Genomic DNA, 451,933 nt, shown 5'->3' with positions numbered 1-451,933 from the left:
TGAATCTGTAATGGTTTTGCTCGCGCGCTCAAGCTAGTCACTCATGGCAACAGGCAAATGAGGGGCAGCAAAATGAGCGGCATGAGCGATGTGCGGTTGGCATTACACGGTCAGGAGTTGGAAGCGGGGCAGGAGCGGGCGATGTCGACGCCCACCTGCGGCCGCTGGAGTCTTTTCTGGCACCGTCGCCACACGCGCAAGGCCCTGCTGAGCCTGACTCACGAGCAACTGCTCGACATAGGGCTCAGCGCCGAGCAGGCGCGCCATGAAGGTTTGAAACCGTTCTGGCGTGACTGATTACACCCATTCTTTGAATCGGTGCCAAAGCATCCCCAGTGCCAGCAGCGGCGAGCGCAGATGCTTGCCGCCGGGGAAGGTGATGTGCGGCACTTGGGCGAACAAATCGAAACGTCCCTGCTGCTGGCCACTGATGGCTTCGGCCAGCAGCTTGCCGGCCAGGTGCGTGGCGTTGAGGCCGTGCCCCGCGTAGGCCTGGGCGTAATACACGTTGGGTTGATCGGCCAATCGGCCGATCTGCGGCAGACGGTTGGCGCCGATGCCGATCATGCCGCCCCACTGGTAGTCGATCTTTACGTCAGCCAGTTGTGGGAACACCTTGAGCATCTTTGGGCGCATATAGGCGCCGATATCCTGAGGATCGCGTCCGGAGTAGTGGCAGGCACCGCCGAACAACAGGCGGTTGTCGGCACTGAGCCGGAAGTAATCCACCGTCACCCGTTGATCACAGACGGCCATGTTCTGCGGCAGCAGGCTGGCGGCCTGGGCCGCACTCAACGGTTCGGTGGCAATGATGTAGCTGCCGGCGGGCAGCACTTTGCCGCTTAACTGTGGATTCAAGCCATTGAGGTAGGCATTGCAGGCCAGCACCAGGGTCTTGGCGCGGACGTTGCCAAGGGCTGTGTGCACGTTGACCTGGGGGCCGTAGTCGATGCGTGTCACTTCGGACTGCTCAAACAGCTTCACGCCCAGTTGCTGCGCGGCGGCAGCTTCGCCGAGTGCCAGGTTCAGCGGGTGCAAATGGCCGGAGCCCATGTCGATCATCCCGCCGACATAACGATCGGAACCGATCACGCTGCTCATTTCGTTGGCTTGCAGCAGGCGCACCTCATGGCGATAGCCCAGGCTGCGCAGTTCTTCAGCGTCTTCGGCGAAGCCTTGAAGATGGTCAGGTTGGTTGGCCAGGTCGCAGTAACCCCAGGTCAGGTCGCAGGGGATTTGATAGCGCTCGACGCGCTCGCGCACGATCTCCACGGCTTCCAGGCCCATCAGCTTCATCTGGCGCACGCCGTCGGTGCCAATCACGTTGGCGAACTGCTCCAGGCCATGGCCGACGCCGCGAATCAACTGGCCGCCATTGCGGCCGCTGGCGCCCCAGCCGATCTTGCGCGCCTCCAGCAACACCACGCTATAACCGCGCTCGGCCAGCTCCAGCGCCGTGTTAAGCCCTGAATAGCCACCGCCGATCACGCAGACATCGGCGCACACTTCGCCCGCCAGCGCCGGGTAATCGGGTTGCGGCACGCTGCTGGCTGCGTAGTAGGAAGTGGTGTGCCGGGCGCTGGCAGTCATGGGGAGCATCCCTGTTTGGAAAATTTGACGCAGGATACAGCGGTCGGACGAAGCTGTCTCATCAGGGCTTTTTGCGGCAGAATCCACGCCTATTCGCCGTTCGGTACGTGTTTCGATGAGTTGCAACAGTCAGAAAATCAGCGCGCTGCGCCGACAGATTCCTTCGTTCGAGTGTGTCCCCGGTTGCCACGACTGCTGTGGGCCGGTGACGACCTCGCCCGAGGAAATGTCGCGCCTGCCACGTAAGACTGCTGCCGAGCAGGACGCGGCCATGGACGAGCTGAACTGTGTGCACCTTGGGCCGAATGGCTGCACGGTGTATGACGAGCGTCCGCTGATCTGCCGCCTGTTCGGTACCACAAAGACCTTGCCGTGCCCCAACGGGCGCGGGCCGGTGGAACTGATTCATCCACGGGTCGAAAAGCAGATCCACGACTACATGGCCAGCACCCGGCAAGTGCTGGTCTAGCGGATGTACTCGGTCAAAAATGACTGAGTCGGGTCAGTTAATCCGGGATCGGCAAGTTAAGGCTCTCTTTCACTTCTTCCATCACGATATAGCTCTTGGATTCGCGCACGTGGGGCAGTTTGAGCAGGATATCGCCAAGCAGTTTGCGGTACGACGCCATCTCGGAAATCCGTGCCTTCACCAGGTAGTCAAAGTCGCCTGAGACCAGGTGGCACTCCAGCACATGGGGCAGTTTGAGTACGGCGCGGCGGAACTCTTCAAAGGTGTCGCCGGACTTGTAATCGAGGCTGATCTCGACAAATACCAGCAAACTTCCCTTCAAATGCTGCGGGTTCAGCCGCGCGTTGTACCCCATGATGATTCCTTCACGCTCCAGGCGGCGAACCCGCTCAGTGCACGGCGTGGTCGACAGCCCGACCTTTTCCCCCAACTCGGTGAACGAAATGCGCCCGTCGGTTTGCAGGATGCGCAGGATATTGCGGTCGATCTTGTCCAGCTCCCGTTTGGTCTGGGTGTTGGTACGCATAGGGGATACGCCTCTGTGAAAAGGGTTTTTGCCGAGAATTGTCGCCAAATATAGGCATTTATATAGTGAAATGCACTGGTGATTGCTTTTTATACTGCGCCCATCATTGCTCGAATAACACACGTCAGCGGCTAAGCCCGTGATGAGGATATAAAAATGCGCGTTCTGGTCTTGGGTAGCGGCGTCATTGGTGTGACCAGTGCGTACTATTTGGCGCGGGCCGGCTTCGAAGTCGTTGTGGTCGACCGTCAGCCCGCCGCTGCCATGGAAACCAGTTTCGCCAACGCCGGCCAGGTATCCCCGGGTTATGCCTCGCCATGGGCCGCCCCGGGCGTGCCGCTCAAGGCGATCAAATGGCTGCTGCAACGCCACGCACCGTTGGCGATCAAAGCCACTGCCGATATCGATCAATACCTGTGGATGGCGCAGATGCTGCGCAACTGCACCACCAGCCGCTATGCCGTGAACAAGGAGCGCATGGTTCGCCTGTCCGAGTACAGCCGCGACTGCCTCGACGAGCTGCGCGCCGAGACCGGCATCGCCTATGAAGGCCGCAGCCTCGGTACGACCCAGCTGTTCCGCACCCAGGCCCAACTCGATGGTGCGGCCAAGGACATCGCCGTATTGAAAGAGTCCGGTGTGCCGTTCGAACTGCTTGACCGCGCCGGTATCGCCCGCGTTGAGCCGGCCCTGGCCAGCGTCACCGACATCCTCGCCGGTGCCCTGCGCCTGCCGAACGACCAGACTGGCGACTGCCAGATGTTCACCACGCGCCTGGTGGACATGTGCAAGCAGTTGGGCGTGGAGTTTCGCTTTGAACAGGACATCCAGCGCCTCGACTATGCGGGTGACCGCGTCAACGGCGTGTGGATCGACGGCAAGCTTGAAACCGCCGACCGCTACGTACTGGCCCTCGGCAGTTATTCGCCGAAGTTACTCAAGCCGCTGGGGATCAAGGCACCGGTGTACCCGCTCAAGGGTTACTCGCTGACCGTGCCGATCACCAACCCGGCGATGGCGCCGACGTCGACCATTCTCGACGAGACCTACAAGGTCGCGATCACCCGTTTCGACAACCGCATCCGCGTCGGCGGCATGGCTGAGATAGCCGGTTTTGACCTGTCGCTGAACCCACGTCGACGCGAAACCCTGGAGATGATCGTCAACGACCTTTATCCTCAGGGCGGTGATTTGACCGAAGCCACTTTCTGGACCGGCCTGCGCCCGACCACACCCGATGGCACGCCGATTGTCGGTGCAACCCCGTTCAAGAACCTGTTCCTGAATACCGGCCACGGCACCCTCGGCTGGACCATGGCCTGTGGCTCTGGTCGTTTGCTGGCCGATCTGATGGCAAAGAAAACGCCGCAGATCAGCGCCGAAGGCCTCGATATTTCCCGTTACGGCAACCATCAGGAGTCCGCAAAACATGTCCATCCAGCGCCAGCTCACCAATGAGCGCATGAGCCACATCGTTGTTCACAGCGGTACCGTGTATCTGGCAGGGCAAGTCGGCGACGACATGAGTGCCGGGATTGAACAGCAGACCCGTGAAACCCTGGCCAATATCGAGCGGTTGCTGGACTTGGCCGGCACCGACAAAACCAAGCTGCTGTCGGTGACGATTTACCTGAAAGACATCGACGCCGACTTCGCCGGCATGAACGCGGTGTGGGACAAATGGCTGCCCAAAGGCGTCGCCCCAGCCCGTGCCACGGTTGAAGCCAAGCTGTGTGAACCGGAAATTTTGGTAGAGCTGTCTGTCGTCGCTGCGCTGCCTTAAACCAACATCCCTCTCCCGGCACCGACGCTGTTGGTCGGTGCCGGTTTTTTCTTCACTCTGCCGCCTAGAAGCCTGCCGCCATGCGTCCTGCCCGTGCCCTGATTGACCTCCAAGCCCTGCGCCATAACTATCAACTGGCCCGTGAAGTCACGGGGGCCAAAGCCCTCGCCGTGGTCAAGGCCGATGCCTATGGCCATGGTGCCGTGCGCGTGGCCCAGGCGCTGGAGGCCGAGGCCGACGGTTTCGCTGTGGCGTGTATCGAGGAAGGGCTGGAGCTGCGTGCCGCTGGCATTCGTGCGCCGGTATTGCTGCTGGAAGGTTTTTTCGAGGCTGACGAGCTGCCGTTGATCATCGAGCACGATTTTTGGTGCGTGGTGCATTCGCTGTGGCAGTTGGAAGCGATCGAGCAAGCCCGGTTGAGCAAGCCGCTGACCATCTGGCTCAAGCTGGATTCGGGCATGCACCGTGTTGGCCTGCATCCCAAGGATTATCACGAGGCCTACCAACGCCTGCTGGCCAGCGGCAAAGTGGCGAAAATCGTACTGATGAGCCATTTCGCCCGTGCCGATGAACTCGATTGTGTACGCAGCGATGAACAGGTGGAGGTGTTTGAAGCGGCACGCCAAGGCCTGTCGGCCGAAGTCAGCCTGCGCAATTCGCCGTCGGTGATGGGGTGGGCGAACGTGGCCAGCGACTGGGTACGCCCAGGCATCATGCTCTACGGCGCCACGCCGTTTGGTGAAGAGCAGGCCATCGCCGCGCGCTTGCAGCCGGTAATGACCCTGGAATCGAAAGTCATCTGCGTGCGCGAACTGCCGGCTGGCGAACCGGTGGGCTACGGCGCCAAGTTCATCACGTCGAAGCCGATGCGCATTGCCGTGGTTGCCATGGGTTATGCCGACGGCTACCCGCGTCACGCGCCGACCGGCACGCCGGTGCTGGTGGCGGGGCAACGCAGCCAATTGCTGGGCCGCGTGTCCATGGACATGCTGTGTGTCGACCTTACCGACGTGCCTCAGGCCGGCCTCGGCTCCACCGTAGAGCTGTGGGGTAAGAATATCCTCGCCAGCGACGTTGCGGGCGCCGCCGAGACCATCCCCTACCAGATCTTCTGCAACCTGCGCCGCGTGCCAAGGCTCTATTCCGGGGCTTGAACGCCGCCTACGAGTAGAGCTGGCCGGGATTTAGGCCCAAGTGTTGTAAATACTGAACGCTGTCGCCATGATAACGCTCAATTACAACAAAGCCTGAATCCTAGGAGGCTCCTGCATTGGACGTCGGCGAACGACTGCAATCCATCCGTAAACTGAAGGGTCTTTCCCAGCGCGAGCTCGCCAAGCGCGCGGGTGTCACCAACAGCACCATTTCGATGATCGAAAAAAACAGTGTCAGCCCTTCGATCAGCTCCTTGCGCAAGGTGCTGGGCGGCATCCCCATGTCCATGGTCGAGTTCTTTTCCGAGGAGATCCTCCAGGAAATACCGACCCAGATCGTCTATAAAGCCAATGAGCTGATCGACATCTCTGACGGCGCCGTCACCATGAAACTCGTCGGCCGTGCGCACCCGAGCCGAGCGATTGCGTTTCTCAACGAAATCTACCCCCCGGGTGCCGATACAGGCGAAGAAATGCTCACCCACGAAGGTGAGGAAACCGGGATTCTGGTGGAAGGCCGCCTGGAATTGGTGGTCGGTCTTGAAACTTTTGTGCTCGAAGCTGGCGATAGCTACTACTTTGAAAGCACCAAGCCTCATCGTTTTCGCAACCCGTTCGATGTGCCGGCGCGACTAATCAGCGCAGCCACACCCGCGAACTTCTGACAGAAGAGGCGTCCTGCCAGCGTTGCAGAGACACCCGTAGCTGTATCCGCGAAGCTGAATATCCCTTTATTTAATAGGGTTGTTTCAGCCAGGCGGGCTAACCGTTATACTTTCGCCGCCTGCGAAACCGTGGCCGCAGGCGTGAATAGCCACCATTGAGGGTGAACGCGTGAACCTAATTATGAAAATGCTGGCTGCACCAGCAACCGTACTGGCCCTATGGGCTGTCAGCGCTCAAGCTGCGACCAATGATGAAATTGCCAAGCGCCTGGAGCCTGTCGGCCAAGTCTGTGTTCAGGGCCAGGAATGCAAAGGGATGGAAGTGGCGGTGGCAGTGGGCGGCGGTGGCGGTGCGAAAACGCCGGACGACGTGATCGCCAAGCATTGCAATGCGTGCCATGGCACCGGGTTGCTGGGCGCGCCGAAAATCGGTGACACCGCAGCCTGGAAAGACCGCGCCGACCACCAGGGCGGCCTCGACGGCCTGCTGGCCAAGGCGATCACCGGTTTGAACGCCATGCCGCCAAAAGGCACATGCGCCGATTGCTCGGATGACGAGCTTAAAGGTGCAATCGAGAAGATGTCTGGATTGAAGTAAAAAGTTAAGCATTTACAAAAGGTTAGCCCGCAAAGTGGGCTAACCTTTGGATAACAAGAGCGCTGTCGCATATTTTAAAGTACCAGGGTCGCCAGTAGCCCTACGGCTCCAAGAATGAATCCGATGAGTGCCCCGCGCCCCGGTAGTTCCTTTAGCATCGCATAAATGACGATGGGTTCTAATATAAGCAGCAGTGTGAGTGACGCCACTGTCACGATCCATATATTCCCTGTGCCTTGGTAACCTAACCAATAAGCGAATATCAGGCTTATGCCGGCAATGCATATGAGTAAAATAGGTTTTATAAAAAGTTCAGGGTTTTCTATAACTCGTCCAGAAAGTTTTGAGGCATACACTTCACTATAGATAGTTAGGATTTCGCCAAACACCATGAGCACCATGGAGGCTATTAAATAGTGACTGTTTTTCATTTTTTATCTCTAGTTAGGATGTCTAGTATTTCACTCGCGGCAGCGTCCGCATAATCACTATTGCCTAGAAGAAAGTGTGGCCCGTCATGATCGAGCAAGAAGGTATTTCTGTAAGGGGTACTTTCAAGTTGAATAATACGGTTTAAGGTTTTTTCAATCAGCTCTAGACAAGATGAGTGGTTGTTTCTTAATAATTTTATAGCGTTTGCGAAATGGGTTGCTTCGTCGGCGATTAAGTTACCAATCCATGTGTCGAAGCCCGAGTGCCCAAACTGATTATAGAACGTATCTTTCTTGTATGTTTTAACTGAAATGTATTCATCGTACGCAAACACAGTAAGTAAGCTTAATTCGTTTGATAAAATTTCTTCAAAGGGTTTAAAGTCGCTGTTTCTTGATTTTAAATTGTCCAAGAGAGTTTCTTCGTCTGTATTAAATATCAAACGATTCAGTTCTATAAAGCCGTCGGCATGATTTTTTTCATCTAAAAACCATAAGTCTAAATATTGCACGAAGTAGGGGGAAAACTCAGAGCGTCTCGGATAAAGGTAGTGGTACAGGTTTATCGCGTCGTACTCAGAGACTAAGTCGGCCAAAAAGAAATCCTCGTATTTTGGGTCAATACCGGGATTGACCCAATCGCTATTGGCGATTTCTTTGAATAGCGCTCTAGAGCTCCAATGACGCTTATTGAGGAAGGGAGGTTTCATTTTTTTGCTCCGTTTGATGTGTGAGTGTCATGGCTCAATTTTTTGATGATGGTTGGGATTATTGATTCTTGTATTTCTTTTTTAGTGATTGGATAATCAAGCGTGTTGTGGTCTAACACGAAGGTTCCTGTATATTCTGTTTTTTCAAAATCTAATGTGAAAAGCTCTTTAAGTATGGACGGGGCTTCTTGAAGCCTATTCGGGAATAGCTGTTTAGCTTGTTCTATGAAAAAGAAAAAATGCTTAGCTTCATCTCTTTTGATTTTTCTGATCCAGACTGACAATTGCGAGGAACTAAAGGTGTCGTAATTTTTTATGCTGCGCTGATAGACGTGTGTCGTGATTATCTCGTCATACGCAAGCAAGATGAGAAGTTTAAGTGGGTCCTGCATAAAGGGGGTTAGGCTGTTGAAGTCGGATTGTCTTGTTTCAACTTCCATTGCTACAACGTCAAGCGGAATTCCTGTATAGGCTGAATAAATCAGAGAGAAGCCATACGCGTGATCGATTTCATCTCTAAGCCAAGGCTTTAAGATATTTGCCGATTCAGAGATGCAAGCTGGATTCTGATCAGCGATATGCCAATAAAGCCTCCTTGCATCGTATTCGGTAATTATTGAGTCGAAGAAAATTTCTTTCCAGGTAGCCTTCTCTGCCTTGCTAAGCGTTACCGGAGGAAAGCAAAAATCCTTGAGAATTGAAGACGCATTGCTTGATTTTTTCGGCGTATTAGAGGTGCTCTGCATGTTATTCATGATAGCGGCCTTTTGGTAAAGTTATTTTTCAGGTAGACGGCTTCATACTAAAAAGTTACTGAAAGACAGCGTGTGGTCGACATCCGATGGTTTCCAGTCTGTCTGTTGACTGACGATGGGTTCCCAATAGTTAACAGTGATATCGTATACGTAACGCCAATCCAAGTTTTCGGATTCTATGACGCCAGCGTTTGGAAAGTATTCTGCCCATTTCATGCCGCCAATTATGCTGGAGGCAACTTGTAAGCTTGTCGCACTGTTGTAGTTGGCCATTTTCCTGGCTTTACCAATTGATAGATTTGACCCTAACCAGAAGGCGCGGAACTTTTTGCTGATTAGGAAAACGCCAAGCTCATCTATTCCCGAAATAATTTCGTCTTTCAAAATCGTTTTTTTGATTTTTTCTGATTGCTCACTCTGACCCAAAAGTTGCATTGAATCGAGTGTCTGATCACAAGGTTCATACGCATAGTAAACAGTTGGGCGGTAGGTAGGATTCTCGGGGTCGCCTAAAGTCAAATATTCAGCAATTGACAGTGCTTCGTTGTGGGTTAGTAAATAGGCAGAAAATTCCAAATAGTTAGGTGACCAGCTTTTAACTCTAACGTTACACCCTTGCTCTAGCATTTCTAGTGCATATCCATTTTTTCTTGCGCCGTAAGGAATTTCTGTTTCGTGTGTGCCCCAGCCCAATTCTGCTGCTTGCAGGCATTCGGTAATAAGACCGTCCACAGACCATGTGGAGACGAAGTTTAGGGGGGCGCGGGCTGATGCACTGACTTGCGAGTCATGCTCGGAGATTTGTATAACTTGTATTTCAAGGATGTTGGCAAGCGCTGCCCATTCAATCTGGTTTTTCGGTTCTGCTACTATGTTGTTTGCTGCGGCCATTTCTACTAAAGCTTTCTTTAATAAAATTGAGATGAAGCCAGGATTTGCGCCATGGGCGACAACAGCGGTTGGGCCAGTCGTTTTCTGTTGATACGTTTTCATTACCTCGCGAAGCTGATAGTTTGTGGTTAGCGTCTGGTATTTTTCGTCTTTGTAGGCCCACGGCTCTATACAGGTGTCTAGATAAAGTGAGTCATACTTTTGAGCCAGCTCTAAAAGCTCCAGGCTTGAGACAGATACTGCGAGGTTCACTAAAAAAGTATTTCCGTTTAAGTACGGTGAGAGTATAGGTTTGAAGTTTTCAGCGGTTATGACTTTTTCTTCCAGGGTGGCTGAAAATTCGGTGGTAATTTCGATAAGGCTCTCGTTTAGGTGTTTCTCAAAAATTGTCACGTTCACTCCATTGTAATGCCTTGATAATAGTGGGAGCAGGCCTTGTGCGACGCTTCCGAAACCGATAATTATTATATGGTTATGTTTTTCATTGCGCTTCCTTGGGTATTTGTATTCGTTAGGTGTATAGCCTTTTGAAGATGGTTTCATACTGAAATCGATATTAGTGCGTGGATATAATTTGTGTTTTGATCTTGTCCTAAATGAACGTAGGGCTTTTATTCAATGAGTCGTAAGGCTTTTCTTTGGTCGTGATCTCGGGTTAAACCTTTATGATATGTTTCTGTTTTAATTAGGCTTTTATTTGGCAGTTTCTTCATGCGCACAGGGATGGGCTTATCAAATTGATTGCTGTTCATTGCAGCAAAGACCCGGCAAGCTCGGTCCAACCCCTAATCATGGAATGTCAGGAGGGTCGGATGGTGCAGTTGTGTTCAATCGAGCAAGCAGTTGACGACGTACTGGCGCGTTTGCCGGCGCATATCCACATGGGCATGCCCTTGGGCCTGGGCAAGCCGAATCTGTTCGTCAATGCGCTGTACCGGCGCGTCGCCAAGTTGCCGGAGCGGGCGCTGACCATCTACACCGCGCTGGCCCTGGGTCGACCAACGATGGGCGATGGCTTGCAAAAACGCTTTCTCGAGCCTTTTATCGAGCGGGTGTTCGGCGATTACCCCGAGCTGGATTTCCTCGCCGACCTGCACAAGGACAGCTTGCCGGCCAATATCCGCGTGCAGCAGTTCTTCATGCAGCCCGGCAGCCTGCTCCACAGTGCATCGGCGCAGCAGGATTATGTCAGCAGCAATTACAGCCACGCGGCACGAGATATCAACGCTGCCGGCCTGAATCTGGTGGCGCAGCTGGTGGCCAGCAGCACCGAGCATCCGGATCGCCTGAGTTTGAGCTGCAACCCCGATATCACGCTCGACCTGTTGCCCATGATCGAGAAGCGCCGCGAGGCAGGGGAAACCATTCTGATCGTTGGCCAAGTGCACAGCGACTTACCCTACATGCCCGGCGACGCCGAGTGGGGCATGGGCGAATTCGACTACCTGATCGACGAAAAGGACAGCACTACGCTGTTCTCCACTCCGAATATGCCTGTGGGCTTCCAGGACCATTTTATCGGCCTGCACGCCAGCACTCTGGTGCGCGATGGCGGCACCTTGCAGATCGGTATCGGCTCCATGGGTGATGCGCTGACCGCCGCCTTGCTGGCGCGCCAGGCCGATAACGAAGCCTATCGGCTGCTGCTGACCGACCTCGATGTGTACCAGTGGGCGCCCTTGATCAGCCACGAAGGCGGCGTCGCACCCTTTGCCCGTGGCCTTTATGGCTGCAGCGAAATGTTCGTCAACGGCCTGCTGGTACTGGCCGATGCCGGCATTATCCGGCGCAAGGTCTACCCGGATGTGGCGACGCAGCAGCAAGCCAACGCCGGCACCCTGGATGACGCAGCCCAACCTGACGGCATTTCGATCCATGGCGGCTTCTTCCTCGGGCCGCGCAGTTTTTACCAGCGCTTGCAGGAAATGACTCACGCCAAGCGCCTCGAATTCAACATGACCCGTATCAGTTACATCAACGAGCTCTACGGCCAGGAAGAACTCAAGCGCCTGCAGCGCCTGGATGCGCGGTTTATCAACAGCGCAATCATGGTGACGTTGCTTGGGGCAGGTGTAGCGGACCAGTTGGAGGACGGCCGTGTACTCAGCGGCGTCGGCGGGCAGTACAACTTTGTTGCCCAGGGCCATGCGTTGGAAGGTGCACGTTCGATATTGATCCTGCGCAGCTGGCGCGAGTCGGCGGGGGAGGTCAGTTCCAACATTGTTTGGGAGTACGGCCACTGCACGATTCCTCGACACCTGCGCGATATCGTCATCACTGAGTACGGGATTGCCGATTTGCGTGGGCAGACGGATGCCAAAGTGATCGAGGCGCTGCTGAATATTACCGACTCGCGCTTTCAGGATGACTTGATCGAACAGGCGCAGAAGGCCGGCAAGTTACCCAAGGACTTCCAGCTGGCCCCGCGCTTTGCCGACAATACACCGGAGCGCCTCAAGGGCATTCAGGCACGGCATCGCCGGTTGTTTCCGGAGTACCCGCTGGGCACTGACTTCACGGATGAGGAAAAGGATCTGTTGCGGGCGTTGAACTGGCTCAAGAGCAAATTCAAGCTGACGGAGATTCTGGAGTTGGGCAAAGCGGCGCTGGATGCACCGGAGCCGGAGGCGTTTCCCAAGCATCTGGAGCGGATGCAGTTGGATAAGCCGGTAGGGCTGAAAGAGGACCTCTATCAGCGTTTATTGCTCGCCGGCCTACAGGCCACCGCGCACTGACAGCCCAACGCAAAACCCAATGTGGGAGCGGGCTTGCTCGCGAAAGCGGTGTATCAGTCGACTTATACATTGACTGTCACACCGCATTCGCGAGCAAGCCCGCTCCCACATGTTTAACCGCGTTCAGGCAGCGATTATTCGATAAAGGTCACAACGCCACCCGCCAGCGACTTCACACGCGCCAGCGACTCAACTCGATAACCCTGCGCATCCAGCTCCGCACGGCCACCCTGGAACGACTTCTCGATCACAATCCCCAAGCCCGCAACGGTTGCGCCCGCTTGCTTGATGATCGAAATCAGCGCCTGGGATGCCTTGCCATTGGCCAGGAAATCATCGATGACCAGCACGCGGTCGCTGCTGGTCAAGTGGCGCGGGGAGATCGCGACAGTGCTTTCCACCTTCTTGGTGAAGGAGTACACGGTCGCCGACAGCAGGTTTTCCGTCAGGGTCAGGGATTGCTGCTTGCGGGCGAAAATCACCGGCACACCGAGGTTCAGGCCAGTCATGATTGCCGGTGCGATGCCCGAGGCTTCGATGGTAACGATCTTGGTGATGCCCGAATCCTTGAACCGCGCGGCGAATTCGTCGCCGATGAGCTTCATCAGCGCCGGGTCGATCTGGTGGTTCAGAAAGGCGTCGACCTTGAGTACCTGATCGGAAAGCACGATGCCTTCTTCGCGAATTTTCTTGTGCAGTGCTTCCACGGAAAGCTTCCTCTAATGGCGCGGTGTGCGCCGAAAGTAGATTAAAAAGTAGTCGATTTTAGCGCTTTAACATCGCGCGTATATCCGCCAAGGCGGTGTTGCCGCGAACGGCCTTCACTTCGGTTGGGGTGTCGTCATTGCCTTCCCAGGCCAGGTCATCCGGCGGTAGCTCGTCGAGGAACCGGCTGGGGGCACAATCGATGATTTCGCCGTACTGCTTGCGCTTGGCGGCAAACGTGAAGGCCAGGGTCTGACGCGCGCGGGTAATGCCCACGTAGGCCAGGCGCCGTTCTTCTTCGATAGTGTCGGCTTCGATACTGGAGCGGTGCGGGAGGATTTCCTCTTCCATGCCCATGATGAACACGTAGGGGAATTCCAGGCCCTTGGACGCATGCAAGGTCATCATCTGCACGCCTTCGGCACCGTCTTCCTCTTCTTGCTGGCGTTCGAGCATGTCGCGCAACACCAGTTTGCCGATGGCGTCTTCGACGGTCATCTCGCCGTCTTCGTCTTTTTCCAGGGTGTTCTTCAGCGCTTCGATCAGGAACCAGACGTTGCCCATGCGGTAATCCGCAGCCTTGTCGCTGGAACTGTTGGTGCGCAGCCAATTTTCATAGTCGATGTCCATGACCATGCTGCGCAAGGCACTGATCGGGTCTTCGCCGGCGCACTGTTCGCGCACCTTGTCCATGAAGCGCTTGAAGCGTGAAAGGCGATCGGTGAAGCGCGTATCCAGGTGCTCGCCCAGGCCGATTTCGTCGGTGGCGGCGTACATCGAGATCTTGCGTTCGGTGGCGTAGTTGCCGAGCTTTTCCAGGGTGGTGGAGCCGATTTCACGGCGCGGCACGTTGATCACCCGCAGGAAGGCGTTGTCGTCATCCGGGTTCACGATCAAGCGGAAGTAGGCCATCAGGTCTTTTACTTCCTGGCGTCCGAAAAAGCTGTTGCCACCAGAAAGCCGATAGGGAATCTGGTGGTGCTGCAGCTTCAACTCGATCAGCTTGGCCTGGTAGTTGCCGCGATACAGGATCGCAAAGTCGCTGTAGGGCCGATCGGTACGCAGGTGCAGTGTCAGCAATTCGACCGCTACGCGCTCGGCTTCGGCGTCTTCGTTGCGGCAACGGATTACGCGAATCTCGTCGCCATGGCCCATCTCGCTCCACAGCTGCTTTTCAAACTCGTGGGGGTTGTTGGAGATGAGTACGTTGGCGCAACGCAGGATGCGGCTGGTGGAGCGATAGTTCTGCTCCAGCATCACCACTTTCAGGGACGGGTAGTCGTCCTTGAGCAACATCAGGTTTTCCGGCCGCGCGCCGCGCCAGGCGTAGATCGACTGGTCATCGTCGCCTACCACGGTGAATTGGTTGCGCTTGCCGATCAGCATTTTCACCAGCAGGTACTGGCTGGCGTTGGTGTCCTGGTATTCGTCCACCAGCAGGTAGCGGACTTTGTTCTGCCATTTTTCGAGGATGTCGGCGTGTTCCTCGAACAGCTTTACCGGCAGCAGGATCAGGTCGTCAAAGTCCACCGCGTTGAACGCCTTGAGCGTGCGCTGGTAGTGGGTGTAGACGATGGCGGCGGTCTGTTCCTTGGGGTTGCGCGCGTTTTCCAGGGCCTGGGGCGGCAGGATCAGGTCGTTTTTCCAGGCGCCGATCATGTTCTTGATCTCATCCACGCCGTCGTCGCCTGCATATTCCTTTTGCATGATGTCGGTCATCAGCGACTTCACATCGGTTTCGTCGAAGATCGAGAAACCTGGCTTGTAGCCCAGCCGCGCATGCTCCTTGCGGATGATGTTCAGCCCCAGGTTGTGGAAGGTACACACCGTGAGGCCGCGGCCTTCGCCGCCCTTGAGCAGCGTGCCGACACGCTCCTTCATTTCGCGCGCCGCCTTGTTGGTAAAGGTCATGGCGACGATGTACTGGGCACGGATGCCGCAGTTCTGGATCAGGTGCGCGATCTTGCGGGTGATCACGCTGGTCTTGCCGGAACCGGCACCGGCGAGCACCAATAGAGGGCCGCCGACGTAGTTCACGGCTTCTTGCTGCCGGGGATTGAGTCGGGACATACAGAATTCAGGGAGTCGTTGTTCAAAAGGGCGGGCATTTTAACAGGCTCGCAGGATTCTGCTCTGACAGAACGACAGTGTGACGTACCACTCGATCTAAATTTGCCGGTTTTGATACTTTGCCGCAGGATGTGGAGGCTTTTACGGCTAAGGTTGCGGCTAAACCTTACAGCCGGCGCATTTGATAACCCCTATCATTGGTGATTATCAGGCAGCGCGTCATAATGCCCGCCGCCACCACACTTTTGCAGAGTCTAGGGAGCTAGCTTGTCTACGCCTGTCGAACCCTTGCGTTTGCTGCTACTGGCCGATGAGCCAGCGTGGGCAGCGTTGTTGCGCGAGTGCCTGGCGCCGATGGGCGAAGGGGCTGTGCTGATCAGTGCGCCCAACTGGGACTCGGTGAGTCGTCTATTCGATGACGACCACACCGCCGTGCTGTTGACCACGCCCCACTTGCAACCCGGTGCCGGGCGCTGCAACTTGCCGTGCGTGTTGTTGCTGGAGCAGGAGCCGCTGGTTGCGCCGCTGGGTGTCAGCGATTGGCTGATCCGGAGTGTCCTGGATTCCGATACATTGCGCCGGTGCTTGCGCCACGTGCGTGAGCGGGGCGTGCTGGAAAACACCTTGCAGCGCCTGGCCGAGCAGGACCCGCTGACCGGCATCGCCAATCGACAGGGTTTCCAGACCTTGCTGGCGGCGCGATTGGTTGAGAACGAAGGCCGCGGTTTGGCCCTTGGCCACCTCGACCTCGACAACTTCCGTCACGCCAACGACGCCTTGGGCCATCAGGCGGGCGATCGGTTGATCCTGCAGGTGGTCTCGCGGCTCAAGAGCCAACTCGAAGCCGGTGACCAACTGGCGCGGCTGGGCAGCGACGAATTTGCCCTGCTGATTGATACTCGCCGCGCGCCTCAGCGCGCCGAATGGATGGCCGAACGCATTACCGAAGCCATGGCCGAGCCCTACTGGGTAGACGGCGAAAGCCTGTTGATCGGTTGCAGCCTGGGTGTGGCACATGCCCGCGCCCGCGCCGGTGCCGACCCGTTGATGTGGCACGCGCACATCGCCATGCAGCAAGCCAAAAGCACTCAAGGCTGCACCTTTCATATCTTCAACGAACGCATCAACCGCAATGCACGCAGCCTGGCTGACCTGGAAAGTGAACTGCGCCGCGCGCTGCGCCGTGACGAACTGGAACTGCACTACCAGCCGCGCCTGGACCTGGACGACGGGCACATCGTCGGCCTTGAAGCGCTGGTGCGCTGGCGCCACGGCGAACGAGGCCTGTTGCCGCCCAGCGAATTTGTCCCCTTGGCTGAACAGAGCGGTCTGATCGTACCGCTGGGTTACTGGGTCATCTCCCGAGCCCTGCGCGACATGCAAGACCTGCGCGAGCGCGGCCTGCCGCCGCTGCACATGGCGGTCAACCTTTCGTTTCGTCAATTCCAGGACAGCCAATTGCTCTCGACCCTCAGCCGGCTCATTGCCGAGCGTGGTGTGGAAGCGCAGTGGCTGGAGTTTGAGCTCACCGAAACCGCCGTGATGCGCCGCAGTGATCTGGTCAAGCAGACCATGGATGCCCTCGGCCGCCTAGGCGTGAGGTTTTCCCTGGATGACTTCGGCACCGGTTTTTCGTCGTTCGTGCACCTCAACAGCCTGCCGATTGCCTTGTTGAAGATCGACAAAAGCTTTGTCGGCGGTATGGAAGAGCGTGAAGAAAACCGCAAGCTGGTGCACGCCATGATCAACCTGGCCCACAACCTCAACCTGGAAGTGGTGGCCGAAGGCGTGGAAACGCCCGAGCAGCTTGCGCTGTTGAGGTTGTTCGGCTGCGACCAGGCCCAGGGTTACTTGATCAGCAAGCCTTTACCGTTGCCGGAGTTGGTGGAATACCTGACGTTCGGCAAGGGTGAGCAGGCGCTTTTGGGCTGAGTATTCGAGTGTTGTAAACCCAATCAAATCTGGGGGCTGGCTTGCCTGCGGTGGCATCACTTGGTTATGCCTGACACACCGAGGTGCCTGTATCGCAGGCAAGCCTGCTCCCACATTGACCGAGCACATCCTCTAGTCGGGTTGCATAGCCTGGAATTGCGTATCTATTTGCGGCTCCCGACGAATCATCCTCTCCATCTTCGCCTCAAACGCCCAAGTCAGGCTGATGGCCGCGCAGGCAAGGCCCAGTGCCAGGCCCCACCACACGCCAGTCGGCCCCCAGCCCAGGGTGAACGCCATCAGCCATGCCGATGGAGCGCCGATCAGCCAATAGCAGCCCAAGCCCACCAGGAAGGTGGTCTTGGCGTCTTTCAGCCCACGGATGCAGCCCATGGCGATGGTCTGCACGCCGTCGAACAATTCGAACCAGGCCGCTACGGCCAGCAGGCTGACAGCGAGGATGATCACGTCGTGGAAGGCCGGGTCGTTATGGTCGAGGAATAGCCCGATAAGCGGATCGGAAAACAGCCACAGCACTGCCGCAAATCCCAACATCACCGCCGCGCCAAATCCGATGCCGACCCTCCCGGCCATGCGCGCATTCAGCAACTGCCCGGCGCCGTAATGCTGGCCGATACGCATGGTGATCGCGTACGACATGCCCGCCGGCACCATGAACGCTACCGAGACAATTTGCAGGGCAATCTGATGCGCCGCCAATTGCGTACTGCCCATGGTGCCCATGCACAACGCCGCGAAAGCAAACAGCCCGACTTCCACCGCATAGGTGCCGCCAATCGGCAATCCCAGGCGCCACAGCTCGCGCAAATACTGGGTGTTGAGGCGCAGCAGGCCGGTGCCGAGCGGGTAGGCCGCGTACGTCCGATTGCTGCGGATGTACCACATCAGCGCCAGGGCCATGCTGTTGGCAACGATGGCCGTGACCAAACCGATGCCCATCAAGCCCAATTTGGGCAGGCCGAACATGCCTTCTATCAGCGCGTGGTTGAGGAAGTAGTTAAGCACCGTGCCGCACAGGCTGATCACCATCACCGGGGTGGCCTTGCCGATGGCGCTGGTGAAACCACGCAAGGCCATGAAGCTCAGATAGCCGGGCAGGGCGAACGGCAGGATGGTCAGGAATTGCCCCGCCGCGTGCACGTTGGTTTCGGTCTGGCCAAACATCAACAATACGGGCTTGAGGTTCCACAGGAGTAAGCCAGCTACCAAGGCCATCAGCCAGGCCAGCCATAGCCCGGCCTGGGTCAGGCGAGTAGCGCCTTCGATGTCGCCCGCACCATGACGAATAGCGACAAGGGTGCCCACGGCGGCGATAACGCCGATGCAAAAAATCGCCACGAACGAATAGCTCGCGGCGCCGAGGCCACCACCGGCCAAGGCTTCGGGGCTAAGGCGGGCCATCATCAGGGTGTCGGTCAGCACCATCAGCATGTGTGCCAACTGTGAGGCAATCAACGGCCCCGACAGCCGCAGAATGGCCCAGAGTTCGGTACGTACCGGATGCTGCATGATCATCACGCTCAAAAAGTCGGAGGGTTGAGGAAGGGTTGATTCTCGGCGCTTTGAGCGCATTGCACAAAACGATAAATGCGATCGTTTGCATGATTAAAACTCATGCTTGAGTGATTCTGGTAGGGTTTCGATATTGCGCTGTCGGAGCTTTCCCAATGTCTCGTCGCCTTCCTCCGCTTTATGCCCTGCGGGCCTTTGAAGCCGCGTCCCGGCATAACTCGTTCACCCGTGCGGCGCAGGAGCTGTCGATCACGCAAAGTGCCGTCAGCCGACATATCCGCACGCTCGAAGAGCATTTCGCCTGCCGCCTGTTCCAGCGCAGCGGCCGAAACCTGCAACTCACCGAAGCGGCGCGCCTGCTGCTGCCCGGAGTACGTGAGGGCTTCGCTGCGCTGGAGCGGGCCTGCCATACCCTGAATGCCGAAGACGACATCCTGCGCATGAAAGCGCCGTCCACCTTGACCATGCGCTGGCTGCTGGCGCGGCTCAGCCGCTTTCGTGCGTTGCAGCCCGGCAACGAAGTGCAACTCACGAGTGCGTGGATGAGCGTGGATGAAGTGGACTTCAACCAGGAGCCTTTCGATTGCGCGGTCCTGTTGAGCTACGGGCATTTCCCGGCAGACTGGGAGGCCTGTTACCTGTTCCCTGAACTGCTGATCCCGGTGGGCGCCCCCAACCTGCTGGCCGATGGGCCTTGGGATGTTAATCGCTTGGCGTCCGCTGAGCTGCTGCACCCTACGCCCGACCGCCGCGACTGGCGCAACTGGCTGGAGCGCATGGGGCTGTCGTCGCAGGTGTCGCTCAAGGGTGGGCAAGTGTTCGACACCCTCGAACTGGGCATGATTGCAGCGGCGCGAGGGTACGGGGTGTCGATGGGCGATCTGCTGATGGTGGCTGAAGACGTCGCCCAAGGGCGATTGAGCCTGCCGTGGCCGACCGCCGTTGCCAGTGGGGAAAATTACTACCTGGTGTGGCCGAAAACCCGTCCCGGTGGTGAGCGCTTGCGCCGTTTGGCGGAGTTTCTGCAAGGTGAAGTGAACGCCATGGAGTTGCCCCGGGTTGAACGTCTGGATTGACGCGCTATCGAGCGTCCGTGCAATCGTTTGCGCGTTACCCCGGTGAATCGCTCAAGTATTACCCGCGCCCGCCGAAGTAGGGGTGTTGGAACCTTCGTGCACCAACGTTTCCCACCAGATAATTTGCCGAGCAGCGCTATGAGATCAGGATGATCCTGGCCTCGGCCAGGAGCTGTCATGTCTCAACCTCGCGCTCGGATCGCCTCTCAGTTAGGCCTCGCCTTGGCCGTAATTTTGGCTGTCGTTATTAGCGGCAGTACTGTTTTCGCCTTGCGTTCCCTCGACTCCGCCAACCTTGACACGCGCGAGGAACACCTGGCCAGCGAGGCGCGCCTGCTCGCTGACCAACTCAACACCTTCCACAGCACCTTGCGCGAGAGTACCCAGCGTTTGAGCGGGCTGTTTGAAAAGCGCTTTGGCGCGGGGTTGAGTGTGCGTGGCGAACAGCCGGTAGCAGTGGCCGGTGTGCAGACCCCGAGCCTGTTCCTGGGCAGCGACCTGTTGAACAACGATTTCGATGAGGTCGATGAGTTCAAGGACACTTCCGGCGGCGTGGCCACGGTGTTTGTGCGCAGCGGCGAAGACTTTATCCGCGTCAGCACCTCCCTGACCAAACAGGATGGCAGCCGCGCCATCGGTACGGCCCTTGACCACCAGCATCCGGCCTATCAACGCCTGCTGGCCGGGCAGAGTTATGTCGGCCGGGCTGTGTTGTTCGACCGCTCCTACATGACCCAGTACACGCCGGTGCGGGATGCGGCTGGCAAGGTGATCGCCGTGCTGTTTGTCGGCTTCGACTACACCGACGCCCAGAACGCCCAGTTCGACAACCTCAAGCGCTTCCGTATCGGCCAGACGGGTTCCCTGGCCTTATTGGACGAACAGAAACACTGGCTGGTGCCGCCGGCAGGTGTGCAGGCGCTGGACCAGGCGATCCCGGTGATGCTCGACCTGGCCAAAAAGCCAGGCAAAGGCCTCTTCTGGAGTGACAAAAACGAAGACTTCTACAGCGTCTCGGTGCCGTTTGAAGGCGGCCCGTGGGCGGTGGTGGCGAGCATGCCGAAGTCCGAAATCCGCGCGGTGACCTGGGCGGTGGGCATTCGGCTGGTGATTGGCAGTGTGCTGGCAATGTTGTTCGCTGTGGGCGCTGCGGTCTGGCTGTTGCGCAGTAAATTGCAGCCCCTGAGCGACCTGGTGCGCCAAGCCGAAGCCCTCGGTGCGGGTGATTTGAGTGCGCGCCTCAATGTGTCCAGCCATGACGAAATCGGCCAACTGGCCCGCAGCTTCAACCAGATGGGCGAAGCGCTGTCGACCATGGTTTCGCATATTCGCAAGGCGGCCGAGGAGGTCAACAGCCGAGCCCAGGCGTTGTCTGGCCTGTCTGGCGGTGCCTATGAAGGCATGGAGCAGCAGTCTGGCGAGATCACCAGTATGGCCGGCGCAGTGGAGGAGTTCAGCGCGACCTCGCTGAACATCGCCGACAACATGGGCAATACCGAGCGACTGGCCCAGGAAAACGCCCAACAGACGCGTATCGGCCGCACCTCGATGCAGGAGGCGTCGTCGTCTTTGGAGCATATCGCTGCGGCGCTGAACAGCACGGCCACCGTAATCAATACCCTCGGCCAGCGTTCCCAGGAAATCGGCGGGATCGTCGGCGTCATCACCTCGATCGCCGAGCAAACCAACCTGCTGGCGCTCAACGCCGCCATCGAAGCCGCGCGTGCCGGTGAGCAAGGCCGAGGTTTTGCCGTGGTTGCCGACGAAGTGCGCAACCTGGCTTCGCGCACCCGTCAGGCCACCGACGAAATTTCCGGCATGATCCAAAGCATCCAGCAGGAAACCGGTAACGCCATCAGTACCATGGAGCACGGCAACGTGTTGATGCAGGAAGGCCTGTCGCGCAATGCTGACGTGGCGTCGGCCCTGGCGCGGATCGACGAGCAAAGCCGCTCGGCGGGCCAGCAGTTTGCCGCGATCACCACCGCGACCCAGGAGCAGAGCAGCACGGCAAACGTGCTCAGCAGCAACCTGCAAAGCATTGCGCTGGCCAACAGCGAGCAGCGTGAAGTGGTGTCGAACCTGGCCATTACCGCCAGGGAACTGGAAACCCTGGCGGCTGGCTTGCGGCATGAGGTGGATCGGTTTCGTTGAGGCCTAGCGGTCGCCGAGGCCCGGGTCCACACGCTTGCCGATATCCTTGAGGCGCGCGAGCTGATCGACCATCCCTGGCGCCTCGTCCAGGCTGCTGACGAAGGTCCACAGGTAAGTCATGACCGCGTACACGTGACCGGCCTTGACCGCAGGCGACAGGGCCAGCTGGCTGATCGCGACGACAAATAGCAGGGCGGCCAGCGTACCGATAAACAGGAACGCGGCCGCCTCGCGGTCTGACAGCCAGATCCGCAGGCGCGACAGCACGTGATAGTGGCGCTGCAAGGTCTGCGCACCGACCTTTTCCACCAGACCGATTTCCTTCTCCAGGCGGTCATTCAAGCGCTCATGCAGCTGCTGATTGCGCCGGGCGAAGCGTGGCAGCAAGGTGGTGCACAACAGCAGTGCGCCCAGACACGCCAGGCCGATCCACGGTTCGATCACCAGCAACATCACTGCCGCACCGACGATGGACACCAGCGCCGTCGCGATGATCGGCACGTGTTTTTCGAAGAAGTCGACAAAGTCCCGTGCCAACACCACCCGCGCCGCTGCCCTTGAAGTGCTGTGGTTTTGCAGGCGCTGGTTGAGAATGACCGGCACCGCGAGGTCAGCGTAGATCCGCGTGAAGGTGCGGGTGTCCAACGCGCGCCGCGCCGCCCCGACCACCCAAAACGCCAGGACCACGGCGGCGTAAAACAATGCACTGCCGGCATCGCCGCGGATGATCGAGTCCACTGCAAACCCGGCAAACAGCGGGTAGGCCAGCAGTAGCGCGTTCTCAAGTGCAACCAGCGATAGCGTGCAAAACAACTTGCCAGGGTAGGCCCGGGCAATTGCTTTGAGGGTCTGGCTGGCGGACTGTTGGCCAATTTTCTTGCTTTCTTCGATCAGAATTTGCGGAGTGACGGATGACATAGGTGCACCAATGGGGTGATAGACGCTATTATTGAGCGACTGCTCAAGTATCCTTGAGCGATCGCTCAAAAAGCAAGCGCCACTCATCTACCGGCGCCCGAAGGAATTACCCATGTCGCGTATCGACCGTAAAGACCAGATCATCGCCGCCGCCCTGGAGCTGTTTCGCAGCAAGGGGTTTGCCGATGTGTCCACCCGCGACCTGGCCGAGCATGCCGGCCTGTCCCGCAGCCACGTCTACCACTACTTCAGCGACTGGAATGAGCTGCGCCGCGAAGCCTTTGTGCGTTTTGCCAATGAACAATTGGATGAGGTCCGCGGCCCGCTGGCGGGCGTGCCGCCGCTTGAGGCGCTGGTCGGGTTCTTGCGCGATTGCCTGCCGTGCACCGCCGACGCTGGCTGGGCGCTGTGGCTGGATGCGTGGGACGAGGCGATGCATGACCCGCAGATGGCTCAGGCGTATCTGGTGATCAATGCTCAATGGCAAGGCATGCTTGCCGAGGTGATCGAGCAAGGTGTCGCTGAAGGCGTTTTTCGCTGTGATTCGCCCCAACGCGCTGCCCGGCAGATCTTTGCCTTGGCGATGGGCTATGCCGATGACCTGATGCTTAAGCCATCCACCGAATCCGCCGAAGCGGTGCTGGATGAGGTGATGGAAGTGGCGAGGCTGCTATTGGATTTCCCCAAGGCGCATTAACCAACTGCCGCAGGGCGGTACTGCAGCGCCTCCGCCAAATGATGGCGGGCGATGTGCTCTACCTGTTCAAGGTCGGCCAGGGTCCGCGCCACCTTAAGCAACCGATGAGCTGCGCGCAGGGACAATGTCAGCCGTTCGCAGGCGCTTTCCAGCCAGCTCTCATCGGCTTTCGCCAGTCGACAGTGCTTGCGTAACCCTGGCAGGTCCAGAAAAGCATTGGCGCAGCCTTGACGTCGTTGCTGGCGCTCGCGGGCCTCGGCAACCTCTGCTGACGCCTTCGCCGTGTTATCGCCGTCCTGTTGGGTGGGGTTCAGCGCGGTCGTTTCCCGGGCGACGGTTACGTGCAAGTCGATGCGGTCCAGCAATGGCCCGGAGAGTTTGTTGCGATAGCGCTGGATCTGCTCCGGCGTACAGCGGCAACGCCCGCTGGGGTCGCCCAGATAGCCGCAAGGGCAGGGGTTCATGGCGGCCACCAATTGAAACCGCGCGGGGAAACTCACCCGGTCACGGGCGCGGGAAATCACAATATGCCCCGACTCCAGTGGCTCGCGCAGCACCTCCAGCACTTTGCGATCAAACTCCGGCAACTCATCCAGAAACAGCACACGATGGTGGGCGAGGGTGATTTCCCCGGGTTGTGGTTTTGAACCCCCGCCGACCAGTGCCGGCCCGGAAGCGGAGTGGTGCGGCTGGCGAAACGGGCGGTGCGGCCAATGGCTCAGCGGCGCCGGGCTGACCACTGACTGAATTGCTGCGACTTCCAGGGCTTCCTGTTCACTCAGTGGCGGCAGCAGCCCAGGCAGCCGACTGGCGAGCAACGTCTTGCCGGTGCCGGGTGGCCCGCTGAACAGCAGGTTATGCGCGCCCGCCGCCGCGATCAGCAAAGCGCGCTTGGCTGCCAGTTGCCCCTGCACTTCGCTCAGGTCCGGATAGGGTTTGTTCAGGTACAGCAGCCCGTCGGACTTATAGGGCTCAATCGGCACATGCCCGTTCAGGTGCGCCACCACCTGCAGCAGGTGGTCTACCGCAATCACCTTCAACCCCGACGCCAGGCACGCTTCCTCGGCATTGGCCCGAGGCACTATCACGGTGCGCCCGGCCTTGCGCGCCGCCAGCGCGGCGGGCAGCACGCCTTTGACCGCGCGCACCTCACCGGACAGCGCCAACTCACCCAGGCACTCCACGTCGTCCAGCATCAACGCCGGCACTTGCATGCTGGCCGCCAGAATCCCCAGGGCAATCGCCAAATCAAAACGCCCGCCGTCCTTGGGCAGGTCGGCAGGCGCGAGGTTGAGGGTGATGCGGCGGGCCGGGTATTGCAGCGCTGAGTTAAGGATGGCGCTGCGCACGCGGTCCTTGCTTTCCCTGACAGCAGTTTCCGGCAGGCCTACCAGCGTCAGGGAGGGCAGGCCGTTGGCCATATGCACTTCAACGCTGACGGCAGGGGCTTCGACGCCAATCTGGGCGCGGCTGTGGACGATGGCGAGGGACATGCTCGTTCCTTGAAGAGAGGGCCGCTTCCTGCGGTTTTTCAAGGGTAGACGAGGGGGTGGAGAGCGAGGCGGGAGAGGTTTTACAGAACGTATCCAGCGTCGGTCGCAGCGCTTTATGTGGGAGCTGGCTTGCCTGCGATAGCATCACCTCAGTGCAACTGATACACCGAGGCGCCTGCATCGCAGGCAAGCCAGCTCCCACACTGACCGCGTTTACTCAGTGGGCGGCGTTAACCTGGCTTCCAACTCCGCCACCTTCGCCTCCAGGCTCTCCAGCCGCGCACGGGTGCGGGCCAGTACGACCATCTGGCTGTCAAACTCTTCCCGGCTCACCAGGTCGAGCTTGCTGAAGCCGCTTTGCAGCAACGCTTTGAACTGGCTTTCGATTTCGTTGCGGGGCAGCGGGGTGTCGCCGCTGAAAAGGCGAGAGGCGTGGCCGCTCAGGGCGTCGAGAAGGTCTTTGGGCGCGAGCATGGGAAATATTCCGGAAAACTGTTGGCGGGCAGTGTATCACGCAGCGTCTATAGTCCTTTCACGGCCACAGACGCACGCTTTTCGCGCAGGGGGTCGGGCGGCTACGCACTGTTTTTGTGCGCATTGGCGTCGCCATACAGCCCCGCAGGTGGGCATAAGTGGGCAACGGACTGATTTCAGTGGTTTTTACGGAGCTGGCAAGCTTTCTGCTTAGACGATCATGACCCATGCACTGATGCAGTCGCTGTGACGAATGCAGTGCGCCGACGGATCAGGGGTACAGGTTTCGTCACCAGTGGTTCGCTGGCGTCGCAACGGCAAATGCCGAGGCGACGACGCGTTACAAAGCCAGGCACTGCGCTTAGACTTGAGACGGGTTTGTTTTCCTGGGGCAAGTCCACCAATTCGGGAGAGAGTTTTCATGAAGCTAGTCACTGCCATCATCAAGCCGTTCAAGTTGGACGATGTACGCGAGTCGTTGTCCGAGATCGGCGTGCAGGGCATTACCGTTACTGAGGTCAAGGGCTTCGGTCGGCAGAAGGGTCATACCGAGCTGTATCGTGGCGCGGAATACGTGGTCGATTTTCTGCCGAAGGTGAAGATTGATGTCGCCATTGACGACAAGGATCTTGACCGTGTTATCGAGGCGATAACCAAGGCGGCCAACACCGGCAAGATCGGTGACGGCAAGATCTTCGTGGTCAATCTGGAACAGGCTATTCGCATCCGTACCGGCGAAACCGATACCGACGCAATCTAAGCCGCCAAACCCCCAACGCCCCAGGAGAAAACAATATGACTCTGCGTAAATTCGCAGGGCTAGGAGCCCTGTTGTCCCTCGTAATGCCGGCCTTGGCATTGGCGGCGGACCCAGTCCCTGCTCCAGTCCTCAATTCCGGCGACACGGCGTGGATGCTTACGTCCACCGCGCTGGTGCTGTTCATGACCATTCCAGGCCTGGCGCTGTTCTACGGCGGTATGGTTCGCTCCAAAAACATTCTTTCCGTGATGATGCAGTGCTTCGCCATCACCGGTTTGATCACTATCTTGTGGTTCGTTTACGGCTACAGCATGGCGTTCGACACCACCGGTATGGAAGCAGGCGTCGTCAACCTCAACTCGTTCGTGGGCGGCCTGTCCAAACTGTTCCTGTCGGGTGTGACTCCGGCGAGCATTACCGGCCCTGCGGCGCTGTTCCCTGAGGCGGTGTTCGTCACCTTCCAGATGACGTTCGCCATCATTACGCCTGCGCTGATCGTCGGTGCTTTCGCTGAGCGTATGAAGTTCTCCGCGATGCTGATTTTCATGGGTGTCTGGTTCACCCTGGTCTACGCACCGATTGCCCACATGGTGTGGGGCGGTCCGGGTTCGTTGCTGGGCGACTGGGGCGTGCTGGACTTCGCGGGCGGCACCGTGGTGCACATCAACGCCGGTGTGGCTGGCTTGGTGGCGTGCCTGGTACTCGGCAAGCGTAAAGGCTTCCCGACCACGCCAATGGCACCTCACAACCTCGGTTATACCCTGGTGGGTGCAGCCATGTTGTGGGTTGGCTGGTTCGGCTTCAACGCAGGTTCCGCCGCTGCGGCCAACGGCACTGCCGGTATGGCGATGCTGGTCACCCAGATTGCTACCGCGGCTGCGGCGCTGGGCTGGATGTTCGCCGAGTGGGTCACCCACGGTAAGCCAAGTGCACTGGGCATCGCCTCGGGTGTAGTGGCCGGCCTGGTTGCAATCACCCCGGCTGCCGGCACCGTGGGCCCGATGGGCGCCCTGGTCATCGGCCTGGCGGCAGGCGTGGTGTGCTTCTTCTGCGCCACTACCCTGAAACGCAAACTGGGCTACGACGACTCCCTGGACGCCTTCGGCGTGCACGGTATCGGCGGTATCCTCGGCGCGATCCTGACCGGCGTATTCGCTGCCCCTTCGCTGGGCGGCTTCAACGCGGCGACCACTGACATCGCGGCGCAAGTCTGGATCCAGTGCAAAGGCGTCGGCTTCACCGTGATCTACACGGCCATCGTGACCTTCATTATCCTCAAGGTACTGGATGCGGTCATGGGCCTGCGGGTCACCGACGAAGAAGAGGCTGTCGGCCTCGATCTGGCGCAACACAACGAACGCGGTTACAACTTGTAAGTACGCGAAAAAAAGATGCCCGGCTTGCCGGGCATTTTTTTGCCTGGGGTTTGTCAGTGATAGGAAGCTGTACCGGTTTTTGCGCAGAGTTTGTGATGGGGCGCACACGGTACTTTTCACCGTGCAAAAGTCTTACATGCATGTAGGCGTATTCGGCACTTTGTTTTTTCCCTGAGCGCGCTAGAATGCGCGCCGATGGGCGGAGAACTGTATGTGGCAACAGACCCTGATTACCCTCCGGGCCAAGCCCAGGGGCTTTCACCTGGTAACGGATGAGTTGCTTGCCGGCTTGCCTGAATTGAAGGCTTGTCGCGTAGGCCTGTTGCATCTGTGGCTGCAGCACACCTCGGCCTCGTTGACCATCAACGAGAATGCCGACCCGGCGGTTCGCCGTGACTTCGAACGTTTTTTCAACTCGCTGGTGCCGCAAGGGCGTGCAGGGTTCGAACACAACGACGAAGGTCCGGATGATCTGCCGGCGCACTTCAAGGCCAGTCTCCTGGGCTGCCAGCTGAGTTTGCCGGTCAAGGCCGGCCGCTTGGCAATGGGGACCTGGCAAGGTGTTTATCTGGGCGAGCACCGTGATCATGGCGGTGCTCGTAAAGTCCTCGCCACGTTGCACGGTGATGGGGCATAAGCCACTGGTGATCCGGTGGATGTTGATTTTTTCCGGCGAACTCGACAGCGAGTGAGGCTGGGCTATAACTAATCTGCTTTTCGCAAGTCATGAGGTAGAACATGAGCGACGATGATCTGGAAAACGACGACCTTGAAGTAGGTGACGACGACGAGACCGAAGAAGGTCTTGAAGCGGCAGCTGAAGACGTTGCTGACGACGACGGTGGCGATGATGCACCTGCCCCGGCGGCCAAGGGCAAAGCCAAGGCAGCTGTTTCGGTAGACGAACTGCCGAGCGTTGAAGCCAAGAACAAAGAGCGCGATGCGCTGGCCCGTGCGATGGAAGAATTCCTCGCTAAAGGCGGCAAAGTGCAGGAAGTCGAGGCCAACGTGGTGGCAGATCCACCGAAAAAGCCGGATAACAAGTACGGCAGTCGACCTATCTGAGGTCACTCACCTGCTTATAAGAAAAAGCCCGCCGTCGCTGCGGGCTTTTTCATGCCTGTAATAAATCCTGCAGGTCACCACAAGACAAACGTGGGAGCGGGCTTGCTCGCGAAAGCGGCCTGTCAGTTGCTGATGGGCTGACTGATACACCGCATTCGCGAGCAGGCCCGCTCCCACATTTTGATTCTCAGTGTTGCCGCTATAGCGTTACTGCCAACTGCGAAGCAACGGCGGCAACTCGTTTAAGCTACGAATTTCCGCATCCGGGCGCTTATCCGCTTCCCACGCCTTGCCCGTCGGGTTGAACCACACGGCACGAAGCCCCGCCTGCTGCGCCCCGGCGATGTCATCGCCAGGATGATCGCCAATATGTACTGCTTGATGGGCGTCCACGCCGCCGCGTTGCAGCGCCTCTTGAAACAGGCGCGCATCAGGCTTTGCGATACCGATATCTTCGGCGCGCAGGGCAAAGTGAAAGTAATCCGCCAGGCCTACACGCTGCACGTCGGCATTGCCGTTGGTGATAACCCCCAGCAGGAAGTGCTGGCGCAGGGCTTGCAACATGGGTTCGGCTTCGGGAAACACCGTGAGTTGGTGGCGTGCGTGAATGAATGCTTCAAAGCACACGTCGGCCATCTGCGTGGCTTCAGGTTGTGGATAACCGGCTTCTTCAAAGGCGTGCATCAGCACCCGATGGCGCAGCACGCTGATCCGATTTTTGAGTTCAGGATGGCGCTCCAGTACCTGCTGGCGAAGGCTCGCGAAGTGCTCGAGTGGCAAATCGCCGACCTTGGAAGCATGGGTCGCCAACCATTCACGCATCGACGCTTCGGCGCTGATGATGACGGGTACGTTGTCCCAGAGCGTGTCGTCCAGGTCGAAGGTGATCAGCTTGATACTCATGAGTCGCCGCCCTTGATGCGTTTGGCCCGTGGATGGGCACTGTCGTACACCGTAGCCAGGTGCTGGAAGTCGAGGTGGGTGTAGATCTGCGTGGTCTTGATGTCGGAGTGGCCCAGCAGTTCCTGCACAGCGCGCAAGTCCTGGGACGACTCCAGCATATGGCTGGCAAAGGAATGCCGCAGCATGTGTGGGTGCAGGTTTTGCCCCAGCTCACGCTCGCCGGCTGCCTTGACCCGCAATTGAATTGCCCGTGGCCCCAGGCGGCGGCCTTGTTGGCTGACAAACACGGCATCGTCCGCCGGGTGGGTCAGAAGGCGCAGCGGTAGCCACAGCTGCAAGGCTTCGCGGGCCTTCCTGCCCACCGGCAGTACACGGGTTTTGCTGCCTTTGCCGAGCACCTGCACCAGGCCGTCCGCCAAGTCCAACTGATCGAGGTTCAGGCCGGTCAGCTCCGACAGGCGCAAGCCTGAGGAATAGAACAGCTCAAGGATCGCCTGATCGCGGTGGGCGAGGAAGTCATCTTCCACCGCCCCATCGAGCAATTGCAGCGCGCGGTCGGTGTCCAGGGTCTTGGGCAGGCGCCGCTCACCCTTGGGCGGGGCCAGGCCATTGGCCGGGTCGTGGTCGCACAGGCCTTCGCGGTTGAGGTAATGATAGAGGCCGCGCACCGCCGACAGCAGGCGGGACAGGCTGCGCGAGGATTGGCCTTGCTGGTGCAGGCGCGCGATCAGGCTGCGCAGGCTCTGGATATCCAGGGCCTTCCAGCTGGCGATCTGTTGCTTTTCGCAGTACGCCAGGACCTTGTTCAAGTCCCGTCGGTAGGCTTCCAGGGTATGGGGCGACACCTGGCGCTCGTTGCGCAGGTGAGCGCAGTAAGCGTCCAGTTGCCTGTCCATGGCTAGCGCACCGCGCGCAAGGCAGTGGTAAAGCGCGGCAGGACCCGGCCCAGCACTTCAGCGATGTAGGTCAGAAACAGCGTGCCCACCGAGCTTTTGTAGTGCTGAGGATCACGACTGGCGATGGCCAATACACCGTGCAGGCCTTGATGGCTGAGAGCAACCACGGCAGTGGAGCCGATCTGCTTGCGCTGTTCAGCGCCAAACAGGAAATCCAGTTCGTGCTCGCGCAGGGTGCCGCTGATGGTCTTGCCTTCGGAGAGCAGGCCGCCGATAGCCGTCTGTGCTTCGCCGCCGCTGACCCAGCGACCCACCGGCATCGGGTTGTCGCTGAACAGAATCAGGCTGACAAACGGCACCTGGAAGTCCTGGCGCAGGCTGTCTTCCACGGCAATGACCGTTTCTTCGAGGCTGGTGGCATCCATCAGGGTAAGAATCAGGCGACGGGTCTTGTCGAAAAGACGGTCGTTGTCGCGGGCCACGTCCATCAGGTGCGAGAGCTTGTGGCGCATTTCGATATTGCGCTCGCGCAGGATCTTCATCTGCCGCTCCACCAGCGACACGGTATCGCCGCGCTGGTGGGGAATGCGCAGGGCGGGCAGCAGTTCTTCATGTTCGACGAAGAAGTCCGGATTAGCCTCAAGGTACGCCGCGACAGCAGCGGCCTCCAGACTTTCGCTCGGGGACGTTTCGGCGGGTACTTGAGGCTTATCGGTCATTAGCTTGGCTCACTCATAGACGGACCTGTCCTTCGTATACGCGCGAGGCCGGCCCGGTCATCATCACCGGGTGGCCAGGGCCTGCCCATTCGATGGACAAGCGTCCGCCGGGCAGGTCGATCAGCAGTGGCGAATCCATCCACCCCTGGCTGATCGCGGCGACGGCGGCGGCGCAAGCACCGGTGCCGCACGCCTGGGTTTCGCCGGCACCGCGTTCCCATACACGCAGTTGCGCGCGGGAACGGTCGATCACCTGCAGAAAGCCCACATTGACCCGTGCCGGAAAGCGCGGGTGATGCTCGATCTTCGGCCCCAGTTCATGCACGGGGGCGTTATTGATGTCGTTGACCCGCAGTACCGCGTGGGGGTTGCCCATCGACACGGCAGCGATATCCACCGTCTTGCCATCAACGTCCAGCGCGTAACGCGTGGCCTGCTCGGTGGCCTGAAACGGTATATCCGCCGGCACCAGGCGTGGTTCACCCATGTTGACGCTGATCTGGCCGTCGCTGCGAATATCCAGCTCGATCACACCGCTCTTGGTCTCGACGCGAATCTGCCGCTTGGCGGTCAGGCGTTTGTCCAGCACAAAGCGGGCGAAGCAGCGCGCGCCGTTGCCGCACTGTTCCACTTCGGAACCGTCGGAGTTGAAGATCCGGTAACGGAAATCCACCTCCGGGTTGCTTGGCGCCTCAACGATCAGCAATTGGTCGAAGCCGATACCGGTGTGACGGTCGCCCCATTGTTTAGCGTGCTTGGGCAGGATATGCGCGTGCTGGCTGACCAGGTCGAGAACCATGAAATCATTGCCCAGCCCGTGCATCTTGGTAAAACGCAGCAGCATGGCTTACTCCGGCAGCAGGCTTTCGCCAGCATACAACTCGGCTACCGTCTCGCGGCGACGCACTTCAAACGCTTGATCACCGTCCACCAGCACCTCGGCGGCACGGCCGCGAGTGTTGTAGTTGGAGCTCATGACAAACCCGTAGGCACCGGCCGAATGCACAGCCAGCAGGTCGCCTTCTTCCAGGGCCAGTTGACGATCCTTGGCCAGGAAGTCGCCGGTCTCGCAGATCGGGCCGACGATGTCGTAGTTGCGACCTTCGCCAGTACGTGGCTTGACCGCAGTCACATCCATCCAGGCCTGATAGAGCGCCGGGCGAATAAGGTCGTTCATCGCCGCGTCGACGATGGCGAAATCCTTGTACTCGGTGTGCTTGAGGTATTCGACCTGGGTCAGCAGTACGCTGGCATTGGCGACGATATAACGGCCCGGCTCGAACATCAGGGTCAGGCCGCGGCCTTCGGTGCGCTCGCGCACGGCCTGGATGTAGTCGGCGATCTGTGGTGGCTCTTCATCGCGATAACGCACGCCTACACCACCACCGAGGTCGATGTGTTGCAGGTAGATGCCGCACTCGCCAAGGCGCTCGGTCAGCGCCAGCAGGCGGTCGAGGGCGTCCAGGAACGGTGGCAGGGTGGTCAGTTGCGAGCCGATATGGCAGTCGACGCCCAGCACTTCCAGGTTCGGCAATTGCGCGGCACGGATGTACACGTCCTCGGCGTCGGCAATGGCGATGCCGAACTTGTTCTCTTTGAGACCGGTGGAAATGTACGGGTGAGTGCCGGCATCGACGTCCGGGTTGACGCGCAGGGAGATCGGCGCGCGAACGCCCATCTCGGCAGCGACGACCTGCAGGCGCTCCAGCTCGTCGGTGGACTCGACGTTGAAGCAATGCACGCCGACTTCGAGGGCGCGGCGCATGTCTTCGCGGCTTTTGCCGACGCCGGAAAACACGATCTTGTCCGGCGTGCCACCGGCAGCCAGTACCCGTTCCAGCTCACCACGGGAGACGATGTCGAAACCAGCGCCCAAGCGCGCCAGGACATTCAGTACGCCCAGGTTGGAGTTGGCCTTGACGGCGTAGCACACCAGGCTCGGCGTGCCTTCCAGAGCGTCGGTAAAGCTACGGTATTGGGCTTCGATGTGCGCACGGGAGTACACATAGGTCGGGGTGCCAAAGCGCTCGGCAATCGCGGACAGCGCCACGCCTTCCGCGAACAGCTCGCCGTCCCGGTAGTTAAAAGCGTCCATGAGTTTCCCTTAATAGGTGTCGTGCTTGTGCGCTTTGGACTGCGACGTTTGCGCCTGGTCATTTGGGTCTTTGCTGTCATCGGGCAGGTACAGCGGACCTTTTTGACCACAGGCACTAACGAGGCAAGCGACCGCGACGAGCGCAGCAAGGGAAGAGATCAGGCGCTTCATGGCGAAATCCTTGAATATGCATTAATTGCGCCCGAGTATACCGACCACCCGCCAGCTTGCCTATGCGCCGGAATACCCGTCCGGCGGGGGTTTGCCGAGATAGTTGGGAAGCAGGCTACGATGGTCGCGGATATTTCATACTGTCATCGGTAATGAACTCGGTATCCTTTGCAATCAGCGGGGCTCGCCCGTATCGTGCGGCGCTTGAGCAAAACCAGACACTTTTGAGGTTGCCACAATGAGTTTGACCGAAGCCCGTTTTCACGACCTGGTGGATTCGACCCAGCAGGCGCTGGAAGATATTTTCGACGACAGCGGCCTGGACGTGGACCTGGAAAACTCGGCCGGCGTGCTGACGGTCAAGTTTGAAAACGGCACCCAACTGATCTTCAGTCGCCAGGAACCGCTGCGCCAGTTGTGGCTGGCAGCCCGCTCGGGTGGTTTTCACTTCGACTACGATGAAGAGGAAAATCGCTGGGCGCACGACACCACTGACGAGCTGCTGAGCGAAATGCTTGCTCGCCTCACGAAAGAACAGTCCGGCGCCGACTTGGACTTCGACGAGATTTGATCGTGACCCAGCCTGCACCTGTACGCCCGCCCAAGCCGCTGTTCAGCAATGTCAGCCCGGCGGTGCCGTCACCTTGTATCAGTTTGTGTCGCCTGGACGAGCAAAAAGTCTGCCTCGGCTGCTTCCGCCATGTGGAAGACATCCGTGAATGGCGCTCTGCCGACGACGCACGGCGCCGCGTGATCTGTGCCGAGGCCGAGCAGCGCCGGGAGCGCGCTTGAGGCCGTCTTGTTTATTTGTGACGCTGTGGTAGTGTCCGGCTACACCTCAAATCATCGAGGTCCGTGAGAACCCCGCCTTTTCCTGGCGGGGTTTTGCTTTTTTGTGCAGAAAAAAGGAGTCTGCCTGAATCATGACCACCGCACCTTCCATCATCCTCACCCGTCTTGACGTGCAGCGTCTGGAGCAACTGATCGACCGCTTGGGCGATGAGTTTCCCGGCGTCGAAGCGTTGCAAGCCGAACTCGACCGCGCAGAAACAGTCGGCCACGATGAAGTGTCGGGAGACGTCGTGACTATGAACTCCCGTGTCCATTGCCGTGAAGAAAGCAGTGGCAAGGAGCGTCACCTGACCTTGGTTTATCCCAAGGATGCGAATGCCGACGAAGGCAAGATTTCGATTCTGGCTCCGGTCGGCAGCGCCTTGCTGGGCCTGCAGGTCGGTCAGCACATCGACTGGCCAGCACCCGGTGGCAAGACCCTCAAGCTTGAATTGCTCAGCGTTGAAGGCCAGCCCAAAGATGGCGGCGCCTTCCCTCTCTAAACCTGGTTCAACGCCTTGTTGAGCGACAGCTCCAGCTCGGCCTTGTAGCGCAGATACAAGTTGCTCGGGCTTTGCACATCACCGAGCAGGCCCGACAGGTCCAGGTCGGTGATGTAGCAGCGGTAGCGCTCGGTCTCCCGACGCTGCCCGACGATTTGCTGGGCGACCACCGCAAACAACTGGTCGCCAAACTCCAGTTCGCAAAACTCCCGCTGATTGCAGTACAGGGTGATACCCACCTGGCCGTGCGCCGCTTTGCCGATAATCGCCTGCACGTCATAAAACGGCTTATTGGCCGGGTTTTGAGGGGCTGGCCGCGGCTCGATGCTGCGGGCGCGATTGCTGCCGGACGGCAACAGTTGGTAATACAGAGTTTGCACTTCACCCAGCGTCTGTTGCGTATCCAGCGGCGATAGCGCTTCACGGCGGTAGATGATCGATTGCAGAAAGCGCTGCAACGGCGCCAGCAGGCTTTGTTCGTCATGAAATGGCAGGCGCTGCTGCCACAGCGCGTTGAACTCATCCAGCACATACAACTCGGCGAAGCCTTCATTGACGCGGTAGAACACCTGTACACAATTGGCCTGGCCCATGGGCAACAGCAGCGCCAGATCGTGGTCTTCCAGGGCCATGGCGTCCAGGTGCAGCGGGCTGTAGCTGGCCAGTTCTTCGCTGAGGTACGCGATCAGCGCGTCCTGGGTCGGCAGCGACACATGAGTGGCCTGGCCCGGGGTCAGTTCCATCACGTGATAGTGCTGCTGCACTTGCAGGAGGTAGCGGTGATTGGACTGACCCAGCAGGAGGCTCTGCGCCGTATCGAAGATTTCTTCCACGCGCTGGGCAATGAACTGCGCACGGTTGTGACAGAAGCAGCGCACCCGCAGCCGTGGCAAATGGTCCGGCGGCAGTTGGTTGAGGTAGTCACGCAAGCAGTCGAGCAACGCGTGGGGGCCGTCATAGCGGCTGACCATCACCTCGTTCCAACTGTTGAGCGTCACCTGATCCAGGGTCAGTACCAGGTTGTCGCGCACGCCGGCATAGCTCAAGGAGTCGGTACGCTCGGTGGTCATCAGGATATTCAGGTCGCGATGATGCTTGAGCGGGTCAACGCCGACGTTGATCAGCAACAACACGTCTTCCGGCATGGCCGAGCGCAGCAGGCGATCTTCATCGACGCTGGTCAACGGTAGGGCGATGGTCTGTTGCAGGCTGCCCAACAGGTTGAACAGCTCGAATTCGGTCATGTCACTGACGCCCGGGTGCAGCGCCAGGCGCGTGCTGCTGTCGATCACGCCGTTGCGGTGGCACCAGGTGAGCATTTCCAGCAGGTCGCGGCTGCGCTTGATCGGCGCGAAGTGCTCCCATTCCAGTGCCGTAAGGTTGCCGTTGTACAGGCCCCAGTGATGCTGGCCGGGCTCCTTGCGGTTGGGCGATTGCACCAGGGTCAGGGTGTCTTCGGCCAGGTCCGGCGCGATGCCGGGGTTGATGAATTCGACTTTGCCGGCCTTGCGCTCAAACGCCGCATACAAGCGCCGGCCCAGCACGTTGAGGTCGCGCTTGTTAATCAGGCTGACGGTCTGCTCGGTGCGAGCGAACTGGGTGAGAAAGCGGTAGCTGTAATTCAGCTCATTGACCAGCGCACGGCGTTCGGAGGCGACCTGGCGCACTTTCCACTGGCTGCGACTGTCCAGCAGAGCCAGTTGGCGCTGGTCCCAACCCCATTCATGGGCCAGGCGTTCCATTAATAGGCGCTGCCAACTGGTGCTGCGTTGGCCGGCGCTGAGCTTGCGGTTGACCTTCAGGTACAGCGCGCGTCTTACCAACTCCAGGCGTTCGGGCTCGTTACGCACCTTGAGGTGTTCCTCGATGCGGCGGTAGACCACGATATACGGGTCCAACTCATCCAGATCCATCTGATTGGCGAATACCGAGCGTTTGAAGCGCAGGCTCAGGCAATGCACGTTCGGGTGTTCGTTGGCGTAAACCTCGGTCAGCAGTAACTTGAGCACCGATTTGTAGGGCGACTCGATGCCTTTGAACAGTTGCCACAGCCCGGCGCCAATGAATTCGCCGGGGGGGATTTGGGCCAGGTGACCGAGGTCGAGGGTTTCATCGGCGCGGATAAAGCGCTTGGAAATCAGTGCGTGAGTGAACTCGGCGTAGCGACGTTCTTCGTAGACCGGCACCAGCCACCAGATGGGTGTGCGCCCGGCGAGCCAGATTGCGGTGCGGTAGAACTCATCCAGCAGCAAGTAATGCTGAGTGGTGCCGCAGTCATCGGAGCTCAGTTGTGTGTCGCGTTCACCCAGCACAAAGCGCGTCGGCTCGATCAGGAAAAAATGCGCCTCGGCCCCCATGGTCAAGGCCCAGGCTTCCAGCAACTGGCACTTTTTGCGCAGCTCAGCCAGCTCGTTTTCGCCCAGGTCGGGCGCGTGGCATACCCACACGTCCATATCGCTTTGGTCTGCCTGAGCCAGGGTGCCGAGGCTGCCCATCAGAAACAGGCCGTGGATCGGCCGCGGCGGGTTGCCGTGGCGTGCCTTGTAAGAGAACGAGCGGGTCAGGCGCTGGGCTTCGGCGAGCGCTTGGGCGTCAGGTTCGAAGTTCGACAGCCCGGCCGGCGTGCTGCCCGAGACATAACCGGGCAGCAGCGGATGATTGACGTGAAAAAACAGCGGCAGCAGGGTCAGCACGCTTTGTTGGCGTGGCGTCAGCCCCTCGACGGCCCGGGCCATGCGGCCTTCATTGAGGGCCATGAAGCGCGCGCGCAGTTGAGCCAGCACCTTGCGGTCGATGCCTTCGTCCAGGTCGGGGCGGATCTCATGGGTGCGGGTCATGTAGAACTCGGTGGCTCGCAGGGCCCGACATGGGCGGCCGTGTAGGAGTTTACAGCCAGTAGCGTAGGAGTTTTAGAGGGAAATTGTTTTTGACGTCAGAATTTTGAGCGCTGGACAGCAGCGCCCTCGGAATCCGCAAAGGGCGGACTCCATGGGCGGTAACAGGTGTCAGGCGGCTTCTTTGGTCGAGGCAGTGGTCAGAATGGTCAACAGGGTTTGGGCCTGCTCGGCAGCGTCCCGGCCAAGGCTGGTCAGGTAGCCCCCGTCCGGCTGGTCGATCAGTTTTTTCTCGAACAGGCGTTTGGCGGCGGCGATGGCGGAGGGTGCGGCGGTCTGGTGGACTTTTAGACCTTCCTGGGAGCTGCCCAGGTTGAAGAGTGCAAGGATTTCCAGTTCGGCAACCAACTCAGGGGTATACGACATAAGGACTCCAGACTTTCTAAGAATTTATTAGAGGCTAGCAGGGCATAAGGTGAACGCACTTTGCCGGGCTGTCCAGTGAGAAAGTCGTGGGTCTTGATATGGCGCACCTTTGTGGTGAGCAAGCCTGCTGCTTCGCCACCAAGGTGCTCGATTCAGTCGTTTTCCGGTGGCAATTCCGGCAGCGCCCGCAGCGCTGTTTCGTACCATTCGGTATTGAATGCGCGGTCTTCGTCCAACATCTTGTCGATTTCCACGGCCAATACGTGAGCCATGAGGTTCAGAATCTCTTCGCGTTCGTAACCCACCAGCGTGAGCTTATTCAAAGTGGCTTTGGCGGCAGGCGGATTGTCGCTTTCGATCTGGTTTTCGATGGCTTGGACCAGTGTGCTCTCGGTGAACTCTTCTTCGTCGCTGTCGATATCGGTCGGCTCGCTCATGGCAGGCTCCTCAAGGAAAGGGCGCCAGTCTACCTCCATTCAAGCAGGTGATGCTGCTGGTCAGGTCGGGCGCGACGTTCTATAACTTCTGCAGCCAACCCCACACCCGGCCTGGAGGCATTCGCAATGCTCAAGCTTTACGGATTTTCGGTCAGTAACTACTACAACATGGTCAAGCTGGCGCTGATGGAGAAGGGTCTGCCGTTTGAAGAAGTACCGTTTTACCCGAGCCAGACGCCCGAGGCGCTTGCCGTCAGCCCCCGTGGCAAAGTGCCGATTCTTGGCGTGAAACAGGGGTTTATCAACGAAACCAGCGTGATCCTCGAATACATCGAGCAGACCCAGGAGGGCCGTTCGTTGCTGCCGGCCGACCCGTTTCAACGTGCCCAAGTGCTGGCGTTCTGCAGGGAAATCGAGCTGTATATCGAGCTGCCCGCGCGCGCGTGTTTCGCCGAGGCGTTCTTCGGTATGCCGGTGCCGGATGCGATCAAGGAAAAATCCAAGGCCGAGTTGCTGTTGGGGATCGCTTCTTTAGGTCGACACGGTAAGTTCGCGCCATACGTGGCGGGGGAGAGCTTTACGATTGCCGATCTGTATTTCATGTACAGCGTGAACCTCGCCTGTGGCGTGGGCGAGAAGCTGTTTGGCCTGGATTTGCTGGCTGAGCTGCCGGCGGCCAAAGCGCTGCTGGAGCGATTGCATGCCATGCCCAACGCGCAGAAGGTGGCGGCGGACAGAGAAGCGGCGATGCCGGCGTTTATGGCGATGATTGCGGCGAAGAAATAGCGAGTTGGCGCCTGCGGTGACGCCTTCGCGAGCAAGCCCGCTCCCACATTCGACTGCATCCCAGAGGTGGAACTCGGTCAATAGTGGAAGCGGGCTTGCTCGTGAAGCTTTTAGCGGCTGGCCAGCAGTTCCTGGCCGCGCGCTACGGCTGCCTTGACCTGCGCCGGTGCAGTGCCGCCTACGTGGTTACGGGCATTCACCGAGCCTTCCAGGGTCAGCACCGCAAATACGTCCTGCTCGATCTGGTCGCTGAAACGACGCAGCTCTTCCAGGCTCATTTCCGCCAGGTCCTTGCCGGTGTCCACGCCGTATTTGACGGCATGGCCGACGATTTCGTGGCAGTCACGGAACGGCAGGCCGCGGCGCACCAGGTAATCCGCCAGGTCGGTCGCAGTAGAGAAACCGCGCAAGGCCGCCTCACGCATGATCGCGTGCTTGGGCTTGATTGCGGGGATCATGTCGGCAAACGCACGCAGCGAGTCGCGCAAGGTGTCGGCAGCGTCGAACAGCGGCTCTTTGTCTTCCTGATTGTCCTTGTTGTAGGCCAGCGGCTGGCCCTTCATCAGGGTCAGCAAGCCCATCAGTGCGCCGAATACACGGCCGCTCTTGCCACGCACCAACTCCGGCACGTCGGGGTTTTTCTTTTGCGGCATGATCGAGCTGCCCGTGCAGAAGCGATCCGGCAGGTCGATGAATTGGAATTGCGCGCTGGTCCACAGCACCAGCTCTTCGGAGAAACGCGACAGGTGCATCATCGCGATGCTGGCGGCAGCGCAGAATTCGATGGCGAAGTCGCGGTCCGATACGCCATCCAGGGAGTTGCCGCCCACGGCGTCAAAACCCAGCAGTTGAGCGGTGTACTCGCGGTCGATCGGGTAAGTGGTGCCCGCCAGCGCGGCGCTGCCCAATGGCATGCGGTTGGCGCGTTTACGGCAATCCACCAGGCGCTCGTAGTCGCGGCTGAGCATTTCGAACCAGGCCAGCAGGTGGTGGCCGAAGGTCACTGGCTGTGCGGTTTGCAGGTGGGTGAAGCCGGGCATGATGGTGTCCGACTCACGCTCGGCCTGCTCCAGCAAACCTTTTTGCAGGCGCGTGATTTCGGCCAGGATCAGGTCGATTTCGTCGCGCAGCCACAGGCGAATATCGGTCGCCACCTGGTCGTTACGGCTGCGACCGGTGTGCAGTTTTTTGCCGGTCACACCGATACGATCGGTGAGGCGGGCCTCGATGTTCATGTGCACGTCTTCCAGGTCGATGCGCCAGTCGAACGTGCCGGCCTCGATCTCACCGCGAATGGTAGTCAGGCCGTCGATGATGCTGTCGCGCTCGGCGTCGGTCAGCACGCCGACCTTGGCCAGCATCGTGGCGTGGGCGATCGAGCCCATGATGTCGTGGCGGTACAGGCGCTGGTCGAAGGTGACGGAGGCGGTGAAGCGGGCGACGAAGGCGTCGACGGGTTCACTGAAGCGGCCGCCCCAGGACTGGTTGGTCTTGTCGGTGCTCATGGATTCGCTCGTGATCTGCTTAAAAGAGGCGTGGAGGTGTGCCGCCGATAATAACAGGGTTGCCCGTGGAGGCGGTGCTGCGGGTGGTCGGCATTTTTATTTGTACGAAGGATGGCTAAGTGCCTTGCCGCCGAACGCATCCGGGACGAGACTGGAGGTAGGCGTTAATTGAAACGATATTTGACGATCGAGCAATATCGTCTCAGCAAGCGTCTACAGTTGCACTGATAGAGCATGAATGCACCAAAGTCGGGTGATGTGGTCATAGCCCAGACTATCCATTAAAAAAGGGGGGTATTCGGATTGTGTATCAGCAAACCCTACGGCGATGCCCAGAGGCAGCAGGTTTTGGGCGCAACTGAACAGGTCCGGGTAAATTTGGGTGCCGCTCTCGGGGCACTTTTTGCCGCTCGCGCTAGTCTTAGCGTGGATCGCTGTGACGCAAGTCACCGCACCTGTCTACGCTATCCTTGTGCGAGACTCACGCAGGAATCCAGCGCAATATGAATGTCCTGATCGTTGATGACGAACCCCAAGCCCGCGAGCGACTGAGCCGTTTGGTCAATGAGCTCGAGGGTTATAAAGTCCTTGAACCGAGCGCCACCAGTGGCGAGGAGGCGTTGACGCTGATCGACAGCCTCAAGCCTGACGTGGTGCTGCTCGATATCCGCTTGCCGGGCCTCGATGGCCTGCAAGTCGCCGCCCGCCTGAGTGAGCGAGAATCGCCGCCGGCCGTGGTGTTATGTGCAGCCCAGGAAGAGTTTTCTACGGAAACGCTGGAAGCCAGCGGTGTCAGTTTTCTCGCAAAGCCGGTAACCGGCGAAGCGTTGCTCAAGGCCCTGAAAAAGGCCGAGCGCCCAAACCGCCTTCAACTGGCTGCGCTGACCCAGCCGGCTGCCCAGAGTGGCAATGGGCCTCGCAGCCATATCAGCGCGCGAACCCGCAAAGGCATCGAGCTGATTCCTCTGGGCCAGGTGGTCTACTTTATCGCTGATCACAAGTACGTGACCCTGCGCCACGAGACGGGCGAAGTATTGCTCGATGAGCCGCTCAAGGCGTTGGAGGATGAGTTTGGCGACCGCTTCGTGCGCATTCACCGCAACGCGCTGGTGGCCCGCGAGCGAATAGAACGTTTGCAACGCACGCCACTGGGGCATTTTCAGCTGTTCCTGAAAGGGCTCAATGGCGATGCCTTGATCGTCAGCCGACGTCATGTCGCCGGTGTGCGCAAGATGATGCAGCAGCTTTAGCCCAAGGGCTTTGGCGAGGTCTGCCTTCCTTATCCCGGTGCGATGCGGCCAGGGAGGCCCCGCACTTGCTGATTCAAATCAAAGCGTGTTTGCCTGAGCTGTTATTATCTGCCGTATCTATTCAGTACGGATTGATCCATGTCCTCTCGCGAAATCCGCATCGCCACCCGTAAAAGCGCCTTGGCCTTGTGGCAGGCCGAATACGTCAAAGCACGCCTTGAACAGGCCCACCCGGGCCTCAAAGTGTCCCTGGTGCCCATGGTCAGTCGCGGCGACAAGCTGCTCGACTCGCCACTGTCGAAGATCGGCGGCAAGGGCTTGTTCGTCAAAGAGCTGGAAACCGCACTGCTGGAAAACGAAGCCGACATCGCCGTGCATTCGATGAAAGACGTGCCGATGGACTTCCCTGAAGGCCTCGGCCTGTATTGCATCTGCGAACGTGAAGACCCGCGCGATGCCTTCGTTTCCAACACCTACGCGTCGTTGGATGATTTGCCACTGGGCAGCGTCGTCGGCACCTCCAGCCTGCGTCGTCAGGCGCAGTTGCTGACTCGTCGCCCGGATCTGCAGATCCGTTTCCTGCGCGGCAACGTCAACACGCGCCTGGCCAAGCTGGATGCCGGTGATTATGACGCGATCATCCTCGCGGCGGCTGGATTGATCCGCCTCGGTTTCGAAGACCGTATCACCTCGGCCATCAGCGTCGAAGACAGCTTGCCTGCAGGCGGGCAGGGTGCTGTGGGCATCGAATGTCGCACCGCCGACACTGGAATTCACGCCTTGCTCAAACCCCTGGACCACCCTGACACCGAAGTGCGTGTCACCGCCGAGCGCGCGCTGAACAAGCACCTCAACGGTGGCTGCCAGGTGCCGATTGCCTGCTACGCCGTGCTTGAGGGTGAAAACCTTTGGCTGCGTGGCCTGGTAGGGGATCCTGAAGGCGGCAACCTGCTCACCGCCGAGGTGCGTGGGCCACAGCGTGACGCGACCGCCTTGGGTATCCAGGTCGCTGAAGAGCTGCTGGGCAAGGGCGCCGGCGCCATTCTGCAAAAAGTCTACGGCGAGGCCGGCCCGCAGTGACTGGCTGGCGTGTGCTGCTGACGCGGCCTGCCGAAGAGTCGGCTGCCCTGGCGGCATCGCTGTCCGAAGCCGGTATTTTCAGCAGCAGCCTGCCTTTGCTGGACATCGAAGCCTTGCCCGTGACGCCTGAACAACAGTCTGTGTTGCGTGACCTGGGCCGTTATTGCGCGGTGATTGTGGTCAGCAAGCCGGCCGCACGCCTTGCTGTACAGCAGTTGAATCAGCCTTGGCCGCAGTTGCCGTGGTTCAGCGTCGGGGCTGCCACCGCGCAGGTACTGGCCGATCACGGACTCAGCGTTCACTATCCGCCTAGCGGGGATGACAGCGAGGCCTTGCTTGAATTGCCCGCCTTGCGCGAGGCTATCGCACAGCCCGGTGCCCGGGTGCTGATCCTGCGTGGCGAGGGTGGGCGAGAGCTGCTGGCTGAGCGTTTGCGTGAGCAAGGTGCTAGTGTCGATTATCTGGAGTTGTATCGCCGCTTCCTTCCGGCCTACGAGGCCGGGGTGTTGACGCAGCGCATCCAGTTGGAACGCTTGAACGGCCTGGTGGTCAGCAGTGGGCAGGGTTTTTTGCACCTGCAAGCCCTGGCCGGCCTCGATTGGCCGAAGGTGGCGCAGCTGCCGTTGTTCGTGCCCAGCCCGCGCGTTTATGAAATGGCGCGGGCCGCCGGCGCAGAAAAAGTTGTGGATTGTCGCGGCGCGAGTGCCGCGGCTTTGTTAGTGGCGTTGCGCAGCGCTGCCTCGTGAGGCATGCGGCGCCCACTCTCTGATACGCAAAGGACGGATACGTGAGCGAAACAGCCTTGCCTAAAGATGAAGCCCAGCCAGCACTTGATGCGCAGGTTAAACCGGCCACCGCGCCACGCCGTGGCAATGGCCTGGCTATTGTGGCCCTGTTGCTCGGTGCCGCAGGTGTTGCCGCCGGCGGTTGGGGGATTTGGCAGGTCCGTGCCCTGCAAGCCAGCAGCCAGCAACAGCTGGGCCAGGTGCAGACCCTCGATGACCAATCCCAATCACTCAAGCAGAGTCAGCAGCAACTGGCTGCACGCCTGGCACAATTGCCAGCAGCCGATGAGCTGGAGGAGCGCCGCCGCCTCGTCGCCCAGTTGCAGGGTGATCAGCAGCGCTTGAGCCAGCGTTTGGAAACCGTGCTGGGTGCCAGCCGCCAGGACTGGCGCCTGGCCGAAGCCGAGCACTTGATCCGTCTGGCCAGCTTGCGCCTGTCTGCCCTGCAGGACATCAACAGTGCTCAATCGCTGGTCCAGGGCGCTGACGAAATTCTCCGCGAGCAGAGCGATCCAGGCGCCTACGCCGCCCGTGAGCAATTGGCCAAAAGCCTTACCGCCTTGCGCAGCACTGAACAACCTGACCGCACCGGGCTTTACCTGCAACTGGCAGCCTTGCGTGACCAGGTCGTGCAACTGGCGGCTATCGCCCCTGAATATCAACTCACCGAGCCCTCTTCCGAGGGGCGCCCGACGACCGACACGGAAAGCCGCCTGCACCAGTGGTGGGAGCAGATATCTCGCTACTTCCGCATCGACTTCAACCCGGATGACAACATTCGTCCGTTGCTGGCCGGTCAAGGTTTGAACCAGGTACGCCTGGCACTGAGCCTCGCCCTGGAGCAAGCACAATGGGCAGCGCTCAACGGCGAAACGGCGGTGTACAGCCGCTCCTTGGGTGAAGCCCGCAGCGTGCTGCAGGACAACTTCAACCAGGACAACCCGCAGAGCAAAGCGATGCTGGCACGTATTGGCGAGCTCGAGCCCAAGGCTGTTTCCGTGGCGACCCCTGACCTGGCCGCCAGCCTGGCGGCTGTGCAGGCTTATCTTGAGCGCCGCCATCTGTCTGCCGGTGAAGCCAAGGCGGCGGCGGGCACGCCGGCCACCCAGGAGTAGAGCCGATGAAGCGTTTCTATGTGATCCTGGTACTGGCGATTGCGATTGCCTTGGCACTGGGCGTGGGTATTTCGAAACACACCGGCTACGTGCTGATTACCTATCCTCATCTGCTGCATTACGAGTCGAGCCTGTGGGCCACGCTGGTGGCAGTGTTTGCCGTCGGCCTGGCGATCTACCTGGTTCGTGTGCTGCTGAGCCTGCTCACCACCTCCGGTGGCGTAGTCAACCCGTGGTCGCGACGTAACCGCAGCCGCCGCATACAGATTGCGATTGAGCAAGGTCAGTTGGACCTCGCCGAGGGCCGCTGGGCCAGCGCCGAGCGCCACCTGCACCGTGCCGCCGAAGCCGAGCGCCAGCCCTTGCTGTATTACCTTGGGGCTGCACGTGCCGCCAATGAGCAGGGCCGTTATGAAGAGTCCGACGGTTTGCTGGAGCGCGCCATGGAGCGCCAGCCACAGGCGGAACTTGCTGTCGCCTTGAGCCACGCGCAGTTGCAGATGGATCGCGGCGATACGGAAGGGGCTTTGGTTACCTTGCAGGCGATGTACGAGCGTCATCCCCATAACGCACAGGTCTTGCGCCAGTTGCAGCGCTTGCATCAGCAGCGAGGCGATTGGCCATCGGTGATTCGCTTGTTGCCGGAACTGCGCAAGGACAAAGTGCTTCCCGCCACAGAACTGGCGGAGCTTGAGCGCCGCGCATGGGGCGAGAACCTTGGCCTTGCCGTGCAGCGTGAAGAGCAAGGTGAAGCGGGCTTGCAATCTTTGGAGCGCGCCTGGGAGCAACTGACTTCAGCCCAGCGCCAGGAGCCACAACTGGTCTTGGCCTACGCTGAGCAACTGCGTCGGCTGGGCGCTGATGCCAAGGCTGAGGAAGTGCTGCGCGGAGCCATCAAGCGCGGCTATGACAGCCATCTGATCCGGCTTTATGGGTTGCTGCGCGGCAGCGACCCAGGCCGACAGTTGAAGTTTGCTGAAGGTTGGCTCAAGGACCATCCGGGTGACGCCAGCCTGCTGCTGACCCTGGGCCGCCTTTGTCTGCAAAACAGCTTGTGGGGCAAGGCGCGGGACTATTTGGAAAGCAGTCTGCAGGTACAGCGAAATCCCGAAGCCTGCGCTGAGCTGGCACGTTTACTGGCCCAGTTGGGTGACACCGAGCGCAGTAACCAATTGTTCCAGGAAGGCCTGGGTCTGTTGGACAGCCGGTTGCTGGCATCACCGCTGCCTGTGCCCGCGCGGGTTTGAAGTAGGAAAGAGTGCGAGGGTTGGCTCGGAAGCTTCTTAGGGCCAACCCTTCTTTATCGTGTAAAGGCTGGGTCTAAAGCGCGATGTAGCAAATTCCTACCGCTAACAGCTTGAAGTCATCCAGCTTCTGACGGGATATCCCCAGGCTCTCGCGGAATTGTCTGCTCTATCGCGTATTGAAAGGGATCAGGCCTTTACTCTACCGTAACGACCTGTCTCTTGCGGTACGGATAACAATGTCTTTGGCCCCTTCACGCTCCTTCTTTCTCCTGGCGTTCATGGCGGGTGCGCTGACGTTGGGTGCGTCTTTTTATCTCGAGTTCGGCGCGCTCTTGCGCCCTTGCTTCCTTTGCCAGGTGCAACGCATCTTTCTGGCCGCCTTTACCCTGATCAATCTGGTTGCCGTGATTCACGGCCCAAGACGCTCTGCGGCTTACCTTTACGGGTTGGCCAGCATGGGTTGTGCGTTGCTTGGCGCTATTACTGCTGTGCGCCAGGTACTGCTACAAAATGCCGCACTGGAGCAGGCCAGCGATTGCTGGCCCAGTCTGCAATACATGATTGAGAACCTGTCGCTTTGGCAAGCACTGCAATTGACGGTCAGAGGCACCGTCGATTGTGTGGAGCTCAACTGGACGCTGTTCGACCTGAGCCTGCCGGAGTGGAGCTTGTTGTTCTTCGTGGCGATGCTGGCCATGGGCATCATGCAGTTTTCACGGCTGCTACTGGGCAGTCGTTTGGACCTTGCGAGGTATTGAAGGCCAATGGCAGTTTGTAGGATGGGATTAAACACTTGTATGAACTTTCTCTCCTGCGTACCTTGAAGCCATAGTCATGCGGGCATAATCTGGCCCGCACGCATTACTGAAACCGTTTGTCAGATGCGGCCTTGTCCGGCTGCCGCTTTTATCCTTGAAGTGTTGCGCGGGCACAGAGCGGCAGCGCCCCCTATAGGGAAGAGAGATCACCATGCTGGAAAGTTGTCAGAATGCTCAGGAACGCTGGGGTGGGGTGCACAAGCTGATCGACAGCTGGTTGAAGGCACGTCACGAACTGGTTCGGGCCTTTGATGCTCTTGGCGCCAAGCCCGAAGCATTGGCTGAGAATCGCGAGTCGCTGCAAGATTTCTGCGGTGTATTGGTGGACTATGTGTCTACCGGCCATTTCGAGATTTACGAGCAACTGACCGGCGAGGCGAAAGCGTTTAACGATGAGCGTGGCCTGGAACTGGCCGAGACTATTTACCCGCGCATCGATGTCATCACCGAAAAGCTGCTGGCCTTTAACGACCTGTGTGATGCCGGTGAGTGTGTTGCTGAAAAATTTAAAGAGTTGGGTGGACTGCTCCACGAGCGTTTCGAGCTGGAAGACTGCTTGATCGAAGTGTTGCACAACGCCCATAAGGAAGAGTCTGTCGCGCAGGTTTGATCCTGGGTGATACATAAAAAACGGTGCGCATGGCGCACCGTTTTTTATTGGGTCAGTGGCGAGTACCGAGCAACTCGATCTCAAATACCAGCGGCGTATACGGCGGTATCAACTCGCCGGCACCGTCGGCGCCATAGGCCTGGGCCGATGGAATCACCAGGCGCCATTTTGCGCCTGTCGGCATCTGTTGGAGTGCTTTGCTCCAGCCGCTGATCACGCTGTCCAGACGAAACCATTGGGGCTGTGTGCTCTGATCGAAGACCGTCCCGTCGGGCAACTTTCCGGTGTATTTCACCTGCACCTCATCACTGGCCAACGGCTTGCTGCCAGTGCCCGGCTTCAACTCGGTGAGCAGGATGCCATCCGACAATTCACGCACGCCGCTTGCCGTTTTTTCCTGGGTTAAAAATTGCTGTTCGGCAGCGAGCGCTTTTTCGCTCTTTGGAACCTCGGCGTCGGCCGCACTCTGTGCTTCGTGTTGGGCGAGGATCTGTTCGATACGTGCATCGTCCAGCGCCAGTGGTTTGCCTTGGTAGGCTTGCTTGAGGCCGTCAACCAGTGCTTGGATCTGCAGGTCGGGGACTTCCTGGCGCAAGCGCTCGCCGAGGCTTGCGCCCAAGCTGTACGCGAGATCGTGCGGGTCTTGGGCAGTGCTGCCTGACGGCGATTGCTCACCCGCATTGGCCGCGCCAATCGCCAAGCCAAGCACTAAAAAAAGGTAACGCGACATGGGGAGTCTCCCGCCGAAAGTGCGACGGATTATGCCAGCCTGAGTGCGTAAAAAGTGCCGTGGTTTTTTGTTATATCGATAAGAATTTTCTCACCGTGCAACGCAAGGCAAACGATACTGTCAACATGCCCTAGCGGCGGTAAGAGCAGAGGGCTAGTATGAGCCGCACCCACGTCAGCCAGGAGGTAAACCATGTCGGCCAAACAGAAGCCTGTAAATACCCCGTTGCACTTACTCCAACAACTTTCGGGCAGCCTGCTCGAACATCTGGAAAGCGCGTGTTCCCAAGCCTTGGCTGATGCAGAAAAACTGCTCGCCAAACTGGAAAAACAACGCGGTAAAGCGCAAGAGAAGCTGCACAAGTCCCGCACCAAACTGCAAGACGCCGCTACTGCCGGCAAGGCCAAGGCACAAGCCAAAGCCAAAGACGCTGTTAAAGAACTTGAGGACTTGCTGGACGCCCTCAAGGATCGCCAAGCTGAAACCCGCACCTACATTTCTCAACTCAAACGCGATGCTCAGGAAAGCCTGAAACTGGCCCAGGGCGTTGGTCGTGTGAAAGAAGCTGTGGCTAAAGTGCTGGGCGCTCGTACACCCGCAAAAGCTGTTGCGTCGAAGGCTTCGGCTAAGACAGCGGCCAAGCCAGCGGCCAAGCCAGCGGCTAAAACCGCTGCTGCGAAACCAGCCGCCAAGCCAGCGGCTAAAACCGCTGCTGCGAAACCAGCCGCCAAGCCAGCGGCTAAAACCGCTGCTGCAAAACCAGCCGCCAAGCCAGCGGCTAAAACCGCCGCTGCGAAACCGGCCGCCAAGCCAGCGGCTAAAACCGCTGCTGCAAAACCGGCCGCCAAGCCAGCGGCTAAAACCGCTGCTGCAAAACCAGCCGCCAAGCCAGCGGCTAAAACCGCTGCTGCGAAACCAGCCGCCAAGCCAGCTGCTAAAACCGCTGCTGCAAAACCAGCCGCCAAGCCAACTGCTAAAACTGCTGCTGCGAAACCAGCCGCCAAACCAGCTGCTAAAACCGCTGCTGCGAAACCAGCTGCCAAGCCAGTAGCTAAAACCACTGCTGCGAAACCAGCCGCCAAGCCAGCTGCTAAACCCGCTGCTGCAAAACCAGCCGCCAAGCCTGCTGCCAAACCGGCTGCTGCGAAACCAGCTGCCAAGCCAGTAGCTAAAACCACGGCTGCAAAACCAGCCGCCAAGCCAGCCGCCAAACCTGCTGCTGCGAAACCAGCACTGGCCAAGCCTGCTACCCCGGCAGCTTCGTCTGCTACGCCGGCAGCGTCCGCCGCTCCAACGGCATCGGCCAGCAGCACTTCTGCACCGGTAGCGCCAAGCACCACCCCAACCAGCGCTTCCTAAGTGCCGGTGGCCGCGACGCGCAGTTGCTGCAGCGCGTCGCGGTCAAGGTTGGCGGTTCCGGCCGCCAGACCTTCAAGCCACCCCAGTTGATCCCCTTCTTCAGTCGGCCATGCCTGCGTCAACACTTCCAGGCGTGCCAACAACTCCCGTTCGGCTTCCAGCTCCAGGGCTTTGACCCGCTCGCGTAACGCCGCCAAAGGTAAATCCTGTTGCGCCATGGCTCGCCATTGCGCGCGCATCTGTCGCAACGGTTCGACCACATTTTTCTGCCACGGCAGGGCAACCTGCTGCAGCGCCTGAATACGCTCGGGCTCAAGCGCCACGCCGCGCCGCTCCAGCCAGGCGGCGCAGAGCAACAGGCACACATCCGCGCCTTGATCCTGCAAGCGCAGGCAAGCGGCTTCAACGCCCGGCCGGGCGTAAGTCGAGAGGGCAAAGCTCCACAGGTCAGCGCACATATTCACACCCAAGCCAGCGAGCAACGAAGCTGGTAGACTCCGCCGCCATTATGATCCGACTTCAAAGCCTAACATTACAGCGTGGCCCGCAACGTCTTCTCGAAGACGCCGAGCTGACCCTGCACGCCGGTCACAAAGCCGGCCTGATCGGTGCCAACGGTGCCGGCAAATCCACGTTGTTCGCCCTGTTGCTGGGTGAGCTGACCCCGGATTCCGGGGACTGCTTGCTGCCGGCCGACTGGCGCATCGCCCATATGCGCCAGGAGATCGACACCCTGGACCGCATTGCGATCGACTACGTGCTCGATGGCGACCTGCGCCTGCGCCAGGTGCAACACGACCTGGCCGAGGCCGAGAAAACCCAGGACGGCGCGGCTCAGGCCCGCCTGCACTCGGAACTCGACAGTGCCGATGGCTATACCGCCGACGCCCGCGCCCGCAAGATGCTTGCCGGTCTTGGCTTTACCAATGAGCAGATGGACCGCCCGGTCGCCGACTTCTCCGGTGGTTGGCGCATGCGCCTGAACCTGGCTCAGGCGCTGATGTGCCCGTCGGACTTGTTACTGCTCGACGAACCGACCAACCACTTGGACCTCGATGCGATCCTGTGGCTGGAAGATTTCCTCAAGAGCTACCCAGGTACTTTGCTGCTGATTTCCCACGACCGGGATTTCCTCGATGCCGTGGTCGACAACATCGCCCACGTCGAACAGAAGAAAATCACCCTCTACCGTGGCGGCTACACCGCGTTCGAACGCGCGCGTGCCGAGCGTCTGGCCCAGCAGCAGCAGGCTTTCGAGAAGCAGCAGGCGCAACGCGCGCACATGGAAAGCTACATCGCCCGGTTCAAGGCCCAGGCCACCAAGGCCCGTCAGGCCCAGAGCCGGATCAAGGCCCTGGAGCGAATGGAGGAACTGTCGGCGGCCCACGTCGATTCGCCGTTCGACTTCGTATTTCGTGAGTCGGTGAAGATCTCCAGCCCGTTGCTGGACCTTTCGGATGCGCGCCTGGGTTATGGCGACAAAACCATTCTGGAGAAGGTCAAGCTGCAGCTCACGCCGGGCGCACGTATCGGTTTGCTCGGCCCTAATGGCGCCGGCAAGTCGACACTGATCAAGAACCTGTCGGGTGAACTGCAACCGCTGGCCGGCCGCCTGACCCGTGGCGAGAACCTGGTGGTGGGCTATTTTGCTCAGCATCAACTGGACTCCCTTGATTCCAAGGCCAGCCCGTTGCTGCACCTGCAGCGTCTGGCGCCGACCGAGCGTGAGCAAACCCTGCGCGACTTCCTCGGTGGCTTCGACTTCCGTGGCGCGCGCATCGATGAGCCGGTATTGAATTTCTCCGGTGGCGAAAAGGCGCGTCTGGCCCTGGCATTGATCGCCTGGGACCGACCGAACCTGCTGTTGCTCGACGAACCCACCAACCACCTGGACCTGGAAATGCGCCTGGCGTTGACCATGGCCCTGCAGGAGTTCAGTGGCGCGGTACTGGTGGTGTCTCACGATCGCCACTTGCTCAAGAGCACCACCGACAACTTCCTGCTGGTGGCTGACGGCAAAGTCGAAGAGTTCGACGGTGACCTGGATGATTACGCACGCTGGCTGACGGATTACCGTCTGCGCAACTCGCCGGTCAGCAACACGCCGGTCAACCCGGACAAAACCGACAAAAAAGCCCAGCGCCAGGCCGCCGCCGCACTGCGTCAGCAGTTGGCGCCGCACAAGCGTGAAGCCGACAAGCTGGAAGCCGAGCTGGGCAAGGTGCATGAGCGCCTGGCCAAGATCGAAACCAGCCTGGGCGACAGCGCCGTCTACGAGGCGGCGCGCAAGGACGAGCTGCGCGACCTGCTGGCCGAACAGGCCAAGCTCAAGGTGCGTGAAGGGCAGTTGGAGGAAACCTGGATGGAAGCCCTCGAGCTGCTGGAAAGCTTGCAAGCGGAGCTGGAGGCGCTGTCCTGATGGAGGCGCTGCAACTGCCGTTACCGACGCAATGGGTGGAGCCGGCCTGGATCGGCGTGCAAATCCTGCTGATTCTGCTGGCTGGTTATCTCACCCAGCGTTTTGTTGCCAAAGGTCTCACCCGTCTGGGTGAGCGCTACCCGTTCCCACCGCAACTGCTGATGCCTCTGCGCGGCGGCCTGCGCTGGCTGATCATGGGCAGTGCGTTGATTTTCGTGCTGGGCCGCCTGGGCGTGTCCGCCACGGTGTTGTGGACGGCACTGTCAGGGTTTGTCGCGGTTGCCGCTGTGGCGTTCTTCGCCATGTGGTCGGTACTGTCCAACCTGCTGTGCGCTATCTTGATTTTCACCGTCGGGCCGTTCCGCCTCGGTGATATCGTCGAGTTGGTGGACACCGTCGATAAGCCGGGCGTGAAGGGTCGGGTAGTGGCGATCAACCTGCTCTACACCACGTTGATCGAAGTGGAAGATGCCGGTACCGACAGCGCGATGGTACAAGTGCCTAACAGTTTGTTCTTCCAGCGCTCCGTGCGGCGTTGGCCGGGTACTCACGTGTTCCCGGGCGACCGCTAGCGCTCAGATCTTTTAAAAATCTATAGCCAGCCTTCGGTCGGCGGAGTTAGCTTAAGGCCTGACGGCAAACTCCCTTCTGAGGTGTGTAATGGCACTCGACACATGGCTGGCCTTTTTCCTGGCCAGTTGGATCATCTCCCTTTCCCCCGGTGCCGGCGCAATCGCGTCGATGTCCAGCGGCTTGCAATACGGTTTCCTGCGCGGTTACTGGAATGCCATTGGCCTGCAACTGGGCCTGGCGATGCAGATTGCCGTGGTGGCGGGCGGGCTGGGTGCCATTCTTGCGGCGTCTTCCACTGCGTTCTATGCGATCAAATGGTTTGGTGTGGCGTACCTGGTGTACCTGGCCATCAAGCAATGGCGTGCCCTGCCCATGGACATGAGCGAGGACGCGGCGATACGCCCGATCGGTAAGCCGATGGCGATGATGTTCCGTGGGTTCCTGGTCAACGCCAGCAATCCCAAGGCTCTGGTGTTCATGCTGGCGGTGCTGCCGCAGTTCGTGAACCCGCAGGCGCCTTTGCTGATCCAGTACCTGATCCTGGGCGCGACCATGATCGGCGTCGATATGATTGTGATGGCGGGTTATACGGGGTTGGCGTCGAAAGTCTTGCGCGTGTTGCGCACGCCCAAGCAGCAAAAGCGCATGAACCGCACGTTTGCCGGGTTATTCGTGGGGGCTGCGGGGTTCTTGGCCAGCTTGCATCGCGCAACGGCGTAACTGAACAAACGAGATTAAAACTGTGGGAGCGGGCTTGCTCGCGAATGCGCTATGTCAGTCAACAGAAAGAGTGGCTGATTCACTGTATTCGCGAGCAAGCCCGCTCCCACATTGGTTATGTGCTGGCTTTGAAGTGGGGGCTCAGCGCAGAATCTTTGGCGCTTCATCCCTTGGCAGGTTATTGCGCAACGCAGGCTTGCCCGGGTCTTGATACCCGCCGCCCAACTGTTCCGCCAACTGCCTGGCTACATCCTCACCCAAGGCTTTCGAGACTTCCTTCACGACACGTGGCCGGTTCAGGCTGACGCGCACATCGCGGCTGTTCACCAGCTTGGTGTCCTGGCCTTCACCCATGGCGGTAAATGCCGAGGTGATCTCGAAGGTGCGGGTGTTGATCAGGCTGAAGTCGGCCACCAACGTCAGGCCCAGTACCGCCGAATAGCTGTTGGTGTGGTCCAGGGCATTGATGTCCTGGGTGAAGTCGATGTCCGACAGTGTGCCGAACAGCACGTAGTCAGCACCCTTGAAGTTACCGGCCTTGATGCGCTTGATCACGTCATAGACGTCGCCCTTGGCGTCGGCGGTGTAGGGCGTTCCCTGCACCAGTTGGAACTGGTGCGACTTGAGGATTTCGCCCTTGATGTCACCGCTGAATTTACGCAGCTCGGTCTGTTCGATGTAGCTGGTACGGCTCTCGTACTCACTGTAGTTCGACGCACCGCTGGCCTGATACGCGCTGGCCTGGAAGTTATTGCTGGCCGACACCGCGTGGATGTACTCCTCGACCCGCGCCTCGTAGGCCAGGTCGGTTACCGCGATCTTAGGGGCGGCCGAGGCGCCAAAGGCGCACAGCAGGCCGATCATGCCGATCCATGCACGCATTGCTTAGCGCTCCGTGGTTTTGCGGATTTCTTTCTCGTCCATCCATTCGGCCAGGCCGCTCTCGACGTCGATCAGCTGCAGGCTGAATTTGTAGAACACGTCCTTGTAGTCCGAGCTGCGCTTGACGATGGAGCTGATGGAGCCTTCCAGGCGGTACTTGGCGGCAACCATGTTGCCGGTCTTGCTCACCGTGGATTTTTTGTACAGGCCGCTCTGGTTCTGCAGCTTGAGCTGGTCGACCTGGCTTTGCATTTCAGTGTTGTCGCTGGCGAAGCGCGCGGTGCCGGTTTTCATCAACTGGGTCTTGATCGACGTGGTGATCTCGCGGGTATCGATGTACTCGCTGGTCTTGTTCTTCACGTCATACACCTGCACCACCGGACGGCCTTGCAGAATGCCGGACTGCGCCAGAGAGCGGGTCATGCTTTCAGCGATCATCTGCAGGTCGGTGGAACCGAACTCGTTGGTCACCAACTCCACGGCCTTGGTGTCGCCGTAGCTGATGTTCTTGCCGCCGAGTACCGGCGAGGTGTTGGAGCAACCGCTGGCCAGCAGGGCGACCACGGCGAGGAACGAGAAGCGTACGAACATGGGGAAATCTCTCTGAAACAGGCTTTTTAGTTGAAGAGCAGGGGCGCGACTCAAGGCGTCTTCACTTCAAGACGGAAGTCCGCGGCCTGGGGCAAATTGGCAATGGCGGGCAGGAAGGTCGCCTGGTTGGCGTACAGGTTCAGCACTTTCCAGGTTTCTTCATCGCCCACAGGGAAACCGTCGGCGCCCAGCCAGGCGAAGCGGTAATACATCATCTGGTTGCTGCTGGTGATATTGCTCAGCTGCACTTTGGCCGTGAGGAAGCCGTTTTCGCGGGCAACGCGAATGGCACCGACGGCGATGCCTTTGAATTTACCCATCACCACGATTTTGCTGGCGGCGCTGCCGGGTTCCGGTGGCGGTGGGGTGGCGCAGCCGGCGAGCAGGATCAGCGCGAGGGCGCCGAGGATGAAATGACGCATAACGTGCTCCTTAAGGTTGTTTGAGGGCGATGGCCTGAGCGGAAGTGCCTGGCACCACATGCGCGGCAAGGCCACCGGCGAAAACCTGGTTGCCGACCACACGCAGAGTGATCACTTGATAGCGCTGGTCGGCCTTGACCGTCACCAGCGTCCCGCCCAAGGCGTTGGGCAGGCTGACTTGGTGTTCGCCATGCTTGAGGCGCAGGCGCGTCACTTGGGTCATGTCCGGCAGGGTGCGCCAGGTGCGGGTGTCAGCACCTTCGGTCACCGCCGAGGCGATGCCCAGCACCAGGCCTGCCATGGGGTTGGTCTTGTTCAGGTTGTTTTGCGTCACGCCACGGCTGACTGCACGCACGGTGGTGCGCAGGATGATCCCAGGCATGTCGTCACGCAGGGCGCGGCGGGACATGGCGGTGGTGCTATTGAGTGCGGTGAGGTTCTGCTGCTTGCCGTCGACGCCGATCTGGCCGAAGGTCGCGGTCGAGGTGTCTGCCTTGATCACCGGGAATGACAGTGGGGTGATGACCAGGTGGCCGTCGATCGGGATCGGCAGCGGTAGGCGGATCGAATCCCGCGCCGGTGCCAGGCCACTCTGCACCACGATCAGCACGTCGGTCTCGTCGGCGCCGACCCTGGATTTGTCCAGGTCCATCAGCGCTTGCTCCAGCAGCGGCGTGTTGGGGCGCAACTCGGCTGCCTTGCGATAACCCGGTGCGGCCAGGTCTTTCTCTCCCAGGGCTTCGTAGACAAAGCCTGCCAGGTAATGGCTGAACGCACTCTGGTAGCTGTTCTTCAGGCCGACCACATCCGGCGCATCCAGTGCTTCAACCGGGTAGCCACGCAGGTCTTTGATCTGGGTGGTTACGCCCTGGCGCTCGGCCTCGTTTTCGCGCTTGAGGTATTCCTTGTCGCGCAGGTCGGCGATAACGGCTTCGCGCTCGTGGGTCTTCTTGATTTCGGTGCGGGCGCCGTCGAAGTCATTCACGGCCAGCAGGTTCAGGGCCATTTGGGTGGTCAGCATGACCTTTTCGTAGTCGTAGCCTTCGTAGCGGCGCACCTTGTCGTTGACCAGGAAACTGCCGAACTGGGCGAGGTACTTTTCGCTGTCGAACTTGACCGACTCTTCCCACTTGTAGACCTGCAGGTCGGCACTGCGCCAGGCGGTCTGGCTGCCGGTGAGGTCACCTTTGGCGCGCAACAGCTCACCCTTTTCGAAGAAGTAGAGCAGGTCCTTGTCTTCGCCGGTGTTGTTCTTTTCCAGCAGGGTCAGGGCGCCATCGACGTTACCGGTGGCCAACTGCTGGTTAGTGGCTTGCAGCTCAGTGTCGTAGCTGCGAAACATCGAACAACCGGAAAGCAAGGTAACCGCCGCAAGCGTGAGCGGGGTCAAGGCGCGAAATGCCATGCAAACTTCTTCCTTGAAAGTGATAAGCAGATGTGCAAATTCCTCATAAAAACGAGGAAATAAATACCCTTTAGAAATAACAGGGCGCGGCATTATAGGCGCCATTACTGGCAAAACAATGGCTTTTTGTTACGCCTTAATGCGGTGAGTGCCATCAATCCGTTAGTGATATTCCAAGCGCCAGATCACGAACGCCTTGAGTCAGAGCCTTTAAAGTTAAACAATGTGTTACTTCGTATTTACCTTTGAGATTCATTCATGATTGCCCCCTTCCGTTTTCTCGCCTGGCTGGTGCTGCCGGCCCTGATGTCGTGCAGCTTCAATCTGCTGGCCGCGACTGCCGAGGGCGCCCCACAAGCCCTGCATTTGCTGGATTACATTGGCGCTGACTACCCACCGACGGTGGAGGCGGGCAAGGTTATCGATGAATCCGAATATCGCGAACAACTGGAGTTTCTCGGCGTGTTGCAGGGCCTGGTGACTGAGCTGCCGGAAAGGCCGGAGCGCGCGGAGTTGGTCAAGGGCGTCGACGAATTGTTAGCGGCTGTGACCGCCCACCAGGATGGCGCAGCTGTCGCTCGCCTGGCCCGGCAGTTGGGCGCCAAGTTGGCGGTGGCCTATGAAGTCAGCCAGGCGCCGGTCATCACGCCCGACCCCGCACGTGGCGCACCGCTCTACGCCCAGCATTGCTCGGTTTGCCACGGCACTGCCGGCGCGGGTGATGGTCCGGCCAGTACGGGGATGACGCCGCCACCTGCCAACCTGCGAGATGCCGTGCGTCTGGACCGCCTGAGCCTCTATGCGATCTACAACACCCTCGGCCTGGGCGTTGAAGGCACTGACATGCCGTCCTTCGCCGATCAACTGGATGACCGTCAGCGCTGGGACCTGGCCACTTACATCGCCGGCTTCACAGCGGGCCCGGCTGCGGCAAAAAGTGAACAGCCCTTCAACCTCGCCGACCTGGCACGCCAGACGCCTAATGAAGTGCTGGCCGCAAACGGTCCAGGCGCCGCCGCGACCTTCCGTGCCCAGCGCGCACAACCGCCACAGGTCAAGCGTGGCCCGGCGCAGTTGCTCGACTACACCGCCGCCACCCTGGACAAGAGTCTCGCCGCATTCCGTAGCGGTGAGCACGAGCAGGCTTATGACCTGTCGGTAGCCGCTTACCTTGAGGGCTTCGAGCTGGTGGAAAGCTCTCTGGATAACGTTGACGCCAACGTGCGCAAGGACACCGAGAAAGCCCTGATGGCCTACCGGCAGTCATTGCAGGACGGCCTGCCGATCGAGCAAGTGCAGCAGCGTCTGGACGTTGCTAAAGGCAAGCTCGCCGAGTCCGCCGGCTTGTTGGGCAGCGATGGCTTGAGCTGGTCGTTGAGCTATATCTCCGGGCTGTTGATTCTGTTGCGTGAAGGCCTGGAAGCCATCCTGGTGCTGGCGGCGATCCTGGCGTTCCTGCGTAACACCGGCCAGCAATCGGCGGTGCGCAGTGTGAACGTCGGCTGGGGCCTGGCGCTACTGGCCGGTCTGGCGACGTGGGCGTTGGCGGCGTATGTGATTGACGTCAGCGGTGCCCAGCGCGAATTGCTGGAAGGTTGCACGGCGCTGTTCGCCAGTGTGATGGTGCTGTGGCTTGGCGTGTGGATGCATGATCGGCGTCATGCAGCAGCCTGGCAGGATTACATCAAGAGCAGCCTGGTCGGCGGCGGAGGGCGCTTTGGTTTTGCGCTGCTGGCGTTTTTCTCGGTGTACCGTGAGCTGTTCGAAGTGATCCTGTTCTACGAAACCCTGTGGCTGCAAGCCGGCCCGGCCGGGCACAACGCAGTGCTGGCGGGTGGTGCTACGGCGCTGGTGCTGTTGGTGGGTTTGGCGTGGGTGATCCTGCGGGGTTCGGCGAAGCTGCCGTTGGCGCTGTTCTTCGGCATCAACGCGGCGTTGCTGTGTGCGCTGTCGGTGGTGTTCGCCGGGCATGGCGTGAAGGCGTTGCAGGAAGCGGGCATCTTCGGTACGCGGCCGGTGGCGTTTTTTGACTTCGACTGGTTGGGCATCCATGCCGATGCGTACTCGTTGAGTGCGCAGGCTTTGGCGATCCTGGCGATTGTGGTGCTTTACGGCCGCAGCCGTCTGGCCGAAAAACAGCGTGTGGTGGCCTGATCGTGCGCGTCTGGATTGATGCGGACGCCTGTCCGCGCGCGGCCAAGGACCAAGTGGTGAAGTTCGCCCTCAAGCGCCAATTCGACGTGGTGCTGGTCGCGGGGCAGAGCCAGATCAAGCCGAGCTTTGCCTGTGTGAAGCTGATCGTAGTACCCAGCGGCCCGGATGCGGCGGATGACTACCTAGTGGAGCACGCGGTGCCCGGCGAGCTGGTGATCTGCAGCGATGTGCCCTTGGCCGACCGTTTGGTGAAGAAGGGCGTCACCGCCCTCGACCCACGGGGCAAGGAATTCAGCCCGGCGAACATGAGTGAACGGCTGGCGGTGCGCAACCTGTTCACTGATCTGCGCGAACAAGGCCAAATGGGCGGCGGCCCACCGCCCCATGGGGAAAAGGACAAGCAGGCGTTCGCCAACGCGCTGGACAGGATACTGACCAAGTTGATGCGCCCGGCCTGACCTTGTTGTAAGCAAGGCTTTTTGTGGCGAGCGGGGCAAGACCGCTCGCCACCGTTAAGTGTTCGACTGTCTGTTCAATCGTTCTCGTGGGTCAATTCCAGCACGCGATCCACGAGTTTGTTGATGCCCGACGCCACCTCACTGATGCTTTTGCCGAGCATGTAGGCAGGGGTGCTCACCAGCTTGCGCGCCTTGTCCTCGACAATATCCTCCACCGCGCACTCGCGGTGGGTGGCGCCCATTTTATCGAGGGCGGCGGCGGTGGCGGCATCGTTGCCGATGGTGCAGGTGACGCCGGGGCCATAGATCTTCGCGGCCAGGGCCGGCGAGATGCAGATCAGCCCGACCGGTTTGCCCGCTTCGGCAAAGGCTTCGGCCAGCGCCAGAACCTGCGGGTTGATGCTGCAACCGGCGCCTTCCACGGCAAAGGTCGAGAGGTTCTTCGCCGCGCCAAAACCGCCGGGCACGATCAGTGCGTCGAAGTCTTCGGCGTTGGCCTCACGGATGTCCTTCACCTCACCCCGGGCGATACGCGCCGACTCCACCAGCACATTGCGCGATTCGGGCATCTCTTCGCCGGTGAGGTGGTTGATCACGTGATGTTGCGCGATATCGGGTGCAAAACATTGGACCTGAGCACCACGCTGGTCCAGGCGCAGCAAAGTGATGACGCTTTCGTGGATCTCTGCGCCGTCGTACACGCCACAGCCGGAAAGGATCACTGCAATCTTTTTGCTCATGAGTATTTCTCCCTATTTCGTGGCGTTAAATGTCTACTAATTTGTCACCTGTTGCCAATGGGATCTGGCGTTGCTACACCTAATCTTGATGTAACAAAAATAGACCGGACTAGCCCATGGACTTCGTGCCTTACGCGGTACCGTTTTTCATTGCCTTGATCGTGGTTGAGCTGCTGGCCGACCATTGGCGCGGCGAGCGCAACTATCGGGTGGCGGATGCCATCAACAGCCTCAGCACCGGTGTGCTGTCCACGACCACGGGGCTGTTGACCAAAGGCGTGGGGTTGTTGACCTACGCGTTCGCGCTCAAGCATTTGGCACTGATCGAACTGTCGGCCCAGAGTGTCTGGACCTGGGTGTTCGCCTTTGTGTTTTATGACTTCTGCTACTACTGGCTGCATCGCTGCGGGCATGAGCGCAACATCCTGTGGGCCGCGCACTCGGTGCATCACCAGAGCGAGGACTACAACCTCACCACCGCCCTGCGCCAGACCAGTACCGGCTTTCTGCTGAGCTGGATCTTCTACCTGCCCCTGGCCGTGCTGGGCGTGCCGCTGGTGGTGTTTATCAGCGTAGCCTCGCTCAATCTTCTGTATCAATTCTGGGTGCACACCCGGCATGTGCCCAAGCTCGGCTGGTTCGAGTGGTTCTTTGTGACACCGTCCAATCATCGGGCCCACCATGCACAGAATGCTCTCTACATGGATCGCAACTACGGCGGGGTGTTCATTATTTGGGATCGGCTGTTCGGCAGCTTCCAGGAAGAAGACGACAACGAACCGGTGATTTTTGGCGTGACCACGCCCTTGGCCAGCTGGAACCCGCTATGGGCCAACCTGCAGTTTTATGCGCAGCTGTGGAGTGATGCACGACGTACCGAAAAATGGTGGGACAAGCTGCGCATCTGGTTCATGCGCACTGGCTGGCGCCCGGCGGACGTGAAGGCCAAATACCCGATGGCCAAACCCGATTTGAGCCAGTTCCGCAAATTTGAAGTGCCGTTGGATGCGCGCCAGCAGGTCTATATCGCGCTGCAATTTGCCGCGTATGTGGGCTTTGGCAGCTATTTGATGAACTTCGGCGAAGGGCTGCCCACGGCGGCGCTGATCCTGGGCTGGAGTGCGGTGGCGGTGGGGTTATTTACGTTGGGCGTAGCCCTGGAGAATCGCCCGTGGGCGCTGAAAGCCGAGCTGGTACGCCTGGGGCTGAATGTGCCACTGGTGTGGCTGGCGCCGCTGGTCGGGTTATGGCCGGCCAGCAGTTTGGGCTGGCTGGGTTTGGTGAGTTACAGCTTGCTCAGCGTGATCGGCCTCTACTGTTGCAGAAGCCGGCTTACTCGGTGGGTGTCTTAGGCGTTTCGACGGGGGCCGGCTCGGCGGCGAGCCGGGCCTTTGCATCCTCGCAGGCCTGGCGGGCAATGCGGGCGTTCTTGAAGCGGCGGCGCAACCACAGGCCAAAGCCCAACAGCACCAAGGCGCCCAGCACCCACAGCTCGTATTTCTTGACGCTGCCGAGCATGCCTTCCAGCACCGCACCGAAGTGGTAAGCCGCAGCGCCCAAGGCTGCCGCCCAGACTGCAGCGCCAATCCCGTTAAGAATCAGGTAGCGAACCGGCGGGTAGCCTGACAAACCAATCGCCACGGGCATCACGGTGCGCAAGCCGTAGACAAACCGGAAGCTCAGCACCCAGATGTCCGGATGCTTACGGATATGTTCCAGGGCCTTGTCGCCCATCAATTGCCAGCGCGGCTTGCGCGCCAACAGTTTGCGGCCGTGCTTGCGCCCCAGGAAGTACCACAGCTGGTCGCCGGCGTAGCTGCCAAAGAAGGCAACGACCACCACCAGGTTGATATCCATGTATCCACGGAACGCCAGGAAGCCTGCGAGAACCAAAATGGTCTCGCCTTCGAAGAACGTGCCCAGGAAGAGAGCAAAGTAGCCGAAGTCATGCAGAAATTGTTGAAGCATGGTCTGGGGTGCTGGCGAAATGAACGCGCAGCCTACGCCTTCGTGAACATTCATGAAAGTATCGAGATGTGTCACGAAGTGAACAATTCCTACATAAACGACGAATGCGACTGCAGGTCGCATCGATAAGCACAACTGTCATTCCTTCGTCATAATGGCCGCTTATAACTGCAACGCTCGCCCGTAAACGCGGGCTCAGGAGTCTGTCGTGAGCTTTACCCCTGCCAATCGCCTGTTCCCCGCCACCCGCCTGCGTCGCAATCGCCGTGATGATTTTTCTCGCCGTCTGGTGCGTGAAAACGTGCTGACGACGAACGATCTGATTTTGCCGGTGTTTGTGCTTGACGGTGAAAATCGCCGGGAAGCGGTGGCGTCGATGCCGGGTGTGGAGCGCTTGACCATTGATCTGCTGCTTGAAGAAGCGGCGAATTGGGTTGAACTGGGGATTCCGGCGCTGGCGCTGTTTCCCGTGACACCCTCCGAACTCAAGTCGCTCGACGCTGCCGAAGCCTGGAACCCGCAAGGGATCGCCCAGCGCGCCACCCGCGCCTTGCGCGAGCGTTTCCCGCAGCTGGGTGTGATCACCGACGTGGCGCTGGACCCGTTCACCACCCACGGCCAGGATGGCATTCTTGACGAAGACGGCTATGTTCAGAACGACATTACCGTCGATGCACTGGTCAAGCAGGCGTTGTCCCACGCGGCAGCGGGTGCCCAGGTCGTGGCGCCGTCGGACATGATGGACGGCCGCATCCAGGCGATTCGCGAAGCCCTGGAACTGGCTGGCCACGTCAATGTGCGGATCATGGCCTATTCGGCCAAGTACGCCAGCGCCTATTACGGCCCGTTCCGCGATGCGGTGGGTTCGGCGCTGAACCTGGGCAAGGCCAACAAGGCCTCCTATCAGATGGACCCGGCCAACAGCCATGAAGCCCTGCACGAAGTGGCGGCCGACCTGGCCGAAGGTGCCGATATGGTGATGGTCAAACCCGGGATGCCGTACCTGGACATCCTTTACCGGGTCAAAGAGGAATTCAAGGTGCCGACCTTTGTCTATCAGGTCAGCGGTGAATACGCCATGCACATGGCCGCGATCCAGAATGGTTGGTTGAGTGAAGGGGTGATCCTTGAATCCCTGACAGCCTTTAAACGTGCCGGCGCTGATGGCATTCTGACCTACTTCGCCGCCCGCGCTGCCCAATTGCTTAGAGAGCAACAATAGCCCTCACAGGAACACTCGATGAATACCGAAGGACTCTCAGAAGTTGCCGTAAAAGACGCTCACCCGGTGGTGGAACAAGTCACCGAGACCCCGCCCGAGCTGGAGCCCGCTCCGCCTGCCGTGGTGCCCGAAGCCCCAGCGCCGGCCCCGGTGGCGGCGGTGACCAACCTGGATGACAGCAGCCTGTACATCCACCGCGAGCTGTCACAACTGCAATTCAACATCCGCGTGCTGGAACAGGCGCTGGACGAGTCCTATCCACTGCTGGAGCGGCTCAAGTTCCTGCTGATTTTTTCCAGCAACCTGGACGAGTTCTTTGAGATTCGCGTCGCGGGCCTCAAGAAGCAAATTACCTTCGCCCGCGAACAAGCCGGTGCCGACGGCCTGCAGCCGCATCAGGCCCTGGCGCGTATCAGTGAGCTGGTGCATGGCCACGTGGACCGCCAATACGCGATCCTCAACGACATTCTGTTGCCCGAGCTGGAAAAACATCAGGTCCGCTTCATCCGTCGCCGTCACTGGACCGCCAAGATCAAGACATGGGTGCGTCGCTACTTCCGTGACGAGATTTCACCGATCATCACCCCGATCGGCCTCGACCCTACTCACCCGTTCCCGCTGCTGGTGAACAAAAGCCTGAACTTCATCGTTGAACTGGAAGGTATCGACGCCTTTGGTCGCGATTCTGGCCTGGCGATCATCCCGGCACCGCGTCTGTTGCCACGGATCATCAAGGTACCGGAAGAGGTGGGGGGCGCTGGCGACAATTATGTATTCCTCTCGTCAATGATCCACGCGCATGCCGATGACCTGTTCCAGGGCATGAAGGTAAAAGGTTGCTACCAGTTCCGCCTGACCCGTAACGCCGACCTGGCGCTGGATTCCGAAGACGTCGAAGACTTGGCCCGTGCCCTGCGCGGCGAGCTGTTCTCGCGTCGCTACGGTGACGCGGTGCGACTGGAAGTGGCTGATACTTGCCCGAAACACCTGTCGGACTACCTGCTCAAGCAGTTCAACCTGGCCGAGTCCGAGTTGTACCAGGTCAATGGCCCGGTGAACCTGACGCGCCTGTTCAGCATCACCGGCCTGGACAGCCATCCGGAGTTGCAATACACGCCGTTCACGCCGCAGATCCCGAAACTGCTGCAAAACAGCGAGAACATCTTCAGTGTGGTGAGCAAGCAGGACATTCTGCTGCTGCACCCGTTCGAGTCCTTTACTCCAGTGGTCGACCTGCTGCGCCAGGCCGCCAAGGACCCGCATGTATTGGCCGTGCGCCAGACGTTGTACCGCTCCGGCGCAAACTCGGAAATCGTCGATGCGCTGGTAGACGCTGCGCGTAACGGTAAGGAAGTCACCGCGGTGATCGAGCTGCGTGCGCGGTTCGATGAAGAGTCCAACCTGCAACTGGCCAGCCGCCTGCAAGCGGCCGGTGCGGTGGTGATCTACGGCGTGGTGGGCTTCAAAACCCACGCCAAGATGATGCTGATCCTGCGCCGCGAAGCCGGCGAGATTGTGCGCTACGCCCACTTGGGCACCGGCAACTACCACGCCGGCAACGCCAAGCTCTACACCGACTACAGCCTGCTGACTTCCGACGACGCCTTGTGTGAAGACGTCGGCAAGTTGTTCAGCCAGTTGATCGGCATGGGCAAGACCTTGCGCATGAAGAAGCTGCTGCACGCGCCGTTCACCCTGAAGAAGGGCATGCTCGACATGATTGCCCGGGAGACCCAGTTCGCCCTCGACGGCAAACCGGCGCACATCATTGCCAAGTTCAACTCGCTGACTGATCCAAAAATCATCCGCGCGCTGTACAAGGCCAGCCAGTCCGGTGTGCGCATCGACCTGGTGGTGCGTGGCATGTGCTGCCTGCGCCCGGGCATTGTCGGGGTCTCGCATAACATCCATGTGCGCTCGATCATCGGCCGCTTCCTGGAGCACACGCGGGTGTTCTACTTCCTCAACGGTGGCGAGGAGCAGATGTTCCTTTCCAGCGCGGACTGGATGGAACGCAACCTCGACAAGCGTGTGGAGACCTGCTTCCCGGTGGAAGGCAAGAAGTTGATCATGCGGGTCAAGAAGGAGCTGGAAAGCTACCTCACCGACAACACACACAGCTGGAGCCTGCAGTCGGACGGCCGTTACGTGCGCAACACGCCGACCGGCAATCAGAACCCGCGCAGCGCGCAGGCGACGTTGCTGGAGAAGCTGGGCAGCCCGATTCTGGCGGTGAATTAATAGCCAATACGGACTAACAATGTGGGAGGAGGCTTGCTCCCGATTGCAGTGGGTCAGTTGATGAACAGGTCAACTGACACTCCGCTATCGGGAGCAAGCCCCCTCCCACATTTGTTTTGCAGGGTGCTTTAGTGCAGGTTCAGGCTGAATCCCACCCGTGTCAGCCACTCCGCTTCCTGGGCAAAGTCCGCCTGGGTCAGCTGGTTTTCATCCAGCCAGCCTTTCGGGAACACCACGTCGAGGCTGTCGCCCCGGGCGCGCAGGGTGACCTGAGGCATTTCCTGAGTGCCACGGATGTGGTGGAACAGGATCGCAAAGCGCAGCAGCACGCACAGGCGAATCAGCTTGATGCCTTCATCGCCGAATTCGGCAAACTTGTCCTTTGGAATGTTGCGGCGATGGCCGCGCACCAGCAGCGCGAGCATCTGTTGGTCTTCGCGGGAGAAACCGGCGAGGTCCGAGTGCTCGATCAGGTAGGCGCCATGTTTGTGGTAATGGTAGTGGGCGATGTCCAGGCCCACTTCATGCACTTTGGCTGCCCAGCCGAGCAGTTCGCGCCAGACGCCGTCTTCCAGGTCCCAGTCCTCGGCCACCTGGTCGAAGGCGTGCAGGGCTTTGCGCTCCACCCGGGCCGCCTGTTCCAGATCGACGTGATAACGCTCCATCAATGAGGTAAGGGTGCGCTCACGCACGTCTTCGTGATGATGGCGGCCCAACAGGTCGTAGAGCACGCCTTCGCGCAGGGCGCCATCGCAGTGGTCCATGCGTTGCAGTTCGAGCGCGTCGAAGATCGCTTCGAGAATCGCCAGGCCTGCGGGGAAGATGGTGCGGCGATCGGGCTTGATGCCATCGAAGTCGATTTTCTCGGCATCGCCCAGTTTGAAGAGCTTGCGCTTGAGCCACGCCAGGCCTTCGGCGTTGACCTCACCGGTGCCATGGCCGCCGGCTTTCAGGGCCAGGCCGATGGCGCGGATGGTACCGGACGAACCGATGGCCTCATCCCAGGTCAGGCGGTGCAGGGCGTGCTCAATGCTCATGATCTCCAGTCGCGCGGCCGTGTAGGCCTGGGCATAGCGTGCCGGGGTGATCTTGCCGTCCTTGAAATAGCGCTGGGTAAAGCTGACGCAGCCCATTTGCAGGCTCTCGCGCAGCAACGGCTCGAAACGCTGGCCGATAATGAACTCGGTACTGCCGCCGCCGATGTCCGCCACCAGGCGCTTGCCGGGAGTGTCAGCCAGGGTATGGGAGACGCCGAGGTAGATCAGGCGCGCTTCTTCACGGCCGGAGATGACTTCTACCGGGTGGCCGAGGATTTCCTCGGCGCGGCGGATAAATTCACCGCGGTTGCGCGCTTCACGCAGGGCGTTGGTACCGACGATTCGCACGGCGCCCAAAGGCATGCCATTGATCAGCTGGGCAAAGCGCTTGAGGCAGTCGAGCCCGCGTTGCATGGATTCTTCATTGAGCTGGCGCTCGTCGTCGATCCCGGCAGCCAGTTGTACTTTTTCGCCGAGCCGTTCGAGGATGCGGATTTCGCCGTTCTGGGCCTTGGCCACGACCATGTGAAAGCTGTTGGAGCCCAGGTCGATGGCGGCGATCAGGGACAGATTCTTGGCTTGGGATTGCGGCATGGTTTGGGGGTCTCGGTCGATAACCTCACCATCGTGCCACGATCGACCGCTGGCGCCAACGCGTTGTGCTTCAGTAATTTTCCTGAGGCTGTCTGTGGGGAATTCCTTTAGGAAATGTAGGGCGGTTTTATAAGTGTGCGCTGAATAAGACCCTTGATGTTGTAGCGTGTTTTAATCAGGTGCTGCGCACGTGCCATTTATGACTTTCCCTACAGTCAGTGATTTGATGTCGCCTTCATTCTTTTGTTCAGGACTACATTGTCGGTGGCTTAAAGTGATGCTTTATTTTTATCATTCCCACAATTATTGATGTGTTGTCTGATTCTTTAACGAAGTGTCAAAGCGACACACTGTTATCCGGCAATTCTGCCTGGGTGGCATTTATTTATCGTTGTACATGTCCCGGAAGATAAGTCGTTGGGCGATGGAGTCGCCAAGACACAAATAAAGAACACCTGATAACTTCTTTTAGTGACAGGATGAACATGAAAAAAATTGTTGGATTGACTCTTGGTATTGCGTGCCTGGCTGCGGCCTTAACTGTACAGGCGACTACCAATACCAGTGCCCAACTGGTCGTCAGGGGTACGATTACACCGGCAGCCTGCAACCTCAGCCTGGCCGGCAGCGGTATCATCGACTATGGCACGATTCGTTCGGGCGAATTGTCCCAGACGGCGTTCAATCCGCGCGAAGAGAAGACCACTTCCCTGATCGTCAATTGTGGCGCGACCCCTGCCCGGTTCGGCATCACCTTTACCGATCTGCAAGCGGGCAACAAAGTGACGGGTATCCTGGGTGCAGGCTTTACTGAAGCGCAGAACTTTGGTTTGGGGGCTGTAGGAACCCGTCGCACCGGTGGCTATTCGGTCACCCTCAGGGACCTGCGTTCGTCCGGCGTGGTGCTGCATCCGATCATGCGTATCGGTGCTGGCGCCTGGAATAACAGCGATGGCAAAGTTGCTCAATCGCCCACCCAATACTCGTGGCGCAATGGCGCAGCCTTTACACCCGCCGCGGTTAACCAATTGACGGGCACGCTTGCAGTGAAGGCTGTCATCAACCGAGCTCGGGACCTGGACCTGAGTCGAGATGTCTCTATTGATGGGCGCGCCACGCTTGTATTGAGTTACATCTAAGTAACGGAAAACAGCCAGCCAAGAAACTCATTATTTCTGGTTGGCTGTTTTTCTGTGGGCGCTTGACGGTCAATGGTCAACTTTATTAGTGGCGGGGAATATAGAGTGCGTGGTTTTTTAATAATAAGCAGTGCGTTATTGCGGGGTGCAAGCATTTGCCTTTTGTTTGCCACTGTTGCTGTGGCGGACGGTATGTATCCGGAAACAACGGTGGTGGTGCTTTATGAGGAAGACGGCGAAGCCACAATAAATATCAAGAATACCGATGCCGGGCCAGCGCTGCTTCATTCAGTCGTGGAAAACGTGCCGGAGGACCTGGAGCCGCTATTGATTGTCACGCCGCCCATCGCTCGTGTGGAGGCGGGCGAAACGCAACTGGTGCGGTTCATCGCCACCTTGAAGGAGCCGCTTAAGACCCAACGACTCAAGCGAGTGTCCTTCGAAGGTATTCCCCAGGCGCGCGCGGTGGATGGTGCGACCATCGGTATCACCCTTCGACAGAATTTGCCGCTGATCCTGCACCCACAAGGCTTGCCTCGGCACCATACGCCTTGGGAGTTGCTGAAGTGGAAGCGGGCGGGCGAGCGCCTCACTGTCCATAACGACAGTGCCTATGTCGTGCGCCTGGCGCCGGATGTGAAAGTGTTTCCAAAAGGCTTTCTGGCTACATTGCCACGCACCTACCTACTGCCGGGTGAAGTGCTGACGGCAGAGCTCGACAGCCCCTTGGGCAATGCGGCTGAGGTCGAGATACAGCCGGCTACGGTTTATGGGTTTACGGTAGACAACTACCGGGCTCCGATCGTAACCGATGGGGCTTGACTGACTCATGTCGAACCCTTCGAGTAATAGCATCGCGGCGTCTTTTTGGCCCTGCAGACCTACGCTTATCATGGGGTTTGCGACCCTGTGGAGTCTGCCCGGCCTGGTGTCGGCGATGGAGCTCGGGGAGGGTTTCGACCTCGCGTCACTGACAGCCCACGGCATCGATCCGAAGGTCTCCGACTACTTTCGCAACGCGGCGCGCTTTCGCGAAGGCGTCCAGGTGGTGGGGTTGCGGGTCAATGGGAACCCGCTTGGGCTGGTGGATGCACGGTTCGATCACGAGGGCCGCTTATGCTTCACCCGCGGGTTGCTGGAGAAAGCAGGATTAGTGACGCCCGGCGCGATCATTGAGGAAGGTGCTACGCCCGACCAGTCTTGCCATGACTTCTTCGGGGCATTCCCCACGACCATGGTCAAGTTGCGTCCCGGCACGGACGAGGTGACGCTGGTGGTGCCCACCCAATCGTTGCGTGATCCACAGTGGGACGCCGGGCATTTTTCCAAAGGCGGGACCGCGGCGTTGTTCAACTATGACGTGCTGGGTTTCGACAGCCGTTCGCGCAGCGGGCCCAGCCGGTTCGTTTCGGCCTATACCGAGGCAGGCTTTAACCTTGAGGATTGGATTGTTCGCAGCCGTCAATTCTATGTGTCCGATAATGGCAAGGCCCGTACCGAGCATCTATATGCCTACGCACAGCGGGACATTGCCGAGTTGCAATCGACTTTCCAGATGGGGCAGATTTCCAGTAATAACCCGCTGTTTGGTGGCGTCCAGTTATCTGGCCTGCAGTTTTTCCCCGATGGTCAATCACGTGTCGCTGCGGGCAGTAACAATGCCGTGGTCGAAGGGCTTGCCCAGAGCCCGTCACGCATAGAAGTTCGCCAGTCCGGCGTGTTGATTCACAGCACGCTGGTGCCTGAAGGTCCCTTCCGGCTGACGGGGTTGCCCTTGCTCAATGGCACCAGTGACCTGGAGGTCAGCGTGATCGACGTACGGGGCGCCAGGCGTAGCTTTGTGGTGCCCGCGGCCTCGTTTGCGGGGACTGTCCCGGCGGCGCCCGGTTACTATTTTTCTGTTGGCAAGCTGCGCAAGAATGCGGATGAAGAGGGGCCGTCACCGGTGGTCGCCATGGGGAGCGGCACTTGGGGTTTGGGGAGCAACTCGTCTGCGGGCTTTGGCTTATTGAGTACGGATGAGTACTGGTCGGCAGGTGGCACCCTGAGCAGTGTGTTTTTCCAGCGAGTTTCTGTGGCGGCGCGTCAAAACCTTTCTCGAGACGGCAAACGTGCAGTATCCGGGTCGCGCAGCAGCGTGTCGGTCACCAGCCCGGTATACGCCACTATCGACGTCAACCTCAGCGCAACCACCCAAACCCAGGGGTATCGTGAGGTACTTGAAGCCGGCCGGTCGTACGGGGTCGATGAATTGGGTTCGCGCTTCAAAAACCAATACACAGCAAGCGTGAGCTGGGCCGAACCCACGCTGGGCGTATTTTCTGCGGGCTATACCCGCAGTTCTCAATTTGACGGGCGAACGACCGAGCATGTGTCGGCCTCCTGGAACAAGTCATTCAGCCACGCCGATGTAACACTGATTGCGGATTCGCAGGTGGGCGGTACTCGAATGGGCCGTGACGCCACGCTTGCCGGCAGGCGACATGAGAGCGCTCTGGAGAATGACCTGTCCTTGCGTCTGCAGGTCAGCGTGCCGCTGGGACGGGATCGCCGGGTAAACAGCTATGCCAGCCGTCGCGGGGGCCGGTTCACCGCTGGCACATCGCTTAGCGAGCGGGTCAACGAGTCAGTGAATTACGAAGTGGGGGTCGAGCGCGACCTCAATGCTCGAGAACAATCGGTTCGCGGCAATGTGGACCTGTTGCCACGTTATACCCGCGTTGGCCTGGGTGTCAGCCATGATCCCCAGGGCACCAGCTATACGGGGCAGTTGCAGGGCGGCGTGGTGGCTCACGAGGGTGGGCTGACGTTTTCACCGTATACCGTGCAGGACACGTTCGGCATCGTCTCGGTAGGGGGTATCGGCGCTGCAAAAGTCCAGACGCCCCAAGGCCCTGTCTGGACTGACTACCGCGGGCAAGCGGTGATCGCAGGCTTGCCGGCCTACACCAACAGCCGAGTCGAGGTGCAAACCCAGTCCTTGCCCAAGCGCGTCGACCTGAAAAACGGCACCCAGATGCTCACAGCAGGCCGTGGGTCCTTCAATGCCGTGAATTTCGATGTGGTGAAAGTGCGCCGCGTGTTGCTTACCGCGAATGACCAGCACGGCCGGCCATTACCTCAAGGCGCCTCGGTATTCGGCAAGGGTGATCGCTTCCTGACCAACGTGGTGGGTGAGGGCATGATTTTTCTCAACGACGTCGAGGAGGCGCAAAGCCTGCGGGTTTCATTGCCGGACTCTTCCACCTGCCTGTTGCGGATTGATCTTGAGACCCAGCCAGACAATGACAAATTTTATGAAACCACTTCGGCGGTGTGCCATGGCCGTTAAGTTTGAAACATGGCCGTTGGTGTTGCTCTGCACGGTATTGGCGGCGCCTGAGGTCCTGGCCGAAAACTGTCGGCTCTCGGTGAGCCAGCCGCGCATTGACTATGGCGCCATCCGCAGGGAGGCGCTCGTTGCAAAAACCTCCATGGTGCTGGGTACGCGCTCATTGCGCGTGAACGTCATTTGCACTGAGCCTGCGGCCATGGCGTTGCGTTTTATCGGTGTTGCAGCAGACCGGCAGGGGTTTGTGTTTGGTCGGCAGGGGCGTTTTCGCTTGAGCCTCAAACACGCCCAGGTGGATGGACGTGCTGTCGAATGGTGGGCGGCTACGCACTTGCCCGGCGAGCCTGCCAGCGGGCAGTTGCTGCCCGGCCAGACCTTGGTGGCGCGGGCGGCAGGCGTGCCGGTAGCAGGCCGCCGACTGACAGCCCAGGTTGATATCGACACCGAACTGCCCGCTGGGGCCATGGAGGTACGCGACGAAACGCACCTTGAGGGGCAAGGCAGTTTCGAATTGATCAGCCCGGCTGTTCCACCGAGCCGATGAAATTGGCGAGCTCGGGTGTCTTGGGGTTGGCGAACAACGTTTTGGGGTCGCCTACTTCATGCACCTTGCCTTGGTGCATAAACACCAGTTTGTCCCCGACTTCCCGGGCAAAACGCATTTCGTGGGTCACCATGATCAAGGTCATGCCGTCCTTGGCCAGTTGGCGCACGACGCTGAGCACTTCATTGACCAGTTCCGGGTCCAGGGCGGAGGTGATTTCGTCGCACAGCAGCACTTTGGGCGACATGGCCAATGCGCGCGCAATGGCGACCCGTTGCTGCTGACCACCGGACAGGCGATCAGGGAAGGCGTCGAACTTCTCCCCCAGCCCGACCCGCTCCAGCATCTGCCTGGCAAGCTGTGCGGCTTTGGCCTTGGGCACTTTCTGCACCACTTGCGGTGCGAGCATGACGTTTTCGCCCACGGTCAGGTGCGGGAACAGGTTGAACTGCTGGAACACCATGCCGACTTTCTGCCGCAGGCTGCGCAGGTCGGCCCGGGCGGCGTCGAGGTATTCGCCATCGACTTCGATCACGCCGTCGTTGATGGATTCCAGGCCATTGAGGGTACGCAGCAAGGTGGATTTACCCGAGCCGCTGCGGCCGATGATCGCCACCACCTGGCCTTCTTCAACCGTCAGGTCGATGCCCTTGAGTACATGGTGATCGCCGTAATACTTATGCAGGGCGGAAATTCTAAGCAGAGGCATGCAGTCTCCTTTCCAGGTAGCGCGCACTGAGGGACAAGGGGTAGCAGAGCAGGAAGTAACCGAGGGCCACCAAGCCATAGACCATAAAGGGCTCGAAGGTGGCATTGGCGAGCATGCCGCCGGTTTTGGTCAGTTCGGTAAAACCGATGATCGAGGTCACGGCGGTGCCTTTGACCACTTGCACCGAGAAGCCAACCGTCGGCGCTACGGCAATCCGCAGCGCTTGGGGCAGGATTACGTAACGCAGTTGTTCAAGCGGGTTAAGGGCCAGGCTGGCCGACGCTTCCCACTGCCCGTGGGCGATGGACTCGACGCAGCCGCGCCAGATCTCGGCCAGGTAGGCACTGGTAAACAAGGTCAGGGCAATTGCCGCTGCCAGCCAGGGCGAGATATCCACCCCCAGCAGGGCAATGCCGAAAAACACCAGGAATAACTGCATCAGCAGCGGCGTACCCTGAAACAGTTCTATGTAGGTGCGTGCGACATTGCGCGGGAAGGCTTTGCGGCTGATGCGCATCGTCATTACTAACAAGCCGATCAGGCCGCCGCCGACAAACGCCACCAGCGACAGCAACAGGGTCCATTGCAGGCCAACAGCCAGGTTGCGCACGATGTCCCAGAACGAAAAATCACTCATCGGCTGTTCCTCATTACAAACCGTCGGCCAATCCAGTTGAGCAACTGGCGAATCATCAGCGCCATACACAGGTACACCAGGGTGGTCAGTGCGTAGGTTTCAAAGGCGCGGAAGTTGCGTGACTGAATGAAGTTGGCGGCAAAGCTCAGTTCCTCGGTGGCGATTTGCGAACACACCGCCGAACCCAGCATCACGATGATGATCTGGCTGCTCAGGGCCGGCCACACCTTGCCCAGAGCGGGCAGCAGCACCACATGACGGAACGCTTCAAAACGCGTCATCGCTAATGCTGCTGCCGCTTCCAGCTGGCCACGAGGGATGGCCTGGATGCCGGCGCGGATGATCTCGGTGGAGTAAGCCCCCAGGTTGATTACCATCGCCAGCACGGCGGCTTGCCACTCGGTGATTTTCAGCCCCAGTGACGGCAAACCGAAGAAGATGAAAAACAACTGCACCAGAAACGGCGTGTTGCGGATCAACTCGACATACACGCCGAAGAACCAGGCAAACGGCTGGATCTTCCACGCCCGGACCACGGCACCGACGGTGCCCAGGGCAACCCCCAGAATCGCGCCGATGGCCGTCAGTTCAAGCGTGAACAAGGCGCCGCGCAACAGCAGGTCGGTATTGGCCAGTACGGGCATAAAGTCGAATTGATAGGCCATGAATCAGCTCCGTCGCGTCAAAGATCGGCGGGCAGCGGCTCTTTGAGCCACTGCATCGCGTTCTTTTCCAGGCTGCCGTCGGCCTTGGCCGCCACCAGGATCTGGTTAACCTTCTCCAGCAGTGCCGGCTCGTTCTTGTTCACGCCCACGTACACCGGCGAGTCCTTGAGTTTCACTTTCAGTGCCGGTACGCGTTTGGGGTTGCGCTCGCTGATCGCCACCATCACCACGTTGCCGCTGGCAATCAGGTCGACCTGGCCGGCCAGGTAGGCGGCGATGGTCGAATTGTTGTCTTCGAAACGCTTGATGGTCGCTTCCTTGGGCGCAACGGCGGTCAGCTCGATGTCTTCGATGGCGCCGCGCGTCACGCTGATGGTTTTGCCCTTGAGGTCGTCGGTGGTGCTGATGGCCGCGTCAGGCGGACCGAACACAGCCAGGTAGAACGGCGCGTACGCCTTGGAGAAATCGATGACCTTTTCCCGCTCGGGGTTCTTGCCCAGGCTGGAAATCACCAGGTCGACCTTGCCGGTGGTGAGGAACGGGATGCGGTTGGTGCTGTTGACCGGGGTCAACTCCAGCTTGACCTTGAGCTGGTCGGCCAGCAGCTTGGCGGTGTCGATGTCCAGGCCGCGGGGTTTCATGTCAGGGCCGACCGAACCGAACGGCGGGAAGTCTTGAGGGACGGCGACCTTCAGGGTGCCACGGGCGACGATATCGTCCAGACCATTGGCCTGGGCGGGTGCCTGGCTCAGCATCAGGCTGGCAAACAGGGCAGTGAGCAGGGCGCTGTAGCGCTTGGTCATGGCAACTCTCCGAAAAGGGCGAAGGGATTTTCTGAATTTGCTCAGTGCACAGCCCATGCCATCACCCCTCGGATCGTCTGCAACGCCGGAATTTGTTGAGGTTCGGTGGTCTTACTGGTCTGAACAGTGATGACGCTTTTCGCACCTTTTTCGAGCGTCGACAAAACCCCGCGAGCCCCTTTGGGGCGTGGCTTGCCGACGGCCGCGAATAGCTTTACAACTAGCCGCTCAGTTGTCTGGAACCTTGAGTTTTTTATGAATTCCATTGCCCAAGCCGTACCGGAAGCGGCCCTGCAGGCCATCCGCAAACTGATCAAGGAACAGGGCTTCGCAGCGGGCGATGCATTGCCGTCCCAGCGCGACCTGGCGGTGCAATTGGGCGTAAGTCGGGCGTCGTTGCGCGAGGCGTTGTCGTCTTTGAGTGCCTTGGGTGTGGTGAGTGTGCAGCCGGGAAAAGGCGTCTTTGTGCAGGCGGCGGAAGACCCTCCGGGGTTTGCCTGGCCTTTTGCGGCCCAGGCCTCGCCGCTGGATATCTTCCAGTTGCGCTATGCCCTGGAGGGATTTGCAGCGGGGTTGGCGGCGGTGACGCTGACCCTCGATGAGTTGGACGGCCTGCAGGACAATGTCGAGGCAATGCGCAAGGTACTCAAGGCCGGCGACTTTGAAACCGCGGCCCGACTGGACTTCGAATTTCATCAGCGGATCCTGTTGGCCAGCGGTAATCAGGCGATGGTGAGCATTCTGAGTGCCAGCGCGGAGGTGTTCCTGGAGAGTCAGAAACTACCGTTCATCCGACCGGAGCGGGCCATGGAGACCTGGCAGGAACACCGCAAGATCCTGCGTGCACTGGCCCGGCGCTCCAGTGCGGTGGCGCAGAAAACCATGCAGGAGCACGTACGCAATGCGGCGTTGCGCACGGGCATAGCGTTCGTGACTCCCGTGACGCCGTGAGTTGGGCTATACCCAAACTCATGCATCACCATAGCAAGAGTCAATCAGAGGCGGCTTCCTGAACGAGGGAAGGGCGGCTATGATGGGCAACGTTTTTTTTGCTTACAATCCGGAGACATCCATGAGCAACGATCTTATCAAGCACGTCACCGACGCGACCTTTGAGGCCGAAGTACTCAAGGCTGCTGGCCCGGTGCTGGTTGACTACTGGGCTGAATGGTGCGGCCCTTGCAAAATGATCGCTCCTGTCCTGGACGACATTGCAACGACCTACGAAGGCAAACTGACCATTGCCAAGCTGAACATCGATGACAACCAGGAAACCCCGGCCAAGCACGGCGTGCGCGGTATTCCAACGCTGATGCTGTTCAAGAACGGCAACGTCGAGGCCACTAAAGTGGGCGCGCTGTCGAAGTCGCAACTGCAAGCTTTCCTCGACGCGAACATCTAAGCGTCGTCAAAAAAGCCCCGCAAATCGCGGGGCTTTTTCGTGAAACAGGGCTAGACGCTCCGAAATTCAGGTGGTACATTCGGCCCCGCACTGGTTTCTCCACTGCCCCCTGCAAGCCGTCGCCGACGCATTCCTTTTCGATTAGTACGCGATCCTGTCGCCTTCTCTGCGGCGCGGCCTCATTAAGCCAAAAGCTTAATTTCCCCCCTCCATAAATGATTACGTCATTCCTATATGAATCTGACTGAACTCAAGCAAAAGCCGATTACCGACCTGCTCCAATTGGCCGAAGAAATGGGCATAGAAAATATGGCCCGTTCGCGCAAGCAGGACGTGATTTTCTCCCTGCTCAAAAAGCACGCGAAAAGCGGCGAGGAAATCTCCGGTGATGGCGTGCTGGAGATTCTCCAGGACGGCTTCGGCTTCCTCCGCTCTGCAGACGCTTCCTATCTCGCCGGCCCAGACGACATCTATGTCTCGCCGAGCCAGATCCGTCGCTTCAACTTGCGCACCGGTGACACCATCGTTGGCAAGATCCGCCCTCCAAAGGAAGGCGAGCGTTATTTCGCCCTGCTCAAGGTCGACACGATCAACTTCGATCGTCCCGAGAACGCGAAAAACAAGATTCTCTTCGAGAACCTGACCCCGCTGTTCCCGACCGTGCGCATGAAGATGGAAGCCGGTAACGGTTCCACCGAAGACTTGACCGGTCGTGTTATCGACCTGTGCGCCCCGATCGGTAAAGGCCAGCGCGGCCTGATCGTCGCCCCGCCGAAAGCCGGTAAGACCATCATGCTGCAGAACATTGCAGCGAACATCGCACGTAACAACCCGGAAGTTCACCTGATCGTGCTGCTGATCGATGAGCGTCCGGAAGAAGTAACCGAAATGCAGCGCACCGTGCGCGGCGAAGTGGTTGCCTCGACGTTCGATGAGCCGCCAACCCGCCACGTGCAGGTTGCCGAAATGGTGATCGAGAAGGCCAAGCGCCTGGTCGAACACAAGAAAGACGTGGTGATCCTGCTCGACTCCATCACCCGTCTGGCCCGTGCCTACAACACCGTGATCCCGAGCTCCGGCAAGGTACTCACCGGTGGTGTCGATGCCCACGCCCTGGAGAAACCGAAGCGTTTCTTCGGCGCCGCGCGGAACATCGAAGAAGGCGGCTCGCTGACCATTATCGCCACCGCGCTGGTTGAAACCGGCTCGAAGATGGACGAAGTGATCTACGAAGAGTTCAAGGGTACCGGCAACATGGAACTGCCTCTGGACCGCCGTATCGCGGAAAAGCGTGTGTTCCCTGCGATCAACATCAACCGTTCCGGCACCCGCCGCGAAGAGTTGCTGACCGCCGACGACGAACTGCAGCGCATGTGGATCTTGCGCAAGCTGCTGCACCCGATGGACGAAGTAGCCGCCATCGAGTTCCTGATCGACAAGCTGAAAACCACCAAGACCAACGACGAGTTCTTCCTGTCGATGAAGCGTAAGTAATACGACGTTTCAGGTCTAAAAAATGGCGCCCTTTGTGGCGCCATTTTTTTGCATCGAAAAAGAGAGATTTGTGCGCTAATAGTGTCAGTTAAGAAACAAAAAGGTGGGTGCGGCTACGCTCACCTCCATCCGAATCAGGCTGATCGACGATTTATGACCGCTCTTGCTTACCGAAGGGACATTGATGGCTTGCGCGCCATCGCTGTCCTGGCTGTTGTGCTGTTCCATTTTGGAGTACCTGGCGTTACTGGCGGTTTTGTCGGCGTTGACGTGTTCTTCGTGATTTCAGGGTTCCTGATCACCTCGATCATCTGGCGCGAGCGTCAGGCCGGGCATTTCAGTTTTGTGGATTTTTGGGCCAGGCGGGCCAGGCGTATCCTGCCGGCGTTGATTGTGATGATGTCCGCATCATTGGCCGTCGGCTGGTTTTTGATGGCGCCCAAAGACTATTCAGAGCTGGGGCGGTCGATACACAACCAGGTGATATTCATCTCCAATCTGTTCTTCATGCGTCAGGACGGTTACTTCGACACGGCCTCCGACATGAAGCCCATGTTGCACACCTGGTCGCTATCGGTTGAAGAGCAGTTCTACATCGCCTTTCCACTCTTGCTGGCGTTGCTGTCGAGCCGGCTGAAGCAATGGCGCGGCGCCTTGTTTGTGTTGCTGCTGGTGTCATTTGCAGCGAGCGTATGGGCCGTGTCTCGGGAACCGGACAAGGCTTTCTTCCTGCTACCGATGCGAGCCTGGGAATTGTTGGCGGGTTCGATGCTGGCCGTCATGCCGGTGCGGGCTCGGCGGGCAAGCCCGATGCTGGCGCAAGCCGTCAGCGTGCTCAGCCTCGGCCTGATTATGGCAGCGGTATTTGGTTACGACGACAGCACCGCCTTCCCAGGGGCTGCCGCTTTGTTGCCGGTATTGGGTGTGGTGGGGCTGATTTGGGCCAACGGCCAGCAACCGACGTGGGTAGGGCGGCTGCTGGGCAGTCGTGTGTTGGTGGGCATTGGGCTGATTTCCTATTCCTGGTACCTGTGGCACTGGCCGGTGCTGGTGTTTGGCAAGTACGCCAGTATCTTTGGCCTGTCGCCGTGGGAGCTTGTGGCTCTGTTCGTCGTGAGCCTGGTGCTGGGTTATGCATCCTGGCGGTTTGTCGAAGGGCCGTTCCGTGAGCGGCGCTTGCTGGCAGGTCGCAGGTCGATTCTGGTAGCGGGTTTCCTTGGGCTTGCCAGCCTGGGCCTGGTCGGCAAAAGCCTGGTCTGGTCGGATGGTTTTGCATCGCGGCTGCCGCCCCAGGCGTTGCAATTTGCCAAGGCGCATACCTGGAGCCCCACACTCATGAGTTGCCTGTCGGACGATAAGAAAGACCCGCACCGTGAGCTGTGCCATTTTGGTCCACAGGCGAGCTCGGCTCGGGCAATGGTCTGGGGCGACAGCCATGCCTCGGCCCTGATTCCGGCATTGAATGACGGGGCGAGCAAGTACGACTTCAGCATCACCCAGGCCGGTTATGCCGGCTGCCTGCCTTTTTACAGGAAGGAAAACACGCCAGGTTGCAGTGCGTTCAACGAACGCGTGACCCAGTTGTTGAGCCAGGAACACTTCAGCGATGTGGTGTTGGTCGCCCGCTGGAGCCTCTACGTTTATGGCCAGCACTCCGGCGATACGGGCGCTTCGATTCATGATCCTGAGACGGGCAAGTATGACCGTGCTACCGCTGAGCACTTGTTCTCCGAGGGTTTGAGGGCGTTGGTGCAGCAACTCCGTGCCGGCGGCCATCGGGTCTGGTTGGTCAAGGAGGTGCCGCTGCAGGATTTCAATGTGCCTTATCGACTCAGCCGCTTGGCGATGTTAGGTCGCCCGACCGATCGAGAAGGCTTGCCACTGGCCGAGCACGTCCAGCGACAGGCCTATATCAGCAGCGTTTTTGAGCAAATCGCCGCGGCTGACCCGGGAGTCCAGCTCCTGGACCCTGCGCCAACGCTGTGTGCTGCAAACGGTTGGTGTCGGGTCGAACTGGGTGGCCAGTCGCTGTATACCGATGACAACCACCTTTCAAGCGTGGGCACGCGGTATGTAGAAGGGTTCCTTGAGCCCTTCTTCCGCAGCTTGCGCAATGCATCCGTTGAGTCGGATGTGAGTCGCAATGACGTGCAATAAGCTGCCAGCGCTCGTAAGAGCAGGTAGGATGTACGCCTATTTTACGGGTGGCATGGTTAATGAAATTCAAGGATCTTCGGGATTTCGTGCAGCAACTTGAGCAGCGCGGAGAGTTGAAACGTATCCAGGTGCCGATTTCCCCGGTGCTGGAAATGACTGAGATTTGCGACCGTACCTTGCGTAACAAGGGCCCGGCGCTGCTTTTCGAAAACCCGACCGGCTTTGATATCCCGGTGCTCGGCAACCTGTTCGGCACCCCCGACCGCGTGGCCTTTGGCATGGGGGCCGAGTCTGTCAGCGAACTGCGCGAGATCGGTAAGCTGCTGGCCTTCCTCAAGGAACCCGAGCCACCCAAGGGCTTGAAGGATGCCTGGTCGAAGCTGCCGATCTTCCGCAAGATCATTGCCATGGCACCCAAAGTCGTCAAGGACGCGGTGTGCCAGGAAGTGGTCATCGAGGGGGATGATGTCGACCTCGCCATGCTGCCGGTGCAGACCTGTTGGCCCGGCGATGTCGGCCCGCTGATTACCTGGGGCCTGACTGTCACCAAAGGCCCGAATAAAGATCGTCAGAACCTGGGCATCTACCGTCAGCAAGTGATCGGCCGCAACAAAGTGATCATGCGTTGGCTAAGCCACCGTGGCGGCGCCCTGGACTTCCGTGAGTGGTGCGAAAAACATCCCGGCAAGCCGTTCCCGGTCTCCGTGGCCCTGGGCGCCGACCCGGCGACCATCCTCGGCGCAGTGACCCCGGTGCCCGATAGCCTGTCCGAATACGCCTTTGCCGGCCTGCTGCGTGGCAATCGCACTGAGCTGGTGAAGTGCCGTGGGAATGATCTGCAAGTGCCGGCCACCGCTGAAATCATCCTGGAAGGGGTGATTCATCCGGGCGAAATGGCCGATGAAGGCCCTTATGGCGACCACACCGGCTATTACAACGAAGTCGACAGCTTCCCGGTGTTCACCGTCGAGCGCATCACCCACCGGATCAAGCCGATCTACCACAGCACCTACACCGGCCGGCCGCCGGATGAGCCGGCTATTCTCGGTGTGGCGCTGAACGAAGTGTTCGTACCGATCCTGCAAAAGCAGTTTCCTGAGATCACCGACTTCTACCTGCCGCCCGAAGGCTGCTCGTACCGCATGGCCATCGTCACCATGAAGAAGTCGTACCCAGGCCATGCCAAGCGGGTAATGCTCGGTGTGTGGTCGTTTTTACGACAGTTCATGTACACCAAGTTCGTTATTGTCACCGACGACGACATCAATGCCCGGGACTGGAACGACGTGATCTGGGCCATTACCACGCGCATGGACCCCAAGCGCGACACGGTAATGATCGATAACACGCCGATCGACTACCTGGACTTTGCTTCGCCGGTATCGGGCCTGGGCTCGAAGATGGGCCTGGATGCCACGCACAAATGGCCGGGTGAAACCACCCGCGAGTGGGGCCGGGTGATCGTCAAGGATGAAGCCGTGACCGCGCGCGTCGATGCGATCTGGAAAGAATTGGGAATAGATTGATGCGTGTAACCCTGCAACCTTCCGGCGCGGTACTGGACCTGGTCCCTGGCGAACGAATCCTCGAAGGCGCACGCCGCCTGGGCTACGAGTGCCCGCAGGCCTGCCGCAACGGCGTGTGCCATGTGTGTGCCGCGCTGCTGGTGGAAGGGCGGGTGCAGCAAGCCGGTGAAGTGCGCGATCACGGTGAGTTCTACACCTGCATCGCCGAACCGCTGGAAGATTGCGTTGTGCTGTGGGATGGCGTGTTGGCGCCGGGAGAGTTGCCGTTGCGCAAGTTGTCGTGCCAATTGAGTGAGTGTGTGGAAGTCGGTGGCGATGTGTGGCGCGTGCGCCTGCGCGCGCCGGCCGGTAAGGCGGTGCGTTACCACGCCGGGCAATACCTGATGATCGAACGGGACAACGGCGAGAAGTCGGCGTTTTCGCTGGCCTCGGCGCCCCACGCCGGGCGCGAGTTGGAGTTGCATGTGCTGGCCCGCGAGGACAGCGCTCGCAACCTGCTCGAGCAGTTGCAACGCGACCGGATGGCGCGCATTGAACTGCCGTTTGGCGATACCCATCTGGCCGAATTGCCGGACGGTCCGCTGGTGCTGATCGCTGCGGGTACGGGCATGGCGCAGATGCACAGCCTGATCGAGCATTGCCGCGCCTCGGGCTTCAAGCACCCGGTGCACCTGTATTGGGGCGTGCGACGTCCGGAAGACTTCTACGAGATCGAACACTGGGCGCAATGGCAGCAACTGCCGAACCTGTTCCTGCACAAAGTGGTCAGCGACCTGTGCGGTTGGGAAGGGCGCTGCGGGCTGCTGCATGAAGCCGTCTGTGAAGACATCAGCGACCTCAAGTCTGTGCATGTCTACGCCAGTGGTTCGCCGGCGATGATCTACGGCACCCTGGATGCATTGGTCGAGGCCGGCATGGATGCGCACCAGATGCGTGCCGATGTGTTTGCCTACGCGCCACGCCCTTGAAGCCTTGAGCTGAACTATTGTGGGAGCTGGCAAGCCAGCTCCCACATAGGTATGCAGCGTTCTTAGAAACGAACGCCTGCCGTCAGCATCGCGGCATTGAAGCCCAGTAACACCAGTTCGCTGGTCACCGGGCCGAAGTGAACCCCCACAGACGGAATGATCGCCGGTGCCACGCCGTAACGGTTGAGCGGGATTTTGTCCCGATACTTGCCGCTGTAGCCCTGAAGCGCGCCTGCGGTCACCTTCACGTAAAACGGCGAATCGACAATATCGTAGCGCTTGCCTGCGTACACGTAGTACGAACGCTGGCTGAACGAGTTGCGAAACGTCGCCCCGCCATACACCAACCCCGACGCCTCGTTGCGCTCCAGGTTGATCAAATCCTGATGGTTATTGTGCTGTGGGTCCGGTGAAAAGTGCCGGGTGTAGACGCTTGTCTGGGCGTACCAGAAGCCTTTGTCGTTTTCGGTGACAGCCTCAGAGGCCAGGGCGCTGGCGGCTTGTGCCAACAGCAGCAGGCCGCAATAAAAGTATTTCATGGTTCGACCTCGATAGTCGTTCGGATGGGCGGCTAATGTGGGGTCGCTAAACGTTGGCAGTTTGGCGGTTAACGTCCTGCATGGCCTGAACCTGCGCTGAAAGCTTGGTCGCCTATGCTTATTCATTTACGGTATTACTGATGTAGGAAAAATCTCATTAAGATATAAGGAACGGACTACCGACTATCTGCCAATAACCACTAACGGACCGCCACCGCCCACCAGCCGGATCGATCGTACGAACCAGAGCATTGAAGTTCTGATTGTTGATTCTTAGGGGAACGGTATGGGGAGCTATAAGAAACACACGCTGTACACAGCGATTTTGTCGGCAAATTTGCTGACCGCTGTGGGATTCAATCCAGTCCTTGCGAGCGAAACAGCTACCGCCGACGCACCAAAACTCGACACCGTGATCGTCACCGGCACTCGCGCCCAAGAGCGCACCGCCAGTGCTTCGTTGTCGCCCATCGACGTGATCTCCGGCGATACCCTGCGCAGCACCGGCTCCGATGAGCTGGGTGCGGTGTTGGCGCGCCTGATTCCGTCGATCAACTTCCCGCGCCCCAGCCTGGTGGATGGCGCCGAACTGGTGCGCCCTGCGCAGTTGCGCGGTTTGTCGCCGGACCAAGTGTTAGTGCTGGTCAACGGCAAACGCCGTCACACCAGTGCATTCGTCAACCTCGGCGGGGCCGTGGGTCGTGGCTCGGCCCCGGCGGACTTGAATGCCATCCCGCTGTCGGCCGTCGACCATATCGAAGTGCTGCGCGACGGCGCGTCGGCGCGCTATGGCTCTGACGCCATTGCCGGGGTGATCAACGTGATCCTCAAGCATGACGACCATGGCGGCTCGATTTCGACCAAGTTCGGCGAGTACAAAAAGGGTGACGGTATCCAGCGCAATGTCAGCGGCAACACCGGCCTGGCCTTGGGCGACAACGGCTTTATCAACCTTTCGGCCGAAGGCGCCGACAACGATTACACCAACCGCGCCGGGGATGATTTGCGCCCCGGCAGCATCGGCTCCACCACTTACGGGCAGCGTGTGTTCCGTCAGGGTGAGCCGGCCACCGATGAAGGCAAATTGCAGTTCAACTCCGAGTATTCCTTCAGCGAAGGGCTCGAGTTCTACACCTTTGGCGGTTACAGCAAACGCCGCGGTGAAACGGCAGCGTTCTACCGGGCAAGCAATGCGTCCAATAACATTGTGGCGCTCAACCCCAATGGCTACCTGCCGTTGATCAAGGGCAACCTGGAAGACAGCTCATTGGTCGTCGGTTTGCGTGGCTTGCTGGCTTACGACTGGCACTACGACCTGTCGGCCAACTACGGCAAAAATCAGTATGAGCTGAGTACCGACACCATCAACACCTCACTGGGCCTGGCCACGCCGCGAAAGTTCGACAATGGCACCCTGAGCAACGAGCAGAAACAAGTCAGCCTGGACCTGTCCCGTGAGTTCGGCGTGGGATTCCTGCCTTACCCGGTGTCGGTGGCCTTTGGCGGCGAATACCTGCACCAGGGTTATGAAATCGAAGCGGGCGACCCGGCGTCCTACTACCAGACCGGCAGCTCGGGCCTGGGTGGCTTCCGTGATGCCGATGCCGGCAGCAGTTCACGGCATAACTGGGCCCAGTACCTGGATCTGGAAACCAACTTCACCGAAAAACTCAGTGCTTCGGCCGCCGTGCGCCATGAGGACTACAGCGACTTCGGCTCCAATGTCAGCGGCTCGTTGTCGGCCCGCTATGACTTCACCCCGCAAGTGGCCCTGCGTGGCAGCATCTCCAACGGCTTTCGAGCGCCGTCTCTGGCCCAGCAGAACTTTGCCTACACCTCGTCACAGTTGATCGGCAGCACCATTCAGGAGGCCGGCACCTTCCCGGCCAACAGCAAGGTGGCCCGCTTGCTGGGCGCCGAAGACCTGAAAGCCGAGAAGTCGCGTAACTACAGCCTTGGCCTGGTGCTTGAACCTGCCGATGACCTGACCGTGACACTCGACGTGTACCGCATCGACATCCGCGACCGCATCAGCCTGTCGTCCAACCTCAATCTCAACCCGGCCACCATTGCCTACCTGCAAGCCAACGGTGTCGGCAACATCAACTACACCAGTGCCCGCTATTTCACCAACGCCACCGACACCAGTACCGACGGCGTCGATCTGGTGGCCAACTATCGTTACCAGTTCGATAATGGCATCCGCTGGAACAGCACGGTTGGCTACAACTACAACCACACCAAGGTCACGGACGTGAAGGCCAACCCGGCCATTCTGGACAGTCTGGGCGCCAATCTGGTGCGGGTGGACCGCCGCGAGCGTATCGGTTTACTCGGCGACACCACACCTCAGCACAAATTGAGCCTGGGTAACGATTTCACCTACGGCCGCTGGGCACTGCACAGCAATCTGGTGCGCTACGGCGAATTCACCAGTTACCAGGCGGACAACATCAACGACCAGACCTTCAAGGCTGCCTGGGTACTGGACCTGTCGGCGGACTACAAGCTGAAGAACTGGACCTTCACCCTGGGCGGCGACAACGTCACCGATAAATACCCGGAGAAGGTCAATGCCTACGCCAGCAGCGGCGGCAACCTCGCCTATAGCACTTTTTCGCCATACGGTTACAGCGGCGCGTTCTATTACGGTAAAGTTGCTTACAATTGGTAATAGCTTCTCGTAGCAACATTCTGTAGTGGCAAAGGAGACCTAAGCGATCCGCCATGACCGTTATTGAAACCGATCTTTTGCAATTGGCTTACCCTCCGCGGCTCGATCTGGGGCCGCAACTTACTCACGAGCAATTGATGAGCTCAATGCAGGCCACGATGGCCAAGCATAAGGGTGGGCCGGTCTGGCTATTCGCTTATGGTTCGCTGATCTGGCGTCCCGAATGCTCGTCGACCCAGCGCATGCGCGCGCGGGTTCACGGTTATCACCGTGGCCTGTACCTGTGGTCACACGAGCATCGGGGGACGCCGGAGTTGCCGGGGTTGGTGTTTGGCCTGGATCGTGGGGGTTCTTGCAGCGGGTTTGCCTACCGCTTGCCGGAAGACCAGCTTGAGGCTTCTCTTTATGCCTTGTGGCAGCGCGAGATGCCTTACCCCTCGTATCGGCCGCACTGGCTCAGCTGCCGTCTGGAAGATGGCAGTCAGGTACAGGCGTTGGGATTCGTGTTGGAGCGGCACTTGCCCAGCTATGCTGGCAACCTGCCCGATATCGTGCTCAACCACGTGTTGGAAAGTGCTTGCGGGCGTTACGGCACGACGCGCGATTACGTCGAGCAGACCGTTAACGCCCTGCGTAGCCACGCCATGCCAGATAAGAATCTGGAGGCGCGGCTCAAGCGTTGTGCTAAGGATTGTTCCGGCGATTAACGCGCCGTGCTGACGCTATTGGTGTGCCACAGCGTTGGGATCAGGAACGCGATCGCCAACAGGCAGGCGCCCACCAGCAACACAAAGCCACCGTCCCAGCCGAAATGGTCCACGGTGTAGCCCATGGCCGCACTCGCGGCCACCGAACCACCCAGGTAACCGAACAAGCCCGTGAAGCCTGCAGCGGTGCCCGCGGCTTTTTTCGGTGCCAGCTCCAGCGCCTGCAGACCGATCAGCATCACCGGGCCGTAGATCAGGAAGCCGATAGAGAACAGCGCAATCATGTCGACCATTGGGTTGCCTGGCGGGTTGAGCCAGTAAACCAGGGTCGCCACGGTGACCAAGGCCATGAACACGATGCCGGTCAGGCCTCGGTTGCCACGGAAGATCTTGTCCGACATCCAGCCGCACAGCAGCGTGCCCGGAATGCCCGCCCACTCGTAGAAGAAATACGCCCACGAGGTTTTATCCACGTCGAAGTGCTTGGCTTCCTTAAGGTAAGTCGGCGCCCAGTCCAATACGCCGTAGCGCAGCAGGTAGACGAAGACGTTGGCGAAGGCGATGTACCACAGCATTTTGTTGCGCAGCACGTACTTGACGAAGATTTCCTTGGCGCTGAATTCGTCTTCGTGGCTGGCGTCGTAGCCTTCCGGGTAATCGTTCTTGTATTGCTCGATAGGCGGCAGGCCGACCGATTGCGGGGTGTCGCGCATGGTGATGAAGGCAAACGCCGCCACCGCCAATGCCACGGTCGCCGGCACATAGAACGCGGCATGCCAGTCGTTGAACCAAGCCATGCCCAGCAGGAACAGCGGGCCGATCAGGCCTCCGCCGACGTTATGCGCCACGTTCCACACAGACACCACGCCACCGCGTTCTTTCTGCGACCACCAGTGCACCATGGTCCGTCCACTTGGCGGCCAGCCCATGCCCTGGGCCCAGCCGTTGATGAACAGCAAAATGAACATCATGGTCACGCTGGACGTTGCCCAAGGTGCGAAACCGAAAATGAACATCACGCCCGCCGATATCAGCAGGCCGAAGGGCAGGAAATAGCGCGGGTTAGAGCGGTCGGACACCAGGCCCATGAGGAATTTGGACAGTCCGTAGGCAATCGCAATCGCCGACATCGCCAGGCCCAGCTCACCACGGGTGTAACCCTCGTCGATCAAGTACGGCATGGCCAGCGAGAAGTTTTTGCGCAGCAGGTAGTACCCGGCGTAACCGAAGAAAATACCCGCGAAGATCTGCCAGCGCAGTCGTCGGTAGGTACTGTCTATTTTTTCTTCAGGCAGGGGCGCCTGGTGTGCGGCAGGACGGAAGAAAGCAAACATTCAAGAGCTCCAAATTTCTTGTTTTGACTGCGGATGCGAATGTTACAGTTTCGTTACCGAAAATAGCATCGCCTCTTATCTGCAAACACAGGAAATCCGAGCGATTGCATGTTCTCTTACGAACATGTCGCTAATGGATAAGTATGGGCCGTAATCAGCCTCTTCGAAGCACTGGAGATCAAAATGTGGGAGCTGGCTTGCCTGCGTTGCGGTCTGTCAGCTGCATTTGTTGGAGCTGACCCACCGCAATCGCAGGCAAGCCAGCGCCCACATTGACCGCGTTTCAAATCATTACCGGATCTGAACGACGACCTTGCCCACCGCCTTGCGCTGCCCCAGGTCGTTGATCGCGTGGGCAGCCTGTTCCAGCGGATACACCTGCGACACCAACGGCTTCAACTTGCCCTCGGCGTACCAGGTGAACAACTGCTGGAAGTTCGCCGCATTGTCCTGCGGCTGGCGCTGGGCGAACGAGCCCCAGAACACCCCCACCACGGACGCACCCTTGAGCAGCGCCAGGTTCACCGGCAGCTCGGGAATGCGCCCGCTGGCAAAGCCCACCACCAACAAACGGCCGTTCCAGGCGATACCACGAACAGCTTGGTCAAACAGATCGCCGCCTACCGGGTCGTAGATCACATCGACACCGTTGCCGTCGGTCAGGCGCTTGATTTCGTCCTTAAGGTTGGCTTCGCTGTAGTTGATCAACTCGTCCGCGCCGGCGGCCTTGGCTACGGCCAGTTTGTCTGCACTGCTGGCGGCGGCGATTACCCGGGCGCCCATGGCTTTACCGATTTCCACGGCAGCCAGGCCCACGCCACCCGAGGCACCGAGTACCAACAGGGTTTCGCCGGGTTGCAGGTTGGCCCTTTGTTTCAAGGCGTGCATCGAAGTGCCGTAGGTCATGCTGAAGGCCGCGGCGGTGTTGAAATCCATGCTCGGCGGGATCGGCAGCACGTTGTAGCCCGGCACGGCGACCTGCTCGGCAAAGCTGCCCCAGCCGGTCAGGGCCATGACCCGGTCGCCGACTTTCAAGTGGCTGAGTTTTTCACCGACTTCACTGACCACGCCGGCCGCTTCGCCACCCGGCGAGAATGGGAAAGGCGGCTTGAACTGGTATTTGCCCTCGATGATCAGGGTGTCCGGGAAATTGACCCCGGCCGCGTGCACGTCCAACAGGATTTCGTTCTTCTTGATCGCCGGGCTGGCGATCTCTTCCAGCACCAGGGTTTCGGCGGGGCCGAAGGCTTTGCACAGCACAGCTTTCATCGGACTATTCCTTTTGGCGTCGTGGCCGATAAGTGTAGGAGGGTACGCCCGTGGGTCAACGAGCATGCCCGGGCCTGATAAGTCGCCATAAGCTTGTGCTCAGCCTTGCTAGCGTTATGCTACCGGGCAATCGAATTTGAGGAATGAACTGTGAAAGCGTGGATCCTGTTGATGCTCGCCCTGACCTTGCCGATGGCAGCCCAGGCCGAAGAAGCGAAAGAAGGCGAGGCGCCCAAGGTCAGCTATTACAGTCTGAACCCGCCCTTCGTGGGCAATTACGGCCTGGATGGCACAACGAAACTCAAGGTGTTCAAGGCCGACATCGCCTTGCGAGTGACTGGCCCCGAAGCCCTTGCCGCGGTCAAGGCCAACGAGCCATTGATTCGTAACCAGATGGTTGCGCTGTTCACCCAGCAGACCAACGAAGCCATGAGTACGGTCGAAGGCAAAGAAAAACTGCGCCAGGAAGCCTTGAAGCAAACCCAGCAAGTCATGAACGACGAAACCGGCAAGCCGGTGGTGGAAGACCTGTTGTTCAACAACTTGATCATCCAGTAACGGTTCCTTGTGGCGAGCGGGCTTGCCCCGCGTTGGGTGGCGAAGCCGCCCCAAAACCATACGCCTCGGTACACCTGAAACAATGTGGTGAATCTGGATGGGGCTGCTGCGCAGCCCAACGTGGGGCAAGCCCGCTCGCCACAGTTAAGAAGCCAGGCTTTTGCGAAACCTGGCCAACGCCACCGCAAAAAACACCAGGCCAATCGCCGCCAGCGCCAGCAAGTCCGGCCACACCACACTCACGCCCGCATCCCGGAACAGAATCGCTGCGCTCAGGCTCACAAAGTGCGTCGACGGCGAGCCCTGCATCACCCACTGTAGCCACTCGGGCATGCTGTCCAGCGGCGTGCTGCCACCGGACAGCAACAGCATTGGGATGATCACCGGAATTGCCAGCAAACCGAATTGCGGCGTCGAGCGAGCGAGGGTGGCGAGGAAGATCCCCAGTGCGGTACTCGCAAACAGATACAGCGCCGTCACAAACAGGAACAGGCTCATGGACCCGGCCAGCGGCACGCCGAGCAAGCCTTTGACCACCAGCTCCAGGGACAGCCAGGTGCACAGCACCACCACCAGCATGTTGCTCCAGATTTTCGCCAGCATGATTTCCAGTGCGGTCAGCGGCAGTACCAATAAATGATCAAGCGTGCCGTGCTCGCGCTCGCGCAGCAGCGCGGTGCCGGTCAGCACGATGGCCAGGATGGTGATGTTGTTGACGATCTGGATCACCGCCAGGAACCAGCCGCCTTCCAGGTTGGTGTTGAACAGCGCCCGGGTGGTCAGCAGCGCGGGTAACGTCTGACTGGCATTGGCCTGGCCGCTGTAGCTCAGCAGCTCACGTTGGAAAATCCTGCCGATGTAGCCTGCGCCCATGAACGCCTGGCTCATCGCCGTGGCATCGACGTTCACCTGCACGCCCGGTTGCCGCCCGGCCAACACGTCGGCCTGGAAATTTGCCGGCACGTTGATCACGAAGGTGTACTCGCCGCTGTCCATGACCTTATCCAGTTGGTCATAGGCCAGCGGCACCGGTGGTTGAAACTCCGGCGGTTGCAATGCTTCGGCCATCTGCCGCGACAGCGCGCTGTGGTCTTCATCGACAAAGGCCACGCTGGCGTTGTGCACGCCAATTACCGAGCCGGCGGCGGGCATGTAGATCGCAACAGTAAAGGCGTAGGCCAGAAACAGCAGCAACACGCTGTCGTGGCGCAGGCTGGTGAGTTCCTTGATACCCAGGCGCAGGATGTGAGCGAGCTTGTGCATCAGGCCTCCTGCTTCTTGAGCATGATCAAACTCAGCCCGGTGAACCCGACAAAAAACCCGAACAGCGCCAGGCACTGCGGCCACAACTGGCGCAGGTCGAGGGCCTTGGTAAAGGTGCCCACCGCGATATCCAGAAAGTGCCCGGCGGGAAACAACGTGCCCATCAGTGCGGCCGCGCCTTCCAGGGACGAGCGCGGCACGATCAGCCCGGAGAACTGGATGGTCGGCAGGCTGGTGATGATCATGGTGCCGAGGATCGCCGCAATTTGAGTGCGGGTGAACGCTGAGATCAGCAGGCCCATGCTCGTTGTGGCCAGCACATACAGCAAGCCGCCAAATGCCAGGGTCAACCCGCTGCCTTTAAACGGTACACCGAACAGCCAGCGGTTCATCGCCACCAGCAGCGCCAGGTTGACCAGGCTCACGGCCAGATAGGGGGCCTGTTTGCCCAGCAGGAATTCCAGGCGGGTCAGGGGCGTGGCATAGAAGTTGGTGATCGAGCCCAGCTCTTTCTCGCGCACGATGCCCAGCGCGGTGAGCATCGCAGGGATAAACGCCAGGATCAGCGCCATCACGCCCGGGCCGATGGCATTCACGCTGACCACGTCCTGGTTATAGCGAAAGCGCGTTTCGAGCTTGGCGGTGGCTGGGGCGTTCAAGGGCAGGCTGCTCAGCGCGGCCAGTTGCTGGAGGTTGCCCAGGTGCACGGCTTCCACATAGTTGCGGCTGGTCTCCGCGCGAAACGGCATGCCGCCGTCGAGCCACGCGGCTACCGTGGGTTGGCGACCGGCGTAGAGGTCGCGGCCAAAGCCGGGCGGGATTTCCAGCGCCAGTTTGATTTCAGAGCGCTGCAGGCGACGGTGCAATTCATTGGCGTCGCTGATGGGCGCTTGTTCGGCGAAGTAGCGCGAACTGCGAAAGGCTTCCAGGTAGGCACGGCTCTGCGGGGTCTGGTCCTGGTCGTAGACGGCGAAGGCGAGGTTTTCCACGTCCAGGGAAATCCCGTAGCCGAAGATCACCATCATGAACATCGCCCCCAGCAGGGCGAAGGCCATGCGCACTTTATCGCGCAGCAGCTCCTTGCCTTCGCGGCCCGCCACGGCCAATAGCCGAGCCAGGCTGAAACCGTGTTTGCTGACGGGCGCTGCGCCGGTATCGCTGACGGTTGCGCTCGGCGCGGCAGGTTCCGGTTCGCCTTGTGCCTGCTCCAGGCAGGTGACGAACGCAGCTTCGAGGGTGTCGCCATGGAATTGCTTTTGCAGTGCGTCGGGCGTGTCGCAGGCGAGCACCTTGCCCGCGTGCATCAGGGAGATGCGGTCGCAGCGTTGGGCCTCGTTCATAAAGTGGGTGGACAGGAAGATCGTCACGCCTTGTTCGCGGGACAGCTCGATCAGCAATCGCCAGAAATCATCCCGCGCCGCCGGGTCGACGCCCGAGGTGGGCTCATCGAGGATCAGCACTTCCGGGCGATGCAGCACCGCCACGGCCAATGACAGGCGCTGGCGCAGGCCCAGCGGCAACTCGCCGGACGGCTGCTCGGCTACATCACTGAGGTCGACGCGCTTGATCAGCTCGTCGATCCGCGGGCCGGCATCAGCCTTGGGCAAGTCGAACAGTTGCGCGTGCAGCACCAGGTTCTGGCGCACGCTGAGTTCGCCGTACAACGAAAAACTTTGCGACATGAAACCCACGCGCTTGCGGGTCGCCAGGTCCTTGGCATTCACCGGGTTGCCGAGCAGCGTGGCGCTGCCTTCGGTGGCCGGCATCAGCCCGGTGAGGACTTTCATGGTGGTGGTCTTGCCGCAACCGTTAGAGCCCAGGAAGCCGAAAATCTCACCTCGGCCGATGGCGAAGCTGACTTTATCCACCGCGGTGAAATCACCAAAACGCAGCGTCAGGTCGTGGGCTTCGATGGCGATATCGGTGTTATCGCTGTTACGCGGCGGAATCACCAGCGGCTGATTGTTGTGGGCACTGTCGCCCTGGAAGTGGGTAAAGGCCTCATCCAGCTTGCCGCTGGGTGTCGCGGCCGCCAATTCGCTGCTGAGGCCGTCGGCGATCAGTTTGCCGCGATCCAGCATCAGGCAGTGTTCGAACTGCTCGGCTTCTTCCATGTAGGCCGTGGCCACCAGCAGCGTCAGCTGCGGGCGTTCGTGGCGTACGGTTTCGACCAACTCCCAAAAGCGTCGGCGCGACAGTGGGTCGACGCCGGTGGTGGGCTCGTCGAGGATCAGCAGGTCCGGGTCGTGGATCAGCGCGCAGCACAGGCCGAGTTTCTGCTTCATGCCACCGGACAGCTTGCCGGCCGGGCGCTCGGCGAAGCGCGCGAGGTCGGTGGCCAGCAGCAGGTTGTGCATGCGCTGCTCGCAATCGGCTTTTGACAAACCGAACAGTGTGGCGAAGAAACGGATGTTCTCGCTGATGGACAGTTCGGGGTACAGGTTGCCGCCCAGGCCTTGGGGCATGAAGGCGATGCGTGGGTACAGGCTGTTGCGGTGGTGGCGGTCTTCGATAGAGCCACCGAGTACTTCCAGTTGCCCCGCCTGAAGCTTTTTAACTCCGGCGATCAGCCCCAGCAGGCTCGACTTGCCCGCGCCATCCGGGCCGATCAAGCCGCAGCGTGTGCCGGCGGGCAGGCTGAAGGCGATATCGACGAGTGCCTGTTGCTTGCCGTAGCGGTGGTTGATCCCCGTGGCGTGCAGCGCCAGGTCGGTCATTGCAGGTTGGCCGGCCAGTCGATATCAGCCGTGCGCACGTAGCCGGCGCCGGGCATGCCCGGCTTGGCTTGCGGTACGGCGCTGGGTTGAGTCAGCCGCAGCTTGACGCGGAACACCAGCTTCTGACGCTCGTCGCGGGTCTCGACCTCCTTGGGCGTGAACTGCGATTTGTCGGCGACAAAGCTGATTTTCGCCGGCAGCGGTTGCTGGGGCAGGGCGTCGAGCAGGATGCGTGCGTCACTGCCGACGGTCAGGCGACCGGTGATGGACGCGGGCAGGTACAGGTTCATGTACTGATCATTGGGATCAATCAGCAACAAAACTCGGCCACCCGCGCCAAGCACTTCGCCAGGCTCGGCCAGGCGTAACTGGATGATGCCGTCGATGGGCGCACGCAGGCTGCTGTCGTCGATTTCGCTGGTGAGCTGGGCCACCTGAGCCTGGGCCGCGCCAATGGCGGCTTTCACCGCATTGACCTGAGCTTGCGCGGCAATCACGGCGGCGTTGCCGGTGTTCTGACGCGCTTGCTGCTGGTCGATCAACTGGCTGCTGGCGAAGCCGCGCTTATACAGTTCCTGGGTGCGCCTGAGTTCCTGGCTGGCCAGCAGTTGTTCACTCTGGCGCAGCTGCACGTTGGCTTCGGCGGCGGCGAAGTTTTCCTTGGCGCGCAGCACTTCGGCTTCGGCCTGGGCGCGCTGGGCTTCGAGGGTGCGGGTGTCCATGCGCGCCAGCAATTGGCCTTTGAGCACCTTGTCGCCTTCGTCCACGCGCACTTCGGCCAGGCGCCCGGGGATCTTGGCGGCGATCTGCACTTCGGTGGATTCCAGGCGACCATTGCCCATGCTCAAGCCTTCTGGCAGGCGGTCTTGGGTGGATCGCCAGTAACCGAAGCCGCCGGCACCCAGCAACAGGGCGATCAGGGCAATAGCGAAAAGGCGCGACATATGGCGGTTCGTAGACATGGCTGCATCCTGCGGCATTAGCGTCCCAGTGTGACCGGTTTACCCCGGGAGGGTGTTGATATCGGTCAGTTAAAGCAAATTGAGGATCGTGGCCCACTGCTCAGGCGTGACCGCCATGACCGAAAGCCGGCTGCCCTTTTGCACCAGCGGCAGTTCGGCGAGGGCGGTTTGCTGTTTCAGGTAACCCAGGCCCAGCACCTTGGGGAAGGTTTTAACGTGTGCCACGTTGATCGCGCTCCACGGGTTTTTCTCCGGGCTGGCCTTTGCATCGAAATAGTGGCTGTCCGGTTCCAGCGCAGTGGGGTCGGGGTAGGCCGCTTCGATGATTTTGCCGATGCCGGCAATGCCGGGCTCGGGGCAGCTGGAGTGGTAGAAGAAAAACTCATCACCGACCGCCATGGCTCGCAGGAAGTTGCGCGCCTGGTAGTTGCGAACCCCGTCCCAGCGGGCTTCGCCGAGCTTTTCCAGGCCGTTGATGGAAAGTTCGTCGGGCTCGGATTTCATCAGCCAGTAGGCCATTTTTGGGCTCCTGAAAAAGGCATTGGATAAGTTGTCAGGCAATTCCATGACAAACCGACAGTCGGTTGGCGTCAAGGTTTGCGTGTTGGTTCGCGTTACCGCAGAATGCCCGCTTTTAAGCTTGACGCAGCTGCAACGGACTACTTTGGAACGTTGTTGTCATCGTGTACGAGGTGCCTGAAGGGGGGCAATCGATGCAACGTAAACCGGATTTACTATGGATTTTGGTTATTTTGTTTGGTCTGGGCGTCGTGACCACCGGGTATGCCCAGAGCTTGTGGTCGAACAAGACCGATGCACCCATTGAACTGGCTCAGCAGCAGCCGCAACCGTTCAAGCGTTAACACTTTTTCAAGGCGTCGCTGACTCCAGCGACGTTTCTGCGACATACCACTGCTTATCGGTGACGGTGCCCGCCAGTGGCACGTCCCAGCTTGCCTGCGCCAGGCGCTCGACTTTCTGACATTCGTGGGCCAGCCCCAGCAGCGTCGGCTTGCGCCAGCTTTGGCGCCTGGCGAGGTAGGCCAGGCTGCGGTCATAAAACCCGCCGCCCATGCCCAGGCGCCCACCCACATCATCGAACCCCACCAGCGGCAGCAGCACGAGATCGAGTGCCCATACCGGGCGCTGGCGATTGGCATTCACGCGCGGCTCAAGAATGCGAAAGCGATTGGGCAACAACTTCTCCCCAGGCCGCACACGCTGGAACACCATCTTGGTTCGCGGCCAGGCACTGAGCACCGGCAGGTAAGTGGCCTTGCCCCGGCGCTGAGCGGCGCGCAGCAGCAAGCGCGGATCGATTTCGCCGTCCGTCGGTAGATACAAAGAGATATGTCTGGCCCGGCGAAACAGCGGTTGCTGTGCCAGTTGCCGATACAGGCCTTGGGCTGCCTTACGCTGTTCGCTCGGCGTCAGCTCGCGGCGGGCCTTGCGCAACATGCGTCGAAGTTGCGGGCGGGAAAGCGGCGCAGGTTCGGTCATGGTTTTTCGGCTCATAAAACAATGCCAGTCCTGGGACTGGCATTGAGTTTGGGAATTCAGGCTCCCCGACAGAGCCGCTGTCGACTTAGCCCTTGAACCCGAAAGTTCAAGGTGGAAGATGCAGTAGGCTTTAAGGCTTTCCGTCTAGCGGACATGCACACCAGCCCAACGTGCAACTTCCAGGGTAGTGCGAATCGGCTCAGGGACATCGCCGACTGGCAAACACGCCAGGGAGTCGGGCGAGTATACCTTAAACAGACTTGGCAATCAGCCCTTGGGTGCGTCTGAATCGGTGGAAAGCACCAGATCCACGCGTTCCAGCAGGTCACGCACTTGCTCGCGCGTTGAGCCGTTGGCCTGAACGTCAGGCCGTTCCTGCTTATGCAGCAGATCGTGGGTAATGTTCAGCGCAGCCATCACGGCGATGCGGTCGGCACCGATGACTTTGCCGCTGCTGCGGATTTCACGCATTTTGCCGTCCAGGTAGCGGGCAGCACTTACCAGGTTGCTGCGTTCTTCCTGGGGGCAGATGATCGAATATTCTTTGTCGAGGATCTGCACGGTAACGCTATTGCTTGAACTCATGAGTCTTGCTCCAGGGCCTTCAGGCGCGAAATCATCGATTCGACCTTACGCCGGGCGATTTCGTTTTTTTCAATGAGGTGAGCGCGTTCCTCGCGCCAGGTCTTTTCCTGAGCTAATAGGAGTCCGTTTTGACTCTTAAGTTGCTCGACCCGATCAATTAGCAACTCGAGTCTGGCCATCAGCGCTTGCAGTTCGGTGTCTTCCATTGGGTTCCACTGGATTTGTCTGATGAATGGCAACTGCAGGATAAACGATCTGACGCCCTCGATAGTCTTGGTACGTCTGCCGGTGCTAGGATACAGCGCTTCATTCTAGACATTGCGCCGTCTGGCGCCTAGCTCACCATGCCTATTCAGAACTCCCCGTACGACGCTTTTTCCAAACTGCTGAGCTCCAGCGGTCATCCTTGCTCGCCTGCCGAACTGCACGGCGTGTTGTTGGGCCGCAGCTGCACGGGTGTTGGCTTCGATGCCGACAACTGGCTGGCTGATGTGGCCGAGCTGCTGGAAACCGAACCGACCGAGAACGTGCGTAACGCGCTGATCGGCCTGCAAGAGATGGTCAAGGGCGAGCTGACCGGTGATGACGTCACCGTAGTCCTGCTGTTGCCGACCGACGACGCGCCACTCACCGAACGCGCTGCGGCGCTGGGCCAATGGTGCCAGGGTTTCCTCCACGGCTTCGGCGTGAACGCCGGCGGCCTGGAACTGAGCACCGATGCCAAGGAAGTGTTGCAAGACTTGGCGGCCATCTCCCAGGTGCAAGATGCCCTGGAAGAGTCCGAAGACGGCGAAGGCGACTACATGGAAGTGATGGAATACCTGCGCGTCGCGCCGCTGCTGCTGTTCACCGAGACCAAAAAATCCGCTGAGCCCGCTGCACCCAAGCCTTCGCTGCATTAAGAAAGGAAGCCCATCTGCCCATGATCCATATCCCGAAAGCGGAATACACCCGTCGCCGCAAGGCGCTCATGGCGCAGATGGAACCCAACAGCATCGCGATTCTGCCGGCCGCTGCCGTGGCCATTCGCAATCGTGATGTCGAGCACGTCTACCGCCAGGACAGCGACTTCCAGTACCTGAGCGGTTTTCCCGAACCCGAAGCGGTGATCGTGCTGATGCCCGGTCGCCAGCATGGTGAGTACGTGCTGTTCTGCCGCGAACGCAACGCCGAACGCGAATTGTGGGACGGCCTGCGCGCCGGCACCGAAGGCGCGATCCGTGACTTTGGCGCCGACGATGCATTCCCCATCACCGACATCGACGACATCCTGCCCGGCCTGATTGAAGGCCGTGACCGGGTGTACTCGGCGATGGGCAGCAACGCCGAGTTCGACCGGCATGTGATGGAGTGGATCAACGTGATCCGCTCTAAAGCGCACCTGGGCGCCCAGCCGCCGAACGAATTTGTTGCCCTGGATCATCTGCTCCACGACATGCGCCTGTATAAATCGGCGGCAGAAGTGAAAGTGATGCGCGAGGCCGCGCGAATTTCCTGTGCGGCCCACGTGAAGGCCATGCAGGCCAGCCGCGCGGGGTTGTATGAATTCAGCCTGGAAGCCGAGCTGGATTACGAATTTCGCAAGGGCGGCGCGAAAATGCCGGCCTATGGCTCCATCGTCGCCGCCGGGCGCAACAGCTGCATCCTGCATTATCAGCAGAATGACGCGGTGCTAAAGGACGGCGACCTGGTGCTGATCGATGCCGGTTGCGAGATTGACTGCTACGCCAGCGACATCACCCGTACCTGGCCGGTCAACGGCAGGTTTTCGCCCGAGCAAAAAGCGATTTACGAGATTGTGCTGGCGTCCCAGGAAGCTGCCTTTGCCGAAATTGCGCCGAACAAACACTGGAACCAGGCCCATGAAGCGACGGTAAAAGTCATTACTGCCGGGCTGGTGAAGCTGGGGCTGTTGCAGGGCGATGTCGACGAGTTGATCGCCAGCGAAGCCTACCGTGCGTTTTATATGCACCGCGCCGGCCACTGGCTGGGCATGGATGTCCACGATGTGGGCGAGTACAAGGTCGGCGGCGAATGGCGCGTGCTGGAAGTCGGCATGGCGTTGACCGTGGAACCCGGCATTTATATTTCGCCGGACAACCAGAACGTAGCAAAGAAATGGCGTGGCATTGGCGTGCGCATCGAGGACGACGTGGTGGTGACCAAACAAGGCTGTGAAATTCTGACCGGCGGCGTGCCCAAGACGGTTGTCGAGATCGAAGCGCTGATGGCGGCTGCCCGATGAGCCGGGTCAACCTGGCGATAATCGGCGGTGGCCTGGTGGGTGCGAGCCTGGCGCTGGCGTTGCAGGCGGGCGCCAAGGCGCGTGGTTGGAACATCGTGCTGATCGAACCCTTTGCGCCGGGTGACAATTACCAGCCGAGTTACGATGCGCGTTCTTCGGCGTTGTCTTACGGCGCTCGTCAGATTTATCAGCGGTTGGGCCTGTGGCAAGCCATCTCCCGCCGCGCCGAGCCGATCAAGCAGATTCATGTGTCGGACCGTGGGCGCTTCTCCACTGCGCGGTTATCCGCGATGGAGGAAGGCGTGCCTGCCCTCGGTTACGTGGTGGAAAACGCCTGGCTCGGCCAATGCCTGTGGCAAGGTTTGGACAAAGAAGTGGTGAGCTGGCGTTGCCCGGCGGAAGTCACGCGCATGGAGCCGCTGCCTGACGGCTATCGCCTGACCCTCAATGATGAAACCGTGTTGGAGTGCGACCTTGCGGTGCTGGCCGATGGTGGCCGCTCCGGTTTGCGCGAGCAATTAGGCATCGGTGTAAAAACACGCCCGTACAACCAGAGTGCGCTGATCGCCAACATCACCCCAAGCGAGGCACACAACGGCGAAGCCTTCGAGCGCTTCACCGATGAAGGCCCGATGGCCTTGCTGCCGCTGCCGGACAATCGTTGCGCGCTGGTCTGGACGCGCATCGGCATGGACGCCCAGCGCCTGGCCAACCTTGATGAGCGCAGTTTCTTGAGCGAACTGCAGGGCGTGTTCGGCTACCGCCTGGGTACCCTGAAGCAAGTGGGCGCTCGTCATTTGTATCCGCTGAGCCTGGTGGAAGCGGAAGAACAAGTACGCTCCCACCTGGCAGTCCTCGGCAATGCGGCCCACAGCCTGCACCCGATTGCCGGGCAGGGATTCAACCTGTCCCTGCGCGATGCGACTGCCTTGGCCGAAGCCTTGCTGGCCGGGCCGGCGGTGCCGGGGGACCTGGCGACGTTGCAAGGTTATCGCGAGCGCCAGCGCCTGGATCAGAAACTCACGGTGGGTTTCTCCGATCAAGTCACGCGCCTGTTTGGCAGCGCTCAACCCTTGGTAGCCATGGGCCGCAATATGGGCCTGCTGGGCCTGGACCTGCTGCCGCCGGCCAAACGCTGGTTCGCCCGCCAGGCCATGGGCTTGGGTACGCGCCCCGATGCGTAAGTGGTTGATCGAACGCTTGGGTAAAGCGCGGCTATTGCGTTGGGTCATGACCCTTTATCCGCCCTATCTGGGGGCGGGGATAAGCGTGCAGCACATGAGCGCCGACTTTCGTCACGTCAAAGTGCGCATGGGCCTGGGCTGGTACAACCGTAATTACGTCGGCACGCAATTTGGCGGCAGCCTGTATTCCATGGTCGACCCGTTCTACATGTTGCTGTTGATGGAGAACCTGGGTCGCGACTACATCGTCTGGGACAAGGCCGCGAGTATCGATTTCATCTCGCCGGGCAAAGGCCCGGTGTATGCCGAGTTTTCCATCGACGAGGCCTTGCTGGACGAGATTCGCGGACAGACCGAAGGGGGTGAGAAGTACTTGCCCCAGCTTCAGGTGCAGATTCATGACGGCTCCGGCACCTTGGTGGCGCGGGTCGACAAAACCCTTTACGTGCGGCGCAAGCCGCCAGCGAGACAGGCTTAAAGCATGGACATGCGCGCAGATGTGCTGATTGTCGGGGCCGGAATGGTCGGGAGCGCCTTGGCGCTGGCGTTGCAGGGCAGTGGCCTGCAAGTGCTGCTGCTCGATGGCAGCCCGCTGAGCGTCAAGCCGTTCGACCGTGACGCGACCTTCGAGCCCCGCGTGAGCGCCTTGTCGGGCGCCAGCCAGCGCATCCTCGAGCGCTTGGGCGTGTGGGACGGCATCGTGTCGCGGCGCGCCAGCCCTTACGGTGAGATGCAGGTGTGGGACGGCAGCGGCACTGGGCACATCCACTTTTCGGCGGCCAGCGTGCATGCCGAAGTGCTGGGGCATATCGTCGAGAACCGTGTGGTTCAGGACGCGTTGCTTGATCGCCTGCACGATTGCGACCTGGGCTTGCTGGCCAATGCGCGCCTGGAGCAGATGCGTCGCTCCGGTGATGACTGGCTGCTGACGTTGGCCGATGGCCGCAAATTGCGTGCACCGCTGGTGGTTGCCGCCGACGGTGCCCACTCCGCCGTGCGCCGCCTGACCGGCACCGCGACGCGTGAATGGGATTACCTGCACAACGCCATCGTCACCAGCGTGCGCAGCAGCCAGACTCACCAGCGCACGGCGTGGCAACGCTTTACCGATACCGGCCCGCTGGCATTTTTGCCGCTGGTGCGCGACGGGCAAGAAGATTGGTGCTCAATCGTCTGGTCGACCACACCTGCTGAATCCGAACGCCTGATGGCGCTGGATGACGACAGCTTCTGCCGTGAACTGGAGCGCGCCTTTGAAGGGCGGCTCGGTACGGTGATCAGCGCCGACCCGCGTGTGTGCGTGCCGTTGCGCCAACGTCACGCCAAACGTTATGTGTCTGAAGGCCTGGCGCTGATCGGCGATGCGGCGCACGTGATCCACCCGTTGGCGGGGCAGGGCGTGAACCTGGGTTTTCTCGATGCAGCAGTGCTGGCCGAAGTGTTGTTGGCCGCTACCGAGCGCGGCGAGCGCCTGGCCGATGTGAAGGTGCTGAGCCGCTACGAGCGTCGACGCATGCCGCATAACCTGGCGTTGATGGCGGCGATGGAAGGCTTTGAGCGCTTGTTCCAGGCCGATCAACTGCCTTTACGCTGGCTGCGCAACGCCGGGTTGAAAATGGTCGACCAGATGCCCGAAGCCAAAGCGGTTTTTGTACGTCAGGCCCTGGGGTTGACGGGAGATCTGCCGGAGCTGGCCAAGCCCTGACTTGAAATGCAGTCCCTGTGGGAGCCGGGCTTGCCCGCGATGAGGCCATCAGCGCTCGCGCAAATCCGGCTGTGCAACATCTGGTAACTCCTCCGTCGAGCGCTACCAATGTGAGTCCTTATCATTTGCCCTCTTTTTGCAAATGAGAGACCGCACCCATGTTGGCACCCAAGCGCCTCCTGACTGCCCTGGCACTCACCCTTATCGGCAGCACCACCGTGCAGGCAGCCGACGAAGTCGTGGTCTACTCCTCGCGCATCGACGAACTGATCAAGCCGGTGTTCGACGCCTACACCCAGAAAACCGGGGTGCAGGTGAAGTTCATCACCGACAAGGAAGCCCCGCTGATGCAGCGGATCAAGGCCGAAGGCGAAAACGCTACGGCTGACCTGCTGCTGACCGTCGACGCCGGCAACCTCTGGCAGGCCGAGCAGATGGGCATCCTGCAGCCGTTCACCTCTGAAGTGATCAATAAGAACATTCCCCTGCAATACCGCGCTTCCAGCCACGCGTGGACGGGTCTTAGCCTGCGCGCGCGGACCATCGCCTATTCCACTGACCGGGTAAAACCGGGCGACTTGACCACTTACGAAGCCCTGGCCGACAAGCAGTGGGAAGGTCGACTGTGCCTGCGCACCGCAAAAAAGGTCTACAACCAGTCGCTGACTGCCACCCTGATCGAAACCCATGGCGCGGCCAGGACCGAAGAAATCGTCAAGGGCTGGGTCAGCAACCTGTCCACCGACGTGTTCTCCGATGACATCGCAGTGCTTGAAGCCATCAACGCCGGGCAGTGCGACGTGGGTATCGTCAACACCTACTACTATGGCCGCCTGCACAAGCAGAAGCCGGACCTGGCGGTGAAGCTGTTCTGGCCGAACCAGGGCGACCGTGGCGTGCACGTGAACCTGTCAGGCATTGGCCTGACCAAGCATGCGCCGCACCCGGAGGCTGCCAAGGCCTTGGTGGAGTGGATGACCACGGCTGAGGCGCAGAAGATTTTTGCCGATGTGAACCAGGAGTTCCCGGCTAACCCTGCCGTGCCGCCGTCAGCGGAAGTGGCGACCTGGGGCAAGTTCATCGCCGATACCTTGCCGGTGGAAGTGGCGGGCAAGCGCCAGGCTGAGGCCATTCGCTTGATGGACCGCGCTGGCTGGAACTAAATTTTTAGAACGCCGCTGATCAAAATGTGGGAGCTGGCTTGCCTGCGATAGCCTCACCGAGGAGTGACTGACACACCCAGGTGCCTGCATCGCAGGCAAGCCAGCTCCCACATTGGTTAGCGACGACTTCAAAACCTTCATTTTCCCGAGAGTTTTTCCTTGGCCCACCCCGCCCAACGCCGCTGGTACCTGCCGGTCTTCACCGTCGCCGCTCTGGTACTGCTGCCGCTGAGCGTGCTGTTGCTGTCCTGGCAAAGCATCGACACGCAGATCTGGTCGCACTTGTGGGAAACCCAGATGCCACGTCTGCTGGGCAACACGCTGACCCTGGTGCTGGGCGTCGGCGTTGGTGTGACGCTGCTCGGCGTGAGCCTGGCCTGGCTGACCAGCCTCTGCGAATTTCCCGGGCGGCGCTGGCTCGACTGGGCCCTGATGCTGCCTTTCGCTATTCCTGCCTACGTGCTGGCCTTCGTGTTTGTCGGCCTGCTCGATTTCGCAGGGCCGGTCCAAACCCTGCTGCGTGAATGGTTGGGCAGCGGTCTACGCCTGCCGCGCGTGCGTTCCACTGGCGGTGTGATCATCGTGTTGGTGCTGGTGTTCTACCCCTACGTCTATCTTCTGGCGCGCACCGCGTTTTTGGCTCAGGGCAAAGGCTTGATGGAGGCGGCGCGAGTGCTCGGCCAATCGCCCTGGCAAGCGTTCTGGCGCGTGGCGCTGCCCATGGCACGTCCGGCGATTGGCGCTGGCGTAGCGTTGGCGTTGATGGAGACCCTGGCAGATTTCGGCGCAGTCTCGGTATTCAACTTCGACACCTTTACCACCGCCATCTACAAGACGTGGTACGGCTTTTTCAGCCTTTCCAGCGCCGCCCAACTCGCCAGCCTGTTGCTGCTGGTGGTAATGCTGGTGCTCTATGGCGAACGACGTGCCCGAGGTGCCAGCCGCGCGGGCAATGAGCGGCCACGCGGCAAGGCGCTGTATCACCTGCGCGGGTTCAAGGCCGCAGCTGCCAGTGCTTGGTGTGGTTTGGTGTTTGCCTGTGCCTTTGTTATCCCGATGCTGCAACTGGTTGCCTGGTTCTGGCAGCGGGGTCGGTTCGATCTGGATGAGCGTTATACCGGCTTGATCGTTCACACCCTCTACCTGGGCGGCATCGCGGCCCTGATCACGGTCAGCGTTGCGTTGATATTGGCCTTTGCCAACCGTCTGGCGCCGACGCGCGCGATTCGCTCCGGAATCAGCCTGGCCAATGTCGGCTATGCCTTGCCGGGCTCTGTGCTGGCGGTGTCGATCATGCTGGCGTTCAGCTACCTGGACCGTGAGCTGGTAGTGCCGTTGTCAGGTTGGCTCGGCGGTGCTGGCAAGCCTTTGTTGCTCGGTAGCCTGTCCGCGCTGGTCCTGGCGTATCTGGTGCGTTTTCTGGCGGTGGCCTACGGGCCGCTGGAAAACAGCCTGGCGCGAATCCGGCCGTCTTTACCGGAAGCGGCGCGCAGCCTCGGCGTAAGTGGGCCACGACTGTTTTGCAAAGTGTATCTGCCGCTATTGCTGCCGGGGACATTGAGCGCGGCGCTGCTGGTGTTCGTCGATGTGCTCAAGGAAATGCCTGCGACCCTGCTGATGCGCCCGTTTGGCTGGGACACCCTGGCGGTACGGATCTTTGAAATGACCAGTGAAGGGGAATGGGCGCGGGCGTCGTTGCCGGCACTGACACTGGTGTTGGTGGGCCTGTTGCCGGTGATCGGCCTGATCCGACGCTCTGCACGACAAATCGGTTAGGTGCCAGTCCTACGGCTTGCGGCTACAATGCGCGGCATTCGGTGCGCTCCGTCTTTCGGGGCGAGTCGCTAAATGTCGCTGCAGGCCTGGTAATACAAGGTGTTCAGCGCACATGGCAACTCTGCGCATCTTCGCCAAGCCCGGAAGGAGAAACCCATGGGACAGCGTACGCCTCTGTATGACCTGCATCTCGCCCTCGGCGCGAAAATGGTCGATTTTGGCGGTTGGGATATGCCTCTGCATTACGGCTCGCAAGTTGAAGAGCACCATCAGGTGCGACGCGACTGCGGGGTGTTCGATGTATCTCATATGACCGTGATTGATGTCACAGGCCTTCAGGCCAAGGAATGGCTCCAGCACCTGCTGGCCAATGATGTCGATCGTTTGCATGGCTGCGGCCGTGCGCTTTACAGCGCCATGCTCAATGAGCAGGGCGGCGTGGTGGACGACATGATCGTCTACCGCACCGAGACGGGCTACCGGCTGGTGGTCAACGCCGCCACCCGTGACCAGGATATGGCCTGGATGCAGGCACAGTTGGGCAACTACTCGGTGCAACTGCATGAGCGGTCCGAGTTGGCGATGCTTGCCATTCAAGGGCCGCATGCCCGGCAGAAAATCGCCGAGTTGGTCACCCAGTCTCGCGGCACGCTGATCCATCAGCTCAAGCCGTTTGAAGGCCAGGTCGACGGCGATTGGTTTATCGCCCGCACGGGTTACACCGGTGAGGATGGCCTGGAAATTGTCCTGCCTGCCGCCCAGGCACCGGGATTTTTCAACGATCTGGTCGGTGCCGGTATTTCACCCATTGGCCTTGGCGCCCGCGATACCCTGCGCCTGGAAGCCGGCATGAATCTGTATGGCCAGGATATTCACCAGGATGTTTCGCCCCTGGCGGCCAATATGGCCTGGAGTATTGCCTGGGAGCCTGCCGATCGCCAATTCATCGGCCGTGCCGCCCTCGAGGCGGAAAAGGCAGGCGGAGTGCGATTCAAATTGGTCGGGCTGGTGCTGGAGGAGCGTGGGGTTTTACGTGCTCACCAAGTGGTTCGTATCGCCAATGTTGGCGAAGGAGAGATCACCAGTGGTAGTTTCTCTCCTACGCTGAGCAAATCCATTGCGCTGGCGCGTGTGCCGACGGCCACTGCCGATCGGGCCGAAGTGGAAATCCGCGGTAAGTGGTACCCGGTTCGAGTGGTCAAACCGACCTTCGTGCGCCATGGCAAAACCTTGATCTAACTATTTCCGGCAGGCCAAAGGCCGCTGACATTTAATCTTGAGGACACAGACTATGAGCGATATCCCTGCCGACCTGCGTTTTGCCGAAAGTCACGAATGGGCCCGTCTGGAAGCTGACGGCACTGTGACCGTCGGGATCTCCGATCATGCCCAGGAAGCGTTGGGTGATGTGGTGTTCGTTGAGCTGACCGAAGTCGGCAGCGTGTTTGAGGCGACTCAGCAGGCGGGTGTGGTTGAATCGGTGAAAGCCGCTTCGGATATCTACTCGCCGATTGCTGGCGAAGTGATCGCGGTGAACGATGCCTTGAGCGGCGAGCCTGAGCTGTTGAACTCCGACCCGTACGGCGCCTGGATCTTCAAACTCAAGCCAAGCAACCCGGCTGATCTGGAAAAACTGCTGGATGCCGCCGGCTACAAAGCCGCCATCGGCGAGTAAACGCGAGCAGTTGGAACAGCACAAATCAATGTGGGAGCTGGCTTGCCTGCGATGCAGACGCCTCGGTGTAGCGGTTACACCGTGGTGATGCCATCGCAGGCAAGCCAGCTCCCACAGTTGATTGCGGATAGCTGGCAGTTTGTTTTCAGCTCGCTTTCAGTACCGCTTTAACCGCAGCGACCGACCGCTCCACGTCCGCTTCTGTCATCGCCGTGAACATCGGCAACGACACGATCAAACGCCCAACACGCTCCGACACCGGGAACATGCCTTCCTTGAACCCCTGCGCCCGATAAAGGCTCAGCAGGTGGATCGGCGGGTAGTGATAGCCAATGCCGACGCCGTGGGCCTGCATTTGCTCCATGAAGGTCGCGCGCGCGGGCAGGCCATCCTGACGCTCCGGCAGTACCAGCTGGAACAGGTGCCAGTTGCTGTTTTCGAAATCCGCCGGCGGAAGTTGCGCGCCGTACGTCTCTTCAAAGTCACTGCCGAAGCACTTGAAGTAGTGCCGTGCCAGGTTCTGGCGATGGGCAGTGATCTTCTCGATATGGGCAAACTGCCCCAGGCCGATGGCTGCGGCAATGTCGGTCATGTTGAACTTGCCGCCCAACACATCTACGTCCAGGCCGTCGAAGCCGGTACGGGTAACGCCCTGCAGGCGATATTTTTCTGCCAGGCGCGCTTCCTCGGCGTTGTTCAACACCAGGCAACCCCCTTCGGAAGACGTGATGTTCTTGTTCGCCTGGAAGCTGAACGACACGAAGTCGCCCGTAGCGCCGATACGCTTGCCATTCCAGCTGGAACCCAACGCCTGGGCGGCGTCTTCGACGATACGCAGGTTGTACTTGTTGGCCAGTGCATACAGCATCGGCATATCCAGGGGCAGGCCCGCCAGGTACACCGGGATGATCGCCTTGGTACGTGGGGTGATCGCTGCTTCCACCTGGGCCAGGTCGATATTGCGGGTGACCGGGTCGATATCGGCAAATACCGGCGTGGCGCCCACTTCCAGAATGACGTTGGCGGTGGCGACCCAGGAAATGGGAGTGGTGATGACTTCATCACCAGGGCCGATCCCGGCGATGCGCAGGGCAATCTCCATGGTGCAGGTGCCGGAGTTGAAGGTGCGTACCGGACGGCCGCCAAAGTATTCCGACAGTTGTGCTTCGAACGCCTGCACTTTTGGCCCGCTGGTGATCCAGCCTGAGCGCAGTACGTCGCCGACCGCCGAGATGGTGGCTTCATCAATGGTAGGTTTGGAAAACGGCAGAAAGGGCTGTTGGCTCATAACGACGAAGGCATCCGTTTCAGATAGGCGATAAGTAATAGACGTATCAGTACCGCATAGTTGCACGGTTCGACTGAATATAGCCTGTCATGCGTGAATGAATCGTCATGTTACGGACAAAAAAATGCCGCTTGGGAAAGCGGCATTCTTTATAGGGCGCTGTTACTCGGTCACAGCGTTTTTCGCGAGGATAGCGTTGGCCAAATCCATATCGGTGGCCTTGAGGCCAGGGTTGTCAGCGCGCACTTTTTGCATGGCGGCTTCCAGGTACGGGCCGCGGATGCCGCCGTCGCTGGCAACAAAGCTGCCTGCGTCGTCTTGGGCGGCGACCACCAGCTTGTGGTCCTTGAAGGTCAGGTACGTCGAGCCGGTAGTGGCGCCCGATGAGATGACGTTGCGCCAGAAACTGTCGGCCATGGCTGAACCGACAGGAAGGGAAAGCACAGCGAGGGTTGCGACAGCATATTTGAGACGCATGATGGGTGACTCCGACTGGGTTATCTGAACAGTTTGATTGTAGTTAGCCCAACCGAGTTCCATCACTGACTAAACAGTTTCGACCTGTAAAACCACGCCTTCCTGACCAATGACACGTACTTGAGCGCCTACGGGGCTGTCCGGGCCAGTCACTATCCACACGCCATCGCCGACTTTTATCTTGCCCCGGCCATCGACGATCGCCTGATGCACCAAAAATGTGCGACCGATCAACTCCGAGCCGCGCATGTTCAGCCCCGGCTGGTCGCTGACTTTGGCGCTGCTGCGCTGGCGTTTCCACCAATACACGGCTGTCAGGATCGACAAAACAGCGAATAGCAGCAGCTGCCACTCCAGCCCAAGCGGTGGGACCAGAAACTTGATCACGCCTACGGCAGCGGCGGCAATCCCCATCCACAGCAGGTAGCCACCGGCGCCGAATACTTCAAGAATCAACAGCACCGTACCCAGTGCCAACCAGTCCCAGAACGACAGATGCTGCAGGAAATCCCACATGGCGACTGCCTCAGCCTTTCTTGTTGTCGAAGGTTGCCTTGACGATTTCGCCGATGCCACCGACTGCGCCAATCACCTGGCTGGCTTCCAACGGCATCAGGATGACTTTGCTGTTGTTGGCCGAAGCCAGCTTGCCCAAGGCATCGATGTATTTTTGCGCAACGAAGTAGTTAACCGCCTGCACGTTCCCCGAAGCGATTGCCTCGGAAACTACTTGTGTGGCGCGGGCTTCGGCTTCGGCCTGACGCTCGCGGGCTTCGGACTCCAGGAAAGCCGCCTGACGGCTACCCTCGGCCTCAAGGATCTGCGCCTGCTTCTTGCCTTCGGCAGTCAGGATCGCCGATGCGCGCAGGCCTTCGGCCTCCAGAATCTGCGCACGCTTGATCCGCTCGGCTTTCATCTGGCCGGACATGGCGGCCATCAGGTCGGCAGGCGGGCTGATGTCCTTGATCTCGATCCGGGTGATCTTGATGCCCCACGGTGCCGTGGCTTCATCCACGGTACGCAGCAGTTTCTCGTTGATGCCGTCACGCTGGCTCAACATCGCATCCAGTTCCATGGAGCCGAGCACGGTGCGGATATTGGTTTGCAGCAAGTTACGGATAGCATGCTCGAGGTTGTTGACCTCGTAGGCGGCCTGGGCCGTGTTGACCACCTGGAAGAAGCACACGGCGTCGATCTGCACGGTGGCGTTATCGGCGGTGATGACTTCCTGAGGCGGGATATCCAGCACGCTTTCCATCACGTTCATCTTGCGACCAATACGGTCCATGATCGGAATGATGATGTTGAGGCCGGGTTTGAGGGTGTTGGTGTAGCGACCGAAGCGCTCGACGGTCCATTGGTAGCCCTGGGGCACCACTTTAAAACCCATGAACAGGATGGCTACGGCCAAACCCACGAATAGAAGCAGTACGGTTCCGATCTGCATAGCGATTCCCTATCTGATGGTGTCAGTGAAACGATGTGCGACCGAGTGTAACGGTCTGGTCACGGATAAGGACGGTTTCACGGCGCAACAGCCCATTCATTTGTATCTGAATCCCCAGGCGTTACCCGCAATACTTCTGCCAGGGTTGTCAGCCCTGCGTTCACTTTATCGATACCGGCCATTCGCAGGCTGCGCATGCCTTGCCCGAGTGATGCACGGCGTAGAGCCTGCACATCGGCGCCGGGGGTGATCAGCGCCTTGAGCGTCTCGTCCATCACCATGATTTCGTAGAGCCCGGCTCGGCCTCGATAACCGCTGTCACGACACTCCCCGCAGCCGGTAGCTTCGTGGACAGGTTCCTGCGTATTCACCGCGCGTTTACAGTGAGGGCACAAAAGCCTTACCAAACGCTGTGCCATCACCCCTATCAGCGTAGCTTTGATCAAATAATGAGCAATACCCAGTTCCTGCAAACGACTGACGGCGCTGGGAGCATCGTTGGTGTGGAGGGTCGATAGCACCAGATGCCCGGTCAGTGCGGCCTGGATCGCCATCTCTGCCGTTTCCTGGTCGCGAATCTCACCGATCATGATGATGTCCGGGTCTTGGCGCAGCAGCGCGCGGATACCGCTGGCGAAGGTCAGGTCGATGTTGTGTTGCACTTGCATCTGGTTGAAGGCGGGCTCAATCATTTCGATCGGATCTTCCACCGTGCACAGGTTGACCTCGCGGGTCGCCAGTTGCTTGAGCGTGGTGTAGAGGGTACTGGTCTTGCCAGAGCCGGTAGGCCCGGTAACTAGGATGATGCCGTTGGCCTGACGGGTCATGGCGTGCCAACGTTGTTGGTCTTCGACGGATAAACCCAACTGGTCAAAAGCCTTGATCAGCACCTGTGGGTCGAAAATACGCATCACCAGTTTTTCGCCAAACGCGGTCGGCAGGGTTGAAAGGCGCAGTTCCACCTCGATGCCCTCCGGGCTTTTGGTCTTGACCCGGCCGTCCTGGGGTTTGCGCTTCTGCGCGACATTCATCCGGCCCAGGCTTTTCAGGCGGCTGACCACCGCCATCGTGACCTGAGGCGGAAATTGATACACGTCGTGCAACAGCCCGTCGATGCGAAAGCGCACCCGGCCCTGGTCGCGACAAGGTTCGATATGGATATCGCTGGCCCGTTGGCCGAAGGCGTACTGCAACAGCCAGTCGACGATATTGACGATATGCGCGTCATTGGCATCTGGCTCCTGCTCGCTGGCGCCGAGGTTGAGCAGTTCGAAATTGCCGGCCACCGCCACCTTTTGATCAGCGCCGCTGACGGACTGGGCCAGCCGGTAGAACTCGCCAATGCAGCGTTGAATGTCCTTGGGGTTGGCGACCACGCGCTTGATCGAGCGTTTCAGCACCTGCGCCAGCCCAGCTTCCCATCCGCTGACATGGGGCTGGGCGCTGGCGACGGTGACGGTTTGCGCATCCACGGCCACCGCAAGGATCGCGTGGCGCTGCGCGAAGGCGTGGGACATCAAGGGCACTACCGTCGCCACGTCGATCTTGAGCGGGTCTATGCGCAAATAAGGCTGCCCGACATGCCGGGCCAGCCATTGGGTCAGTGTTTCCAGGCAAAGCCCTTCAGCTGCGATGCATTCAAGAGGGTGCAGTGAGGAAGGCGTCGTCGATAACCTGTGCGCCACATCCGCTGTAATCAGCTGTTGCTCGACCAACGCGGGCAGCAATTGATGCAGTTCCAATCGGTGATCGTGCAAGGCAGCGGGCATGGACATTTCCTGGGCAGTGTCGGGCGTAATTCCAGGCTAGCCAGTCTCTGAACATCCACCTCCCAGTGTGTATTGCAGGCTTTTACAGACTGGCTGCCGTCACCGCCTGAGGCCGCAGGGAGTCGGCCCGCCACACTTCCAGCGAACACACGCTGATCAGGTTTCTAATCTTTTCACCGATCACCTGGGCGCGATGCCAGCTCAAACCGTCCATCACGATGTCAATGCTCAGCAGGTCGTCTTCCCGGTTCACATTGACCTGGTGCGGCGTCAGGAACTGCAATGCGAAGTAGTTGAGCACTCGGCACAGCACATCCGGTTCGGCCTCGGCGACGATCTGATAATGCGCCTGGCAATGGGCGCAGTTGACGGCCCACGCATCGACGCGGGCAGAGGGCGGTGTGGTTTCGACGACGTGCATGCTGACTCTCCAGATTCGACTGGAGAAATTTTTACATTCGCTACGGGAGATTTCTTATCTAAGATGGAGCTGATTTGCGATTTATTGAATAAATCAATTCGAGATAAGCGTCATAACAGGTATTTCTATGCACAGTGAGTTGGACGCCTACGACCGCCGTATCCTGGCCCTGTTGCAAGAGGACGCTTCACTGTCCAGCGCGCAGATCGCCGAGCAGGTGGGCCTGTCGCAGTCGCCGTGCTGGCGGCGTATTCAACGGCTCAAGGAAGAAGGCGTGATTCGCGGGCAGGTGACGCTGCTCGACCGCAAGAAGATCGGCCTCAACACGCAGATTTTTGCCGAGGTAAAACTCAACGCCCACGGCCGATCCAACTTCACAGAGTTCACCGAAGCGATTCGTGGGTTTCCGGAAGTGTTGGAGTGTTACGTGCTGATGGGGGCGGTGGATTTTCTGCTGCGCATCGTCACCTCTGACATCGAGGCGTACGAGCGGTTTTTCTTCGAGAAGCTGTCGATGGTGCCGGGGATTCAGGAGGTCAACTCGATCGTGGCTTTATCCGAGATCAAGTCCACTACCAGCCTGCCCGTATTGCGCTGACAGGGCCTGCCTCATCGCGGGCAAGCCCGCTCCCACAGGGAATTATGTACACAGTCCAATGTGGGAGCGGGCTTGCCCGCGATTGCGGTATTACAGGCGCAGCAACGTTTTCCAGGCACGGTTCTGATACACCGCAATTGCCTGATGCATGCGCGCATCCAGCGATTCGTCGGTGATCAACTGGTTAGCCAGTTGCGCCAGCTTGTTCAGCTCGCCGTACAAACGGTCCAGTTCCGGGATGTCTACCACCTGGCGCGCGTGGTGCAGCCAGGCCTGGATGCGCTCGATGCGCGGCAGTTGCTCGGCCAGGTCTTCCGGTTGTTGCTGGTAGCGCGGCAGTTGCAGGGCGACGGCATCGTCAGCCAGCAGGCGCGGTAGCCAGTTGGTGATTTGCGCGGCGCCCTGACGGTTGCCACGCACGTTGCGGTCGGTGGTCCAGGTGCGGGCCAGCAGCCAGCGCGAGGTGTTCAGCGAGAACAAGCCCCAGCGCACGTCTTCCAGCTCTTCAGCGAATTGTTCCGGCGCGGCTTTGCGAATGTCTTCGTCGTCATCACCGGCCTGGACCAGTGGGCGCCAGTCTTCCAGCAACGCATCCAGCGAGCTGCGCAGCTCACTGGTGGATTGACGCGGAGCGGCCTGGCCGAGGCTGCCGATCAGGGCGCGCAGTTCGCCGAGGTTGTCGACCCAGTCCTGCAGCAGGCGCCAGTGGCCATTGAAACGGTATTGTTCGGCCAGGCGCTGGCTGCTGCCCAGCAGGTGCCACATGATGGCGGCGAAGGCGTCGTCCAACGGCATTTCGGCGTGGATCTGCGGCGCTGGCAGGCTCAGCGAGTAGCTGTTGGCGTCGTACAAGCGGTAGCCACGCTCGGCTTTGCTGATATCGCAGGGCATCAGCGCCAGGGTGGCGGCCAGCTCGGCGGCGAGTTCCAGCAGGGCAGCCGGTTCACCTTCGCGCAGTTCCAGTTCCAGCTCGCAGATTTCTTCTTTCTGCTTGCCCACGACCACGTGGCCCAGGTCCAGGGCGGCTTCGATGACCACCTTGGCCTTGCCACGGCCCCAGGCGATTTCAGCGCGCTCACGCACGAAATCGGTGGTGAAGATCGGCTTGAGGGTCTTTTTGTCCAGCTCGGCCAGTTGCTCGGGCCAGCACTCGCCGTCGAGTTTCTTCACGTCGAGCTTGGCCTTGGGCAGGTCCCAGTTGAACTCGTTGCGTTCCGACAAGCCAGCGACGCTCTGGCCACGGGTCTTGAGGGTCTGGATGATTTCGTCACCGTCCTTGCGCAGGCGCAGGGCGACTTTGGCCTGGGCCAGGTCGCGCTCGGGGGTGTCGAAATACTGGTTCATCAACTCACGGCGTTCCCAGCCACTTTTGTTGCGTTTTTTCAGTAGCGGGTGCTCACGCAGCGCGGCGAGTGTTTCGCGGCTGACGCGGAGCTTGATTTCGGTTTCTTTCTGCATGGCCGGAAAATCCAGGATCGGGAGCGCAGCCGGGGAAAAGTGTGGCTGCCAAGGTCGTGCAGTGTACAGGACTGAGCCCGGCAACGCGCCGCAACGGTTTATTGTGTCGTGCAGATGGTTCTATAGTGGGGCTCATCCGGGAAGTTGAGAGGCCGCGCATGCCGTTACCGTCCATGAAAGAGCAATTCGCCGCGTTGATTGCCGCGCCGTCTGTCAGTTGCACCCAAGCGTCTCTCGACCAGACCAACCGCCCGGTGATCGACCTGCTCGCCAGTTGGCTCGGCGACCTGGGTTTCGCCATCGATATCCAGCAAGTCAGCCCCGGCAAGTTCAACCTGCTGGCCAGTTTCGGCAGCGGTCCTGGCGGCCTGGTGCTGGCAGGTCATAGTGATACCGTTCCCTACGACGCTGCGCTGTGGAAAACCGACCCGCTCAAACTGACGGAAGTTGATGGCCGCTGGGTAGGATTGGGCAGCTGCGACATGAAGGGCTTTTTCGCACTGGCCATTGAAGCGGTGTTGCCATTGCTGGATCAGCCGTTCAAGCAACCGTTGTTGATCCTCGCTACCTGCGACGAAGAAAGCTCCATGTCCGGCGCCCGTGCGCTCGCCGAGGCCGGGCGCCCGTTGGGACGCGCGGCGGTGATCGGTGAGCCGACGGGCCTCAAGCCCATCCGCCTGCATAAAGGCGTGATGATGGAGCGCATCGACATCCTCGGCCGTAGCGGCCATTCGTCGGACCCAAGTCTGGGCCACAGCGCCCTCGAGGCCATGCACGACGCCATTGGCGAACTGCGTGGCCTGCGCCTGGCCTGGCAGCGTGAGTACCGCAACCCGCAATTCAGCGTACCGCAACCGACCATGAACTTCGGTTGCATCCACGGTGGCGACAATCCCAACCGCATTTGCGGTCAATGTTCCCTCGAGTTCGACCTGCGGCCCTTGCCGGGCATGGACCCGCAAGTGCTGCGCGATGCCATCCGGCAGAAGCTCGAACCCTTGGCCGAGCGCCACAAAGTCAAGATCGACTACGCGCCGCTCTTCCCCGAAGTGCCGCCGTTCGAGCAGGCCGAAGACGCCGAGCTGGTGCGGGTTGCGGAACGATTGACCGGTCATCGTGCCGAAGCAGTAGCGTTCGGCACCGAAGCGCCTTATCTTCAGCGCCTTGGTTGTGAAACCCTGGTGCTTGGCCCTGGTGATATTGCGTGTGCCCACCAGCCGGGCGAGTACCTCGAAATGTCACGCTTGACGCCTACAGTGCGTCTATTGCGGGAACTGATCGAACATTACTGCCTTAAACCTGCATAAATTAACCCCTGCCCATTCGTACATAAGGAGAGCGAGCGTGTCGCCAAGCCTGTTCCGACGATAACCATCAGCCCGCTGTGCGCTTTCACGATTCATCCTTTTTTGGCTGCTTTTTATTACAGGCCCAGGTGTTATGCCCGAATACGTCAATTGGCTTCGTCACGCTTCGCCTTACATCAACGCCCACCGCGACTGCACCTTTGTGGTCATGCTGCCCGGCGATGGTGTGGAACATCCGAACTTCGGCAATATCGTCCACGACCTGGTGCTGCTTCACAGCCTCGGCGTGCGGCTGGTGCTGGTCCACGGTTCGCGCCCACAAATCGAAACGCGCCTTGAGGCGCGTGGCCTGACGCCGGCTTACCACGAAGGCTTGCGCATCACCGATGCCGCGACGCTGGAGTGTGTGATCGACGCGGTCGGCCACCTGCGTATTGCTATCGAGGCGCGCCTGTCCATGGACATGGCCTCGTCGCCGATGCAAGGCTCGCGCCTGCGGGTGGCCAGCGGCAACCTGGTTACCGCGCGGCCGATCGGTGTGCTGGAAGGCGTGGATTACCACCACACTGGCGAAGTGCGCCGGGTCGACCGCAAGGGCATCAACCGTCTGTTGGACGAGCGCTCCATCGTGCTGCTGTCGCCGTTGGGTTACTCGCCCACCGGGGAAATCTTCAACCTGGCCTGCGAAGACGTCGCCACCCGCGCCGCCATCGACCTGGGCGCCGACAAGCTGCTGCTGTTTGGCGCCGACCTGGGCCTGATCGACGAACAGGGTCGCCTGGTCCGTGAGTTGCGCCCGCAGCAAGTACCGGCGCACCTGCAACGCCTGGGCAACAACTATCAGGCTGAACTGCTGGACGCCGCCGCCGAAGCCTGCCGTGGCGGGGTAGGGCGCAGCCATATCGTGAGCTACGCCGAAGACGGCGCGCTGCTCACCGAGCTGTTTACCCGGGACGGCGGCGGTACGCTGGTGGCCCAGGAGCAATTTGAACTGGTACGCGAAGCGGCGATTGAAGATGTCGGTGGTTTGCTCGACCTGATCAGCCCGCTGGAAGAGCAGGGCATCCTGGTACGGCGTTCGCGCGAAGTGCTGGAGCGTGAGATCGAGCAGTTCAGTGTGGTCGAGCGCGAAGGCATGATCATCGCCTGTGCGGCGCTGTATCAAATCGCAGACTCGGATGCCGGTGAGTTGGCATGCCTGGCGGTGAACCCGGAATACCGCCACGGCGCGCGCGGTGATGTGTTGCTGGAGCGAATCGAGACCCGAGCCCGAGCGCAGGGTTTGAAGACGCTGTTTGTCCTCACCACGCGTACCGCCCACTGGTTCCGTGAGCGTGGGTTTGTACCGAGCAGTGTGGATCGCCTGCCTTCGGCGCGGGCCTCGCTCTACAACTATCAGCGTAATTCGAAGATTTTCGAGAAGGCCCTCTAAACCCGATCTTCCTGCCTGATAAAGAGCTGGCTCATGGGGGAGCTGGCTTGCCTGCGATAGCATCACCTCGGTTTATCTGAACTACCGAGTCGCCAGCATCGCCGGCAAGCCAGCTCCCACATTTGATCGCCTTACGGGTTGACGAATTTGTCGGTCACGAATGCCGAATAGTCCGGCAACACCGCTTCAACCTTCCCCTGTTCCTTCAAAAACTTCGCCGTCTCTCCAATCGCCTTCGCCGTGCCCCCTTTAAGCAGGGCATCGGTTTGCTGCACCTGCGCATCCGGGAAAGTGGTGCCGGCCAACAGCTCAGGAATATCGGTGGCATTCGAACCTGTCAATTTGGCGATTTTCTGCACCGGTTCAGAGTCCACCGTCCAGCCGTCTTTATGGGCGGCATAGTCAGCGAAAGAGTCCAGCGTGACCTTGGCAAACTTGGCCACTACGTCAGGATGTTTTTCCGCGAAATCCTTGCGTGCCACCCACACTTCGAACGTCGGCGCTCCCCACTGGCCCACTTGGGCCGCATCTGTCAGGGTTTTTCCGGTCTTGCGGATCTCGCCCAGGGCCGGTGACCACACGAAGGCGCCGTCGATATCACCACGTTTCCACGCGGCGGCAATTTCCGCGGGCTGCAGGTTCACCACTTTGACTTTCCGGGTGTCCAGGCCCCAGTGCTTCAGCGCGCCGAGCAGGCTGTAATGAGAGGTTGAGACGAAGGGGGTGGCGATGGTTTTGCCGACCAGATCCTCTGGTTTGTCGATGCCGCTGCCATTACGCACCACCAACGCTTCAGAAGCATTGATCTGCGCCGATACCATAAAGGCTACGATCGGTAGATTGCGTGAAGCCGCCGCTGCTAGAGGGCTGGAACCCAGGTTACCGATTTGTACATCGCCGGATGCGATAGCCGTGACGACTTCCGGCCCACTGCTGAATCGGCGCCAGGCAATCTTCTCGCCAATGGCCTTTTCATAGAGGCCATCGGCCTGTGGGACTTTGCTGGGGTCGATGCCGGTTTGATAGCCGATGGTTAAATCGGCCGCTTGGACACCAAAAGAAATTATTAGTGACACAAAAACTGTAACAAATTGACGGGAGGATGTGCCTTTGGCCATGATGGCGTCGCCTTTTTGATCGTGGGTGACGTATGCAACAGTACGGCAACACTAATCGATCTAAAAAAAGGCTAGTAAATACCATTTAGGAATTAGCTTATGGAGCAGGTGGTCTATGCTGACCGGCTTGCTGCATGGAAAGCCTTATTCCTGAATCGTATGAAAAAGAATGAAACAATTCTTTTTGGGTGTATGAAAAACTCATTACCCTGCAGGGACCAAATCAACTGCGGTTAGACGAAGGTAGTAGACATACAAAGTTACGATTGACTTGGTAGTCACTATCTGGCGCTAATCGCGCATCTGTGGATCTAGGGCGTCAGACCCGAGACCTAAGAAATACAAAAATTAGAAATGAGAGGAGCGGTACATGAAGAAGTCAACATTGGCGTTGGCCGTGGCTGTCGCTGCGATTGCCCAACAGGCAAACTCCGCCGGTTTCATCGAAGACAGCAAGGCCACTCTGGGTCTGCGTAACTTTTACATCAACACTGACAACCGCGATGGCGCTCCTACTGCGAGCAGCCGTAGCAAGAACGCTGAATGGGGCCAAGGCTTCGACCTGCGTTTCATATCGGGTTTTACCCAAGGTACCGTTCAGTTTGGTGTTGACGCTATCGGCCTGTACGGCATGCGCCTGGACTCCAGCCGCGATAACCACGGCAACTACAGCGGCACCGCTTCGGGCGGCACTGTGTTCCCAAGCGACGGCAACAAAGCCGTCAGCGATTTCGCCAGCCTGGGCGTGACCGGTAAGGTCAAGATCTCCCAGACCGTAGCGAAAATTGGCACCCTGCAGCCAAACAACCCGGTGATCAAGACCAACGATGGTCGCCTGTTGCCTCAGACCTTCCAGGGCGGCGAGATCGTTTCTAACGAAATCAAAGACTTGACCCTGACTGCTGGTCAGATCGAGTCGGCCAAGGGCCGTAACTCGAGCAACAACGAAAATCTGTCGATTGCTGGCGCTAACAAAAGCTCCAACTACGACACCGGCAAATTCAGCAACAAGTTCTACTACGCTGGTGCTGACTACAAAATCACCAAGGATCTGACCGCTTCGTACTACTTCGGCGAGCTGAAAGATTTTTACTCCCAGAACTTCCTGGGCTTGGTACACAACTGGGCAATCGGCCCAGGCGTGCTGAAAAGTGACCTGCGTTACTACCGCAGCCGCGACAACGGCGCAAATGGCAACACTGCCGGCTACTACACCTCGGGTTACTACACCGACGGTGCCAAGCCTGTTACCGCTGGCAAGGTTGACAACGACCTCTACAGCTACCTGGGTCTGTACTCGATTAATGGCCACACCTTTGGTGGCGGTTATCAGTACACCAATGGCGACAGTGACTTCCCTTGGCTGAACCAAGGCGACGGTTCGTCGAACAGCACCACGACCGACATGCAAATCCAGAAGTTCGCCCGTGCCGGCGAGCGCACCTGGCAAGCTCGTTACGCGTATGACTTCGCCAAAATCGGCGTGCCTGGCCTGACCGCTGGTATTGTTTACCTCAAAGGTACCAATATCCAGACCACCGCTGGCGACAAGTCTGAGTGGGAACGCGATATCACCCTGGCCTACGTTGTTCCACAAGGCCCGCTGAAAAACCTTGGCGTGGCTTGGAAGAACGCAATGTGGCGTACCGACGTTGCTACCCGCGATCAAGACGAAAACCGTCTGATCGTCAGCTACTCGATCCCGCTGTTGTAAGCGTGTAAAACCTTGCCCGGCGCAATGCCGGGCAGGGTACTTTTACTGTTCAAGTCGGGCTCAACCCCCGCAAGCCCTTCCTGAATCCCCTCTCTTTACAGCGTCTCAAGGCCTTCTCGAACCTTGAAACGGATGTTGATCCTTGCCCGTTGCCAAGTCCAATGAACAGATTTTTAATATTCTTTTATCGTCTAGATAAAGCGATATTTATTCTTTTTAAATAATCTCTAACCCATGCACAGTAGGCTCCATAAGCACTCACCAGGAGCTACACCATGAGCCTAAGATTGGGCGACATCGCCCCCGACTTCGAACAGGATTCCAGCGCCGGCAAGATTCGTTTCCATGAGTGGCTGGGCGATAGCTGGGGCGTGCTGTTTTCCCATCCGGCGGACTTCACTCCGGTGTGCACCACCGAGTTGGGCTTTACCGCCAAGCTCAAGGACGAATTCGCCAAGCGCGGCGTCAAGGCTATCGCGCTGTCGGTAGACCCGGTGGACTCGCACCACAAGTGGATTGAAGACATCAACGAAACCCAGAACACGGTCGTTAACTTCCCGATCCTGGCGGATGCCGATCGCAAGGTGTCGGACCTGTACGACCTGATCCACCCGAACGCCAGTGACACCCTCACCGTGCGCTCCTTGTTCGTGATCGACCCGAACAAGAAGGTTCGCCTGACGATTACCTACCCGGCCAGCACTGGCCGCAACTTCCACGAAATCCTGCGGGTTATCGACTCGCTGCAGCTGACCGACAGCCACAAGGTCGCCACGCCCGCCAACTGGCAGGACGGCGATGAAGTGGTGATCGTGCCGTCGCTCAAGGACGAGGAAGAGATCAAGCAACGCTTTCCGAAAGGTTATCGCGCGGTGAAGCCGTATCTGCGGCTTACCCCACAGCCGAATCGCTGAGGCTGAAACCGCTATCGCGGGCAAGCCCGCTCCCACAGGGGAATGCGGTCAACTGTGGGAGCCGGGCTTGCCCGCGATAGCAGACTTCAAATGGACACAGGTTTCAAGTTGTAGACCGTCTCACACAGCAGGGGTTTTCAGGCCGTTTCGACGGCCTTTTTTTTCGTCTGAAGATTCATAAATCTCATATATTTTTAGGGAATAAACAAATGAAAAAATAAGATTTATAGATATATAAATCAGCTGATATGGTCTGTCCCATCTTGGCGCCACCGCACACAGCGAACCGCCGACACTTGCTCAAGGAATACCTGCATGTTGGTCGTAACACTTGGAGGCAGTCCCAGCCAGCGTTCCCGCTCCGGGGTCTTGCTGGAAAAAACCCGTCAGTGGCTGCAAGACAAAGGCGTGGAAGTCGTGAGTTATCAGATACGGGACTTCCCGGCCGAAGACTTGCTGCACGCCCGCTTCGACAGCCCCAAAGTTATCGATCTGTTGCAGCAAGTCGCCAACGCCGACGGCCTGGTCATCGCCACGCCGGTGTACAAGGCCTCGTTCTCGGGCGCGCTGAAAACCGTGCTCGATCTGCTGCCTGAGCGCGCCCTGGCTCACAAGATCGTCTTACCGATGGCCACCGGCGGCAGCATCGCCCACATGCTGGCGGTGGACTACGCCTTGAAGCCGGTGTTGTCGGCCCTCAAAGCCCAAGAGTTGCTCCACGGCATCTTTGCCGAAGACAGCCAGATCGCTTACGGCGAAGGCAGTGCCCAGGCGCAACTGGTGCCGGTGCTTGAACAGCGTTTGCACGAGGCCCTGGAGACGCTCTATAGCGCCATGGCCCGTCGCCCAAAACCCCTTGATCCCAATGTGTTGAATGACCGTTTATTGAGTGCTCGCTGGAGCATTTAAGTCTTACCGGATTGTGTAGTACTCACCTTACTCAGCCGCCAACGGCCAAGCAGGTGCAGCCAACCCCCTAATCGCATTTTTTGGAGAGAGCGCCATGCGCACTGTCATCTTGCGTCGTGGTCTGGTCGCACTGTTTGCTGCGGCTGTGTCCTTCGGCGCCATGGTTCAAGCCCACGCCGCCGAAACCCTGCGGATCGGTTATCAGAAGTACGGCACCCTCGTGTTGCTCAAGGCCAAGGGCACCCTGGAAAAACGCCTGGCCGCCCAGGGCGTGCAGGTGCAGTGGACGGAATTCCCCGGTGGCCCGCAACTGCTCGAAGGCCTGAACGTCGGTTCCATCGACTTCGGCGTCACCGGCGAAACCCCGCCGGTATTCGCCCAGGCCGCCGGCGCCGATCTGCTTTATGTCGCCTACGAACCGCCAGCACCGACCAGTGAAGCGATCCTGGTGCCCAAAGACTCGACGATCAAGTCCGTGGCCGAGCTCAAGGGCAAGAAAATCGTGCTCAACAAAGGCTCCAACGTGCACTACCTGCTGGTACGCGCCCTGGAGGATGCCGGCCTGAAATACACCGACGTGCACACCGTGTTCCTGCCGCCCGCCGATGCCCGCGCCGCGTTCGAGCGAGGCAGCGTAGACGCCTGGGTGATCTGGGACCCGTACCAGGCCGCCGCCGAGAAACAACTGCAAGCGCGCACCCTGCGTGACGGCACCGGCATCGCCGACAACCACCAGTTCTACCTGGCCACCAAACCTTACGCCACACAGCACCCGGATGTGATCAAGGCGCTGGTGGAAGAAGTGCGTGCGGTAGGCGAGTGGTCCAAAGCCAACCCGCAGGAAGTCACGGAACAAGTCGCACCGCTGCTCGGCCTGCCCGCTGACATCACCCTGACCTCGGTGAAACGCCAAGGCTACGGCGCATTGTTCCTGACCCCGGAAGTGGTCGCCGCCCAGCAGAAAATCGCCGACAGCTTCTACCAGCTCAAATTGATCCCCAAACCCTTGAGCATCAAGGACGTGATCTGGACGCCACCCGCCGCCGTTGCCAAAGCGCCGTAATTCGACTTCTTCAGGAGACAACTCCATGAGCCTCAATATTTTCTGGTTCCTGCCTACCCACGGCGACGGCCATTACCTGGGTACCGCCGAAGGCGCTCGCGCCGTCGACCATGGTTACCTGCAACAAGTGGCACAGGCGGCCGACCGCCTGGGTTTCGGCGGGGTGTTGATCCCGACCGGCCGCTCCTGCGAAGACTCGTGGCTGGTGGCCGCCTCGCTGATCCCGGTGACCCAGCGTCTGAAATTCCTTGTCGCCCTGCGCCCCGGGATCATTTCCCCGACGGTGGCTGCGCGTCAGGCGGCGACCCTGGACCGCCTGTCCGGTGGCCGTGCGCTGTTTAACCTGGTGACCGGTGGTGATCCGGAAGAGCTGGCCGGCGACGGTTTGTTCCTCAGCCACGAAGAGCGCTATCAGGCCTCCGTGGAATTCACCCGCATCTGGCGTCGCGTGCTGGAAGGTGAAACCGTGGATTACGACGGTGAACACATCAGCGTCAAAGGCGCCAAATTGCTCTACCCGCCGATCCAGCAGCCGCGTCCGCCGCTGTACTTCGGCGGCTCCTCCGAAGCCGCCCAGGACCTGGCCGCTGAACAAGTGGAAATGGTGCTGACCTGGGGCGAGCCTCCGGCCGCTGTCGCTGAAAAAATCGAACAGGTGCGGGCCAAGGCCGCGAAACTTGGGCGCACGGTGCGCTTCGGTATTCGCCTGCATGTGATCGTGCGTGAAACCAACGATGAGGCGTGGAAAGCTGCGGACAAACTGATCTCCCACTTGGACGACGAGACCATCGCCCGTGCCCAGGCCTCCCTCGCGCGCTTCGATTCCGTCGGCCAGCAACGCATGGCGGCCTTACACGGCGGTAACCGTGACAACCTCGAAGTCAGCCCCAACCTGTGGGCCGGTGTCGGCCTGGTACGCGGTGGTGCGGGTACTGCGCTGGTGGGTGATGGCCCAACCGTTGCGGCACGTGTCAATGAATACGCTGCGCTGGGCATCGATACCTTCATCTTCTCCGGTTATCCACACCTGGAAGAGTCGTACCGCGTGGCTGAGCTGTTGTTCCCGCACCTGGACATCGAACGTCCCGAGTTGCCGAAAAGCGCCGGTTACGTCAGCCCGTTCGGCGAGATGGTCGCCAACGACATCCTTCCCAAAGCTGCGTCGCAGAGCTGAGGCGCCGTCATGAACGTTGAAAAACTAAGCCATCGCGTCGCGCCCTGGGTGCTGCCGATCTTGTTGCTGGCGGTGTGGCAGTTGTCGGTGTCGGCGGGTTGGTTGTCGACACGCATTCTGCCGGCGCCGAGTGCGGTGATCGAAGCCGGGGTTAACCTGGTGCGCAGCGGCGAAATCTGGACGCACCTGGCCATCAGCGGCTGGCGTGCCGGCCTGGGCTTTGTGATCGGTGGCAGCATCGGCCTGGCCCTGGGCTTTATCACCGGCCTGTCGAAATGGGGCGAACGCCTGTTGGACAGCTCGGTGCAGATGATCCGCAACGTGCCACACCTGGCGCTGATTCCGCTGGTGATCCTGTGGTTCGGCATTGACGAGACCGCGAAGATTTTCCTGGTCGCCCTCGGCACGCTGTTCCCGATCTACCTGAACACGTATCACGGCATTCGCAACGTCGACCCGGCGCTGGTGGAAATGGCGCGCAGCTACGGCTTGTCCGGCTTCAGCTTGTTCCGTCAGGTGATCCTGCCGGGCGCATTGCCTTCGATTCTGGTGGGCGTGCGTTTTGCGCTGGGCTTTATGTGGTTGACGCTGATCGTGGCGGAAACCATCTCGGCCAGCTCCGGCATTGGTTACCTGGCGATGAACGCCCGTGAATTCCTGCAAACCGACGTGGTGGTATTGGCCATCGTCATGTACGCCATCCTCGGCAAGCTCGCCGACCTGGCTGCTCGCGGCCTGGAACGTGTGTGGCTGCGCTGGCATCCGGCTTACCAAGTGAATAAAGGAGGTGCGGCATGACCGCTCAACAACCTCCACGCCTGCTCAAGGGTATCCCGCTGGCGGTGCGCAAATTGCGCAAGGCCTTTGGTGCGCGGGAAGTGCTCAAGGACATCGACCTGCACATCCCCGCTGGGCAGTTTGTGGCCGTGGTCGGTCGCAGTGGGTGTGGCAAAAGTACCTTGCTGCGCCTGCTGGCCGGGCTGGACAAAGCCAGCGGCGGCGAACTGTTGGCCGGCTCCGCACCGCTGAGCGAAGCGATTGAGGACACGCGGTTGATGTTCCAGGAAGCCCGCCTGCTGCCGTGGAAAAAGATCATCGACAACGTGGGCCTGGGCCTCAAAGGTAACTGGCGCCCCAAAGCGCTGGATGCGCTGGAGGCGGTCGGCCTGGCCGAGCGTGCGAATGAGTGGCCGGCGGCGTTGTCCGGTGGCCAGAAGCAGCGGGTGGCCTTGGCGCGTGCGCTGATTCACCAACCGCGCCTGCTGCTGCTGGATGAGCCTTTGGGAGCGTTGGACGCCCTGACGCGCATCGAGATGCAGCAACTGATCGAAAACCTGTGGCAGAAGCACGGCTTCACCGTGTTGCTGGTGACCCACGATGTCAGCGAGGCCGTGGCGATTGCCGACCGGGTAATCCTGATCGAAGACGGTGAAGTCGGCCTCGACCTGATTGTCGATCTGCCGCGACCCCGCGCCCGTGGGTCGCATCGCCTGGCAGCGCTGGAGGCCGAAGTGCTTAACCGTGTGCTGTCGCTGCCCGGCACGCCGCCGGAACCCGAACCTGTTTCACCGCTGCCGACGCAATTGCGTTGGGCGCAATAACTCACTTGTCCCTCGAAGGAAGAACACCATGACTATTAAAGCCATCAACGTGCGTAACCAGTTCAAAGGCACTATCAAGGAAATCGTAGAAGGTGACGTGCTGTCGGAAATCGACGTGCAGACGGCGTCCGGTATCGTGACGTCTGTCATCACCACCCGCTCGGTCAAAGAGCTGGAGTTGGTGATTGGCAGCGAAGTGATTGCCTTCGTTAAGTCCACCGAGGTGTCGATCGCCAAGTTGTGATCGGGATTTGCGGTGCTTTTAAGGCCGCTTTCGCGAGCAAGCCCGCGATGGCGCCTGCCCAGGCAATGCATCAATCAGCCAGTCACCGCCCGCTTTGGCAAGTACGCCGGCAAATAAAGCCCCACATACGCATCAAACACCCGCATCCCTTCTTCCGCCATGCGCGGCGTAATCTGCCCATGCTGATGCACCGAGCGCGCATAGACGCGGTCGCTCAGTTCCAGCGCCAAGGCGAACACATCCACATCCTCAGGCAGCGTCGGCACTTCGAAGTGGCGGTTGAACACGGCCAGCATCAAATCCCCCAACTCCAGATCATGCTGGCGGTCGGCCTGGGTCACTTCGGTGAGCCCATGCTGAGCCAGGATCAACTGGCGGGCGGCGGCGTCGTGCTCGTAGACCGTGAGCATGCGCTGTTCGACGATGCAGGACAGATCGCGCCAGTGCTTGAGTGCAGCATGCTCGATAGGCGTCTGGATGGCTGCGCGGAATGCCGCATGCACATCGGCGGTCAACGCTTCCAGTAGCGCCGGCACGCTGGCGAAAAAGTGATACACCGACGACGGTGGAATCTGTGCCCGTTCCGCCACGCTGTAGATCGACAAACTGGCCACGCCTTCGGTCGCCAGCAACGTGCGGGCGGCATCAAGGATCGCATCGATCCTGGCCTGGCTGCGGGCGCGGGGTTTGCGAGGGGCGGCAGGGCGGGTGGTCATGGAAGTCTCCTACAAGGCAGCGGGCATTGTATGAGCAGGAACCGGTGTTGTCTGCCAAGGCGCCATCGGGAGCAAGCCCCTCCCACAGTTGACTGAGTTCCAACCTTGAAAAGCAGTCAAGTGTGGGAGGGGGCTTGCTCCCGATGAGGCCGACTCGGTCAACCGGAAGAAACCCATAAAAAAACGCCACAGACCAAAGGCCGGAGGCGTTTTTCAGTACAACCACTGCTTACACGGTATGCAGGTACCAGTTGTACTCAAGGTCGGAGATGGAGTGTTCGAACTCTTCCAGCTCACTTTCCTTACAGGCGACGAAGATATCGATGTATTTAGGATCGATGTACTTGGCCATCACCTCGCTGTCGTCCAACTCGCGCAGGGCATCGCGCAGGTTGTTCGGCAGGCTCTGTTCGTTCTGCTCGTAGCTGTTGCCTTCCACTGGAGCGCCAGGCTCGATCTTGTTGGTCAGACCGTGGTGCACGCCTGCCAGGACCGAAGCCATCAGCAGGTAAGGGTTGGCGTCGGCGCCGGCCACACGGTGTTCGATACGTACGGCATCCGAGGAGCCCGTGGGTACGCGAATCGCCACAGTGCGGTTGTCCAGGCCCCAGCACGGCGAGTTCGGCACGTAGAACTGTGCGCCGAAACGACGGTAGGAGTTGACGTTGGGGCACAGGAACGCCATTTGGGCGGGTAGGGTCTCGAGCACACCGCCGATCGCGTGACGCAATGCGGCGTTCTGCTCGGGATCCTCGCTGGCAAAGATGTTCTTGCCGTCCTTGTCCAGGATCGAAATGTGTACGTGCAAACCATTGCCTGCCTGGCCTGGGTAAGGCTTGGCCATGAAGGTGGTGTCCATCTCATGGTCGTAGGCGATGTTCTTGATCAGGCGCTTGAGCAGTACGGCGTAATCGCAAGCCTTGATCGGGTCGGCCACGTGGTGCAGGTTCACTTCGAACTGCGCCGGGGCACTTTCCTTGACGATGGCGTCAGCCGGGATGCCTTGCTCTTTGGCACCTTCCAGGATGTCCTGGAGGCAGTCGACGTATTCGTCGAGGTCGTCGATCAGGTAGACCTGTGTCGAGTGCGGGCGTTTGCCGGAGATCGGCGAGCGGGGCGGTTGTGGGCGGCCGTTCACGTTCTCCTGGTCGATCAGGTAGAACTCAAGCTCGAAGGCAGCACAGATGGTCAGACCGAGGTCGTCAAACTTGCTGACAACTTGGCGGAGCACTTCGCGAGGATCGGCGAAGAAAGGTTCACCTTCAAGTTCGTGCATGGTCATCAGCAGTTGCGCGGTTGGGCGCTTTTGCCACGGCTCATTGCACAGGGTGTCAGGGATCGGATAACAGATTCGGTCAGCATCACCGATGTCCAGACCCAGGCCAGTGCTTTCCACTGTCGAGCCATTGATATCCAGGGCAAATAAAGAGGCAGGCAGGTTAATGCCCTTCTCGTAAACCTTGTGGAGGCTGGTGCGTTCGATGCGCTTGCCGCGCACCACACCATTCATATCCGCAATTAGAAGGTCTACGTACAGAACCTCAGGATGATCCTTAAGGAACGCGTTCGCTTCGTTAAGCTGAACGGCACGCGGGGGTACCGACATGATGCAACACCTTTGTTGTTAAAAATATCAATCATTGATCTTTTCTGGTTTCAGTCAACCCGAACGGCTTGCCGAAGTCAAGCGAGGCCTTTTTTGCCCTAAAAAAGCGCCTTGAGGCCTTTTTTGGGGCTTTTTGGGGCGTTTTTTTGGGTTTGAAGGCCTTGGGACTAGCAGGCTTGAGCGGGCCGTGTTGTATTTTTTACGGGGGTGTTGTGTAAAAAAATGAACAAGGCTAAGCTCGATTCAAACCCATAACAGCAATAATACCGGGGTGCTTCATGTCTCGCCTGCCGTTAATCGGCGTCACCGCCTGCTCCAAACAGGTCGGTCTGCATGCTTATCACATCAGTGGCGACAAATACGTCCGTGCAGTGGCCATCGCTGCCAAGGGCTTGCCATTGATCATTCCATCCTTGGGCGATTTGCTCGACCCGGCCAATATTCTTGACGGTCTGGATGGCATTCTATTTACCGGCTCCCCCTCCAATATCGAACCCTTTCTCTACGACGGTCCGGCCAGCGCGCCCGGGACTGCTCATGATTCTGCACGGGACCAGACCACGCTGCCGTTGCTGCGTGCCGCGATTGCGGCAGGCGTGCCGGTGCTGGGCATCTGCCGTGGGTTCCAGGAAATGAACGTGGCGTTGGGTGGCAGCCTGCACCAGAAGGTTCATGAAGTGCCGGGCATGATGGATCACCGCGAAGACGACACCCAGCCGCTGGAGATTCAGTACGGCCCGGCGCACGCCGTGGCGATCGCCCCGCATGGCGTCCTGGCAAGCCTGGGGTTGCCGCAGACCATTCAGGTCAACTCGATTCACGGCCAGGGCGTTGATCGCCTGGCGCCGGGGCTGCAGGTCGAAGCCACTGCGCCGGATGGGTTGATCGAAGCTTTTTCTTACACTGCGGGCAAGGCTTTTGCTTTAGGAGTGCAATGGCACCCCGAATGGCAGGTAAGCTCTAACCCGCACTATCTCGCGATCTTCCAGGCCTTTGGCTCGGCCTGTCGAACGCGGGCGATGCAACGCGACGCGGATGCTGCGTCAAACAACGCCTGACCTTTAATGGATGTCAGGAAACACAGCCCAGAGGCATTTATGAGTAACAACCTCGACCAGCTCACCGATTGGTTGAAAGACCACAAGATCACAGAAGTCGAATGCATGATTGGCGACCTCACCGGCATCACCCGGGGCAAGATCTCGCCGACCAACAAGTTCATCGCCGAAAAAGGCATGCGCCTGCCCGAGAGCGTTCTGTTGCAGACCGTGACCGGCGACTATGTCGAAGACGACATCTATTACGAATTGCTCGACCCGGCCGACATCGACATGATCTGCCGTCCCGACCAGAACGCCGTATTCCTGGTGCCCTGGGCCATCGAGCCTACCGCCCAGGTGATTCACGACACCTACGACAAGCAAGGCAACCCGATCGAGCTGTCGCCGCGCAATGTGCTCAAGAAAGTCCTCCAGCTCTACGCCAACCGAGGCTGGCAGCCGATCGTGGCGCCGGAAATGGAGTTCTACCTGACCAAACGCTGCGAAGACCCGGACTTCCCGCTGCAACCGCCGATCGGCCGTTCCGGGCGCCCGGAGACCGGTCGCCAGTCCTTCTCTATAGAAGCGGCCAACGAGTTCGACCCGTTGTTCGAAGACGTCTACGACTGGTGTGAACTCCAGGAGCTTGACCTCGACACCCTGATCCACGAGGACGGCACCGCGCAGATGGAAATCAACTTCCGTCATGGCGATGCGCTGTCCCTGGCCGACCAGATCCTGGTGTTCAAGCGCACCATGCGTGAGGCCGCGCTCAAGCACAACGTAGCCGCCACCTTCATGGCCAAGCCCATGACCGGCGAGCCCGGCAGCGCGATGCACTTGCACCAGAGCATCATCGACATCGCCACCGGCAAGAACGTCTTCTCTAATGAAGACGGGACCATGAGCCAGCTGTTCCTCAATCACATTGGCGGCCTGCAGAAATTCATCCCTGAATTGCTGCCGCTGTTTGCGCCGAACGTGAACTCGTTCCGCCGCTTCCTGCCCGACACCTCGGCGCCGGTGAACGTGGAGTGGGGCGAAGAAAACCGCACCGTCGGCCTGCGCGTACCGGATGCCGGCCCGCAGAACCGTCGCGTGGAAAACCGCCTGCCGGGCGCCGACGCCAATCCGTACCTGGCGATTGCCGCCAGCTTGCTGTGCGGCTACATCGGTATGGTCGAAGGCCATAACCCGAGCGCGCCGGTGGTGGGCCGAGGTTACGAGCGCCGCAACCTGCGCCTGCCGTTGACCATCGAAGACGCCCTGGAGCGTATGGAAAACAGCAAGACCATCGAAAAATATTTGGGTCAAAAATTCATCACAGGCTACGTCGCGGTCAAGCGGGCCGAGCATGAAAACTTCAAGCGCGTGATCAGTTCGTGGGAGCGGGAATTCCTGCTCTTCGCCGTCTGATGCGTCGGGCGCGCCTTGGGATTGGCGCGCCCACACCTGAAAAGTCTAGGAGATTGGTATGTCCAGCAACAACCCGCAAACCCGTGAATGGCAAGCCTTGAGCAATGATCACCACCTGGCGCCGTTCAGCGACTTCAAGCAATTGAAAGTGAAAGGCCCACGGATTATCACCAAAGCCCACGGCGTTTACCTGTGGGACAGCGAAGGCAACAAGATCCTCGACGGCATGGCCGGCCTGTGGTGCGTGGCGATCGGTTACGGTCGCGACGAACTGGCTGACGCCGCCGCCAAGCAGATGAAAGAGCTGCCGTACTACAACCTGTTCTTCCAGACCGCTCACCCACCGGTGCTGGAACTGGCCAAGGTGATTTCCGAGATCGCACCGGCCGGCATGAACCACGTGTTCTTCACCGGCTCAGGCTCGGAAGGCAACGACACCATGTTGCGCATGGTCCGCCACTACTGGGCGATCAAGGGCCAGCCGAACAAGAAGATCATCATCAGCCGCAAGAATGGCTATCACGGCTCCACCGTGGCCGGCGCCAGCCTGGGCGGCATGACGTACATGCATGAACAGGGCGACTTGCCGATCCCGGGCATCACCCATATCGCCCAGCCGTACTGGTATGGCGAAGGCGGCGACATGAGCCCGGAAGAGTTCGGGGTATGGGCCGCCAACCAGCTTGAAGAGAAGATCCTGGAACTGGGCGTGGACAATGTCGGTGCCTTTATTGCCGAGCCGATCCAGGGTGCCGGTGGCGTGATCGTGCCGCCAGAGACCTACTGGCCGCGCATCAAGGAAATCCTCGCCAAGTACGACATCCTATTCGTCGCCGATGAAGTGATCTGCGGTTTCGGCCGTACCGGTGAATGGTTCGGCAGCGACTTCTACGGCCTCAAGCCACACATGATGACCATCGCCAAGGGCCTGACCTCGGGTTACATCCCTATGGGTGGCCTGATCGTGCACGACGACGTGGTTGCCGTGCTCAATGAAGGCGGTGATTTCAACCACGGCTTCACCTATTCCGGTCACCCGGTGGCGGCAGCGGTAGCCCTGGAAAACATCCGGATTCTGCGCGATGAAAAAATCGTTAACCGTGTGCACGAAGAAACGGCACCGTATTTGCAGAAACGTCTGAGGGAACTGGCTGATCACCCGTTGGTGGGTGAAGTTCGCGGTGTCGGCATGCTCGGGGCGATTGAGCTGGTGCAGGACAAGGCCACGCGCAAACGTTACGAAGGCCGTGGTGTGGGCATGATCTGCCGCACGTTCTGCTTCGAGAATGGCCTGATCATGCGCGCCGTGGGCGACACCATGATCATTTCGCCTCCGCTGGTGATCAGCAAGGCGGAAATCGACGAGCTGGTGACCAAGGCTCGCCAGTGCCTGGACCTGACTTTGGCGGCATTGCAAGGCTAAGTGCTAGGCTCAGTGCGCTGCGGCTTCGGGCGCTGCGTCCGGGCAGTTACAAAAACGCAGTAATAAAGGGGGCTTTGGTTGAAAGCCGGCCCCTGAACTTGCCAGACTGTCGCCGTGTTTTGTTGCCCTTTGGAAGGGTCGTGAGACGACTAAAGAACGTGGCCCAAAAAAGAAAAAATTGGAGCATCACCAAATGAAGGCATTAGGTTTGAAGAACGCTGGCAAGACCCTCCTTGCGTTGTCCCTGATGGGCGCAATGGCGGGCGCGGCCCAGGCAGACGATAAAGTGCTGCACGTCTACAACTGGTCCGACTACATTGCACCGGACACCATCGCCAACTTTGAAAAAGAGTCGGGCATTAAAGTGGTGTACGACGTTTTTGACAGCAACGAGACCCTGGAAGCCAAGTTGCTGGCAGGCAAGTCCGGTTACGACATCGTCGTTCCGTCGAACAACTTCCTCGCCAAGCAGATCAAGGCCGGTGTCTATCAGGAGCTGGACAAGTCCAAGCTGTCCAACTACGCCAACCTGAACAAATCCCTGCTTAAAGCCGTGTCGGTCAGCGACCCGGACAACAAGCACGCTTTCCCGTACATGTGGGGCTCGATCGGCATCGGTTACAACCCGGAGAAGGTCAAGGCTGCGCTGGGCGTGGACAAGATCGACTCGTGGGACGTGCTGATGAAGCCGGAAAACATCGCCAAGCTGAAAAGCTGCGGCGTGAGCTTCCTCGACTCGCCAACCGAAATGCTGCCGGTGGCGCTGCATTACCTGGGCCTGCCGACCGACACCCAGAAAAAAGCTGACCTCAAGCAAGCCGAGGACCTGTTCCTCAAGCTGCGCCCATCGATCGGCTATTTCCACTCGTCCAAGTACATCTCGGACCTGGCCAACGGCAACATCTGCGTGGCCGTGGGCTACTCCGGGGACATCCAGCAAGCCAAGTCCCGCGCGGCTGAAGCCGGTGGCAAGGTCAAGGTTGCCTACGACATTCCGAAAGAAGGCGCCGGTAGCTTCTATGACATGGTCGCCATCCCTAAAGATGCCGAAAACGTCGATGCTGCCTACAAGTTCATGAACTACCTGCTCAAGCCGGAAGTCATGGCCGCTATCACCAACAGCGTCCGCTTCCCGAACGGTAACGAGAAAGCCACCGCACTGGTCGACAAAGACATCACCAGCGACCCGGGCATTTACCCGCCAGCGGATGTGCAGGCCAAGCTCTACGCCATTGCTGACTTGCCGGCTGCGACTCAGCGTGAAATGACGCGCAGCTGGACCAAAATCAAATCGGGCAAATAAGCCTTTGAACCGTGGGGGCGGCGAACCGCCGCTCCCACAAATTAAATGACAGAAAGCTTTGCCGGATCGGTTTATCGAGGGTAAGTTGCGCGCCGGTTTTGTTGCCGGGCAACAACTTCGGGCCCAACTATTTAAGAGGACCTCCACTTGCCAATTTCTTTATTTCGCAAAGCCTTGCTGGTGGGTGCAGGTATCACGCTGGCTGTCAGCGTGCAGGCCGCGCCGACGGTGCATATTTATAACTGGTCGGACTACATCGGCGCCGACACCCTGGCCAACTTTGAAAAGGCCAGCGGCATCAAGCCGGTGTATGACGTGTTTGATTCCAACGAAACCCTGGAAGGCAAGTTGCTCGCCGGGCGTACCGGTTATGACGTGGTCGTGCCGTCCAACCACTTCCTCGGCAAGCAAATCAAAGCCGGGGCGTTTCAGAAGCTCGACAAGTCGTTGCTGACTAACTATTCCAATCTGGACCCGGCGCTGCTCAAGCGTCTGGAAAAGAACGACCCGGGTAACCAATACGCCGTGCCGTATCTGTGGGGCACCAACGGCATTGGTTACAACGTCGAAAAAGTCAAAGAAGTGCTGGGCGTCGACCATATCGATTCCTGGGCCGTGCTGTTCGAGCCGGAAAACATGAAGAAGCTGGCCACTTGCGGGGTCTCGTTCATGGACTCGGCGGATGAAATGCTGCCGGCGGTGCTCAACTACATGGGCCTGAACCCTAACAGTACCAACCCTGAAGACTACAAGAAGGCCGAAGAGAAGCTGCTCAAAGTGCGGCCCTACGTGACCTATTTCCATTCTTCCAAATACATCTCTGACCTGGCCAACGGCAACATCTGCGTGGCGGCAGGTTTCTCCGGTGATGTGTTCCAGGCCAAGGCTCGCGCAAGCGAGGCAGGCAAAGGCGTGAACATCGCCTACGCGATTCCGAAAGAAGGCGGCAACCTCTGGTTTGACGTGCTGGCGATCCCCAAGGATGCGACCAACGTCAAAGAGGCTCACGCCTTCATCAACTATTTACTGCAACCTGAGGTGATCGCTCAGGTCAGTGATTACGTCGGTTACGCCAACCCTAACCCCGGGGCGGACAAACTGATGAAGCAATCGATACGCACTGACGCAGCGGTTTACCCACCGCAGGCGGTTCTCGACCGGACGTTCGTCAACTTCGAGCTACCCCCGAAAGTGCAGCGTTTAATGACCCGTAGCTGGACCAAGGTCAAAACGGGCAAGTAAGGCTTAAAGCTCAAACTATCCAAGGTTTCGCCCGTATTGGGCGAACCTCAAATTTTGTTGGGAGTTTCGTAAATGGCAGTTGCCTCCGGCGCCTATAAGAAAGCCCTCGAGGGCGACCAGACACCGAAAAAGGTGCTGGTCAAAATCGACCGGGTCACGAAGAAGTTCGACGAGACGATCGCCGTGGACGATGTGTCCCTGGAAATCAAGAAAGGCGAGATCTTCGCCTTGCTCGGCGGATCAGGTTCGGGCAAATCCACCTTGCTGCGCATGCTCGCAGGCTTCGAGCGCCCAACGGAAGGTCGCATTTACCTCGATGGTGTGGACATTACCGATATGCCGCCCTACGAGCGGCCGATCAACATGATGTTCCAGTCCTACGCCTTGTTCCCGCACATGACCGTGGCGCAGAACATTGCGTTCGGCCTGCAACAGGACAAGATCCCCAAGGCTGAAGTCGACGCCCGCGTGGCCGAGATGCTCAAGCTGGTGCAGATGAGCCAGTACGCCAAGCGCAAGCCGCACCAGTTGTCCGGTGGTCAGCGTCAGCGTGTGGCCTTGGCGCGTTCCCTGGCCAAGCGCCCGAAACTGCTGCTGCTCGACGAGCCGATGGGCGCACTCGACAAGAAGCTGCGTTCGCAGATGCAACTGGAACTGGTAGAGATCATCGAGCGCGTGGGCGTGACCTGCGTGATGGTGACCCACGACCAGGAAGAAGCCATGACCATGGCCGAGCGTATCGCGATCATGCACCTGGGCTGGATCGCCCAGATCGGCAGCCCGATCGACATCTACGAAACGCCTACCAGCCGTCTGGTGTGCGAGTTCATCGGCAACGTGAACATTTTCGACACCCAGGTGGTGGACGACGCCGAAGGCCACGCGGTGCTCAAGTGCCCGGACCTGGACCGTGACATCTACGTGGGCTATGGCATCGCCACCTCGGTGGAAGACAAGTCGGTGACCTACGCCATCCGCCCGGAAAAGCTGTTGGTTACCACCGAAATGCCGACCTGCGAGCACAACTGGTCCAGCGGCAAGGTGCATGACATCGCCTACCTGGGCGGCCACTCGGTGTTCTATGTGGAACTGCCGAGCGGCAAGCTGGTGCAGTCCTTCGTCGCCAACGCCGAACGCCGTGGCCAGCGCCCAACCTGGGGTGACCAGGTGTACGTGTGGTGGGAAGACGACAGCGGCGTGGTACTTCGCTCATGAACATGAAGAAGTTCAAACGCCAGCTGCAACGAATAACACCCGGTGGCCGGCATGTGGTCATCGGGATCCCTTTCCTCTGGCTGTTCCTGTTTTTCGCACTGCCGTTCTTCATCGTCTTGAAGATCAGCTTTGCCGAAGCCGACGTGGCGATCCCGCCTTACACCGAGATCTACACCTTCGTTGAGCAAAAGCTGCAATTGGTGCTCAACCTGGGCAACTACGCGATGCTCGGCGACGACGAGTTGTACATCGCCGCGTACCTGGGCTCGCTGAAGATGGCGTTTTTCAGCACGATTCTGTGCCTGTTGATCGGCTACCCGATGGCCTATGCCATTGCCAGCGCGCGCAAAGAAATGCAGACCGTGCTGGTGCTGCTGATCATGATGCCGACCTGGACCGCGATCCTGATCCGCGTGTATGCGTGGATGGGCATCCTCAGCAACAACGGGTTGCTCAATAGCTTCCTGATGTCCATCGGCTTGATCAACGAGCCGCTGCAGATCCTCAACACCAATATCGCGGTGTACATCGGCGTGGTCTATTCGTACCTGCCGTTCATGATCCTGCCGCTGTACGCCAACCTGGTCAAACACGACCAGAGCCTGCTGGAAGCCGCGTCCGACCTGGGCTCGAGCACCTTCAACAGCTTCTGGAAAATCACTGTGCCGCTGTCCAAGAACGGCATCATCGCCGGCTGCATGCTGGTGTTCATTCCGGTAGTGGGCGAGTTCGTGATCCCGGAACTGCTCGGCGGTCCGGAAACCCTGATGATCGGTAAAGTGTTGTGGCAAGAATTCTTCAACAACCGTGACTGGCCTGTGGCCTCTGCCCTGGCGGTGGTGATGCTGGCGATCCTGATCGTGCCGATCATCCTGTTCAACCGCAGCCAAGCCAAAGAGATGGAGGGCAAGATATGAAGCGCGTCAGTTTCTCAAGCTTCATGCTGGTGGCGGGGTTGTTGTTCATCTACCTGCCGATGCTGATCCTGGTGATCTACTCGTTCAACGAATCCAAACTGGTGACGGTGTGGGGCGGTTGGTCGATCAAGTGGTACGTGGGCCTGCTGGACAACACCCAGTTGATGGGCTCGGTGGCGCGCTCCCTGGAAATCGCCTGCTACACGGCGGTGGCTGCGGTGGCGCTGGGTACACTGGCAGCTTTCGTGCTGACGCGCATCAGCCAGTTCAAGGGCCGCACGCTGTTCGGCGGCCTGGTGACGGCGCCGTTGGTGATGCCCGAAGTGATCACCGGTCTGTCGCTGTTGCTGCTGTTCGTGGCCATGGCGCAGATGATCGGCTGGCCCCAGGAACGTGGCATCGTCACCATCTGGATCGCCCACACCACGTTCTGTGCCGCGTATGTGGCAGTGGTGGTGTCGGCGCGCTTGCGTGAGCTGGACCTGTCGATTGAAGAAGCGGCCATGGACCTGGGCGCGCGGCCGTGGAAGGTGTTCTTCCTGATCACTATCCCGATGATCGCGCCGTCGTTGGCGGCGGGCGGCATGATGTCGTTCGCGCTGTCCCTGGATGACCTGGTACTTGCCAGCTTCGTGTCGGGCCCGGGTTCAACCACCTTGCCGATGGAAGTGTTCTCGGCGGTACGTCTTGGGGTTAAACCCGAGATCAACGCCGTGGCCAGCCTGATTCTGCTGGCGGTGTCGCTGGTGACCTTCCTGGTGTGGTTCTTCAGCCGCCGTGCTGAAGAGCATCGCAAGAAAGCTATCCAGCAAGCGATTGAAGAAGCCGCGGCGGATGGCTGGCAGCAGCCGGACAAGCGCCGGGCGCCTGCACCGGTCTAACTGCCGGAGTGGGTTAAAAATGTGGGAGCTGGCTTGCCTGCGATGGCGGTGTGTCAGTCGACAGATAAGTCGATTGACATGGCCTCATCGCAGGCAAGCCAGCTCCCACAGTCGTTTTGCAGTGTTTGTAAAATTGGGTTTCAGGCAGCCCACGGCGACTTGCGAATCACCTCCACAAAATTCATCGGCTTGAACCCCGGCTCCTGATCCACCAGCACGTCGGTCTTCACGTTGCCAAACGTGGTCTGCGGGCGATGGCGCAAGCCGTCGGCAAACGCGCAGATGATGCACTCCTTGAATCCTTCACCGCGTGGGTGTGCATGCACCACGGCTTCGCGCTGCTCGTGGGTAAACGCGGCGTAGTCCATGCCCAGCACGTCCATCTCGACACCAGCAGTTACCAGCGCCACGGTCGGGCGCAGATGCTGCGGCACGCCCGGCGTGGTGTGCAGGGCGATGGACAGCCACACTTGCTCGATGTCGTCATCGCTCAGGCCGTAAGGCTTGAGGAAGTCGGCGGCGGCGTTGGCGCCGTCCACTTCGAAACGCTCGTTGTCGCTGCGGTGGCCTTGCACCAGGCCCAGATCATGGAACATTGCGCCGACGTAAAGCAGCTCCGGGTTGTAGGCCAGTTGCTTGCGATCACCGCTCAAGGCACCGAACAGGAACACCCGGCGGGAGTGGTGGTAGAGCAGGTCGGACTCGACGTCGCGGATGTATTCGGTGGTGGCCTTGGCCAGGGCGCTGTCCGGGATCTGGATGCCGGCGATGGGGGTACTCATGGTCGTTCTCCTCAACAAAGCGCCGGGGGTGGCGCCGATGAGTCCAGTCTGGTCGCGCGCCCGCGACGGGGCCATCGCAGCGAGGGTGCGATCCCGGCCAATGTGCCGCCACATCGTGCCATGGGTGTACTCGGGCAAATGTGGGAGCTGGCTTGCCTGCGATAGCATCACCTCGGTATACCTGATACACCGCAGTGTCTGCATCGCAGGCAAGCCAGCTCCCACAGGGTTTCGTGTTCGCCAGATATAAGGTTTCGCCATGCATAGAACCATCGCCATCCTGATCTTCCCCGGTGTCCAGTCACTGGACGTGACCGGCCCCATGGATGTGTTCTGCGAGGCCAACCGTTTTCTACCGACCGAAGACCACTACCAGCTTGAAGTGATCGGCCTGGGCCACGGCACGATGGCCGCTTCCAACGGTTTGTCGTTGCAGGCCCACCGGCATTACAGCGAAGCCTTGAGCGCCTACGATCTGTTGCTGGTCGCCGGAGGCCCGCAATTGCCCTTCGAAGATTTCGGTGCCCCGTTTGATGATTGGCTGCGCGGTGCAGCCGAAAGAGCCCAACGCTTCGGTTCGATCTGCAACGGCGCTTTCATGCTGGCGCGCGCCGGCTTACTCGATGGAAAAACCGTCACCACTCATTGGAACGATGCCGCTGATCTGGCGCGTCTGTGCCCCTCGGCCCAGGTAGATGCTGACCGCCTCTACGTGCAGGACGGCAACCTCTACACCTCGGCCGGGGTGACGGCAGGTATCGATTTGTCGCTGTACCTCCTGGCCCAGGACCATGGCCCGGAAGTAGCGTTGAGCGTGGCCAAGCGCCTGGTGGTATTCACCCAGCGTTCGGGCGGGCAGTCACAGTTCAGCCCGTTCCTCACACCTCATGCAGAGTCCACCTCGGCGGTGGCGTTGGTGCAGTTGTATGTGCTGGCGAATCTGACCGGGGATTTGACCATTGCCGACCTGGCCAAGGCGGCCAATATGAGCGCGCGCAATTTCTCCCGGGTGTTTGCCCGTGAAGCACGCATAACCCCGGCGGAGTTTGTCGAGCGGGCGCGGGTGGATGCGGCGCGGGTGATGCTCGAAAGCAGCCCTGCGCCGCTCAAGACCGTGGCCTATCAATGCGGGTTTCGCGATGCCCAGCACATGCGCAGTGTCTTCAACCGCCGGCTGGGCGTAACGCCGCAACAATTCAGGCTCAACTTTGCGGCACCGGTTTGAGTGTGTCGTAGGCTTCCAGGGCGCGCAGTGAGTAGATATATGCCGCGCCCGCGTTCAGGGAAATTGCGGTGGCCAGGGTCGCGGCCACTTCTTCGCGGGTCGCGCCGGCTTTGATCGCCGCATCCGCATGCACGCCGATGCAGCCGTCACAGCGCGTGGTGATGGCCACGGCGATGGAAATCAGCTCACGGGTCTTGGCGTCGAGCACGTTGTTTTCCTCGGCAGCCTCGCCCAACGCCATGTACGCTTTGACCATCTTCGGGTTGCTCTTGCCCAGCGCGCCAAAGGCTTTCTTTACGGTAGGCAGCAAGTCGGACCAGTTATTGAACATTGCGGTAACTCCTGAACAGGTTGGGTGTGAAGCTAGTCTGTGCTGTTCGGGGTTGGGGGCATTGTTCAATCCGCTCATCTTTTTGACCGATGTTCGCAAATGAATTCGATCGACACCCTTATCACGCTGGCCAACCTGCGCGGCAGCCTGGATTTGCGTTGCCAGTTCCAGGGCGACTGGGCGCTGGATCACGCGCCGGAGAATTTGGGCGTGGCGCCGTATCACATTGTGCTCAGCGGCACCTGCCGCGCCGAGTTGACGGGCGGGCAGCACGTAACGCTGGGGGAGGGCGATATCCTGCTGATGCCCGGTGGCGCCACCCATTTGTTGCGCAGTCCAGGTTCACGCATTCAGCCGATGCCTCCGAGGGTGATTGAGGGCGGTTTACTTCCGGTCCATCGCCTGGGTGGCGAACGGGTGGACTTGGACATGCTCTGCGGCAGCTTTCACTACAACCGGCAGTCGTTGTTGTTTGCCGCGTTGCCGGAGTATCTGGTGGTGTCCAGTCGGCAGTGGCAGGGCGATGGGCAATTGGCTGCGTTGATTGCTTTGTTGCGCAGCGAAGCGGATGGGCAGCAACTGGGCGCCCGCTCGTTTATCGATGCACTGTCGTCGGCCTTGTTCACCCTGATCCTGCGCACCTGGCTGACCCTTCAGGCGCCGGTGGCCGGCACCTTCGCCTTGCTCGCCGACAAACGCCTGAGCAAGGCCTGGCAGGCGATGCTGGCCGAGCCCGGCCATGAGTGGACCATCGACAGCCTGGCCTTGGTTGCGACGATGTCGCGAGCGACCTTCATGCGTGCCTTTGTGAAGGTGGCGGGTGTATCCCCGTGGGTGCTGCTGACCCAGTTGCGTATGGAGTTGGCGTTCAATCTGCTGCGCCAGTCACGCCTGAGCCTGATGGATATCGCCGCCCAGGTGGGTTACCAGTCGCAGGCTGCGTTCAGCAAGAAGTTCAAGGAAACCTACGGCGAGGCGCCGGGGCGGATGCGGGCTCGTTAGTCGCTACAACACAAAGCAAATGTGGGAGCGGGCTTGCTCGCGAATGCGGTGTGCCAGTCGATACATCTGGTGACTGATACTCCGCATTCGCGAGCAAGCCCGCTCCCACATTGACCGCATTCTTCCAGCACTATTTTCTCGCAGGCAACAGCTTCAGCGTGCCCCGCGTATTCGCCGTCACTTCCTCATCACTGAAATGCGCCTGTTCGTACCCGCCTTCAATGTAGGTTTCGGCCTGGTCGCCATAGTGCCGGTCAAACGGCACACCGCTTTGCCCTACCGGGTTGATGGTCAGGGCGTGGGCCGGGTCGGCGAAGTCGATCAATCGACGGGTCGATGGGCCATAAGTGACCGGCCAGGGCGCGGGGCCGATCATCGCCGACTGGTTGTTTGGCACTTCGTGGGTGCCGGGCGCCGGGAACGGGCCCACATTGAAGACCTTGTCCAGTGGCTTCTGCATGCCTAACGGGTGGCCGTGGGTCAGGGTGTGGGCCTTGCCCCACTGCCATTGCGTCGGGTCATCGCCGAAGGTGGCTTTGAGGTGAGCCAGGCTGTTGTCCCAGGCGAGCTTGACGGTGTCGGCGCGCTTGCCGTTCCACCAGGGCGAGTCCGGCGAGGCGGCCAGGCGTGGCAGCGCGGCGTCGATCACCCGAGTACCGAGCAGGGTTTTAAACAGGGCGTCGCCCAGTTTTGGGTGGAAGGCCGCGTCGGTGAGGTTAAACAGGAACTGATTGAAGAGTGTGGCGCTGGTGGAGTCCAGCGGATAGTCGCCTTTCCAGGCGGCCAATTGTTCTACCAGTTTCAACTGCGCCGGGTCCTTGACCACGTCACGCAGCACCGGCAACAGCGGTGCCAGCAAGCGTGGGCCGTAGGCGGTGGTCGTGCCCAGTTGCAAGGCTTGGCTGTTGTTCACGTCCCACTTCACGCTTTTGTCGCTCAACTGCGTGTTCAATTGCTGGCCACGGTCGGCCAGGTTGTAGTAACCGGGGATTTCCATGCCGGTGGGTGAGGCCGGCTGGGCATTGGCCGACACCACGTAACCCCGCGCCGGGTTTTCTTCCTGGGGGTTGGCGCTGAAAGGGTAGAAACCCAGCTTGTCGGCCTGGGCGGTGCTGCCGTCGAGAATGAACGCCGGGTTGACCCCGGCCGGGCGGATCGGCAATTGCGCCGCCGCCCACCAGCCGATATCACCCTTGGCATTTGCCCATACGATATTCAGGCCCGGTGCAGAAACCTTGGCCGCCGCGGCGCGCACCTTGGCCAGGGTATCGGCGCGGTTGAGCTGGTAGAAACCTTCGAGGATCGGATTCTCGGTATCGAGGAATGCCCACCACATGGCAATCGGCGTGTTGCCGGCATTCTCGCCGAGTACATCATTGATGATCGGGCCGTGGGGCGACTGGCGCAGAGTGAGGGTCACCGGTGCCTGGCCCTTCACCGCGATCTGTTGCTCGCTGCTGGTCATGTTGACCCATTGGCCGTGGTACCAGACCTGGTTGGGGTTGTCGGGGTTGACCTTTTCGGCGATCAGGTCGAGGTCATCGTTCTGGAACATGGTCAGGCTCCAGCCGAAATCCAGGTTGTGCCCCAGGAACGCCACCGGCACCAGCGCGTTGTGATAGCCGTAGAGCTCAAAGCCGGGTGCGGAGAGCTGCGCTTCGTACCACACCGACGGTACCGAGAAACGGATATGCGGGTCGCCCGCCAGCAAGGGCTTGCCGCTCTTGGTGCGGCTGCCGCTGATGGCCCAGGCGTTGCTGCCTTCGAACTGCGGCAAGCCATTCTCGGCCAAGGCCCTGTCGCTCAAGGAGGCAAGCGCGCCGAGCGTCTGCCAATCACGGGCGGCCAGGTTAAGCGCGCCTTTGGGCTGCCAGTCGAGGTCGAAGACTTTCAGGTAGTCGCCGCCCAATTGGTCGCGTACGTAAGTCAGCAGCGGCTCGGTACGAAACGCGGCGGCAAAGCTGTAGGCCATGTACCCGGCGACGCTGATGGTGTCCTCAGCGGTAAACCGCCGCTTGGGGATGCCCAGTACGTCAAACTCCATTGGGCTGGCGTGGCTGTCCTGAAATTGGTTGATCCCGTCCAGGTAGGCTTGCAAGGCCTTCCAGGCCGGCGAATCGTGGTCCATGTGTTCCACGTAACTCAAGGCGCGTTCGCGAATGCGCAGGCTGCGGAACAGCTTGTCGGTCTCGAGCATCTTCGGGCCCAGTATCTCGGCCAGTTCGCCACGGGCCAGGCGCCGCATGATCTCCATCTGGAACAGCCGGTCCTGTGCATGCACATAGCCGAGGGCGCGGTACAGGTCGGTCTCGTTCTCGGCCCGCAGGTGCGGCACGCCCCGGTCGTCATAGCGCACGGTGACCGCGCCTTGCAGGTTGGCGAGTGTTTCGGTGCCCTGGCGGGTGGGTTGCTTGCTGTAGACATACCAGCCGGCGCCGGCCATGAGGGCGGCAATCAGGATAGCGAGCACGGTCAGGCTGCGTTTCATGGACGGTCCTTGAGTCATTCACCTTGAAGGTCAACGGAGTCTAATAGGTTTGGCGAGGGCTGAGGGAAATGCTGATATCGCGCACGATGCGCCGCTGTGACAGCCGAGGTTCAAGTGTTGAGCACCCTGAATACGCTACTATTGCGCCCGTCATCTTTGAGCTTTTTTCCATGACTTGCGCCCCGCAACCCATTCCAGACTCCAGCCGCTCCGAGGTTGCCTATGCGTGCTGCCTGGAAGCGCAGTCGCTGATCAGCCGCTTTTTGCAGCACCCGCCAGTGGGCTTCGATGCTCGTCTGTCCGACCAGGGCCTGCCGTATTTCTTTACGCCCTTCGACCTGTTGACCACCGCCGACGATGCGTTCGAAAAGCGTGTTCGCAGCTGGCCCGGGTATCGTTTCTGGAATGCCTGGCTGCGTGTCGACAGTTGTTTTGTGGGGACCACGGTCAGTGAATATTCACCACTGCCCCAAGACGTGTCGCCTCAGGACCTCGCGCAGTGGTTGCAAGAGGCGTGCGCGCCGCAGCGCAAGCTCACCATCGTCAAAGACGTGCCGTGCGACTCTCCGCTGCTCAGCGAGGCGGATAACCGCTACGCGCAAGCCTTGATCGATGAGTGCACCCGGCGCGGTTTCATCAGCCTCGAGGGGCAGGCGCTGGCCTACGTGCCGATCAACTTTGCCACGGTTGATGAGTACCTGGCGCGCTTGTCCCACAGCCGTCGCCGCAATATCCGACGCAAACTGCGCAGCCGTGAGGCGTTGCGGGTGGAAGTCCTGGACACCGGTGATGCGCGCTTCAACGATGACGCCTGGCTCACGCAGTTGTACGGGTTGTACAAGGCGGTGTACGACCAGAGCGAGATCCATTTTGACCTGCTCACCCCTGAATTTTTCAGCAGCCTTCTGCGGGACGCCTGCAGTAACGGGCGCGTGTTCTGCTATTGGCACTGCGACGAGCTGATCGGCTACAACCTGTGCTACGTGGAGGGCGACAAGCTGCTCGACAAGTACATCGGCCTTAGCTACCCGCTGGCGCTGGAGTTCAACCTGTATGTCGTCAGTTGGTTTGTGAACCTTGAATATGCGCTGGCCAATGGGCTGAAATTTTATGTGGCGGGTTGGACCGACCCGCAGGTCAAGGCCAGCCTGGGCGCCGACTTTACCTTTACCCGCCATCTGGTCTGGGTGCGTAACCCGCTGTTGCGCAAGCTGGGCAACCGGTTCCGTCATCACTTTGAAAGTGATACCCAGTGGCATCAGGAGCACACCTCATGAGCCAGGCCCGACCGCCGCTGATTCTCGATTTCGACAGTGCCGTCAGTGACATTCCCGGCGCGATTACGTTGCCGTTGCAGGCCTGGCAGGAAAAAATCCGTTTCGGCTGCCGCTGGGCACAATTCAAAGAGCTGGAAACCGCCCTGCACGCACAAATGCCCAGCGATTACGGCTGTGTATTTACCGGCAGCGGTGATTATCACCACCTCAGCCAGCTGTTGTTGAATCGCCTGCCGACGCAGCAGAAGTTCCAGCTGATCATCTGCGACAACCATCCCGATAACATGCGCTACCCGTTCGGCATCCACTGCGGCTCCTGGGTCTACTGGGCCAGCCGCTTGCCGCAGGTCGAGCATGTGCATGTGTTGGGCATCGGTTCGCAGGATATTGGCCTGGGCCACGCGTGGGAGAATCACTGGTCGCCGCTGCTCAAGCGCAAGTTGACCTACTGGAACGTCAACGTCGACACGCGCTGGATGAACTGGATCGGCGCCGGGCGCAGTAATCGTGCCTTCAGCAATGCAGATGCGCTGATGCGCGCGTTCCTGGCACAGTTTGACCGTTCACTGCCGGTGTACCTGTCCATCGATAAAGATGTGCTGAGCCCGGAAGTGGTGAACACCAACTGGGATCAGGGCGAATTCCTGGAGCAGCATCTGAACGACCTGATCAGTGCCTGCCAGGGCCAGATCATTGGCGCGGACATCACTGGCGATGTGTCGGCCTACCACTATGAAAGCAAGTTCAAACGTTGGTTGAGTGCCTCCGATGGCCAGGAAGAACTGCCTGAGGCCCAGGTGCAGATCTGGCAACAGCAGCAGAACGAGCTGAACAGCCGCCTGGTGGCGCGTATCAACGAAGGCTGGCGACGATAGCCTTGAGTTGCTTGAGTATCTGTTCGAAGTGTTCGTCCGTCAGCCAATGGCTGTTACTGATCGACAGTGTGCGGGTCGCGAACGCCTGGGCTTGGCTGATATCGCCGCCAGGCTGCAGCAGCGGGGCCACGTCGGGGTAGTCCGGCAATGTGTGGATAAACAGGCGGGTCACGCCCAGCCCCGAGGTCCACAACTGCGCCATCGCCGCATCCCGGGCCTGTGCAGACGGCATCATCACCATCAGAAAGGGCCAGGTGCCTTGTTGGCCTGGTCTGTCCATAACGACCGAGACGCCGGGCAAGGCATTCAAGCGAGCTGCACGGCGCAAGGCCCGGGCGCGGCCTTGCTGCAAGTAATCGGGCAGGCGAGCCAGTGCGGCGGCGCCGACCTTCTGGCGATAGCCGCCCAGGCGGTGCAACGGGATGTCATTCACCGAAAAGTCGTCGCCCACGGCACTCACTTCATCGCCCTGTTCCAGCGCTTTGCGCAACGGCTTGCCATACACATAGTGCAAGCCGCGCGGTTGGTAAAGCAGCGCGTAACCCCACAACTCGGCGCTGCGTTGCAGCTCCCAGCGCAGGCTGAAAGGCAGGTCCTGTGCGCATTGGCGGTGCAGCGCCTGATGCAACACCGGGTCGCGGCTGAACAGCACGCCGCCTTCGGCCGTCGTCAGCCCTTTGCCCAGCGCCATGCTGAAAAATCCCACATCACCTTTGAGCCCGACGCTGCGGCCGTCGTCGAGTGCGCCCATGGCTTGGGCCGCGTCTTCGATGACCACAGCGCCGACAGAATCGGCAATACGCTTGGCGGTATCGACGTCCGCGACGCGCCCGGCCAGATGGGTGACCACCACGGCCAGCGTGCTGTCGTCACACAGGTGTTTCAGTTGCTGTTCGTCCAGGTCAATGCTGCCTGGCTGCAAATCGCAGGGTACGACGCGCAACGGCGGGCAGTAATGGGCGGCCAACGCCACCAGCGGGCAGGTGTAGGCCGGCACGATCAGCCGGGTGCGGCCGGGCATGCGTTGCTGCAAGACCCGCAGGGCGATGATCAGGGCGGCGGTGCCGGAGCAGGGCAGCGCCGGCAGTGGAATCGAGAACTGGCGGGCCAGAGACTGGGCCAAGTCGCCCGAAAGGTTCAGCAAATCCCGCCAGCTTAAGGGCAGGCCAGCGGTGGGCGGGATTTCCCTGGTCATGACGCCAGTGGCTGCGAAGGTTCGGCCTCGACAGTTTTGCTCTCTTTGTCTTCACTGCGTGCGAGACAGAGAATGCCTGCGATGATCAATGCGCCGCCGATGATTTTTGGCCAGGTCAGGGTGTCATCGAATAACCAGACAGAGATCAGCGTCACGCTGATCAACTCCAAATGGGACGCCGCAAACGCGGGCCCCACCGGTGCGTACTTAAGCAACGTCATCCAGGTGAAGAACGCGCCGATGTAGCCCACGAAGGCGCCGTAGATCCAAGGTGCGCCAAACACGCGCACCAACCAGGCGGTATCCATCGTCAGTGGTTCGGCATGCACCGAGGCGAATTTGAAACTGACCTGCGCCAACGTGTCAAAAATGATCAGCGCCAGAAAGCCCAGGATATAGAACCGTTTCATTATTCAAACCCCACAACGGTCACGCCACAGGCGATCAGCATGATGCCGATCAACCGCCATTTGGTCAGGCTTTCCTTGAACAGGAAACGCCCGGCAATCATGATCACCACAATATTGATCGAGCCTAGCATCACGCCGACCGACAACGGCACCAGCGTGAGAAACGCCAGCCACAACACGAATTCGAAGACGTAGCAGATCACGCCAAGCCAGATCCAGGGGCGCTTGAGCATGTGCTTCCAGTGGGCCATGCCGTCATGCTCGGCGCTGGCAGAGGCGGCGGCTTTGAAAGCCAACTGGCCGGACGTATCCACGATAACGTTGAGCATCCAGAGGATGATGGTTAGCTGGCTCATGTGTTCCTATGCTTACAATCTCACCGAAAACGTACGATACAGCAGCCTGCCGCTCGGGTGATTGGAGTTTGCCGGTCGAACAGCCTCCGTTCAGTTTGATGCCTTGCTCCACTCGCAATAGCAGCCTACCGCCAGAGTATGGGTCGCATCGACTTCGCGCCCGGCCTCAAGGGCTTTCAAAATCGGCTCGATAAAGCTGTTGCTGGAATTACACGTCAGCCCTTCGCTGTACGGTCCGAAATACGCGAGCTTGCCAGTGCGATCCCAAATCCCGACAGCCGGGGTGGCGGGCACCTGATCGGCGCCGGCCAGGTTATTGAGGGTTTTCATCTTGCGCAGGTTGTCGGGCAGTTGGCCGTGGCTGCCGGCTTTTTGCAGGGCATAGAACTCGACGCCTTGGGGCGCGTATTGCTCGATGAGCTCGCCCAGGTGTTGCTGGTTGCCGACGTTGCACGGGCAGGCCGGGTCCCAGAAGTGCACCAGGCGAATCGGGCCTGGGCCTGCGAGTTCGGCGGGCAGGCGCAGGGCGTCGCCGGAGAACACGGCCGTGTGTTCGCTGAACGCGCGCAGGTAGCGGCCCTGGAACCAGTCATACGCCGCCCACAGCACGCCGGTGCAGATGATCAGGATCAGGCTGGCGAACAGGGCGGAACGGTAGGGCTGTCGCATTCAGAACTATCCTCGAAGGTCGCGTAGCTTGCCATGCTTGCCCTGACAGATGAATATCGCTGCTCGATATTCATCTTCACCGTCAGTCTGGAACCCTTTATGCCTGTCAGTTTTGACCCCGATTATCTGCGCGAAAGCTTGCGACCACTCGTGGATGCGCAACCGCTCAGCGCCGAGGCGCGGGTCTACCAGCGTTTCTATGGGCTGGATTTATCTGCGCGCAAAGTGCCGGCGTTGAGCCGTCTAGGGCGTTTCGACGTGGATGGCTTTGAGGTGGTTGCCCAGGTGTGGTGGCCGCCACAGCCTGTGGCGACGATGTTTATGTTCCACGGCTTCTACGACCATATGGGCCTGTACCGCAACGCGGTGGATTGGGCCCTGGACCAAGGGTTTGTGGTGATTGCCTGCGACCTGCCGGGGCATGGCCTGTCCAGCGGCGCACGTGCCAGCATCGATGATTTTTCGGTGTATCAGGACGTGGTGCAGGCTTTGTTCGCCCAGGCCAAGGCGCTGCAACTGCCGCAACCCTGGCACCTGTTCGGGCAAAGCACCGGCGGTGCGGTGGTGGTGGACCATTTGCTCAATCACGGCGCCGACAGCCCGGCCCAGGGCAAGACATTTCTGTTGTCGCCTTTGGTGCGGCCGCGTGCGTGGGGTTGGTCGCAGGTCAGTTATTACCTGCTGCGGCCGTTCGTCAAAGGCATTGCGCGGCGGTTCAGCGAGAACACCAACGACCCCAAATTCAAGCCGTTCCTGGAAGCTGACCCCCTGCAGCCACGCCAACTGCCTACCGCCTGGGTGGGTGCGCTGGCGCGTTGGATCAAACGTATCGAAGCCGCACCGCGCAGCCCACGGCGGCCGGTGATCGTGCAGGGCGAGGAAGACATGACGGTGGATTGGCAGCACAACCTGCAGGTGCTGCGCAGCAAGTTCGATCGGCCCGAAGTGCTGATGCTGCCGCGGGGCAGGCATCACTTGGCGAATGAGATTCCCGAGATTCGCCAGGAATACTTCCGGTATTTGACGGACCATCTGAAGTAACACGGACCCACATTGGTTACTGCGCCAGGCTGGAAGTGCTTTGACCAACGGCAAGACCCGCGCGAATGGCTGCAAGAGCTGCCTTGTAATACGCCCTACCTTGCGGCGACTCCGCAAACGTGGCGAATTCTTCCAGCTCCGGGTCGGACAAATCCCGATAGACGTACAGCAGCGTGTTATTCAGGTCGTTGCCGATCTGTTGCATTAAACGCTCGCGCTGACCATTGAGCATGCCCTGGGCCTGGCCGCCACCCAGCAGGCCAGGAATCATCTGGCTCAAGCTGTCGGCGGCAACCCCGGCAATCGCCAGGCTGACTTCCGCCCCCGCTTCACGGGCGGGCAGGGCCTGGGCCAGATGCCCGATGATCAGGCTGCGGGTGGCGTCGGCCTCGATGTGTGGCAGGCCTTGCGCATTTTTTGCCAACTGGTCGCGGCGGGTGGCGAGCAACTCGGCGGCGACAATCTTGCGGCCCAGCGGCGATTGGAAAAACGCCAGGGCAGGTTTCGGGTCCGCCAGGTTTTTGCGCAGTTGCGCTTCGGCACGCTGGTCCATGGCCTGGGCCGCAAAACGTGTGTTGCTGTTGTCCACCAACGCCTGGTACACCGCCGGTGGCAGGCTGTTGCGGTAGCGCTGTTGGGCTGCACTGAGGGCGTCATTGAAATGCGCACGTTGATCGGCCCAGCCGGCGACCTTGTATAACTGGTCATGGCCGTCTGCCCAAGCGGGCAAAACGCAGAACATCAGCATGGAAAAAAACAAACGACGCATAGGGACTCCTGTCAGTCGGCCACTATTGTCCGTGTCGGGCGTAGGATTTGTCGAGAAATCCTATCAGTCACCTGACTAAAGTGTGTTCAGACGCTCGGCGGCTCTGTCGGATTTACAGGCGTATGGATACTATGCGCGCCATGCAAATACCCCTCGATCATCCCCTGCTGCAACGCATCGTCGACGACCTGGCCGAAAAAGGTTGGTCGCAGCAGAACGGCTTCCTGCCCCAGGCTCTGACCCTGGAACTGGCGGCTGAGTGCCGTAAACGTGCAGCCGAGGGTGAATTGGCGCCCGCAGCGGTAGGGCGCGGCCCGGCCCAGGAAATTCGCGAGGGGATTCGCGGTGACCATATCCAGTGGCTGGAAGAGGGTGATGCCGCCGTCTGCGAGACTTACATGGGCTTGATGGACAGTCTGCGCCAGGCGATGAATCGTGGTCTGTTCCTGGGCCTGGAGGATTTCGAAAGCCACTTCGCGATGTATCCGCCGGGTGCGTTTTACCTCAAACATGTGGACCGTTTTCGCGACGACGACCGGCGTATGGTCTCGGCGGTGGTTTACTTGAATGACGCTTGGCTGCCTGAGCAGGGTGGCCAGTTGCGCATGTACCTCAAGGACGGCGTGGAATACGATGTGGTGCCCACCGGCGGCAGCCTGGTGGTGTTCCTGTCCGGCGATGTGCCCCATGAAGTCCTGCCCGCTACGCGTGAACGCTTGTCCCTGACCGGCTGGTTTCGCCGGCGGGGTAACGAGCCGTTTTAAGTATGGAAAAGATTCTGATCAGCCGCTGCCTGCTCGGGCACAAGGTGCGTTACGACGGTGGTGCCAGCGGCCCGTTCGATCAATTGGCGGCCTGGCAGGCGCAAGGGCGCGTGGTTGCGATCTGCCCGGAAGTGTCGGGCGGTTTGCCTACGCCTCGGCCCTCTGCCGAGATCCCGGGCGGGCAGGGTGTCGATGTGTGGGAAGGCCGCGCTCAGGTGCTGACCGCTGAGGGAGAGGACTTCAGCGCCGCCTTTCTCGATGGCGCCCGCCAGGCCTTGGCGTTGGTGCAACGCCATGACATCCGGATTGCCGTTCTCAAGGCCAATAGCCCGTCTTGCGGTAACCTGCTGACCTATGACGGCACCTTCACCGGCGTGAAGGTCAGCGGCGAAGGCGTGACGGCGGCATTGCTCAAACGCCATGGGGTGCTGGTGTTCAGTGAGCTTGAGCTGGCCGAAGCGGCAGCTGCCCTGTGCGATAGCGATGGCTCAGCACCTGATGTGTGACTGACACACCGCTATCGCAGGCAAGCCAGCTCCCACATTGACCGAGTATTTATTCGCCTTTTGTGTTGCCCTCAAACCACTTCTGCGTCAGCGCCTTCAAGCGGCCATCGGCCTTCACGTGCTGCAATGCCTTGTCCAGGCTGGTCTTGAATGCCGGGTTGCCCTTCTGGAAGGGAATCGCCAGTTCCGGCTTTTCGCGATAAGGCTCACTGAAATCGAACCGATCACGCAGCTCGGCAGTCATAGCGATATGATTGATGGCCACGTCGTACTTGCCGGTTTCAACGCCTGACAGCAGGTCGGTGTCATCGGTGGTGATAAACGAGGGACGCACGTCCATTTCCTTCGCCAGTTGCTCTCCGAGTTCCACTTCAAAACCGGTGAGCTTGTCGCCGTCCTTGAAGTTGAATGGCGGTGTGTTGGCCTCCACGGCGATGCGCAGTTCGCCGCGATCAAACACATCATCAATCAGTTCGGCGTGAGCCAAAGGGCTCAGAAGGGGCAGCAAAAGTACAAGGCCAGGCGAAAAGCGCATGGTCGCTCCTAAAGAATTCGTCTGTGCGAGGCGCCTTTCAGCATCGCTTTGCTAAGGTGTTGAGTGCCTTGGACAGCAATTTGTCGCGAAGTTGTGATAACCCAACAGATTTCCTGGAAAAACTGGAGAAGCGAATGAAAGCTCTATTGTCCCGTGCAACCCTGGCTAGCCTCTTGCTGGGTGCTTCGATGCTGGCGACCGCCGCTGACGGTATTCCGCGCAGTGCTCCACCCGAAGGCGCCAAAGTCTTTATCGTGTCGCCTAAAGATGGCGCCACCGTCGATAAAACCTTCACCGTCAAATTCGGCATGGAAGGCCTGAAGCTGGCCCCGGCCACCAGCCAAGACCCGGGCACCGGCCACCACCACCTGCTGATCGACCAAAAAGAACTGCCGGACGCCAGCGTGCCGATCCCGGCTACCGACACCGTGATCCACTACGGCAAGGCCCAGACTGAAACCGAGCTGACGCTCACTCCGGGCAAGCACACGCTGCAACTCGTCGCTGGCGACAAACTGCACATGCAGTTCAACCCGACTGTAGCCTCAAAAGTCATCACGGTTAACGTCAAGTAAGATTTGTTCAGATGTAAAAAAGGGAGCCCCGAGGGGCTCCCTTTTTTTGTGCTGCGGTTGAAACCTTAGAACAACACGCGGCTACGAATCGTGCCGTTGATGTGTTGCAGCTTCTCTTGCGCCAAGTCCGAGTACTCGGCGTCTACGTCGATTACCACGTAGCCGACTTTCTCGTTGGTCTGCAGGAACTGACCGGAAATGTTGATGCCGTTTTCCGCGAAGACCTTGTTGATCTCCATCATCACGCCAGGGATGTTCTGGTGGATGTGCAGCAAACGGTGCTTGCCAGGGTGAGCCGGCAGGGCCACTTCCGGGAAGTTGACCGAGGACACCGACGTACCGTTGTCGCTGTACTTGACCAGTTTCTCCGACACTTCCAGGCCGATGTTGGCTTGGGCTTCAGCGGTGGAGCCGCCGATGTGCGGGGTCAGGATCACGTTGTCCAGGCCACGCAGCGGGCTTTCGAAGATGTCGTCGTTGGAGCGTGGCTCCACCGGGAACACGTCGATCGCGGCGCCGATCAGGTGCTTGTCCTTGATCGCGTCAGCCAGGGCGTCCAGTTCGACCACGGTGCCGCGTGCAGCGTTGATCAGGATGCCGCCTTTCTTGATCGCGCGGATTTCCTTCTCGCCGATCATCCACTGGGTCTCAGCGGTTTCCGGAACGTGCAGGGTGACGATGTCGGACATACCCAGCAGCTCAGTCAGGCTCGACACCTGAGTGGCGTTGCCCAGCGGCAGTTTGGTCAGGGTGTCGTAGAAGAACACCTGCATGCCCAGGCCTTCGGCCAGCACCGACAACTGCGTGCCGATCGAGCCGTAACCGACGATACCCAGCTTTTTGCCGCGAATTTCGAAGGAGTTGGCCGCGCTCTTGATCCAGCCGCCACGGTGGCAGGAAGCGTTCTTCTCAGGGATGCCGCGCAACAGCAGGATAGCCTCGGCCAGCACCAGCTCCGCAACGGAACGGGTGTTGGAGTACGGTGCGTTGAACACCGCGATGCCGCGCTCGCGCGCTGCGTTGAGGTCGACCTGGTTGGTGCCGATGCAGAAACAGCCGACAGCCACCAACTTCTTGGCGTGGTCGAAGATCTCTTCGGTCAGCTGAGTGCGGGAGCGAATGCCGATAAAGTGCGCGTCGGCGATCTTTTCCTTTAACTGGGCTTCCGGCAGAGAACTGGTGATGTACTCAATGCTGGAGTACCCAGCGGCTTTCAGTACGTCGACAGCCGATGGGTGGACGCCTTCCAGAAGAAGGAACTTGATCTTGCTCTTATCGAGAGAAGTCTTGCTCATCTGCGTAAACCTGTATCCCGGAGAAAAATGGCAGGGAATCGAGCAGTTAGTGCCCTGAACCAGTGCACAAGAGCTGACCCGGACGGCAGGAAAGCCGTCACCGCAGAAACGCCCTTGGGCTCTGTCCTGCGGGGGCGGTATGCTAGCATACGCGCCCCGCTAAACACCTATTCCTGCGACGTGAAGCGTTCTCAGGATGACCATGAATTGTTCGAGAGTTCTGTCGATGACCCATCCTGCCCTGATTGATGAGCTAAAGACCCTGGTTGAGCCCGGCAAAGTGCTGACCGATGCAGACTCCCTGGAGGCTTACGGCAAGGATTGGACCAAGCACTTCGCCCCGGCTCCGGTCGCCATCGTCTTCCCGAAGACCACCGAACAGGTGCAGGCCATCGTCCGTTGGGCCAATGAACGCAAGGTGGCACTGGTGCCGTCCGGCGGTCGTACTGGCTTGTCGGCCGCCGCCGTTGCCGCCAATGGCGAGGTGGTGGTGTCGTTCGACTACATGAACCAGATCCTCGACGTGAACCTCACCGACCGCACCGCCAGGTGCCAGCCGGGCGTGGTCACCAAGCAATTGCAGAACGTCGCCGAAGAAAAAGGCCTGTACTACCCGGTGGACTTCGCGTCGTCCGGTTCGAGCCAGATTGGCGGCAATATCGGCACCAATGCCGGCGGGATCAAAGTGATTCGCTACGGCATGACCCGCAACTGGGTCGCCGGCATGAAAGTCGTCACCGGCAAAGGTGACGTACTGGAGCTGAACCGCGACCTGATCAAGAACGCCACCGGTTACGACATGCGCCAGCTGTTTATCGGCGCCGAAGGTACGTTGGGTTTTGTGGTGGAAGCCACCATGCGCCTGGACCGTGCGCCGAAAAACCTCACCGCTATGGTGCTCGGCACCACTGACTTCGACTCGATCATGCCAGTGCTGCACGCGTTCCAGAGCAAACTGGACCTGACCGCCTTCGAGTTCTTCTCCGACAAGGCGCTGGCCAAAGTCATGGGCCGTGGCGATGTACCGGCGCCGTTCGAAACCGAGTGCCCGTTCTACGCGCTGCTGGAATTTGAAGCCACCACCGAAGAGGTCGCCAACCACGCCCTGGAAACCTTCGAGCACTGCGTCGAGCAGGGCTGGGTGCTGGACGGCGTGATGAGTCAGAGCGAAACCCAGCTGCACAACCTGTGGAAACTGCGCGAGTACATCTCCGAGACCATTTCCCACTGGACGCCGTACAAGAACGACATCTCGGTGACCGTCTCCAAGGTCCCGGCGTTTTTGAAGGAAATTGACGCGATCGTCGGCGAACATTACCCGGACTTCGAAATTGTCTGGTTCGGCCACATTGGCGACGGCAACCTGCACCTGAACATCCTCAAGCCGGAAAACCTGAGCAAAGACGAGTTCTTCGCCAAGTGCGCCACCGTGAACAAGTGGGTGTTCGAGACCGTCGAGAAGTACAACGGCTCGATCTCCGCTGAACACGGCGTGGGCATGACCAAGCGCGATTACCTGACCTACAGCCGCTCGCCGGTTGAAATCGAATACATGAAGGCAGTGAAAGCGGTGTTCGACCCTAACGGGATCATGAACCCTGGCAAGATCTTCGCTGTTTAACCGCCCTGAAGGAGTCGTTTCATGAGCTACCAGCACAAGTACGTCGACGGCACCAACATCCACTTTCCCCTGGGTAAAGTGGTGTGCATCGGGCGTAACTACGCCGAACATGCCAAGGAACTGGACAACCCGGTACCGACCGAGCCCTTGCTGTTCATCAAACCGGGCAGTTGTGTGGTAGCACTGGAAGGCGGTTTCGCCATCCCGACCGAGCGCGGTTCGGTGCACTACGAAGCGGAAATCGCGGTGCTGATCGGCAAACCCTTGTCGACCAAGCCAAGCCGTGAAGAAGTGCTGGACGCCATCTCCGGCTTCGCCCCGGCACTGGATTTGACCCTGCGCGACAAGCAGGCCGAGCTGAAAGCCAAGGGCTTGCCGTGGGAAATTGCCAAGTCGTTTGACGGCGCCGCGGTGATTGCTCCGTTTGTGGTGAGCAGCACCTTTGCGGACGTGACCGACATCGGCATTCGCCTGACCATCAACGGCGAAGTGCGCCAGGACGGCAACAGCTCGCAGATGCTCAACCCGATCATCCCGATGATCCAGCACATGGCCGGCTGCTTCTCGCTGCAGGCGGGTGACGTGATTCTCACCGGTACCCCGGCCGGTGTGGGCCCGTTAAATGTGGGCGATGAGCTGGTGTTGGAGCTGGCGGGCGTGAGCCGCTTCGAAAGCAGCGTTCGCTAAGAACCAGGCCAAACGCGGTCAAAAATGTGGGAGCGGGCTTGCTCGCGAATGCGGTGTACCAGTCAAAACATTCGGTGACTGACACTCCGCATTCGCGAGCAAGCCCGCTCCCACATTTGATTGCGTACATCAGCAGAATCGGAGGGTTTTGCATTTTTTTCACACACCATCCGGATAATCCCCTGCCTCGTGCGCGCGGGCCCGTTGATCCTGTGCTATCACCTAAAGCTGACTTTCTGGAAAAGCGCTCAATGGCCGTGCTCCTGCCTTCCGTTAAATCCAAACCCCGTTCCCGTTTTGCCCTGCGCTGGTATTCCTGGCTATTTCTGGCCGGGGTGATTGTGTATGGCGTTGTCTGGGCGATGCATTGGGATGATCGCGGCGTGCTGTGGGTGGCGGAGCGCTTTGAAACGCCGGCTGAACGACAAGCGAGCGTGTGGCTGCCGGACTACCGTGCGGTTATCGACGCCAAATTGCTGCCCGGTATGGAGAAGGACGAGGCTTCGGACGTTTCCTATAACCCGCAGACCAAAACCCTGTTTTCCGTCATGGGCAAAAACCCGTTCCTCGTTGAGCTGAGCCTGCAAGGCGATGTGCTGCGCAAAATGCCGCTCAACGGCTGGAACAACCCGGAAGGTGTGACAGTCATGGAGAACGGCCTGATGGCCATTGTCGATGAACGCATGCACACCCTGACCGTGGTCAACGTTGACGCCAGCACCCAGCAACTGAATTTCGCCGACTTCAAGACTTACGACCTGGGCCCGTCCAAGGATCAGAACAAAGCCTTTGAAGGCGTGACCTGGGACAAGCGTAACCAGCAAATCGTACTCGGCGAAGAGCGCCCGCCGGCGCTGTTCACCTGGAAAAGCGATGGCAGCACCCTGACCGGCGACAAGCAAAAGATCGCCAGCACCGCGCTGGACATGCGCAACATCTCGGCTCTGGCCGTCGACCCGCGCACCGGGCACTTGCTGGTGTTGTCGGCCGACTCCCACCTGCTGCTGGAGTTGGATGAGAAGGGCGAGCAAGTCAGCTTCATCACCCTGCTTGGCGGCTTCAACGGCCTCAAGCACACCATTCCCCGGGCGGAAGGCGTGACCATGGACGAGAACGGCACGCTGTATATGGTCAGTGAGCCGAACTTGTTCTATCGCTTCGAAAAGCAAAAATAACCGACGATTGCGTCGGTTACTGCTCTATAAGCGGCATTCACCAGACACCCGGCAGCGTTTAAGTTTAAATTCAGAAGGGCGTGATATTTATTCGCCACTTTTTGTCTTTGAGCTTGCCTGATGCGTCGACTTGCCCGCCCCAAACCTGCGTTTTTTATCGTGATGCTGCTCGCCCTGGTTGCCGCCGGGGTGGTCGCACAGCACTTTCGCTTGTTTGAGCGTGGCTGGTTCAATTTCCAGGCATGGCGCCAACCTGCCGACGAGCGCTCCATTGGCCTGGGTGATTACCGCGTCAGCCTGCAAGCCAAAGTTATCGACGGTCTCGACGATAACGTCTCGGCCCTCACCTACGACCCGGTGCGCAAAAGCCTGTTTACGGTCACCAATAAAAACGCCGAGCTGGTCGAGCTGTCCCTGGACGGCAAGATCCTGCGGCGGATTCCTCTGGTGGGGTTTGGCGATGCGGAGGCGGTGGAGTTCATCAGCGATAACATCTACGTCATCAGCGATGAGAGCCAGCAGCGACTGATCAAGGTGCATGTGAATGATGACACCCAATTTCTCGACGCCGCCGATGCGGAGCAGATGACGCTGGGTGTGCACATCGGTGGTAACAACGGCTTCGAGGGCCTGGCGTACGACTCGGTGGGCAAGCGTCTGTTTGTGGCCAAGGAGCGCGACCCGATGCTGATCTATGAGATCCACGGGTTTCCCCATTTCAAACCGGAAAAAACCTACTCGGTGCACGTGATCAACAACCCCAAGCGCGATGCCGGGCTGTTTGTGCGCGACCTGTCGAGCTTGCAATACGACGAGCGCAGCGGCCATCTGCTGGCGCTGTCGGATGAATCGTTCCTGGTGCTGGAACTGGGTATTGATGGTCGCCCGTTGAGCAGTCTTTCTTTGCTCAACGGGCGCCATGGCCTTGAAAAGCGTGTGCCTCAGGCCGAAGGGATCGCCATGGATGACGAGGGCTCGCTGTATGTGGTCAGCGAGCCGAACCTGTTCTACGTGTTCAAAAAGCCCTGATCAAAAATCCATTTCACGCACAGCGAATGGTCGGCATAGACGCCCAGCTGCGGGATGATCACCAACTGGCAGCCGACTAGTGCGCGGCCAAAGCTTTTGTCCACTGAGCCCGTTTGGCGGGAGATGGCGTGGCATGGCGCACGATGTCGGAGGGGGATGCTGCGAAAAGGAGCGTTTTTGTTACATCGATCTTTTAATCGATGGGATCAACTGTGGGAGCTGGCTTGCCTGCGATAGCCTCGCCTCGGTTCTAATGATACACCGAGGCGTTTGCACCGCAGGCAAGCCAGCTCCCACAGGAAGCACAGCCGTGAGTGTCAGGCCTTGAGGGTTTTCACACCTTCAGGAGTACCCAGCAGCAGCACATCAGCCGGGCGCGCCGCGAACAAACCGTTGGTGACCACGCCGACGATCGCATTGATCTGGGATTCCAGCTCCACCGGGTTGGTGATCTGCATGTTGTACACATCGATGATGATGTTGCCGTTGTCGGTCAACACGCCTTCGCGGTACACCGGGTCGCCGCCCAGTTTCACCAGCTCACGGGCGACGTGGCTGCGGGCCATCGGGATGACTTCCACCGGCAGCGGGAACGCGCCGAGTACCGGCACCAGCTTGCTGGCGTCGGCAATGCAGATAAAGGTCTTGGCCACGGCCGCGACGATTTTCTCGCGGGTCAGGGCTGCGCCGCCGCCTTTGATCAGGTTCAGGTGTTCGTCGCTTTCATCGGCGCCGTCCACGTAGAACTCCAGGTCGCTCACGGTGTTGAGCTCGTACACTGGAATGCCATGGCCCTTGAGGCGCGCGGCGGTGGCTTCGGAGCTGGCCACGGCGCCGTCGAACGCGCCCTTGTGCTGGGCCAGCGCATCGATAAAGCAGTTGGCGGTGGAGCCGGTGCCGACACCGACGATGCTTTTGTCGTCGAGTTTAGGAAGGATTAAATCGACGGCGGCCTGGGCCACTGCCTGTTTGAGTTGATCCTGGGTCATGCGGGCTCCGGAACGGGCGGGGAGTTATCGAGGGCGGCGAGTATAACCCAACAAAACCTCGGGATTCGTGTGGTCGCCCGGCCAAAAGCCGGGTTAGACTCCTTGGCCCTGCCCAACCCGCTCAGTGATGCCTGCCGATGCTTGAACAGTACGTCAAAAAGATCCTCACCTCGCGCGTTTACGACGTTGCCGTAGAAACCCCATTGCAGACCGCTCGCCAGCTCTCCGAGCGGCTGGGCAACAAGGTCTGGCTCAAGCGTGAAGACTTGCAGCCGGTGTTCTCGTTCAAGATTCGCGGCGCCTACAACAAGCTGACCCAACTGAGCGCCGAAGAACGCGCGCGCGGTGTGGTCACGGCTTCTGCGGGCAACCACGCCCAGGGCCTGGCCCTGGCGGCCAAGGTGCTGGGGGTCAAGGCCACCATCGTGATGCCCAAGACCACGCCGGAGATCAAGGTCGAAGGCGTGCGCTCGCGTGGCGGCAAAGTGGTGCTGCACGGTGATTCCTTCCCGGAAGCCCTGGCCTACTCGCTGAAACTGGTCGACGAAAAAGGCTACGTTTACATTCACCCTTACGATGATCCACACACCATTGCCGGGCAGGGCACCGTGGCGATGGAAATCCTGCGCCAGCACCCGGGGCCTCTGGACGCGATTTTTGTGCCGGTGGGCGGCGGCGGGCTGATCGCCGGTATCGCGGCGTACGTGAAATACCTGCGCCCGGAGATCAAGATCATCGGCGTCGAGCCGGACGACTCCAACTGCCTGCAAGCCGCCATGGCCGCGGGCGAGCGCGTGATCTTGCCGACCGTCGGCATTTTTGCCGATGGCGTGGCGGTGGCGCAGATCGGCCAGCACACGTTCGACATCTGCAAAGACTATGTGGATGAAGTGATTACCGTCAGCACCGATGAAATCTGTGCGGCGATCAAGGATATCTACGACGACACCCGCTCCATCACTGAGCCGGCGGGTGCATTGGGTGTGGCGGGGATCAAGAAGTACGTGGAGACCCGTGGCGTGACCGGGCAAACCCTGGTGGCCATCGACTCCGGCGCCAACGTCAACTTCGACCGCCTGCGTCACGTAGCCGAGCGCGCCGAGCTGGGTGAAGGCCGCGAAGCCATCATCGCCGTGACCATCCCCGAGAAGCCAGGCAGCTTCAAGGCGTTCTGCGAAGCGGTGGGCAAGCGCCAGATCACCGAATTCAACTACCGCTACCACTCCGGGCGTGAGGCGCACATCTTCGTCGGCGTGCAGACGCACCCCGAAAACGACCCGCGCAGCGCGTTGATCGCCAGCCTGACCAGCCAGGGCTTCCCGGTACTGGACCTGACCGAGAACGAACTGGCCAAGTTGCACATCCGCCATATGGTCGGCGGCCACGCGGCTAAAGTCAGCGATGAACTGGTGTTTCGTTTCGAATTCCCGGAGCGCCCGGGCGCGCTGTTCAACTTTCTTAACAAATTGGGTGGGCGCTGGAACATCTCGATGTTCCACTATCGCAACCACGGCGCGGCCGACGGCCGTGTGGTCGCAGGCCTGCAAGTACCGGCAGACGAGCGTCACCTGGTGCCGGCCGCGTTGGCACAAATCGGCTACCCGTATTGGGATGAAAGCGAAAACCCGGCTTACCAGCTGTTCCTCGGTTGAGCGACTACGCTGACTGAGCGGCCTATAAGGAATCGAGACCATGGAAACGCTGACCACCCTCAAGGTTATCCACATCACCGCCACCGTGTTGCTGCTGCTCAGCGGCCTCGGCCTGGCGGTACTGGCCTGGCGTAAACGCAGCGCCGGCCCGGCTGTTACCGTGCAACGCCCTTGGGTGTTCGTGTGGTTGTTGATGGGGATAAGCCTTGTCAGCATGCCGTTTACCGGCTGGTGGCTGGTGCACTTGATCGGCTGGCCGCTGGGGCAAACCTGGATTCTGGGTTCCAGCATCCTCTACACCGTGGCAGCGCTGGCCTGGTTCTGGCTGGTGGCACGGCTTAATCGCCTGCGCAAAGGCGAAGGCGGCAACCTGAATTTCACCCTGGTGCTGGCGGTAGTCAGCCTGGTGGGGTTTGTGGCAATTGCCGGTTTGATGGGCGCCAAACCGGTTTAAAGGATCTTCATGAACGTTCTTTTGGTCGGCGCCACAGGGTTTGTAGGCGGCCACCTGTTGCGTGCCTTGCAGCAAGCGGGGCACCGCGTGATCGCGACGTGTCGCGAGCCTCGCAGTCAGAATGGGCCGGGGGTAGAGTGGCGGTCGCTGGATTTGAGCCGGTTGGCGATCGACCCCGAGTGCTTTGTTTTTCCTGAATCTGTTGATTTATTGATCAATGCGGCGGGCCTGCTGAGCGTGGATGCAGCGCAGTTGAGCCGTGTCCAGGATCAGGGCGCCCGCGTGCTGTTTGATCTGGCGGCCCGGCGCGGTGTGCGGGTGTTGCAGATTTCTGCCCTGGGGGCCTCGGCGCACTCCGATGTGCCGTTCCTGGCCAGCAAAGGCTCGGCGGATGATTATCTGCTAAGCCTGGGCAAAACGAGTGTCGTGCTGCGGCCTTCATTGGTGGTGGGCGCAGGCGGCGCCAGCAGTGCGTGGTTGGCCGGGCTTTCGCCTTGGCCGTTGATTCCGTTGCTGGACCTCAACGCCCACCTGCAACCCGTGCACATCGATGACGTGGTCGGTGCGGTGCTGGCGCTGCTGCGGCAGTGGCCGGCCGAATCAATGGTGCTCCCGTTGGTGGGCCCTGAGCCGATGCGGCTGTCCGAAGTCGTTGACCACTTGCGTGCCGCCCAGGGCTGGGGCGCGGGCCGATACGTGCAAGTGCCGTTGCTGGGTTTGGGCGGTTGGCTGGGAGACCGCCTGGGTTGGCGGGCGTTGAATCGACAAAGTATCGCGCTGGCGCAACAGGACAATGTGGCCGACCCCGAGGTGCTGGCCTCGGTGTGCGGCTATACAGCCGCGCCGCTGGCCTCGCGGCTGCGGGATTGGCCGACGGCAACAGTGAGTAGTCAACGCACTGTCCGCCCGCTGATGCTGGCGGTGATGGTGCTGATCTGGCTGGGCACCGCAATGGTCTGCCTTGGCCCGGGTTATGACTGGGGCCTGCGCATCCTGGCCGAGGCGGGCGTGCAAGGCGCTTGGGCGACGTTGGCCGTGATCGCCGGGGCCGTGTGTGATGGCCTGTTGGGCTTGGGGTTACTGGTCACGCGTTGGCGCAGGCAGACACTGATCCTGCAATTGTTGTTGATGGCCGGGTATACCGTGGTTATCAGCATAATCCTGCCCCATTACTGGTTTGATCCCTACGCGGCCGTCGCCAAAAACCTGGTACTCATGGTGGCTACTCTTTGGCTTCTTTGGACTGAACCCCGGCGATGAGCGCTTACCTGCTGCTGAAAACCCTGCATATCCTGTCGTCGACCATTCTGTTCGGGTTGGGCGCAGGCTCGGCTTACTACGCCTTGCGCGCCTGGCGCAGCGGCAAGGTTGAAGTGATCGCCGTGACCTTCAAGCACCTGGTGTTCGCCGACTGGGCGTTTACCGCGACCACGGCGGTGCTCCAGCCCTTGAGCGGGGTCGGCTTGATGCATTTGGCGGGCTGGTCGATGCAGCAGAGCTGGCTGCAATGGACCGTCGGCCTGTATTGCCTGGCGGGGATTTGCTGGCTGCCGGTGGTGTGGTTGCAGATTCGTGTGCATAAGATGGCGGAGCAGGCGTTGCGCGACGGCACGGCGATGCCGCTCAAGGCGACAACCTATATGCGTTGGTGGTTTGGCCTGGGCTGGCCGGCGTTTCTGGCGTTTGTGGCGATTTTCTATTTGATGGTGGCTAAGCCGATGTAAGGCTTGGGACCGAGTCGACTTCATTCGCGAGCAAGCCTGCGCCCACATTCGAGCCGGTTCCTTCAGAGGGAGCGCGGTCACAATGTGGGAGCGGGCTTGCTCGCGAAGGCGTTATCAGCCGCGCAGGCTAATCACCGGCCAGCCACGCTTCTGGGCCTCAGCCCGAAGATTCGGGTCCGGGTCCACCGCCACCGGGTGGGTCACCTGCTCCAGCAACGGCAAGTCATTCATCGAATCGCTGTAGAAGTAGCTGTCTTGCAGGCTATGCCCGGTTTCTTCCAGCCAACGATTCAAGCGCGTCACCTTGCCCTCGCGAAAGCACGGCACATCGGTGCTGCGCCCGGTGTAGCGGCCATTTTCCATCTCACACTCGGTGGCGATCAGGGTTTCAACCCCCAGGCGCGCGGCAATCGGTGCGGTGACGAAGCGGTTGGTCGCGGTGATGATCACCAGCTTGTCGCCGGCGGCACGGTGCTTGGCCAGCAGTTCCACGGCCTGCGGCAGCATGATCGGCTCGATGCAGTCACGCATATAGTCGTTGTGCCATTCGTCCAGCTGGGCCATCTCGGTGCGGCCGAGGATTTCCAGGCAGAAGTTAAGGTAAGCGGCGTTATCCAGCTTGCCGGCCAGGTAATCCTGGTAAAACTCATCGTTGCGCGCCTTGTAGGCCACCGCGTCGAGAATTCCGCGTTCGCAGAGGTAATCGCCCCAGGCGTGATCGCTGTCACCGCCCAGAAGCGTGTTGTCCAAGTCGAATAAAGCCAGGCGCATTGCAGTTACTCGCTGAAAAGTCTGTAAAAAGGCGTCCAGAATACGGTCTTTTCACAAGAGTGCACATAAGGTAAGAAGCCTCGTTGCCGCTGGATCAACCTTTGTGGAACAATGCGGCGACATGCGTTTGCGAGGTTGTTGCCGTGATCGACCCCGATGGTTTCCGTCCTAATGTCGGGATTATTCTTACGAATGATGCCGGACAGGTGCTATGGGCTCGCCGAATCAACCAAGATGCCTGGCAGTTTCCTCAAGGCGGAATCAACCCCGACGAAACCCCTGAAGACGCCTTGTACCGTGAGTTGAATGAAGAAGTCGGCCTTGAGCGCGAAGATGTGCAAATTCTGGCCTGTACTCGCGGCTGGTTGCGCTATCGTTTGCCGCAACGCCTGGTGCGTACGCACAGCCAACCGCTGTGCATCGGCCAGAAGCAGAAATGGTTTCTCCTGCGCCTGATCTCCAACGAGCAGCGGGTGCGGATGGATTTGACCGGTAAACCGGAGTTCGATGGCTGGCGCTGGGTCAGCTATTGGTACCCGTTGGGCCAGGTGGTGACATTCAAGCGCGAGGTTTATCGTCGCGCTCTCAAAGAGCTTGCCCCGCGCCTTTTAGCGCGCGACTGACGACGGAGTTCGACCCCGAGCCATGCTCAATACGCTGCGCAAGATCGTCCAGGAAGTTAACTCCGCCAAGGATCTCAAGGCGGCGTTGGGGATTATTGTGTTGCGCGTCAAGGAAGCCATGGGCAGCCAGGTCTGCTCGGTTTACCTGCTGGACCCCGAGACCAACCGTTTTGTGCTGATGGCCACGGAGGGCTTGAACAAGCGCTCCATCGGCAAAGTCAGCATGGCGCCCAATGAAGGTCTGGTGGGCCTGGTGGGGACGCGTGAAGAACCCCTCAACCTCGAAAACGCGGCCGATCACCCGCGTTACCGCTACTTTGCCGAAACCGGTGAAGAGCGTTACGCCTCGTTCCTCGGCGCACCGATCATTCACCACCGCCGCGTTGTCGGCGTGTTGGTCATTCAGCAAAAAGAACGCCGCCAGTTCGACGAAGGTGAAGAAGCCTTCCTCGTGACCATGAGTGCGCAGTTGGCCGGGGTTATCGCCCATGCCGAAGCCACCGGCTCGATTCGCGGCCTGGGTCGCCAGGGCAAGGGCATCCAGGAAGCCAAGTTCGTCGGCGTACCGGGTTCTCCGGGCGCTGCCGTCGGCACGGCGGTGGTCATGCTGCCACCGGCCGACCTCGATGTGGTGCCGGACAAGACCGTCAACGACATTGACGCTGAAATCAAACTGTTCAAGACCGCCCTGGAAGGCGTGCGCGCGGATATGCGCAACCTGTCGACCAAGCTGGCTACACAACTGCGCCCCGAAGAGCGCGCGCTGTTCGACGTGTACCAGATGATGCTCGACGACGCGTCGCTGGGTAATGAAGTCAAAACCGTGATCAAGACCGGCCAGTGGGCCCAGGGCGCGTTGCGCCAGGTGGTCACCGATCACGTCAACCGTTTCGAACTGATGGACGACGCCTACCTGCGCGAGCGCGCCTCGGATGTGCGTGACCTGGGTCGCCGTCTGCTGGCCTACCTGCAGGAAGACCGCACCACCAACCTGGTCTACCCCGACAACACCATTTTGATCAGTGAAGAACTGACCGCCACGATGCTCGGCGAAGTGCCGGAAGGCAAACTGGTGGGCCTGGTCTCGGTATTGGGTTCGGGTAACTCCCACGTCGCGATCCTGGCTCGGGCCATGGGCATCCCGACGGTGATGGGCCTGGTGGACCTGCCGTATTCCAAGGTCGACGGCATCGACATGATCGTCGATGGGCATCGCGGTGAAGTCTTTACCAACCCCAGCGAGCTGTTGCGCAAGCAATACGCCGAAGTGGTGGAAGAAGAGAAACAGCTGGCGCTGGGCCTCGATTCGCTGCGCGAGCTGCCGTGCGTGACCCTCGACGGCCACCGCGTGCCGTTGCTGGTAAACACCGGCCTGCTCGCCGATGTGGCCCGCGCACAACAACGTGGCGCCGAAGGGGTTGGGCTGTACCGCACCGAAGTGCCGTTCATGATCAACCAGCGTTTCCCGAGTGAAAAGGAGCAGCTCGCGATCTATCGCGAGCAACTGTCCGCCTTCCACCCGTTACCGGTGACGATGCGCAGCCTGGACATCGGCGGCGATAAGTCACTGTCCTATTTCCCGATCAAGGAAGACAACCCCTTCCTTGGCTGGCGCGGCATTCGTGTAACCCTTGATCACCCTGAAATTTTCCTCGTCCAGACCCGCGCCATGCTCAAGGCCAGCGAAGGCCTGAACAACCTGCGCATTCTGTTGCCGATGATCTCCGGCACCCATGAGCTGGAAGAAGCACTGCACCTGATCCACCGTGCCTGGGGCGAAGTACGCGACGAAGGCGCCGACGTACCGATGCCGCCGATTGGCGTCATGATCGAAATCCCGGCGGCGGTGTACCAGGCTAAAGAACTGGCGCGGCAAGTGGACTTCCTCTCGGTCGGTTCCAACGACCTGACCCAATACCTGCTGGCCGTGGACCGCAACAACCCACGGGTGGCCGACCTCTACGACTACCTGCACCCGGCGGTACTGCAAGCCTTGCAGCACGTGGTGCGCGACGCCCATGCCGAAGGCAAGCCGGTGAGCATTTGCGGTGAAATGGCCGGCGACCCGGCGGCAGCGGTGCTGCTGATGGCGATGGGCTTTGACAGCCTGTCGATGAACGCCACCAACTTGCCGAAGGTGAAGTGGTTGCTGCGCCAGGTAAACCTGAGCATGGCCAAGGAGTTGCTGGCCGAGTTGATGACCATCGACAACCCGCAAGTTATCCACAGCTCGCTTCAGCTGGCGCTGAAGAATTTGGGGCTGACGCGGATGATCAACCCGGCCTCGGCAAAAACGCTCTAAATCGAGGTACGGCCATCGCGGGCAAGCCCGGCTCCCACAGAAGAATGCATTGCAACTGTGGGAGCTGGCTTGCCTGCGATGGCGTCAGCGCCAAGCGCCATCAGATATTGAGTTCTACCTCGCCAAGCCGGCCACCATGTGGCCCGAAACTGCGCTCCACCATCCGCCGCGTGCCGTCGGCATTCACAATCAACGCCGTACTTGCCCGCGTCCCATAACTGGGGCTGGCGATAAACACGCTCGACAACAAACTCTCCGTCGCCAACCCCACGCCGGTATCCGGCAAGTCGGCAAACGGCGCGGTCTGCGGGTCGCTCAATATCCCCAGCAAGGCTTGCGGGTCGGGGTTCTCCAGCAACTCACCCAGCGCCGCCTTGGCCTTGATCAACTTCGGCCACGGCGTATCCAGCCCGGCATTGGATAAGCCATAAACCCCCGCCTTCAACTGCGTCGGTTCGGTCTCATTGGCGTTGTAATGCCACAGCTCATCGCGTGTGCCCACCAATAGATTAAAACCGGCATATTCAATCGAACGGCCGTTAACGTCGGCCAAATATTGATCAATGGGCAGCGAACTGCTTAAAAAGCGTGCTACCAACTCTCCGCGCGACGTACGCGCCGGTGGCTGGTGCGGATCGCGGATATTGGTCAGGGCGGCAAAACGCCCGTCGGCGTTGACCCCAAGCCAAGTGCCACCCGCTTCCTGGTCGCGGCCGGCATAGATGTCAGGCGCATCGGGCCATTGGCCCAGCGGCAGACTGGGCCGGGCGTAGAATTCATCGCGGTTGGCCGCGACGATCAGCGGCTGGGCGTGGCCCGGCCGCCAGGCGAAAACGATCAGGCACATAAGGCGTTTCCTTTGTGTTTTGCCCACTCTACCCACACAAGGGCGGGCGTTCCATCGTATCGAAGTTGGGTCGCACGCCTTCCATCCGTTAACATGCCAGGCTGTTCCGTGTGTGCGAACTTCTTAATTTGAAATTGCGGCTATAACGCAGGCTTAATCGCACACCGGCATGGTCCGGTGCGCCATGACTAATGATTTAACGAGGAGTCGCAATGCTGCCTTACCCGCAGATCGACCCGGTGGCCTTGGCCATCGGTCCGCTGAAAATCCACTGGTACGGGTTGATGTACCTGATCGGCATCGGCGGTGCCTGGCTGCTGGCTTCCCGGCGCCTGAACCGTTTCGACCCCACCTGGACCAAGGAGAAACTCTCCGACATGGTGTTCTGGATGTCGATGGGGGTGATTGTCGGCGGACGCCTCGGGTATGTGCTGTTCTACGATCTGCCGGCCTACATCGCCAACCCGACGCTGATTTTCGAAGTGTGGAAGGGCGGCATGGCATTCCACGGCGGCTTTGTCGGCGTAATGATCGCTGCCTGGTGGTTCGGTCGTCGCAACGGCAAGTCATTCTTCCAGCTGATGGACTTCGTCGCGCCGTTCGTGCCGATTGGCCTGGGCGCCGGGCGTATCGGTAACTTCATCAACGCCGAGTTGTGGGGCAAGCCGAGCGACGTGCCGTGGGCCATGGTGTTCCCGCCGTTCAGCGACCCGGCGCAATTGCCGCGCCACCCGTCGCAGCTCTACCAGTTCGCCCTGGAAGGTGTGGCACTGTTCCTCATTCTGTACATCTTCTCGCGCAAGCCACGTCCAACCATGGCCGTGTCGGGGATGTTCGCGTTGTTCTACGGGATCTTCCGTTTCATCGTCGAGTTCGTGCGCGTGCCGGATGCACAACTGGGCTACCTGGCGTGGGGCTGGCTGACCATGGGCCAGATCCTCAGCTTGCCGATGATCCTGGCGGGCCTGGGCCTGCTGTGGTGGGCGTACAACCGTCCGCAGCCTATCAAGAACGCCACGCTTTAAATTCGAATGCCGAGGCTCTTCCGTGAAGGATGAGCCTCCTCGGCTTCAACGATACGGGTAATAACATGAAGCAATATCTCGAACTACTGAACGACGTCGTGACCAATGGATTGACCAAGGGCGATCGCACCGGCACCGGCACCAAAGCCGTATTTGCCCGTCAGTATCGGCATAACTTGGCCGACGGCTTCCCGCTGCTGACCACCAAGAAGCTTCATTTCAAAAGTATCGCCAACGAGTTGATCTGGATGTTGAGCGGCAACACCAACATCAAGTGGCTCAACGAAAATGGCGTGAAAATCTGGGACGAGTGGGCTACCGAAGACGGCGACCTGGGCCCGGTGTACGGCGAGCAGTGGACCGCCTGGCCGACCAAGGACGGCGGCAAGATCAACCAGATCGACTACATGGTTCACACCCTCAAAACCAACCCGAACAGCCGCCGCATCCTGTTTCATGGCTGGAACGTCGAGTACCTGCCGGACGAAACCAAGAGCCCGCAGGAAAACGCGCGCAACGGCAAGCAAGCCTTGCCGCCGTGCCACCTGCTGTACCAGGCGTTCGTGCATGACGGTCATCTGTCGATGCAGTTGTATATCCGCAGCTCCGACGTCTTCCTCGGCCTGCCGTACAACACGGCCGCGTTGGCCTTGCTGACCCACATGCTGGCCCAGCAATGCGACTTGATCCCTCACGAGATCATCGTCACCACCGGCGACACCCATGCTTACAGCAACCACATGGAACAGATCCGCACCCAGCTGGCACGTACGCCGAAAAAGCTGCCGGAACTGGTGATCAAGCGCAAACCTGCGTCGATCTATGACTACAAGTTTGAAGACTTTGAAATTGTTGGCTACGACGCCGACCCGAGCATCAAGGCCGACGTGGCTATCTGATTACTGTCTCGGTCAACAAAATGTGGGAGCTGGCTTGCCTGCGATGACATCACTGCGGTGTAACTGACACACCGAGGTGCATGCATCGCAGGCAAGCCAGCTCCCACATTTGGATTGGGTTTCACCCCTCAGGTATCAGTGCCCGTGGCTCCTGCCCACGTGCGAAGGCTCAGCCTCGCTGGCCGCCACACTCCCGCTGACTTCCAGCCGCTGCAAAATCCCGCACTGATCCAGATCCGGCCCACCGCCGCAGCGCTGGCGCAGGTCCAGCAATTGCACCTGCAATGCGAGCAGCCCATCGATCCGTGCCTTTACGTGGTGGATATGCTCGTCAATCAACGCATTCACGCTTTCGCACTGGTCCCGTGGGCTGTCGCGTAGCCCCAGCAGGCTGCGGATTTCCTCGAGCGTCATGTCCAGGCTGCGGCAATTGCGGATAAAGATCAGCCGTTCGGTGTGCGCCTGGGTGTACACGCGGTAATTGGCGTCGGTGCGCGCCGGCGGCGGCAACAGGCCTTCTTTCTCGTAATACCGGATGGTTTCCACCTGACAGTCGGTCAGTTTGGCCAATTCGCCGATCTTCATCGCAGCAATCTCCAAATGGGTGCTTGACCCTATAGTGGCTACAGGGTCTTTACTTGGCAACAGGCACCTTTACGGACGCGACGAAATGAGCGACTCCATCCACACCCCCAAAAAGCATGATCACTCGCATAGTCATGATCATAAGCACGATCATGACCACGATCACGGCGCCAAACTGACGCCCGTCAAAAAGCACGACCACGCCAGCCATGGCGACTCCTGCTGTGCAAGCAAGGCCGCGCCTGCCGTGGTGACGCTGAGCGAAGCGCCGACCGCCGGCTCGCGCCTGAGCACCTTTCGCATCGAAGCCATGGACTGCCCTACCGAGCAGACGCTGATCCAGAACAAACTGGGCAAGCTCGCCGGTGTGCAGCAGCTGGAATTCAACCTGATCAACCGCATTCTCGGCGTCACCCATGACTTGCCGAGCACGGCGCCGATCGTCGACGCCATCAAATCCCTCGGTATGCAAGCCGATCCTATTGAAGAAGGCACCCCGGCCGCTGCGCCGCCGGCCAAGAAACACTGGTGGCCGCTTGCAGTCTCCGGTGTCGGCGCGTTGGGTGCCGAGGTGCTGCATTTCACTGGTGTCGCACCGACCTGGGTGATTGCTTTGGTGGCGTTGGTGTCGATCCTCAGCGGCGGCCTCACCACCTACAAAAAGGGCTGGATCGCGCTTAAAAACCTTAACTTGAACATCAACGCGCTGATGAGCATCGCGGTGACGGGCGCGATCCTGATCGGTCAGTGGCCTGAAGCGGCGATGGTGATGTTCCTGTTTACGGTGGCCGAGTTGATCGAAGCCAAGTCCCTGGACCGTGCGCGCAATGCCATCAGCGGCTTGATGCAGATGACCCCGGAACAGGCCACGGTGCAACAGGCTGACGGCTCATGGTTGGAACAAGAGGTCAAAAGCATCGATCTTGGCGCCATCGTACGAGTAAAGCCCGGCGAGCGCATTGGCCTGGACGGCGAAGTCACCGCCGGCCAATCCACCATCGACCAGGCACCGATCACCGGTGAAAGCCTGCCGATTGAAAAGACTGTGGGCGATAAAGTCTTCGCCGGCACCATCAACCAAGCCGGTTCCCTTGAGTACAAGGTCACCGCGGCGGCGAACAATTCCACCCTGGCGCGCATCATTCACGCAGTCGAGCAAGCCCAAGGCGCGCGGGCACCGACCCAGCGTTTTGTCGACAGCTTCGCCAAGGTCTACACCCCGGCAGTGTTCCTGTTTGCCTTGGGCGTGGCGGTGATTCCACCGCTGTTCATGGCTGGCGTGTGGTTCGACTGGATCTACCGCGCGCTGGTCCTGCTGGTGGTTGCCTGCCCTTGCGCCTTGGTGATCTCCACCCCGGTGACCATCGTCAGCGGCCTGGCGGCGGCGGCGCGCAAAGGCATCCTGATCAAGGGTGGCGTGTACCTGGAAGGCGGTTACAAGCTCGATTACCTGGCCCTCGACAAGACCGGCACCATCACCCACGGTAAACCGGTGCAAACCGACTATTTGCCGATGTTCCCCAATGTCGCAGACAGCGCGCCGGCGCTGGCGGCCAGCTTGGCCGGGCGTTCCGACCACCCGGTGTCGCTGGCGATTGCCAACGCAGCTGTGGATAAAAACCTGCCGAGCCACGTTGTGGATAACTTTGAGGCCCTGGCCGGTCGCGGTGTGCGCGGCGACATCAACGGCGAAACCTACCACCTGGGCAACCACCGCCTGGTGGAAGACTTGGGCCTGTGCTCGCCTGAGCTGGAAGAAAAGCTCTTCGCCTTGGAAAAACAAGGCAAGTCGGTGGTGCTGTTGCTCGACAAATCCGGCCCGCTGGCGCTGTTCGCCGTGGCCGACACCGTCAAAGACAGCAGCCGCGAAGCCATCCAGCAGTTGCACGAACTGGGCATCAAGACCTTGATGCTCACCGGCGACAACAACCATACCGCCCAGGCGATTGCGGCTCAGGTCGGCATCGACCAGGCCCAGGGCGACCTGTTGCCCACCGACAAACTGCAAGCCATCGAAACCCTCTACGGCCAGGGCCGCCGGGTGGGCATGGTCGGTGACGGGATCAACGACGCCCCGGCCCTGGCGCGCGCCGAGATCGGTTTTGCCATGGCCGCAGCCGGCACCGACACCGCGATTGAAACCGCTGACGTGGCGCTGATGGACGATGATTTGCGCAAGATCCCGGCTTTCATTCGGCTCTCCAGGCAAACGTCGAGTATCCTCAAGCAGAACATCGCCCTGGCGTTGGTGATCAAGGCGATCTTCCTCGCGGTCACTTTCCTCGGCATGGCCACCATGTGGATGGCGGTGTTCGCCGACATGGGCGTGAGCCTGCTGGTGGTGTTCAATGGCCTGCGCCTGTTGCGCAAATAGACGATGAGAGGGTGGCGTGCTGAGTGCCGAGTTGAAGGCGTTTTTTATGGTCGCCCGCCTGGGCAGCATTACCCAGGCGGCGAAAAAACTCGGCCTGAGCCAGCCCACCGTCACCACCCAGATTCGTAACCTGGAAAGCCAATACGGCGTTGAGCTGTTCTACCGAGGCGGCCGCCGCCTCACCGTCAGCGATGAAGGTGCGCGGCTGCTGCCAATGGTCAAGACGCTGTTGCAGCAGGAAGCCGATATCGAGTTTTTCCTGCGCAACAGCGGCCAGGTCCAGGGTGCCTTGAGGATTGCCGCGACGGCGCCGTATTACATTCTCGACCTGGTCAAAGCCTTTCGTGAGCGCCTGCCCCACGTGGAGGTGTCGGTGGAAATCGGCAACTCCCAGCAGGTGCTCGAAGCGTTGGATGATTACCGCGTCGATGTCGCCGCATCCTCGCAACTGCTGGAAGACCCTCGTCTGATCCGTCGCGTACTCGGCACCGATCCTTTGGTGCTGGCGGTGCATCGCAATCACCCTCTGGCCACCCTCGATCATGTACCGCTCAGTGCGTTGGCCGGGCACACGCTGTTGATGCGTGAGGCGGGTTCCACCACGCGCAGGTTGACCGAAGAAATGTTACAAGGCGCGGGTGTGAGTTACGGACCACTGCTGGAAATCGGCAGCCGTGAGTCGATTCGCGAGGCCGTGCTGCGCAACATCGGTATCAGTATCATCGCCCGCCAGGAAGTGCCCCATGACCCGCAGTTGCGCGTGCTGACCATCGAGAACGCGCCGCAGATTCCTGAGTATTTGTACTGCCTCAAGGAAAGAAAAGGGGCTCGCCTGCCTGCTGCGTTTCTCGGGTTGGCGCAGGAAATGTCGCCGCTCTGAAATAGGTTTGGTGGCCTTTGGATCGCCATCGCAGGCTAGCCAGCTCCCACCTTCGACCGAGTTCCAACATGAGAATGCGGTCAAAATGTGGGAGCGGGCTTGCCCGCGATGGCGTCCTCCCAGACAACTCATTCCTCAAGTCCTACACAAATCCACCAATACCACTATCACTCCCTTTTGCCTTCCTGCCACACCAAGGACGCATTGTCTCCCTAGCATGGCCTTCATCAGTTTGATGAGGTGCCTCCATGAACACAGCCCTGACCAACCCCGGTGCGCCGATGAAGGTGCGCGGTATCCAGAAACGCTTCGGCGCCTTTACTGCGCTGGATAATGTGTCGCTGGACGTCGCGGCCGGTGAGCTGGTGTGCCTGCTGGGCCCGTCCGGTTGCGGCAAGACCACTTTGCTGCGTTGCATCGCCGGTCTGGAACGCCAGGACAGCGGCGAGCTTTACCTTGGCCAACGGGATGTTTCCTTGCTGCCACCTCAGGCGCGGGATTACGGGATATTGTTCCAGTCCTACGCGCTGTTTCCCAACCTGACCGTCGAAGCGAATATCGGCTACGGCCTCACCGGCAGCGGCCGCGATGAAGTGCGCAAGCGTGTCGGCCAGATGCTCGAGCTGGTTGGCCTGCTGGGCAGCGAAAAGAAATACCCCGGCCAACTCTCTGGCGGCCAACAACAACGCGTCGCCCTGGCCCGTGCCCTGGCGCCAGCACCCTCCTTGCTGCTGTTGGACGAACCGATGTCGGCGCTCGACGCCCGTGTCCGCGAGCACTTGTGCACCGAGTTGCGCCAACTGCAACGGCGCCTGGGGATCACCACCCTGATGGTCACCCATAACCAGGACGAAGCCATGTTGATGGCCGACCGCATCGCCGTGATGAACAACGGCAAGGTCGAGCAATACGCCACGCCCCAGGAAATCTACGACCGACCGGCCACGCCGTTCGTGGCGGAGTTCGTCGGCCAGGGCAACTGGCTGCCGTTCAGTCGCAACAGCGACAGCCATGCCCAGGTCGGCGGCATGAACATGCGCCTGGACGATAACGCCAGCAAGGCCAAGTCCGGCCGCTTGTTCTGTCGCCCGGAAGCCATCAGCGTGAACCCGCCGGTACATGAAGAAAACCTGTTCCCGGCGAAGGTCCGCGAGATCACCTTTCTCGGTAACCGCTGCCGCATGAGCTTTGAACTGGAACAATTGCCTGGCCACCCGTTGCTGGCCGAACTGGCCCCCGAAGCCATGCCGCGCCTCGGCGTCCAGGACATCTGGGTGGCCTTGCCGCCACGCAGCCTGCAGGTGTTTGCCTGAGATGGCCGCTGATATGACGCTGCCGATACCCGACAACCTGGCTCGTCAGGTTTCCCGCGCCGAACTGGGCGACCGCATTTTTGTGCTCGGCGGCAAAGTGCTCTGGTTGTGCCTGTTGGGCGTAGCGGTACTGATGCCATTACTGGCGATCTTCTGGCGTGGCTTCAGCAGTGAAGCCGGGCAGGGCGGTGGGTGGGTCGCGGCGCGCGAGCTGGTCACCAGTGACAACTTCCACTGGCTGCTGGGCAATAGCTTGAAGGTTTCCCTCAGCGTGGCGGCCATCGTCGTACCGTTGGCCTACCTGTTTGCTTACGCATTGCAGCGCACGCTGATCCCCGGCAAGGCCATCTGGCGTGGCATATCACTGCTGCCGCTGATGGCGCCGTCCATGCTGCCGGGGATTGCGCTGGTGTATCTGTTCGGCAACCAGGGCATGTTGCGCGGGCTGCTTTCAGAGAATATCTACGGTTTCTGGGGCATTGTTCTCGGCGAAGTGATCTACACCTTCCCACACGCTTTGATGATTCTGCTGTCGGCACTCTCGCTGGCAGATGCGCGTTTGTTCGACGCGGCGTCGAGTATGGGCGCAAGTCCTGCCCGGGCGTTTCGCAGCATCACCTGGCCGGCCACGCGCCAGGCCGTATTCGCTGCGTTTTGCCTGGTATTCACCCTGACCATCACCGACTTCGGCGTGCCCGTGGTGGTCGGCGGCGATTATCAGGTGCTGGCGCTGGAGGCCTACAAAGCGGTGGTCGGCCAGCAGCAGTTCGGTCGCGGTGCTTTGATCGGCATGGTATTGCTGCTGCCGGCGCTGTTCAGCTTTGGGGTCGACGCCTGGTTGCGCCGTCGGCAGGGTGACGCCATGAGTGGCCGTGCCCAGGTGTTCCAACCAACGCCATCGCCGCAGCGCGATGGGTGCTACCTGGCCATTGTGCTGCTGATCTGCGCCGTGTTGCTGCTGGTGTTCGGCATGGCGGTGTATTCCTCACTGGTGAAGTTCTGGCCGTACAACCTGTCGCTGTCGCTCAACCACTACCAATTCGAAGACACGGCCGGTGGCGGTTGGCTGGCCTATCGCAACAGCCTGACCATGGCCCTTTGCACGGCGCTGATCGGTAGCGTGTTGATCTTCACCGGCGCCTACCTGATGGAAAAGACCAAGGGCCAGAAAGGCCTGAACCTGGCGCTGCGCATGCTCAGCTTTGTGCCGATGGCCGTGCCGGGCCTGGTGCTCGGCCTGGGCTACGTGTTCTTTTTCAACCTCAACGGCAACCCGCTGCATGTGTTCTACGGAACCATGACCCTGCTGGTGGTGTGCACCATTGCGCACTATTTGACCACTGCGCAGATGACCGCGACCACGGCGCTGCGTCAGCTGGACAGTGAGTTCGAAGCCGCCGCGCTGTCGCTCAAGGCGCCGCTGTACCGCCACTATTTGCGCGTCACCGTACCGATCTGCCTGCCGGCGTTGCTGGACATCGTGCGCTACCTGTTTGTGTCGGCGATGACCACCGTGTCCGCCGCGATCTTCCTCTACAGCCCCGACACCCTTCTTGCCGCCGTCGCCGTGTTGAACATGGACGATGCCGGCAACGTAGGCGGCGCCGCGGCCATGTCCACCCTGATCCTGTTCACCTCAGGCAGCGTCTCGCTGCTGCTGGCGTGGGCTTCACGTGGCGCGTTGCGCCGTTCCCAAGCCTGGCGCCAGACCGCGCCCGGCCAATAATCCCTGAAGGAGGTGTTCCATGTTCAAGCCCCTGGCTCTGGCCGCTGCTCTACTCAGCGCATTCAGCCTGAATGCCTTTGCCGCCAAAACCGAGTTGACGGTGTACACGGCCCTCGAAGCCGAGCAGTTGAAGACCTATAAACAGGCTTTCGAAAAGGCCAACCCGGACGTCGAGATCAAATGGGTACGCGACTCCACCGGCATCATCACCGCCAAGCTGCTGGCCGAGAAAGATCGCCCGCAAGCCGACGTGGTGTGGGGCCTGGCCGCGTCGAGCCTGGCGATCCTCGACCAGCAAGGCATGCTGGCTAACTACGCGCCCAAGGATTTGGACAAGATCGGTAAGCACTACCGCGACGCCGCCAACCCACCGGCCTGGGTCGGCATGGACGTGTGGGCTGCGACCATCTGCTTCAACACTGTCGAAGCCGAGAAGCAAGGCCTGACCAAGCCGGTGAGCTGGCAAGACCTGACCAAGCCTGAGTACAAGGGCAAGATCGTGATGCCGAACCCGGCGTCGTCCGGCACCGGCTTCCTGGACGTGAGTGCCTGGCTGCAGACCTTTGGCGAGAAACAGGGCTGGCAGTACATGGACGACCTGCACCAGAACATCGGCCAGTACGTTCACTCCGGGTCCAAGCCTTGCAAGCTGGCGGCTTCCGGTGAATTCCCGATTGGCATTTCCTTCGAATACCCGGCCGTCCAACTGAAACGCCAGGGCGCGCCGCTGGATATCATCCTGCCCAAAGAAGGCCTGGGCTGGGACATTGAAGCGACGGCCGTGATCAAGGGCACCGCTCACGCCGAGGCGGCTAAAAAGCTCGCTGACTTCTCCGCCAGCACGGCGGCGATGGACCTGTACAAAGACAACTTCGCTGTCCTCGCCCAGCCTGGTATCGCCAAGCCGCAGACCGAATTGCCCGCTGACTACGAGCAACGCCTGATCAAGAACGACTTCGCCTGGGCCTCTAAAAACCGCGACAGCATCCTGACCGAATGGCGCAAGCGCTATGACGGCAAGTCGGAGAAGGTGGCGGGTCAGTAAGGTTTTCGTTAGGGCTGATGGCCCTGTCGCAGGCAAGCCAACTCCCACAGTTGGAATGCATTCCAATGTGGGAGCTGGCTTGCCTGCGATAGCGGTCCCAAATTCAGGACTTCACTCTATGACACAACACAGCGATCTGCTGATCATCGGCGCCGGCATCCTCGGCCTGTCCCACGCTTATGCGGCCGCCAGGCGCGGGCTCAAGGTCAAGGTGTTCGAGCGCAGCGCTACGCCGTTGGGCGCTTCGGTGCGTAACTTCGGCCAGGCGCTGGTCACCGGCCAACCACCGGGGCCGATGCTCGACCTGGCCCGTGAAAGTCGCGATATCTGGGCGCAATGGGCACAAGTGGCGGGTGTGCAGCTCAAGCGCAACGGCTCGTACCTGTTTGCCCGCACCGAAGCCGAAGAGCATCTGTTGGAAGCATTCCGCGCCGGTCGCGCCCAGGAACACGGCTACAACGTCGAGCTGCTGCAAGGCGCGGCGATGAAGGATCTATATGGCGGTCAGTTCCGTCATCACCGCGCAGCGCTGCATGGTAAAGACGATCAGCAGCTGTATTCCCGCGAGGCGATTCCGGCACTGATCAACTACCTGAGCCAGCATTTGAGCGTGGAGTTTCATTTCTCCACCCTGGTGCGCGACGTTGAGCCCGGCCACGTGCACACCACGGCCGGCAGCTTTCGTGGCGAGCAGGTCATTGTGTGTTCCGGCCATGACTACCAAACCTTGCTGGCGGAACCGATCGCCGAACTCAACCCGAGTATCTGCCGCCTGCAAATGCTGCGTGCCCGGCCTGCGGCCAACCTCAACCTGCAACACGCGTTGCTCACAGGCTTGAGTTGCGTGCATTACGGCGCCTTCGCCGACCTGCCCGAAGCCGCGCCGGTGCAGGCGCAAATCCTGCGTGAAGCACCACACTTGCATGAACACGGCATTCATCTGCTGATCAGCCCGACGCCCCATGGCGAGCTGATTATCGGCGACTCCCATGACTACGGCAGCGATGCGTCGCCGTTCAACGCCGAGCAGGTCGATGACTGGCTGATCGAGTTGGCCGAGCAGACGCTGGGCTGCAAGGTGCAAGTAGTGGAGCGCTGGCAAGGTGTTTACGGCTCACGCGGCCCCGCCCCGTTTTCATTCCTGCGTGCGGCACCCGGCGTGAGCGCGGCACTGATGCACACCGGCGTGGGCATGAGCGTGGGGCCGGCGATGGCCGAGCGAAATATCACAACCCTGTGGGGGGCGGCATGATGACCCCGGAACAGGCGATTACCGAAGTCTTTGGCGTGTACGAGCAGCACGGCACAGCGGATTACATCGGCGAACCGGTGTCGCAGCTCGAACATATGTCCCAAGCCGCGCAACAGGCGATGGCCGAGGGGTTTGATGATGAAGTGGTGCTGGCGGCGTTCTTCCACGATATCGGGCACCTGTGCGGACAGGGTGGCGAAAACATGAGCGGTTATGGGGTGGTCAGTCATGAGCGGCTGGGCGCGGATTACTTGCGCCGCGCAGGCTTCAGTGAGCGCCTGGTCAAACTGGTGGAATACCACGTGCAAGCCAAGCGCTATCTGACCTTCAGCCAGCCGGGCTATTACGCCCGCTTGAGCGAAGCCAGTCGCCGCACGTTGGGGTACCAGGGCGGCATGATGAGCGCCAAAGAGGCCCAGGCCTTCGAACAGGACCCGCTGTGTGCTGTTAGTTTGCGCATGCGCCATTGGGATGAACAGGCCAAGCAAATATCCATACCGGTGCTTGATCTTGAAGTGCTCAAGGCCAAAGCTCGGCAACTGCTCGCGGCTTAGGTTTCATCCAGACGCTGGGCCAGGGCTTCGACGTGTTCCTGGCGCTCTGCCTGGCTCAGCTTGGGGCGAAGGTTCAGGGATGACCATTGCGGATGAGCGCGAGCCTTGTGCAGCGCGTCCGGTAACTTGCCTTCGCGCCAGGTTTTGTCCTGTGGCGTATCGACCTTGATGCTGTGCATGGCCGCATGGCCGCGCAGGTTCAGGGCCTTGAGCAACTGGCGTTGGCGCAAGGCCAAAAGGCGCAGCACGCTGTCGTCGACGGTCAGTTCGCGTTGGCCCTTAATCTTGCCCAGCAGGCGGCTGCCATAGCCGCGTGCGGTTTGCAGGGCACCACCGGCAATCGCCCCGGCCAGGGCGGCGGCGCCAAGCGTCAAGCCTCCGACCAGCAGGTCCACACCCGCCCCGGCAGCCGCACCTGCGGCGATTCCGCCACCGACGCGCACGCCGAGTTGCTTGAGGGTTTCCGGGTTGAACAGGTCATCGCCCCAGCGGCCGTCCAGCAACGGCAAGTCGCTGGCGGCGGCATCTTGTGGGCGGAAACCAAACAGTTTGAGCAGCGCTTCCACGCATTTTTGTTCGCGTTGGCGTACGGCTTTGCGCAGGTCACTGATGGCTTGCTGTTCATCGGCAGTGACCACGCTGCGTCGGCACGCGGCGCAGTCAATCAACAGCTCGGCGATCAGCCGTGCGGCGCTTTGCTGGCGGGCCTGGCGTTGGGCTTGCTGGTCCTGGATCAGCCGTTCCAACTGCCCCCGCGACTTCTCCAGGAGCAGGGCCAGGCTTTCATAAAGACGACGCTCGCCATCTTCCGGTGGCGCCACACTGTCGAAACGCACCAGCGCATGCAGGCCAAGGCGGGCCAGGGCTTTGCGCCAGTCCGGCTCGCGGTGGTCGCTGCTGCTGACGAAGTTGAGCACCGGCAGCAACGGCTTGCCGCAACTGGCCAGCACTTGCAGCTCGTCGCGGTACTTGGCCAGCACCGGCTCGCGGGCGTCGATCACATACAGGCCGGCGTCCGAGGCCAGCAGTTGGCGCAGCACTTTGGCTTCCTGTTCGAAACGCTGGCGCGCTTCGCTGCCTTCCAGGAAACGCGCCAGGCGGGCCGGGCCGTCAAGGCGTTCGCCGGGGCGATCCAGGCGTTCCAGATAGTCGAGCAGGGCGATGGCGTCTTCCAGGCCGGGCGTGTCGTATAGTTCCAGCAAGGCCTCGCCATCCACCGATAACCGTGCGCCTTCGACATGCCGCGTGGTGCTGGGCCGATGGGAGACTTCGCCAAAGCCGACATCGCGGGTCAACGTACGCAGCAGTGAGGTCTTGCCGACATTGGTGTGGCCGACCACTGCGAGTTTCAGCGGTTTAGTCATGACCGGTCTCCAGCCAGTTCAGCGGCGCGCAGTCGGCGAAGGGCAGCTCCAGTTGTTGCAGCGCTGCGTGCCAATCGCCCAGGCGCTCGGCGTCCAGTGCCTGGCCGGGCGGAGCTTGCAGCAGCCACACACGGGTGGCGGCGGCGCTGCGTGCCAGCTCGGCGATCAGCGCCAGGCTGCCACGGTCGGGCGAGCGCCGTGGGTCGCAAGCGATAGCCAGGCGCGCGGGCGGGAAGCGGGTGAGTTGTTCCAGCAGTTTGTTGCGCGATTCGCGGGTGTCGAGGATGCCGGCGTTTTTCACGCTGGCCGGCAGTTTGGGCGGCCAGGGGTGCTGATCGTCGAGTTCGATGGCGACCAGCAGCGCGCCGTCGCTCTCCAGTTCACTGACGCCTCCTGTGACGTGGTGCAGCTGTTCGGGCGCGGCGTCGTTGACGCCCAGTCGTTCACTGCTGGGCATCAGGCGTTCGCGCAGTTGGCTGTAGCCGGGCAGGTTGAGGTCCAGGCGCAAGGCGGCGCGCCCGCGTTTCCAGCGCCACAGGCAGAGTAACGCGAGGATCAATCTGGGCAGCAGGCCGTAAACCAGCAACACCCCGACCAGCCAGGCGGCCCAGGCTTGGCGAGCGCTTTCGATGTTCAGGGCGGAATCGCCGCTGGCGCGGATCATCTCGACCGTCGGCACATTGAAGCCCAACAGCGCGGGAAGGCTGCCAAGGGCTTGGGTCACGGCGACAAAAGTGTCGGCGCCGAGGATGGTGGTTTCCCACACAAAACCATAGCGTCGGGTGGCGAGCAGTGTCAGCAAAATCACCATGGCGCTGAGCAATGCCAGCAACCACAGGCTGTTGACCAGCATGCCGACCGCCCAGCGATTGAGTTTTCGGCGCTGTAACAACAGCAGCAACGCCGGCGCCAGTTGCGCGGCCTTGGCATCACGCGCGAGTTTTTCGCTGAGCCACAACCACAGGCGGCCGAGGCTGGCGCTGTGTTCGCCGGCAAACAGCAGGCCCAGGGCCCAACTGATTAACAGGATCAGATTCAAGCCGAGCAGGCTGCCCAGGGCCCAGAACACATTCACCGGCGTCACACCATTGCCCAATGCAGCAAACGCCAGACCGGCGCCACTGATCACCGCGACCACCGCCAGCAGCACCAGCGCCAAACGGGCGCCTTGCAGCCAGCGGGTGAGGGCGGCGATCAAACCATCGCGCTCGGCCAAATGCAGGGCGCGCTGTTGGATGCGCGTCGGCAGGTCGCCGCCGGCCGCGCGGGCCAGGCGGTTGGCTTCCAGGTCTTCCAGCGGGCCGGCGTGTTCTTCACGCAAGCGCACGGTTTCCGTCAGCCAGAGTCTGTGCAAGGGGTTCAGTGCAGTCACGCGCCGTCCTGTTGTGTTCGTGAGCCTGGAGCATAACCGCTCCGGGGCTGTTTAGTGCACGCTGCGCGTGGCTGGGGGCTCTGGTATTCTCGTCGCCATGAAAAAAACTCTCCCTTTAAGCCTGATCGCAGCCCTCGGTGAAAACCGTGTGATCGGCGTCGACAACAGCATGCCCTGGCATTTGCCGGGGGATTTCAAATACTTCAAGGCCACCACGCTTGGCAAGCCGATCATCATGGGGCGCAAGACCTGGGATTCGCTGGGCCGACCGTTGCCGGGGCGCTTGAACATCGTGGTCAGCCGTCAGACCGACTTGGTGCTCGAAGGTGCGGAAGTTTTTCCGTCTCTCGACGCGGCGGTTGAGCGGGCCGAGGCCTGGGCGCTGGCGCAGGGCGTGGACGAGCTGATGCTGATCGGCGGTGCGCAGCTGTATGCGCAGGGGCTGGAACAGGCAGATCGCTTGTATCTGACCCGGGTTGCGCTGAGCCCGGAAGGGGATGCGTGGTTTCCCGAGTTTGATAAGCAGCATTGGAAGCTGGTTTCAAACCTGGAGAATCCAGCTGAAGGTGATAAGCCGGCGTATAACTTCGAAGTCTGGGAGAGGGGCAGCTGCTAGCTTTAAGCCACAAGCCACAAGCCACAAGCCACAAGCCACAAGCCACAAGCCACAAGCTGAAAGTTAAAGCGAAGTGCTCTTTCTTGCAGCTTGCAGCTTGCAGCTTGCAACTCAGCTAGCTAGCTGCACATGCTCATCGGCATTCAACAGCGCTTTATCCGTCTGCTTCATGACCTGGCTGGTAATCGCGCCCGCCGTCATCGAGCCGTTTACGTTCAAGGCCGTGCGGCCCATGTCGATCAGCGGCTCCACGGAAATCAGCAGCGCCACCAGTGACACCGGCAAGCCCATCGCCGGCAGCACGATCAACGCGGCAAACGTCGCACCGCCACCCACGCCGGCCACACCGGCCGAACTCAAGGTCACAATCGCCACCAGGGTCGCGATCCACAGCGGGTCCAGCGGGTTGATGCCGACAGTGGGCGCAACCATCACGGCCAACATCGCCGGGTAGAGGCCCGCGCAACCGTTCTGGCCGATGGTGGCACCAAACGAGGCGGCAAAACCGGCGATGGATTGTGGAATGCCGAGGCGGCGCGTCTGCGCTTCAATGCTCAGCGGAATGGCCGCCGCACTGGAGCGGCTGGTGAACGCAAAGGTCAGCACCGGCCACACTTTACGGAAGAACCGCAGCGGGTTGATCCCGGCCAGGGACAGCAGCAGGCCGTGCACCACAAACATCAGGCCCAGCGCCAGGTACGACACCACCACAAAACTGCCGAGCTTGATAATGTCTTGCAGGTTGGAACCGGCGACCACTTTGGTCATCAGCGCCAGCACGCCGTACGGCGTCAGCTTCATCACCAGGCGCACCAGGCGCATCACCCAGGCTTGCAGGGTGTCGATGGCGTTGATTACTTTCTGGCCTTTTTCCACGTCATCCTTGAGCAGTTGCAGCGCGGCAACCCCCAGGAATGCAGCGAAAATCACCACACTGATGATCGACGTCGGCTTGGCGCGCGCCAGGTCGGCGAACGGGTTCGCCGGCACGAACGACAGCAGCAATTGCGGGATATTCAGGTCGGCGACCTTGCCGGCGTAATCGCTCTGGATCACTTGCAGGCGCGCCATTTCCTGGGTGCCGGCCACCAGGCCTTCGGCGGTGAGGCCGAACAGGTTGGTCAGGCCGATGCCGATCAGCGCCGCAATCGCCGTGGTGAACAGCAGCGTGCCGATGGTCAGGAAGCTGATCTTGCCCAGGGACGAGGCATTATGCAGACGTGCCACTGCGCTGAGGATCGAAGCGAATACCAGCGGGATCACGATCATTTGCAGCAGTTGCACATAACCATTACCGACCAGGTCGAACCAGCCGATGGAGGCTTTGAGCACCGGGTTACCGTCGCCATAAATGGTGTGCAATACCGTACCGAACACCACGCCGAGGGCCAGGGCGAACAGGACCTTCTTGGCGAGGCTCCATTGCGTGTGGCGTGTTTGTGCCAGGCCCAGCAACAGGGCCACGAACACCAGTAAGTTGAGAATCAGGGGCAGATTCATTGAAGCTCCGTTGAGAAGGCAGCCAATCGCGTGAGCCTGCGATTGCGAACCGGAAATGCTAACAGCTTGAAATATATTGATTTAATACCGATATGGAATGTGTACTGTCGTTTTTGGAATAAGCGTTTGACGTTCAGGCGTATGCCTTTGGCGCAATCACGACGCAAGCGGTCGCGCTCGGGCGATAACTGTCACACAGATTTGTTAGCGTCGATGTCTTTCACTCAGGGAGAAAACGCTTATGAAGCTCGCGCCAACACTACTTGCCGCCGCCTTCTGCTTCGGCCTCGCCGGCCAGGCATTTGCCGCCACCGAGTTGAAGCACTGGCCGGCGCCCGCCGCCGAGCAACTGAACAAGATGATCGCCGCCAATGCCAACAAGGGTAACTTCGCGGTGTTCGACATGGACAACACCAGCTACCGCTATGATCTTGAAGAGTCCTTGCTGCCGTACCTGGAAAACAAGGGCCTGATCACCCGCGACACCATGGACCCGTCCCTGAAGCTGATCCCGTTCAAGGACACCGCTGAACACAAGGAAAGCCTGTTCAGCTACTACTACCGCCTTTGTGAAGTCGACGACATGGTCTGCTACCCGTGGGTGGCGCAGATCTTCTCCGGCTTCACCCTTAAGGAACTCAAAGGCTACGTCGATGAGATGATGGCTTCCGGCAAGCCAGTCCCGGTCACGTACTACGACGGTGACGTGGTCAAGAACATGGACGTGCAGCCACCAAAAGTCTTCACCGGCCAGGCTGAGCTCTACAACAAGCTGATGGAAAATGGCATTGAGGTCTACGTGATGACCGCCGCGTCCGAGGAACTGGTGCGCATGGTCGCTGCCGATCCGAAGTACGGCTACAACGTCAAACCCGAGAACGTCATCGGCGTGAGCACCCTGCTCAAGGACCGCAAGACTGGCGAGCTGACCACCGCACGCAAACAGATCGCTGCCGGCAAATATGACGAGAAGGCCAACCTGGGCCTGGAACTGACCCCTTATCTGTGGACGCCGGCAACCTGGATGGCCGGCAAACACGCAGCCATCCTGACCTACATCGACGAGTGGAAAAAGCCGGTGATTGTCGGCGGTGATACGCCGACCAGCGACGGCTACATGCTGTTCCACGATGTGGACGTGGCCAAAGGCGGCATTCACCTGTGGGTCAACCGCAAAGACAAGTACATGACCCAACTCAACGGCATGATGGCCAAGCACGCAGCGGCCCAGGCCAAGGAAGGGCTGCCGGTGACGGCGGACAAGAACTGGGTGATCGTCAAGCCTGACGAGATTCAGTAAGACCGAGGCGCCTGCTTCGCGAGCAAGCCCGCTCCCACACTTGACCGAGTTCCAGCATCGGAATGCGGTCGAATGTGGGAGCGGGCGGCGGCGCAAGCCAAGGAAGGGCTGCCGGTGACGGCCGACAAGAACTGGGTGATCGTCAAGCCTGACGAGATTCAGTAAGACCGAGGCGCCTGCTTCGCGAGCAAGCCCGCTCCCACACTTGACCGAGTTCCAGCATAGGAGTGCGGTCGACCACACTTGACCGAGTTCCAGCATAGGAGTGCGGTCGACCACACTTGACCGAGTTCCAGCATAGGAGTGCGGTCGACCACACTTGATCGGGTTCCAGCATTGGAATGCGGTCGAATGTGGGAGCGGGCTTGCTCGCGAAGGCGGTGTGTCAGGCCATACATGAGCCGGCTGGCCCACCGCTTTCGCAGGCAAGCCAGCTCCCACAGTTGATTTTCAGTGTTCTGGAGGTTTTCTGCAGGCAAAAAAATGCCCCGCACTTGGCGGGGCATTTTTATGGGCGAGGCTTACAGGCCGTCGAGCATCGCCTTGTTACGTACCGCACCCTTGTCGGCACTGGTAGCCAGCAGGGCATAAGCCTTCAACGCGGTCGTCACTTTACGTGGACGCTTCTCGACCGGTTTCCAGCCTTTCTTGTCCTGTTCGACCCGGCGTGCAGCCAGTTCTTCATCGCTGATTAACAGGTTGATCGAGCGGTTCGGAATGTCGATCAGCACTTTGTCGCCATCCTGCACCAGGCCAATCGCGCCACCGGCAGCGGCTTCTGGAGAAGCGTGGCCGATGGACAGGCCCGAGGTGCCGCCGGAGAAACGGCCGTCGGTCAGCAGGGCGCAGGCTTTGCCGAGGCCTTTGGATTTGAGGTACGACGTCGGGTAGAGCATCTCTTGCATGCCCGGGCCGCCTTTCGGGCCCTCGTAACGGATGATGACGATGTCACCTTCTTTGACTTCGTCGGCGAGGATGCCGCGTACCGAGCTGTCCTGGCTTTCGTAGATCTTGGCGCGGCCTTCGAACACGTGGATCGACTCGTCCACGCCAGCGGTTTTGACTACGCAGCCGTCGAGGGCGATGTTGCCGTACAGTACGGCCAGGCCGCCTTCTTGGGAGTAGGCGTGCTCGACACTGCGGATGCAGCCGTTTTCACGGTCGTCGTCGAGGGTGTCCCAACGGGTCGACTGGCTGAACGCGGTTTGCGTCGGGATGCCTGCCGGGCCGGCCTTGAAGAAGTGATGCACGGCTTCGTCGGTGGTCTGGGTGATGTCCCATTTGGCGATGCCTTCGGCCAGGGATTTGCTGTGCACGGTCGGCAGGTCGGTGTGCAGCAGGCCGCCGCGGGCCAGGGAACCCAGGATCGAGAAGATCCCGCCGGCGCGGTGCACGTCTTCCATGTGGTACTTCTGGATGTTCGGCGCGACTTTGCACAGTTGCGGCACGTGGCGGGACAGACGGTCGATGTCGCGCAGGTCGAAATCGATCTCGGCTTCCTGGGCGGCGGCCAGCAAGTGCAGGATGGTGTTGGTGGAACCGCCCATGGCGATGTCCAGGGTCATGGCGTTTTCGAACGCCTTGAAGTTGGCGATGTTGCGCGGCAACACCGACTCATCGTTCTCGGTGTAGTAACGCTTGCACAGCTCGACGATGGTGCGGCCGGCTTGCAGGAACAATTGCTCGCGGTCGCTGTGGGTGGCCAGGGTAGAGCCGTTACCCGGCAACGCCAGGCCCAAGGCTTCTACCAGGCAGTTCATCGAGTTGGCGGTGAACATGCCGGAGCACGAACCGCAGGTCGGGCAGGCGCTGCGCTCGTATTCCGCGACCTTCTCGTCAGAAGCGCTGGAATCGGCGGCGATGACCATGGCATCGACCAGGTCGAGGCCGTGGGAGGCGAGCTTGGTCTTGCCGGCTTCCATCGGGCCGCCGGACACGAAAATCACCGGGATATTCAGGCGCAGGGAGGCCATCAGCATGCCGGGGGTGATCTTGTCGCAGTTGGAGATGCACACGATGGCGTCGGCGCAGTGGGCGTTGACCATGTACTCCACGGAATCGGCGATGATCTCGCGGCTCGGCAGCGAATACAGCATGCCGTCATGGCCCATGGCGATGCCGTCATCCACGGCGATGGTGTTGAATTCTTTGGCTACACCGCCGGCGCGTTCGATCTCGCGGGCGACCAACTGGCCCAGGTCCTTGAGGTGGACATGGCCGGGTACGAATTGGGTGAACGAGTTGGCAATCGCGATGATCGGCTTTTTGAAGTCGTCATCTTTCATCCCCGTGGCACGCCACAGTGCGCGCGCGCCGGCCATGTTGCGGCCGTGGGTAGATGTTTTCGAGCGGTAATCAGGCATTGGAGCACTCCGGGCGGCTAATCAAGTACTAAAGGGGAGTGAGCTTCTATTGACGTCTGGAACACTCAGAAAATGGCCGCGTGTCCAAAAGTTGCCACTCGCGTCGCGGGATCGCCGCGTGCTTGGGCCTCGAGCTCATAAACCCGCCGGGGGATGACTGGCGATGAATAACGTCGATTCTACACCGCTGGCGGCGGGAGGGAATGGCCGTAAGCGTGGAGATAGCGCTTACGGGACGTGTGGCGGGGCATTAGCGCCCGACCCGCGCATTCGTCAACCAACCCCACAGGCTGAAAAGGATGAAGCTGACAGCAATGGTCATCAGCAAATGCGTGCCGGTTTGCGCAAGGGCGGCGCTGCTGACGGCGGCGCTGAGGAACATGATGCTGTTGCCCGCTGATGCGGCTGTGCCTGCATTGCTGGAGAACAGCAACATTGCCGCAGAAATCGCGGCAGGCCGAACCAGGGTGACGGCCAGGGCGCTGATCAGCATCGGAATCAGCAGGGTGATGGTGGTGATCGCCTCAACGCTGACGATCAGTGTCAACAGCACACCAGCGACAAGCAGCAAGCCGAGGCCGAGGTTGATTTGCCGGGACAGCGGGATGCGCTTTTGCAAATATGACGCCGCGACGCCGCCGAGCAGATAGGCCACGCCGTACACCATCAGCACCAGGGCGTACTGGTATTCCGACAGTTTCAGTGCATCCATGAAAATCAGCGGCGTCACGCTGATCAGCGCGAAATAACAGGCAAACACCAGCGCGGCGATCCACCAGTAACGCAGGAAGTCCCGATTGCTTGCGACGGCTTTCAGCGTGCCGATGATCGAAACCGGGGCACGGTGGGGGCTGGCGGATTTGGACGGCAGGATGCAGAACGCATGGATCAACATGCCCAGCGCCATCAGCGCGAATCCGTAGAAGCTGCCTTGCCAGTCGAATGTGGTTTGCAGCCAGGAGCCTATCAGGGGTGACAGCGCGACAAACGAACCACTCAGGGTCATGTAATAGAGGCGTACCCGGGCTCGATCCTGTTCCTCGAACAGGTCTTCCACCAGGGCGTGGCCCAGCACGAAGAAGCCACAGCCCATCGCCTGTAAGGAGCGAAACAGCAGGAAGGTCAGGTAGTCCGAGGCCAGTGCGCAGCCAATCGCACCCAGGATCGACAGCGTGATGCAGCCGAGCAGGACTTCCTTGCGTCCCCATTTATCCGACAACGGGCCCGCGACCAATTGGGAGATGGAAAAGACCAGGGTGAACAGGCTGATGGAGAGTGCGATGTCCGCCGTAGGCATGTCGAACCGGGTAGCCAGCGCGGGGAATGAGGGCAGGAGAATATTGATCGGAAAGAAGCTGATCAGTGAAATGCAGGTGATGAGGATGAAGCGGGACAGTTGTTGGCGTTTTACGTCGCCACTGAGTGGGGGCGAGCAGGTGGACTCAGACATTGTTTTTGTTTTCCGGAGTAAAACCAGAAACCAATACTAGTCTGCGACATGTGGAATTCAATCAAAAACCTTGTGGGAAGCCATATGGACTTGTGTGGCCTGCGGCAATGTTTCTGACACAGCACAAAAAAATGTGGGAGCTGGCTTGCCTGCGATAACGGAGTGTCAGTCAACAGATTCATTGACGGGTTCACCGTAATCGCGGGCAAGCCCGCTCCCACATTTTGATCTGCGCTTATTGCTTAGCTGTTAGGCAGCAACCGGTAGGTAATGCTCTTGATATACCGCGTCTCTGCAATCGCCGGATGCACCGGGTGATCCGGGCCCTGGCCGCCGCGTTCGAGCATCTGGATATTGCGATCCAGGTGGCGCGCGCTGGTCAGCAGGATGTTTTGCAGGTCGTCTTCCGGCAGGTGCATCGAGCAGGATGCGCTGACCAGGATGCCGTCCTTGCTGAGCAGGCGCATGGCTTGCTCGTTCAGGCGACGGTAGGCGCCTTCGCCGTTTTTCATGTCTTTTTTGCGTTTGATGAAGGCCGGTGGGTCGGCGACGATCACGTCGAAGCGTTCTTCGCTGGCTTTCAGCTCTTTGAGGGCTTCGAAGACGTCGCCTTCAATGCAGGTCATTTTCTCGGCGACGCCGTTCAGCGCGGCGTTGCGCTCAACACCGTCGAGGGCGAAAGCGGAGGCGTCGACGCAGAACACTTCACTGGCGCCGAAGGCTGCAGCTTGCACGCCCCAGCCGCCGATGTAGCTGTACAGGTCCAGCACGCGTTTGCCTTTGGCATACGGGGCCAGGCGCGCGCGGTTCATACGGTGGTCGTAGAACCAGCCGGTCTTCTGGCCCTGGATGACCGGGGCTTCGAACTTCACGCCGTTTTCTTCCAGCGCTACCCACTCCGGCACCAGGCCGAACACGGTTTCAACGTAGCGGTTGAGGCCTTCAGCGTCGCGCGCGGCGGAGTCGTTCTTGAACAGGATGCCGCTCGGCTTGAGCACTTGGGTGAGCGCAGCGATCACGTCTTCTTTGTGGGCTTCCATGGTCGCCGACGCGATCTGCACCACCAGGATGTCGCCGAAACGGTCGACTACCAGGCCTGGCAACAGGTCGGAATCGCCGTAGACCAGGCGGTAGAACGGCTTGTCGAACAGGCGATCACGCAGCGACAGGGCGACGTTGATGCGGTGCACCAGCAGCGACTTGTCCAGGGGCAACTTGATGTCGCGCGACAGCAGGCGTGCGCAGATCAGGTTGTTCGGGCTCATGGCCACGATGCCCAGGGTCTTGCCGCCGGCCGCTTCCAGGATGGCCTGGTCGCCTGCCTGGAAGCCATGAAGAGGTGTGGCGGCCACGTCGATTTCGTTGCTGTAGACCCACAGGTGGCCGTTGCGCAAACGACGATCGGCGTTGGCTTTGAGACGCAGGCTTGGCAGGGACATGACGTCGCTCCGGAAAAAAGAGCGGGAGTATACCGTGTTGTGCATGAATTCGCGGCGCCGCCGGACATGTGGGAGCGGGCTTGCTCGCGAAAGCGGTGGATCAGCCACTGTATTCGGTGACTGACACCGCGCTTTCGCGAGCAAGCCCGCTCCCACATTTGATCCGGTTTCAGTTCGGCATTTGGGTGTCGGTCAAGTCTTCATAAGGGTTAGAATCCCCGCCTAGCCCAGAGTGTGTACTTATGTCCCAAGAGCTTTCCGCCGAGCAGATCCAACAGGCCCTGCAAGGCATCAGCGTGCCGCCTCAACCGCAAATCATGGTGGATTTGCAGATGGAGCAGTACATGCCCGACCCGGACCTGGAAGTGATCGCGCGGTTGATCTCCCAAGACCCAGGCTTGTCCGGTGCGCTGCTGAAGATCGTCAACTCGCCCTATTACGGCCTGAGCAACAAGATCGCCTCGATCCAGCGCGCAGTGAACCTGCTGGGCAGCCGCTCGATCATCAACCTGATCAATGCGCAGTCGATCAAGGGCGAGATGAGCGACGACACCATCGTCACCCTCAACCGCTTCTGGGACACTGCCCAGGATGTGGCCATGACGTGCCTGACCCTGGCCAAACGCACCGGTTCGCAAACCGTAGACGAGGCCTATGCCTTGGGCCTGTTTCACGATTGCGGTGTGCCATTGATGCTCAAGCGTTTTCCCAACTACATGACGGTGCTGGAAGAGGCCTACGCCAACGCCGGCCCCGACTGCCGGGTGGTCGACACCGAGAACAACGCGTTCAACACCAACCATGCAGTCGTCGGTTATTACACCGCCAAGTCCTGGCGCCTGCCGGAGCATGTGACCGACGCCATCGCCAACCACCACAATGCCCTGGCGATTTTCAGCGATGAGTCGTCGCGCACTCCGCAACTGAAAAACCTGCTGGCGATCCTGAAAATGGCCGAGCATATCTGCTCGTCTTACCGTGTGCTGGGCAGCCAGTCGGTAGACCATGAGTGGAATGCTATCGGCCACCTGGTGCTGGATTACGTGGGCCTGTCGGACTACGACTTTGAAAGCATGAAGTTGTCGATCCGCGAGCTGGGCGCGCACTGACCCTTTTTTCAAGAGGTACACATGCCCGAGTTACCAGAAGTCGAAACCACCCGGCGCGGAATTGCGCCCCACCTGGAAGGCCAGCGGGTCAGTCGCGTGGTGGTGCGTGAGCGGCGCCTGCGCTGGCCAATCCCGGAAGACCTTGATGTGCGTCTCTCAGGGCAGCGCATCGTATTGGTGGAGCGGCGGGCCAAGTACCTGTTGATCAATGCCGAAGTGGGCACCTTGATCAGCCACTTGGGCATGTCGGGCAACCTGCGCATGGTGGAAGTCGGTTCGCCGGCACTCAAACATGAGCATGTGGACATCGAACTCGAATCCGGCCTGGCCCTGCGTTACACCGACCCCAGGCGTTTCGGCGCGATGCTCTGGAGCCACGACCCGCACAACCACGAGTTGCTGATGCGCCTGGGGCCCGAGCCGTTGACCGACCTGTTTGATGGCGAGCGCCTGTTCCAGCTGTCCCGTGGGCGTTCGATGGCGGTGAAGCCGTTCATCATGGACAACGCAGTGGTGGTGGGGGTGGGCAATATTTATGCGACGGAAGCGTTGTTTGCGGCGGGGATTGACCCGCGTCGGGCCGCGGGCGGTATCTCACGCGGGCGCTATTTGAAGCTGGCGATTGAGATAAAGCGCGTGCTGGCGGCCGCCATTGAACGGGGCGGTACCACGCTGCGCGACTTTATTGGGGGTGACGGGCAGCCGGGGTATTTCCAGCAGGAACTGTTTGTCTACGGCCGGGGAGGCGAGGCGTGCAAGGTCTGCGGGACGGAGTTGCGCAATGTGGTGTTGGGGCAGCGGGCGAGTGTGTTTTGCCCTAAGTGCCAGAGCTGACTCTGTGTGATGGCTGATGCCGCCTTCGCGAGCAAGCCCGCTCCCACACTTGAATGTATTCACACGTCTAAATGTGGGAGCTGGCTTGCCTGCGATGAGGCCCTGATGGGCGCCACAAAGGCTTAGGCCTTACCGGTAATCTTCCGGTACTTCTCCATCAACTGCTCTTCAGTCTCCGGATGGGCTTCATCCAGCGGAATGCAATCCACCGGGCACACTTGCTGGCACTGAGGCTCGTCGTAGTGGCCGACACACTGGGTGCACAGGTTGGGGTCGATCACGTAGATCTCTTCGCCCTGGGAAATCGCAGCGTTCGGGCACTCGGGTTCGCAGACGTCGCAGTTGATGCAATCGTCGGTGATGATCAGGGACATGGAAACTCCTGCCAGGGCTGTCAGCCAGGGCATCTGAAAACGAATGCGCGCAATTGTGCCGCATTGGCGCCCACAGTGCGAGCGCACATGACCTGTGGCTTATGTGCTTGTGGGGGTGAGCTGGCTTATTGTGGCAAGCCCGCTCGCCACAACAAGCCCACGCCTCAGAAATTACTTCTTGAAACGCAGGGTCAGCGCATCTGCCACGGCCGGGTGCACGAACTTGGTGATATCCCCGCCCAAAGCAGCGATTTCACGGACCAATGTGGAGGAAATGAACGAATAACGCTCCGACGGCGTGAGGAACAGGCTTTCCACGTCGGGCGCCAGTTGACGGTTCATGTTGGCCAGCTGGAATTCGTATTCGAAGTCCGACACTGCACGCAGGCCACGCAGGAACACATTGGCGTTCTGCTCTTTGGCGAAGTGCGCCAGCAGCGTCGAAAAGCCCACCACTTCCACGTTAGGCAAGTGCTTGGTGACCTCGCGTGCCAATTCCACGCGCTGTTCCAGGGGAAACAGCGGGTTTTTCTTGGGGCTGGCGGCGACCGCGATGATCACATGGTCGAACAAGCGAGAGGCGCGTTCGACCAGATCGCCATGGCCTTTGGTAATCGGGTCGAAGGTACCTGGGTACAACACTCGGTTCATCGCGTCGTCCTGGCGGAGTCCGTTGGGGAACCGGATGGTATCGCAGCCGTCCCGGTCGGCCAAGTCAACTTATGCAGAAGAAAGCACTATAGACAGCACGAATACCGTGTTTTTTCATGCCGTTTTCAGACGTTCGGCCAATGCTGTCGCCAGTTGCGCCGTCAATCCGTACACCGACAATTGCGGGTTAGCCCCAATGCTGGTGGGGAATAAAGAGCCGTCGTGGATCGACAGGTTGCGCAATTGGTGATGCCGGCCGAGGCTGTCGGCCACCGCGTTTTTCGGGTCTTCACCCATGGCGCAACCGCCCATTACGTGGGCGCTGCCCAGTGTTGTGCGGTGCAATTCCAGGCTCAGGCCGTCAATCAGGCTGCGCGCCTCGGCCAAGGTGTTCACGTAGCGTGCATCGTGGTGCAACGGCTTGACTGACTTGGCGCCCGCTGCGAACTGAATCTCGGCCATGGTATGGAACGCCCGGCGCAGGCCGTCCCAGGCGTAATCCGACACCTGATAATCGAGCACCGGCGTGCCGTCACTGCGCAATTCCACGGTGCCGCCCGGGCTGTCGGGATGAAAGCCGTCACGCAGCAGCGCGAGCATGGCGTGGGTATGGGGCAGTTGGCTCATGTCCAAGGCGTTCTGTGTGCCGTAGCCGCCGAACAGGGTGCTGGCCAAGCCCGGATGTAAGGGCGGAGCCTCCAGCTTGTAGGACATTTTGCCGGTAGTGCCGTCCAGCCATTGGAAGTGGTCGGAATAGATCGACTGCGGCGCACCGTAGAACGGGTTGATGACCTCGTCGAACAGCCCGGCGGAGAAGTTCACCAAGTGCAGAAAAGTGCGCTTGCCCAGCCGCGAATGCGGGTCGGGTGCGTCCGAACGCATCAGCAGTGCCGGGCTGTTGATGCCACCGCCGGACAGGACGTAATGCTTGGCCTTGACCGTGATCTTGCGCCCGGTGGGGGCCACGCAGCGTTCATCCATGGCGACGCATTCCAGGCTGCTGATCGTGTCGCCGCTGTAGTTGAGGCGTTCGGCGCGGGCCAGGTAGAGCAGCTCACCGCCTTTTTCCAGGGTGGACGGAATGGTGGTGACCAGCATCGACTGCTTGGCGTTGACCGGGCAGCCCATGCCGCAATACCCCAGGTTGAAGCAGCCGCGCACGTTGCGCGGAATCACGTGCCAGCTGTAACCGAGTTTTTCGCAGCCTTTGCGAATCACATCGTTGTTGGCATTCGGTGGTATGGCCCACGGCGCGATACCCAGGCGCTGCTCCATCTTCTCGAACCACGGCGCCATCTCGGCGCTGCTGTGGCCTTTTACCGCGTATTCGCTGGCCCAGTGGGCGAGGGTGGCATCGGGCGTGCGAAAGCTCGACGTCCAGTTGATCAGCGTGGTGCCGCCCACGGCCCGGCCCTGCAGGATGGTGATCGCGCCGTCTTTGCTCATGCGGCCGATGCCCTCCTGGTACAGGCTGGCGTAGGCCTCGTCTTCCAGCAGTTTGAAATCGCTGCTGGTTTTGAGCGGGCCTTCTTCGATCAGCAACACCTTGTAGCCGGCTGCGCTGAGGATCTCGGCGGTAGTGCCGCCACCGGCGCCGCTGCCGATAATCGCCACATCGGCTTCCAGGGTCAGGTCGTTGCCTAAGGCGGCGCCATTGTGGGTTTTCCAGCCACGGGCCAGGCCGTCGCGGAACAGATCGGGTACGGGCATATGAAGTGCACTCTTGTTTTTATGAGTTAAACGCTACGAAGTTGCGGTCAATGTGGGCGCTGGCTTGCTCGCGAATACGGTGTCTCCGTTAAGAATTTATTGACTGACCCACCGCTTTCGCGAGCAAGCCCGCTCCCACATTTTCTGATCGGGTTATCAGGGTTAGATCTTCGGCGGGCCGGGGTAGCCGCAATGGGCCCAGGATTGCGGGCGGAAGTACCACGCCATGATCACCAGCTTGAGCAGTGAACCCTGGCCCATGCGCAGCAGGTTGAGGTAGCTGTTTTCCCAGCGGTGCAGGAAGTTGCGAATCTGCTCGCTGCTGGCGTTTTCCCAACTGCCCCAGATCCCGGTCAACGGGCCGCGGGTGATACCCATACCCAGTACGTCGAACAGTTGCTGGGTGAGCTTGAACATCTCCGGCGATAAGTGCTGCAGGCTGTAGTCGAGTTTTTTCAGGGTGTCTTCGATCCCGGCGACTACGTCCTGGGCGCTGGCGGCGCCTTCGAGCAGCACCGGGATGACCGCGCGCAGGAACGGCAAATCACTGCTGCGCAGCATGGCAAAGCCGCTGGCCGGGGTGCTGCTGGAGCAGCCACTGAGGCTGGCGCCGAGCCCGGCGGTGGCCAGGAACGCGCTGGCGCACAGGCCGATTTTCAAGACGCCGCGCCGCGACAGCGCGGGTGAATCAGTCAGGCTAGGGTTCATTGTTATTGTTATCCCGAGGGTGTGTTATCAACGGATAAACAGCTTCTGAATCAATTTCTGGATCGACTTGCCGTAGGGCGGGTAGATCAACTTCGCCGCGTTCAGGCGCTGCTTGACCAGCACACCCTTGGCCTTGCTGAACGTGAGGAACCCTTCATGACCGTGGTAGTGGCCCATACCCGACGGGCCGATGCCGCCAAAAGGCATGTCGTCCTGAGCCACGTGCAGCAGGGTGTCATTCAGGCACACGCCGCCGGAGTGGGTCTCGTGGAGCACGCGGTTCTGCTCGCCCTTGTTGTAGCCGAAGTAATACAGGGCCAACGGGCGAGGGCGCTGGTTGATGTAGGCAAACGCCTGGTCGATGCCGCGATAAGGCACGATCGGCAGCACCGGACCGAAGATTTCGTCCTGCATCACGGTCATGTCATCGCTGACATTCAGCAACAGGCTATGGGCCATGCGCCGAGCCTGGCCTTGCTCGTAAAGTGGAATCAGGGTGGCGCCTTTGTCGGTGGCGTCTTTGATGTAGGCATTGAGCCGGGCCTGTTGCCGCTCGTTAATGATGGCGGTGTAGTCCGGGTTGTCGGCCAGGGTTGGATAAAACCCACGGACTGCCTTGGAGTAAGCCTCGACAAAGCCCTCCACTCGGTCTTCCGGCACCAGCACATAGTCCGGCGCCACACAGGTTTGCCCGGCGTTCAGGCATTTGCCGAAGGCGATGCGCTCGGCGGCGTCCTTGAGTGGCACGTCGGCGGAGACAATGGCGGGCGACTTGCCGCCCAGCTCCAGCGTGACCGGCGTGAGGTGCTCGGCCGCCGCGCGCATTACGTGCTTGCCGATGCTGGTGGCGCCGGTGAATAACAAGTGATCGAAGCGCAGTTTGGAAAACGCCATACCCACTTCGGCCTCGCCCAGCACCACGCACACCAGGTCCTCGGGGAATATTTTCGCCAACAGTGTCTTGAGCAGCGCGCCCGTGGTGGGTGTGGACTCGCTGAGTTTGAGCATCACCCGGTTACCTGCCGACAAAGCGCCGACCAGCGGGCCAATGGCCAAATACAGTGGGTAGTTCCAGGGCACGATTACCCCGACCACACCGAGCGGCTGGTAGATGACTTTGGCTGACGCGGGTTGGAAGGCAATGCCCACAGCGCGACGGGAAGGTTTCATCCAGCCTTTGAGGTGTTGGCTGGCGTAGTGAATGCCATGCAGGCTCGGCATCAGTTCGGCGAACAGGGTTTCGTCGGCGCTACGGTGGCTGAAGTCCTGGCTGATCGCGTCGATCAGCGCCTGGCGTTCGTCGCTGAGCAAGTCGCGCAATGCCTTGAGCCATTGCTGGCGTTGCTCGGCGGGCGGCATCGGGTTGGCCGCATAGGCGAGACGTTGGGCGTCGAACAAGCCCTGGAGTTGATCCAGCGCCTGGGCGTCTTGCAGGTAGGCAACGTTGGCAGACATGGCGCAGTTTCCGATTGTCATTGGAATGCATCATTTATTAGAGTCATTACTCTAAAATGTCAAATAACATTGCAGCAACATGCGGATTTATCCCGAGCAGGATAGGCCGTAAGATGCTTCATCACGTGTTCAGAAGCTGATCCCCTATGGCACCACGAGTAAAGACCAGCGAGCGCATTGTGCAAACCAGCCTGGAGCTTTTTAACCAGCAGGGTGAACGCAGTGTCAGCACCAACCATATCGCCGCTCACATGGAAATTTCCCCGGGCAACCTGTACTACCACTTCCCCAATAAGCAGGCGATCATCGCCGTGCTGTTTCGTGAATACGAAGCCCTGGTAGACAGTTTTCTGCGCCCGCCCCAAGGCCGCGCCGTTACCGTCGAAGACAAACGCTTCTACCTGCAGGCCGTGCTGGCCGGCATGTGGCGCTACCGTTTCCTGCACCGTGACCTTGAACACCTGCTGGAAAGCGACCCGGAACTTGCCACCGGCTACCGGCGGTTTTCCCAGCGCTGCCTGATCCAGGGCAACGCCATCTATCAGGGGTTTGTCGATGCTGGCATCCTCAATATGGACCCCGTGCAAACCGAAGCGCTGACCCTTAATGCCTGGATCATCCTCACCTCCTGGGTGCGCTTTCTGTGCACCACCAATGAAAACTCCGCTCACTTGAGCGCCGAAGCGATCAAGCGCGGTGTGTACCAGGTGCTGGTGCTGGAGGCGGGGTTTGTCACCGCCGAGGCGAAAGAAGCAGTGGATGCCTTGTTCAAAGAGTTTTACGTGCCGTTGAATCAGGCACTGGAAGAAGTGAAGTAGGGCCTTTCCCCAATCTATTCACAGGAGTCCGTCATGCCGCTTGCCCAACTGATCAGCCCCCAGCAATTGGCCGAGCGCCAACAGCGCGGCGGGCTGGTGATACTGGATTGCCGCTTTGCCCTGGAAGACCCGGACTACGGGCTTTGCAGCTACGCCGAAGGGCATATCGAAGGCGCGCAATATGCCGATCTCGAACGCCATCTCAGCGGGCCGGTGACCAAAGGCGTGACCGGTCGTCATCCGTTACCGGCTGCAGATACGTTGGTTGTGCAACTGCGAGCCTGGGGCATCAACGCCGACACCGACATCGTGCTGTATGACGACGGCCCCGGCGCCTATGCCGCCCGCGCCTGGTGGCTGCTGGCCTGGCTGGGCAAGCGTGATGGCGTGTTTATTCTGGACGGTGGCCTCAAGGCCTGGCATGCGGCAGGTTTCCCGCTGAGCCTGGATGCGCCGGTGGTTGAGCCGGGAACATTCGCCGGTACGCCGGATAATCACCTGCTGTTGGACGCGGAGCATCTGCAAAAGCGCCTGGGCGAACCGGGCATGACCTTGATCGACGCCCGCGCCCAAGCGCGTTTTCGTGGCGACGTGGAGCCGATCGACCCGATCGCCGGGCACATTCCCGGCGCGCAATGTGTGGCATTCAACGAAAACCTGGGCAGTGATGGCCGTTTCCTGCCGGCTGAGCAGCTCAAGCAGCGCTTCGCCGCGCAGTTGCAAGGGCGTTCGCCGGATGAGCTGGTGGCGTATTGCGGTTCGGGTGTGACGGCGTGCCACAACCTGTTCGCCCTGAGTTTGGCGGGTTATCCGCTGGGCAAGTTGTATGCAGGGTCGTGGAGTGAGTGGATTACTGATCCGGCGCGGAAGATTGCGACTGGCGACTAAATATCCAGTTTGAAAGCCCGATTAAGTGTGGGAGCTGGCTCGCCTGCGATTGCGGTGTGTCAGTCAGTAATCGGCCAGCTGACACGGCCTTATCGCAGGCAAGCCAGCTCCCACATTATTTACCGTGTTTCTCCAGCAACCATTGGGGAATGCGGCGCTCCAGGTAGTAGCTGGGGCGCTTCAGCGAACCGTCGACAAACCCCACATGCCCACCCTTGGCCAGCAACTCGAACTCGGTGCAATCCGACAGTTCGCTGGCTTCAGGCAAGCTGTGTGCGAACACGAAGGGGTCGTCGGCAGCCTGGATGATCAGGGTCGGGGTACGGATTTCGCCCAAGTAGTAACGGCTCGACGCGCGGCGGTAATAGTCCTCTGCACTGAGGAACCCGTGCAGCGGCGCAGTCACCCGGCCATCGAAGTCCCAGAACGTGCGCATCTTCTCCAGGGAGCCAAGCGCTTCCAGGGTTTTCAGCCCGTCAGCCCGGCCATCCTGTAGAAACCGGCTCTGCTTGAGGCGGATATACGCCAGCATCTCGCGCATGAAATGCTTCTGATAAACCCGCGAAAAGCCCAACCCGATGCGATCTGCACATTGATCCAGCCGAAACGGCACCGACACCGCCGCCGCGCCTTGCAGCCCGGAAGCTTCGCCGGTTTCTCCCAGGTGCTTGAGCAGCACATTGCCCCCCAGCGAATAACCCACCGCGTACAGCGGAGCCAACGGCCGCTTGGTGCGCAGATGGGCAATCGCGGCCGCCAGGTCTTCGCTGGCGCCCGAGTGATAGCTGCGCGCCAAGAGGTTGGGTTCACCCGAGCACCCACGCCAGTTCAAGGCTGCGCTGGCCCAGCCTTGGGTGGCGAGGGCTTTTTGCAGGCCAGCCACGTAGGGCGAATTGGACGAGCCCGTCAGCCCATGCAACACCAGCACTAATGGCGCTTGCGCGTCATGGGGGCCATGCCAGTCGAGGTCGAGAAAGTCGCCGTCGTCCAGCCATAGGCGCTCGCGCTGGCGTTCGATATGGGTGGCAGGGCGCCACAATGGGCCCCAAAGCGTTTGCAGGTGTGGGTTGCCGAGGCCGAAGGCGGGTTTGAACAGGTCGACGGAAGGGGTCATGGATATCTCTGTAGCGAGCGAGCTTGTTGTGGCGAGCGTGGCAAGCCCGCTCGCCATAAATCAGGCGGCGCTTTCCACCAAGCGGTGCCACAACGCGTAATACACCCGACCGGATTTCTGTTCCCGGTGCAGGCGCCAGGCGCCCGGCAGGCCGAGGGTAGACGGTGCAGTCTCGCTCTCAGTGTAGACCCACGCGTCCGGTGCCAGCCATTGGCGCTCTTCCAGCAACGCACACACGGTCGGCAGCAGGTTCTGGTTGAACGGCGGGTCGAGGAACACCACGTCGTACTCGGTGGCCGGCTGGGTTTCCAGGTAGCGCAGCGCGTCGGCGGTCTGAACCTGGCCGGTGGTGCAGCGCAGGGTGCCCAGGTGTTCCTTGAGGCTGGAGACAGCCACATTGCTGGCATCCAGCGCCTGGCCCTGGGCCGCGCCACGGGACAGTGCTTCGAGGAACAGCGCGCCGCTGCCGGCAAACGGGTCCAGTACCTTGGCCCCGCCGATGTACGGCGCGAGCCAGTTGAACAGGGTTTCACGTACGCGATCCGGCGTTGGGCGCAGGCCGACGACGTCGGGGAAGCTCAGCTTGCGGCTGCCCCATTCGCCACCAATGATGCGCAGTTGGCCCACACCGTTATGGACGTTGTGGACGGGTTTTTTTGGGCGAGATGAACTGGCCATTAATGCTCCGGAACCCCGAGCGGCTGCTCGGCAGGTTTATCAGTGGGGGGCGGTAGTGGCTTTTGCGCAATCGTCGGGCCGGCGGTCACGATGACCATCTTGTCGGCGCTCAAGTGTTTATTCATGGCAGCCTTGACCTGTTCTACGGTCAGGGCCTGTGATTGTTTCATGAAATCTTCCAGATAGCTCAGCGGCAGGTTGTAGAAACCCATGGCGCCCAGCTGCCCGACGATATCGGCGTTGCTCGCGGTGGACAGCGGGAAGCTGCCGGCCAGCTCGCGCTTGGCGTCATCCAGTTCTTTCTGCGTCGGGCCGGTCTTGAGGTAGTCGGCCAGCACGTCTTCAACCAGGCGCAAGGTGCCGCCGCTCATTTCGGCGCGGGTCTGCAGGTTGATCATGAACGGGCCGCGCACCTGCATCGGCGAGAAGCCGGAGTACACGCCGTAGGTCAGGCCGCGCTTTTCGCGCACTTCGCTCATCAGACGAGTGCCGAAGCCTCCGCCGCCGAGGATCTGGTTGCCCAGGGACAAGGCGGCGTAATCCGGGTCGGCGCGGTCGATGCCCAGTTGTGCGAACAACAGGTGCGTCTGCTTGGACGGGAACTCGATATGGCTCAGACCAGCCTTCGGCTCGGTTGGCTGGGCGATCTTCGCCAGGGCCGGGCCTTTAGGCAGTGATGCGGAGACCTTTGCGGTCATGGCTTCGGCCTCGGCGCGGGTCAAGTCGCCGACCACGGCAATGACCGCGTTGCCCGCCGCGTAAGCCTTGGCGTGGAACGCCTGTAACTGCGCGAGGGTAATTTTCGGGATGCTATCGGGCGTGCCTTCGCTCGGGTGCGCGTAAGGGTGGTCGCCGTACACGCGCTTGAACAGTTCAAGGCTGGCCAGCTTGGCAGGGTTTTGCTTCTGGTACTCAAAACCGGCGAGGATCTGGTTCTTGATCCGGGCCAGGGAATCGGCCGGGAAGGTCGGCTTGCCGATCACGTCGTCAAACAGTGCCAGGGCCGCATCGCGCTTGTCGCTGTCGCTCAGGCTGCGCAGGGACACCAGCGCCATGTCGCGATAGGCGCCATTGCCGAAGTCGGCGCCCAGGCCTTCAAAACCGCTGGCAATCTGGCTGACATCCTTGCCCGGCACGCCTTCGTTAAGCATGGCGTTGGTCAGCAGCGCCACACCGGGACTGTTGCCATCCTGGCTGCTGCCGGCGGCGAACAGGATGCGCATGTCGAACATCGGCAGTTCATGCGCTTCGACGAACAGCACCTTGGCGCCCTCGGCGGTGGTCCAGGTTTGCACGTCAAGCTTGCGATTAGTCGGCGCCTTGCCGTCCAGCTCTGCGAGGGATTGCAGTTTGTTGGCCGATTGAGCCTTGTCCAATGCCTGGCTGGCTACGGACTCGCTCGGGCGCAGGAAGTACACGGCACTGGCTGCAATCAGTGTGACGACGACCAGGCCAGGAAAGATCAGCCGGCTGCTTTTGCGATCACTCATGAGCGGTCTCCTCAGGCAAAACATGGGCGACGCTCAAACGCTCGCGGGTGAAATAGGTACGTGCGGCCTTCTGGATATCTTCCGGCGTCACGCTTTGCAGGTCGGCCAGTTCGGTGTCCATGAGCTTCCAGGACAGGCCGACGGTTTCCAGGGAGCCGATGGCCGTGGCCTGGCTGGTAATGGAATCACGTTGGTAAACCACGCCGGCAATCACCTGAGCGCGGATACGCTCCAGCTCTTCAGCGGTCGGCGGTTTGGCTTTCAATTCGTCCAGCAGGCGCCACAGGCCGGCTTCGGCTTGGGCAATGGTCTTTTTCTTCTGCTGGTTCGGAGTGGCCGTCAGGGTGAACAGGCTGTCGCCACGGGTGTAGGCGTCGTAGCTGGTGGAAGCGGCGGACACCAACTCTTCACCGCGCTCCAGTTGCTCCGAGATGCGCGCGCTGTAGCCGCCATCCAACAGGGCCGAGAGCAGGCGCAGGGCTTGTACCGAGCGTTTGTCTTCGGCGGTGGCCAGGCCCGGTACGTTGAAACCGAGGATTACGCTCGGCAACTGGGTCTGCACGTGCATGGTCAGCAAGCGCTCGCCGGGTTCGGCGAGCTCCAGCGGGATCTTGGTGGGTGGCACATCACGTTTGGGGATCGGGCCGAAGTAGCGCTGGGCCAGGTTTTTCACCTCGTCCGGGGTCACGTCGCCGACCACCACCAGCGTGGCGTTGTTCGGCACGTACCAGGACTGGTACCAGTGGCGCAGCTCTTCGACTTTCATGCGTTCAAGGTCGGCCATCCAGCCGATGGTCGGCGTGTGATAGCCGCTGGCCGGGTAGGCCATGGCCTTGAAGCGCTCGTAGGCCTTGGACATTGGGTTGTCGTCGGTGCGCAGGCGGCGCTCTTCCTTGATGACCTCGATCTCGCGGCTGAACTCATCGGCCGGCAGGCGCAGGCTGGCCATGCGGTCGGCTTCCAGTTCGAAGGCGACGCCCAGGCGATCACGGGCCAGTACCTGGTAGTAGGCGGTGTAGTCGTCGCTGGTGAAGGCGTTTTCTTCGGCGCCCAGGTCGCGCAGGATCAACGAGGCTTCGCCTGGCCCGACCTTGGCACTGCCCTTGAACATCATGTGTTCCAGGGCGTGGGACAAACCGGTCTGGCCCGGTGTTTCATAGCTCGAACCCACCTTGTACCAGACCTGGGAAACCACCACCGGTGCACGATGATCTTCGCGCACGACCACTTTAAGGCCGTTATCCAGGGTGAATTCATGGGTGGGTTGTGGGTCGGCAGCCAAGGCTGAAAGGGGCAGACAAACTGTGCCGAGCAGCAGGCCAGCGGCGCGGCGGGCTAGAGCATTCATTCGTTTTTAAACCTGTTGGGTTGCCCGCTTGGTCTTAGCGTCGGCGGGCGAGGAGGTGCTAGGATACTGATCCGATTTGGACACGGCCACTGCGGCGGTCATCTTGTCCCGGATCCAGTCGTAGGAATGTTGGAATAGATGGTGGGTTTCCCCGACGATCTTCCACTTTTCGCCGATTTTATCGCTTCAGTCCTTTATTGAAACGATTTGTTGAGGCCTTTATTTACGCCTTACAAAATGTTGCGCATGAACAAGCGAGCGTTAAAGCAGTCTGTTCTGCATCGAATTTATTTACCGAGGCGCCCTGGCGCATCGCTACTTTGAGATAGCCGTCCTCCATGTTTGGTTCCAACGACGACAAGAAGAGCCCAGCTGCGGCTGGCGAGAAAAAAGGCCTGTTCGGATGGCTGCGCAAAAAGCCGCAGGAAACCGTCGTCGAACAGTCGCAGGTTCAACCTGAGCCTATCCCAGAGCCTGTACTGGAAGCCGAACCGGTCGCTGAAACCCCGGCGCCGATCGTGTTGCCGATGGCTGAGCCGGTATTGCAGCCAGTGGAACAGGTTGAGCCAGAGCCAGAGCACAAACCGTGGCTGGAACTGCCGGTGGCCGAAGAGCCCGTGGCCTTGGTCGAAGATGTGCAGGCTGAGCACGTGACGCCGCCGATTCCTGTCGTGGTTGAGCCGGTAGCGGTTGTGGTCGAAGCGCCGCCAGCCATCGAAGCGTCTGCGCCGGTAGTTGTAGAGCCAACACCGACCCCCGTGGTTGTTGCCGCGCCTGCCGTTATCGAGCCGCCGGTCGCACCAGAGCCGGTCGTCGTTCCCGCCGAAACCAGCAAGACCGGCTTCTTCGCCCGTCTCAAGCAAGGCCTGAGCAAGACCAGCGCCAGCATCGGCGAAGGTATGGCCAGCCTGTTCCTGGGCAAGAAGGTCATTGATGATGAACTGCTGGAAGACATCGAAACTCGCCTGCTGACTGCCGACGTGGGCGTCGAAGCCACTGCGGTGATCATCCAGAGCCTGACCCAGAAGGTCGCGCGCAAGCAGTTGACCGACGCCGATGCGCTTTACAAATCCCTGCAGGCCGAGCTGGCTGCGATGCTCAAACCCGTCGAAGCCCCGCTGGTGATCACGCCGAACAAACCGTTCGTGATCCTGGTGGTCGGCGTCAACGGCGCCGGCAAAACCACCACCATCGGCAAGCTGGCCAAGAAACTGCAGTTGGAAGGCAAGAAAGTCATGCTTGCCGCCGGTGACACTTTCCGTGCCGCCGCCGTGGAGCAGCTGCAAGTCTGGGGTGAGCGCAACAAGATTCCGGTGATCGCCCAGCACACCGGCGCCGACTCCGCCTCGGTGATCTTCGATGCCGTGCAAGCCGCCAAGGCCCGTAACATCGATGTGTTGATCGCCGATACCGCCGGTCGCCTGCACACCAAAGACAACTTGATGGAAGAGCTGAAGAAAGTGCGCCGCGTCATCAGCAAGCTCGACGCCGAAGCACCGCACGAAGTGTTGCTGGTGCTCGACGCCGGCACCGGCCAGAACGCCATCAGCCAGGCCAAACAATTCAACCAGACGGTGCAACTGACCGGCCTGGCATTGACTAAGCTCGACGGCACGGCCAAGGGCGGCGTGATCTTCGCCCTGGCCAAACAGTTCGGGTTGCCGATTCGTTATATCGGCGTCGGTGAAGGCATCGACGACCTGCGCACCTTTGAAGCCGAACCCTTTGTACAGGCACTTTTCGCCGAGCGGGAGCGTTCATGATTCGATTCGAACAGGTCGGTAAACGCTACGCCAACGGGCATGTGGGCTTGCATGAGCTGAGCTTTCGAGTGCGTCGCGGCGAGTTTTTGTTTGTGACCGGCCACTCGGGTGCCGGCAAAAGTACATTGTTGCGTCTGTTGCTGGCGATGGAGCGTCCTACCACCGGCAAGTTGCTGCTGGCGGGTCAGGACCTGGCCACCATCAGCAATGCGCAGATTCCTTTCCTGCGCCGTCAGATTGGCGTCGTGTTCCAGAACCATCAGTTGCTGTTTGATCGTACGGTGTTCAATAACATTGCCTTGCCGTTGCAGATCCTCGGGCTGTCCAAGGCTGAGATCGTCAAACGTGTGGATTCGGCGCTGGAGCGCGTGGCGCTGTCGGACAAAACCGACCTGTACCCGGGCGACCTGTCCACCGGCCAGCAACAACGCGTCGGTATCGCCCGCGCCATTGTTCACCGCCCGGCCTTGCTGCTGGCGGACGAACCCACCGGTAACCTCGACCCGCGTCTGGCGGCCGAGATCATGGGCGTGTTCGAAGACATCAACCGATTGGGCACCAGCGTGCTGATCGCCAGTCACGACCTGGCCCTGATCGCCCGTATGCGCCATCGCATGCTGACCCTGCAACGTGGCCGCCTGATCGGTGACGGGGAGGCCGGCGTATGAGTGCGACACGCAGTCCTAAAGTTTCCGAGCGCGTGGCGCCCAAAGCCGCCGACCCGCAACCGCAGAAGAAAAAACGCGACGATGACGATGGCCCGGATTTCGGTACGCTGCTGCGCGCCTGGATCGAAAGCCATCGCGCCAGCCTGCTCGACAGCCTGCGCCGCCTGGGCAAACAGCCGATTGGCAGCTTTTTCACCTGCCTGGTGATGGCTGTGGCCCTGAGCCTGCCGATGGGGTTGTCGCTGCTGCTTAATAATGTCGAGCGCCTGGGTGGGTCCTGGCAGCGCGCGGCGCAGATTTCTCTGTACTTGAACCTCGACGCCAGCACCAAAGACGGCGAGAGTTTGCGTGATGACATCAAGAACCTGCCGGGTGTCGCAGATGCCGAGTACATCAGCCGCGACCAGGCCCTTGAGGAGTTCCAGCAGCAGTCCGGCCTGGGCGAGGCGCTCAAGGAGCTGCCGCAGAACCCGCTGCCGGGCGTGGTGCTGGTAACGCCGAATGAAGTCGACAAGCCGGCCCTTGAAGCCCTGCGACAAAAACTCGCAGAGATGCCCAAGGTGCAACAGGCTCAACTTGATCTAGTCTGGGTAGAGCGCCTGGCCGCGATCCTCAAGCTGGGCGACCGCTTTGTGTTTGGCCTGACGGTGCTGTTGGTGTCTGCATTACTTTTGGTGATAGGTAATACCATTCGTCTTCATATTGAAAACCGTCGCACCGAGATAGAAGTGATTAAACTGGTCGGCGGCACGGACAGCTATGTGCGTCGTCCATTTCTGTACATGGGCGCGCTTTATGGCTTTGGTGCGGGGATTTTGTCCTGGGGTGTGCTGGCGTTTGGCCTTGATTGGCTGAACGACGCGGTAGTCGGGCTTGCCGGTTTGTACGGCAGCGATTTCGCCTTGGCTGGCGTGCCGGTCGCCGATGGGCTGTCACTCTTGCTTGGCGCGGTATTGTTGGGGTATATCGGTGCCTGGATTGCGGTCGCTCGTCATTTACGTGAGCTGGCGCCGAAGTAGTTAATGTCAGATTAATGTGGTTTCGTTTGTATTGACCGTATTGGTGGTTTAGGGAACTTGTCCTACGGTTCCCGGTCAATTTTCGCAGTGCTGAACTGCACGAGTTATGTGAGTCGGAGGTTTTTTCGTATGACCACTTCTTTGCAACCTGCTTATGCTTTGGTCCCGGGTGCGAACCTGGAGGCCTATGTGCACACGGTCAACAGCATTCCATTGCTGACACCGGAGCAGGAGCGTGAACTGGCCGAGAGTCTCTACTATGAGCAGGATTTGGGGGCGGCTCGGCAGATGGTGCTCGCCCACCTGCGTTTTGTCGTACATATCGCCCGTAGCTATAGCGGCTACGGCCTGGCCCAGGCTGACCTGATCCAGGAAGGCAACGTCGGCCTGATGAAGGCTGTAAAGCGCTTCAACCCTGAGATGGGTGTGCGCCTGGTGTCGTTTGCTGTGCACTGGATCAAGGCGGAAATCCACGAGTTCATCCTGCGCAACTGGCGCATCGTGAAAGTCGCGACCACCAAAGCCCAGCGCAAACTGTTCTTCAACCTGCGCAGCCAGAAGAAACGCCTGGCGTGGCTGAACAACGAAGAAGTCCACCGCGTGGCCGAGAGCCTCGGTGTGGAGCCGCGTGAAGTGCGCGAGATGGAAAGCCGCCTGACCGGCCATGACATGGCCTTCGACCCCGCCGCTGAAGCGGATGACGACAGCGCTTTCCAATCGCCGGCCAACTACCTGGAAGACCACCGGTACGACCCGGCGCGTCAACTGGAAGACGCCGACTGGAGCGACAACTCCAACCACAACCTGCACGAAGCGCTGGAAGTGTTGGACGACCGCAGCCGTGACATCCTCTACCAGCGTTGGCTGGCAGAAGAAAAAGCCACGCTGCACGACCTGGCACAGAAGTACAACGTGTCGGCCGAGCGAATTCGTCAGCTTGAGAAAAGCGCGATGAACAAGCTGAAGTTGTCGATCGCCGCCTAAAACGTAGCGATAAGTCAAAAAAATGCCCCGATCGAAAGATTGGGGCATTTTTGTTTGGGCTCGAAAATCTGATATCCAGTGCGGTTCTCTGTGGGAGCTGGCTTGCCTGCGATGAGGCCCTTTCACCAGCACCTCTGCAAGCTGCCACACCGCTATCGCAGGCAAGCCAGCTCCCACGGGGGTTGTGTTGTGTCAGTCGGACCACGGGGCCTTTCGGGAATTATTCAGCTCCACCAGGTAACCATCCCCACCCAACTGGCTCATCTGCTGGCGAATCCACGCCGCGCGCCGCGCCACATAGGCCGTCGGATGGCTGGCGCTCCAAACCCGTGGGTTGGGCAGCACTGCCGCCAGGTAGCTGGCCTGCTGTCGGGAAAGCGCCTTGGCGCTCACACCAAAATGGTGCCGCGCCGCAGCCTCTGCGCCAAACACGCCTTCATCCCATTCCACGCTGTTGAGGTACACCTCAAGAATCCGCTGCTTGGGCCATAACACCTCGATCAATCCGGTAAACCAGGCCTCCAGGCCTTTGCGCAAATAACTGCGGCCGGTCCACAGAAACAGGTTTTTCGACACTTGCTGGCTCAAGGTGCTGGCGCCGCGAATCGAACCGCCGCGCTCGTTGTGCACCAGTGCCGCCTGAATCGCGCCAAAGTCAAAACCCCAATGCTGGGGAAAACGCTGATCTTCGCCGGCCATCACCGCCACCTTCAGGTCATCGGAGATCTCATCCCACGACACCCACGTGCGTTGCAGGTCAATCGGCTCGCCGTCGACCCAGGATTCGACCTTGCGCTCCACCATCAGCGCCGTGAACGGCGGCGGGACGACACGCAACAGCAGCACCAGCAGCACACTGCCGATGGCAAACCATTTCACGACTTTGAGAAAGCGTTTGAAGAGGAGACGCAGCATAGAGATGGCTTGGCCGAACCCGTTGAGGGGGCCATTATACAGACACCGCCCTTTGAGTCTGACTGGAGTTCCTCATGCTGCGTAGCTTTCTGATGCTGGCTGCCTTTTTCGGCTTCACCGGCGTCGCCCTCGGTGCCTTTGCTGCCCACGGCCTGAAAAACCGCCTGAGCGCCGAATACCTGGCGATCTTCCAAACTGGCGTGACCTACCAGCTGGTGCATGCCCTCGCGTTGTTCGGCGTCGCGCTGCTGGCGGCGCATATTCCTGGCCGACTGGTCAGCTGGGCGGGTATTTCCTTTACCGTCGGTATCCTGCTGTTCTCCGGCAGCTTGTATGCGCTGACCCTGACTGGTATCAGCAAGCTGGGGATCATCACGCCATTTGGCGGGCTGGCATTCCTGCTGGGCTGGTTCTTTCTGGGGCTGACGGCGTGGCGCTTGCAGCTTTGACCGCTTGACGCTTGCAGCTGACCTTAAGGTCCCAATCGCGCTAGAATGCTGGCCCCTAAAAACGATGGCGGCCCGTGGCATGCGCATTCAGTTGAACGGCGAATCCTTTGAACTGCCCGACGGTGAAACCGTTGCGGCCCTGCTGACCCGCCTGGACTTGACCGGGCGTCGCGTTGCAGTGGAGCTCAACCTGGATATCGTCCCGCGTAGCCTGCACGCCGAGACCGCGCTCACCGAAGGTGACCAAGTCGAAGTGGTTCACGCCATCGGCGGCGGTTAGCCGTTCGGCGCTCAACGGCGCCACCCCGAATTCTGCAGAACCTCACCCCATTTCGAGGATTTCCCATGAGCATCGTTCGTAGCGACAAGCCCTTCGTCCTGGCCGGTCGTACCTACCAGTCCCGTCTGCTGGTCGGCACTGGCAAGTACCGCGACATGGAAGAAACCCGCCTGGCCATCGAAGCCTCGGGTGCAGAGATCGTCACCTTTGCCGTGCGCCGCACTAACCTGGGCCAGATCGAAGGCGAACCGAACCTGCTCCAGGTGCTGTCGCCGGAACGCTACACCTTCTTGCCGAACACAGCAGGTTGCTACGACGCTATCGAAGCCGTGCGTACTTGCCGCCTGGCCCGTGAGCTGCTCGACGGCCACAACCTGGTGAAGCTGGAAGTATTGGCCGACCAGAAGACCCTGTTCCCCAACGTAATCGAAACCCTCAAGGCCGCCGAAACGCTGGTCAAGGAAGGCTTCGACGTCATGGTCTACACCAGTGATGACCCGATTATTGCCCGTCAATTGGCGGAAATCGGCTGCATCGCGGTAATGCCGCTGGCCGGTCTGATCGGTTCCGGGCTGGGCATCTGCAATCCGTACAACCTGCAGATCATCCTCGAAGAAGCCAAAATCCCTGTGCTGGTGGACGCGGGCGTGGGCACTGCCTCCGACGCCACCATCGCCATGGAACTGGGCTGCGACGCGGTCCTGATGAACTCGGCCATCGCCCATGCCCAGCAGCCGATCATGATGGCTGAAGCCATGCAACACGCAATCGTTGCAGGTCGCCTGGCCTATCTCGCCGGGCGCATGCCGAAAAAACTTTACGCCAGCGCCTCCTCGCCGCTGGATGGTCTGATCAAGTAAGAGCCATTGATGACTGAATCAAACGAAACGCCGAACACCGTGGAAGAAGGCGACGAGTCCAAGCACCGCCGCATCAAGAGTTTTGTGATGCGCGCCGGTCGCATGACCGAAGGCCAGCAAAAGGGCCTGGAGCAAGGTACACCGCTGTTCGTATTGCCACTGGCTGACGCGCCGGTGGACTACGACCAGGTGTTCGGCCGTTCGGCCCCGCGCTCCCTGGAAATCGGCTTCGGCATGGGCCACTCCCTGCTGGAAATGGCGGCTGCCGCGCCGGAACAGGACTTCATCGGTGTAGAAGTACACCGCCCGGGCGTCGGTGCGCTGCTTAACGGCGTGCTGACCCAAGGCCTGACCAACTTGCGGGTCTACGACTGCGACGCGATCGAAGTGCTCAACCGCTGCATCGCCGACAACAGCCTCGACCGCCTGATGCTGTTTTTCCCGGACCCGTGGCACAAGTCCCGCCACCACAAGCGCCGCATCGTCCAGGCTTCGTTTGCCGAACTGGTGCGCAGCAAGCTGAAAGTGGGCGGCATCCTGCACATGGCCACCGACTGGGAACCGTATGCGGAATACATGCTGGAAGTGATGGGCGTAGCGCCTGGCTATCGCAACCTGGCCGAAGACGGCAAATGCGTGCCACGCCCGGCCGAGCGCCCGATCACCAAGTTCGAACGCCGCGGCGAGCGGTTGGGGCACGGCGTTTGGGATTTGAAGTTCGAGAAAATCGACTGACAAGTCATTAGTTTGGAATGCAGTCAAAAATGTGGGAGGGGGCTTGCTCCCGATAGCGGTGGATCAGTCCTCTTGATGTCGACTGACACTCAGCTATCGGGAGCAAGCCCCCTCCCACAGGTGTATCTGTGTGTTGGGTTTGGGGTCAGCGGCGGTCTGCCACAACGCCAATCAACACCAGCACCACCACCAACACCGGCGCCAGGCTGTAGTTATTGAACTGGCTCAGCCCGCGCACTATCCACGGTGTGGCGTAGATCAACGCTGCGCCGCTGCCGATCATGCACACCAGCGCCATCAACGGTACGCGCAGCGCGCCGGCAATGCTGCCCAAGCGGCCTTCGATCCAGCCTTTGATATCAGCGCCAAACAGCACCAGCAAGCAGCCGACAAGAGCCAGGGCGATTTCCGACAGGTTGCTACGGCTCCAGCGGGATACGGTGGCGAGCAGGTCGAGTACCAAATCCATTCGATTTCCTTAGAGCGTCAGCTCAAAAACTTCTGCAACAGGTCATTGAGAAAGAGTTGCCCGCGGTCGGTCGCCGCCAGGCGTGACGGTTCGACCTGCATTAAGCCACTTTGTTCTGCCTCACGGCGGCCTTCGTCGAGGCTGGCCAAGCCGAGGCCGGTGCGCTCGGCGTACAGCTTGGATTCAACGCCTTCGGTCAGCCGCAACGCGTTCATCAGAAACTCGAACGGCAGTTCTTCATTGGTCAGTTCTTTCGCGCCGGCCTGGAAGCTTTTTGCCGGGTTGAGATAGTCCTTGGGCGCTCGGGTCTTCCACGTGCGCACGATGCGCCCGTCTGGATGGCTGAGCTTGCCGTGGGCGCCCGCGCCGATGCCGATAAAGTCGCCGAAGCTCCAGTAGTTCAGGTTATGCCGCGCCGGGCGACCCGGTTGGGCATAGGCCGACACCTCATATTGCGCGTAACCGTGTTCGGCCAGCAGCGCCTGGCCAGCTTCCTGAATGTCCCACAGCATGTCGTCTTCCGGCAGCACGGGCGGCTGGTTCCAGAAGACGGTGTTGGGTTCCAGGGTCAGCTGGTACCAGGACAGGTGGGTCGGCTTGAGGGCGATGGCTTGGCGCAAGTCGCTCAGGGCATCGTCCAGGGACTGGTTGGGCAGGCCGTGCATCAGGTCCAGGTTGAAGTTATCAAACCCGGCCTGGCGCGCCATGCCGGCGGCGCGTACGGCTTCATCGCCGTTGTGGATACGGCCCAGGGCTTCGAGCTTTTCCTGCTGAAAGCTCTGGATGCCGATGGACAGGCGATTGATCCCGAGCTTGCGGTACGCCACGAACTTCTCTTGCTCGAAGGTCCCGGGGTTGGCTTCCAGCGTGATTTCGATATCGCCGGCAAAAGGAATGCGGGCTTCCACGCCCTTGAGCAGGCGACCCAGTGCCGCGGCGCTGAACAGGCTAGGCGTACCGCCGCCAAAGAAGATCGAGCTCAGTTCACGGCCGTAAACCGCATGCAGGTCCTGATCAAGGTCGGCCAGCAGCGCGTCCACATACTCTTCTTCCGGCAGCACGTTGCTGGCCGTGTGGGAGTTGAAGTCGCAATAAGGGCATTTGCGCACGCACCACGGAATGTGGATGTACAGCGCCAGGGGCGGCAGGTGGGGCAGGGCCGCCCGAGGTGTTTGCGCGCCGCCGTGGATCAGCGGCTGCGCAGAGGTGTTTTGGGTCATTTCAGGCTCAGGCGTTGGCGCAGCAAATCCATTGCGCGGGCGCGGTGGCTGATCTGGTTCTTGTCGGCCGGGCTCAGTTCGGCGCTGGAGACATTACGCTCCGGCACCCAGAACAGAGGGTCATAGCCAAACCCATGCTCGCCGCTGGCCGCATGCAGGATGCGCCCGTGCCACAGGCCTTCGCACAGGATCGGCAGCGGGTCATCGGCATGCCGCACCAGCGCCAGCACGCAGACGAACTGCGCGCCACGCATCGCGTCCGGCACGTCCTTGAGGGCGTCCAGCAGCTTCGCGTTGTTGGCCGCATCGCCCTTGCCGTCGGCATAACGCGCCGAGTAGATGCCAGGGGCGCCGCCGAGGTAATCCACCGCCAGGCCCGAGTCATCGGCCAAGGCCGGCAGCCCGGAGATACGCGCGGCATTGCGTGCCTTGAGGATCGCGTTCTCGACAAACGACAGGCCGGTTTCTTCCGGCTCGACCTGGCTGAACTCGCCAATCGAGCGCAGTTGCACGGACTCACCGAGCATGGCCTGGAGTTCTTTGAGTTTGCCTGCGTTATGGCTGGCGAGTACGAGTTGGGTAAGGTTCATCATGGGGCCGGGAACAGTTCCTGGTTGAAACTGAAACCGTGAGCCTTGCCGCCGGTTTCAACATTGATGGTGAATATCTTGGTTTCCTGCTGCGGCACCGGGTATTGGGCGATGTAATTGGTGCTGCCGTTCTCGGTGACCTTCTTGAACGTCAGCATCTCGCTTTTGCCGCCGAGGTCTTTGACCGTGCCGGTGACGGTGGCATCGATCGGCGTCACGCCCTTTTGCACGAACACGTTGATCATGCCGACCTTTTTGTCGCGCACCACCTCCAGTTCCTGGGCCTGTTCCGGCTGCAGGAAGGTGGATGTGAAGGTGTTGTAACGCACCGTGATATCACCAAATTCCTTCAGGCGATTGCTGTCGATAGCGTCCGCTGCCATGGCGCTGGTGCCCAGGCAGGCGGTGAGTAGAAAAATAGCCAAACGACTCATGTTCGTCCTCCTTGAAAATGGTTAGACGGCAATTTGATGGTCTGTCAGGCCAGGGCTGCTGACTCGGTAGATACCGATTTCGCCCAACAGATTGGGCCATAGCTTACTCGCCCAGCCGTGGCGGTGTTGTTGATCGACAGCAAGGCGGTTGATCACCTTGGCTTCACGCTCGCCGCACAAGGCTTCGAAGTCTTCGAAGGTGCAGAAGTGGATGTTTGGCGTGTTGTACCACGTGTAGGGCAGGAAGTCCGACACCGGCATGCGGCCCTTGGTGGCCAGGTACCAGCGGCAACGCCAGTGGCCGAAATTGGGGAAAGTGATGATGCACTGGCGACCTACACGCAGCATTTCGTCGAGGATACGGTCTGGGTAGTGCACCGCTTGCAGGGCTTGGGTCATCACTACGATATCGAAGCTGTTGCTGGCAAAGTTGCCCAGGCCCTTGTCCAGGTCCTGCTCGATCACGTTGATGCCCTTGGCCACGCACTGGGCGATGTTGTCCGGGTCGTTTTCCAGGCCATAGCCGGTGACTTGCTTGTTGTCGCGCAGCCAGCTCAGCAGTTCGCCATCGCCGCAGCCAAGGTCGAGCACGCGGCTGCCGGCGGGGATCCAGTCTTGGATGATTTCCAGGTCGGCTCTCATGGCGTTCTCACAGGGCTATTCGGTTCATGTAGTTGCTGAAGGCTTGCAGGTAGCGCGGGATCGGAATCAGGAAGGCATCGTGGCCTTGCGGTGCATCGATCTCCAGGTAGCAGACGTCTTTGCGGGCGGCCATCAAGGCGTCCACCAGCTCTCGGGAGCGGGCCGGCGAGAAGCGCCAGTCGGTGGTGAACGACATCACGCAGAACTTGGCCGTGGCGCCCTCGAAGGTTTTCGCCAGGTCGTCGTCATGGTTCGCGGCCGGGTCGAAATAGTCCAGGGCCTTGGTCATCAGCAGGTAGGTGTTGGCGTCGAAACGCCCCGAGAATTCCTCGCCCTGATAACGCAGGTAGCTTTCCACCTGGAACTCGACGCTGTGGAAGTCGTAGTTGAGCTTCTCGCTCTTGAGCCCACGGCCGAATTTTTCGCCCATGGAGTCATCGGAAAGATAAGTGATGTGCCCGACCATCCGCGCCAGCATCAAGCCGCGCTTGGGAATCACGCCCGCTTCCTGGAACGAACCGCCGTGGAACTCGGGGTCGGTGAGGATGGCCTGGCGCGCCACTTCGTTGAACGCGATGTTCTGCGCCGACAGTTTTGGTGCCGAGGCGATTGCCAGGCAATGGCGCACGCGATCCGGGTAGGAAATGGTCCACTGCAACGCCTGCATGCCGCCCAGGCTGCCGCCGATCACCGCGGCCCATTGTTTGATGCCCAGCAGGTCAGCGAGGCGGGCCTGGCTGTGTACCCAGTCTTCCACGGTCAGTACCGGGAAATCCGCGCCGAATGGCTTGCCGGTTTCCGGGTTGAGGCTGCTCGGGCCGGTGGAACCGTTGCAGCCGCCAAGGTTGTTCAGGCTGACCACAAAGAACGTGTTGGTGTCGATGGGCTTGCCGGGGCCGATGCAACTGTCCCACCAACCGGGCTTGCGCTCGTCAACACTGTGGAAACCGGCGGCGTGATGATGGCCGGACAGGGCGTGGCAGATCAGCACGGCGTTGCTCGCCGTGGCATTCAACTGGCCGTAGGTTTCGTAGATCAGGTCATAGGCCGGCAGCGAACGGCCACAGGCCAGGGCCAGCGGTTCGCTGAAGTGCGCCACTTGGGGCACGACCAGTCCAACAGAATCGGGGGGGAAGGCAGCTGGCATCGACCCTGCTCTCGTTTAAATGAGGCGTAAGTCTAAAGACCGCTGCACCTAGCGGCAAGCAAAGGCCTGCACCCGTACAAAGATACAAATGTGGGAGGGGGCTTGCTCCCGATGACGGCGTGGCAGTCGACATCTGTTTGACTGATCCACCGCTATCGGGAGCAAGCCCCCTCCCACATTTTTTACAGCACTCAGATCAGGCCAAACAGTTCCTTGGGCATGAACGCGTAGTAGGCCAGGCGCGGGATCACCCAGCTTTGCAGCAGCTGGATCGCGATAAACGCGAAGATCGGCGAGATATCCAGGCCGCCCAGGTTGGGTATCAACCGACGGAACGGTGCCAGCACGGGCTCGGTAATCTGGGCAACCAGCTCAGCACCCGGGCTGCGGCTGCCAGGTGCGACCCACGACAGAATCACGCTGATGATCATCGACCAGAAGATGATCTTCAAAAACAGCGAGAAGATGCCGATCAGGCCCCATGGCAACAGCAACACGGTGAAGGCCTGGTAGCCGTTGAGCATCAGGATCACCACAAACAGCAAAATCTGCAGCAGCAGCGCCAGTACCAACGACGACATATCCAGGCCGAACAGGCTCGGGATCACTCGGCGCAGGGGTTTGAGCAACGGTTGCGTAGCCTTCACCACGAACTGGCACAGCGGGTTGTAGAAGTTCGCCCGCACCAGTTGCAGGATAAAACGCATCAGCACGATCAGCAGGTACAGGCTGCCCAAGGTCTGGATGATGAAAATGGCAGCGTCATTGATTCCGAGCATGTGTGTTTCCTATCTAATCCAGTTGCAAGTAGGGGACGACTATTTACCCAGCTGCTCGGCCATTTCAGCCGAACGATGTGCCGCGGCACCCAGTGCTTTTTCCACCAGGGCTTCAAAGCCCCCGGCCTGGAACGATTCGATGGCCGCTTGCGTGGTGCCGCCCGGGGACGTCACACGGCGGCGCAGCTCGGCCGCATCCACCTCACTGGCGACGGCCATCTTCGCGGCGCCCAGCGCGGTTTGCTCGGCCAGTTGCTCAGCGACTTCGTGTGGCAGGCCCAGTTTCACGCCGGCGGCGGTCATGGCTTCGATCAGCAGGAAGAAGTAGGCCGGGCCGCTGCCGGAGACGGCGGTCACCGCATCCAGTTGCTGTTCCTGTTCCAGCCACAGGGCGATGCCCACCGCAGACAGCAGCTCTTGAGCCTGGTCGCGCTGTTGGGCGGTCACTTCGGACGTCGCGTACAGGCCGCTCACGCCCTGGCGCAGCAGCGCCGGGGTGTTGGGCATGCAGCGCACGATTGGCTGGGCACCCAGCCAGTTGTTCATGCTGGCGCAGGTGATGCCAGCGGCAATCGATACCACCAGTTGATGCGGTTGCAGGCTCGGGCGCAGGCTTTCGCACACGGCTTTCATGGCTTGCGGCTTCACCGCCAGCACGATCACGTCAACGCCCTGAATGGCTTCGGCGTTGTCGGCAAAGGTTTCGATCCCGTGCTCGGCGCTGACGCGCTCGCGTGTGTCGGCGCCCGGGTCGCTGGCGCGGATGTGCTGGGCTTGCAGGCCTTTGGCCCGTAAGCCACCGATCAGGCTGGCCGCCATGTTACCGGCGCCGATAAAGGCAATACGCGTGTTGCTCATGACAGGTCCTTATTCAGAGGAAAGTCAGCCATTTGATGGCTGGCCGTAGTCGCGGGCGCCAAACAGCGCGGTACCGATCCGCACCCAGGTGGCGCCTTGGGCGATGGCTGACTCAAGGTCGTGGCTCATGCCCATGGAAAGTGTGTCCAGGCCCAGGTTCAGGCTCGCTTGCAGGTCGCGTACTGTCGCGAAGGCTGCATCCTGCTCGGCACGGTCTTCAGTCGGCTCGGGGATCGCCATCAAACCACGCAGCTTCAGGCGCGGCAGGGCACTGATCGCTGCGGCCAGGGCCGGCAGGTCGGCGGGTGTACAGCCGGACTTGCTGGCTTCGCCACTGACGTTGACCTGGATGCAGATGTTCAGCGGCGGCAGGTCGGCCGGGCGTTGTTCGGACAGGCGTTGCGCGATTTTCAGGCGGTCCACGGAATGCACCCAAGCAAAGTTCTCGGCGATCGCACGAGTCTTGTTCGATTGAATGGGGCCGATGAAGTGCCAACTCAAGGGCAGGTCGGTTAATTCGGCCTGTTTGCCCAGGGCTTCCTGCAGGTAGTTCTCGCCAAAATCGCGCATCCCGGCCGCATAGGCTTCGCGTACCGCTTGTGCGGGTTTGGTCTTGCTCACGGCCAGCAGGTGGATGCTGCTTTCGTCACGTTGCACGGCGTGGGCCGCGGCGCGGATCCGCTCGCTAACCAGGCCAATGTTGTCTGCTATCGTCGACATTCAAGATGCACCCGTGGATATGGAGTCCGCGGCATTCTACTGGAAATGGAAAGCCCTATGGATATCACTGAATTGCTGACGGCCAGCGTGCGTCGTGGCGCCTCTGACCTGCATTTGTCGGCTGGCGTGGCGCCGATGCTGCGTGTGGATGGCGAGGTCTGGCCCCTGGACGGCCCGGCACTGTCCCCCCCGCAAGTGGCGGATTTATTGAGCCCTTTGCTCAACCAATACCAAGAAAAGGATTTCGAAACATCTCTTGAAACGGATTTTGCCTTCGAGCTGCCGGGCGTGGCACGGTTCCGGGCGAATGTGTTCCAGCAGGCGCGCGGCATGGGCGCGGTGTTTCGTACCATTGCGACCGAAGTACAAAGCCTGGAAAGCCTCGGGCTGGGAGAAGTGTTCCAGCGGATCGCCCGGTTTCCGCGCGGCCTGGTGTTGGTGACCGGGCCAACCGGGTCCGGCAAGTCCACGACGCTGGCAGCGATGATCGACCATCTTAATCAACACCGGCGCCAGCACATTCTTACGCTGGAAGACCCCATCGAATTTATCCACAGGCCGAAAATGGCCTTGATCAACCAGCGGCAGGTACAACGCGATACACACAGTTTTTCCACGGCACTGCGCTCGGCGCTACGGGAAGACCCGGATGTCATTCTGGTGGGTGAGTTGCGCGACCTGGAAACCATACGCCTGGCGCTGACAGCGGCTGAGACCGGCCACCTGGTATTTGGCACCGTGCACACCACTTCGGCGGCAAAGACCGTGGACAGGCTGGTGGATGTGTTCCCGGCGGGGGAAAAGGCCATGGTTCGCTCGATGCTGTCGGAGTCGTTGCAGGCCGTGGTGTCCCAAGTGCTGGTCAAGAAGATCGGCGGCGGGCGGGTGGCGGCTCACGAAATCATGCTGGGCACGCCGGCCATCCGTAACCTGATCCGTGAGGACAAGGTGGCGCAAATGGTCTCCGCGATCCAGACCGGTGGGGCGCTGGGCATGAAAACGTTGGATATGAGCTTGAAGGCGTTGGTCAGCGAGGGGCTGGTCAGTCGCGAGGAGGCGCGGGGGCAGGCGAGGGTGCCGGGGGATATCTGAGGTCTTGCGGGCCATGAAAATCAAATGTGGGAGCTGGCTTGCTCGCGAAGGCGCAGTGTCAGTCACCATCTTAGGTGACTGATCTACCGCCTTCGCGAGCAAGCCCGCTCCCACATTGTTTACCGCATTTCAGCCAGAGATCAGCGCTGCACAACCCGCAGGTTGTTCTGCTCTTTAGGCAGAACACGCTTGGCAATCACGTAGTTCTTGTCCCAGAACGGCTTCTTCAGCGTGTCGATGCTCACCGACTTGCCGCGACGCGGTGCGTGGATAAAACGGTCGTTGCCCAGGTAGATGGCAACGTGGTTGACCTGGCGGCTCTTCAGTTTGAAGAACAACAGGTCGCCCGGTTTCAAGTCCTTGCGATCAACCTTCAGCCCGTGGCCGGCGGCCATGGCGTTGGAAGTGCGGGGCAAATCCACCGCTTTAACGTCATTAAAGGCATATTTCACCAAGCCACTGCAGTCGAACCCTTTACTTGGGCTGCTGCCGCCCCAACGATAAGGAGTACCGAGCACGTTAACGGCGCGGCTGAGGACATTACTGCTTTGCTTGGTGTTGCCGGCCAGTTGGGTATGAATGGCTTTACCGTGGGCCTTGCTCACTTGAGTCGGGCGGTTGACGGTCAGCTTTACCGACTTGGCAGTGCTGGGTGTGCTGTGAACTTTAGGGGTAAAACCGTTAACGTTAGGAAGACGTTGCTCACGATTGGTGGCGTGGGCGGCCAGTGGCATTAATAGGCAAATGGTTAGCCATGTCTTGAAAAATGGTCGCATTAGGCGTGGCTCTTTTTGGTTTGCGCGCAACTTTATAACAGCTTTTTGTGTCGTTCTAAGGCCGTTTGTCGACTGAACCCTGGGGTCAAATTCAGGAAAAACGCGACGAATTGCCGCTATTGTCCTACAGAGGTCAGGTGGCATAAGGCTTTGCGGGAGGGAAGATACCATTTGCCGTGCGTCGGGCGCCCGTAAAAAAGTCACAAAGAAAATGAAAAAATTTATCTATCGAGGCAAAAGAGGTACTCCATGAACACCTATCGACAGGATGTGATGCAGCAGGACACCCACAGCAAGGTGATTGGCTACCTGCTCTGGATTTTCGGTTTTACCGGGGCGCATCGCTTCTATTACGGCAAGCCCGTGACCGGGACAATCTGGTTTTTCACCTTCGGCCTGTTCGGTATCGGGTGGCTGATCGACGTGTTCCTGATCCCGGCCATGGACCGTGAAGCGGACCTGCGTTTTACCGCCGGGCCCATCGAATACAACGTGGCCTGGGTACTGTTGGCGTTCCTGGGTGTGTTTGGTCTGCACCGTATGTACCAGGGCAAATGGATCACTGGCCTGATCTACCTGCTGACCGGTGGGTTGTTCCTGATCGGTGTGCTGTATGACTTCTGGACGTTGAATACGCAGATTTCGATCCGCAATGCCGAGCGCAATAGCGGGCGCTGAGTCTCTCAAGGCCTATACAAAACCAAATGTGGGAGGGGGCTTGCTCCCGATGGCAGTGGGTCAGCTACAGATAAGCTGACTGACCCACCGCCATCGGGAGCAAACCCCCTCCCACTTTTTTTACCGTGCCCGCTTTAGGCCTGGTAGCTGATCCGCCCATCCACCAAGGTGTACCGCACCGTCGCCGGCAGGCTATGGCCGATGAACGGGCAGTTTTCGCCCTTGGACAGCCAGTGTTCGCCGGCAACCGTAGAGCTGGCCGGATCAAACAGCACCAGGTCCGCCGCCGAGCCCACCGCCAGCTTACCCGCCGGCAGGCGCAAGGCCTCGGCCGGGCCGGCGCTCAGGCGCGCCAGCAGCGTCGGCAGGTCGAGCAAGCCATCCTCCACCAGCGTCATCGCCAATGGCAGCAACAGTTCGACGCTGCTGATGCCCGGCTCTGTCGCGCCAAACGGTGCCAGCTTGGCATCCCGCTCGTGGGGCTGGTGATGGCTGGAGATCGCCGAGACAACGCCTGACTTCACGGCCGCACGCAAACCTTCACGGTCGGCCAGGGTGCGCAGCGGCGGCTGCACGTGGTAAAGGCTGGAAAAGTCGATCAGCGCCTCATCGGTCAAAATCAGCTGATACAACGCCACGTCCGCCGTCACCGGCAGGCCACGAGCCTGTGCCTGGGCGATCAGGGCCACGCCCCGCGCGCTGGTCAATTGGCTGAAGTGCGCGCGCACGCCGCTTTGTTCCACCAGCAGCAGGTCGCGGGCCAGGGCTACGGTTTCAGCGGTTTCCGGAATACCCGGCAGGCCGAGGAAGCTGGCGACGGCGCCTTCATGGGCCAGGCCGCCTTCGGCCAGGTCGCGGTCCTGGGAGTGAAAAATCACCGTCAGGTCGAAGGTGGCCGCGTATTCCAGGGCGCGACACAGCGTGCGCGTACTGCGGAAGCTTTCCAGGCCGTTGCCGAATGCCACGCAACCGGCGTCGCGCAGGGCGATCAGCTCGGCGAGCTGTTCGCCTTCCAGGCCTTTGCTCAGCGCGCCGATCGGGAACACTTTGCAATTGCCGGCTTCACGGGCGCGGTCGAGGATCAGCTCGGTCACGGCCGAAGTGTCCAGCACGGGCTTGGTGTGCGGCGGGCAGCACAGGCTGGTCACGCCACCGGCAGCGGCGGCGCGGGTTTCGCTGGCGATACTGCCTTTGCGGCTATAACCCGGCTCACGCAGGGCGACGTTCAGGTCCACCAGGCCAGGCGCGGCCACCAGGCCTTTGGCGTCGATGGTCTCAACCGCGCTGAAGCCGCTGGGCGCGGCGCCGATGGCGATGATTTTGCCGGCTTCCACATGAAGATCGGTAACGTGATCCAGGCCGCTGGCCGGATCGATGACTCGGGCGCCGAGAATGCTGAGCTTCACTGGGCGTTCTCCTGCTCGAATTGACGTTGCGCGGTTTGCCCGCTCATGGCCATGGACAGCACGGCCATGCGTACGGCGATGCCATAAGTCACCTGGTTCAAGATCACCGATTGCGCGCCGTCGGCCACCGCCGACTCAATCTCTACGCCACGGTTGATCGGGCCTGGGTGCATCACGATGGCATCCGGCTTGGCGCCGGCCAAACGCGCGGTGGTCAGGCCGAACAGGCGGTAGAACTCACCTTCGCTCGGCAGCAGGCCGCCGGCCATGCGCTCGCGTTGCAGGCGCAGCATGATCACCACGTCCACATCCTTAAGGCCTTCGGCCATGTCGGTGTAGACCTTCACGCCGTACTGCTCGATGCCGATCGGCAGCAAGGTTTTTGGCGCGATCACGCGGATGTCCGGGCAACCCAGGGCTTTGAGGGCCAGCATGTTTGAGCGAGCTACCCGCGAGTGCAGGATGTCGCCGACGATGGCCACCGACAGGTTTTCAAAGCCGCCCTTGTGCCGACGGATCGTCAGCATGTCGAGCATGCCTTGGGTCGGGTGGGCGTGACGGCCGTCGCCGCCATTGATGATTGCCACGTTCGGGCACACGTGTTCGGCGATGAAGTGCGCGGCACCGGAGTCGCCGTGGCGTACCACGAACATATCGGCAGCCATGGCTTCCAGGTTGCGCAGGGTGTCGAGCAGGGTCTCGCCCTTGCTCGCCGACGAGGTGGACACGTTCAGCGTGATCACGTCGGCCGACAGCCGCTGGGCCGCCAGTTCAAAGGTGGTGCGGGTGCGGGTAGAGTTCTCGAAGAACACATTGCAGATGGTCTTGCCGCGCAGCAGCGGGACCTTCTTCACCGCGCGGCCACCGACTTCAAGGAACGAGTCGGCCGTGTCGAGGATTTCAGTCAGCAGTTCGCGGGGCAAACCGTCGAGGGACAAGAAGTGTTGCAGCTGGCCCTGAGCATTGAGCTGCAGCGGGCGCTTGGCATCTAGAGGCGTCATCGCGGGGACTCTGTACAAGGCGGTTTAAAGGGCAAGGTCTTGCAGTTCGAGTTCGAGCGGCGTTGGACCGGACAATTTTACCCGCTGGTGGGCTTCCAGGGACAGGGTTGCGCCGACTACATCCGGGCTGATCGGCAATTCGCCGGCGTCCAGGTCCAGCAGGCACACCAGGGTTACACTGGCGGGGCGGCCGTAGTCGAACAGCTCGTTCATGGCGGCGCGGATAGTGCGGCCGCTCATCAGCACGTCGTCGATCAGCACCAGGTGCTGGCCTTCGATTTCGAACGGCAGGGCCGAAGGACGCACTTGCGGGTGCAGGCCGTTCTGGCTGAAGTCGTCGCGGTAGAAGGACACATCCAGCGTGCCCAGTGGCGAATCACTGCCCAGTTCTTCCAATAACGCTTGGGCCACCCACACACCGCCGGAGCGAATGCCGATAAAACGCGGTTCGCTGATGGCACGGTGTTGCAGGTGCGCCTTGAGGCGAATCGCCATCTGGCTGATCAGTTCGGCGGGATTGGGCAGGCTCATGGTGGCTCCTTCAAGGCCTTGCGCGGCGGGGGTGCGTGCAAGGTCCGGGCTCAAACGTAAAAAGACGCGGCAAGCCGCGTCAGTCAGGATTCAAATAAAGCGGTGTTTTCATCCAGCCAACCCTGCAACAGCAAGGCGGCGGCGATGGCGTCCACCGGGTTGTCGCGGTAACTGCCTTTCTGGCCACCACGGTCGCGGCGCTCGCCTTTGGCTTCAAAGGTGGTCAGGCGTTCGTCGTGGGTATAGAAGGGCAGGTTGTAGCGGCCGTTGAGGCGGCGGGCGAATTTTTCCGCGCGCAGGCACATCTCGCTGGGGGTGCCGTCCATGTTCAAGGGCAGGCCAACTACGACTGCGTCGGGCTTCCACTCCTTGATCAGGGCTTCGACCTGGTTCCAGTCCGGCACGCCGTTCTGGGCTTTCAAGGTGCACAGCTCGCGGGCCTGGCCGGTAATGACCTGGCCGACTGCCACGCCGATCTGTTTGGTGCCGTAGTCAAACCCGAGGATCAAGCGCAAGGCCATCAGGCGTGCCCCGCCTGGCTGGTCAGCAGGTTGAGGTTGACCCGCAACTTGGCCGCCGCCGCTTCCAGGCGCAGTTCGCTGGCGGTGTTGAACAGGATGTCGGCGTCGAACGGGCAGGTCAGCCACGCATTACTGGCCAATTCGGCCTCCAGTTGCCCGGCTTCCCAACCGGCGTAGCCGAGGGTAATCACGCTTTGCTCAGGCCCCACGCCGTCGGCGATGGCGAACAGCACGTCTTGGGAAGTGGACAACGACACACCTTCGAGGTCGACCGTGGCCTGAAACTTGGGCCCGGTCGGGTGCAGCACAAAACCACGATCGGTCTGCACCGGCCCGCCGATATAGATCGGCACGCTCTGGCAACGGGCCGGCGGGTCGATCTCGGGGCGCAGTTGCTCAAGGATGTCGGCCAGGTTCAGCTCTTGCGGGCGGTTCACCACCAGCCCCATGGCACCATTGGCCGTGTGCTCGACGATATAGGTCAAGGTCTGCGCAAAGTTCGGGTCGGCCATATGGGGCATGGCGATCAGGAATTGGTGCTTGAGGTAGGTCGGGCTGACATTTTTCATGTCCGCTAGTGTGGCGTTGGAGGGGCGAACTGACAAGCTGGGGATGCGGGTGATGTGGCAATTGTCATCAATTGCTGAACAGCTGATCACCCCGGGCAAACTTCCAGGTGCGGATGATTTCCAGGCGGTCTACATCATTCAGGTCGCCGGTAAACGGTGCGAAAGGCGCGGCCAGGCGCACGATGCGCTGGGCGGCCTGGTCCAGCAGCGGCTGGCCGGATGACTCCAGCACCTGCACTTCATATAACGAACCATCACGGTTGATCGACACCAACAAGCGCAAATTGCCATAGATCTGCTGGCGCCGGGCTTCATCCGGGTAGTTGAGGTTGCCGATGCGTTCGACCTTCTTGCGCCACTCGTCCTTATACCAGGCACCTTTGTCGCGCATGGTCGAGGCAGCGTTCAGGCGGTAGATACGGGGGCGCTTGGCGTACAACTGTTGTTCGTTGGCCAGTTCGGCTTCGAGGCTGGAGATCTGGTCGGAGAGCTGCGAACTGTCAAAAGTCGGCGCCGGTTTTACTGGTTCGGGCTGCGGCTCGGTCTTGGCTTTCTCGCGCTGGGTCGGGGCTTTTTGCGGTTTGGGCGCGACGGTGGTCACCGCAGCCTTGGGCGCGGCTTGCTTGACTTCGGGCTTGGGCGTCGGCGGCGGGGTGACTTTATTGACCTTGTTGTCCTGGAACGGCGCCACTTCAGTGGTCTTGGGCACGGCTTTCTTGTCGAGCGTGCCGCTGCCCTGCTGGTTGTCCTGAGCGAGAAAATCCGCCTTCTCCGGCTTCTTTTCGCTCTTGAACGTGGCGAGGGTGATTTCCAGGGTTTTGGTGATCTGCTTGGGTTCGACAAAGGTGAAGCCCAGGCCGAGCAGCAAGGCGAGGTGAATCAAGGCCGCCAGGAACAGGGTAAATCCGAGCCGATCAGCCGGGCGCACGCCACTGTGGGAGAGTTCGGGGGGCAGATCGGACGGGAGTGTCATGACAAAAAAACCAACATCGCGCGTTTCACAGGTGGCGCATGATAACGCAATGTTGGTGTGTGTCCGGCTGTTCTATGTCACTTGGCTTGTAGCTTGCGCTCAATGGCCGCCATCAGCATTTCGCCGATGTTCGTGCCAAATGCGTTGTCAATCTCGCGGATACAGGTCGGGCTGGTGACGTTGATTTCAGTGAGGCTCTCACCAATAACGTCAAGCCCCACAAACAGCAGGCCTTTCTCGCGCAGGGTTGGGCCAACCTGAGCGGCGATCCAACGGTCCTTATCCGACAATGGCCGTGCTTCACCACGACCGCCGGCCGCCAGGTTGCCACGGGTTTCACCCGCTGCCGGGATACGCGCCAGGCAGTAATCCACCGGCTCGCCGTCGATCATCAGGATGCGCTTGTCGCCGTCCTTGATCGCCGGCAGGTAAGCCTGGCCCATGATCTGCTGGGTGCCCAGCGCGGTCAGGGTTTCCAGGATCACCGACAGGTTCGGGTCGCCGGCACGGTGACGGAAGATCGAGGTGCCGCCCATGCCGTCCAGCGGCTTGAGGATCACATCGCCGTGCTTGGCGGCGAATTCACGCAGCACATCGGCGCGGCGGCTGACCACGGTCGGCGGGGTGCACTGCGGGAACAGCGTGGCGAACAGCTTTTCATTGCAGTCGCGCAGGCTTTGCGGCTTGTTGACGATCAGCACGCCGGCGCGCTCGGCTTGCTCCAGCAGGTAGGTGGAGTAGACGAATTCCATGTCGAACGGCGGGTCCTTGCGCATCAGGATCACGTCCAGGTCGCTCAAGGGGCTGTCGATTTCATCCGCAAGCTCAAACCACTTTTCCGGGTTGGCAAACACCTGCAGCGGGCGCATGCGTGCGCGGGCTTCGCCGTCGCCCTGGTAAAGGTCGCGCTGCTCCATATAGAACAGGCTCCAGCCGCGGGCCTGGGCGGCCAGGAGCATGGCCAGCGAGCTGTCCTTTTTATAGGAAATGCTGGCGATAGGGTCCATGACAATGCCGACGCGAACGCTCATGGGGGATTTTCCTCTAGCAAATTAGGGCGCATAAAAGTGGCGTCAGAGTGGCGCTGCGGCTGTTGTGGGTCAAGGAAAAACCACCTGGCCGGTTGCTCGATAGATTGCGCCCGGAGACTGTGCTAAAAAGACTGGCACGGCGCAGCAGCCCTTGAATTCCAAGGCTTGCGGCGCTCATCCTGTGCAACATCAGGCAGTACACACCGAAAACCGATTCGCTGTGGCGATGGTAGAGCAGATATGGAACAGCATTCCAACGCCTTGAGAGTGATGGTGATCGACGATTCGAAAACGATCCGCCGCACCGCCGAGACGCTGTTGAAGAACGTGGGGTGCGATGTCATCACGGCCATCGACGGTTTCGATGCATTGGCCCGGATTGTTGATCACCACCCGCACATTATCTTTGTCGACATCATGATGCCGCGCCTGGATGGCTATCAGACCTGCGCCCTGGTGAAGAATAATCCGGCGTTCAAGTCGATCCCGGTGATCATGCTGTCCTCCAAGGACGGCCTGTTCGACAAGGCCAAGGGGCGCATCGTTGGTGTCGATCAGTTTTTGACCAAGCCTTTCAGCAAGGAAGAACTGCTGAGTGCGATCAAGGCCTATGTGCCAGGGTTCGCCGCAGTAGAACAAGCACACTGACGCCGCCTCACAAGGGCAGGCGCCGACCAATGTAGTGGGGAAAACCATGGCACGCGTTCTGATCGTCGACGATTCGCCGACTGAAATGTACAAACTGACCGGCATGCTGGAAAAGCATGGGCATCAGGTCCTCAAGGCCGAAAATGGCGCTGACGGCGTGGCGCTGGCCCGTCAGGAAAAACCCGATGCGGTCCTGATGGACATCGTGATGCCGGGCCTCAATGGCTTCCAGGCAACGCGTCAGCTGTCCAAGGAGCCGGAAACCAACGGCATTCCGATCATCATCATCACTACCAAGGATCAGGAAACCGACAAGATCTGGGGCGCGCGCCAGGGCGCCAAGGACTACCTGACCAAACCGGTTGACGAAGAAACCCTGATCGCCACCCTGAACAAGGTGCTGGCCGGCTGACGGCACGCCATCATGACCGAGTCGCAAACCGCCTTCGAGCTGCTGCTGGACATCGACCGCCGCTGCCGCCTGTTGGCCGCTGACCTGCCGTCCCAGGAAACCCGCCTGCAGCGTTGGAGCGGGATCGGCTTTCGCCTGGGGCCGCATTGGTATGTGGCGCCGATGGGCGAAGTCGCCGAGGTGTTGCACGAACCGCGTTGCACCTTGATGCCGGGGGTTAAACCCTGGGTCAAGGGCGTGGCCAACCTGCGCGGGCGTTTGCTGCCGGTGATGGACCTGGGCGGGTTTCTCGGCCTGGACCTGTCCAAAGCGCGCAAGCAACGGCGGGTGCTGGTGGTGGAATTCAACGACTTGTTTGTCGGGCTGCTGGTAGATGAGGTGGTGGGCATGCAGCATTTCGCACAAGACGCCTTGTTGACGGGCGCCAACTCCGGCGTGCCGTTTATTCAGGGGCAGTTCGACAGCGACCAGCTCTGGCAGGTCTTCAGCCCCTTCGCTTTGGCCCAGGCCCCAGGTTTCATGGATGTTGCCGCATGACCACCGCTACTACTCCCAAACCGCAAGCCGCGTCGCGCAGCCGTTCGCAGATCATCGTGCTGTTTATCGCGCTGATCGTGTTCATCATGCTGTTGTTCGCCAACTTCGCGTACCTCAACACGCAGTCCACCTATGACAAACAGTACATCGGCCACGCCGGTGAGCTGCGCGTGCTGTCCCAGCGCATCGCCAAAAATGCCACCGAAGCCGCTGCCGGCAAGGCCGCCGCGTTCAAGCTGCTGGGCGACGCGCGCAACGACTTCGCCCAGCGCTGGGGCTACCTGAAAAAAGGTGACGCCGAGACCGGCCTGCCGGCGGCGCCCAGTGCGGTACGCGCCGAGATGCGCGCCGTGCAGACTGACTGGGAAGCGCTGCTGAAAAACACCGACGCGATCCTCGCCAGCGAGCAGACGGTGTTGTCGTTGCATCAAGTGGCCGCGACCCTGGCCGAAACCGTGCCGCAATTGCAGATGGAGTCGGAAAAGGTCGTCGATATCTTGCTGCAACGCGGCGCCCCGGCGAGCCAGGTGGCGTTGGCCCAGCGCCAGTCGCTGCTGGCCGAACGCATTCTGGGCGCCGTCAACACCGTGCTGGCCGGCGACGAAACCGCCGTGCAGGCCGCCGACGCGTTTGGTCGCGATGCCAACCGCTTCGGCCTGGTGCTCAACGGCATGCTCAACGGCAACCCGGGCCTGCGCATTACCCAGGTTGAAGACCACGATGCCCGCGCGCGCCTGGCGGAAATCGCCGAGCTGTTCGAGTTCGTCTCCGGCTCTGTGGATGAAATCCTCGAAACCTCGCCGCAACTGTTCCAGGTGCGCGCTTCGGCGAGCAATATTTTCAACCTGTCGCAAACCCTGCTCGATGAAGCCTCACACCTGGCCACCGGGTTTGAAAACCTCGCCAGCGGGCGCAGCTTCGACACCATCGGCGGCTATGTGCTGGGCCTGTTGGCGTTGACCTCGATCATCCTGATCGGCCTGGTGATGGTGCGCGAAACCAACCGCCAACTGCATGAAACCGCCGAGAAGAACGAACGCAACCAGAACGCGATCATGCGCCTGCTCGACGAAATCGAAGACCTGGCCGATGGCGACCTCACGGTGACCGCCTCGGTGACCGAAGACTTCACCGGCACCATCGCCGACTCCATCAACTATTCGGTGGACCAACTGCGCGATCTGGTCGCCACCATCAACCTCACCGCCGGGCAAGTTGCCGGCGCGGTGCAAGAGACCCAGGCCACCGCCATGCATCTGGCCCAGGCCTCGGAGCATCAGGCCCAGCAGATCGCCGAAGCCTCCACCGCGATCAACCAGATGGCCCAGTCCATCGACCAGGTGTCGGCCAACGCGGCGGAGTCTTCGGCGGTGGCGGAGCGTTCGGTTGAAATCGCCAACAAGGGCAATGAGGTGGTGCACAACACCATCCACGGCATGGACAACATTCGCGAGCAGATCCAGGACACCGCCAAGCGCATCAAGCGCCTGGGCGAGTCTTCCCAGGAGATTGGCGATATCGTCAGCCTGATCGACGACATTGCCGACCAGACCAACATCCTCGCCCTCAATGCGGCGATCCAGGCGAGCATGGCCGGTGACGCCGGGCGCGGTTTTGCGGTGGTGGCCGATGAAGTGCAACGGCTGGCTGAGCGCTCATCCGCCGCCACCCGGCAAATCGAAACGCTGGTGCGGGCGATTCAGACCGACACCAATGAAGCCGTTATTTCCATGGAACAGACCACCACCGAAGTGGTGCGTGGCGCGCGGTTGGCCCAGGACGCCGGGGTGGCGCTGGAAGAAATCGAAGGCGTGTCGAAAACCCTGGCGGCGTTGATTCAGAGTATTTCCAATGCGGCGCAGCAACAGACGTCGTCCGCCGGGCAGATCTCCCTGACGATGAACGTGATCCAGCAAATCACCACGCAGACGTCATCCGGCTCGACCGCCACCGCCGAAAGTATCGGCAACCTGGCGAAGATGGCCAGCCAGTTGCGCAGGTCGGTGTCGGGTTTCACCTTGCCACCGCCCAAGCAAGTTGAGGATTGAAATGCAGTCAAAATGTGGGAGCGGGCTTGCTCGCGAAAGCTATGTATCAGTCGCCTAATCTGCTGGCTGGCCCACCGTATTCGCGAGCAAGCCCGCTCCCACATTTAATCTTCATTGGTTTTGAGATCTTGGCAACACACGCAGTTCATGAATTCTAAGCGGAGCAGTTATGGTTGATCGGCACGACTACGTGGCCCTCGAATGGGTCAAGGGCGACATTGCCGAAACCCTGAAACAGGCCCGTTCGGCGCTGGACACGTTTGTCGAAACCAGCGACGGCGACGCCATCGGCGAGTGCCTGGCCTGCGTCCATCAGGTGCATGGCGCGCTGCAAATGGTCGAGTTCTACGGCGCGGCCCTGCTGGCTGAAGAAATTGAAGAGCTGGCCCTGGCCCTGCAAGCCGAGCGCGTCAGCCAGCGCGATGAAAGCATCCGCCTGCTGCAACAGGCGCTTAGCCAGTTGCCGTTGTACCTAGAGCGCGTACACAGTGCCCGCCGCGACCTGCCGCTGGTGGTGTTGCCGCTGCTCAATGACCTGCGCAGCGCGCGCGGCGAAAGTCTGCTGTCGGAGACCAGCCTGTTCAGCCCGCAACTGCTGTCGATTGCGCCGTTGCCCGATGAGGCCTTGGCCCAGCGCGCGCTGCCTGACCTTCACGAGCAACTGCGCCAGTGGCACCAGCTTCTGCTGCAGGCGTTGGCCGGCTTGCTGCGCGAAGACCACGGCCCAAGCAACCTGGAAGACATGGCGCGGGTTTTCGCGCGCCTCGAAGCGCTATGCCAGGGCGCGCCGCTGCTGCCTTTGTGGCAAGTCACCTCGGCGCTGGTCGAAGGCATGCTCACGGGCGTGATCGCCAACAGCCCGGCGCTGCGCAGTTTGCTCAAAGCCAGCGACAAGCAACTCAAGCGCCTGCTGGTCCAGGGTATCGGCGGCATCAACCAACCTGCGCCGGATGAACTGCTCAAGAGCCTGCTGTTCTACGTCGCCAAGGTCACCCGGCCAACGCCGCGCATGCAAAGCCTCAAGGAACGCTACGGCCTGGATGAAGCCTTGCCCGACAGCGCCGTGGTCGATGCCGAGCGCGCGCGCCTGGCCGGGCCGGATCGCAATGCCATGGGCTCGGTGCTTGGCGCGTTATGCGAGGAACTGGTGCGGGTCAAGGAGCGCCTGGACCTGTTCGTGCGCAGTGACCGGCAGCACACCAGCGACCTCGATGCCTTGCTGGCGCCCCTGCGGCAGATCGCCGACACCTTGGCCGTGCTGGGCTTCGGCCAGCCGCGCAAAGTCATTATCGACCAGCTTGCCGTGGTGCTTGGCCTGGTCCAAGGCCACCGCGAACCCAATGATGCAGTGCTGATGGATGTCGCCGGGGCCTTGCTCTATGTCGAGGCCACGCTGGCGGGAATGGTCGGCACGGTAGAACCGGAAAGCCGCGAAGAAAGCCGCCTGCCCACCACTGACTTGACCCAGATTCACCAACTGGTTATCCGCGAATCCTGCCAGTGCCTCAAGCAAGCCAAAGAGCTGGTGATTGACTGCATTGAAGCCCATTGGGATCGCCAGCGCCTGGAGTCTCTGCCCGAGTTGCTCAGCCAAGTGCGCGGGGCGTTGGCGATGATTCCCCTGCCGCGCGCGGCGAGCCTGATGCGCGGCTGTACCGATTATGTCGATGAACAGCTGATGGTGAATGAGGCCGTGCCCTCCGAGGTACAACTGGCGCATTTTGCCGACGTGATCAGCAGCCTGGAGTACTACCTGGAACGCATGCTTCAGGACGCCGACGCTGCGGGCGAACGCGTGCTGGAACTGACCACCCAGGGCCTGGCCGCGCTCGGCTATCTGCCCGCCGAAAAACCCTGGCGTCAGGCACTGGTCGCGCCGGACGGCGCGCTGTCGACCGAGGTTGCGCCGAGCCAATCCCAGTTCGACGCACTGGCCAGCCCGACATCACGCCTGAACCCGCCTGCACTGCAACGCCCCGGCAGCCTGCTGCCACCGCCGCTCGGTGAAGAGCCCATCGACGATGAGCTGCGCGAAGTCTTCCTCGAAGAAACCGACGAAGTCCTCGAAGTGCTGCACCGTTACTTGCCGAATTGCGCGGACAAAACCGCTCAAGGCGAGATGCGCCGCGCGTTCCACACCTTGAAAGGCAGCGGCCGTATGGTCCGCGCCCTGGTGCTGGCCGAGTTGGCCTGGGCAGTGGAAAACCTGCTTAACCGCGTGCTCGAACGCAGCGTTACCCTCGGCCCTGATATTCAACAGGTGCTGGATGAAGCTGTGGCCCTGCTGCCGGAATTGATTGCCGATTTCGCCACCGATGACCAACGCCAACGCGATGAAGTCGACGCCTTGGCCGCCCGTGCCCACGCCCTGGCCAGCGGCACTGAAAAGGCCGCAGAACCCCACGACCCGATGCTGTTGGAGATCTTCCGCAACGAAGCCCAGAGCCACCTGGAAAGCCTCAACCACTTCCTGCAGCAGGCCGCCGAACACGTGCCGCTGCAAGTCAGCGATGAATTGCAACGCGCCCTGCACACCCTCAAGGGCAGCGCCTACATGGCTGGCGTGTTGCCGATTGCCGAACTGGCGCGGCCGCTTGATCACCTGACCCGCGAATACAAGGCCCACCGCCTGCCGTTGGACCTGGATGAAGTGGAACTGCTGCTGGAAGCTGAAGGTTTGTTTCAGCGCGGGTTGCGACAACTGGACAGCGACCCGCTCGTGCCGATCAAGGGCGCAGCGGACCTGATCGGCCGTACCCAAAGCCTGCTCGACCATCAGCTCGACGCCTTGCTCGACGCGCCTAATACGGGCCTGCGTATCAAACGCGACCCGCAGTTGATTACCAACTTCCTGGCCCAAGGCATGGACATCCTGCTGGATGCCGAAAGCCTGCTGCGCCGCTGGCAGCAACACCCCGGCGAGCGCCAGGAGCTGACGGCGCTGCTGGACGAATTGACCACCTTGGGCGAGGGCGCGCACATCGCCGACCTGCACGCCATCGACGCGCTGTGCGAGGCCTTGCTCGATCTGTACGGTGCCGTGGAAGAGAGCAGCCTGGCGGTCAGCGAGCGGTTTTTCCAGGAGGCCGAACAGGCCCATGAAGCGTTGATCAACATGCTCGACCAACTGGCCGCCGGCCAGGAAATCAGCCCGGCCCCGGCGCGGGTACAAGCCCTGCGCGAATTGCTTGATGACGCCCTCGATCCGTCCGCCACCGGCCTGATCAAAAGCGACGGCAGCCGCGCCCTGAGCATCTCGGAACTGGGCGCCGCCACGGCACAATTGGGCCAGGACACGGCGATGGACGACGAGATCGTCGAGATCTTCCTGGAAGAGGCGGTGGATATCCTCGACAGCGCCGGGCAGTCGCTTAAACGCTGGTTGCTGGAGCCCGACAGCGCGGCACCGCTCTCGTCACTGCAACGGGATTTGCACACCCTCAAAGGCGGCGCGCGCATGGCCGAGATTGGGCCAATTGGCAACCTGGCCCATGAGCTGGAATGCCTTTACGAAGGCTTGGTGGACCGCCGCTACAGCTACTCGCCGGAACTGTCCCACGTGCTGATGGCCAGCCATGAGCGGCTGGCCTTGCAGTTGGATCAACTGCAAGGCCACCAACCCCTGAGCGACTCCAGCGACTTGATCGCTCAACTGCGCGAGTTACGCCAGAGCAGCACGCCAGCCACCCCGGCAACTGCGCCCGAAGCGCCGGCTGACCCCGAGCTGCTGGATATTTTCCTCGAAGAAGCCGCCGATATTCTCGACAGCTCAAGCAGCGCGTTGCTGCGCTGGCAGGCCGAGCCGAACAATCGCCAGGAGGTGGAAACCCTGCTGCGCGACCTGCACACCCTCAAAGGGGGCGCGCGCATGGTCGAAATCGGGCCGATTGGCGATTTGGCCCATGAGCTGGAGTTTCTCTACGAAGGGCTGTCTGCCGGTTTGCTGGCCCCGTCCCCCGAACTGTTCGCGTTGCTGCAGGGCTGTCATGACCGCCTGGCGCAGATGATCGATGCGGTGACGGACGGCTTGCCGGTGGGCTCGGTGGACAAGCTCATCGAGCGGATCAAAAGCCTGGTGCACCCGAGTGATGAACCGTTGTTGCCAGTGGCATTGCCGGCGGGCAAGGCGGAAGCGGCGGTTGATCCTGCTGCGGACATGGTGAAAATCTCTGCCGATTTGCTGGATGACCTGGTCAACCTGGCCGGTGAAACTTCGATCTTCCGTGGCCGTATCGAGCAGCAGGTGAACGACGCGCGCACCGCGCTCAATGAAGTCGAAACCACTATTGAGCGCATGCGCGACCAACTGCGCCGGCTCGACACCGAAACCCAGGGCCGCATCCTCAGCCGCCAGCAGGCCGAGGCCGAGCGCTTGGGTTATGAAGAATTTGACCCGCTGGAAATGGACCGCCATTCGCAGTTGCAGCAGCTGTCGCGCGCGCTGTCTGAGTCAGCCTCCGACTTGCTGGACCTCAAGGAAACCCTCGATCGCCGCAACCAGGACGCGCACAACCTGTTGCAGCAACAGGCGCGCATCAACACCGAGTTGCAAGAAGGCCTGATGCGCACGCGCATGGTGCCGTTTGAACGCATGCTGCCGCGCCTCAAGCGCATCGTGCGCCAGGTGGCGGAGGAGTTGGGCAAGGACGTCGAATTCGTGGTCGGCAATGCCGAGGGCGAGATGGACCGCAACGTGCTGGAACGCATGGTGGCGCCGCTGGAACATATGCTGCGCAATGCCGTGGACCATGGCCTGGAATCGCGCGAGGCACGGTTGCTGGCCGGCAAACCTGCGAGGGGCCGTATCAGCCTGGACCTGGCCCACGAAGGCGGCGATATCGTCTTCGACATGCGCGACGATGGCGCCGGGGTGCCACTTGAGGCGGTGCGGCGCAAGGCAATCAAGCGGGGTTTGCTCAGCCCCCATCAAGAGATCAGCGACCGCGACGTGTTGCAGTTCATCCTGCAGCCGGGGTTCTCCACGGCGGAAAAAATCACGCAGATTTCCGGGCGTGGCGTGGGCATGGACGTGGTGCACGAAGAAGTGCGCCAACTCGGTGGCTCGATGGTCATTGATTCGACGCCGGGCGCGGGCGTGCACTTTCGCATTCGCCTGCCGTTTACGGTGTCGGTCAATCGGGCACTGATGGTGCAATGCGCGGACGATCAATACGCGATTCCGCTCAACACTATTGAAGGCCTGGTGCGCGTGCTGCCCCACGAACTGGCGGGGCACTACCAACAAGACCCACCGCGTTATGAATACGCCGGCCAGCGCTACGAGTTGTTCTACCTGGGCGACCTGCTGCACACCGTCGCCCGGCCGAAACTGTTGGGCCAGTACCAGCCGGTGCCGGTGCTGCTGGTGCAATGCAACGAGCGGCGCGTGGCGGTGCATGTGGATGCCATGGCCGGTACGCGAGAGATCGTGGTTAAGGGCCTGGGCCCGCAGTTTGCGGGCGTGCAGGGGTTGTCCGGGGCGACCATTCTGGGCGATGGCCGCGTGGTGTTGATCATCGACTTGCTCGCGCATATCCGCGCCCGGCAACCAGCCTTGCCGGCCCAGTCGGTCGACGCCGCGCTGGTCCTCAACGACCCGCTGAAAAAACGCCCGCTGCTGGTGCTGGTCGTGGACGATTCGGTCACCGTGCGCAAAGTCACCAGCCGCCTGCTGGAGCGCAACGGCATGAACGTACTCACTGCCAAAGACGGGATCGACGCCATCGCCCTGCTCGAAGAACACACCCCGGACCTGATGCTGCTCGACATCGAAATGCCGCGCATGGACGGCTTCGAAGTGGCCATCCAGGTGCGCAACGACCCACGGCTGATGCGCCTGCCGATCATCATGATCACCTCGCGCACCGGCCAAAAACACCGCGACCGCGCCATGGCCATTGGCGTCAACGACTACCTCGGCAAGCCGTATCAAGAGTCGGTGCTGCTGGAAAGCATCGCCTACTGGAGCAAGTCCCATGCTTGACCACCGCACCAGCCAACTCACCGGCCTGCTATTGCCCCTGGCTGACCGCCACCTGGTGCTGCCCAACGTTGCCATCGCCGAACTGATCGACTTCCAGCGCGGCGAACCGGCCAGCGATGCACCGCCGTGGTACCTGCGGCAAGTGACCTGGCGCGACCGGCAGTTGCCGTTGATCAGCTTTGAAGCGGTGTGCGGTGAGGCCAGCGTGACCGGCGAGCGCTCGCGGATTGTGGTGTTGAACGCGCTCGGCGGGCGACCGACGTTGAAGTTCATTGCGATGGTGATTCAGGGCATTCCCCGCTCGTACAAGCTCGATAGCCAGTTGAGTTACGTGGATGTGCCGCTGTGCCCGCTGGAACTGGCGGCGGTGCAGGTGGGGGAGCATGTGGCGAAAGTACCGGATTTGATGGGGTTGGAGGCCTTATTGGTAGAGTCCGGGTTGGCCTGACGATTAGCCTTGTGAAGATCCACTGTGGGAGCTGGCTTGCCTGCGATAGCGGTTTGTCAGTCACTGTATCAACAACTGACCCACCGCAATCGCAGGCAAGCCAGCTCCCACACTGAATTGTGTTCAATCGCGCGTTAGCGTTTTCGTGACTAAAAAATTGTTGTTGATGATCGTACCTTTTCGCCATTTCGGATCGGCTAATGATGCGGACTGACCGCTTACATGTCGGAATGGGATGGAGTTGCTGTAGGCGAGTTCTGCATTTGGATTAAGCGGGTTTTCAGGCCTGAGTGGAGTGGCTAGCTTCTGCGCTCCTCATTGCCTGCAAGGATCTGCAAATGGCCGTACCGTTAATGCCGCCCGGTGTTTCAATTTTTGAAAACATGGCGATATTTCGATGCAAACGCACTCATCTCAAGCCAGGCTCGGCATTCGCTTATTCTTGGTTTTATTCTCAGGTCAGGGCTGCTGGCCCATGGAACTACAAGAAGCGAGGGCGCGAGTATGAGGCTTTTGGTAACTTCAATTACGGCGCTACGGGTACGGTGCTGGGCATTCCCGAGCATGTGTTGTTGCGAGCTGCTGGTGTGGCTCAAACCGTCGCAAAAACCACCCTTCCGGATTTTGGAACAGGGTGGGGCGGTGAGCCTTTTGGTGATGACCCACGGGACCAATATTGGATAAGAAAAGGTATTGAATATGCAATTTCGCAAGGCCACTAAGCGCCTCATACCGTTTCTGCGTAATTGCCTGCTTGTGGTCTGCCTGATCTATATCGGCGGCAGTTGGATCCTGTCGCCCGGAACACCGGATCTGGATGAAGTGGTGTTGAAGCATTCATTGGGCAACGGCACCTCGATCTATGGTGCGCGAGACGGCCAGGGTGGTGCGACGGTGGGGTTTTCCTACAGATACTACGTCCATGAGGATTTGGGGAGTGATCAGGAAATACTCACTGCATTAGTGTCTGCACATCCTTTTCTGAAAACCAAAGAGCCCGATGTTCAAGCGCGTGATGAGGGCGGTGCACTGCATCTGATTATTCGGGGGCGTGTGTATGAGTACCACAGCTATGCGCTGGAGGGCCTTGGAACGGTCAAGGTAATGATGGCTTTGTGATGGGCCAATGTTCGGATTTTTCCTGCAAGATTTCGGGCGGTGCATGAACTTGTTGTGGGTAGTGATGGCGGCTAGTCTTCGTTCGTCATCGAAAAAACGGTGACACGGACGTGCAAGTCCGGTTACATGTCGGCGCACCAACGCCCATAGCCATTCAACGGGCGTTTTTTATGCCTGCTGTATTTGTTATGGCGGCTGTGCGCGGGAGATCCCTTGGGGTCTGCCGGGGTCCGATATGCCCGGTCTTGCACACCTGCGCATGGCTGCCACCCTATTTTCGCGTGCAAGCGGATGAGGGCAGCCTCCATCACATATCGGAGCTGTAAATCATGGCTAAACCTACCCCTAATCCACCCGCGTCCAATATCTTCACCGTAAACCCCCACCAGAACACCGAAGCTCTACTCGTCAACGCCAGTGAAACCCTGTCATCGCTGAACGCCATGACCTGCAACCTAGCCTTTGACCTGAATACTTCCCAGCGCGCAATCATGCTCGGCGTTCAGCAAATGGCCGAGTTGGGCCAGTTGCTGGTCGATAGAGCGCTGGAGCAGGTCAGCCCGGCGGCGGAAGGTTAAAGCGGTCCCAAATAGGGGCTGGTCGTTCCCTGTTTAGGACCGCTACTTAACAGGCACCACCGAACAAATGTGGGAGCGGGCTTGCTCGCGAATGCAGGGTGTCAGTCGGTACATGTGTAACTGACCCACCGCATTCGCGAGCAAGCCCGCTCCCACATTTTGATCTTCATTCGGCTCGAATCCAGTATTTGCTGATTGATCGTTTCCTATACCCAACCGCTTAAACTTGATCGTTCCCAAAAAGGGACCTATCGTTCCCTTTTTGGGACTCTTTGGCCGCCGCCATGCAAACCTTGCCGCTCAGCACTGCGCTCTTCACCGTCACCCAGCAAAAAGTGCTGGGCCTGCTTTTTGGCAAGCCCGATCAAAGTTTTTTCACCAACGAAATAGCCCGCTGGGCCCAAGTGGGCAAGGGCAGCCTCACCCGCGAACTTGAGCGGTTGCAGTTGGCGGGCATCTTGAGCATGACGCGCCAAGGCAACCAGACCCACTACCAAGCCAATCCCCAGTGCCCGATTTACTCGGAGTTGTTGGCCATCGTGCGCAAGACGCTGAGCCTGGACGAACCCTTGCGCAATGCATTGGCGCCTTTCGCCGAGCAACTGACGTGGGCGTTCATCTACGGCTCCATCGCCAAGGGCGAGGCGCACTCATCCAGTGACATAGATCTGATGCTGATAGGTGAAAGCCTCAACTACAGTGAAGTCATGGAGCAGCTCATGCCGCTGGAAGAGCAACTGGGCCGCACCATCAACCCGACGCTTTACACCCTCGAAGACTGGATCGGCAAATGGAATGCCGGGAACAGTTTTGTGCAGCGGGTCGTGCAGCAGGACAAGATCAATCTGATGGGGGGCAACCCCCTGGAATCCACGGATGGACAGCAAGCCAAACCTGGAGAACCTGCAACGTAGCGGTGGCTTGAAGGCAGAGCCGCCGGATCGCAAGGAGTGTGATGGACTGATGCGCTCGGCCCGGGACCGATTAAGGGATGCGGGCAACCCACTGTTGTCGTTCGCCAGTCGTTTCGACCTGGCATACAACGCTGCCCACGCCATCGCGCTCACGGCCTTGCGTTTGCAAGGCTATCGTTCTGACAAACGCTATTTGGTCTTTCAATGTCTGATTCACTCCGCCGACGCGAACAAGGTGCAGGTGAGGTTATTAGCGCTGTGTCATGAGCGCCGAAACCTGGCGGAGTACGAAGGGTATATGGATGAGGATGAGGCGCTGCTGGGGCAGTTGATGGATGGCGCGATAACACTGCTGAATAAAGTGGAAGACGTGTTGGCTGTCCATCAGTGGCAATGACGTGACTCTTCTGAACACCACCGAACAAATGTGGGAGCGGGCTTGCTCGCGAATGCAGGGTGTCAGTCGGTACATGTGTAACTGACCCACCGCATTCGCGAGCAAGCCCGCTCCTACATTTTTAATCTTCAGTCGGCTCAAACTCAGTGTTTGCTGATGATCCGTTACTCCAGCCGTAACGATCCGCCGTTGGGCTTGATTGATGCCCCCCGGATTCACTCCTAAGGTAAGCCCACGACAGTAAACCCCGTGGAGCGACCATGACAACAACCATCACCCCCGACTCGCGCTGGACGCGGCGGCGCGACGAGAAGCAGCGGCGCCTCGGGTTGGTCAAACAATACGCAGACGGGGCGGTGCTGCCCAGCGACAAGATCGTCGAGGCTCTCGAAGCCCTGATCCTGCCTGGCGACCGCGTGGTGCTGGAGGGCAACAACCAGAAGCAAGCCGATTTCCTCTCGCGTTCCCTGGCCAAGGCCGACCCGGCCAAGCTCCACGATTTGCACATGATCATGCCCAGCGTCGGCCGCTCCGAGCACCTCGACCTGTTTGAAAAGGGCATCGCGCGCAAGCTCGACTTCTCCTTCGCCGGCACCCAATCCCTGCGCATCAGCCAGTTGCTCGAAGACGGCCTGCTGGAAATCGGCGCGATCCACACGTATATCGAACTCTACGCACGGCTGGTGGTGGACCTGATCCCCAACGTCGTGCTCTCGGCCGGTTTCATGGCCGACCGCGCCGGCAATATCTACACCGGCGCAAGCACCGAAGACACCCCGGCGCTGATCGAACCCGCCGCGTTCAGTGATGGCATCGTCATCGTGCAGGTCAACCAGTTGGTGGACGACGTGACCGACTTGCCGCGCGTCGACATCCCCGCCAGTTGGGTGGATTTTGTGGTGGTGGCCGACAAGCCGTTCTACATCGAGCCGCTGTTCACCCGCGACCCGCGCCACATTAAGCCGGTGCATGTGCTGATGGCGATGATGGCGATCCGTGGCATCTACGAAAAACACAATGTGCAGTCGCTCAACCATGGCATCGGTTTCAACACGGCCGCCATCGAGCTGATCCTGCCCACCTACGGCGAGTCCCTCGGTCTTAAGGGCAAAATCTGCCGCAACTGGACCCTCAACCCACACCCAACCCTGATCCCCGCCATCGAAAGCGGCTGGGTCGAAAGCGTGCATTGCTTCGGCACCGAGCTGGGCATGGAAAACTACATCGCCGCACGGCCGGATGTGTTCTTCACCGGCCGCGACGGCTCGATGCGCTCCAACCGTATGTTCTGCCAACTGGCCGGCCAGTACGCGGTGGACCTGTTTATCGGCGCCACCCTGCAAGTGGACGGCGACGGGCATTCCTCCACCGTGACCCGTGGCCGCCTGGCGGGTTTTGGTGGCGCGCCGAACATGGGCCACGACCCGCGTGGTCGTCGCCATGGCACCCCGGCCTGGCTGGATATGCGCCACGATGACGCGCCCGAAGCCTTGCTCGAACGCGGCAAAAAACTCGTGGTGCAAATGGTCGAGACCTTCCAGGAAGGCGGCAAACCTACCTTCGTCGAAACCCTCGACGCGGTGGAAGTCGCACGCAAAAGCGGCATGCCGCTGGCGCCGATCATGATCTACGGCGACGACGTCACCCACCTGCTCACCGAAGAAGGCATCGCCTACCTGTACAAGGCGCGCTCCCTGGAAGAGCGTCAGGCGATGATCGCCGCTGTCGCCGGCGTCACCGCTATCGGCATGCGCCACAACCCCAAGGACACCGCGCGCATGCGCCGCGAAGGCTTGATCGCGTTGCCCGAAGACCTCGGTATCCGCCGCACCGACGCCACCCGCGAACTGTTGGCCGCCAAGAGCGTGGCCGACCTGGTGGAATGGTCCGGTGGCTTGTACAACCCGCCCGCCAAGTTCAGGAGCTGGTAAATGCGCGCCCTCAAACTGCATGAACTGAGCCTCGCCGATCGCCTGGCGGACATGGCCGTCGACGCGCTGATTGATGAGGCGGACTTGTCGCCAAAACCCGCCTTGGTCGACCGTCGCGGCAATGGCGCCCATGCCGATTTACACTTGGGCCTGATGCACGCGTCGGCGCTGTCGCTGTGGCCGATGTTCAAGGCGATGGCTGAAGCCGCGCTTGAATTCGGTGAAGTCGGTTTGCCGCTGCGCGAAGCCCTCGGGCGGATTGGTCGCGAAGGTGAGCAAGCCATGCTCACCACCACCAACGGCGTGAACACCCACCGCGGCGCGATCTGGGCACTCGGTTTGCTTACCGCAGCTGCGGCCCTGGAACCACGCGCCATCACGCTGACTGCGGCCAGGCTGGCCTTGCTCAATGACCGCTACGCGCCCCAACCGCTGAGCCATGGCGCCCAAGTCGCCCAACGTTACGGCGCACGCGGTGCCCGTGAAGAAGCGCAGCTGGGCTTCCCTTCGGTTGTACAACGAGGCCTGCCGCAACTGCACAAAAGCCGTCAGCAAAATGTCGGCGAACAGAACGCCCGCCTGGACGCCTTGCTCGCAATCATGACCGACCTGGCCGATACCTGCGTGCTCTACCGCGCAGGCATCGAGGGCCTCAACGCCATGCAACACGGCGCCCAGGCTGTGCTGGATGCAGGTGGCAGCGCAACCCTCGCCGGCCGCCGCCAACTGCACGAACTCGACCAGCAATTACTGGCCCTGAATGCGTCCCCCGGCGGCGCCGCCGACCTGTTGGCCGCCTGCCTGTTTATCGACCGCCTCGACGGAGCGTTGTGATGGAAACCTTATCCTTTGAATTCCCCGCCGGGCAGCCGCCAACAGGCCGTGCGCTGGTGGGTTGCGTCGGCTCCGGTGACCTGGAAGTGCTGCTGGAACCGGGCACCCCGGGCATGCTGACTATTCAGGTGCAGACCTCGGTAAATGGCGCCGAACAACGCTGGCAGCATCTGTTTGAGCGGATCTTCCAGGAACAGATGCCCCCAGCCTTGAAGATTGATATCCACGATTTCGGCGCCACCCCCGGCGTGGTGCGCTTGCGCCTGGAGCAGGGTTTCGAGGAGATCGGCCATGACTGACTTGCTCAGCAAACACAGCTTTGTCGAACTGGGTGCGCGGCAGCGGGCCAAGGCCTTGTTGGACGCCGGCACTTACCGCGAGCTGATTGATCCGTTCCAGCGCGTGATGTCACCGTGGCTCAGCCGCCAAGGCGTGGTGCCCCAGGCCGATGACGGTGTGGTGATCGCCAAGGGCAGTATTGCCGGATTGCCGGTGGTGGTTGCGGCTATCGAAGGCAACTTCCAGGGCGGCAGCCTCGGTGAGGTCGGCGGTGCGAAAATCGCTGGCGCCCTGGAGCTGGCGGCTGAAGACAACCGCAAGGGCATCCCGACCCGCGCCGTGCTGCTGCTGGAAACCGGCGGCGTACGCCTGCAGGAAGCCAACCTCGGGCTTGCTGCAATTGCCGATATCCACGCGGCGATTGTCGACTTGCGCCAGTACCAGCCGGTGATCGGCGTGGTGGCGGGCAGCGTCGGTTGCTTTGGCGGCATGTCCATTGCTGCCGGGTTGTGCAGCTACCTCGTCGTCACCCGTGAAGCACGCCTGGGCCTGAATGGCCCGCAGGTGATCGAGCAGGAAGCCGGCCTGGAAGAATACGACTCCCGCGACCGCCCCTTTATCTGGAGCCTGACCGGCGGCGAGCAACGCTTTAACAGCGGTTTGGCCGACCGTTATGTGGCGGACGATGTGGCGCAGATTCAACAGACCGTCACTGAACTGCTGCAACAAGGCTTGCCTGCACAACAACGCAGCCGCCGTGCCGATTTCTACCTGGCACGCCTGGCCGAGCTGGACGCCGCGCCGCAAATCGACGCGGCCACGGTGCGCGACCTGTATCAAGGAGAACGCTCATGAGAGGGTTGCAGTGGTTCAACGCATTGAGCAACGGCGCCACGCCCGTGGAAGGTTTACCGGCCTCGCTGAAAGTCGCCGACGGCGTGTTGGGTGAACACGCGGTGCGTTTCATCGCCGTGGTCACCGATGCACAAAACCGCTTCCCGCGCGCGCGCAACGGCGAAGTCGGCCTGCTCGAAGGCTGGGGCCTGGCCAAGGCCGTGGACGACGCCATCGCCCGTGGCGACAAGCGCCCCATCATCGCCATCGTTGATGTGCCCAGCCAAGCTTACGGCCGTCGCGAAGAAGCCCTCGGCATCCATCAAGCGCTGGCCGCCGCCGCCGACAGCTACGCCCGCGCCCGGCTGGCCGGGCACCCGGTGATTGCACTGCTGGTGGGTAAGGCCATGTCCGGCGCGTTCCTCGCCCACGGCTACCAGGCCAACCGCCTGATCGCCTTGCGTGACCCCGGCGTGATGGTGCACGCCATGGGCAAAGCCTCGGCGGCGCGGGTGACCCTGCGCAGCGTCGAAGAATTGGAAGCCCTGGCCGCCAGCGTGGCGCCGATGGCCTATGACATCGACAGTTATGCCAGCCTCGGTTTGCTCTGGGAGACCTTGTCGGTCAGCCAGATTGAACAGCCCACGGCGGACGATGTGGTGCGGGTCAGCGATTGCCTGATGCACGCCATTAACGATATCGAAGGCCCTGATTTAAAAGGGCGGCTGGGCGCCACTCATCGTGCCGCCTCCAGCCACGTGCGCCAGCTGCTGCGGGAGCAATGGTGAACGCCCACGATTTGCTCTGGGGCATGACCCCGGCGCATTTGCCCGCCGATGCGCCGGCGTGGGCGGTGGACGCCGTTGGCGCCGGCCATCCGGTGGTGGTGCGTCGCGCCATTGCTGAGCCGGGCTATGTGGCGGTCGGCGTGCGCGGGCAACGGCGCGAGCAGCGTTTTGCGACCGTGATGCCCCTCGCAGCCGTGCAACGGCGAGTGACGCCCCAAGCCCTGCGCGGCGTGATCTCGCCACGGGATTTACCGGCGTTGCGCGCACTTGATCAACTGCGGCCGTTGTTGGCACAGCAAGATTGGGGCGTGAGCGGCAGTGCCGGCTTTGAATTGGCAAGCGGTATCGAGGCATTGCATGCCCTGAGCGATCTGGATTTGATTCTGCGCACGCCCCAGCCGCTTGATCGCAAGGACGCCCAAACGTTGCTGGCGCAATTGGACACGGCGCCGTGTGCCGTGGACCTGCAACTGCAAACCCCGTTTGGCGCCGTCGCCTTGCGCGAATGGGCCGGTGGTTCACGCCGTGTGCTGCTGAAAACCACCGGCGGCGCGCACCTGGTGATTGACCCGTGGCAGGCCGTGGCATGAGCAGCCTTCTGGTGTTTCCGGGGCAGGGCGCCCAACGCACGGGGATGCTCCAGGCGCTGCCGGCCGCCGTGCTGGAAGAAGCCAGTGACGCCTTGGGTGAAGACGTTCGCCTGCTCGACTCGGCGCACGCCTTGGCGAACACGCGCGCCGTTCAGTTATGCCTGCTGATCACCGGTGTTGCCCATACCCGCCAGTTGCACCACACACCCGACTACGTGGCGGGCCTGTCCATCGGCGCCTACCCTGCGGCGGTGATCGCAGGTGCCCTGGACTTCGCCGACGCGGTAAAACTGGTCAGCCTGCGCGGCGAACTGATGCAAAACGCTTATCCACAGGGCTACGGCATGACCGCGCTGATCGGCCCGGAGTTATCCACCGTCGAAACCTTGCTGGCCGATATCCACAGCGCAAAAACGCCGGTGTATTTGGCCAACATCAACGCCGATAACCAAACCGTCATCGCTGGCAGCGACGCGGCGATGAAGCGGGTTGCCGAACGCATCAAAGGCAACGGCGTCGCCAAGCGCCTGGCGGTCAGCGTGCCGTCCCATTGCGCGCTGCTGGAAGAGCCTGCCCAGGCACTGGCCCAAGCGTTCGTTACGCTCAAGGCCCCGCGCATTACCTACCTGAGCAGCACGCGCGCGCGGCCAATCCATAACCCGGAACAACTGCGCGACGACCTCGCCTTCAACATGTGCCGCGTCGTCGACTGGCGTGGCACCGTGCAAAGCGCCTACGAGCGCGGCGTGCGCCTGCAAATCGAACTGCCCCCGGGCGCCGTGCTCACCGGCCTGTCACGCCGTGTGTTTGAACAAGGCACGGTGATCGCCTGTGAAGGCGCACGCCTGGACACCTTGCAGGCCCTGCTGCAAGAGGAGGAGCGCCGCCACCGATAAAGCACCACCCAAGGCTTTCGAAGCACAAAAACAACAATTTCGATCGAGCACTTTGAGGACAACAACGATGATTATCTACGGTGTGGCATTGCTGGCGATCTGCACGCTCGCGGGCGTGATCATGGGTGACATGCTGGGCGTGTTGCTCGGCGTCAAATCCAACGTGGGCGGGGTGGGCATCGCGATGATCCTGCTGATCTGCGCGCGGTTGTGGATGCAAAAACGCGGCGGCATGACCAAGGATTGTGAGATGGGCGTCGGCTTCTGGGGTGCCATGTACATCCCCGTGGTTGTCGCGATGGCCGCGCAACAAAACGTCGTCACCGCCCTGCACGGCGGCCCGGTCGCGGTGCTCGCGGCGATTGGCTCTGTGGTCGTTTGTGGCTGCACCATCGCGCTGATCAGCCGCACCCACAAGGGCGAACCCTTGCCCGATGAAGAGCCGCTGATTACGCCGACACCTGTCGTGGGAGGCCGCTGATATGTGGGCACTTATCGAAAAAGGCCTGGAGAATAACGGCCTGGTCACCGCCTTTGCGTTCGTCGGCGTGGTGATGTGGATTTCCGTGGTGCTGTCCAAGCGCCTGACCTTCGGGCGCATTCATGGCTCGGCGATTGCCATTGTTATCGGCCTTGTATTGGCCTGGGTGGGCGGCACGCTTACCGGCGGGCAAAAAGGCCTGGCCGACGTGGCGCTGTTCTCCGGTATCGGTTTGATGGGCGGCGCGATGCTGCGCGACTTTGCGATTGTCGCCACGGCCTTTGAAGTACAAGCCACTGAGGCGCGCAAAGCCGGGTTGATCGGTGTGATTGCCTTGCTGCTTGGCACGATCCTGCCGTTTATCGTCGGAGCAAGCATGGCGTGGGCGTTTGGGTATCGCGATGCGATCAGCATGACCACCATTGGCGCGGGTGCCGTGACTTACATCGTTGGGCCTGTGACCGGTGCGGCAATTGGCGCGACGTCGGATGTGATGGCGTTGTCGATTGCCACCGGCTTGATCAAGGCGATCCTGGTGATGGTCGGCACGCCCGTCGCGGCGCGTTGGATGGGCCTGGACAACCCGCGCTCGGCGATGGTGTTTGGTGGGTTGGCCGGGACGGTCAGCGGCGTGACCGCAGGCTTGGCGGCGACGGATCGGCGGTTGGTGCCGTATGGCGCGTTGACGGCCACGTTCCATACCGGGCTTGGGTGCTTGCTTGGGCCTTCGTTGCTCTACTTCATCGTGCGTGGGTTGGTCGGCTGATTTTGGTGGCTGTAAGGACCTCATCGCGGGCAAGCCCGCTCCCACATTTTGCTCTGTGAATACATTCAAATGTGGGAGCTGGCTTGCCTGCGATGGCGATCTCAAGCCTGCCGATTGGCATACATCCGGCACTCCGCCAACAAGGCCAGCAAGTTCGGGTCGCGCTCCTTGGCCTTCAGAAACATCACACCAATATGCTGCTGCATCCGATACCGGGGTTGCAGCGGTATGAGCTTCACACGGTTCTCATACACCGCCGCAATCCGCCCCGGCAGCAGTGCATAACCCACGCCTGAGCTGACCATGCTCAACAGGGTGAAGATGTCATTCACCTGCATGGCCACCTTCGGCTCAAATCCCGCCTGCTTGAACACTCGGTTGCCATCCTGATGCGTGGCGAAGCCTTGGGTGAGGGTGATGAAGGTGGCGTCGCGCACGTCGGCGAGGTCGATTTCCTGCTCGCGGTCGAACGGTGAATCGGCCGGGGTGGCGAGGAAGATGTCATCGGAGAACAATGCGATCTGCGCGCAGTCAGGGTCGTTGGCGTGTTCGTCGAGGGAGATGAGGATCGCGTCCACTTCCATGTTTTTAAGCTTGTAGAGCAGGTCGAAGTTGGAGCCCAGGATCAGGTCGATATTCAGTTCACTGCGTCGGATTTTCAGGCCCATGATCAGCTGCGGCACGGTCTTGACCGTCAGTGAATACAGCGAGCCGAGCTTGAAGCGTTCGGCGGAGAAGCCGGCGGCTTCGCGGGTCAGGCGCACGCTGTCGACCACGTCGGCCACCAGTTTTTGCGCGCGCTCTTCCAGCACATAGGCGCTTTCCAGCGGGGTGAGGTTGCGCCCTTCGTGTTTGAACAGCGGGCAGCGCAGGGCGTTTTCCAGCGAGTGGATGGCGCGGTGCACGCTGACATTGCTGGTTTGCAGCTCGGCAGCGGCGCGGGCCAGGTTGCCGGTGCGCATGAACGCCAGGAAGATTTCCAACTTCTTGAGGGTGAATTCTTCGTCGATCAGCATGGCCGTGGCTCGGGTTCGAATGCCGTCGATTGTGCCCCTAAAACCAGCCCGCTCCCAGCCATGAACTGCACAGCCCCAACACCACGCCGAGGATGATCAGCCAGATCGCGTTCAGCCGCGTGTAATACACCACGGCGGCGCTGGCCAGGGTCAGCACCAGGCTGGTCGCGTTGTTTTCCAGGCTGTTCATCAGGATGTAGGTGGAAGCGAGGATCAGGCCAATGGAGAGCGGTAGCAGGCTGCGTTTGACGCGCTGCACCCACGGCGTCCGGGTGTGCCGCTCCAGCCAGCCGGCGCCGACGTAGGTCAGCACCGAGCAAGGCACCAGTTTGGCGGTCAACGCCACCAGTGCGCCGGGCAGGCCCGCCGCCTGCTGGCCGATAAACACCAGGAACATGCCGTTTGGCCCCGGCAGTGCCTGGGAGAGGGCGAAGAACGCGACGAATTGCGCATCGGTGATCCAGCGCATATCAGTGACGGTATAGCGGTGGATATCACTGATGGCTACGGTATTGCCGCCAATCGACATCAGCGACCACAGCGCGCATTGAATCATCAGGTGCAGCAGGACGGTTTGCATCAGCCGGCCCCCGTGTTCGAGCGGATAAAGCTCAAGGCCAGGGAGCTGGGGATGCCAATCAGCAGCACCATCCACAGCGGCAATACGAAGATCGCCATCAAGACGAAGGTCAACACAAAGGCGCTGTAGTCGGCGATCGTCCTGGGCATGGCCTTGAGCAGGCGCAGGGTGGTGCCGAGCATCAGGCCGGTGGCAATCGGCATGACGGCGCCGAAGATCTGCTGCACCACGTCATTGCTCCACCACTTGGCATAGGCGAAACCGGCGAGCACGGTGATCAACGAGGGGAACAGGTACAGCCCGCACACGGTCACAATTGCACCCGGCAAGCCATGCAGGCGCCGGCCGTAGATGATGCCGACGTTGGCGATATTGGGCCCGGGGAAGAATTGCCCGGTAGTCAGCAGCTCATTGAAGCCTTGCTCGCTGACCCAGCGGCGCTGGTCAACCATCATCTGCCGTGCCCACGGCATTACGCCGCCAAAGCCGAACAGGCCGACCATGGCAAAGTTGTAAAACAACTGCCATAGGCTGGGATAAGGCGGCGCGGGTTCAAGCTCGGGCACGGGGATTACCGATAGGGTGCTTTTATGTGGGCGCTGGCTTGGCGGATCGCCGCATCGCTGCGACAGCGGTGTGTCAGCCAATACTCAGTGGCTGACAGGTCCTCATCACAGGCGAGCCAGCGCCCACAGGGTTAAGCGAATCATCTATCGGTGGGTGCGTTTGGGCAAATGAAGAAAGGTTGTTACCTGCCAAGCCGCCCGGAGCGTCAGAGTGCATAGTGTAAAACCATGCGGTAACGGTTATTCGAGGTAAGTGACACATGTATCACGGGGAACGATTCAACGCGTGGAGCCATTTGGTCGGGGCGGTTGCAGCTTTTGTCGGCGCAGTATGGATGTTGGTGGTGGCGAGCCTGGACGGCAGCCCCTGGAAGATCGTCAGCGTAGCGATTTATGGCTTTACGTTGCTGGTGCTGTACAGCGCCTCTACCGTGTATCACAGCGTGCAGGGGCGACGAAAAGCGATCATGCAGAAGGTCGACCACTTTTCGATCTACCTGCTGATCGCCGGCAGTTACACGCCGTTCTGCCTGGTGACGCTACGCGGGCCGTGGGGTTGGACGCTGTTTGGGATCGTGTGGGGGCTGGCCGTGATCGGCATCCTGCAAGAGATCAAGCCACGCTCCGAGGCCCGGATTCTATCGATTGTGATCTACGCGGTGATGGGCTGGATCGTGCTGGTGGCCGTCAAGCCGTTGATGGCTGCGCTGGGCACGGCGGGGTTTGTCTGGCTGGCCTCGGGCGGGGTGTTGTACACCGTCGGCATCATCTTTTTTGCCCTGGAGGATCGCCTGCGCCATTCCCATGGGATCTGGCATTTGTTTGTGATCGGCGGCAGCCTGCTGCACTTCGTAGCGATCATGCACTACGTGCTGTAACCGGCGACGCGGTTAAAAAATGGGGGAGCGGGCTTGCTCGCTAAGGCAGTGTGGCAGTTGATAAATAGGCTAACTGATCCACCGCATTCGCGAGCAAGCCCGCTCCCACATTAGATTGGTAGTGTTTTCACAAGCGTTCGAGCAGTTCACGCGCGCGTTTGCCGAAGATCTGCAGCAGGTTCGCCAGCATATGCGGCGGCGGCTCGTCAGCACGGGTCAGGGCGTACAGGGTGATCGGCAGCGGCGGGGTGAGCGTGCGGATGCAGGTGGTGGCCGTTGAGGCGCCCAAGGCTGTGAACGGGTCGATTACCGTCAACCCGGCGCCTGACTCGACCATGGCGCGCGCCAGGGAGTAGGTTTGTACGGCGATCGTCACCCGAGGCGCTGGGTCGATGTTTTCCAGGTAGCTGTCGAGTTTTGCCGCCAACGGATCAGCACTGGACAGCCCAATCAGCGGCGCACCCGCGAGCGCTGCCAGCGGCAATGGCTTGCTCATCTCGGCGTCTGGCCAATAACCCTTGGAGGCCAATGCTACCAACACCCCATTGGCCAGCACTTGCGTGGTCAAACCGGGATGGCCGGAGAAGTTGAGCGTCAGCGCCAGGTCGATCTCGCGCATCAACAGCTTCTGCACCAATTCGCGGCTATGGTCGCTGGACAGCTCGCAGGCGATGGTCGGGTAGTCGCGCGTCCATTCCAGAATCGCTGGCGGCAGCAGCGACAAGGCCAACGCCGGAATGGCACCAATGCGCACGCTTTGCCCAGGCTCACGGCGCAAGCTCTTGGCCAGGCGTCGCACACCTTGCAGGCTCTCGGAGACTTTCTCGACTTCGCTTTCCAGCGCCAGGGCCTCCGGGGTGGGCAGCAATTTGCCGCGCACCCGCAGAAACAGCGGGAAGCCCAGCTGCAACTCGGCGTGCTGCAGCACCTTGGTCACCGCCGGTTGCGAGACATGCAGCAACTGCGCAGCGGCGCTGACAGAGCCGGTCTGGCGGATGGCCTGGAAAATTTCGATGTGACGCAAGCGCATGGCACGTCCATAACCTTTGTTTATAGGTGGCCCATCTTTATTCATTGTCGGTGGCCTGTCACCTGGCCCTACGCTTGAGCCCAAGTTAATTCAAGAGCGGGTGGCGGGAATGGCCAAGCGGGTTTGCATCATTGGCGGTGGCGTCATCGGGTTAGCGAGTGCTTACGCCCTGGTGCGTGCAGGCCATGAGGTGACGGTGATTGAAGCGCGCGACACCTTGGGCAGCGAGACCAGTTTCGCCAACGGTGGGCAACTGTCCTACCGCTATGTGGCGCCGCTGGCCGACGCCGGCGTACCGTTGCAAGCCATTGGCTGGCTGTTGCGCGGTGACTCGCCGCTAACGCTGCGCCCCCGGCTCGACCCCCAGCAATGGCGCTGGATGGCGGCCTTTATCGGCGCCTGCCGTGGCTCGGTGAATAAACGCAATGCCGCCCACCTGCTGCGTCTGGCGTCCTTGAGCCAGACCACCTTGGAGCAATGGCGAGAAGCTGACCGCCTCGACGGCTTCGACTGGCGGCGCAACGGCAAACTGGTGACCTTTCGCAGCGCGGGCACCTTTGAGCATGCGCGCAGCAAGGTCACTGATACCTTGCAACAGCAAGTGTTGTCGGCCGCCGATTGCGCACGCCTGGACCCGGCGTTGGCGAGCGGTGGTTTTGTCGGTGGCATCTATACGCCCAGCGAAGAGGTTGCTGATTGCCATGCCTTTTGCCGGCGGCTCGCGGCGCGGCTTGAGGCCTCGGGACGCTGCACTTTTTTGCTCGGGAAGAAAGTCACTGGCCTGCGTCACGCCGACGGCGTGGTGCAGGCCGTCGTGCTGGGCGATGACGTGATGCCGGTCGAGCAGCTGGTGCTGGCGGCCGGGCATCGCAGTGCTGAATTGGCCTTGCCTGGGTTGTCGCTGCCGCTTTACCCGCTAAAGGGCTACAGCCTGAGCGTGCCGATTGGCGCGCAGCATCAGGCGCCGAATGTGAGCATCACCGACTATGACCGCAAGATCGTCTACGCGCGCATCGGCCAGCAGCTGCGGGTGGCGGCCATGGTCGATATCGTCGGCTTTGATGCGCGCCTTGAGCCAAAGCGCCTGGCACTGATGAAGCGCCAGGCACTCGAGACGTTTCCCCGTGCTGGCGATTACACCCGCGCCGTCGAGTGGGCCGGTATGCGCCCCGCCACGCCGACCGGGGTGCCGCTGATCGGCGCCAGTGCGTACCGCAACCTGTGGCTGAACCTGGGCCACGGCGCGCTCGGTTTTACCCTGGCCTGCGGCAGCGGCCAACTGCTCGCCGAGTTGATCGGCCAGCGGGTTCCTTCCATTGATATGCAGGGCCTGGCGCCCAGCGCCGCTTGAGGATAAAGCCATGACCATCAACCGAATCAACAGCAACGAACGCCTCTCGGGTGCCGTCACCTTCAAGGACCTGGTGTTCCTTTCGGGCCAGGTGCCGGGTGAAGGCCAGGAGGTAGCCACGCAAACCCGCGAGGTGTTGGCCAGGATCGATGCGTTACTGGCGCAGGCGGGCAGCGACAAGGACCACCTGCTCAACGCAACGATTTACCTGAAAGACATCGGCGCCGGTTTTGCACCGATGAATCAAGTGTGGGCGGCGTGGCTGTCACCGGGCATGGCGCCGACGCGCACCACCGTGCAGGCGGAACTGGCGCGCCCGACTGTGCTGGTGGAAATCAGCGTGATTGCTGTACGTAAATAACCGCAAGACCAACGGAGAATAACAATGAAAAAAATCCTGTTGACCGGCTGCACCCTGGGGCTTTTGTTTGGCGCTCAGGTTCAGGCGAATGACGCGCCGCTGGACGGCACGTTGAGCAAGATCGCCAGTGCCAAGTCCATCACGTTGGGTTATCGCGATGCGTCGGTGCCGTTTTCCTACGTGGGCGATAACAGCGGCAAGCCCATGGGCTATTCGGTGGAGTTGGCGAACAAGATCGTTGAGCGCATCCAGCAGAAAACCGGCGTGGCGAACCTCAATGTGAAGTACAACCTGGTGACCTCCCAAACCCGTATACCGCTGGTGCAGAACGGCACCGTGGACCTGGAATGCGGCTCCACCGGCGTCACCGCCGAGCGGCAGAAGCAGGTGGCGTTTTCCTACGGGTTTATCTATGTGAAAGGCCAGTTGCTGACCGCCAAGGACAGCGGCATCCAAGGCTTCGATGACCTCAAGGGCAAGAACGTGGTCACGACTGCGGGCACCACCAACGAGCGTTTTCTAAAGAGCTACAACGCCGAACACAAAGCCAACATGTTTGTGATCAGCGCCAAGGACCACGGTGAAGCGTTCAAGATGCTCGAAACCGGCCGTGCGGTGGCGTTCTACATGGATGACGCGCTGCTCTACGGCGAGCGTGCCAAGGCCAAGGACCCGCACCACTGGGCGGTGGTGGGTAAGGAGCAATCGCGGGAAATCTACAGCTGCATGGTGCGCAAGGACGACCCGCAGTTTCTCGCAGTGGTCAACGAAACACTCGGCGACCTGTACCGCTCGGGGGAAATCAACGGGATTTACCAGCGCTGGTTTGAACAGCCGATTCCACCCAAGGGCTTGAACCTGGAGTTTCCGATGACAGCCGAGTTAAAGGCGATTATTGCCAAGCCGGTCAGTGATCCGGTGGAGTAAGGCACTGGTACCTCGACCACTGTGGGAGCTGGCTTGCCTGCGATAGCGGTGTACCAGGCAACAGCGAGGTTGAATGTGCCGACGTCATCGCAGGCAAGCCAGCTCCCACATTCGATTGGGTTTGCAGGGCTGGGTTAGAAGTCGCCCCATAATTGCTGGGCCACGGCCAGTGCCACCACGGGCGCGGTCTCGGTGCGCAGCACGCGCGGGCCGAGGCGGGCGGCGTGGTAGCCGGCGCTTTGGGCGGTTTCGACTTCTGCGTCGGTCAACCCACCTTCAGGCCCGATCAGGAAGGCCAGGCTGGCAGGCCTGGCATGGCTGATCATCGGCTCGGCCACCGGGTGCAGCACAAGTTTCAACTCCGCCTCGGCCTGCTTTAACCAGTCCGCCAGCAGCAGCGGTGGGTGAATCACCGGCACCGTCGACCGCCCGCATTGCTCGCAGGCGCTGATCGCCACTTGGCGCCAGTGCAGCAGGCGTTTGTCGGCACGCTCGTCCTTGAGTCGTACTTCGCAGCGGTCGCTGAAAATCGGCGTGATTTCATTCACCCCCAGTTCGGTGGCTTTCTGAATCGCCCAATCCATGCGCTCGCCCCGGGACAGGCCCTGGCCGAGGTGGATGTGCAGCGGGGACTCGGTCTGGCCCGCGAAGCGTTCCGTGAGTTGCACGGTGACGCGTTTTTTACCGACCTCCAGCAACGTGCCCAGAAACTCATGGCCGGAGCCGTCGAAGAGTTGCACGGCATCACCATCGCCCATGCGCAACACGCGGCTGATGTAGTGCGCCTGGGCTTCGGGCAATTCGTGCTCGCCGAGGCTCAGCGGGGTGTCGGTAAAAAAGCGGGACAGTCTCATTTCTGTTCTCTGGAAAAATACAAAACCTGTGGGCGCCGGGCTTGCCCGCGATGAAGGTAGCCCTGACACCCGATCAGTTGAGTGAATTCAATCAACCTGGATCTCGGAAGCCTGGGTGGAAGTCCTTTGGCACTGCCACGCTGACTTTACTGTTGGTCGCAATATCGATGCCTTCACTGGCCACTTCAGCCAAAAAGTCGATTTGCTCCGGCGTAATCACGTACGGCGGCAGGAAATACACCACGCTGCCCAGCGGCCGCAATAGAGCACCGCGTTCCAGGGCGTGTTCGAACACTTTCAACCCACGGCGCTCCTGCCACGGGTAGGCGGTTTTGGTGGCTTTGTCCTGGACCATCTCGATGGCCAGCACCATGCCGGTCTGGCGCACTTCCGACACATGCGGGTGGTCAACCAGGTGCGCGGTGGCCGTGGCCATGCGCTGGGCCAGGGCCTTGTTGTTTTCGATGACGTTGTCTTCTTCGAAAATATCCAGCGTCGCCAGGGCCGCCGCGCACGCCAGCGGGTTGCCGGTGTAGCTGTGGGAGTGCAGGAAGGCGCGCAGCGTCGGGTAGTCGTCGTAGAAAGCGTCGTAGACGTCGTCGGTGGTGACCACGGCCGCCAGCGGCAGGTAGCCGCCGGTGAGGGCCTTGGACAGGCACAGGAAGTCCGGGCGGATGCCGGCCTGTTCACAGGCGAACATGCTGCCGGTACGGCCGAAGCCGACGGCGATTTCGTCGTGGATCAAGTGCACGCCGTAGCGGTCGCAGGCTACGCGCAACAGCTGGAGGTACACCGGGTGATACATGCGCATGCCGCCGGCACCCTGGATCAGCGGCTCGACGATCACGGCGGCGACCGTGTCGTGATGCTCGGCCAGGGTCTGTTCCATGGCCAGGAACATCGTGCGCGAGTGTTCCTCCCAGCTCATGCCTTCGGGGCGCAGGTAGCAATCCGGGCTCGGCACTTTGATCGTGTCCAGCAGCAGCGCCTTGTAGGTTTCGGTAAACAGCGGCACGTCGCCGACCGACATCGCAGCGATGGTTTCGCCGTGGTAGCTGTTGGTCAGGGTGACGAAGCGCTTTTTGTTCGGCAGGCCGCGGTTGAGCCAGTAGTGAAAGCTCATCTTCAGCGCGACTTCGATGCACGACGAGCCGTTATCGGCATAAAAGCAGCGGGTCAGGCCGTCGGGCGTCATCGCCACCAGGCGTTCGGACAGCTCAATCACCGGCTGGTGGCTGAAACCGGCGAGGATCACGTGTTCCAGCTGGTCCACCTGGTCCTTGATGCGCTGGTTGATACGCGGGTTGGCATGGCCGAACACATTGACCCACCAGGAGCTGACGGCGTCGAGGTAGCGCTTGCCTTCGAAGTCTTCCAGCCAGACGCCTTCACCGCGCTTGATCGGGATCAGCGGCAGTTGCTGGTGGTCTTTCATCTGGGTGCAGGGATGCCACAGCACCGCGAGGTCGCGTTGCATCCACTGGTTATTCAAGCCCATCGTCTATCTCCTCGAAGCGGACCTGCGGCCGGCGCAGGCGAAACAATCGCGCAAGCCTATGCAATGCCAGACGGTGTCACAACCCATTACGGATGAATTGGCAGTAAACGCGGGACGGACTGTCACGTTTCTTAGGAATAGTCCTTAATCCATTGTTAACGTACTGTGCATAACCTCTTGATCGTATTTCTCGATATTTCAAAGCGAAATTTTCCGCTTTAATTCGATAGGTAAATCGCTAGTCTTGGGCACAGCTCTTACGGGATTTGGGACATGCAACTACGTAACTCACCGGCCCGCTATGGCTGGGTCAGCATTGTTTTGCACTGGGGCGTGGCCCTGGTGGTGTTCGGTTTGTTCGCCCTGGGCCTGTGGATGGTCGGTCTCGACTATTACAGCACCTGGCGCAAAGACGCGCCTGACCTGCACAAGAGCATTGGCATTACGCTGTTCGCCATCATGCTGGTGCGCATTGTCTGGCGCCTGATCAGCCCGCCGCCGCCTCCACTGGCCAGCTACAGCCGCTTGACCCGTATCGGGGCTGCGTTTGGCCATGCTTTCCTTTATCTCGGGCTGTTTGCCGTGATGATTGCCGGTTACCTGATTTCCACCGCAGACGGTGTCGGTATCCCGGTGTTTGGCCTGTTTGAGATTCCTGCCGTGGTTTCCGGGCTACCGGACCAGGCAGACACCGCCGGTGTGGTGCATCTGTACCTCGCCTGGGTGTTGGTGGTCTTCGCCGGCTTGCACGGCGTGGCTGCGTTTAAACACCATTTTATCGATCGTGATGCGACCCTGACGCGAATGCTGGGGCGCAAAGCCTGATGTTCAACCTCGACTCACAAGGAATAGAAAGCATGTTGAAAAAGACGCTCGCCGCTCTGGCAATCGGTTCTGCTCTGATGTCCGCAGGTTCGGTGATGGCCGCTGATTATGTTGTCGACAAAGAAGGCCAGCACGCCTTCGTTGACTTCAAGATCAGCCACTTGGGCTATAGCTTCATCACCGGTACTTTCAAGGACCTGGACGGCAAGTTCAGCTTCGACGCTGCCAAGCCTGAAGACAGCAAGATCGAGTTCAACGTACGTACCGCCAGCGTGTTCACCAACCACGCCGAACGTGACAAGCACATCTCCAGCAAAGACTTCCTGGACGTTGGCAAGTTTGCCGATGCCAAGTTCGTCTCCACCAGTGTTAAAACCACCGGTAAAAATGCTGCAGGCCAAGTCACTGCCGACGTGACCGGCGACCTGACTTTCCACGGCGTGACCAAGCCGATCGTCGTCAAGGCCACCTTCCTGGGTGAAGGCAAAGATCCATGGGGCGGCTACCGTGCCGGCTTTGAAGGCACCACCAGCTTCAACCGCCAGGACTTCGGCAAGCAGATGGACCTGGGCCCAGCGTCCAACACTGTTGAGCTGTACGTGACGTTTGAAGGTGTGAAAGCGAAGTAATTATTTCGCTGTTTTAAATGCAAAGCGCCGACCTCCGGGTCGGCGTTTTGCTGTGCGTGGGTTACAGGCTGTCTTGATACGTCGCGACCTGGTCGTTGAGCCACGTGTGCAGGGCTATCAGTTGCGCCGAACGTTTGGTCCCCATCGGCCAGACCAGGTAATAGCGTGAAGAATGCGCCGGTTCAATATCGGTGAGCTTGACCAGATCCCCGCGTTGAATCAGTGAATGGGCAATCGAACGTCGGGTCAATGCGACGCCATGCCCGAGCCTGACCGCTTCGAGCAACAAAGTTGAGTCGGTGAATTCCAGCGCAGCATGAGGGCGTTGCCCCTCCACGCCTGCGGCACCCAGCCAGGTCGGCCAGCTTTCACTGGCGTGCAGCAGTGGCTGCTCCAGGATGGCTTGCGGTGTATCGGGCAGTACGCCGTGGTTGAAGTCGCGCGCGGCGACCACCAGCAATGAGTCGGTCATCAGCGTTTCGCAATGCATATCGGGCCATTGGCCGTGGCCGAAGCGGATGGCGCAATCGATCAGGCCCTGCTCGAAGCTGGCGAACTCCATGGACGATTCCAGTTTCAGGCGCAGACCGGGATGGGCGCTCATGAAGTCGTGCAACCGTGGCAGTAACCAATGCATGGCGTAGGAGGGCAGCACCGACAGGGTCAGTAGCGGGTGCTTGTTTTTTGCCAGAAGCTTATCGGTGACCCCGGCTATTTCGCCCAGCGCCTGCCTGATCTGGTAGGCATAAACACGGCCTTCATCCGTCAGCACCAGGGAACGCCCGCTGCGCGCCACCAAAGCGATGTCCAAATACTCTTCCAGTGAACGAATCTGGTGGCTGACGGCGCTGTGGGTGACGTGCAGCTCAATGGCCGCCAGGTTCACCTTGCCCAGCCGGGCGACCGCCTCGAAGGCACGCAACGCGGCGAGTGGAGGGAGCTTCAATAGGTGAATTCCTTTCACGGGAAAGCCCAATAATAGCCGCTATACGTGAAATGAGTGAGCTACCGATAATGGCGACAAGTTATTTATTTAAATAACGCCTTGCAGAAAAATCGGGAGTTGTTAGGCATGATTAATGAAATCCAAGCGTTTCTGAAAGACTACTTTAATGTGTTGCAAACCCAGGACTTGAATGCGTTCGATCAAGTGTTTCATCGAGGCTGCGTGTTGTATAGCGCGCAAAATTCGGCCGTGGTGGTTCGGCCTTTTGATGAGTACAGGGCGATGGTTCAGGGCCGTAAGTCGCCCCGGGAAGGCGGTTTTCCGCAACTTGACGAAGTGCTGATGATTGATGTGATGTCGGCAGAAATGGCCATCGTTAAAGTACGCTTGCGCCTGTTCAATAACGTGATGGTCGACTACTTGAATCTGATGAAAGTGGATGGCCGCTGGATGATCTTCGCCAAGCTGTTTCACAAGGCCGGTGAAGTGACGGATTAATGCGCTGACCGCCAGATACAAAAACGCCCCGAACAGTCGGGGCGTTTTTATTTACCGTCGAACACTCAGCGGTTGCGGGTCAGCAGCGCTGGTTTTTCACCACGAGGACGGCCTGGCAGTTGATCCAACTGCTCGGGTGTCGGGAAGCGATCAGCTTTCGACTCCTTGTGGATGATTTTCGGCGCCGGGCCACCGCGCGGGTTCTGCACGGCAGGTTCGGACGCGCGTGGCTGATCGTCACGGGCCGGGCGGCGGTTGTTGCTGCTGCGCGAGTCTTCGCGACGGGCTTGACCGTCACGCGGCGCGCCATTACGCGGGCCACTGCGCTTGGCAGGTGGGGTGCCAGTGGTGCCGCCGCTGCTGTTGCGTGGACCGTTCTGACGACCGCCCTGTGGCTGGCCGCCACGTGGAGCACCTGCACCTGCACCTGCAGCCGGTGCCGGAGCACCCGGACGGCGGCCACGGCCTTGAGCCGGTTTGGCCTGAGGCACGTAGTCAACGCGGTTACCGAAGTTATCCACGTCATCGTCGAGGAATTCGTCCGGGGCACGATCAGCTGTGGCGCGTGGCGGTTGGCTCGGCTGGCGCTGTTCGCGGGCCGGGGTGCCTTCACGTGGCTTCTGCTCGCGGACTGGGCGTTCGCCACGGCCGTTGGTAGGCGCTTTTTCTTTGCCGCCCTTGTCTTTGCCCTTGTCGCGACGACCACCGCCACCACCGCCGCCGTTCGGGCCATCGCCCTTCGGACCGCGTGGGTTGCGTGGGTTACGCACGTCCGGACGCTCACGCGCTTCAGGCTTCTCAGCCTCCACGGTGCTGGAATCGAAGCCCATCAGGTCGCCGTCGGCGATTTTCTGCTTGGTCATGCGTTCGATGCTTTTCAGCAGTTTTTCTTCGTCCGGTGCGACCAGGGAAATGGCTTCACCCGAGCGACCGGCACGGCCGGTACGGCCGATACGGTGCACGTAGTCTTCGTCGACGTTCGGCAGCTCGAAGTTGACCACGTGTGGCAGTTGGTCGATATCCAGGCCGCGTGCGGCGATGTCGGTGGCGACCAGGATGCGCACTTCACCGGCCTTGAAGTCGGCCAGGGCTTTGGTGCGCGCGTTCTGGCTCTTGTTACCGTGGATGGCGACAGCGGTGAGGCCGTGCTTGTCCAGGTACTCGGCCAGGCGGTTGGCGCCGTGCTTGGTACGGGTGAACACCAGCACTTGTTCCCAGGCGCCGGCGGTGATCAGGTGCGCCAGCAGGGAACGCTTGTGGCTGGCGGCCAGGCGGAATACGCGTTGCTCGATACGCTCGACCGTGGTGTTCGGCGGCGTGACTTCGATGCGCTCCGGGTTGTGCAGCAGCTTGCCGGCCAAGGCGGTGATGTCGTTGGAGAACGTTGCCGAGAACAGCAGGTTCTGACGTTTGGCCGGTAGGCGGGCGAGGACCTTTTTCACGTCATGGACAAAGCCCATGTCGAGCATGCGGTCGGCTTCGTCCAGCACGAGGATTTCCACGTGGGACAAATCAACGCTGCCTTGGCCGCACAGGTCGAGCAAACGACCCGGGCAGGCGACCAGCACGTCAACACCGCGGGACATGGCCTGAACCTGTGGGTTCATGCCGACGCCGCCGAAGATGCAGGCGCTGACGAACTTCAAGTCGCGGGCATACAGCTTGAAGCTGTCGTGCACTTGGGCGGCGAGTTCGCGGGTAGGGGTCAGGACCAGTACGCGCGGTTGGCGCGGGCCGTGACGCTGGGATTTGTCCGGGTGACCGTTGGGGAACAACCGCTCCAGAATCGGGAGGGCGAAACCACCGGTTTTACCAGTACCTGTCTGAGCCGCAACCATCAGGTCGCGACCTTGCAACACGGCGGGAATGGCCCGCTGTTGCACCGGAGTAGGCTCGGTATAGCCCGCTGCCTCGATGGCGCGGACTAAAGCCTCGGAGAGACCGAGGGAAGCAAAGGACATGAGTAATCCTGTTTTAGTTAGGGCTTGGCCCAAAGGGATAATCTTGCCGGGCGTGAATGGCGCTTAGGGGAGCGCAACCCCGTCCGGTCCTGCTGCGTCTGGCGGGCACTCCACCGGCTCGCGCGGGCTGAAAGCTGCGCAGTAGCGGGGTTAGGTGCCTTTTTCAAGACCTCAGCGGCCGGGCGTGAGCCTGGCGGAAAGGCCGGAGTATAACAGAGCAATCACTGCGCGCTGCTTTCCTGCTGCTCAACGGTGTGTTCGGAGGCCGTAATGGCTTGGATTCCGCCATATTTGGCGCTCAAGGCTGCGTAGGCCGGTTCTTGCTTGAAGCGCTTGAGCTCGGCCGCAAAGCGTTGCACCAGCAGGTCCATGCCCGCGCCACGGCGTACGGCGAGAAATTGCTGCTGGCGGCTGACCACGAAGGGCGCCTGGCTGACTTTGCCTTCCAGGCCCATGGCCTTGATCACATGCTGGCCCACCCGGCGATCCGTGATGACCAGGTCGATACGTCCCAATGACAGCTTACCGAAGTTGGCCTCGTGGCTGGCGGCCGGCTCGCGGTTGAACAGGGTGGATTCGCTGAAGGCGTCGCCATAGAGGTAGCCCGGCGAAATGCCGACGGTCAGCCCCTGCAGGTCATCGATGCTTTCGGCGGAGTGTGGTCGCGCATTGGCGTAGAACAGCACGAACTCGACTTCCGACAGCGGCTCACTGGGGTAAAGCAGCTGGGCGTCGCGGTCATGGCTGTGGAAAATATCCAGCGCACCGTCGGCATGGCCCTGGTCGAGCATGGCCAGGCAGCGTTTCCAGGGCAGGAATTGCCACTCCACATCGACACCCAGGCGCTGGAACACGGTCACCGTGGTTTCATAGTCCAGGCCGCGCATGCTGCCGTTTTCGTCGTAGACATAAGGCGCCCAGGGCTCAGTGACAATGCGTAGTTTCTCGCCGTAGGCGGTGAGGCTCAGGCAAGTAAAAAGCGCAGCGGTCAACAACTTGAGAATGACGGGCATACCCTGAGATTACGATGCTCCTTCGCTAAAGAGAAGCTCTGGCACAAGCATTCGCGGGCAAGTTGATGTGGACACAGCGACAAAAAAGTCCGCATCGCTGCGGGCTTTTCTTAACGCTTGAGGCTTAGTTTACCCTGGCGTTCTGCTCACATTTTGAAGAATGCTGGTACATCGTTCCCTGAAAGATCGGCCGGATTTTTGAAGAATCACCCTCAGTACAGAACGCTTCATAACGCGTAATACACAGTACGCATGGCGTTCACAGCCGCAAGGGTAAACCCCAGATGCAGGTCAATATCAACGTAGACCTTCCATGCGCCGCACTGGGTGTCTCCAACTAAACTCTCTAAATTGAGCATCCGCGAAGAAAAATATGCGTGCCACAACGACAACTGAACTTTGGCGTATATGCAACTGGATATTACAGTCTTGTGTATTAATCAGTATTTTTAGAAGTCGACGGTGGAGCGAAATGTAGGAAATACCCATCAGAACAATCCGATAAGCTCCTACAAAAAACACACTAAAAACCAACTGAAAAACAATACAATTCAAGAAAATGAAATTGACAATCATAATAGGCCCTCATACGGTTTGAGTGCATCGCACATCTGCGAATGCAATAATCCTGAGGCGCTATATATGATCAGTCAATAAATCGCAGAATCTTCGTATGCATCAGTTGCTAAGCGCCTATCTTGATGTGTCAGGAGTCGGCGTACTTTGTAACACCTCCCTAAATTTTAACGGGCGCGGGTTTATAAATAGGTTGAGCGACCTGTATCGATTTGCCAGTGAACATGAGCTCGACGGATTCGTATTTGAAGACAAACTTTTTCTAAATTCAGATCGGCATAATGAAAACGTCAAGTAAGCTTATTTGCGTGCAAGCGCTATCCAGTCTTTCACTATGGCTTGATATTTTTTTGATTTTCACGGTTCCCGTTTATCTATGGCATGCCTCTCCTTCATCAATAGCGTTCCTGGCTTTTTGCCTAGGTGCCCCTATGTTGTTGCTAGGTCCTATTGTAGGAACCCTGATAGATCGATATGACGTAAGAAAAACGCTAGTATTTGGCGCCTTACTCCGCACACTGTCTACCGTAGCGCTAGCAGTGTCTCCAGACCTTCAGAGCTTTTTGTTTTTCGTCATCTTCAAAGGCGTGTCAAACTTATTTTACTTCCCTTCGATAACCATTATGGTTCGGCAACTGATACTTGCTGAAGAGCGCAAATCTTTTTTCAGCCACGTCAGTGTATTTGATCAGTCTTCCAAAATTTTTGCACCGTTACTAGCAGGCGTGTTAACGGCTGTCTTATCACCTAAGGATTTGTTCTTTTTGTCGGCTGCCGCCGTTTTATTAACCTTTCCACTTTTAAGGTCTATTTGCCTGGCATTCCGAACGCAAATGGCTGACACCTCTACGAAAGCCCTTCCACTCTATCGCGACATCACAAGAGGACTCTCTATATTCAATGCCTTGCCCTTTCAACTACGCATAGGCTTTTTTTACTCCCTACTGACATCGCTGGCTTTAGGGATTTACGACCCGCATTTGGCGTCCTTTCTAGCCTATGAAGGTTTACCTCCAGTTAATTTTTCAGTAATCGTCTCCGCAACAGCCGGAGGCGCGATAGGTGCCGCACTGCTGATGAAGTTCAAGTGGAGCAATATCGATGAAATTCTACTTCGTTCAAGCGCATTAGTTGTTTTCTCTGCAGCACTAATCCTGACAGCTGCTTTAGTGTTTTTCCAAGTGCCTGGAAGAGCCCATCTCTATCCGCTGGTTTGGTTTTTGAATGGCTTCGGCTATGAGACGTTAATAATATCTTCAAATATAATCCTTCAGCAATTATGCCCTCCTGACAATATCGGAAGAGTATCCATGTCTTTCAGGAGCCTCCAAATACTATGCGTTATAATGGGGCCTTCTTTAGGAACAGTGCTCATCATCGCGGGTGGTCGCCCAGCACCTTTTGTTGTGGCTGCATGCATGGCATTTTTAACGGCATCAGTGTCAATTGCGGTCTATTTATATGTGTACAGAAAACAAGCGCACGCACCTGTCAGTTAGTGCAAAGTCAAACGATCACCCGGCGAATCTCCTGTCATTCAAAGTTGCCTGATCAAATTTAAAACAAAAAGGCCCTCGTCAATGCGAGGGCCTTTTGTTTTAAATGCACCGCAATCGGGCAAGCCTCAGCGTGGCAGCTTGAGGTTGTTCCAGATGGCCAGGCTGGGTTCAGCCTGGTTCAGGGTGTAGAAGTGCAGCCCTGGTGCGCCACCTTGCAGCAATTGTTCACACATCTCGCTGATGACCTGCTCGCCGAACGCCTGGATGCTCTTGACGTCGTCGCCATAGGCTTCCAGTTGCTTGCGCACCCAGCGTGGGATTTCAGCACCGCAAGCGTCAGAGAAGCGCGCCAGCTTGCTGTAGTTGGTGATCGGCATGATGCCCGGCACGATCGGGATGTTTACACCCATGGCCCGTACACGCTCGACAAAGTAGAAGTAGCTGTCGGCGTTGAAGAAGTACTGGGTGATCGCACTGTTGGCGCCGGCGTTGGCCTTGCGCACGAAGTTCTGCAGGTCGTCTTCGAAATTGCGCGCCTGGGGGTGCATCTCCGGGTAAGCCGCCACTTCGATGTGGAAGTGATCGCCGCTTTCTTCACGGATAAAGCTCACCAGGTCATTGGCGTAGCGCAGCTCGCCGCTGGCCATGCCCATGCCGGACGGCAGGTCGCCACGCAGGGCGACTATGCGCTTGATGCCGGCTTGCTGGTACTGGGTCAGCAGGCTGCGCAGGTCGGCCTTGCTGTCGCCCACGCACGATAAGTGCGGAGCGGCGGGAACTTTGACTTCGCTTTCCAGCTGCAGCACGGTGTTGATCGTGCGGTCACGGGTCGAGCCGCCGGCGCCGTAGGTGCAGGAAAAGAAGTCGGGGTTGTAGCTGGCCAACTGCTTGGCAGTCGCCATCAGTTTTTCATGCCCAGCATCGGTCTTGGTCGGGAAGAACTCGAAGCTGTAGCGACGGTCTTGGGACATGGGGGAGGTCTCCAGCTGCAAGTTGCAAGCTTCAAGCTGCAAGAGGGCGGCGTGCCGTTCTTGTAGCTTGAAGCTCACAGCCAATAGCTGCTTAAAGAGCGAGGAAGTGACAAGCCCTCAGCACAAACGCTTTTTCTTGCCGCTTGTAGCTGAAAGCTTGCAGCTGCTTAGTACCGATAAGCGTGCGGCTTGAACGGACCTTCGACGGTCACGCCGATGTAGTCGGCCTGGGTCTTGGTCAGTTGAGTCACTACGCCGCCGAAGCCGCGGACCATTTCCAGGGCCACTTCTTCGTCGAGTTTCTTCGGCAGCACTTCCACGGTCAGGCGCTCGGCTTTCTGGGCTGGCGACAGGTCGGCGTACTTCTGGCCGAACAGGAAGATTTGCGCCAGTACCTGGTTGGCGAACGAGCCGTCCATGATGCGGCTTGGGTGGCCGGTAGCGTTGCCCAGGTTCACCAAGCGGCCTTCAGCCAGCAGGATCAGGTAGTCGTCGTTCTGCGGGTCGAAATCACCAGCACCGGTGCGGTGAACCTTGTGCACCTGTGGCTTCACTTCTTCCCATGCCCAGTTCTTGCGCATGAAAGCGGTGTCGATTTCGTTGTCGAAGTGACCGATGTTGCAGACAACGGCACGCTTTTTCAGGGCTTTGAGCATGTTCGCGTCGCAAACATTCACGTTACCGGTGGTGGTTACGATCAGGTCGATCTTGCCCAGCAGCGCTTTGTCGATGCTTGCTTCGGTGCCGTCATTGACGCCATCGATGAACGGCGAAACCACTTCGAAGCCGTCCATGCAGGCTTGCATGGCGCAGATCGGGTCTACTTCGGAGACTTTAACGATCATGCCTTCCTGACGCAGGGACTGGGACGAACCCTTGCCCACGTCACCGTAGCCGATCACCAGGGCTTGCTTGCCCGACAGCAAGTGGTCGGTACCGCGCTTGATGGCATCGTTCAGGCTGTGACGGCAGCCGTACTTGTTGTCGTTCTTGCTCTTGGTCACCGAGTCGTTGACGTTGATGGCCGGGATTTTCAGCTCGCCCTTGGCCAGCATGTCCAGCAGGCGGTGTACGCCCGTGGTGGTTTCTTCGGTCACGCCGTGGACGCGGTCGAGGATCTGCGGGTACTTCTTGTGCAGCAGCTCGGTCAGGTCGCCGCCGTCGTCGAGGATCATGTTGGCGTCCCATGGCTTGCCATCCTTGAGGATGGTTTGCTCCAGGCACCACTCGTACTCTTCTTCGGTCTCGCCTTTCCAGGCATAAACCGCGATACCGGCAGCAGCGATAGCAGCAGCGGCCTGGTCTTGAGTCGAGAAAATGTTGCAGGACGACCAACGTACTTCGGCACCCAGGGCAACCAGGGTTTCGATCAGCACGGCAGTCTGGATGGTCATGTGGATGCAGCCGAGGATCTTCGCGCCTTTGAGCGGCTGCTCAGCGGCGTACTTGCGGCGCAGACCCATCAGGGCAGGCATTTCGGATTCGGCGATAAAGGTTTCGCGACGGCCCCAGGCAGCGAGGGACATATCGGCGACTTTGTAGTCGGTAAAACCTGCAGGCGTGATTACAGCGCTCATGAAGAGCCTCCATTCGTAGTGTGCGAATGGGCGCCGTTGTGCGTTTAGTATCAGGCCAGGTGAACCAGGCCCAACAACGCCCCATCCGAGCCTGACAGGTCGAGCCTGCTGCAGCGCCCCTCGGACAGGTGGCGGGAGAACGGTATCAATCGAAGATGACCGTTTTGAAACGGTGCCGATTATAGCTGTGTGCGCCAGACTTCCCAAGCCTTTCTGTCGGCCATATGAAGATCGCTCATGGGGTTGATAGGCAAGGGCTCATAGAGCTTGGGCCGACGCTCTGCCATGATGTTGCCCATCATTCGGCAAGACGCATTGGAGTGACTATGAACTTTCACACCCGCAAATGGGTAAAACCCGAAGACCTCAACCCCAACGGCACCCTGTTCGGCGGCAGCCTGCTGCGCTGGATCGACGAAGAGGCGGCCATCTACGCCATTGTCCAGTTGGGCAACCAGCGTGTGGTGACCAAGTACATCTCCGAAATCAACTTCGTCAGCGCCTCGCGCCAGGGCGACATCATCGAGCTGGGCATCACCGCTACCGAGTTCGGCCGCACCTCCATTACCCTGACCTGTGAAGTGCGTAACAAGATCACCCGCAAAAGCATCCTGACCGTGGAAAAAATGGTCTTCGTCAACCTCGGTGAGGACGGTTTGCCGGCGCCCCACGGGCGTACCGAGATCAAGTACGTGAAGGATCAGTTCCAGGAAGACGGCATCAAGGATTAATACTGCCGCTGGCCAGTGAACGCTATTGATGGGCGACAGGTCGTACCTGAATAACACCCCCCTGTTCAGGTACGCCCATGGCCACGCAAGCAGACGGCAAGACCCCCAACTTGTCGCAGGAAGAGCAACACGACGTCGACAAGAACCAACCGCCCCGCGCGGCGGTTCTGCATGAAATCATTCGCACCCAGGGCGATCAGGAGCTGGAGCGCACGGTAGCGGCGCTGTGGTGGTCGGCGCTGGCGGCCGGCCTGACCATGGGCCTGTCGTTGATGGGCATGGGGCTGCTCAACTCGCGCCTGCCCGAAGGTGAAGCATTCAAGGTGATTGCCAGTTTCGGCTATTGCGCGGGTTTTCTCGCCGTCATCCTGGCGCGCCAGCAACTGTTCACCGAAAACACCCTGACGGCCGTGCTACCGGTGATGAGCAAACCGACGCTGGCCAATGCCGGGCGCCTGTTGCGGCTGTGGACAGTGGTGTTGGTGGGCAACCTGTGTGGCACCTTGCTGGTCGCGTATGTGATGCTGCACTTGCCGATTTTCGACACCAAGACCGATATGGCCTTCCTTGAGATTGGCCGCAAGGTCATGGAAAACGACCCTGGCCAGATGTTCGCCAAAGGCATTATTTCCGGCTGGATGATCGCCACCATGGTGTGGATGATCCCGTCCATGGAAAGCGCGAAGATGTTCATCATCATCCTGATCACCTACCTGATGGCGCTGGGGGATTTCACCCACATCGTGGTTGGCTCGGCCGAGGTGTCGTACCTGGTGTTTGCCGGCGAACTGCCCTGGAAGGACTTCTGGCTGATATTTGCCGGGCCGACCCTGGCGGGCAATATCATCGGCGGCAGTTTTATCTTTGCGCTGATCAGCCATGCGCAGATTCGCAGCGAAAGCAGCCTGCCGGGCAAGGACGCAGACCCGCGCCACCCCCAACAGGTCAACAAGGAGCAGTAAGCCGGTTCGTCATAAATGAATGGCAAAGTCGCTGCTCGGTTTTCCATTCATTTAAAGAAGGATCTTTATGCGGGCTTTCCCTTTTTTGCGCGTGCACAGGTGGTGCGCGCTGGTTGTGGCGGTGGGTGTGTTCGCTACGGCGCAGGCCAAGGATGATGCGGCGGATCGCTCCGTCACCATCGAAAAGAACACTCAGCATTATGTAATCAACGCCGACGGCAGTTACGTGCTGGAGGCCGATAAGGTCGTGCTGATCAACGAAGAACGTGCCATCCGGCGCACTGCCCAGCAGGGCTTCGGTTACAACCGCTCCCTGGACACGCTGGAGATTGTCGAGGCATTCACCCAGAAGCCGGACGGGCGCAAGGTGGTGGTCAGCGAGCAGCAGATCAAGGAGCAACAGGAACGGGCTTCGGCGGGCGCGCCGATGTTTCAGGATTCGCGGGTTAAGGTCGTGATTTTCCCTGAGGTCGCTGTCGGCGATCGCTTGAGCCTGCGGTACAAACGAACACGCAAAACCGCATTGTTTCCTGATGAGTTTACCGACTTCGCTACCACGAGCTTGAACCCGACCGAGGGTTACAGCCTGACCTACGACCTGCCGGCAGACAAACCCTTATACGCCGATACGCGCGGTTTCAAGGCCTCCGCGCCGGCCGCCGCACCAGGGCGCAAGGTGTATCGTTGGGACTATGTGCCAACGGACAAAGCCCGACCTGAACAAAGTGCAGTGGCCTACACCGACTATGGCCAGTTCCTCGCTGTCTCGACCTTCGCGAACTACAGCGCGCTGGCCAAGGCCTATGAGGCACGTGCCACGGTCGAGGTAACACCGCCAGTCACTGAGCTGGCGCGGGAACTCACTGCCGGTTTGTCGACGCCGCGGGCCAAGGCCTTGGCACTCAGTGATTGGGTGCGCAAGAACATTCGTTACGTGGCGGTGTACATCGAAGCCGGTGGCGTGGTGCCGCACTCGGCGCAGTCGGTGCTGGACAATCGCTACGGCGACTGCAAGGACCATGTGGCGTTGCTGGAGGCCATGCTCAAGGCGGTCGCTATCGAAAGCTCGCCGGCGCTGATCAACCTGGGCAATGCCTACACCTTGCCCGCGGTGGCGGCGTTAGGGGTGATAAACCATGCAATTACCTATGTGCCCAGCCTGGATCTGTACCTGGACTCCACCGCCAGTTCCATCGCGCCGGGTTACTTGCCGCCGCCGGATTTGGACAAGCCGGTGCTGTTGACCCGTACCGGCGAGTTGGGGCGCACCCCGGCGACCCAGCTTGGCAGGCTGTCCACCGAGCTGGTGTTTAAAGTTGATGACAAAGGCGCGGCTGACTTTACCCAGACCTCACTCGCCGAAGGGTGGCGTACGGAATCGATGCGCTTTGGGATCAAGTCTTTCGAGCCTGGGGAGCGTGAGCAGCTCATCCAGAAAACCCTGCGTGCCCATGGGCAGTCGGGCAGCGGCACGCTGCAAACCGATGCACTGGACAGTAATGCGCCCAGCTTCAAGACCACGTTGGCCGGGCATACCGAAAACCTCGTCAACCTGCCGGGGCCGATTGGCGTGCAGGCCCTCAGCCGCCTGGGAAGCCTCATCTCCCAAGATGTACAGGCGCTGTCCGCGGAAAAGGTACGGGCGCAGAACTTCACCTGCTTCACCAGTCAGAGTATCGAAAACGCCCGCTTCGAGTTTCCCGCATCGGTGAACATTCTGGCATTGCCCAAGGCCGTTTCGCTCAAGGGCGCGGATGTTAGCTACGACTCCAGTTATGAGCGCAGCGGCAATACCGTGCTGGTTTCCCGCACTCTGGCGTTCAGCCACCCGCAAGCCGTGTGCAGTCCTGAATGGTTCAAGACGATGCAGCCGATGATCGAGGCGATGTTCAACGACCTCAAAAGCCAGATCATTGTGCAGACCCTCTAGGCGCAAGCGCTGGCGGCGAAATGCGTTCGCCGCCAGTGTCTATCAGTGGGCGTCGGCTTGCGGGGCCGGTTCATCTTTGGTCACGTGTTTGACCAGCTTACCGATGCTCAAGCCCTGCAACAGGATCGACGACAGCACCACGATGTAGGTGATGCTCAGCAACAGGTCGCGCTCCGGGCCCAGCGGCAGGGCCAGGGCCAGTGCCACCGAAACCCCGCCACGCAAGCCACCCCAGGTGAGAATGCGGATGGTGCCGCGTGGCACCGTGCGCCAGCGGCGCAGCAACAGAATCGCCGGGGCCACGGTTAGCAGGCGTGACAGCAGGATCGCTACGGCGAGCAAGCTGGCGGCGAATACGTGCAGCCAGTTGAACGGCAACAGCAGCAGCTCCATGCCGATCAGCGCAAACAGCAGAGCGTTGAGCATGTCATCGAGCAGTTCCCAGAAACCATCCAGGTAGCGCCGGGTCATGTCGTTCATCGCCAGTTTGCGGCCCAGGTTGCCGATGATCAGCCCGGCCACCACCATCGCAATCGGTGCGGAAACGTGCAGTTCGCTGGCCATCGCCGAGCCGCCAATGACCAAGGCCAGGGTCAGCATCACTTCGATCTGGTGCTGCTCGATGCTCTTGATCATCAGGTACACCAGGTAGCCGATGAGCCCGCCAAATGCCACGCCGCCAATGGCTTCATGGGCAAACAGCATGGCGGTGGCGCCGACGGTTGGCGTTTCGCCCAACTGTGCGATGCCGAGCAGCACGGTGAACACCACAACCGCCGTGCCGTCGTTGAACAGCGACTCGCCGACGATGGTGGTTTTCAGGGGTTTCGAGGCGTTCGCGGTTCGCAGCACACCCAGCACTGCAATCGGGTCGGTAGGCGAGATCAACGCGCCGAACAACAGGCAGTAAAGGAAGCTCACGTGCCAGCCAAACAGGGCAAAGATGTAGTACGCCAGGCTGCCGATCACCACGGTGGCGATTAATACGCCGAAGGTTGCGAGTAAGCCGATGGGCCAGCGATAACTGCGCAGGTCATTCAGGTTGACGTGCAAAGCGCCGGCGAACAGCAGGAATGACAGCATCCAGTTCATCAGCAAGTCGCCGAAGTCGATCTGGCCGATCAACTGCTGGATACGCGCTTCCAGGCCGGGGTAGCCGATAACGCTCAGGCCTTGCAGGATCAGGGAAAACAGCAGGGCCGTGACCATCACGCCGATGGTGGGCGGCAGGCCGATAAAACGGAAGTTCACATAGGTGAGCAGGGTGGTGAGGCAGATGAAGGCGGCGACAAGTTCAAGCATCCGGGGTCCTTGGAGGAGAGTGACAGGTTGTTAATGGGTGGATGGACCGCAGCCGTGGCGGGATGTTGCAATCCACGCAGCAAAAGGCGGGTAGAACCTTTCGGTACGGCACGGCTCATAGCGGGTAAGTGCGGCTTCGCATTTTTAGTGCTAAAACTCTAACCGCTGACTAAAACGACAAAAGGAATCTGTGATGACGGTGGCATTCTGGTGTGTGTTGATTGCAATGTTTCTGCCTTACCTGTGCACGGGTTTGGCCAAGTTCAGCGGCGGCAAGTTCGGGCCGCGCCAGAACCATGACCCGCGCGCTTTCCTGGACACCCTCGAAGGGTTCGCCAAACGCGCCCACAGCGCACAGCTCAACAGCTTTGAAGTGACGCCTGCGTTTGCGGCGGCGGTGATCATTGCGCACCTGGCCGGTACAGCGTCGCTGGTGACCATTAATGTGCTGGCAGTGCTGTTTATCACCAGCCGCCTGCTGTACATCATTTGCTACCTGGCGGACTGGGCGATGCTGCGTTCGCTGGTGTGGTTCGTGGGCATGGCGTTGATTGCGAGTTTCTTCTTTGTCTCGATCTAAAGGCTGACGCGGTTTCATTGTGGGAGCGGGCTTGCTCGCGAAGGCGGCGGGTCAGTCATCAGTTGTGCTGGCTGATACACCGCCTTCGCGAGCAAGCCCGCTCCCACATTTGATCTTCAGTGGTCTTCAGGTCCCGGCGGGTGCGTCGGGCACCTGCGGCAACACTGCACCCTTGGGCCACAACATCCAGATCTGTCCCTGTTGCTTCATGTTCCCGGCCAATTCACCCGCTGCATCACCTGTGCCCCAGAACAAGTCCGCACGCACTTCGCCGGTGATGGCGCCGCCCGTGTCCTGCGCGGCGACGGGGCGTGCGATGGGTGAACCATCGGGTTGGGTGGTCGACAGCCACAGCAGGCTGCCCAGCGGAATCACCTTGCGATCCACTGCCACGCTGTAGCCCGCCGTCAGCGGCACATTCAGCGAACCACGCGGGCCTTCATTGCTGTCCGGGCGGGCGCTGAAAAACACGTAGCTGGGGTTGCTCGCCAACAGTTCCGGGATGCGTTGCGGGTGCGCCTTGGCCCAGGCGCTGATAGCGCCCATGGTCACGTCTTCTTTTTTCAGCTCGCCTTGCTCGACCAGCCAGCGGCCGATCGGTCGGTAAGGGTAGCCGTTCTGGTCGCCATAACCGACGCGCAGTTGACGCCCGCCCGCCAGTTGAATGCGCCCCGATCCCTGGATCTGCAGGAATTGCAGGTCCATCGGGTTAGTCAGCCAGGCAATCGGCTTGGCCGTGGAGCCCTGGCCGTTGATGGTACTGGCATCGTCATAGGGCTTGAGTACACGGCCTTCGAGACGGCCGCGCAGGCGCTTGCCTTTGAGTTCCGGGTAGATGCTTTCCAGGTTGACGATGATCAGGTCATCCGGCACACCGTAAACCGGCACATGGGCCGTGGCGGTTTCGGTCAGGCTGCCGGGGTAGACCGGTTCGTAGTAGCCGGTGATCAGACCGTTCGGCGTGTTGTCGGCCGAGCGCAAGCCGAATACATCCAGGCGTTCCTTGAGAAAACTGCGAACCGCCACGGCATCACCCGGCACGGTGGCTGCTGCTGCGCAGGTGGCGCCCCATACCGGGTCGGCCTTGAGGCGTTGGCAAGCGCTGCGCCAGGATTCAAACCCTGCCAGCAGATCGCTGTCGGAGACGGCTGGCAGGGCTTCCCACGGTGCGCTCACATAAGTGGCGACCGCATGGGGTTTGGCCGCTTCATCTTTTTTGTGGGCCTCTTTACCGCCATCGCATCCGGCCAACAACGCCAGCATCGGCAGAGCCAGCGCCAGGCGGCGGCTCCAGGGTTTCAACGTAATAGTCATACAAGCAATTCCTGAAGCGGTTGCCCGCGCCGTGGCGCATTCAGGCAACCCTTATTATTAATAGGGCTATTGGTCTTTACGGGCGGGGCGAGGATACTGGCCGCCGTTTCCCGTGACCTTGAAGCCATCATGACTTTTAAAAAACTGACCGTGGTATTGCTGGCCTGCCTGACCTTGTCCGCTTGCGGCGGTGTCGATCCGAATTCGCCCCTGGGCCAACGCAAGGCAATCTTTAAGCAGATGCTCAAAACCGGCGAAGACCTGGGCGGCATGTTGCGTGGGCGTATCCCGTTCGACGGCGCCAAGTTCGCCGAAGGCGCAGTCAAGCTCGATGCCTTGTCCCACGAACCGTGGAAGCATTTCCCGAGCGTGCGTGAAGAAGATCACACCAGCGCCAAGGACAACGTGTGGCAACAGCAGGCACGCTTCCAGGAGTTGGCCCGAAACCTTGAAGCGGCCACCGGTGAATTGGTGATCGCAAGCCAAGTGCAACCTTACAAGGCCAGCAACCTGGGGCCGGCGGTGCAGAAGGTCGAAGATGCCTGCACAGCCTGCCATAAACAGTTTCGGGATCACTGACCGGTCTTACTTGTCGAGTTCTTCTACGGCGTCCTGCAGTTCCTTGCGGGACTGGGCGAGCTTGTCTTTGCGTTTGTTGATCTTGTCCGCATCGCCCTTTTTCATTGCCTTGTCGAGGTCGGCCTGACGGCGGCTGACTTCATGTTTGGCGTCGAGCACCTTGTTCTCGCGCTCTTTCCTCAAGGACGCGTCGGTGCAGTGGGCGGTGACTTCGCTCAGGGCTTTTTCCAGACCGGCTTGCTGCTCACTGTTGCCATGGGTCCTGGCCTGTTCGATCTGGGCGCTGATGGCTTGGCGTTTGGCGGCGCAGCCGGTAAGTTCCGGGACTTCTTCGGCGGCCAGCAGCGGCGTGGTCATGAAGCTTGCGACGGTCAACAAGGCTAGTGGGGCTAGAAATTTCATGTAAGGCTCCAGGGTCGCAATCGGTTGGCAGGGTGAATTCTGCCGGGGTTAAAAGTGGCCGGGCGGGGCTTAAAACCCGTCAATCCCGGCCACACGTAATGTTTCAGCTAATGCTTGTACTTGCGGGTCGCGAAAAAAAGCGCTCAATTGCGCCGCGCGGCCCGGGCCAATACCGTCGGTAGCCAGCCAGGCCTGGACATCTCTGGCGGCCAGGGTCTGCCAGCCGCCCTCCAGATCGTTGCGTGCCGAAGGCGGTACACCCAGCGCTTTGAGCCATTGCGCAAAGGGCCGTTGCCGAGCGCTTTGAAGGCTGTCGAGCACACGGGCACGGCTGCGTTCACCGAAGCCGTCAATGTTAGCAAGCTCTGCCGCATCCAGGGTCAACCAATCGAGAAAGCCTGCGATTAGACCGGCCTGGATCAATGCGTTCCAGGTTTCGCGCCCTATATTCGGTAAGGACAGGCCTTGATTGCTGCTCAGCCAGGTCAGCCGGGCGAGCAACTGTTCCTCGCAACCGGGGTCCAGTTGCCAACAGCTCAACGCGTGGAAGTCCCGAGCATCCGGTACCTGCACCGCCACCCTTGTCTTGTTGCGCAGGATCACTTGGTCCAACCGGGGAATCACTTGGCCGGCAAGGCTGATGGAGACCTGATCGCCAGGACGGATATCCAGCGCATGCCACTGTTTCAGGGAGCCGACGTTGACGCGGCGAATTTGCCGATCGTCCAGCCGCACGGGGTCCAGTTCCAGAATGGGGGTGATGCGCCCGGTGCGGCCGATCTTGAAGTGCACCTTGCGCACCAGCGCCAGCGCCTTGGTGACCGGGTACTTCCAGGCGATCGCCCAGTAAGGCGTTCCGGCCTGCCAGCGTTTGGCGGGTGGGCGCAACGCCTGGTGCAACACCACGCCATCGCTGGCGAAGGGCAGCGGATGGTTGTACCAGTAGCTGCGCCAGTGCGCGGCCTCAGTCATGTTCTGGATGGGCTGGCTGTAGCGACGGCTGTCGGCAAAACCCCAGCGCGCCAAGGTGGCCAGGCGCGTGGTGAAGTCTGCCGGGCCGTTGGGCCAGGCCCAGACGAACAAGCCGATTCCAGCGGCGTCAGCGTCACTCAGCTGGCGACGATTCATTAGCCCTGCCACCTTGCTTCGGGCACTTACCCCGCCGTGTGCTGACTGCACATGATCGTCAAGGCGCCAATAGAGTTCGCCTTGCAACACCAGATCGGTCGGCTCCGGCAGTTGCTGGACAATGCCAGGGAGCTTGCGTGCGGCGGCTGACCAATCCTGGCCGAGCAGGCCGTCACCTCGGCTGATGAGTTGGCTCAACCGACCCCGGTGATACACCAGCGTGACTGCAACGCCGTCGACCTTGGGTTGAATCCATACGTCTTGTCGGGTTCGGAGCCACTCATCGACAGCCTTTTCATCGACCAGCTTTTCCAGGCCGGTATGCGCGACCGGGTGAGCCCGCGTGCCCCGTGAACTGGCCAATGGGTTGTCGGTGGCTTTTGTTAACCGAGTAAAACACGTTCTCCACTGAGCCAGTCGGTGGCGAGCCTGATCATAGAGTTCATCACTGACCGGGGATTGGCCAAGCCGGTGGTAGCTGTCATCCCATAATTTGATCTGTTCAGCCAAGGTGTCGACCTGCGATCGCGCTTCCTCGGGGCAATCGTCTGCCCAGGCCAAAAAAGGCAGGGCGCTGAGTAAAAGAGCAATCAGTAAACGCATCATGAGCATCCTTGCTCGGAAGGGGCGCCCAGCCTAAGTGATCCATGCGGCCACAAAAAAGCCCCGACGCTGCGGGGCTTTTTACCGGGTGTTTCGAGTTACTTGAACAGACCGCCCAAGGCCTTCACCGTATCGTTCTTATCCAGCTTGGCTTCCTGTGTTTGCTGCTTGGCGTCGACTTTGGCCTGGGACTCAGCCAGTTTGTTACAGCCTTTGTTGACCTGCTCTTGTGCCGCTTTAAAAGCCTTCACGCTCAGCATGTCGTTCTTGGCCTCGGCCGTATCGATCTTGGTTTGCAGGTCTTTGGCTTGTTGCTGGCAATCACCGGACTTGCTGCCCAGTTGGGTGCTCAGGGCGCCACCCAGTGCGCTCAGGTCGGCAGCCTGGGCCGGCAGGGTGAACAGGCTGAGCAGAAGGGCGGCAGGGAAGAGCGTGGAGATGCGCATGAAAAACCTCAATGTAAGATTGCCTGCGCGCTTATCTGTCCCGGGCTGGCGCAGTGCAATATCCAAATAAGGTGAAGCGCCCGAGAGGGCGCGGATTCTAGAGGGCCACTATTTGGCCTGCAAGGTTTTGGATCCAAAAACGTGAATATCAGCCGGTTAATCACCCGGCCAATAAAAAGCCCCGCAGGTTTTACCCTGCGGGGCTTTGTGTGCCGCGAGTGATTACAGGCCTGCAGCGGTACGCAGGTCGTTGGCGCGGTCGGTTTTTTCCCAGGTGAACGTGGTGAAGGTGTCGTCGCCGACAGTCTTCTGCGCAGGGGTACGACCGAAGTGGCCGTAGGCTGCGGTTTCCTGGTACATCGGGTGCAGCAGGTCGAGCATGGTGGTGATCGCGTAAGGGCGCAGGTCGAAGATCTCACGCACCAGCTTGACGATCTTTTCATCGCTGATTTTGCCGGTGCCGAAGGTATTCAGCGAGATCGACGTAGGCTGAGCCACACCGATAGCGTAGGAAACCTGAATTTCGCAACGCTCGGCCAGGCCGGCCGCAACGATGTTCTTGGCCACGTAACGACCGGCGTAGGCGGCGGAACGGTCAACCTTGGAGGGGTCTTTACCCGAGAACGCGCCACCGCCGTGACGGGCCATGCCGCCGTAGCTGTCGACGATGATCTTGCGGCCGGTCAGGCCGCAGTCGCCCACCGGGCCACCGATGATGAACTGGCCGGTCGGGTTGATGTGGAACTGGGTGTCCTTGGTCAGCAGCTCGGCAGGCAGCACGTGCTTGACGATCAGCTCCATCACGCCTTCGCGCAGGTCGGCGTAGGACACATCCGGGTTGTGTTGGGTCGACAGTACAACGGCGTCGATGCCCACGACTTTGCCGCCTTCGTAACGGCAGGTCACCTGGGACTTGGCGTCCGGGCGCAGCCATGGCAGCACGCCGGATTTACGCGCTTCGGCCTGGCGCTGCACCAGTTGGTGCGAGAAGGTGATCGGTGCCGGCATCAGCACGTCGGTTTCGTTGCTGGCGTAGCCGAACATCAGGCCCTGGTCGCCGGCGCCCTGATCTTCAGGCTTGGCGCGGTCCACACCCTGGTTGATGTCGGGGGACTGCTTGCCGATGATGTTCATCACGCCACAGGTCGCGCCATCGAAGCCGACGTCGGAGCTGTTGTAGCCAATCTTGGTGATGACGTCACGGACGATCTGTTCCAGATCGACCCAGGCCGTGGTGGTGACTTCACCGGCGATGATCGCCACGCCCGTTTTCACCAGAGTCTCGCACGCCACACGGGCGAACTTGTCTTCAGCAATGATGGCGTCCAGCACCGCGTCAGAAATCTGGTCGGCGATTTTGTCCGGATGCCCTTCAGACACGGACTCGGAGGTGAAAAGGGAGTATTCGCTCATCTCGATGATTTCCTGATATTTACCGATGGTGAGTGTCGCCAGCCGGCCGCTGAAAATGGCGGACCTGGATCTGGAAACCATTACGTAAACCTACATAGAGGCTTTCCCCGGGAACGAGTCCCGCAGCGGTGGCCCAACGGGCCAGATCGTCCTGTTCAAAACCCAACCAGAGATCACCGCAGGCCTCCTTGGCCCAATTCTGGTTGTGGCTGCATAAATCTGTGACCAGCAGGCTACCGCCGGGTTGCAGCAAGTTTGCCATCTGCTTGAGGGCGTCGGCGGGGGCGGCGAAATGGTGCAGGACCATGTTCAGCACCACGCAATCGGCCCGCAGGCTGGTGTCATTCAACGCGTCTGCCAACTGCAGGCTGACATTGCCCAGGGCTTCGCGCTCACACAGCTGGCGCGCCAGTTCGAGCATCGCCGGGCTGTTGTCCAGCGCCGTCACCTGCTGAAAGCGGCGCGCCAGTTCCGGCAGGAAACCGCCGTCGCCAGGTCCGACTTCCAGCGCCGTCGCCTCATGACTGAAGCTCAGCTTGTCCAACAGCGCCAGTACGCTTTCGCGGTATTGCGGCAAACCGGCGATGAGGTCCTGCTGGGCGCGAAACTTTTCGGCAACCCGAGAGAAAAAGTCCTGGCTGGCGGCGGCCCGTTGTCCGTGGACCTGGCCGATGCGCGACTGCACATCCGCCGGCAGGCTCAAGTTGTCGACTTCTTCGAGCAAAGCGCTGTGCAGCTTGCCGCCGAGCAGCTCGGTGTGGGGCAGGGCACGGCGGTAAAAAATCGCATTGCCTTCGCGGCGGGTGGCTACCAGCTCGGCCTGGGCCAGTACCTTGAGGTGGTGGCTCATGCCGGACTGGCCAATGGCAAAGATTTGCGCCAGTTCCAGTACCCCGAAGGAGTCGTTGGCCAGTGCGCGCAGTACGTTCAGGCGTAACGGATCACCAGCCGCCTTGCATAAGGCAGCCAGCTCATCGCCGTCGTCGGGACGCAGGGAGGGCACGGGTAGGTTCATAAGGCCAGCAGTCTAGTGATGGGTGTAAATCCCTGCAAGGCCAATATCAAAAAGTTTTGATATTGGTCGATAAGTGGCGGTTATAAGCAGCCGCTATTACCTCTAGACGAAGCCGTGGGGCGTTTCTGCAAGCGATTGCCGTGCAATGCGCAGGAAAAACACCGTCAAGTGACTATCTGTCATTGCCCGCAGGCGGTGGCTGAGGGAAAATGCCGGTCCTTTTTTCGGTTTCTATATTCAAACCCCAGGAGATCAGCGATGCCCAGCCGTCGTGAGCGTGCCAACGCCATTCGTGCCCTCAGCATGGATGCCGTGCAAAAAGCCAACAGCGGCCATCCCGGTGCCCCGATGGGCATGGCGGATATCGCCGAGGTACTTTGGCGTGACTACCTGAAACACAACCCGAGCAACCCGTCGTTCGCCGACCGTGACCGCTTCGTGCTGTCCAACGGCCACGGCTCGATGCTGATTTATTCGCTGCTGCACCTGACCGGCTACGACGTCACCATTGATGACATCAAGAGCTTCCGCCAGCTGCACAGCCGCACCCCGGGCCACCCGGAATTCGGCTACACCCCAGGCGTCGAGACCACCACCGGTCCCCTGGGCCAAGGCCTGGCCAATGCGGTTGGCTTTGCGCTGGCTGAAAAAGTGCTGGGCGCGCAGTTCAACCGCCCGGGCCACAACATCGTCGACCACCACACCTATGTGTTCCTCGGTGATGGCTGCATGATGGAAGGCATTTCCCACGAAGTCGCTTCCCTGGCCGGTACCCTGGGCCTGGGCAAGCTGATTGCCTTCTACGATGACAACGGCATCTCCATCGACGGCGAAGTCGAAGGCTGGTTCACCGATGACACCCCGAAGCGTTTCGAAGCCTACAGCTGGCAAGTGATCCGCAATGTTGACGGCCACGATCCGGAAGAAATCAAGACCGCCATCGACACCGCGCGCAAAAGCGAGCAGCCGACCCTGATCTGCTGCAAGACCACCATCGGTTTCGGCTCGCCGAACAAGCAAGGTAAAGAAGACTGCCACGGCGCCCCACTGGGTGACGCGGAAATCGCCCTGACCCGCGAAGCGCTGAAGTGGAACCACGGCCCGTTCGAAATCCCGGCCGACATCTACGCCGAGTGGAGCGCCAAGGAAAAAGGCCTGGCGACCGAAGCTGAGTGGGACCAGCGTTTTGCGGCCTACTCTGCCGAATTCCCGGAATTGGCCAACGAATTGGTACGTCGCCTGGCCGGTGACCTGCCTGCCGACTTCTCGGAAAAAGCCTCGGCCTACATCGCCGAAGTCGCGGCCAAGGGCGAGACCATCGCCAGCCGTAAAGCCAGCCAGAACACCCTGAATGCCTTCGGCCCGCTGCTGCCTGAGATCCTCGGCGGTTCGGCTGACCTGGCCGGTTCCAACCTGACCCTGTGGAAAGGTTGCAAAGGTGTTTCGGCAGAAGACGCCAGCGGCAACTACATGTACTACGGCGTGCGCGAGTTCGGCATGAGCGCCATCATGAACGGTGTGTCCCTGCACGGCGGCCTGGTGCCTTACGGCGCGACCTTCCTGATGTTCATGGAATACGCGCGCAACGCCGTGCGTATGGCCGCGCTGATGAAGAAGCGGGTGATCCATGTGTACACCCACGACTCCATCGGCCTGGGCGAAGATGGCCCGACGCACCAGCCGGTTGAGCAACTGACCAGCCTGCGTACCACGCCAAACCTGGATTGCTGGCGCCCAGCCGACGCGGTCGAATCCGCCGTGGCCTGGAAGCACGCCATCGAGCGTAAGGACGGCCCTTCGGCGCTGATCTTCTCGCGTCAGAACCTGCAGCACCAAGTGCGTACCGACGCGCAGATCGCCGACATCAGCCGTGGCGGCTACGTGCTCAAGGACTGCGCTGGCGAGCCGGAGCTGATCCTGATCTCCACCGGTTCCGAAGTCGGCCTGACCGTTCAGGCCTACGACAAGCTGACCGAGCAAGGCCGCAAGGTGCGTGTTGTGTCGATGCCCTGCACCAGCCTGTTCGAAGCCCAGGACGCGGACTACAAGCAATCGGTATTGCCGTTGCAAGTCAGCGCGCGTATCGCCATCGAAGCGGCTCACGCCGACTACTGGTACAAGTACGTGGGCCTGGAAGGCCGCGTGATCGGCATGACCACCTACGGTGAGTCGGCGCCGGCGCCAGCGTTGTTCGAAGAGTTCGGTTTCACCCTGGAAAACATCCTGGGTCAGGCTGAAGAGCTGCTGGAAGACTAAGGCTGTAGATTGAGGTGGCTGTACTGACGCCTTCGCGAGCAAGCCCGCTCCCACATTTGATCGGGTTCACACAGTTGCAATTGTGAACCCATTCAAGTGTGGGAGCGGGCTTGCTCGCGAAAGCGATCTAACAGCCACCCTATTACCCAAGGTAATCGAGAACCCCATGCCTCAACCGCGTCGCTACAAAGTTGCACTCAACGGCTACGGCCGCATTGGTCGTTGCGTCTTGCGTGCTCTGTTCGAGCGAGGGGCGGCGGCCGGGTTTGAAATTGTTGCGATCAACGATTTGGCCGACATGGCCAGCATCGAATACCTGACACGCTTTGACTCCACTCACGGCCGGTTCCCCGGCGAAGTGCGGGTCGACGGTGATTGTCTGCATATCAATGGTGACTGCGTAAAAGTCTTACGCAGTGCCACCCCCGAGGGCATCGACTGGGCGGCGCTGGACGTCGACCTGGTGTTGGAATGCTCCGGTGCTTACCACACCCGTGCCGATGGCCAGCGTTTTCTCGACGCCGGTGCACCGCGTGTGCTGTTTTCCCAGCCGATGGCCAGCGAGGCGGATGTCGACGCCACCATCGTCTACGGCATCAACCAGGATTGCCTGACCGGCGATGAGCTGCTGGTGTCCAACGCCTCCTGCACCACCAACTGCAGTGTGCCGCTGTTGCGCCTGCTGGATCAGGCAATTGGCCTGGATTACGTGTCTATCACCACCATCCACTCGGCCATGAATGACCAGCCGGTGATCGACGCCTATCACCACGAAGACCTGCGCCGTACGCGCTCGGCGTTCCAGTCGGTGATTCCGGTGTCCACCGGCCTGGCGCGTGGTATCGAACGGTTGTTACCGGAACTTGCCGGGCGAATCCAGGCCAAAGCTGTACGGGTGCCGACGGTGAACGTGTCCTGCCTGGACATCACCATGCAAACCGTCAGCGATACCGATGCCACTGAGGTCAACCGGATTTTGCGCGACGCCGCCACCCGCGGCCCGCTCAAGGGCCTTTTGGCCTACACCGAGTTGCCGCACGCCAGTTGTGATTTCAACCATGACCCGCATTCGGCGATTGTCGATGCCAGCCAGACCCGTGTTTCCGGCCCCAGGTTGGTGAACATCCTGGCCTGGTTCGACAACGAATGGGGGTTTGCCAACCGAATGCTGGATGTTGCGGACCATTATCTGCACATCGCCTCTGCTAAATCAGCCCTTTAAATCAGCCAATTCAGGAACTGCGACCCATGACCGTGTTGAAGATGACCGACCTCGATCTGCAAGGTAAGCGCGTACTGATTCGCGAAGACCTCAACGTCCCAGTCAAGGACGGTGTTGTCACCAGCGATGCGCGAATCCTGGCCTCGCTGCCGACCATCAAGCTGGCCCTGGAAAAAGGCGCGGCCGTGATGGTCTGCTCCCACCTGGGTCGCCCGACCGAAGGTGAGTTCTCCGCTGAAAACAGCCTCAAGCCTGTAGCCGACTGCCTGAGCAAGGCCCTGGGCCGCGACGTGCCACTGGTGGCTGACTACCTGGGTGGCGTTGACGTCAAGCCTGGCGACATCGTGCTGTTCGAGAACGTGCGCTTTAACAAAGGCGAGAAAAAGAACAGCGACGAGCTGGCCCAGCAATACGCGGCCCTGTGCGACGTGTTTGTGATGGACGCCTTCGGCACCGCTCACCGCGCTGAAGGCTCGACCCACGGCGTGGCCAAGTTCGCCAAAGTCGCCGCAGCCGGCCCGCTGCTGGCCGCTGAGCTGGATGCACTGGGCAAGGCCCTGGGCGCTCCGGCGCAACCGATGGCCGCCATCGTGGCCGGTTCCAAAGTGTCCACCAAGCTGGACGTGCTCAACAGCCTGAGCCAGATCTGCAACCAGTTGATCGTTGGCGGCGGCATTGCCAACACCTTCCTGGCGGCAGCCGGGCACCCGGTGGGCAAGTCCCTGTACGAGCCGGACCTGCTCGACACCGCCCGCGCCATCGCGGCAAAAGTGAGCGTGCCGTTGCCGGTGGATGTGGTGGTTGCCAAGGAGTTTGCCGAAAGCGCCGAAGCCACCGTCAAACTCATCGCAGACGTGGCTGCCGACGACATGATCCTGGACATCGGCCCGCAAACCGCGGCCAACTTCGCTGAACTGCTGAAGTCGTCCAAGACCATTTTGTGGAACGGCCCGGTGGGCGTGTTCGAGTTCGATCAATTCGGTAACGGCACCAAAGTCCTGGCCCAGGCTATTGCTGAAAGCTCGGCATTCTCCATCGCCGGTGGCGGTGACACCCTGGCAGCGATCGATAAATATGGCGTTGCTGACCAGATCTCCTACATTTCTACCGGTGGCGGCGCATTCCTGGAATTCGTCGAAGGCAAAGTCCTGCCGGCCGTTGAAGTGCTGGAAACCCGAGCCAAAGGCTAAGGCTCGTGATCCGGAAAAGGAGTATTCCCATGATCAAGTCGTTGGCACTGGTAATCGCAGCAGGCCTGTTGGCCGGCTGCGGCAGCACGCCAAGCGCTAAGCCTGACCCGGCAGAGCGTGCGCCGGGGCAGAAAAAGAGCTGCTACCAGGCTGACTGGCAAGCCGAGACCATGCCGGTGATCAACAAGCGCATCGGCAACGAGCGGCTGGAGAAATACGACGCTGCGCCCAACGGTCAGGAACAGGGTTGCCCGTGACCGGTCTGATCAATTAACCGACAGCAGTGGCGGCCTTCGGGTCGCCGTTCGAGGATTGGCAATGAAAGGCGTATTCGCCCTGGCTGCATTGGCCTTGTTGGCCGGCTGCAGCAGCATGAACATGTTCAACAAGGCAGAGCCGGCGGACAAGTGGACGACCTGGACTTGCGACAGCAAGGCCGAGATCAACTGGCGCTTTGCCAATCAGGCCCGTTCCGAAGTGGATGTACGCCTCGGTGGTTCGGACCAGGTTTACCGTCTTAAGCAAGACGTTGCCGCCTCGGGCGTGCTGTACAGCAACGACCAGTTGGCGTTTCACACAAAAGGTGAGGAAGGCCTGATTTACTGGGTCGCCACCGATGATTTGATCGGGCGTGGCTGCAAGGCCCAGTGAGAACACGAGCTTAAGATAAATGAGATCTAAATGTGGGAGCTGGCTTGCCTGCGATTGCGGTGGGTCAGCAAAATAAATGTTGTCTGATCTGCCCCCATCGCAGGCAAGCCAGCTCCCACGTTGATCGGCTTTTTCAGTGGTATCAGCACAAGGCCACGCCAGCAATAACGATTCAGCAGGCCAAGCCTTAACCCCTTGATCTGCAATAACTTGAATAGCAGCCGCCGCTACGGCAGGCTTGCACGATTAACGACCCTCGATCGGGAGAGACAACACAATGGCACTTATCAGCATGCGTCAAATGCTGGACCACGCAGCCGAGTTCGGCTACGGCGTCCCAGCCTTTAACGTCAACAACCTTGAGCAGATGCGCGCCATCATGGAAGCCGCTGACAAGACCGACTCCCCAGTGATCGTCCAGGCTTCGGCCGGTGCCCGCAAATACGCCGGCGCCCCGTTCCTGCGCCACCTGATCCTCGCGGCGATCGAAGAATTCCCACACATCCCGGTGTGCATGCACCAGGACCACGGCACCAGCCCTGACGTGTGCCAGCGCTCCATCCAACTGGGCTTCAGCTCGGTGATGATGGACGGCTCCCTGGGCGAAGACGGCAAGACCCCAACCGACTACGAGTACAACGTACGCGTCACCCAACAAACCGTGGCCATGGCTCACGCCTGCGGCGTGTCGGTTGAAGGCGAGCTGGGCTGCCTGGGTTCCCTGGAAACCGGTATGGCCGGCGAAGAAGACGGCATCGGCGCCGAAGGCGTGCTGGACCACAGCCAAATGCTGACCGACCCGGAAGAAGCGGCCGACTTCGTCAAGAAGACCCAAGTGGACGCCCTGGCCATCGCCATCGGTACCAGCCACGGCGCTTACAAATTCACCAAGCCACCTACCGGCGACGTGTTGGCCATCGACCGCATCAAGGAAATCCACAAACGCATCCCTAACACCCACCTGGTGATGCACGGTTCTTCCTCGGTACCGCAAGAGTGGCTGGCGATCATCAACCAGTACGGCGGCGACATCAAAGAAACCTACGGCGTACCGGTTGAAGAAATCGTCGAAGGCATCAAGTACGGCGTGCGCAAGGTCAACATCGACACCGACCTGCGCCTGGCATCCACCGGCGCAATGCGTCGCCTGATGGCCACCAACCCGAGCGAATTTGACCCACGTAAATTCTTCGGCGCCACCGTAACCGCGATGCGTGATGTGTGTATCGCTCGCTACGAAGCGTTCGGCACTGCAGGCAATGCTTCGAAGATCAAGCCGATCTCGTTGGAAGCGATGTACCAGCGGTATTTGAAAGGTGAGTTGAACGCCAAGGTGAACTAAGCCTTTAGCGTTTAAAAGAAGCCCGCAGTGATGCGGGTTTTTTTGTGGCTTAAATATAATGGCAAGCGCGGGCTATTATTTCGAATTGACCTAGCGGACTGTGACTTCTCACAGTAGCTAGCCAGTGTGAATGGCCGTAGTTTTCTGAGGCAACTAACTCAATGCACTTACGAGGAAAACGCCATGGTCACTCCGCAAGAGCTACCCGTTATGAATATTTTTACGAATGTTCGAAACTCCATCAATTTGACCCCGTTGAAGAAGTTAGGGCGAGAGCCGAGTAATACGCTGAGTATCAATCCTTCTTGTGGCGGGCTGGTCGTGGAGATTCCCTTTGATAGGGCGAAATACACCGTGGGTTCAGTTATTTCCATTACCTATAATTTTTGGTATTTGGACGGGAGTGGGAATGGCGGGTTGCCTCTATACAGTTTTGAGGTGACGAGTACTACGCTTAATAATGTATCGGCGTCCAATATCTACTCTGTGGTGCTCTCTGATGAGATTCTTTCCTTTCTCCGGCCTGGGGTGCGGACCGAGTTAGGCTATAGCGTTAGTGTCTATAAAGACCCAAATGATCGATTTAAAAGTGCTACTTCTCCAGTGGACGCTGTCGCCATCTATAGTTCCACGCCTGCGCCCTTTGATATCGTTGTTCCTTAATGTGTATGGTTATTAAGGGAAGGGTCATGCGCTGGTCATTCTGGAAAGTCAGTTGAGCCCCCGGGTCAGCTAAGCATAATGTGTTAATGAAAAGCCCGCAGCGCTGCGGGCTTTTTTGTGGCCGGGATTTGATCAGGCAGCGTCAGGCGTATCGAAACCGCGGTGCTCGATGACCCTGAACAGATCGCTCACGTCCTGGACCAGAATGCGCGCAGTGTTGGCCACGTTGTTCAGGTCGCGTTCGGCGAAGTCCGGCAGGCTGGAGCAGGCCATCAGGTTGAGGTGTTCAAGGGCGGCGTTGAGGCGTTCGCGCAGGCAGGCGTGGAGGTCCAGCAGTGGGGCGTCGCTGTCGATTAGCAGCACTGGGTAATCGGTGGCGGTTTCGGTGCACGGGGTGAAACGACGGGGTGGCAGTTTTTGGGTCATGGTGAATCCTTAACTCGAGAGAAGAATGACCACCGTTTGCTGCGAAACAAATTGGGTGGCAGCTGTACGCGGGTTCGCAGACCGAGGAGTTAAGACCCGGCAGACCCGAAGGTCTCCCACGCACAGCCGCCATAACAAGACGGCCATTGGCAGGAGCGCCAGGGCAGTTTTGACGGGTGCGGAATTAACTCTGTAGGGCTGCGAAACCCTATCGCCGGTCAATGCCAGCGACGGGGCGAACTATAAGCGCCGATCTGGCTTGCCGCAACGGTCCTGTAGGCCCCGTCCCGGCGGCCCAGCCAATGAAGGTCAAATGTGGGAGCCGGGCTTGCCCGCGATCGCGGTGTGTCAGCCACCAGACAGGCTGGCTGATAGTCCGCCTTCGCGGGCAAGCCCGGCTCCCACAGGGATTTGAGGCGTGTTTAAAAGGTTGGATGAGTCAGCGAATAATCCGTGGCGTCACAGGACGAGGCCTACGCGAGATACGGCACTTACTCGTGATCAATATCCAACTTGGCAAACGTCACGCGTGCACCTTCCTTGCTATTCCCACTGTTGTCCTGCACATACACCCCAGCCTTGAAGTACAGCGGCTTCGCAGCCCACGCGGCGCCAATGCGCTCGTTCCATTGGCCGTCTGCGGCAGATACGCTGAGTAAGCCGGCCTTATTGAGGTTGATCACATAGGTGAAGCTCTTCTCCAATGGCACGTTACTGGCGACGGTGACCACGCGCCCCTCACCATCATCCGGGCGCATGCGCACTTTGGCGACGATGTTGCCGGTCTGGGTCGATTCCTTGAATTGGTATTCCAGCTTGATCAGCGGTTTCTGGCTGTCATACGCGTGAATCTGGCCGATGACCACTTTGCCGCTGGAAGGCACTTGGTTGACGGTCACGGTGGCGCGCAGGAAGTTGTTGGCCTCGTTGTAAGTCCAGTTACGCAGGCGGCCGTCGGCGTAGGTTTCACGCAGTTCGCTGCGCGGGTAGATGGCGTTTTCGGTGCGGGTGCCGGTCACGGGTGTCCAGAATTGCACGTTGCTGCCTTCGGCCTGGAAATATTGGTCCTTGAAGCCGCTCAGCAGTTTCGGGGTGTCGATGGTCGCGGGCGGGGAGCCGACCGGAATGCTCAGGTTCCAGGTGGAAAGGTCGATCATGGTGTTGGCCTTTTACAGAGGTGACGGCTTTGGCCCGGGGGCCTTACAGGTTCTTTATAAGCGCTGATCGTCAGGTTGTTAAACAATTGCTGGCGATTTATTGGCGTCAGAGGAATGCCAAAAAGCCATGTTTCCCATGGTCCGTGGGCTGTAGGGGCTTACCGTTAGTCGGCTTCCTAAGCTTTGGCGCAATGATGGCACCCGCGTCACTTCTGCTTTTTTGGAACCGGGGCTAGAGTGAGACCTCAGTGTTTGTCCGGTTTTTATATCAGAAGTAACCGGTGCAACTCCTCAAGGAAGAGACGTAGCATGGATTGCGCTCCATACCCCGGCGATGGCAGTTCGGTTCTTCTGGTGGTCGACGACTACCCGGAAAACCTCATCAGCATGCGTGCGCTTTTGCAGCGTGAAGATTGGCAAGTGATGACCGCAGCTTCAGGGCTGGAGGCATTGGAATTACTGTTGGCGCACGAAGTCGACCTGGTGTTGCTGGATGTGCGCATGCCCGGCATGGATGGCTTTGAGGTGGCGCGCCTGATGCGTGGCAGCCAGCGTACGTGCATGACGCCGATTATTTTTTTGACCGCGCATGCCCAGTCTTCTGCGGCCGTGCTGGAAGGCTATGCCAGCGGTGCCATCGACTACCTGTTCAAGCCCTTCGACCCGCATATTCTCAAGCCCAAGGTCCAGGCCCTGCTGGAGCATCAGCGCAACCGCCGAGCCTTGCAGCGCCTGAGCCATGACCTGGAATCCGCGCGGGCCTTTAATGCCTCGGTGCTGGACAACGCCGCCGAGGGCATCCTGGTGGTGGGCGAGGCCAGTGTGATCCAGTACGCCAACCCGGCCATTTCGCGGTTGCTGAATGCCACGATGGCCGAGTTGCAGGGCGAGAGCTTTCTGAGTTTCCTGCAAAAACCCCACGTGCCCACCTGGTTGGGGTTCCCGATGTATGAGGCCTATCGCAAGGGCGAGACCTGGCGCCAGCACGACGCTATTTTGCGCACCGGTCGCGGCCAGCAGGTGCCGGTGGCCTTGTCCTGCGCGCCTCTGCCCGCCGAGCAGAAGGCTATGGTGGTGACGGTGCTGGACATGTCCGAGGTGCGCCACCTGCATCAGCAACTGGAGTTCCAGGCGGTTACCGACCCGTTGACCGGGCTGCTGAATCGGCGTGGCTTTCACCAGGCAGTAGAGAACACATTGCTGCGCAGCGAACGTAATGGGCTGTCGCTGGTGTTGCTCTACCTGGACCTCGACGGCTTCAAGCGCGTCAACGATTCGCTGGGCCACGACGCGGGGGATCGGGTGTTGCGCTGGGTCTCGGAGCAAATGCAGGCGTGTCTGCGGTCCTACGACATTCTCGGGCGTATGGGTGGGGATGAATTCACCGCCTTGCTGGAGCTGGAGTTTCCGGAGCAGGCGGCGAAGATTTCGGAAAAACTGATCGAGCGAGTGTCTGTCTGTCAGCAAGTCGATGGTTTGGACGTGATGCTCGGTGTCAGCATTGGTATTGCGACCTTCCCGGATTGCGGCGCTGACTTGAATGGCCTGCTGCGCGCGGCGGATATCGCCATGTACGAAGCCAAGCGTGCTGGGCGTCAGCAATATCGCTATTACGATCAGGAAATGAACGGCCGTGCCCGTTCGCGCCTGATGCTCGAAGACAGTGTACGTAACGCGATTCAAAACAAGGATTTCGCCCTGGTCTACCAGCCCCAGGTGTCGCTGGAGGATGGCCGTTTGCGCGGCGTCGAGGCGCTATTGCGCTGGCAGCACCCAAGCGTCGGCGATGTGCCGCCGGGCTTGTTTTTACCGTTGCTGGAAGAGGCGCGGCTGATCAGCCAGTTGAGCGCCTGGATCTACCAGCAAGTCGCCGCCCAGCGTCGGGCCTGGCAAGCCACTTTCGATGACGAGTTGGTGCTGAGCGTGAGCCTGAGCAGCAGCCAGTTCAACATGCCAAACCTGGCGAGCCAACTGCAGCAGGTCCTTGAGCGATATGGGTTGCAGGGGCGCCAGTTGGAGGTGGAGATCAGCGAAGACAGCCTGATGAGCAACCTTGAAGAAACCCACAAGCAGCTCAAACTTTTGCGTCAGATCGGCGTGCGTATTGCCCTGGATGACTTTGGTTTGGGCCAGTGTTCGCTGGCCCATTTGCGTGATCTGGAGTTCGACACGCTCAAGCTGGATCCGCAACTGGTGGCACGTCTGCCAGGCTCGGTGCGCGATGCGGCGATGGCCCGCAGTATTATCCAGTTGTGCGGGCACTTTGACGTGTTGGTGATCGCCGAGGGGGTGGAAACCCAGGAGCAATCCCAGTGGCTCAGGGCCAATGGCTGCTCATGTATTCAAGGGCCGTGGGCGGCGCAGCCACTGGTGGCCGAGGAAATGGCGATCTGGTCCCACCCCCGGCCGCTTTGAATTCGCTACACTGGCACCCATTCGAACCCTGTTGCAGACTCCATGACCGCGCTGAAATACCTCCAGGCCTACCCCGCAGCTCTCCAGGAGCAAGTGCGCCAATTGATCGCCAAGGACCAATTGGGCGCCTACCTGGAGCAGCGCTACCCCGAACGTCATGCGGTGCAGAGTGACAAGGCGCTGTACAGCTATGCCCTGGCCTTGAAGCAGGAACACCTGCGTAACGCGCCGGCCATCGACAAAGTGCTGTTCGACAACCGCCTGGACCTGACCCACCGCGCTTTAGGCCTGCACACCACGATTTCGCGGGTGCAGGGCGGTAATCTCAAATCCAAGAAAGAGATTCGCATCGCCGCGTTGTTCAAGGAGGCCGCGCCGGAGTTTCTGCGCATGATCGTGGTGCACGAGCTGGCGCACTTCAAGGAATCGGACCACAACAAGGCGTTCTACAAACTCTGCGAATACATGATGCCGGGCTACCATCAGGTGGAATTCGACCTGCGGGTTTACCTCACGTATCGCGACTTGCAGGGCAAGCCCTAACCTCATAAGGCTTTCGACCATGGATGTGAGCAAGACCAAAAGCAGTTTTTACCGCCGCCTGTATGTGGCGTACCTGATCGACAGTGGGCAGGCCAGCAGTGTCCCGGCGTTGACTGATGCCACCGGCATGCCACGGCGCACAGCGCAGGACACGATTGCGGCGTTGGCCGACCTGGATATCGTGTGTGAGTTCGAGCAGGCAGACGGCGCGCGCAATCATGCCGGGCACTATCGGATTCGGCGCTGGGGGGCGATTGATCGGGGGTGGATCGAGGCTAATCTGGCGTCGATCAAGCAGGTGTTGGGGTATCCCTGATACAGGCGGGTGACAGCTCTGGCCTCATCGCAGGCAAGCCAGCTCCCACCTTTAACCGCGTACAACCCTTGGAATGCGGTCGATTGTGGGAGCTGGCTTGCCTGCGATGGCGTCCTTACTGGCGCCGCATGCCTATATGGGGAATATCGTCTTCCAGGTATTCCTCACCCGCCACCACAAACCCATACCGCCCGTAATACCCTTGCAAATGCGCCTGTGCTGACAGAAAGATCGGCGTCTCAGGCCAGATATCTTCGATGCGCTTGAGGGTCTCTTCCATCATTTGGTGGCCCAGCCCGGTGCCGCGTGCCACCGGCGCGACGATCACTCGGCCGATCACCACATCACCACCCTGTGATTCCGGGTCGAGCAAGCGCAGGTACGCCACCAACGCGTCATCCTTCCAGGCCATCAAGTGGTGGGTATCACCCGAAAGATCCTGGCCGTCGAGGTCCGGGTAAACGCATTTCTGTTCAACGACAAAGACCTCGCTGCGTAGGCGCAAAATCGCGTAAAGCTGCTCCTTGCCCAAGTCATCGTGATGTTTGCAGACCCATTCAACGGTCATGGCGTGCTCTCTTATTAATGTCTGTTGTCGATAGTAAGCGCCTGCGGCCCCCCTGTCTAAATCGAGCGTTTTTGTGAATGGCGTCAATTCGCCATCATTCAGTGCAATCGCTGCTGGCTTCTTTGTGTAATCTGCAATGCAGGCTCATTGATGAGCTACTGTTATCAGGCCACTGCCTGCCCGCCAAGGACTTTAAGCATGCCGCGATTTTCTCGTGCCGTTGCTTTGATAGGAGTGTTGTTGCTGGCCCAGCCTGCGGTCGCACAACGTCTGCGCCTGGTGGCGGATGCCTGGCCGCCTTTTACCGATGCCACCTTGATCAACGGCGGCTTGGCCACCGATATCGTCAGCACGGCCCTTGCTCGCGCAGGCTACGCCAGTGACTTTGAACAAGTGCCCTGGGCTCGGGCGCTGATGGGCGTGGGCGACGGCCGCTATGACGTGCTGATCAATGCCTGGTACGACGATGCGCGTACCAAACTGGGACAGTTTTCCGGTGAATACCTGCTTAACCGTGTGCGGTTTATCAAGCGCCGCGATGATCCCATCGACTATCAGGACCTGGAGCAACTGCACGACGAATCCATCGCCGTGGTGCGCGGGTATGCCTATTCGGCGGCGTTCGATCAGGATGCACACCTGCAGAAGGTGCCTGTGCATAATTTCGCCATGGCCGTGCGCATGCTCGCGGCGCAGCGCGTAAGGCTGACGCTGGAAGATGAATATGTTGCCCGCTACTACCTGGCGCGCGAGTCGGCGCGGGTGCGCAATGCGGTGGAGTTTTTACCCAAGCCACTGAGTGAAAACAGCCTGCATATTCTAGTGAGCCTGAAGAACCCCGAGCATGAGGAGATCGTCGCCAGCTTTGACCGGGAGATTGCCAAGATGAAGGTCGATGGCAGTTACGAGCGGTTGATGAAGGCGCATGGGATGTAGTGTTCTTGCGGGCGCCATCGCGGGCAAGCCCGGCTCCTACAGGTAAGCGCATTCCAACGTGGGCGCTGGCTTGCCTGCGATGGCGATTTAAGCTTCGGCAGTATCTTTGATCAGATGCGCCGCCAGCGTTCGCAACGGCCCCAGCTGCCGACATATCAATGCCAATTGTGTCTGCACCAACCGTTGCCCTTCATCGATCTCATCCGGCATCTGTTCCAGTTCCGCCGCCAAGGCTTCCTCGGCATCGCTCTGAATCGCGACCGGCTGCTTGTTGGCCAGCCCGGTGGCGATCTCATCGATGCTCGCTGCCAGGCTGTTGCCGGCGCCGTCGATCAGATGCTCACGCACTTCGGCCGGCAGTTGGGTCTCGCGGTGTGCGCCCAGCCCCGACAGGTAGCTGAGCAAGGTGTGCGAGAGCACCAGGAAGCGGAAGCCTACGTCGGCCTCTTTGCGAAAATGCCCCGGCTCCATCAACATATTGGCCAGTGTCGTGGACAGCGCCGCATCCGCGTTGTGGGCGTTACGCCGCGCCAGCCGATAAGCCAGGTCGTCGCTCTTGCCCGCCGCGTATTGCTGCATGATCTGGCGCAGGTAGATGCTGTTGCAGGTCAGGGTGTTGGCCAGCACCTTGTTCAAGCGGCGACCTTGCCAGTCCGGCAGGAACAGGAAGACCGCCAGGCCGGCGATCAGGCTGCCGAGCAAGGTATCGAACAGCCGTGGCAGGAACAGCCCGTAGCCATCGCCCACCTGGTTGAAGCAGAACAACACCATCAGCGTGATCGCCGCCGTAGCCAGGGTGTAGCGGGTGGTGCGGTTGATAAAGAACACCAGGCCTGCGGCAATGGCGAACAGCGATTGCACCAGCGGGCTTGGGAACAGGTCGAACAGCGCCCAGGCCACGGTCAAACCGATGGCAGTGCCGATGATCCGTTGGCCGAGCTTGCGCCGGGTGGCGCCGTAGTTGGGCTGGCAGACGAACAGGGTGGTGAGGATGATCCAGTAGCCCTGGGAGGCGTGAATGGCATGCAAGGTGCCGTAACCGATGGTCAGCGCCAGGGCGAGGCGCAAGGCATGGCGGAACAGCAGTGACGTCGGCGTCAGCTGCGTGCGCAGGCGCGTCCACATTTCCTTCAGGTTGCGCGGGGCGCGGTCCAGCAGGTTGCTGTCGGTGGCATCCGCGAGGGAGTCGGGGTTGCTGGCGTCGCCGAGCAGGCGGTCGAGCGTGGACAAGTTGGCCGCCAAGGCACGCAACGAGCGCAGCAAGCCGCGCCACGCGGGGTTGCTCTGGATGCGCAGGTGTTCCAGCGAGGCATTCAGGTCGCCCAGGGCTTCGGCGAAGCTGTCGTCATAAATGAAGGGCTGGCGCAGCTGGATCGACTCGCCCAGGGCCTGGCAGGCCTTGGCTTGCTGGCGCAGCAGGCGCTGGCAGCGGAACAGCACATCGCTGTGGAAGAAGGCTTCGGCCAGGGCGTTGTAAGGGTAGTGGGACGAACTGGCACGCTCGTGGATGTCCTGGGCCAGGAAGTACAGCTTCAGGTAGCGGCTGACCTTCGAGCCCGGTCGACCATTGCCCACGCGGTGCAGGATGATTTCCTTCGCCGCATTCAGCGCCGCAACGACACGGCCATTTTGCTGGGCCAGTTCCAGCCGCCGTGCTTCCACATCCAGTTGGCGGATCGGTTCGAACAGCGACGATTTGAGCTTGAGGTAGCGCCCCAACTCGCGAAACAACCGCGCCAGGCTCTGTTGCACCGGTTGGTTGGAGAACAGCGCCTGCCACAGCACCGACAGCACGCCGTACCACGCGGCACCGGCCACCAGCAGCAGCGGCTCATGCCAGAAATCGGTGACGGCCCCCCCGCGCTGGTCCACGCCGATCATGGTGTACACCGACAGAATCAACGTAGCGGAAGCAATTGCACCATAGCGTTCGCCGAGGGCGCCGAGCATGGTCAGGCAGAAACTGGCCAGGGCCAGGGCGATGGCGAAAATCCAGGGATAAGGGAACAGCAGCTCCACCGACAGCGCAGCGATGCTGAAACACACCAGCGTTACCGCCAGGGCATTGAGGCGGCCTTGCCAGCTGTCATCGGTCTCGGCCAGGGCGCTGGCGATAATCCCCAGGAACAGCGGGATCAGCAGGGTCATTTCATCCTGATACCAGCACAGCGCCATGCTGCCGGTGAGGGCGATGAATACCCGTACGCTGTAACTGAATTTATCCAGGGCCCACAGGCGCCGCATGGACTGCTTGAACGAGGTCGATGACATGAAGTCTGGAGTCTTCCGGGACGATGCCGCTAAATTGAGCCAGTAATGACGCCACGGCAAGCGTAGCGATCACATCCAACAGCAAAATATATTCCAGCCATTGCATTCCAAATGTGGAACGCAATCAATGTGCGAGGGGGCTTGCCCCCGATAGCGGTGCAACAGTCACTCATGAATTGACTGATACACCGCCATCGGGAGCAAGCCCCCTCCCACATTTTTTACCGCGTAGTGTCAGGCGTATTGCGCTGCGGCGTAGCCCGAGGCCCACGCCCACTGGAAGTTGAACCCGCCCAGGTGACCGGTCACATCCAGCACTTCGCCGATGAAGTACAACCCCGGGCTTTTCAGCGATTCCATGGTCTTGGACGACACTTCACGCGTATCCACACCGCCCAGTGTCACCTCGGCGGTGCGATAGCCCTCGGTGCCGGCCGGCACCAGTTGCCAGCTCGAGAGTTTTTGCGCGATGTCGGCCACTTCAGCGTGGGTGTACTGCTTCATCGGCTTGGACACGAACCAGGTTTCCGCCAGCAGGTTGGCCATTTTCTTGGTGAAGATCTCACCCAGCAGGGTTTTCAGCTCGCTGTTGGGGCGCTCGACCTGTTGCTGTTGCAGCCAGGCGTGGGCGTCGTGGTCGGGTAGCAGGTTGATTTCCACCGTGTCGCCGGATTCCCAGTACGAGGAAATCTGCAAAATCGCCGGGCCGCTGAGGCCACGGTGAGTGAACAGAATATTCTCGCGAAAGCTCTGGTCATTGCAGCTGACCAGGCAATCCACAGAGGTGCCCGACAACTCGCCACACAACTCCTTGAGCTGGTCGGTGATGGTGAACGGCACCAATCCGGCGCGGGTCGGCAGCAGTTCATGGCCGAACTGCTTGGCCACCTGGTAACCAAACCCGGTCGCGCCCAAGGTCGGAATCGACAGGCCGCCCGTCGCGATCACCAGGGATTCGCAGCGCAGCTCACCCAAGGTGGTTTGCAACTGATAACCGGCTTCCAGCTTGGCAATCTCTTCGACCGACGTGTCCAGGTGCATGCTCACGCCGACTTGAATGCATTCATCGAGCAGCATGCCGAGGATGTCGCTGGACTTGTTATCGCAGAACAACTGGCCGAGCTTCTTCTCGTGGTACGGCACGCCATGCTTGGCGACCAGGGCGATAAAATCCCATTGGGTATAGCGGGCCAGGGCCGACTTGCAGAAGTGCGCGTTGTGCGAGAGGAAGTTGGCAGGCTCGGTGTACATATTGGTGAAATTGCAGCGGCCACCGCCGGACATCAGGATCTTCTTGCCGGCCTTGTTCGCGTGGTCGATCAACATCACTTTGCGCCCACGCCCGGCAGCGGTCAGCGCACACATCAAGCCTGCGGCGCCGGCGCCAATGATCACAACTTCGGTCGAGCGCACAGCAATGTCCTCATACAAATTCTGAATTGGAATACAGTCAAATGTGGGAGGGGGCTTGTGTGGGAGCTGGCTTGCCTGCGATAGCATCACTTCGGTGTAACTGACATACCGAGGTGTCTGCATCGCGGGCAAGCCCGGCTCCCACACAAGCCCCCTCCCACATTAGATCTCCATTGGAGGGGAGGTCTTTACAGGATGCGCACGCGCAACGAACGGCCTTTGATCTTGCCGTCATTCAAACGCTGCAACGCCTGCTTGGCGATCCCGCGCTCCACGGCCACGAAGGCCTGGAAGTCAAAGATCGCGATCTTGCCGACCTGGGCACCCGGGATGCCGGCATCGCCTGTCAGTGCACCGAGGATGTCGCCCGGGCGAACTTTGTCTTTACGGCCGGCGGCGATGCACAGGGTGCTCATCTGTGGCAGCAGCGGGCCACCGCTTTGTGGCTTGAGGTTGTCCAGTTGATCCCAGTTCAACGGCGATTTCTGCAACTGCTCGATGGCCTGGGCGCGGTGCGCTTCGGACGGCGCCACCAGGCTGATCGCAATCCCCGTCTCACCGGCACGGCCAGTACGGCCTACGCGGTGGATGTGGATTTCCGAATCGCGGGCCAGCTCGACGTTGATCACCATGTCCAGCGAGTCAATGTCCAGACCACGGGCGGCCACGTCGGTTGCCACCAGCACCGAGGTGCTGCGGTTGGCGAACATCGCCAGCACCTGGTCACGGTCACGCTGTTCCAGGTCGCCATGCAGGCCGACGGCGGAAATGCCCTTGGCCGTCAGGTGATCCACGGTTTCCTGCACTTGCTGCTTGGTGAAGCAGAACGCTACGCACGACGCCGGGCGGAAATGCGCGAGTACCTTGGTCACGGCGTCCATGCGCTCTTCCGGCGAGATCTCGTAGAAACGCTGCTCGATCTGGTCATCGGAGTGGAAAGCTTCGGCTTTCACTTGCTGCGGTGCGCGCATGAATTTCGAGGCCAGCTGCTTGATGCTCACCGGGTAGGTGGCCGAGAACAGCAGGGTCTGGCGGCGTGCCGGGGTCTTGCTGATGATGTCTTCGATGGCGTCGTAGAAACCCATGTCGAGCATGCGGTCGGCTTCGTCGAGGATCAGCGTGTTCAAACCGTCCAGTACCAGCGAACCTTTGCGCAGGTGCTGCTGGATGCGGCCCGGGGTGCCGACGATGACGTGGGCGCCGTGCTCCAGGGAAGCGATCTGCGGGCCGAGGGACACGCCGCCGCACAGAGTCAGCACCTTGATGTTGTCTTCGGCGCGGGCCAGACGGCGGATTTCCTTGGCAACCTGGTCGGCCAGCTCACGCGTCGGGCACATCACCAGGGCCTGGCAGCCGAAGTAGCGCGGGTTGATCGGGTTCAACAAGCCGATACCGAAGGCGGCGGTCTTGCCGCTGCCGGTCTTGGCCTGGGCAATCAGGTCCAGCCCTTTGAGGATCACCGGCAAGCTTTGCGCCTGGATCTGCGTCATCTCGACATAACCCAGCGAGTCGAGGTTAGCCAGCATGGCGGCGGAGAGCGGCAAAGTATTAAAAGCGGTGGCGATGGTAGTCACGGGACTGGCTCTGCAAAACAAAATGTTGCGCAGTGTAGCAGCCCGCCGGGGATTTTCTCGCAAGTTCTAGACGAGGGGAGGCGGGCAGCGGCAAGTTCTCAGCGTCAAGCGTCAAGCGTCAAGCTTGAGGCTTACAACTTGAGGCCTGCCGCTGCTTCAATGCTCGATGTCGTGCTCGCGGCTGACCACGCGCTTGCCGTCGGTGGGCGACAGTTGCAGGAAGATCGCCGCCGCCAGCATGGCCATGATGCCCACGGTGAGGAAGGTCAGTTGGAAGGCGCCGAGCACGGTGCTGACGCCATCGTTGCCTTGCTCTGCGGTAAAGCCGCCAAGCAAGGCACCGGCGCACGCCACGCCGAGGCTCAGAGACAATTGCGCCACCACCGACAGCAAACTGTTGCCGCTGCTGGCCTGTTCATCGTCGAGGTCGATCAGGGTGACGGTATTCATTGCGGTAAATTGCAGGGAGTTGATCGCCCCGAGGATCGCCAGCATGCACAGCAGCAACCAGTAGGGCGTCTGTTCACTGACCAGACCCATGCTTGCCAGCATGATGCCAAGCGCCAAGGTATTGCCGGTCAGCACCACGCGGTAACCCAGGCGTTCGATCAAGGTGCGGGCAATCGACTTGGCAAACATCGCCGCTGCCGCAAGGGGCAGCATGCTCATCCCGGCTTCCGATGGCGAGTAGCCCAGCGCCACCTGCAACAGCAGCGGTACCAGGAACGGCAAGGCGCCGCTGCCCAGTCGCGCAAACAGATTGCCGAGAATGCCCACTGCAAAAGTCCGGGTCTTGAACAGCACTGGCGAAAACAGCGGGTTATCGATATGGCCTGCGCGCAGCCAGTAAGCCGCGAGGCATGCCAGCCCGCCGAACAGCAGCAACATCACGCGCAGATGCGGCAGGTGCAGTTCGCCCAGGCCTTCCATGGCGATGGTGATCAGCACCATCGCCGCGCCAAACAGCACAAACCCCATGCTGTCGAAACGCGTGCGCTCACTGCCGCGCAGGTCGGGGATCAGTTTCCACACGGCGTAACAGCCGATCATACCCACCGGCAGGTTGATCAAAAAAATCCAGTGCCAGGTCAGGTATTGCACCATCCAGCCGCCCATGGTCGGGCCAAGCAACGGGCCGAGCAGGCCGGGGATGGTAATGAAGCCCATGATCCGCACCAGCTCGGAGCGCGGGTAAGCGCGTAGCACCACGAGGCGCCCGACCGGCAGCATCAGCGCACCGCCCAAGCCCTGGATGACCCGCGCGCCAACCAGCATGGTCAAGCTGCTGGACAGGGCGCACAGCAGCGAACCAACGCTGAACAGCATGATCGCGCCGAAGAAGATTTTCTTGGTGCCAAAGCGGTCGGCGATCCAGCCCGAGGCCGGGATTAGCAAGGCGACGGTGAGCATGTAGGCGATCACCACCCCTTGCATGCGCAGCGGGTTTTCTGCGAGGTCCCGGGCCATGGCCGGCAGGGCTGTGTTGAGAATCGTCCCATCCAGCGACTGCATGAAGAAGGCAATCGCGACCACCCAGGGGAGCCAGCGGGCGGTCTTGGCATCGAGAGGGGCGCGATTCGGCATGGGCTACCTTTTGGTTAGCAGGCTATGTGTCGCCGATTATGCGCCATCCATTGCTCCTTTTCCCACTGGCGGTTCGTCTAAATCTGGCAATGGCGCGTGCTCCCCGACCAGGAAATCCAACAGCGCCCGGTGCACCGCCAACGCCGCTTCGCGGGACTCAAGGTCGAGCAAGTGGCCGGTGTGCTCGGCGACGGCGAACGTGCTGCGACCCACGTATTTTTTGAACAGCCGGGCCTCGGTCGCCGGGGTGTATTCATCCAGCGCGCCGTTGATGAAATGCACCGGGGTTTCGATTTGAGTGAGTGTTGGCAGGTAGTTGCCGTCGCCCAGGCCGAGCACCTGATGGATATGAAAACGTGCCTGGCGGTACTCGGTGGTCGCCATGCCCGACAGGTGCCGATGGTTATTGCGCTTGAGCCGGGGGCAGAGGTATTTGCCGACTGTCTCGTTGAGCAAGTGGCCGACGGCGGACTTGTCATCGGCTTCGATCAGCACCCGCACGCGTTCCACATAATCGAGCATTGCCTGGTTGAGGTTGGGCGCCAGGGCCATCACCACCGAGCTTTCGATGGAGGGCGGGTTGTGGGCCAGGGTCAGCAATGTAGAGATGCCGCCCCAGGAGGCCGACACCAGATGGTTGACCTGAAACCGTTCAACCAGCGCGCGCAGGATTTGTACCTCGTCGTCCTTGGTCACAAGGTCCAGGTCCGGGTTGTGCTCGCGCGAATGGCCGGAGAACGGCAGGTCGAACAGCAGCACATTGAAGTGCTCGGCCAGGCATTTGCTGGTGCGCGCAAACGAACGGGTGGTGGACAGGGCCCCATTGACCATCAGGACGGTTTTTCTTTGCGGATTATTACCTAGCTGCTCTACGTGAACGTTGTAGTGTTTGAACAGCTTTTCTATGACAAAACTTCCATGGTCCATGTCAACGCTCCAGCTTGCCCTTTCCCGGGCAAGGTCATGCATCACGTGCGGGCACGTGGGTGGTGGCGGGGTGCCACTAACCGTTATAACGAGGTTTTTTGCGGGCGACAACAGGCCGCACAGGGAGAAGTGTGAGATGGGATTTTGCGGTAGGAATGGGTTAAACGGGGGTGTCAGAAACTAACACAGAATATTGTGGGAGCTGGCTTGCCTGCGATGGCATCACTGCGGTCCTGCTGACACACCGAGTTGTCAGCATCGCAGGCAAGCCAGCTCCCACATAAGCCAGTTGCCACATTGGGTTTTGTATTTACAGGGTCAATGTCAGGCGTTTGACCAACGCCCCCGGCAACAAGTTGGACGCAGTATTGCGCTGGCTGTACGTACTGGCCGACAACAGCAGCTCCCGCTCAGCGGTCAGTGCTTCGAGTTGTGAACCGAGCAGGCTGTAGACGCTGTCATCAAAGCGCATGGTGCTGACCGGCGCCTTGATCTCGCCGTCTTCCACCCAGAACGTGGCGAAGCGCGTCATGCCGGTCAGGCGTGCGGCCGGCAGGTCGGAGTAGTTCAGGTACCACAGGTTGCTGATATACAACCCGGTGCCCAACTGCTTGAGGATATCGGCCTGGGCCAGGCTGCCCGCCGCCATCTGCAAGGCGCTGGGCGACTCGTCGCTGCTCGCCCCGTTGGTGCTCAGGCCGTATTCGGCGGCGCTGCGCGAGTTGATCAACTGGCCTTCTGCTTTGCCCGCGTTGATCAGCGTGACATCCGCGCGCGGGTAGCCTTCAGTGGAAAACGCCTGGCTCAGCGAGCCGCTGATCTGCTCATCGATTTTTACCAAGGGGCTCAACGACTGTTCACCCGCATACAGCTTTTGCAACGAGCTGCCTTTGCTGGCGATGGCCTGGGCGGAAAACCCGCCCCAGGTAATGATGCTGATGATTTCTTCCAGCGCTGCCGGGGCGAGGTAAGCGCGGTATTGGCCGGGGGCCAGGCTGTGCAAAGGTCGACCCAGAAATTCCAACTGCTCGCGCGCTTGCAGGAACCGCGCGGCGAACTCGGCGCTGTCCCAGGTGTGCCCGGCGTAGCTGGCTTTTACCGCTTCGCCATTGGCGTGAAACAGGCTGAAATCGAAGTTGAAGCTGTTGGCCTGATGCCAGCCGAACGCGCCGTCTGAACTGGCGAAACCACGGCTGATGGGGCCTGCGGCATAGAAACCGACCAGGTCCACGCCTTCTGCAGCCTGGCTGATGTCTTCCAGTACCTGGGCCAGTTCCGGTAGCGGGCGCAGTTGTTCGTTGTGGTTTTGCCAGGCGTTGTGATTGAGCAGCAGGTACGGGTCCTGCGGCAATAGGGGCAAGGTCTCGCGCAACTGTTGCAGGCCATTGGCGAGGCGTTGGCGGTCCAGCGCCGGCTCACCGGCCAGGGTGATAGCGAGGTCGGCATGACGGCCGTCGTGGATCAGCTTGAGGTTCAGGCTGGCCTGTTGCACCTGCCCGGCCTGGCGCACTTGCGCGTGGTTAAACCGCACGAACTCGGAGGATTCGGCAGCAAAGCCGAGGTGAAATTGTTCCTTGTCGGTGATGGCCTGCTTGAGCCAGTCCACCAGTGCCTTGAAGTTGTTCATCAGGCATCTCCCCCAAAAACGTCGACATCACTGAACACGCACGCAGGTGACGCATGGCCCACGCGGATCACTTGGTTGGGTTCGCCTTTGCCGCAGTTCGGCGTGCCCAGGACCTTGAAGGTACTGGCGTCGCCGACGGCGCTGAGCTTGCGCCAGAACTGCGCGGAAATGGCGCGGTAGTTGGGGTTCTTCACCACGCCCTTGAGTTCGCCGTTTTCGATCAACTGGCCCCACTCGCAGCCGAACTGGAATTTATTGCGCGCATCGTCGATGGACCAGGAGCGGTTGGTGCTCATCAGGATGCCGTGCTCGATACCGCTGATCAGCTCGGCCTGGGTCTTGTCGCCAGCTTCGATATTCAAGTTGGCCATGCGGTCGATCGGTGCGCGGTTCCAGCTGCAGGCGCGGCTGTTGGCGACGCCGCCCAGTCCTGAGCGAAATTGCGACAACGCGCCGCCCAATGGCTTGAGCAGCAGGCCGTCACGGATCAGGAACTGCTTGGTGGCGCGGGTGCCGTCGTCGTCATGGCTGTAGCTGGCGAGTTGTTCGGGGATGTCCGGGTCGAACGTCACGTTGAGCAAGGGCGAACCGTATTGCAGGTGGCCGAAGTCGTCGGCCTTCACAAAGCTGGTGCCGGCGTAATTGCGCTCATCGCCCAGGATGCGGTCCAGTTCCAGCGGGTGGCCGATGGACTCGTGGATCTGCAGGATCATTTGGTCGGGCATCAGCAGCAGGTCGCGCGGGCCGTGGGGCGTGTTTGGCGCGAGCAGCAGTTGCAGGGCTTCGTCGGCGACCGTGCGGGCGGCGCCGACCAGGCCGAAGCGGCGAATCACGTTCGCACTGCCTTGCTGGCCAAAGTTGGTACCGCCCAGGGTGCGGGTCTGGCTGTCGTTGCCATCGAAGGCGGTGACGCTCAGGCCCGGGTAGACGAAACGCTGGGCCTGGCGCAGTTCGGCACCGGCACTGTTGAGGTAGATCTGTTCTACATGGGTGGTGCCCAGGCTGACTTCCCAACTGACCAGGCGCTCATCCTTGGGCACGGCGGCAGACTCGTCACCGAGCAGTTGGTAGCAGTCGCTTAAGGACGGGAAGGGCTGGTCGAGGTCGGGCGACAGGTAGTCGGCGACGTCGCTGGAGACCTGCTGTGTGTGCAGGTCGAGCAGAGCGTGGGGCAAGATCCGCCGGGCTTGCTGTTCAGCACGCTCAAGGGCGGCTTGCAGGCCGGCAAGGGAGAGATCGTTGGTGGCGGCGTAGGCTTCCACGCCGTTGAGACGCACGGTGAGCATGGCGCCCTCGTCGTGGTTCAGGTGTGGCGGCTCGGCGACGTTCTTGCGTACCGACAGGTATTGGCCGGATTCGCGCACGTAACGCAGCGAGAAAAATTCAGCAGTAGTGCGCAGGGCACTGAAGTGCTTTTTGAGTGTGGCGTGGTGGTCGAACATGGGGCCTTCCTTGTGGGCGGCTCATCGCGGGCAGGCAACAGAGTAGGCCTGGGGCGGGGAGCTGATCAAGGAAAGTGTAGGCGGGGGATTTGCGGAGTCGGGACGGGCCTCATCGCGGGCAAGCCCGGCTCCCACAGTTGACCGAGTTGTTCAGATGAACTCGGTCAAGTGTGGGAGCTGGCTTGCCTGCGATACAGGCACCGCGGTGTATCAGTTACTGCGCCATCGGGCCCACTTCACGCAGTGGCTTGCCACGCACCGGCGCGTCGCCTGCTACGTAGTAATCGGCAGTGCTGCGCGGCAATGGCTTGCGGCCACGGATCTTGTCGGCGATTTTCTCGGCGATCATGATCGTCGGCGCGTTCAGGTTGCCGGTGGTGATGATCGGCATGATCGACGCATCGACCACACGTAGCCCCTGCATGCCATGCACACGGCCTTCGCCGTCCACTACCGCCATCTCGTCGGTGCCCATCTTGCACGAGCAGGACGGGTGGAATGCCGTTTCGGCGTGCTCGCGGATGAACGTGTCGAGCTGCTCATCGGTTTGCACTTCAATACCCGGGCTGATTTCGCGGCCACGGTATTGGTCGAGGGCCGGTTGCTGCATGATTTCACGGGTCAGGCGGATGCCGTCGCGGAATTCCTGCCAGTCCTGCTCGGTGGCCATGTAGTTGAAGAGGATGCTCGGGTAGTCCCGTGGGTTCTTCGACTTCAAGTGCACGCGGCCACGGCTTGGCGAACGCATGGAGCCCATGTGCGCCTGGAAACCGTGCTCTTTCACACCGTTGCTGCCGTTGTAGTTAATCGCGACCGGCAGGAAGTGGTACTGGATGTTCGGCCAATCGAATTCTTCACGGGTACGGATAAAACCGCCCGCTTCGAACTGGTTGCTGGCGCCGATGCCAGTGCCGTTGAACAGCCACTCGGCACCGATGGCCGGTTGGTTGTACCAGAGCAGCGACGGGTACAGCGACACCGGTTGGGTGCACGCATATTGCAGGTAGAGCTCAAGGTGGTCCTGCAGGTTTTCGCCGACGCCTGGCAGGTCGTGGACCACCGGGATGTCGAGGCTTTCCAGCAGCTTGGCCGGGCCCACACCGGAGCGTTGCAGCAGTTGCGGCGAAGCGATCGCACCGCTGCACACCAGCACTTCTTTACGCGCACGGGCTTCAACGCGCTCTTCGGCGGCGCCGATCAAGTAACGCACGCCAACCGCCCGCTTGCCTTCGAACAAGACTTTGTCGGTGAGGGCGTGGGTGACGATGGTCAGGGTAGAACGCTTTTTGGCCGTGTCCAGGTAACCGCGTGCGGTGCTGGCGCGACGGCCTTTAGGCGTGACGGTACGGTCCATCGGGCCGAAGCCTTCTTGCTGGTAGCCGTTCAAGTCGTCGGTGCGCGGGTAACCCGCTTGTACGCCTGCTTCAACCATGGCGTGGAACAGCGGGTTGTTGCCGGCTTTTGGCGTGGTCACGCTGACCGGACCGTCGCCACCGTGGTAGTCGTTGGGGCCGATGTCCCGAGTTTCAGCTTTTCTGAAATAGGGCAGGCAGTCCAGGTACGTCCAGTTTTCAAGCCCTGGAAGTTTTGCCCAGTTGTCGTAGTCCATGGCGTTGCCACGGATGTAGCACATGCCGTTGATCAGGGAAGAGCCACCCAGGCCCTTGCCGCGCCCGCATTCCATCCGGCGACCGTCCATGTGTGGCTCTGGATCGGTTTCGTAGGCCCAGTTGTAGCGACGGCCTTGCAGCGGGAACGCCAGGGCGGCCGGCATTTGGGTGCGGAAGTCGAAGCGGTAGTCAGGGCCGCCGGCTTCCAGCAGCAAAACGGTGACGCCTTCGTCTTCGGTCAGACGGGTCGCCAGGGTGTTACCGGCGGAGCCGGCACCCACAATGATGTAGTCGTATTCTTGGGACATTGGATGCACCCTCTTTGAAGTGTGGTCAGGTCGGGCCTCATCGGGGGCAAGCCCCCTCCCACATTTGATCGGGTTTACACAGTCAAAGGTGGGAGGGGGCTTGCCCCCGATGGCGGCCTCAAAGGCAACGCAAGGCTCGGGTTTAGAACACCGAGGCGTAGTCGCCCAGCTCAACCTGTACCGATTTGATGCGGGTGAAGTTGTTCAGCGAGCTGATGCCGTTCTCACGGCCAACACCCGACTGCTTGTAGCCACCGACTGGCATCTTGGCGTCGGACTCGCCCCAGGCGTTGATCCAGCAGATACCGGCTTCCAGTTGATGAATCACGCGGTGAGCGCGGTTCAGGTCTTTGGTGACCAGGCCGGCAGCCAGGCCGAAGTCGGTATCGTTGGCGCGGCGGATCACTTCTTCTTCGGTCTCGTAAGTGAGAATGCTCATCACCGGGCCGAAGATTTCTTCACGGACGATGGTCATTTCGTCGGTGCAGTCGGTGAACACGGTCGGAGCCACGAAGGCGCCTTTGGCGAATTCGCCAGCGGTCAGACGGTCGCCGCCGCACAGTACGCGGGCGCCTTCTTCCTTACCTTTGGCGATGTAGCCGAGCACGCTTTCCATGTGGGCGAAGCTGACCAGCGGGCCGAAGTTGGTGTTCTCGTCTTGCGGGTTGCCGACGCGAATGCGCGCCACACGCTCAACGATCTTGGCTTCGAAGGCTGCTTGCAGGTGCTTGGGCACGAATACGCGAGTGCCGTTGGTGCAGACCTGACCGGAGCTGTAGAAGTTGGCCATCATCGCGATGTCGGCCGCGCGATCCAGGTCGGCGTCTTCGAACACGATCAGCGGGGACTTGCCACCCAGTTCCATGGTCACTTCTTTCAGCGAGGAGCTGGAAGCGCTGGCCATGACTTTTTTGCCGGTGTCGGTGCCGCCGGTGAACGAGACCTTCTCGATGCGTGGGTGCTCGGTCAGCCAGGTGCCGACTTCACGGCCGCTGCCGGTCAACACGTTGAACACGCCTGCAGGAACGCCGGCTTCGGTGTAGATCTCGGCCAGTTTCAGGGTGGTCAGCGAGGTGACTTCGCTTGGCTTGAAGATCATCGCGTTACCCGCGGCCAGGGCCGGTGCGGATTTCCACAGGGCGATCTGGATCGGGTAGTTCCACGCGCCGATACCGGCGACCACGCCCAGCGGCTCGCGGCGGGTATAGACGAAGGAGGTGTCGCGCAGCGGGATCTGCTCGCCTTCGATGGCCGGCACCAGGCCTGCGTAGTATTCCAGCACGTCAGCGCCGGTGACGATGTCGACGTATTGGGTTTCGGAGAAGGCTTTACCGGTGTCCAGGGTTTCCAGGGCTGCCAGCTCATCGTTGCGCTCGCGCAGGATGTCGACGGCACGGCGCAGGATGCGCGAACGCTCCATGGCGGTCATGGCGGCCCAGATTTTCTGGCCTTTTTCAGCGCTGACCACGGCACGTTCAACGTCGTCTTTGGTAGCACGTTGCACTTGGGCGAGAACTTCACCGTTAGCCGGGTTGATGGCTTCGAAGGTGGCATCGCTGCCAGCGTCGCTGTAGCCGCCGTCAATGTAGAGTTTTTGCAGTTCGAAACGGGCCATAAAGTCCTCGCAAGTGCATAAGTGGTTGGCGTTACCCGCCGAAAGTGGGCCATGGGGTTCTGGCAACACTGAGCGGCGGACGTTCAGGGGTTGAGCGGTTATGTGTGCTCTAACTCACCTGCTTGGCCAATTGGAAATCCATGTATTCGTAAGCGATCCGTTGCGCCTGCTCCGTGTCGAAAGCGTCTCCCGACAGGGCGCCGCGCAGCCACAAACCGTCGATCAGGGCCGCCAGGCCTCTGGCTGCTTTGCGTGCGTGCGGCAGCGGTAGCACTCGGCGGAACTGGCAGCACAGGTTGGAATACAGACGTTGATCGTTGATCCGCTGCAACCTGTGCAATGACGGGTGATGCATGCTGGTGGCCCAGAAGGCCAGCCAGGTTTTCATTGCCGGTCCGTTGACTTGGCTGGCGTCGAAGTTGCCCTCGATGATCACCCGAAGGTGCGCCCGTGGGCTGTCGTCCTTCAGCGCAAGCCTGCGTTCGTGGACGTTCTCGATCAGCACATTCATCAAGTACCGCATCGTTGCGGCGATCAGGCCGTTCTTGTCCTGAAAGTAGTGACTGATGATGCCGTTCGAGACGCCGGCCAAACGGGCGATCAGCGCAATGCTGGCATCTCCCATCCCGACCTGATCGATGGCCGTCAAGGTGGCTTCGATCAACTGCTGGCGGCGTATGGGTTGCATACCGACCTTGGGCATGTAGCACCTCTCCTTAGGCCTGCCGGTGGGCGATAAACGTCCGTCGGCTTGAAGGCCAGTCTATTTTGTTTTGATTGAACGTTCAATCAACAAAGAATAAGATCTGCGACAAATGGTCGCTCCCTACAGATATTTCCTACCTGTGAGCAGCAGCCTCTGACACCTGCAAAAATCCTTGAAACCGGCCATATCAGGGCCTGCCACCGCTTCGGCGGGGCTCAAGAATTTTCGGGGTGTCTTTATAACACCCGTCCGTCGACTGCCGAAAAATCGATGTCCCGGGATAACCGTTGCCTTGTGTTTCTCTCTCGCACTGCCTGGAGCATCTGCGCCATGAGTTCTGCCTCTCTTATAAAGACCCCGCCGGAAAAGGTACGGGTCAACGGTTGGGTGTTCTACACCTCCACCGCGCTGATTCTGTTGTTGACCGCCATTCTGATCATCGCCCCGCAGGAGGCCGGGCGCATGCTTGGCGTAGCGCAAGCCTGGCTTTCGAAAAGCTTCGGCTGGTACTACATGGTGGTCATCGCCGCTTACCTGGTGTTTGTGGTCGGCCTGGCGTTTTCGTCCTACGGCAAATTGAAACTGGGCAGCAAGGATGACACCCCGGACTTCAGCTACGGCGCCTGGGCCGGCATGTTGTTCTCGTCGGGTATCGGCATCTCGCTGCTGTACTTCGGCGCCTCGGAGCCGTTGGACCACTACTTCAACCCGCCCGAAGGCGCGGCCGCCAGCAATGGCGCGGCACGCCAGGCGCTGCAACTGACGTTCCTGCACTGGGGCCTGCACGGCTGGGCGATCTATGCGTTGGTCGGCCTGGCCGTGGCGTATTTCGCCTACCGTCATAACCAGCCGCTGGCCTTGCGTTCGGCGCTGTACCCGCTGGTGGGCGAGCGCTGGGTGAAGGGCGCAGCCGGCCACGCGGTGGACGGTTTTGGTATGTTCGTGACCCTGTTGGGCCTGGTGACGAACCTGGGGATTGGTGCGATGCAAGTGTCGTCCGGGTTGGAAAACCTGTTCGGCATGGCGCACAGCAACACCAACCTGCTGATCGTGATTATTGTGATGAGCACCGTGGCGACCATCGCTGCCGTGTCGGGTGTGGAAAACGGCATTCGCCGCCTGTCCAACCTCAACATCGTACTGTTCAGTGGTTTGCTGATTTTTGTGCTGCTGTTCGGCCCGACCCTGCATTTGCTCAACGGCTTGGTGCAGAACACCGGTGACTACCTCAACGGTATCGTGCTGAAAACCTTCGACCTCTATGTGTACGAAGGCGACGCCGACAAAACCGAACGCTGGATGGGCCTGTGGACCCTGTTCTACTGGGCCTGGTGGATTTCCTGGGCGCCATTCGTGGGCATGTTCATCGCGCGTATTTCCCGTGGTCGCACGGTGCGTGAACTGGTGGCCGGCGTGCTGCTGATCCCGCTGGGCTTCACCTTGGCGTGGTTGTCGATTTTCGGTAACTCGGCGCTGGACCTGGTGCTGAACCACGGTGCGGTGGAGTTGGGCAAGACGGCGCTGGAACAACCGTCGATGGCCATCTACCAATTGCTGGAGCATTACCCGGCGTCGAAAATCGTCATCGGTGTGTCGATCTTTGTTGGCTTTGTGCTGTTCCTGACCCCGGCGGACTCCGGCGCGGTGATGATGGCCAACCTTTCCTGCAAAGGCGGCAATGTGGATGAAGATGCGCCGCACTGGCTGCGGATTTTCTGGTCGGCGGTGATTACGCTGGTGACCATCGGCCTGCTGTTTGCCGGCAACTTCGAAGCCATGCAGACCATGGTCGTGCTGGCGGGGCTGCCGTTCTCGGTGGTGCTGATTTTGTTTATGTTCGGTTTGCACAAGGCGATGCGCCAGGACGTGGCGATGGAGCAGGAGCAGGCACAGTTGGCTGAGCGTGGTCGTCGTGGTTTCAGCGAGCGCCTGACCGCACTGGACCTGCAGCCGAGCCAGGGCACTGTGCAGCGTTTTATGGACAAACATGTGACGCCGGCGCTGGAAGAAGCGGCGACTGCGTTGCGTGATCAAGGGCTGGAAGTGCAGACCCTGCTGGGCAAGTCCAAGCGCTGCATTGGTGTGCGCATCGAGATGGAGGAGGGCAACCCGTTTGTCTACGAAGTGAGCCTGGATGCTTATTCGTCGGCACCGAGCGACGTGCCCGAGGAAGAGCGTACGCGTTACTACCGGGCCGAGGTTTACCTGCACAATGGGCCTCAGGAATACGACCTGATGGGCTTTGCCCAGGAACAAATCACCCGGGACGTGCTCGATCAGTTTGAAAGCCATCGGCAGCTCCTTGGCCGTGTCTATAGCTGATGGTTGAGCGCAGCGGTGCCTTCACTGGTGCCGCTTTTTTTATGTGTCAACACAGACCAATGTGGGAGCTGGCTTGCCTGCGATGGCGATGGTGAATTCACTACCGCTATCGCAGGCAAGCCAGCTCCCACATTGACCCAGTTTCTCCAGTAGGGTTTATGGTGTTGCCTCAGCCTCAGCCCAGGTTCTTGCCGAGCAGGGCGTGATACAGCTCGCTGTCCCCCAAGATCCCCACCACCTGGTTGTTGTTGTGCAACACCAGCTTGTTCCCGGTGTGGTAACGAATCTGCAACGCATCGCGCATGCCGATATTCGAATCCACCAGCGTTGGCACCCGGCCCAACCCTTCAACCGCTTGCCCCGGTACCCAGTTCTGCAAGTTCAGCACCGCGCCATTCTGGCGTGCGCCCTTGATGGTGTTGCCTTCCGCCAGGTCCAGCCACGAGTCGCCGCCCGGGTCCAAACACACCGAACCGTTGATGCGTTTGCAGTTGTCCAGGGTGCGCATCAGGCTGCGACCGCACAGTACGTTCAGCGGGTTGGTATGGGCGACGAAGGTGCGCACATAGTCGTCCGCCGGGTTCAGCACGATCTCTTCCGGCACGCTGTACTGGATGATCTTGCCGTCTTTCATGATGGCGATGCGGCTGCCCAGCTTAAGTGCTTCATCCAGGTCGTGACTCACGAACACGATGGTCTTGCTCAGCTTGCGTTGCAGCTCCAGCAGTTCATCTTGCAGGCCTTGGCGAATCAGTGGGTCGAGGGCGGAGAAGGGTTCGTCCATCAGCAGGATATCGGCGTCCATCGCCAACGCGCGGGCCAGGCCGACACGCTGCTGCATGCCGCCGGACAACTCGTCAGGCTTCTTGTTGCGCCATTGGGCCAGGCCCACCAGTTCCAGCTTGTCATCCACCAGCTTGCGCCGTTCCTTCTCGGGGCGGCCCTGCATTTCCAGACCGAAGCTGATGTTCTCGCGCACCGTCAGCCAAGGCATCAGGGCGAACTTCTGGAACACCATGGCGATGCGCTTGGTGCGCATCATTTTGAGCTCGGCAGGTGTGCACGAAGCGATGTCGATCTGGCGGCCTTCATGTTCGACAAACAGCTTGCCGCGGCTCACGGTGTTGAGGCCGTTGATGCAGCGCAGCAAGCTCGACTTGCCTGAGCCCGACAGGCCCATCAGCACGCAGATCTCGCCTTTCTCAATGTCCAGGCTGGCTTTTTCAACGCCGACAATCTGCCCGGTTTTTTTCAGGATCTCGTTGCGGTGCATGCCCTGGTCGAGCAGCTTGAGGGCTTCGCGCGGGTCTTTGGAGAAGATCACATCGACATTGTCGAATCGGATAATGCTCATGCATCACCCCCTACTTTGGCGTCGGGTTGTTTGCAGATGCGGTCGAGCATGATGGCCAGCAATACGATTGCCAGGCCGGCTTCAAAGCCCAGGGCAATGTCGGCGGTGTTCAGTGCGTTGACCACCGGCTTGCCGAGGCCGTCGGCGCCCACCAGGGCCGCGATCACCACCATCGACAACGACAGCATGATGCATTGGGTAATGCCGGCGGCAATGCTCGGCATGGCGTGGGGCAGTTCAATGCGTGAGAGCAACTGACGGCGCGAGCAGCCAAAGGCTTTACCGGCGTCCATCAACTCTTGTGGCACATCGCGGATACCCAGGTAAGTCAGGCGGATAGGCGCGGCAATCGCGAACACCACCGTGGAAATCAGACCGGGCACCACACCCAGCCCGAAGAGGGTCAGGGTAGGGATGAGGTAGACGAAGGTCGGCACGGTCTGCATCAGATCGAGTACCGGCCGCATCATGGTGTAGAACAGCGGTTTGTGCGCGGCAACAATGCCCAGCGGCACACCGATGACCACGCAGACCAGGGTGGCGAACAGCACCTGCGCGAGGGTTTCCATGGTTTCCTGCCAGTACCCGAGGTTCAGGATCAGCAGGAAGGAGGCGATGACAAAAACCGTCAGGCCCCATTTGCGTTGAATAAAGTGAGCGAGTAGCGCAATCAGACCGATCAATGCCAGCGGATTGAACCAGGTCAGCGCAAACGTCACGCCGTGGATCATCGTTTCCAGTGTCGATGCGATTGCGTCGAAGTAGTTGGCACCATGTTTGGTCAACCATTCGACGAAGGCAGCGATGTACTGGCCTAGTGGGATTTTCTGTTCAGTCAGCATGGTAGTGAATGTCCACATGCGAAGGGGAAAAACATCCCGGGCCAGCGTACCGGCCCGGGGTCAGCACTTACTTGGCGAGATACGCTTTTACTGCCTCCAGACCTGGTTTGCCATCGACGGTGGTCACACCGGCGAGCCAGGTGTCGAGTACGGCGGGGTTCTTCTTCAGCCAGGCCTTGGCCGCGGCGTCAGGCTTCATTTTGTCGTCCAGGACGTTACCCATCAGCGAGCTTTCCATGTCCAGGGTGAACGACAGGTTTTTCAGCAATTGGCCAACGTTGCTGCATTCCTGGGTGTAGCCCTTGCGAACGTTGGTGTAGATGGTGGCCTGGCCGTAGTTGGGGCCGAACGAATCGTCACCCCCGGTCAGGTACTTGATCTTGAAGCGGGTGTTCATCGGGTGCGGTTCCCAGCCGAGGAACACAATGGCCTGGCCACGTTTGGTGGCGCGTTCCACCTGGGAGAGCATCCCGGCTTCGCTGGATTCCACGACCTTGAAGCCTGCGTCTTTCAAGCCGAACTGGTTCTTGTCGATGACGGTCTGGATGGTGCGGTTGCCGTCGTTACCCGGTTCGATACCGTAGATCTTGCCGCCCAGCTCGTCCTTGAATTTGGCGATATCGGCGAAGTCTTTCAGGCCTTTGTTGTACAGCTCCTCGGGCACCGCCAGGGTGTACTTGGCGTTCTCAAGGTTGGCGCGCACGGTTTCCACGGTGCCGGCATCACGGTACTGCTTGATGTCGTTTTCCATGGTCGGCATCCAGTTGCCGAGGAAGATGTCCATGTTCTTGCCGTCGGCCAGGGACTTGTAGGTCACCGGCACCGAAATCATCGTGGTGCGTGGCTTGTAGCCCAGGCCCTTGAGGATTTCGCTGGTGGTCGCGGTAGTGACGGTGATGTCGGTCCAGCCGACATCGGAGAAGTTGACGGTCTGACATTGTGCCGGTTCTGCAGCGTTCGCCAGGACTGGCAGACTCAGCATGGCGGCCAACAACAACGAGGGTGAACCTTTCATCGGGGTAGACTCCTGTGTCTTTTTTCTGGCGGCATTCGCCGCGCTTTATAAGTGTTGCGGTTGGGGCGTGCGATGAAGCGCAGGCACGGTGCCTTGCAAACGAGTCGAGACTGATCATGTACCAGTGAAAATCTGACGCCTACAGGGGGCGTCGTATCCAGTACAGGGATGGTCGTATCCAGTGTCGGTGACGTCGCTTACAGATTTTTCCAAAGGCAAAACTGCAGTTTTTACCGATCTGCACCGCTAAAAACGGCCAAAACGCCTGATCGCACGGGTGCGACGCTAGTGAGCATGGGTGCGTCGGTGTGAGACGCCGTGAGGACCGCCAAAAGCTTGATGATGCGGCCATCTGGGCGATCTGAGCGTAGCACCTCGTTCAAGCCTGGCCGTGCTTATCGAGGAGTTCTACCGCAATGGCTATCAGCGTTTTCGACCTGTTCAAGATCGGCATTGGGCCTTCGAGTTCTCACACCGTCGGCCCCATGCGTGCCGCGGCGTTGTTCGTCCAGGCATTACGTGAACGTGAATTGTTGGAACAAGTCAGGCGGGTCGAAGTTCAGCTGTATGGCTCGTTGTCGGCCACCGGCATCGGCCACGGCAGCGACACCGCCACCCTCATGGGCCTGATGGGCGAGTGGCCGGACGCAATCGACCCGTCGCAAATCGGCCTGCGCATTCACACCCTGCGCGAGACCGACACGCTCTTGCTCGATGGGCATTTGCCAGTGCCTTTCATGTGGGCGCGGGACATGCGCCTGCTCGACGAAAACCTCCCGTTCCATCCCAACGGCATGACGCTGGTGGTGTTCGGTGAAGACGGCGAACTGCACCGCGATACTTACTATTCAGTCGGTGGCGGTTTTGTGGTGGACGAAGCCCAGGCGCAAAGCGGTGTGGCCGACATGGACCGCACCGAACTGCCCTATGATTTTTCCAGTGCGGTGGAACTGTTGCAGCTGTGCAAAACCCATAACCTGCGCGTGGCCGAGTTGATGCTGGCTAACGAAAAGGTCTGGCGCTCCGAAGAAGAAATCCGCAGTGGCCTGATGAAACTCTGGCGGGCCATGCAGGATTGCGTGGAGCAGGGCCTCAAGCACGAAGGCATCTTGCCCGGTGGCCTGAATGTGCGTCGTCGCGCCGCCAAATTGCACCGCAGCCTGCAGGAGCTGGGCAAGCCGAATGTGATTGGCTCGACCTTGAGCGCCATGGAGTGGGTCAATCTGTTCGCCCTGGCGGTCAATGAAGAAAACGCAGCGGGTGGGCGCATGGTCACCGCGCCGACTAATGGTGCGGCGGGGATTATTCCGGCGGTGCTGCACTACTTTATGAAGTTCAGCGAAGAGGTAACGGAAGCCAACGTCGTCGACTACCTGCTGGGTGCGGCGGCGGTGGGTATTTTGTGCAAGAAAAACGCTTCGATCTCGGGGGCTGAAGTCGGCTGCCAGGGCGAAGTCGGTTCGGCGTGCGCCATGGCCGCCGCCGGGCTGGCCGAGATCCTCGGCGCCACGCCGGAGCAGGTGTGCAATGCCGCCGAAATCGGCCTGGAACACAACCTCGGCCTGACGTGCGACCCAGTGGGCGGGCTGGTGCAAGTGCCGTGCATCGAGCGCAATGCGATTGCGGCGGTGAAAGCGATCAACGCGGCGCAAATGGCGCTGCGCGGAGATGGCCAGCACTTTATCTCCCTGGACCGCGTGATCCGCACCATGCGCGATACCGGGGCGGATATGCATGACAAGTACAAGGAAACTTCGCGCGGTGGGTTGGCGGTGAGTGCGGTGGAGTGTTGAGACCGAGTCGCCTGCATCGCAGGCAAGCCAGCTCCCACCTTTGAATGTATTCACAGATCAAAATGTGGGAGCGGGCTTGCCCGCGATGGCGGTAGCTCAGGCAACACTGCTCAAAAAGTGAACACCCGGATACAAAAGCGCCACCTTTTAGCGCGTCGCAAACAGATAAGTAGCTCCCAAACGATTTCCCGCCCCGCCACCCGTCACCTGTGCGTGCGGTGACAGACTTTTCCCACGCCCTCAAAGCGCCTTCCCACAAGTGCTACCGAACTGCTCACACCCCTTGAGCAAGGCTGCTCCTGCGTCCTTTTCGGGGCATATCCCGCACTTCCTGCGCGGGCTTATATAGACACGTCATCAGGTCGTTTTCAGGAGTTATTGAATGCCCATTCAATTTTAGGCATGGCATTTGCTCTATCAAATCAAAGCCTCTCTCTGCACAAGAGCAGAGCGCAATAACAAGAGCCTCGCCTGAGGCCATCACCCGCTTTGTGTGAGGAGATACCGCGATGACGTCGTTCAACTCCGGGGCTCAACCCCAGAACCGTGCGCCTCAATCCATCGGCTTTTTGCTGCTGGACAATTTCACGCTGATTTCCCTGGCGTCGGCTGTGGAACCACTGCGCATGGCCAACCAGTTGTCCGGCCGCGAGCTGTATCGCTGGACAACCCTGAGTGTCGACGGCAACCAGGTCTGGGCCAGCGACGGTCTGCAAATCACCCCCGATGCCTCCATGCACAAAGCCCCGGCCCTGGACACTGTCATTGTGTGCGGCGGCGTGGGTATCCAGCGCACCGTCACCCGTGAACACGTGTCGTGGCTGCAAAGCCAGGCGCGCCAGTCGCGTCGTCTCGGCGCCGTGTGCACCGGCAGTTGGGCCCTGGCTTGCGCCGGTTTGCTCGACGGTTTTGATTGCAGCGTGCACTGGGAATGCCTGGCGTCGATGCAGGAAGCTTTCCCCCGCGTGGCCATGAGCACACGCCTGTTTACCCTCGACCGCAACCGTTTCACCAGCTCGGGCGGCACCGCGCCGCTGGACATGATGCTGCACCTGATCAGCCGCGACCACGGCCGTGAATTGTCGGCCGCCATCTCCGAGATGTTTGTGTACGAACGCATCCGCAACGAACAGGATCACCAGCGCGTGCCGCTCAAGCACATGCTCGGCACCAACCAGCCAAAGCTTCAGGAAATTGTTGCGCTGATGGAAGCTAACCTGGAAGAGCCGATCGACCTGGACGAGCTGGCGGTGTACGTCGCTGTGTCCCGTCGGCAGCTGGAGCGGCTGTTCCAGAAATACCTGCATTGCTCGCCATCACGCTACTACCTCAAGTTGCGCCTGATCCGTGCGCGGCAATTGCTCAAGCAAACGCCGATGTCGATCATCGAAGTGGCCTCGGTGTGCGGGTTTGTGTCCACGCCGCACTTCTCCAAGTGCTACCGCGAATACTTCGGCATCCCGCCACGGGATGAGCGCGTAGGTTCCAACACCGCCCAGCAAGTGGCGATGATGCCGATTCCGCAGGCGCTGGTGTTGTCACCGTTGTCGGGGCCGATGTCGGCGTTGAGTCAGGCGCGTAATGAGTCGACGTTTGCCAGTGTAAGGCTCTAGACCGAGTCGCCTGCATCGCAGGCAAGCCAGCGCCCACATTTTGATGTGTGAACACCGTCAACTGTGGGAGCGGGCTTGCTCGTGACAGCGCTCTATCAGGCGCCGGAGTTTTGCTTGAACTGCACCAAAGCCGGCAACAACTGCTTGTCGATTGCCTGCCTCACTGCCGGCAAAATCGTCGCGCTGCCGGTGTACATCTGTTCCACCATGCCCTTGAGTGCTTTGGCCCGTGCGGCACTCAAACCGCGTACCGCACACTCGCAGGCCTGCTCGGCGGTGGCACCGCTGGACACTTCAAAACCCAGCGAGCGCAGCTGGCTCAGCAGGTCATGCTGGTCAATCAAATCCGCGTGCATCATGACGTTTATCCTGGTGTAGGGAACGGGGATTGACCTGGATTCTGGTAGGCCCTCGGCCGGTCGGCAAGGGCAGAATCAACGAATGGCTCAGATGGCTATGAACAGGTCGTTTTCGGGTCATTTACCGACGCAAGTAATAGGCACACTGACTGCCAGGCAAGCAGCTTGAAGGTTTGGTCACCCTCGGGATGTCACGCTCACGCATTGCACTCTGCCCCGATCCAGTCACGGCTGGTTCGGGGCTTTTTTTACCTGGGATTTGCAGTGACTGCACTGGCCTCTTCGCGAGCAAGCCCGCTCCCACACTTGACCGAGTTTTATCTTTGAAATGCCGGCAAGTGTGGGCGCTGGCTTGCCTGCGATGGCCGCGCTGCGGTCTACCGCTGCAACACCAGAATCCGCGAGAGCAACTCATCCCGGTCGACATAGCAACCCTGGAAGTGCCGCGCGCCGGAGGCCGGGTCGAACGCGTTGCGCGCATGCAACGTGCGGCGATTATCAAAGCACCACAACTCACCCGGATTCAAACGTTTGACCAAACGAAAACGCTCTTCCCGCGTCATCGCAATAAAGCGCCGATACGCGCGATACAGCAACGGCATCTGCTCCACCGGCGCCTCAAACGGCCCCCGCAGAAAGTTAGCCATGCGAATTTCCGCGACATCCCCCAAGGCATCCAGCGCAATGATCGGCGCCAGGCGGCGGTAGTCGCTGTGACGGTCTTTGTTGCGAAACTCCACCGGGATTTCACACAGGGCACGAAACGCCTCGGGGTCTTCCGTGCGCAGCGCCGTGGCGATAGCAAACCCGTCGACAAAAATACTCTCGCCACCGGTGGCATCGTTCACCAGGCAATGCAGGAATTGCAGCCCCGGTTGCAGCTCCCGCGTCGGTAAGTCGCTGTGCAGCGGCAGGTTGAAAGCGGTATAGGCATTGCTGTCGGCATCGGCCTTGGATTGCACGTTGAACAGCACGCCGAAGTTGCTCTCGCGAATAAAGGAAATGTGCTTGGCTACCAGCGCCAGAGAGCCGGGTTCGGTAGGCACACCACGGATTTGCGTAAGGCCTGAATCACGCAAGGCCAGCAACCATTGGAGCAAGACCTTGGGGTCTTCCATCACTGCGGCGTAGTCGAACACCGGCAGCGTAAACCGCTGATCCCACAGCGTGGATTGGGGTTTTGCCGCACGGCGTTCAGCGCGCGACTCATCGTCATAGGCGTGCGCCCGCAGCCAGCCGGGAGCGTACCGGCTGAGATGGCCGCCGCTCCATTCCACCTGCAGAAAACCTTCGTCAATACAGGCACTGACTGCGCTGAGGTGTTCATCCACATCGACAATTTCCAGCACCTGCTCGCGGGTCACGCTGTACACGCATTCCGCGCAGGGGCAGTTGTCCCGCAGCCACTGATGATGAAACGGGCTCAGCCGCCCATCGGCCCATTGCACACGAATCTGATCGTCCAGCACCTGCGGCTCGGCGAGGTCACTGATCAGCGGGTAAGTACGAAAATCGGCAACAGCGGCGGCGGTTTGCATGGTGGCTCCTTATTGTTTTCCGGGTGGCAGTCCAATCACCCGGCCGAGGAGGGCTGGCCGTGGCAAGTCGGCCTGCTCAGCGCTGATGGCGATGAGTTTTTCCAGGGTGGCCTCGGTGAACGGCGCCGAATGCGGGCCGGCGAGATCGACGTGCAGCAACATCTGTTCATTGCCCGCCAGTTCGTTCTCACCGCCCACCAGGTGCAGGCTGTGATAGAGGTGCAGGCGCTTGGCATCGTGGGCGATGAGCTGGGTGTGCACCTCCACTTCGGCGCCGAGTTTTACCTCGTGCAGGTAGTTGAGGTGCAGCTCCAGGGTGAACAGCGAGTGGCCGCTGGCTTCGCGGTTTTCGCTGTCCAGACCCAAGGTGTCCATCAGTGCGTCGGTGGCGTAGCTGAAGATCAGCAGGTAAAACGCATCACGCAGGTGGCCGTTATAGTCGACCCAGTCGGGCTGGATTTTTGTGGTGTAGGTAGTCAGTGCAGGCATGGCGTGTAATCCGAAAATGTACTCGGTCAAAAATGTGGGAGCGGGCTTGCTCGCGAATGCGGTGTGTCAGTTGATGCATTCGGTACTGATCCACCGCATTCGCGAGCAAGCCCGCTCCCACATTAGTTACTCAGCGAAGCTCATACCGTGTTTGGCTTTGGTGGTTTTTACCGCTTCAAGCACCGCCAACAGGCAATCATCACGATAGCGCTCCAGCGCCGAAATGCTGTGCTTGCCCAACTGCTCACTGGTGCCATCCACCACATCGTCAATCAACTTGTCGGTCAATTCCGGCGCGGGCAAGTACGTCCACGGCAACTGCAGCGCCGGGCCGAACTGTGCCATGAAGTGCCGCATGCCGGCATCGCCACCTGCGAGGGTGTAAGTCAGGAAGGTGCCCATGAACGACCAGCGCAAACCGGCGCCAAAACGGATCGCGTCGTCGATCTCGCCCGTCGTCGCCACGCCGTCATTCACCAGGTGCAACGCTTCACGCCACAGCGCTTCGAGCAGGCGGTCAGCGATAAAACCCGGGACTTCCTTGCGCACATGCAAAGGGCGCATGCCGAGGGATTCGTACACCTTTATCGCTGCTTGAACAGCCTCCGGTGCCGTGTGCTTGCCACCCACCACTTCTACCAGCGGCAGCAGGTAAACCGGGTTGAACGGGTGACCGACCACGCAGCGTTCCGGGTGGGTCGAGCCCTCGTAGAACTCACTCGGCAACAGGCCTGAAGTGCTCGAGCCAATCAACGCATTCGGCTTGGCCGCCGCGCTGATCTTGCTGTGCAGTTCCAGTTTCAGCTCCAGTCGCTCCGGGGCACTTTCCTGGATGAAGTCCGCGTCTTTTACGCATGCTTCGATGGTCGCGACGAAACGCAAGCGGTCCTGGGATGCACCCGGTGCCAGGCCTTGTTTCTCCAGCGCGCCCCAGGCATTGGCGACACGCTTGCGCAGGGCTGCCTCAGCGCCGGGCGCCGGGTCCCAGGCGACCACGTCCAGGCCGTGGGCCAGGGCGCGGGACACCCAACCGCTGCCGATAACGCCGCTGCCGAGGGCGGCGAAGGTTTTGATCTCAGTGATAAAGCGCATGGCAATTTCCTAAAGTATTCGCACATTCTGTTTTGGCAACCCGTTCAAAGTGGGGGAGCGGGCTTGCTCGCGAATGCGCTGTGTCAGTTGATGCATTCGGTGGCTGATTCGCCGCCTTCGCGAGCAAGCCCGCTCCCACATTTGATTCGGTTTCGGCAGGGGAGCCTGTTGCGTGTCTAGCCGCGTTTGGTCAGGCCCATCTTCACGCGGCCTTCCGCCGGGGTCATGACCCGTGCGCCGAGGCGGCTGAGGATTTCACTGGCGCGTTCCACCAGTTGGCCATTGGTGGCGAGCACGCCTTTGTCCAGCCACAGGTTGTCTTCCAGGCCGACCCGCACGTTGCCGCCCAGCAGCACGGCTTGCGCCGCCATCGGCATTTGCATGCGGCCGATCCCGAAGCCAGCCCACACCGCATCAGCGGGCAGGTTGTCGACCATGGCTTTCATGGTGGTGGTGTCGGCCGGCGCGCCCCATGGGATGCCCAGGCACAGCTGGAACAACGGGTTGTCGAGCAGGCCTTCCTTGATCATCTGCTTGGCGAACCACAGGTGCCCGGTGTCGAAAATTTCCAGCTCGGCTTTTACGCCCAGCGCTTGAATACGCTTGGCGCCGGCACGCAGTTGCGCGGGGGTGGACACGTAAATGGTGTCGCCATCGCCGAAGTTCAGGGTGCCGCAGTCCAGGGTGCAGATTTCCGGCAGCAGCGCCTCGACGTGCGCCAGGCGGGTCAGCGGGCCGACCAGGTCGGTGTTGGGGCCGAATTCCATCGGGTTCTCGCCGCCGCCGATTTCCAGGTCGCCGCCCATGCCGGCGGTGAGGTTGACGATGATGTCGATGTCGGCCTCACGAATGCGCTCCATCACTTCGCGGTACAGGGCGACGTCGCGGCTGAACTTGCCGGTCTGCGGGTCACGCACGTGGCAATGCACGACAGTCGCACCGGCCTTGGCGGCTTCCACGGCGGCGGCGGCGATTTGTTTGGGGGTGACCGGCACGTGTGGGCTTCTGGCGGTCGTGTCGCCAGCACCGGTGAGTGCGCAGGTGATGATGACGTCGTGGTTCATGAGGCAGGTTCCTTACAGGCGGGCGTAGTGATGCCGTTCGCAGCCAGGCGCGGCTGCGACACGGTGATTCGAATCAGGTTATTGGCTGCTCAATTGCAGGTTGGCGGCGGCCGGTTTGCCGTCGAAGGTCGTCACCCCTTCGAGCCAGCGCTGCTGGTCTTGCGGGTGATCCTTGAGCCACTGCCTGGCGGACTCGAGAGCGTCCTTGTGATCCAGCAACGGCTGCATCATTCGGCTCTCGTCGGCGGCGGTGAAGGTCAGGTTGGTCAGCAGCTTGTGGATGTTGGGGCACTGTTCGGCGTAGGTCGGTGAGGTGACGCTCCACACGGTGGCCATGCCTTCGTTCGGGCCCAGGGCATCGTCGCTGCCGGTGAGGTAAGTCATCGCGACGTTGACGTTCATCGGGTGCGGCGCCCAGCCGAAGAACACCACGGCTTCCTTGCGGCGCACGGCGCGGTCCACGGCGGCGAGCATGCCGGCTTCACTGGACTCCACCAGCTGGAACTTGCCCAGGCCGAACTGGTTCTTGGCAATCATCGCCTTGATCTGGGTGTTGGCACCCGAGCCCGGCTCGATGCCGTAGATCTTGCCGCCCAGTTCTTTCTCGAACTTGGCGATATCGGCGAAGGTTTTCAGGCCCTTGTCGGCCAGGTAGGTTGGCACCGCCAGGGTCGCGCGGGCGTCTTGCAGGCTAGGTTTTTCAAGGACCTTGACCTGCTTGGCGTCGACGAACGGGGTGATGGTCTGGGTCATCAGCGGGTTCCAGTAACCCAGGAACAAGTCCAGGCGCTGGTCGCGGATGCCGGCGAAGATGATTTGCTGGGAGGCGCTGGTTTGTTTGGTCTTGTAGCCGAGGCCGTCGAGCAACACTTGGGTCATGGCGCTGGTGGCGATTACGTCGGTCCAGTTCACCACGCCCATGCGCACGTTCTGGCAAGAAGCCGCATCGGCTGCCATGACGTTGGTGCTCAAGATGGCGCTGGCGCTGAGTGCGAGCACGCAGCGGCTGATCAGTCGGTTCATGGTGGTTCCCTCGGCAGGTTGTTATTGTGGGTTCCGGCGTCTTTGTGCGCCGTGGGATCACGTTACGCAGCTTGCGGGGCGACAAAACGCACGGCGGCGACCAGCTCTTGCACTGCAGCGACCTGCCCCCTTGAATGGCCGATTGAACTGGCGTATCACAGTGACCACGCTGTCCGTCCTACGAGAGCGCTCCATGTCCCAGGATTTCTACTTTCTGCTGATGCCGGGCTTCTCTGCCATCGGCTTTATTTCTGCGATCGAGCCGCTGCGGGTGGCCAATCGTTTTCGCGGCGAGCTGTATCGCTGGCACGTATTGAGCGCCGACGGCGGCGCGGTGCTGGCGAGCAATGGCATGTCGGTCAACGCCGACGCTGCGCTGGAACCGTTGAAAAAGGGCGCGACCCTGCTGGTGGTGGCCGGGTTCGAGCCACTGCAGTTCGCCACGCCGGCACTGGAACACTGGCTGCGCCGCCTCGATCACGATGGCGTCACGCTCGGCGCCATCGACACCGGCGCCTGCGTGCTCGCCGAAGCAGGCCTGCTCGACGGCCACCGGCTCACCTTGCACTGGGAAGCCATCGACGCCTTCAAGGAATCTTACCCACAGCTCACCGTGACCCAGGAGCTGTTCGAGATCGACCGTCGCCGCATCACCTGCGCTGGCGGCACAGCGTCCATCGACTTGATGCTCGACCTGATCGCCCAGGCTCACGGGCCGGACCTGGCGATCCAGGTGTCCGAGCAATTCGTGCTCGGCCGCATCCGCCCACGCAAAGACCACCAACGCATGCAGATCGCCACGCGCTACGGCATCAACAACAAGAAGTTGGTGCAGGTGATTGGCGAGATGGAACAACACACCGAACCGCCGCTGAGCACCTTGGCGCTGGCGGAGGCAATCAAAGTGACGCGGCGGCAGCTGGAGCGGCTGTTTCGCCTGCACTTGAACGAAACGCCGAGCAACTTCTATTTGGGCTTACGCCTGGAAAAAGCCCGGCAACTGCTGCGCCAGAGCGATATGAGCGTGCTGGAGGTGAGTATTGCGTGCGGGTTTGAGTCGCCGTCCTATTTCACGCGTAGCTATCGGGCGCGGTTTGCCAAGTGTCCGAGGGAGGATCGGCGACGGGAGGTGGTTTGACAGGCAATTATAGTTAATTATACTCACGACTATAATTTATAGTTGCTTGAATAATTGGGTATAAAACCATGTCGAAGAACAGCGGCTTCGTGTTCCGCCGCCCCACGCTGGCAAGTAGCATTGCCGACGGTTTGGTGGGGGCCGGGATTCAGGATTTCACGTCGGGCCTGTTCCTGGCGGCGCCTCGGCGCACCGGTAAAAGCACGTTTTTGCGCGAAGACCTGATCCCGGAGTGCCAGCTCCGGGGTTGGCTGACGGTGTATGTCGATCTCTGGGCCGACAAAGAGAAAGATCCGGCAGAGTTGATCGACAGCGCGATTGCCGCTGCTCTGGTGCCCTATGAAAAGGGCATTCGCAAACTGGCCAAGAACATGGGAATCGAGAAGCTCAGCTTTCTGCGTACCCTGTCCTGGGACTTTACCAAGCCACAGTTGCCGATCGGTGCGACGCTGACCCAAGCCTTGGAATTGCTCCACAGTGCTGCGGAAAAACCCGTCGTACTGGTGATTGACGAAGCGCAGCACGCCTTAACCAGCGAGTCAGGGATCAACGCGATGTTTGCGTTGAAGGCTGCCCGGGATCAGCTCAACCAAGGCCGTGACGAGGAGGGCAGCGGTTTGCACCTCGTGTTCACCGGTTCCAATCGCGACAAGCTTGCGCATCTGGTGTTGGGCAAAAGTCAGCCGTTTTTCGGCTCCAGCATCACGCCGTTCCCCTTGCTCGGCAAAGCGTTCACCCAGGCTTATACCGCACACCTCAACGCGCACCTGGCCGAAACCAATCAATTCAGCGCTGCCGACATTGATGAGGCGTTTGAGTTGGCAGGTCATCGTCCCGAGATGCTGCGCACCATCATCGGTGAAGTGGCGCTGGAACTGGGCGAGGCCAGCAATTTGGGCCAACTGCTGCACAGTCGTGCCGAACTATTGCGTGCGGGTATATGGACTGAGTTCGAAAGCGCCTGGAACAATCTCACCATTCCCCAACGCGCCGTGCTGGAAGTGATGGTGGAGCGATCGCGCGCCAACGAGCCCTTCGCGCCGTTCACGGACAGCACCCTCACGGCCGTCAGCAAAGCGCTGGAGGACATGGGCAGCGACGTGGTGCCGGGCACCCAGACGATTCAGGCCTGTATCGATGCCCTGCGCGACAAAGAGCTGGTGTGGAAGTCGAGCCGGGGCGGCTATGCCCTGGAAGACAAATCCTTTGGTGATTGGCTGCTGTACAAAAGCCGTACAAGGATTTAAAGGCAACAAGGTTCAAAGGTGGGAGCTGGCTTGCCTGCGATGCGGGCACCTCGGTGTATCAGTGACACACAGTTGATGCCATCGCAGGCAAGCCAGCTCCCACATTGATCTTTGGTGTGGCTTATTTCTTTACCAAGGCCGAACACGCCGCCTTGTAGGCCTCATGCTGATACTTGTTCAGCGAGGCCGGCAGATCAAAGTTGTGTTTCTTGTTCTGCGCATTAATGGTCTGTGGTGACAGCAACGTCACCTCAACCCCATCCAACAACTGAAACACCCCTTCAATCTTGAAGGTAGTCGGCCCACCGGCGAATTCACCTTTCTTGCTGCGCTTCTTGATCGCGATACGGGTGATGGCGTTTGCCTGCACAAACGCCTTCACCTGGGCGGCGAAGGCTTTGACGTTGGCGGCTTCATCATCGTCTTCAAGGGCGATTTTTTTGGTAGCCAGGGCGACGTGGGTCAGCGCCTGGTTGTCCAGGAAGGCGACGGCGATGATGGCTTCGCTGCCTTTGATTTCGATGCCGCAAATAGTCATGAATGGCCTATTAAATAAAGTGGAGGCTGAGTGGCGAGTATCAGTAATGCCGGTCTTCTTCTTGATGTTGATAGATCTGATGTGCCGTCCAGAACATCAGTATCGCGAACACCATCATCAAGCCGACGCTTACGCTCATGATGTAGAAGTTAGGCGAACTCGATTTAAGGTTCGCCTTGATGTTATGCACCGTTGGAAACCATTTTGAGTACACCACGGGGACCGGGCTGCCCACTTCGTAGCCAGGGTCGTCGATGTAGCTGCTGTTGTTCACCATGCCTTCGATGCGTTGGCCTTCATGGTCGAAGGCGTAATACACGTTGGTGCTTGAGGCCCAGGCGCTGAGGCTTTCCAGTTGGGTGATGTGCCCGATGGTTTCGATGGGCGCCGCCTTTATCAGTGCAAAAGGAGCACCCCGGCTCACTGACAAGCTCAGCATCAGCGACAGTATCAGCATGGCCAAAAACAGCAGGGCGGCGCGCGTGTAGAGGAAATCCCTCTGCGCTTCGCGTGGGTAATACATGTGAATTCCTTTTCAATAATCCTGGAAGCTTTGAATCTGGCTTATTCCTGGCCAATCGACTCCAAAAACTCCGACCGCTCATCACTCATCCGCGCCAGGCAGTCATTCTGCTGAATCGCGTAGTCCTTGCTGCCGTTCACCGCCGGGAAGGTGTCCACGGCGCAATCGGCATCACGCAATTTTTCCCACTTCTGCTGGGCATCCTTCAGACGAGCGGTAATGTCGGCCAGTTGTGACTTGTTGCTGCCATAGGTCGAACCCATGCGTTCCAGCAGGCCTTGGTAGTTATCCTTGAGCAATTGCTCGGCGGTGGTTTTGTTGAAAGTGGCGCATTCCAGGGTTTGCTTGTCGTTCTCGATGCCATCGCACGGCGTGTTGTCGGTGTCTTCTGCCGCGTGCACGCCGGTTGCGATGAGTGCCAAAGCCAGGAAAATCGATTTCATTGCGCCGTCTCATATAGGTGATGAAGCAAATTCTGGCTCAAGCGTGGGACAAAGAACAGCTACCAGTCAGAGATGTCATGTAGGCCTTTGTCGTTGATTGACGCTTTCGGCAATTCCCCTGTCGTTTTTGCACCCGGCTCAGGTTGCCCCTGGGCATATGCTGGCCCCAAAGCGCCGGCAGACGATTCGGCGCATGAATCGCCAATAAGGGGACGCCTGATGAGCCCAGCCGAATTGCACGCCGACAGCATCGTTATCGACGGGCTGATCATTGCCAAGTGGAACCGCGACCTGTTCGAGGACATGCGCAAAGGTGGCCTGACCGCCGCCAACTGCACCGTGTCGGTGTGGGAAGGGTTCCAGGCCACGATCAATAACATTGTGGCCAGCCAGACCCTGATCCGTGAGAACAGCGACCTGGTGATCCCGGTGAAAACCACCGCCGACATCCGCAAAGCCAAGGAACTGGGCAAGACCGGCATCATCTTCGGCTTCCAGAACGCCCATGCATTTGAAGACCAACTGGGCTACGTCGAGATCTTCAAGCAGCTCGGCGTCGGTGTGGTGCAGATGTGCTACAACACCCAGAACCTCGTCGGCACTGGCTGCTACGAGCGCGACGGCGGCCTGTCGGGTTTCGGCCGTGAGATCGTTGCCGAAATGAACCGCGTCGGCATCATGTGCGACCTGTCCCACGTCGGCTCCAAGACTTCCGAAGAAGTCATCCTCGAATCGAAAAAGCCGGTGTGCTACTCCCACTGTCTGCCGTCGGGCCTCAAAGAGCACCCGCGCAACAAGTCCGATGAAGAGCTGAAGTTCATTGCCGACCACGGCGGTTTTGTCGGCGTGACCATGTTCGCGCCGTTCCTGGCCAAGGGCATTGATTCGACCATCGACGACTACGCCGAAGCCATTGAATACACCATGAACATCGTTGGCGAAGACGCCATCGGCATCGGCACCGACTTCACCCAGGGCCATGGCCAGGATTTCTTCGAAATGCTGACCCACGACAAGGGTTATGCCCGCCGCCTGACCAGCTTCGGCAAGATCATCAACCCGCTGGGCATCCGCACCGTGGGCGAGTTCCCCAACCTCACCGAGACCCTGCTCAAGCGCGGCCACAGCGAGCGCGTGGTGCGCAAGATCATGGGCGAGAACTGGGTCAATGTCTTGAAAGACGTCTGGGGCGAGTGAATAACTCTGGAGCCTACTCCGCTCGCCGATAGCTGCGTCAGGTCCTCGCGCCAAACTCGCCGTACGTACCGTACTGTCTCGCTTGTCGCTCCGGTCCTTCCTTGCTCTCGACGTGCTCGCTACGGCTCCAAAGTCATTCACACGGCTTGTTTATAAGAGCAAGGCAAAAGCTTTGCTAAGCACTGAAACCGAATTGTTTGGAGTTAAGTTTCCATGGCCAAGATCGCCCCGCAATTGCCAATCGAAGTCGACAGCGAAACCGGTGTCTGGACCTCCGACGCCCTGCCGATGCTGTACGTGCCGCGCCATTTCTTCGTCAATAACCACATGGGTATCGAAGAAGTGCTGGGCAGCGAAGCCTACGCCGAAATCCTCTACAAGGCCGGCTACAAATCCGCCTGGCACTGGTGTGAAAAAGAAGCTGAATGCCACGGCCTGGAAGGCGTTGCGGTGTTCGAGCACTACATGAAACGCCTGTCGCAACGCGGCTGGGGCCTGTTCAAGATCCAGGACATCGACCTCGACAAAGGCACCGCCAGCGTCAAGCTCGAACACTCGGCATTCGTCTATGTGTACGGCAAGGTCGGGCGCAAGGTCGACTACATGTTCACCGGGTGGTTTGCCGGCGCCATGGACCAGATTCTGCAAGCGCGCGGCAGTAACATCCGCACGGTGGCCGAACAAGTCTACGGTGGCTCCGAAGAAGGCCACGACGACGGGCTGTTCACCGTCAAGCCGTTGTAAGTCGAGGACCCTGCCATGGCTTTCGAAGCAATGTTTGCGCCGATCCAGATCGGCAAACTGACCATCCGCAACCGCGTGCTCAGTACCGCCCACGCCGAGGTGTATGCCACCGACGGCGGCATGACCACCGACCGCTATGTGAAGTATTACGAAGAGAAAGCCAAGGGCGGGATCGGCCTGGCCATCTGCGGCGGTTCTTCCAGCGTGGCCATCGACAGCCCGCAAGGCTGGTGGAAATCGGTGAACCTGGCCGACGACCGGATCATCCCGCACTTCCAGAACCTGGCCGATGCCATGCACAAGCATGGCGCCAAGATCATGATCCAGATTACCCACATGGGCCGCCGCTCGCGTTGGGACGGCGAACACTGGCCGACCTTGCTGTCGCCATCGGGCATCCGCGAGCCGGTGCACCGCGCCACCTGCAAGACCATCGAGCCGGAAGAAATCTGGCGCGTGATCGGCAACTACGCCACGGCTGCGGCGCGGGCGAAAGCCGGTGGCCTGGACGGCGTGGAGCTGTCGGCGGTGCACCAGCACATGATCGACCAGTTCTGGAGCCCACGGGTCAACAAACGCACCGACGAATGGGGCGGCAGCTTTGAAAACCGCATGCGTTTCGGCCTGGAAGTCTTGAAGGCGGTACGCAAGGAAGTCGGCCCGGATTTCTGTGTGGGCATCCGCCTGTGCGGCGATGAGTTCCATCCGGACGGCTTGTCCCACGAGGACATGAAACAGATCGCCAAGTATTACGACGACACCGGCATGCTCGATTTTATCGGCGTCGTGGGTTCAGGTTGCGACACCCACAACACCCTGGCCAACGTGATCCCGAACATGAGTTATCCACCGGAGCCGTTTTTGCACTTGGCCGCCGGTATCAAGGAAGTGGTCAAGGCCCCGGTGCTGCACGCGCAGAACATCAAGGACCCGAACCAGGCCACGCGCATTCTGGAAGGCGGCTATGTAGACATGGTCGGCATGACCCGTGCCCATATCGCCGACCCGCACCTGATCGCCAAGATCAAGATGGGCCAGATCGACCAGATCAAGCAGTGCGTCGGCGCCAACTACTGCATCGACCGCCAGTACCAGGGGTTGGACGTGTTGTGCATCCAGAACGCCGCGACGTCCCGTGAATACATGGGTGTGCCGCACATCATCGAGAAATCCACCGGGCCCAAACGCAAAGTCGTGGTGGTGGGGGCCGGTCCTGCCGGGATGGAAGCGGCGCGCGTTGCCGCCGAGCGTGGCCACGATGTAACCCTCTTCGAGAAGAAAGACTTTATCGGCGGGCAAATCACCACCGCGTCCAAAGCCCCGCAGCGTGACCAGATTGCCGGCATCACCCGCTGGTTCCAGCTGGAACTGGCACGCCTGAACGTCGACCTGCGCCTGGGCGTGGCGGCGGACGCGGCGACCATCCTGGACCTGCGTCCGGACGTGGTCGTGCTGGCGGTGGGCGGTCATCCGTTCCTGGAGCAGAACGAACACTGGGGCGCGGCCGAAGGCCTGGTGGTCAGCAGTTGGGACGTGCTCGACGGCAAAGTCGCGCCGGGCAAGAACGTGCTGGTGTACGACACCATTTGCGAATTCACCGGCATGTCGGTGGCGGACTTCCTGGCGGACAAGGGCAGCCAGGTCGAGATCGTCACTGACGATATCAAACCGGGTGTGGCCATTGGCGGTACGTCGTTCCCGACGTACTACCGCAGCATGTACCCCAAGGAAGTGATCATGACCGGCGACATGATGCTGGAAAAGGTCTACCGCGAAGGCGACAAGCTGGTGGCGGTGCTGGAGAACGAATACACCGGCGCCAAAGAAGAGCGGGTGGTCGATCAGGTGGTCGTCGAGAACGGCGTGCGCCCGGATGAAGAAATCTATTACGGGCTCAAGGAAGGTTCGCGCAACAAAGGCCAGATGGACATCGAAGCCCTGTTCGCGATCAAGCCGCAGCCGTGCCTGAGCGAAACGGGTGACGGGTACTTGCTGTTCCGCATCGGTGATTGTGTGGCCCAGCGCAATACCCACGCCGCCATCTATGACGCCCTGCGCCTTTGCAAGGATTTCTGACCCGACACTGAGCCACTGTGTACTCGGTCAAGTGTGGGAGGGGGCTTGCTCCCGATAGCGGTGGGTCAGCGACAGATACAGGAACTGACAGTCCGCCATCGGGAGCAAGCCCCCTCCCACATTAAGGTCCGGTTTCACAGTAGACCTGTGTGGTCTTTGGGAGCTTCACCATGTTGAACACCTTGCTGCCTATTCTCTTGTTTGCCGCCCTGGGCCTTGCCGCCCTCGGCGCATTGCGCCGGGTGAACATGTGGCGCCGGGGCCGCGCCTCCAGGGTCGACTTGCTCGGCGGCCTGCTGGCCATGCCCAAGCGCTACATGGTCGACCTGCACCACGTCGTCGCCCGCGACAAATACATCGCCAACACCCACGTCGCCACGGCCCTGGGCTTTGTGCTGTCGGCGCTGTTGGCGATTCTGGTCCACGGCTTCGGCCTGCATAACCGCATCCTCGGCTACGCGTTGCTGCTCGCCTCGGTGCTGATGTTTGTCGGCGCCACGTTCGTCTACCTGCGCCGGCGTAACCCGCCGTCACGCCTGTCGAAAGGCCCGTGGATGCGCCTGCCGAAAAGCCTGATGGCGTTCTCGGTGAGCTTCTTCCTGGTGACCTTGCCGGTGGCCGGGGTTCTGCCGGCTGACTTTGGCGGCTGGCTGCTCGCCGCACTGCTCGGTGTCGGTGTGTTGTGGGGCGTGTCCGAGATGTTCTTCGGCATGACCTGGGGCGGCCCGATGAAGCATGCCTTCGCCGGTGCCCTGCACCTGGCCTGGCACCGCCGCGCCGAGCGCTTTGGTGGCGGCCGCTCCACCGGTTTGAAACCGCTGGACTTGAGCGATAAAACTGCGCCACTGGGCGTGGAAAAACCCAAGGATTTCACCTGGAACCAACTGCTTGGTTTCGACGCCTGCGTGCAGTGCGGCAAGTGCGAAGCCGCGTGCCCGGCCTTTGCGGCCGGCCAGCCATTGAACCCGAAGAAGCTGATCCAGGACATGGTGGTTGGCCTGGCCGGCGGCACCGATGCCAACTTTGCCGGCAGCCCGTATCCAGGCAAGCCGATTGGCGAACACAGCGGCAACCCGCACCAGCCAATCGTCAACGGTCTGGTGGACGCCGACACCCTGTGGTCGTGCACCACCTGCCGTGCCTGTGTGGAAGAGTGCCCAATGATGATCGAGCACGTGGACGCCATCGTCGACATGCGCCGCCATCTCACCCTGGAAAAAGGTGCCACGCCGAACAAGGGCGCCGAAGTCCTCGAGAACCTGATCGCCACCGACAACCCCGGCGGCTTCGCACCGGGCGGTCGCCTGAACTGGGCGGCGGATTTGAACCTGCCGCTGCTCAGCGAAAAAGGCAGCGCCGATGTGTTGTTCTGGGTGGGCGACGGTGCCTTCGACATGCGCAATCAACGCACCTTGCGCGCCTTCGTCAAGGTGCTGAAAGCGGCCAGCGTCGACTTTGCGGTGCTGGGCCTGGAGGAGCGCGACAGCGGTGATGTGGCGCGGCGTCTGGGGGACGAAGCCACGTTCCAGCTGCTGGCTGCGCGCAATATCCAGACCCTGGCCAAGTACAGCTTCAAGCGCATCGTCACCTGCGACCCGCACAGTTTCCATGTGCTGAAAAACGAATACGGCGCCTTCAACGGCAACTACCTCGTGCAGCACCACAGCACGTTCATGGCCGAGCTGATCGGCGAGGGGGCGCTGAACCTGGGCCAGCACAAGGGCAGTAGCGTGACCTATCACGACCCGTGCTACCTCGGCCGCTACAACGGCGAATACGAGGCGCCGCGCCAAGTGCTGCGGGCGCTGGGTATCGAGGTCAAGGAAATGCAACGCTCCGGTTTCCGCTCGCGCTGCTGTGGCGGTGGCGGTGGTGCGCCCATCACCGATATCCCCGGCAAGCAACGTATCCCGGATATGCGTATGGAAGACATCCGCGAAACCGGCGCCGAGCTGGTGGCCGTGGGCTGCCCGCAATGCACGGCGATGCTCGAAGGCGTCGTCGAGCCGCGCCCATTGATCAAGGACATCGCCGAACTGGTCGCTGACGCCTTGCTCGAAGACGCCGCCCCGGTGAAAGCCCCTATAAAGCGTGAACCTGCGGAGGTGCATTGATGAGCGACATTATCCGCCGCGATCCACGGGCCGAATGGATCGCCCGTAACCGCCTGCACCCCTTGCATGCGGCGATGCAGCCGCTGCAACACAGTTGGATGGGGCCTAACGGTGTCATCCGTAAAAACCTGCATGGCATCGGTTTTATCGGCCCCAACGGCCTCAAGCGTATTGACCGCAGCGGCGCCCAACAGGGCGGCGCGGCCAAGCGTACGGCGGCGGTGGAGGTGCAATTGCCGCTGCATCAGGTACCGGCGCCCGCGTTCTACATCAACGTGGTGCCCGACATGGTCGGCGGCCGCCTGAGCAGCCACGACCGCGACGTGCTCGGCCTGGCCCGGCAACTCGCCGGCAGCGACGGCGCCGTGCTGGCGGTGGTGTTCGGCGAACACAAGGAGAGCGCCTTTGCGACGGCGGGTGTTGATCGCCTGCTGGTGCTCGAAGGCCACGCATTCGACGGTTATTCACCGGAGCAACGCGTCCAGGGCCTGCGGGCTGTGGATAACCAGTTCAACCCGCGCCATTGGTTGCTGCCGGACAGTCGCAGCGGTGGTGGCGAGTTGGGCCGGCGTTTTGCTGCGAGCCTCAAGGAACGCCCGGCCACGCGGGTCTGGCAAATCAAAGGTGAGGAGTGCATCGGCCGTGCCGGTGCGGGCCAGGAGGATATGGCTCGCCCGTTGCCACGCTTGATTCTGGCCGCAGTCGAATGTGCCGATCCGGTCAGCGACACGCGCCATGAAGTGTTGCCCGTGGAGTTATCCACACCCTTGGCGCGCAGCTTGTCGCGGATCGAAGATCTCGGCGCCGTGGCAGTCGACCCGGCGGCGATTCCCATGGCCGAAGCAGAGTTTATTTTCTCTGGCGGTAACGGCGTGAAGGACTGGGCACTGTTCCACCAGACTGCAGCCGCCCTCGGTGCGACCGAAGGCGCCTCGCGGGTGGCGGTGGACGACGGCTTTATGGCGCGTGATCGCCAGGTCGGCGCCAGCGGCACCTGGGTCACGGCGCGGGTGTATGTAGCCGTGGGGATTTCCGGGGCGATCCAGCACCTGCAAGGTATCGGTGCCTGCGACAAGGTGGTGGCGATCAACCTGGACCCTGGCTGCGACATGATCAAGCGTGCCGACCTGTCGGTGATCGGCGAAAGCGCCGCGATTCTGCAAGCCTTGATCGATGCGGTGCAGGTTTACCGCAACGGCGCCAAGCGCGATGCAGCTTAGGAACATGACCATGACGACGACTGTAATCAGCCTGGTTTCCATCGGCGCCCACCCCACGTCCGGTCGCCCGCGCCGTGCCGAGCAAGATGCACGTGCCGTCGAGCTGGGCTTGCAAATGGCTGGGGATAAGTTGCAGGTGCTGCACGCCGGCAGCCTCCACGAACCGACCTTGCGCAGCTACCTGGGCATGGGCTTGCCGCAGTTGCACGTGTTGGAACAGCCGGCAGGCGCTGATGCGTTGCCGGTGCTCAGTGAGTATTTGCGCGACGCAGGCGCCCAGGTGGTGCTTACCGGCACCCAGGCCGAAACCGGCGAGGGCTCGGGCATGTTGCCGTTCCTGCTGGCCGAGCAATTGGGCTGGCCGTTGATTGTCGGGCTGGCGCAGGTGGAGTCCATCGACGGCGGCGTGGCCCATGTGCTGCAAGCTTTGCCGCGCGGTCAACGGCGACGTTTGAAAGTGCGTCTGCCGTTTCTGGCCACTGTGGATAACGCCGCGCCCAAACCACGGCAAAGCGCCTACGGGCCTGCACAACGCGGGGAGTTGGCAGCCCATGAGGTCGAGATTGAGCAAGACGAGTTATTCACAGGCGCGGTGTTGCAACCCGCCAAGCCCCGGCCCAAGCGCCTCAAGGTGATCAAGGCCAAAAGCGGCGCGGACCGCATGAAGGCTGCCACGGCCAAAGCCAGCGGCGGCGGTGGGCAAGTGCTCAAGGGGCTTAGCCCTGAAGCGGGCGCAGACGCCATCCTCAAGTTACTCATAGAAGAAGGCGTGGTGCGCTGATTCCCTGTGGGAGCGGGCTTGTGTGGGAGCTGGCTTGCCTGCGATGGCATCACCGCGGTCTAACTGATAGACCGAGGCGCTTCTATCGCGGGCAAACCCGACTCCCACAGAAAGTAGGATTACCCACAATCCCTGTTGACCCACCTGTGGATAACCTGTTCGCGGCTGTCCACACCCCCGGTATATAAAGCCCTGCAGCCCGCTGTATGAAAAACAACCAGGCTAACCAGCGGTTTTTCCTGGGGTTTTCCCATGAATAACTTTATTTGCCGGTACCGACTTGCCCCCAAAGTCTGTTGGCGCTTCTGTGGATAAGATGTTCGCTATCGGCTACAGGCCACGTAGATTAAGGCTCTCACTGCGTTGATCAATAATTGATCAATTCGGCCTGTTTAGTGAATTAAAACCCTGAAACCCCCGTTTTATGAAGGTTTGACGCGGTTTTCCACAGTGCCGGCAAAGTTGCCCCCAAAGTCTGTTGGTGCTTCTGTGGATAAGGTGTTCGCGCACTGCTACAGGGCACGTCATTCGTGGCCTTCAAAGATTTGATCAATAAATGATCAGGTGGGGTTTAAACCGGCCTACTTGAATAAGTCACGGATTTTCTTCATTTATTTACAGGTGGGAAGCGCACTTGCCCACAATTGCTGTGGGTGGCTTTGTGGATAAGTTGTTGGGCAAAGGCTGGAGGGCAGGCGCCAGCGGTCTGTCAGGGTGTTGGATGAATTATGTACAGCTACAAACTACTGTGGGAGCCGGGCTTGCCCGCGATGACGGAGTAACAACCAACACAAGGGTTGAATGTTAAATCGCTATCGCGGGCAAGCCCGCTCCCACATTTTGATCGGCAGTGTGTCAGCCCATTACTCGTGTACGGCAACGCCTTTCAGATAAGGCGCCGGCGCAGCCCCCAGGTTGCTCAGCAACCGCTCGCTGTACCAATCCACAAAGTTCACCACGCCGAACTCATACGTCTTGGAGTACGGCCCTGGTTGGTAAGCGGTGGAGTTGATCCCACGCTGGTTCTCTTCGGCCAGGCGACGGTCCTGATCGTTGGTGGCGTCCCAGACCTGGCGCATGCGGTCCACGTCGTAGTCCACGCCTTCCACGGCGTCCTTGTGCACGATCCACTTGGTGGTGACCATGGTTTCCTGGGCACTGATCGGCCACACGGTGAACACGATGATGTGGTCGCCCATGCAGTGGTTCCACGAATGCGGCAGGTGCAGGATGCGCATCGAGCCCAGGTCCGGGTTCTTGATGCGGCCCATCAACTTCTTGCAGCCTTGCTTGCCGTCGAGGGTCATCGACACGGTGCCCTTGAGCAGCGGCATGCGCACGATACGGTTACGCAGGCCGAAGCTGGCGTGGGCGTAAGGGATTTTCTCGGCGTCCCAGGCAGCGGCCGAAGCGGCGACGTGGTCCTTGAAGGCCTGGTCGGCGCGCGGGTCGGTAACGTCGTCCCATTCCAGCAGGGTTTTCAGCAGTTCCGGGTGCGACGCGTTGCAGTGGTAGCACTCGCGGTTGTTTTCCAGCACCAGCTTCCAGTTGGCTTTTTCAAACAAGGTGGTGGTAATCGCCACCTTGGTGTTCTCCATGTCGTACGGTTCCATGTAATGGTTCAGCGTCGACAGGAAGTCATCAATAGCCGGTGGATTCTCTGCCAGGCTGATGAAGATATAGCCGCCGGCGGTCTTCACGTTCACCGGTTTGAGGCCGTACTGCTTCATGTCGAAGTCGGCGCCCATCTCGGTACCGGCGAACAACAGACGGCCGTCCAGCTCGTAGGTCCACTGGTGGTAGTGGCAGACCAGTTTGGCGACCTTGCCTTTTTCGCTGGTGCACAAGCGCGAGCCACGGTGGCGGCACACGTTGTGGAACGCATGCACCACGCCTTCGACGCCACGGATCACGATGATCGGGTTCTTGCCCACTTGCAGGGTCAGGTAGTTGCCCTTGGTGGGGATCTCGCAGGTCATGCCGGCGATCAACCACTCTTTCTGGAAGATCTCCTGCATGTCGATATCAAACAACCGCTCATCAGAGTAAAACGGCTGCGGCAGCGAAAAGGTGCGCTCACGCTCTTGCAGCATTTGCGCGGTGGCCTTGCGTGCGGGTTCCAGCGGATCGCCCAAGCTTAAGGTTGCGGTGACGTCCATCGTGTGTGTCCTCATGGCCATTCTGTGTGGCCGGCGAAAGTGGCTACGGTTATTGCAGTGCAAGGCGTAAAGAAAGCGTCTTTGTTGGGAGCGAGTGTGGGGCCGGTGAATACCAGAACCTTATCCATGAGCGACATGGCCCACTCTGATCCCGACGCGCAAGCCCCGTGGTATGGGGGCTGGTCGCGATAAGTATGTGAATGTCGCAGATAGGTAAATGGGTGGTTCTCGCGTTACGCAGAATCGCCACCATAAGGCCGAATATCGGCGGTGGAGAACAGCATGTCCAACAACTTCCTGAATCCGGTAACGACCCAGACCTGGGCCAATGGTCGGCACATCGTCCGTTGCGTCAAAGTCATCCAGGAAACCTGGGACGTGCGCACGTTCTGCTTCATGGCCGACCAGCCGATCCTGTTCTTCTTCAAGCCTGGGCAATTCGTCACCCTGGAGCTGGAAATCGAAGGCCAGCCGATCATGCGCTCCTACACCATTTCCAGTTCACCGTCGGTGCCTTACAGCTTCTCGGTGACGATCAAGCGCGTGCCGGGCGGGCGTGTCTCCAACTGGTTGCACGACACGCTGCATGAAGGTCAGGAGTTGGCGGTGCACGGGCCGGTCGGGCTGTTCAATGCCATCGACTTCCCGAGCCCGAAAGTGTTGTACCTCAGCGGTGGCGTCGGCATCACGCCGGTGATGTCCATGGCCCGTTGGTTCTACGACACCAACGCCAATGTCGACATGACCTTTGTTCACAGTGCCCGCTCGCCCAAAGACATCATCTACCACCGCGAGCTGGAGCACATGGCGTCGCGGATCGACAACTTCAGCCTGCACCTGATCTGCGAAAAGCACGGCCTGGGCGAACCCTGGGCCGGTTATCGCGGCTACCTGAACCACAAAATGCTCGAGCTGATGGTGCCGGACTTCCTGGAGCGCGAAGTCTTCTGCTGCGGCCCTACGCCGTACATGAGTGCGGTGAAACGCTTGCTGGAAGCGGCGGGCTTTGACATGGCGCGTTATCACGAGGAGTCCTTTGGTGCCACGCCGCCGGAAGCCCGTGCCGACGCAGTGGAACAAGCCGAACAGGCTGCCGATGCACCGGAAGTCGACTTGGCGGATCTGCACCAGGTGGAGTTCATTGCCTCAGGCAAAAGCATTCGTGTGGCGCCGGGCGAAACCGTCCACGCCGCTGCGGCCAAACTTGGCCTGCTGATTCCCAAGGCTTGCGGCATGGGCATCTGCGGGACGTGCAAGGTGATGAAGCTGGGCGGTGAGGTCGAGATGGACCACAACGGCGGGATTACCGAGGAAGACGAAGCCGAAGGCTACATTTTGTCGTGCTGCAGCGTGCCGAAGGGCGATGTGCGTATTGAGTTCTGATTAGCCGCGCGCTCACCACTGATCAACAGGTGAGTCAGTCCCGCGTCGGAGGTCATGAGTCTCCGACGCAGTCCTTAGTGCTTAGCGGGCGTAGAGCTGAATGGCGAACTGATCACCGGAGGCTGTCAGTTCATAGACTTTTTCATAGATGGTCAGGGTTCTCGAAGGCTCCCTGATGGTGTCACCGACTTTCGCAAGCTTCCTGAACTCGTCCCAGCTTACGAATGTGTTGCTGAGACTGCCTTCTTGGCGTGCGTTCATGGCGTAGCATTGAACTTCCATGGTCTAACCCTCTGCTGGATTTCCGTTTCCGGCCGATTATTCGGCAGGCAGGTATTCCCGAAAGGAGGCCGCTGCTGCGGCTTTTTCCTTTCGGGTTCCAAGAGGCTAGTCGATGAAAATGCAGTCGTATGCTGTCGGAAACACCAGATAACAGTCTCGGCAATCCGCCAGTATTCGTCGCGCTTAGGCGCCCATCACTTGGCGAATATCCGCGGCTAATTCTCTTACACGCTCTTCCTCGGTATCCCACGCACACATGAACCGTGCGCCACCTTTGCCGATGAAGGTGTAGAAGCGCCAGCCCTTGGCCGTCAAGGCTTCGATGGCCGCTTCCGAGAGTTGCAGGAACACGCCGTTGGCCTGCACCGGGAACATCAATTCCACGCCGGGAATATCCGCCACCAGGCTGCTCAGCAGTTGTGCGCAGTGGTTGGCGTGGCGTGCGTGTTTGAGCCAGGCGTCGTTTTCCAGCAGGCCCACCCAGGGTGCCGAGAGGAAGCGCATTTTCGACGCCAGCTGGCCGGCCTGTTTGCAGCGGTAATCGAAGTCTTCGGCCAGCTTATGGTTGAAGAACAGGATCGCTTCACCCACCGCCATGCCGTTTTTCGTACCGCCAAAGCACAGCACGTCCACACCGGCTTTCCAGGTCAGGTCGGCCGGGGAGCAACCGAGGAACGCGCAGGCATTGGCGAAGCGCGCGCCGTCCATGTGCAGGTTCAGGCCCAGTTCCTTGCAGGTGACGCTGATCGCGCGGATTTCTTCCGGGGTGTACACACTGCCGACTTCAGTGGCCTGGGTCAGGGTCACCACGCGGGGCTTGGGGTAGTGGATGTCCTGGCGCTTGAGGGCGATTTCGCGGATCGATTCCGGGGTCAGCTTGCCGTTTTCGGTGCGAGCGGTAAGGAGCTTGGAACCATTGGAGAAAAACTCCGGCGCGCCGCATTCGTCGGTTTCAACGTGGGCGGTTTCCGAGCAAATCACGCTATGGTAGCTCTGGCACAGCGAGGACAGTGCCAGGGAGTTGGCGGCTGTGCCGTTGAAAGCGAAGAATACCTCGCAGTCGGTTTCGAACAAGTGACGGAATCCGTCGGCGGCGCGGTGGGTCCATTCATCATCGCCGTAGGCGCGTTGATGGCCCTGGTTGGCTTGTTCCATGGCGGCCCAGGCTTCCGGGCAGATGCCGGAATAGTTGTCGCTGGCGAATTGTTGGCTCTTGTCGGTCATGGCCCATTCCTGTGGTCGATGTTGGTGCGCACTGTAACCAAGATTGTCCAGGGTGCGCACGCACTGTAAATGCAAAGTCACTGGGGAATTATGCACGGTACTGAAACGATTCCTGTCGGACGCGTCCGGGATGGCGCCCTGGATTTGCTCAAGTGGCTGGCGCTGCTGAGCATGGTGTTGGATCACTTGCGTTATGTCGGTTTGAGCCTCGATGGCCTGTATGTGCCAGGCCGGCTGGCGTTTCCCTGGTTTTGCCTGGCGATTGCGGCCAATGTGCGCCGGGTCCGGCTTGCGCCCGTGACCGGCCAGTGGCGCTACCTGGGCTGGCTGTTACTGTTCAGTGTGATCAGCGAAGTGCCGTACCGAATGTTTATCGACGATGCCGATACATTAAACGTCTTGCCGACCCTGGTGCTGGGCCTGCTCGTTGCCCGAGGATGGCAGCAGAAGGCGCTTTTTGATCGAGGTTTGGCGCTGATCGCCGTCGCGATGGGCGCGGTGTTTTCCACGCACCTGATGTTCGGCTTTTTCGGTGTCTTGCTGCCGTTGGCAATGCTGCTGGTGTTCAGCCGCCCATGGTATTTCAGCTTGTTACCGGGTTTGGTCTGTGTGGCTGCCAACCAATGGCAGATCCTGCTCAACAGCGGCACGCCCGTGGCGCTTTTGGGATTGGCCACTTGCCTGATCGCGCCATTGGCGGGGTTGGTCTTAGTGCGTCATGCCAGGCATGTGTCTCCACCCGCCATGCGGCGCTGGGCATATAGCTTGTATCCACTGCATTTTTTGATGCTGCTAATCGTCCGACAGATTATCGCCTAACCCCTGTCGGAGCTGGCTTGCCTGCGATTGCATCACCCCAATGCAACTGATACACCGAGGTGTCTGCATCGCAGGCAAGCCAGCTCCCACACAAGCCTGCTTCCACATTTATTCGGTGTTGTTCCGGCAATGTCGTAAACGCACCTTTGCGTGGCGTCCGTAGGCATTTGATCTACCGGCGCCAGCCCTACCATCGCATCAAAGGGCCCTGCACGGGCCTTAACAATACGAAAGGCTGGGAGAGACGCGATGTTCAGCAAAAAAGACCAGATCCAGGGATATGACGACGCACTGTTGGCGGCGATGAATGCCGAGGAGCAGCGTCAGGAAGATCATATCGAGCTGATCGCGTCAGAGAACTACACCAGCAAACGTGTGATGGAAGCGCAAGGCAGCGGCCTCACCAACAAATACGCCGAAGGTTACCCGGGCAAGCGCTACTACGGTGGCTGCGAGCACGTGGACAAGGTTGAAGCCCTGGCCATCGAGCGCGCCAAGCAGCTGTTCGGTGCCGATTACGCCAACGTGCAGCCACACTCCGGTTCGTCCGCCAACAGCGCGGTGTACCTGGCGCTGATCAATGCTGGCGACACCATCCTCGGCATGAGCCTGGCCCACGGCGGCCACCTGACCCACGGCGCCAAAGTGTCGTCGTCGGGCAAGCTGTACAACGCGGTGCAATACGGCATCAACACCGACACCGGCCTGATCGACTACGACGAAGTTGAGCGTCTGGCGGTCGAGCACAAGCCGAAGATGGTGGTGGCCGGTTTCTCCGCCTACTCCAAAACCCTGGATTTCCCACGCTTTCGTGCGATTGCCGACAAGGTCGGCGCGCTGCTGTTCGTCGACATGGCCCACGTCGCCGGCCTGGTGGCCGCTGGTTTGTACCCGAACCCGCTGCCTTACGCCGACGTGGTCACCACCACCACCCACAAGACCCTGCGCGGTCCACGTGGCGGTTTGATCCTGGCCAAGGCCAACGAAGAAATTGAAAAGAAACTCAACTCTGCGGTGTTCCCAGGCGCTCAGGGCGGCCCGCTGATGCATGTCATCGCCGGCAAGGCGGTGTGCTTCAAGGAAGCGGCGGAGCCAGGTTTCAAGGTGTACCAGCAACAAGTGATCGACAACGCCCAGGCCATGGCCGGCGTGTTTATCAAACGTGGCTACGATGTTGTCTCCGGCGGTACCGATAACCACCTGTTCCTGGTCAGCCTGATTCGCCAGGGCCTCACCGGCAAAGAGGCGGACGCTGCCCTCGGTCGCGCCCACATCACCGTCAACAAGAACGCCGTGCCGAATGACCCGCAGTCGCCGTTCGTGACCTCGGGCCTGCGTATCGGCACCCCGGCGGTGACCACACGTGGCTTCAAAGTACCGCAGTGCATCGAGTTGGCCGGCTGGATCTGCGACATCCTCGACAACCTCGGCGACGCCGATGTCGAGGCCAACGTGGCCAAGCACGTGTCTGCCCTGTGCGCTGATTTCCCGGTTTATCGCTGAGCGCGGTTTTGGAGTAATGACTATGCAACGCTACTCGGGCTTCGGCCTCTTCAAGCACTCACTCAGCCACCACGAAAACTGGCAGAAGATGTGGCGCACGCCGACCCCTAAAAAGGTCTACGACGTGGTCATCGTCGGCGGCGGCGGGCATGGTCTGGCGACCGCCTATTACCTGGCCAAAGAGCACGGCATCACCAACGTGGCCGTGGTCGAAAAAGGCTGGCTGGGCGGCGGTAACACCGCGCGCAACACCACCATCGTGCGTTCCAACTACCTCTGGGACGAGTCTGCGCACCTTTACGAACACGCGATGAAACTATGGGAAGGCCTGTCCCAGGACCTGAACTACAACGTGATGTTTTCCCAGCGTGGCGTCTATAACCTGTGCCACACCCTGCAAGACATTCGTGATTCCGAGCGCCGCGTCAGCGCCAACCGCCTCAACGGCGTGGACGGCGAACTGCTCAACGCCAAACAAGTCGCCGATGAGATCCCGTACCTCGACTGCTCAAAAAACACCCGCTACCCGGTACTCGGCGCCACCGTGCAACGGCGCGGCGGCGTGGCCCGTCACGATGCCGTGGCCTGGGGCTTTGCCCGCGCTGCTGACGCACTCGGTGTGGACTTGATCCAGCAGACCGAAGTGATCGGTTTCCGCAAGGAAAACGGCGTGTGCATCGGCGTGGAAACCAATAAAGGCTTTATCGGCGCCAAGCGCGTCGGTGTGGTGACGGCCGGTAACTCCGGGCACATGGCTTCGCTGGCGGGCTTCCGCTTGCCGATTGAATCCCACCCGCTGCAAGCCCTGGTGTCGGAGCCGATCAAGCCGATTATCGACAGCGTGATCATGTCCAACGCCGTGCACGGCTACATCAGCCAGTCCGACAAGGGCGACCTGGTGATTGGCGCCGGTATCGACGGCTACAACGGCTACGGCCAGCGCGGCTCGTACCCGGTGATCGAACACACCATCCAGGCCATCGTCGAGATGTTCCCAGTGCTGTCGCGTGTGCGCATGAACCGTCAGTGGGGCGGCATCGTCGACACCACGCCGGACGCCTGCCCGATCATCTCCAAAACCCCGGTGCCGAACATGTTCTTCAACTGCGGTTGGGGCACCGGTGGCTTCAAGGCCACGCCGGGCTCAGGCAACGTGTTTGCCGCCAGCCTCGCCAAGGGTGAAATGCACCCGTTGGCTGCACCTTTCTCCATCGACCGTTTCCACAACGGTGCGTTGATCGATGAACACGGCGCTGCGGCCGTCGCCCACTAACAGGAGAAATCCCCTATGTTGCATATCTTCTGTCCTCACTGTGGCGAACTGCGCTCCGAAGAGGAATTCCACGCGTCCGGCCAAGCGCACATCCCGCGCCCGCTGGACCCGAACGCCTGCACCGACGAACAGTGGGGCGACTACATGTTCTTTCGCGATAACCCGCGTGGCCTGCACCACGAGCTGTGGATTCACGCCGCCGGTTGCCGCCAGTATTTCAACGCCACGCGCGACACCGTGACCTACGAAATTCTTGAAACCTACAAGATCGGCGAGAAGCCGCAATTCACCGCCAAGGCCTCTGGAGAGAAGGTATGAGCCAGATCAATCGCCTGTCCAACGGTGGCCGCATCGACCGTAATAAAGTCCTGACGTTTACCTTCAACGGCCAAAGCTACAAAGGCTTTGAAGGCGACACCCTGGCCGCTGCCCTGCTGGCCAACGGCGTCGACATCATCGGTCGCAGCTTCAAATACTCGCGCCCACGCGGCATCTTTGCCGCCGGCGCCGAAGAGCCGAACGCGGTGCTGCAGATCGGCGCCACCGAAGCCACCCAGATTCCCAACGTGCGCGCCACGCAACAGGCGCTGTACCAAGGCCTTGTCGCCACCAGCACCAATGGCTGGCCAAGCGTGAACAACGACATGATGGGTATTCTCGGCAAGGTCGGCGGCAAGCTGATGCCGCCGGGCTTCTACTACAAAACCTTCATGTACCCGCAATCGTTCTGGATGACCTACGAGAAGTACATCCGCAAGGCCGCAGGCCTTGGTCGCTCGCCGACCGAGAACGACCCGGACACCTACGACAACATGAACCGTCACTGCGACGTGCTGATTGTCGGCGCCGGCCCTGCCGGTCTGTCGGCCGCCCTGGCGGCTGCGCGCAGCGGTGCGCGAGTGATCATCGCGGACGAGCAGGAAGAGTTTGGTGGTTCGCTGCTTGATTCCCGCGAAAGCCTCGACGGCAAACCGGCCACCGAGTGGGTCGCCAGTGTGATCGCCGAGCTCAACTCCCTGCCGGACGTGCTGCTGTTGCCTCGCGCCACCGTCAACGGTTACCACGACCATAACTTCCTGACCATTCACGAACGCCTCACCGACCACCTCGGTGACCGCGCGCCGATTGGTGTGGTGCGTCAGCGTATCCACCGTGTGCGCGCCAAGCGTGTGGTGCTGGCGACCGGTGCGTGCGAGCGCCCGCTGGTGTACGGCAACAACGACGTGCCGGGCAACATGCTCGCCGGCGCAGTCTCCACTTACGTGCGCCGCTATGGCGTGGCACCCGGCAAAAAACTGGTGCTGTCGACCAACAACGACCACGCCTACCGCGTGGCACTGGACTGGTTTGATGCAGGCCTTGCGGTTGTAGCGGTGGCCGATGCTCGCCATAACCCACGCGGCGCTCTGGTGGAAGAAGCCCGTGCCAAAGGCATTCGCATCCTCACCGGCAGTGCCGTGATCGAAGCCCGTGGCAGCAAGCATGTGACGGGTGCTCGTGTCGCAGCCATCGATGTGAAAGCGCATAAAGTCACCAGCCCCGGCGAGTGGCTGGAGTGCGACCTGGTCGCCAGCTCCGGCGGCTACAGCCCGGTTGTTCACTTGGCCTCGCACTTGGGCGGCAAGCCGACCTGGCGTGAAGATATCCTCGGTTTTGTACCGGGCGAAGCACCACAAAAACGCGTGTGCGTCGGTGGTATCAACGGCGTGTACGGCCTTGGCGATTCCCTGGCGGATGGTTTTGAAGGCGGCGTGCGCGCAGCCAGCGAAGCCGGTTTCGCGCCCGTGCAAGGCACGCTGCCAAAAGCCTTGAGCCGTCTGGAAGAGCCGACGCTGGCGCTGTTCCAGGTGCCTCACGAAAAAGCCACTGCACGGGCGCCGAAGCAATTTGTCGACCTGCAAAACGACGTGACCGCTGCCGCCATCGAACTCGCCACCCGTGAAGGTTTCGAGTCGGTCGAGCACGTCAAACGCTACACCGCGCTGGGTTTTGGCACCGACCAGGGCAAGCTGGGTAACGTCAACGGCCTGGCGATTGCCGCGCGCTCGTTGAACGTGACCATCCCGCAGATGGGCACCACCATGTTCCGCCCGAACTACACGCCGGTCACCTTCGGCGCCGTTGCGGGCCGCCACTGTGGGCACATCTTTGAACCGGTGCGCTACACCGCGCTGCAAGCCTGGCACGTGAAAAACGGCGCCGAGTTTGAAGACGTCGGCCAGTGGAAACGCCCCTGGTACTTCCCGCGCAACGGTGAAGACCTGCACGCTGCGGTGAAACGCGAATGCCTGGCCGTGCGCGACAGCGTCGGCCTGCTGGATGCGTCCACCCTCGGCAAGATCGACATTCAGGGCCCGGATGCCCGTGAATTCCTCAACCGCATCTACAGCAACGCCTGGACCAAGCTCGACGTGGGCAAGGCGCGCTACGGCCTGATGTGCAAGGAAGACGGCATGGTTTTCGATGACGGCGTCACCGCCTGCATCGCCGACAACCACTTCCTGATGACCACCACCACCGGCGGCGCAGCGCGCGTGCTGCAGTGGCTGGAAATCTACCAACAGACCGAATGGCCGGACCTCAAGGTGTACTTCACCTCGGTCACCGACCACTGGGCAACCATGACCCTGTCCGGCCCCAACAGCCGCAAGTTGCTGAGCGAAGTGACCGATATCGACTTGGACAAGGACGGTTTCCCGTTCATGACCTGGAAAGAAGGCTTGGTCGGCGGCGTGCCGGCACGGGTGTTCCGTATCTCGTTTACCGGTGAGCTGTCGTACGAAGTCAACGTGCAGGCCGACTACGCCATGGGCGTGCTGGAACAGATTGTCGAAGCCGGAAAGAAGTACAACCTGACGCCGTACGGCACCGAAACCATGCACGTACTGCGCGCCGAGAAGGGCTTCATCATCGTCGGCCAGGACACCGACGGCTCGATGACCCCGGACGACCTGAACATGGGTTGGTGTGTAGGCCGCACCAAGCCGTTCTCGTGGATCGGCTGGCGCGGGATGAACCGTGAAGACTGCGTGCGCGAAGAGCGTAAGCAGCTGGTCGGGCTCAAGCCGATTGATCCGAACGTATGGCTGCCGGAAGGCGCGCAGCTGGTGTTCGATCCGAAGCAGACGATTCCGATGAGGATGGTCGGCCACGTCACCTCAAGCTATGCCCACAACTCCCTCGGCTATTCGTTTGCGATGGCGGTGGTCAAGGGCGGCTTGAAGCGCATCGGCGAGCGCGTGTTCTCACCGCAAGCGGATGGCAGCGTGATCGAGGCGGAAATTGTGTCTTCGGTGTTCTTTGACCCGAAAGGCGAGCGGCAGAACATCTGATAGACCGAGGCGCCTGCAGCGCAGGCAAGCCCCCTCCCACATTTTGAAATGCATTCCCCTGTGGGAGGGGGCTTGCCCCCGATGAGGCCAGTAGCCGCACAACAGAATTCAGACAGGTGCTTTATGACAGCAGCCAACGTATACCAACAACGCCCAACCACCGGCGCCAAGGCCGAGTCGTCGCTGCACCATGCCGACCTCGCCAGCCTGGTCGGCAAGGGCCGCAAGAACGCCGGCGTGACCGTGCGCGAAAAGAAACTCCTCGGCCACCTGACGATTCGTGGCGATGGCCATGACGCGGCCTTCGCTGCCGGCGTGCACAAAGCCCTCGGCATCGAGCTTCCAGCCGCCCTGCAGGTGATCGTCAAAGGCGAAACCAGCCTGCAATGGCTTGGCCCGGATGAATGGCTGCTGGTTGTGCCGAGCGGTGAAGAGTTCGCTGCCGAGCAAAACCTGCGGGCTGCCCTGGGCGACCTGCATATCCAGATCGTCAACGTCAGCGGCGGCCAGCAGATCCTCGAACTCAGCGGCCCGAATGTGCGCGACGTGCTGATGAAGTCCACCAGCTACGACGTGCACCCGAACAATTTCCCGGTGGGCAAGGCGGTGGGCACGGTGTTCGCCAAGTCGCAACTGGTGATCCGCCATACCGCCGAAGACACCTGGGAACTGCTGATTCGTCGCAGCTTCTCGGATTACTGGTGGTTGTGGCTGCAGGATGCGTCAGCCGAATTTGGCCTGAACGTTCAAGCCTGAGGAGTGACCGATGAGCCGTGCACCCGATACATGGATTTTGACTGCCGACTGCCCCAGCGTGCTCGGCACGGTGGACGCGGTCACCCGCTACCTGTTCGAGCAGGGCTGCTACGTCACCGAACACCATTCGTTCGATGACCGCCTCTCGGGCCGGTTTTTTATTCGCGTGGAATTCCGCCAGCCCGACGGTTTCGACGAGCAGGCTTTCCGCGATGGCCTGGCCACTCGCGGCGAAGCCTTTGGCATGATCTTCGAACTGACGGCGCCGAACTACCGGCCAAAAGTGGTGATCATGGTTTCCAAGGCCGATCACTGCCTGAACGACCTGCTGTACCGCCAGCGTATCGGCCAACTGTCCATGGACGTGGTCGCGGTGGTGTCCAACCATCCCGATCTCAAGCCGTTGGCCGACTGGCACCAGATTCCCTACTACCATTTCCCCCTCGACCCCAACGACAAACCGTCCCAGGAGCGTCAGGTGTGGCAAGTGATTGAAGAGACCGGTGCGGAACTGGTGATTCTTGCGCGCTACATGCAAGTGCTGTCGCCGGAGCTGTGCCGCAAGCTCGATGGCAAGGCGATCAACATCCACCACTCGTTGTTGCCGGGGTTCAAGGGCGCCAAGCCGTATCACCAGGCCTACAACAAGGGCGTGAAACTGGTCGGCGCCACGGCGCATTACATCAACAACGACCTGGATGAAGGCCCGATCATCGCCCAGGGCGTGGAGGTGGTGGACCACAGCCATTATCCCGAGGACCTGATTGCCAAGGGGCGTGATATCGAAGGGCTGACACTGGCCCGGGCCGTTGGGTATCACATAGAGCGGCGGGTGTTCTTGAACGCCAATCGCACCGTCGTTCTTTAGATCGCTATCGCAGGCAAGCCAGCTCCCACATTTGAATGTGTTCACAAATCAAAAGGTGGGAGCGGGCTTGCCCGCGATGAGGCCATCAGCAACAACGCACAAACAGCATCTGTACCCGAGCACTTTACGCGCTGCCTGCCTGGGCAACGCGGTTCCATAAAAACAACAGCGAGGTGAAAGCATGTCTGGTAATCGTGGTGTCGTGTATCTCGGCAACGGCAAGGTCGAAGTACAGAAAATCGACTATCCCAAAATGCAGGACCCCCGTGGCAGGAAGATTGAACACGGCGTCATCCTGCGCGTGGTCTCCACCAACATCTGCGGCTCCGACCAACACATGGTGCGCGGCCGCACCACTGCCCAGACCGGCCTGGTACTGGGGCATGAAATCACCGGCGAAGTGATCGAAAAGGGCAGCGATGTCGAGAACCTGAAAATCGGCGACCTGGTCTCGGTGCCGTTCAACGTGGCGTGCGGCCGCTGCCGCTCCTGCAAAGAGCAACACACCGGCGTGTGCCTGACCGTCAACCCGGCCCGTGCCGGTGGCGCCTACGGCTACGTCGACATGGGCGACTGGACCGGCGGCCAAGCCGAATACGTGCTGGTGCCGTACGCCGACTTCAACCTGCTGAAACTGCCGGACCGCGACAAGGCCATGGAGAAAATCCGCGACCTGACCTGCCTTTCCGACATTCTCCCGACGGGTTACCACGGTGCCGTCACTGCTGGCGTCGGCCCGGGCAGTACCGTTTACATTGCGGGTGCCGGCCCGGTCGGCCTGGCCGCTGCGGCGTCCGCACGCCTGCTCGGCGCGGCGGTCGTGATCATCGGCGACGTCAACTCTATCCGCCTGGCCCATGCCAAGGCGCAAGGGTTTGAAGTGGTTGACCTGTCCACCGACACCCCGCTGCACGAACAGATCGCCGCCCTGCTGGGCGAGCCGGAAGTGGACTGCGCCGTTGACTGCGTGGGCTTCGAAGCGCGTGGCCACGGGCATGACGGCGCCAAGGCCGAAGCCCCGGCCACCGTGCTCAACTCGCTGATGGGCGTGGTGCGTGTGGCAGGCAAAATCGGCATTCCAGGCTTGTACGTGACCGAAGACCCGGGCGCCGTCGACGCCGCCGCGAAAATGGGCAGCCTGAGCATTCGCTTCGGTCTGGGCTGGGCTAAATCCCACAGCTTCCACACCGGCCAAACCCCGGTGATGAAGTACAACCGCCAGCTGATGCAGGCGATCATGTGGGACCGCATTCATATTGCCGATATCGTCGGCGTCGAAGTCATCAGCCTGGATGACGCGCCGCGTGGGTACGGCGAGTTTGATGCGGGCGTGCCGAAGAAGTTTGTGATTGATCCGCACAAACTGTTCAGCGCGGCATAAGCATTGGCAAAATCAAAAGGGCGACCCTAGGGTCGCCCTTTTTGCGTCGGGTGCTTAAGCCTGCAAGCGTCGACTGATGACATCGAGCAAGTCGCAGCCATCTCGCAGCGGAATGGCGCAGAGCAGGGCAAAGTCCTGCAGGACAAGGGTGTCGGTTTGCAGGCCTTCGCGAAACGCGAGGTTTTCCATGACTTGAGTGACCGCGCGGATGCGGTAGACGGCGGCGTCGTGGAGCACGTCCAGTGGGACTTGGGTGTCGATGAGCAGGGAAGGGGTGGTGCTGTCGTGGCCGGTGAGCGGGATGTATCGGTTCATGTTTTAACCTTTATTTCAGAGAATGTGGCTACCACTCACACGTCGCCAAACGAATGGGTGGCAGCTGTACGCAGGTTGGCGAACCGGTGAAATAAAGCAAAGGCCGGCAGACCCGAAGGTCTCCCGCGCACAGCCGCCATAAAGCAGCTTTACGCGTACAAAAAACCTGCAAAGGAGCAGGTGCTTTTGCATGCATTATTTCAATCGGGTCGCCAAACCCGTGTCGCCATGTGGACGACCGCCGAACTATAAGCGCCATCCTTCGCCATGAGCAAGTCGCCCAGCCGATGAAAATCAAATGTGGGAGCGGGCTTGCTCGCGAAAGCGGTGGGTCAGTCAACACATTCATCAACTGATACACCGCCTTCGCGAGCAAGCCCGCTCCCACAGGGAAACGCCTGGAGCAAGTCGCCCAGACGGTGAAGATCAAAATGTGGGAGCTGGCTTGCCTGCGAAGGCGGCGTGTCAGTCAACACATTCATCAACTGATACACCGCCATCGCGGGCAAGCCCGCTCCCACAGGCAAACGCCTGGAGCAAGTCGCCCAGACGGTGAAGATCAAAATGTGGGAGCTGGCTTGCCTGCGAAGGCGGCGTGTCAGTCAACACATTCATCAACTGATACACCGCCATCGCGGGCAAGCCCGCTCCCACAGGGAAACGCCTGGAGCAAGTCGCCCGGCCGATGAAAATCAAATGTGGGAGCGGGCTTGCTCGCGAAAGCGGTGGGTCAGTCAACACATTCATCAACTGATACACCGCCTTCGCGAGCAAGCCCGCTCCCACAGGGAAACGCCTGGAGCAAGTCGCCCAGACGGTGAAGATCAAAATGTGGGAGCTGGCTTGCCTGCGAAAGCGGTGGGTCAGTCAACACATTCATCAACTGATACACCGCCTTCGCGAGCAAGCCCGCTCCCACAGGGAAACGCCTGGAGCAAGTCGCCCAGACGGTGAAGATCAAAATGTGGGAGCTGGCTTGCCTGCGATGGCGGCGTGTCAGTCAACACATTCATCAGTTGATACACCGCCATCGCGGGCAAACGCCTGGAGCAAGTCGCCCGGCCGATGAAGATCAAAATGTGGGAGCGGGCAAGCCCGCTCCCACAGGGTAGTGGTGTGAGCAAGTCGCCCAGGCAGTGAAGATCAAAATGTGGGAGCTGGCTTGCCTGCGATGGCGGCGTGTCAGTCAACACATTCATCAACTGATACACCGCCTTCGCGAGCAAGCCCGCTCCCACAGGGTAGTGGTGTGAGCAAGTCGCCCAGGCAGTGAAGATCAAAATGTGGGAGCTGGCTTGCCTGCGATGGCGGCGTGCCAGCCAACACATTCATCAACTGATACACCGCCTTCGCGAGCAAGCCCGCTCCCACAGGTGTTGAGAGGGGTCAGCGGGAGGCCAGTGCGCCTTGGTACAGCACTGGTCCGGTGGGTTGGCCGGTGGGCGAGCCGCCTTGTGGTTCCAGGCTGACGGCGAGGGTCAGCGGTGCGCTCAACAACGCTTGCTGTGCCTGGCTCAACTGGATTCGGCCTTTACCCGAGGTAGGCACCAGCCCCAGAGAGATCGGTTTGCCGCCGGGTGCAATGGCCCACAACTCCAGCGCTCGCGTTGGCTCTACCGCCGCCAGCGACAGTGGCTCTACTTGCAGGTGATCGCCAAACGCCTGGATCTGCAACGCCGGTTGCTGGTTAGCCGCGACCAGCGTGGCGTTGTACTCGGCGCCGATATCACGCTGATAAAGCACGCCGACCAACACGGCGACGACGACCGCGCATGCAGCCGCCAGCAGGCGAAAGTTCATCCAGAACGGTTTCTTCGCCGGCACGTGCAGCACTTGCGGCTCGATCCGCGCCTTGATGCCTGCCCACACATGGTCCGGCACCGGCCGCTCAGGCAAAGAGCCGGTCAGGCTGGCGAGTGCATCCTGCCAATGGCCCAGTTCGACGCGCAGCGCGGCGTCTTCCAATAACAGGGCGTCGAAGCGCCGACGGGCGGTAGCAGGCATTAGGCCGATAGCGTAATCGGCAGCCAGGGCGCGGCGCAGGGCAGTGGTTTGGTAGTTCATGATTCAAGGCACCTGCGCAGGCGCTCCATGCCGCGGCGAATCCAGGATTTGACCGAGCCCAGGGGCGCGGCCAAGTGGTCGGCCAACTCCGAGCACGACAGGCCCTGAAAGTAAGCCACGGTAATTGATTGACGCTGCATGCCGTCGAGGGTGTCCAGGCAACGGTTCAGTGCGCTGGCTTCGCGTTCGCTGTCGAGTTGCTCGTGGGCGCTGGGGCTGTCGTCGAGCATGGCGTCCTGCTGGCCGTCGGCCAAGGGTTGTTCGCGGTGTTTGCGCAATTGGTCGATCGCCAGGTTGCGGGTGATATTGACCATCCAGGTCATCGGCGCCGCCAGGTGCGCCTCGTAGCGCGAAGCGTTGTACCAGATGCGCACGAAAGCTTCCTGCAACACCTCTTCGGCCAGGTCCGAGCGCCCCATGAACCGCAACGCCACACCGTGCAGCCGTGGCGAGACGCTGCGGTAGAGGGTTTCGAACGCCTGGCGGTTGCCCAGGGCGCATTGGGCCAGCAACGGCCGCAACGGGTCAGCATCATTGATCGAAATAGGGCTTCTCCAGGCTCTCGGACGAAGGCGACGGGACTGCGCACGGTAGGCAGAGGGTAGTCCAGCTTGAGCATTCATTCCATCCAACTCCGGGCGGTGCTTGGTGGATATACGCGGAGCAGGGACATTTGGATGCGGCTTTTTCTGAACTAATCTGTAAGTGGGAACATTCCTTCGGGACTGTCAGTCAAACGCCTGCTTTTAGCTCCTACATTCAGAGGTTGTCTTGATGAAGATTTCACGCGGTTTTGCCCTGTCCTGCCTGATGACCGTGGCCGCCAGCCCGGTGTTTGCCGCAGGTTTCAGCCTCGGTGATGTGGCCAATGCCGTATCCGGTGCCCAGGGCAACAATAAGGCGGCTGCCGCAGCGCCGAGCTCCCAGACCGCTGGCCTGTTGCAGGCCCTGACCTCGCAACTGAACGTTACCCCGGAACAAGCCGTTGGCGGCACTGGCGCCATGCTGGGCCTGGCCAAAAACAAGCTGAGCGGCACCGACTATTCGCAACTGGGCAAGAGCGTGCCGGGCCTGGATCAACTGTCGGGGAGCAACTCGCTGGGCAGCCTCGGCGCCTTGAGCGGGATGCTCGGCCAGAGTGGCGGCAGCAAAACCAGCGGCCTGGACGGCGTGCTGGGTAACGTGAAGGACACCAGCGACCTGAACACCGCGTTCAGCGCGCTGGGCATGGATAACAGCATGATCGGCAAGTTTGCGCCGGTGATCCTGCAATACCTGGGTGGCCAGGGCGCCAACCAGTCGGTGCTGGGCAAGCTGGCCTCGGCCTGGGGCACTGGCAGCTAAATACGTTTGAATGTGTATTTCATACACGGGGCGATGACTTTATTGATGCTAAAGATGAAAAAGCATACGTAATGAGGCGTATTGAATTGTAGGGAACCGCCGTAACGGATGCGCCACAGATTGAGACCTTTCAAGCTGCGCTAATCACGGGCTTGGAAGGTTTCATTCATTGGAATTTAAGTGGTGACACGATGAAAACTTCACATTTGCCAGTTGGCGTCTCGTATTGGATCAACCCCCCTGCCATCCCGCGGGAGCCCCTAGGTACAGGTTTGATGGGGCACCAGCGGCACTCTAATGCCCAGAATGGAATGGCCAATACCTCGAAGGCACAAGAACCCCAAGGGTCTCATGACCCTGTACTCAACATTTGGGGAGAATGTGTTCCCCGTTAGTTAGAACTCAATTTGATTCGATAAGACGGCTTTATTTGAGTAACGTCTCAATTCTCCGGTCTTTTTCCCTCCAGAGCTGGTTCACCCAGTTCTGGACGGTCTGGCGAAACGCCGGATCGTTCTCGTAGTCCCCTTGCCACAACGCCGGGTCCAGCGCATGGGTGCGGATATCAATGATCACTTTCGGCACCGCGCCGCTGATCAAATCCCAGAACCCCGGAATCTTTTGCTGCTGCTCTTGAGATGGATAGACCACGGTCACGTCGAGTACCGCGTCCAGCTGTTCACCCAGCGCCGCCAGCACAAACGCCACGCCGCCCGCCTTGGGCTTGAGCAACCGCGAGAACGGCGAATCCTGTTGTTTGCGTTTGGCCTCGCTGAACCGCGTGCCTTCCAGGTAATTGACCACCGTCACCGGCTGGCGCTTGAACAGCTCGCAGGCCTGCTGGGTGATTTTCAGGTCCTGGCCCGCCAGTTCCGGGTGCTTGGCCAGGAACGCCTTGGTGTAGCGTTTCATGAACGGGTAATCCAGTGCCCACCAGGCCAGGCCAAGGAAGGGCACCCAGATCAGCTCTTTTTTCAGGAAGAATTTGAAGAACGGCGTTCGGCGGTTAAGCGCCTGGATCAGGGCTGGAATGTCGACCCACGACTGATGGTTGCTGATCACCAGGTAAGAGGTATCGCGTCGCAGGTCGCCGCCGCCGCGAATGTCCCATTGAGTGGGCGTGCACCGGGAGAATATAAGCTTGTCGATTTCGGCCCAGGTTTCGGCGATCCACATCACCGCCCATGACGCGTAGTCGCGACAGCGCCCGCGGGCCACCAACTTGATCAGGGCAAACACCATCAAGGGGCCGAACAGCACCAGGGTGTTGAGCAATAACAGCAGTGTGACGAAACAGCCGGTGAGCAGGCGGCGCATAAGTAACTCTTGGAATCGACGTGGGCGGGCCATGATAAGCAAGCTGAGTCGAGAGGCCAAATCGCAAATCGCCGCACGAATGTTTCACACTGCGCCCGGTATGGTTGAGAACTAACTTAGTCCGGCTTTTGCGGTCTAGAATCCGCCTACTTCTTTCGAGGAAATCACTTCGTGAAATTGCTCCTTGCTGCGTTCGCCCTGGTTCTTCCCGTTATGGCTGCCCTGCCTGTCATGGCCGCCGAACCGACCCTTTACGGTCGCTACGAATACATCCAGTTGCCGGAGATCGGTGAAACCTTCAAGGCCAAGATGGACACCGGCGCGCTGACCGCCTCGCTGTCGGCCCGTAACATCGAAACCTTCCAGCGTGACGGCGACGACTGGGTGCGCTTCCGACTCGGCGGCAAGGATGCGAGCGACAAGGTCTACGAACATAAAGTCTCGCGCATCAGCAAGATCAAGAGCCGCGCCGACGAAGACGAGGACAAGGACGAAGCCACGGTGGCCAAGCGCCCGGTGATTGACCTGGAAATGTGCCTGGGTAACGTCAAGCGCACCGTCGAGGTCAACCTTACTGACCGCAGCAGCTTCAACTACCCGCTGCTGATCGGCGCCAAGGCCCTGCGTGAATTCGGCGCGGCGGTAAACCCGGCCCGTCGTTATACCGCTGATAAACCGGACTGCTGATTGAACCCATGCCGCATATCCTGATTGTCGAAGACGAAGCGGCGATAGCCGACACGTTGGTTTTCGCCCTGCAAGGCGAGGGCTTCACCACCACCTGGCTGAGCCTCGGCCAGGAGGCGCTGGCCCATCAGCGCCAGACACCGGCCGACCTGATCATCCTCGACATCGGCTTGCCGGATATCACCGGCTTTGAAACCTGCAAGCAATTGCGCCGTTTCAGCGAAGTACCGGTGATGTTCCTCAGTGCCCGGGATGCCGAGATTGACCGTGTGGTGGGCCTGGAGATCGGCGCCGACGATTATGTGGTCAAGCCGTTCAGCCCACGGGAAGTGGCGGCGCGGGTGCGGGCGATCCTCAAGCGCGTCGGCCCAGGTGTGGCGCCCGCCGTGTTCCAGGTGGACCTGGAACGCATGCAAATCAGTTATCGCGGGCAGTCATTGAGCCTGACCCGGCATGAATTCCGGTTGCTGCAAAGCCTGCTCGAGCAACCCGAACGCGTGTTCAGCCGCGAGCAATTACTCGACGCGGTGGGCGTGGCGGCGGATGCCGGCTACGAGCGCAATATTGACAGCCACATCAAGAGCTTGCGCAGCAAACTGCGTGGTATCGCGGCCGATGCGGAGCCAATCCAGACCCATCGCGGCCTGGGCTACAGCTACAGCCCGAGCCACAGCTGATGCGCCTGGGGCTGCGGATTTTCCTGGTGTATGCGCTGTTTATCGGCCTGACCGGCTACTTCGTGCTCAACACGGTGATGAAGGAAATCCGCCCGGGCGTGCGCCAGTCCACCGAAGAAACCCTGGTGGACACCGCCAATCTGCTGGCCGAGATTCTGCGCGATGACGTGAAAAACCACACCCTCGGCCAAAGCCATTGGGCCGAACTGCTCAAGGCCTATGGCAATCGCCAGCCCGGCGCGACCATTTGGGGCCTGCCGAAAAACCAGGTTAACCACCGTATCTACGTGACCGACGCCAAGGGCATCGTGCTGCTCGACTCCAAGGGCGAAGCGGTGGGCCAGGACTACTCCAAGTGGAACGACGTGTACCTGACCCTGCGCGGCGAGTACGGCGCGCGCTCCACGCGCAGCGAACCGGATGACCCCGCCTCGTCGGTGATGCACGTTGGTGCGCCGATCCGCGATAACGGGCAAATCATCGGCGTGGTCACCGTGGCCAAGCCCAACAGTTCGTTGCAGCCCTATGTCGACCGCACCGAGCGCCGCCTGCTGTGGTACGGCGCCGGGCTCGTGGTCATGGGCCTGCTGCTCGGCGCCCTGTTGTCGTGGTGGCTGAGCGTTGCGCTGCACCGGCTGACGGCTTACGCGCAGGCGGTGAGCGAAGGGCGGCGTGCCGAGCTGCCGCATTACCGTGGCGGCGAGCTCAAGCAACTGTCCACCGCCGTGGAGCACATGCGCACGCAGTTGGAGGGCAAGGCCTACGTCGAGCATTACGTGCACACCCTGACCCACGAACTGAAAAGCCCGCTGGCGGCGATTCGCGGCGCAGCGGAACTGTTGCAGGGCGACATGACCCGCGAGCAGCAGCAGCGTTTCGTCGGCAATATCGACAGTGAAAGCGCGCGCCTGCAACAGTTGATCGAACGCCTGCTGAACCTGGCGCAAGTGGAGCAACGCCAGGGCCTGGAAGAGCAAACCAGTGTGCCGTTGGCCGCCCTGGTTGATGACGTACTCAAGGCCCAATGCGCACGTATTGAGGGCGCCGGCTTGCAGGTGGAGCAGACCATTGCTGGGGATGTGAAGGTGTTTGGCGAGCCTTTTCTGTTGCGCCAGGCCTTGGGCAATCTGCTGGAAAACGCGCTGGACTTCACGCCACCGGGCGGCGCGTTGAAATTCAGTGCGCACACCCAGCACAACGACGTACACGTCAGCCTGTTCAACCAGGCGGCGCCGATTCCCGACTACGCCCTGCCACGCCTGAGCGAACGTTTCTACTCGCTGCCACGCCCGGCCAGCGGGCGTAAAAGCACCGGCCTGGGCCTGAACTTTGTCGAAGAAGTGATGAAGCTGCACGGCGGCGCTTTGCAGATCGGCAACGTGCAAGGCGGCGTACAAGTGGTGCTGCATCTCCACACAGTCTCCACATTGCCCACATAAATCGCCCATATGCGCGGCTCACGCTCTGCCTATCAAAACAGGGAGAGCCCCATGAACCGCAGCCTGCTTTTCAAACTTGGCGCAATTGCGCTGCTGATTCTGTTGTTGCTGATTCCGTTGCTGATGATCAACGGCATCATCAGCGACCGTCAGCAACTGCGCGATGGCGTATTGATGGACATCGCCCGCAGCTCCAGCTACAGCCAGCGCGTCACCGGGCCGGTGATGGTGGTGCCGTATCGCAAGACCGTGCGCGAGTGGAAACTCAATGAAAAGCTCAACAAACGCTACGAGCAAACCCGTGAAGAGCGCGGTCGTCTGTATTTCCTGCCGGAGCGTTTTGAACTCGACGGCAAGGTGCAGACCGAGCTGCGCGCACGGGGCATTTATCAAGCGCGGCTGTTCCATGCCGACAACCGTATCAGCGGGCGTTTTGAGCTGCCTGCGCAGTTGGGTATCACCGAGGACTTTGCTGATTACCGCTTTGAACCGGCGTTTCTGGCGGTGGGTATCAGCGATATTCGCGGTATCGAAAACGCGCTGACGCTGGAGCTGGGCAGCCAGCGTCTGGAGTTTTCGCCGGGCACTCAAGTGGACTGGCTAGGGGAAGGCGTGCACGTAACGCTGCCCGAGCAGGACAGCAAAAAACCGGCCGAGGTGGACTTTGCTTTCGACCTGCGCCTGCAAGGCACTGAACAGCTGCAAGTGGTGCCGGTGGGCAAGACCAGCCAGGTATCCCTCGCCTCCAACTGGCCGCACCCGAGCTTTATCGGCAACTTCCTCCCGGCTCAACGAGACGTCACCGATAAAGGCTTCACCGCCAACTGGCAGACTTCGTTTTTTTCCACCAACCTCGAACAAGCCCTGCAAACCTGCCTGGACCGGCAGGGCTGTGAAGACTTCACCAATCGCAGCTTCGGCGTGAACTTCATCGACCCGGTTGACCAGTACCTCAAGAGCGACCGAGCAATTAAATACGCGTTGCTGTTTATCGCCCTGACGTTTGCCGGCTTCTTCCTGTTCGAAGTGCTCAAGAACCTGGCCGTGCACCCGATTCAATACGCGTTGGTGGGTGTTGCCCTGGCGTTCTTCTACTTGCTGTTGTTGTCGTTGTCCGAGCACCTGGGTTTTGCGCTGGCGTATTTGATATCCGCCAGTGCTTGCGTGTTGTTGATTGGTTTCTACGTGTGCCATGTGCTGCGCAGCGTCACTCACGGCCTGGGGTTTTCGGCGGGGTTGGCGGCGTTGTATGGCTTGTTGTACGGGTTGCTGAGTGCCGAGGATTACGCGCTGCTGATGGGCTCGCTGTTGCTGTTCGGCCTGCTCGGCACGGTGATGGTGCTGACGCGCAAACTGGACTGGTATGGCGTGGGCAAACGCAAAGCGGGCGAGCCACTGCAGTTTGATCTGGAGGCCGTGCAATGATCGGGTTGCGTGAGGATCAGCAGGTGGGCGCGCAGTTGGCCGCAAGAATCGTCATATTCCTCAACTCCGTCACCTTCCGAAGTGGGAGCGGGCTTACCCGCGAAAGCGGTGGGTCACAAACAGATGTACTGAATGACACGCCGCAATCGCGGGCAAGCCCGCTCCCACAATGGATGGGGATGAATGTCACACCGGTGGCTGGGTCTGCAGCATCGAAGGCCGCTGGCTGACCTCGGCATACCAGGCGGCAAGCTTGGGATTAGCGTCACGCCATTGCAGGTCTGGGTGGCGGAAGTCGAGGTAGCCCAGGGCGCATGCCACACTGATGGAGGCGATGTCGAAGTGGCTGGCCAGTTCGGCAATTGCATCGGCTTCAAGCGCTGCGAGGGTGCGACGAATCTTTTTGCGCTGTTCGTCCAGCCACTGGTCCCAGTGCTTTTCCGCCGGGCGCATGGCCGTCTCGTAACGCACCAACACGGCGGCATCCATGATGCCGTCGGCCATCGAGGCCAGGGTCAGGCGGCGCCAGCGCGCCGCGCCGTCGCGGGGTATCAGCGGGTTGCCGACGTGCTGGTAGTCAAGGTAATCGAGGATCACCCGGCTGTCGTGCAGCACTGTGCCGTCGGCCAGGCGCAGGGCCGGGATTTTGCCCACGGGGTTGTCTTGCACCAATTGCGCATCCGGCTGGACCGGTGTCGGCATGCAACCTTGCAGGGCCACACGGTCCTGCTGGCCGGTCTCGGCCAGCAGCACGCGGACTTTGCGAACGAACGGTGACGCGGGGTTGTGGAACAAGGTCATGCTGGGCACGGACATGGGCATTCCTCTGAATGGGCAGTGGCTAGCCTAGAGGGTTGCGCCGTGGCTGGCGAGGGGGTTTTTGGGTGTTTTTGAGGGCCTCATCGCAGGCAAGCCAGCTCCCACATTTTGAATTGTGAACGCAGCCCAAGGTGGGAGCTGGCTTGCCTGCGATGGCGCCCTCAGCCGCGCCGCTTACACAACGCCCAAACACCCATGACAGCGGGAATCCCCAAGCCTACCCAACTGAGCGAATCCCACAGCCCATCGCCCAGCAACGCCGCAAACAACCCGGCCGCGCTGAGCACACCAATCCCAAGCGGAATACCAAACACCTTCCAGAAATTCGACTGGCGCGGCTTCATGCCCTGGCCGCCTTGCGCCGCACGATCCATAGGTAAATGCCGCTGCCCAGCACGATGATGGTCAGCACATCCAGCACTGCCCACAGGATCTTCATCGGCAGGCCGCCATAGTCACCAAAGTGCAACGGCTGGGACATGCCCATGGCGTCCATGTACCACGGCCGTTCGGCGATGGCGGTGACGGCCAGGGTGCTCGCGTCGATCAGCACTGGCGTGAGCAAGTGCGAGGTCAGATGGGTGCTGCCTTTCATGAACACCGCATAGTGGTGCTCGCTGGAAAAACGCGTACCGGGGAAGGCGATAAAGTCCGGCTGCATGCCGGGCGCGGCCTTGGCCGCAATGCTCAGCAGCTCGGTGGCCGGTGCGCGTTGTGTCAGCGGCGGCGCGTTTTTGTAGGGCTCGATCATCGCGCTGAGGCTGTCCTGGCGCCAGGCGGCGATGATCAGGTCGGCGCAGGCGCTGATCACGCCGGTCACGCCCACCACCAGCGCCCAGGTCAGCGTGACCACGCCGATAAGGTTATGCAGGTCGAGCCAGCGCAGGCGGGTGGATTTGTCCTGGCGTACGGTGGCGAACTTCAAGCGGCGCATAAACGGCAGGTACAGCACCGTGCCCGAGACAATCGCCAGCACAAACAGAATGCCCATGAACGCCAGCAGCAATTTGCCCGGCAGGCCGGCGAACATATCCACATGCAGGCGCAGCAGGAACAGCGTCAGCCCGCCGTTGGCCGCCGGGGTTTCCACGGCGTCGCCAGTGCGCGCATCGAGCATGAAGGTGTGAGACGAGTTGGGTTCGGTGCCGGCCGTGGCGGCCATGATCGCAATCACGCCGTTCTTGTCGTCCTCGTCCCACGCCAGGTATTGCATGGCTTCACCTGGTCGATGAGCCTGGGCCTTGGCCACCAACTGCTCAAGGTTCAGGTGCGGAGTGTCGGCGGGCATCTGCGCAAGTTCATGCTCGTTGCCCAGCAGGTGGTCGATCTCGTGGTGAAACACCAGCGGCAGGCCGGTGAGGGCGAGCAGCAGCAGGAAGACTGTGCAGATTAGGCTGGCCCAGGTGTGGATGAAGGACCAGCGGCGGATGGTTTTGCTTTTCATCACGGCTCCAAAGGCAAAAGGGCCGCGCTTCAGGCGGCCCTTCATGTGCGGCTGTTTACCGTTTTAGAATTTGTAATTCACGCTGGCGACCACGTTACGTTGGTCGCCGTAGTAGCAGTAGAAGCCATCGCAGGTGGACAGGTAGTCCTTGTTGAAGATGTTCTTGGCATCGACGGCCACAGTCACGCCTTTCATGGCGCTGTTTACGCGGCCAAGGTCGTAGTGCACCGAGGCGTCGTACACAGTGTAGGAACCTACATGGCCCAAGTCGGTGTTGGCTGCGTTGCCGTAAGTGTCGCCTACGTAGCGCACGCCCGCTCCGATCCCGAAGCCGTCCAGCAGGCCACTGCGCCAGGTGTAATCGGCCCAGCCGGTGGCTTGGTTGCGAGGCAGTTGATTCAAGCGATTGCCTTTTTCAGCGGCAGCGCCTTTGGTGATTTCGCTGTCGTTATAGGTGTAGGAACCGACCAACTTGAGGCTTTCGGTGACGTCGGCGCTGGCTTCCAGTTCCAGGCCGCGTACCTGCACTTCACCCACTTGGCGCGTGATGCTGCCTTCGGTAACCGAAGTATTTTGCTGGGTCAGGTCGAACACGGCAGCGGTGAACAGGGCTTTGGTGCCTGGAGGCTGGTATTTGATACCGGCTTCGTACTGTTTACCCTCAGTGGGTTTGAATGCCCCGGTGCTGCCCACTTGGGTGCCTGATCCCGCTTGGAACGACTCGGCGTAGGACAGATACGGAGTGATGCCGTTGTCGAAGACGTAGCTCAGCGCTGCGTTGCCGCTGAAGTGCTTGTCGCGCTGAGTGTTGGTTGCGTCATTCTGGTTGTGGAAAGTTGTACCGGTGTGCACCCAGTCTTCACGACCGCCGAGGGTCAGGCGCCAGTTGTCGAGGGCCATCTGGTCCTGGGCATAAAGGCCGGTTTGCTGGGTCTTCTGGGTGTAGTCGTACATGGTGAAGTACTGGACTTTGGAGAAGTCCTGCCCATACACCGGACGGTTGAAGTTGATCGTCGGAACCCCCGCCGACCCCCACAGCCAACGTGCATCGCTGGTGGAGCGCTGATGGTCGAGGCCGAGTAAAAGCGTATGGCTCACAGCGCCGGTCTGGAAGTCGGCCTGGAAGTTGTTGTCGACCGCAAACTGGCCAATATTTTCGTCGACCTTACCGGCCGAGCGACTCACGTTACCCTCTGCGTCAACCGCGACTTCAGGACCATTGGGATAGAACGCACCACCTGCGGTGATGCCCTGGAACGAGAGTTCGTTCTTGGTGTAACGCAGGTTCTGATGGAACTGCCAGGTGTCGTTCAGACGTGTTTCGAAGGCGTAACCCAGCGCGTAGTAGGTGCGGTCGTAGAATTCCCAGTCCGGATCACCCAGGTTCTTGTGGTGAGAAATCTTGCCGGCCGGCGAGCTCAGCTTGGTGCCTTGCAGGGGTAGGAATTGCCCGGTAATTCCGGTGTCGTCGCGAGTGAACTGGGTCAGCAGCGTCAGCTTGGTATCGTCGTTAATGTTCCAGGTCAGGCTGGGGGCGATGTTGTAGCGCTTGTCTGGAATGTGGTCCACGGGTGCGTTGCTATCGCGTACTACGCCGCTGACGCGATAAAGAAACTGGCCTTGGTCGTCGACCTTGCCGGTGCTGTCGAAGTTGATTTGTTTGTGATTGTTGCTGCCGGCTTGCACCTCGATTTCATTCGAGTTTTCAGCCTGGGGGCGACGGCTGACCATGTCCAGCAGGCCACCGGGTGGAGTTTGCCCGTACACCGACGACGCTGGGCCGCGCAGCACTGCAATACGTTCAAGGTCCCAGGTGTCGATCTTAGGCGTGGCGTAGTTGCCTTTCGGCAATGGCAGGCCATCCAGGAATTGAGTCGGCACAAATCCCCGGACCAGCAGCCAATCGCTGCGCGAATCAGCGCCATACCCGCTGCTTTGTACGCCAGCGGTGTAGCGCAAGGCGTCATTGAGGTTGAGTACGGAGCGGTCTTCCATTTGCTGACGTGTAATGACCGTTACCGAACGTGGCAGTTCGGCAATCGGTGTATCCGTCTTGGTGCCCGCCGCTGTGCGTGTTGCTACATAACCATCCACCGGGCCCCACGCGCTTTCATAGCTGCCTTGCCCAATGATGCTGGTCTCCGGCAGCGCCACGACGCCTTCCGGAATCGCCACCAGGGTAAACGTCCCGGCGCTGCTCTGTTCCAACTGCAACCCTGTCCCACGCAAGGCCTCACGCAGCGCGCCTTGCGCATCGTACTGGCCCTTCACCGGTGCCGAGGTTTTGCCCGACGCCAGCGCCGGGTTAAGGGTCAGCGCCAGGCCCGCCTGGCTGGCGATCTGGTTCAGGGTGCTGGCCAGCGGCGCGGCCGGCAGGTTGTAGGCGCGCACGTTCGAGGCCTGTTCAGCGGCGATCAGCGACGTGCTAGTCAGCGGCGTGCTGAGGGCAATGGCCACGGCTAACAGGCTGGGGCGCAACAGGGTGTCTAGCGTGCGGGACATGGGGTGGCTCCTGAATGGAAATATTTCTCAATTGCCTATGTGCCGAGCGAGATTGGAAAAGTGATAGGGCTGAGCGAAGATATTTTTTGAGTCGAGTATTTGAGGCGTTTTTCAGGGCCTCTTCGCGGGCAAGCCCGCTCCCACATTCGACTGCGTTCTACTTGGAAAAACGCGGCCGAATGTGGGAGCAGGCTTGCTCGCGAAAGCTACAGCCCATGCACCGCATAACCTAAGGCTTGGCGATAACGGTCACCCACCACGGCGTGCGCTGCTCGATCTGCACCGGCAAGGTCGGCAGCAGGGCGTTCAGCGCCAGCGTAGTGTCATGCAGAGGGAAACTGCCGGTGATGCGCAGGTCGGCCACGCGCTTATCCACACCCAGGTAGCCGGGGCGATAGCGGCTGAGCTCCTCGACCACGTCGCCCAGGCGGGCGTTGTCGACCACCAGCATGCCGCGTGTCCAGGCATCGGTGGCGGGCGTGACGGCCAGCACAGGGCCGAGACTGTCGCTGCGCATCAGCACTTGCTGGCCTTCGCTGAAAATCTGTTCTTGATGCAGTGCCTGTGGCTGGGCGGCCACCGCAGACTGCAGCACGCTCAGGCGCGTGGCGGCGTCTTCGCGCTTGACGATAAACCGCGTGCCCAGCGCCCGCAGGCTGCCGTCGCGGGTTTGTACATAGAAGGGGCGCGCATCGTTGTGGCCGGTTTCGACCAGCATCTCGCCTTCCTGCAACACGATCAGCCGGCGTTTTTCATCGAAGCGCACGTCGATTGCGCTGTGGGTATTGAGGTTGATCAGTGTGCCATCCGCGAGTTTCAGCGTGCGCTGCTCGCCGGTGGCGGTGCGCTGGTCTGCCAGCCAATAGTGGATCGGCACGTAGCGCTCACCGGCAAACAACACCAGGCCGCACACCAGCGCGATACTTGCCAGGCCGCGCCCAAGTTTGCGCACGCGCTGGCGCAGGCTCTCGCGTGACTGCACCAACGCCGCTCGCGCCGGGCCCGACGCTCTGCTGAAACGCTGGTCGAGCATGCCCAACTGGCGCCAGGCGCGCGCATGCTCCTCATCGCTGGCCAGCCATTTGGCGAACTCTTCCTGCGTAACCAGGTTGCCGTCGCCCGAGTCGAGGGACAGTTGCCAGGCAATTGCAGCGTCCAGCACGCGGGCCGAGACCGGTTTGGAGCTGATCACGGGCACGACGGCTCGCCATACAGCGCGACGTAGCACTGGCGAATGCCCTGGGCCAGGTACTGACGCACGCGGGGCACCGACACGTCGAGACGCCGGGCGATTTCTGCGTGGCTCATGCCGTCGAGGCGGTTATAGAGGAAGGCGGCGCGGGCCTTGCTCGACATCTTGGCGAGCAGTTGGTCGATGGCCTTGAGGTCTTCGAGGATCAATTGCTGTTCTTCGGGCGACGGCTGTTCGCTTTCCGGGAGCAGCATCAGTTCGTTGAGGTAAGCCTGTTCCAGTGCTGCGCGGCGGAAGTAGTCGAACAGCAGGCCTTTGGCGATCGACACCAGAAACGCCCGTGGCTCGCGCGGTTCGCGCAACTCATCACGGCCCAGCAGGCGCATGAACGTGTCCTGGCTCAGGTCTTCGGCGCGGCTCGGGCAGGCCACGTTGCGGCGCAGCCACGCCAACAGCCAGCCACGATGGTCGCGGTATAACGCGCCAACAAGCTCACTGTGTGGGGTCTGGACCGACGACAAGGCATCACCGAATAAACAAGAGGTTTAAACTAACGAGAATTATTCGCGATTGTGTCAGAGGCAGGGGGTGGGCGCAATTGGCGTCTGTCGGGCGGTGCCACTAAAACGCTGGCGCTTGTTTGCGGCGTTTCCATTGGCTCAAGCGCTCTTGCAGCGCTTGAGGGCTGTTGATGGCGTGCTGCTGCGCGCGGTTAAACAGGATGAGCATCAGCTCAGCCGTGGCCAGTGCATCGGCGCTGGCGTGATGGCGTTCGCCCACGTGCAGCTTGAAGTGGGTGATCCAGTCGTCGAGGCCGGCTTCGCGGATATTCGCTTCGGGGCAGAGCAGTGGGGCGATGTCCGCAACATCGAGAAACGGATGGCTCAGCCGATAGCCCAGGCTGTCCTTGAGTGCGCGGCACAGCATGTGTTGATCGAACGGTGCGTGAAACGCCAGCATCGGGCTGTCGCCGACAAACGCCATGAAATCCAGCAGCGCTTCGACCGGGTCGCTGCCGGCGGCGATGGCACTGGGGCCGAGGCCATGGATCAACACGCTGGGGCTCAGTTTTGTTTCGGCACGTTGCAGGGTGCGCTCGAACATTTGCGAGAAATCCACCGCGCCGTCCTCGATGACCACCGCGCCGATGGACAGCACCTGATCCCGGTTGAGGTTCAGGCCGCTGGTTTCCAGGTCAACCACCACCCACCGCTGGCTGCGCAGGGAACCGTTCCCCAGTACTGCGGGTTTGGGCAGTTGCGCCAGGCGCAGCTGTTGGGGGGCGTCCAGCCCGGGCTTTTTCTTACGTAGCCAACTGAACAGGCTCACAGCTGGTACCGAAAGGTCAGGCTGCTTTGCAGGCGCTGGGCCTGACGCAGGGCTTCACGCAAGATGCGCCGGTCCAGGTGGTTGAGGCTGTCGGGGTCGACACGGTTGGAATAGGGCTGGTTCTCGCGGGTCTGCAACTGGTGCTGCTGCATGCGGGTTTGCTGGATAAAGTGATAGGCCTCTTCGTACGCGGCGCCGTCCAGTGGCTCAATGACCTCTTTGTCCACCAATTGGCGCAGGCGCTCCAGGGTATTGATGGCGTGGACGCCATTGGCCAGAGCCAATAGGCGAGCGCCATCCACAAAGGGCGTGAGGCCCTGCACCTTAAGATCGAGTGTGGCCTTTTCGCCGCCTTTGCGCGTCAGTACAAAATCGCGGAAACGCCCTACGGGTGGGCGTTGGCGCAAGGCGTTCTCGGCCAGCATGCGTTGGAACAGCCGGTTATCCGCGACTTGATCCAGAATGCCCTGACGCAATTGCTCGCAGCCCTGTTCGTCGCCCCACACCACGCGCAAGTCAAAATAGATGCTCGAGCCCAGCAGGTTTTCCGGCGTCGCCTCGCGAATAAACGCACCGAAGCGCCGCGCCCATTCGGCCCGCGACAGGCACAGTTCGGGGTTGCCGGCCATGATATTGCCCTTGCACAAGCTGAAGCCGCACAACGCCAGGCTTTGGTTGATCTGCTGCGCCAGGGGCAACAAGCGGCCACGAATCGCGGCGGCTTCGGCGGCGTCCCCGGCGTCGAACAGAATGCCGTTGTCCTGGTCGGTAAACAGGGTCTGCTCGCGACGGCCTTCGCTGCCGAAACACAGCCAACTGAAGGGCACGCCGGGGTCGCCTCTCTCGACCAACGTCAGCTCGATTACCCGGCACACGGTGTGATCGTTGAGCAACGTAATGATGTGCGTGATCTGGGTGGACGACGCGCCATGGGCGAGCATGCGTTCGACCAGTTGGCCGATCTCGCCGCGAAGTGCCACCAGGTTTTCGACCCGGGGCGCGTTGCGGATGGTGCGGGCCAGGTGCACCAGGTCAACCCGTTGCAGGGAAAACAAGTCGCGTTCGGACACCACGCCACACAGGCGCTGATCTTTCACCAGGCACACATGGGCGATATGCCGCTCGGTCATGGCGATGGCGGCGTCGAAGGCGCTGTGGTCCGGGCTCAGGAAGAACGGCGCCTGGGTCATATGACCTTCGATGGCCTGATTGAAATCACTGGTGCCGTCAGCGACCACCTGGCGCAGGTCGCGCAGGGTGAAAATCCCCAGGGGCGCCTTATGCTCGTCGACGATCACGATGCTGCCCACTTGTTGCTCGTGCATCAGCGTCACCGCCTCGCGCAGCGGTGTGTTCGGGCTGCAGGTGACCGGATGGCGCATGGCCAGTTCGCCGAGACGGGTATTCAGCGAGTACTGGGTGCCGAGGGTCTCTACGGCTTTTTGCTGCACCTGCTGGTTGACCTGGTCCAGCAAGCTGCTGACACCGCGCAAGGCAAAGTCGCGAAACGCACTGGAGAGGGCGAACAGCTTGATAAACGCCGGCTTGTTCAGTTGCAGGCAGAACGTATCTTCGGGGGCCTTGTGCTCGGTGCGTGTCGCTCGTTCGCCCAGCAGCGCGGCCAGAGGGAAGCACTCACCGGTGGTGATTTCGAAGGTGGTTTCGGCCACTTCCTGATTTAACAGTGGGCGTTCGCCGACGACTCGGCCTTGCTTGACGATATAAAAATGTTCCACCGGCCCGCCCGACGGCTTGAGGATGCTCTCGCCGGGGCCATAGAAACGCAGTTGGCACTGTTCCACCAGAAACGCCAGGTGGGCGTTTTCCATCTGGTTGAACGGGGGGAAGCGTTGCAGGAATTGCAGGGTGCCGTGGATGTTCTGCAACACGGCGGTTTTTCCCGCCTGCGTGAAAGCATCAGCTTTACTCATAACAGTGACCGCAGTTTCTTGTCGTTATCGTCCTTTATGGTCAGCCCCCGTGCTCCGGGTGCCCATTGGACGTAAGTCTAGTGCGCGGTAAAACGATTCACGACTAGGGAAATACCTTACATGGCTAGTGTTAAAACCCGGTAAAAAGCCCACTAGGCAAACTTTCCGACGAAGTGCACATTGTTCGCCCTTCCGCAGATGTCTGACGAGTGTGCTGCGAGATTGAATAGAACTGCTGAGAAACGTATGTCCGACCACGATATTTTGAGTGATGCCGAGCGCGAGGCGCTGAGCGCCGTGATGCTGGAGCCTGATTTACCGCCACAACGGGTGTTGATTGTCGATGATGACAAGGACGCGCGTGAATTGCTGGCGGAGATCCTGGGCCTGGACGGCATTCGCTGCATGACCGCTGACAGTGGCGAGACGGCCTGGGATCTCTTGGAGTCCAGCAGCTCCATTGGTTTACTGATCACTGACCTGCGCATGGCGCCAAGCAACGGTCTGGAACTGATCCAGCAAGTGCGCAGCTCTGGCCGAGCGGCGCTGCCGATTATCATCATGTCGGGGGACGCGGAAGCGCGCGACGTCATCGAGGCCATGCACATGAGTGTGGTGGACTTCATGCTCAAGCCCATCGACAGCGCCAAGTTGGCGAAGATGGTGAAGCGCGAGTTAGGCATGGCGTCTTGATTATCTGTTGACCGTGCAGGCCTCTTCGCGAGCAAGCCCGCTCCCACATTTGGCCGCATGCTTCCTGTAGAAATGCGGTCGAGTGTGGGAGCGGGCTTGCTCGCGAAAGCGCCAGTGCGACCACCACACTACCCAATGAAAAGGCCCTGATCTCGCGATCAGGGCCTTTTCATTTACAAGCCGTTCTTGGCCTTGAACTCACGACGCCGACGGTGCAACACCGGCTCGGTATAACCATTGGGTTGCTTGGTCCCTTCAATCACCAGTTCCACCGCCGCCTGGAAGGCGATGTTGCTGTCGAAGTCCGGGGCCAGTGGGCGATACAGCGCGTCACCGGCATTCTGACGGTCTACCACCGGCGCCATGCGCTTGAGGCTTTCCATCACTTGGGCTTCGTTGACAACGCCGTGGCGCAGCCAGTTGGCGATGTGCTGGCTGGAGATACGCAGCGTAGCGCGGTCTTCCATCAGGCCGACGTCGTTGATGTCCGGCACTTTCGAACAGCCCACGCCCTGGTCGATCCAACGCACCACATAGCCAAGGATGCCCTGGGCGTTGTTGTCCAACTCATTACGGATTTCTTCGTCGGACCAATCGGTATTGCTGGCCAGAGGAATGGTCAGGATATCGTCCAGCGACGCGCGCTCGCGCTTGGCCAGTTCGGCCTGGCGCGCGAACACGTCCACCTTGTGATAGTGCAGCGCGTGCAGTGCAGCCGCCGTTGGCGATGGCACCCAGGCCGTGTTGGCGCCGGCGAGCGGGTGAGCGATTTTCTGTTCGAGCATCGCCGCCATCAAGTCGGGCATTGCCCACATGCCTTTACCGATCTGCGCACGCCCTTGCAGGCCGGTGCTCAGGCCGATATCGACGTTCCAGTTCTCGTAGGCACCGATCCATTTTTCCGCCTTCATGGCGGCCTTGCGCACCATCGCGCCGGCTTCCATGGAAGTGTGGATCTCGTCGCCGGTGCGGTCGAGGAAGCCGGTGTTGATAAACACCACACGCTCGCTGGCCGCCTTGATGCAGGCCTTGAGGTTGACCGTGGTGCGGCGCTCTTCGTCCATGATCCCGACTTTTAGCGTGTTGCGCGGCAGGTTCAGCACGTCTTCGATGCGGCCGAACAGCTCGTTGGTGAACGCCGCTTCTTCGGGGCCATGCATCTTCGGCTTCACGATGTACACCGAACCGGTGCGGCTGTTCTTGCGGCTGCTGTTGCCGTTGAGGCTGTGGATGGCCGCGAGGCTGGTGAGCAGGCCGTCGAGGATGCCTTCCGGTACTTCGTTGCCATCTTTGTCGAGGATCGCGTCGATGGTCATCAAGTGGCCAACGTTGCGCACGAACAGCAGCGAGCGGCCGTGCAAGGTCACGTCCTGGCCATCGACGCCGGTGTAGACACGGTCGGCGTTCATGGTGCGGGTGAAAGTCTTGCCGCCCTTGGCCACTTCTTCGGCCAGGTCGCCTTTCATCAGGCCGAGCCAGTTGCGGTAGATCACCACTTTGTCATCGGCATCAACAGCGGCGACGGAGTCTTCGCAGTCCATGATGGTGGTCAGCGCAGCTTCCATCAGCACGTCTTTGACGCCGGCGGCGTCGGTCTGGCCGACCGGGGTGCTGGCGTCGATCTGGATTTCGAAGTGCAGGCCATTGTGCTTCAGCAGGATCGCAGTCGGCTCGGTCGCCGGGCCCTGGAAACCGATCAACTGGGCATCGTCGCGCAGGCCGCTGTTGCTGCCGCCCTTGAGGCCGACGACCAGCTTGCCATCAACGATTTTGTAAGCGGTGGAGTCGACGTGGCTGCCGGCAGCGAGCGGCGCGGCTTCGTCGAGGAAGGCACGGGCGAAGGCAATCACCTTGTCGCCGCGCACTTTGTTGTAGCCCTTGCCCTTTTCGGCGCCGTCGGCTTCGCTGATGGCATCGGTGCCATACAGCGCGTCATACAGCGAGCCCCAGCGCGCATTTGAGGCGTTGAGGGCGAAACGGGCGTTCATCACCGGCACAACCAGCTGTGGGCCGGCCATGCGGGCGATTTCGTCATCGACGTTTTGGGTCGAGGCCTGGAAGTCTGCGGCTTCTGGCAGCAGGTATCCGATGTCTTGCAGGAAGGCTTTGTAGGCCACCGGGTCGTGGGCCTGGCCGGCGTGGGTCTGGTGCCAGGTATCGATCCGCGCTTGGAAATCGTCGCGTTTGGCGAGTAGGGCTTTGTTCTTCGGTGCCAGGTCGTGGATGACCTTGTCGGCGCCGGCCCAGAACTGGTCGGCAGTGATGCCGGTACCGGGAATGGCTTCGTTATTCACGAAGTCGAACAGGACTTTGGCGACCTGCAGGCCACCGACTTGAACGTGTTCAGTCATTGCTTGCCTCACTCTGCGGAGCTAATGCGCTTTTCAGCTTTTCAATTTACCAATGAAGCCTCTGGCCATTTAAACCACGAACCCATTCCCAGTACATGCCGTGCAGGCGGCTGGGCGAGAGGGTTGACGCGGTACTTGGGTGCCTTGGCAGACATCGACCTAACGTTATGTAGTGCGCGATTGGGCATACTACATGATGACTTGCGGTTGTGAAAATTAGACTAAATACGTCGTTTAGCGACCCATTTTGGTCATGCGGTCACAGCGGATAACGGGATGTTCTCAAAAAACTATTGGATTGTTCCAGATAAATATAAAAATGGTACACGATTTGTTTTCGAGGGCGCCTGCGTCCACCTTGTAAGTTGAATTCAGAGGGCTTCGCCATGGACCATCTTGTACTCACTATTATCGCCGCCGACAAACCCGGCTTGGTTGAACGCATCGCGCAGAACATCGCCGCTCACGGTGGCAACTGGCTGGAAAGCCGAATGGCCCACATGGCTGGGCAATTTGCCGGGATCCTGCGGGTAAGCGTTCCCACGCAAAGCCGTCAGGACCTGGTGAATGCGCTGGAGGATTTATCCACACATGGCATTCGTGTGCTGGTGGGCGAGGGCAGTACCGGGCAGGCGTCGGACTCCAAGCCGATCCTGATGACGCTGGTGGGCAATGATCGGTCGGGGATTGTGCGCGAGATTACCGCGCTGTTGAGCCGGCAGGGCGTCAACCTGGAGCGCTTGAGCACCGATGTGCGTCCGGCCCCCATGAGTGGTGATCCTCTATTCAACGCCGAGGCCCTGTTGCGGGTGCCGTCAACGATGTCCTTGGAGACGCTGCAGGAATCTCTGGAAACCTTGGCGGATGACTTGATGGTGGAACTGCGCAGCGAGGAATAACGGCCCACAGGGTTATGCATGGAAATCTTGCATGGGCCTGTGGATAAGCTGTAGAGACCCGGCGCCAGGCCACGTGCGCCGGGGTTCTTCGTCAGCTGAGCAAAAAACGAGCAGTTTCAACGGCTTGTGCACAAATGACGGGGATCAGATTGTGGATAACCTTGGGGTGGATGTCTGCAAGCCAAGTGCGCTGTGGCTTGCAGAGGTTTGTACGTTATTTGATCAGCGTTTGCGCACGGTCAGCCAGGCATCCAGGCTGTAGACCACCAGGCCGGCCCAGATGAAGGCAAAGGCAATCAGCGTGCTCGGTGCCAGGTGTTCACCGAACAACAGCACCGCTTCGAGCAGCACCAGCGTCGGCGCGACGTACTGCAAAAAGCCCAGCGCGGTGTAGGGCAAATGCCGTGCGGCGGCGTTGAAACACACCAGCGGGATCAGCGTCACCGGGCCTGCGGCCACCAGCCACCAGGCTTCGGAGGTGCTCCAAAATTCAAGCTGTGCACTGTGGGCCGACGGGTTGAACAACAACCAGGCCACGGCAATCGGCACCAGCATCCAGGTTTCCACCACCAGCCCCGGCAGCGCCTTGACCGGCGCCTGCTTGCGGATCAAGCCGTAAAAGCCAAAGGTCAGCGCCAGCACCAGCGACACCCACGGCAAACTGCCGACTTGCCACACCTGTTGCGCCACACCTACCGCTGCCAGCCCGACGGCCATCCACTGCAAGCGCCGCAGGCGTTCGCCGAGGATCAGCATGCCCAGCAGCACATTCACCAACGGGTTTATGTAATAACCGAGGCTCGCTTCCAGCATGCGCCCGCTGTTCACCGACCACACATAGGTCAGCCAGTTAGCCGCAATCAGCGAGCCGCTGAGTGCCAGAATGGCCAGGCGCCTGGGGTTGTCGCGCAGTTCACGGAACCAGCCCGGGTGTTTCCACACCATTAACAGCAAACCGCCGAACAGCGCGGACCACAACACACGGTGCACGATGATCTCTGCGGCGGGAACACTGGCGATGGCTTTGAAATAGAGCGGGAACAGACCCCAGATGACATAGGCACTCAGGCCCAGGATGTACCCCTTGCGGGGGTTGGCGGCTTGCATTGCAGAATCCTTGCTTAGGCAGCTATCAAAGCGCGATTGTAAGGATTTTTGTCCGCCGGTGGGATTGGCTTTTCTGTGGGAACTGGCTTGCCGGTGATGACATCACCTTGGTGCTACTGATGCACCGAGTTGTTTGCATCGCCGGCAAGCCAGCTCCCACAAGAAGCAGCGTCAGGGTCAGAACAGTTTCAGCGGTTCTTCATTGAGAGCCGACAGCTGCTCACGCAACGCCAGCACCTGATCACCCCAATACCGCTCGCTGCCGAACCACGGGAAGCTGTGAGGAAACGCCGGGTCATCCCAGCGCCGTGCCAGCCAGGCGCTGTAGTGCATCAGGCGCAAGGCGCGCAGCGGTTCGATGAGTGCCAGTTCGCGCGGGTCGAAGTCGTGGAACTCCTGATAGCCGTCCATCAATTCCGACAGCTGGCCCAGGCATTCCTGACGGTCCCCTGCGAGCATCATCCACAGGTCCTGGACGGCCGGGCCCATGCGGCAGTCATCGAGGTCGACGATATGGAACATCTCATCGCGGCACATCATGTTGCCGGGGTGGCAATCGCCGTGCATGCGGATGTTCTTGTGCGGCGTGGCCTTGTACACCTCTTCCACACGCTTGAGCAGGTCGCGGGCCACGGACTCGTACGCCGGCAGCAGGCTCTTGGGAATGAAATTGCCTTCCAGCAACGTGTTGAGGGAATCGTGGCCGAAGTTCTTCACGCCAAGGGCTTCGCGGTGTTCGAACGGGCGGGTGGAGCCCACCGCATGCAAACGGCCGAGCAACTGCCCAAGGCGATAAAGCTGATCGAGATTACCCGGCTCCGGCGCACGGCCACCACGGCGTGGAAACAGGGTGAAGCGAAAACCGGCGTGCTCGAACAGGCTTTCTCCGTTATGGATCATGGGGGCGACCACCGGCACATCGCACTCGGCCAGTTCGAAGGTGAAGCGGTGTTCTTCGAGGATCGCTTCATTGGTCCAGCGCTGGGGCCGGTAGAACTTGGCGATCAGCGGTTCGGAGTCTTCGATGCCCACCTGATACACACGGTTTTCGTAGCTGTTGAGCGCCAGAACGCGAGCATCGCTGAGAAAGCCGATACTTTCGACAGCGTCGAGTACCAGGTCGGGGGTGAGTGTTTCAAACGGATGGGCCATGCGAACTCCTGCGCGCAGCAGGGCGCCGCGTCCGGCTCGATATGGTAACGCACCCGCGCATAGATAGGTGGTAGCTGTGCGGACGCCTTCGCGGGCAAGCCCGCTCCCACGTTCGACCGAATTCCAAAGGTAAAACTTGATCAATTGCGCGAGATAGGGGTGGCTGTGCGGACGCCTTCGCGGGCAAGCCCGCTCCCACGTTCGACCGCATTCCAAAGGTAAAACTTGATCAATTGCGGGAGATAGGGGGTGGCTGTGCGGACGCCTTCGCGAGCAAGCCCGCTCCCACATTCAACCGCATTCCAAAGGTGAAACTCGATCAATTGTGAGAGCGGGCTTGCCCGCGATGAGGCCCTGTCAGGCGCCGACAACCCCACCGTCATCCCGCCGAATCGCCATCACTGACGAGCGCGGTTTACCGTTGGGCAGATGCTGTGGCCAGGTCGAACCACCGGTTTCCCCAGGGTGCTGAATCCCCACGAACAGCGTCTTCTGATCCGGCGAAAAGCTGATCCCCGTGACCTCACACGCCACCGGCCCGACCATGAAACGGCGAATTTCGCCGGTCGTCGGGTCGGCACACAGCATCTGGTTATTGCCCATGCCGGCGAAGTCGCCCGCGTTGCTGTAGTCGCCGTCGGTCAGAATCCACAGGCGCCCGGCCTTGTCGAAACCCAGGCCATCGGGGCTGTTGAACATGTTTTGCGGGTTGATGTTGGCAGAGCCGCCTTTGGGTGTGCCGGCATGCACACCCGGGTTGCCGGCCACCACAAACAGGTCCCAGGTAAAGGTCGGGGCGCCGTGGTTATCGGCATCGGCTTTCCAGCGCAGGATCTGGCCGTAGACATTTTTCTCGCGCGGGTTGGGCCCGCCCACAGGTTGGCCGTCTTCGCCGCGCTTGGCGTTGTTGGTGAGCGTGCAGTAGACCTGGCCATCGGTGGGGCTGACCACGATCCATTCCGGGCGGTCCATGCGGGTGGCTTTCACCACACTGGCGGCCAGGCGTGCATGGATCAGCACTTCGGCCTGGCTGGCGAAACCGCTGCTGGCGTCGATGCCGTTTTTGCCGTGGGTCAGCTCGACCCATTCGCCTTTGCCCTTGGGATGATCGGCATTGCCGTCGCCAGCGTCGAAAATGGCCACGTATAACGTGCCGTGGTCGAGCAGGTCCTTGTTGGCATTCGGGTTGTGATGATTGATCGGATCGCGGCTGACAAATTTGTAGATGAACTCACCGCGTTCGTCGTCGCCCATGTACACCACGGCACGCCCGTCGCGGGTTTCTGCCAGCGCGGCGTTTTCGTGCTTGAAGCGACCAAGGGCGGTGCGCTTGACCGGCGTGGACTTCGGGTCGAACGGGTCGATCTCCACCACCCAACCATGCCGGTTGAGTTCATTGGGGTTCTTGGCCATGTCAAAACGCGGGTCGTGCGGGTGCCAGTTGATCTCTTTACTGGTGGCCACCACGCCGTAGCGCTTTTGCCCCGCGTCAAAGGTTTGTTGAGGGTTGCTGCTGCCGAAGCAGTCGGTGAAGTTCTCTTCGCACGTCAGATAAGTGCCCCACGGCGTCTTGCCGTTGGCGCAGTTCTGGAAGGTGCCGAGCACGTTTTTGCCGGTTTTGTCAGCGCTGGTTTTCAGCCATTCATGCCCTGCGGCCGGGCCGCTCAGGCGAATGGGCGAGTTGCCGTGGATACGTCGGTTGTAGCGCGAGTCCTGGACGAACTGCCAACTGTCGCCCTTGCGCCGCACTTCGATGACCGACACGCCTTCGCTGGCCTGCGCCTTGTGCACGTCTTCGGCAGACTGCGGCGCACCGCCGTGGGCGTAGAGGTAACGGTAGTTGGTGTATTCGTTGTTGATCGCCATGAGTGCGCGGTTGTCGTCGCCAGGGAAGGCGAACAGGCTCATGCCGTCGTTGTTGTCACCGAATTGCTGCTCCTGGGCCTTGGCGCTGCCGTTGCCGGACGGGTCAAAGGCCGGGCCATTCTTGTGCAGCGGCTGGCCCCAACTGATCAACACCGAGGCGGTGTAGCCGGGCGGCAAGGTGATGGCGTCGCTGGTGGCGGCGGCGATGCTGGTAAAGCCCAACAATGGGCTGGCGGTCGCGGCATTCACGGCCAATGCGCTGCGGGTCAGCAGGTTGCCACCCAGGAACATCGCGGCACCGCACAGGGCGCCGGCGCCGATAAAACGACGGCGGGTGAGGCCGACCATCTGTTCGAGGTCAGTGGCTTGGTTTTCTTCTAATAGGCTCATTTCAGGCTCCCTGCGGTTTTTGCAGACACCTTAAGGAGCGGTCGTGACGAAATTGTTGCAGTTTGAAGGCGAGCGCAGCACGCCCGCCCGTTAAACCGGCGTGCCGAGCAACACGTTGCTGGGCGAGAACTGCACCTGGATCGGTTGGCCTTCGGCGGCGCTCAATCCCCTGAGCGCGGCCGGCTGCGCCAGGGCGCACAAAACCTGGCCATTGGGCAGGGCGATACGCACCTCGCTGGGGCCGTCATCGGCGGCGAAAACCGTCTCGATGACACCGCTCATGCAATTGTGTCCAGGTGTTGCAGTTTGCTCGGTGGCGAGCAATTCCAGCCAACCGGCCTTGATCAAGGCCACCACTTCTGTGCCGATCTCAAGTTCCAGCCGCTGCGTGCTGTCGTGGGTGATCTGCGCCTTCAGGCTCAGGCCGCCGGACAGTTGCAGGCGGATCACGTCATTGCGGCCGTGGCTCTCAATGCTGCTGACCTGGCCGTGCAGTTGGTTGCGCGCGCTGGTGCGCAGCATCAAGCGGCCCAGCAGGTTGAAGTCGCTGGCATCTTCGTCCGAATCGAGCACCTGCGCCTGCAGCACTTGCAGGCGCTGGTAGAGGCGCAATACGCGCTCACCTTCGGCCGTCAGCTTGGCGCCGCCGCCGCCCTTGCCGCCGACGCTGCGTTCGACCAGTGGTTTTTGCGCCAGGTTATTCAGTTCATCGATGGCGTCCCAGGCGGCCTTGTAGCTCAAACCGGCGCTTTTCGCCGCGCGGGTGATCGAACCCTGCTCGGCGATGTGCGCCAGCAGGGCGATACGCTGGGGACGGCGGATGATGTGTTGGCTGAGGGAGGTCGGCAGAGACATGTGCGCACGCTTGGATAAGGTCAGCGGACGTTGCAGGCGTGGCGCACGGGAGTCAAGTCATGTGCCGGGTTTTGGCGTGCGTGCCAGGCAGTAGATGTCGACCTGGCGCGCACCGGCTTCCATCAACAGCCGGGCCACGCTGTGGGCCGTAGCGCCGGTGGTGAGTACGTCGTCCACCAGCGCCAGGTGGCGGCCTTGCACGTGGGCGCCAGGTGCCAGTGAAAACGCCGTGAGCAGGTTGCGTTTACGGGTCCTGGCGTCCAGGGCTTGTTGCGCGACGGTTTCATGGGGGCGTAACAACACCTGTTCATCGTGGGGGAGGTCGAGGTCTTCGCTGAGCCAGCGGGCCAGCATCAACGCCTGATTAAAACCCCGTTGGCGCAGGCGTTTGCGCGCCATGGGCACCGCCAGCAGGCAGTCGGGCCGGGCGAGTTCGGCGTTGTCGAAGCGGTGTTGCAGGTGGTGCCCCAGTAAACGCGCGAGCAGATGGCCGAGCGGCCAGCGTGACTGGTGTTTGAAGCGGCTGATGAGTGTGTCGACAGGGAAACTGTAGGTCCAGGGCGCAATCACCCGTTTAAAGGCCGGTGGTTGCTTCTGACATTGGCCGCACACCAATCCATCCATCGGCAGCGGCAGCGCACACACTTCGCAGTGCTCCATTAGCCACGGCAGTTCGATTTCGCAGACGTTGCACACGCAATCGCTGGATTCTGTAGCTTCATCGCAGATTAAACAGTGCTGGTTGTTTTTTAACCAGATGTAAACCTTGTGTTTGTATTCGGGTTGACAGTGCATGAATCTTCCTTAAATATGCCGAGCATCCGTGTCGTGCCTGTGGGTATTGCCCTTCCCACAGCGAAAGCCCAAGCATAATCAAGGAATCGCCCATGAGCGCCAGCACCACTGCCACCCTGCGTCACGATTGGTCCTTAGCCGAAGTCAAAGCGCTGTTTGTACAGCCCTTCAATGACCTGTTGTTCCAGGCGCAGACCGTGCACCGCGCGCATTTCGACGCCAACCGGGTGCAGGTGTCGACCTTGCTGTCGATCAAAACCGGCGCCTGCCCGGAAGATTGCAAATATTGTCCGCAGTCGGGCCACTACAACACCGGCCTGGAAAAAGAAAAGCTGATGGAGGTGCAGAAGGTCCTCGAAGAGGCCGCTCGCGCCAAGGCCATCGGTTCGACCCGCTTCTGCATGGGCGCCGCCTGGAAACACCCGTCGGCCAAAGACATGCCGTACGTGCTTGAAATGGTCAAAGGCGTGAAGGCCATGGGCCTGGAAACCTGCATGACCCTCGGTCGTCTCGACCAGGACCAGACTGAAGCCCTGGCCCAGGCCGGCCTCGACTACTACAACCACAACCTCGACACCTCGCCCGAGTTCTACGGCAGCATCATCACCACCCGCACCTACGGCGAGCGCCTGCAAACCCTGGCTTATGTGCGCGATTCCGGGATGAAAATCTGCTCGGGCGGCATCCTCGGCATGGGCGAGTCCCTCGACGACCGCGCCAACCTGCTGATCCAGTTGGCCAACCTGCCGGAGCATCCGGAGTCGGTGCCGATCAATATGCTGGTGAAGGTAGCCGGTACGCCGCTGGAAAACGCCGAAGACATCGACCCGTTCGACTTCATCCGCATGCTGGCGGTGGCGCGCATCCTGATGCCGCAATCCCATGTGCGCCTGTCGGCCGGTCGTGAGGCGATGAACGAGCAGATGCAGGCCCTGGCGTTTTTCGCCGGTGCCAATTCGATCTTCTACGGCGACAAGTTGCTGACCACCGCCAACCCGCAGGCAGACAAGGACATGCAACTGTTCGCGCGCCTGGGCATCCTGCCGGAAGCGCGTGAAGAGCACGCGGATGAAGTGCATCAGGCGGCGATTGAGCAGGCGTTGGTTGAGCAAAAGAGCAGCGAGCAGTTTTATAACGCTGTTGTTTGATTGAAATGCACTCCAAATGTGGGAGCGGGCTTGCTCGCGAAGGCGATCGGTCAGTTGATAGATGCAGTGACTGATACACCGCCTTCGCGAGCAAGCCCGCTCCCACATTTTTGACCGAGTTCCACCTGATCTACCGAGGCCTGCATGTCTTTTGATCTCGCCGCGCGTCTCGCTGCCCGCCGTGCCGAACACCTGTACCGTCAACGTCCCTTGCTGGACAGCCCCCAAGGCCCGCAAGTGGTGGTGGACGGCCAACCGCTGTTGGCGTTCTGCAATAACGATTACCTGGGCCTGGCCAATCACCCGCAAGTGATCGAAGCCTGGCGCGCCGGTGCGTCCCGTTGGGGCGTGGGCGGTGGCGCTTCGCACTTGGTGGTGGGCCATGCCACGCCGCACCACGAACTGGAAGAAGCCCTCGCCGACCTGACCGGTCGCCCGCGTGCACTGCTGTTTACCACTGGCTATATGGCCAACCTCGGTGCGGTCACTGCGTTGGTGGGGCAGGGCGATACGGTGCTCGAGGACCGGCTCAACCACGCGTCGCTGCTGGATGCAGGTTTGTTGTCCGGGGCGCGATTCAACCGCTATCTGCATAACGACGCCGACAGCCTGGCCAAACGGCTGGAGAGGGCGACCGGCAATACGCTGGTGGTCACCGATGGGGTATTCAGCATGGACGGCGACCTGGCTGACCTGCCAGCGTTGGCCCGTGAAACCAAGGCCAAAGGCGCCTGGTTGATGGTGGACGACGCCCATGGTTTTGGCCCGTTGGGCGCAAAGGGTGGCGGGATCGTCGAGCATTTCGGCCTGAGCCAGGAGGACGTGCCGGTGCTGGTCGGCACCCTGGGCAAAGCGTTTGGCACCGCCGGGGCGTTTGTGGCGGGCAGCGAAGAGCTGATCGAGAGCCTGATCCAGTTCGCCCGGCCGTATATCTACACCACCAGCCAACCGCCGGCATTGGCCTGTGCAACCTTGAAGAGCCTCGAGCTGCTGCGCACCGAACAGTGGCGACGCGAGCACCTCAATAACCTGATCCGCCAGTTCCGCCGGGGCGCCGAGCAGATCGGCCTGGCATTGATGGACAGCTTTACGCCGATCCAGCCGATCATGATCGGCGACAGCGCCAAGGCCATGCGCCTGTCACAGATGTTGCGCGAGCGCGGCCTGATGGTGACTGCTATTCGCCCGCCTACCGTGCCAGCCGGCAGTGCCCGACTGCGCGTGACATTGACGGCGGCCCACAGCGAGGCGCAGGTGCAGCTATTGTTAAGCGGATTGGAAGAGTGTTTCCGTTTGTTAAGCATCACGGAGCCCGACCATGCGTGATCGGCTGATATTGCTGCCTGGCTGGGGCCTCGGCGTTTCACCGCTGGAGCCTTTGGCCGCCGCCTTGCGCGGCCTCGACGAACACCTGCACGTGCACATTGAGCCATTGCCGACGCTGGCTTCGAGTGATCTGGATGAATGGCTCGACGAACTCGACGCCACGCTGCCGGACAACGCCTGGCTGGGCGGCTGGTCCCTGGGCGGCATGCTCGCCTCCGAGTTGGCGGCGCGGCGTGGCGAGCGTTGCTGCGGCCTGCTGACGTTGGCGAGCAACCCGAGTTTTGTCGCTCATGAAAGCTGGCCCAACGCGATGCCCGCCGAAACCTTCGATGCGTTCCTCGCCGGTTGCCACGCCGATTCCCAGGTCACCCTCAAACGCTTCGGCCTGCTGTGCGCCAAGGGTGCCGAAGACCCCCGCGGGCTATCGCGCTTGTTGGTCAGCGGGGCACCGAATACGCCTTCCAATGTGCTGATGCCGGGCCTGGAACTGCTCGCCCAACTGGATACCCGTGCGGCCTTGCAAGGCTATCGCGGCCCGCAACTGCACCTGTTTGGCGGCCTGGATGGCCTGGTGCCCGCCGAAGCCGCCAGCGATCTGCTGGCCCTGCTGCCTGATGTTGAAATCGGCCTGATTGAACAGGCCGGTCACGCTTTTCTTCTGGAGGACCCTCACGGTGTAGCGGGGGCCATCCAGGCTTTTTTGCATGAGTGCGTTGATGACTGATTTATCCCACCCCTCACTGCCGGGTGCCTTGCCGGACAAGCGCCAGGTGGCGGCGTCGTTTTCCCGTGCGGCGGCCAGCTATGACAGCGTGGCCGAGTTGCAGCGCGCGGTGGGGACTGAACTGCTGGCTCGCTTGCCGGCGGGCAGCGCGCCGCAACGCTGGCTGGACCTGGGCTGTGGCACAGGGTTTTTCAGCCGCGTGTTGGGCGAACGATTGCCTGGCAGCCAGGGTGTCGCGCTGGATATTGCCGAGGGCATGCTCAACCACGCGCGGCCATTGGGCGGCGCCGAGCATTTCATCGCCGGGGACGCCGAACGCCTGCCTTTGCAGGCGGACAGTTGCGGGTTGATCTTCTCCAGCCTGGCGGTGCAATGGTGTGCGAATTTCGACGCTGTGCTCAGCGAGGCCCGCCGCGTGCTGCACCCTGGTGGCGTGCTGGCATTCGCGAGCCTGTGCGTGGGCACCCTGGATGAGTTGCGCGAAAGCTGGCGTGCGGCGGATGGGTGGGTGCACGTCAACCGCTTCCGCACCTTCGAGGCTTATCAACAGTTGTGCGCCGCCAGCGGCTTGCGGATGGTGAGCCTGGAGCGCCGGCCCCATGTGTTGCACTACCCGGATGTGCGCAGCCTCACCCACGAACTCAAAGCGTTGGGCGCGCATAACCTCAACCCGGGTCGTCCGGGAGGCTTGACGGGGCGCGCGCGGATTGTTGCACTGGTGGACGCTTACGAGCAGTTCCGTCAGGCCCAGGGCCTGCCCGCCACGTATCAAGTGGTGTATGCCGTACTGGAGAAACCTCTATGAGCGCCGCTTACTTCATCACGGGCACCGACACTGATGTCGGCAAGACCACCATCGCCGCCGGCCTGCTACATGCCGCACGGCTCGCGGGAAAAAGTACCGCTGCCGGAAAACCGGTGGCCTCTGGCTGTCAGGTGACGCCCAAAGGGCTGCGCAATGCTGACGCTTTGGCGCTGCTGGCTGAGTGTTCGTTGCCGCTGAGCTATGCCGAAGTTAACCCGGTAGCGTTCGAGCCGGCCATCGCGCCTCACCTGGCGGCGCGCGAAGCGGGCGTTGCCTTGACGGTGCAATCGCTCTTGAAACCGATGCAGCAAATACTGGCGCGGCAGGCAGATTTCACCCTGATTGAAGGTGCGGGAGGCTGGCGCGTGCCGCTGGCCGATCAGGACAACCTGTCGGACCTGGCCATGGCGCTCAAGTTACCGGTGATCCTGGTGGTGGGCGTGCGCCTGGGCTGTATCAGCCATGCCTTGCTGACCGCTGAAGCCATCGCGCGGGACGGTTTGCCGTTGGCTGGCTGGGTGGCGAATATCATCGACCCCAAGACCTCTCGTCTGGAAGAGAACCTCGCTACCCTGGCTGAACGATTGCCCGCGCCATGCCTGGGCCGCGTGCCGAAACTCAAGCAGGCCAGCGCCGAAGCTGTGGCCGAGTACCTGGAATTGGACCTGCTTGACTGATTTTGGCTATCGCTAAGGCATTATGCCATTAGTGTTTTTGACGGGCGTTTTGCCAGGATGTCTGCTTCAATTCAGGTTCACGATTCTCTAAAGGCAGGCTTACGCCATGGAAATCTCTGGAAGCAGCGCGTTTTATTCGGGGCTGAGCACTATTCAGGCCGGGCAGAACCGCGTCGACCAGGCCGCCGGCAACATTGCCAGCGCCGCGACGACCCAGCCCTCCGACGCCCAAAGCGACCGTTTGCAAGCCAACGATCGCGCCCAGCCGTCCAACTCGGCGAGCAATATGGTCGAAATGGCCCAGGGCAAGTTTCAAGTGGAGCTGGGCGCCAAAGTTGCCAAGGCTTCGAATGAAATGCTCGGCACCTTGATCGACACCTACGCTTAACGCCCTCATACGCGGGCTCTCGCTTTCTGTGGGAGCCGGCTTGCCTGCAATGGCAGTTACTCGGTTTGCCTGATACAGCGCGGCGCCTGTATCGCAGGCAAGCCAGCTCCCACCGTTGTCCTGTTTAGCTCTCTGGAATTTCTACAGTCCTTTTTGATGTGGCGTACCGCCGCAGGCCTTGCTGTGCGCGCCGTTGATCCGGGTCATGACAAATGGCGCCTGGACGATGCTTGACAACCCCAGGTCGTAAACGTATGTTTCAAACACCTGTTTGACCGCCATAACAAATCCACGCGGTTGTTCATCCCAGATACATCAGCAGAGGTTTATCGCTATGCCTGACTACAAGGCCCCCTTGCGTGATATTCGCTTCGTTCGTGACGAACTGCTCGGCTATGAAGCGCACTATCAGAGCCTGCCGGCTTGCCAGGACGCTACCCCGGACATGGTTGACGCCATTCTCGAGGAAGGCGCCAAGTTTTGTGAGCAAGTGCTGGCACCGTTGAACCGCGTGGGTGACATCGAAGGGTGCACCTGGAGCGAGTCAGGCGTTAAGACCCCTGCTGGTTTCAAAGAAGCCTACAAACAATTCGTCGAAGGCGGCTGGCCAAGCCTGGCCCACGACGTGGAGCACGGCGGCCAAGGCTTGCCGGAATCCCTGGGCCTGGCCGTCAGCGAAATGGTCGGTGAAGCCAACTGGTCGTGGGGCATGTACCCAGGCCTGTCCCACGGTGCAATGAACACTATCTCCGAGCACGGCACCCTGGAACAGCAGGACGCTTACCTGACCAAACTGGTCTCGGGTGAGTGGACCGGCACCATGTGCCTGACCGAGCCCCACTGCGGTACCGACCTGGGCATGCTGCGCACCAAGGCCGAGCCTCAGGCGGACGGTTCCTACAAAGTCTCCGGCACCAAGATCTTCATCTCGGCCGGTGAGCACGACATGGCAGACAACATCGTCCACATCGTGCTGGCTCGCCTGCCGGACGCACCGGCCGGCACCAAAGGCATCTCGCTGTTTATCGTGCCTAAATTCCTGCCGAACGCAGATGGCTCGATCGGTGCGCGCAACGCGGTGACCTGTGGCTCCCTGGAGCACAAAATGGGCATCCACGGTAACGCCACGTGCGTGATGAACTTTGACGCGGCCACCGGTTTCCTGATCGGCCCGGCGAACAAAGGCCTGAACTGCATGTTCACCTTTATGAACACCGCTCGCCTGGGCACTGCACTGCAAGGCCTGGCCCACGCTGAAATCGGCTTCCAGGGCGGCCTGAAATACGCTCGCGATCGTCTGCAAATGCGCTCCCTGACTGGCCCGAAAGCGCCGGACAAAGCGGCTGACCCGATCATCGTGCACCCTGACGTGCGCCGTATGCTGCTGACCATGAAAGCCTTCGCCGAAGGCAACCGTGCGATGGTGTACTTCACCGCCAAGCAAGTGGACATCGTCAAGTACGGCACCGACGACGAAGCCAAGAAACAGGCCGACGGCCTGCTGGCATTCATGACGCCGATCGCCAAGGCATTCATGACCGAAGTCGGTTTTGAATCCGCCAACCACGGCGTTCAGATCTACGGCGGCCACGGCTTTATCGCCGAGTGGGGCATGGAGCAGAACGTTCGCGACAGCCGCATTTCGATGCTGTACGAAGGCACCACCGGCATTCAGGCGCTGGACCTGCTCGGCCGTAAAGTGCTGATGACTCAAGGCGAAGCGCTCAAGGGCTTCACCAAGATCGTGCACAAGTTCTGCCAGGCCAACGAAGGCGTTGAAGCCGTCAAAGAGTTCGTTACACCGCTGGCTGCACTGAACAAGGAGTGGGGCGAGTTGACCATGAAGGTCGGCATGGCCGCGATGAAAGACCGTGAAGAAGTCGGCGCCGCTTCGGTGGATTACCTGATGTACTCCGGCTACGCGTGCCTGGCTTACTTCTGGGCCGACATGGCGCGCCTGGCTGCCGAGAAACTGGCTGCCGGCACCACTGAAGAGGCGTTCTACACCGCCAAGCTGCAGACGGCGCGCTTCTACTTCCAGCGCATTCTGCCGCGTACCCGCACCCACGTTGCAACCATGCTGTCGGGCGCCAGCAACCTGATGGACATGAAAGAAGAAGACTTCGGCCTGGCTTACTAAGCCTTTCCGGATCTTTTGAAAGCCGCCGCTCCCTTGGGAGCGGCGGTTTTTTATTGGCTGATAAAAAACACAGCGCCGCACTCAGGGATTGCAGTTGGCTGCCGTTACAGTGATGGCAATGTGATGCAGGTCACAGTGAATGTGCTTAACTGTGTGCAGTGAAGGCACTGTGCCATCTTTTTTTGAGCGGGTCGGAGCTTTACCCTTGTTGCGCGTGTCCGCTGTACGTTTCAGTCATTTCCTTCCTTCATTACTGCTGTTACTGGCCGGGCTCTCGGCTGCGTACGTCAAAGATCTCAACGTCTTCTTCACCTCGCTGTTCAACGTGTTGCCTACCCTTGTGCTGTTGCTCGGCGGTTCGTACTGCGCGGTGTATCGGCGCCAGCGTGAGCTGTTCCTGATGATCACGGTGTATGTCGTTTACTTCCTGTTGGACGCCCAGACCGATTACTACCGCGACAACGGCCGTGTCCGCGAAGACGCGGCGGTGGTCTTTCATCTGTGTTGCCTGTTGCTGCCGCTGCTGTTCAGCATCTACGCGGTGTGGCAGGAGAAAACCCACCTGTTCCGCGACTTCGTTGCCCGCTGCGCTGTGCTGCTTGCCATCGGCAGCGTGGCACTGGCGCTTGAGCAAAGTTTCCCCCAGCCCCTGCTGAACTGGCTGGCGGAGATTCGCTGGCCGGCGCTGCACGGCAGTTGGATGAGCCTGATCCAATTGTCGTACCCCATGTTCCTGATTGGTTTTGTCACCCTGGCGGCGCAGTACTGGTACCAGCCGCGGCCTTTGCACGCCGCGCAGTTGGTCGGTTTGCTGGGGTTGTTCTGGATGTTGCCGCAAACCTTCATCCTGCCGTTTACCCTGAACATCATGTGCAGCCAGGTGATGCTGATGATCGCGGCCGGTGTGGCGCATGAGGCCTATCAAATGGCCTTTCGTGATGAGCTCACCGGCTTGCCGGGCCGCCGGGCGCTCAACGAGCGTATGCAGCGGCTGGGGCGCAATTATGTGTTGGCGATGAGTGACGTCGATCACTTCAAACGGTTCAACGACACTCACGGTCATGACGTCGGCGACCAGGTCTTGCGCCTGGTGGCCAGCAAGCTGTCCAAGGTCAATGGTGGCGGGCGGGCCTATCGGTATGGCGGTGAAGAGTTTGCCGTGGTCTTTGCAGGCAAGACCCTGGATGAATGCATGCCGCACCTGGAGGAGATCCGCGAGATCATCGCCAACTACGACATCAAGCTGCGCAACCCGGACCGTCCCCATGACGACCTGCAGGGCCGCCAGCGCCGTGCAGGCAGCGGTGCGTCGAGTGTGTCGGTGACGGTCAGCATCGGTGTGGCCGAACGCCAGGCTGAACAGCGCAGCCCTGAGGAAGTGCTCAAGTCCGCCGACCAGGCGCTGTACGCCGCCAAGGGCGCCGGGCGCAACTGTGTGGTCGCGGCCGGGCAAACCCGTCGTGGCGCGGTGCGCATGGAAAACGCTGCCGGTTGAGTGATGGTGGTGTATTCAGCGGTTCTACAGTGATTGTTTGCGGTCGTGGCCGGCAGTAGGTTGAAACCATCTGCTGCCGGAGACATCGCCATGCCTGAGTACAAAGCTCCCCTGCGCGACATGCGCTTTCTGATCGACAACGTGTTTGATTTCCACGGCCATTACGCTGCCTTGGGCGCTACCGACGCCAGCCCGGACATGGTCAGTGCGATCCTCGAGGAAGGCGCCAAGTTCTGCGAGAACGTGCTCGCCCCGCTCAATCGCAGTGGTGATGAAGAGGGCTGCCATTTCGATAATGGCGTGGTCACCACGCCCAAGGGCTTCAAGCAAGCCTTCGCCCAGTACGTGGAAGGCGGCTGGCACGGCGTGGCGGCGGACCCGGCCTACGGCGGCCAGGGCTTGCCGCATTCGTTGGGCCTGGTGCTGAGCGAAATGATCGGCTCCAGCAACACCTCCTGGGGCATGTACCCGGGGCTCACGCACGGTGCGATGTCGGCGATCCACGCCCACGGCACCGAGGTACAGAAAGCCACCTTCCTGAACAAACTCACCGCCGGCGAATGGACCGGCACCATGTGCCTGACCGAAGCCCACTGCGGCACCGACCTGGGGCTGATCAAGACCCGCGCCGTGCCCCAGGCGGACGGCAGTTACGCCGTCACCGGCAGCAAGATCTTCATCTCGGCCGGTGAGCATGACCTGAGCGCCAACATCATCCACCTGGTACTGGCCAAATTGCCGGATGCGCCGGCAGGCACCAAGGGCATCTCCTTGTTTATCGTGCCCAAGTTCCACGCGGATTCGGGGGAGCGCAACGCGGTGCACTGCGGCTCAATCGAGCACAAGATGGGCATCAAGGCTTCGGCGACGTGTGTGCTGAACTTCGACGGTGCCAAAGGCTTCCTGATCGGCGAGGCGAACAAAGGCCTCAACTGCATGTTCACCATGATGAACCACGCACGCCTGGGCACTGGCATGCAGGGCCTGTGTAATGGCGAGACAAGCTTCCAGGGCGCGATCAAGTACGCCAACGATCGCCTGCAAATGCGTTCGCTGACCGGCGCCAAAGCCCCGGACAAAGCCGCCGACCCGATCATCGTGCACGCCGATGTGCGCCGCATGTTGCTGACCATGAAAGCCTTCAATGAGGGCAACCGCGCGCTTACGTATTTCACCGCGCAACTTCTCGACACCGCGCACCTGAGCAGTGACGCCACGCAACGTCAGGAAGCTGAAGACCTGCTGGCGTTCCTCACGCCGATCTGCAAAGCCTTTATGACCGAAACCGGGCTGGAAGTGACCAACCACGGCATGCAGGTATTCGGCGGCCATGGCTACATTCGCGAATGGGGCATGGAGCAGTTGGTGCGCGATTGCCGGATTGCGTCGATCTATGAAGGCACCAACGGCATCCAGGCCCTCGACCTGCTGGGGCGCAAGGTGCTGGGTAGCCAAGGCAAGTTGTTGCGCGGGTTTACCAAGATCGTGCATAAGTTCTGTGCGGCGAATGCCGAGCATCCGCAGCTCAAGGCCCATGTGGAGCAGCTCAATCAACTGAATCAGCAGTGGGGTGAGTTGACCGTCAAGGTGGGGATGGCGGCGATGAAAAATCCGGATGAAGTGGGCGCGGCGGCGATGGATTACTTGATGTACAGCGGTTACATCATCCTCGGTTACCTGTGGTTGCGTATGGCGATCACCGCCCAGGCACTCGACGACACCGAGTTTGCCAAAGCCAAGCTGGCGACGTGCGACTTCTACTTCAAGCGCTTGCTGCCGCGCACGGCAACACACCGAGCTGCTGTGGAGGCGGGCAGTGAGTGCTTGATGAGTCTGCCGGCGGAGGCGTTTGGCTTGTCGTGACCAAAAAATACCAATCAGTCACAAGTGGACCCTATGTGTCTGAAAAGTTGTTCGGGTACACTCGGAGTCTGTAAAACCGATCCTATCGAATCACTTTTCATGTTCTCACGAGGTTTGCCATGGCTGATTACAAAGCGCCGTTGCGTGATATGCGCTTCGTCCTCAACGAAGTGTTTGAGGTCGCTAATACTTGGGCCCAATTGCCAGCATTGGCAGACACCGTGGATGCCGAAACCGTTGAGGCGATCCTTGAGGAAGCTGGCAAGGTCACCGCTAAATCCATCGCACCGCTAAGCCGCAACGGCGATGAGCAAGGCTGCCGCTGGGCCGACACCGTGGTCAGCACGCCGGAGGGTTTCCCTGCGGCTTACAAAACCTACGCAGAAGGCGGCTGGGTGGGTGTAGGCGGTGATCCGGTATTTGGCGGTATGGGCATGCCCAAAGCCGTCTCGGCCCAGGTTGAAGAGATGATCAACTCGTCGAGCCTGGCGTTTGGCCTGTACCCAATGCTCACGTCCGGCGCCTGCGTGTCGATCAACACTCACGCCAGCGAAGCGCTCAAGGCGACCTACCTGCCGAAGATGTACTCGGGTGAGTGGGCCGGTTCCATGTGCCTGACGGAAGCGCATGCCGGGACTGACCTGGGGATGATCCGCACCAAAGCTGAGCCTCAGACGGACGGTTCCTACAAGATCAGCGGCACCAAGATCTTTATCACCGGCGGCGAACACGACCTTACCGAAAACATTATCCACCTGGTGCTGGCCAAGCTGCCGGATGCGCCGGCGGGCCCCAAGGGCATCTCGCTGTTCCTGGTGCCGAAGTTCATGGTCAATGCCGACGGCAGCCTGGGCGCGCGGAACCCGGTAACCTGCGGCTCCATCGAACACAAAATGGGTATTCAGGCGTCCGCCACCTGTGTAATGAACTTCGACGAAGCGGTGGGTTACCTGGTGGGTGAGCCCAACCGTGGGTTGGCGGCGATGTTCACCATGATGAACTACGAGCGGTTGGGGGTGGGTATCCAGGGCTTGGCGTCCGGCGAACGTTCCTACCAGAACGCGATTGACTATGCGCGCGACCGCCTGCAAAGCCGTTCGCCGACCGGCGCCAAGGCCAAGGATAAAGTGGCTGATCCGATCATCGTGCACCCGGACGTGCGCCGTATGCTGCTGACCATGAAGGCTTCGAACGAAGGCGGTCGTGCGTTCTCCACCTATGTGGCCACACAGTTGGACATCGCCAAGTTCAGCGAAGATGCCGCCGCCCGCGAGCGCGCCGACAACCTGGTGGCGTTGCTGACGCCAGTCGCCAAGGCCTTCCTCAGCGACTTGGGCCTGGAAACGACCGTGCTCGGCCAGCAAGTGTTTGGTGGCCACGGCTACATTCGCGAGTGGGGCCAGGAGCAACTGGTGCGGGACGTACGCATCACCCAGATCTACGAAGGCACCAACGGCATCCAGGCGCTGGACTTGATGGGCCGCAAGATTGTCGGCAGTGGCGGTGCGTTTTATACCCTGTTCGCCGACGAAATCCGTCAGTTCATCACCACGGCTGGCCCCGAGTTGGGCGAATTCACCCGTCCGCTCAGCGCGGCAGTGGATAACCTGGATGAATTGACTGCCTGGGTGCTGGACCGCGCCAAGGCCAACCCGAATGAAATCGGCGCGGCTTCGGTGGAGTACTTGCACGCCTTTGGCTACATGGCTTACGCCTACATGTGGGCGCGCATGGCCAAGGCGGCGTGGGGCAAGGAGTCTGAAGAAGACTTCTACGCCAGCAAGCTGGGCACCGCACGCTTCTACTTCGCCCGCCTGCTGCCACGTATTCATTCGCTGAGTGCATCGGTAAAAGCCGGCAGTGAATCACTGTTTTTGCTGGATGAAGCACTGTTTTAAGGGCTTGGAGGGCGTGTAAGCATTCTCTTACATGACGTGCTGCTATTCGTCCTCTATCGCCAAATTGGATCCACGGATAATCTACTTCACATGGACGTCGCGCAGGAAGCGCAAAGCAACAACACGGACACGTAGGATTCTGCCAGGACGGCGGAGTGAAATGGATGTCAGGGAAACAGTCTGCAAAGCCCCGCTTCGGCGGGGTTTTCTTTTGCCCGCGAAAAAGTCAGGCCGACGCCTGAGGGGCATTCATCACGTCCTCCAGCAACGTGCGCAACAACGCCACGGTCGCTTGCTGGCGCTGTACGTCGCGGCACACCAACCCCACTTTGAGCGGCACCCTCGGTTCACTCAAGGGTTTCCACAGCAGTGCTTTGCTGTTGTGTTCATCCTGGGAGCGCCCCGGCAATACGGTGGCAAGTTTGGTATGGGGCAGGCTGTCGAGAATCCCCACCATGGTATTCAATTCCGCTTGCACCTGCGGTCGCCGCCCGAGGTTGGACAGCTGGCCTTGCCAGATCTGTCGCACCTGAAACTCTTCCCCCAGCAGCAACATCGGCAACTCGGCCGCCTGTTTCAGCGAGACTTTTTTGAATGCCCGCAGAGGATGGTCTTCGGGGATGACCACCTTCAACTCATCTTCATACAACAGCACGCCATGCAGCCCTGGCTGGCGCGGCGGCAAGTAGCTGATGCCGATGTCCAGCGAGCCGTTAAGCAACCGGCGTTCGATCTCCAGCCCGGTCAATTCGTAAATCTGTACCACCAAATGCGGCTGGGCCTTGCGCACGCGCTCCAGCATTTGCGGGACCAGGCTGGTGTGCACGGTTTGCAGTACGCCAATGGCCAAGGTGCGCATCGCCTGGCCCTTGAAGTTGCGCAGGGCTTCGACGGCCTGCTGCATGCCATCAATCAAAGGCAACGCGTGGTTGTACAACGTATGCGCAGCCAGCGTGGGTAACAGGCGCTTGCTGCTGCGCTCGAACAGGCTCACATCCAGGTTCTGCTCCAGTTGGCGAATCTGTTGCGACAGCGCCGGCTGAGAGATCGAAAGTCGCTCCGCGGCACGGCCCACGTGGCCTTCCTCATACACCGCGACGAAATAACGCAGTTGCTTGAAATCCATAAGACTTACTTATCGAAAAAGCTGGAAAATCGAAATGGCCGCTGGCCCCTGAGACGCCTAGTCTAGCGCCTATTCGCAGGGCTTACAGGGCCGGATCGGGCAATGAATAACGTTTATCTTGATAGCGTTTACATAGGCAAGGCAAAAAACCTTCAGGCAGTGTCTGCACGGGACGCCGACCAAGGTCGGGTTGCCATGGAGGGTGAGCTGTGAATCTGTTTCGTCGCCCTGCGCCGAGCCTGGACGATTTGATCCTGGACGCGCCGCATGAATTGCCCAGTGAATCCCTGATGCCGACGGTGGCCAGGCCTGCGCAGGTCTTCGTGCGCGGCCAGGGCTCCTGGCTCTGGGACAGCGAAGACCGAGCCTATCTGGATTTCAGCCAGGGCAGCGCCGCCAACAGCCTCGGCCACAGCCCACAGGTATTGATCAACGCCCTGGCCGATCAGTCTCAAGCGCTGATCAACCCAGGTAGCGGCCTGCACAACCGCGCCCAATTGAACCTCGTCGACCGGCTGTGCCAGCACACCGGCAGCGATCAGGGTTACCTGCTCAACAGTGGTGCGGAAGCCTGCGAAGCCGCGATCAAGCTGGCGCGCAAATGGGGGCAACTGCATCGCGGCGGCGCTTATCGCATCATCAGCGCCAGCACGGGTTGCCATGGCCGCAGTTTTGCGGCGATGGCGGCCTCGGCCGGCGCTGGCGCAAGCCGTTTTGAACCGCTGTTGCCGGGCTTCAGCCATGTGCCCTTTAACGACTTGCCCGCCCTGCATGCGGCGGTGGATGCGCAGACTGTCGCCATCATGCTGGAGCCGATCCAGAGCGAAGCCGGTGTAATCCCTGCCACCGAACACTACCTCAAGGGTGTTGAACGCCTGTGCCGCGAGTTGGGAATCCTGCTGATCCTCGACGAGGTGCAAACCGGTATTGGGCGTTGCGGCACCTTGCTTGCCGAACAACAGTACGGCGTGCGCGCCGACATCGTGACCCTGGGCAAAGGCCTGGGCGGCGGCGTGCCGTTGGCAGCACTGCTGGCGCGTGGCAAGGCGTGTTGCTTCGAAGCGGGCGAGTTGGCAGGCACCCATCACGGCAATGCGTTGATGGCCGCGGCCGGGGTGGCGGTACTCGATACGGTATTGGCGAACGGCTTTCTCCAACACGTCCGAGAGTCCGGCCTTTACCTCGGCGAAGGCCTCGCCCGGTTGGCCTATCGATACGACCACGGCCAATTACGCGGCCATGGCCTGATGTGGGGCCTGACGTTATCGGATGATTGCGCTGATGCCGTGGTAAAAGCCGCTTTGCACGAAGGCCTGATCCTTAATGCCCCGCAACCTGACTGCCTGCGCTTTACTCCGGCCCTCACGGTCAGCAAAAGCAACATCGACGAAATGCTCGTACGCCTGGCCCGCGCCTTCGCGCGCGTGCGCACCGCGCAACTGCAATGCCGCAAGGGCATCGCCGTTTAACCCCCTATTCCAGAACCGTCTCGCGGCATACGCGGCGCCTCCAGCCTGATTCTTTTGGCTGGGGGCGTTTTTTTGCCTGCTCACTTCAGGATGGCCCAGTGCCAGATTCCACTGAACCCTCACGAACGGCCAAGGTCGATTAGCTACACGGCTCACACGAGCCGACTTTTTGGAGCTGACCCATGGACATCATTCGTATCATCATCGCCATTCTGCTGCCGCCACTGGGTGTGTTCCTGCAAGTGGGTTTCGCCGGCGCGTTCTGGCTGAACATCCTGCTGACCCTGTGCGGTTATTTCCCGGGCATCATTCACGCCGTGTACATCATCGCCAAACGCTAAAGCCGTCAGCCTTTTGCGATGAGCCGTGAGTTGCGCTCATTGCGAAAGGCCAGTTGCTCAATGGTCTGGGTGGCATGTTCGGCCTCTTCCCGCGCTTGCAGGATGATGCCGTGCTGCTCGGACTTGCTGCACACCGGGTCGGCATTGCTCGCGTCGCCCGTGAGCATGAACGCCTGGCAACGGCAGCCGCCAAAGTCCTTTTCTTTTTCATCGCATGAACGGCAAGGCTCGGGCATCCAGTCGTAGCCGCGAAAGCGGTTGAAGCCAAACGAGTCGTACCAGATGTGCTGCATGCTGTGGTCACGCACATTGGGAAATTGCACCGGCATCTGTCGGGCACCGTGGCAGGGCAGGGCAGTGCCGTCCGGCGTTACCGTCAGAAAAATGCTGCCCCAGCCATTCATGCAGGCTTTCGGGCGTTCCTCGTAATAATCCGGTGTGACGAAAATCAGCTTGCACGGGTGGCCTTCGGCCTCCAGCTTGGCGCGGTACTCGTTGGTGATACGTTCGGCGCGCACCAGCTGTTCTTTAGTCGGCAGCAACCCCACACGATTGAGCTGCGCCCAGCCATAGAACTGGCAGGTGGCGAGCTCGACGAAGTCTGCTTCCAGTGCGATGCACAGCTCGATGATGCGGTCGATTTTATCGATATTGTGCCGATGGGTGACGAAGTTCAGCACCATCGGATAGCCATGCGCTTTCACTGCGCGGGCCATTTCGAGTTTTTGCGCGAAGGCTTTTTTCGAGCCTGCCAGCAAGTTGTTCACCTGCTCATCGCTGGCCTGGAAGCTGATCTGGATATGGTCCAGGCCGGCTTTCTTGAAGTCACTGATCTTCTGCTCAGTGAGGCCAATGCCGGAGGTAATCAGGTTGGTGTAGAAGCCCAGCTTACGCGCTTCGGCGATCAGCTCGGCAAGGTCCTGGCGCACCAGCGGTTCACCGCCGGAGAAGCCCAATTGCGCAGCGCCCATCTCCCGGGCTTCGCGAAATACCTTGATCCATTGCTCAGTGCTCAGCTCCTTGCCTTGCTCGGCAAAATCCAGTGGATTGGAGCAATACGGGCACTGCAGCGGGCAGCGGTAGGTCAGCTCTGCGAGCAGCCACAGCGGCAGGCCAATCGGTGGCTTTTCAGGCAAGGGTGATCCAGTGCTCAGCACGGGCGACCTCCATGAAATCCTCGATGTCTTTACCAAGCTCAGGCACGCCAGGGAATTGTTTATCCAGCTCGGCGATGATCGCCGCTACGTCGCGCTCGCCGTCGATCAAACCACCGATCAACGCGGCGCTATCGTTGAGCTTGATCATGCCTTCGGGGTAGAGCAACACGTGGCCTTTTTGCGCTGGCTCGTACTGGTAGCGATAGCCCTGGCGCCAGGTCGGTGTTTTGCTGCGATCAAAGCTCATAGGGTGATCCCTTTATGCCAGACCCGCTGCTCGGTCACGCTGTGATAGGGCGGGCGGTTCAGTTCATAGGCCATGCTCATGGCATCCAGCATGCTCCACAGAATGTCCAATTTGAACTGGAGAATTTCCAGCATGCGCTCCTGGCCTTCGCGGGTGGTGTAGTGCTGCAGCGTGATCGCCAAACCGTGTTCTACGTCGCGCCGGGCCTGGCCCAGGCGGGTGCGGAAATACTCATAACCGGCAGGGTCGATCCACGGGTAGTGCTGCGGCCAGCTGTCGAGGCGCGACTGGTGGATCTGCGGCGCGAACAGTTCGGTCAGTGAGCTGCTGGCGGCTTCTTGCCAGCTGGCGCGGCGGGCGAAGTTAACGTAAGCGTCCACGGCAAACCGCACGCCGGGCAGTACCAGCTCCTGTGAGCGCAGCTGGTCCGGGTCGAGGCCGACCGCCTGACCCAAACGCAGCCAGGCTTCGATGCCGCCATCTTCACCGGGGGCGCCGTCGTGGTCGAGCAGGCGCTGGATCCACTCGCGGCGGATTTCGCGGTCCGGGCAGTTGGCCAGGATGGCGGCATCCTTCAAGGGGATGTTCACCTGATAGTAAAAACGGTTGGCGACCCAGCCCTGGATCTGCTCGCGGGAGGCGCGGCCTTCATACATCGCCACGTGGTACGGGTGATGGATATGGTAGAAGGCGCCCTTGGCCCGTAAGGCGTGCTCGAACTCGGCGGGCGTCAGTGGTGTGTCAGTCATTTCGGTTGCTCCTACAATTCGAGGCTCATGCCGTCGTAAGCCACTTCAACATTACGCCGTACCAGCTCGGCCCTTTCGGGGGAGTCCTCATCGAGGATCGGGTTAGTGTTGTTGATGTGAATCAGCACTTTGCGTTGCTTGGGCAACTGCTCCAGCACTTCCAGCATGCCGCCGGGGCCGTTTTGCGCCAGGTGGCCCATCTCGCGACCGGTGCGGGTGCCAACGCCACGGCGCTGCATTTCATCGTCATCCCACATCGTGCCGTCCACCAGCAGGCAATCGCTGCCCGCCATGATCTCCAGCAATGGCGCGTCGACCTTGCCCAGGCCCGGGGCGTAGAACAGTTTGCCGCCGGTGCGCAGGTCTTCAACGATCAGGCCGATGTTATCGCCGGGGTGCGGGTCGAAGCGGTGCGGCGAGTAGGGTGGTGCGGCGCTGCGCAGTGGCAGCGGGGTGAAACGCAGGTTAGGGCACGCCGGGATGGTGAAGCTGGCGTCCAGTTCGATGCGGTTCCAGGCCAGGCCGCCGTTCCAGTGCGTGAGCATGGTGAACAGCGGGAAGCCGGTGCTCAGGTCTTCATGGACCATGTCGGTGCACCACACCTGGTGCGGGCAGCCTTCGCGCAGGCTCAACAGGCCGGTGGTGTGGTCGATCTGGCTGTCCATCAAGATGATCGCGCTGATGCCGGTATCGCGTAGGGCGCGGCCGGGTTGCATCGGTGCAAAGCCTTGCAGTTGCGCGCGGATATCCGGCGAAGCATTACACAGCACCCAGTTAACGCCATCGTCAGAGATCGCGATGGACGACTGAGTACGCGCCTGGGCCCGCAGGCTGCCATCGCGAAAGCCTGCGCAGTTCACGCAGTTGCAGTTCCACTGCGGGAAGCCACCGCCGGCGGCGGAACCTAGAATCTGGACAAACATGGTCGCTCCATCAAGCAAAACTCAAAACAAAAACGCCCCGGGCGAGCCGAGGCGTTGTCTTACCCAGCCAATCAGCGGCTGGCGAAGTACATGGTGACTTCAAAACCGATACGCAGATCAGTGTAAGCAGGTTTGGACCAAGTCATATTCATACTCCTACCAAGGGATGGGACGTTCACTACTGAGTAATACATATAGTCCACCTCCAATCGGAGATGTTCAGATATTGCCTATTAATGTTACGCAATTCTTTTCAAGTTAGCGCTGTCTTGGCGGAAAAAGCCTGTTGCAGGGTTGGCAATGATCAGCCTGCCGGTTGCCAGGCGTCCGTGACACGCGGCCCGTTGGCCACACAGCGCCAGCCTCCTGTAGCGTCGTTGAGTTGCTGGACGGCGTGCTGCAAATCCTCGCGCGTCAGGGTTTGGATCAGGTGTTGAAGTTGCCCCAGATAATCCGACGTGTGGCCCGCCAGGTGGGCATGCCAAAGCAGCTCGGCGGCTTGGGCGACAGGCAGCTCATCGGCAGTGAATTGCTGCGCCAAGCGTTGGTTGTCAAAGTCGCCGCGGCTGTCGACCAATGCCGACACCTGTTCCAGGAAGGTTTTCAGGTGATCAACGATCCCGCTCAGGGAAACGCCGGGGGATTGCACGCCAAACAGCAGCCCGGTTTGCCCGTTGACCTGTCGCATACCGCTGAAGACCGCGTAGCCGATTTGCAGTTCGACGCGCAGGCGCTGGTAAAACGGACCCTGCAGCAGATGCCCAAGCAGTCGCCATGCCGCTTCGTCTGCCAGGGCGCGCGTCGGCGTTGGGCAAAACAGCAACAACGCGGCCTCGCTGGCGTCGGTGTTTACCTCGTGCCATCGCTTCTGGCCGTCGAGGGTGGGTGACGTGTACTCAAGGCTTGCCGGCTGCCCGGGCAACCGGGCTGCCGCGATTTTGATCGCAGCTTCACACGCGGCGGGTAAACCGAAACCCAGCCCTTGCCACCGGGCGTTAGTCCATGGGGCGGGCGTCTCGCATGCTCGCGAATGATCACCGGTGCAGCAAGCAGGCAACGCCTTGAGCAATGCGCGAATAGCGATCAGCGGCGCTGGGGCGGGTGGCGGCAGGTGTTCATCCGCTGAGCCAAGGCGACGCGACAGTTCTTCAACCACTGCCGGCATGGGCTCGTGAAGGCCGACCATTTTCACCTGCCAGTCATTACCAGTGGTTTCGAAAGACAACTCGATTCCAGCCTGATGGGCATGCTCACGCAACGGCTGCAATGCGCTTTCCAGCCCGGCGGGTACGGCGCAATCAAACCGCCAGTGCAGGTAGAGCGCGCCTTCATCGGTGTCATCTGCCAAGGCCTGGCTGAATGCCAGCGCCGACACTTCTCGGCGGCCTCGGGAGCGGTCCTGGGCAAAGGTGCGCAAACCACGGTGGGCGCTGGTCTGGCCGCGAATCAGCCCGGCGCGTTCTTCTTTGACGGGCGGGCGCAGGAACGGGTTGTGGGGTGGCAATTGCCAGGTGTGTTCAGAGGGCGGCAGGTGCAGAGCATCAAGCATCGCCTTCAGGGCTACGCAGTCCTCGTCCGACAGGCCTGCGCTGTCGTGCCGAGCCAATGCAAGGGCGCCCTGGACCTGTTGTTGGCGAGCCGCACGCAGGGCGAATTCTTCGCGTAACGAAGCCCAGTCGCTGTGTATGAAAAAGCTCAGCCAGTCGTGCAGCAGCGTTTCGATTCGAGTAGCCGAACTATCTTGATTGTCGAGGGTAAAGTCGATATCCAGCACTGCCTGACCGGCGAAGTGATAGAGCACGGAAGCCTGCACAGCGCTGGCCAGTTTTTGTGCTTTCAGTTCCGCCAGCAGCCCACCCGGTGCCGAGGCGTTGAGCCACGTGCAGAGAAAATCCAGTGCTTCACGGGGGGCGTCACAGGTAATGACGTGGTGCAGGTGGTGGTTGGCGATGTGTTGAAAACGCCGTGCCTGGCCTCGCATCAGCGCTGGCGGCGGTGCCTGTGGGCGCGCAGGCCCTGAAACCAATGTTTCGCTGAACTGTTGAGCCAACGCGTGCAGTTCCTCCAGCGGTTGCGGGCCAGCGAGGCTCAAGGTCATCTGCCCGGTCCGATAGAACCCGGAGTGGAATTCCCGCAGTGCCTGTTGAAATGCCTCACGCTCCACCGGCAGGCTATCGCGATTGCCCGCATGAAAGCCTCGCAGAGGATGATCGGCTGCCAAACCTTCCAGCAGCGCGACTTGCTGTTGCGCCTGGGCGTCCTGAGACCAGGCAACAAACTCCGCTTGCAGCACTTCGCGTTCACGCAGTTGGTCTTCAAGCGCCAGGCGCGGATGGGCCAGCATCTCGGCCAGCCGCTCCAAGCCATCCGCAAAGGGCGCCACCGGCAACTCAAAGAAGAAGTCCGTGGTGCGCTCGCGGGTGCTGGCGTTGACCTGCCCGCCATGACGCTGCACGTAGGCCATCAACCCTTCGTTTGTCGGAAACCGTTGGGTGCCGAGAAACAACAAATGCTCAAGAAAATGCGCCAGCCCCGGCCAGGCCAATGGCACGTCATGGCTGCCAGCGGCCACGCGTAACACCGCGGCGCAACGCTTCAAACGCGGCGCATGGTGCAGGGAAACGTGCAGGCCGTTGGCCAGGGTCAGGTGCAGGTGATGAGGGTGGGCCGGCGCAGGCATGGGCACTTCCGAAACGTAGGATGTGCCCATGTTAACAAACCGCTAACAAACCGGCTGGGTCAGGGCTTGTGCAGCGCGCCGTATAGCTCGGGGCGTCGATCCTGGAGGTAGTGGTTGGCAGCACGTGCGTCCGTGATGGCTTGGCGATCCAACTGCCCGACGATCAAGGCTTCATCCAGGCCAGCCTGGGCGATTCGCTGACCATTCGGCGCGGCAATGCTGCTTTGCCCGCAGTATTGAATCTCGTCCTCGTGCCCGCAATAGTTGGCATAGGCCACATAACACTGATTTTCAAAGGCCCGCGCTCGCACGGTCACGTCGGCGACGAAGTCGAACGGCACCATGTTGGCGGTGGGCACCAGGATCAGTTCGGCCCCGGCGAGGGCCAGGCGACGGGTGTTTTCCGGGAATTCCAGGTCATAGCAGATCAGAAAACCGAGCGTCCAACCGTTCAATTCCACCAGCGGGAAATCGTCCTCCCCGGCGCTGAACATCGAGTGATCCAGGTCGCCAAACAGGTGGGTCTTGCGGTAGTTGCACAGGCGCTGGCCGTGAGCGTCGATCAACTGCACGGCGTTGTAGATCTGCCCGTCCTCGGCCCGCTCCGGGTAGCCATAGAGGATCGCCAGCCCGGCGCTTTTCGCCAGGTCGGCAATCGTCTGTGCTGACGGCCCGTCCTGGGCTTCGGCCAGCGCGCCAACCGCTTCGGCACCGATGTTGTAGCCGCTGAGGAACATCTCCGGCAGCACCAGCACATCGGCACCCGACGCTTCATGCGCGAGTTGGTGCAGGCGCTTGAGGTTACCGGCGACATCCAACGGCAGCGGTGGGCATTGGTATAGGGCGACGCGCATGTTCAACTCCTTAATCGGCCAGGGCGATCGGTCCGATTTCATCAAATACGTCACCCGGCCCCGGGTTCTCCGAGTGAGTGCTGCCACCGAAGTGAGTCATGATGCCCCACACCGCGTTCAGCGAAGTCTGCACCGCGCCTTCCACCCAGGCGGGCGTCCAGGACACGTCGTCACCGGCGATAAAAATCCCGCGTTGTTCGGCGGGCATGTCCTTTTGCATGAAGTGCGCATACATCCGCTGGTTATAGCGATAGTGGCCGGGCAATGCACCTTTGAACGCCCCGAGGAAATGCGGGTCGGCTTCCCACGATACGGTGATTGGGTCGCCGATGATGCGCGCCTTGATGTCGACTTTCGGGTAAATCTTCTTCAGCGCGTCGAGGGCCAGCTTCACGCGCTTGTCGATGGGCTGCGGCAGCATTTTCAGCGCGTCGCTCATCCACGAGTACGACAGGCAGATAACCCCAGGCTTGTCGTCGCCGTTGTCGAACAGGTAAGTGCCACGGGTCAGGCGATCGGTGAGGGTCATGCTCATCAGGTCGCGGCCGGTTTCCGGGTCTTTGTCTTTCCAGAACGGGCGGTCGACCATCACGAAGGTTTTCGACGACTGCATGTAGCGCGTGCGGTCCAGGGCCATCCACATTTTTTGCGAGAACAGGGTTTCGTCGCATTCGATCTGGGTGGTCAGCAGCCAGCTTTGGCAGGTGGTCAGTACGGCGGCGTATTCGCGGGTGTCGCCGTAGTTGTCGGTGACGGCGAAGCGGCCATCGGCGGCGTGGGCAATGCGTTTCACACCCGCCCGTGGCGCGCCGCGATGCAACGAACTGAGGCTGGTGCCGGCCGGCCAGTGCGCACAACGCTCCGGCACATGGCGCCAGATGCCCATGGGCACTTGCGCCACACCGCCGACCACCAGGTGTTGATGGTCGTCGCAGTTGGTCATCACCACGCGGAAGATCTCGAGCATCGAGTTAGGGAAGTCCGAGTCCCAGCCGCCGGTGCCGAAACCGACCTGGCCGAACACTTCGCGGTGATGGAACGACAGCTTGGCGAAGGCCTTGGAGGTGGCGACGAAGTCATAGAAGGTGCGGTCGTCCCACAGCGGCACCAGCTTATTCCACAGCGCTTTGAGGCGTGGCACGTCGCGGTCGCGGATGGCCTGCTGGATATCACCGAACTGCGAACCGGCTTCCAGCGCATCCGCCCAAGCATCGGCAACTTCCTGGAACAGTACCGGCAAGTCGGAGATTTTTTGCGCGTAGTGAGTCTGGCCTTCGAGGTCGATAACGGTACTGCCGGAGGCCGGCGTCAGCGGGTTGGGGAAGGGTTTGGTTTCCAGGCCCAGCTTGTCCACATAGTGGTAGAACGCGGTGGACGACACCGGAAAACGCATGCCACCCAACTCGGCGATGATGCCTTCGGCCCCTTCAAACGCCTGGGAGCGCAGGCGACCGCCCATTTTCGAGGCTTCATACACCACGGGCTTGAGGCCCAGCTTCATCAGCTCGTAGGCGGCCACCAGACCCGCGATCCCGGCACCGACAATCGCCACTTCGGCGCCATGGTTGGCCGCCGGGATGCTGCCCAGACCGGCCGGGTGCTCAATCCAGTCATCAAAGGCAAACGGAAAGTCCGGGCCAAAGATGGTGATAGGTTTTTTACCGTCGGCGGGGTGGCGATTGGTTTTGCTGATGGTGCTGGACGGAATGCTCATGGCTGACCTTACTGGCGACTCGGCGGGATTCAGCCCGTTGAGTATAGGAAAAGATGGCAGCCAGTTTAGGGAGCGTTGCGTTCGTTAATAAGACGCAAAGTGTCGTCGGATTGGATTGTTTTTAGTCAAAGTGACGAAGTTGTAAGTCAGATTGGTTGGCCACGATCCAATTTGTTACTGAGGATGATCGAGGTGGTGGTTTTCTCCACGCCATCGACGCTGCCAATCTGGTCCAGCAACTGATCCAGCTGTTCCGGCGAATCGGTGCGCAGCCAGGCCACGTAATCGAATTCGCCACTCACCGCACACAGCTGCTGCACCTGCGCCATGGCGCTGAGCCGGCGCAACACTTCCTTGCCCGAACGCGCTTGTACGGTGATCCCGACATAAGCCTGCAAACCACCATCGATCACACGCTGCCCGAGGCGCACGCCATACCCGGTAATCACCTGGGTTTTCTCCAGGCGTGCCAGGCGCGACGTCACCGTGGTGCGCGCAATACCCAACTGCCGTGCAAGCATGGCCACGCTTTCGCGGGCGTTGATCTGCAAGGCGGCGATCAGTTGGCGATCGATTTCATCCAGGGCGGGCAAGGGGAGCTCCAGTGCGGGCGGCAATGGGGCGCCATGTTACAGGTTTGCGTGGGTGTGGAGGTGGTAGGCGAACAGCTGACAAAAACCTCTACGCCAGATACACGAAAGCCGCGCAGTGCGCGGCTTTCTTGTTTGGTGGGCCCAGTAGGACTCGAACCTACGACCAAGGGATTATGAGGCATGAGATTACTTAATTCTGTGTAACACTATGGAACGCTAAGGCCAGTAAATACAGGCGTCTAAGCCTGATTTATCGTTTCGTGACATTTCCCAAAAAACCCTTATATTGCTGGCATTCGTTGAGCAATTCGTTAAGCGGTTTGAGGGGCTGAAAGTGGCGCAGAAACTGGCTCACAGCAAAATCACTGCCTTGAAAAAGGGCACTTTGTCCGAGGCTTTGGACGTGAAGGGCTCCGGTTCACTGATCTTTGAACGTAGGATTAGTGGAATATTGGTCTACCTGTCTCTGCGCCGTGACGGTAAGCAAGAGCGGCTCAAGCTAGGCGGCTACGATGATCGAGCCCTAGTCGATTGGCGTACCTATGCCGCTGCTAGGTCGCTGGAGGTGCGGGAGTTCTCTACCATTGAGGATTACCAGGTCGCCCAAAGTGAGCGCCAGCGCACCGTGCAGCGAGCCGCCAATCTGGAGGCCAGGCAAGGCACTTTTGCGCAGTTGCTCGACGCCTATGTCGAGGATATGGAAAGACGCGGCAAGACCAGCGCCAAGGAAGTGCGCGGCGCTCTAAAACTGAATGTGCTAACCCCATTTCCTGAGCTATCCACCCGCAAGGCTAAGGAGGTCGAGCCCGGTGATATTGCCGAGCTTCTGCGCCATTGCCTAAACCGGCCTGTCGCCAGCAAAGGGCGCGGGGTACGGCTGACCAAGGCCAACGCCACCAACGGCAAGAAGCGCCAAGCGGACAAGCTGCGCAGCTATCTGCAAGCGGCATTCTCCTTTGGGCTGGCGAACGACCTTAACCCACTGCGTGCCGGTGACGCCGTTCAATATGGATTGAAATTCAATCCAGCGCGTGACGTACCGACCATCGAGGGCGCTAACCAGGCTAACACTTGGGCACTGACCAAGGATGAATTGAGGGCTGCCGTTCTCGCTGTCGAGGACCTACCTGAGCGTCGCCGTGCTATCGCCAAGGCCATGCTTTACCTAGCCGGGCAGCGCGTGGAAATGCTCTGCCGTGTTACCTGGCAGGACCTATACGACGATGGCGAGCATGGCCCGGTAATGCGTTTGCTGGATCTGAAAGGTGGCAAGGGCACCCCGCCGCGTGAGCATCTTCTGCCAATGGTCGAACGCCTGGGCGAGATTATGGCCCCGTTGCTAGCCCTGGAGAGCGAAGGTAAAGCCCCTGGCCCGTTCTCACTGCGCGGCAAAGTGACGATTGCGCCGGGTACTGCACTGGATATTTTTCAGGATCTGGGTGAACGCCTGGCGGGAGAGGGCAAGGCCCGCCGTTTCACCTGGCGCAACATGCGCGCAACTATCGAAACCCATTTGGCAGCCCTGGGCGTGAATCAGGAGCGCCGTGCCTGGCTGTTATCGCATGGTCGGAGCGGGGTACAGGCAAAGCACTATGACCGTTGGAACTACCTACCGGAAAAGCGTGCTGATTTGGACGGGTGGGCGCGCTACTTGGATGAGCTTGTGGGAGTCGTGCCTGCTGGAAACGTGGTGCAACTGAGGGGTAGGCATGGTTAGCAGGAATAAGAGTCTTGAAAAGAGAATGGCGGTCATGCGCAAGCCTGGGAGCTACTCCGATGTGGTTTATGGGTTGGAAGGTTATTTATTTGGTTATTTGGTGAAGGAGAAAGGTGCGACTCCTGATATTGCTCTTTCAGGACTCGCTCATGACTTGGCTAGATGTAATGCAAGGCCTCTTGCTGTTTGGTGGGAATTTGAGGATCAGGGATTGCCGAAAGGGGGGGTGGTGCCTGAAGAGTTCGACTTTGACCACCAGATGCACTTGAAAAAGATTAGAGACTCTGCGGATACGCTATATAAGCTCTTGAATGAAAGGAGAACACCTTTAGAGTTGAGTTCTGCAATTGGTGCGACGGAGGCCATGTTTCTGACCCCCGCAGGAACAGTCGGAAGTCGAACGCTGGAGAGATCGCTTCTGTGTCGGCTTGGTGATTTAATTTCTTTAATACCAGATGTTAAACCCACTGAACTCGCTCAAAAGGTTAAAGGCGGGAACATGATTCGGCAGGAGGCCATTCGCGCATTGCTTGCCATTTGGGCGCGGGCGGGTGATGGCGAGCCGAAATTTCAGCGAAAAGGCTCGGCAGGTGGAGCAACGGGTCCATTTGCTGAATTTTGCGATGGAGTCTTGAAAGCGGTAGGTATTAAGACAAATGGCTTGGAGGCGCTGATTAGAGAGGCCGAGGAAATTTGGCGAGAAGGTTCAGCTTCTTAATCCCCATCTAAGAACGATGGTGCCAATGCTGCTGGCGTACGAATCTGTGAGGGAGGGCAGGTAGCTGCCATTACTACCGCGAACAATCGGCCTGACTTTTCAACCGGCATAATGTCAGACACCTACAAACACCGGAGAGCCTACATAAACGGGCCCTCATCACTGCTAAGGAGAGCTTGCGCCATGACTCACATCCACAAAACTATAGGGGCCCTTTTGCTCCCGATAGCTGTTTTGATCTCTGACTATGCTCTCGCCGAAAATCAGGATTGCCTCAACGGCTATGAATTTTTGAAGTCCCAAAGAAAGGGTGATGGTATAGCGCTGCCGCACACGGGGCTAGAAATGAACTCTCAATATGATACTCACCAGGTTTGTTACAGGGGCAAGGACGTTACCCAGTGGGCGGCTGGCCTTGGAATGGAGATTACATCCGGCAGCAATGGCTTTTTTAAGAATGGGACTGTTGCCATTGTTACAGCACACGAACGGCTGGAGGACGGTCGAGGTTACTGGGCAGGTGACTACAAAGCCGCGCTTATCCTACTTCGAGTAGATGAAGAAACGGGCGAGCTGAAACGCACTATGCTTGCGACTCAGAAGCAGGACAATGATCCGACAAAGACAATTGAGGATTTTCACTTAGCCGGCTATGACGAGTTCAACAAGGTTGTATATTTCGAAACTCCGGCTTTTGCTACTGCTAGCGCAATATACTCTTTTCCGGTCTTCCCTGTACTTCAAGGTGAGAAACCGGTTCTCAAGTATTTTGGGCCGGGTAGAATCGATTTCGTGATGTTTGACTTAGGGACTAGTAACGCTTCAAGAAATATTGGAAACGTGCTGGTCTGGCGAGATGAAATTTTTCCAGATCGCGGTAGGGATGAGGTTTTGTATCTGATTAATTCTGCTGGAAAGCAGATCTGTAAAGTCGACTCTACCGACCCGGGATACCGATTTAACCCCGTCTGCATAAATCATTAGCATAGTGATGATTGCAAGTGCGGTACGTCCGACCTCAGCTTTGAGGGGAGGGCTGGTGTGTTGACTAGAGGATTGATGGAAAGGTAATCAATCGCTCACCAATCCATCAAACGACGAACCTTTTTAAAAACTTTTAGATGGGGCCTCTGCTAACTATGTGAGGCTTCATGAAATGAACCAATCAACCGACACTATTTACCGCAACAAAGCCGCCGCAGATTACCTGGGCGGTATCTCGCTTGTGACCCTTTGGCGTCTTTCCCAGACCGAGGGCTTCCCTCGCAAAATCAAGCTGAGCACCCGTGCCGTGGGCTATCGCAAGTCCGAGCTTGATGCCTGGCTGGCTACCCGTCAGGGCGAGGTGGCCTAAATCATGAACAAAAAAAAGGCTGACCAAACGGCCAACCATAATCACTCACCTTGCCATTCTACTAGCGCTTTCGCTCAACGTGCCCGCATTCTTGAGCGCCTACGCGAAGGCCCAGCCGACACCCTGTCTCTTCGTTGTGATTTGTCTGTCTTAATGCCTGCGCCGCGCGTTCTTGAGCTTAAACAACGCGGCTTTGATATCGAGACGCACCGCATATCAACTATCGACGAAAACGGAACCGTCCACCACGGCGTGGCGCTGTACGTATTGCGAGAGGTGGCCAAATGAATATGGCCGTTGAGCTTGACGACGATCCGTTTAGCCCCCCCGACATTGGCAATGTACCCGCTAGAGACGAGCTACCAATAGAAGCGTATGCGGGGGCGTCTAATGCCGAATTTCAAGACCGTCACGGGCATTATGATGACCTGCCAATAGGTAGGGACTCCAATACGCCGACAAAGGCGACTGAGCCGTCTGCCGAGCTTGTAGCTGATGGCGATCCGCTTGCCAACGAGACGAGTACCGCGCCTCCTGTTGAGCGGTTGTATGACTTTGGGCTGCCACCCAAAACTCAACGACTAGGAATGTACGATCAGCAAATAGCACGTATGAGGGGGCCTTTAGAGCCAAGGACTGTACCTAGCCGACCATATTTTCCTGAGACTCTGGAGCCGTGCCCCGAGCCGCGCCCGTTATTGCCTGAATTGGAGGCCGCAGAGCCCTACCCTATCTTGGCGTTGCCGCCCCTTATGCGTGATGCCGTCCAAGCCATTGCTGAGCATGTACAGGCACCGTTGGCGCTGGCTGCGCAGTGCGTTACCGGCGCGACTGTCTACTTGGCGCAGACCCGTGTTAACGCCCCGCATATTAACAACCCTGATGGTATGCCTTGCTCACTGTTCACGCTGACCTTGGCCGACTCTGGCGACCGTAAGAGCGAATGTCGGCGCTTGGCTTCCAAGACGATAGACGAGGCCGAAAAGAAGGTCCGTACCGATCACAAGAAAGCCTGCGAGGAGATGGACTCGTTTGCACGGGGACTTAAAGGCAAAGAGCTAAAGCAGCACTTAGCGGATAACCCACGGCCAGCCGACCCGCGCACGCAATACACCGATGCCACGTTTGAGCCGATTGCCGGGGCATTTATTCGCGGTATGCCTGCTGCAAGTTGGGACACTGATGAGGGGGGGCAGGTGCTGGGCGGTGCATCGCTCAAAGCAGACACCCGCGCCGCAACCCTGGGCGCCTTGGTCAAAGCGTATGACACTGGAGGCTTTGAGCGCACTCGGTCACAGGGCAACGAGGAAGGCTCCGGCGTTGCCTATCACCGCCGCCTGAGCCTTAACCTGCTGGCGCAGGCAGTGACGGTGCGTGACGCCTTGGCCGATCCGCTGTTGCGTGGTCAGGGCTTCTTGCCGCGCTTTCTGTTCGCCAGCCCAGCCAGTATTGCCGGGACACGCGTTCTCACTGCTGAGCAGTTAGGCCGAAAGGCGTATACCGACACACGACTACAGCGCTACTGGGCGCGTTGTGAGGCTATTGCAGCAACCCCCCAAGCAATTGACTACGAGACAGGCGAAGTTAAGCCGCCCGTGCTGCAATTGACCCCTGAAGCCGAACAGGATTGGCTTGAGTTCTACAATGAGGTTGAGGGCGAGCAATCCTCCCTCGGTAAGTTCGCCAATCTGCGCCCCTTTGCTGGCCGCGCTGGTGAAATTGCCCGCCGCGTAGCTGCCGTATTTGCCTGCTTTGAAGGTAAGACCGAAATTGACGAAGAGTGTATGTGCCGTGCTGCTGCGATAGTCCGCCACTCACTTTCAGAATGGCGGCGGTATACGGACAGTGCTGTACCTGACCCGTTACTACAGCAGGCAGCAGCGCTAATGGGGTGGCTACGCGATCCGAGGCGGGCTGATGACTGGAAAGAGTTCCACCGCGACAAGCTGGGCAAGTCAGGGCCGCCCACCACCCGCAAGAGTGCCAGGGAGCGCGACCGATTGCTCGCCGTGCTGGCGGCGCATCACCACCTGCTAACCACTGACGGCAAGCACTTCAGCATTAACCTGTCTGCGGAGGCTGAGGATTTTGAGGAATCTGCGGAAAGCCAGTAATACCGGGCCTTAGTGGTTGAGGAAGTTTTGCGGAAAAGTGCGGAAAAAGGCTGCATCGCTAAAAATCCTCAACCTTCCGCAAACTTTCCGCAGTCGCAAACCTAGCAATGGCGGGGCTTTCCGCAAAATCCGCGAAATCCTCAGTATTCAGGTAGGGCAAGCCCTTGAGGCCCGAACAATTCCTGAGCAATCCTCAGGCTCAGGCTCAGGCTCAGGCTCAGGTACGCATCGCACGCGCGGGACGATCACAAAGACACCAACCAACGGAGCGCGACCAGTGACCAACGATCAAGCTGAACTGCGCAAGCTGTGGGTAAAGCACAACAAGGTGAGCAAGGCCATAACGCTTGCCTGGCTTGCCGCAGGAATGCCACACGGACAACTCTTTGCCCTGCCGTACCCCGATGAGCTACGCGGAATGATTTGCGGGGCTAAGATTCGGGCGGGTACGCCATGTAAGCGCCGTGACCTATACGCCAGTGGCCGTTGTCGTTTGCATGGTGGCCTATCTACCGGGCCGAAGCGTAAACCGACAGGCGCCCCTTGGGGAGTGCTAAGGCCGACCCCATGAGACCCTGAGTAATCATAAGGGTCAGGGCACGCATCGCGCGCGCGCGCGTAGTGGTCGCCTATTTCCAACCAAACCTGGCAGTTGCTGGGCTTTTTTGTGCGTGTATTGAAAGCATCCGGCGAGAAGTGGCACTCAAGTGCCGATGACGGGTAGCCGCCAGCATTCGTTTAGCAGTTCGTTAGAAATTTGAGTCTATAAATACAAACGGCCTACTCAAAAATGACGTAAGCCGTTGATTTTATTGGTGGGCCCAGTAGGACTCGAACCTACGACCAAGGGATTATGAGTCCCCTGCTCTAACCAACTGAGCTATAGGCCCTCAGTAGGTCGCGGATTATAACGACGGTTTCCCCGCTGTGCCATCCGAAAAGTCTGAAACCCTCATATGAAGAAAAGCTTCGGCAAAAAGCTCGGGCGGCAGCGGTAGGCTGACGATGTAGCCTTGCATCTGTTCACAGCCTTCGGCCGCGAGGAAGGCCTGTTGCGCGGGGTTTTCCACGCCTTCGGCGATGATGGTGAATTGCATGCTGTGGCCCAGGGCGATGATGGCGCGCACGATGGCGGCGTCGTGGGGATCGTCGGGCAGGCCGCGTACGAAAGACTGGTCGATCTTGAGGAAGTCCAGCGGCAGGCGCTTGAGGTAGCTGAGGGATGAATAGCCGGTGCCGAAGTCATCGATTGCCAGTTGCACGCCCAGTTGTTTGAGCTGGTGCAGCACCTCCAGCGCTTCTTCGGCCTGGCTCATGATGAAGTTTTCGGTGATTTCCAGTTGCAGGCAGCCGGGCTCCAGGCGGTAGTCGCGCAAGAGTTGTTCGATGCGCGCTAACAGGCCGGGATGACGCAGTTGCGCGCCAGCAAGGTTGACCGACAGTGGGCCGAAACCCTCATAGGCGGTTTGCCAGGCGTGCAGCTGCCGGCAGGCTTGTTCCAGTACCCAGTCGCCAATCTGCAGGATCGTGCCGTTCTCTTCGGCGAGGGCGATGAAGTGTTCGGGTGGCACGTCGCCGAAGGTCGGGTGGTGCCAGCGGATCAGTGCTTCGGCGCCGATCAGTTCCTGAGTGTCCAGGCTCAGCTTCGGTTGGTAGTACAAAAACAGCTCTTCACGCTCGATGGCGCGGCGCAGTTCATGCTCCAGTGCTACGCGCTCTTTGGCTTGAGTGGTGAGGTCGCGGGTGTAGCTTTCAACGCGGTTGCGGCCCTTGGCCTTGGAGCGGTACATCGCGGCGTCGGCGTTTTTGACCAGGGTGGCGACGTCAGTGCCGTCCTGCGGGTACAGGCTGGTGCCGATGCTGGCGCTGATAAAGAACTCGTGCTCGCCGGCCTGGAACGGTGGGGTGAAGCAGGCGAGCAGCTTGTTGGCCAGGTGCTCGGCGTCGCTGGCTTGTTGCAGGCCGGGCAGCAGGATGATGAATTCGTCGCCGCCCAGGCGCGCCACGGTATCGACGTCGCGCAGTTGCTCCTTGAGTCGCACCGCGATGTCTTTGAGCAACAGGTCGCCAACGGGGTGGCCGAGGCTGTCGTTGATGTGTTTGAAGCGGTCCAGGTCGAGGAACAGCACGGCGCCCTGGTTACCGCTTTCCTGCTGGCCGTTAAGTGCCGCCTGCAAACGGCTTTCAAACAGGGTGCGATTGGGCAGTCCGGTCAGCGGATCATGATGGGCCTGGTAGTCGAGGCGGGCCTGGGCATGCTTGAGGCTGGAGATGTCGGCAAACACAGCGACGAAGTGTGTGACCACTTGCTCGCGGTTACGCACGGCACTGATGGTCAGCCAACTGGGGTACAGCTCGCCGTTCTTGCGGCGGTTGGAAATCTCGCCCTGCCAGTGCCCCAAAGCGGTCAACTGGTGCCACATTGCCGCATAGAATGCGCTGTCATGCAGGCCGGAGGCGAGCAGGCGCGGCGTACTGCCGAGGGCTTCGGCTTCGCTGTAGCCTGTGATTTCGCTGAAGGCGCGGTTGACGGCGCTGATGTTCTGCCGGGTGTCGGTGATCAATACACCTTCGGCCGTGCTTTCGAACACGGTGGCGGCCTGTTGCAGTTTTTCCTGCATGAATTGGCGTTCGGTGATGTCCCGCGCGATGGTCAGCATGCAATCTTCATCAGCAATGGGCAGCGGGCGGCTGGACACTTCGCAAAGGCGAATTTGCCCATCACTGCGCCGTATATGGCAGACGAAATCGCGGACAAAACCGTCGCGCTGCATCAGTTCCAGCAGTTGTTTGCGTTCGTTGAGGTCGACCCAAATGCCCAGGTCCAGGGTTGACTGGTCAAGTGAGGTTGCGCTGGTAAACCCGGTCAGTCGGCTGAAACCCTCGTTCACTTCAATCAGTAACCCATCGCTTTGGCGGCTCAGCAGCAAGCCATCCGGTGAGGCGTGGAAGGCTTTGGCGAATTTCTCTTCGGAGGTTTGCAGCTGTTGTTGGGTTTCCTTGAGCTGGGTGATATCACGCACCACCACGACCAGGGCCTCGGTGGTGTCGAGCTGGAACGGCTCCGCGGAGATCAGCCCGGTAAACGCTTGGCCATTGCTGCGCAGAAATGGCATTTCCAGGTTGCGCACGCTGCTGCTTTGGACCCGTTGCAGCAGGTCGGGGCCGACGCCCTGAATGCCCCAGATATTCAGTTCGGTGGCGGTTTTACCGACCACTTCTTCGGCGCTAAGGCCAATCTGATCCTCGAACGCTTTGTTCACTTCAAGCAGGCAGCCATCGGACATCCGTGCAATCACCAGGATGTCCGGGCATTGCTGGAACACCGAGGCAAATTTTTGCTCGGACAGCTGCAAGGCTTCTTCGGTGCGCTTGGCTTCGCTGATATCGATCATCAAGCCGCGTAGCACCGGCTCGTGCCCGTGCTCGATGAGGCTGACAATGTCGCGCACCCACAAGCAGCGGCCGTTGGCGGTCATCACCCGATAATCGATGCTGTGGTCGCGGTTGGCGCGCGTTTCCCGGTAGCAATAGGCTTCAGCGCGCGTCAGGTCGGCGGGGTGGATGATGTTGCGCCAAAAGCCTGGAATCAGCCAATGGGCGCGGGGGTAGCCCAGCAGTTCTTCGGCATGGGGTGATACGTAGCTGTAGGTGAAATCGCTGATGCTGGCTTCCCAGGCGATGGCGGACAGGCTCTCTACCAGGCCGCGATAGTGATACTCGCTGCTGCGCAGTTCCTGCTCAAGGGCGACCCGCCGGGCAATCTCCGAGCTGAGTCGACGATTGATCCGAATCACGATGGCCAGCACGGTACTCAACAACAGCACCGCCGGTAGGCCATATTTCAGCAAGTCGACCCAAAAGGTGCGGTGATCGGTGACGCTGCCGACCCAGTGCTGCTGGATCGCGTCGGTTTCGTCTGAGCTGAGGTCGGCGAGGACTTTGTCCAGAATGCCTACCAGCATTTTCTGATCGCGCGGCACACCCATCGCCAACTGATAGCGGTAGGGCGTTTCGCCGCTGACGTACAAACCATCCAGTTTGAGCTGGCGCAGGCTCCAGACACTGGATGCCAGGTCGCCAATCACGGCATCCACTTCGTCAGTGGCCAGTGCTTGCAGGGCCGAGCTGACATTGGGCATCGCCACCAGGTTGAGATCGGGATGGTGGGTGCGCAGCAATTCGTGAGGCGCGTAGTTCTCCACGACCGCGATCTTCAGGCCATACAGGTCCTTGAGGTTGCGCGGTTGCGCGCCGCCCTCATGGGCGAGGATGACGATGGGGAAATCCAGATAGGGGCGTGTGAAGGCCAGGTAGTTCTGGCGCTCCGGCGTGGACATGATGCCGGGCAGCAGGTCGAGCTGGTTATTTTTTGCCTGCTCAAGCACGGCGGTCCAGTTTACGGGCTCGACCAGTTTGATCCGCACGCCCAGGCGGTCCTGGATCAAGCGAACATAGTCAGCAGCCAGGCCTTGGTAACGGCCATTTTCGTCACGGTATTCGAAGGGTGGCCAGGAAGCATCCACCCCCAGGCGCAGCTCCTGATGGTCCGACAGCCAGCCACGCTCTTCATCAGTAAGAGTCAACGCGCCAGCCGTTGCGGTCCAGGTCAGCAGCGACAGCAGTATCACGGTCGGCAGTCTGGGCATAACGGTCTCGTTATGGCACGGGGAATGGTTCGAGTGTAGACGGGCATTGCGGGAGAGGGGTATTGCGGGGCAGTAAATCTATAGAAAGTAGTCTGTAGAAAGCAAAACCCCCGGCCTGGGCCGGGGGTTCTGGTATCACTCGTCGAGGAAGGAGCGTAGATGCTCGCTTCGCGTCGGGTGGCGCAACTTGCGCAGCGCCTTGGCTTCGATCTGACGGATCCGCTCACGGGTCACGTCAAACTGCTTACCGACTTCCTCAAGGGTGTGGTCGGTATTCATGTCGATGCCGAAACGCATGCGCAGTACCTTGGCTTCACGGGCAGTGAGGCCAGACAGTACGTCGCGAGTCGCTTCTTTAAGGCTCTCAACGGTAGCCACATCGATTGGCGACTGCATGGTCGAGTCTTCGATGAAGTCACCCAGGTGGGAGTCTTCGTCATCACCAATCGGCGTTTCCATGGAGATCGGCTCTTTAGCGATCTTCAATACCTTACGGATTTTATCCTCAGGCATTTCCATGCGTTCGCCCAGCTCTTCCGGCGTCGGTTCGCGACCCATTTCCTGCAACATCTGCCGGGAAATACGGTTGAGCTTGTTGATGGTCTCGATCATGTGCACCGGAATACGGATGGTGCGGGCCTGGTCGGCGATCGAGCGAGTGATCGCCTGACGGATCCACCAGGTGGCATAAGTCGAGAACTTGTAGCCGCGACGGTATTCGAACTTGTCCACAGCCTTCATCAAGCCGATGTTGCCTTCCTGGATCAGATCAAGGAATTGCAGGCCACGGTTGGTGTACTTCTTGGCGATGGAGATCACCAGACGCAAGTTCGCTTCAACCATCTCTTTCTTCGCGCGGCGGGCCTTGGCCTCGCCGATCGACATGCGACGGTTGATGTCCTTGATCTCAGCAATCGTCAAACCGGTTTCGGTTTGAAGCGCGGTCAATTTCTGCTGGCAACGGATGATGTCCGGCTGCAGGCGACCAATGGCTTCAGCGTATTTCGCCTTGCCTTTGGCCAGTGCATCGGTCCAGCTTTCATCAACTTCGTTGCCCGGGAACTGGCGCAGGAAGTCGGCACGCGGCATGCGTGCATCACGTACACAGAGCTGCATGATTGCGCGCTCTTGGGCACGCAGACGCTCAAGGGCACTGCGAACACGCTCAACCAGGCCTTCGAATTGCTTCGGCACCAGCTTGATTGGCATGAACAGCTCAGCCAGGGCCACCAGCTCGGCAATTGCCAGCTTGTTGCCACGACCGTGCTTTTTCAGGGCCTTGCGGGTGATTTCCATTTGATCGGAAACCGCACCGAAACGCTGGGCAGCGATGATCGGGTCCGGGCCGCTTTCGACTTCATCTTCGTCGTCGCTGCTGGCTTCAGCATCGTCTTCTTCGGTGTCGTCGTCGGCTTTAGGGGCCTTCGGGTCGACGGGCGGCGGTACTTCGGCGGCAGGCGGCGCAATACCGTCGTCCGGGTCGATATAACCGCTCAGAACGTCGGACAGGCGACCACCTTCGGTGGTGACGCGGGTGTACTCGGAGAGAATGTGGTCAACCGTGCCTGGGAAGTGCGCAATTGCGCCCATCACTTCACGGATACCCTCTTCGATACGCTTGGCGATTTCAATTTCGCCTTCACGTGTCAACAGCTCGACGGTACCCATTTCACGCATATACATGCGCACAGGGTCGGTGGTACGACCGATATCGGTCTCCACAGCGGCCAGCGCGGCAGCCGCTTCTTCAGCGGCAGCCTCGTCGGTATCGGCGTCCGCCAGCATAAGGGAATCCTTATCTGGCGCAGCTTCGAATACGTTGATCCCCATGTCGTTAATCATGCGGATGATGTCTTCCACCTGCTCTGGATCTGAAATATCCTCAGGCAGGTGGTCGTTGACCTCCGCGTAAGTCAGGTAACCCTGCTCACGACCGAGAACGATCAACTCTTTGATACGAGACTGCTGTTGCGCTTTTCCGGACATAACACCCTATCCACTGAAGGTCTTGGCGGGCAAAAAACAAGCCGAGGATTATACCCGAGCTATGACCTCACACGCCAGCTGAGGTCGGGTTTGATGCGGAAACATTCTGTTTTAAGAGGTCACGCATCTGTTTTGCTATCTGAATTTGCTCTTCAGCCGACAATCCCGGCTGCCTCGCTCTTTTGATGAGTTCATCGAGGGTCTGCGTATGCTGACCCGCGGATAACCTAGTAATGGTGTCTAAAAACTGTTGTTCAAGGTTGTCGCCGTCAATTAGCCACTCCTTTTCTGCAAGTGCTTTAAGGAGGCGGCCTTGTTCGGTGCCATGCCAACGAGCCATCAACTGAATTGAGTTTAGCTTAGGATTTTTCTGTACCGCCTCGATCAAGGCGATCAGTACCTGAGCATAGGTGTTGCTCTCGTTGGCAAAATGGTCGGCGCTTTCCACCTTTCCCGCCAATTGCGGGTGGTGAATAAGCGTTCGCAACGCAATAAGTGTCGGGGCTTCGACCGCCAGGGGCGTGCGTGGGGCGTAGGGCTCATCACGATCACCGCGCTTGCCGTTCTTGCTCCACGGCTTCTTGTCCCATTTTTTACCGCCGGCGCCGGGCTTTTTCGGTGTCCACTCCTGCTGTGGCGCGTAGGCGTCCTGCGGTTGGTGGAAGTCGGAATAGTCCGGCATGGCGTCGTAATCCATGCCTGGGTCGTACGCGGGTGGCGCGTCTTGCGGTGCGTTGTGTACCAGCTGGCTGACGGCCTCGCCGCTCAAGCCGGTTATTTCCAGCAGGCGCATGCGCATCAGTGACTTCAGGTTGGCGCCCGGCACTTTGTCGATCAGCGGTGCTGCGAGGGTGGCCATGTGGGCCTTGCCTTCGAGGGAGCGCGGGTCGGCTTCTTCGGTCAGTTGCTGGAAGAAATAGTCCGCCAGGGGCTGCGCATGCTGATTAATGCGCGCGCGGAAGGCGTCGGTGCCTTCGGAGCGCACCAGGGTGTCAGGGTCTTCGCCTTCAGGCAGGAACAGGAAGCGTGCGCGGCGCCCATCCTGCAGGCTCGACAGTGTGGCTTCGAGTGCGCGCCAGGCGGCGTTACGGCCGGCCTGGTCGCCGTCGAAGCAGAACAATACGTTGGGCACCACGCGAAACAGGCGTTTCATGTGTTCTTCGCTGGTGGCAGTCCCCAGGGTGGCGACGGCATTGCGCAGGCCCTGCTGGGCGAGGGCAATCACGTCCATGTAGCCTTCCACCACGATGATTTCATCGAGGTTGCGATTGTTTTTGCGCGCCTCGAACAGGCCGTAGAGTTCCTGGCCTTTATGAAACACGGGGGTTTCCGGGGAGTTCAGGTACTTGGGTTTATCGTCCCCCAGTACTCGGCCGCCGAAAGCGATGATCCGGCCACGGCTGTCGCGGATCGGGAACATCACGCGGTCGCGGAACCGGTCGTAGCGCTTACCCGTCTCGGCATTTTCCACCAGCAGGCCGGCGTCGATCATAGCCTTCTGTTGCAAGGTGTCGCTGCTCAGGTGCTTGTACAGGTTGTCCCAGCCGGGCGGGGCGAAGCCGAGGCCGAAGTCCCTTGCGATCTCGCCCGTGAGGCCGCGGCCCTTGAGGTAATCGACGGCGGCCTTGCGCTGCGGATGGCTTTTAAGCGCCTGACGATAGAAGTCGGCAGCGGCCGTCAGCAGCGGGTACAGCGGCGAGTCGGTGGGTTGTCGCGGTTTGTGCGGGCGGCCACTTTCTTCGCGAGGGATTTCCATGCCGGCGGCTTTCGCCAGTTCCTCGACGGCCTGGGGGAAGTCCAGGTTGTCGTGGTCCATGATGAAGCCGAGGGCGTTGCCGCCCGCGCCGCAGCCGAAACAGTAGTAGAACTGCTTGTCGGGGCTGACGCTGAACGACGGGGTTTTTTCTTTGTGAAACGGGCAGCAGGCGGTGTAGTTCTTGCCAGCCTTCTTCATTTGCACGCGCGAGCTGACTACATCGACGATGTCGGTGCGGTTCAGAAGGTCGTCAATAAAGCTCTGGGGAATTAGCCCGGCCATGGCGTTCTCGTCATCACTGCGTGTCAATGAGGCCCGTGAAGTGCTCGGGCGCGCAAATTGTGCGGCTCGATCAACTGTCGTCTGCTTGGGCTGTCAGGAAGTGTATCTGCCGAACATTCACTGACGTTAATTTCAATCAGATTTCGGCATGGACATGTTGCCCGGGAGTCCGGTCTTGGCCGTGTGCGGGCCTCGGAAGCTCATCGGTGGGCGCAGTCGATCTGTTGATCGCCTGTTAAAAAATAAGTGTGCTCGTCAGTAGCCTTGTTAGGCTCGTCAGAAGAGACGCGCACCGCTGGCAGAAAAGCCAGTCCTGACGTTTGAAGCAGTGTCTCGGTCGCGTGTGCGGCGTCGACGGTGAAGCATCAAGCGATATCCGCAAATGCCAATAGCCCGGCTGAGGGCCGGGCTTGGCAGAAGCTTGCTACGAACGTCTGTGTATTAGTACAGACGAACGGCGCGGCGCTGCTCGCGCTGAACTTTCTTAGCGTGACGCTTAACAGCGGCTGCTGCTTTACGCTTACGCTCAGAAGTTGGCTTCTCATAAAATTCGCGGCTACGAACTTCAGCCAGAACACCGGCTTTTTCGCAGGAGCGCTTGAAACGACGCAGAGCTACGTCGAAGGGTTCGTTCTCTTTTACTTTGACGGCTGGCATCCAGAGCTACCTTCTTTCATTACCGGGAATCAACGTTCTCGTCGCAAAAAATTCGCGGCTGAGGTCGTCGGTTTTTAAGGGTTGCGGATGTTAACCCCTCATTGCCCGGAATGCAAAGCCTCTGATCGAAAACCGCTAGTCGGGAGGGGGAGTGGCGACTATTATGCGCGCCTTCGAATTCAGCCTCTACAAGGCGCAAACCCATGCTAGTACTGGGACTTGAAACCTCCTGCGACGAAACCGGTGTCGCACTTTACGACAGTGAACGCGGGCTTTTGGCCGATGCACTGTTCAGTCAGATCGACCTGCATCGCGCCTATGGCGGCGTGGTGCCGGAGCTGGCCAGCCGTGATCACGTCAAACGTATGCTGCCGTTGATTCGCCAGGTGTTGGACGAGGCCGGCTGCGTGCCGACCGAGATCGATGCCATCGCTTACACCGCTGGCCCAGGATTGGTCGGAGCCCTGCTGGTTGGGGCTTCTTGCGCCCAGGCACTGGCGTTTGCCTGGGGCATTCCTGCCCTGGGTGTGCACCACATGGAGGGCCATTTGCTGGCTCCGATGTTGGAAAAAACACCTCCAGAGTTTCCGTTCGTCGCTTTGTTGGTTTCCGGCGGCCATACGCAGCTGGTTCAGGTCGATGGGATAGGCCAATACACGCTTTTAGGCGAGTCTCTGGATGACGCTGCCGGCGAGGCTTTCGACAAAACCGCGAAGATGATGGGCCTCAATTATCCCGGCGGGCCGGAAATTGCCCGTCTTGCCGAAAAAGGCGTCCCGGGCCGCTACACGTTCCCGCGTCCGATGTGTGACCGCCCTGGCCTGATGTTCAGTTTCAGCGGCTTGAAAACCTCCGCGCTCAACACCTGGCAACAGAGCGTCAGCGCCGGGGACGACAGTGAGCAAGCCCGTTGCGACATCGCGCTGGCGTTCCAGCAGGCCGTGGTGGAGACTTTGACCATCAAGTGCAAGCGCGCCCTCAAGCAGGCCGGTATGAAGCGCCTGGTGATTGCGGGCGGCGTCAGTGCCAACAAGGCCCTGCGCACTTCGCTGGAAAAAATGCTCGGCGACATGAAGGGCGATGTTTTTTACGCGCGCCCTGAGTTCTGCACCGACAATGGCGCAATGATTGCGTATGCCGGTTGCCAGCGCCTGCAGGCCGGCCAGCATGAGAGCCTGGCGATCAGCGTGCAGGCCCGCTGGCCGATGGAGCAGCTGACACCGTTGTAAGGGCTCACTGTGAGCCGGGTTCATCGAACGTATTTAAAAATGCCGTTCGCGCCCGGCAAACAGGTCGCGTAAATTGCCGCGGTGGCGCCAGACGATCAGCAGTGTCAGCACGCTCATCGGCAACAGCGCCGCAGGTTCTTGCCAGGCCAGCAGTGGCAGGGTGAGTGGTGTGGCGATCAGTGCGGCCAAGGAACTCGTGCGGGTCAGGTAGAACGTCAGTAACCAGGCGAGCACGGCCAGCAACGCTGCCGGAGGGTAAATCCCCAGCAACATGCCGGCCGCCGTGGCGACGCCCTTGCCACCGCGAAAGCGGAAGTACAGCGGAAACAGATGGCCCAGGACGGCAGACACGCCCACCCAGGCTTGCTGTTGCAGGGAGAGGCCGACGCCGTTGGCGATCAGCACGGGCAGCAGGCCCTTGCACACGTCGCCCAGCAGCGTCAGGACGGCGAGTTTCTTGCCGGCCAGGCGCAACATATTGGTGGCGCCGGCATTGCCTGAGCCACTCATTCGCGGGTCGGGATTTCCCGTCAGGCGGCTGAGCAAAATGGCGAAGGACAGCGAGCCGAGCAGGTAGGCGAGAGTCGCCAGTAACCAAAACATGCTAACTATTCCGGGCGAGGACGCCCTGATTCTAACGGGGCAACGCGCCCTTGTCGTGCTGCGGAGAAGAGCTTGGACAGAGTGTTTATCGAAGGCCTGGAAGTCGACACCGTGATCGGGGCCTACGACTGGGAGCGCGGCATCAAGCAATGTCTGCGTCTGGACCTGAGCTTTGCCTGGGACAACCGCCCGGCTGCTGCGGGTGACGATCTGACCCTGGCGCTCGATTACGCCAGCGTATCTGCGCGTATCCAGGCCTTTGCCGAACAATCCCAGTACCAGTTGGTGGAAACCTTTGCCGAGCGCCTGGCCGAAGTGCTGATGCGTGAATTTCAGATTCCCTGGCTGCACCTCAAGTTGACCAAGCCCGGCGCCGTACCGGCAGCCAAAGGCGTGGGCGTGGAGATCGAGCGCGGATGTCGCTAACTCAGATTTACCTGGGCCTTGGCAGCAATATCGAGCGCGAGCGCCATTTGGTCGCCGGCCTGGATGCGCTGGCGAGCTTCTTGACCGATGTGCGCTGTTCTCCAGTGTTCGAAAGCCAGCCAGTGGGGATCAAAAGCGGGCCATTCTTCAATCTGGTGGTCTCGGCCTACACCGACCTGCCGCTGATGGAGCTGGATCGCCGGTTGAAATTCATCGAGGCCGACAACGGCCGTTATGCCCCGGACCGCAAAGGGCTGCCGCTGGATATCGATGTGTTGCTGTACGGCGAGCTGGTGGGAAATTTTGATGGCTTGATCCTGCCGCGGGCAGAGATCCTGAAAAACGCCTTTGTGCTGTGGCCGCTGTCGTTGATGGCGCCCGATCGTGTGCACCCTGAGGCGGGCAAGACATTGGCGCAGCTATGGCGCGATGCACAGATCGATCAAGTGCTGGCGCCTGTCGGTTTTGAGTGGCAGGGCCAGCAGCTGACGCCGGACGCGCCCCTATAGGGCGTGTTGTTCTTTGTAGGCTTTCAACACCTTGAGCCGCTCACGCTTGAGCGCCTCACCCAGCTCGGGGCCTTTGAAGCCTTTCTCCAGCAAAGGCGCCACAGGCACCTCGCGGGCCGCTTTCGCCGCGCCGCGTAAATAATCCGCTTGTGGATAACTTCTTTGCTCCAGGCCTTTGCGGCCCCGTGCGTCCATTTCACAGCTCACCACGAACTCTTCAAAACGCTGTGGCCTGCGATAAACGTCAAAACTCTGCAGCAATTCCAGCAATGTCGACGCTTTCAGCTCCAGCGCGCGATGGCCGTGGGTGTGATATTGGCCGACAAGCAGGGCCAATTCCTGACAATCCTTCGGCACCTTGAAGCGCTCGTTCACCGCCTTGATCAGCTTCAGGCCGGTCTGTTCGTGGGCAATATGCTGCGGCAACTTATCCACAGGTGTCAGGCCTTTGCCCACGTCATGCAGCAGGCAGGCCCAGCGCACGGTGAGCGGTTGTTTGTGCAGGGCCGCCTGTTCCAGCACGCTCAAGGTATGTAGGCCGGTGTCGATTTCAGGGTGATGGGCTGCTGGTTGCGGTACACCGAACAGGGCATCCACTTCCGGCATCAGGGTTTTCAGCGCGTTGCAGTCGCGCAGTACCTGAATAAAGACTTGAGGCTGATCCTCCATCAGTGCCCGAGAGATTTCTTTCCAACTGCGCTCTGGCGTCAGGGCTTCCAGTTCGCCGGATTCGCTGAGCTGACGCATCAGCTCCAACGTTGGCGGCGCGACGGTAAAGCCGAGGTGAGCGTAACGTGCTGCAAAACGTGCAACGCGCAGTACACGGAGGGGATCTTCGGCAAATGCGGGGGAAACGTGACGCAAAACGCGCGCTGTCAAATCCTGCTGGCCGTGATAGGGATCGGTCAGGTTGCCGTCATCATCCTCCGCCATGGCGTTGATGGTCAGGTCGCGACGAATCAGGTCTTCTTCCAGCGTCACCTCGGGGCTGGCATGGAATACAAAACCACCATAACCCCGGCCGCTCTTGCGTTCGGTGCGGGCGAGGGCGTATTCGTCGCCGTTTTTGGGGTCCAGGAATACCGGAAAGTCAGCGCCCACCGGCTTGTAGCCCTTGGCGAGCATTTCTTCAGTGGTTGCGCCGACGACAACACGGTCGATGTCGGTGACCTTGATGCCCAGCAACCGGTCACGCACCGCACCGCCGACTTTGTAGATTTTCATGAAAAAGCCTCCATTAGCGGCACAGGATAACGCCTGTGCCTGACCAATGGAGGCTTTGCTGTTTCAGAGGTGAACGACGGCCAGGTCCAGGCGGCCGTAGTCGTTGTCGTTATGATCGCTGCGTGGCGGCACGTGGTGGGTCTTCATCACTTGATCGCCCTGCAGGGTTTCCAGGTGAATGTCGAAGCCCCATAACCGATGCAGGTGCTTGAGCACCTCCTCGGTGGATTCGCCCAAGGGTTTGCGGTCGTGCTGCTGATGACGCAGGGTCAGCGAGCGGTCGCCGCGCACATCGATGCTGTAGATCTGCACGTTAGGCTCACGATTGCCCAGGTTGTACTGCGCCGCCAGGGTTTCACGGATGGTGCGGTAGCCGGGTTCGTCATGAATCGCGGGCACCACCAAGTCATCCTTGAGGTCGTCATCCATGATGCTGAACAGCTTGAGGTCGCGAATCACCTGGGGTGACAGGTACTGCAGGATGAAGCTCTCATCCTTGAAGCTGCTCATGGCGAACTTGATGGTCGACAGCCAATCGCTGCCGGCGATTTCCGGGAACCAGCGGCGGTCTTCTTCGGTGGGGTGTTCGCACATGCGCCGGATGTCGCGATACATCGCAAAGCCCAGTGCGTAGGGGTTGATGCCGCTGTAATACGGGCTATCAAAGCCTGGCTGGAACACTACGCTGGTGTGGGAGGTGAGGAACTCCATCATGAAACCGTCGGTGACCAGGCCCTCGTCGTACAGGTCATTCATCAAGGTGTAGTGCCAGAACGTGGCCCAACCTTCGTTCATCACCTGGGTCTGGCGCTGTGGATAAAAGTACTGGGCGATCTTGCGCACGATGCGCACGATTTCCCGCTGCCACGGCTCCAGCAGTGGCGCGTGTTTTTCCAGGAAATAGAGGATGTTTTCCTGAGGTTCGGCAGGGAAGCGCGCATTGTCCTTGTCGCTGTTTTTGCCCGCACGTTTTGGAATGGTGCGCCACAGGTCGTTGATCTGTTTCTGCAAGTGTTCCTCACGCTCCTTCTGGCGCAGGCGTTCTTCCTCGGCAGAAATCGGGTACGGACGTTTGTAGCGATCAACCCCATAGTTCATCAGGGCGTGGCAGGAATCGAGCAAGTCCTCCACCGCGTCGATGCCATGACGCTCCTCGCACTGCATGATGTACTGCTTGGCGAACACCAGATAATCGATGATCGAGCTGGCATCGGTCCAGGTGCGGAACAGGTAATTGCCTTTGAAGAAACTGTTGTGCCCGTAGCATGCATGGGCCACCACCAACGCCTGCATGCAGATGGTGTTTTCCTCCATCAGATAGGCGATGCATGGGTCGGAGTTGATGACGATCTCGTAGGCCAGGCCCATCTGGCCGCGGGTGTAGGACTTTTCGGTGCTGAGGAAGTGCTTGCCATAGGACCAGTGGTGATAGCCCAAGGGCATGCCGACTGACGCATACGCATCCATCATCTGTTCGGCGGTGATGACTTCGATCTGGTTAGGGTAAGTGTCCAGGGCATAACCCGCCGCGATACGGCTGATTTCCCGGTCATAGGCCTGGATCAGTTCAAAGGTCCACTCGGACCCGGTGGAAATGGGTTGGCGCTTATGCGCTTTGGCCGTCATGTCACTAACCTGCGCTGGAAGAGTTCACGGAAGACCGGGTAGATATCGCCGGCCGAGACCAGTTGCTGCTGGGCGAAGGTATCGGCAAAGGCTTCGCCGATGCGCTCGTATTCGAACCACAGGGCCTGGTGCTCACGGGGGGTAATTTCGACGTACGTGTAGTACTGCACAAACGGCATGATCTGGTTGATCAGGATGTCGCGGCAGATGGGCGAATCATCATTCCAGTTGTCGCCGTCGGAAGCCTGGGCGGCGTAGATATTCCACTCGTTGGCCGGGTAGCGCTCGGCCATGATCTCCTGCATCAGCTTCAACGCGCTGGACACGATGGTGCCGCCGGTTTCCCGCGAGTAAAAGAACTCTTCTTCGTCCACTTCCCGGGCGCTGGTGTGATGGCGGATGAACACCACGTCGATCTTGTCGTAGTTCCGCTTCAGAAACAGGTACAGCAGGATGAAGAAGCGCTTGGCGATGTCCTTGGTGGCCTGGGTCATGGAGCCGGACACGTCCATCAGGCAGAACATGACCGCCTTGGAGCTGGGGTTGGGTTGCTTCACCAGCAGGTTGTATTTCAGGTCAAAGGTATCGAGAAACGGCACGCGGTGAATGCGCGCGCTGAGTTTTTCGATTTCGGCCTCGATTTCCTGAATATCGCCGAAGTTGTCCGGCTCTTCGCGCTTCAAGCGCGCCAACTCTTCCTTGGCCTGTTTTAGTTTGGCGCGGCTGCTGCCCGACAGTGCGATACGGCGAGCATGGGCCGAGCGCAGGGTGCGGATGATGTTGATCCGGGACGGATTGCCCTCGTTGCTTATCCCGGCGCGCACGGTCTTGAACGTATCGGTGCCGGTCAGGTTGCGTTTGACCAGGTTGGGCAGCTCCAGGTCCTCGAACATGAATTCGAGGAATTCTTCCTGGGTAATCTGGAACACGAACTCATCCATGCCTTCGCCGGAGTTGCCGGCCTTGCCCGGGCCTTTACCCCCGCCGCCACCTTGGGGCCGTTGGATGTGCTCGCCGGTGGTGAACTCCTTGTTGCCGGGGTGCACGACGGTCTGCTTGCCGCCCCGGCCATGGTGCAGCACCGGTTCGTCGATGTCCCGTCCGGGAATGCTGATTTGTTCACCATGCTCCATGTCGGTGATGGAGCGGCGGCTGACAGCCTCTTCAACGGCCTTTTTGATGTGGTCACGGTACCGCCGCAGGAAACGCTGGCGGTTTACCGTGCTCTTGTTCTTGCCATTAAGGCGTCGGTCGATCACATAGCTCATAGGCCCCTCCGGGGAGCTTCAAGTCGTAAGCTACAAGCTGCAAGAGGAGTGTGCGCCCAATATGACGGCTCACTCGCCTTTATCTTGCAGCTTGTCGCTAGAAGCTTGTCGCTATTTCACTGCGATTTGCGAACCCGCAGATACCACTCGGAGAGCAGCCGTACCTGTTTGTCGGTGTAGCCACGCTCAACCATTCGTGTAACGAAGTCGTTGTGTTTTTGCTGGTCCTCCTTGCTGGCCTTGGCGTTGAAGCTGATGACCGGCAGCAGATCCTCGGTGTTGGAGAACATTTTCTTCTCGATAACCACCCGCAGCTTCTCGTAGCTGAGCCAGGTAGGGTTCTTGCCGTTGTTGTTGGCCCGGGCGCGCAGCACGAAGTTGACGATTTCGTTGCGGAAATCCTTCGGATTGCTGATGCCGGCTGGTTTCTCGATCTTTTCCAGCTCCTCGTTGAGGGCTACGCGGTTGAGGATTTCGCCGGTTTCCGGGTCGCGGTATTCCTGGTCCTGAATCCAGAAGTCTGCGTACAGCACGTAGCGGTCGAAAATGTTCTGGCCGTACTCGCTGTAGGACTCCAGGTACGCGGTCTGGATTTCCTTGCCGATAAACTCGATGTAGCGCGGCGCCAGGTATTCCTTGAGGAAGCGCAGGTAGCGTTCGCGGGTTTCCGCCTGGAATTGCTCCTGTTCGATCTGCTGTTCCAGTACATAGAGCAGGTGCACCGGGTTGGCGGCGATCTCGTGCGGGTCGAAGTTGAAGACCTTGGAGAGGATCTTGAACGCGAAACGTGTGGAAAGGCCGTTCATGCCCTCATCCACGCCCGCCGTGTCGCGATATTCCTGGATCGACTTGGCCTTGGGATCGGTGTCCTTGAGGTTTTCGCCGTCGTACACGCGCATCTTCGAGTAGATGTTCGAATTCTCCGGCTCCTTGAGGCGCGACAGCACGGTGAATTGCGCAAGCATTTTCAGGGTGTCGGGCGCGCAGTGAGCCTTGGCCAGAGAACTGTTGAACAGCAGCTTGTCGTAAATCTTGATCTCGTCGCTGACCCGCAGGCAGTACGGCACCTTGACGATGTAGATCCGGTCGATGAAGGCTTCGTTGTTCTTGTTGTTGCGGAAGGTATGCCATTCCGATTCGTTGGAGTGGGCCAGCAGGATCCCGGTGAACGGAATCGCGCCCAGACCTTCGGTACTGTTGTAGTTGCCTTCCTGGGTTGCGGTCAGGAGTGGGTGCAGCACCTTGATCGGCGCCTTGAACATCTCCACGAACTCCATCAGGCCCTGGTTGGCCCGGCACAGTGCGCCCGAATAGCTGTAGGCGTCGGCGTCGTTCTGCGGGAATTCTTCGAGTTTACGGATATCGACTTTACCCACCAAGGCCGAAATGTCCTGGTTGTTCTCATCGCCTGGCTCGGTCTTGGCCACGCCGATCTGGTTGAGGATCGACGGGTAGAGTTTCACCACGCGGAACTGGCTGATATCACCGCCAAATTCGGCCAGGCGCTTGGTGGCCCAGGGCGACATGATGGTATTGAGGTAGCGGCGCGGAATGCCGAAGTCCTCTTCGAGGATCGCGCCATCTTCCGTGGCGTTGAACAGGCCCAGTGGCGACTCGAATACCGGTGAGCCCTTGATCGCGTAGAAGGGCACCTTCTCGATCAGTTGTTTGAGTTTTTCAGCCAGGGACGACTTGCCGCCGCCGACGGGGCCGAGCAGGTAAAGGATCTGTTTCTTCTCTTCCAGGCCTTGGGCGGCATGGCGGAAGTAGGAGACGATCTGGTCGATGCATTCTTCCATACCATGGAAGTCTTCAAAGGCCGGATAGCGGCGGATCACCTTGTTGGAAAATATTCGCGACAGGCGCGAATTGTTGGCGGTTTCCACCAGTTCCGGCTCACCAATTGCCAATAGCAGACGTTCGGCGGCAGACGCGTAGGTGCTGCGGTCCTGCTTGCACAGCTCGAGATACTCTTGCAGCGTGAGCTCTTCCTGCTGTGTGGACGCGAAGCGTTGTTGGAAGTGGCTAAAGATACTCATGACGTCGTCACCTCGCTCGATACGTGGAGCCGACGCCGGATCAATCAGTCGATGCTGGCAGTCATTGGTGATCACCAATGGCTGTTTTCCCCCCAGAACACCCTCAAACGCTACCGATGACCCGCACGCCGGTGTACCGGCTCTCCCCTGATTCGGATGGCCTGCGCTTAAGGATAGTTCGGAATCCGGGAGTTCAAGGCGCGATGCGCAATTAGTTGGCTGCGCCGTTCGTCAGAAACGGCGCGAGCCCATGCGTCACGCGGGGTAGCGGGGTGTGAAAAAAATTATTGCGAATCGCCGGAGGCAATTTCTGCAGGATAGGTCGTACGCCACAGCTCAAAGCCACCGTCCAGGCTATAGACATCGGAGAAGCCCTGGCTGATCAGGTAGGCGGCCGCGCTCTGGCTGGAGTTGCCGTGATAGCAGGCCACGATCACCGGTGCGTCGAGGTCCGCGGCACGGATGAAGTCGGCGATGTTGTGGTTGTCCAGATGCTGCGCGCCGGTGATATGGCCAGCGGCGTGAGCCTGAGGGTCGCGGATGTCGACCACCACGGCACCTTGCTCGCGCAGTGCCTGGGCTTCTTCGGGAGGGATACGTTTGAATTCGCTCATGGCGGGCTCCTATGGCTTGGCGGCCGGCAGTGTCACGGAAAGGGGGGATTCACACTGGCAGCTCAAGCGCTCGCCGGTGTCGATGTTCATCAGGGTCATGGCGCCGCCCCACACGCAGCCGGTATCGAGGGCAAAGACACCCGGCTCGTCGCACTTGCCTTCAAGGGCAGCCCAGTGGCCGAAGATGATTTGCGTGTCGCGGGTCTTGCGCTCCTTGTGGGCAAACCAGGGCTTGTAGCCGGGCAGCGCGGTGTCGGCGCCTTCCTTGCTTTTGAGGTCCAGTTTGCCCTCTGCGGTGCAGAAGCGCATGCGTGTGAAGTAGTTGGTGATGACGCGCAGGCGGGTCGCGCCGGTGAGGTCGTTGTCCCACTTGACGGGCTCATTGCCGTACATGCCGTCGAGGTAAGCGGTGTAGAGGCTGTCATCGGCCAGTGCGCTTTCCACTTCAGCGGCACACTTGAGGGCTTTTTTCAGTGTCCATTGAGGCGGGATGCCAGCATGGACCAAGGCCATGTTGCGGCCTTCGTCGTAATGCATGAGCTTTTGTCGACGCAGCCAATCCAGCAGTTGCGCGCGATCCGGTGCTTCAAGGATTTCGCGCAGGGTGTCGCTCTTTTTCAGGCGTTCGATGTTATTGCCGGCCGCCAGCAAGTGCAGATCATGGTTGCCCAGTACACACACCAGGGAGTCGCGCAGGCCATACAGGAAACGCAGGGTTTCCAGGGACTCGGGGCCGCGATTGACCAAGTCACCCACCAGCCACAGGCGATCGCTTGCCGGGTTGAAGGCAACCCGCTCCAGCAGGCACTTGAGGGGTTCCAGGCAGCCTTGCAGGTCGCCGACCGCGTACGTCGCCATCAGTGCAGGGCTCCAGGCACGGCGAGGCGGAAGGGCGCGATGATGGCGTCGAACAGTTTGCCGTCGGTGGCTTTCATCTGATACGAGCCCTGCATGGTGCCGACTTTGGAGGTCATCACCGTGCCGCTGCTGTAGGTATGGCTGGCGCCAACGTCGATCAACGGTTGCTGGCCAACCACACCGGCGCCGCGCACTTCCTCAACCTGACCGTCACCGTCGGTGATCACCCAGTGGCGCGACAGCAGCTTGGCCGGCACCTGCCCGTTGTTCTTCACCGTGATGGTGTAGGCAAAGGCGAAACGGTTATGTTCGGGTTGAGATTGGTCCGCGAGGAAGCGGGTGACGACGCTGACGTCGATCTGGTAGCGAGGATCGGACATGCAAGAGGCCTTAAAAGCAAAAGCGGAGGACAGCAGATGCGGATCAGTCTAGGCCATCAGCAGGGCACTAGGCCAGACATGCTGTCTGGCCCATGCATGGCAGGCTTCAGTCCACGGTTGGCGCAGGCTGGATGGCAAGCTGGTCGGCCAGGCGCACGAACGCGGCCAGGTCCAGTTGCTCGGGGCGCAGGCTGCCATCGACGCCGGCGGCTTCGATCTCAGCGTTGCTCAGCAGCGCCTTGAGCGTGTTGCGCAGGGTCTTGCGGCGCTGGTTGAACGCTTCGCGCACCACCCGCTCCAGTAGCTTGTGGTCCTTGGCCGGGTGCGGCAGTACGGCGTGAGGCACCAGGCGCACGATGGCCGAGTCGACCTTCGGCGGCGGATTAAACGCGCCGGGGCCAACATTGAACAGGTGTTCCACACGGCAATGGTATTGAACCATGATCGACAGACGGCCCCAATCACCACCACCAGGCCCCGCCGCCAAGCGCTCAACCACTTCTTTTTGCAGCATGAAGTGCATGTCGCGAATGATCCCGGCGTTGTTCAGCAGGTGGAAAATCAGCGGTGTGGAGATGTTGTAAGGCAGGTTGCCGACCACCCGCAGGCTGTTGGGCGCGGCATTGAGGCTGTTGAAGTCGAACTTCAGCGCGTCGCCCTGGTGCAGGTTGAAGTTGGACTTGCCTGCGAACTGCTGGTTGAGGATCGGGATCAGGTCCTTGTCCAGTTCAACCACGTCCAGTTGACCGCCACTGGCCAGCAGGCCTTGGGTCAGTGCGCCCTGGCCCGGGCCGATTTCCAGCAGGCGGTCTTCAGGTTTGGCATGGATGGAGCGCAGGATGCGGTCGATCACGCCGGCGTCGTGCAGGAAGTTCTGCCCGAAGCGCTTGCGCGCCCGGTGTTGGTAATGCTCGGTCATATACGGGTCTCGGCCATCTGATAGGCGGTTTCCAGGGCCACGTGCAGGCTGCCGGTATCGATCTTGCCGCTGCCCGCCAGGTCCAGGGCAGTGCCATGGTCGACGGAGGTGCGGATGATCGGCAGGCCCAGTGTCACGTTGACTGCGGCGCCGAAGCCTTTGTATTTCAGCACGGGCAGCCCCTGGTCATGGTACATCGCCAGCACTGCGTCGCAGTGCTCCAGATATTTGGGGGTAAACAGAGTGTCCGCAGGCAGTGGGCCACGCAGGTCCATGCCTTCTTGGCGCAGACGCTCTAATGTCGGTTCAATGATGTCGATTTCTTCATGGCCCAAATGGCCGCCTTCACCGGCGTGCGGGTTAAGCCCGCAGACCAGGATTCGGGGTTGGGCAATGCCGAATTTTTGTTGCAAGTCGGTGTACAGGATGCGCGTGACGCGCTCCACGCGCTCGGCGGTGATGGCATCGGCGATATCGCGCAACGGCAGGTGCGTGGTCACCAGGGCCACGCGCAGGCCGCGTGTGGCAAGCATCATCACGACTTGAGCGGTGTGGGTCAGTTCGGCGAGGAATTCGGTATGGCCGGAAAAGGCGATACCGGAGTCGTTGATGACGCCCTTGTGCACAGGGGCGGTGATCATGCCCGCGAAGTCGCCGTCGATACAGCCTTGGCCGGCACGGGTCAGGGTTTCCAGCACAAACGCCGCATTGGCCTTGTTCAGTTGCCCGGCAACGACCTTGGCCGCAAGCGGGGTGTCCCACACATACAGGCTGCCTGCGGGGGCCGGCAGGTCAGGCCAATTGCCCGGCGCCACGTCCAGCAACGTGACGGCCACACCCAGTTGCGCGGCCCGCTCAAGGAGCAGGTCGCGGCTGGTTATGGCAATCAGGGGGTGTGGCTGGGGTTGCGAGGCGAGGAGCAGGCACAGGTCTGGACCAATGCCGGCCGGCTCGCCGGGTGTGACCGCGAAACGCTGTGGTTTCACTTCGTTGCCTGGTCGGTGCCTGTTTGCTCGGCGCCTGGCAGCTTGTTTTCCACGTAGGCTTCGTCACGGATCTGACGCAACCAGGTTTGCAGCTCTTCGTCGTATTTGCGGTTACGCAATACGCTCAGGGCTTGTTGCTCGCGGGCCTGGGTGGTGTTGTCGGTCGCGCGGCGGCCAAGAACTTCCAGTACATGCCAGCCATATTGAGTCTTGAACGGCTTGGACAGAACGCCTTGCGGGGTCTTGGCCATAACGTCCTGGAACTCCGGCACCAGCGCTTTCGGGTCGATCCAGTTCAGGTCGCCACCGTTGAGGGCCGAACCCGGGTCTTCCGAGAAGCTCTTGGCCAAGGTGGCGAAGTCTTCACCGCCTTCGATACGGTCATAGATCTTCTGGGCCAGTTCCTTGGTTTGCGCCTCGGTACGGATTTCGCTTGGTTTGACCAGGATGTGACGAACATGTACTTCGTCTTTCAGCGAGGTCTCGCCGCCGCGTTTTTCCAGCAACTTGAGGATGATGAAGCCGCCCGGTGTGCGTGCTGGCTGGGTAATTTCACCCGGCTGCATGGCGCTCAGTTCACGGTCAAACGGAGGTGGCAATTGAGCGGCTTTACGCCAGCCCATATCACCGCCGTCCAGGGCGTTGTCGCTGCCGGAGACTGCAATTGCCGTCTGGGCGAAGTCAGCGCCGGCTTTCAAACGGTCATAAACGGCCTGAGTCTTTGCGGCGGCTGCATTGAGCTGCTCGGCGTTGGCGCTGTCCGGTGTCGGGATCAGGATATTGGCCAGGTGCAGCTCTTCGGAGAGCTGCATCTTGCCCAGGTCCGACGCCAGGAAGTTTTTCACTTCCTGCTCGGACACTTGAACCCGCTCGGCCACACGGCGCTGACGCACACGGCTGATGATCATTTCACGCTTGATCTGGTCACGGGCGTCCTCATAGGACAGGCCGTCGTGGGCCAGAGCAGCTTTGAACTGGTCAATGCTCATGTTGTTGCGCTGAGCGATGGTGCCTACTGCCTGGTTCAGTTCTTCATCCGAAATACGGATGCCGGAACGATCGCCGATCTGCAGTTGCAGGTTTTCGACGATCAGGCGCTCCAGCACCTGTGGATCGAGCACGCTGGTAGGCGGCACGCCGCCACCACGCTTGGCGATGGTTTGCTGAACTTCCTTGACCCGTTGGTCGAGTTGGCTCTGCATGATCACGTCGTTATCGACAATGGCCACAACTTTGTCCAGCTGTTGAACCGCAGCGTGTGCCGATGCGGCCCCCAGGAACAGCGCGCCCAGCACCAGCGGGCGCACGCAATCAGAAAGCTTGGTCTTCACGTTCACGATAACCTTCAATGCCTTTGTCGAGGAAGCTCTCTACCTTGGCGCCGGTCAGGCCGCCGAGTCCTTTAAGGACGATCTGGAAGAAGAGCCCGTGGTCACCCTTTTCGTTCAGCGGGGCGATCTGAGTGTATTCGTCGTTGGAAACCCAGTAACGGTTGATCACACGCAGTTTCCAGCAGCAGTTGTCGTATTCGAAACCACCGAAGGCTTCCAGGGTGCGGTTGCGGGCATAGTCATACTGCCAGCGGGTGATCAGGTTCCACTGGGGAATGATCGGCCACATCATCGAGAAGTCGTGTTGCTGGATTTTGTAGTAATCCTTCACGTAGTTAGCGGTGCCAGGTGTGCCGTAGTCACCGCCAAACTGGTATTTACCGGTCAACTGGTTATAAACCACTTGGTCGTTGCGATAGCGATAACCGAGGTTAACAACCTTGTTCGGGTTGTCTTCCGGCTGGTAGTGGAACATTGCGCTGCCGGAACGTGGGGAACGGCTCTCCGGGTCCCAGTTGTAGTCGGCAGTAGCGCGCCAGTCATGGTTGAAGCGGAATTCGTATTCCAAGGCGATTGGCGAAACGTTCGAGTGAGCGTCATCGCGTGTCTTGGCATCGATACCAGGCAGTTGCACTTCACGATCTTTGAAATATACCGCCTGGCCGATGGATGCCCGTTGGCGTTCAAAGCCGTTCTCTTGAATCCAGCGGCTGGTCAAGCCAAACGACAGCTTGTTCTCGTCGCCGATACGGTCCGAGCCGGAGAAACGGTTATCCCGAAACAGCGAGGAGTAGCTGAACGTGTTTTCGCTGGTGTCGAACACCGGAATGTCTTTCTGGTCCGTCTCTGGGACGTAGAGATAGAACATGCGCGGTTCAAGGGTCTGGCGATAGTTTTCGCCGAACCATTGGGTATTGCGGTCGAAATACAGGCCGCTGTCGATACTGGCGATAGGGACTGCGCGATCCTGTGAACTGTTGAAGCTCTCACCCAACTGCGAGGCGCCGCCTCTATTGGTTACCAAGTCAGCCTTGCCAGTGCTGTCCAGGTCAAGATCGTACTTGGTGTAGACGTACTTGAGCTTCGGCGTGATGTACCCGTAGGTTGCAGTCATCGGCAGGGACATGCTTGGTGCCAGGTTCAGACGCGTGCCGTTGGCGCGGTTCAAGCCAAATACGTAAGTGTCCAGGCGAGGGGTGCCATTCGCCAACGGTGGCGTATTGAACGGGCCTCCGTCTTTTTCCGTGTAATTGCCGGTCTCAAGATCCCGGTCAAAGCGCACTGCCTCGGTCTCGTAAGCAAAGTCCAAGCCGCCCGGGTGGTAAGGCAGCGTACCGTTGAAGGTCAGCTGCGGCAGTCGGTCATACGGGGTGATCTGCGAAACGGTCGCCAGTTGATAAGACTGGACGTTCAAGCGCGCCTGATAGGAGTCGCCGCGATAGGTCAAGGCGCCCTGTTGGTTCACGAAGTCCTGAGCTTGAACGCCTTCCTGGTTGGTTTTCAGATCCTGGTAGAAGTACGGATCGCTGATCTTGGTGTAGTCGACCAGGGTCGTCAGTCGCGAATCCAGCCCACCTTTATGCTGCCAGTTGAGCATGTAGCGAGTTTTTTCGTAGTCGCTCTGCTTTTTCCGTTCGTCGCTGTCGTCGTTCAGGTACGCGCCGCCAAACTGACCTTCGCTGGTCTTGGTGAGGTAGCGGAATTCGCCTTCCATCATCAAGCCGCGTTTGGTCATGTATTGCGGGTACAACGTGGCGTCGTAGTTTGGCGCCAGGTTGAAGTAATACGGCGTAATCAGGGTAAAGCCAGTTTCCCCACCGGTGCTGAAGCTCGGCGGCAGGAAGCCGGATTGACGACGGTCGTCGATCGGGAAATAGATGTACGGGGTGTACAGGATCGGGATGTTCTTGATCCGCAACGTCGCGTTGGTCGCCGTACCGAAACCGGTGGCCGGGTTCAACGTGATGTTGTTGCCCTTGATCTGCCAGGCGTTGCTGTCCGGCTCGCAGGTGGTGTACGTACCGTCCTTGAGACGGATGATCGCGTTCTCGGCACGCTTGGCGTACAGCGCGCTACCGCGTATGCGCGACTTGTGCAGTACGTATTCGGCGTTGTCGATCTGGGCGGCGCCCGTGTCGAGCTGGACCTCTGCGTGGTCGCCCACGATCAGGGCACCGTTGTCGCGCAGACGAACGTTGCCGTTCAACTCGCCACGGTTCTCGGCCTGATACAGGCTGGCTTCCTGAGCCTCCAGCTGCATGCTGCCCTGGCGCATGACGACGTCACCGGCCAGGGTCGCGACTTGCTGTTCCTGCTCGTAACGAGACGCCTTGGCACCGATGAAGGTCGGCGTATCGCTTTTGTCCGTCTTGTCGTTCATGCCAGGACGGGTCGGCTCAATGTACGCGCCGGAGCAATAAGGACCGGTTTCGGCCAGTTGGGCCGCGGTCAGCTTCTCGCGAGGCACCCAGTCCAGGTGGCTGTAGTCGGCGCTGCGCGAACGCAGGCCACGGCCCTTGGCTTCGGTGACCAGCGCAGTCTTCGGTTCAGCGTCGCCGCTGCCGCCAGCGTCGGCTTGCGCCGTACTGCCGGCCGAGCTGACAGCTGCACCGTCATGCACCGGGCGCGGTGGCAACGGGGCTGCGGCGGTTTTCGGCGCGCAATCCCAGGCACCCGAAGCAGAGACTGAGCAGTCATACTGTTCCGCGGCGACCACGAATGAGGTGGCGAAAGGTTGCATGGCCAGCAGACTGCCGGTTACCAGCAACGGAAATTTTCTACGAAACGCGGGGGATTTCAATGCCATCTTATTAGTCCGGGCTTCCTGCGTGCCATCTGCCCGCGGTTTGGGCCGCACGCCTCTCGATGGTCTGAAAAAGATGCGTGATAATAAAGCATGACCCGCTTGACGGCTAGCGCCGTCGGAGACCCTTGTAATGCCCGAGCAAGATCTACGTTTACAACAGCTGAAAGTATGGCTGGATGAGCAGTTGCCGATCCTTTTCAACGCTCAGGATTGGGGTGTCGTACCACCGGCCACATTGACCGCGGCCAGCAGCGACGCGAGTTTCAGGCGTTACTTCCGTTGGGAGGGTGGCGGTCGAACGTTCGTCGTCATGGACGCGCCGCCCCCCCAGGAAAACTGCAAACCTTTCGTCGATATCGCTGATTTGCTCGCGAAATCGGGAATTAATGTGCCAAAAATTTATGCAGAAGATTTGCCTCGCGGCTTTCTTTTGCTCAATGACCTGGGCAGAAAAACCTATCTGGACGTGATTGACGAGCAAAACGCCGATCAATTGTTTGCCGATGCCATCGATGCGCTGCTGGCTTTTCAGCAGTTGCCGATGGACACGCCGCTGCCCAGCTATGACGTCGCCTTGTTGCGCCGTGAGCTGGAATTGTTTCCGGAGTGGTACGTTCGCCGGCATTTGGGTATCGATTTCGACGCCCGGCAACAAGCCTTGTGGCAGCGCGTCAGTGATCACTTGATCGACAGCGCCCTGGCCCAGCCCAAAGTGCTGGTGCATCGCGACTATATGCCACGCAACCTGATGATCAGCGTGCCGAACCCTGGCGTGCTGGATTTCCAGGACGCGGTCTACGGCCCGGTGACCTACGACATCACCTGCCTGTTCAAGGATGCGTTCCTCAGCTGGCCCAAGGCGCGCGTGCGCGAATGGCAGCGTGGTTACTGGGAGCGTGCCGGGCAATTGGGCATCCCGGTGCAGGACGATTTTCAAGCGTTCCTGCGCGCCAGTGACCTGATGGGTGTGCAGCGCCACCTCAAGGTGATCGGCATCTTTGCGCGCATTTGCCATCGCGACGGTAAGCCACGCTACCTGGCGGACGTGCCGCGCTTCTTTGCTTATATAGAAGCAGTACTGGCCGACCGGCCTGAACTGGATGAGCTGGGTGAATTGCTCGCCAGCCTGCGCGAACCGGCCGAGGCGGGCGTATGAAGGCGATGATCCTGGCGGCAGGCAAAGGCGAGCGCATGCGTCCGCTCACACTGCACACGCCCAAGCCCTTGGTGCAGGCGGGCGGCAAGCGGTTGATCGAGTATCACCTTGAAGCGCTGGCCAAGGCCGGCTTCACCGATATCGTCATTAACCATGCCTGGCTCGGGCAGCAAATCGAAAGCTACCTGGGCGACGGTGCGCAGTTTGGCCTGCGCATCCAGTACTCGGCCGAAGGCGAGCCGCTGGAAACCGGCGGGGGTATTTTCAAGGCACTGCCACTGCTGGGCGACGAACCCTTCCTGCTGGTCAACGGCGACATCTGGACCGACTTCGACTTCGCCAGCCTGCGCAACAAGCCGCTGCAAGGGCTTGCCCACCTGGTGATGGTCGACATGCCTGACCATGCCCCTACGGGCGGCGACTTCTATTTGAGCGACGGCGTGCTTCATGATGCCGCGCCCGGTGCCGATAACCTGACCTTCAGTGGCATCTCAGTGCTCGACCCCCAGCTGTTCGCGGGTTGCAGCGTCGGAGCCTTCAAATTGGCGCCGCTGTTGCGGGAGGCCATGGCCAAAGGACGGGTAACGGGGGAACACATGACGGGACGCTGGATTGATGTCGGCACGCTGGAACGTCTGGCGCGGGTCGAAACCTTGCTGACTGCGGGGCGATAGGATGTTGTGGCCAGGGACACTGATCGGTGCCGGGGCTGGCTTTGCCATTGCCAGTATTCCGGGGGCCTTGTTGGGCGCATTGTTGGGGCAGGCACTGGATCGCCGCCTGCAATTGCACAGTTGGGCGCAATTGCGCGAACGCCTGGGCGGGCGCACGGCGTTGCGCAACGACGAACTGCTGTTTGTGCTGCTGGGGCGCCTGGCCAAAAGTAATGGCCGGGTCGTGGATGGGCATATCCAGCAGGCGCGCCAGGAGATGCGCTCGCTGGACATGAGCGAGCCGGCACGGCGCCGGGCAATTACCGCGTTCAATCGCGGCAAGTCCGGGTCCGACCGGGTGCGCACTTATCTGCGCGTGCTCAAGGCTCAGCCGCATGCGGCGGAAGGCGTGTTGCGTGCGTGCTGGCGAATGGCCTGGGCGGATGGCAGGGCAGATGAGGCCGAGCGCGACCTGATCGATCAATGGGGCAAGTGGCTGGGTTGGACGCCGCAACAGTTGCAGGCGCTGGCCTCCGATTACGCGCCGGAACGCAAGCCAATGGTCAGCCGCAGCGGCGCCTATCAGGAGGCGTTGCGGACGCTTGGCGTAACCGCCACCAGCGAACCGTCGGTGATCAAGCGTGCCTATCGTCGCCTGCTCAGTCGTCACCACCCGGACAAGATTGCCGGCACTGGCGCCAGCCCCGCGCAAGTGCGCGAGGCGACCGAGCGAACCCGCGAGCTGCATAACGCCTATGCATTGATTCGCGAGCGGCGGGATTTCAGATAGCCATCACCCTTTGGAAGTGAGCACTCAATCCAATGTGGGAGCGGGCTTGCTCGCGAATGCGGTGGATCAGCCGATGAATCTGTTGACTGACACACCCTATTCGCGAGCAAGCCCGCTCCCACATTAGGTCTACGGCGCTTTTGAGATAGGCGGTCAGCCCTCTTTCGGCTCCGGGCTCAGCCACCCGCGAACCCGCCGATACAACTGCTCCTGCTCGGCCGAGCTATTGCCGGGCAGCGTTTTGAGTGACACCTGTTTGTAGCCGTCATTCTTCGCACGCTTGGCGGCTTGCGCTCGCTCCAGTGCGTTTTTGCGCTCCTGGGCGCCGTCCTGGTAGAAGACGTCCGCCGTAGGCACTTTCAGCGTTGGGGCCAGTTGTTGCAGATTCGGCTGCCGACCCGCAGGCGTCTTGCCGGCCACCATCACCAACTTCTGCACTTGGGACGGCTGCTTCTCGCTCAGGTAACGCGCGGCCCACCAGGCGCCGGTGCCATGGCCGAGCAGCACCACACTGCGCGCGCTCTGGGTTTGGGCGAAGGCGACGGCGGCGTCGATACGATCAAAGATGCGCTTGGCGTCGGTCTTGTCCTGTTGCTCCGCACCCGGCACCACCGCCGGGTCCGTCCCTTCAGCTTCGGCGCTGGCGGCTTGTTCGATGGGTTTGGCGGCGGTGCTGCCTTCTTTGCTGCTGGTGTCGACCGCTGCCTTGGGTGCTTCCATGACCCGTGGCGGCAAGGTGTCCATGTTCAGGTCCGGTAACGAAAGGCTGAGGGTGCCCCAGTCGGCGTCCGGCAATTTACTGCGCAAAGGCGCAATTGCTTGCGGCCAGTCAGCACTTTCCCCGGCGCCGGGCACGATAATCACCACACCTTGGGGCTCGGCGCTGTTGGCCGGCTTCCACAGGGCCAGGAATGAGTCGGTGCCGGCCTGCAACTGTTGCTGTTCCTGTTGCGGAAGTTGCCGCTCGAGGGCGTTGGCTTCTTCCTGGCTGCGCTCGGGCAGGGGTTGGCGTTCAACCGGTTTTTCGGCGGCGGGCGCAGGTGCGTCGGCGGCCTGTACAGAAAAGGCGCTGGTAAATAGTAGCGACAGGCACAATGCTGGCAGTGCCGAACGGTGGAGAAAGAGCATCGTTAATTCCCGGCCAGAAGTCATTCCAGCAGCCTAATGGGTTGGTCAGTATTTGTCAGTGATGTGAGACGTGGATCATGGGTTTTCGCTGTCTGCTGGTTATCGGCTGTTGGTGCTTTGCCTTGATGGCGAGTGCCGCGCCTGCGCCTGCTGCACCACTGGCGCAACTGAATGCACAGCAGCGGGAATGGCTGGCCCAGCATCCGGAGTTGCGCGTGGGCCTGGTATTGCAGGCGCCTTACGCGCAATACGACCGGCGCTTGCAGCGGTTGTCCGGGGCCAATGTCGAGTTGATGCAGTGGTTGGCCAAGGCGCTGAACATTGAGCTGACCTGGCGCAACTTTCCCAGCCAGGAGCAATTGGAAGCCGCCGTGCGTGACGGCGAGGTGGATATCGCCCCCGGCCTGCAGCAAACGCCCGCCGGCTTGCGCCTGTGGTTATTCACCGACCCGTACATGCGCGTGCCCCAGCATATCGTCGGTTTCCGCGAAGGCGGCGGTGCCGTGGAGCTGGAAAAACTCGATGAGCAGTCTCGCGTTGCCGTGCGCATGCCCAGCGCCGTAGCGGATTACCTGCGCAGCAACTATCCCAACCTGAATGTGCAAGGCGTGCCCATGGAACGTCAGGCCTTGCAATTGCTGGTCAGCCAGCAGGCGCGCTATGCCGTGGTGGATGAGGCGCAGTTGAGCCGGTTGTCCGGCGAGGCGGAGTTTGCCGGGCTGGCCGTGGTGGGGGATATCGGCTTGCCGCAATTGCTGCGTGTGGCCACCCGCCGTGAATGGCCGGAACTGGCAACCATCATGCAAAGTGCCTTGCGTGCGATACCCGCCCGCGATCTGGACCAACTGCATAGTCGCTGGTTACAACCCAAGTACCCGCGTTTGTCGGAGTCACCGGCGTTCTGGAAAAACCTCAGCCTGCTCTTGGGGTTGTTCCTGATCGCCAGTCTCGCCGTGGTGGTCTGGCAGCGTCGCCAGCAGCGTGAGCTGGAACAGCGCCTGCTGGCGGCTCGGGAAGAAAGTGCCGCGCGCGCCGCCAGTGCCGAAGCCTTGCGGTTGACGCAATTTTCCATCGATCAAAGTACGGTCGGCATCCTGTGGGTCAATTGGGACAGCCATGTGCGCTATGCCAACCTCGCCGCCGAAACCATGCTCGGTTATGGCGCAGGGGCATTGATCGAAAGGCCGTTGATCGATTTTGACCCGACGTTGAACATGGACCGCTGGCTCAACCTGTGGAAGCGCGCCCGCGCCAGCGAAGAAGGCCCGCAAAACTTTGCGGCCGATTGCGTGCGCGCAGACGGCACAGTCCTGCCCGCCGATGTGTCCCTGAGCTTTCTGCGCTTTGCCGATGGCGAATACCTGGTCGTTTATCTCAATGACGTGACCGAGCGCCGCCGTTATGTGGCCGCCTTGCTGCAAAGCGAGGCGCAGTTGCGCGAATTGTCCGCCCACCTGGAAACCGTACGCGAAGAAGAAAAGGCCCGTATCGCCCGCGAAGTGCACGACGAACTCGGGCAGATGCTCACGGTGCTCAAGCTGGAAACCTCGATGTGCGAACTGGCCTATGCGCAATTGGACCCGGGCTTGAACGAGCGCCTGAACAGCATGAAGCGCTTGATCGCCCAGCTGTTCCAACTGGTGCGCGACGTGGCAACCGCCTTACGCCCGCCGATTCTGGACGCGGGCATCGCCTCGGCCATCGAATGGCAAGCCCGCCGCTTTGAAGCCCGCACGCAAATCCCCTGCCTGGTACAAGTCCCGGATAACCTGCCGGCCCTGAGCGACGCCAAGGCCATCGGCCTGTTCCGCATCCTGCAGGAGGCGTTGACCAATGTGATGCGCCATGCCCGGGCGCATACTGTCGAGCTGACCCTGGTCGTTGAGGGCGGCGACCTGCAGTTGACCATCAGCGATGACGGTATCGGTTTCGTTGAGTCCCAGGGGCGGCCCGTCTCCTTTGGCGTAGTGGGTATGCGCGAACGGGTGTTGATGATGGGCGGGCAACTGAGCCTGCACAGCGAGCCGGGGGAGGGCACCACCTTGACTGTCAGGGTGCCGTTGGATGCATAACTATAAGAGGAAACCCCTGTGATTCGCGTATTGGTAGCCGAAGACCACACCATCGTCCGTGAAGGCATCAAGCAATTGATCGGCCTGGCCAAAGACCTGCAAGTGGTGGGCGAGGCGAGTAACGGCGAGCAGTTGCTGGAGACCTTGCGCCATGTGGCGTGCGAGGTTGTGTTGCTGGATATCTCGATGCCGGGTGTGAATGGGCTGGAAGCCATTGCGCGCATCCGTGCACTGAATAACCCGCCGGCGATCCTGGTGTTGTCCATGCACGATGAAGCGCAAATGGCCGCCCGAGCCTTGAAAGTCGGTGCGGCGGGGTATGCGACCAAGGACAGCGACCCGGCCCTGTTGCTGACGGCAATTCGCAAAGTCGCGGCGGGCGGGCGCTATATCGACCCGGACCTGGCTGACCGCATGGTGTTTGAAGTCGGCCTGACGGATACGCGGCCGTTGCATTCGTTGCTCTCGGAGCGCGAGTTTTCGGTGTTCGAGCGCCTGGCCCAGGGCGCCAACGTCAATGACATCGCGCAGCAACTGGCGCTGAGCAGCAAGACCATCAGCACCCACAAGGCGCGCCTGATGCAAAAGCTCAATATCACCTCCCTGGCCGAATTGGTGAAGTACGCCATGGAACATAAGCTGTTGTGACGACATGCCTGTTTGCGACCTCCCTTGAGCCCTGTCGTGAGCGTTCCCGGCGGGCGCAACCCTGACACTGTTCCATCCCCGCCATCGCTGTAGGGCAATCCCTACCCCCAGGCTTCCATCCTGCTGATGCAATTCTCTCCTGGCCCCCGATTTCCGGGGCCTCGCGCCTGGACTACGCTTGTGCCACAGCAGTCCAAAACACAAAGGTGCGGGTATGAGCGAGGTGGATTCAAATGATGTGCTGGTCAGCTTTCGTGGCGTGCAGAAAAGCTACGACGGCGAGAACCTGATCGTCAAAGACCTCAACCTGGAGATTCGCAAGGGCGAGTTCCTCACCTTGCTCGGGCCATCCGGCTCGGGCAAGACCACCAGCCTGATGATGCTCGCCGGTTTCGAGACGCCGACCGCCGGTGAAATCCTGCTGGCCGGGCGCGCGATCAACAACGTGCCGCCGCACAAACGCGACATCGGCATGGTGTTCCAGAACTATGCGTTGTTCCCGCACATGACCGTCGCCGAAAACCTGGCGTTCCCGTTGTCGGTGCGCGGCTTGAGCAAGACCGATGTCAGCGAACGGGTCAAACGTGTGTTGAGCATGGTCCAGCTCGACGCCTTCGCCCAGCGTTACCCGGCGCAACTTTCCGGCGGCCAGCAGCAGCGCGTGGCCCTGGCTCGGGCGCTGGTGTTCGAACCGCAGCTGGTGCTGATGGACGAACCCCTCGGCGCACTCGACAAACAATTGCGCGAACACATGCAGATGGAGATCAAGCACCTGCACCAGCGTCTCGGTGTGACGGTGGTGTACGTGACCCACGACCAGGGCGAAGCCTTGACCATGTCCGACCGCGTGGCGGTGTTCCACCAAGGCGAGATCCAGCAGATCGCCGCGCCGCGCACCTTGTACGAAGAACCTAAAAACACCTTCGTCGCCAACTTCATCGGTGAGAACAACCGCCTCAACGGGCGTCTGCACAGCCACAGCGGCGAGCGTTGCGTGGTGGAGTTGGCGCGTGGCGAAAAGGTCGAGGCGCTGGCGGTGAATGTCGGCCAGATCGGCGGCCCGGTGACCCTTTCGGTGCGCCCGGAGCGCGTGAGTCTCAACGGCTCCAGCGAAAGCTGCGTGAACCGCTTCTCCGGACGGGTGGTGGAATTTATCTACCTGGGCGACCACGTGCGCGTGCGCCTGGAAGTCTGCGGCAAGGCCGATTTTTTTGTGAAACAACCGATTGCCGAGCTGGACCCGGCCCTGGCGGTCGGCGACGTGGTACCGATTGGCTGGCAAGTCGAGCACGTTCGCGCACTCGACCCACTTCTAGAGGCGAATTAATCGCCCCATGGCTTCACCAACCCTGCACGTGGAGAGAACAACAATGTTGAGATCCCTTAAATATTCCGCCCTGGCTTTAGGCCTGATGGGCGCGACACAGGCCATGGCAGGCCCGGACCTGACGGTCGTGTCCTTTGGTGGCGCGAACAAGGCGGCCCAGGTCAAGGCCTTCTATGCACCGTGGGAAAGTGCGGGCAACGGCAAGATCGTCGCCGGCGAGTACAACGGTGAAATGGCCAAGGTCAAAGCCATGGTCGACACCAAGAGCGTGTCCTGGGACCTGGTGGAAGTGGAGTCGCCGGAGCTGTCCCGTGGCTGTGACGAAGACATGTTCGAGCCGCTCGACCCCAAACTGTTCGGTAACCCTGGCGACTACGTCAAAGGCGCGATCCAGCCCTGCGGCGTGGGTTTCTTCGTGTGGTCTACCGTGCTGGCCTACAACGCCGACAAGCTGACCAGCGCACCGACCAGTTGGGCGGATTTCTGGGACACCAAGAAATTCCCCGGAAAGCGCGGCCTGCGTAAGGGCGCCAAGTACACCCTGGAATTCGCTTTGATGGCCGACGGTGTGGCACCGAAGGACGTGTACAAAGTGCTGGCCGGCAAAGATGGCCAGGACCGTGCATTCAAGAAGCTGGATGAACTCAAACCGTCGATCCAATGGTGGGAAGCTGGCGCCCAACCACCGCAGTACCTCGCTTCTGGCGACGTGGTCATGAGCTCTGCCTACAACGGTCGCATCGCCGCCGTGCAAAAAGAAAGCAACCTGAAAGTAGTCTGGAACGGCGGCATCTACGACTTCGACGCGTGGGCCATCCCTAAAGGCTTGGCCAAGGACCGCGCGGAAGCGGCGAAGAAGTTCATCGCCTTCTCGGTACAGCCGCAACAGCAAAAGACCTATTCGGAAAACATCGCCTACGGCCCGGCCAACACCCAGGCTGTGCCGTTGCTGGCCAAGGATGTGTTGAAGGATATGCCGACCACGCCGGAGAACATTGCCAACCAGGTGCAGATCGACGTGAGCTTCTGGGCGGATAACGGCGAGCAGTTGGAGCAGCGCTTCAATTCGTGGGCTGCCAAGTAACACCGCATATTCCTCTGTGAAAGCAGGCTGGTGTGGGAGCTGGCTTGCCTGCGATGGGATCGACTCGGTCTTTCAGTGACACCGAGGCGATGCCATCGCAGGCAAGCCAGCTCCCACAAAAAAGCACCGCTCACAGGGAACTCTTAGAAGATTTCCGGAGTTTGCCATGGTTATCGCCATTCCCAGCCCCACCCTCAAGCAGCGCCTGGCGCGTGCCGAGCGGCTCAACCGCTGGAAGGCCCAAGCCTTGATTGCGCCATTGGTGTTGTTTTTGCTGCTGGTGTTCTTGGTGCCGATCGTTGCGCTGCTTTACAAAAGCGTCGGCAACCCGGAAGTGGTGGGTGGTTTGCCGCGTACCGTGGTGGCGGTCAAGACCTGGGATGGTCGTGGTCTGCCGGGTGAACCGGTGTATCAGGCACTCAGCGAAGACCTGGGCGAAGCGCGTAAAAAACAGACACTGGGCGACCTGTCCAAACGCTTGAACATGGAACTGGCCGGCTACCGTAGCCTGCTGACCAAAACCGCGCGGGCGCTGCCGTTTACCGAAGCGCCTGCCTCTTATAAACAGGCGCTGGAAACCCTCGACGAGCGCTGGGGCGACCCGGCGTACTGGCAGGCTATCCGGCGCAATACCAGCAGCCTTACGCCTTACTACCTGTTGGCGGCCGTCGATCACCGCATTGATGACCTCGGCGAAGTCGCCCCGGCAACGCCGGACCAGGCGATCTACCTGGACATCTTCGCCCGCACGTTCTGGATGGGCCTGGTGATTACCTTCATCTGTCTGCTGCTGGCGTACCCGTTGGCCTACTTGCTGGCCAACCTGCCGGCACGCAAAAGTAACTTGCTGATGATCCTGGTGTTGCTGCCGTTCTGGACCTCGATCCTGGTGCGCGTGGCAGCGTGGATTGTGTTGCTGCAATCCGGTGGGCTGATCAACAGCGCGCTGATCAGTGTGGGCCTGATCGATAAACCGTTGGAATTGGTGTTCAACCGCACCGGCGTGTACATCTCCATGGTGCATATCCTGCTGCCGTTCATGATCCTGCCGATTTACAGCGTGATGAAAGGCATCTCGCCCACGTATATGCGGGCGGCGATCTCCCTGGGGTGCCACCCGTTCGCCAGCTTCTGGCGCGTGTACTTCCCGCAGACCTATGCCGGTGTCGGCGCCGGTTGCCTGCTGGTGTTCATCCTGGCGATTGGTTACTACATTACGCCGGCACTGCTGGGCAGCCCGAACGACCAGATGGTCAGCTACTTTGTAGCCTTCTACACCAACACCAGCATCAACTGGGGCATGGCCACGGCATTGGGCGGCTTACTGCTGCTGGCGACCGTGCTGCTGTACCTGATCTACAACCGGCTGGTGGGCGCCAGTCGCCTGCGCCTGAGCTGAGGAGACCTTGCGATGCTGAGCCCTTATATGTCACCGGTGGAACGGGTGTGGTTCTACAGCTTGCGGATCTTGTGCGGCTTGATCCTGCTGTTCCTGATATTGCCGGTGCTGGTGATTATCCCGCTGTCGTTCAACAGCGGCAGTTTCCTGGTGTACCCGCTGCAAGGTTTCTCGCTGCATTGGTACCAGGACTTCTTCGCCTCGGCCGAATGGATGCGCGCACTGAAGAACAGCATCATCGTTGCCCCGGCGGCCACCGTGCTGGCAATGGTGTTCGGCACTCTGGCGGCGATTGGCCTGACCCGCGGCAACTTCCCCGGCAAGGCGCTGGTGATGGCGCTGGTCATTTCGCCGATGGTGGTGCCGGTGGTGATTATCGGCGTGGCCAGTTACCTGTTCTTTGCGCCATTGGGGCTGGGCAACAGTTTCTTCTCGCTGATTGTGGTGCATGCGGTGTTGGGCGTGCCGTTTGTGATTATCACGGTGTCGGCGACCTTGCAGGGCTTCAACCATAACCTGGTGCGGGCGGCCGCCAGCCTGGGCGCTTCGCCGTTGACTGCGTTTCGTCGGGTGACCTTGCCGTTGATTGCGCCCGGGGTGATTTCCGGGGCGCTGTTTGCGTTCTCCACGTCATTCGATGAAGTGGTCGTGACGCTGTTCCTTGCCGGCCCTGAGCAAGCAACCTTGCCTCGGCAGATGTTCAGCGGCATCCGTGAAAACCTCAGCCCGACGATTGCCGCAGCGGCGACCTTGCTGATTGCCTTCTCGGTGCTGCTGTTGCTGACACTGGAATGGCTACGAGGCCGCAGCGAAAAACTGCGCACTGCGCAGGTCTGAGGCCAAACCGAGCTCAAAATGTGGGAGCGGGCTTGCTCGCGAATACGCAGTGTCAGTCAATGCATCTTTAACTGACACACCGCATTCGCGAGCAAGCCCGCTCCCACATTGGTTTGTGTTTATTCAGATAATGACCATTCAGCCGCTGAATGGCAGACAACCCATTTGCCTCAGCTACTCTTGTGCAAGCCCAACATTAACGAGAGGCCGCGCACATGAGCACTTCCTCATTCAAGATCGCCCACAAACTGTTGACCGGCGCTGGCGCCATCGAACAACTGGCCGCCGAACTCACACGCCTGGATGTGGATAACCCGCTGATCGTCACCGACGCCGCGCTGGTCAAGTCCGGCACCGTGGCGCTGGCGTTGGAACACTTGGGCGAGCGGCCCTATGAAATCTTCGACCGTGTGCTGCCCGACCCGGAAATCGCCATCGTCGAAGACTGCATGCGCGCATACCGCGAAGGCGGGCATGACGGCCTGATCGGTGTGGGCGGCGGCAGTGCCATCGACATTGCCAAAAGCGTTGCGGCCTATGCCGGTTACCACGGCGCCCTGGCGGACTTGTTCGGCGTTGACCAGGTGCCGCGCAAGGGCCCGCCGCTGATCGCCATCCCGACCACGGCCGGTACCGGCTCGGAGGTGACCAATGTGGCGATCCTCTCGGACAAAGTGGCACAGCTGAAAAAAGGCATCGTCAGCGATTACCTGCTGCCGGACGTCGCGCTGATCAGCCCGCAAATGACGCTCACGTGCCCGCGCAGTGTCACCGCCGCCAGTGGCGTGGATGCTTTGGTGCACGCCATCGAATCCTACCTGTCACTGAATGCCTCGCCGATCACCGATGCCCTGGCCATTGGCGCGATCAAACTGATTGCCAATGCGCTCCCCAAGGCCTACGCCAACCCGGCCAACCTGCAAGCACGCGATGACATGGCCACTGCCAGCCTGATGGCCGGTATGGCGTTCGGCAATGCCGGGGTGGGCGCGGTGCATGCGTTGGCCTACCCGCTGGGCGGGCGATTCAATATTGCCCACGGTGTGAGCAACGCGCTGTTGCTGCCCTACGTGATGCACTGGAACAAGCTGGCGTGTGTCGAGCGCATGCAGGACATTGCCCAGGCGATGGGGGTCAATGTCACCGGGCTCAGCATCAACGACGCAGCCGACCAGGCGGTTGAGGCGATGACGCGACTGTGTGCCGCAGTGGAGATCCCTTCGGGCCTGCGCAGCTTTGGGATACCCGAGGATGCAATCCCGGCCATGGCCACGGAAGCGGCGGGTATCGAACGCCTGATGCGCAACAACCCACGCAAGCTCAGCGCAGCGGATATCGAGAAAATCTACCGGGCAGCTTACTAACCGTTGAGTGAGGTCACGGTGCGCATGGCAAAGCATGAGGTATACAATGCGCGCCATTGTGATTTAGCTCAAAAAGGTGCGTCATGCAGCCCTTCGTCATTGCTCCATCGATTCTCTCCGCCGATTTCGCCCGCCTGGGTGAGGAAGTGGACAAGGTATTGGCCGCCGGTGCCGATTTCGTGCACTTCGATGTCATGGACAACCACTACGTGCCCAACCTGACCATCGGCCCGATGGTGTGCGCCGCACTGCGCAAGTACGGCATCACCGCGCCGATTGATGCGCACCTGATGGTCAGCCCGGTGGATCGCATCATCGGCGACTTCGTTGACGCTGGCGCGACCTACATCACTTTCCACCCGGAAGCGTCGCTGCACGTCGACCGCACCCTGCAACTGATCCGCGAAGGCGGTTGCAAGGCGGGCCTGGTGTTCAACCCGGCGACCCCGTTGAGCGTGCTTGAGTACGTGATGGACAAGGTCGACATGATCCTGCTGATGAGCGTCAACCCAGGCTTCGGTGGCCAGAAGTTCATCCCCGGCACCTTGAACAAGCTGCGCGAAGCCCGCGCGCTGATCGATGCGTCTGGGCGTGATATCCGCCTGGAAATCGACGGTGGGGTTAACGTCAACAATATCCGTGAGATCGCCGCCGCCGGGGCCGATACCTTTGTGGCCGGCTCGGCGATCTTCAACGCCCCGGACTACCAGGAAGTCATCGACAAGATGCGTGCCGAACTCGCGCAGGCGCGTCCATGAGCGGTTTTGAGCGGCTGTTCCCCGGCAAACTGCCACGGCTGGTGATGTTCGATCTGGACGGTACGTTGATCGACTCGGTGCCTGACCTGGCGGCGGCGGTGGACGAGATGCTGCTCAAGCTGGGGCGCAAGCCGGCGGGTATCGAGTCGGTACGCGAGTGGGTCGGCAATGGCGCGCAGATGCTGGTGCGCCGGGCCCTGGCCAATCATATCGAGGCTGAAGGTGTCGATGATGTCGAAGCCGAACACGCCCTGGAATTGTTCAATGCAGCCTACGAAAGCAGCCACGAACTGACCGTGGTTTACCCTGGCGTGCGCGACACGCTCAAATGGCTGCACAAGCAGGGCGTGGAAATGGCCCTGATCACCAACAAGCCGGAGCGCTTTGTCGCGCCGCTGTTGGACCAGATGAAAATCGGCCGTTACTTCCGCTGGATCATCGGTGGCGATACCTTGCCGCAGAAGAAACCCGACCCGGCAGCGCTGTTTTTCGTGATGAAAATGGCCAACATCCCGGCATCCCAATCGTTGTTTGTTGGCGATTCGCGCAGTGACGTGCTGGCCGCAAAAGCCGCCGGTGTGCAGTGCGTGGCCCTGAGTTACGGCTACAACCATGGTCGTCCGATTGCCGAAGAATCGCCGGCACTGGTGATTGATGACCTGCGACTGCTAATCCCCGGTTGCTTGGGAGCGGGCGCTGAGATAACGTTGCCCGACACCGAACCGTCCCCTTCTGGAAATCCCATCGTGGTGGTCACTCGCAAACTCTGGATGAAAGTCATCAAGGCCCTGGCCCGCTGGCGTTGGCGCGCCTGACTGATCCTGGCCGCGCTGCGGCATGTTTGCACACCTGACCGTTTGACCCTCAAGCCACGAGGCACCTCATGAACCGCGAAGAATTCCTGCGTTTGGCCGCTGCCGGCTATAACCGTATACCCTTGGCCTGCGAAACCCTGGCCGACTTCGATACGCCGCTGTCGATCTACCTGAAACTGGCCGACGAGCCCAATTCCTACCTGCTGGAATCGGTGCAGGGCGGCGAGAAATGGGGCCGTTACTCGATCATCGGCCTGCCATGCCGCACCGTGCTGCGCGTGCATGATCACCATGTGAGCATCACGCAGGACGGCGTCGAGATCGAAAGCCACGACGTTGAAGACCCGCTGGCCTTCGTCGAAGCGTTCAAGGCGCGCTACAACGTGCCGACCATTGCCGGCCTGCCGCGCTTTAACGGCGGCCTGGTGGGGTATTTCGGCTACGACTGCGTGCGTTATGTGGAAAAACGCCTGGGCAAATGCCCGAATCCAGACCCGCTGGGCGTGCCGGACATTCTGCTGATGGTCTCCGACGCGGTGGTGGTGTTCGACAACCTCGCCGGCAAGATGCACGCGATTGTCCTCGCCGACCCTTCCCAGGCCGATGCCTTCGAGCAAGGCCAGGCCAGCCTGGAAGCCCTGCTGGAAAAACTGCGCCAGCCGATCACCCCGCGTCGTGGCCTGGACCTCAGCCGTCCGCCTGCCGCCGATCCGATCTTTCGTTCAAGCTTTACCCAGAATGACTACGAACGCGCGGTCAACACGATCAAGGAATACATCCTGGCCGGTGACTGCATGCAGGTGGTGCCGTCGCAGCGCATGTCCATCGACTTCAAGGCTGCGCCGATTGACCTGTATCGCGCGCTGCGTTGCTTCAACCCGACGCCGTACATGTATTTCTTCAACTTCGGCGACTTCCACGTGGTGGGCAGTTCGCCGGAAGTGCTGGTGCGCGTGGAAGACAACCTGATCACCGTGCGCCCGATCGCCGGCACTCGCCCGCGTGGCGCGACCGAAGAGGCTGATCTGGCGCTGGAAGAAGACTTGCTCAGTGACGACAAGGAAATTGCCGAGCACTTGATGCTGATCGACCTGGGCCGTAACGATACTGGGCGCGTCTCGGAAATCGGTTCGGTGAAGTTGACCGAGAAGATGGTGATCGAGCGTTATTCCAACGTGATGCACATTGTGTCCAACGTCACCGGCGAGCTGAAAGCCGGGTTGACCGCGATGGACGCGTTGCGCGCGATTCTGCCGGCGGGCACGTTGTCGGGTGCGCCAAAGATTCGCGCGATGGAAATCATCGACGAACTGGAGCCGGTCAAGCGTGGTGTCTACGGCGGCGCCGTGGGGTATTTCGCCTGGAACGGCAACATGGACACCGCGATTGCGATCCGCACCGCCGTGATCAAGGACGGCGAGCTGCATGTGCAGGCGGGTGGCGGGATTGTTGCTGACTCGGTGCCGGCGCTCGAATGGGAGGAGACGCTGAACAAACGCCGCGCGATGTTCCGGGCTGTGGCGTTGGCCGAGCAGACTCCTCAGGGTTAACGGCTGGCGCTGGAACATGTGGGAGCTGGCTTGCCTGCGATAGCATCACCTCGGTGTACCTGATTCACCGAGGTGTCTGCATCGCAGGCAAGCCAGCTCCCACCATTGTTTTGTAGCGTGTTTCAGACCCGTTTAGAAATCCAGACTCACCCCGACACTCACCCCTTGCTGGGTCAGGCTGTCATCCTTCCTCACGTTATACACCGCCCTCAACGCCAGCTCCTGAGTCAGCTTGTGGCTGATGCCGAGGTTCAAGCGATCCGAATTGCTGCGAGGTGTGTAGCCGTCCAGCTTGAAGTCGATTCCCTGCACGCTGTTGAGTGAGATGTTGACCTTCTGAGCATCGTTTTCGAACTCGTGCTCGTGGGCCACTTCGCCAAATACTTGGGTTTGCGCGGTGACGCGGTAGCTGCCCTGCAGGCCGACGCCGAGACGCTTGGAGTCGCGTTGCTGATCATCAAACGTCAGTGCCGTGGAGCGGCTGTCCTTTTCCGAATAACCGTTCACTTCGACCCGCGCATAGTCGGCGCTGATAAACGGTGACAGGTGCCAATCGCTGCCGACGCCGGCAATGTCATAGCCCACTCGTCCGCTCAAGGCCCAGAGCCAGCCATCGGTGTCGCCTTTTTCGGAGCCTTCGCTGACGCCCAGGGCGAACTTGCGCTTGAGGCTGTCGAAGTCCAGCTTGCCGCCGGTCAGCGCGGCATCGGCCCACCAGTGATTTTGCTGATATTGAGCGAAGGCGGTGCCCATGTAGCTGTTGAGCGTGTAGTCCGAGTCGCGGGCGCCGACTTCGAGTGTCTGGCGATACAGCCCGGCGGCCACACCGACGCGCCAACTGTCGTCGAGCCGATAGCTGCCGCCGATATTCACGTTGTAGCCACTGCCGTCGCCACTGGCCGAGCTGCGTTGATCATCGAAGTCCAAGTGCTGGCCACCACCGGCCACGATCGCGCGCCATTGGCCGACGGCTTGCCAGTTGCCGTTGTCGGCTTGCCACTGGTTGCGCAGTTCATCCTGGTGGGCGCGCAAGGTGCCTTGGGCCATCTCCGGCAGCAAGGTGATTTCCCAGGGGGCTGCGAGCAGGGAATAGGCGTAGTCGGCGATCAGTTGTTGGCCGGCGATGGTGGGGTGGACCGAGTCGTTGTAGATCAGCTTGGTCGGGTCCGGCTGGGTGCCGCCGATGCCGTAGGTCGGGTTGGCGGTGCAGCTGTTGCCGCTGAAGCAGGTGCCCGTGAGGTTTTGCCCGGAGGCCAAGCCGAAGCGGGCTGGGTCAGCGAAGGTTTCGTTTAACAGCAGCGGGATGTTCAACGGGATGATCTGGGCATCGATCTGCGACAGGCGTTGCACCAGTGACTGGTTGAAGATGCCGCTCAGGGCCGAGCTTGCTGCCTGCGCCGGCGTGCCGTTGATGGCGGGGGTCAAGCCCAGGTCGGGCAGCATCCATACCATGATGTAGCGAGCCCCGGCCTGTTGCAGGGCTTGGGCGCTGTCCGCCAGGCGCCCACCCGCGGCAACGGCTTGACCCGGGCTGAGCACACGCCCTTGCAGGAAGTCATTGCCGCCACCGGACAGAAAATACAGCGCGTTCGGGTCGGCCCGCCCGCCGTTTGCCGGCAGATAACCCTGGCGACTGCGCAAAACGGTGCCGCCACCGGGGTTTCCAGGCGGAATCGCCGCATTGGAGACTGAGGTGATGGAGTCCAGGATGTTGTCGGTACGGTAGCCGCCGACCGCCCAATTGTTCCCGTCAGGCAGGCCTTGTGCCGCGCGAACCGGCGAGGTGGAGGCATTCAGGTCGTTGGGCGCTACACCCAGTTTCGCACCCAGGAGGGTCGATGAGACAAGGCCATAGTCGCCCTGAAAGGTCGGCCCGGTGCGGTTGGTGAAGCGTAAAGTGGCGCCGGCCGAGCCATCGGGGAACTGGCCGGCGTCTGCCAGGCTGTCACCAAAAACGACCATGGTTGAATAGGGTGAAGGGGCTGCAAACGCCTGCGCGCAGGCCAGGGACAAGAGAGCGCCAGCGAGGGGAGCGAAAAACGGTGGTCTGAGCATGTGAAATTCCATTTAGTTGTTTTTGTATCGGACGCGAAACACTAGCAATGTAGTGAGGGTTTTCTTCGAAGAAAACAGTTTTTTCCTATAAAGAAGTCGTAGTGATTCCCCCGTATTCGCTGCTCCATATTGCACCGCTGGCGAGGCTACGTTACTGTGCCTGAACGTATGAATGAGACCCTTCCCGTGTTGATCATCAGCAAACTCTTGATGCGAGTAGTCAAGGCACACGCCCGTTGGCGTTGGCGCGCCTGACATTTTTCTCTGCCGGCCCGGCCGGACCTGTACCGATTTGCCTTCTT

The 451,933-nt window shown here is 60.2% G+C and carries 423 protein-coding genes, 1 tRNA gene, 1 other RNA gene and 1 riboswitch; of the genes, 228 read left to right on the top strand and 197 right to left on the bottom strand.

Translation table 11 applies throughout. The annotated features are described in order from the left end of the window. The first annotated feature begins 72 nt into the window (after positions 1-72). Positions 73-297, top strand: coding sequence for a DUF1127 domain-containing protein (locus A7J50_RS28535; protein WP_064454713.1), 225 nt, complete (start codon positions 73-75; stop codon positions 295-297). Here the strand turns inward: A7J50_RS28535 and A7J50_RS28530 are convergent, their stop codons facing one another. Further along, positions 298-1,590, bottom strand: a complete 1,293-nt coding sequence (locus tag A7J50_RS28530; protein WP_064454712.1) for an NAD(P)/FAD-dependent oxidoreductase — start codon at positions 1,588-1,590, stop codon at positions 298-300. A 115-nt stretch (positions 1,591-1,705) separates the two neighbouring features. On the opposite strand from A7J50_RS28530, the gene A7J50_RS28525 reads away from it, so the two are divergent. Next, positions 1,706-2,059, top strand: a complete 354-nt coding sequence (locus A7J50_RS28525) for a YkgJ family cysteine cluster protein (RefSeq protein ID WP_053258651.1) — start codon at positions 1,706-1,708, stop codon at positions 2,057-2,059. Between the two features lie 37 nt (positions 2,060-2,096). On the opposite strand, the gene A7J50_RS28520 is transcribed toward A7J50_RS28525, so the two are convergent. Next, on the bottom strand, positions 2,097-2,585 hold the full coding sequence (locus A7J50_RS28520; protein WP_003176896.1) for an Lrp/AsnC ligand binding domain-containing protein: 489 nt from the start codon (positions 2,583-2,585) through the stop codon (positions 2,097-2,099). Positions 2,586-2,741: 156 nt separating this feature from the next. Between A7J50_RS28520 and dadA the strand changes: the two genes are divergently transcribed. The 5 genes from dadA to A7J50_RS28495 all read left to right on the top strand — a co-directional run bounded on the left by dadA (position 2,742) and on the right by A7J50_RS28495 (position 6,785). Further along, on the top strand, positions 2,742-4,043 hold the full coding sequence (gene dadA / locus A7J50_RS28515; RefSeq protein WP_064454711.1) for a D-amino acid dehydrogenase: 1,302 nt from the start codon (positions 2,742-2,744) through the stop codon (positions 4,041-4,043). Next, complete coding sequence (locus tag A7J50_RS28510) at positions 4,015-4,368, top strand: RidA family protein (protein ID WP_064454710.1); 354 nt, start codon at positions 4,015-4,017, stop codon at positions 4,366-4,368. The genes dadA and A7J50_RS28510 overlap by 29 nt, the downstream gene beginning before the upstream one ends. Positions 4,369-4,448: 80 nt before the next feature. Continuing rightward, complete coding sequence (gene alr / locus A7J50_RS28505; protein ID WP_064454709.1) at positions 4,449-5,522, top strand: alanine racemase; 1,074 nt, start codon at positions 4,449-4,451, stop codon at positions 5,520-5,522. A 116-nt stretch (positions 5,523-5,638) separates the two neighbouring features. Then, positions 5,639-6,187, top strand: coding sequence for a cupin domain-containing protein (locus tag A7J50_RS28500; protein WP_003176893.1), 549 nt, complete (start codon positions 5,639-5,641; stop codon positions 6,185-6,187). 181 nt (positions 6,188-6,368) lie between these two features. Further along, positions 6,369-6,785, top strand: a complete 417-nt coding sequence (locus tag A7J50_RS28495; RefSeq protein ID WP_064454708.1) for a c-type cytochrome — start codon at positions 6,369-6,371, stop codon at positions 6,783-6,785. 74 nt (positions 6,786-6,859) lie between these two features. Here A7J50_RS28495 and A7J50_RS28490 read toward each other — a convergent pair whose 3' ends face one another. Genes A7J50_RS28490 through A7J50_RS28475 form a run of 4 tightly spaced genes read right to left on the bottom strand, consistent with a single transcriptional unit; the run spans position 6,860 to position 10,115 of the window. Further along, entirely contained in the window at positions 6,860-7,216 is a 357-nt protein-coding gene (locus A7J50_RS28490) for a hypothetical protein (protein ID WP_017135866.1), read from the bottom strand. Beyond that, positions 7,213-7,926 carry a hypothetical protein gene (locus tag A7J50_RS28485; RefSeq protein ID WP_237140871.1) on the bottom strand — a complete coding sequence of 238 codons (714 nt, stop codon included), beginning with the start codon at positions 7,924-7,926 and terminating at the stop codon, positions 7,213-7,215. Before A7J50_RS28485 ends, A7J50_RS28490 begins: the two co-directional genes overlap by 4 nt. Next, positions 7,923-8,681: a ferritin-like domain-containing protein gene (locus tag A7J50_RS28480; protein WP_237140870.1), complete on the bottom strand. Its 759-nt coding sequence runs from the start codon at positions 8,679-8,681 to the stop codon at positions 7,923-7,925. Before A7J50_RS28480 ends, A7J50_RS28485 begins: the two co-directional genes overlap by 4 nt. A 42-nt stretch (positions 8,682-8,723) precedes the next feature. Further along, positions 8,724-10,115, bottom strand: coding sequence for a saccharopine dehydrogenase C-terminal domain-containing protein (locus tag A7J50_RS28475; protein WP_082895967.1), 1,392 nt, complete (start codon positions 10,113-10,115; stop codon positions 8,724-8,726). A 269-nt stretch (positions 10,116-10,384) separates the two neighbouring features. On the opposite strand from A7J50_RS28475, the gene A7J50_RS28470 reads away from it, so the two are divergent. Beyond that, positions 10,385-12,307: an acetyl-CoA hydrolase/transferase C-terminal domain-containing protein gene (locus A7J50_RS28470; RefSeq protein ID WP_064454706.1), complete on the top strand. Its 1,923-nt coding sequence runs from the start codon at positions 10,385-10,387 to the stop codon at positions 12,305-12,307. Positions 12,308-12,441: 134 nt separating this feature from the next. Here A7J50_RS28470 and A7J50_RS28465 read toward each other — a convergent pair whose 3' ends face one another. Then, entirely contained in the window at positions 12,442-13,014 is a 573-nt protein-coding gene (locus A7J50_RS28465; protein WP_053258645.1) for a xanthine phosphoribosyltransferase, read from the bottom strand. 58 nt (positions 13,015-13,072) lie between these two features. Further along, a complete protein-coding gene (rep, locus tag A7J50_RS28460; RefSeq protein WP_017737724.1) occupies positions 13,073-15,082 on the bottom strand; it encodes a DNA helicase Rep in 2,010 nt (669 codons plus the stop codon). Between the two features lie 267 nt (positions 15,083-15,349). On the opposite strand from rep, the gene A7J50_RS28455 reads away from it, so the two are divergent. Further along, complete coding sequence (locus A7J50_RS28455) at positions 15,350-17,014, top strand: putative bifunctional diguanylate cyclase/phosphodiesterase (protein WP_064454705.1); 1,665 nt, start codon at positions 15,350-15,352, stop codon at positions 17,012-17,014. Between the two features lie 132 nt (positions 17,015-17,146). Here A7J50_RS28455 and A7J50_RS28450 read toward each other — a convergent pair whose 3' ends face one another. Further along, entirely contained in the window at positions 17,147-18,550 is a 1,404-nt protein-coding gene (locus A7J50_RS28450; protein WP_064454704.1) for a NorM family multidrug efflux MATE transporter, read from the bottom strand. Positions 18,551-18,702: 152 nt separating this feature from the next. Between A7J50_RS28450 and A7J50_RS28445 the strand changes: the two genes are divergently transcribed. Both A7J50_RS28445 and A7J50_RS28440 read left to right on the top strand, forming a co-directional pair. Next, the gene (locus tag A7J50_RS28445; RefSeq protein ID WP_064454703.1) at positions 18,703-19,623 is read left to right on the top strand and encodes a LysR substrate-binding domain-containing protein; all 921 of its coding nucleotides are present in this window, start codon (positions 18,703-18,705) and stop codon (positions 19,621-19,623) included. A gap of 177 nt (positions 19,624-19,800) precedes the next feature. After that, complete coding sequence (locus A7J50_RS28440; RefSeq protein ID WP_064454702.1) at positions 19,801-21,777, top strand: methyl-accepting chemotaxis protein; 1,977 nt, start codon at positions 19,801-19,803, stop codon at positions 21,775-21,777. A 3-nt stretch (positions 21,778-21,780) separates the two neighbouring features. Here the strand turns inward: A7J50_RS28440 and A7J50_RS28435 are convergent, their stop codons facing one another. Beyond that, on the bottom strand, positions 21,781-22,695 hold the full coding sequence (locus A7J50_RS28435; RefSeq protein WP_064454701.1) for an ABC transporter six-transmembrane domain-containing protein: 915 nt from the start codon (positions 22,693-22,695) through the stop codon (positions 21,781-21,783). Positions 22,696-22,807: 112 nt separating this feature from the next. Here A7J50_RS28435 and A7J50_RS28430 point away from each other — a divergent pair, with 112 nt between their 5' ends. Next, a complete protein-coding gene (locus tag A7J50_RS28430; protein ID WP_064454700.1) occupies positions 22,808-23,392 on the top strand; it encodes a TetR/AcrR family transcriptional regulator in 585 nt (194 codons plus the stop codon). Here the strand turns inward: A7J50_RS28430 and A7J50_RS28425 are convergent. Both A7J50_RS28425 and A7J50_RS28420 read right to left on the bottom strand, forming a co-directional pair. After that, the gene (locus A7J50_RS28425) at positions 23,389-24,885 is read right to left on the bottom strand and encodes a YifB family Mg chelatase-like AAA ATPase (RefSeq protein WP_064454699.1); all 1,497 of its coding nucleotides are present in this window, start codon (positions 24,883-24,885) and stop codon (positions 23,389-23,391) included. The genes A7J50_RS28430 and A7J50_RS28425 overlap by 4 nt on opposite strands. A gap of 213 nt (positions 24,886-25,098) precedes the next feature. Next, the gene (locus A7J50_RS28420; protein WP_025856328.1) at positions 25,099-25,359 is read right to left on the bottom strand and encodes an accessory factor UbiK family protein; all 261 of its coding nucleotides are present in this window, start codon (positions 25,357-25,359) and stop codon (positions 25,099-25,101) included. A 421-nt stretch (positions 25,360-25,780) separates the two neighbouring features. Here A7J50_RS28420 and glnK point away from each other — a divergent pair, with 421 nt between their 5' ends. The 4 genes from glnK to sutA all read left to right on the top strand — a co-directional run bounded on the left by glnK (position 25,781) and on the right by sutA (position 28,560). Then, positions 25,781-26,119: a P-II family nitrogen regulator gene (glnK, locus tag A7J50_RS28415; protein ID WP_002555808.1), complete on the top strand. Its 339-nt coding sequence runs from the start codon at positions 25,781-25,783 to the stop codon at positions 26,117-26,119. Between the two features lie 35 nt (positions 26,120-26,154). Next, complete coding sequence (locus A7J50_RS28410; protein WP_064454698.1) at positions 26,155-27,495, top strand: ammonium transporter; 1,341 nt, start codon at positions 26,155-26,157, stop codon at positions 27,493-27,495. A gap of 211 nt (positions 27,496-27,706) precedes the next feature. Further along, positions 27,707-28,132, top strand: coding sequence for a secondary thiamine-phosphate synthase enzyme YjbQ (locus A7J50_RS28405; RefSeq protein ID WP_017845176.1), 426 nt, complete (start codon positions 27,707-27,709; stop codon positions 28,130-28,132). A gap of 101 nt (positions 28,133-28,233) precedes the next feature. After that, a complete protein-coding gene (gene sutA / locus A7J50_RS28400) occupies positions 28,234-28,560 on the top strand; it encodes a transcriptional regulator SutA (protein WP_064454697.1) in 327 nt (108 codons plus the stop codon). Between the two features lie 207 nt (positions 28,561-28,767). On the opposite strand, the gene A7J50_RS28395 is transcribed toward sutA, so the two are convergent. From A7J50_RS28395 to lptM, 6 genes are read right to left on the bottom strand one after another with little or no spacing between them, the layout of a single operon-like run. Beyond that, complete coding sequence (locus A7J50_RS28395; protein ID WP_064454696.1) at positions 28,768-29,463, bottom strand: HAD family hydrolase; 696 nt, start codon at positions 29,461-29,463, stop codon at positions 28,768-28,770. Continuing rightward, complete coding sequence (gene xerC, locus A7J50_RS28390) at positions 29,460-30,359, bottom strand: tyrosine recombinase XerC (RefSeq protein WP_064454695.1); 900 nt, start codon at positions 30,357-30,359, stop codon at positions 29,460-29,462. The genes A7J50_RS28395 and xerC overlap by 4 nt, the downstream gene beginning before the upstream one ends. 2 nt (positions 30,360-30,361) lie before the next feature. Continuing rightward, a complete protein-coding gene (locus tag A7J50_RS28385; RefSeq protein ID WP_064454694.1) occupies positions 30,362-31,078 on the bottom strand; it encodes a DUF484 family protein in 717 nt (238 codons plus the stop codon). 13 nt (positions 31,079-31,091) lie between these two features. Further along, positions 31,092-31,922, bottom strand: coding sequence for a diaminopimelate epimerase (gene dapF / locus A7J50_RS28380; RefSeq protein ID WP_064454693.1), 831 nt, complete (start codon positions 31,920-31,922; stop codon positions 31,092-31,094). A 3-nt stretch (positions 31,923-31,925) separates the two neighbouring features. Further along, positions 31,926-33,173, bottom strand: coding sequence for a diaminopimelate decarboxylase (gene lysA / locus A7J50_RS28375; protein ID WP_064454692.1), 1,248 nt, complete (start codon positions 33,171-33,173; stop codon positions 31,926-31,928). A gap of 9 nt (positions 33,174-33,182) precedes the next feature. After that, positions 33,183-33,344, bottom strand: coding sequence for an LPS translocon maturation chaperone LptM (gene lptM / locus A7J50_RS31105; RefSeq protein WP_074851643.1), 162 nt, complete (start codon positions 33,342-33,344; stop codon positions 33,183-33,185). 238 nt (positions 33,345-33,582) lie between these two features. On the opposite strand from lptM, the gene cyaY reads away from it, so the two are divergent. From cyaY to rnk, 3 genes are all read left to right on the top strand, one after another. Then, positions 33,583-33,915 (top strand): iron donor protein CyaY, encoded by a 333-nt coding sequence (gene cyaY / locus A7J50_RS28370; RefSeq protein ID WP_064454691.1) that lies wholly within the window; start codon positions 33,583-33,585, stop codon positions 33,913-33,915. A gap of 2 nt (positions 33,916-33,917) precedes the next feature. Next, on the top strand, positions 33,918-34,136 hold the full coding sequence (locus A7J50_RS28365) for a DUF1289 domain-containing protein (protein WP_064455025.1): 219 nt from the start codon (positions 33,918-33,920) through the stop codon (positions 34,134-34,136). 131 nt (positions 34,137-34,267) lie between these two features. Beyond that, positions 34,268-34,678 carry a nucleoside diphosphate kinase regulator gene (gene rnk / locus A7J50_RS28360; RefSeq protein ID WP_053258626.1) on the top strand — a complete coding sequence of 137 codons (411 nt, stop codon included), beginning with the start codon at positions 34,268-34,270 and terminating at the stop codon, positions 34,676-34,678. Here rnk and A7J50_RS28355 read toward each other — a convergent pair. From A7J50_RS28355 to A7J50_RS28345, 3 genes are all read right to left on the bottom strand, one after another. Next, positions 34,675-37,515: a class I adenylate cyclase gene (locus tag A7J50_RS28355; RefSeq protein ID WP_064454690.1), complete on the bottom strand. Its 2,841-nt coding sequence runs from the start codon at positions 37,513-37,515 to the stop codon at positions 34,675-34,677. The two genes, rnk and A7J50_RS28355, sit on opposite strands and share 4 nt — an antisense overlap. 168 nt (positions 37,516-37,683) lie before the next feature. Continuing rightward, positions 37,684-37,938 carry a TIGR02647 family protein gene (locus tag A7J50_RS28350; protein WP_053258624.1) on the bottom strand — a complete coding sequence of 85 codons (255 nt, stop codon included), beginning with the start codon at positions 37,936-37,938 and terminating at the stop codon, positions 37,684-37,686. 152 nt (positions 37,939-38,090) lie between these two features. Beyond that, positions 38,091-38,375 (bottom strand): hypothetical protein, encoded by a 285-nt coding sequence (locus A7J50_RS28345; protein ID WP_064454689.1) that lies wholly within the window; start codon positions 38,373-38,375, stop codon positions 38,091-38,093. A gap of 126 nt (positions 38,376-38,501) precedes the next feature. Here A7J50_RS28345 and A7J50_RS28340 point away from each other — a divergent pair, with 126 nt between their 5' ends. Next, positions 38,502-39,161 (top strand): glutathione S-transferase family protein, encoded by a 660-nt coding sequence (locus A7J50_RS28340; RefSeq protein ID WP_064454688.1) that lies wholly within the window; start codon positions 38,502-38,504, stop codon positions 39,159-39,161. Between the two features lie 110 nt (positions 39,162-39,271). Here the strand turns inward: A7J50_RS28340 and argH are convergent, their stop codons facing one another. After that, positions 39,272-40,666 (bottom strand): argininosuccinate lyase, encoded by a 1,395-nt coding sequence (gene argH / locus A7J50_RS28335; RefSeq protein WP_064454687.1) that lies wholly within the window; start codon positions 40,664-40,666, stop codon positions 39,272-39,274. Between the two features lie 503 nt (positions 40,667-41,169). Between argH and A7J50_RS28330 the strand changes: the two genes are divergently transcribed. The 7 genes from A7J50_RS28330 to A7J50_RS28300 all read left to right on the top strand — a co-directional run bounded on the left by A7J50_RS28330 (position 41,170) and on the right by A7J50_RS28300 (position 47,571). Continuing rightward, positions 41,170-41,916, top strand: a complete 747-nt coding sequence (locus tag A7J50_RS28330; RefSeq protein WP_064454686.1) for a LytR/AlgR family response regulator transcription factor — start codon at positions 41,170-41,172, stop codon at positions 41,914-41,916. Between the two features lie 138 nt (positions 41,917-42,054). Continuing rightward, positions 42,055-42,996 (top strand): hydroxymethylbilane synthase, encoded by a 942-nt coding sequence (gene hemC, locus A7J50_RS28325; RefSeq protein WP_064454685.1) that lies wholly within the window; start codon positions 42,055-42,057, stop codon positions 42,994-42,996. Then, positions 42,993-43,742, top strand: coding sequence for a uroporphyrinogen-III synthase (locus A7J50_RS28320; protein WP_064454684.1), 750 nt, complete (start codon positions 42,993-42,995; stop codon positions 43,740-43,742). The genes hemC and A7J50_RS28320 overlap by 4 nt, the downstream gene beginning before the upstream one ends. 41 nt (positions 43,743-43,783) lie before the next feature. Further along, positions 43,784-44,896: a uroporphyrinogen-III C-methyltransferase gene (locus tag A7J50_RS28315; RefSeq protein ID WP_064454683.1), complete on the top strand. Its 1,113-nt coding sequence runs from the start codon at positions 43,784-43,786 to the stop codon at positions 44,894-44,896. Between the two features lie 5 nt (positions 44,897-44,901). Beyond that, positions 44,902-46,143: a heme biosynthesis protein HemY gene (locus tag A7J50_RS28310; protein WP_064454682.1), complete on the top strand. Its 1,242-nt coding sequence runs from the start codon at positions 44,902-44,904 to the stop codon at positions 46,141-46,143. Between the two features lie 236 nt (positions 46,144-46,379). Beyond that, complete coding sequence (locus A7J50_RS28305; protein WP_064454681.1) at positions 46,380-46,901, top strand: disulfide bond formation protein B; 522 nt, start codon at positions 46,380-46,382, stop codon at positions 46,899-46,901. Positions 46,902-47,112: 211 nt separating this feature from the next. Then, positions 47,113-47,571, top strand: a complete 459-nt coding sequence (locus tag A7J50_RS28300; protein ID WP_064454680.1) for an Rsd/AlgQ family anti-sigma factor — start codon at positions 47,113-47,115, stop codon at positions 47,569-47,571. A gap of 52 nt (positions 47,572-47,623) precedes the next feature. On the opposite strand, the gene A7J50_RS28295 is transcribed toward A7J50_RS28300, so the two are convergent. Continuing rightward, positions 47,624-48,301: an FKBP-type peptidyl-prolyl cis-trans isomerase gene (locus A7J50_RS28295; protein ID WP_064454679.1), complete on the bottom strand. Its 678-nt coding sequence runs from the start codon at positions 48,299-48,301 to the stop codon at positions 47,624-47,626. A gap of 192 nt (positions 48,302-48,493) precedes the next feature. Here A7J50_RS28295 and A7J50_RS28290 point away from each other — a divergent pair, with 192 nt between their 5' ends. Next, positions 48,494-49,660 (top strand): AlgP family protein, encoded by a 1,167-nt coding sequence (locus A7J50_RS28290; protein WP_064454678.1) that lies wholly within the window; start codon positions 48,494-48,496, stop codon positions 49,658-49,660. On the opposite strand, the gene A7J50_RS28285 is transcribed toward A7J50_RS28290, so the two are convergent. Next, complete coding sequence (locus A7J50_RS28285) at positions 49,657-50,118, bottom strand: TIGR02444 family protein (protein ID WP_064454677.1); 462 nt, start codon at positions 50,116-50,118, stop codon at positions 49,657-49,659. The genes A7J50_RS28290 and A7J50_RS28285 overlap by 4 nt on opposite strands. A 50-nt stretch (positions 50,119-50,168) precedes the next feature. Here A7J50_RS28285 and A7J50_RS28280 point away from each other — a divergent pair, with 50 nt between their 5' ends. The 3 genes from A7J50_RS28280 to A7J50_RS28270 all read left to right on the top strand — a co-directional run bounded on the left by A7J50_RS28280 (position 50,169) and on the right by A7J50_RS28270 (position 53,372). After that, a complete protein-coding gene (locus tag A7J50_RS28280) occupies positions 50,169-52,079 on the top strand; it encodes an ATP-binding cassette domain-containing protein (RefSeq protein ID WP_064454676.1) in 1,911 nt (636 codons plus the stop codon). Beyond that, on the top strand, positions 52,079-52,651 hold the full coding sequence (locus tag A7J50_RS28275) for a mechanosensitive ion channel family protein (protein WP_064454675.1): 573 nt from the start codon (positions 52,079-52,081) through the stop codon (positions 52,649-52,651). Before A7J50_RS28280 ends, A7J50_RS28275 begins: the two co-directional genes overlap by 1 nt. 88 nt (positions 52,652-52,739) lie before the next feature. Beyond that, entirely contained in the window at positions 52,740-53,372 is a 633-nt protein-coding gene (locus A7J50_RS28270; RefSeq protein ID WP_064454674.1) for a LysE family transporter, read from the top strand. Positions 53,373-53,513: 141 nt separating this feature from the next. Here the strand turns inward: A7J50_RS28270 and A7J50_RS28265 are convergent, their stop codons facing one another. From A7J50_RS28265 to A7J50_RS28250, 4 genes are read right to left on the bottom strand one after another with little or no spacing between them, the layout of a single operon-like run. Beyond that, a complete protein-coding gene (locus A7J50_RS28265) occupies positions 53,514-54,254 on the bottom strand; it encodes a hypothetical protein (RefSeq protein ID WP_053258607.1) in 741 nt (246 codons plus the stop codon). Between the two features lie 3 nt (positions 54,255-54,257). Beyond that, positions 54,258-54,845, bottom strand: a complete 588-nt coding sequence (lpoB, locus tag A7J50_RS28260) for a penicillin-binding protein activator LpoB (protein WP_064454673.1) — start codon at positions 54,843-54,845, stop codon at positions 54,258-54,260. Between the two features lie 50 nt (positions 54,846-54,895). Next, positions 54,896-55,267, bottom strand: coding sequence for a YcfL family protein (locus tag A7J50_RS28255; RefSeq protein ID WP_003214024.1), 372 nt, complete (start codon positions 55,265-55,267; stop codon positions 54,896-54,898). A gap of 10 nt (positions 55,268-55,277) precedes the next feature. Further along, on the bottom strand, positions 55,278-56,672 hold the full coding sequence (locus tag A7J50_RS28250) for a COG3014 family protein (RefSeq protein ID WP_064454672.1): 1,395 nt from the start codon (positions 56,670-56,672) through the stop codon (positions 55,278-55,280). Positions 56,673-56,930: 258 nt separating this feature from the next. Between A7J50_RS28250 and A7J50_RS28245 the strand changes: the two genes are divergently transcribed. After that, positions 56,931-58,826: an FTR1 family protein gene (locus A7J50_RS28245; RefSeq protein WP_064454671.1), complete on the top strand. Its 1,896-nt coding sequence runs from the start codon at positions 56,931-56,933 to the stop codon at positions 58,824-58,826. Positions 58,827-58,828: 2 nt separating this feature from the next. After that, on the top strand, positions 58,829-59,284 hold the full coding sequence (locus A7J50_RS28240) for a YaiI/YqxD family protein (RefSeq protein WP_064454670.1): 456 nt from the start codon (positions 58,829-58,831) through the stop codon (positions 59,282-59,284). A 74-nt stretch (positions 59,285-59,358) separates the two neighbouring features. Here the strand turns inward: A7J50_RS28240 and elbB are convergent, their stop codons facing one another. Then, a complete protein-coding gene (gene elbB, locus A7J50_RS28235) occupies positions 59,359-60,024 on the bottom strand; it encodes an isoprenoid biosynthesis glyoxalase ElbB (RefSeq protein ID WP_064454669.1) in 666 nt (221 codons plus the stop codon). 116 nt (positions 60,025-60,140) lie between these two features. Between elbB and A7J50_RS28230 the strand changes: the two genes are divergently transcribed. Continuing rightward, positions 60,141-61,376 carry a sterol desaturase family protein gene (locus A7J50_RS28230; protein ID WP_064454668.1) on the top strand — a complete coding sequence of 412 codons (1,236 nt, stop codon included), beginning with the start codon at positions 60,141-60,143 and terminating at the stop codon, positions 61,374-61,376. Here the strand turns inward: A7J50_RS28230 and A7J50_RS28225 are convergent. Continuing rightward, the gene (locus A7J50_RS28225) at positions 61,357-61,992 is read right to left on the bottom strand and encodes a DedA family protein (RefSeq protein WP_064455024.1); all 636 of its coding nucleotides are present in this window, start codon (positions 61,990-61,992) and stop codon (positions 61,357-61,359) included. The two genes, A7J50_RS28230 and A7J50_RS28225, sit on opposite strands and share 20 nt — an antisense overlap. 208 nt (positions 61,993-62,200) lie before the next feature. Between A7J50_RS28225 and hemB the strand changes: the two genes are divergently transcribed. Further along, positions 62,201-63,214: a porphobilinogen synthase gene (gene hemB, locus A7J50_RS28220; RefSeq protein ID WP_064454667.1), complete on the top strand. Its 1,014-nt coding sequence runs from the start codon at positions 62,201-62,203 to the stop codon at positions 63,212-63,214. Positions 63,215-63,232: 18 nt separating this feature from the next. Next, a complete protein-coding gene (ppk1, locus tag A7J50_RS28215; RefSeq protein ID WP_064454666.1) occupies positions 63,233-65,455 on the top strand; it encodes a polyphosphate kinase 1 in 2,223 nt (740 codons plus the stop codon). Between the two features lie 128 nt (positions 65,456-65,583). Here ppk1 and ppx read toward each other — a convergent pair whose 3' ends face one another. Then, a complete protein-coding gene (ppx, locus tag A7J50_RS28210) occupies positions 65,584-67,086 on the bottom strand; it encodes an exopolyphosphatase (RefSeq protein ID WP_064454665.1) in 1,503 nt (500 codons plus the stop codon). Positions 67,087-67,571: 485 nt separating this feature from the next. Here ppx and A7J50_RS28205 point away from each other — a divergent pair, with 485 nt between their 5' ends. The 4 genes from A7J50_RS28205 to A7J50_RS28190 all read left to right on the top strand — a co-directional run bounded on the left by A7J50_RS28205 (position 67,572) and on the right by A7J50_RS28190 (position 72,100). Continuing rightward, positions 67,572-68,225 (top strand): DUF1120 domain-containing protein, encoded by a 654-nt coding sequence (locus tag A7J50_RS28205; protein WP_064454664.1) that lies wholly within the window; start codon positions 67,572-67,574, stop codon positions 68,223-68,225. 72 nt (positions 68,226-68,297) lie between these two features. Continuing rightward, complete coding sequence (locus A7J50_RS28200; RefSeq protein WP_082895964.1) at positions 68,298-69,047, top strand: fimbria/pilus chaperone family protein; 750 nt, start codon at positions 68,298-68,300, stop codon at positions 69,045-69,047. A 70-nt stretch (positions 69,048-69,117) separates the two neighbouring features. Further along, on the top strand, positions 69,118-71,556 hold the full coding sequence (locus A7J50_RS28195) for a fimbria/pilus outer membrane usher protein (RefSeq protein ID WP_064454662.1): 2,439 nt from the start codon (positions 69,118-69,120) through the stop codon (positions 71,554-71,556). Further along, complete coding sequence (locus A7J50_RS28190) at positions 71,546-72,100, top strand: hypothetical protein (protein WP_064454661.1); 555 nt, start codon at positions 71,546-71,548, stop codon at positions 72,098-72,100. Before A7J50_RS28195 ends, A7J50_RS28190 begins: the two co-directional genes overlap by 11 nt. On the opposite strand, the gene A7J50_RS28185 is transcribed toward A7J50_RS28190, so the two are convergent. From A7J50_RS28185 to A7J50_RS28170, 4 genes are read right to left on the bottom strand one after another with little or no spacing between them, the layout of a single operon-like run. Continuing rightward, a complete protein-coding gene (locus A7J50_RS28185; protein WP_064454660.1) occupies positions 72,072-72,809 on the bottom strand; it encodes an amino acid ABC transporter ATP-binding protein in 738 nt (245 codons plus the stop codon). The genes A7J50_RS28190 and A7J50_RS28185 overlap by 29 nt on opposite strands. Beyond that, complete coding sequence (locus tag A7J50_RS28180; protein ID WP_064454659.1) at positions 72,796-73,446, bottom strand: amino acid ABC transporter permease; 651 nt, start codon at positions 73,444-73,446, stop codon at positions 72,796-72,798. The genes A7J50_RS28185 and A7J50_RS28180 overlap by 14 nt, the downstream gene beginning before the upstream one ends. Further along, positions 73,443-74,111 (bottom strand): amino acid ABC transporter permease, encoded by a 669-nt coding sequence (locus A7J50_RS28175; protein ID WP_064454658.1) that lies wholly within the window; start codon positions 74,109-74,111, stop codon positions 73,443-73,445. The genes A7J50_RS28180 and A7J50_RS28175 overlap by 4 nt, the downstream gene beginning before the upstream one ends. A 17-nt stretch (positions 74,112-74,128) precedes the next feature. After that, positions 74,129-74,914, bottom strand: coding sequence for a transporter substrate-binding domain-containing protein (locus A7J50_RS28170; protein WP_064454657.1), 786 nt, complete (start codon positions 74,912-74,914; stop codon positions 74,129-74,131). Between the two features lie 255 nt (positions 74,915-75,169). Here A7J50_RS28170 and A7J50_RS28165 point away from each other — a divergent pair, with 255 nt between their 5' ends. The 6 genes from A7J50_RS28165 (at position 75,170) to A7J50_RS28140 (ending at position 82,461) form a co-directional block, all read left to right on the top strand. Next, the gene (locus tag A7J50_RS28165; RefSeq protein WP_064454656.1) at positions 75,170-75,865 is read left to right on the top strand and encodes a FadR/GntR family transcriptional regulator; all 696 of its coding nucleotides are present in this window, start codon (positions 75,170-75,172) and stop codon (positions 75,863-75,865) included. A 121-nt stretch (positions 75,866-75,986) separates the two neighbouring features. Continuing rightward, complete coding sequence (trxA, locus tag A7J50_RS28160; protein WP_015886460.1) at positions 75,987-76,316, top strand: thioredoxin TrxA; 330 nt, start codon at positions 75,987-75,989, stop codon at positions 76,314-76,316. Between the two features lie 234 nt (positions 76,317-76,550). Next, positions 76,551-77,810, top strand: a complete 1,260-nt coding sequence (rho, locus tag A7J50_RS28155) for a transcription termination factor Rho (RefSeq protein WP_003176825.1) — start codon at positions 76,551-76,553, stop codon at positions 77,808-77,810. Positions 77,811-77,963: 153 nt separating this feature from the next. Then, entirely contained in the window at positions 77,964-79,967 is a 2,004-nt protein-coding gene (locus tag A7J50_RS28150; RefSeq protein WP_064454655.1) for an acyltransferase family protein, read from the top strand. A gap of 59 nt (positions 79,968-80,026) precedes the next feature. After that, a complete protein-coding gene (gene ubiD / locus A7J50_RS28145; RefSeq protein ID WP_053258591.1) occupies positions 80,027-81,493 on the top strand; it encodes a 4-hydroxy-3-polyprenylbenzoate decarboxylase in 1,467 nt (488 codons plus the stop codon). Continuing rightward, positions 81,493-82,461 (top strand): CDP-6-deoxy-delta-3,4-glucoseen reductase, encoded by a 969-nt coding sequence (locus A7J50_RS28140; RefSeq protein WP_064454654.1) that lies wholly within the window; start codon positions 81,493-81,495, stop codon positions 82,459-82,461. Before ubiD ends, A7J50_RS28140 begins: the two co-directional genes overlap by 1 nt. A 62-nt stretch (positions 82,462-82,523) precedes the next feature. On the opposite strand, the gene A7J50_RS28135 is transcribed toward A7J50_RS28140, so the two are convergent. After that, positions 82,524-83,000, bottom strand: coding sequence for a hypothetical protein (locus A7J50_RS28135; RefSeq protein WP_064454653.1), 477 nt, complete (start codon positions 82,998-83,000; stop codon positions 82,524-82,526). A 286-nt stretch (positions 83,001-83,286) separates the two neighbouring features. Between A7J50_RS28135 and A7J50_RS28130 the strand changes: the two genes are divergently transcribed. Then, positions 83,287-85,674, top strand: coding sequence for a TonB-dependent receptor plug domain-containing protein (locus A7J50_RS28130; protein WP_064454652.1), 2,388 nt, complete (start codon positions 83,287-83,289; stop codon positions 85,672-85,674). Positions 85,675-85,727: 53 nt separating this feature from the next. Continuing rightward, positions 85,728-86,381, top strand: a complete 654-nt coding sequence (locus A7J50_RS28125) for a gamma-glutamylcyclotransferase (RefSeq protein WP_064454651.1) — start codon at positions 85,728-85,730, stop codon at positions 86,379-86,381. On the opposite strand, the gene glpT is transcribed toward A7J50_RS28125, so the two are convergent. Both glpT and A7J50_RS28115 read right to left on the bottom strand, forming a co-directional pair. Continuing rightward, positions 86,378-87,715 carry a glycerol-3-phosphate transporter gene (gene glpT, locus A7J50_RS28120; RefSeq protein ID WP_064454650.1) on the bottom strand — a complete coding sequence of 446 codons (1,338 nt, stop codon included), beginning with the start codon at positions 87,713-87,715 and terminating at the stop codon, positions 86,378-86,380. The two genes, A7J50_RS28125 and glpT, sit on opposite strands and share 4 nt — an antisense overlap. A 291-nt stretch (positions 87,716-88,006) precedes the next feature. Next, positions 88,007-88,984, bottom strand: a complete 978-nt coding sequence (locus tag A7J50_RS28115; protein WP_064454649.1) for an NADPH:quinone oxidoreductase family protein — start codon at positions 88,982-88,984, stop codon at positions 88,007-88,009. Between the two features lie 150 nt (positions 88,985-89,134). Between A7J50_RS28115 and A7J50_RS28110 the strand changes: the two genes are divergently transcribed. Next, a complete protein-coding gene (locus tag A7J50_RS28110; RefSeq protein ID WP_064454648.1) occupies positions 89,135-89,542 on the top strand; it encodes a flagellar basal body-associated protein FliL in 408 nt (135 codons plus the stop codon). A 144-nt stretch (positions 89,543-89,686) separates the two neighbouring features. Here A7J50_RS28110 and A7J50_RS28105 read toward each other — a convergent pair whose 3' ends face one another. The 4 genes from A7J50_RS28105 to A7J50_RS28090 all read right to left on the bottom strand — a co-directional run bounded on the left by A7J50_RS28105 (position 89,687) and on the right by A7J50_RS28090 (position 95,003). After that, positions 89,687-90,805, bottom strand: a complete 1,119-nt coding sequence (locus tag A7J50_RS28105) for an ABC transporter permease (protein ID WP_064454647.1) — start codon at positions 90,803-90,805, stop codon at positions 89,687-89,689. Continuing rightward, positions 90,805-93,522 (bottom strand): ribosome-associated ATPase/putative transporter RbbA, encoded by a 2,718-nt coding sequence (rbbA, locus tag A7J50_RS28100; protein ID WP_064454646.1) that lies wholly within the window; start codon positions 93,520-93,522, stop codon positions 90,805-90,807. Before rbbA ends, A7J50_RS28105 begins: the two co-directional genes overlap by 1 nt. Continuing rightward, on the bottom strand, positions 93,519-94,484 hold the full coding sequence (locus tag A7J50_RS28095) for an HlyD family secretion protein (RefSeq protein WP_064454645.1): 966 nt from the start codon (positions 94,482-94,484) through the stop codon (positions 93,519-93,521). The genes rbbA and A7J50_RS28095 overlap by 4 nt, the downstream gene beginning before the upstream one ends. 69 nt (positions 94,485-94,553) lie before the next feature. Further along, a complete protein-coding gene (locus A7J50_RS28090) occupies positions 94,554-95,003 on the bottom strand; it encodes an EVE domain-containing protein (RefSeq protein WP_064454644.1) in 450 nt (149 codons plus the stop codon). Positions 95,004-95,197: 194 nt separating this feature from the next. On the opposite strand from A7J50_RS28090, the gene A7J50_RS31710 reads away from it, so the two are divergent. Then, the gene (locus A7J50_RS31710) at positions 95,198-95,347 is read left to right on the top strand and encodes a hypothetical protein (RefSeq protein WP_167353713.1); all 150 of its coding nucleotides are present in this window, start codon (positions 95,198-95,200) and stop codon (positions 95,345-95,347) included. A 7-nt stretch (positions 95,348-95,354) separates the two neighbouring features. On the opposite strand, the gene A7J50_RS28085 is transcribed toward A7J50_RS31710, so the two are convergent. The 4 genes from A7J50_RS28085 to A7J50_RS28070 all read right to left on the bottom strand — a co-directional run bounded on the left by A7J50_RS28085 (position 95,355) and on the right by A7J50_RS28070 (position 96,775). Continuing rightward, positions 95,355-95,984 (bottom strand): 5-formyltetrahydrofolate cyclo-ligase, encoded by a 630-nt coding sequence (locus A7J50_RS28085; protein ID WP_064454643.1) that lies wholly within the window; start codon positions 95,982-95,984, stop codon positions 95,355-95,357. Positions 95,985-96,042: 58 nt separating this feature from the next. Further along, positions 96,043-96,221: non-coding RNA, 6S RNA (gene ssrS, locus A7J50_RS28080), on the bottom strand. A gap of 30 nt (positions 96,222-96,251) precedes the next feature. Beyond that, positions 96,252-96,569: a cell division protein ZapA gene (locus A7J50_RS28075; RefSeq protein ID WP_064454642.1), complete on the bottom strand. Its 318-nt coding sequence runs from the start codon at positions 96,567-96,569 to the stop codon at positions 96,252-96,254. Beyond that, positions 96,566-96,775: a TIGR02449 family protein gene (locus A7J50_RS28070; protein WP_064454641.1), complete on the bottom strand. Its 210-nt coding sequence runs from the start codon at positions 96,773-96,775 to the stop codon at positions 96,566-96,568. Before A7J50_RS28070 ends, A7J50_RS28075 begins: the two co-directional genes overlap by 4 nt. Before the next feature lie 138 nt (positions 96,776-96,913). Between A7J50_RS28070 and A7J50_RS28065 the strand changes: the two genes are divergently transcribed. The 9 genes from A7J50_RS28065 to gcvH all read left to right on the top strand — a co-directional run bounded on the left by A7J50_RS28065 (position 96,914) and on the right by gcvH (position 106,317). After that, the gene (locus A7J50_RS28065; RefSeq protein WP_017135268.1) at positions 96,914-97,471 is read left to right on the top strand and encodes a YecA family protein; all 558 of its coding nucleotides are present in this window, start codon (positions 96,914-96,916) and stop codon (positions 97,469-97,471) included. A 20-nt stretch (positions 97,472-97,491) separates the two neighbouring features. Beyond that, on the top strand, positions 97,492-98,814 hold the full coding sequence (gene pepP / locus A7J50_RS28060; protein WP_064454640.1) for a Xaa-Pro aminopeptidase: 1,323 nt from the start codon (positions 97,492-97,494) through the stop codon (positions 98,812-98,814). Further along, complete coding sequence (ubiH, locus tag A7J50_RS28055) at positions 98,811-99,998, top strand: 2-octaprenyl-6-methoxyphenyl hydroxylase (protein ID WP_064454639.1); 1,188 nt, start codon at positions 98,811-98,813, stop codon at positions 99,996-99,998. Before pepP ends, ubiH begins: the two co-directional genes overlap by 4 nt. Continuing rightward, positions 99,991-100,476 (top strand): DUF4442 domain-containing protein, encoded by a 486-nt coding sequence (locus tag A7J50_RS28050; protein WP_064454638.1) that lies wholly within the window; start codon positions 99,991-99,993, stop codon positions 100,474-100,476. The genes ubiH and A7J50_RS28050 overlap by 8 nt, the downstream gene beginning before the upstream one ends. 9 nt (positions 100,477-100,485) lie before the next feature. Next, positions 100,486-101,703 carry a 2-octaprenyl-3-methyl-6-methoxy-1,4-benzoquinol hydroxylase gene (locus tag A7J50_RS28045; protein WP_167353743.1) on the top strand — a complete coding sequence of 406 codons (1,218 nt, stop codon included), beginning with the start codon at positions 100,486-100,488 and terminating at the stop codon, positions 101,701-101,703. Between the two features lie 158 nt (positions 101,704-101,861). Beyond that, the gene (locus A7J50_RS28040; protein ID WP_064454636.1) at positions 101,862-102,866 is read left to right on the top strand and encodes an extracellular solute-binding protein; all 1,005 of its coding nucleotides are present in this window, start codon (positions 101,862-101,864) and stop codon (positions 102,864-102,866) included. Between the two features lie 159 nt (positions 102,867-103,025). After that, positions 103,026-104,642: an ABC transporter permease gene (locus A7J50_RS28035; RefSeq protein WP_064454635.1), complete on the top strand. Its 1,617-nt coding sequence runs from the start codon at positions 103,026-103,028 to the stop codon at positions 104,640-104,642. A 156-nt stretch (positions 104,643-104,798) separates the two neighbouring features. Then, the gene (gcvT, locus tag A7J50_RS28030; RefSeq protein WP_064454634.1) at positions 104,799-105,881 is read left to right on the top strand and encodes a glycine cleavage system aminomethyltransferase GcvT; all 1,083 of its coding nucleotides are present in this window, start codon (positions 104,799-104,801) and stop codon (positions 105,879-105,881) included. Positions 105,882-105,933: 52 nt separating this feature from the next. Continuing rightward, positions 105,934-106,317 carry a glycine cleavage system protein GcvH gene (gene gcvH, locus A7J50_RS28025; protein WP_064454633.1) on the top strand — a complete coding sequence of 128 codons (384 nt, stop codon included), beginning with the start codon at positions 105,934-105,936 and terminating at the stop codon, positions 106,315-106,317. A 145-nt stretch (positions 106,318-106,462) separates the two neighbouring features. On the opposite strand, the gene A7J50_RS28020 is transcribed toward gcvH, so the two are convergent. The 6 genes from A7J50_RS28020 to A7J50_RS27995 all read right to left on the bottom strand — a co-directional run bounded on the left by A7J50_RS28020 (position 106,463) and on the right by A7J50_RS27995 (position 111,719). Continuing rightward, complete coding sequence (locus A7J50_RS28020; protein WP_064454632.1) at positions 106,463-107,605, bottom strand: DegT/DnrJ/EryC1/StrS family aminotransferase; 1,143 nt, start codon at positions 107,603-107,605, stop codon at positions 106,463-106,465. A gap of 162 nt (positions 107,606-107,767) precedes the next feature. Beyond that, complete coding sequence (locus A7J50_RS28015; protein ID WP_064454631.1) at positions 107,768-108,082, bottom strand: DUF2388 domain-containing protein; 315 nt, start codon at positions 108,080-108,082, stop codon at positions 107,768-107,770. A 69-nt stretch (positions 108,083-108,151) separates the two neighbouring features. After that, positions 108,152-108,598, bottom strand: coding sequence for an NfeD family protein (locus A7J50_RS28010; protein ID WP_064454630.1), 447 nt, complete (start codon positions 108,596-108,598; stop codon positions 108,152-108,154). Positions 108,599-108,608: 10 nt separating this feature from the next. Further along, on the bottom strand, positions 108,609-109,529 hold the full coding sequence (locus A7J50_RS28005) for an SPFH domain-containing protein (protein ID WP_053258568.1): 921 nt from the start codon (positions 109,527-109,529) through the stop codon (positions 108,609-108,611). A 77-nt stretch (positions 109,530-109,606) separates the two neighbouring features. Next, positions 109,607-111,298: a GspE/PulE family protein gene (locus A7J50_RS28000; protein WP_064454629.1), complete on the bottom strand. Its 1,692-nt coding sequence runs from the start codon at positions 111,296-111,298 to the stop codon at positions 109,607-109,609. A gap of 82 nt (positions 111,299-111,380) precedes the next feature. Next, positions 111,381-111,719 (bottom strand): hypothetical protein, encoded by a 339-nt coding sequence (locus A7J50_RS27995; protein WP_064454628.1) that lies wholly within the window; start codon positions 111,717-111,719, stop codon positions 111,381-111,383. Between the two features lie 127 nt (positions 111,720-111,846). On the opposite strand from A7J50_RS27995, the gene A7J50_RS27990 reads away from it, so the two are divergent. After that, on the top strand, positions 111,847-112,317 hold the full coding sequence (locus tag A7J50_RS27990) for an Lrp/AsnC family transcriptional regulator (RefSeq protein WP_003195279.1): 471 nt from the start codon (positions 111,847-111,849) through the stop codon (positions 112,315-112,317). Between the two features lie 90 nt (positions 112,318-112,407). Here A7J50_RS27990 and A7J50_RS27985 read toward each other — a convergent pair whose 3' ends face one another. After that, positions 112,408-113,775 (bottom strand): inorganic triphosphatase, encoded by a 1,368-nt coding sequence (locus tag A7J50_RS27985; protein ID WP_064454627.1) that lies wholly within the window; start codon positions 113,773-113,775, stop codon positions 112,408-112,410. Between the two features lie 158 nt (positions 113,776-113,933). Here A7J50_RS27985 and argE point away from each other — a divergent pair, with 158 nt between their 5' ends. Then, a complete protein-coding gene (gene argE, locus A7J50_RS27980) occupies positions 113,934-115,082 on the top strand; it encodes an acetylornithine deacetylase (RefSeq protein ID WP_064454626.1) in 1,149 nt (382 codons plus the stop codon). A 133-nt stretch (positions 115,083-115,215) separates the two neighbouring features. Next, entirely contained in the window at positions 115,216-116,514 is a 1,299-nt protein-coding gene (argA, locus tag A7J50_RS27975; protein ID WP_064454625.1) for an amino-acid N-acetyltransferase, read from the top strand. A 131-nt stretch (positions 116,515-116,645) separates the two neighbouring features. Here argA and tauA read toward each other — a convergent pair whose 3' ends face one another. Then, positions 116,646-117,632: a taurine ABC transporter substrate-binding protein gene (gene tauA, locus A7J50_RS27970; RefSeq protein WP_064454624.1), complete on the bottom strand. Its 987-nt coding sequence runs from the start codon at positions 117,630-117,632 to the stop codon at positions 116,646-116,648. A 370-nt stretch (positions 117,633-118,002) separates the two neighbouring features. On the opposite strand from tauA, the gene A7J50_RS27965 reads away from it, so the two are divergent. From A7J50_RS27965 to A7J50_RS27930, 8 genes are all read left to right on the top strand, one after another. Then, positions 118,003-119,346, top strand: a complete 1,344-nt coding sequence (locus A7J50_RS27965) for an OprD family porin (RefSeq protein WP_064454623.1) — start codon at positions 118,003-118,005, stop codon at positions 119,344-119,346. Between the two features lie 275 nt (positions 119,347-119,621). Continuing rightward, positions 119,622-120,260, top strand: coding sequence for a peroxiredoxin (locus A7J50_RS27960; protein WP_064454622.1), 639 nt, complete (start codon positions 119,622-119,624; stop codon positions 120,258-120,260). A 315-nt stretch (positions 120,261-120,575) separates the two neighbouring features. Then, positions 120,576-121,169 (top strand): NADPH-dependent FMN reductase, encoded by a 594-nt coding sequence (ssuE, locus tag A7J50_RS27955; protein ID WP_053258559.1) that lies wholly within the window; start codon positions 120,576-120,578, stop codon positions 121,167-121,169. Positions 121,170-121,263: 94 nt separating this feature from the next. Continuing rightward, on the top strand, positions 121,264-122,232 hold the full coding sequence (locus A7J50_RS27950) for a sulfonate ABC transporter substrate-binding protein (protein ID WP_064454621.1): 969 nt from the start codon (positions 121,264-121,266) through the stop codon (positions 122,230-122,232). 25 nt (positions 122,233-122,257) lie between these two features. Then, positions 122,258-123,406, top strand: coding sequence for an FMNH2-dependent alkanesulfonate monooxygenase (gene ssuD / locus A7J50_RS27945; RefSeq protein ID WP_064454620.1), 1,149 nt, complete (start codon positions 122,258-122,260; stop codon positions 123,404-123,406). Positions 123,407-123,415: 9 nt separating this feature from the next. Beyond that, on the top strand, positions 123,416-124,204 hold the full coding sequence (gene ssuC, locus A7J50_RS27940; protein ID WP_064454619.1) for an aliphatic sulfonate ABC transporter permease SsuC: 789 nt from the start codon (positions 123,416-123,418) through the stop codon (positions 124,202-124,204). After that, entirely contained in the window at positions 124,201-125,007 is an 807-nt protein-coding gene (gene ssuB / locus A7J50_RS27935; RefSeq protein ID WP_064454618.1) for an aliphatic sulfonates ABC transporter ATP-binding protein, read from the top strand. The genes ssuC and ssuB overlap by 4 nt, the downstream gene beginning before the upstream one ends. A gap of 28 nt (positions 125,008-125,035) precedes the next feature. Then, the gene (locus A7J50_RS27930) at positions 125,036-125,251 is read left to right on the top strand and encodes a TOBE domain-containing protein (RefSeq protein WP_003213899.1); all 216 of its coding nucleotides are present in this window, start codon (positions 125,036-125,038) and stop codon (positions 125,249-125,251) included. A 74-nt stretch (positions 125,252-125,325) separates the two neighbouring features. Here the strand turns inward: A7J50_RS27930 and A7J50_RS27925 are convergent, their stop codons facing one another. Beyond that, entirely contained in the window at positions 125,326-125,967 is a 642-nt protein-coding gene (locus A7J50_RS27925; protein WP_064454617.1) for a TetR/AcrR family transcriptional regulator, read from the bottom strand. A gap of 229 nt (positions 125,968-126,196) precedes the next feature. Continuing rightward, positions 126,197-127,573, bottom strand: coding sequence for a glutamine synthetase family protein (locus A7J50_RS27920; protein ID WP_003213894.1), 1,377 nt, complete (start codon positions 127,571-127,573; stop codon positions 126,197-126,199). A 278-nt stretch (positions 127,574-127,851) separates the two neighbouring features. Between A7J50_RS27920 and A7J50_RS27915 the strand changes: the two genes are divergently transcribed. The 8 genes from A7J50_RS27915 (at position 127,852) to A7J50_RS27880 (ending at position 137,010) form a co-directional block, all read left to right on the top strand. After that, positions 127,852-128,631: a gamma-glutamyl-gamma-aminobutyrate hydrolase family protein gene (locus A7J50_RS27915; protein ID WP_064454616.1), complete on the top strand. Its 780-nt coding sequence runs from the start codon at positions 127,852-127,854 to the stop codon at positions 128,629-128,631. Between the two features lie 39 nt (positions 128,632-128,670). Beyond that, positions 128,671-130,029: a glutamine synthetase family protein gene (locus A7J50_RS27910; RefSeq protein ID WP_064454615.1), complete on the top strand. Its 1,359-nt coding sequence runs from the start codon at positions 128,671-128,673 to the stop codon at positions 130,027-130,029. A gap of 58 nt (positions 130,030-130,087) precedes the next feature. Beyond that, positions 130,088-131,452 (top strand): aspartate aminotransferase family protein, encoded by a 1,365-nt coding sequence (locus A7J50_RS27905; protein WP_064454614.1) that lies wholly within the window; start codon positions 130,088-130,090, stop codon positions 131,450-131,452. 208 nt (positions 131,453-131,660) lie between these two features. Then, positions 131,661-132,755 (top strand): polyamine ABC transporter substrate-binding protein, encoded by a 1,095-nt coding sequence (locus A7J50_RS27900; protein WP_053258811.1) that lies wholly within the window; start codon positions 131,661-131,663, stop codon positions 132,753-132,755. Between the two features lie 147 nt (positions 132,756-132,902). Next, positions 132,903-133,997, top strand: a complete 1,095-nt coding sequence (locus tag A7J50_RS27895; RefSeq protein WP_064454613.1) for a polyamine ABC transporter substrate-binding protein — start codon at positions 132,903-132,905, stop codon at positions 133,995-133,997. A 72-nt stretch (positions 133,998-134,069) separates the two neighbouring features. Continuing rightward, complete coding sequence (locus A7J50_RS27890) at positions 134,070-135,212, top strand: ABC transporter ATP-binding protein (protein ID WP_003195240.1); 1,143 nt, start codon at positions 134,070-134,072, stop codon at positions 135,210-135,212. Further along, entirely contained in the window at positions 135,209-136,129 is a 921-nt protein-coding gene (locus tag A7J50_RS27885) for an ABC transporter permease subunit (RefSeq protein ID WP_064454612.1), read from the top strand. Before A7J50_RS27890 ends, A7J50_RS27885 begins: the two co-directional genes overlap by 4 nt. Then, entirely contained in the window at positions 136,126-137,010 is an 885-nt protein-coding gene (locus tag A7J50_RS27880) for an ABC transporter permease subunit (RefSeq protein ID WP_003176774.1), read from the top strand. Before A7J50_RS27885 ends, A7J50_RS27880 begins: the two co-directional genes overlap by 4 nt. Positions 137,011-137,150: 140 nt before the next feature. On the opposite strand, the gene A7J50_RS27875 is transcribed toward A7J50_RS27880, so the two are convergent. Next, the gene (locus A7J50_RS27875; protein ID WP_064454611.1) at positions 137,151-137,792 is read right to left on the bottom strand and encodes an HD domain-containing protein; all 642 of its coding nucleotides are present in this window, start codon (positions 137,790-137,792) and stop codon (positions 137,151-137,153) included. A 259-nt stretch (positions 137,793-138,051) separates the two neighbouring features. Between A7J50_RS27875 and A7J50_RS27870 the strand changes: the two genes are divergently transcribed. Next, positions 138,052-139,017: a GlxA family transcriptional regulator gene (locus tag A7J50_RS27870; RefSeq protein ID WP_064454610.1), complete on the top strand. Its 966-nt coding sequence runs from the start codon at positions 138,052-138,054 to the stop codon at positions 139,015-139,017. On the opposite strand, the gene A7J50_RS27865 is transcribed toward A7J50_RS27870, so the two are convergent. After that, positions 138,995-139,348, bottom strand: coding sequence for a carboxymuconolactone decarboxylase family protein (locus tag A7J50_RS27865; protein ID WP_034110071.1), 354 nt, complete (start codon positions 139,346-139,348; stop codon positions 138,995-138,997). The genes A7J50_RS27870 and A7J50_RS27865 overlap by 23 nt on opposite strands. A 99-nt stretch (positions 139,349-139,447) precedes the next feature. Between A7J50_RS27865 and A7J50_RS27860 the strand changes: the two genes are divergently transcribed. Beyond that, entirely contained in the window at positions 139,448-140,350 is a 903-nt protein-coding gene (locus tag A7J50_RS27860; RefSeq protein ID WP_064454609.1) for an AraC family transcriptional regulator, read from the top strand. 130 nt (positions 140,351-140,480) lie between these two features. On the opposite strand, the gene A7J50_RS27855 is transcribed toward A7J50_RS27860, so the two are convergent. Continuing rightward, positions 140,481-142,838 (bottom strand): penicillin acylase family protein, encoded by a 2,358-nt coding sequence (locus tag A7J50_RS27855; RefSeq protein WP_064454608.1) that lies wholly within the window; start codon positions 142,836-142,838, stop codon positions 140,481-140,483. Positions 142,839-143,008: 170 nt separating this feature from the next. Between A7J50_RS27855 and A7J50_RS27850 the strand changes: the two genes are divergently transcribed. After that, complete coding sequence (locus A7J50_RS27850; protein WP_082895962.1) at positions 143,009-144,115, top strand: GNAT family N-acetyltransferase; 1,107 nt, start codon at positions 143,009-143,011, stop codon at positions 144,113-144,115. Continuing rightward, positions 144,112-144,990: a hypothetical protein gene (locus A7J50_RS27845; RefSeq protein WP_064454607.1), complete on the top strand. Its 879-nt coding sequence runs from the start codon at positions 144,112-144,114 to the stop codon at positions 144,988-144,990. Before A7J50_RS27850 ends, A7J50_RS27845 begins: the two co-directional genes overlap by 4 nt. Here the strand turns inward: A7J50_RS27845 and A7J50_RS27840 are convergent. The 4 genes from A7J50_RS27840 to A7J50_RS27825 form a co-directional block, all read right to left on the bottom strand. Continuing rightward, positions 144,968-146,185, bottom strand: a complete 1,218-nt coding sequence (locus tag A7J50_RS27840) for a DegT/DnrJ/EryC1/StrS family aminotransferase (RefSeq protein ID WP_064454606.1) — start codon at positions 146,183-146,185, stop codon at positions 144,968-144,970. The two genes, A7J50_RS27845 and A7J50_RS27840, sit on opposite strands and share 23 nt — an antisense overlap. Next, complete coding sequence (locus A7J50_RS27835; protein ID WP_064454605.1) at positions 146,182-146,595, bottom strand: DMT family transporter; 414 nt, start codon at positions 146,593-146,595, stop codon at positions 146,182-146,184. The genes A7J50_RS27840 and A7J50_RS27835 overlap by 4 nt, the downstream gene beginning before the upstream one ends. Next, a complete protein-coding gene (locus A7J50_RS27830; RefSeq protein ID WP_064454604.1) occupies positions 146,595-146,951 on the bottom strand; it encodes an EamA family transporter in 357 nt (118 codons plus the stop codon). Before A7J50_RS27830 ends, A7J50_RS27835 begins: the two co-directional genes overlap by 1 nt. Before the next feature lie 90 nt (positions 146,952-147,041). Further along, positions 147,042-147,620: a DUF6436 domain-containing protein gene (locus tag A7J50_RS27825; RefSeq protein WP_064454603.1), complete on the bottom strand. Its 579-nt coding sequence runs from the start codon at positions 147,618-147,620 to the stop codon at positions 147,042-147,044. A gap of 99 nt (positions 147,621-147,719) precedes the next feature. Here A7J50_RS27825 and A7J50_RS27820 point away from each other — a divergent pair, with 99 nt between their 5' ends. After that, on the top strand, positions 147,720-148,661 hold the full coding sequence (locus A7J50_RS27820) for an alpha/beta hydrolase (RefSeq protein WP_064454602.1): 942 nt from the start codon (positions 147,720-147,722) through the stop codon (positions 148,659-148,661). A 16-nt stretch (positions 148,662-148,677) separates the two neighbouring features. On the opposite strand, the gene A7J50_RS27815 is transcribed toward A7J50_RS27820, so the two are convergent. Further along, complete coding sequence (locus tag A7J50_RS27815) at positions 148,678-149,430, bottom strand: DUF2059 domain-containing protein (protein WP_064454601.1); 753 nt, start codon at positions 149,428-149,430, stop codon at positions 148,678-148,680. 131 nt (positions 149,431-149,561) lie between these two features. Here A7J50_RS27815 and A7J50_RS27810 point away from each other — a divergent pair, with 131 nt between their 5' ends. Both A7J50_RS27810 and A7J50_RS27805 read left to right on the top strand, forming a co-directional pair. Then, entirely contained in the window at positions 149,562-150,194 is a 633-nt protein-coding gene (locus A7J50_RS27810; protein ID WP_064454600.1) for a 2OG-Fe(II) oxygenase, read from the top strand. Positions 150,195-150,196: 2 nt separating this feature from the next. Further along, complete coding sequence (locus tag A7J50_RS27805) at positions 150,197-150,700, top strand: DUF523 domain-containing protein (protein WP_064454599.1); 504 nt, start codon at positions 150,197-150,199, stop codon at positions 150,698-150,700. Between the two features lie 49 nt (positions 150,701-150,749). Here A7J50_RS27805 and A7J50_RS27800 read toward each other — a convergent pair whose 3' ends face one another. Continuing rightward, entirely contained in the window at positions 150,750-151,235 is a 486-nt protein-coding gene (locus A7J50_RS27800; RefSeq protein ID WP_064454598.1) for a transporter substrate-binding domain-containing protein, read from the bottom strand. A 134-nt stretch (positions 151,236-151,369) separates the two neighbouring features. On the opposite strand from A7J50_RS27800, the gene A7J50_RS27795 reads away from it, so the two are divergent. Then, the gene (locus A7J50_RS27795) at positions 151,370-151,810 is read left to right on the top strand and encodes a DUF4399 domain-containing protein (RefSeq protein ID WP_017139512.1); all 441 of its coding nucleotides are present in this window, start codon (positions 151,370-151,372) and stop codon (positions 151,808-151,810) included. Positions 151,811-151,875: 65 nt separating this feature from the next. Here A7J50_RS27795 and serA read toward each other — a convergent pair whose 3' ends face one another. Then, positions 151,876-153,105 (bottom strand): phosphoglycerate dehydrogenase, encoded by a 1,230-nt coding sequence (gene serA / locus A7J50_RS27790; RefSeq protein WP_010167810.1) that lies wholly within the window; start codon positions 153,103-153,105, stop codon positions 151,876-151,878. Between the two features lie 226 nt (positions 153,106-153,331). On the opposite strand from serA, the gene A7J50_RS27785 reads away from it, so the two are divergent. From A7J50_RS27785 to A7J50_RS27770, 4 genes are all read left to right on the top strand, one after another. Then, positions 153,332-154,726, top strand: coding sequence for an FAD-binding oxidoreductase (locus A7J50_RS27785; RefSeq protein WP_064454597.1), 1,395 nt, complete (start codon positions 153,332-153,334; stop codon positions 154,724-154,726). Between the two features lie 21 nt (positions 154,727-154,747). After that, positions 154,748-155,413 (top strand): fumarylacetoacetate hydrolase family protein, encoded by a 666-nt coding sequence (locus A7J50_RS27780; RefSeq protein ID WP_064454596.1) that lies wholly within the window; start codon positions 154,748-154,750, stop codon positions 155,411-155,413. 251 nt (positions 155,414-155,664) lie between these two features. After that, complete coding sequence (locus A7J50_RS27775; protein WP_064454595.1) at positions 155,665-156,588, top strand: SdiA-regulated domain-containing protein; 924 nt, start codon at positions 155,665-155,667, stop codon at positions 156,586-156,588. Between the two features lie 120 nt (positions 156,589-156,708). Then, positions 156,709-157,617 (top strand): SdiA-regulated domain-containing protein, encoded by a 909-nt coding sequence (locus A7J50_RS27770; protein ID WP_064454594.1) that lies wholly within the window; start codon positions 156,709-156,711, stop codon positions 157,615-157,617. Between the two features lie 317 nt (positions 157,618-157,934). Here A7J50_RS27770 and rpiA read toward each other — a convergent pair whose 3' ends face one another. Then, on the bottom strand, positions 157,935-158,606 hold the full coding sequence (gene rpiA, locus A7J50_RS27765; protein ID WP_064454593.1) for a ribose-5-phosphate isomerase RpiA: 672 nt from the start codon (positions 158,604-158,606) through the stop codon (positions 157,935-157,937). Positions 158,607-158,743: 137 nt separating this feature from the next. Here rpiA and ilvA point away from each other — a divergent pair, with 137 nt between their 5' ends. From ilvA to A7J50_RS27745, 4 genes are read left to right on the top strand one after another with little or no spacing between them, the layout of a single operon-like run. Then, a complete protein-coding gene (ilvA, locus tag A7J50_RS27760) occupies positions 158,744-160,258 on the top strand; it encodes a threonine ammonia-lyase, biosynthetic (protein ID WP_053258525.1) in 1,515 nt (504 codons plus the stop codon). 40 nt (positions 160,259-160,298) lie between these two features. Beyond that, a complete protein-coding gene (locus tag A7J50_RS27755) occupies positions 160,299-160,712 on the top strand; it encodes a DUF2269 family protein (RefSeq protein ID WP_064454592.1) in 414 nt (137 codons plus the stop codon). A gap of 9 nt (positions 160,713-160,721) precedes the next feature. Further along, a complete protein-coding gene (locus A7J50_RS27750) occupies positions 160,722-161,972 on the top strand; it encodes an SDR family oxidoreductase (RefSeq protein ID WP_064454591.1) in 1,251 nt (416 codons plus the stop codon). Further along, complete coding sequence (locus A7J50_RS27745) at positions 161,969-162,436, top strand: DUF2269 family protein (protein ID WP_064454590.1); 468 nt, start codon at positions 161,969-161,971, stop codon at positions 162,434-162,436. The genes A7J50_RS27750 and A7J50_RS27745 overlap by 4 nt, the downstream gene beginning before the upstream one ends. 114 nt (positions 162,437-162,550) lie before the next feature. Here the strand turns inward: A7J50_RS27745 and A7J50_RS27740 are convergent, their stop codons facing one another. Continuing rightward, a complete protein-coding gene (locus A7J50_RS27740) occupies positions 162,551-163,207 on the bottom strand; it encodes an HAD family hydrolase (RefSeq protein WP_064454589.1) in 657 nt (218 codons plus the stop codon). Positions 163,208-163,350: 143 nt separating this feature from the next. Here A7J50_RS27740 and A7J50_RS27735 point away from each other — a divergent pair, with 143 nt between their 5' ends. Both A7J50_RS27735 and ptsP read left to right on the top strand, forming a co-directional pair. After that, positions 163,351-163,830: an RNA pyrophosphohydrolase gene (locus tag A7J50_RS27735; protein WP_003176750.1), complete on the top strand. Its 480-nt coding sequence runs from the start codon at positions 163,351-163,353 to the stop codon at positions 163,828-163,830. Between the two features lie 22 nt (positions 163,831-163,852). Then, positions 163,853-166,132, top strand: a complete 2,280-nt coding sequence (ptsP, locus tag A7J50_RS27730) for a phosphoenolpyruvate--protein phosphotransferase (RefSeq protein ID WP_064454588.1) — start codon at positions 163,853-163,855, stop codon at positions 166,130-166,132. 100 nt (positions 166,133-166,232) lie between these two features. On the opposite strand, the gene A7J50_RS27725 is transcribed toward ptsP, so the two are convergent. Then, complete coding sequence (locus tag A7J50_RS27725) at positions 166,233-166,979, bottom strand: NRDE family protein (protein ID WP_064454587.1); 747 nt, start codon at positions 166,977-166,979, stop codon at positions 166,233-166,235. 212 nt (positions 166,980-167,191) lie between these two features. On the opposite strand from A7J50_RS27725, the gene lgt reads away from it, so the two are divergent. After that, entirely contained in the window at positions 167,192-168,004 is an 813-nt protein-coding gene (gene lgt / locus A7J50_RS27720) for a prolipoprotein diacylglyceryl transferase (RefSeq protein ID WP_064454586.1), read from the top strand. 65 nt (positions 168,005-168,069) lie between these two features. Continuing rightward, complete coding sequence (locus A7J50_RS27715) at positions 168,070-168,903, top strand: thymidylate synthase (protein ID WP_053258517.1); 834 nt, start codon at positions 168,070-168,072, stop codon at positions 168,901-168,903. Between the two features lie 135 nt (positions 168,904-169,038). On the opposite strand, the gene cadR is transcribed toward A7J50_RS27715, so the two are convergent. Continuing rightward, positions 169,039-169,488: a Cd(II)/Pb(II)-responsive transcriptional regulator gene (cadR, locus tag A7J50_RS27710; protein WP_064454585.1), complete on the bottom strand. Its 450-nt coding sequence runs from the start codon at positions 169,486-169,488 to the stop codon at positions 169,039-169,041. A gap of 85 nt (positions 169,489-169,573) precedes the next feature. Here cadR and A7J50_RS27705 point away from each other — a divergent pair, with 85 nt between their 5' ends. The 7 genes from A7J50_RS27705 (at position 169,574) to A7J50_RS27675 (ending at position 178,632) form a co-directional block, all read left to right on the top strand. Continuing rightward, positions 169,574-171,862 carry a heavy metal translocating P-type ATPase gene (locus A7J50_RS27705; protein ID WP_064454584.1) on the top strand — a complete coding sequence of 763 codons (2,289 nt, stop codon included), beginning with the start codon at positions 169,574-169,576 and terminating at the stop codon, positions 171,860-171,862. Positions 171,863-171,878: 16 nt separating this feature from the next. Further along, complete coding sequence (locus tag A7J50_RS27700; RefSeq protein WP_064454583.1) at positions 171,879-172,742, top strand: LysR family transcriptional regulator; 864 nt, start codon at positions 171,879-171,881, stop codon at positions 172,740-172,742. A 248-nt stretch (positions 172,743-172,990) separates the two neighbouring features. Further along, positions 172,991-174,055 carry a putative 2-aminoethylphosphonate ABC transporter ATP-binding protein gene (locus A7J50_RS27695; protein WP_064454582.1) on the top strand — a complete coding sequence of 355 codons (1,065 nt, stop codon included), beginning with the start codon at positions 172,991-172,993 and terminating at the stop codon, positions 174,053-174,055. A gap of 1 nt (position 174,056) precedes the next feature. Beyond that, positions 174,057-175,781, top strand: coding sequence for a putative 2-aminoethylphosphonate ABC transporter permease subunit (locus A7J50_RS27690; protein WP_064454581.1), 1,725 nt, complete (start codon positions 174,057-174,059; stop codon positions 175,779-175,781). Positions 175,782-175,800: 19 nt separating this feature from the next. Further along, complete coding sequence (locus A7J50_RS27685; RefSeq protein WP_064454580.1) at positions 175,801-176,826, top strand: putative 2-aminoethylphosphonate ABC transporter substrate-binding protein; 1,026 nt, start codon at positions 175,801-175,803, stop codon at positions 176,824-176,826. A 118-nt stretch (positions 176,827-176,944) separates the two neighbouring features. Next, positions 176,945-178,078 carry a TIGR03364 family FAD-dependent oxidoreductase gene (locus A7J50_RS27680; protein ID WP_064454579.1) on the top strand — a complete coding sequence of 378 codons (1,134 nt, stop codon included), beginning with the start codon at positions 176,945-176,947 and terminating at the stop codon, positions 178,076-178,078. After that, the gene (locus A7J50_RS27675) at positions 178,078-178,632 is read left to right on the top strand and encodes a phosphonate degradation HD-domain oxygenase (RefSeq protein WP_064455022.1); all 555 of its coding nucleotides are present in this window, start codon (positions 178,078-178,080) and stop codon (positions 178,630-178,632) included. Before A7J50_RS27680 ends, A7J50_RS27675 begins: the two co-directional genes overlap by 1 nt. Here the strand turns inward: A7J50_RS27675 and A7J50_RS27670 are convergent. Beyond that, positions 178,629-179,996: a DUF3482 domain-containing protein gene (locus A7J50_RS27670; RefSeq protein ID WP_064454578.1), complete on the bottom strand. Its 1,368-nt coding sequence runs from the start codon at positions 179,994-179,996 to the stop codon at positions 178,629-178,631. The genes A7J50_RS27675 and A7J50_RS27670 overlap by 4 nt on opposite strands. Further along, entirely contained in the window at positions 179,989-181,368 is a 1,380-nt protein-coding gene (locus tag A7J50_RS27665; RefSeq protein ID WP_064454577.1) for a DUF2868 domain-containing protein, read from the bottom strand. The genes A7J50_RS27670 and A7J50_RS27665 overlap by 8 nt, the downstream gene beginning before the upstream one ends. Before the next feature lie 97 nt (positions 181,369-181,465). Here A7J50_RS27665 and A7J50_RS27660 point away from each other — a divergent pair, with 97 nt between their 5' ends. Then, the gene (locus A7J50_RS27660) at positions 181,466-181,984 is read left to right on the top strand and encodes a dihydrofolate reductase (protein ID WP_064454576.1); all 519 of its coding nucleotides are present in this window, start codon (positions 181,466-181,468) and stop codon (positions 181,982-181,984) included. 111 nt (positions 181,985-182,095) lie between these two features. On the opposite strand, the gene A7J50_RS27655 is transcribed toward A7J50_RS27660, so the two are convergent. Next, positions 182,096-183,484 (bottom strand): L-cystine transporter, encoded by a 1,389-nt coding sequence (locus A7J50_RS27655; protein ID WP_064454575.1) that lies wholly within the window; start codon positions 183,482-183,484, stop codon positions 182,096-182,098. A gap of 241 nt (positions 183,485-183,725) precedes the next feature. Here A7J50_RS27655 and A7J50_RS27650 point away from each other — a divergent pair, with 241 nt between their 5' ends. Continuing rightward, positions 183,726-184,784: a hypothetical protein gene (locus A7J50_RS27650; protein ID WP_064454574.1), complete on the top strand. Its 1,059-nt coding sequence runs from the start codon at positions 183,726-183,728 to the stop codon at positions 184,782-184,784. Between the two features lie 521 nt (positions 184,785-185,305). Here A7J50_RS27650 and ilvD read toward each other — a convergent pair. The 3 genes from ilvD to A7J50_RS27635 all read right to left on the bottom strand — a co-directional run bounded on the left by ilvD (position 185,306) and on the right by A7J50_RS27635 (position 190,036). Beyond that, on the bottom strand, positions 185,306-187,147 hold the full coding sequence (gene ilvD, locus A7J50_RS27645) for a dihydroxy-acid dehydratase (protein WP_064454573.1): 1,842 nt from the start codon (positions 187,145-187,147) through the stop codon (positions 185,306-185,308). Positions 187,148-187,397: 250 nt separating this feature from the next. After that, positions 187,398-188,597, bottom strand: coding sequence for an MFS transporter (locus tag A7J50_RS27640; protein ID WP_064454572.1), 1,200 nt, complete (start codon positions 188,595-188,597; stop codon positions 187,398-187,400). Positions 188,598-188,839: 242 nt separating this feature from the next. Further along, positions 188,840-190,036: a class I SAM-dependent rRNA methyltransferase gene (locus A7J50_RS27635; protein WP_064454571.1), complete on the bottom strand. Its 1,197-nt coding sequence runs from the start codon at positions 190,034-190,036 to the stop codon at positions 188,840-188,842. A 296-nt stretch (positions 190,037-190,332) separates the two neighbouring features. On the opposite strand from A7J50_RS27635, the gene A7J50_RS27630 reads away from it, so the two are divergent. After that, entirely contained in the window at positions 190,333-191,145 is an 813-nt protein-coding gene (locus A7J50_RS27630) for an HDOD domain-containing protein (RefSeq protein WP_208604480.1), read from the top strand. A 21-nt stretch (positions 191,146-191,166) separates the two neighbouring features. Then, the gene (gene mutM, locus A7J50_RS27625) at positions 191,167-191,979 is read left to right on the top strand and encodes a bifunctional DNA-formamidopyrimidine glycosylase/DNA-(apurinic or apyrimidinic site) lyase (protein ID WP_064454569.1); all 813 of its coding nucleotides are present in this window, start codon (positions 191,167-191,169) and stop codon (positions 191,977-191,979) included. A 122-nt stretch (positions 191,980-192,101) separates the two neighbouring features. Here mutM and A7J50_RS27620 read toward each other — a convergent pair whose 3' ends face one another. The 5 genes from A7J50_RS27620 to A7J50_RS27600 all read right to left on the bottom strand — a co-directional run bounded on the left by A7J50_RS27620 (position 192,102) and on the right by A7J50_RS27600 (position 196,877). Further along, positions 192,102-192,353: a YfhL family 4Fe-4S dicluster ferredoxin gene (locus A7J50_RS27620; RefSeq protein ID WP_003195146.1), complete on the bottom strand. Its 252-nt coding sequence runs from the start codon at positions 192,351-192,353 to the stop codon at positions 192,102-192,104. 171 nt (positions 192,354-192,524) lie between these two features. Further along, positions 192,525-193,004 carry a pantetheine-phosphate adenylyltransferase gene (gene coaD, locus A7J50_RS27615; RefSeq protein ID WP_003176711.1) on the bottom strand — a complete coding sequence of 160 codons (480 nt, stop codon included), beginning with the start codon at positions 193,002-193,004 and terminating at the stop codon, positions 192,525-192,527. Between the two features lie 114 nt (positions 193,005-193,118). Beyond that, positions 193,119-194,714 carry a GMC family oxidoreductase gene (locus tag A7J50_RS27610; protein WP_064454568.1) on the bottom strand — a complete coding sequence of 532 codons (1,596 nt, stop codon included), beginning with the start codon at positions 194,712-194,714 and terminating at the stop codon, positions 193,119-193,121. A 162-nt stretch (positions 194,715-194,876) separates the two neighbouring features. Then, positions 194,877-195,422 (bottom strand): hypothetical protein, encoded by a 546-nt coding sequence (locus tag A7J50_RS27605; protein ID WP_053258498.1) that lies wholly within the window; start codon positions 195,420-195,422, stop codon positions 194,877-194,879. Between the two features lie 27 nt (positions 195,423-195,449). Then, positions 195,450-196,877, bottom strand: coding sequence for a coniferyl aldehyde dehydrogenase (locus A7J50_RS27600; RefSeq protein WP_064454567.1), 1,428 nt, complete (start codon positions 196,875-196,877; stop codon positions 195,450-195,452). 146 nt (positions 196,878-197,023) lie between these two features. Here A7J50_RS27600 and A7J50_RS27595 point away from each other — a divergent pair, with 146 nt between their 5' ends. Beyond that, entirely contained in the window at positions 197,024-197,695 is a 672-nt protein-coding gene (locus A7J50_RS27595; RefSeq protein ID WP_064454566.1) for a TetR/AcrR family transcriptional regulator, read from the top strand. A 33-nt stretch (positions 197,696-197,728) separates the two neighbouring features. After that, complete coding sequence (locus A7J50_RS27590) at positions 197,729-198,583, top strand: sulfurtransferase (RefSeq protein WP_064454565.1); 855 nt, start codon at positions 197,729-197,731, stop codon at positions 198,581-198,583. A 115-nt stretch (positions 198,584-198,698) separates the two neighbouring features. Here the strand turns inward: A7J50_RS27590 and A7J50_RS27585 are convergent, their stop codons facing one another. Genes A7J50_RS27585 through A7J50_RS27570 form a run of 4 tightly spaced genes read right to left on the bottom strand, consistent with a single transcriptional unit; the run spans position 198,699 to position 203,213 of the window. Continuing rightward, positions 198,699-199,697, bottom strand: a complete 999-nt coding sequence (locus A7J50_RS27585) for a hydrolase (RefSeq protein WP_064454564.1) — start codon at positions 199,695-199,697, stop codon at positions 198,699-198,701. Positions 199,698-199,757: 60 nt separating this feature from the next. Continuing rightward, on the bottom strand, positions 199,758-200,375 hold the full coding sequence (gene rsmD, locus A7J50_RS27580) for a 16S rRNA (guanine(966)-N(2))-methyltransferase RsmD (protein WP_064454563.1): 618 nt from the start codon (positions 200,373-200,375) through the stop codon (positions 199,758-199,760). Next, the gene (locus A7J50_RS27575; protein WP_064454562.1) at positions 200,375-201,865 is read right to left on the bottom strand and encodes a M16 family metallopeptidase; all 1,491 of its coding nucleotides are present in this window, start codon (positions 201,863-201,865) and stop codon (positions 200,375-200,377) included. The genes rsmD and A7J50_RS27575 overlap by 1 nt, the downstream gene beginning before the upstream one ends. Beyond that, positions 201,858-203,213, bottom strand: coding sequence for a M16 family metallopeptidase (locus tag A7J50_RS27570; protein ID WP_064454561.1), 1,356 nt, complete (start codon positions 203,211-203,213; stop codon positions 201,858-201,860). The genes A7J50_RS27575 and A7J50_RS27570 overlap by 8 nt, the downstream gene beginning before the upstream one ends. Positions 203,214-203,551: 338 nt before the next feature. On the opposite strand from A7J50_RS27570, the gene ftsY reads away from it, so the two are divergent. The 4 genes from ftsY to rpoH all read left to right on the top strand — a co-directional run bounded on the left by ftsY (position 203,552) and on the right by rpoH (position 207,647). After that, positions 203,552-204,976, top strand: a complete 1,425-nt coding sequence (gene ftsY / locus A7J50_RS27565; RefSeq protein WP_064454560.1) for a signal recognition particle-docking protein FtsY — start codon at positions 203,552-203,554, stop codon at positions 204,974-204,976. After that, the gene (gene ftsE / locus A7J50_RS27560; RefSeq protein WP_003213784.1) at positions 204,973-205,644 is read left to right on the top strand and encodes a cell division ATP-binding protein FtsE; all 672 of its coding nucleotides are present in this window, start codon (positions 204,973-204,975) and stop codon (positions 205,642-205,644) included. The genes ftsY and ftsE overlap by 4 nt, the downstream gene beginning before the upstream one ends. Beyond that, positions 205,641-206,663, top strand: a complete 1,023-nt coding sequence (ftsX, locus tag A7J50_RS27555; protein ID WP_064454559.1) for a permease-like cell division protein FtsX — start codon at positions 205,641-205,643, stop codon at positions 206,661-206,663. The genes ftsE and ftsX overlap by 4 nt, the downstream gene beginning before the upstream one ends. A gap of 129 nt (positions 206,664-206,792) precedes the next feature. Next, complete coding sequence (gene rpoH / locus A7J50_RS27550; RefSeq protein WP_003176698.1) at positions 206,793-207,647, top strand: RNA polymerase sigma factor RpoH; 855 nt, start codon at positions 206,793-206,795, stop codon at positions 207,645-207,647. A gap of 192 nt (positions 207,648-207,839) precedes the next feature. On the opposite strand, the gene mtgA is transcribed toward rpoH, so the two are convergent. Continuing rightward, positions 207,840-208,562 (bottom strand): monofunctional biosynthetic peptidoglycan transglycosylase, encoded by a 723-nt coding sequence (gene mtgA / locus A7J50_RS27545; RefSeq protein WP_064454558.1) that lies wholly within the window; start codon positions 208,560-208,562, stop codon positions 207,840-207,842. Positions 208,563-208,636: 74 nt separating this feature from the next. Between mtgA and A7J50_RS27540 the strand changes: the two genes are divergently transcribed. The 4 genes from A7J50_RS27540 (at position 208,637) to trmB (ending at position 210,886) form a co-directional block, all read left to right on the top strand. Next, entirely contained in the window at positions 208,637-209,011 is a 375-nt protein-coding gene (locus tag A7J50_RS27540; RefSeq protein WP_064454557.1) for a DUF423 domain-containing protein, read from the top strand. A 79-nt stretch (positions 209,012-209,090) separates the two neighbouring features. Further along, entirely contained in the window at positions 209,091-209,291 is a 201-nt protein-coding gene (thiS, locus tag A7J50_RS27535; RefSeq protein ID WP_015886354.1) for a sulfur carrier protein ThiS, read from the top strand. 65 nt (positions 209,292-209,356) lie between these two features. After that, the gene (locus A7J50_RS27530; RefSeq protein ID WP_064454556.1) at positions 209,357-210,151 is read left to right on the top strand and encodes a thiazole synthase; all 795 of its coding nucleotides are present in this window, start codon (positions 209,357-209,359) and stop codon (positions 210,149-210,151) included. A gap of 9 nt (positions 210,152-210,160) precedes the next feature. Then, positions 210,161-210,886: a tRNA (guanosine(46)-N7)-methyltransferase TrmB gene (trmB, locus tag A7J50_RS27525; RefSeq protein ID WP_064454555.1), complete on the top strand. Its 726-nt coding sequence runs from the start codon at positions 210,161-210,163 to the stop codon at positions 210,884-210,886. 145 nt (positions 210,887-211,031) lie between these two features. Here trmB and A7J50_RS27520 read toward each other — a convergent pair whose 3' ends face one another. From A7J50_RS27520 to A7J50_RS27480, 9 genes are all read right to left on the bottom strand, one after another. After that, positions 211,032-211,355: a DUF3392 domain-containing protein gene (locus A7J50_RS27520; protein ID WP_064454554.1), complete on the bottom strand. Its 324-nt coding sequence runs from the start codon at positions 211,353-211,355 to the stop codon at positions 211,032-211,034. A 17-nt stretch (positions 211,356-211,372) separates the two neighbouring features. After that, entirely contained in the window at positions 211,373-212,575 is a 1,203-nt protein-coding gene (hemW, locus tag A7J50_RS27515; protein ID WP_064454553.1) for a radical SAM family heme chaperone HemW, read from the bottom strand. Continuing rightward, entirely contained in the window at positions 212,572-213,168 is a 597-nt protein-coding gene (gene rdgB, locus A7J50_RS27510) for an RdgB/HAM1 family non-canonical purine NTP pyrophosphatase (protein ID WP_064454552.1), read from the bottom strand. Before rdgB ends, hemW begins: the two co-directional genes overlap by 4 nt. Beyond that, positions 213,165-213,599: a DUF4426 domain-containing protein gene (locus tag A7J50_RS27505; RefSeq protein ID WP_064454551.1), complete on the bottom strand. Its 435-nt coding sequence runs from the start codon at positions 213,597-213,599 to the stop codon at positions 213,165-213,167. Before A7J50_RS27505 ends, rdgB begins: the two co-directional genes overlap by 4 nt. A gap of 21 nt (positions 213,600-213,620) precedes the next feature. Next, positions 213,621-214,241, bottom strand: a complete 621-nt coding sequence (metW, locus tag A7J50_RS27500; protein ID WP_003213768.1) for a methionine biosynthesis protein MetW — start codon at positions 214,239-214,241, stop codon at positions 213,621-213,623. A gap of 7 nt (positions 214,242-214,248) precedes the next feature. Then, positions 214,249-215,388, bottom strand: coding sequence for a homoserine O-succinyltransferase MetX (metX, locus tag A7J50_RS27495; protein WP_064454550.1), 1,140 nt, complete (start codon positions 215,386-215,388; stop codon positions 214,249-214,251). A gap of 191 nt (positions 215,389-215,579) precedes the next feature. After that, positions 215,580-216,167, bottom strand: a complete 588-nt coding sequence (locus A7J50_RS27490; RefSeq protein ID WP_053258481.1) for a YggT family protein — start codon at positions 216,165-216,167, stop codon at positions 215,580-215,582. A gap of 39 nt (positions 216,168-216,206) precedes the next feature. Next, the gene (gene proC / locus A7J50_RS27485) at positions 216,207-217,025 is read right to left on the bottom strand and encodes a pyrroline-5-carboxylate reductase (RefSeq protein WP_064454549.1); all 819 of its coding nucleotides are present in this window, start codon (positions 217,023-217,025) and stop codon (positions 216,207-216,209) included. Positions 217,026-217,049: 24 nt separating this feature from the next. Continuing rightward, entirely contained in the window at positions 217,050-217,745 is a 696-nt protein-coding gene (locus tag A7J50_RS27480; protein WP_064454548.1) for a YggS family pyridoxal phosphate-dependent enzyme, read from the bottom strand. 57 nt (positions 217,746-217,802) lie between these two features. On the opposite strand from A7J50_RS27480, the gene A7J50_RS27475 reads away from it, so the two are divergent. Next, the gene (locus tag A7J50_RS27475; RefSeq protein ID WP_064454547.1) at positions 217,803-218,837 is read left to right on the top strand and encodes a type IV pilus twitching motility protein PilT; all 1,035 of its coding nucleotides are present in this window, start codon (positions 217,803-217,805) and stop codon (positions 218,835-218,837) included. A gap of 140 nt (positions 218,838-218,977) precedes the next feature. Here the strand turns inward: A7J50_RS27475 and A7J50_RS27470 are convergent, their stop codons facing one another. Then, positions 218,978-219,613 (bottom strand): C40 family peptidase, encoded by a 636-nt coding sequence (locus tag A7J50_RS27470; RefSeq protein WP_053258477.1) that lies wholly within the window; start codon positions 219,611-219,613, stop codon positions 218,978-218,980. Positions 219,614-219,862: 249 nt separating this feature from the next. Between A7J50_RS27470 and A7J50_RS27465 the strand changes: the two genes are divergently transcribed. Beyond that, on the top strand, positions 219,863-220,291 hold the full coding sequence (locus tag A7J50_RS27465; RefSeq protein ID WP_064454546.1) for an NINE protein: 429 nt from the start codon (positions 219,863-219,865) through the stop codon (positions 220,289-220,291). A 134-nt stretch (positions 220,292-220,425) separates the two neighbouring features. Here the strand turns inward: A7J50_RS27465 and A7J50_RS27460 are convergent, their stop codons facing one another. From A7J50_RS27460 to gshB, 7 genes are all read right to left on the bottom strand, one after another. Then, the gene (locus A7J50_RS27460) at positions 220,426-221,697 is read right to left on the bottom strand and encodes a dihydroorotase (RefSeq protein ID WP_064454545.1); all 1,272 of its coding nucleotides are present in this window, start codon (positions 221,695-221,697) and stop codon (positions 220,426-220,428) included. Then, positions 221,694-222,698 carry an aspartate carbamoyltransferase catalytic subunit gene (locus A7J50_RS27455; RefSeq protein ID WP_064454544.1) on the bottom strand — a complete coding sequence of 335 codons (1,005 nt, stop codon included), beginning with the start codon at positions 222,696-222,698 and terminating at the stop codon, positions 221,694-221,696. The genes A7J50_RS27460 and A7J50_RS27455 overlap by 4 nt, the downstream gene beginning before the upstream one ends. A gap of 24 nt (positions 222,699-222,722) precedes the next feature. Then, on the bottom strand, positions 222,723-223,229 hold the full coding sequence (gene pyrR, locus A7J50_RS27450) for a bifunctional pyr operon transcriptional regulator/uracil phosphoribosyltransferase PyrR (RefSeq protein WP_064454543.1): 507 nt from the start codon (positions 223,227-223,229) through the stop codon (positions 222,723-222,725). 83 nt (positions 223,230-223,312) lie between these two features. Next, positions 223,313-223,750 carry a Holliday junction resolvase RuvX gene (gene ruvX / locus A7J50_RS27445; protein ID WP_003213744.1) on the bottom strand — a complete coding sequence of 146 codons (438 nt, stop codon included), beginning with the start codon at positions 223,748-223,750 and terminating at the stop codon, positions 223,313-223,315. After that, on the bottom strand, positions 223,750-224,319 hold the full coding sequence (locus tag A7J50_RS27440) for a YqgE/AlgH family protein (protein WP_057022840.1): 570 nt from the start codon (positions 224,317-224,319) through the stop codon (positions 223,750-223,752). The genes ruvX and A7J50_RS27440 overlap by 1 nt, the downstream gene beginning before the upstream one ends. A 67-nt stretch (positions 224,320-224,386) precedes the next feature. Further along, a complete protein-coding gene (locus tag A7J50_RS27435; protein WP_064454542.1) occupies positions 224,387-225,292 on the bottom strand; it encodes an energy transducer TonB in 906 nt (301 codons plus the stop codon). A gap of 77 nt (positions 225,293-225,369) precedes the next feature. Then, positions 225,370-226,323 carry a glutathione synthase gene (gene gshB / locus A7J50_RS27430; protein ID WP_064454541.1) on the bottom strand — a complete coding sequence of 318 codons (954 nt, stop codon included), beginning with the start codon at positions 226,321-226,323 and terminating at the stop codon, positions 225,370-225,372. Positions 226,324-226,563: 240 nt separating this feature from the next. Between gshB and pilG the strand changes: the two genes are divergently transcribed. From pilG to madM, 20 genes are all read left to right on the top strand, one after another. Beyond that, positions 226,564-226,971, top strand: coding sequence for a twitching motility response regulator PilG (pilG, locus tag A7J50_RS27425; RefSeq protein WP_003176671.1), 408 nt, complete (start codon positions 226,564-226,566; stop codon positions 226,969-226,971). Between the two features lie 46 nt (positions 226,972-227,017). Next, entirely contained in the window at positions 227,018-227,383 is a 366-nt protein-coding gene (pilH, locus tag A7J50_RS27420; RefSeq protein WP_014720320.1) for a twitching motility response regulator PilH, read from the top strand. A 12-nt stretch (positions 227,384-227,395) separates the two neighbouring features. Further along, positions 227,396-227,920 (top strand): chemotaxis protein CheW, encoded by a 525-nt coding sequence (locus A7J50_RS27415; RefSeq protein WP_064454540.1) that lies wholly within the window; start codon positions 227,396-227,398, stop codon positions 227,918-227,920. Next, the gene (locus A7J50_RS27410; protein WP_064454539.1) at positions 227,917-229,968 is read left to right on the top strand and encodes a methyl-accepting chemotaxis protein; all 2,052 of its coding nucleotides are present in this window, start codon (positions 227,917-227,919) and stop codon (positions 229,966-229,968) included. Before A7J50_RS27415 ends, A7J50_RS27410 begins: the two co-directional genes overlap by 4 nt. A gap of 169 nt (positions 229,969-230,137) precedes the next feature. After that, on the top strand, positions 230,138-235,951 hold the full coding sequence (locus A7J50_RS27405; protein ID WP_064454538.1) for an Hpt domain-containing protein: 5,814 nt from the start codon (positions 230,138-230,140) through the stop codon (positions 235,949-235,951). Next, positions 235,944-236,399: a chemotaxis protein CheW gene (locus A7J50_RS27400; RefSeq protein WP_053258465.1), complete on the top strand. Its 456-nt coding sequence runs from the start codon at positions 235,944-235,946 to the stop codon at positions 236,397-236,399. The genes A7J50_RS27405 and A7J50_RS27400 overlap by 8 nt, the downstream gene beginning before the upstream one ends. A 338-nt stretch (positions 236,400-236,737) precedes the next feature. Then, on the top strand, positions 236,738-237,121 hold the full coding sequence (locus tag A7J50_RS31090) for a polymorphic toxin type 44 domain-containing protein (protein ID WP_082895961.1): 384 nt from the start codon (positions 236,738-236,740) through the stop codon (positions 237,119-237,121). Continuing rightward, positions 237,099-237,518: a hypothetical protein gene (locus tag A7J50_RS27395; protein ID WP_064454537.1), complete on the top strand. Its 420-nt coding sequence runs from the start codon at positions 237,099-237,101 to the stop codon at positions 237,516-237,518. Before A7J50_RS31090 ends, A7J50_RS27395 begins: the two co-directional genes overlap by 23 nt. 329 nt (positions 237,519-237,847) lie before the next feature. Continuing rightward, positions 237,848-238,096, top strand: coding sequence for a DUF6124 family protein (locus A7J50_RS27390; protein WP_064454536.1), 249 nt, complete (start codon positions 237,848-237,850; stop codon positions 238,094-238,096). A gap of 284 nt (positions 238,097-238,380) precedes the next feature. Further along, entirely contained in the window at positions 238,381-239,010 is a 630-nt protein-coding gene (locus A7J50_RS27385) for a nucleotidyltransferase domain-containing protein (protein WP_064454535.1), read from the top strand. After that, on the top strand, positions 238,973-239,407 hold the full coding sequence (locus A7J50_RS27380) for a hypothetical protein (RefSeq protein ID WP_064454534.1): 435 nt from the start codon (positions 238,973-238,975) through the stop codon (positions 239,405-239,407). Before A7J50_RS27385 ends, A7J50_RS27380 begins: the two co-directional genes overlap by 38 nt. A 260-nt stretch (positions 239,408-239,667) precedes the next feature. After that, positions 239,668-241,338 carry a malonate decarboxylase subunit alpha gene (gene mdcA / locus A7J50_RS27375; protein ID WP_064454533.1) on the top strand — a complete coding sequence of 557 codons (1,671 nt, stop codon included), beginning with the start codon at positions 239,668-239,670 and terminating at the stop codon, positions 241,336-241,338. After that, entirely contained in the window at positions 241,339-242,172 is an 834-nt protein-coding gene (locus A7J50_RS27370) for a triphosphoribosyl-dephospho-CoA synthase (RefSeq protein WP_064454532.1), read from the top strand. Then, on the top strand, positions 242,172-242,471 hold the full coding sequence (locus A7J50_RS27365) for a malonate decarboxylase subunit delta (protein ID WP_064454531.1): 300 nt from the start codon (positions 242,172-242,174) through the stop codon (positions 242,469-242,471). The genes A7J50_RS27370 and A7J50_RS27365 overlap by 1 nt, the downstream gene beginning before the upstream one ends. Continuing rightward, a complete protein-coding gene (locus tag A7J50_RS27360) occupies positions 242,464-243,306 on the top strand; it encodes a biotin-independent malonate decarboxylase subunit beta (RefSeq protein ID WP_064454530.1) in 843 nt (280 codons plus the stop codon). Before A7J50_RS27365 ends, A7J50_RS27360 begins: the two co-directional genes overlap by 8 nt. Further along, complete coding sequence (mdcE, locus tag A7J50_RS27355; RefSeq protein ID WP_064454529.1) at positions 243,303-244,073, top strand: biotin-independent malonate decarboxylase subunit gamma; 771 nt, start codon at positions 243,303-243,305, stop codon at positions 244,071-244,073. The genes A7J50_RS27360 and mdcE overlap by 4 nt, the downstream gene beginning before the upstream one ends. Then, entirely contained in the window at positions 244,067-244,663 is a 597-nt protein-coding gene (locus tag A7J50_RS27350; RefSeq protein ID WP_064454528.1) for a malonate decarboxylase holo-ACP synthase, read from the top strand. The genes mdcE and A7J50_RS27350 overlap by 7 nt, the downstream gene beginning before the upstream one ends. Next, positions 244,660-245,559, top strand: a complete 900-nt coding sequence (mdcH, locus tag A7J50_RS27345; protein ID WP_064454527.1) for a malonate decarboxylase subunit epsilon — start codon at positions 244,660-244,662, stop codon at positions 245,557-245,559. The genes A7J50_RS27350 and mdcH overlap by 4 nt, the downstream gene beginning before the upstream one ends. A 67-nt stretch (positions 245,560-245,626) precedes the next feature. Next, positions 245,627-246,040: a malonate transporter subunit MadL gene (gene madL / locus A7J50_RS27340; protein ID WP_064454526.1), complete on the top strand. Its 414-nt coding sequence runs from the start codon at positions 245,627-245,629 to the stop codon at positions 246,038-246,040. A gap of 1 nt (position 246,041) precedes the next feature. After that, positions 246,042-246,806, top strand: coding sequence for a malonate transporter subunit MadM (gene madM, locus A7J50_RS27335; protein ID WP_064454525.1), 765 nt, complete (start codon positions 246,042-246,044; stop codon positions 246,804-246,806). A 101-nt stretch (positions 246,807-246,907) separates the two neighbouring features. On the opposite strand, the gene A7J50_RS27330 is transcribed toward madM, so the two are convergent. The 3 genes from A7J50_RS27330 to A7J50_RS27320 are packed head-to-tail and all read right to left on the bottom strand — an operon-like array spanning position 246,908 to position 248,968. Then, positions 246,908-247,822: a LysR substrate-binding domain-containing protein gene (locus A7J50_RS27330; RefSeq protein WP_064454524.1), complete on the bottom strand. Its 915-nt coding sequence runs from the start codon at positions 247,820-247,822 to the stop codon at positions 246,908-246,910. A 37-nt stretch (positions 247,823-247,859) separates the two neighbouring features. Continuing rightward, entirely contained in the window at positions 247,860-248,402 is a 543-nt protein-coding gene (locus tag A7J50_RS27325; RefSeq protein ID WP_064454523.1) for a chromate transporter, read from the bottom strand. Next, entirely contained in the window at positions 248,402-248,968 is a 567-nt protein-coding gene (locus A7J50_RS27320; RefSeq protein WP_064454522.1) for a chromate transporter, read from the bottom strand. The genes A7J50_RS27325 and A7J50_RS27320 overlap by 1 nt, the downstream gene beginning before the upstream one ends. 260 nt (positions 248,969-249,228) lie before the next feature. On the opposite strand from A7J50_RS27320, the gene trhA reads away from it, so the two are divergent. Then, positions 249,229-249,846, top strand: coding sequence for a PAQR family membrane homeostasis protein TrhA (gene trhA / locus A7J50_RS27315; protein ID WP_064454521.1), 618 nt, complete (start codon positions 249,229-249,231; stop codon positions 249,844-249,846). Positions 249,847-249,973: 127 nt separating this feature from the next. Here trhA and A7J50_RS27310 read toward each other — a convergent pair whose 3' ends face one another. Next, complete coding sequence (locus tag A7J50_RS27310) at positions 249,974-250,876, bottom strand: LysR family transcriptional regulator (protein ID WP_064454520.1); 903 nt, start codon at positions 250,874-250,876, stop codon at positions 249,974-249,976. Positions 250,877-250,985: 109 nt separating this feature from the next. Here A7J50_RS27310 and A7J50_RS27305 point away from each other — a divergent pair, with 109 nt between their 5' ends. From A7J50_RS27305 to A7J50_RS27295, 3 genes are read left to right on the top strand one after another with little or no spacing between them, the layout of a single operon-like run. Next, complete coding sequence (locus tag A7J50_RS27305; protein WP_064454519.1) at positions 250,986-252,227, top strand: D-amino acid dehydrogenase; 1,242 nt, start codon at positions 250,986-250,988, stop codon at positions 252,225-252,227. Between the two features lie 10 nt (positions 252,228-252,237). Further along, complete coding sequence (locus A7J50_RS27300) at positions 252,238-252,588, top strand: RidA family protein (RefSeq protein ID WP_064454518.1); 351 nt, start codon at positions 252,238-252,240, stop codon at positions 252,586-252,588. Positions 252,589-252,612: 24 nt separating this feature from the next. Then, a complete protein-coding gene (locus A7J50_RS27295; protein WP_064454517.1) occupies positions 252,613-253,515 on the top strand; it encodes a transporter substrate-binding domain-containing protein in 903 nt (300 codons plus the stop codon). 134 nt (positions 253,516-253,649) lie between these two features. On the opposite strand, the gene A7J50_RS27290 is transcribed toward A7J50_RS27295, so the two are convergent. Further along, the gene (locus A7J50_RS27290) at positions 253,650-254,369 is read right to left on the bottom strand and encodes a 16S rRNA (uracil(1498)-N(3))-methyltransferase (RefSeq protein WP_064454516.1); all 720 of its coding nucleotides are present in this window, start codon (positions 254,367-254,369) and stop codon (positions 253,650-253,652) included. Between the two features lie 91 nt (positions 254,370-254,460). Next, the gene (locus A7J50_RS27285; protein ID WP_064454515.1) at positions 254,461-255,867 is read right to left on the bottom strand and encodes an adenosylmethionine--8-amino-7-oxononanoate transaminase; all 1,407 of its coding nucleotides are present in this window, start codon (positions 255,865-255,867) and stop codon (positions 254,461-254,463) included. A gap of 273 nt (positions 255,868-256,140) precedes the next feature. Between A7J50_RS27285 and A7J50_RS27280 the strand changes: the two genes are divergently transcribed. Then, positions 256,141-256,692, top strand: a complete 552-nt coding sequence (locus tag A7J50_RS27280; protein ID WP_064454514.1) for a cytochrome b — start codon at positions 256,141-256,143, stop codon at positions 256,690-256,692. Between the two features lie 32 nt (positions 256,693-256,724). After that, a complete protein-coding gene (locus tag A7J50_RS27275) occupies positions 256,725-257,321 on the top strand; it encodes a YceI family protein (RefSeq protein WP_064454513.1) in 597 nt (198 codons plus the stop codon). Between the two features lie 61 nt (positions 257,322-257,382). On the opposite strand, the gene A7J50_RS27270 is transcribed toward A7J50_RS27275, so the two are convergent. Further along, on the bottom strand, positions 257,383-258,267 hold the full coding sequence (locus tag A7J50_RS27270) for a LysR substrate-binding domain-containing protein (RefSeq protein WP_064454512.1): 885 nt from the start codon (positions 258,265-258,267) through the stop codon (positions 257,383-257,385). A 126-nt stretch (positions 258,268-258,393) separates the two neighbouring features. Between A7J50_RS27270 and A7J50_RS27265 the strand changes: the two genes are divergently transcribed. Further along, positions 258,394-258,765 carry a nuclear transport factor 2 family protein gene (locus tag A7J50_RS27265; RefSeq protein ID WP_064454511.1) on the top strand — a complete coding sequence of 124 codons (372 nt, stop codon included), beginning with the start codon at positions 258,394-258,396 and terminating at the stop codon, positions 258,763-258,765. A gap of 65 nt (positions 258,766-258,830) precedes the next feature. Here the strand turns inward: A7J50_RS27265 and A7J50_RS27260 are convergent, their stop codons facing one another. Both A7J50_RS27260 and A7J50_RS27255 read right to left on the bottom strand, forming a co-directional pair. After that, a complete protein-coding gene (locus tag A7J50_RS27260; protein WP_064454510.1) occupies positions 258,831-260,726 on the bottom strand; it encodes a DEAD/DEAH box helicase in 1,896 nt (631 codons plus the stop codon). 221 nt (positions 260,727-260,947) lie between these two features. Beyond that, on the bottom strand, positions 260,948-261,739 hold the full coding sequence (locus tag A7J50_RS27255; RefSeq protein ID WP_064454509.1) for a substrate-binding periplasmic protein: 792 nt from the start codon (positions 261,737-261,739) through the stop codon (positions 260,948-260,950). Positions 261,740-262,412: 673 nt separating this feature from the next. Here A7J50_RS27255 and A7J50_RS32355 point away from each other — a divergent pair. Together A7J50_RS32355 and A7J50_RS31080 are read left to right on the top strand one after the other, a co-directional pair. Then, positions 262,413-262,613: a carbamoyltransferase C-terminal domain-containing protein gene (locus A7J50_RS32355; protein WP_082895960.1), complete on the top strand. Its 201-nt coding sequence runs from the start codon at positions 262,413-262,415 to the stop codon at positions 262,611-262,613. Beyond that, positions 262,597-263,814: an MFS transporter gene (locus tag A7J50_RS31080; protein ID WP_237140869.1), complete on the top strand. Its 1,218-nt coding sequence runs from the start codon at positions 262,597-262,599 to the stop codon at positions 263,812-263,814. Before A7J50_RS32355 ends, A7J50_RS31080 begins: the two co-directional genes overlap by 17 nt. 125 nt (positions 263,815-263,939) lie before the next feature. Here A7J50_RS31080 and metF read toward each other — a convergent pair whose 3' ends face one another. Further along, positions 263,940-264,785, bottom strand: a complete 846-nt coding sequence (gene metF, locus A7J50_RS27250) for a methylenetetrahydrofolate reductase [NAD(P)H] (RefSeq protein WP_064454508.1) — start codon at positions 264,783-264,785, stop codon at positions 263,940-263,942. 167 nt (positions 264,786-264,952) lie between these two features. Then, positions 264,953-266,362 (bottom strand): adenosylhomocysteinase, encoded by a 1,410-nt coding sequence (ahcY, locus tag A7J50_RS27245; RefSeq protein WP_064454507.1) that lies wholly within the window; start codon positions 266,360-266,362, stop codon positions 264,953-264,955. A gap of 21 nt (positions 266,363-266,383) precedes the next feature. Further along, positions 266,384-266,490: riboswitch (S-adenosyl-L-homocysteine riboswitch) on the bottom strand. A 198-nt stretch (positions 266,491-266,688) separates the two neighbouring features. On the opposite strand from ahcY, the gene A7J50_RS27240 reads away from it, so the two are divergent. The 3 genes from A7J50_RS27240 (at position 266,689) to A7J50_RS27230 (ending at position 269,985) form a co-directional block, all read left to right on the top strand. Continuing rightward, the gene (locus A7J50_RS27240; RefSeq protein WP_064454506.1) at positions 266,689-267,093 is read left to right on the top strand and encodes an acyl-CoA thioesterase; all 405 of its coding nucleotides are present in this window, start codon (positions 266,689-266,691) and stop codon (positions 267,091-267,093) included. A gap of 77 nt (positions 267,094-267,170) precedes the next feature. Continuing rightward, positions 267,171-268,055, top strand: coding sequence for a formate/nitrite transporter family protein (locus A7J50_RS27235; protein WP_064454505.1), 885 nt, complete (start codon positions 267,171-267,173; stop codon positions 268,053-268,055). A gap of 67 nt (positions 268,056-268,122) precedes the next feature. After that, positions 268,123-269,985, top strand: coding sequence for a DUF3857 domain-containing transglutaminase family protein (locus A7J50_RS27230; protein ID WP_064454504.1), 1,863 nt, complete (start codon positions 268,123-268,125; stop codon positions 269,983-269,985). A 42-nt stretch (positions 269,986-270,027) separates the two neighbouring features. Here A7J50_RS27230 and A7J50_RS27225 read toward each other — a convergent pair whose 3' ends face one another. Beyond that, the gene (locus tag A7J50_RS27225) at positions 270,028-271,287 is read right to left on the bottom strand and encodes a cation:proton antiporter (protein ID WP_064454503.1); all 1,260 of its coding nucleotides are present in this window, start codon (positions 271,285-271,287) and stop codon (positions 270,028-270,030) included. Between the two features lie 193 nt (positions 271,288-271,480). On the opposite strand from A7J50_RS27225, the gene A7J50_RS27220 reads away from it, so the two are divergent. Continuing rightward, positions 271,481-271,867, top strand: a complete 387-nt coding sequence (locus A7J50_RS27220; protein WP_064454502.1) for an MAPEG family protein — start codon at positions 271,481-271,483, stop codon at positions 271,865-271,867. A gap of 126 nt (positions 271,868-271,993) precedes the next feature. Here A7J50_RS27220 and A7J50_RS27215 read toward each other — a convergent pair whose 3' ends face one another. Then, complete coding sequence (locus A7J50_RS27215) at positions 271,994-273,181, bottom strand: murein transglycosylase A (protein WP_064454501.1); 1,188 nt, start codon at positions 273,179-273,181, stop codon at positions 271,994-271,996. A 129-nt stretch (positions 273,182-273,310) separates the two neighbouring features. Here A7J50_RS27215 and A7J50_RS27210 point away from each other — a divergent pair, with 129 nt between their 5' ends. After that, complete coding sequence (locus A7J50_RS27210) at positions 273,311-273,760, top strand: c-type cytochrome (protein ID WP_064454500.1); 450 nt, start codon at positions 273,311-273,313, stop codon at positions 273,758-273,760. A 6-nt stretch (positions 273,761-273,766) separates the two neighbouring features. Here A7J50_RS27210 and A7J50_RS27205 read toward each other — a convergent pair whose 3' ends face one another. The 5 genes from A7J50_RS27205 to A7J50_RS27185 all read right to left on the bottom strand — a co-directional run bounded on the left by A7J50_RS27205 (position 273,767) and on the right by A7J50_RS27185 (position 278,767). Continuing rightward, positions 273,767-274,162 (bottom strand): DUF1090 domain-containing protein, encoded by a 396-nt coding sequence (locus A7J50_RS27205; protein WP_064454499.1) that lies wholly within the window; start codon positions 274,160-274,162, stop codon positions 273,767-273,769. Between the two features lie 69 nt (positions 274,163-274,231). Beyond that, positions 274,232-275,896 carry an NAD-dependent DNA ligase LigB gene (ligB, locus tag A7J50_RS27200; protein ID WP_064454498.1) on the bottom strand — a complete coding sequence of 555 codons (1,665 nt, stop codon included), beginning with the start codon at positions 275,894-275,896 and terminating at the stop codon, positions 274,232-274,234. Positions 275,897-275,991: 95 nt separating this feature from the next. Beyond that, positions 275,992-276,339, bottom strand: coding sequence for a hypothetical protein (locus tag A7J50_RS27195; RefSeq protein ID WP_064454497.1), 348 nt, complete (start codon positions 276,337-276,339; stop codon positions 275,992-275,994). 222 nt (positions 276,340-276,561) lie between these two features. Then, a complete protein-coding gene (metK, locus tag A7J50_RS27190) occupies positions 276,562-277,752 on the bottom strand; it encodes a methionine adenosyltransferase (RefSeq protein ID WP_064454496.1) in 1,191 nt (396 codons plus the stop codon). Positions 277,753-277,771: 19 nt separating this feature from the next. Then, the gene (locus A7J50_RS27185; RefSeq protein ID WP_064454495.1) at positions 277,772-278,767 is read right to left on the bottom strand and encodes an ArsR/SmtB family transcription factor; all 996 of its coding nucleotides are present in this window, start codon (positions 278,765-278,767) and stop codon (positions 277,772-277,774) included. A gap of 258 nt (positions 278,768-279,025) precedes the next feature. Between A7J50_RS27185 and tkt the strand changes: the two genes are divergently transcribed. The 7 genes from tkt (at position 279,026) to A7J50_RS27150 (ending at position 286,091) form a co-directional block, all read left to right on the top strand. Beyond that, entirely contained in the window at positions 279,026-281,023 is a 1,998-nt protein-coding gene (gene tkt / locus A7J50_RS27180; protein ID WP_064454494.1) for a transketolase, read from the top strand. 166 nt (positions 281,024-281,189) lie between these two features. Further along, the gene (gene epd / locus A7J50_RS27175) at positions 281,190-282,245 is read left to right on the top strand and encodes an erythrose-4-phosphate dehydrogenase (protein WP_064454493.1); all 1,056 of its coding nucleotides are present in this window, start codon (positions 281,190-281,192) and stop codon (positions 282,243-282,245) included. 26 nt (positions 282,246-282,271) lie between these two features. Continuing rightward, complete coding sequence (locus A7J50_RS27170) at positions 282,272-283,435, top strand: phosphoglycerate kinase (protein ID WP_064454492.1); 1,164 nt, start codon at positions 282,272-282,274, stop codon at positions 283,433-283,435. 29 nt (positions 283,436-283,464) lie between these two features. Then, complete coding sequence (locus A7J50_RS27165) at positions 283,465-283,692, top strand: hypothetical protein (protein ID WP_064454491.1); 228 nt, start codon at positions 283,465-283,467, stop codon at positions 283,690-283,692. Between the two features lie 61 nt (positions 283,693-283,753). Continuing rightward, positions 283,754-284,086 (top strand): MliC family protein, encoded by a 333-nt coding sequence (locus A7J50_RS27160; protein ID WP_064454490.1) that lies wholly within the window; start codon positions 283,754-283,756, stop codon positions 284,084-284,086. Between the two features lie 277 nt (positions 284,087-284,363). Next, complete coding sequence (gene fba / locus A7J50_RS27155) at positions 284,364-285,428, top strand: class II fructose-bisphosphate aldolase (protein ID WP_003177554.1); 1,065 nt, start codon at positions 284,364-284,366, stop codon at positions 285,426-285,428. Positions 285,429-285,611: 183 nt separating this feature from the next. Further along, positions 285,612-286,091 (top strand): hypothetical protein, encoded by a 480-nt coding sequence (locus A7J50_RS27150; protein WP_064454489.1) that lies wholly within the window; start codon positions 285,612-285,614, stop codon positions 286,089-286,091. A gap of 132 nt (positions 286,092-286,223) precedes the next feature. Here A7J50_RS27150 and A7J50_RS27145 read toward each other — a convergent pair whose 3' ends face one another. Beyond that, on the bottom strand, positions 286,224-286,517 hold the full coding sequence (locus A7J50_RS27145; RefSeq protein WP_064454488.1) for a hypothetical protein: 294 nt from the start codon (positions 286,515-286,517) through the stop codon (positions 286,224-286,226). Positions 286,518-287,008: 491 nt separating this feature from the next. Continuing rightward, positions 287,009-287,674: a polysaccharide lyase family 7 protein gene (locus A7J50_RS27140; protein ID WP_064454487.1), complete on the bottom strand. Its 666-nt coding sequence runs from the start codon at positions 287,672-287,674 to the stop codon at positions 287,009-287,011. Positions 287,675-287,983: 309 nt separating this feature from the next. Between A7J50_RS27140 and A7J50_RS27135 the strand changes: the two genes are divergently transcribed. From A7J50_RS27135 to A7J50_RS27125, 3 genes are read left to right on the top strand one after another with little or no spacing between them, the layout of a single operon-like run. Continuing rightward, complete coding sequence (locus tag A7J50_RS27135; protein ID WP_064454486.1) at positions 287,984-290,089, top strand: putative bifunctional diguanylate cyclase/phosphodiesterase; 2,106 nt, start codon at positions 287,984-287,986, stop codon at positions 290,087-290,089. Positions 290,090-290,131: 42 nt separating this feature from the next. After that, entirely contained in the window at positions 290,132-290,632 is a 501-nt protein-coding gene (locus A7J50_RS27130; protein WP_064454485.1) for a M48 family metallopeptidase, read from the top strand. A gap of 19 nt (positions 290,633-290,651) precedes the next feature. Continuing rightward, complete coding sequence (locus tag A7J50_RS27125) at positions 290,652-290,948, top strand: winged helix-turn-helix domain-containing protein (RefSeq protein ID WP_064454484.1); 297 nt, start codon at positions 290,652-290,654, stop codon at positions 290,946-290,948. A gap of 115 nt (positions 290,949-291,063) precedes the next feature. Here the strand turns inward: A7J50_RS27125 and A7J50_RS27120 are convergent, their stop codons facing one another. Then, entirely contained in the window at positions 291,064-291,516 is a 453-nt protein-coding gene (locus A7J50_RS27120) for a GNAT family N-acetyltransferase (RefSeq protein WP_064454483.1), read from the bottom strand. Between the two features lie 198 nt (positions 291,517-291,714). Here A7J50_RS27120 and A7J50_RS27115 point away from each other — a divergent pair, with 198 nt between their 5' ends. After that, positions 291,715-292,452 (top strand): substrate-binding periplasmic protein, encoded by a 738-nt coding sequence (locus A7J50_RS27115; RefSeq protein WP_064454482.1) that lies wholly within the window; start codon positions 291,715-291,717, stop codon positions 292,450-292,452. Between the two features lie 87 nt (positions 292,453-292,539). Here the strand turns inward: A7J50_RS27115 and yccS are convergent, their stop codons facing one another. The 10 genes from yccS to betI form a co-directional block, all read right to left on the bottom strand. After that, positions 292,540-294,723: a YccS family putative transporter gene (gene yccS, locus A7J50_RS27110; RefSeq protein WP_064454481.1), complete on the bottom strand. Its 2,184-nt coding sequence runs from the start codon at positions 294,721-294,723 to the stop codon at positions 292,540-292,542. 234 nt (positions 294,724-294,957) lie between these two features. Continuing rightward, the gene (locus tag A7J50_RS27105) at positions 294,958-296,136 is read right to left on the bottom strand and encodes an NAD(P)/FAD-dependent oxidoreductase (RefSeq protein WP_064454480.1); all 1,179 of its coding nucleotides are present in this window, start codon (positions 296,134-296,136) and stop codon (positions 294,958-294,960) included. Positions 296,137-296,324: 188 nt separating this feature from the next. Beyond that, complete coding sequence (dbpA, locus tag A7J50_RS27100) at positions 296,325-297,662, bottom strand: ATP-dependent RNA helicase DbpA (RefSeq protein WP_237140927.1); 1,338 nt, start codon at positions 297,660-297,662, stop codon at positions 296,325-296,327. 204 nt (positions 297,663-297,866) lie between these two features. Continuing rightward, complete coding sequence (gene mdtD / locus A7J50_RS27095; RefSeq protein ID WP_064454478.1) at positions 297,867-299,294, bottom strand: multidrug transporter subunit MdtD; 1,428 nt, start codon at positions 299,292-299,294, stop codon at positions 297,867-297,869. A gap of 36 nt (positions 299,295-299,330) precedes the next feature. Then, a complete protein-coding gene (locus tag A7J50_RS27090) occupies positions 299,331-300,221 on the bottom strand; it encodes an alpha/beta fold hydrolase (protein WP_064454477.1) in 891 nt (296 codons plus the stop codon). Between the two features lie 310 nt (positions 300,222-300,531). Next, a complete protein-coding gene (locus A7J50_RS27085) occupies positions 300,532-301,848 on the bottom strand; it encodes a TldD/PmbA family protein (protein WP_064454476.1) in 1,317 nt (438 codons plus the stop codon). Continuing rightward, positions 301,848-303,290, bottom strand: coding sequence for a TldD/PmbA family protein (locus A7J50_RS27080; RefSeq protein WP_064454475.1), 1,443 nt, complete (start codon positions 303,288-303,290; stop codon positions 301,848-301,850). The genes A7J50_RS27085 and A7J50_RS27080 overlap by 1 nt, the downstream gene beginning before the upstream one ends. A gap of 214 nt (positions 303,291-303,504) precedes the next feature. Continuing rightward, complete coding sequence (gene betA, locus A7J50_RS27075; RefSeq protein ID WP_064454474.1) at positions 303,505-305,208, bottom strand: choline dehydrogenase; 1,704 nt, start codon at positions 305,206-305,208, stop codon at positions 303,505-303,507. Between the two features lie 142 nt (positions 305,209-305,350). Continuing rightward, positions 305,351-306,823: a betaine-aldehyde dehydrogenase gene (gene betB, locus A7J50_RS27070; RefSeq protein ID WP_064454473.1), complete on the bottom strand. Its 1,473-nt coding sequence runs from the start codon at positions 306,821-306,823 to the stop codon at positions 305,351-305,353. 109 nt (positions 306,824-306,932) lie between these two features. Next, entirely contained in the window at positions 306,933-307,526 is a 594-nt protein-coding gene (betI, locus tag A7J50_RS27065) for a transcriptional regulator BetI (RefSeq protein ID WP_010207128.1), read from the bottom strand. A gap of 390 nt (positions 307,527-307,916) precedes the next feature. Here betI and A7J50_RS27060 point away from each other — a divergent pair, with 390 nt between their 5' ends. After that, on the top strand, positions 307,917-309,851 hold the full coding sequence (locus A7J50_RS27060; protein WP_237140926.1) for a BCCT family transporter: 1,935 nt from the start codon (positions 307,917-307,919) through the stop codon (positions 309,849-309,851). 175 nt (positions 309,852-310,026) lie between these two features. Here A7J50_RS27060 and choV read toward each other — a convergent pair whose 3' ends face one another. From choV to A7J50_RS27045, 3 genes are all read right to left on the bottom strand, one after another. Then, positions 310,027-311,205, bottom strand: coding sequence for a choline ABC transporter ATP-binding protein (gene choV, locus A7J50_RS27055; RefSeq protein WP_064454471.1), 1,179 nt, complete (start codon positions 311,203-311,205; stop codon positions 310,027-310,029). Beyond that, complete coding sequence (gene choW, locus A7J50_RS27050) at positions 311,202-312,047, bottom strand: choline ABC transporter permease subunit (RefSeq protein WP_017139374.1); 846 nt, start codon at positions 312,045-312,047, stop codon at positions 311,202-311,204. The genes choV and choW overlap by 4 nt, the downstream gene beginning before the upstream one ends. A 67-nt stretch (positions 312,048-312,114) precedes the next feature. Next, positions 312,115-313,062, bottom strand: a complete 948-nt coding sequence (locus A7J50_RS27045) for a choline ABC transporter substrate-binding protein (RefSeq protein WP_064454470.1) — start codon at positions 313,060-313,062, stop codon at positions 312,115-312,117. A 416-nt stretch (positions 313,063-313,478) separates the two neighbouring features. Here A7J50_RS27045 and A7J50_RS27040 point away from each other — a divergent pair, with 416 nt between their 5' ends. Continuing rightward, complete coding sequence (locus tag A7J50_RS27040) at positions 313,479-314,855, top strand: L-serine ammonia-lyase (RefSeq protein WP_064454469.1); 1,377 nt, start codon at positions 313,479-313,481, stop codon at positions 314,853-314,855. Between the two features lie 509 nt (positions 314,856-315,364). Beyond that, positions 315,365-316,468: a GlxA family transcriptional regulator gene (locus tag A7J50_RS27035; RefSeq protein ID WP_049711185.1), complete on the top strand. Its 1,104-nt coding sequence runs from the start codon at positions 315,365-315,367 to the stop codon at positions 316,466-316,468. 95 nt (positions 316,469-316,563) lie between these two features. Here A7J50_RS27035 and A7J50_RS27030 read toward each other — a convergent pair whose 3' ends face one another. The 6 genes from A7J50_RS27030 to A7J50_RS27005 form a co-directional block, all read right to left on the bottom strand. Next, a complete protein-coding gene (locus tag A7J50_RS27030) occupies positions 316,564-316,827 on the bottom strand; it encodes a hypothetical protein (RefSeq protein ID WP_053258396.1) in 264 nt (87 codons plus the stop codon). Positions 316,828-317,204: 377 nt separating this feature from the next. Continuing rightward, positions 317,205-318,365 carry a gamma-butyrobetaine dioxygenase gene (locus A7J50_RS27025; protein ID WP_064454468.1) on the bottom strand — a complete coding sequence of 387 codons (1,161 nt, stop codon included), beginning with the start codon at positions 318,363-318,365 and terminating at the stop codon, positions 317,205-317,207. A 9-nt stretch (positions 318,366-318,374) separates the two neighbouring features. Then, the gene (locus tag A7J50_RS27020) at positions 318,375-318,854 is read right to left on the bottom strand and encodes a thioesterase family protein (RefSeq protein ID WP_064454467.1); all 480 of its coding nucleotides are present in this window, start codon (positions 318,852-318,854) and stop codon (positions 318,375-318,377) included. A gap of 126 nt (positions 318,855-318,980) precedes the next feature. Next, positions 318,981-319,946 (bottom strand): L-carnitine dehydrogenase, encoded by a 966-nt coding sequence (locus tag A7J50_RS27015; RefSeq protein WP_064454466.1) that lies wholly within the window; start codon positions 319,944-319,946, stop codon positions 318,981-318,983. Positions 319,947-320,122: 176 nt separating this feature from the next. After that, positions 320,123-321,010 (bottom strand): 3-keto-5-aminohexanoate cleavage protein, encoded by an 888-nt coding sequence (locus A7J50_RS27010; protein ID WP_064454465.1) that lies wholly within the window; start codon positions 321,008-321,010, stop codon positions 320,123-320,125. Between the two features lie 78 nt (positions 321,011-321,088). Further along, the gene (locus A7J50_RS27005; protein WP_064454464.1) at positions 321,089-322,033 is read right to left on the bottom strand and encodes a choline ABC transporter substrate-binding protein; all 945 of its coding nucleotides are present in this window, start codon (positions 322,031-322,033) and stop codon (positions 321,089-321,091) included. 193 nt (positions 322,034-322,226) lie between these two features. Between A7J50_RS27005 and A7J50_RS27000 the strand changes: the two genes are divergently transcribed. Beyond that, positions 322,227-323,171, top strand: a complete 945-nt coding sequence (locus A7J50_RS27000; protein WP_064454463.1) for a GlxA family transcriptional regulator — start codon at positions 322,227-322,229, stop codon at positions 323,169-323,171. Between the two features lie 68 nt (positions 323,172-323,239). Beyond that, on the top strand, positions 323,240-324,418 hold the full coding sequence (locus A7J50_RS26995; RefSeq protein ID WP_064454462.1) for an AAA family ATPase: 1,179 nt from the start codon (positions 323,240-323,242) through the stop codon (positions 324,416-324,418). Between the two features lie 121 nt (positions 324,419-324,539). Here A7J50_RS26995 and A7J50_RS26990 read toward each other — a convergent pair whose 3' ends face one another. Genes A7J50_RS26990 through A7J50_RS26980 form a run of 3 tightly spaced genes read right to left on the bottom strand, consistent with a single transcriptional unit; the run spans position 324,540 to position 325,922 of the window. After that, positions 324,540-324,956, bottom strand: a complete 417-nt coding sequence (locus tag A7J50_RS26990) for a DUF3010 family protein (protein ID WP_064454461.1) — start codon at positions 324,954-324,956, stop codon at positions 324,540-324,542. A 40-nt stretch (positions 324,957-324,996) separates the two neighbouring features. After that, complete coding sequence (locus A7J50_RS26985; protein ID WP_064454460.1) at positions 324,997-325,479, bottom strand: hypothetical protein; 483 nt, start codon at positions 325,477-325,479, stop codon at positions 324,997-324,999. 41 nt (positions 325,480-325,520) lie between these two features. Beyond that, positions 325,521-325,922: a lysozyme inhibitor LprI family protein gene (locus A7J50_RS26980; RefSeq protein ID WP_064454459.1), complete on the bottom strand. Its 402-nt coding sequence runs from the start codon at positions 325,920-325,922 to the stop codon at positions 325,521-325,523. A gap of 219 nt (positions 325,923-326,141) precedes the next feature. On the opposite strand from A7J50_RS26980, the gene A7J50_RS26975 reads away from it, so the two are divergent. The 6 genes from A7J50_RS26975 to A7J50_RS26950 all read left to right on the top strand — a co-directional run bounded on the left by A7J50_RS26975 (position 326,142) and on the right by A7J50_RS26950 (position 334,054). Continuing rightward, positions 326,142-327,119, top strand: a complete 978-nt coding sequence (locus A7J50_RS26975) for a dipeptidase (protein WP_064454458.1) — start codon at positions 326,142-326,144, stop codon at positions 327,117-327,119. Positions 327,120-327,332: 213 nt separating this feature from the next. Next, complete coding sequence (locus tag A7J50_RS26970) at positions 327,333-327,863, top strand: DUF5943 domain-containing protein (protein ID WP_064454457.1); 531 nt, start codon at positions 327,333-327,335, stop codon at positions 327,861-327,863. 15 nt (positions 327,864-327,878) lie between these two features. Then, positions 327,879-329,939, top strand: coding sequence for a dimethylglycine demethylation protein DgcA (dgcA, locus tag A7J50_RS26965; RefSeq protein ID WP_064454456.1), 2,061 nt, complete (start codon positions 327,879-327,881; stop codon positions 329,937-329,939). A gap of 170 nt (positions 329,940-330,109) precedes the next feature. Then, positions 330,110-332,053 (top strand): dimethylglycine demethylation protein DgcB, encoded by a 1,944-nt coding sequence (gene dgcB, locus A7J50_RS26960; protein ID WP_064454455.1) that lies wholly within the window; start codon positions 330,110-330,112, stop codon positions 332,051-332,053. Further along, a complete protein-coding gene (locus tag A7J50_RS26955; RefSeq protein ID WP_064454454.1) occupies positions 332,053-333,273 on the top strand; it encodes an electron transfer flavoprotein subunit alpha/FixB family protein in 1,221 nt (406 codons plus the stop codon). The genes dgcB and A7J50_RS26955 overlap by 1 nt, the downstream gene beginning before the upstream one ends. Before the next feature lie 10 nt (positions 333,274-333,283). Then, positions 333,284-334,054 (top strand): electron transfer flavoprotein subunit beta, encoded by a 771-nt coding sequence (locus tag A7J50_RS26950; protein ID WP_064454453.1) that lies wholly within the window; start codon positions 333,284-333,286, stop codon positions 334,052-334,054. 863 nt (positions 334,055-334,917) lie between these two features. Here the strand turns inward: A7J50_RS26950 and gbcA are convergent. Continuing rightward, positions 334,918-336,213 carry a glycine-betaine demethylase subunit GbcA gene (gbcA, locus tag A7J50_RS26945; protein WP_064454452.1) on the bottom strand — a complete coding sequence of 432 codons (1,296 nt, stop codon included), beginning with the start codon at positions 336,211-336,213 and terminating at the stop codon, positions 334,918-334,920. Positions 336,214-336,495: 282 nt separating this feature from the next. Between gbcA and gbcB the strand changes: the two genes are divergently transcribed. Next, complete coding sequence (gene gbcB, locus A7J50_RS26940; protein ID WP_064454451.1) at positions 336,496-337,596, top strand: glycine-betaine demethylase subunit GbcB; 1,101 nt, start codon at positions 336,496-336,498, stop codon at positions 337,594-337,596. Between the two features lie 81 nt (positions 337,597-337,677). Here gbcB and A7J50_RS26935 read toward each other — a convergent pair whose 3' ends face one another. Next, a complete protein-coding gene (locus A7J50_RS26935) occupies positions 337,678-337,878 on the bottom strand; it encodes a hypothetical protein (protein WP_064454450.1) in 201 nt (66 codons plus the stop codon). Between the two features lie 183 nt (positions 337,879-338,061). Next, on the bottom strand, positions 338,062-339,102 hold the full coding sequence (locus A7J50_RS26930) for a threonine aldolase family protein (protein ID WP_064454449.1): 1,041 nt from the start codon (positions 339,100-339,102) through the stop codon (positions 338,062-338,064). Between the two features lie 90 nt (positions 339,103-339,192). Between A7J50_RS26930 and A7J50_RS26925 the strand changes: the two genes are divergently transcribed. The 8 genes from A7J50_RS26925 (at position 339,193) to fdhA (ending at position 349,034) form a co-directional block, all read left to right on the top strand. After that, entirely contained in the window at positions 339,193-339,921 is a 729-nt protein-coding gene (locus tag A7J50_RS26925; RefSeq protein ID WP_064454448.1) for a TraX family protein, read from the top strand. A gap of 249 nt (positions 339,922-340,170) precedes the next feature. Beyond that, positions 340,171-341,424: a serine hydroxymethyltransferase gene (glyA, locus tag A7J50_RS26920; protein WP_064454447.1), complete on the top strand. Its 1,254-nt coding sequence runs from the start codon at positions 340,171-340,173 to the stop codon at positions 341,422-341,424. 22 nt (positions 341,425-341,446) lie between these two features. After that, on the top strand, positions 341,447-342,697 hold the full coding sequence (locus tag A7J50_RS26915) for a sarcosine oxidase subunit beta (RefSeq protein WP_010207084.1): 1,251 nt from the start codon (positions 341,447-341,449) through the stop codon (positions 342,695-342,697). A 15-nt stretch (positions 342,698-342,712) separates the two neighbouring features. Continuing rightward, positions 342,713-343,015, top strand: a complete 303-nt coding sequence (locus tag A7J50_RS26910; RefSeq protein WP_003194855.1) for a sarcosine oxidase subunit delta — start codon at positions 342,713-342,715, stop codon at positions 343,013-343,015. After that, a complete protein-coding gene (locus A7J50_RS26905) occupies positions 343,012-346,029 on the top strand; it encodes a sarcosine oxidase subunit alpha (protein WP_064454446.1) in 3,018 nt (1,005 codons plus the stop codon). The genes A7J50_RS26910 and A7J50_RS26905 overlap by 4 nt, the downstream gene beginning before the upstream one ends. Before the next feature lie 123 nt (positions 346,030-346,152). Continuing rightward, entirely contained in the window at positions 346,153-346,785 is a 633-nt protein-coding gene (locus A7J50_RS26900; protein ID WP_064454445.1) for a sarcosine oxidase subunit gamma, read from the top strand. Positions 346,786-346,795: 10 nt separating this feature from the next. Further along, positions 346,796-347,653, top strand: coding sequence for a formyltetrahydrofolate deformylase (gene purU, locus A7J50_RS26895; RefSeq protein WP_032883972.1), 858 nt, complete (start codon positions 346,796-346,798; stop codon positions 347,651-347,653). A gap of 181 nt (positions 347,654-347,834) precedes the next feature. Beyond that, positions 347,835-349,034 (top strand): formaldehyde dehydrogenase, glutathione-independent, encoded by a 1,200-nt coding sequence (gene fdhA, locus A7J50_RS26890; protein WP_048722231.1) that lies wholly within the window; start codon positions 347,835-347,837, stop codon positions 349,032-349,034. Positions 349,035-349,088: 54 nt separating this feature from the next. Here fdhA and A7J50_RS26885 read toward each other — a convergent pair whose 3' ends face one another. The 3 genes from A7J50_RS26885 to A7J50_RS26870 all read right to left on the bottom strand — a co-directional run bounded on the left by A7J50_RS26885 (position 349,089) and on the right by A7J50_RS26870 (position 352,036). Then, positions 349,089-349,349, bottom strand: a complete 261-nt coding sequence (locus tag A7J50_RS26885; RefSeq protein WP_208604447.1) for a hypothetical protein — start codon at positions 349,347-349,349, stop codon at positions 349,089-349,091. A gap of 1,386 nt (positions 349,350-350,735) precedes the next feature. Then, positions 350,736-351,413: an anti-sigma factor gene (locus A7J50_RS26875; protein ID WP_064454443.1), complete on the bottom strand. Its 678-nt coding sequence runs from the start codon at positions 351,411-351,413 to the stop codon at positions 350,736-350,738. Further along, positions 351,410-352,036 carry a sigma-70 family RNA polymerase sigma factor gene (locus A7J50_RS26870; protein ID WP_064454442.1) on the bottom strand — a complete coding sequence of 209 codons (627 nt, stop codon included), beginning with the start codon at positions 352,034-352,036 and terminating at the stop codon, positions 351,410-351,412. Before A7J50_RS26870 ends, A7J50_RS26875 begins: the two co-directional genes overlap by 4 nt. A gap of 151 nt (positions 352,037-352,187) precedes the next feature. Here A7J50_RS26870 and A7J50_RS26865 point away from each other — a divergent pair, with 151 nt between their 5' ends. Then, the gene (locus tag A7J50_RS26865) at positions 352,188-352,757 is read left to right on the top strand and encodes a DUF2780 domain-containing protein (protein WP_064454441.1); all 570 of its coding nucleotides are present in this window, start codon (positions 352,188-352,190) and stop codon (positions 352,755-352,757) included. A gap of 426 nt (positions 352,758-353,183) precedes the next feature. Here A7J50_RS26865 and A7J50_RS26860 read toward each other — a convergent pair whose 3' ends face one another. Continuing rightward, complete coding sequence (locus A7J50_RS26860; RefSeq protein WP_064454440.1) at positions 353,184-354,074, bottom strand: acyltransferase; 891 nt, start codon at positions 354,072-354,074, stop codon at positions 353,184-353,186. Positions 354,075-354,245: 171 nt separating this feature from the next. Here A7J50_RS26860 and A7J50_RS26855 point away from each other — a divergent pair, with 171 nt between their 5' ends. Genes A7J50_RS26855 through creD form a run of 4 tightly spaced genes read left to right on the top strand, consistent with a single transcriptional unit; the run spans position 354,246 to position 358,302 of the window. Then, a complete protein-coding gene (locus A7J50_RS26855) occupies positions 354,246-354,761 on the top strand; it encodes an ATP-dependent zinc protease (RefSeq protein WP_064454439.1) in 516 nt (171 codons plus the stop codon). An 8-nt stretch (positions 354,762-354,769) separates the two neighbouring features. Then, positions 354,770-355,438 carry a two-component system response regulator CreB gene (gene creB, locus A7J50_RS26850; RefSeq protein ID WP_064454438.1) on the top strand — a complete coding sequence of 223 codons (669 nt, stop codon included), beginning with the start codon at positions 354,770-354,772 and terminating at the stop codon, positions 355,436-355,438. Further along, positions 355,438-356,877 (top strand): two-component system sensor histidine kinase CreC, encoded by a 1,440-nt coding sequence (gene creC / locus A7J50_RS26845; protein ID WP_064454437.1) that lies wholly within the window; start codon positions 355,438-355,440, stop codon positions 356,875-356,877. The genes creB and creC overlap by 1 nt, the downstream gene beginning before the upstream one ends. Before the next feature lie 51 nt (positions 356,878-356,928). Next, positions 356,929-358,302, top strand: a complete 1,374-nt coding sequence (gene creD / locus A7J50_RS26840) for a cell envelope integrity protein CreD (protein ID WP_064454436.1) — start codon at positions 356,929-356,931, stop codon at positions 358,300-358,302. 186 nt (positions 358,303-358,488) lie between these two features. Here the strand turns inward: creD and A7J50_RS26835 are convergent, their stop codons facing one another. The 8 genes from A7J50_RS26835 to A7J50_RS26800 all read right to left on the bottom strand — a co-directional run bounded on the left by A7J50_RS26835 (position 358,489) and on the right by A7J50_RS26800 (position 367,519). Further along, positions 358,489-359,118: a glutathione S-transferase gene (locus tag A7J50_RS26835; protein WP_064454435.1), complete on the bottom strand. Its 630-nt coding sequence runs from the start codon at positions 359,116-359,118 to the stop codon at positions 358,489-358,491. Positions 359,119-359,282: 164 nt separating this feature from the next. Continuing rightward, complete coding sequence (locus A7J50_RS26830) at positions 359,283-359,465, bottom strand: hypothetical protein (RefSeq protein ID WP_064454434.1); 183 nt, start codon at positions 359,463-359,465, stop codon at positions 359,283-359,285. Next, positions 359,462-360,565, bottom strand: coding sequence for a PepSY-associated TM helix domain-containing protein (locus A7J50_RS26825; RefSeq protein WP_064455020.1), 1,104 nt, complete (start codon positions 360,563-360,565; stop codon positions 359,462-359,464). Before A7J50_RS26825 ends, A7J50_RS26830 begins: the two co-directional genes overlap by 4 nt. 63 nt (positions 360,566-360,628) lie before the next feature. Further along, positions 360,629-363,067: a TonB-dependent siderophore receptor gene (locus A7J50_RS26820; protein ID WP_064454433.1), complete on the bottom strand. Its 2,439-nt coding sequence runs from the start codon at positions 363,065-363,067 to the stop codon at positions 360,629-360,631. Between the two features lie 229 nt (positions 363,068-363,296). Continuing rightward, on the bottom strand, positions 363,297-364,265 hold the full coding sequence (locus A7J50_RS26815) for a FecR domain-containing protein (protein ID WP_064454432.1): 969 nt from the start codon (positions 364,263-364,265) through the stop codon (positions 363,297-363,299). After that, positions 364,256-364,780, bottom strand: coding sequence for an RNA polymerase sigma factor (locus tag A7J50_RS26810; RefSeq protein WP_064454431.1), 525 nt, complete (start codon positions 364,778-364,780; stop codon positions 364,256-364,258). Before A7J50_RS26810 ends, A7J50_RS26815 begins: the two co-directional genes overlap by 10 nt. A 100-nt stretch (positions 364,781-364,880) precedes the next feature. Next, positions 364,881-365,588: a PolC-type DNA polymerase III gene (locus A7J50_RS26805; RefSeq protein ID WP_064454430.1), complete on the bottom strand. Its 708-nt coding sequence runs from the start codon at positions 365,586-365,588 to the stop codon at positions 364,881-364,883. Next, positions 365,585-367,519 (bottom strand): putative nucleotidyltransferase substrate binding domain-containing protein, encoded by a 1,935-nt coding sequence (locus A7J50_RS26800; RefSeq protein WP_064454429.1) that lies wholly within the window; start codon positions 367,517-367,519, stop codon positions 365,585-365,587. Before A7J50_RS26800 ends, A7J50_RS26805 begins: the two co-directional genes overlap by 4 nt. 246 nt (positions 367,520-367,765) lie before the next feature. Here A7J50_RS26800 and A7J50_RS26795 point away from each other — a divergent pair, with 246 nt between their 5' ends. Then, entirely contained in the window at positions 367,766-368,212 is a 447-nt protein-coding gene (locus tag A7J50_RS26795; protein WP_064454428.1) for a response regulator, read from the top strand. 173 nt (positions 368,213-368,385) lie between these two features. Here the strand turns inward: A7J50_RS26795 and A7J50_RS26790 are convergent, their stop codons facing one another. Beyond that, positions 368,386-370,563 (bottom strand): malate synthase G, encoded by a 2,178-nt coding sequence (locus tag A7J50_RS26790; RefSeq protein ID WP_064454427.1) that lies wholly within the window; start codon positions 370,561-370,563, stop codon positions 368,386-368,388. Between the two features lie 386 nt (positions 370,564-370,949). Here A7J50_RS26790 and A7J50_RS26785 point away from each other — a divergent pair, with 386 nt between their 5' ends. Then, positions 370,950-371,462: a glycine cleavage system protein R gene (locus A7J50_RS26785; RefSeq protein ID WP_064454426.1), complete on the top strand. Its 513-nt coding sequence runs from the start codon at positions 370,950-370,952 to the stop codon at positions 371,460-371,462. 222 nt (positions 371,463-371,684) lie between these two features. On the opposite strand, the gene rarD is transcribed toward A7J50_RS26785, so the two are convergent. The 5 genes from rarD to A7J50_RS26760 all read right to left on the bottom strand — a co-directional run bounded on the left by rarD (position 371,685) and on the right by A7J50_RS26760 (position 377,627). Beyond that, positions 371,685-372,569: an EamA family transporter RarD gene (rarD, locus tag A7J50_RS26780; protein ID WP_064454425.1), complete on the bottom strand. Its 885-nt coding sequence runs from the start codon at positions 372,567-372,569 to the stop codon at positions 371,685-371,687. Between the two features lie 177 nt (positions 372,570-372,746). Then, positions 372,747-373,721 carry a serine/threonine protein kinase gene (locus tag A7J50_RS26775; protein WP_015886213.1) on the bottom strand — a complete coding sequence of 325 codons (975 nt, stop codon included), beginning with the start codon at positions 373,719-373,721 and terminating at the stop codon, positions 372,747-372,749. A gap of 357 nt (positions 373,722-374,078) precedes the next feature. Further along, positions 374,079-375,977, bottom strand: a complete 1,899-nt coding sequence (locus A7J50_RS26770; protein WP_064454424.1) for a PhoX family protein — start codon at positions 375,975-375,977, stop codon at positions 374,079-374,081. Between the two features lie 90 nt (positions 375,978-376,067). Next, positions 376,068-376,832: a TOBE domain-containing protein gene (locus A7J50_RS26765; RefSeq protein WP_064454423.1), complete on the bottom strand. Its 765-nt coding sequence runs from the start codon at positions 376,830-376,832 to the stop codon at positions 376,068-376,070. Between the two features lie 57 nt (positions 376,833-376,889). Next, a complete protein-coding gene (locus A7J50_RS26760) occupies positions 376,890-377,627 on the bottom strand; it encodes a ComF family protein (protein ID WP_064454422.1) in 738 nt (245 codons plus the stop codon). A gap of 92 nt (positions 377,628-377,719) precedes the next feature. Here A7J50_RS26760 and bioB point away from each other — a divergent pair, with 92 nt between their 5' ends. From bioB to A7J50_RS26730, 6 genes are all read left to right on the top strand, one after another. Further along, positions 377,720-378,775 (top strand): biotin synthase BioB, encoded by a 1,056-nt coding sequence (gene bioB / locus A7J50_RS26755; protein ID WP_064454421.1) that lies wholly within the window; start codon positions 377,720-377,722, stop codon positions 378,773-378,775. A 144-nt stretch (positions 378,776-378,919) separates the two neighbouring features. Beyond that, the gene (bioF, locus tag A7J50_RS26750; RefSeq protein WP_064454420.1) at positions 378,920-380,101 is read left to right on the top strand and encodes an 8-amino-7-oxononanoate synthase; all 1,182 of its coding nucleotides are present in this window, start codon (positions 378,920-378,922) and stop codon (positions 380,099-380,101) included. After that, positions 380,094-380,825, top strand: a complete 732-nt coding sequence (locus A7J50_RS26745) for an alpha/beta fold hydrolase (protein ID WP_064454419.1) — start codon at positions 380,094-380,096, stop codon at positions 380,823-380,825. Before bioF ends, A7J50_RS26745 begins: the two co-directional genes overlap by 8 nt. Continuing rightward, positions 380,818-381,630, top strand: a complete 813-nt coding sequence (gene bioC, locus A7J50_RS26740) for a malonyl-ACP O-methyltransferase BioC (protein ID WP_064454418.1) — start codon at positions 380,818-380,820, stop codon at positions 381,628-381,630. The genes A7J50_RS26745 and bioC overlap by 8 nt, the downstream gene beginning before the upstream one ends. Further along, a complete protein-coding gene (gene bioD / locus A7J50_RS26735; protein WP_064454417.1) occupies positions 381,627-382,307 on the top strand; it encodes a dethiobiotin synthase in 681 nt (226 codons plus the stop codon). Before bioC ends, bioD begins: the two co-directional genes overlap by 4 nt. A 106-nt stretch (positions 382,308-382,413) precedes the next feature. After that, positions 382,414-382,695, top strand: a complete 282-nt coding sequence (locus A7J50_RS26730; protein ID WP_053258342.1) for a hypothetical protein — start codon at positions 382,414-382,416, stop codon at positions 382,693-382,695. A 141-nt stretch (positions 382,696-382,836) separates the two neighbouring features. Here the strand turns inward: A7J50_RS26730 and A7J50_RS31490 are convergent, their stop codons facing one another. Further along, the gene (locus A7J50_RS31490; RefSeq protein WP_156526311.1) at positions 382,837-382,977 is read right to left on the bottom strand and encodes a hypothetical protein; all 141 of its coding nucleotides are present in this window, start codon (positions 382,975-382,977) and stop codon (positions 382,837-382,839) included. 52 nt (positions 382,978-383,029) lie between these two features. On the opposite strand from A7J50_RS31490, the gene A7J50_RS26725 reads away from it, so the two are divergent. The 4 genes from A7J50_RS26725 (at position 383,030) to A7J50_RS26710 (ending at position 390,091) form a co-directional block, all read left to right on the top strand. Further along, positions 383,030-384,835 carry a phenylacyl-CoA dehydrogenase gene (locus A7J50_RS26725; protein ID WP_064454416.1) on the top strand — a complete coding sequence of 602 codons (1,806 nt, stop codon included), beginning with the start codon at positions 383,030-383,032 and terminating at the stop codon, positions 384,833-384,835. 205 nt (positions 384,836-385,040) lie between these two features. Continuing rightward, on the top strand, positions 385,041-386,330 hold the full coding sequence (locus A7J50_RS26720) for a sensor domain-containing diguanylate cyclase (protein ID WP_064454415.1): 1,290 nt from the start codon (positions 385,041-385,043) through the stop codon (positions 386,328-386,330). A gap of 90 nt (positions 386,331-386,420) precedes the next feature. Beyond that, positions 386,421-388,193: an acyl-CoA dehydrogenase C-terminal domain-containing protein gene (locus A7J50_RS26715; RefSeq protein WP_064454414.1), complete on the top strand. Its 1,773-nt coding sequence runs from the start codon at positions 386,421-386,423 to the stop codon at positions 388,191-388,193. A 119-nt stretch (positions 388,194-388,312) separates the two neighbouring features. Next, the gene (locus tag A7J50_RS26710; RefSeq protein ID WP_064454413.1) at positions 388,313-390,091 is read left to right on the top strand and encodes an acyl-CoA dehydrogenase C-terminal domain-containing protein; all 1,779 of its coding nucleotides are present in this window, start codon (positions 388,313-388,315) and stop codon (positions 390,089-390,091) included. Between the two features lie 226 nt (positions 390,092-390,317). On the opposite strand, the gene A7J50_RS26705 is transcribed toward A7J50_RS26710, so the two are convergent. Further along, complete coding sequence (locus A7J50_RS26705; protein WP_064454412.1) at positions 390,318-391,217, bottom strand: LysR family transcriptional regulator; 900 nt, start codon at positions 391,215-391,217, stop codon at positions 390,318-390,320. A 209-nt stretch (positions 391,218-391,426) separates the two neighbouring features. Between A7J50_RS26705 and A7J50_RS26700 the strand changes: the two genes are divergently transcribed. Both A7J50_RS26700 and A7J50_RS30240 read left to right on the top strand, forming a co-directional pair. Then, positions 391,427-392,686, top strand: a complete 1,260-nt coding sequence (locus tag A7J50_RS26700; protein WP_064454411.1) for an aspartate aminotransferase family protein — start codon at positions 391,427-391,429, stop codon at positions 392,684-392,686. A gap of 182 nt (positions 392,687-392,868) precedes the next feature. Next, a complete protein-coding gene (locus A7J50_RS30240; protein WP_010207008.1) occupies positions 392,869-393,027 on the top strand; it encodes a YqaE/Pmp3 family membrane protein in 159 nt (52 codons plus the stop codon). Positions 393,028-393,032: 5 nt separating this feature from the next. Here the strand turns inward: A7J50_RS30240 and pqqE are convergent, their stop codons facing one another. The 9 genes from pqqE to A7J50_RS26655 form a co-directional block, all read right to left on the bottom strand. Next, on the bottom strand, positions 393,033-394,163 hold the full coding sequence (pqqE, locus tag A7J50_RS26695) for a pyrroloquinoline quinone biosynthesis protein PqqE (protein ID WP_064454410.1): 1,131 nt from the start codon (positions 394,161-394,163) through the stop codon (positions 393,033-393,035). Then, complete coding sequence (gene pqqD / locus A7J50_RS26690; protein WP_038843051.1) at positions 394,156-394,431, bottom strand: pyrroloquinoline quinone biosynthesis peptide chaperone PqqD; 276 nt, start codon at positions 394,429-394,431, stop codon at positions 394,156-394,158. The genes pqqE and pqqD overlap by 8 nt, the downstream gene beginning before the upstream one ends. Further along, complete coding sequence (pqqC, locus tag A7J50_RS26685; RefSeq protein WP_064454409.1) at positions 394,428-395,180, bottom strand: pyrroloquinoline-quinone synthase PqqC; 753 nt, start codon at positions 395,178-395,180, stop codon at positions 394,428-394,430. The genes pqqD and pqqC overlap by 4 nt, the downstream gene beginning before the upstream one ends. Before the next feature lie 11 nt (positions 395,181-395,191). Then, a complete protein-coding gene (gene pqqB / locus A7J50_RS26680; protein ID WP_064454408.1) occupies positions 395,192-396,103 on the bottom strand; it encodes a pyrroloquinoline quinone biosynthesis protein PqqB in 912 nt (303 codons plus the stop codon). Between the two features lie 71 nt (positions 396,104-396,174). Continuing rightward, a complete protein-coding gene (gene pqqA / locus A7J50_RS26675) occupies positions 396,175-396,249 on the bottom strand; it encodes a pyrroloquinoline quinone precursor peptide PqqA (RefSeq protein WP_003194766.1) in 75 nt (24 codons plus the stop codon). 158 nt (positions 396,250-396,407) lie between these two features. After that, a complete protein-coding gene (pqqF, locus tag A7J50_RS26670) occupies positions 396,408-398,783 on the bottom strand; it encodes a pyrroloquinoline quinone biosynthesis protein PqqF (RefSeq protein ID WP_064454407.1) in 2,376 nt (791 codons plus the stop codon). 59 nt (positions 398,784-398,842) lie between these two features. Beyond that, the gene (locus A7J50_RS26665; RefSeq protein WP_064454406.1) at positions 398,843-399,637 is read right to left on the bottom strand and encodes a carbon-nitrogen hydrolase family protein; all 795 of its coding nucleotides are present in this window, start codon (positions 399,635-399,637) and stop codon (positions 398,843-398,845) included. Positions 399,638-399,647: 10 nt separating this feature from the next. Beyond that, positions 399,648-401,330, bottom strand: coding sequence for a flavin monoamine oxidase family protein (locus A7J50_RS26660; protein WP_064455019.1), 1,683 nt, complete (start codon positions 401,328-401,330; stop codon positions 399,648-399,650). Positions 401,331-401,497: 167 nt separating this feature from the next. Next, positions 401,498-401,944: an Lrp/AsnC family transcriptional regulator gene (locus tag A7J50_RS26655; RefSeq protein ID WP_064454405.1), complete on the bottom strand. Its 447-nt coding sequence runs from the start codon at positions 401,942-401,944 to the stop codon at positions 401,498-401,500. A 286-nt stretch (positions 401,945-402,230) separates the two neighbouring features. Between A7J50_RS26655 and A7J50_RS26650 the strand changes: the two genes are divergently transcribed. From A7J50_RS26650 to A7J50_RS32350, 7 genes are all read left to right on the top strand, one after another. Continuing rightward, the gene (locus tag A7J50_RS26650) at positions 402,231-403,661 is read left to right on the top strand and encodes a tyrosine-type recombinase/integrase (RefSeq protein WP_064454404.1); all 1,431 of its coding nucleotides are present in this window, start codon (positions 402,231-402,233) and stop codon (positions 403,659-403,661) included. Between the two features lie 25 nt (positions 403,662-403,686). Beyond that, the gene (locus A7J50_RS26645; protein WP_156526310.1) at positions 403,687-404,379 is read left to right on the top strand and encodes a hypothetical protein; all 693 of its coding nucleotides are present in this window, start codon (positions 403,687-403,689) and stop codon (positions 404,377-404,379) included. A 183-nt stretch (positions 404,380-404,562) separates the two neighbouring features. Then, positions 404,563-405,363, top strand: a complete 801-nt coding sequence (locus A7J50_RS26640; protein WP_064454402.1) for a hypothetical protein — start codon at positions 404,563-404,565, stop codon at positions 405,361-405,363. Positions 405,364-405,535: 172 nt separating this feature from the next. After that, positions 405,536-405,733, top strand: a complete 198-nt coding sequence (locus tag A7J50_RS26635; RefSeq protein ID WP_064454401.1) for a helix-turn-helix transcriptional regulator — start codon at positions 405,536-405,538, stop codon at positions 405,731-405,733. 3 nt (positions 405,734-405,736) lie between these two features. Continuing rightward, entirely contained in the window at positions 405,737-406,021 is a 285-nt protein-coding gene (locus A7J50_RS31070) for a helix-turn-helix domain-containing protein (RefSeq protein ID WP_237140868.1), read from the top strand. Between the two features lie 464 nt (positions 406,022-406,485). Continuing rightward, on the top strand, positions 406,486-407,847 hold the full coding sequence (locus tag A7J50_RS26630; RefSeq protein WP_167353712.1) for a DUF3987 domain-containing protein: 1,362 nt from the start codon (positions 406,486-406,488) through the stop codon (positions 407,845-407,847). Between the two features lie 367 nt (positions 407,848-408,214). Continuing rightward, positions 408,215-408,418, top strand: a complete 204-nt coding sequence (locus A7J50_RS32350) for an HGGxSTG domain-containing protein (RefSeq protein ID WP_082896000.1) — start codon at positions 408,215-408,217, stop codon at positions 408,416-408,418. A 242-nt stretch (positions 408,419-408,660) separates the two neighbouring features. Here A7J50_RS32350 and A7J50_RS26625 read toward each other — a convergent pair. From A7J50_RS26625 to rpsU, 5 genes are all read right to left on the bottom strand, one after another. Next, positions 408,661-408,737 (bottom strand) — tRNA-Ile (locus A7J50_RS26625). A 15-nt stretch (positions 408,738-408,752) separates the two neighbouring features. Further along, positions 408,753-412,496, bottom strand: coding sequence for an EAL domain-containing protein (locus A7J50_RS26620; RefSeq protein ID WP_064454399.1), 3,744 nt, complete (start codon positions 412,494-412,496; stop codon positions 408,753-408,755). A 135-nt stretch (positions 412,497-412,631) separates the two neighbouring features. Continuing rightward, the gene (gene rpoD / locus A7J50_RS26615; protein ID WP_064454398.1) at positions 412,632-414,482 is read right to left on the bottom strand and encodes an RNA polymerase sigma factor RpoD; all 1,851 of its coding nucleotides are present in this window, start codon (positions 414,480-414,482) and stop codon (positions 412,632-412,634) included. Positions 414,483-414,549: 67 nt separating this feature from the next. After that, on the bottom strand, positions 414,550-416,520 hold the full coding sequence (gene dnaG, locus A7J50_RS26610; RefSeq protein WP_064454397.1) for a DNA primase: 1,971 nt from the start codon (positions 416,518-416,520) through the stop codon (positions 414,550-414,552). Positions 416,521-416,961: 441 nt separating this feature from the next. Then, the gene (gene rpsU / locus A7J50_RS31060; RefSeq protein WP_002551877.1) at positions 416,962-417,177 is read right to left on the bottom strand and encodes a 30S ribosomal protein S21; all 216 of its coding nucleotides are present in this window, start codon (positions 417,175-417,177) and stop codon (positions 416,962-416,964) included. A 203-nt stretch (positions 417,178-417,380) separates the two neighbouring features. Between rpsU and tsaD the strand changes: the two genes are divergently transcribed. Further along, positions 417,381-418,406: a tRNA (adenosine(37)-N6)-threonylcarbamoyltransferase complex transferase subunit TsaD gene (gene tsaD / locus A7J50_RS26600; protein WP_053258326.1), complete on the top strand. Its 1,026-nt coding sequence runs from the start codon at positions 417,381-417,383 to the stop codon at positions 418,404-418,406. Positions 418,407-418,439: 33 nt separating this feature from the next. Here tsaD and plsY read toward each other — a convergent pair whose 3' ends face one another. After that, complete coding sequence (gene plsY / locus A7J50_RS26595) at positions 418,440-419,009, bottom strand: glycerol-3-phosphate 1-O-acyltransferase PlsY (protein ID WP_064454395.1); 570 nt, start codon at positions 419,007-419,009, stop codon at positions 418,440-418,442. 72 nt (positions 419,010-419,081) lie between these two features. On the opposite strand from plsY, the gene folB reads away from it, so the two are divergent. Together folB and folK are read left to right on the top strand one after the other, a co-directional pair. Beyond that, a complete protein-coding gene (gene folB / locus A7J50_RS26590) occupies positions 419,082-419,435 on the top strand; it encodes a dihydroneopterin aldolase (RefSeq protein ID WP_053258324.1) in 354 nt (117 codons plus the stop codon). Further along, positions 419,426-419,944, top strand: a complete 519-nt coding sequence (gene folK / locus A7J50_RS26585) for a 2-amino-4-hydroxy-6-hydroxymethyldihydropteridine diphosphokinase (RefSeq protein ID WP_064454394.1) — start codon at positions 419,426-419,428, stop codon at positions 419,942-419,944. The genes folB and folK overlap by 10 nt, the downstream gene beginning before the upstream one ends. Here the strand turns inward: folK and A7J50_RS26580 are convergent. The 11 genes from A7J50_RS26580 to A7J50_RS26530 all read right to left on the bottom strand — a co-directional run bounded on the left by A7J50_RS26580 (position 419,939) and on the right by A7J50_RS26530 (position 433,995). Further along, a complete protein-coding gene (locus A7J50_RS26580; RefSeq protein ID WP_064454393.1) occupies positions 419,939-421,168 on the bottom strand; it encodes a multifunctional CCA addition/repair protein in 1,230 nt (409 codons plus the stop codon). The two genes, folK and A7J50_RS26580, sit on opposite strands and share 6 nt — an antisense overlap. Positions 421,169-421,231: 63 nt before the next feature. Beyond that, entirely contained in the window at positions 421,232-422,794 is a 1,563-nt protein-coding gene (locus A7J50_RS26575; RefSeq protein ID WP_053258321.1) for a SpoVR family protein, read from the bottom strand. Then, positions 422,791-424,062 carry a YeaH/YhbH family protein gene (locus tag A7J50_RS26570; RefSeq protein WP_003194735.1) on the bottom strand — a complete coding sequence of 424 codons (1,272 nt, stop codon included), beginning with the start codon at positions 424,060-424,062 and terminating at the stop codon, positions 422,791-422,793. Before A7J50_RS26570 ends, A7J50_RS26575 begins: the two co-directional genes overlap by 4 nt. Positions 424,063-424,178: 116 nt before the next feature. Next, positions 424,179-426,101 carry a PrkA family serine protein kinase gene (locus tag A7J50_RS26565; protein WP_003194732.1) on the bottom strand — a complete coding sequence of 641 codons (1,923 nt, stop codon included), beginning with the start codon at positions 426,099-426,101 and terminating at the stop codon, positions 424,179-424,181. 284 nt (positions 426,102-426,385) lie between these two features. Continuing rightward, on the bottom strand, positions 426,386-426,715 hold the full coding sequence (gene glpE, locus A7J50_RS26560) for a thiosulfate sulfurtransferase GlpE (RefSeq protein ID WP_064454392.1): 330 nt from the start codon (positions 426,713-426,715) through the stop codon (positions 426,386-426,388). 9 nt (positions 426,716-426,724) lie between these two features. Beyond that, the gene (locus tag A7J50_RS26555) at positions 426,725-427,573 is read right to left on the bottom strand and encodes a symmetrical bis(5'-nucleosyl)-tetraphosphatase (RefSeq protein WP_064454391.1); all 849 of its coding nucleotides are present in this window, start codon (positions 427,571-427,573) and stop codon (positions 426,725-426,727) included. Next, positions 427,573-427,953, bottom strand: coding sequence for a Co2+/Mg2+ efflux protein ApaG (apaG, locus tag A7J50_RS26550; protein ID WP_064454390.1), 381 nt, complete (start codon positions 427,951-427,953; stop codon positions 427,573-427,575). Before apaG ends, A7J50_RS26555 begins: the two co-directional genes overlap by 1 nt. Before the next feature lie 106 nt (positions 427,954-428,059). Next, the gene (rsmA, locus tag A7J50_RS26545; RefSeq protein WP_064454389.1) at positions 428,060-428,872 is read right to left on the bottom strand and encodes a 16S rRNA (adenine(1518)-N(6)/adenine(1519)-N(6))-dimethyltransferase RsmA; all 813 of its coding nucleotides are present in this window, start codon (positions 428,870-428,872) and stop codon (positions 428,060-428,062) included. Next, a complete protein-coding gene (pdxA, locus tag A7J50_RS26540; protein WP_064454388.1) occupies positions 428,869-429,858 on the bottom strand; it encodes a 4-hydroxythreonine-4-phosphate dehydrogenase PdxA in 990 nt (329 codons plus the stop codon). The genes rsmA and pdxA overlap by 4 nt, the downstream gene beginning before the upstream one ends. Next, positions 429,855-431,189 carry a peptidylprolyl isomerase gene (locus tag A7J50_RS26535; RefSeq protein ID WP_064455018.1) on the bottom strand — a complete coding sequence of 445 codons (1,335 nt, stop codon included), beginning with the start codon at positions 431,187-431,189 and terminating at the stop codon, positions 429,855-429,857. Before A7J50_RS26535 ends, pdxA begins: the two co-directional genes overlap by 4 nt. Next, complete coding sequence (locus A7J50_RS26530; protein WP_064454387.1) at positions 431,170-433,995, bottom strand: LPS-assembly protein LptD; 2,826 nt, start codon at positions 433,993-433,995, stop codon at positions 431,170-431,172. Before A7J50_RS26530 ends, A7J50_RS26535 begins: the two co-directional genes overlap by 20 nt. A gap of 130 nt (positions 433,996-434,125) precedes the next feature. Between A7J50_RS26530 and A7J50_RS26525 the strand changes: the two genes are divergently transcribed. From A7J50_RS26525 to A7J50_RS26515, 3 genes are read left to right on the top strand one after another with little or no spacing between them, the layout of a single operon-like run. Further along, complete coding sequence (locus A7J50_RS26525) at positions 434,126-435,151, top strand: aminoglycoside phosphotransferase family protein (protein ID WP_064454386.1); 1,026 nt, start codon at positions 434,126-434,128, stop codon at positions 435,149-435,151. Further along, positions 435,148-435,825, top strand: a complete 678-nt coding sequence (gene murU, locus A7J50_RS26520; RefSeq protein ID WP_064454385.1) for an N-acetylmuramate alpha-1-phosphate uridylyltransferase MurU — start codon at positions 435,148-435,150, stop codon at positions 435,823-435,825. Before A7J50_RS26525 ends, murU begins: the two co-directional genes overlap by 4 nt. Before the next feature lies 1 nt (position 435,826). After that, entirely contained in the window at positions 435,827-436,594 is a 768-nt protein-coding gene (locus A7J50_RS26515) for a TerB family tellurite resistance protein (RefSeq protein WP_064454384.1), read from the top strand. A gap of 153 nt (positions 436,595-436,747) precedes the next feature. Here the strand turns inward: A7J50_RS26515 and A7J50_RS26510 are convergent, their stop codons facing one another. Beyond that, the gene (locus tag A7J50_RS26510; protein WP_064454383.1) at positions 436,748-437,722 is read right to left on the bottom strand and encodes an alpha/beta hydrolase family protein; all 975 of its coding nucleotides are present in this window, start codon (positions 437,720-437,722) and stop codon (positions 436,748-436,750) included. Between the two features lie 77 nt (positions 437,723-437,799). On the opposite strand from A7J50_RS26510, the gene A7J50_RS26505 reads away from it, so the two are divergent. From A7J50_RS26505 to trpE, 10 genes are all read left to right on the top strand, one after another. Then, a complete protein-coding gene (locus A7J50_RS26505) occupies positions 437,800-439,794 on the top strand; it encodes an ATP-binding protein (RefSeq protein WP_064454382.1) in 1,995 nt (664 codons plus the stop codon). A gap of 18 nt (positions 439,795-439,812) precedes the next feature. Then, positions 439,813-440,442 carry a response regulator transcription factor gene (locus A7J50_RS26500; protein WP_064454381.1) on the top strand — a complete coding sequence of 210 codons (630 nt, stop codon included), beginning with the start codon at positions 439,813-439,815 and terminating at the stop codon, positions 440,440-440,442. A gap of 214 nt (positions 440,443-440,656) precedes the next feature. Continuing rightward, positions 440,657-441,769: an ABC transporter ATP-binding protein gene (locus tag A7J50_RS26495; protein WP_064454380.1), complete on the top strand. Its 1,113-nt coding sequence runs from the start codon at positions 440,657-440,659 to the stop codon at positions 441,767-441,769. Positions 441,770-441,812: 43 nt separating this feature from the next. After that, complete coding sequence (locus A7J50_RS26490) at positions 441,813-442,853, top strand: ABC transporter substrate-binding protein (RefSeq protein WP_064454379.1); 1,041 nt, start codon at positions 441,813-441,815, stop codon at positions 442,851-442,853. Between the two features lie 166 nt (positions 442,854-443,019). Continuing rightward, entirely contained in the window at positions 443,020-444,252 is a 1,233-nt protein-coding gene (locus A7J50_RS26485; RefSeq protein WP_064454378.1) for an ABC transporter permease, read from the top strand. Between the two features lie 12 nt (positions 444,253-444,264). Then, entirely contained in the window at positions 444,265-445,089 is an 825-nt protein-coding gene (locus A7J50_RS26480; protein WP_028618151.1) for an ABC transporter permease, read from the top strand. A 215-nt stretch (positions 445,090-445,304) separates the two neighbouring features. Next, positions 445,305-446,453, top strand: coding sequence for an iron-containing alcohol dehydrogenase (locus A7J50_RS26475; protein WP_064454377.1), 1,149 nt, complete (start codon positions 445,305-445,307; stop codon positions 446,451-446,453). A gap of 83 nt (positions 446,454-446,536) precedes the next feature. After that, entirely contained in the window at positions 446,537-447,211 is a 675-nt protein-coding gene (gene rpe / locus A7J50_RS26470) for a ribulose-phosphate 3-epimerase (RefSeq protein WP_064454376.1), read from the top strand. Next, positions 447,208-448,026 (top strand): phosphoglycolate phosphatase, encoded by an 819-nt coding sequence (locus A7J50_RS26465; protein ID WP_053258304.1) that lies wholly within the window; start codon positions 447,208-447,210, stop codon positions 448,024-448,026. The genes rpe and A7J50_RS26465 overlap by 4 nt, the downstream gene beginning before the upstream one ends. Positions 448,027-448,094: 68 nt before the next feature. After that, the gene (trpE, locus tag A7J50_RS26460) at positions 448,095-449,576 is read left to right on the top strand and encodes an anthranilate synthase component I (protein WP_064454375.1); all 1,482 of its coding nucleotides are present in this window, start codon (positions 448,095-448,097) and stop codon (positions 449,574-449,576) included. A gap of 132 nt (positions 449,577-449,708) precedes the next feature. On the opposite strand, the gene estP is transcribed toward trpE, so the two are convergent. After that, the gene (estP, locus tag A7J50_RS26455; protein ID WP_064454374.1) at positions 449,709-451,631 is read right to left on the bottom strand and encodes an esterase EstP; all 1,923 of its coding nucleotides are present in this window, start codon (positions 451,629-451,631) and stop codon (positions 449,709-449,711) included. Positions 451,632-451,933: the final 302 nt, after the last annotated feature.

It is taken from the genome of Pseudomonas antarctica (assembly GCF_001647715.1).
In the GTDB taxonomy this organism is placed as follows: domain Bacteria; phylum Pseudomonadota; class Gammaproteobacteria; order Pseudomonadales; family Pseudomonadaceae; genus Aquipseudomonas; species Aquipseudomonas antarctica_A.
Note: the sequence above shows the minus strand (reverse complement) of the source record. Positions and strands in the feature narration are given on the sequence as shown.

What these genes read in the sequence shown, in the direction of transcription:
- A7J50_RS28535 (WP_064454713.1), top strand. Translation starts at nt 73, where the DNA reads ATGAGCGGCATGAGCGATGTGCGGTTGGCATTACACGGTCAGGAGTTG.
- A7J50_RS28530 (WP_064454712.1), bottom strand. Translation starts at nt 1,590, where the DNA reads ATGACTGCCAGCGCCCGGCACACCACTTCCTACTACGCAGCCAGCAGC.
- A7J50_RS28525 (WP_053258651.1), top strand. Translation starts at nt 1,706, where the DNA reads ATGAGTTGCAACAGTCAGAAAATCAGCGCGCTGCGCCGACAGATTCCT.
- A7J50_RS28520 (WP_003176896.1), bottom strand. Translation starts at nt 2,585, where the DNA reads ATGCGTACCAACACCCAGACCAAACGGGAGCTGGACAAGATCGACCGC.
- dadA (WP_064454711.1), top strand. Translation starts at nt 2,742, where the DNA reads ATGCGCGTTCTGGTCTTGGGTAGCGGCGTCATTGGTGTGACCAGTGCG.
- A7J50_RS28510 (WP_064454710.1), top strand. Translation starts at nt 4,015, where the DNA reads ATGTCCATCCAGCGCCAGCTCACCAATGAGCGCATGAGCCACATCGTT.
- alr (WP_064454709.1), top strand. Translation starts at nt 4,449, where the DNA reads ATGCGTCCTGCCCGTGCCCTGATTGACCTCCAAGCCCTGCGCCATAAC.
- A7J50_RS28495 (WP_064454708.1), top strand. Translation starts at nt 6,369, where the DNA reads ATGAAAATGCTGGCTGCACCAGCAACCGTACTGGCCCTATGGGCTGTC.
- A7J50_RS28490 (WP_017135866.1), bottom strand. Translation starts at nt 7,216, where the DNA reads ATGAAAAACAGTCACTATTTAATAGCCTCCATGGTGCTCATGGTGTTT.
- A7J50_RS28485 (WP_237140871.1), bottom strand. Translation starts at nt 7,926, where the DNA reads ATGAAACCTCCCTTCCTCAATAAGCGTCATTGGAGCTCTAGAGCGCTA.
- A7J50_RS28480 (WP_237140870.1), bottom strand. Translation starts at nt 8,681, where the DNA reads ATGAATAACATGCAGAGCACCTCTAATACGCCGAAAAAATCAAGCAAT.
- A7J50_RS28475 (WP_082895967.1), bottom strand. Translation starts at nt 10,115, where the DNA reads ATGAAACCATCTTCAAAAGGCTATACACCTAACGAATACAAATACCCA.
- A7J50_RS28470 (WP_064454706.1), top strand. Translation starts at nt 10,385, where the DNA reads ATGGTGCAGTTGTGTTCAATCGAGCAAGCAGTTGACGACGTACTGGCG.
- rep (WP_017737724.1), bottom strand. Translation starts at nt 15,082, where the DNA reads ATGTCCCGACTCAATCCCCGGCAGCAAGAAGCCGTGAACTACGTCGGC.
- A7J50_RS28450 (WP_064454704.1), bottom strand. Translation starts at nt 18,550, where the DNA reads ATGATCATGCAGCATCCGGTACGTACCGAACTCTGGGCCATTCTGCGG.
- A7J50_RS28445 (WP_064454703.1), top strand. Translation starts at nt 18,703, where the DNA reads ATGTCTCGTCGCCTTCCTCCGCTTTATGCCCTGCGGGCCTTTGAAGCC.
- A7J50_RS28440 (WP_064454702.1), top strand. Translation starts at nt 19,801, where the DNA reads ATGTCTCAACCTCGCGCTCGGATCGCCTCTCAGTTAGGCCTCGCCTTG.
- A7J50_RS28435 (WP_064454701.1), bottom strand. Translation starts at nt 22,695, where the DNA reads ATGTCATCCGTCACTCCGCAAATTCTGATCGAAGAAAGCAAGAAAATT.
- A7J50_RS28430 (WP_064454700.1), top strand. Translation starts at nt 22,808, where the DNA reads ATGTCGCGTATCGACCGTAAAGACCAGATCATCGCCGCCGCCCTGGAG.
- A7J50_RS28425 (WP_064454699.1), bottom strand. Translation starts at nt 24,885, where the DNA reads ATGTCCCTCGCCATCGTCCACAGCCGCGCCCAGATTGGCGTCGAAGCC.
- A7J50_RS28420 (WP_025856328.1), bottom strand. Translation starts at nt 25,359, where the DNA reads ATGCTCGCGCCCAAAGACCTTCTCGACGCCCTGAGCGGCCACGCCTCT.
- glnK (WP_002555808.1), top strand. Translation starts at nt 25,781, where the DNA reads ATGAAGCTAGTCACTGCCATCATCAAGCCGTTCAAGTTGGACGATGTA.
- A7J50_RS28410 (WP_064454698.1), top strand. Translation starts at nt 26,155, where the DNA reads ATGACTCTGCGTAAATTCGCAGGGCTAGGAGCCCTGTTGTCCCTCGTA.
- A7J50_RS28405 (WP_017845176.1), top strand. Translation starts at nt 27,707, where the DNA reads ATGTGGCAACAGACCCTGATTACCCTCCGGGCCAAGCCCAGGGGCTTT.
- sutA (WP_064454697.1), top strand. Translation starts at nt 28,234, where the DNA reads ATGAGCGACGATGATCTGGAAAACGACGACCTTGAAGTAGGTGACGAC.
- A7J50_RS28395 (WP_064454696.1), bottom strand. Translation starts at nt 29,463, where the DNA reads ATGAGTATCAAGCTGATCACCTTCGACCTGGACGACACGCTCTGGGAC.
- xerC (WP_064454695.1), bottom strand. Translation starts at nt 30,359, where the DNA reads ATGGACAGGCAACTGGACGCTTACTGCGCTCACCTGCGCAACGAGCGC.
- A7J50_RS28385 (WP_064454694.1), bottom strand. Translation starts at nt 31,078, where the DNA reads ATGACCGATAAGCCTCAAGTACCCGCCGAAACGTCCCCGAGCGAAAGT.
- dapF (WP_064454693.1), bottom strand. Translation starts at nt 31,922, where the DNA reads ATGCTGCTGCGTTTTACCAAGATGCACGGGCTGGGCAATGATTTCATG.
- lysA (WP_064454692.1), bottom strand. Translation starts at nt 33,173, where the DNA reads ATGGACGCTTTTAACTACCGGGACGGCGAGCTGTTCGCGGAAGGCGTG.
- lptM (WP_074851643.1), bottom strand. Translation starts at nt 33,344, where the DNA reads ATGAAGCGCCTGATCTCTTCCCTTGCTGCGCTCGTCGCGGTCGCTTGC.
- cyaY (WP_064454691.1), top strand. Translation starts at nt 33,583, where the DNA reads ATGAGTTTGACCGAAGCCCGTTTTCACGACCTGGTGGATTCGACCCAG.
- rnk (WP_053258626.1), top strand. Translation starts at nt 34,268, where the DNA reads ATGACCACCGCACCTTCCATCATCCTCACCCGTCTTGACGTGCAGCGT.
- A7J50_RS28355 (WP_064454690.1), bottom strand. Translation starts at nt 37,515, where the DNA reads ATGACCCGCACCCATGAGATCCGCCCCGACCTGGACGAAGGCATCGAC.
- A7J50_RS28350 (WP_053258624.1), bottom strand. Translation starts at nt 37,938, where the DNA reads ATGTCGTATACCCCTGAGTTGGTTGCCGAACTGGAAATCCTTGCACTC.
- A7J50_RS28345 (WP_064454689.1), bottom strand. Translation starts at nt 38,375, where the DNA reads ATGAGCGAGCCGACCGATATCGACAGCGACGAAGAAGAGTTCACCGAG.
- A7J50_RS28340 (WP_064454688.1), top strand. Translation starts at nt 38,502, where the DNA reads ATGCTCAAGCTTTACGGATTTTCGGTCAGTAACTACTACAACATGGTC.
- argH (WP_064454687.1), bottom strand. Translation starts at nt 40,666, where the DNA reads ATGAGCACCGACAAGACCAACCAGTCCTGGGGCGGCCGCTTCAGTGAA.
- A7J50_RS28330 (WP_064454686.1), top strand. Translation starts at nt 41,170, where the DNA reads ATGAATGTCCTGATCGTTGATGACGAACCCCAAGCCCGCGAGCGACTG.
- hemC (WP_064454685.1), top strand. Translation starts at nt 42,055, where the DNA reads ATGTCCTCTCGCGAAATCCGCATCGCCACCCGTAAAAGCGCCTTGGCC.
- A7J50_RS28310 (WP_064454682.1), top strand. Translation starts at nt 44,902, where the DNA reads ATGAAGCGTTTCTATGTGATCCTGGTACTGGCGATTGCGATTGCCTTG.
- A7J50_RS28305 (WP_064454681.1), top strand. Translation starts at nt 46,380, where the DNA reads ATGTCTTTGGCCCCTTCACGCTCCTTCTTTCTCCTGGCGTTCATGGCG.
- A7J50_RS28300 (WP_064454680.1), top strand. Translation starts at nt 47,113, where the DNA reads ATGCTGGAAAGTTGTCAGAATGCTCAGGAACGCTGGGGTGGGGTGCAC.
- A7J50_RS28295 (WP_064454679.1), bottom strand. Translation starts at nt 48,301, where the DNA reads ATGTCGCGTTACCTTTTTTTAGTGCTTGGCTTGGCGATTGGCGCGGCC.
- A7J50_RS28290 (WP_064454678.1), top strand. Translation starts at nt 48,494, where the DNA reads ATGTCGGCCAAACAGAAGCCTGTAAATACCCCGTTGCACTTACTCCAA.
- A7J50_RS28285 (WP_064454677.1), bottom strand. Translation starts at nt 50,118, where the DNA reads ATGTGCGCTGACCTGTGGAGCTTTGCCCTCTCGACTTACGCCCGGCCG.
- A7J50_RS28280 (WP_064454676.1), top strand. Translation starts at nt 50,169, where the DNA reads ATGATCCGACTTCAAAGCCTAACATTACAGCGTGGCCCGCAACGTCTT.
- A7J50_RS28275 (WP_064454675.1), top strand. Translation starts at nt 52,079, where the DNA reads ATGGAGGCGCTGCAACTGCCGTTACCGACGCAATGGGTGGAGCCGGCC.
- A7J50_RS28270 (WP_064454674.1), top strand. Translation starts at nt 52,740, where the DNA reads ATGGCACTCGACACATGGCTGGCCTTTTTCCTGGCCAGTTGGATCATC.
- A7J50_RS28265 (WP_053258607.1), bottom strand. Translation starts at nt 54,254, where the DNA reads ATGCGTGCATGGATCGGCATGATCGGCCTGCTGTGCGCCTTTGGCGCC.
- lpoB (WP_064454673.1), bottom strand. Translation starts at nt 54,845, where the DNA reads ATGTTCGTACGCTTCTCGTTCCTCGCCGTGGTCGCCCTGCTGGCCAGC.
- A7J50_RS28255 (WP_003214024.1), bottom strand. Translation starts at nt 55,267, where the DNA reads ATGCGTCATTTCATCCTCGGCGCCCTCGCGCTGATCCTGCTCGCCGGC.
- A7J50_RS28250 (WP_064454672.1), bottom strand. Translation starts at nt 56,672, where the DNA reads ATGGCATTTCGCGCCTTGACCCCGCTCACGCTTGCGGCGGTTACCTTG.
- A7J50_RS28245 (WP_064454671.1), top strand. Translation starts at nt 56,931, where the DNA reads ATGATTGCCCCCTTCCGTTTTCTCGCCTGGCTGGTGCTGCCGGCCCTG.
- elbB (WP_064454669.1), bottom strand. Translation starts at nt 60,024, where the DNA reads ATGAGCAAAAAGATTGCAGTGATCCTTTCCGGCTGTGGCGTGTACGAC.
- A7J50_RS28230 (WP_064454668.1), top strand. Translation starts at nt 60,141, where the DNA reads ATGGACTTCGTGCCTTACGCGGTACCGTTTTTCATTGCCTTGATCGTG.
- A7J50_RS28225 (WP_064455024.1), bottom strand. Translation starts at nt 61,992, where the DNA reads ATGCTTCAACAATTTCTGCATGACTTCGGCTACTTTGCTCTCTTCCTG.
- ppk1 (WP_064454666.1), top strand. Translation starts at nt 63,233, where the DNA reads ATGAATACCGAAGGACTCTCAGAAGTTGCCGTAAAAGACGCTCACCCG.
- ppx (WP_064454665.1), bottom strand. Translation starts at nt 67,086, where the DNA reads ATGCCGCAATCCCAAGCCAAGAATCTGTCCCTGATCGCCGCCATCGAC.
- A7J50_RS28205 (WP_064454664.1), top strand. Translation starts at nt 67,572, where the DNA reads ATGAAAAAAATTGTTGGATTGACTCTTGGTATTGCGTGCCTGGCTGCG.
- A7J50_RS28200 (WP_082895964.1), top strand. Translation starts at nt 68,298, where the DNA reads ATGGTCAACTTTATTAGTGGCGGGGAATATAGAGTGCGTGGTTTTTTA.
- A7J50_RS28195 (WP_064454662.1), top strand. Translation starts at nt 69,118, where the DNA reads ATGGGGTTTGCGACCCTGTGGAGTCTGCCCGGCCTGGTGTCGGCGATG.
- A7J50_RS28190 (WP_064454661.1), top strand. Translation starts at nt 71,546, where the DNA reads ATGGCCGTTAAGTTTGAAACATGGCCGTTGGTGTTGCTCTGCACGGTA.
- A7J50_RS28185 (WP_064454660.1), bottom strand. Translation starts at nt 72,809, where the DNA reads ATGCCTCTGCTTAGAATTTCCGCCCTGCATAAGTATTACGGCGATCAC.
- A7J50_RS28180 (WP_064454659.1), bottom strand. Translation starts at nt 73,446, where the DNA reads ATGAGTGATTTTTCGTTCTGGGACATCGTGCGCAACCTGGCTGTTGGC.
- A7J50_RS28175 (WP_064454658.1), bottom strand. Translation starts at nt 74,111, where the DNA reads ATGGCCTATCAATTCGACTTTATGCCCGTACTGGCCAATACCGACCTG.
- A7J50_RS28170 (WP_064454657.1), bottom strand. Translation starts at nt 74,914, where the DNA reads ATGACCAAGCGCTACAGCGCCCTGCTCACTGCCCTGTTTGCCAGCCTG.
- A7J50_RS28165 (WP_064454656.1), top strand. Translation starts at nt 75,170, where the DNA reads ATGAATTCCATTGCCCAAGCCGTACCGGAAGCGGCCCTGCAGGCCATC.
- trxA (WP_015886460.1), top strand. Translation starts at nt 75,987, where the DNA reads ATGAGCAACGATCTTATCAAGCACGTCACCGACGCGACCTTTGAGGCC.
- rho (WP_003176825.1), top strand. Translation starts at nt 76,551, where the DNA reads ATGAATCTGACTGAACTCAAGCAAAAGCCGATTACCGACCTGCTCCAA.
- A7J50_RS28150 (WP_064454655.1), top strand. Translation starts at nt 77,964, where the DNA reads ATGACCGCTCTTGCTTACCGAAGGGACATTGATGGCTTGCGCGCCATC.
- ubiD (WP_053258591.1), top strand. Translation starts at nt 80,027, where the DNA reads ATGAAATTCAAGGATCTTCGGGATTTCGTGCAGCAACTTGAGCAGCGC.
- A7J50_RS28140 (WP_064454654.1), top strand. Translation starts at nt 81,493, where the DNA reads ATGCGTGTAACCCTGCAACCTTCCGGCGCGGTACTGGACCTGGTCCCT.
- A7J50_RS28135 (WP_064454653.1), bottom strand. Translation starts at nt 83,000, where the DNA reads ATGAAATACTTTTATTGCGGCCTGCTGCTGTTGGCACAAGCCGCCAGC.
- A7J50_RS28130 (WP_064454652.1), top strand. Translation starts at nt 83,287, where the DNA reads ATGGGGAGCTATAAGAAACACACGCTGTACACAGCGATTTTGTCGGCA.
- A7J50_RS28125 (WP_064454651.1), top strand. Translation starts at nt 85,728, where the DNA reads ATGACCGTTATTGAAACCGATCTTTTGCAATTGGCTTACCCTCCGCGG.
- glpT (WP_064454650.1), bottom strand. Translation starts at nt 87,715, where the DNA reads ATGTTTGCTTTCTTCCGTCCTGCCGCACACCAGGCGCCCCTGCCTGAA.
- A7J50_RS28115 (WP_064454649.1), bottom strand. Translation starts at nt 88,984, where the DNA reads ATGAAAGCTGTGCTGTGCAAAGCCTTCGGCCCCGCCGAAACCCTGGTG.
- A7J50_RS28105 (WP_064454647.1), bottom strand. Translation starts at nt 90,805, where the DNA reads ATGCACAAGCTCGCTCACATCCTGCGCCTGGGTATCAAGGAACTCACC.
- rbbA (WP_064454646.1), bottom strand. Translation starts at nt 93,522, where the DNA reads ATGACCGACCTGGCGCTGCACGCCACGGGGATCAACCACCGCTACGGC.
- A7J50_RS28095 (WP_064454645.1), bottom strand. Translation starts at nt 94,484, where the DNA reads ATGTCTACGAACCGCCATATGTCGCGCCTTTTCGCTATTGCCCTGATC.
- A7J50_RS28090 (WP_064454644.1), bottom strand. Translation starts at nt 95,003, where the DNA reads ATGGCCTACTGGCTGATGAAATCCGAGCCCGACGAACTTTCCATCAAC.
- A7J50_RS31710 (WP_167353713.1), top strand. Translation starts at nt 95,198, where the DNA reads ATGCAACGTAAACCGGATTTACTATGGATTTTGGTTATTTTGTTTGGT.
- A7J50_RS28085 (WP_064454643.1), bottom strand. Translation starts at nt 95,984, where the DNA reads ATGACCGAACCTGCGCCGCTTTCCCGCCCGCAACTTCGACGCATGTTG.
- A7J50_RS28075 (WP_064454642.1), bottom strand. Translation starts at nt 96,569, where the DNA reads ATGAGTTCAAGCAATAGCGTTACCGTGCAGATCCTCGACAAAGAATAT.
- A7J50_RS28070 (WP_064454641.1), bottom strand. Translation starts at nt 96,775, where the DNA reads ATGGAAGACACCGAACTGCAAGCGCTGATGGCCAGACTCGAGTTGCTA.
- A7J50_RS28065 (WP_017135268.1), top strand. Translation starts at nt 96,914, where the DNA reads ATGCCTATTCAGAACTCCCCGTACGACGCTTTTTCCAAACTGCTGAGC.
- pepP (WP_064454640.1), top strand. Translation starts at nt 97,492, where the DNA reads ATGATCCATATCCCGAAAGCGGAATACACCCGTCGCCGCAAGGCGCTC.
- ubiH (WP_064454639.1), top strand. Translation starts at nt 98,811, where the DNA reads ATGAGCCGGGTCAACCTGGCGATAATCGGCGGTGGCCTGGTGGGTGCG.
- A7J50_RS28050 (WP_064454638.1), top strand. Translation starts at nt 99,991, where the DNA reads ATGCGTAAGTGGTTGATCGAACGCTTGGGTAAAGCGCGGCTATTGCGT.
- A7J50_RS28045 (WP_167353743.1), top strand. Translation starts at nt 100,486, where the DNA reads ATGCGCGCAGATGTGCTGATTGTCGGGGCCGGAATGGTCGGGAGCGCC.
- A7J50_RS28040 (WP_064454636.1), top strand. Translation starts at nt 101,862, where the DNA reads ATGTTGGCACCCAAGCGCCTCCTGACTGCCCTGGCACTCACCCTTATC.
- gcvT (WP_064454634.1), top strand. Translation starts at nt 104,799, where the DNA reads ATGGGACAGCGTACGCCTCTGTATGACCTGCATCTCGCCCTCGGCGCG.
- gcvH (WP_064454633.1), top strand. Translation starts at nt 105,934, where the DNA reads ATGAGCGATATCCCTGCCGACCTGCGTTTTGCCGAAAGTCACGAATGG.
- A7J50_RS28020 (WP_064454632.1), bottom strand. Translation starts at nt 107,605, where the DNA reads ATGAGCCAACAGCCCTTTCTGCCGTTTTCCAAACCTACCATTGATGAA.
- A7J50_RS28015 (WP_064454631.1), bottom strand. Translation starts at nt 108,082, where the DNA reads ATGCGTCTCAAATATGCTGTCGCAACCCTCGCTGTGCTTTCCCTTCCT.
- A7J50_RS28010 (WP_064454630.1), bottom strand. Translation starts at nt 108,598, where the DNA reads ATGTGGGATTTCCTGCAGCATCTGTCGTTCTGGGACTGGTTGGCACTG.
- A7J50_RS28005 (WP_053258568.1), bottom strand. Translation starts at nt 109,529, where the DNA reads ATGCAGATCGGAACCGTACTGCTTCTATTCGTGGGTTTGGCCGTAGCC.
- A7J50_RS28000 (WP_064454629.1), bottom strand. Translation starts at nt 111,298, where the DNA reads ATGCCCGCTGCCTTGCACGATCACCGATTGGAACTGCATCAATTGCTG.
- A7J50_RS27995 (WP_064454628.1), bottom strand. Translation starts at nt 111,719, where the DNA reads ATGCACGTCGTCGAAACCACACCGCCCTCTGCCCGCGTCGATGCGTGG.
- A7J50_RS27990 (WP_003195279.1), top strand. Translation starts at nt 111,847, where the DNA reads ATGCACAGTGAGTTGGACGCCTACGACCGCCGTATCCTGGCCCTGTTG.
- A7J50_RS27985 (WP_064454627.1), bottom strand. Translation starts at nt 113,775, where the DNA reads ATGCAGAAAGAAACCGAAATCAAGCTCCGCGTCAGCCGCGAAACACTC.
- argE (WP_064454626.1), top strand. Translation starts at nt 113,934, where the DNA reads ATGCCGTTACCGTCCATGAAAGAGCAATTCGCCGCGTTGATTGCCGCG.
- argA (WP_064454625.1), top strand. Translation starts at nt 115,216, where the DNA reads ATGCCCGAATACGTCAATTGGCTTCGTCACGCTTCGCCTTACATCAAC.
- tauA (WP_064454624.1), bottom strand. Translation starts at nt 117,632, where the DNA reads ATGGCCAAAGGCACATCCTCCCGTCAATTTGTTACAGTTTTTGTGTCA.
- A7J50_RS27965 (WP_064454623.1), top strand. Translation starts at nt 118,003, where the DNA reads ATGAAGAAGTCAACATTGGCGTTGGCCGTGGCTGTCGCTGCGATTGCC.
- A7J50_RS27960 (WP_064454622.1), top strand. Translation starts at nt 119,622, where the DNA reads ATGAGCCTAAGATTGGGCGACATCGCCCCCGACTTCGAACAGGATTCC.
- ssuE (WP_053258559.1), top strand. Translation starts at nt 120,576, where the DNA reads ATGTTGGTCGTAACACTTGGAGGCAGTCCCAGCCAGCGTTCCCGCTCC.
- A7J50_RS27950 (WP_064454621.1), top strand. Translation starts at nt 121,264, where the DNA reads ATGCGCACTGTCATCTTGCGTCGTGGTCTGGTCGCACTGTTTGCTGCG.
- ssuD (WP_064454620.1), top strand. Translation starts at nt 122,258, where the DNA reads ATGAGCCTCAATATTTTCTGGTTCCTGCCTACCCACGGCGACGGCCAT.
- ssuC (WP_064454619.1), top strand. Translation starts at nt 123,416, where the DNA reads ATGAACGTTGAAAAACTAAGCCATCGCGTCGCGCCCTGGGTGCTGCCG.
- ssuB (WP_064454618.1), top strand. Translation starts at nt 124,201, where the DNA reads ATGACCGCTCAACAACCTCCACGCCTGCTCAAGGGTATCCCGCTGGCG.
- A7J50_RS27930 (WP_003213899.1), top strand. Translation starts at nt 125,036, where the DNA reads ATGACTATTAAAGCCATCAACGTGCGTAACCAGTTCAAAGGCACTATC.
- A7J50_RS27925 (WP_064454617.1), bottom strand. Translation starts at nt 125,967, where the DNA reads ATGACCACCCGCCCTGCCGCCCCTCGCAAACCCCGCGCCCGCAGCCAG.
- A7J50_RS27920 (WP_003213894.1), bottom strand. Translation starts at nt 127,573, where the DNA reads ATGTCGGTACCCCCGCGTGCCGTTCAGCTTAACGAAGCGAACGCGTTC.
- A7J50_RS27915 (WP_064454616.1), top strand. Translation starts at nt 127,852, where the DNA reads ATGTCTCGCCTGCCGTTAATCGGCGTCACCGCCTGCTCCAAACAGGTC.
- A7J50_RS27910 (WP_064454615.1), top strand. Translation starts at nt 128,671, where the DNA reads ATGAGTAACAACCTCGACCAGCTCACCGATTGGTTGAAAGACCACAAG.
- A7J50_RS27905 (WP_064454614.1), top strand. Translation starts at nt 130,088, where the DNA reads ATGTCCAGCAACAACCCGCAAACCCGTGAATGGCAAGCCTTGAGCAAT.
- A7J50_RS27890 (WP_003195240.1), top strand. Translation starts at nt 134,070, where the DNA reads ATGGCAGTTGCCTCCGGCGCCTATAAGAAAGCCCTCGAGGGCGACCAG.
- A7J50_RS27885 (WP_064454612.1), top strand. Translation starts at nt 135,209, where the DNA reads ATGAACATGAAGAAGTTCAAACGCCAGCTGCAACGAATAACACCCGGT.
- A7J50_RS27880 (WP_003176774.1), top strand. Translation starts at nt 136,126, where the DNA reads ATGAAGCGCGTCAGTTTCTCAAGCTTCATGCTGGTGGCGGGGTTGTTG.
- A7J50_RS27875 (WP_064454611.1), bottom strand. Translation starts at nt 137,792, where the DNA reads ATGAGTACCCCCATCGCCGGCATCCAGATCCCGGACAGCGCCCTGGCC.
- A7J50_RS27870 (WP_064454610.1), top strand. Translation starts at nt 138,052, where the DNA reads ATGCATAGAACCATCGCCATCCTGATCTTCCCCGGTGTCCAGTCACTG.
- A7J50_RS27865 (WP_034110071.1), bottom strand. Translation starts at nt 139,348, where the DNA reads ATGTTCAATAACTGGTCCGACTTGCTGCCTACCGTAAAGAAAGCCTTT.
- A7J50_RS27860 (WP_064454609.1), top strand. Translation starts at nt 139,448, where the DNA reads ATGAATTCGATCGACACCCTTATCACGCTGGCCAACCTGCGCGGCAGC.
- A7J50_RS27855 (WP_064454608.1), bottom strand. Translation starts at nt 142,838, where the DNA reads ATGAAACGCAGCCTGACCGTGCTCGCTATCCTGATTGCCGCCCTCATG.
- A7J50_RS27850 (WP_082895962.1), top strand. Translation starts at nt 143,009, where the DNA reads ATGACTTGCGCCCCGCAACCCATTCCAGACTCCAGCCGCTCCGAGGTT.
- A7J50_RS27845 (WP_064454607.1), top strand. Translation starts at nt 144,112, where the DNA reads ATGAGCCAGGCCCGACCGCCGCTGATTCTCGATTTCGACAGTGCCGTC.
- A7J50_RS27840 (WP_064454606.1), bottom strand. Translation starts at nt 146,185, where the DNA reads ATGACCAGGGAAATCCCGCCCACCGCTGGCCTGCCCTTAAGCTGGCGG.
- A7J50_RS27835 (WP_064454605.1), bottom strand. Translation starts at nt 146,595, where the DNA reads ATGAAACGGTTCTATATCCTGGGCTTTCTGGCGCTGATCATTTTTGAC.
- A7J50_RS27830 (WP_064454604.1), bottom strand. Translation starts at nt 146,951, where the DNA reads ATGAGCCAGCTAACCATCATCCTCTGGATGCTCAACGTTATCGTGGAT.
- A7J50_RS27825 (WP_064454603.1), bottom strand. Translation starts at nt 147,620, where the DNA reads ATGCGACAGCCCTACCGTTCCGCCCTGTTCGCCAGCCTGATCCTGATC.
- A7J50_RS27820 (WP_064454602.1), top strand. Translation starts at nt 147,720, where the DNA reads ATGCCTGTCAGTTTTGACCCCGATTATCTGCGCGAAAGCTTGCGACCA.
- A7J50_RS27815 (WP_064454601.1), bottom strand. Translation starts at nt 149,430, where the DNA reads ATGCGTCGTTTGTTTTTTTCCATGCTGATGTTCTGCGTTTTGCCCGCT.
- A7J50_RS27810 (WP_064454600.1), top strand. Translation starts at nt 149,562, where the DNA reads ATGCGCGCCATGCAAATACCCCTCGATCATCCCCTGCTGCAACGCATC.
- A7J50_RS27805 (WP_064454599.1), top strand. Translation starts at nt 150,197, where the DNA reads ATGGAAAAGATTCTGATCAGCCGCTGCCTGCTCGGGCACAAGGTGCGT.
- A7J50_RS27800 (WP_064454598.1), bottom strand. Translation starts at nt 151,235, where the DNA reads ATGCGCTTTTCGCCTGGCCTTGTACTTTTGCTGCCCCTTCTGAGCCCT.
- A7J50_RS27795 (WP_017139512.1), top strand. Translation starts at nt 151,370, where the DNA reads ATGAAAGCTCTATTGTCCCGTGCAACCCTGGCTAGCCTCTTGCTGGGT.
- serA (WP_010167810.1), bottom strand. Translation starts at nt 153,105, where the DNA reads ATGAGCAAGACTTCTCTCGATAAGAGCAAGATCAAGTTCCTTCTTCTG.
- A7J50_RS27785 (WP_064454597.1), top strand. Translation starts at nt 153,332, where the DNA reads ATGACCCATCCTGCCCTGATTGATGAGCTAAAGACCCTGGTTGAGCCC.
- A7J50_RS27780 (WP_064454596.1), top strand. Translation starts at nt 154,748, where the DNA reads ATGAGCTACCAGCACAAGTACGTCGACGGCACCAACATCCACTTTCCC.
- A7J50_RS27775 (WP_064454595.1), top strand. Translation starts at nt 155,665, where the DNA reads ATGGCCGTGCTCCTGCCTTCCGTTAAATCCAAACCCCGTTCCCGTTTT.
- A7J50_RS27770 (WP_064454594.1), top strand. Translation starts at nt 156,709, where the DNA reads ATGCGTCGACTTGCCCGCCCCAAACCTGCGTTTTTTATCGTGATGCTG.
- rpiA (WP_064454593.1), bottom strand. Translation starts at nt 158,606, where the DNA reads ATGACCCAGGATCAACTCAAACAGGCAGTGGCCCAGGCCGCCGTCGAT.
- ilvA (WP_053258525.1), top strand. Translation starts at nt 158,744, where the DNA reads ATGCTTGAACAGTACGTCAAAAAGATCCTCACCTCGCGCGTTTACGAC.
- A7J50_RS27755 (WP_064454592.1), top strand. Translation starts at nt 160,299, where the DNA reads ATGGAAACGCTGACCACCCTCAAGGTTATCCACATCACCGCCACCGTG.
- A7J50_RS27750 (WP_064454591.1), top strand. Translation starts at nt 160,722, where the DNA reads ATGAACGTTCTTTTGGTCGGCGCCACAGGGTTTGTAGGCGGCCACCTG.
- A7J50_RS27745 (WP_064454590.1), top strand. Translation starts at nt 161,969, where the DNA reads ATGAGCGCTTACCTGCTGCTGAAAACCCTGCATATCCTGTCGTCGACC.
- A7J50_RS27740 (WP_064454589.1), bottom strand. Translation starts at nt 163,207, where the DNA reads ATGCGCCTGGCTTTATTCGACTTGGACAACACGCTTCTGGGCGGTGAC.
- ptsP (WP_064454588.1), top strand. Translation starts at nt 163,853, where the DNA reads ATGCTCAATACGCTGCGCAAGATCGTCCAGGAAGTTAACTCCGCCAAG.
- A7J50_RS27725 (WP_064454587.1), bottom strand. Translation starts at nt 166,979, where the DNA reads ATGTGCCTGATCGTTTTCGCCTGGCGGCCGGGCCACGCCCAGCCGCTG.
- lgt (WP_064454586.1), top strand. Translation starts at nt 167,192, where the DNA reads ATGCTGCCTTACCCGCAGATCGACCCGGTGGCCTTGGCCATCGGTCCG.
- A7J50_RS27715 (WP_053258517.1), top strand. Translation starts at nt 168,070, where the DNA reads ATGAAGCAATATCTCGAACTACTGAACGACGTCGTGACCAATGGATTG.
- cadR (WP_064454585.1), bottom strand. Translation starts at nt 169,488, where the DNA reads ATGAAGATCGGCGAATTGGCCAAACTGACCGACTGTCAGGTGGAAACC.
- A7J50_RS27705 (WP_064454584.1), top strand. Translation starts at nt 169,574, where the DNA reads ATGAGCGACTCCATCCACACCCCCAAAAAGCATGATCACTCGCATAGT.
- A7J50_RS27695 (WP_064454582.1), top strand. Translation starts at nt 172,991, where the DNA reads ATGAACACAGCCCTGACCAACCCCGGTGCGCCGATGAAGGTGCGCGGT.
- A7J50_RS27690 (WP_064454581.1), top strand. Translation starts at nt 174,057, where the DNA reads ATGGCCGCTGATATGACGCTGCCGATACCCGACAACCTGGCTCGTCAG.
- A7J50_RS27685 (WP_064454580.1), top strand. Translation starts at nt 175,801, where the DNA reads ATGTTCAAGCCCCTGGCTCTGGCCGCTGCTCTACTCAGCGCATTCAGC.
- A7J50_RS27680 (WP_064454579.1), top strand. Translation starts at nt 176,945, where the DNA reads ATGACACAACACAGCGATCTGCTGATCATCGGCGCCGGCATCCTCGGC.
- A7J50_RS27675 (WP_064455022.1), top strand. Translation starts at nt 178,078, where the DNA reads ATGACCCCGGAACAGGCGATTACCGAAGTCTTTGGCGTGTACGAGCAG.
- A7J50_RS27670 (WP_064454578.1), bottom strand. Translation starts at nt 179,996, where the DNA reads ATGACTAAACCGCTGAAACTCGCAGTGGTCGGCCACACCAATGTCGGC.
- A7J50_RS27660 (WP_064454576.1), top strand. Translation starts at nt 181,466, where the DNA reads ATGAAAAAAACTCTCCCTTTAAGCCTGATCGCAGCCCTCGGTGAAAAC.
- A7J50_RS27655 (WP_064454575.1), bottom strand. Translation starts at nt 183,484, where the DNA reads ATGAATCTGCCCCTGATTCTCAACTTACTGGTGTTCGTGGCCCTGTTG.
- A7J50_RS27650 (WP_064454574.1), top strand. Translation starts at nt 183,726, where the DNA reads ATGAAGCTCGCGCCAACACTACTTGCCGCCGCCTTCTGCTTCGGCCTC.
- ilvD (WP_064454573.1), bottom strand. Translation starts at nt 187,147, where the DNA reads ATGCCTGATTACCGCTCGAAAACATCTACCCACGGCCGCAACATGGCC.
- A7J50_RS27640 (WP_064454572.1), bottom strand. Translation starts at nt 188,597, where the DNA reads ATGTCTGAGTCCACCTGCTCGCCCCCACTCAGTGGCGACGTAAAACGC.
- A7J50_RS27635 (WP_064454571.1), bottom strand. Translation starts at nt 190,036, where the DNA reads ATGTCCCTGCCAAGCCTGCGTCTCAAAGCCAACGCCGATCGTCGTTTG.
- mutM (WP_064454569.1), top strand. Translation starts at nt 191,167, where the DNA reads ATGCCCGAGTTACCAGAAGTCGAAACCACCCGGCGCGGAATTGCGCCC.
- A7J50_RS27620 (WP_003195146.1), bottom strand. Translation starts at nt 192,353, where the DNA reads ATGTCCCTGATCATCACCGACGATTGCATCAACTGCGACGTCTGCGAA.
- coaD (WP_003176711.1), bottom strand. Translation starts at nt 193,004, where the DNA reads ATGAACCGAGTGTTGTACCCAGGTACCTTCGACCCGATTACCAAAGGC.
- A7J50_RS27610 (WP_064454568.1), bottom strand. Translation starts at nt 194,714, where the DNA reads ATGCCCGTACCCGATCTGTTCCGCGACGGCCTGGCCCGTGGCTGGAAA.
- A7J50_RS27605 (WP_053258498.1), bottom strand. Translation starts at nt 195,422, where the DNA reads ATGAACCCTAGCCTGACTGATTCACCCGCGCTGTCGCGGCGCGGCGTC.
- A7J50_RS27600 (WP_064454567.1), bottom strand. Translation starts at nt 196,877, where the DNA reads ATGTCTGCCAACGTTGCCTACCTGCAAGACGCCCAGGCGCTGGATCAA.
- A7J50_RS27595 (WP_064454566.1), top strand. Translation starts at nt 197,024, where the DNA reads ATGGCACCACGAGTAAAGACCAGCGAGCGCATTGTGCAAACCAGCCTG.
- A7J50_RS27590 (WP_064454565.1), top strand. Translation starts at nt 197,729, where the DNA reads ATGCCGCTTGCCCAACTGATCAGCCCCCAGCAATTGGCCGAGCGCCAA.
- A7J50_RS27585 (WP_064454564.1), bottom strand. Translation starts at nt 199,697, where the DNA reads ATGACCCCTTCCGTCGACCTGTTCAAACCCGCCTTCGGCCTCGGCAAC.
- rsmD (WP_064454563.1), bottom strand. Translation starts at nt 200,375, where the DNA reads ATGGCCAGTTCATCTCGCCCAAAAAAACCCGTCCACAACGTCCATAAC.
- A7J50_RS27575 (WP_064454562.1), bottom strand. Translation starts at nt 201,865, where the DNA reads ATGAGTGATCGCAAAAGCAGCCGGCTGATCTTTCCTGGCCTGGTCGTC.
- A7J50_RS27570 (WP_064454561.1), bottom strand. Translation starts at nt 203,213, where the DNA reads ATGAATGCTCTAGCCCGCCGCGCCGCTGGCCTGCTGCTCGGCACAGTT.
- ftsY (WP_064454560.1), top strand. Translation starts at nt 203,552, where the DNA reads ATGTTTGGTTCCAACGACGACAAGAAGAGCCCAGCTGCGGCTGGCGAG.
- ftsE (WP_003213784.1), top strand. Translation starts at nt 204,973, where the DNA reads ATGATTCGATTCGAACAGGTCGGTAAACGCTACGCCAACGGGCATGTG.
- ftsX (WP_064454559.1), top strand. Translation starts at nt 205,641, where the DNA reads ATGAGTGCGACACGCAGTCCTAAAGTTTCCGAGCGCGTGGCGCCCAAA.
- rpoH (WP_003176698.1), top strand. Translation starts at nt 206,793, where the DNA reads ATGACCACTTCTTTGCAACCTGCTTATGCTTTGGTCCCGGGTGCGAAC.
- mtgA (WP_064454558.1), bottom strand. Translation starts at nt 208,562, where the DNA reads ATGCTGCGTCTCCTCTTCAAACGCTTTCTCAAAGTCGTGAAATGGTTT.
- A7J50_RS27540 (WP_064454557.1), top strand. Translation starts at nt 208,637, where the DNA reads ATGCTGCGTAGCTTTCTGATGCTGGCTGCCTTTTTCGGCTTCACCGGC.
- thiS (WP_015886354.1), top strand. Translation starts at nt 209,091, where the DNA reads ATGCGCATTCAGTTGAACGGCGAATCCTTTGAACTGCCCGACGGTGAA.
- A7J50_RS27530 (WP_064454556.1), top strand. Translation starts at nt 209,357, where the DNA reads ATGAGCATCGTTCGTAGCGACAAGCCCTTCGTCCTGGCCGGTCGTACC.
- trmB (WP_064454555.1), top strand. Translation starts at nt 210,161, where the DNA reads ATGACTGAATCAAACGAAACGCCGAACACCGTGGAAGAAGGCGACGAG.
- A7J50_RS27520 (WP_064454554.1), bottom strand. Translation starts at nt 211,355, where the DNA reads ATGGATTTGGTACTCGACCTGCTCGCCACCGTATCCCGCTGGAGCCGT.
- hemW (WP_064454553.1), bottom strand. Translation starts at nt 212,575, where the DNA reads ATGACCCAAAACACCTCTGCGCAGCCGCTGATCCACGGCGGCGCGCAA.
- rdgB (WP_064454552.1), bottom strand. Translation starts at nt 213,168, where the DNA reads ATGATGAACCTTACCCAACTCGTACTCGCCAGCCATAACGCAGGCAAA.
- A7J50_RS27505 (WP_064454551.1), bottom strand. Translation starts at nt 213,599, where the DNA reads ATGAGTCGTTTGGCTATTTTTCTACTCACCGCCTGCCTGGGCACCAGC.
- metW (WP_003213768.1), bottom strand. Translation starts at nt 214,241, where the DNA reads ATGAGAGCCGACCTGGAAATCATCCAAGACTGGATCCCCGCCGGCAGC.
- metX (WP_064454550.1), bottom strand. Translation starts at nt 215,388, where the DNA reads ATGCCAGCTGCCTTCCCCCCCGATTCTGTTGGACTGGTCGTGCCCCAA.
- A7J50_RS27490 (WP_053258481.1), bottom strand. Translation starts at nt 216,167, where the DNA reads ATGCTCGGAATCAATGACGCTGCCATTTTCATCATCCAGACCTTGGGC.
- proC (WP_064454549.1), bottom strand. Translation starts at nt 217,025, where the DNA reads ATGAGCAACACGCGTATTGCCTTTATCGGCGCCGGTAACATGGCGGCC.
- A7J50_RS27480 (WP_064454548.1), bottom strand. Translation starts at nt 217,745, where the DNA reads ATGTCGACGATAGCAGACAACATTGGCCTGGTTAGCGAGCGGATCCGC.
- A7J50_RS27475 (WP_064454547.1), top strand. Translation starts at nt 217,803, where the DNA reads ATGGATATCACTGAATTGCTGACGGCCAGCGTGCGTCGTGGCGCCTCT.
- A7J50_RS27470 (WP_053258477.1), bottom strand. Translation starts at nt 219,613, where the DNA reads ATGCGACCATTTTTCAAGACATGGCTAACCATTTGCCTATTAATGCCA.
- A7J50_RS27465 (WP_064454546.1), top strand. Translation starts at nt 219,863, where the DNA reads ATGAACACCTATCGACAGGATGTGATGCAGCAGGACACCCACAGCAAG.
- A7J50_RS27455 (WP_064454544.1), bottom strand. Translation starts at nt 222,698, where the DNA reads ATGACGCCTCTAGATGCCAAGCGCCCGCTGCAGCTCAATGCTCAGGGC.
- pyrR (WP_064454543.1), bottom strand. Translation starts at nt 223,229, where the DNA reads ATGAGCCTGCCCAATCCCGCCGAACTGATCAGCCAGATGGCGATTCGC.
- ruvX (WP_003213744.1), bottom strand. Translation starts at nt 223,750, where the DNA reads ATGGCCTTGCGCTTGATCCTCGGGTTTGACTACGGCACCAAACAGATC.
- A7J50_RS27440 (WP_057022840.1), bottom strand. Translation starts at nt 224,319, where the DNA reads ATGAAAAATGTCAGCCCGACCTACCTCAAGCACCAATTCCTGATCGCC.
- A7J50_RS27435 (WP_064454542.1), bottom strand. Translation starts at nt 225,292, where the DNA reads ATGACACTCCCGTCCGATCTGCCCCCCGAACTCTCCCACAGTGGCGTG.
- gshB (WP_064454541.1), bottom strand. Translation starts at nt 226,323, where the DNA reads ATGAGCGTTCGCGTCGGCATTGTCATGGACCCTATCGCCAGCATTTCC.
- pilG (WP_003176671.1), top strand. Translation starts at nt 226,564, where the DNA reads ATGGAACAGCATTCCAACGCCTTGAGAGTGATGGTGATCGACGATTCG.
- pilH (WP_014720320.1), top strand. Translation starts at nt 227,018, where the DNA reads ATGGCACGCGTTCTGATCGTCGACGATTCGCCGACTGAAATGTACAAA.
- A7J50_RS27415 (WP_064454540.1), top strand. Translation starts at nt 227,396, where the DNA reads ATGACCGAGTCGCAAACCGCCTTCGAGCTGCTGCTGGACATCGACCGC.
- A7J50_RS27410 (WP_064454539.1), top strand. Translation starts at nt 227,917, where the DNA reads ATGACCACCGCTACTACTCCCAAACCGCAAGCCGCGTCGCGCAGCCGT.
- A7J50_RS27405 (WP_064454538.1), top strand. Translation starts at nt 230,138, where the DNA reads ATGGTTGATCGGCACGACTACGTGGCCCTCGAATGGGTCAAGGGCGAC.
- A7J50_RS27400 (WP_053258465.1), top strand. Translation starts at nt 235,944, where the DNA reads ATGCTTGACCACCGCACCAGCCAACTCACCGGCCTGCTATTGCCCCTG.
- A7J50_RS31090 (WP_082895961.1), top strand. Translation starts at nt 236,738, where the DNA reads ATGGCCGTACCGTTAATGCCGCCCGGTGTTTCAATTTTTGAAAACATG.
- A7J50_RS27395 (WP_064454537.1), top strand. Translation starts at nt 237,099, where the DNA reads ATGCAATTTCGCAAGGCCACTAAGCGCCTCATACCGTTTCTGCGTAAT.
- A7J50_RS27390 (WP_064454536.1), top strand. Translation starts at nt 237,848, where the DNA reads ATGGCTAAACCTACCCCTAATCCACCCGCGTCCAATATCTTCACCGTA.
- A7J50_RS27385 (WP_064454535.1), top strand. Translation starts at nt 238,381, where the DNA reads ATGCAAACCTTGCCGCTCAGCACTGCGCTCTTCACCGTCACCCAGCAA.
- A7J50_RS27380 (WP_064454534.1), top strand. Translation starts at nt 238,973, where the DNA reads ATGGACAGCAAGCCAAACCTGGAGAACCTGCAACGTAGCGGTGGCTTG.
- mdcA (WP_064454533.1), top strand. Translation starts at nt 239,668, where the DNA reads ATGACAACAACCATCACCCCCGACTCGCGCTGGACGCGGCGGCGCGAC.
- A7J50_RS27370 (WP_064454532.1), top strand. Translation starts at nt 241,339, where the DNA reads ATGCGCGCCCTCAAACTGCATGAACTGAGCCTCGCCGATCGCCTGGCG.
- A7J50_RS27365 (WP_064454531.1), top strand. Translation starts at nt 242,172, where the DNA reads ATGGAAACCTTATCCTTTGAATTCCCCGCCGGGCAGCCGCCAACAGGC.
- A7J50_RS27360 (WP_064454530.1), top strand. Translation starts at nt 242,464, where the DNA reads ATGACTGACTTGCTCAGCAAACACAGCTTTGTCGAACTGGGTGCGCGG.
- mdcE (WP_064454529.1), top strand. Translation starts at nt 243,303, where the DNA reads ATGAGAGGGTTGCAGTGGTTCAACGCATTGAGCAACGGCGCCACGCCC.
- A7J50_RS27350 (WP_064454528.1), top strand. Translation starts at nt 244,067, where the DNA reads ATGGTGAACGCCCACGATTTGCTCTGGGGCATGACCCCGGCGCATTTG.
- mdcH (WP_064454527.1), top strand. Translation starts at nt 244,660, where the DNA reads ATGAGCAGCCTTCTGGTGTTTCCGGGGCAGGGCGCCCAACGCACGGGG.
- madL (WP_064454526.1), top strand. Translation starts at nt 245,627, where the DNA reads ATGATTATCTACGGTGTGGCATTGCTGGCGATCTGCACGCTCGCGGGC.
- madM (WP_064454525.1), top strand. Translation starts at nt 246,042, where the DNA reads ATGTGGGCACTTATCGAAAAAGGCCTGGAGAATAACGGCCTGGTCACC.
- A7J50_RS27330 (WP_064454524.1), bottom strand. Translation starts at nt 247,822, where the DNA reads ATGCTGATCGACGAAGAATTCACCCTCAAGAAGTTGGAAATCTTCCTG.
- A7J50_RS27325 (WP_064454523.1), bottom strand. Translation starts at nt 248,402, where the DNA reads ATGCAAACCGTCCTGCTGCACCTGATGATTCAATGCGCGCTGTGGTCG.
- trhA (WP_064454521.1), top strand. Translation starts at nt 249,229, where the DNA reads ATGTATCACGGGGAACGATTCAACGCGTGGAGCCATTTGGTCGGGGCG.
- A7J50_RS27310 (WP_064454520.1), bottom strand. Translation starts at nt 250,876, where the DNA reads ATGCGCTTGCGTCACATCGAAATTTTCCAGGCCATCCGCCAGACCGGC.
- A7J50_RS27305 (WP_064454519.1), top strand. Translation starts at nt 250,986, where the DNA reads ATGGCCAAGCGGGTTTGCATCATTGGCGGTGGCGTCATCGGGTTAGCG.
- A7J50_RS27300 (WP_064454518.1), top strand. Translation starts at nt 252,238, where the DNA reads ATGACCATCAACCGAATCAACAGCAACGAACGCCTCTCGGGTGCCGTC.
- A7J50_RS27295 (WP_064454517.1), top strand. Translation starts at nt 252,613, where the DNA reads ATGAAAAAAATCCTGTTGACCGGCTGCACCCTGGGGCTTTTGTTTGGC.
- A7J50_RS27290 (WP_064454516.1), bottom strand. Translation starts at nt 254,369, where the DNA reads ATGAGACTGTCCCGCTTTTTTACCGACACCCCGCTGAGCCTCGGCGAG.
- A7J50_RS27285 (WP_064454515.1), bottom strand. Translation starts at nt 255,867, where the DNA reads ATGGGCTTGAATAACCAGTGGATGCAACGCGACCTCGCGGTGCTGTGG.
- A7J50_RS27280 (WP_064454514.1), top strand. Translation starts at nt 256,141, where the DNA reads ATGCAACTACGTAACTCACCGGCCCGCTATGGCTGGGTCAGCATTGTT.
- A7J50_RS27275 (WP_064454513.1), top strand. Translation starts at nt 256,725, where the DNA reads ATGTTGAAAAAGACGCTCGCCGCTCTGGCAATCGGTTCTGCTCTGATG.
- A7J50_RS27265 (WP_064454511.1), top strand. Translation starts at nt 258,394, where the DNA reads ATGATTAATGAAATCCAAGCGTTTCTGAAAGACTACTTTAATGTGTTG.
- A7J50_RS27260 (WP_064454510.1), bottom strand. Translation starts at nt 260,726, where the DNA reads ATGTCCTTTGCTTCCCTCGGTCTCTCCGAGGCTTTAGTCCGCGCCATC.
- A7J50_RS27255 (WP_064454509.1), bottom strand. Translation starts at nt 261,739, where the DNA reads ATGCCCGTCATTCTCAAGTTGTTGACCGCTGCGCTTTTTACTTGCCTG.
- A7J50_RS32355 (WP_082895960.1), top strand. Translation starts at nt 262,413, where the DNA reads ATGCATCAGTTGCTAAGCGCCTATCTTGATGTGTCAGGAGTCGGCGTA.
- A7J50_RS31080 (WP_237140869.1), top strand. Translation starts at nt 262,597, where the DNA reads ATGAAAACGTCAAGTAAGCTTATTTGCGTGCAAGCGCTATCCAGTCTT.
- metF (WP_064454508.1), bottom strand. Translation starts at nt 264,785, where the DNA reads ATGTCCCAAGACCGTCGCTACAGCTTCGAGTTCTTCCCGACCAAGACC.
- ahcY (WP_064454507.1), bottom strand. Translation starts at nt 266,362, where the DNA reads ATGAGCGCTGTAATCACGCCTGCAGGTTTTACCGACTACAAAGTCGCC.
- A7J50_RS27240 (WP_064454506.1), top strand. Translation starts at nt 266,689, where the DNA reads ATGAACTTTCACACCCGCAAATGGGTAAAACCCGAAGACCTCAACCCC.
- A7J50_RS27235 (WP_064454505.1), top strand. Translation starts at nt 267,171, where the DNA reads ATGGCCACGCAAGCAGACGGCAAGACCCCCAACTTGTCGCAGGAAGAG.
- A7J50_RS27230 (WP_064454504.1), top strand. Translation starts at nt 268,123, where the DNA reads ATGCGGGCTTTCCCTTTTTTGCGCGTGCACAGGTGGTGCGCGCTGGTT.
- A7J50_RS27225 (WP_064454503.1), bottom strand. Translation starts at nt 271,287, where the DNA reads ATGCTTGAACTTGTCGCCGCCTTCATCTGCCTCACCACCCTGCTCACC.
- A7J50_RS27220 (WP_064454502.1), top strand. Translation starts at nt 271,481, where the DNA reads ATGACGGTGGCATTCTGGTGTGTGTTGATTGCAATGTTTCTGCCTTAC.
- A7J50_RS27215 (WP_064454501.1), bottom strand. Translation starts at nt 273,181, where the DNA reads ATGACTATTACGTTGAAACCCTGGAGCCGCCGCCTGGCGCTGGCTCTG.
- A7J50_RS27210 (WP_064454500.1), top strand. Translation starts at nt 273,311, where the DNA reads ATGACTTTTAAAAAACTGACCGTGGTATTGCTGGCCTGCCTGACCTTG.
- A7J50_RS27205 (WP_064454499.1), bottom strand. Translation starts at nt 274,162, where the DNA reads ATGAAATTTCTAGCCCCACTAGCCTTGTTGACCGTCGCAAGCTTCATG.
- ligB (WP_064454498.1), bottom strand. Translation starts at nt 275,896, where the DNA reads ATGATGCGTTTACTGATTGCTCTTTTACTCAGCGCCCTGCCTTTTTTG.
- A7J50_RS27195 (WP_064454497.1), bottom strand. Translation starts at nt 276,339, where the DNA reads ATGCGCATCTCCACGCTCTTCCCTGCCGCCCTTCTGCTCAGCCTGTTC.
- metK (WP_064454496.1), bottom strand. Translation starts at nt 277,752, where the DNA reads ATGAGCGAATACTCCCTTTTCACCTCCGAGTCCGTGTCTGAAGGGCAT.
- A7J50_RS27185 (WP_064454495.1), bottom strand. Translation starts at nt 278,767, where the DNA reads ATGAACCTACCCGTGCCCTCCCTGCGTCCCGACGACGGCGATGAGCTG.
- tkt (WP_064454494.1), top strand. Translation starts at nt 279,026, where the DNA reads ATGCCCAGCCGTCGTGAGCGTGCCAACGCCATTCGTGCCCTCAGCATG.
- epd (WP_064454493.1), top strand. Translation starts at nt 281,190, where the DNA reads ATGCCTCAACCGCGTCGCTACAAAGTTGCACTCAACGGCTACGGCCGC.
- A7J50_RS27170 (WP_064454492.1), top strand. Translation starts at nt 282,272, where the DNA reads ATGACCGTGTTGAAGATGACCGACCTCGATCTGCAAGGTAAGCGCGTA.
- A7J50_RS27165 (WP_064454491.1), top strand. Translation starts at nt 283,465, where the DNA reads ATGATCAAGTCGTTGGCACTGGTAATCGCAGCAGGCCTGTTGGCCGGC.
- A7J50_RS27160 (WP_064454490.1), top strand. Translation starts at nt 283,754, where the DNA reads ATGAAAGGCGTATTCGCCCTGGCTGCATTGGCCTTGTTGGCCGGCTGC.
- fba (WP_003177554.1), top strand. Translation starts at nt 284,364, where the DNA reads ATGGCACTTATCAGCATGCGTCAAATGCTGGACCACGCAGCCGAGTTC.
- A7J50_RS27150 (WP_064454489.1), top strand. Translation starts at nt 285,612, where the DNA reads ATGGTCACTCCGCAAGAGCTACCCGTTATGAATATTTTTACGAATGTT.
- A7J50_RS27145 (WP_064454488.1), bottom strand. Translation starts at nt 286,517, where the DNA reads ATGACCCAAAAACTGCCACCCCGTCGTTTCACCCCGTGCACCGAAACC.
- A7J50_RS27140 (WP_064454487.1), bottom strand. Translation starts at nt 287,674, where the DNA reads ATGATCGACCTTTCCACCTGGAACCTGAGCATTCCGGTCGGCTCCCCG.
- A7J50_RS27135 (WP_064454486.1), top strand. Translation starts at nt 287,984, where the DNA reads ATGGATTGCGCTCCATACCCCGGCGATGGCAGTTCGGTTCTTCTGGTG.
- A7J50_RS27130 (WP_064454485.1), top strand. Translation starts at nt 290,132, where the DNA reads ATGACCGCGCTGAAATACCTCCAGGCCTACCCCGCAGCTCTCCAGGAG.
- A7J50_RS27125 (WP_064454484.1), top strand. Translation starts at nt 290,652, where the DNA reads ATGGATGTGAGCAAGACCAAAAGCAGTTTTTACCGCCGCCTGTATGTG.
- A7J50_RS27120 (WP_064454483.1), bottom strand. Translation starts at nt 291,516, where the DNA reads ATGACCGTTGAATGGGTCTGCAAACATCACGATGACTTGGGCAAGGAG.
- A7J50_RS27115 (WP_064454482.1), top strand. Translation starts at nt 291,715, where the DNA reads ATGCCGCGATTTTCTCGTGCCGTTGCTTTGATAGGAGTGTTGTTGCTG.
- yccS (WP_064454481.1), bottom strand. Translation starts at nt 294,723, where the DNA reads ATGTCATCGACCTCGTTCAAGCAGTCCATGCGGCGCCTGTGGGCCCTG.
- dbpA (WP_237140927.1), bottom strand. Translation starts at nt 297,662, where the DNA reads ATGCTGGCTAACCTCGACTCGCTGGGTTATGTCGAGATGACGCAGATC.
- mdtD (WP_064454478.1), bottom strand. Translation starts at nt 299,294, where the DNA reads ATGCCGAATCGCGCCCCTCTCGATGCCAAGACCGCCCGCTGGCTCCCC.
- A7J50_RS27090 (WP_064454477.1), bottom strand. Translation starts at nt 300,221, where the DNA reads ATGGACCATGGAAGTTTTGTCATAGAAAAGCTGTTCAAACACTACAAC.
- A7J50_RS27085 (WP_064454476.1), bottom strand. Translation starts at nt 301,848, where the DNA reads ATGAACAACTTCAAGGCACTGGTGGACTGGCTCAAGCAGGCCATCACC.
- A7J50_RS27080 (WP_064454475.1), bottom strand. Translation starts at nt 303,290, where the DNA reads ATGTTCGACCACCACGCCACACTCAAAAAGCACTTCAGTGCCCTGCGC.
- betA (WP_064454474.1), bottom strand. Translation starts at nt 305,208, where the DNA reads ATGTCCCAAGAATACGACTACATCATTGTGGGTGCCGGCTCCGCCGGT.
- betB (WP_064454473.1), bottom strand. Translation starts at nt 306,823, where the DNA reads ATGGCCCGTTTCGAACTGCAAAAACTCTACATTGACGGCGGCTACAGC.
- betI (WP_010207128.1), bottom strand. Translation starts at nt 307,526, where the DNA reads ATGCCCAAGGTCGGTATGCAACCCATACGCCGCCAGCAGTTGATCGAA.
- choV (WP_064454471.1), bottom strand. Translation starts at nt 311,205, where the DNA reads ATGAGCATTATCCGATTCGACAATGTCGATGTGATCTTCTCCAAAGAC.
- choW (WP_017139374.1), bottom strand. Translation starts at nt 312,047, where the DNA reads ATGCTGACTGAACAGAAAATCCCACTAGGCCAGTACATCGCTGCCTTC.
- A7J50_RS27045 (WP_064454470.1), bottom strand. Translation starts at nt 313,062, where the DNA reads ATGAAAGGTTCACCCTCGTTGTTGTTGGCCGCCATGCTGAGTCTGCCA.
- A7J50_RS27040 (WP_064454469.1), top strand. Translation starts at nt 313,479, where the DNA reads ATGGCTATCAGCGTTTTCGACCTGTTCAAGATCGGCATTGGGCCTTCG.
- A7J50_RS27035 (WP_049711185.1), top strand. Translation starts at nt 315,365, where the DNA reads ATGACGTCGTTCAACTCCGGGGCTCAACCCCAGAACCGTGCGCCTCAA.
- A7J50_RS27030 (WP_053258396.1), bottom strand. Translation starts at nt 316,827, where the DNA reads ATGATGCACGCGGATTTGATTGACCAGCATGACCTGCTGAGCCAGCTG.
- A7J50_RS27025 (WP_064454468.1), bottom strand. Translation starts at nt 318,365, where the DNA reads ATGCAAACCGCCGCCGCTGTTGCCGATTTTCGTACTTACCCGCTGATC.
- A7J50_RS27020 (WP_064454467.1), bottom strand. Translation starts at nt 318,854, where the DNA reads ATGCCTGCACTGACTACCTACACCACAAAAATCCAGCCCGACTGGGTC.
- A7J50_RS27015 (WP_064454466.1), bottom strand. Translation starts at nt 319,946, where the DNA reads ATGCGCTTTATCACTGAGATCAAAACCTTCGCCGCCCTCGGCAGCGGC.
- A7J50_RS27010 (WP_064454465.1), bottom strand. Translation starts at nt 321,010, where the DNA reads ATGAACCACGACGTCATCATCACCTGCGCACTCACCGGTGCTGGCGAC.
- A7J50_RS27005 (WP_064454464.1), bottom strand. Translation starts at nt 322,033, where the DNA reads ATGAACCGACTGATCAGCCGCTGCGTGCTCGCACTCAGCGCCAGCGCC.
- A7J50_RS27000 (WP_064454463.1), top strand. Translation starts at nt 322,227, where the DNA reads ATGTCCCAGGATTTCTACTTTCTGCTGATGCCGGGCTTCTCTGCCATC.
- A7J50_RS26995 (WP_064454462.1), top strand. Translation starts at nt 323,240, where the DNA reads ATGTCGAAGAACAGCGGCTTCGTGTTCCGCCGCCCCACGCTGGCAAGT.
- A7J50_RS26990 (WP_064454461.1), bottom strand. Translation starts at nt 324,956, where the DNA reads ATGACTATTTGCGGCATCGAAATCAAAGGCAGCGAAGCCATCATCGCC.
- A7J50_RS26985 (WP_064454460.1), bottom strand. Translation starts at nt 325,479, where the DNA reads ATGTATTACCCACGCGAAGCGCAGAGGGATTTCCTCTACACGCGCGCC.
- A7J50_RS26980 (WP_064454459.1), bottom strand. Translation starts at nt 325,922, where the DNA reads ATGAAATCGATTTTCCTGGCTTTGGCACTCATCGCAACCGGCGTGCAC.
- A7J50_RS26975 (WP_064454458.1), top strand. Translation starts at nt 326,142, where the DNA reads ATGAGCCCAGCCGAATTGCACGCCGACAGCATCGTTATCGACGGGCTG.
- A7J50_RS26970 (WP_064454457.1), top strand. Translation starts at nt 327,333, where the DNA reads ATGGCCAAGATCGCCCCGCAATTGCCAATCGAAGTCGACAGCGAAACC.
- dgcA (WP_064454456.1), top strand. Translation starts at nt 327,879, where the DNA reads ATGGCTTTCGAAGCAATGTTTGCGCCGATCCAGATCGGCAAACTGACC.
- dgcB (WP_064454455.1), top strand. Translation starts at nt 330,110, where the DNA reads ATGTTGAACACCTTGCTGCCTATTCTCTTGTTTGCCGCCCTGGGCCTT.
- A7J50_RS26955 (WP_064454454.1), top strand. Translation starts at nt 332,053, where the DNA reads ATGAGCGACATTATCCGCCGCGATCCACGGGCCGAATGGATCGCCCGT.
- A7J50_RS26950 (WP_064454453.1), top strand. Translation starts at nt 333,284, where the DNA reads ATGACGACGACTGTAATCAGCCTGGTTTCCATCGGCGCCCACCCCACG.
- gbcA (WP_064454452.1), bottom strand. Translation starts at nt 336,213, where the DNA reads ATGGACGTCACCGCAACCTTAAGCTTGGGCGATCCGCTGGAACCCGCA.
- gbcB (WP_064454451.1), top strand. Translation starts at nt 336,496, where the DNA reads ATGTCCAACAACTTCCTGAATCCGGTAACGACCCAGACCTGGGCCAAT.
- A7J50_RS26935 (WP_064454450.1), bottom strand. Translation starts at nt 337,878, where the DNA reads ATGGAAGTTCAATGCTACGCCATGAACGCACGCCAAGAAGGCAGTCTC.
- A7J50_RS26930 (WP_064454449.1), bottom strand. Translation starts at nt 339,102, where the DNA reads ATGACCGACAAGAGCCAACAATTCGCCAGCGACAACTATTCCGGCATC.
- A7J50_RS26925 (WP_064454448.1), top strand. Translation starts at nt 339,193, where the DNA reads ATGCACGGTACTGAAACGATTCCTGTCGGACGCGTCCGGGATGGCGCC.
- glyA (WP_064454447.1), top strand. Translation starts at nt 340,171, where the DNA reads ATGTTCAGCAAAAAAGACCAGATCCAGGGATATGACGACGCACTGTTG.
- A7J50_RS26915 (WP_010207084.1), top strand. Translation starts at nt 341,447, where the DNA reads ATGCAACGCTACTCGGGCTTCGGCCTCTTCAAGCACTCACTCAGCCAC.
- A7J50_RS26910 (WP_003194855.1), top strand. Translation starts at nt 342,713, where the DNA reads ATGTTGCATATCTTCTGTCCTCACTGTGGCGAACTGCGCTCCGAAGAG.
- A7J50_RS26905 (WP_064454446.1), top strand. Translation starts at nt 343,012, where the DNA reads ATGAGCCAGATCAATCGCCTGTCCAACGGTGGCCGCATCGACCGTAAT.
- A7J50_RS26900 (WP_064454445.1), top strand. Translation starts at nt 346,153, where the DNA reads ATGACAGCAGCCAACGTATACCAACAACGCCCAACCACCGGCGCCAAG.
- purU (WP_032883972.1), top strand. Translation starts at nt 346,796, where the DNA reads ATGAGCCGTGCACCCGATACATGGATTTTGACTGCCGACTGCCCCAGC.
- fdhA (WP_048722231.1), top strand. Translation starts at nt 347,835, where the DNA reads ATGTCTGGTAATCGTGGTGTCGTGTATCTCGGCAACGGCAAGGTCGAA.
- A7J50_RS26885 (WP_208604447.1), bottom strand. Translation starts at nt 349,349, where the DNA reads ATGAACCGATACATCCCGCTCACCGGCCACGACAGCACCACCCCTTCC.
- A7J50_RS26875 (WP_064454443.1), bottom strand. Translation starts at nt 351,413, where the DNA reads ATGAACTACCAAACCACTGCCCTGCGCCGCGCCCTGGCTGCCGATTAC.
- A7J50_RS26870 (WP_064454442.1), bottom strand. Translation starts at nt 352,036, where the DNA reads ATGAATGCTCAAGCTGGACTACCCTCTGCCTACCGTGCGCAGTCCCGT.
- A7J50_RS26865 (WP_064454441.1), top strand. Translation starts at nt 352,188, where the DNA reads ATGAAGATTTCACGCGGTTTTGCCCTGTCCTGCCTGATGACCGTGGCC.
- A7J50_RS26860 (WP_064454440.1), bottom strand. Translation starts at nt 354,074, where the DNA reads ATGCGCCGCCTGCTCACCGGCTGTTTCGTCACACTGCTGTTATTGCTC.
- creB (WP_064454438.1), top strand. Translation starts at nt 354,770, where the DNA reads ATGCCGCATATCCTGATTGTCGAAGACGAAGCGGCGATAGCCGACACG.
- creC (WP_064454437.1), top strand. Translation starts at nt 355,438, where the DNA reads ATGCGCCTGGGGCTGCGGATTTTCCTGGTGTATGCGCTGTTTATCGGC.
- creD (WP_064454436.1), top strand. Translation starts at nt 356,929, where the DNA reads ATGAACCGCAGCCTGCTTTTCAAACTTGGCGCAATTGCGCTGCTGATT.
- A7J50_RS26835 (WP_064454435.1), bottom strand. Translation starts at nt 359,118, where the DNA reads ATGTCCGTGCCCAGCATGACCTTGTTCCACAACCCCGCGTCACCGTTC.
- A7J50_RS26830 (WP_064454434.1), bottom strand. Translation starts at nt 359,465, where the DNA reads ATGAAGCCGCGCCAGTCGAATTTCTGGAAGGTGTTTGGTATTCCGCTT.
- A7J50_RS26825 (WP_064455020.1), bottom strand. Translation starts at nt 360,565, where the DNA reads ATGAAAAGCAAAACCATCCGCCGCTGGTCCTTCATCCACACCTGGGCC.
- A7J50_RS26820 (WP_064454433.1), bottom strand. Translation starts at nt 363,067, where the DNA reads ATGTCCCGCACGCTAGACACCCTGTTGCGCCCCAGCCTGTTAGCCGTG.
- A7J50_RS26800 (WP_064454429.1), bottom strand. Translation starts at nt 367,519, where the DNA reads ATGAGTAAAGCTGATGCTTTCACGCAGGCGGGAAAAACCGCCGTGTTG.
- A7J50_RS26795 (WP_064454428.1), top strand. Translation starts at nt 367,766, where the DNA reads ATGTCCGACCACGATATTTTGAGTGATGCCGAGCGCGAGGCGCTGAGC.
- A7J50_RS26790 (WP_064454427.1), bottom strand. Translation starts at nt 370,563, where the DNA reads ATGACTGAACACGTTCAAGTCGGTGGCCTGCAGGTCGCCAAAGTCCTG.
- A7J50_RS26785 (WP_064454426.1), top strand. Translation starts at nt 370,950, where the DNA reads ATGGACCATCTTGTACTCACTATTATCGCCGCCGACAAACCCGGCTTG.
- rarD (WP_064454425.1), bottom strand. Translation starts at nt 372,569, where the DNA reads ATGCAAGCCGCCAACCCCCGCAAGGGGTACATCCTGGGCCTGAGTGCC.
- A7J50_RS26775 (WP_015886213.1), bottom strand. Translation starts at nt 373,721, where the DNA reads ATGGCCCATCCGTTTGAAACACTCACCCCCGACCTGGTACTCGACGCT.
- A7J50_RS26770 (WP_064454424.1), bottom strand. Translation starts at nt 375,977, where the DNA reads ATGAGCCTATTAGAAGAAAACCAAGCCACTGACCTCGAACAGATGGTC.
- A7J50_RS26765 (WP_064454423.1), bottom strand. Translation starts at nt 376,832, where the DNA reads ATGTCTCTGCCGACCTCCCTCAGCCAACACATCATCCGCCGTCCCCAG.
- A7J50_RS26760 (WP_064454422.1), bottom strand. Translation starts at nt 377,627, where the DNA reads ATGCACTGTCAACCCGAATACAAACACAAGGTTTACATCTGGTTAAAA.
- bioB (WP_064454421.1), top strand. Translation starts at nt 377,720, where the DNA reads ATGAGCGCCAGCACCACTGCCACCCTGCGTCACGATTGGTCCTTAGCC.
- bioF (WP_064454420.1), top strand. Translation starts at nt 378,920, where the DNA reads ATGTCTTTTGATCTCGCCGCGCGTCTCGCTGCCCGCCGTGCCGAACAC.
- A7J50_RS26745 (WP_064454419.1), top strand. Translation starts at nt 380,094, where the DNA reads ATGCGTGATCGGCTGATATTGCTGCCTGGCTGGGGCCTCGGCGTTTCA.
- bioC (WP_064454418.1), top strand. Translation starts at nt 380,818, where the DNA reads ATGACTGATTTATCCCACCCCTCACTGCCGGGTGCCTTGCCGGACAAG.
- bioD (WP_064454417.1), top strand. Translation starts at nt 381,627, where the DNA reads ATGAGCGCCGCTTACTTCATCACGGGCACCGACACTGATGTCGGCAAG.
- A7J50_RS26730 (WP_053258342.1), top strand. Translation starts at nt 382,414, where the DNA reads ATGGAAATCTCTGGAAGCAGCGCGTTTTATTCGGGGCTGAGCACTATT.
- A7J50_RS31490 (WP_156526311.1), bottom strand. Translation starts at nt 382,977, where the DNA reads ATGGCGGTCAAACAGGTGTTTGAAACATACGTTTACGACCTGGGGTTG.
- A7J50_RS26725 (WP_064454416.1), top strand. Translation starts at nt 383,030, where the DNA reads ATGCCTGACTACAAGGCCCCCTTGCGTGATATTCGCTTCGTTCGTGAC.
- A7J50_RS26715 (WP_064454414.1), top strand. Translation starts at nt 386,421, where the DNA reads ATGCCTGAGTACAAAGCTCCCCTGCGCGACATGCGCTTTCTGATCGAC.
- A7J50_RS26710 (WP_064454413.1), top strand. Translation starts at nt 388,313, where the DNA reads ATGGCTGATTACAAAGCGCCGTTGCGTGATATGCGCTTCGTCCTCAAC.
- A7J50_RS26705 (WP_064454412.1), bottom strand. Translation starts at nt 391,217, where the DNA reads ATGGATTTCAAGCAACTGCGTTATTTCGTCGCGGTGTATGAGGAAGGC.
- A7J50_RS30240 (WP_010207008.1), top strand. Translation starts at nt 392,869, where the DNA reads ATGGACATCATTCGTATCATCATCGCCATTCTGCTGCCGCCACTGGGT.
- pqqD (WP_038843051.1), bottom strand. Translation starts at nt 394,431, where the DNA reads ATGAGCTTTGATCGCAGCAAAACACCGACCTGGCGCCAGGGCTATCGC.
- pqqC (WP_064454409.1), bottom strand. Translation starts at nt 395,180, where the DNA reads ATGACTGACACACCACTGACGCCCGCCGAGTTCGAGCACGCCTTACGG.
- pqqB (WP_064454408.1), bottom strand. Translation starts at nt 396,103, where the DNA reads ATGTTTGTCCAGATTCTAGGTTCCGCCGCCGGCGGTGGCTTCCCGCAG.
- pqqF (WP_064454407.1), bottom strand. Translation starts at nt 398,783, where the DNA reads ATGCCTGCGCCGGCCCACCCTCATCACCTGCACCTGACCCTGGCCAAC.
- A7J50_RS26665 (WP_064454406.1), bottom strand. Translation starts at nt 399,637, where the DNA reads ATGCGCGTCGCCCTATACCAATGCCCACCGCTGCCGTTGGATGTCGCC.
- A7J50_RS26645 (WP_156526310.1), top strand. Translation starts at nt 403,687, where the DNA reads ATGGCGGTCATGCGCAAGCCTGGGAGCTACTCCGATGTGGTTTATGGG.
- A7J50_RS26640 (WP_064454402.1), top strand. Translation starts at nt 404,563, where the DNA reads ATGACTCACATCCACAAAACTATAGGGGCCCTTTTGCTCCCGATAGCT.
- A7J50_RS26635 (WP_064454401.1), top strand. Translation starts at nt 405,536, where the DNA reads ATGAACCAATCAACCGACACTATTTACCGCAACAAAGCCGCCGCAGAT.
- A7J50_RS31070 (WP_237140868.1), top strand. Translation starts at nt 405,737, where the DNA reads ATGAACAAAAAAAAGGCTGACCAAACGGCCAACCATAATCACTCACCT.
- A7J50_RS26630 (WP_167353712.1), top strand. Translation starts at nt 406,486, where the DNA reads ATGCGTGATGCCGTCCAAGCCATTGCTGAGCATGTACAGGCACCGTTG.
- A7J50_RS32350 (WP_082896000.1), top strand. Translation starts at nt 408,215, where the DNA reads ATGCCACACGGACAACTCTTTGCCCTGCCGTACCCCGATGAGCTACGC.
- A7J50_RS26620 (WP_064454399.1), bottom strand. Translation starts at nt 412,496, where the DNA reads ATGCCCAGACTGCCGACCGTGATACTGCTGTCGCTGCTGACCTGGACC.
- rpoD (WP_064454398.1), bottom strand. Translation starts at nt 414,482, where the DNA reads ATGTCCGGAAAAGCGCAACAGCAGTCTCGTATCAAAGAGTTGATCGTT.
- dnaG (WP_064454397.1), bottom strand. Translation starts at nt 416,520, where the DNA reads ATGGCCGGGCTAATTCCCCAGAGCTTTATTGACGACCTTCTGAACCGC.
- rpsU (WP_002551877.1), bottom strand. Translation starts at nt 417,177, where the DNA reads ATGCCAGCCGTCAAAGTAAAAGAGAACGAACCCTTCGACGTAGCTCTG.
- tsaD (WP_053258326.1), top strand. Translation starts at nt 417,381, where the DNA reads ATGCTAGTACTGGGACTTGAAACCTCCTGCGACGAAACCGGTGTCGCA.
- plsY (WP_064454395.1), bottom strand. Translation starts at nt 419,009, where the DNA reads ATGTTTTGGTTACTGGCGACTCTCGCCTACCTGCTCGGCTCGCTGTCC.
- folK (WP_064454394.1), top strand. Translation starts at nt 419,426, where the DNA reads ATGTCGCTAACTCAGATTTACCTGGGCCTTGGCAGCAATATCGAGCGC.
- A7J50_RS26580 (WP_064454393.1), bottom strand. Translation starts at nt 421,168, where the DNA reads ATGAAAATCTACAAAGTCGGCGGTGCGGTGCGTGACCGGTTGCTGGGC.
- A7J50_RS26575 (WP_053258321.1), bottom strand. Translation starts at nt 422,794, where the DNA reads ATGACGGCCAAAGCGCATAAGCGCCAACCCATTTCCACCGGGTCCGAG.
- A7J50_RS26570 (WP_003194735.1), bottom strand. Translation starts at nt 424,062, where the DNA reads ATGAGCTATGTGATCGACCGACGCCTTAATGGCAAGAACAAGAGCACG.
- A7J50_RS26565 (WP_003194732.1), bottom strand. Translation starts at nt 426,101, where the DNA reads ATGAGTATCTTTAGCCACTTCCAACAACGCTTCGCGTCCACACAGCAG.
- glpE (WP_064454392.1), bottom strand. Translation starts at nt 426,715, where the DNA reads ATGAGCGAATTCAAACGTATCCCTCCCGAAGAAGCCCAGGCACTGCGC.
- A7J50_RS26555 (WP_064454391.1), bottom strand. Translation starts at nt 427,573, where the DNA reads ATGGCGACGTACGCGGTCGGCGACCTGCAAGGCTGCCTGGAACCCCTC.
- apaG (WP_064454390.1), bottom strand. Translation starts at nt 427,953, where the DNA reads ATGTCCGATCCTCGCTACCAGATCGACGTCAGCGTCGTCACCCGCTTC.
- rsmA (WP_064454389.1), bottom strand. Translation starts at nt 428,872, where the DNA reads ATGACCGAGCATTACCAACACCGGGCGCGCAAGCGCTTCGGGCAGAAC.
- A7J50_RS26530 (WP_064454387.1), bottom strand. Translation starts at nt 433,995, where the DNA reads ATGGCATTGAAATCCCCCGCGTTTCGTAGAAAATTTCCGTTGCTGGTA.
- A7J50_RS26525 (WP_064454386.1), top strand. Translation starts at nt 434,126, where the DNA reads ATGCCCGAGCAAGATCTACGTTTACAACAGCTGAAAGTATGGCTGGAT.
- murU (WP_064454385.1), top strand. Translation starts at nt 435,148, where the DNA reads ATGAAGGCGATGATCCTGGCGGCAGGCAAAGGCGAGCGCATGCGTCCG.
- A7J50_RS26515 (WP_064454384.1), top strand. Translation starts at nt 435,827, where the DNA reads ATGTTGTGGCCAGGGACACTGATCGGTGCCGGGGCTGGCTTTGCCATT.
- A7J50_RS26510 (WP_064454383.1), bottom strand. Translation starts at nt 437,722, where the DNA reads ATGCTCTTTCTCCACCGTTCGGCACTGCCAGCATTGTGCCTGTCGCTA.
- A7J50_RS26505 (WP_064454382.1), top strand. Translation starts at nt 437,800, where the DNA reads ATGGGTTTTCGCTGTCTGCTGGTTATCGGCTGTTGGTGCTTTGCCTTG.
- A7J50_RS26495 (WP_064454380.1), top strand. Translation starts at nt 440,657, where the DNA reads ATGAGCGAGGTGGATTCAAATGATGTGCTGGTCAGCTTTCGTGGCGTG.
- A7J50_RS26490 (WP_064454379.1), top strand. Translation starts at nt 441,813, where the DNA reads ATGTTGAGATCCCTTAAATATTCCGCCCTGGCTTTAGGCCTGATGGGC.
- A7J50_RS26485 (WP_064454378.1), top strand. Translation starts at nt 443,020, where the DNA reads ATGGTTATCGCCATTCCCAGCCCCACCCTCAAGCAGCGCCTGGCGCGT.
- A7J50_RS26480 (WP_028618151.1), top strand. Translation starts at nt 444,265, where the DNA reads ATGCTGAGCCCTTATATGTCACCGGTGGAACGGGTGTGGTTCTACAGC.
- A7J50_RS26475 (WP_064454377.1), top strand. Translation starts at nt 445,305, where the DNA reads ATGAGCACTTCCTCATTCAAGATCGCCCACAAACTGTTGACCGGCGCT.
- rpe (WP_064454376.1), top strand. Translation starts at nt 446,537, where the DNA reads ATGCAGCCCTTCGTCATTGCTCCATCGATTCTCTCCGCCGATTTCGCC.
- A7J50_RS26465 (WP_053258304.1), top strand. Translation starts at nt 447,208, where the DNA reads ATGAGCGGTTTTGAGCGGCTGTTCCCCGGCAAACTGCCACGGCTGGTG.
- trpE (WP_064454375.1), top strand. Translation starts at nt 448,095, where the DNA reads ATGAACCGCGAAGAATTCCTGCGTTTGGCCGCTGCCGGCTATAACCGT.
- estP (WP_064454374.1), bottom strand. Translation starts at nt 451,631, where the DNA reads ATGCTCAGACCACCGTTTTTCGCTCCCCTCGCTGGCGCTCTCTTGTCC.